Below are 452,117 nucleotides of genomic sequence, written 5' to 3' on the forward strand. Positions count from 1 at the left end.
GAAGGAGCACCCGGGCAAGCTGAGCGGCTTCACCGGCGACGCGTATGCACCCGACCGGTACCTGTGGGCCTCCGGCTGCCCGACGAACGCCCGCAAGTCCGAGACCGAGGTCCACCTCGACCTGACCGACCAGAAGTGCGTGCGAGCCAAGGAGTTGCTCGCGAAACTCGTGCAGGCGAAGGCAGTTTCGACCGTCGGGATCTTCGACGCGGATGCGGCCAAGGTGGGCAAGGACCTCGTCATGAGCCCCGGTGCTGCCTGGTGGGGCGACTACCTGTTCCGTCAGTCCTGGAAGATCCCCGCCGGTCAGATGACGGGCGTCGCGCCGCTGACGTGGAAGGGCGAGGACAAGCCGGCCACCGGCAACGAGGGCGGGGGACTGTGGGGCTTCTCGCGCCACATCACCGGTAAGCAACTCGAGAACACGCTCACGTTCGCGAAGTTCGTTGCCACCGACCCCAAATGGCAGGTCGAGCTGTCGACCGGTCTTCCGGCGTACGGGCCGGTCCAGGACGCGTGGATCGCGAAGCAGGCCAAGGGGCAGTACTTCGCCGACAACGCGGGGACGTTCGCCGCGATGAAGGGCGCCACCGCGTACGTCCAGCCGGATCACTCGTACCTGCTCTACAACACGGGCAGCGTGTGGACCGAGACGATGGCGGCCGGCCTGGCGTCGGGCAAGGGCGTTGACCAGGCGTGGACCGGGTTCAACGACGAACTTCTGAAGCAAGCCAAGGCCATGGGCTACACCGTCAAGTAGAGCAGTCAAGTAGAGCAGGAGTTCCGCATGACGACCGCGACGGTCGACAAGCGCAGTACGAGTGTGCCGGTGCCGAAGCCGCAGCGATCCCGGGCGAAGGCGTCCCGGTCGAGTGAGACGCGCGGCGCCTGGATCCTGTTGTCGCCGTACGTCGTCCTGCTGCTCATCGGCGGCATCGTGCCGGTGGGCTACGCGATCAAGACTGCTCTGGAGAAGCCGCCGACACCGCTGGACCCGAGCACCGGGTTCGGCGGTGTGGCGAGCTTCAAGACGGTGTTCACCGACTACCGGTTCGTCGACACGTTCCAGAACGTGCTCGCGACGCTGGTGATCTGGCTGCCGATCATGATGGTCGGCATCGTCGGCCTCGCGCTGCTGATCCACGCCAGCCCCGGCCGGTTCGGTTCGGCGATGCGGTTCGTCTACTACATCCCCGGCGCACTGGCCGGTATCGCGAACTTCGTCCTGTGGGTGTACCTGCTCAACCCTGGGCAGTCGCCGATCGAGGGGTTCTGGCACGCGATCGGCGTCGACACGATCAAACAGGCGGTCGCCGCACCGGGTCAGCTGCCGTTCATCCTCACCGCGATGATGTTCTTCCAGGGCGTCGGCTCGTGGATCGTCGTCGTCAACGGCGGGCTGAACGGCATCTCCGAGGACGTCTTGGAGGCGGCCGCCCTGGACGGCGCGAACGCGTGGCAGCTCGCCTGGCACGTCAAACTCCCGATCATCCGGCCGTGGATCGGGTACGCCGCCTTGATGAATCTCGCGTACGGATTCCAGCTGTTCCTCGAGCCACAGCTCCTCGACCAGGTGGCGAGCAACGCGCTGCCCGACCAGTGGACGCCGACGCAGCTCGGGTACGCGTTTGCCTTCAGCAACTACAACTTCCCGGCCGCGGCGGCGATGTCGCTGATCCTGCTCGTGATCACCCTCGGCATCGGACTGCTGATCGTGTTCCGCAGCGGGCTCTTCGGCAAGGAGGACAACTAAGTGACACGCATTGAGAGCTGGAGCCCCGGCAGGCTGGCCAGGGTCGTGTCGATGCTGTTCGTCGCCGCGATCTTCCTGGTGCCGATCGCCGGTTTCGTCGCGATGGCGTTCCGCTCCAACGACGGCGTGGAGAACGGCAGCGGCGGTTTCCTCGGCCTCGGAGACATTGCCTGGAGCAACGTCCGGTACAGCTGGTCGCAGGTCAATGGCTTCGGCCCGGAGGGCGGCCTGTTCACCCGCTGGCTGACGAACTCACTCGTCGTGGCGGCCGGGGGAGCGATCCTCGCTGTCGTCGCAGCGCTCCCGGCCGGCTACGCGATGGCACGGCTGCGGTTCCGCGCCCGCCGGGCAGTGCTCCTGATCACCTTGGTCACGATGGTGATGCCGAACACCGTGCTGGTCATCCCGCTGTTCCTCGAGGTGAACGCCGTGGGTGCGGTCGGCGAGCTGTGGCCGGTCGCGCTGATCATGGGCTTCTTCCCGTTCGGCGTGTACCTGTCCTACATCCACTACCTCACCACGATGCCGAAGGAACTCGTCGAGGCGGCCCGCCTGGACGGGCTCGGGGAGGTGTCGGTGTTCTGGTGGATCGGGCTGCGGATCTCCAAGCAGGTCGTCGTACTCGTCGCGTTCTTCGCCTTCGTCGCGAACTGGACGAACTTCTTCCTGCCGCTGGCGTTGCTGTCGTCGAACCAGAAGAACCAGACCGTGTCGATCGGCCTGCAGCAGTTGATCGGCGCGAGCCCGCTGTTCAACCCGACCGTCGCGGCCGGTTTGGACGTCAAGCTCTACATGCCGCAGCTGGCGTTGGCGACGTTCATCTCGATGCTGCCGCTGCTGGCGGTCTTCCTCGGCGCCCAGCGGTTCCTCATCCGCGGCGAGACGGTCGGGGCGGTGAAAGGCTGATGACCGATCTCCCGGAGTTCGCACCACACCCCGGCTACGCCCTCACCCCGCCGGCCAACCCGCGGCCGATCGTGATCGTCGGCGCCGGCGGCATCGTCCGCGACGCCCACCTGCCCGCGTACAGCAAGGCCGGTTTCCCCGTCGCGAGCATCACGGACCTCCAACTCGACCGCGCACAGGCGCTCCAAGAAAAGTACGGCATACCGAAGGCGTACGACGATGTCGCTGCCGCCGTGGCAGTCGCACCTGACAACGCGGTGTACGACATCGCCCTCCCGCCCGAGGCCCACGTAGACGTCCTCGAACAGCTACCCGACGGAGCCGCCGTACTGCTCCAGAAACCCTTGGGCAACCAGCTCGCCGAGGGCATCCGCACCCGCGAAGTCTGTCGCCGCAAGGGCCTCGTAGCCGCGGTCAACACCCAGCTGCGGTTTGCGCCGTACGTCGCCGTCGCGCGGAAGCTGATTGCCGACGGCATCATTGGCGAGCTCTACGACTTCGAGATCCGGGTCTCGGTCCGTACGCCGTGGGAGATGTTCCCGTACGTCCTCGAACTCGACCGGCTCGAGATCAACATGCACAGCGTCCACTACCTCGACCTGGTCCGCTCGTTCCTGGGCGATCCGACCGGCGTGTCCGCAGTCACCGTCCGGCACCCGGAGAAGACCCACGCGAACAGTCGCTCCGACATCGCTCTGACGTACGGCGACCGCCCGGTGCGGGTCGTGGTGTCGACGAATCACGATCACCATTTCGGTGAACGGTACGAGGAGAGCTACATCAAGTGGGAGGGCACGAAGGGCGCCGTACGCGTGCAGCTCGGGCTGTTGCTCGACTACCCGCGCGGTGGTGAGGACCGGCTCGAGCTCGTCACCGACGATCGCCTGGAGGAGGGTTGGCGGCCGGTGCCGTTCGAGGGCTCGTGGTTCCCCGACGCGTTCATCGGCTCGATGGGCGTGGTCCAGCGCTACCTGGAGGGCTCGATCCCTTCGCTGCCCACTTCGGTGGAGGACGTCTTCCGCACGATGGCGGTGGTCGAGGCGGCCTACACCTCCGCCGCGAATGGTGGCGAACCGCCGCAGTACGACGCTTGAACGATCTGAGAGGAACAACGATGGGAACCGAGTGGTGACGGAACTTCCCCTGTCCGGGGTCACCGTCCTCGACTTCAGCCAGTTCCTGGCCGGGCCGGTGGCGGCGTTGCGGCTGGCAGATCTGGGCGCGCGGGTGATCAAGATCGAGCGCCCCGGCAGCGGCGACGCCGGCCGGCAACTCGCCTTCGCCGGCCGGATGATCGAGGGCGACAGCATGTCGTTCCACGCGATGAACCGGAACAAGGAGAGCATCGTCGCCGACCTCAAGGACCCGGCCGACCTGAACAGGGTCCGGGCGCTGGTCGCGGCGGCCGATGTGGTGGTCTCGAACTTCCGTCCCGGCGTGATGGAACGGCTCGGCCTCGACTACGAGACGGTACGCCGGATCAACCCCGGCATCGTCTACGGCAGTGTCAGCGGGTACGGCGACACGGGTCCGTTCAAGGACCGGCCCGGACAGGATCTGCTCGCCCAGTCGATCGCCGGCCTGCCATGGCTGAACGGTTCCCGCGACGATCCGCCGATGCCGGTCGGACTGGCCGTGGCCGACCATCTCGCCAGCTGTCATCTCGCCCAGGGCATCACGGCGCTGCTGGTACGACGGTTCCGCACTGGTCGAGGTGGACACGCGCAGACCAGTCTGCTGGAGGCGCTGCTCGACCTCGAGTTCGAGCTGCTGACGACGCGGTTGAACGACCCGTCGATCGCCGTACAACGGAAGGGCACCCGCTCGGCGCATGCGTTCCTGCCGGCGCCGTACGGCATCTATCCGACCAGCGACGGGTACCTCGCGATCGCGATGAACCCGGTCCCGACCATCGGCCGGTTGCTCGACCTGCCCGAGGTCGCCGCGATGACCGATCCGCAGTCGTGGTGGGATCGGCAGGAGGAGATCGAGGAGCTGCTGTCGGAACGGCTCAGCACCCGGACTCGCGATGAATGGCTGGCCGTCCTCGACGCCGAGGACGTGTGGTGCGCGCCCGTTCTTACCCTGGACGAACTGGTCGCGCACGACGGCTTCCGCGCGATCGCGATGACGCAGGAGCTCCACCGCGACGGTCTCGAGCTGACCACCACGCGGAGCCCGATCAGGATCGACGGCGAGCGGCTGACCAACTCGCGGCCGGCGCCCCGGCTGGGCGAGCATGATCCCGTCGAACCGCACTCGGTGGAGGAGATCGCATGACGACGTTGCGTGGCATGACCTGGGAACATCCGCGCGGGTACGACTGCCAGGTCGCGGCGGCGAAGGAGTACGCGCGTCGTACCGGTGTCGACGTGCAGTGGGAGTACCGCTCGCTCCAGGCCTTCGCCGACGAGCCGATCGCGGGGCTCGCGGCCCGGTACGACCTGCTCGTCATCGACCATCCGCACGTCCCGCTGGCGGCGGCCGAGGGACTGCTAGCACCGCTAGACGGAGCCGGTCATGACGAGGAGCTAGCAGCGCTAGCAAACGATGCTGTGGGCAACAGCCACGCGTCCTACGCCCATGACGGTCACCAGTACGGACTCGCCACCGACTCCGCTGCGCAGGTCGCCGTACATCGTCCTGATCTGCTGCCCACCCCGCCGACGGAATGGGACGGCGTACTCGAGCTGGCCCGCGAAGGCAGGGTGCTCTGGCCAGCGAAGCCGATCGACGCGTACTCAAGCCTGTGCACCCTCGCCGCCAACCGCGGTACGCCGGTCGCGGCCGAGCCGGGCCGCTTCCTCGCCGAGGACGACGCGGCCGTCGTACTCGACCTGATGCATCGGCTCGCGGAGCGAGTCCCCGAGTGGTGCCTCGCAGCCAACCCGATCGAGGTCGCCGAGGCATTGGCGGGGGACGGGCAATGGGCTTACGTGCCGCTCGCCTACGGGTACACGAACTATTCGCGTAACGGTTTCCGCCCCCATCGGCTCAAGTACGTCGACATTCCGGCCGGGCCGCGTGGGGTCGCCGGGTCGCAGCTAGGGGGAGCCGGCATCGCGGTCTCGGCGTACACCCGGGAACTCGAGGCAGCCCGCGCGTACGCCGTCTGGCTAGCCTCGCCCGAGGTCCAGTCGGGGGTGTACTACGACGCAGGCGGCCAGCCCGGGTACGCGTCTTCGTGGGATGACGACCGTCTGAACGAGGACTCGTGGGACTTCTTCCGCGGGATCCGGCAGACGCTCGAAGGCGCGTGGGTGCGGCCGCGGACGGCGGGCTACATGGAGTTCCAGGACGTCGTCTCGCCGTGGGTCACAGCGACCCTCCGCGGTGAGCTGACCGATGCCGAGCTGGTACGGCGCGCAAACGCGCTGGCCGAGCGACTGTTGGGAGAGCGATGAAGGTCGCGGAGCGGTGGTTCGAGGAGTACGAGATCGGCGAGAGCCGCACTACCGTCGGGCGGACGATCACCGAGGCCGACATCGTGCTGCACGCCGGCCAGACCGGTGACTTCTTCCCGCACCACCTGGACGCCGAGTGGATGGCGACGCAGCCGGCCGGGCAGCGGATCGCGCACGGCACGCTGATCCTCTCGGTCGCCGTCGGGATGACCGCGGGCGACATCAATCCGCGGTCGATGTCGTACGGATACGACAAGATCCGCTTCATCAAGCCGGTGTTCATCGGCGACACGATCACGGTCACCGCGGCCATCACTGAGAAGTCCGACCACAAGCGGACGCCGGAGACCCACGGCTATGTTCACGAGCAGGTCAGCGTGACGAACCAGCGCGCGGAGACCGTTCTCGTGCTCACCCATCTCTATCTGGTCGACAAGCGAGGTCCGGCATGATCATCGACGCGCACCAGCACGTGTGGGATCTGGACCGCTCGCCGTACCGGTGGCTCGGCCCGCATGTACCGCAGTGGAACCGCACCTTCACCTTCGAGGAGCTCAAGCCGCAGCTGGTCCGCAACGGCGTCGACGCGACGGTGCTCGTGCAGTCCGACGACCACGATGGCGACACCGACCTGATGCTGGAGGTGGCCGATCGGCATCCTGAGGTGGCGGCGATCGTGGCGTACGTTCCGCTCGATCAACCCGGCGTTGCTGCGGAGCGCCTCGCGCAGTTGCGGAAGGACCCTCGCGTGGTCGGTATTCGCAACCTGATCCACGACCTCCCGGACCCGGACTGGATCCTGCGGCCCGACGTCGGCGAGGGGCTCGGCGTACTCGAGCAGGCAGACGTGACGTTCGACTACGTCGCCGTACTGCCTCGGCATCTCGAACACGTCCCGACGCTGTCGGAACGGCACCCCGAACTGCGGATCGTCATCGACCACCTCGCCAAACCACCGATCGGCGACGCGGAACGCGAGCCGTGGTGGAGCCTCATCGCGACCGCCGCCGAGAACCCGCGCGTGTACGCGAAGGTCTCCGGTCTCTACCCCGAAACCTGGACCCGGGACTCGCTGCAACCGTTCCTCGACCGGGCGCTGGAGGTCTTCGGGCCGGAGCGACTCATGTACGGCGGCGACTGGCCGATCTCCACCGCGGCGGGCGGATACGACCGAGTCTTCAAGGGCCTGTCCGACGCTCTCTCGCACCTCTCGGACAGCGACCGCGAACACATCTACTCAGCCACCGCCCGCCGCTTCTACCGAATCAACGGCCAGGCGTAGGCCTCGGGTTTGCGGGAGATTCGCGCGGGCACCGGATGGTGTCCGCACGGGGATTCAACCTGCCGGGCCAGTGCCCGGCCCTGGAAAGGGGAAGACCATGGAGTTCGTTCTGTGGATCATCGCCGTGATCCTCGTCGTATCCGGGATCGTGGGGCTGTTCCGTGGCCAGATGCTCTGGGGTGCCGCGCTGATCGTCCTCGGCCTTCTGGTCGGTCCTGGTGGCGTCAGCCTCTTCACCTGATCAACGTCGTCCCCGCGCTGTCCTCAGCGCGGGGACGATCAGGTTCGACCGTTCGTGCCCTTGTGCCTGATGTACGCCGGGATTGCGAGCCATAGCGTCACGAACCAGATCAGCACGCCGACGACCGTGGCGACGGCGGCGGGGCGGGGGAGGACGACGTCGATGGCGATCAGTACGCCGCCGCACATCGACAGGATGAGGAGCGCCATACCGCCGCGCGCCAGACGATCCGTGGCGGTGACCATACGGTCACGCAACTGTTGGCGCCACAGCACCCGGTGCAGCGCGACCGGTGCCAGGAACAGCGCAACCGCCAGCGCCGCCGCGATCAGCGTGCAGGCGTACACCGCATGCGTGAAGTCGTCCGCGGCGTGGAACTGGTTCTGGAACGCGATTCCCAGCAAGAAGGCGAAGAGGATCTGCGTGCCGGTCTGCACGAGCCGCAACTCTTGCAGCAGCTCGTTCCAGTGCCGGTCGAGGCGCTCACCTGAGCTCTCGTCATCACGCTCGTACGCCTGCGGATCGGAGCTCATCAGTCAGCCTTCCGTCGTACGTCGACCCCCGGGTACCCAGCGGGTGTTCTGATCAAGCGTTCGCGACGCGTGATCAACCGCGGGGGAGCGGTGGGCGTGAGGCTTGGGGGCGTGACTTCTACGTGCGAATCGTCCGACACACGCCCTTCGCCGTTCAGGGCGCGGTCTGGGCTGGTGTCGTTGCTCGCTCTCGATCTGGGGATCTGCCTGCTGGTGGCGAGCGAGTTCCTGCCGGCCAGCGTGCTGCCCCGCATGGCCGCCGACCTTGGCGTCTCCGAAGGAACCGCCGGGTTGGCTGTTGCCGCCACCGCGATCGCCGGTGCCGTGACGGCGCCGTCGATCGCGATGGTGCTGCCGCGCGCGGATCGGCGGCTGGTGCTGATCGGCTTGCTCGCGGTGGCTGCGGTGTCCGATCTTGCGGTGGCGCTGTCGCCCGGGTTCGCGGTGGTGCTGCTGAGCCGCCTGATCCTGGGCGTTGCGATCGCGGGCTACTGGTCGTTCGCGTTCGGCGCTGGCGTCCACGCCCTCCCGGGCCGCGAGCGGTTGGTGTCGACCAGCCTGTCGGTCGGGGTGAGCGTCGCGACGATCGTTGCCGTCCCGCTGGCGTCCATCGGCGCGGACACCGCCGGGTGGCGCGTCGTCTTCGGGGCGGCGGCCGCGTTGACCGTGCTGAGCCTGCTGTTCCTGGTCGTGGTGTTCCCGCCGGTTCCGGCGCACCCGGCGGCCGGACTTGCCATGATGCGGAGCGCACTACGCAATCCGTTGCTGATCGCGGGCCTGGTCATGATCGTGTTCGCTGCGCTCGGGAACTTCGTCGCTTACCCGTACATCCGGCTGGCGATCATGCGTGTGGCACCTGATGGTTCTGCCTGGATGTTGCTGGTCTGGGGACTGGGCGGTTTGGTAGGCAATATCGCGGCCGGCGCCTTAGCATCACGCTTGCGGGTCGCCTCCGCCGCGGCGCCGCTGTTGCTGTCCGCAGGCCTGGCCGTGACCGGCCATGCCGTCGGTGTACCGATGCTCGCGGCCGGAGTGATCGTCTGGGGGCTCGCGTTCAGCATGATGCCGGTCGTGACGCAGCTGTGGGTCGCTGGTGCCGAACGCGAACACACCGAGTCGGCCATGGGCTTGCAGGTGACAGCCTTCCAGGCGGCGATCACCGTCGGTTCAGCCGTCGGTGGCGCGTTCGTGGATGGTCATGGCGTCGCTGCGACCCTCGTGCTCGGTGCGGTGTGCGCAGTCGTCAGCGGGATCGGGTTCGCAGTGCTGCGCAATCCCGGTGCCTGAAGGATGTTGGCCCTCCATGACTGCGGTGACAGTCCATGTTCGGCGGCGAACGCTCGGCTGAAGGCTGCGATCGATCCGTAGCCGCAGCGGGACGCGACGGCCTCGACCGGGAGACTGCGATCGGACAGCAGATCCCGGGCCGCGCCCATGCGGACCTCCCGCAGCATCCGGACCGGGCTCCGACCGAGCGCCTTCTGGAAACGTGCGCTGAGCGCGGACCGGGACAGGTGCACCAGGCCGGCCAGCGACTCGACGCTCCACTTGTTCGCCGGGTCTGCGATCACGGCTTCGAGCACGCGAGTCACCAGCGGGTCGGTATGCGTCTCGGAGCCCTGGTCCGCCAGCCAGGAGTCCGTCATCGCAGCACCGACGAGGTTGCCGTAGCCGTCCGCGAACACCGAGGCACGGCAGGCACCGTCGAGCGGGCAGCCCCGGACCAGTTCGGCGACGCCCGCGTGCCGTGCTGCGAACCCGCGAATCACCATCGGACTTGGGACGGGGTACGTCGCGACAGCCACCCGGAGGTCCGCGACCGCAAGCTTGGCGCGTGCATCTGTGGTCACTGCGAAGCCGGTCCGTGAGTCGAGCCAGGCCGCGTCGCCAGGTGCAAGCTGCGTAGTGCCGGCCGCTGTTCCGAGGTTCGCCGTACCGCTGAGCACCAGGAACCACAGCGGTCCCGGCGAACTCAGCGACGCCGTACCGACGAGAAGGCGATGCGTCAGTTCGCTCAGATCGAATCGGGCGGTCGTCGGGCGTCCACGAAGGTCAGATTGAGCCACAAACAGAAAACAGCCCGGGTCAATCGGTGTATTCCCTACTCAGCAAGCGCGACGGCGATCCGGGCAGCGACAGCAGCGTTGTTCCGGGCCAGTGCGAGGTTGGCCGGGATGCTCTGCCCGTCCGTCTCCTTCTCGATCCGCGCGAGCACGTAAGGCGTGACAGCGGGACCCACGACCCCTGCCCGCGCGCTCGCCTCCAACGCAGCCGTGAGTACGGCGTCGATTCGCGCCGCCGGGATCTCGTCGTCGACGGGAATCGGAACCGTCAGTAGTACGCCGGTCGCCGGCCTCGCCCGAAAACGGAGTACGTCGCAGACCACTCGCTCGTCGTCCACGCGATGGGGGACCGGTAAGCCGCTCGACCGCGTGTAGAAGGCCGGGAACCAGTCGTGCTGCCAGCCCAGAACCGGTACGCCGGCGGTCTCGAGATACTCGAGTGTTCGGGGCAGGTCGAGGAAGGCCTTGGCGCCGGCGCAGACGGTGATGACCGGGTGGTTGGCGATCGCGTCGAGGTCGGCCGAGACGTCTCCGCTGAGCTCTGATCCGCGGTGGACGCCGCCGATGCCGCCGGTGGCGAACACCGAGATGCCGGCCGCATGCGCGAGCGCGACGGTGGCCGAGACGGTGGTGACGCCGACGTCCCAGCCCTGTGCCTGCGCTACCGCGAGATCGCGCTCGGCGACCTTGCGGGTGCCCTGCAGCACTCTCTTCTCCTCGTCCGGCGAGAGGCCGAGTTGGGCACGGCCGTCGAGGATCGCGGCCACGGCCGGCACCGCACCGTGGTCTCGTACTGCCTGCTTGCAGAGTTCGAGCGCATCGGCGTTGGCCGGGGCAGGCAGTCCGAGGTTGGAGAAGATCGTCGACTCGAGCGCGACGACCGCGCGGTGCTCGGCCAGCGCTTGGGCCACGTCGTCGGACAGGATGGGCTCAATCACACGCGGTTCCGTTCTCGTCAGCGGTCATGGACAGCGTGGCACCGGGTTCGCGGAGAACCCGCCTGGCAAGGGTATGGCCCGCCTTGACCGCCTCGACGGCGTCGGCGTCAGCGAGTACGGCGGACAGGAAGCCCGCCGCGAACGCATCGCCTACACCGGTCGTGTCGCGCACTTCGTCGACCGGGGGCACCGGGGCAGTTGTCGATGTGTTGGCGTGAATCTCTGTGGGCTCTACGCCGTTCTTGACGACAACCGTCGTACCAGATGTCGCCCTGCCGCGCCGCCGCGTGTCCGGCAGATCCGCGCGGGGTTGTCCGTCCCGGACCGCGCCGTACCCGCTGCCCAGACCACCACGTCCTCGACGAGGTCGCCAACACACACGAGCGTACGGCGATCCGACACAGCTACCACCTCCCGCGCCGACGCTACGGCACGTTTGCCAGGAGGCCTTCGAGCAGTTGGCGGCCGAGCGGCCAGTCGCCGAGATCGCTGGCGGAATTGATATGTCCGGCGCGATCCACCAGGTGACAATCCGCCTTCCAGGCGTCGGCGAAGGTGGTCGCCCGTTCTGCGGTGCAGTACGGGTCGTCTGTGCTGGCTACCAGCAGCGAACGGCAGGGGAGGGGTTGCGTCGGGACGGCCCGGAACGTTCCCGCGCGGTCGGGGAACGTGGGGTGCTGAGTGTCTGGAGGTGCTACGAGGAGTGCAGCTGTGGCGGATCCTCCCGCGGCGAGCCAAGCGGCGGCGGTCCAGCAGCCCAGGCTGTGCGCCACCAGCACCACGTCATCGTCGCGGTCGCGGGCATCGTCGTACGCCCGTTGTGTCGCGGCAACCCAGTCGTCCAGCTCAGGCTCGCTCCACGACGCCGGAACGATCCGTACGGCGCGGTCGCCCCAGGACTGTTCCCATCGGCTTTGCCAGTGCACACCGTCGGAGCCGTCGATGCCCGGGAGGATGACAAACGCTGTCACTGCAGACCTCGCTTTCACTTGCGCAACCCACGACCATGGGAGGCTTGAGGCACCGAGTCTGATCGAATCAACAGGCTCGCGACGGCGTGGCAAGTGATCACAAAGACATTGGCGGCAACAACCATGGAATCACTCGACGAGATCGACCGGCGGATCCTCGCCCTGCTCCAGGCCGAGGGCCGGCTGACCGGCGCCGAGCTCGGCCGCCGGGTCGGGCTGTCCCAGCCTGCCGCGAGCGCGCGGGTCCAGCGACTCGAGAAGACCGGCGTCATCACGGGGTACCGGGCGGTCGTCGACCCGGCCAAGCTCGGGCTCGGCATCACCGCCCACATCAGGCTGCGCATCTCGCACGCGCAACTCGAACAGGCGCTCGCGCTCGCCTCGCGGACCTCCGACATCACCGCGATCCGTCGGGTCACGGGCGAGGACTGCCTGCTCTGCGACGTTCACTGCTCCGACGCGCGCCGCCTCGAGACCATCATCGACAGCCTCGCCCGCTTCGGCCCGGTGACCACGGCCCTCGTCCTGCACGACTACTCGGCACGTGCGTTGACGCCTGCCGAGGAGTGAGCCTCATCGTGGGACGGCGGTTGTGCGTTGATGCGCGAATCTGCATCATAGAGTCCACTATTACGCACAAGTGATGGATGACGTGCTTGTCGGAAGGAGTGGTCCGAAGTGACCGCCAAGTGGGAGTTCGTGCTCTGCGATGCGCTCGCGAAGGTGCACCCGGTGCGGGACCCGCGCCCCGTGTCCGCCGAGACCACGTTCCAGGCCTTCCTCGGTGAGCCGGCGTCGTTCCAGCTCGCGTACCGCCCTCCGCTCGAGCCGAAGTTCCGCGACCCCCGCCCGCTGCAGGTGCGGGTCGAGGGCCCGGCGGCCGACCTGGTCGCCATGTCGAGTGTCGACCTCGTGCCTTGCTCCTTCGTCGCACCTCCGGGCCATGACGACGGGTACGAGTTCGACGAGCCCGGCCTGTATCCGGATGTGCTGCGCCCGGTGCCGAACGGCGAAGCTCCGGTGCGGTTCGGCAGCTGGAGTGCGTTGTGGTGCGACGTCACCACGACCGATCCGGCGCGCGCCGGCGTACACGAACTCACCGTCGTGGTGAGCGCGCCCGACGGCTCCGAGCTGCATCGCGCGGCGGTCGCCGTCGAGATCACGGGGATCGAGTTGCCGCCGCTCGACATCGTGTCGGGGCACTGGATGCACCTCGACTCGCTCGCGGACCACTACGGCGTCGAGGTGTTCAGCGAGGAGCACTGGACCATCGTGGAGCGCTTCATGGCGTCCGCGGTTGAGATGGGTGCGACGTCGCTGCTCGCGCCGGTCTGGACGCCGCCGCTCGACACCGCGGTCGGTACGTACCGGACCGTTGTGCAGCTGATCGACATCACGGCGAACGAGGAAGGGTACGCGTTCGGGTTCGATCGACTTCGACGGTGGCTCGACGTATGTCGGCGTACCGGGATCACCGGGGTCGAGGTCGCGCACCTGTTCACCCAGTGGGGCGCGAAGGCCACGCCCGGCATCGTGGTGGGCGAGGAGCGCGTCTTCGGGTGGAACGTGGCGGCGACCGACGTACGGTATCGGGAGTTGATGGAAGCATTGCTGCCCTCGCTGCAGGCCGTGCTCGACGAGGAATGGGACCGCGACCACGTCGTCTTTCACATCTCCGACGAGCCGTCGGGGGAGGACGGGCTCGCGAGCTACCTTGCGGCGAAGTCTGTGGTCGCCGATCTCCTGAAGGGCTGGACGGTTGTCGACGCCCTGAGCGAGCACTCCTTCTACACGTCGGGTGCCGTGGAGGTGCCCGTTGTCGCGACCGATCATGTGGAGCCGTTCCTGGCCGAGCGGCCGGAACGTCTGTGGGTCTACTACTGCGTCAGCCAGGATCGCGATGTCGCCAATCGGTTCATCGGGATGCCTTCGGCGCGGAACCGCGCGATCGGGCACCAGCTGTTCGCATCCGGCGTGGACGGGTTCCTGCACTGGGGATTCAACTTCTGGTACACGTGGCACTCGATCCGGCGGGTGGATCCGTTCGCGGACACCTCGGCCGGCGGCGCGTTCCCGTCCGGCGATCCCTTCGCGGTCTACCCCGGCCCGGACGGCACACCCTGGCCGTCGCTCCGTCACCGCGTTTTCGCACAGGCGATGTGGGACCACCGCGCACTCCAGGCCGTACGCGCGGCCCACGGCAACGCGGCTGCACTCGACCTCATCGACCCCGACCGAACCCTCCGCTTCAACCGCCCAGTACTCGACCCGAACCACTACTACAAAGCCCGCCAACGCATCACCGAGGCACTGACAGTTCCTGCGGTTTAGGGTGAAGCCGTACGGCGTGCGCCTCGCTTGGTGTGCTCGCCGGAGTCGACGAAGGCGCTCCGGTTCGATTGACCAGCAGCTGGGAAACTATTCGTCACTGGGGGACGATTTCTTACCCCACTGCCACCTAAGGCGTGAGGACTGCCTGCGTCGGCTAGCGGTAGCCGCGTTTGAGGAGGTATTTCGCTCCTGCTTCATAGCCTTTCGGGGTGAGGAGCTCGAAGCCGAAGGCGTCGGCGAGGCGGCTGGTCGTGTTGAAAGCGGTACACACCGCGAGCGCGTCCTTGACCTGCTGGGGTGAGACGCCAGCGGCCAGGACGTCGCGCAGGTCGTCGGCGTCGACGCGTCCGTTGCGGATCAACTTGCCGAGCATGCGCAGCGTTGCCCGGAGCGGCTCATCGAGCGACGCCGATTCCAGGTCGTCGAGGATCGCCGCCACCCGCGGACCGTCTTGGTAGGCGAGGCTTGCGGTCGCGGTGTGGGCGCCGACGCAGAACGCGGACTGGTTCAGCTTGGCCACGTAGGCGGCCATCAGCTCGCGGTCGCCGACGGACCAGTCGGAGGGCCCGCGCAGTGCTTCGTGGGTGAACTCCTTGGCCGGGTTTCCGTAGAAGTCGGACCGGTAGAAGGTCAGCTTGGCGGCGTCCGGGAGCGGCTGCCCGGAGAACAGCCGGATGAGCGCGAACATCAGCTTCGTTCCGGGCCGGTAGCCGTGGTTGAGGATGTCAAGATGCATGGCCCGGCGCCTCCTCGGAGATCGCTTCGGCCAGCGCCGCCAGCCCGGCTTCGTACAGGCGGGTCGAGTGACCGACCGCGGCGCAGATAACCAACTCGAACACCTCGTCCTCGGTGCAGCCCGCTACCGTCAGGTCAGCCTCGCTGATGCGTACCGGCGTACATGTGACCTTGCTGAGCAGCGTGCTTAACGGTGGGACGAGGCCTTCGTTGTTGAACGCGCGCGTGCGCTGCTCCGTAGACGCTCTGCCGTCGCCCGTCAGGATCCGATCCACGAGCGCGCGGTGTGCCACTCGTTTGGCGTCGTCGTCCAGCACCGTGCCGTCACCTCCTCGGCGGACTCGGCTGTCCGCCCTCAGGTGTATGACGATCAGCGCACCATGAAATCCGACATCCGCGCTACTTGGTGACGAGGGAGCGGAGCAAGAAGCCGACGTTGGCGGGGCGCTCGGCCAGGCGGCGCATGAAGTACCCGTACCAGTCGTCGCCGTACGGGACGTAGATCCGAACCCGGGACCCCTGCGAGCGAAGCTGCTCCTGCGCGCTCGGCCGGATGCCGTAGAGCATCTGGAACTCGTAGTCGTCCTGGCCCTTGCCGTGCTGCGTCGCCAGTGCCTGGGCGATGGAGATCATGCGCGGGTCGTGGCTGGCGATCATCGGGTAGCCGAGTCCGCCCATCAGGATGCCGAGGCATCGGGCGTACGCGCGGTCGACGTCGCTCTTCGCGGGGTGCGCGACGGACTTCGGCTCGGCGTACGCGCCCTTGACCAGGCGTACCCGCGACCCGGTGGTGGCGAGGTCGCGGCAGTCGGCCTCGGTCCGGTACAGCATCGCCTGCAGCGCGACGCCGACCGACGGGTGGTCCTTGCGCAGCTCGGCCAGGATGCTGAGCGTGGAGTCGACCGTGGTGTGGTCCTCCATGTCGAGGGTGACGGTCATGCCGGCGTCGGAGGCCGCGGCGCAGATCGCGTGCGCGTTCTCGGCGGCCAGGGCCTCGCCGTCGCCGGGCAGCGCCTGGCCCATCGCGGAGAGCTTGAGTGATGCCTCGGACTTGGTCGCGAGTCCCTGGTCGGCCAGCAGTTTGATCAGGTTGAGGTACGCGTCCCGTGTGGCCTCGGCCTGGGCTCGATCCAGCGTGTCCTCGCCGAGGTGGTCGAGGGTCACGGCGAAGCCGCCGGAGGTCAGCCGGCGGGTGGTGTCGACGGCGGCGTACACGTCGTCACCGGCGATGAAGCGCGTGACGACCTTGCGCGTCACCGGGGACTTGGTGACGACGGCCCGGACGCGACGGCTGCGGGATGCGGCGAGCAGAGCGGTACCAAGCACGGCGGACTCCTCCGGGTCAGGATGTGAGTGCACTGTAAGGACCATCACGGTTGGTCGGCGTTATCCAGGTGACACATCCTCTGGCGAAGATCGTCATACATATGTCTAAGCTGCTCGTATGGACCTCGACGACCTGGTCGGCGCGATCTCGGACGCGTTCGGTACGCCGGCTGTGCTCGAGGATCGCGACTTCAACCTGATCGCGTTCAACACCCAGCCCGACGAGATCGACGCGGTCCGGGCCGGGTCGATTCTGCGGCGGCGTTCGACGGCCGATGTCCGGAGCTGGTTCGAGCAGTTCGGCATCGCCACCGCCGCCGGACCGGTCCGTACGCCGCCGGAGCCGAGCCTCGGCATCCTCCCGAGGTTGTGCCTGCCCGTGCGATGGAACGGCGTGACCTACGGATACTTCTGGCTGCTCGACCCGGAAGGCGGATTGGGTACGCCGGCGCAACTGGAGGCGACCGCGGCGATCGCGCGCGACGCGGGTGCTCTGCTCGCTCAACGCGCCCGCGGTAGTCGCGACGCATCGCTGCTGCTCACCAACCTGCTCGCGCCGGACGACGCGGTCTCGGCGCGGGCTGTCGAAGAGCTCGACAGCCGGGGGCTCGTCCAGCGGACGGCGTACGTCGTGGTCGTCCATGCAGAACAGCCGTCGCGTGAGGTCGTGCCGCTGAATCTCTGGTCGCTGCCGCGCCATGTGCTCGCCACTTCGGGGGAGGGCTTCACGACGCTGCTCGTCGACCTCGCGAACGAGCGGACTTCCTTGATCGACCAGGCGATCGACCGGCTCCGGCAACTGAACGCCCAACGCCTCGGCGACCAGGCCGCGGCGCGCCTGCTTGTCGGAGTCGGCGAGCCGCAGCGCGGTGTCGCCCACGCACGGACCAGCCACGAACAGGCCATGCGCGCCACCAAGATCCTGGCCGCCGTGCCGCGTCTCGGTGCGGTCGCTCATTGGTCGCAACTCGGCGTACACCGGTTGATCTCCTGCGGTCCGCGGTCGGCCCTCGTGGACGCCGTACTCGATCCGCGGGCGCAGCGGCTGCTCGACGCCGGCGGTGAGCTGGTACGGACTGCGCAGGTGTTCCTGGACCGGGCCGGCAACATCCAGGAACTGGCAACGGAGCTCGCCATCCACCGCCAGACGGCGTACTACCGGCTCCGCCGAATCGAGACCATCACCGGCTTCGACCTGCACCGCGGCGAGGACCGCCTCACTCTCCACCTCGCCCTGACAATGGCACCACTGCTCACCGAACCATCTCAAGGAGGACAATGTGCTCGGCAATGACGGCAGGTCTGGGCAAGGCACGCTCATCGTGACCAATGCGACGGTCTTCGACGGTGAGAGCGCTGAGCTCGTCGACGGGCCAGTTGCTGTCCGCGACGGGCGGATCGTCTCGGTCGGGGACACCGCGGACCTTGGGGACGGCGCCGTCGTGGTCGACGCCAAGGGCGGCACCGTCCTGCCTGGGCTGATCGACGCGCACTGTCATCCGTACGGGATCAGTCTCGACATGGTCGACATCGAAGCGAGCCCGCTGAGCTATATAGCGATCGTCGCGGCCGGCCGGTTGCGCAACGCGTTGCGGCGCGGCTTCACGACGATCCGCGATGTCGCCGGTGGCGAGGCCGGGCTGGCGAAGGCGATCGCCGAAGGCCGGCTCGAGGCGCCGCGGTATCTGTTCACCGGGCCGGCGCTGAGCCAGACCGGTGGGCACGGCGACGCTAGGCCGGCGCACTGGGACACGTGTCCTTGCCACAGTCACACGACCGAGGTCGTGGACGGGGTGGACCCGCTGCGTCGCGCTGTCCGCGAGCGTTTCCGGCAGGGCGCGCACGCGATCAAGATCATGACGTCGGGCGGCGTGGTCTCGCTGACGGACCCGATCCGGATTCCGCAGTACTCCGACGACGAGATCCGCGCCGTCACGGCCGAGGCGGCCCGGCGGGGGAGTTACGTCGCGGCGCATTCGTACTCGCCGGAAGCGATCGTGCACTCGGTACGCAACGGCGTACGGTCCATCGAGCACGGCAACCTCCTCGACAGCGCGTCGGCCGCGGCGATGGCTGAGCACGGGGCGTTCCTGATTCCGACATTGGCGGCGTACGACGCGATGGATCGGCGCGGTGTGGAACTCGGGATGGCTGCGGTGTCGCGGGCCAAGAACCGCGAGGTGCTCGACGCGGGTCGGCAGGCGATCGAGCTCGCGGTCGCCGCGGGGGTTCCGGTCGGCTTCGGCAGCGATCTGATGGGCGAGCTGGAAGAGGAGCAGCTCAACGGGTTGCGTCTGCAGAGCGAGGTGCTCGGCATGCTCGACACACTGCGCTGCGCGACGTCCGTGAACGCCCGCCTGCTCGGGCTGGACGACCTCGGTGTGATCCGGCCCGGGGCGATCGCGGACCTTCTCGTAGTCTCGGGCAACCCGTTGGAGCAACCCGAATGCCTGTGGGATCCGGCCGCGCAACGGATCGTCATCCAGGGCGGACACGTCGTTTAGGAGATCCATGCCGGACAGCATCAGGTTCATCGACAGGGCGGCCCTCGAGCGCACGCTCGGCTGGACGCAGGCGCTCGACGCGCTCGAGGACGCGCTGGTGTCCGGCGCCGCGCCCGGAAACACGCCGCCGCGCACGTTCGTGGAGATGTCCGGCGGCCAGCTCATCCTGATGCCCGGCGAGGTCGGGCCGCAGGTCGGCGTGAAGGTCGTGTCAGTCAGCCCCGGCAACGCCGCCCGCGGCCTGCCCCGGATCCAGGGCGTCCACATCGCCTTCGATGGGCCGACGCTGCGGCCGGTCGCCGTCATCGACGCCGAGTCGCTCACGTTGCGACGTACGGCGAGTCTCTCGGCGCTCGCCGTACGCCGGCTGGCGACCACGGACTCGAACTCGTTGCTCGTGTTCGGGACGGGACCGCAGGCGTTGAGCCATGCCCTGGCGATCAACGCGGTCCGTCCGCTGGACCACGTCGTCGTCGTGGGCCGCCGGGACGAGGCGGTCGCCGCGCTCGTCGGATCGCTTGAAGCGCAGGGCCTCCCAGCTCGATCCGGGACTCCCGACGACGTCGCGTCCGTCGATCTGGTGGCCTGCTGTACGACGGCGACCGAGCCGCTGTTCGACTCCGATCTGCTTCGGCCGGAAGCGACCGTCGTCGCCGTCGGGTCGCACGAACCAGCGGTCCGGGAGGTCGACACGAACCTCGTACGCCGGGCGACCGTCGTCGTCGAGTCACGTGCCTCCGCACTGGGCCAGGCCGGCGACATCCTCCTCGCCATCGCGGACGGCGTACCCGAAACCGACGCGATCACAGCCGACCTCCACGAACTGGCCACCGGCCGCATCGATATCACCCCCGGCGCACCCCGCCTCTTCAAAAGCGTCGGCGAAGCCTGGTGCGACGTAGTAACCGCCACCGCCGCCCTCCACGCTGCTCCGTCAGATGACATGCGGTAGACCGCTTGCTGCGGTGTCGAGGCGGCGTAGGGCTTCTGAGAAGCGGCCGCGGGCCTGGAGTTGTGCGGTGCCGGTGCTGTAGTCGGTCACCTGTTGCCACTCGTTGCCGGTCACGTAGTAGACGTGCGGGCTCACAGGTCCCGGCGAGTCGGCGAAGAAGCAATTGGCCAGTCTGAGGAGCATTCCGAAGGCGCTGACCACCGTCTGATCTCGCACCACGTGAATGAGCAGCATGTCTCGCGACGGCATCGCCACGAGGCAGCCGAACGGAGGGTTCTCGACGCGCAGGGATTCGCGCAGCACAGTGTCGAGGACCAGCGCCCGGGATGCTGTGAACATGCCGCCGGTGAGCATGGCAATCTGGGCGCCGTCGCCACCCGGCTCTTGCACCAGCTCGACGTTGTCCTTGAGACGGCGCAGGTTCGCCAGACCCATCCGGGTGATTTCCTCCCACGGCACGCCGAGAGAGTCGATGTCGAAATGCATCGCGACCGCGCGCCCGGTGTAGGTCGCCGGCGCGGTGACTACACCTGGAACGAACTCTGGCACCCGGTCGGTCCAGCCTGGATCGATCGTGGCTGCGCAGACCAGTCGAAGGTAGAGCTCGTTCTCCAGGTCTTCCGGGACCATCGGCCGTTCGCCCGGAGGGAGCATCTGGTCGAAATGCGCAGCCACCGCCGATCGCCACTGCTGTCGTGGCAACCCGCTGACGGTGCGCGCGAGATTCGCGAGCCCGGCAGACGGGGTGTCGTCCATCGGATCGTCGTCGTCTCGGATCGCTACCAGTGCGCCGGTGCCGTCGTACCGCATCGAAAACCCGCGTTCCGCGACCGCGGCCTCGGCCAGACGGACCAATCGGTCGGCCTGCGGCATCGTCAGCGGCACCAGCACCGGGTGTGGCCGATCCGCGTCGACGCCGTTGTGTCGCCTGCTACCTCCACGGCCGCTCCGGCGGCCAGCACTGTCCTTGCGAGCACTCATCGAGCACCTCCTTTGCCCAAGAACATATGGACTTTCGGGCACTCGAACGGCCGGTCTTCGCAATCTGTGGATAACTCCAAGCCACCCTCGACCCACGACTCGCCCGCGAAGATCTCCTCTTCGAATGTCACCAATTGTCACGAATCCGTGTCTTACTGTGACAGCAGGGTTTCAACTCAACGGGGGTCAAGAAGGAGGCAGTCGTGGAATCACCAAGTCCTGCGGCTCGGATCGGTGCGGAGTTTCTGGGAACCTTTTGGCTCGTGTTCGGCGGCTGCGGTGCGGCCGTCCTGGCTGGTGTCGTGCTCAACCCGGACAAGGTCTCGGTCGGCATCGGCTATCTCGGCGTGGCGCTGGCCTTCGGCCTGACCGTGCTGACCATGGCGTACGCCGTCGGCCACGTCTCCGGTGGTCATTTCAACCCGGCTGTGACGATCGGCCTCGCGGTTGCCAAGCGCATCGAGTGGAAATGGGTGCCGACGTACATCGTCACCCAGATCGTCGCCGGTACGGCTGCCGGTGCGATCCTGCTGGCCGTTGCCAGCGGCAAGGATGGTTTCAGCGCCGTCGACAGCGGTTTCGCCAGCAACGGTTACGGTGACCGGTCGCCCGGCGGATACTCGCTCCTGGCCTGCGCGATCGTCGAGATCGTGCTGACAGCCTTCTTCCTGTACGTGATCCTCGGCGCCACCGACGACCGGGCGCCCAAGGGATTCGCTCCGATCGCCATCGGTCTAGCACTCACACTGATCCATCTGGTCGGCATTCCGGTCACCAACACGTCGGTCAACCCGGCGCGATCGCTCGGCGTCGCCTGGTTCGCCGGCGGTTCGGCACTCGGCCAGGTCTGGTTGTTCATCGTCGCCCCGATCGTCGGCGCCGCAATCGCCGGCATCACCTACGCCGCCATCACCGCCGCCCGCGGCCCCAAGGTCGACGAAGGCGTAGCCAACAACCCCTAGCAGCGGACAGCCCCGGCGAAGCAGCCGGGGCTGTCCGTATGGGATGCGTCAGCGCGGTAGGGTTTCGCTCTGATGTCTCCGACTCGTGCTCGTCGTCCTCGTCCGGCTGATATGACCGTCCCTGTCGGGGCGCGCACCGTGTTCACCGATGGTGCCTGCTCGCGCAATCCTGGACCTGGAGGTTGGGCCTGGGCGTTGTCGAAGACCGTGCATGCCTCCGGCCACGAGGCCGTCTCCACGAACCAGCGGATGGAGATCCGGGCCGCACTCGAGGCCGTGCGGGCGAACGACGGTCCGCTGCTGGTCGTGTCGGATTCGACGTACGTCGTCAACTGCTTCCGCGACGGCTGGCACAGAGGCTGGCTCGAGCGCGGCTGGCTCACCTCAGCAAAGAAGCCGGTCGCCAATCAGGACCTGTGGGAGCCCCTCGTCGAGTTGGTCACCCAGCGCGGCGATGTCGCCTTCCAGTGGGTAAAAGGCCACTCCGGCCACGAAATGAACGACTTCGTGGACGCCCTCGCCGTCGCAGCCTGCTTCCCACAACGCTGACCCGGCCGGATCCGCAGTCGGTCAGGTGAGGCCTGCGTCGTGGATGCGGTTGGCTATCTGGACGCGGTTGGTGGCTTGGAGTTTGACCATGATGCGGGAGACGTGCGCTTTGACGGTGGCCATACTCAGGTAGAGATCTTCGGCGATCTGCGCGTTGACCTTGCCTTGGCCGACCGCGATGGCTACGTCGCGTTCGCGGGAGGTGAGAGTGTCGGCCAGGGATCGCGCATCGAGGACGTGTTGGGCTTCTGGCTCGTCTGCGCCGAGGCGGGCGATGAGTTGGGCGGTCACGGTGGGGGAGAGCATGTGTTCGCCGGCGGCGACCTTGTGCACCGCCTCGACGATCGCGGCCGGTGGGGTGTGTTTGAGGAGGAAGCCGCTGGCTCCGCCGCGAAGAGCGCGCAGTACGTAGTCGTCGGCGTCGAAGGTCGTCAGCACGATCACTTTGGGCGGTGTGGGTCGATCCATCAGTTGGGCGAGGGCCTCGAGCCCGTCGAGTCGTGGCATGCGGATGTCCATCAGGACGACGTCGGGCGTGACGCGCGAGATGAGGTCGAGCCCGGTCTGGCCGTCGTCTGCCTCGCCGGCCAGTTCGATCGTCGCGTCGTCGCGCAGGATCATGGCGAGTGCCGTGCGTACGAGCGCGTCGTCGTCGATGATCACAACCCGGATGGCTGTGCTCATGCCGGCCACGGCAACCAGGCGCGGACCACGAAGTGCCCGTCCAGCCTCAGGTGCTCGAGTCGGCCACCGATCAGCTCGGCGCGTTCGGTCAGTCCGAGCAGGCCGAGTCCGGACCCAGGCGTCAAGCTCACGGCGGAGCCGAGCCGCAGCGGGTTGCGTACCTCGAGTACCAGTTGCCCGCCCGGATGGCCGCTGAGGGTGACGTCGACGGCGGTGTCCGGTGCGTGTTTGCGAGCGTTCGTCAGGCTCTCCTGGATCATCCGGTAGGCCCCGCGTCCGATCGCGTCGGGCGGTTCCGCCAGGTTGTCGACCTGGTTGTGCAACCGGACTCTCGTGCCTGAACCGATCGCCTCCTGGACCAGTGCCGGGAGGTCGGCCAGCGTCGGTTGTGGACGCTCCGGTGGTGCGTCGGTTTCGAGGGTTCGCAGTACGCCGAGGATCGCGTGCAGGTCCTGCAGCGCGAGGTGGGCGCTCTTGCGGGTGATTGCGGCTGCCTCGGCGACCTCGGCATCGCTCAGACTTCGGCAGTACTCCAGTGCACCCGCGTGCAAGGCCACCAGTGACAGGCGATGCGCCAGGGCATCGTGCATTTCGCGGGCGATCCGGGCCCGCTCGGTGACCTGCGCTTGCTCGACTCGCAGGCCCTGCTCGCGTTCGGCGCGATCCGCTCGCTCCCGCAGCGTGGACAGCAGGTCGCGGCGGGCACCGACGTACATGCCGGGGGCGATCACGGCGCTCACGAAGACGACCGTGAACAGGAGCGAGAAGAGCAACGAGTCCTCCGCGCCGGGATGGGTCTCGAAGAAGACGACAGAGGCAGCGAAGCCCACCACCGCGACCGGGACGATCTCGTGCCAGCGCCGGCGCGTAGCCAGGGACACGGTGGTGACGACCACCGCTCCCGACGCGGCCGTAGAGAAGGATCCGAAGATGTTGACGATCAGGGCGACGACGAACGGGTTGGTACGTCGCCGGCGCATCAGAACGACGCTGACTACTCCGAGCAGCAGATCGATGGCCCAGAGCGCACCGATCTGTCCGGCGTACGTGTTGTAGTAGCTCGTGATCCAGAAGCCGGCGCCAGTGATGATGGCGAAGAGGTACCGCCACGTCGACTGCCAGCGGCTCAGCGGAGGTGGTGGCGCGGCTTGGATGGCGTCCACCTTGCTCACGGTACGGGAGGTCTGTGGTTCCGGGCAGAGACCACCGTCCGGCCAGACCCCTACCGTGGGCTATTCAGCTCTATCCCGTGGTTCGCGGTCATGGCGTTGCGGCTGATGTGCCGGGACGGTGCGCGGGACCAGGCTCGACCTCATGATCACAGTCGAAGAACTCAGTAAGCGGTACGGAACACACCAATCCGTAGACCGCGTGTCCTTCCAGGCGCAGCCTGGATCCGTCACCGGCTTCCTCGGTCCCAACGGGGCAGGCAAGTCGACCACGATGCGCATGATGACCGGGCTGACCCCGCCGTCGGCGGGTCGCAGCACCATCCTCGGCGTTCCGTACGCCGAACTCCCCAACCCGGGGCGGCACGTCGGGGTCCTCCTGGACGCGTCCGCACAACACACGGGGCGGACCGGCCGCGAGATCCTTCGCCTCGGCGCCATCGTCATGGGCCTTCGCCTCCAACGGGTCGACGAGATGCTCGAGATCGTCGGGCTGTCCGGCGACGAGGGCAACCGCCGGGTCGGCAACTACTCGCTCGGCATGCGGCAACGCCTCGGCATCGCGCACGCCCTGCTCGGCGACCCGCAGGTGCTGATCCTGGACGAGCCTGCCAACGGACTCGACCCGGCCGGCATCCATTGGATGCGCGGGCTGCTCAAGGGTTTCGCGGATCGCGGCGGAACCGTCCTGCTGTCCTCACATCTTCTGCACGAGATCGAGGTCATCGCCGACCACCTGGTCGTCATCGGTCGCGGCGTGATCGTTGCCGACGGCAGCAAGGCCGACCTGTTGAACGCCGCGGGAACGCTCGTCCGTGGCCTGGACCCGGATGCGCTGGCGCGTTGCCTCGACGCCGCCGGGCTCGTCTACCAGCTCGAGCCCGACGGCGCGTACGTCGTGGATGCCACCCGCGAGCAGATCGCCACGGCCACCGCGCAGTACGGCGTGGTCGTCACCGAGCTGCGAGGCGCGGACGGCTCCGGACTCGAGGAAATGTTCCTGCAGCTCACCGCCGCCGACGCACGAGAGAAGGTCACCGCATGAGTACCGCGACCCGCCACATCGAAATGACCCCGGATCCGAGGGTGGCATCCGTACCCTTCGGCCGCCTGCTGCGGGCCGAACTGCGCAAGCTTGTCGACACCCGGGCCGGCTTCTGGCTGCTCACCGCGATCGGTCTGATCACGGTCGCCGTCATCGTCGTGTTCTTGTTCGTCGCCGATCCGGACCAGCTGACCTTCATGAACCTCGTCGGTGCGACGGCGACCCCGCAGAGCATCTTGCTCCCGGTGCTCGGCATCCTCGCAGTGACCGCGGAGTGGAGCCAGCGCACCGGCCTGGTCACGTTCACCCTCGAGCCCAGCCGGATCCGGATCGCCGTCGCCAAACTGGTCGCTGTGGTTCTGATCGGCCTGCTCGCGGTGGTCGTGGCACTCGGCGTGGCCGCCGTGAGCAACCTGGCCGGGATGGCGTTCCTGGACGGCGCCGGCAGCTGGAACGTTGGCGCCGCCAACGTCCGCGACTTCTTCGCCGTACAGCTGATCGGCATCGTTCAGGGCTTCGCCTTCGGCATGCTGCTGATGAACACCGCCGCCGCCATCGTGCTCTACTACGTGGTCCCGATCGCCTGGACCGTGCTGTTCTCGATGGTTGGCAGCCTCGAGAAGGTCGCGCCCTGGCTCGACGTCAACACCGCGATGGCCCCGGCCTTCGATCAGCGGACGTTCCAGGCCGGCGACTGGGCGCACATCGCAGTCTCGGGCACCATTTGGGTCATCCTGCCCCTGGCCCTCGGCCTCCTCCGACTCCTCCACCGCGAGGTCAAGTCAGCCTGACGTCACCTCGGCAGCAGGACCTGGACCTGGGTTTTGATCTCCTGGACGACGTCGTCGACCGGCTTGGCGATGTTGATGGTCGCCGCCATGCTGACGAACATGATTGCGGAGACGATGTGTGCGAGCGTCGCGGCGTCGGTGGCGCTGCTGCGCTCGTCTCGCTGAAGGACGTCGGCGATCGCCTGCTCGGTCTGGACGGTCAGGCCGAGTGCGGTGCGGTGGTGGGGCTCCTCGGGGTCGCCGAAGACGATCTCGCGCAGGTAGGTCCGTCCGTTGTCGATCTGCTTGCGGTTGCACTCCACGACCGGGCGGACGATCGCCATCACCGCGTCGAGTACGTCGGAGATTCTCTCGGCAGCCGACGTACCTTCGGCGAGTGCGTCGGCGTACGTCGAGTTCTGCACGAGCAGGAGGAGTTCGCCCTTGGTCTTGGCGTACAGGAACAGCGTGCCCGCACCGATGTCGGCCTTGTCCGCGATCTCCTGGGTGGTGACCTCGTCGACGCCGCGCTCGGCGAAGAGCTCTCGGGCGGCGGCGGTGATGCGGTCGAGCTTCTCCTGCTTGTTCCGCTCGCGCCGTCCGACTCGTTGGGAGGCGAGTGGCATGGCTGCCTTCCTTTTCTGCTGTGTGGGCTCCGGCTGGGTGGGCTCGAACGTGCCGGCGTTCATTCTTCCACGGCAACGAGAGCGGCTATTGCTCGTAGTGCGGCAGGATGGCGCCGTTCTTGACGTAGGTGAGGGCGGCGTCGACGTCGTACGCATGGATCGCGGAGGCGAGCGGTGCCAGCTGGTTGGACAGTTCCTCGATGACGTGGCTGCTGAAGAAGGTATCGCGTGCTGCGGCGTCGGTGAACCCGAGGATCAGGGACGCGTGGAACTGCTGGTCGTGAGGGTTGTCGTGCGCGACGTTCGGGGTGTCCCAGAGCTTCTCGATCCAGGGCAGGAATGTCTGCGTACGAAGCTCCTTGAGCACTCCGGTGTCGGCGAGTGCGGGAACGAGCCGCTCCTTGATGAACTTCCGGAACTCGCCGGCGCCGACCCCGTCTCTACGGCGGAGGTAGACCATCGCACGGGCACCGACTGTCTCACCTGGGCCTGCGACGTCGTACCAGCGGGACGAGTTCGGCGGGCCGGTGTAGAGGAGAGTACGGCGGAACACGTTGATCTCGTCCTTGTACGCCAGCTGCGTCTGCTTGCGCCCCAGCAGGGGAGAGAGCGCCGAGTGGAACGTGACTTCCGCGACGCCGTCGATCTTCCGGTCGACGGGGATCGAGGTCTCCACCCCGTCGGTCACCGGCCACCGGCCCGGGTTGTCCTCCGCAAGGTGGATCTGCCGGTACTCCTCCAAGCCCGGAGTGGCGGAGATGATCTTCGAGTGCGGGCCCTTCCAGTAGTCCATGCCGGTCTGGCGGGGCTGATCGGTGCGCACCCAGAGCGGAATGGAGGAGGTGAGGTGCTTCTTCACGCCCACTTGCGCGGTAGTCATCGTGAGAGGAAGTCGACGGCGACGGGGGCGAACTTCTGGTGGTACTGGAAGATGCCGCCGTGGCCGGAGTCCGGGTAGATGATCAGATCCGAGCCCTTGATGCGCCGGTGCAGGTCCTCGGACAGGACCGAGGGCACCATGCGGTCGTTGTCGCCGTTGGCGATCAGCGTGGGCTGGGTGATCTTCGACAGATCGGCGGGGGCGGAGCGTCCCCACTTCTTGATCGCCTTCAGCTGCGTCTGGAACGCCGTGACCTTGATCTCTGCGTCGCGGTCTGCGGTGCGCTCCTTGAGCCGGTCGACGAACGCGCGAGCGGCAGGCTTGCCCGTGGCGTTGCGGTTGAAGAACAGGAACTCCTTCGGGTCCGACCGGGTCAGGGCCGCTCGGAGGATGTCGTAGTACGTCGTACCGGCGACCTTGTCGATGTCCTTGCCGCCCGCGGGGCCGGTGCCGGTGAGGACGAGCTTGCGGACAAGCTCGGGATGTTTCACCACGAGGGCCTGGGCGATCATGCCTCCGAGCGAGAAGGAGAAGATGTCGATCTTGTCGAAGCCGAGCGCCGTGATGAAGGTGTAGGCGTCGTCGGCCATCGCCTCGATGCTGTCGGGGACGCGGCCGGTGGAGGCGCCGACGCCGCGGTTGTCGAAGGCGATGACGTGGTGCTCCGCGGCGATCGGGTCGATGATCCGGGGGTCCCAGTTGTCGAGGGTCGCGGCGAGGTGGACGAAGAAGACGACGGGAATCCCGCCCTTCGGCCCCAGCTCGCGGTAGGCGTAGGTGACGCCGCCGGCGTCGACCGTGCGGGCGGGCGCGTCCTTGTAGTTGGTGATGACGGTACTCATGGTGGTTCTCCTGGTTCGTAGGGGTTGTCAGGGCCGGCTGATGACGGCTTTGCCGCGGATGCCGCCCTTGTCGAGCGACTGCACTGCCTGCACGGTCTGGTCGAAGTCGAAGACCCGTCCGACGACGGGGCGCAGTACGCCGCTGTCGACGAGGGCCGTGATCCGGCGAAGTTGGTCGCCGCTGGCGCGCATGAAGAGGAACTCGTACGTCACGCCGAGACGTCGCGCCTGGCGTCGGATGCGGCTGCTGAGGGCGCCCATGACCAACCGGAGCACCGCATTCGCGCCGAGCTCGCGACCGAACGCCGCATCGGGTGGTCCAGCGATCCCGATCGCCTTGCCGCCGGGGCGCAGCACGCGGAGGGACTTCTCGAGGTTCTTGCCGCCGAGGCTGTCGAGCACCAGGTCGTACCCTTCGACGAGCTGCTCGAAGTCCTGGCTGCGGTAGTCGATGACGAAGTCCGCGCCGAGCTCGCGCACGAAGTCGGCGTTCCCGGAGCTGACCGTGGTGGCGACCGTGGCGCCGAGATACTTGGCGAGTTGGATCGCGATCGTCCCGACGCCGCCGGAGCCGGCGTGGATCAGCACCCGTTGCCCCGGTTGCAGGTTGCCCCGCTCGACGAGCGCCTGCCAGGCGGTCAAAGCCACCAGCGGCAGCGACGCTGCTTCCTCGAGACTGACCGATACGGGCTTGAGCGCCAGGTCGTCCTCGGCGACCGCGATGCGCTCGGCGAACGTTCCGATGCGGTCCTTGCCGGGCCGGGCGTAGACCTCGTCGCCGGGCCTGAATCCCTGCACCTTCGGGCCGACGCCGAGCACCGTTCCGGCGACGTCGTTGCCGAGGATCTGCGGAAGCTTGTACTTGAGGATCTGCTTCAACTCGCCCGCCCGGATCTTCTCGTCGAGCAGATTGAGCCCGGCCGCCCGGACCTGCACGAGTACGTCGTGCTCTCCGACCACGGGCTCGGGGACGTCCGCTTGCTGGACCGGCCCCTTGTACTCCTTGACGACGAACGCGCGCACGGCGACTTCCTTCTCCGATGGCTTACCCAGATCGATCAACCTGAGTTGCCTCAATAATGAGTCGGCTCAGTTAAATTGTCAAGTGAGCCCCGGAGACAAGGCCGAACCCCGGCGTCCGCGTGCGGCGGACGCCGGGGTTCGGCCGGAGGATGACGTCGTGATCAGAGAATGCTGAGACCGATGACGCTCGCTGCGAGGCGGCCGGTGGCGACCCTGTCGTTGCCGGTCAGGGTGTCAATGGTCAGCTGGTCGGTCGGTTCCGCGTCCGAGAGCCGGACCTCGGCGCTCAGGCCCGCGACCCGCACGTTCCCACCGGATCCGGACACCCGGACGAGGTCCTTGCCGGGGGTGCCGGTGACGGTGACCGCGTCGACTGCTGCGTCGCCGCCGCCCGTGTTCAGTTGCGCGCCGAGGTCGACGTCGACCTTCCGTACGTCGGTACGCCGCAGATCGCCGACGGTGACCGTGTCGGCGCCGCCGAGGGCGTTGAGCCTGACCCGCTCGACGTTGTCGGTGTCCATCACGATGTTGCCCACGTCCCGGGTGAACCGCAGCCGCGGACCGTTGGCGGAGGCAACGAACTTCTCCGCGGCGGCCGAACCGTTGAACACCATGGTGTCCTGGCTGCGACCGCCCTCGATCACGTCGCTGCCGTCGCCCGGGTCCCAGGTGAACGTGTCGTTGCCGTTGCCGAGCAGCGCTGTGTCGCTGCCCCGGTTCCCGTCGACGGAGTCGTTGCCGGCGCCGGTGCGGAACAGCTCGTTGCCGCTGCCACCGAACGCGCTGTCGTTGCCGGCGCCGGTGTCGATGGTCGTGAACGGCTGCACCTCGGCGCCGTAGTCGATCCGTACGACGTCGTTGCCGCCACGGCTGCTGACCTGGATCGGACCGAAGTCACTGCGCTTCACGGTGTGCTTCGCCGTACCGTCACCGAAGTCGACCTCGAGTACCGACGTGTCCGCGGCCGGCACGCTGAGATCGATGTTGTCCGCGTGGTTCGTGCCGGTGACGATCAGTTGGCCGGCCTCGATGACGACGCTGCCCGCAGCCGCCGCGGACGCCGTACCGGCCAGGCTGAGGGCGATGCCCGTGGTGACGGTCGCGACGGCTGCCGCGCTGATACCTCGCCGGAGACGTCGTGTCGCACTGGTCATGATGTGGTCCCTCCCTGGTCGTCACGGCTGCCTTGGATGGCGCCGTGCTCGGTGTGTTCGGGGCCTACACGGTCGTTACCGCCAACCGGTTCACGGCGATGTGAGATCCACTCGCCCAGGTAGTTGCCTAGGGCATCGACTGCGGGATGTTGAACCGAATCGGCCCGGCGTCCGTGTATCGCACATGGACGTGTAGCGTCATCGGCAGGAGGCATTCATGAAGGAACTTGTCGGGCGGGTTGCGCTCGGGGTCGCGAGCTTCTCCTTCGCGCCCAGGGACCGCTCCGCTGATCTCGCCACGATCCGGGCCGGCATTGCCGCTGGTACGGCGATCCTCGATACCGCGCGCGCGTACGCACACGTTGATGCGCCGTTGTACGGCGAGGAGCTGGCCGCGGAGGCAGCTCGGGGTACGGGCGTGATCGTTGGAACCAAAGGTGGTCATTCGCGCACCGGCGAGTCCACGTGGGATGCCGACATCAGCCCGCACCGGATCCGGTCCGACGTCGAGACGAGTCTTCGGGTGTTCGGGCGTGAGCGCCTCGATCTCTACTACCTCCATCGCGTCGATCTCGCCGAGCAGCCTGTGGAGGAGGGCGTTTCAGCTCTCGCGGAGCTGCGCGACGAAGGCAAGGTGGCTCGGGTCGGTCTGTCGAACGTCAGCGTCGCCGACCTCGAGCGGGCGGCTGCGGTCGCGCGTGTCGACGCCGTACAGAATCACCACAGCGCCATCGGACGCGAGTCGCTCGACGTGCTTGCGTGGTGCGAAGCCAACGAGGTCCCGTTCTTCGCCTACTCGCCCCTTCGGCCCTCGATCGCGGCTCCGTCGCCACAGCTCGCCGCCCTAGCTGCCGACCGTGGTGTCTCCCTGCAACGCCTGCAACTACGTGCCCTCCTGGCGTCGTCGCCCGTACTGTCCGTCGTCTCCGGCGCGACACGACCGCAAACAGTCCTCGATTCCCTAGCTGCAGAATCCGAGGCATGGGACGAACCCCTGGCAACCGCCTACGCCGCCGACCTCACCTGATCCCCGCGGCTCAGGTTGCTCGAGGTAGTTCGTCCTCGGGGAGCGGGCGAACGTGCACCCGGGATCCGGAGGCTGCGGCTTGGCGGACGAGTTCGGTGACACCGGCGGCGTCCGTCACGGTCCGGGTCGGTGCAGCTCGGTCGTGCAATGTGTAGGTCACTTCGTAGAGAGCGGCGGTCTCCAATGTCCCCCCAGACGGTGTCGGTCGTTCAGGCGTGCCGGCCGGTGCCCTCCGGCGGAACGGTGATGCCGTTCTCGAGAGCTTGGCGGAGGAGACTGTCGAGTTCGCCCGAGTAGATGCGCTCGGCGTCGAGGTCTCCGGTGTCCCGGGCAGCGCGGAGTTGTTCCCGGGCGGAGGTGATCCGCTGGTTCAGTTCCGCGGTGTACGTGTCCATGGTGGGTCCTACTGTATGCACGAGTTGCAGAACTCTTCAATTCGTGATCGCATGAATATTGCAAACATGAAGCGAGTGGAGGGCGGAGGATGACGACACCGCTGCACCAGTTGAAGGCGGAGTTCTTCAAGACACTGGGGCATCCGGCGCGTATCCGCGTCCTGGAGTTGTTGAGCGAACGTGAGATGGCGGTCAGCGAACTCCTGCCGGAGGTCCGCCTCGAGGCCTCGAACCTGTCCCAGCAGCTCGCAGTACTGCGTCGGGCCGGCCTCGTGACGACCCGCCGCGAGGGTTCGCAGGTGTACTACGCGTTGACGAGTCCGCAGGTGGCGGAGCTGCTCGCGGTAGCCCGGGGCATTCTCACGTCGGTGTTGTCGGACCAGGTGGAGCTGCTGGACGGTTTGCGGGCGGACCGGTGACCCGGCGCCGGCCCCGCCCGATGAAGATCGAGACCGTTCAGAAGTGGGTCGCCTCGGTCATCCTGTTCCATGTCGGCAGCGTTCCGACGGTGTCGCTCGCTGTCTACAGCATCGGTTTCACGGATACCGAGCGCGGTCGCGGGATCGGTCTGTGGCTCATGTCGGGGGTGATCGGCCTGCTGACGGTCGTCGGCATGCGCCTCATCCACCAGCGCACACCCTTCTCGCCGTGGCTCGTCCTCGGCATCCTCCCGACCGTAGTCACCGGCTTCTACATCTTCTGACCTCCGGAACCCGCCAACCGGCGCGACGGTCAGTTGTGGAGTTGGGCGGCGTGGTTCGGGACCTGGGTTTGCATGTCGCGGGGTGGGCGTTCGTAGCCTTTGGACGGTGGGCGGGGTGGGAGTTCGAGGGGTGGTCGCTGGACCTGGTGGTACGGGATGCTGGACAGCAGGTGCGCGATCATGTTGATCCGGGCCGAGCGTTTGTCTTCGCTCTCGACGACATGCCAGGGCGCCTCGGGGATGTCGGTGTGGACGAACATCTCGTCCTTCGCGCGGGAGTAGTCCTCCCAGCGGGTGATCGACTCCAGGTCCATCGGCGACAGCTTCCAGCGGCGCATCGGGTCCTCGAGGCGGCTGCGGAAGCGGTTCTGCTGCTCGCTGTCGCTGACCGAGAACCAGTATTTGCGTAGCAGTACGCCGTCCTCGACGAGCAGCCGTTCGAAGATCGGGCACTGGTGCAGGAAGCGTGCGTACTCCTGGTTGGTGCAGTACCCCATCACGCGTTCGACGCCGGCGCGGTTGTACCAGCTGCGGTCGAACAGGACGATCTCACCGGCGGCCGGCAGGTGTTCGACGTACCGCTGGAAGTACCACTGTGTCCGCTCGCGCTCCGTCGGCGCGGGCAGGGCCGCGATCCGGGCGACGCGCGGATTGAGGTACTCCGTGACGCGTTTGATCGTGCTGCCCTTGCCGGCGGCGTCGCGGCCCTCGAAGATCACCACGACCCGGGTCTTCTCGACCCGTACCCATTCCTGCAGCTTCACCAGCTCGGCCTGCAGCCGCAACAGCTCCCGCTCGTAGCGCTTCTTCGGCAATCGCTTCGTGTCACCCATCCCAGAACGATGCCGCATCCGTCGCCAAGAACACAGCGGTCACGCCGCGGACGGGTCTTTCGCCTCTACAGATGCCGGAGCACCAGGCTTCCACTGAGGGTATGACGAGACCAGGAGTTCCCTTGGCTGACCGGCAGGCGTTGCTGCGTGCGGCGGTGCTGGCTCCGTCGATTCACAACACGCAGCCGTGGCGGTTCCGGTTCGTGGGGCGGACGGTGCAGGTGTTCCGGGTTCGTGAGCGGGAGTTGCCGGCCGAGGATCCGTCGCGGCGGATGTTGTTCGTGTCGCTGGGGGCGGCGATCTTCAATCTGAGGGTGGCGGCTGCGGCGCGGGGGATGGGTTCGGAGGTGCGCTATCTCGTGGACCAGCAGTTGCCGGATCTGGTGGCGGTGGTGGAGTTGGGCGATTCGCCGGGTGAGCCGTTGGCCGGGCTGGCGCCGTACTTGACCAAGCGCCGGACGAACCGGGAGCCGTTCACCGATGAGCGGCTGGCTGCGCAGGTCCGCGCCGAGCTCGATCTGTGTGCGCGGGTCGAGGGTGCGGTGTTGCAGTGGGTCGAGAAGCCGTCGCGGCGGTGGTGGTTGCAGATGGCTACGAATGATGCGGTGGCGGCGGATGACGAGGATGTGGCTCGGACGGCGGAGCGGCGGCGTTGGGTTGGTGGGGAGCGGGGAAGCGACGGGGTGCCCTCCAGTGCTCTGGGTTCGCGAGTCGCGGGTGGGAATCCGGTGGTGCGTGATCTGGCGGCGACGGTTGCGGATGCGGTGCGTCCGGTGGCGGAGTTCGAGCGGGAGCCGCAGCTAGCGGTGCTAGCGACCCGGTACGACGGGCCGATCGAGTGGTTGCGGGCGGGGCAGGCGTTGGAGCATGTGCTGCTGGAGGCCACCGCCCGTGGGTTGTCGACCTCGTTGCTCAATCAGGCGATCGAGCATGAAGAACTCCGGGTGCAGATCAATGATCCGCTGGGTTCGTGGCAGCGTCCGCAGGCGGTGATCCGGTTCGGTTACGGCCCGACGGTGCCGCCGACGCCGCGGCGCGCTGTCGAGGATGTTGAGGAGGAGAGATGAACGTCGAGTACGTCGTACGGCTGACCGGTGATCTGGAACTGGCACCGAAGAGGGGCAAGGCGGATGTGGATCCGGAGCAGGTCGGTGTGAAGGCAGCTCGGTTGGCTGAGTTGGCGCGTGAAGGAGTCCGCGTCGCCGAGGGGTTCGCCGTGACTGCTGCGGCGTACCGCGAGTTCGTCCATGAGGCGGGGCTCAAGCCGACGATCGCCGAGGAGATCCGGAGACTCCACGCCGGCCGCGACTTGGTCGTGGTGGCGGCGGACATCCGTTCGGCCTTTCGAGATGCGCCGCTGCCCCTGAGAGTGGTCGACGAGATCCTGGATGCGTACCAGGACCTGGGTGGTGACGGTACGGAGGTCGCAGTCCGCTGCAGCCCGATGACGTCCGCGGACGTGGTGCCGGACGAGGTCTTCCTGCATCTCACCACAGGTCACGACGTACTCGCGGCCTGCCGGCGGTGCTTCGCGTCGCTGTACGGGGCCGTTGCCGTCGGCAAGCGGGAGGCGGAGGGGATCGACCACCTGAAGGTCATGATGCCGGTGACCGTGCAGCGGGGGACCGTATGACGGCGACCGGGCAGTGTGAGTGGTAGAGCAGGCCGCGGGCTACGGAGCCCATGCGTAATTCGGAGAACGCCGTACGGCCTTGGCCGCCGACCACCACGAGGTCGGCGTCGTGGGACTCGCGGGCCAGGACGAGGACGGGGTGGTCGGCGACGCCGCGGTGCTGGACGGCGACGTCCGGGTACTTGGCGGTCCAGCCTTCGAGGGTGTGTATGAGCAGTTCGTCGGCGGTGTCGATCCACGGTTGCCGCGCCGGGTCGAGCCAGTTGTTGGGGTCCGGGTAGGTCTGGCGGACCTCGATCGCGTGCACGCAGAGGAGCTCCGCGCCGGTCGCCGCGGCCAGTTCGAAGGCGAACCGGAGCGCGTCCTGACCCTCCACCGAGCCGTCGACTCCGGCGACGATCCGCTGGTGTGCGGGCGTCGCGGGGTCCCAGGTGTCGGGGACGACGATCAGCGGGACCTTCGTGGCGAGCGCCGTACAGACCTGGGAAGTAGAGCCGAGGACGAGTTCGGCGAAGCCGCCCATGCCGCGCCGGCCTACGACCAGGGCGCGGGACCGCTCGGACAGCTTGAGGAGAACCTGTGCTGGGTGCCCGTGCCGGACGTCGAGCGATGCATCCCGGAACCCCAGCTGGCTGAGCTCTTGGAGGGCGTCGTCGAGGACTTCGCTGCCGTCGTCGGCGCCGATGGGCGGCGGGCCGCCGCCGATGTCGCGTTCGTCGTCGAGGACGTAGACGGCGTGGAGCGGTGCCTGGTGCAGTTCGGCGTACGCCGTTGCCCAGGTCAGCGCGATGAGACCGTCGCGGGATCCGTCGATTCCCACCAGTACGGGCAGTTCTGCCGACATGGCGCCTCCCAGGCTTGTCGTCCTGTGGATCCAGTCAAGTCGGTCCGGGGGAGGTACGGCAGGACGGAAGGTCCCGAAGGTGAGCACCGAAGGTCCTGTGCGGCAGACGTCCCGGGACAGGTGGGTCGTTCGACTCTGCCGGATGTCGCTGCGGAATCGGACGATCGAGATGTCAAAGAAGTCAAGGGAAAGGACGACATCATGACCACCACCTCGCACCGGCGCGATCTGCAGGCTCCCGCGATGGAGCCCGTTCGGCACACGATGATCACCACTGCGGCCGGGCGTGCGCTCGCCGTACTGCGGATTGTTCTCGGGCTCTCGTTCTTGTGGGCGTTCGTCGACAAGGTGTTCGGGCTCGGCTACGCGACTCCGTCCGGTAAGGGCTGGATCGACGGCGGCGACCCGACTGCCGGATTCCTGGGCAAGGGGACCAGCGGCCCGATGGCGGACTTCTACCGGTCGTTGGTCGGTGACTGGTGGGTTACGCCGTTGTTCATGATCGGTCTGGCCGGCATCGGTCTCGCGTTGACGCTCGGGATCGGGATGCGGATCGCGGCGGTCAGCGGCGCGTTGCTGTACCTGCTGATGTGGTCGGCGAACCTTCCGCCGGAGAACAACCCTGTGCTGGACGATCACATCGTCGGCGCTGTCACGGTCGTGGTCCTGGCGCTGGTTGCTGCGGGCAACGTGTGGGGTCTCGGCAAGTGGTGGAGCAGCCAGGACTTCGTCCGCAAGTACCCGTGGATGCGGTGAGCTCGATGGGAACCAAACCGGTCATCCACGTGGGAGTCGACGGCGCCTGGCGTGACACCGGTGCCCTGGAGTGGGCCTTGCAGGAGTCGTTGCTCCGGCAGGAGCCCCTCCAGGTGGTGCACGTGATCGACGAGAAGCTCCGCGACGTCTCGGTGTGGGAACCTGACGCCATCGACGACGCCGCGACCGATCTCGTCAACGACGTACAGAAGTATCTGGACGAGAGCCCAGGCCTGCTCGAGCACGAGGCCGAGTTGGTGGTCGGCCAGCCGGCCCGGACGCTGAACACGGTTGCTGCGGACAGTCGGATGCTGGTCGTCGGACGCCGCGGACTGGGAACATTCAAGCGATTGCTGGTCGGCTCAACCTCGGAAGCTGTCGTGGCCCACGCGACAGTCCCGGTCGTGATCGTGCCGGAGCACTGGAAGCCGTCCGATCAGGCCGGGCCGGTGATCGTCGCCCTGGACGAGGACGAGAGTCCATCCGTGCTGGAGTTCGCGATCGCCGCGGCGGCTGAGAGGAAGGTGCCGGTCAAGATCCTCCATGTCTGGGACCTGCCGGCGGTCTTCGGCTGGGACGAGATGAACACCGGCGGCATCAGTGCCGAGTGGGCCGAGAACGCCCAGCAGTACTGCGAGAACGTCGCGGCCGAATGGCGGCAGAAGTACCCCGACGTTGCGATCCAGGTCGACGTACGGCGAGGTCACGTCGTCGACGGTGTCGTCACGGCCGCCGAGCAGTCCGATGCCCAGCTCCTGGTCGTCGGCACCCATCACCACAACCGGCTGGCGTCCATCCTTCTCGGCTCGGTGACCCGTGGCGTACTGCACCACGCGGGCTGCCCGTTGGCCGTCGTACCTGCTTGAGCTTGGAGTGAGACAGATGAGTGACTGGAACCGCACCGGGCCTGTCGTGGTCGAGGTGGACGGGACTGCGGAGAACCTTCGGGTGGTGGACTATGCGTCCGCCGAGGCATTGCGGGTAGGCGCGGAGTTGGTGCTGGTGGCGCCGTATTCTGCGCACGGTTCTTTCACGCCGAGCTCGCCGGCCGAGGTGGCGGACGCCGCTCTGCGGTCTGCGGTGGCGCATTTTCGGCATCGTGACGGGTACGCGACGGAGCTGGTCGCGGTCGCGGAGGAGGGGTCGCGATTGCGGGTGCTGGCTCATGCGGCGCGGTCGGCGCGGATGTTGGTCGTTGCGCGGTCGCGGAGTCGTGGTCCGCAGCGGCTGGTGCATACGCAGACGAATCTGCGGCTGGCGGCGCGGGCGGGGTGCCCGATGATTGTGGTGCCGCTGTCGTGGAAACCGTCGCTGCTCGACCGGAAGGTTGCCGTGGGCATTGATGGTACGGCGTTGTCGGCGGAGGCGCTGGAGTTTGCCTTCGGTACTGCGGCGGGGCGTGAGGGTGACCTGATCGTCGTGCATGCGGGGCTGCCGGCGGAGCGTCCGTTCGCGGATGAGGATCCGGAGTGTTCGTGGATCAGCCGGGCGGACTACCTGTTGTCGGAGACGCTGGCGCCTTGGACGAGTCGGTTCCCGGACGTGAAGATCACGCGGTTCCTGAGCAGCCGGCCGCCGTCCGCGGCGCTGGTGCATGAGAGCGCTGACGTCGGGCTGGTCGTCGTCGGCGCACATAGCGGTCCGTTGGCGATCGATCCGGTCGCGCGGCGGTCGGTGGCGGCGATGACGTGCCCGGTCGCGATCGTGCCGCACCACCTGACGGATGCCGAATACGCAGTGGACCGTCGTACCGAGTCATTGCTGCAGAGGTGAGGGTCATGTCCGAGAATGCACTGATCGTGTACGAGTCGATGTTCGGCAACACCGAACGGATCGCGCGGGCGGTCCGGGACGGGCTGCGGGCGTACCTTCCGGCCGAGACTGTGCCGGTGAACCAGGCGCCTGATGTGGTGCCTGCCGACGTACGGCTGCTGGTGGTCGGGGGGCCGACGCACGCGTTCTCGATGAGTCGGCTGTCGACCCGGCAGGACGCATGGAAGCAAGGCGGTTTGGTGACGCCTGTCGAGGTCGGTATCCGTGAGTGGTTGGCTGCGATGAAACAGCCGGCGGGAGATCAGGTGAAGAGGCTGCAGGTCACGACCTTCGACACCCGGATCGCCAGGGTACGGCGGTTGCCGGGGTCGGCGGCGCGGTCGGCGGCGAAGCTGCTGCGCCGGAGGGGGTACCAGATGCTCACGACGTCCGAGAGCTTCTTCGTGAACGAGACGACCGGTCCCATCCGCGACGTCGAGATCGAGCGAGCGGAGCGCTGGGGCGCGGAGCTCGGCCGTCTGCTGACCGGGTCCGCGAAAGTCGCCTGACCCTGGTGGGTAGCGTGGTGGCGAGGGATGCTGGGGTGGGGCGTGGGAGGGAGTTCGATGGGGATCAGGGTGTTTCTGCTCGATGATCATGAGGTGGTGCGGCTGGGGCTGCACCAGCTGCTCGACGCGGAGCCGGATATCGAGGTGGTCGGTGACGCGGGGACGGCGGCGGAGGCGATTGCCCGGATTCCCGCCGTACGGCCGGATGTCGCCGTTCTCGACGTACGGCTGCCCGACGGTGACGGCATCACGGTTTGCCGAGAGGTCCGCTCGCAGATGGACGAGCCGCCGGCGTGCCTGATGCTGACGTCGTACTCCGACGACGAGGCGCTCTTCACCGCGATCATGGCCGGCGCTGCCGGGTACTTGCTGAAGCAGATCAACGGTCAGGCGTTGGTCGATGCCGTACGTCGTCTTGCGGCCGGAGAGTCGCTGCTCGACCCGAGCATGACCGCAAAGGTGCTGGAGCGTCTGCGTCATCCGGTCGCGACCGAGGACCCCCGGTACGCGTCGCTGACCGAGCAGGAGCGCCGCATTCTCGCCGAGATTGCCGAAGGCAAGACGAACCGGCAGATCGCGCAGTCCCTGTTCCTGGCCGAGAAGACCGTCAAGAACTACGTGTCCTCGCTGCTGCGCAAACTCAACCTGGAGCGCCGAACCGAGGCCGCGGTCTTCGCCGTCGAACACGATCGGAAGCCGCGCGGCTAGCATGCTGGCCCATGGGAGCTTGGTCCGACGACGACATCCACGACCAACACGGCCGCACCGTCGTGATCACCGGCGCGAACTCGGGCCTTGGCCTGCGCGCCGCGACGGTGCTCGCGGCCAAGGGTGCCCGGGTGATCCTCGCCTGCCGGTCCCAGCAGCGCGGTGAGCGGGCCGCGGCGGCGGTCGGCGGCGAGCTCGTCCTGCTGGACCTCGCCGATCTGGATTCGGTTCGAAAGGCCGCGGCGGACATCCGGGACCGTACGGGCGACCGCGTCGACCTGTTGATCGACAACGCGGGCATTCCGGCCGGCCGGTTGCGGCGTACGGCCGAGGGACACGAGTCGATCTTCGCCACCAACTATCTGGGGCACGCTGCGCTGACGTGGCTGCTGATGCCGGCGCTGCGTGCAGGGGACTCGACCCGCGTCGTGACCGTATCGAGCATCGCCCACCGCGGTAAGGGTTTCGACATCGAGGACCCCGGCTTCGAGCACCGGGGGTTCCGGATGGCTCACGCGTACTCGCAGTCCAAGCTGGCCGGGCTGATGTTCGCGCTGGAACTGCAGGAACGCCTGTCGGCCGAGGGCTCGTCGGTGCTCAGCGTGGCCGCGCACCCCGGGTTCACCGGCACGGAACTCGGCGCCGCGGGCGCCCGCAATCAAGGGCTCGGCGCTTTCGCGAGACCGCTCAACGCACTGACGAAAGCGCTGTCGCAGTCCGTGCCCGAGGGCACCTTGCCGGTGCTGTACGCAGCGACCGCACCCGACGTGCGGGGCGGTGACTACTACGGGTCTCAGAAGTTCGGCGAGTTCTTCGGTGGAGTCGGCCCGGCCCGGATCGACCCACGGGCACAGGATCAGACGCTGCGCGCGCGACTCTGGAAGCGCACGGCCGAACTGACCGGCGTCCGCCCGGACCCCGCCTGACGGCACCCGGCCAGGGGATCTGGGGGAGTGAGATCGCCTGGCCGGGCTCGGGTTTCAGTGGGTGATCAGTTCGGGCGAGTGGCGGAGCATGCGGAGGGCTCGCATTCGCATCGGGCCGATGCTGCCGATGGGGAGGTCGAGCTTCTCGGCGATCTCCAGGTAGGACGGGCAGCTGTCCGACATCAGCAGTCTGATCAGGTTCTGGTAGCGGGCGGGCAGCCGGGACAGGGCTCGCTCCGTGGAAGGCTCGTACTCGCCGTCGGCCGGGTAGACGTCGACGACAGCGGCGCGTTGGCCGTCGGAGTGCTCGGTTGTCGGGTCGGCGTACAGGAGGTACCGCTTCCGGCTGATCGCCACCCGCAGACCTTCCCGGCGGGCCGTCGCGGCCAGCCAGGCGGGAAGGCACTCTGGGTCGCGGATCTGCCGGCCGTGCTGCCACAGCCGCAGCCAGGTGAGCTGAGCGGCGTCCGCGGCGTCACTGTGGCTGAGGCCGACACCGCGAGCGGTGTGCAGAAGGAGTGAACCGTAGCGGGTTTCCAGCTCCTTCCAGGCCGACCAGTCGGAGCCGAGTGCGCGGTTGAGAACATCCGCGATCGAGGGGCCGGACTCGGTGTGGTCGCGGTTACCCTCGAGCGGCCGTGCGGTTCTGCGTAGCGAGATCGTCGACACGCTCCACGTCCTTTCGCTGATTCGCGCAGCTGGCGACAAGACGCGAGGTAGCACAGGAGGATCTGCCCGACGGCCCTGTGCCTCACCACTCCCCGTGGTCGTCGTCAGTGCTGCCTTCGCCGCCTATTCGATCACCGAGGCCGTCACGCAGCCGTAGTCGATTCGTCACGAAATCGTGCTTGTGGCGTCACCGTTCGCATACGCCTTGGCCGGCGACCGGCCGGAGTCGTCCCGGTGCAGCAGCGACGGGCCGAGCAGACGCAGGAACGGCGCGGCCATCACCGTGGTGACGAGCGCCATCATCACCATCACCGTGAAGGCGCTGTGGTTGATGATGCCGACGCCGAGCCCGGCGGACAGTACGACGATCTCCGTGATCCCGCGCGCGTTCATGAGGACTCCCAGTCCCGCCGCGGACCGCGCGGGCAGCCCGCCGGCCAGGGCCACAGGCACGGCTCCGGCCAGCTTTCCGACGACGGCTACGACCAGCAGGAGAGCGCCGGCGGCGAGCACCTGCGGCTGGGAGACCGCTGCACTGACGTCGGTCTGCAGGCCGATGGATGCGAAGAAGACCGGCACCAGCAGAGTGCGGTTGAGCTTGCCGATCTGCTGTGCCACGGCCACGACCGGCAGGCTGTCCTTCGGCAGTACGAGGCCGGCCAGGAAACCGCCGAAGATCGCGTGTACGCCGATCCGGTCGGTCGCCGCGGCCAGACCGAGGATGAGGGCGAGGACCAGCAACACCAGGATCGGCGTGGGCACGGAAGCGGCGTACCGGAGGGACAGACGGAGCAGCAGCGGCCGGAGGACCAGCAAGGAAACGGCGCCCAGGAGAACGGTCAGACCCAGTGCCAGCAGAGCATCACCAGGACCGGTCGACCGGATCATCGCCATCGTGATCGCGAGGGCGCACCAGGCGAGCACGTCCGCAGCGGCCGCGCACAGCATGGCCAGCGATCCGAGCTGGGTGCCCTCTAGCCCACAGTCCTGAACGATCCGCGCGAGGACGGGGAACGCGGTGATGCTGAGCGCCGTACCGATGAAGACGGCGAACGGCAGCCGGTCCACCGTTGGCCCGGCCAACGTCGAGTAGAGCGGTATCGCTGCGAGGAGCCCGAGGGCGAACGGAACCGCCATGATCGCGAGGCTGGCGGCCGCGATCGCACCGCGCTCGCGGCCGATCCGGCCGAAGTCGGACCCGACGGCGAACATGAAGACGGTCAGCCCGGCCTGCGCCAGCAGGCCGAGGTTCGGTCGTACCTCGGCCGGCAGCACGGCCTCGAACAGCCAAGGCGTCAACGATCCGATCACCGACGGCCCGAGCACCAGCCCGGCGATGATCTCGCCGACCACGGCTGGCTGCCCGATGAGCCGGGCAAGCCGGCCGCACAAGGTCGCCAGCGCGCAGACGGCCGCAATCGCCAGCAGCAGCCGCCACATCAGCTGTGCCGAGGTCTGCCCAGCAGCCGCGGGTACAGACGTCGCCGTGGCCGTGTACTCCGGCCGCAGCCAGCCGGCGGCGTACCCGATGACGGCCAGGGCAACCGCGCCGGCAACCAGCAAGGCTGCGACCACCGATGCCCGGCCAGGCTTTGGAAGCAACGATCTGTCCTGCCAGGGCATGGGCACGCCCCGTCAGGCGGGCACTGCGCCGTCGGCGGATACCGGGACAGCGGTACGGCGCTCCGCTGCGGGCCGGTGTACGCCGTTGACTCGCTTGCCGGCACGGTGGGCGAGGACGTCCTGCGCGATGTCCGCGGCCCGGTTGCCGAGCACGCTGAGCAGTGAGTCGGCGATGCCGTGCGTCGCCTCGTTCACGCCTTGCAGGTAGCAGGCCGCGTCCGACGGCTCGCCGAGGTCCAGACGGTACTGCCGGTTGACCTCGATACGGTCGAGCCCGATCGCCGCGCCGAGTCCACGGATCAGCCTGGGCATCTCCCGGACGAACCCGGTGCCGAGGAAGACCAGGTCCCGGCGCAGCTCGTGAACGGCGCCGGTCTTGCGGTCGGTCAGCTCGAGCACGATGTCGTCCCCGTCGGTGCGGGCACCGGTGATGTCGGTCATCGGCACCAGCCGCCGCCGCTCGACGCCGCTCAGCCGATCGAGGTACAGGATGGTGTAGAGCTCCTGCAGAAGGTCGCTCTCGACACCGGAGTAGTTCGTCAGGTGCATCTCCTGCAGGATCTGTTTCTTGCCCTCCGGCAGGGCCTCGAAGAACTTGTCGATGTACGACGGGTAGTAGAGCTCGTTGGTGAACTTGTTCGTGTCGTACGCGCGCAGCCCGATCGATCGCATCACCCAGCTCACGTCGCTGTTCGGCAGGTCGTGCTGCGTTGCCCGGAACATCTCGGCCGCGCTCTGCGCAGCGCCGATCACCGCGATCCGGTACTGCTGGTCCTTGTCGAGGGTCGCTATCCGGCTGCGGTACCGGGTGCTGTGGATCAGCCGGTGGGCGGGCAGGTGGCTGAGTTCCGGCGGAACGTACGCGTCACGTCCGGCGCCGATGACCAGGTAGCGGCTGGAGATCGTGGTGCCGTCGGCGATCCGGGTCAGCCATCCGGTCAGGCTGCCGGCGGAATCGCGCACGGGTTCGACCGACGTACAGTCGCAGCCGAGCCGGAGCTGCACCTTCCGCAGCGATTCCGACACCCACTGGAGATAGCCGGAGACCTCGACGCGGTACGGCGTGAAGCTGCCCATGTTGATGAAGTCGTCGAGGCGGCCGACGCTGCGCAGGTAGTTCAGGAAGGTGAACTTGCTGCGCGGGTTCCGCAGCGTCACCAGGTCCTTGGCGAAGGCGACCTGGCTCTTCGTCCAGGGCAGCAGCAGGCCGCGTTGCCACTCGACCGTCGGCCCGCGTTCGATGAGAAGCGAGCGCTCTGCCAGGCCGTCGGCGCCGAGTTCTTCCAGCGCCACCGCGAGCGCGAGGTTGGCCGGCCCGGCGCCGATGGCGAGCAGTTCGACGTCGTGGTTGGTCATAGCAGCTCCAAAGGGTCGTGGCTCACCAGGGCCGTCCGGAATACTCAGGCTCGTTCAGCGCGTCGTACTTCAGTTCGACCAGATCCGCGGCGGCGGTCAGCCGGTCCGCACAGGTAGCGAGATCGTCCGCGCTGCAGACGACGTACGCATGCCGGCCGATGTGCGCGCGCGGTGGCAGCCGGACGCTCGCCCCGGCTCCGACCATCGGATGGGCCTCCACCAGGCCCGGTGCGGACCCGGGCTCGGGGACGGTGATCTCGACGACGCGGCAGTCCTCGGGTGGGTAGCAGAACCGGATGCCGACGCAGGTCCGATGATCAGGCTCCAGCCGGGGACGGAGGCCTCGCGCCACGTCGACCAGGACCGCACCGGGGTCGATACCGGTGGCCAGCTTGCCCACGTACGGGATCAGGTCACCGCCGAGCCGGCCGTTGATCTCGATCACCACCGGTCCGCGCGAGCTGAACCGGATCTCGGTGTGGGTGATGCCGTACGGCGCTCCGATCGCCTCGTGTGCTGACCGGAGCAGCTCGCGCAGCTCGGGATCGTCCAGCAACGGGTCCGCCCCGTCGACGAGGTGGCCGACCTCCTCGAAGTACGGCGGTTCGCCGAGCTGCTTGTGGGCGACGCAGAACGGCAGGTACTCGCCGGCCACCACAGCACCGTCGACGCTGATCTCCGGACCGTCGACCAGCTCCTCGATCAGCGCGCCACCGTGATACTCGGCCGGACCGTTGCGGCTGGAGCTGTCGGCGCGGTCGAACGCGTCGGCGATGCCGGCCGCATCGCTCACCACGGCGACGCCGATGCTCGCCGCCATACCGCGCGGTTTGACCACGACCGGATAGCTGATGTCCGCGGCCGCGGTGGCGGCCTCGGCAGCCGTCGTGGCCACTGCGAACCTTGGCTGCGGTAGACCGGCAGCGGTGAGTGCCTGCCTGGTCCGCGCCTTGTCGCGACAACCCTGCGCACCCCGTGCGGTCAGACCCGGCAGCCCGAGTCGCTCCGCCACCAGGGCGGTCGCGATCACCGACGGTTCGTCGTACGTGAAGACTCCGCGGACCCCGTGCGTACGGGCGACAGCCTCGGCGGCCGCGAGCAGACCGTCGTGGTCGAGCACCAGGCCGGCGCCCTCGAGAGGGACGACCACAGAACTGCCGGCAAGGTACGACGCCTGCCAGGTAGCTGGCTCGTCGTCGATCAGCCAGAGCCGGCTGCGCGCGGCCGCCCCTTGGATCAGGTACTCCCGGTACGGCTGGAATCCGCTGCCCAACTGCAGTACGACACCGTTGTCGTCGTCCACGCCATCCTCCCGGGAGCCGTCACTGACGAACGAGAGGGCCTGATCCGGTGTGGGTGATACACCTACCGCGATTGCAGGTGCGGGATATCCGTCGCTCCAACTGCTTGTACTCAAACAGGTGACGGATCTACCTTCTCGGAAGGTAGCTCGGGAGCAACCTAACGAGAAGTCGCGATACCTGTGTGACAGGGCCCGCCCGCCCGATACTTCTCGTGGTAGTGGAAGGTTCCCGGACTGGGCGGGTCGTGAGGACTCGTACCAGTGTGGGGAGATCGACAGATGCGCGCTCGGCCCGTAGCAGCGGACGATCCTGATCCGGAAGTCCCACCTGTCGGAGTTCACCGATCGGTGCGGCTCCGTATGCTCGACGGCTTCTGGGTCGTCGACGGTCAACAGACCTTGCCGATCCCGCTCAGTGCGCGCCGCGTGGTGGCGTTCGTCGCGCTGCGCGGGCGATCCAGCCGCGCCGAGGTGGCCGGCACCCTCTGGCCGGAGGTCTCGGACTCCAAGGCGCAGGCCTGCCTGCGCACAGCGCTCTGGCGGCTCCGCCAGCTGAGTCCACACCCACTCATCACCGGTGACGAGACGCTGCGCGTCGACGAGTCGGTCGACGTCGACGTGAACACACTCATCGACGCCATTCGCCGAGTGATCAACGACGGCGAGTGCGGCGCCGACCAAGGGCTCCTGCCGACGCTCGCCGCGATGGGCGAGTTGCTGCCCGGCTGGTACGACGACTGGGTCCTGCTGGGGCGGGAACGCCTACGCCAGCTGCAGTTGCACGCGCTCGAGCTGACGGCCCAGCAACTAACCTGTTCCGGCCGGTACGCCGAGGCGATCGAGGCAGCCATGGCGGCCGTGCGACTCGAACCGTTGCGGGAGAGCGCGACCAGGGTGCTGATCGAGGTTCATCTCGCCGAGGACAATGTGGTCGAGGCGATCCGCCGGCTCGAGTTCTTCCGGCGGAGTCTGGCCAGCGAAATCGGTGTCGAGCCCACCCCGGAGCTGGTGGATCTGGTACGCCGCCGGCAGATCGGAGCCGATCCGCGCAGGGCCGTCGCAGACATCTTCAAGCTGGACCGGAGCCGATCCCTGTCGCCCAGGACGACGCTGGCGTAGGGCTCCAGAGATCTTCCGGACCGAGTGCCTGCACGTGGTACTTGCCGAGAGCGCTGACGAGGAACTGCAACTCCAGTGCGAGGCACTCGACGAGGTTGACGAGGCCGTGGTCGGGGTCGGTGTCCACCGCGAGGAGCGCGGCCCGGCCCAGGCCCGCCGCGTTCGCGCCGAGGGCCAGGCACTTGGCGACCCGCGCGCCCTCCCACATCCGGCCGGACACCAGCAGACAGGACGGGTCGGAGGGTGCTCGGTCGCGCCCGATCCGCAGCAGGCACTCGCCCAAGGGAAGCCCGACATGGCGGAGGAAGACCTGCGGAGCCCAGCCTGTCCCCGCCTCGGCGCCGTCGACGGACACCGCGTCCGCACCGGCCGCCCAGGCCACCTGCGCGGCCGCCGAAACGTCCCGCGCGGGTGGCAGTTTCACCCACACTCTGGCCCGTGGATAGTTGTTGCGCATCAGGCGGATCTGTTGCCGCAGGATCTCCTCGGTGAAGGTGCCAGGGCTGCTGCTGCGTAGTACCCGGTCGCCGCCGAAGACCGGGTCGAGGAGGTACGCACCGGCCAACCGTTCGGCGGCCTCCGCCCCCACCAGCGTCATACCGCCCAGCCCGGGTTTGGCGCCCTGCCCGACCTTGAGTTCGAACGCGAGCCGCCCGGACTCCAGCAGCGGCAGGACGTTCGGATCGCTGTACACGAGGTTCCATACCTCGGCGTCGGCGTCTTCGGTGCTCTGCTGGACGACGACGCCGCCGTACCCGTCCAGCGCCTCGCTTTGGTACGCGCGGATCCGGCCGAGCAGCGAGCGTTCCGCATCGGCCTCGAGCCGTCCGTAACTGTTGACCGGCATCACGTTCTCGCCGATGACCATCGGGATACCGAGGCGTCCGGCCTGGCGGCCGGCGGCCAGGCCGAGTGCGACGCTCGCCGCCTCCGTCGAGCCGAACGCCGAGACGTACGTCGGCACCGCGGACCGGAACCCGCCGATCGTCGTCTCCAGCCGGACGTCGCGGTACACCGGCTCCCGGGCCAGTTCGACGAGCTGTGCCAGCCGCTGCGGCACGAAGACCGGCGGCACCAGTCGCAGGCGGTCGAGGTGATCGTCCGCCGGAACAGAACAGTCGGCGCCGAACAGTACTTGCCCGTAGTCGTCCGTGGACGGGAACGCGTCGGCGGCTCCGGCCCGGGCACGGCGGCGGATCGCTGCTTCGGGGAACCCCTCGGCGTACAGGATGCCCTCCTTCGGTCGGCTTCTGACCGGAAGAGGCGTCGCCGGTACGACGAAAATACGGATCCGTGGGGCATTGGCCCCCGGCGGCGTCTCAGTGCGTGTCATGGCGCGTGGCCGAACGGAGCTGAGTGGGGAGACTCCCTGCCCGACCCGGGCAGACCCCAAGCGCGGGGAAACAAAGTTGCACATCGCGACGATTTCTCTCCCCGCCACGACAGCCACCACAGCGCCCCGGTATCGCTCGACGCCGTCTGGACCCTCTACGGACGGCGCTGAACGCGTGGGCGGGACAGCTTCAGGTAGAGCAGCGCGGCGACGCTGACGAGCGCCGGCCAGAGCAGGTAGACCCCGGCCATCAGGAGCAGAACTACGACGGCTCCCTGCGCGACGAGCGCGGCGAGACGCGCCCGGCTGCGTCGCGGCAGCAACTTGACTGCCGCTGCGACGCCGACGGCGTACACGGTCACGAACAGCCCGGTGGTGAGCAGGACCAGCGACTGCGGCTCGAGTCCTGCCACCACGACGACGACGGCAGTCACTATCGACAGTGCGCTGAGTACGGCGAGACTGCGTCGTGGCACCACGCCCGCAGAGCTGCCACGGGCCAGCCAGGCAGGGAGAGCGCCGTCGCGGGCAAGGGCTGCGCCGAGCTTGGATGCGCCCGCGTAGTACGCGTTCATCGCACCGAAGGTCAGGAGGAGTGCAGCCGCCGCGGCCAGCACCCGGGCGTTGCCGCCAAGGCCGATCGCGAGCAGATCGCCAAGTGGCGCGTCGGTGTGGGCGGCCTGCGGGCCTAGCACCGTGATGGTGGCGAAGGCGACACTGAGGTAGATCACGCCGACCACGATCACCGCGATGGCAGTCGCCCGCGGTACGTCGCGGGCCGGGCGGCGGAACTCGGCGGTGAGGTAGGTGACCGTTTCCCAGCCGACGAAGCTCCAGACCAGGAGCGCGGCGGCGGGGCCGATCGCCTGCCAACCGTGCGGCGCGAACGGCTGCAGATTGGACAGGTCGGCGTGCGGCAGCGAGAGCGCAACTGCGAGGCACAGGAAGAGTGTCAGCAGCCCGGCGAGGCACATCTGGACCCGTCCGGTCACCTCGATACCGAAGGCGTTGGCAGCCGGCACGACCGCCAGGAGCGCCAGCATGGTCGCGAAGACGACGCTCTGCTCGCCGCCGAGCGCTGCTTCGACGTAGCCGCCTGCCCACAGCGCGGCGGCGGGACCGCCGACCGGGACGGAAAGGTAGAAACACCAGCCGACGATCGCCGCAGCCCGCTCGCCGAAGGCCAGTCGCGCGTACGTCGCGATGCCACCCGAGTCCGGATAGCGCGCACCGAGCGCGGCGAAGGTGGCTGCGAGTGGAGCGGATACCACTGCAAGGCCCAACCACGCCAGCAACGACGCGGGGCCTGCCACCTCGGCAGCGAGCGCGGGCAACGCGATGACGCCGGTCGCCAGTACGGCTCCGATGTACAACGCCGTACCTTGCCCGAGACTCAGCCTGCCGGTTTCTGTCACGCGCGACATCTTCGCTGGAACCGGCATCAGGGTGAAGCGATGCCGGGTACCTTCGGAAAGGCGCTCGCCTGCCAGACCGAGTCCAGCCCGGCGACGTACCGGGTGAACCGCTCGAGACCGAGCCCGAAGCCGGCGCTGGGCGGTACGCCGTCCTTCAGCATCTGTAGGTACCACGCGTACTTCGCCGGGTTCTCCGCCGTCTCGCGCATCCTCGCGATGATCGTGGCGTAGTCCTGCTCGCGTTCGCTGCCGCTGCACAGCTCGCCGTACCCCTCGGCGGCGATCAGGTCGAAGTTCCGCAGCATGCCGGGCTGATCCTTGGACTCCCGGTCGTAGAAACCGCGCGATCCCTTCGGATAGTCGGTGACGAAGAACGGACGGCTCGCCTTCGCCGACAGCTTCGCCTCGCCCGCCCAGTCGAGCTCGGCATCCGGGCTCTGGTCGTGACCGGTCGCCCGCAGGTCGGCGACCGCGTCGGCGTGTGTCCGGCGCCCGAACGGTGCGCTGAGCAACTCGGCGAACTCGGAGGTGTCCCGGCCAAGGGTCTCGAACTCGTGGGGGAGTTCCGCCACCACCTGTCGTACGACGTGACGGACCAGGTCCTCCGCCGTCGCCATGGCGTCGTCCCTGGACGCATCCGCCATCTCGATGTCGATCTGGTGGAACTCGGCCAGGTGCCTGCTGGTCGACGCGGTCTCGAGCGGTTCCAGCCGGACGTTCGGCGCGATGAAGAAGATCTTCTCGAATGAGGTCAGGGCGGCTTGCTTGTAGAGGATCGCGCTGGTCATCAGCTTGTAGCGGTGACCGTAGTAGTCCACATCGACCTGCTTGGCCCCGCGCGCGCCCGGGTCGGTGACCGGGCCGATCACCGGCGGCAGCAACTCGATGAACCCGCGGGCGCCGAGGAGTTCCCGGGCTGCGGCGAGCATCCGGTGCTGGATCTTGAGGACCGACCGGGTGACGGGTGAGGTGAGGTGTTCACGCGGACTGGCGGGCAGCCGGGCTTCGGTTTCCGGGATCCGGGTCTCGGTCATCTCCTGTGCTCCCTGATGAGTCGTCCGATACTGCTTGGAACTCCTGCTCGAGGCTCGCGTTGTCGAACGTCCGTTCCACGTACGACAGCGAGGCCAGCAGCCCGGCCGCCGTCAGCTTCGCGGTGTCGGTCGGCCCGACCACACCGCGGATCGGCAACGACCCGATCGACGACCACTGCAGCCGCCCGGTGCTGTCGAGGTAGCTGCGGGCCCGGCCGGCGTTGTCCGGATGCAGGCAGTACGGCACGTCGAGGTAGCCACGCCGGAACGCAGTGGCCAGTGCCGCGCCGAGATTCGGACCGAGGTCGAGCACTGCCTCGATCAAGGCGCTCGCCTCGGCGTGGATGCCGGTGTCGACGGGATCGCCGGCGATCGTGAGGCACCCTTCGGCGGCCAGCGCCGCGGTCTCCAAAGCGGCGACGTTCTCGGCGAACGTGGGAATTCGGTAGCCCTCGGCAACTGTCTTCACGATCAGCCGGGCCGCACCGGCCCGGACCGCCAGCCGGGCCGCTTCCTCAAGAAGTCCGGTGGCACCGTCAGGCGTCCGCGGATACACACCCATGTACGTGTAGACGACGATGTGCCAGTCGACGTCCGGCAGCCACTGCGTGGCCAGCCGGCGCAACGCGAGCAGCGCTTCCGTGTCCTGATCCGAATTGGTCTGCTGGGCGTAGCTCAGCGAGACGCTGCGGATTCCGTGCTGCCGGAAGAACAGGCACTCGAGCACGCTCAACGCGACCAGGAGACCGGGCGGGCAGAGCTGACCCATCATGCAGCCGCCGAAGCTTTCGACGTGCGGGTCGGTGCCGGTCGATCTGACCTCCGCCAGCAGGTCACAGCTGCGGGCCCAGTTCGGGATCGAGTCCTCCAGCGGCATCCGGCTGTAGGGCAGGCAGTAGGAGACCGGCCCGCCCTCGGTCGCGTGCAGCCCGGCCTGGATCAGCGCGGCCACGATCGGCTCGGGACAGGGCGAACCGTGCCGGATCTGCACGGGGAAGTCCGGCCCGGCGACACCGTCCAGCACCGATCGGGTGACGGCTGGGTCGTGCGCGACGATGGGGTACCCGTTGAGCTCGATCCCGGCCGCGAGCGCGGCGCGCGCGTTCGCGTTGTCACCCATCCGCGTGTAGCTGTCGAGCGTGATCGTGCCGACCGCGGTCGCCGTCGCCTTCCGGGTGGCCAGGAGCCCGATCCGCATCGCGGCGGGGTCGCTGACACCCATCCGCGGTTGCACCACGAGCTTGCCCGCACGGTGCGCCCGGGCAACGAAGTCACCGAACGAGCCGGTACCCGGGACGCTCACGAAGCCTGGCCGATGGCGAGCCGACCGATGTACGACTGGAAGGCGGCCAGCCCGGTGCCGTCCTCGAAGACCGCGCCGTACCCTGCCGCTGTCAGTTGAGCCCGGCTGCGGTCGCAGCCCGGCCCGGCGATCCCCAGCTTCCCGCCGATCACCATCGGAGTGCCGACCAGTTCCGCGTGGCTCCGGACCTGACGGATCAGCCGCAGGCCGTCGTGGAAGCCGTGTCCGTTGACACTGCTGACCACGATCAGATCCGGCCGCAGCCGCAGGCACTTGGAGACCATCAGCTCGTCCGGAACGCAGGCGCCGAGGTTGTGCACCTGATGGCCGAGCTCCTCGAGAACCAGTTGCAGGACGACCAGATTCCAGGTGTGCGAGTCCGACGACACGCTGGTCAGCACCACGGACAATCCGTCGGCGCTGACCTCCTTGCCCGCGGCGTGATCCATGACATGCAGAGTGCGGATCGACAGTGGTCTGATACATCCGGCCGATCAGCCGGGGGCGATCTCATCGAGCTCGGACACCCCGGTAGCGGCCTGCGGACCGTACCGCTCCCATCGTTCGTGCAACCGGATCCGGCCGTCAGGCAGCAACTCGGGGGTGCTCTCGCAGTGCCCTGCGACCAGTGCGCCGTCGGCGAGCACCATGGTGTAGCTGAACTCCAGTGTGTCGTCTGGCCGGCACACGCCGGTGAGCGCACCGCGCCGGACACGACCACCGCTGAAGTCTGCCCAGAGCAGGTCGCCGCGCTGCCGGTACGACGCGACCGTGACGTCGTTGCCTTCCGCATGATGTCCGGCGGGGGAGAACCTCCTGCCGTCGTAGTCGATCATCGGCCACCTGCCGGACCGTGCAGTTCCAACGTGCAGCACTTGACTCCACCACCGGCCCGCAGGAGTTCGGACACGTCCATGCCGATCGGGAGGAAGCCGGCCTCTCGCAGCTTCGCGACCAGGTCGGTGGAACCTGCCGGCATCAGGACATGGAGGCCGTCGGACACCGCGTTCAGGGCGAACACAGCGGCATCTTCGGCGGTCGCGATGATCGCCGACGGGAAGAGCTCGCGCAGGATCGCCTGACTCCCCGACGTGAAGGCGCCGGGGTAGTACATCACCGTCTCGTCGTCCAGGACGGCCAGTGCGGTGTCCAGGTGGTAGTACCGGTCGTCGACGAGGGTCAGGCCGATCACCGGGCGGTCGAAGTACTGCTCACTCTCGAGGTGGGCCCGGCGGTCGGTGCGGAACCCGCTGCCGGCCAGCAACCAGGACCCGGCGGACAGGTAGTCGCCTTCGCCCTCGTTGGCCGTCGAGGCCTGCTGGACGTGCAGACCGCGACTGGCAAACCATTCCAGGTACGACGCCGACTCTGCGTCCCGCTCTGCATGGCGGAAGCGGGCCACGAGCACGCGGTCGCCCCAGACGGTGGCGCCGTTCGCGGCGAACACCATGTCCGGCAGCCCGGGCACCGGTGGAATCACGTCCACGGTGTGCCCCAGGTCGACCAGTTGGTCGTGGATCCGCTGCCACTGCGCCGCCGCGATCGGCTGGTCGGTCGGCTTGGCGGGATTCATCCACGGGTTGATCGAGTAGGTCACGTCGAAGTGGGTGGGCGGGCACATCAGGTACCGGCGATGGGTGCTCCGCCGGATCGCGGCGTGGGACGGTACGTCGGTGGTGGTCGGCGTACCGACCTCGGAGATGAGTTCCATGCCGACAAGAGCGCGCGGGAGCCGCGATCAGATACCCGCGCCTGCCGGTGTATTTCCGCGCGCCGGTGCCGGTCTCTGTCCGAGCAGGAGCGCTCTGTTCCGTCTTGACCCCGGAGGTCCCGAAGATGCTGAACGGCCTGAGCCGAACTGAACTCACTGCCCAGTACCTGGACGAGATCAAGCGCCGCGGGATCTCCGCCGCCGAACTCGTGAGCACCCACCCCGAGTCGATCGGATTGCAGTCGGTGTACGGCGGCCGGTACCTGGCGCGGCCGCTGTTCCTCGGCGCCGACGAGTGTGACCAGCTGGCGAACGACATCCTGACCATGCACGCTGCCCTGACCAGCCTGCCCGACAAGTTGTACGGCGGTGACCTGGCGGCGTTCGCCCGTTCGGTCGGAATGACCGACGTACAGGTCTCGGCTGTGCTGCGCAGCCGCGGCGCGACGGTGACGAAGCAGAGTCGCGCCGACCTGTACCTGGACGAGAGCGGCTTCAAGCTGCTGGAGTTCAACATGGGCAGCGCGCTCGGCGGCATCGACCAGTCCGACATGGCTCGGGCGTTGCTGGATCAGCCGATCCTGGCGGAGTTCGCGCAGACGCATCGCCTGGCCTACGTGGACACGATGCGCGAACAGGTGAACAACATGTTCGCCGAAAGCGGGTTCGCGCACGACTCTCGCCCAGTGCTGGCCACCGTCGACTGGCCGAGCAGCTACGAGACCCTCGAGCCGTACATGCGGCACTTCGCGACGCGCCTGCAGGACATGGGAATCGACGCCCACGTCGGCCACATCGGGCAGCTCGAGGTTCGCGACGGCGGCGTCTGGCTCGGCGACGTGAAGGTCGACATCATCCAGCGCCTCTTCATGCTGGAGGATCTGCTCGAGCACTCCGAGGCGTCGGCGATGATGGATCCGATCCTGGACGCCGCCGCCCGCGGCGAGGTGAAGATCTTCACTCCGCTGGACGCCGAGATGTTCGCCAGCAAGGGAGCTCTCGCGGTGCTGTCCGACGAGGCCAACCGCCAGTACTTCGACCAGCAGACGCTGACCAGCCTCGACCGGATCCTGCCCTGGACCCGGATGGTGCGCCCTGGCCCGGTGACGCTGGAGGACGGCACGCAGGTCGAGCTGCTCGACTATGTGCTCGGTCATCAGGCAGAACTGGTCCTCAAGCCGACCTCGCGGCACAGCGGGGAAGGGGTGCTGCTGGGTTGGCGCGCCGACACCGACGGGGAGCTGTGGGAGGAGCGAGTCCGGGAGGCACTCGACGGTCCGTGGGTCGTCCAACGCCGGATCCGGCCGGTGCCGGAGCTGTTCCCGATGCGGGACGGCGACCCGGCGCCGTGGATCGTGAACTGGGGTGTCTACACCGTCGTGAACGGGTTCGGTGGTGTGTACGCGCGCGCCCTGTCTGTCGAGTCCGACCTCGAGGTGGTTCGGCTGGACGCCGGCGCGTCGGTCGGCTGCTGCCTGCATGTTCTGCCGGAGGACTCGGACGTCGAGCCGGGGTCCGCGCTTCCGGTCCGCAAGAACTGAAGAAGGGGCCGGTGCATCGCGCCGGCCCCATTCAGAACGCAGATCCTCAGGTCGCCGCTTCGGGATTGGCGCCAGGCGCCGCCTCTGCCTCGGAGGTCGCCACCTCGGCCGGCGCCTCGTCGGGGCGGCGCATGCCGATCCGGGCGCACACGGCGGAGAGGACGGCCACTGCCGCCGCCCACAGCCAGAAGGTCTGGCCGACCTTGTCCCACAGCCAGACGCCGACCGCCGGACCGACCGCGTTCCCGAGACCGAAGACGCTCAGCATGGCGCCGGAGTACCGGCCCCGCAGGTGCGGTGGCGCGACCATGCCCGGGTAGGCGAAGGTGGTCGGCGCGCCGATGATTTCCGACGTCGTCCAGATCAGCGTGCCGATGATCAGCAGCACCGGTACCAGCGCGATCGCGTAGACGCCGTACCCGACCGCGACCAGGCCGAATCCCGCGATCGCGGTCAGCCGCAGCGGCCAGGTCTGCACGTACTTGGTGGCCGGCACTTCGCAGACGGCGACCACGATGGCGTTCGCGGAGACGATCGCGCTGTACCACCACAGGCTGAGGCCGTCGTTCACGATCGCGAGCGGCAGCACCGCGATGTATTGGCAGTACACGATCGTCACCAGGAACACGGCGGCCAGGTAGAAGTCGTACCGCCAGTCCGCCAGCACCGCACGGTAGCCCTGCTTCGGCTCCGCGGCCTTGGCGGCGCTCGCGGCCTCGTCCGGTGCGGCCTTCCCGGGCAGGAACTTCCAGGCGATCGCGCTGTAGAGCACAGCGGCGAACGCCTCGGCCCAGAACAACAGGTTGTACGAGATCGACACGAGCGCGACGCCGACGATCGGCGTCACCGCGGTGCCCAGGTTGATGGCCAGCCGGTACATCGCCATCGTCATCACGAGCTGGCCCGGCTTGGTCAGCTCGGCCAGCATGGCCTGCGCGGCCGGCCGGTTCAGCTGACTGACGGTGCTGACCGTGATGATCGCCAGCAGGATCACCCAGTACACGTTGATGTAGAGGATGGAGACGATGAGCGCGGCCGAGCCGAGCATGCTGATCAACGTCGCCGCCCGGGCGCTCAGCCGGTCGGTCAGCCAGCCGCCGACGAACGCGCCGAGAACATGGCCGGCGCCGTAGATGCCGAGCGCGAAACCTGCCTGGCCTGCCGTGAACCCGCGGTGGGTCATGAACAGCACCAGGAAGATCTGCAGGAAGGCGCCCAGCCGGTTGACGAAAACTCCGAACAGCAGCGCTTTCGACGTGATCGACGTCTGGCGCCAGGTAGCGATGGCGCCCAGGCCATCGCCCGGCTTCCCGGCCGAACCCGGTTCGCGGTCGACTTCTTCGCTCATCAGCCACTCCACCCCTCTGTGCGTTCGGTCCTGCACGTTATCGGTTGGAGCGCCGTACGGACAGGCCTCAAAGGCAACAAAACAAGGCGTATCAGGGCAGGCGCGCCGTCGCCTCTGATGAATGACGGCGACGCGTAGCGGAAGCGCACGTGCGCCCCTGTCGACATGCCTGCAGCCAGGAGGATCGGATCTATGACAACCGAAATGACGGAGGCCCTCCCACGGATTCCGGACGACTTCATGCAGAGGCCGTACGAGATCCTCGCGCCGTACCGGAGAGCGGGCCGGGTGCATCACGTGGTCTTCCCGCACGGCGCCGACGTCTGGCTGGTCACCCGGTACGCCGACGTACGCGCACTGCTGCAGGACCCCCGGGTGAGCAAGGACGGCACACGGATGAACGAGATGTTCGCCCGCCACACCGGTACCTACGTCGAGGACGAGAAGCCCGACGTCGGCTTCGACGACGAGCTGTCCCAGCACATGCTGAACAGCGACCCGCCGCGGCACACGCGGCTGCGTTCGCTGGTGAGCAAGGCGTTCACCCTGCGCCGGATGGATGAGTTCCGGCCGCGGATCGAGCAGTTGGTCGACGACTACCTGACCAAGCTCGAGGGCCGCGACGACGTCGACCTGGTCACCGAGTACGCCCAGCCGCTGCCGATCAATCTCATCTGCGACGTGCTCGGCATCCCGTTCGAGGACCGCGAGCGGTTCCAGCAGTGGGCGGTCGAGCTGGTCGGCGCCGGGCACCCGCCGGAGGTGGTCGAGACTGCCTCGAAGAATGTGCTCGCGTACGGGCACCAGATCATCGCGATGAAGCGCAAGAACCCGGCCGACGACATGGTCAGCGCGATGATCGAGGGCAACCCGAACGGCGACCGGCTGACCGACGACGAGCTCGTCGCGATGATCTTCCTGTACACGGTGGCCGGCCACATCACCTCCCAGCACACGCTGTCGAACGGCATCCTCAGCCTGCTCACCAACCCCGATGCGATGGCGCGGCTGCGGTCCGACCTGTCGATCATGCCGCAGGCGATCGACGAGCTGATGCGGTACGACGGCGGCGTCGGAGTGGCCACGTTCCGGTTCACGGCGGAGGACATCGAGATCGGCGACGTCGTCGTACCGAAGAACAACATCCTGGCGCTGTCGATCCTGTCCGCGCACCGCGACGACGAACAGTTCCCGAACGCGAACACGCTCGACCTGGACCGCCGTCCCAACGGGGTTCTCGGGTTCGGCCACGGCCCGCACTTCTGCATCGGGCAGCCGCTGGCCAAGATGCAGACGAACATCGCGCTGACCCGCCTGATCGAACGCTTCCCGGACCTGCGGATGACCGCCGACCCGAGCTTCCTGGAGTGGGAACCCAGCACCCTCCTGCGCGGCATGCACCACCTGCCGGCCTCGACCGTCCCACCGCAGCCCTGAACTGAACAGCACACCGCCCCGGCCGAATCGGCCGGGGCGATGTGCGTGTCAGGTCACTTCTCGACGTAGTACCAGTCCTCGGGGTTGATCAGGCCGTACGGGTTGACCGGCTCGACGCCGCGCAGGTTCTTCGCGACCTCGAACATCCGGTTCGGGAAGCCCGGCGACCAGATGGTCGGCACCTGCTCGGCGATGTAGTCCTGGTACTCGTACATCGCCTCCGGGTCGTCGCTGTGCACCGTCCGGTCGATCAGCTCGTCGGCCTTCGGGTCGCTGTAGTCGCCGAAGTTGCTGCCGCCACCGGTGCGGAACAGCATCTCGCCGGTCAGGTGACCGTAGAAGGACCAGCCGCCGTTCCAGGTGTTGATCTCCCACAGCCGTTTGCTCGCGACACCGGGGCTGTGATCCTCCGCCACCATCACCGACCCGTACACCGGCTCCAGCTTCAGCTCGATCCCGGCCTTGGCCGCATCCTCCCGATACATCTCCAGCAGCCTGGTCAGCGCGACCTTGCCCTCGACGTACCGGATCGTGAACGAGAGCCGGTCACCGATGTCGACACCCTCGCCGGCGCAGCCGGCGACCTCACCAGGTTGCACGCAGCCGGCCGGCATCGTGCTGGTGTCCCAGCCGTGCGCCTCGAGCAGTTCGCGGGCGGCGTCGACGTCGAACGGCATCGGGTCCTTGCGCTGCTTCGGCGACACGTGCGGGTTGGCCGGCGACGGCGGCACCGGCCCGTCCATCCGGTACGCGTTGCCGTGGTAGATCTCCCGGATCGCGCGGTCCTGGTCCAGGCACATCTGCAGCGCCTGCCGTACGTAGGTGTGCTTGTAGATCCGCGCCGCGGTGGAGTCGTTGTCGAAGTTGAACGGCATGTAGCGCACCACAAACACGTCCTGCGGCACCAGCCGGTACGAGTCCGCGAGCGGGTCCTCGCCGTCGTCGGTGAGCCCCATCCCGAACGGCAGGTACCCGATCTGGATCCCGTCCGGCGCGTCCGGTCCGGCCTGCAGGCGCTCGTACATCAGCTCGTCGGTGTCGTTCTGCACCTGCCGGAACTCGTCCAGGTGCGGCTTGTTCGGGCCGGAGTACTTGTCGTTCGGGACGAAGGTGACAACGCCGTCGACGGTATAGCTCTTCAGCCGCCACGGGCCGTTGACGACGCTCCACACCGGGCTCTCGGCCCAGCCGCCGCGGAAGTGATTCGCCTCCATCGTCCACTCGCCGTTCTGCGACACCAGGTAGTCGTAGACGGCGGGGATGTCGGCCACGTCGTACGACGCCCGCGCCGGGCCGTTCGCCGTCCGGTCCCAAGCCTTCGGCATCGGGGTGATCAGCGACAGTTGGTTCATCTCCACCCAGGTCCTCGAGTGCACCTGGTCGAAGGTGAACCGAACCTTGTCCTCGGCAACCTTCTCGTACGACGACAGGTTGTCCGGGAAGTACCCGGGCACGTAGTAGCCGAGCCGGTCGCCCTTGACCGCCATCATGTTCACCCAGAACATCACGTTGTCGGCGCAGATCGGCTCACCGTTGGACCACTGCCAGGGCTTCAGCGTGACGGTGACGCTCAGCCCGTCCTCGCTCCACTCCGGCGGGTAGGCCAGGCTCAGCTCGGGGTTCACCTCCGGCCTGCCCTCGCGGCCGAGCCAGTAGAGCGGGCGGAACATCAGCACCTGGAACTCGTACAGGTTGCGGATGCCGATCCGTTCCCGGGGCGTGAACGGGAAGATGGCGGCCGGCGGGAAGCCGGGGTTGCAGGCCCAGGTGACGCTGCCACCTTCGATCGGCCGGTCGTCCTCGGACGGCTGGTCGGACTGCTGTTCGGACAACACGGTGGACATCCGGGTCACCTCTCGTCGGGTTGGGTCAGGCTCGGGTAGCTCGGTGATCGAATGCCGTCAGGCGTACGTCGATCTGCCCGGCGAACTCGTACGCCGTCCGGATCGCCTCGTCGAACGTCGACCCGCTGGTACAGAGGAAGCCGAGGATGTTGTTGCCGTCCGGCGGGCGCCGGATCACGTCGCCGGGCTTCGCCGTGATTTTCAGGAAGAACACCCGGTCGGACCCCGCCACCGCGGGCGGCACGGTGATCTCCTCGACCCTGCCAGGTCCGCCGATCAGGCAGGTGCCGGCCAGATGCACCCCGGTCGGCCGGTAGTGGTGCACGTCGGGCTTGATTCCGGCGGCGACGGCCATCGTGGCGCGGATCGGGCAGTAGCCGGCACTCAGCCGGGCGAAGTAGTCCAGCCCGCCGCCGCCGGGTCGGACAGCGATCTCCAGCAGGTGCGGCCGGCCGTGGTGGAAGCGGATCTCGGCGTGCATCACGCTGCGCCGCAGGCCTTGCGCGTGCGCGGCTGTGGCCACGGCCTCGTGGACGGCGGCCAGTTCACCGGCGTCGAGGGTCGTCGGGGCCCGGTGGGCGTCGTCGTCGAAGGTGCTGCCCTCGACCGTGATCCGGTCGACGATCGAGCCGAGATACACCTCGTCGTCCCAGGCGAGCGCCTCGATCTGCAGTTCCCGGCCGTCCAAGAAGGACTCGACGAGCAGTCCGTGCGGGCCGAGGTCGATACCGTCGGCCTCCATCTGGAACCAGGACATCCCCGCCATCCCCGCGAGCGCCTGCGGGAACCGGGCTCGCAGTTCGTCCGGGTCGTCGATCCTGAACACGAAGTTGCTGGCGGCACCTAAAGTCGGTTTGAGGATGATCGGGTAGCCGAACTCGTCTGCGGCCGCGAGCGCGGCGGTGACGTCCGGCGCCAGCCGGAAGCGGGGGACCGGAGCGCCACCGCGCAACTGGGCCGCGCGCATCAGCAGCTTGTTCCGGCTGATCCGCGCGGCGTCCAGGCCGACGCCGGGCAGGCCGAGCGCCTCCGCCACCGCGGCGACCGTGAGTACGCCGGACTCCGAGAAGGTGAGTACGCCGTCGAACCGCTCGTGCGCGTGCCACGCGCGGGCGGTCGCGATGATGTCGTCGATGTGCCGGGAGCCGGCGATCCGGTACCGCGCGTCCGGCCAGTAGCCGGGTTCGCCGAGGCCGTTGAGAACGAACAGGGTCCCGCCGAACTCTTCGATCTGGCGGTAGCGGGACTGGTAGTAGCGGGCGTTCTGGACGGCTTCGAGGGCAAGTAGCTTCACGGTTATCTACTCCTTACCGGCGGCGGCCAGGAATCGCGGGTTGTCGACCGACTCCAGTCCGGTCGGGCGCGGGGTCGAGCCGACGGCGCGATCGGCGATCGCGCGGGCGAGCTGCGGTGCGAACTTGAAGGACATTCCGCCGCACGCGGCGTACGCCCAGACCGCGCCCGCGCCGTACGACGCCAGCAGCGGGCCGCCGCGGGTCCGTTCGGACAGGTAGAAGCCGTCGAAGCAGTCGACCACCGCCGCCGGATCGAAGCCCGGGAGTACCTCGGTGAAAACGCCGATGAGGTGTTGGCGCCATCGATCGGGGGTGACCCGATCGGTCATCGCTGCCGCCGGCCGGCAGGCGCTGGCCGCGCTCAGCCGCAACGAAGCGTCCGAATGTGCCGGTGCCGACATCAACCAGGCGTCGCCCGCCGGACCGAGCCCGAGGACCGCGGGCATTCCGGGCGACTGAGGCCGGTACGACAGGACGCTCTGCCGGTACAGCGTCAGATCGGAGGCGACGGCGGCCGGCACCAGCTCGCGGGACCACGGCCCGGCCGCCACGACCACCCGGTCGGCCGTACGAGTCGTGCCGTCGGCGAACCGGATCACTCCGCCCTGGTCATGCTGGGTCACCTCGACGACCCGCTGGTGCGGGTGCAGCCGAACCTGCGGCCGGCTGCTCAGCCAACGCGCCACCGCGACCAGCGCATGGTCGGCCAGGACGACGCCGGCGGTAGCCTCCAGCACGGCTCCGGACCCGGCCGGGAACCGGATCCATGGATACCGTCCGGCCAGCTCGGTCGGTGACAGTCCCCAGGCTCTGGCACCGGTCGCGATGAGGACGGCGAGCTCGCCCGCCACGTTCTGCTCCGGCATCGCAGTCAGCGCCCCGGCCGGGTGATAGAACCGCGAGCCGATCAGGCTCTCGACCTCCAACCAGCCCCAGTGCGCCCGGCCTGCCGCCGACGTCAGCGCCGGCTCGCCGCGATGCAGGGCGCGGACCACCCGGAGCCGGTCGTTGGAGGTGGCCGTAGGTGACGGAATCGGACCGGCGTCGACGAGGTCTACCCGGGTCACGCCGGGCGCGCGGACACATTCGACGGCGGTGAGCAGGCCGACGACGCCACCACCGACCACGGTGATGCGCATCTGGGATCACCCGACGGCCGCGTCGGCCGCCAGCAAGGGAGGCGCGAACGGGGTGACCTCGGCGGTGTCGAAAGCTCCGGCGACCAGGGTCCCGTTCTCCGGCGAGTCGTCGAAGACGCCGGCGTCGCGGGCCGCGCCGGCCAGATCGATGAGGATGGGCGAGGCCAGCGCGAGCAGCGCCTTGACCTCGCAGAACAGGTCGCCCCAGCTGTCGGGCTGCTCGTCGAGGCCTTGGCCGTCGAGGATCGTTGCCCGCCGCCGCAACCGGTCGATCTGGACCAGCACAGTGTCCGCCGAACGGTTCAGGTTGAACGTCGGCATCTCATAACCGAGGTCGAACCGCTGGAGCATCAGTGCCACGCGCTGCCGGCCTGCGTCCGAGACCGGCAGCCGGCTGTCGCCGCCGGCGTTCGCGACCGCTTTGGCAAGGATGCCGGCCAGCTGGTTCCACGGGCCGACCAGCCGCTCCTCGGCCATCGTGTCGAGGCCCGCCCGGCTGAAGGTGGACCGCTGGTACTCCGGTGCGGTGAGCGCCAGGTACAGCCGGGCGATGTCGCGCGGCACCTCCTCGAGCAGCTCCTCGGGGGTCAGCACGTGTCCCCTACTGGTCGAGAACTTCGAGCTCTCCAGCTCGTAGAACTCGTTGTTGATGATCGACTCCGGCCAGACGTACTTGTCGCCGTGCGCCATCAGCATCGCGATGTGTGGAAGGCAGAAGTAGTAGGCGTTGTCGAAGCCGAGGAAGTGCACGATCCGCAGGTTCTCGGCCTTGCGCCACAGCTCGCCGGGCACAGTGTCCCGGCCGAGCCTCGCGGCGGCGTACGACGTGGTGAACATGCCGGCCGGGATCAGTTCGAGCCAGGCGTTCAGCACCTGCCCCGGGACCTCCGGGAACTGGGCATCGATACCCCAGGTCAGCGGGAACGTGATCGGCACGTCCTGCAGAGGCCGGGACAGCAGCTCGGCGATCATCTGCCGGACGTGCGGCCGGCGATGCGCCGCCAGTTTGTTGTGGTACGCCGTCAGTTGCGCCCGGTACTCCTCCAGCGGGAGCACCATGATGGTGGCCTCGCGGTAGGTGAGCTTGTCGTCGGGGTTGATCGTCGAATGCGGGTCGATCAGCTGGTCGAAGTTGTTCGGGTGGCAGCAGGTTTCGCACAGGCCGCCGCGGCTGCTCGTCAGGCAGACCGGGCAGTCGCCCTCGATCAGGCCCTCGACCATGAACTCACCGGTCCGTTCCAGGAAGGGCAACCGGACGGTCTTCAGCCGGAACACGCCGGCGGCGTGCAGCGCGCTGAAGTACTGCAGCACGGTGGCGCGGTAGGTCTGGTCGAACGGGCCGAACCCGTCGATCGAGATGCCGATCGCGCTCAACGCTTCCTGGATCTTCGCGGTCGAGCGCTTGCACAGCTCTTCCGGTGTGATGCCTGCCCGGCCCGCTGACGCCACCACATAGGTCTGGCTGTCGTCGGTCTCGGAGGTGAAGATGACGTTCCGGCCGCGGGCGCGCTGGTACCGGGCGTAGACGTCGCCGGCCAGGTACGGCCCGGCGATGTGGCCGAGGTGCATGCCGCCGTTCGGGGTCGGGTTCGGGCCGAGGACGAGGACGGGACGGTTGTCGTCGGACGGCAGCAGTTGGGTCATTGGCTGGCTCCTACTCGCTCGGCGGTCTCGATGGCCTCGGCGGTGCGGGCGTTCTCGTCGGCGTTCGCAGCGGCTTCGGCGGCGAACGTCTCGGTGTCCGATCCGGCGTACTCGGCAAGGAATCGGTGGGCCATCTCGGGGTCCCACCAGATGCTGCAGAAGACGAAGTCCTCGTCGGTGAGGTTGTGCACCCGGTGGAGCTGGCCGGGCGTGAAGTACGCGACGTCGCCGGCCCGGAACGGCTGCCGCTCACCGCCGCACTCGACCACGCACTCCCCGGAGACGGCGACGAAGATCTCCTGCTCGTGATGGGTGTGCAGCTTGGAGACCGTCCCCGTCCGGCAGACCGCGTAGCTGGTCTCGAACGGCGCGTTCAGGACCGGCCACGGCTGCAGGCGCTGGGTGTCCACGCCGTACTCGTGCAGCAGGTTGTCGCGATCCAGCCGGGAGATGTGTACGACCATGGCTACCGTCCCGAAATCTGTTCGAAGGTGTTCGGACCGTCCTTGGAGTGCCGGGTCTCGATGACCGCCTTGTGTGGATCGCCCGCCAGGATCAGGTCGATGACCGGCGTACCGCCGCCGGTGCTCTGCACGGACCGGCTGTACAGCACTCGCAGCTGGCTCGGCGTGAGTCCGCTGATCCGCTCCAGTTCGGCGTCCAGCGTGGGATCCTCGGCCGTGCCGGCCAGCAGGTTGTGGATGTCATTGATCCGCGCGGACAGGGCCGGGTACTCGCGGTCCAGGAACTGTTCGAGCCCGGCGCCCTGTCCGGCGAAGGGGGAGTAGGTCATGCAGACCAGGTGCTCCTCCGTGAGCCCGAAGGTCGTCAGGGCGTACTCCTCGGCGGCCCGCCGCATACGGACCGGTGCGTCGGGGCCGTCGTACCGGCCGCGCATGATCTCGACCAGTGCGTCCGGGATGTCCTTCTTGCGCATCAGGCCGAGCGCGAATTCGACGTACTCGGCCAAGCCCTCGTCGTACGAACGCTGGAACAGGCGCTCGGCCTTGAGGCCGCGCAGGTGCGCCATCAGCGCGGGGTTCGCGCAGTCGGACTCGGTGAAGCTGAACGCGAGGTCGTCGAACTGGAAGCCGAGGAAGCCGGTCAGCAGGTCGAAGTGGTCCCCGGCCGCGTAGGCGGTCTCGCCGTAGACGGTGAAGAACCGCAGCCGGTCCGGGACCTCCACGCTGACCCGGCGCTCGGTGATCGCGGCGGTGGCCTCCGGGCCGTGGATGTCGGCGAAGTACGACTGTGAGATGTCGTCGAGCCGGCCGAGGATCCGGCCGAATCCGTTCCCGCTCGCGCGCTGTCGTTCGGCAGGGGCAGGGCGCAGACTCCGGGCCAGCCGGCCGACCCAGAAGCTGTACTGACGCTGCTCCTGCGGTGAGTCTCCGGTGATCAGTACGTCGGCGCCGTCGCCGTACGCCGCCGCCAGTCCGAAGGCGTTGAAGACGCTGAGGTTGCAGGAGTTGCAGAACGTCGGCCGTCCGTCGGCGAACGTCCGGTGCCCGGTCATCAGGATGTCGAGCCGATTCCGCCGTACGACGTGTTCGCGCTGCGGAGAGTCGACATCGAACTCGCTGATCTCGTCGCCGTCCACGAGCAGCAGCTCGCAGTCCGGATCGTCGGTGAGCCCGAGCGCCCGGTACTCGCGGTCGATGTTCTCCAGCACCGCGCGCGGCATGCCCGCGTGCCGGTTGGTCGCCACCCGCATCCGGAACGTACGGCTGTGGACCTTGTCCAGGATCAGCTGCATCGCCCGGACGAACGCCAGCATGTACGCGCTGTCCTTGCCGCCGCCGAACGCCACCAGGACGAGGTTGCGCTCCAGCTCCCGCCGGTGCGGCAGCTCGTCCAGGAGCCGCCCGCTGCAGCGCAGCGCTTCGGCGATGAGATCGGGCGGCATCGCCGAACGCAGCCCGGCGAGCGTCTGTTCCCGGGCCTGTGCCACACCGTCGGCCGGGGAGCGATCCAGTTCGAGTGTTGTCATCCGGTTCTCCTCGCGGGGCTGGGCTTTCCCACCCCTTAGAGCCCGGCTGGCTCATCGGCTGATACAGCCGTCGCCGGGATTCGGCCCCGGTGCGCGACGATGTCCCGGCAGATCTCCTCGGCCCGCTGGGCCAGCACACTGAGCAGTGAGTCGGAGATGCCGTGCGTCTCCTCGTTGACGCCCTGGAGATAGCACGCCGCTTTGCTGTCGTCTTGGAGTTCAAGTCGGTACTGGCGGGAGACTTCGATGTGCTCCAGGCCGAGGTCGCTCGCGAGCTCGCGCACCAGCCGCGGCATCCGGGTGTCGAAACCCGTGCCGAGGAACACCAGGTCGCGGCGCAGTTCGGTGACTGCTCCGGTCCGCCGGTCGGTGAGCTCCAGGACAACCTCGTCCCCGGCCTCGTGGGCGGACGTGATATCCACCATCGTGACGAGACGCCGCTCGGTGCGCTCCTGGAAGCGATCGAGGTACAGGTCGGCGTACAGATGTTCGAGCATCGGGGGAGTGACGACGGAGTAGTTGGTCCGGTACAGCTCCCGGAGGATCTGCTCCCGCGCCGCCGGCCGGGCGTCGTAGAACTCGTCCACGAACGACGGGTAGTACATCTCGTTGGTGAACTTGCTGGACTGGTCCGAGCTCAGTCCGATGGACCGCATCAGCCAGGTGATGTCACTGTCGTGCAGGTCGTCGCGCAGTGCACGGAACATCTCGGCGGCACTCTGCGAGCTGCCCACCAGCGCCACTCGGTACGGCAGTTCGCCGTCCAGCTCGGCCACCCGCCGGCGGTACTGCGTGCTGTGGATGATCCGGTCCGGGGACACACCGGCGAGTTCCGGCGGGATGTTCGGTTCGCGGCTGCCGCCGTACACCAGGTACCTGCTGAGGATCGTCGTACCGTCGGCAAGGCTGGTGACCCAGCCCGTCACGGACCCGGCGTCGTCCCGCCGCGGCCGCACCGCGACGCACTCACGCCCCAGTTGGATCCGGACCTGGGTGAGTGAGTCCGCGACCCAGCGCAGGTACTCCGCGAACTCGACGCGGTACGGCGTGAACGTGCTCATGTTGACGAACTCGTCGAGCCGGCCGGTCTCGTACAGGTGGTTCAGGAACGAGAACCGGCTGCACGGGTCCCGCTGGGTGACCAGGTCCTTGAGGAACGACACCTGGCTCGTCGCCCAGGGCATCAGCATGCCCGGCTGCCACTCGATCGTCGGGTTCCGGTCGATCAGCAGGGTGTTCGCCGCAAGATCAGGCGCCAACTCCTCGAGCGCAACCGCGAGCCCGAGGTTCGACGGCCCGGCCCCGATCGCCAGCAGTTCGACTTCCACAACACCTAGGTCTTCAGACATCCGCACCCTCGCCTCCGCTCGCACCACCTTCCCTTCGAGAGCCCCACGCCACCCGCCGTTGATACACGTCGGTCATTGGCGCGAATGATGGTGCGGCGGGAAGGGAACCGGGAAAGGATGATCAGCGCAGCGTGGCGATTGTCAGCCGGAACTGCGGTGGTGGGCCTTGCGTTTGTTGCCTCGGCCCCCGCGGTTGCGCAGGCACAGGACACGACCGTGCAAGTAGCGGTCGCCACGACCCCGTCTCCGACCCTGGGCTCGACCAACTCCAGCCGGCCGCAGCCGCCGGGTGCGGCCGACTCAAGCCCGAATGACTACGACGGTGCGATCTGGGTGGTGGTAGGCGCGGTGATCGTGGTCGCCCTGGTTGGGGGCGGGACCTTCTACCTGACGCGCACCCGTCGCATCGACCTGAGCCAACGAACCACGCCGACCGAGGACCACCACCCCGCCACCGAACGCCGGCACCACCAGAAATAGCCCGCCCTGCGGGCAGGTCACCCGTCCGCGGGGTGCTCCCGATGCTGCGCGTTACCCGGCGGAGCGAATGGTTGGAGGGGGCCGGGGGTACGGGGGAGACGATGCTGGTTGCCAAGCGGTACAAAATAGGCCCCTCCATCGGCCGGGGCGGCATGGGGGAGGTCTACCGTGCAGAAGACCAACAGCTCGGGCGGTCGGTGGCGGTCAAGTTGCTGCTGCCGTCCAATCGCGACCCGGGAGCGGCCCAGCGATTCCAGCGCGAGGCGCGGGCTGCCGCGAGGCTGAGCGACCCGCATGTTGTCTCGGTGTACGACTTCGGCCATCACCGAGACGGGTTCTTCCTGGTGATGGAGCTCGTCGAAGGTCCGACGGTCGCGGCGGAGCTGGCCCGACGTGGGCGACTGCCGCTGGATCGTGCGATCGACATCGTCGAGCAGGCCGCCGCGGGGCTTGCCGCGGCGCACCTGGAGGGCGTCGTCCATCGGGACGTGAAACCGGGCAACCTGCTGCTGGCGGAGGATGGAACCGTCAAGGTCGCGGACTTCGGTATCGCGCACGTTCCAGGAGAAGGAGCGACGACCCTCACGGCGACCGGCCAGATCATCGGCAGCGCCGTCTACCTCGCGCCGGAGCGAGCCAGGGGAGGGCCGGGCGGCACGGCAGCGGATGTGTACTCGCTGGGCTGCGTGCTCTATCAGCTGGTCACCGGCCAGCCGCCGTTCACCGGCGAGCACCCGGCGGCCATTCTCTACCAGCACGTCGACGCCACGCCCGCGCCTCCCAGTCTGACCCTGCCCGAACTGGACGGGCAGTTCGAGCGCGTACTGCTCCGGATGCTCGCGAAGGACCCGGAGGAGCGCCCGTCCGCGGCCGAGATCGCGCACGGTTCGTTGCTCGGTCGGCTGTATGCACCAGAGATCGGCCGCGTCTTGGCCGCCTCCGCGGATGAAACAACGGACACCGAGCGGTACGCCGACCCGATCATCGCGGCGAGAATATCCGCCGTGCCGCAGACGGTGCCGATCGGCAGACGGCGGCACGCCCTGGTCGCCGGAATGGTCGCCACCCTCGCGACGGCAGCCGCTGTGCTGGCCGGGATCGTGCTCAATGCCAACGACCATCGGTTGCCCCCGGCAACCGATGTCGGTCCTCAGCCCGGCGGGGGTCCGAGTGCACCGGTGACGCGGACCGCCGTGACCAGAACCGCACCTACTGACTCCGGCACGTCCGCAGCAGCGACCCGAAAGACTTCACGCCAGCCGTCGCCAAGCGCCTCTGCAACACCCCGAACACCGTCGCCGGCGACGACTGGCACGACCTCGGCGAGTACGACGTCGCCGACTCAGAGCAGCAAGACATCCACTCGGGAAACACCGTCGCCCTCCCCGAGCACCTCGCCAACCCCCGCGACAAGCTCCCCGCCGTCGTCCGGCACAACGTCGCCCAGCCCGCAAACCAACGCAACCACTCCAGCCTCGGACTAGCGACTTCTCCCGCCGTGCTGATCACCGCAGGCAGTCGGCGAATTGACCTGACGCGACCTGGGTACCTGCCGATGTGCGTCCTGCACGATGAGGAGATTGGGCCGATGGTCATTTCGGATCAGGTCCCGATGGGCAAACGCTCTCTTGACGTGGAGTGGTTCCGTCGGGAACTCGAGCAGGAGCGGCAGTTCAGGCTCGAGCAACTCATCAGCTTGTCGTACCAGGCCGAGGCGCCGCGTTCGACGGCTCTCGGCGAAGTCCGGGCCGCGTTGACGGCCGGCGCGCGGCGGGCGTTGGCGGAGATCGACGCCGCACTCTTCCGCCTCTCCCGGGACACCTTCGGAGCCTGCGAGCTCTGCAGGCAGACCATCCCCAGCTACCGGCTGATAGCGATCCCGACGATCAGGCTGTGCCTGCCGTGCGAGCGCTCCCAGGAAAACCACCAGGACTAGCGAGCGAAGCATTCCTGTTGAGCGCATGGCTGATCGCGGTGGCGGGCACCGCGTGAGTATCAGGACAAAGCGTGCTCAGGAGGGTGATGACGTGACTACTGCACGGGATTTGATGACGCCGGGTGCGGAGTGTGTGGCTGAGAACGAGACCCTGGTCCTGGCAGCGCGGAAGATGCGGGACCTGGATGTCGGGGCGTTGCCGATCTGCGGCGAGGACAACCGGTTGAAGGGCATGCTGACCGATCGCGACATCGTCGTGAAGTGCCTCGCCGAAGGCGGCGATCCGGCGCAGGCCACGGCTGGTTCGTTCGGGCAGGGGAAGCCTGTGACGATCGGCGCGGACGACAGCATCGAGGAGGCGCTACGGACGATGGAAGAGCATCAGGTACGCCGTCTTCCGGTCATCGACGGTCATGACCTCGTCGGGATGCTGGCCCAAGCGGACGTAGTACAAGCGATGCCCGGACGCGCCGGCCAGACCATCAGCGACATCTCCGAGCCGAGCAGATGAAGGCGCTGACCTGGCAGGGAAAGCGGACGGTCGAGTACGGCGAGGTGCCGGATCCGCGGATCGAGGAGCCGACGGACGCGATCGTGAAGGTGACCACGAGCGGAATCTGCGGGTCGGACCTGCATCTGTACGAGGTGATGGGGCCGTTCCTGGACGCCGGTGACGTGCTCGGTCACGAGGTGATCGGTGTGGTCCAGGAGACCGGGGCCGAGGTAGGAGGGCTGCAGGCGGGGGATCGGGTGGTCGTGCCGTTCCAGATCGCCTGTGGGTCGTGCTTCATGTGCCTGCAGGGTTTGCAGACACAGTGCGAGACGACGCAGGTCCGCGAGCACGGGTCGGGTGCGGCGCTGTTCGGTTACACCAAGCTCTACGGGCAGGTGCCTGGTGGTCAGGCGGAGTACCTGCGGGTTCCGCAAGCGCAGTACGGCCCGATCAAGGTCCCGGACGGCCCGCCCGATGACCGGTACGTGTACCTGTCCGACGTACTCCCGACTGCCTGGCAGGCGGTCGAGTACGCCGGGATTCCGGACGGCGGCACCCTCGTCGTCCTCGGGCTGGGGCCGATCGGCGACATGGCGTGCAGGGTCGCGCTGCACCGGGGCCACCGGGTGATCGGGGTCGACTTGGTCGCCGAGCGGCTCGAGCGGGCGCGGGCCAACGGCGTGGAGACGGTGGAGTACGCCGGCGACGTCGCGGACGCGATCCGCGATCTCACCGACGGGCGCGGACCGGATTCGGTGATCGATGCCGTCGGCATGGAAGCGCACGGCTCACCGGGTGCGCGCATCGTGCAGCGGGCCGCCGGGTTGTTGCCCGACGCCGTCCAGCGCACGTTCATGCAGAAGGCGGGCGTGGACCGGATGGCCGCGCTGCTGCTCGCGATCGACGTCGTCCGCCGCGGCGGGACGATCTCCCTGGTCGGCGTCTACGGAGGCATGGCCGATCCGCTGCCGATGCTGACGATCTTCGACAAGCAGATCCAGCTGCGGATGGGCCAGGCCAACGTCCGCCGCTGGAGCGGCCAGATTCTTCCGTTGCTGACCGACGAGGACCCGTTGAACGTGGACAGCTTCGCAACCCACCACCTGGGGCTGTCGGAGGGCCCTGCGGCGTACAAGATGTTCCAGCAGAAGGCGGACGGTGCCGTCAAAGTGCTGCTCAATCCTTGAGGACTGCCATGACGCAACACCACGGACGCGACTACGCGAACTTCTGCACGTCAGAGGTGCATTCGGCTCCGGAATCTGCGAGGGTGGGAAAGGCGCGGTCAGGTGCCTGGGTCGGTGTGTGTCGAGGGGGCCGGCGGTGTTCGGGGATGAGGTAGATGGATCGGGTGGATCGGACGACGTTGCTGGCGCGGTTGGCGAGGAAGATCGCTGAGTACGGTCCGGAGCTGCCGCTGGAGACTCGTCTGTGCCGCGCGTATCTGGCGATCGTGGGTGGAGACGGAGCGGCGATCACCTTGTCCTACACCGAGCCGAGTCGGGTGACGCTGTGTGCCACCGATGACGTGGCGGCGCGTTTGGAAGATCTTCAGGATGTGCTGGGCGAGGGCCCCGGCCCTACTGCCTACGTGGCCGAGACCGCCATGGCGACCGATGTGCGGGTCGATCGTGACCGGTGGCCGTTGTTCACCGAGGCCGCCCGCGAGGTGCCCGGCGTCCGGACGGTGTACGCCGTACCGATGCGTCCTGGTCAGCGCACGATCGGCGTACTCACGGTGCACCAGAACGCCGACGACCTGCCGGACGGTGATCGGGCGCAGTTTCTGGCCGATGCGATCGGGGCCGCGCTCATGAAGGACCCGCCGCCACCGGTCGAGTCGGATCTCGACCCCGGCCCGTGGTCGACCCGGGCGCAGATCCATCAGGCCACTGGCATGGTGCTGATGCAGCTGCGGATCAGTCCCACCGACGCGATGGCGCTGATGCGAGCGCATGCCTTCTCCCACAGCACGACCCTGGCCGAGGTCGCCGAGCAGATCACCAGCCGCCGGCTGCGATTCTCCGACGACGGAACTGACGCCGAACACGACGCCGAAAGCGAGAGCTAATGACTGCCACCACTGCTTCCCAGGCGTTCATTGACGCTGCCGCGGCGATCGTTCAGCAAGACGACATCGCCGATATCCTGGTCCGCCTTCTGAGCGACTGTGCCGGGCTGACCGGCGCGGGCGCGATCGGACTCCTGGTGAAGGACGGCCACGGCCGGTTGGAGATCCTGAGCGCGACCTCACATCAGGCCGTTGAGCTCGAGCTGTACCAGCTCCAGCACGACACCGGCCCATGTGTCGACGCGGCACGTGACGGGGCCTCGCAGTCGGTGCGCTCGCCCGGCGAGGTCATCGCGCGCTGGGGCACGGTCGGTGAAGCGATCGTCGCAGCCGGTTTCCATGCCGTCCACGCCGTCCCTCTGCGGTGGCACGGCCGGCTCATCGGCGCCATGAACGCCTTCCACACCGACGTGGAGTCAGCGGACGATGACAGTCTGCAGCTGACGCAGGCTTTCGCCGATATCGCCACGGTCGTCATCGTCCACCCGGTGGTCCTCACCGGCAGCGAGCTGGACGAGCGCGTCCGGGTCGTGCTGGACGGACGGACGGTCGTCGAGCAAGCCAAAGGTGTCCTGGCCGAGAGTTCGGGTGTCGACGTGGCCACCGCGTACCAGCTTCTCGTTCAGCGCGCCGTCCAGAACGGCTCCACCCTGACCGAGGCCGCAACCACGATCATCGAGGAAGCACAACGCCGTACCTGAACCGCGTTGCCCGCTGTCAAGTAGTTGCTGGTGGCCCCTGACAGGAGTCCGCCGTGGACGGGGCCACCAGCTACGCGGCTCATGTCCGCGTAGCCCAGCGGTACCCGCGGCCGAACGATTCATGCGTCGTACGTCGGTCAGACGCTGGGGAGGCGGCGGCTGTCGATCAACTGCTGAGCGACCTCGCGGAGCTTGGTGTTGGTGTCCTGGGAGTAGCGCCTGAGGACCTGGAAGGCACGGTCACTGTCCAGGTCGTAGCGCTCCATCAGGATCCCCATCGCCTGGCCGACCAGCTTCCGGGCGTCGACCGCGACCATCAGGTTCTCCTCGCGACGCGCGGTCGCGACCGCCACCGCCGCATGCCGGGCGAGGATGTGGGCGACAGCCTCCTCGTCCGTCCCGAAGGCTGCCGAGCGATGGCTGTAGAGGCCCAGGACACCGACGGCGCCGAAACCTGTCCACAGCGGGACATCGAGAACACTGTGAACCCCGAGGTCGAGAACCTTCTTGGACCACTCCGGCCAGCGGGTCTCCTGGACCAGATCCGGGATCGACACGGTGGCACGGTCGCGCATGCACTGCACCAACGGTCCGTCCTCGCCGGCCAGCTGGAACCGATAGATCTCGGCGACGACCGGATCGGTGACGGCGGGCACCTCCGGGCGGCCGCCGGCGGTGTGCAGCGCGACGCCGGCGTACTCGCAGTTCAGCGCCTGCAGTGCGTACTCGACCAGTGCCTCGACAGTCTCGTCCACGCCCTCCGCTTCGTGCATCTCCAGAGCGAGCCGGGAGAAGCCTTCAGCGGCCGGTCCAAGGTCTGCCCGCGCCGAAGGCTCGTCCGCACCGTCCTCGCTACCCGTGATTCGCGTGTCCGTCACGTGCCCATCATGCACCGCACCAGGCGACGAACCCAGCCGACGACGCCGTGTTGGGGAGTACGCCGAGGGTACCTGGGCAAGATGGAAAAGACGCGCGAGGTTACTTGATGCCTGCGAGGCGGACGCCGTTGACGATGTAGCGCTGGAAGATGAGCACGAGCAGGATCGTCGGCAGCGCTGCCAGGGTCGATCCGGCCATGAGCATGCCCCACTCGTTGCCGCGTGCCGAGCGGAACGTCGCGAGGTACTGCATGATCTGGGTCAGGTCGGGGTTCGACACGACGAGCACCGGCCAGACGTAGGAGTTCCAGTACCCGAGGAACGAGGCGATGCCGACGACGACGAACGGCCCGAGCGACTGCGGCACGAAGATCTGCAGGAAGATCTGCCAGCGGGTCGCGCCGTCGATGAGCGCGGCCTCCTCCACCGCGGCCGGCATGTTGAGGTAGAACTGCCGCAGGAAGAACATCTGGGCGCTCGCCGCGACGCCGGGGATGATGAGCACCGCCAGGGTGTCGAGCATGCCGAGCTTGCTCACGACGACGAACGACGTCAGCAGGATCGCCATCGCCGGGACGAACATCGGCGTGATGCAGACAAGCCACCACAGCCCCTTCCCGGCGAAGTCGAGACGGGCGAACGCGTAGGCCGCCATCGAGTTCACCACCAGGCTCGCGACGGTGAAGATGACGGCGCCGACGAAGGTGATGGTCATGGCGCGGACGAACGCTGGGTCCGCGAGGATCAGGCGGTAGTTGTCGAGCCGCCATACGTCGGGGAAGAACTGGAACGGGCTGCGCAGCACCTCGTTCTGGCTCTTGAATCCGGAGATCGCCATCCACGCGAGCGGAAAGAGTGCTGTCACCGCGATGCCCGCGACGAGCAGGTAGGTCAGGAGCCGGCGCGGGGCGTACCACGAGCGGTTCATCGGAGGTCCTTTCGGTGACGCCGGCTCAGGCGTCCGACGACTTCTCGGAGCTGACGACCCGGAAGATGATGAGCGAGATGGTGCCGATGACGAGGAAGAGCAGCAGCGCCGCTGTCAGGGAGTAGCTCGTCGCGTACGGCGTGGCGTCGCGGAAACTGTTGAAGATGTAGAGGTTCGGCGTGTTCGTCGCGTTGACGGGGCCGCCGTTCGTCATGACGAGCGGCAGCTGGAACTCCTGGATCGTCAACGTCAGGCCGGAGACGAGCAGGAAGAGGATGACGTTGCGCAGCGACGGGATCGTGATGTAGCGGGTGCGCTGCCAGAAGTTCGCACCGTCGAGCCTGGCCGACTCGAAGTAGCTCTCGGGGATGTCGAGGATGCCGGCGAGCATGATCAAGGTCGAGACGCCGAAGCCGAGCCAGATCGCGGGAATCGCCACGGCCGGCAGAGCCGTCGACGCCGTGTTGAGCCACGCGAGCGGGCCTTGGCCGAACAGCCCGATGAACCAGTTCGCGAAACCCTCGTCCTGGTAGATGAAGACGAAGATGATCGCCGCCACGACGCTCGAGACGACGGCCGGCACGTAGACGGTCGTCTTCATGAAGGCCGCCATCCGCTTCGACAGCGTCGCAAGGAAGCTTGCGAGGAGCAGGGCGAGCACGAGGATCGTTGGCACGACCATCAGGGCGAGTTTGAGGCCGACCAGGAGCGACTCGTAGAACTCAGGGTCGGTGAGGACGTACTTGTAGAAGTCGAACCCGACGAACTCGGCGTCCTTGTAGAAGCTCATCTCGAAGAAGCTGAGGTAGAACGCGTAGACGAGCGGCCAGATGACGAAGATGCCGAGCAGCACGACCATCGGCGTGATCATCAGGTACGCCGTGAGATGCGCACGCAGGTGTCGCGGTACCTGTTCGGTGAGCTTCGCGTCGCGTCGGCGCCGTCGGCGCGAGGGGCCGTTCGGGCCGGCCACCTGGGTGACCGGGCCCGTCGGCTGCGTTGAGGTGTCGAGCATCGTCGGTCAGCCCTTCGGTGCCGTGCCCTTGAGGCGCTGCTGCTTGATGACGCGGTCGATCGCGTCGCTCGCCTTCTGGGTCGCCGCCGGGATGTCGGACTTGCCCTTCATGACGGACTCGATCGCCGTTGCGAACGCGAGGGAGATGTCGAACGGGTACGCCGGCTCGGCCTTGCCGGTCGCGACGACCTTGTCGCTGATGATCTTCATGAACGGGTCGGCCGTGGCCGCCGGGTCACTGGCGAGCGCCTGGTCGACCGACGTACGGACGGTGTACTTCGAGAAGCCGCTCTGCCTGAAGAAGTCCGCCATGATCGCCGGGTCGCCCGCGAGCAGGTACTCGATGAACTTCGCCGCGGCTTCCTTGTGCTTCGACTTGGCGTCGACCGTGAGCGTCCAGCCGCCGAGCGTCGCCGTCGGCTTGCTCGGATCGCCGTCGACGGACGGGAACGGAGCGACCGCGGTGTTCTTGATCATCGCCGGGAAGCTCTGCTTGAGCTGTCCGACCGCCCACGAGCCGTTCGCCATCATCGCGACCTGGCCTTGGCCGTACGGCGTCGCGTCGGGGTAGCCGACCTTCGGCTGCTGCGGAATCCAGCCTTTCTGGAAGAGGGTCTGGTAAAACTCGAAGAGCTTCGTGTAGCACGGGTCCTTCGCGTTGGCGGCGGACCAGTCGTCGTTGATCGGCAGGTGGCCGCACGCGTTGTACTGCAGGCCCCAGCTCGACCAGCCGAGGTCGGGCGCGACCGAGGCGATCGTCATGCCCTTGACCGTGCCCTTCGTCAGCTTCTCGGCCCACGTGAGCAGCTCGTCCCAGGTCTTGGGCGGCGTATTCGGGTCGAGACCAGCGGCTTTGACGAGGTCGGTGCGGTAGTAGAGGACGGTCGACGGCTCGACGAGCATCGGGTACGCGTAGTGCTTGCCGCCGACCTGGACGAACCCGCCGACGTTCGACTTGATGTCGCTCCACGCCTTGTCCGGCAGCAGCCCGTCGAGTTCGGCGAACTGGCCGTTCGCGACGCCGGCGGGAATACCGCCGTAGTTCGTCGTCGCGACATCCGGTTGCGTGCCGGCGGCCTGCGCGGCCTTGAGCTTCTGCTGCCACGTGTCACCGGGGACGACCTGGTACTTCACCTTCACGTCGGTCTGCGACGCGTTGAACTTGTCGACGTACGTCTTGAACCACTTCTGCTGGTACGGCTCGAACTGCGACTGCCAGAAGGTGATCTCGGCTGGTCCCTCCTTACCCCCGGAGCTCCCGGGGGTACCGGAGTTCGAGCTGCAGCCCGCGAGGGCGATCAACGCGGCCACGGCTGCTGCTGCGACGATCCTGAGTCTCCGTTGACGCATGTCGATGCTCCCTTGACGCCTAGGTGTTACAACGCTGCTCACGCGAGGGAGTGTCGCAGAAATCGATTTCCCAGACAATGGCCTGGAGACCGGTTATGAAGATGTGCGTTCGGTGATGCTGTCCTGATGCTGTTCCAGCAGGTGGAGCACGGGTACGCCGAGGTGGCGGCGGGCCTGCGCCGACCAGTCGACGTGGAGCAGTTCGGCGATCACGTGCGGCCGGGTCAGTACGACGACCTCCTGACCGTTGACCCGCTCGATGTAATCGACCACCTCGCCGATCGGGTGTTTGCGGGTGATCAGGCCTTCTGCCTCGCGATCGAAGGAACGCAGGCGCCCGACGCTGCGGTTCAGCGCCTCAGTGGCCTGGGCGTCGACGGCACGTTGCGCCTCGTCGGCTGCCGCACGTACTTCGTTGTCCGTGCGGACGGCGTACCGCTGGGTCGCCATACCGAACAGGTCCGACCCGGCGAGGTCTGTCAGGGACGCCTCGACCTGGGTCTTGGCGTCCTCGCACGGAATCACCACGTGGAACTTCACTCGCTGCGGGAAGTCGGCGTACAGCTGTACGATCCGTTCCGCATCGGCCACGCTCAGTTCTTCCTCGACCAGAATCATCACGTCGTACATGTGAGTCACCTCCAGTACTGACCCGGTACCCCATTGGCGTCCACAGGTCACGGTCGAGGCGCAGCGCTGCGTCAGACGGGGGCAGGTTCAGTGGGTGGCGGCGGCGGTTCGGTCGGTTCGGATGGCTCGGTCGGTTCGGGCCGCGTCGGGGTCGGCGGCACCGGCTCATGCGGATCCGGCGGATCCGACGGCGTCGGTGGCGGGGGAATGGTCTCCGGGTCGATGACCATGGCAAACATCGGTTCCTCCCGTGATCGGGACCTGGTCAGGTGGTGCTGTGCGTAGTGGTCCGGTATCCGAACTGTCAGGTGCCGAAACGGCCAGGTTTTGCCCGGGAATTGCGCGGGCACCGATGGGGCCTGCACGGGGATTCAACCTGCCGGGCCTAGTACCCGCCTCTGGAAAGGGAAGACCATGGAGTTCGTTCTGTGGATCATCGCCGTGATCCTCGTCGTGTCCGGGATCGTCTCGCTGTTCCGTGGCCAGATGATCTGGGGCGCCGCCCTGATCGTCCTCGGCCTCCTGGTCGGCCCCGGCGGAGTCAGCCTCTTCACCTGACCCCCGACGTCGCCCCCACACCGAGCTCAGCCTTGCGTCGCCTAGGGTCCGCCGACGACGGGTCGACGGCCGAGGTGCACCGGATAGTGCTACGTGGTGGGGTTGTCGTCTTCCCAGGCGATTGAGCTGATGCGCCAGCCGGCCGGTGTGCGGACGAACTGGGTGGTCTTGTGACCACCGCCCTCGAATTGCTCGCCGTTCTGGATGCCTGACTTGCGGTACTCGCTGAAGCGGTGGGCGATCGAGCCGTAGATCTCGGTCTGCTCGCTGACCTCCCACTCGGCGAACTCGGTCAGCGTGCCGTCGGTGAGGATCCGGTGGCGAGGTGCGATGAAGGAGTCGAGGTCGTAGACGATCGTCTGATCCCCGGTCTGACTGATGATCGTTCCTTGGGGGATGAAGACCTCGTGGACGTGTTCCGTGTGGGGTGGTCCGTCGGTGTTGGTGAAGGCGCTGAAGAACAGGCCCATCAGTCGGTCGAGCTCGGCTTTGTCGGGATCGGGCTCGGGGCGGTTCAGGTCGGCGGACATCGAACTCCATTCAGAACAGGTAGCGATTTCATCACTTCGGTGGATCACGTGCGCAGGATCTTGTCGATTGGCTTGCCCTTGGCGAGTTCGTCGACCAGTTTGTCGAGGTAGCGGATCTTCTGCATCAGTGGGTCGTCGATGTGTTCGACGCGCACACCGCAGACGACTCCGGTGATCGATGACGCCTGCGGATTGAGGTGTGCCGCTGCGAAGAAGTCCTCGAAGGTCGTGCCCGCTGCCAGGTGATCCTTCAACGCTGCCGCGTCGAAACCGGTCAGCCACTCGATCACCAGATCGAGTTCGGCCTTCGTGCGTCCCTTCTTCTCGACCTTGGTCACATACAGGGGATACACAGACGCGAAAGTGACAGTGAAGATGCGGCTCATCCGACAAAGGTAAGCCTCGCACCGTCTCAGCTGAGCAGCCTGTCGAGCCTCGACTGGATCTCGCTCTCCTCGCCCTCGACGTCGACCAGTTTGTCGCGGCTGGTTGAGCCTCGCACCAGCGTCACCGCAGAGCGTCGTACGCCGAACTCGGTGGCGACCGCCTTCAGTACAGCCTTCGTCGCCTGGCCCTCCACAGCCCGGGCTGCGACTGCGACCACGAGGGCCGGGCCGGCCGGACCGTCGTACCGGCCGCCGACGCTGGTCCGGGAGGCACCGGGTTTGACCCGGAGCAGGATTCGCATGTCCGAATTCTCGCCTGCGCCGGTGTGGATCCGGTTACCAGCGGACGAGCTTCCATACTTCTGGTCGGGGTTCGTCGGCGGCGTCGATGTCCGTGCCGTGCGGGGCGCCTACGTCGGCGAAGATCGCGACCGCTGCTTTGAGGTGCCGCATGGACTCGTCGGGGTGGCCGAGGGCGTGGTGCAGATCGGCGAGATTGTTGTGCAAGGCGGCCTCGCGGTGGCGGTCGCCTTCCTGGGCGCACAGGGCGAGCGCGATGCCGGCCAGTTCGAGTGCGGGCTGCAGTTCTCCGCGGGCGCGATGGGCGAGGGCGAGATTGTTCAGGGCCGCGACGCGGCCGGGCAGGTCGCCGATCTGCTCGGCGAGGGTGCGGCCGGTCGTGAGATGCCGGAAGGCGTCGTCGAGGCGACCGTCGGCGGTCGCGAGCATGCCGAGCATGTTGTGTGCCTGGCCAAGGGCTCGTCGGTCGCCTGACTCGGTGGCGAACGCGAGTGCCTGGCGGGCGAGTTCCGTCGCGCCCGCCGTGTCGCCGGCGTCGTGGCGGGTGAGGCTCAGGTCGGCAGTGACGCGGGCGTGCTCGGCAGGTTGATCGGGCGGCAGGGTCTCCAAGGCGGCGCGGAAGTGTGCCTCCGCGAGTGCCCACTCACCGCGCCTGTGGCGCAAGCGCCCCAGCCGGTGCTCGATCCCCGGCAGGTCGGCGGTGGATGCGTCGGCGGCCGCCGATTCATAGCTGCGTACGGCGGCGTCGTAGTCGCCGGCGAGCATCTCCAGGTCCCCGATCGAGGCGTGCAACGTGGACGGATTGTCGTGCCCGAGTGCCAGCGCCGCGTGCAGGTGTTCGAGGGCCTCAGCGTTGGCGTAGACCTTGCCGGCTTGGTCGGCGGCGGCAACGTAGGCCTGGGCGGCCTCCTGGTCGCGGCCGGCGAGTTGGAGGTGGCGGGCAACGACTGCGGCGGGGCCGTGGACGGCGCGGGCCGCCCGGGCGTGCAGCAGTCGGCGCCGGGCGAGGCCGGTGTCGTCGGACACGAGCCGTCGCAGCTGGTCGTGGACGAAGTCGTAGTCGAGGGCACCTTCCCGGACCAGCCCGCGGCGTACGAGTTCCTCCAGCGAGGCGACGGTCTCCTCGTCAGTGCGCCCGCTGACCGCACGGACCGTGTCGACGTCGAACGATCGCCCAAGGACTGCCGCGGCGGCCAGTATTTGCCCGGCCGTGTCGCTGATCCTGTCGAGGCGCGCGCGCAGGAGATCGTTGACGCCGGTCGGCACCGGCCAGTTCTCTTCGGCACCGATGGTGAGAGCGTTCAGGTACTCGACGACGAGCAGCGGCACGCCCTCTGTCTCGTCGTACAACCTGCGCGCCAGTTTGGGGTCCGCGGACGGCCGCGCGCTGGCGAGCAGCTCACCTATCGCGTCCTGGTCGAGCCGACCGAGCCGGCGTACGGCGCCACCGCTTCGTGCGACCTCCGGGACGACACTGCCGATCGGATGGACGGCGGGGGTTCGCCAGGTGAGTGTGACCAGCAGCGGGCGGCCCGCGAGCCGGCGGAGGCCGTACCTGAGGAGGGCCAAGGACGCCTCGTCCAGCCAGTGTGCGTTGTCGATATGGATCACGCCGGGGACGGGACCGGACACCGCCGCGGCGAGGGTGTCCCAGACGGCCGCCAGGAACCTGGCTTCGGCTCCCGGACCTTCGGCCTGGCGTTCGGGGCGAGCATCTGCGATCTCCGGCAACAGCCGGGACACCTCGGCGATCGTCCGGTCAGGTACGTCGTTGACCCAGCGGGCGTCGTCGCGCAGCCGGGTCCGCAACGCGTCGACCAGTGGCGCGTACGCCAACGCTGCCTCGTCCTCGTACGCCCGGCCGACCAGTACGACGGCACCGTTCTTGCGCAGGTCGACGAGCAGCTCCTCGACCAGGCGGGTCTTGCCGATGCCGACCTCGCCCTCGACGACGGCCAGCCGGCCGTCGCGATCGATTGCGTCGTACACCGCGCGAACGGCCCGTACGTCATCGTTCCGTCCGACGAACGGTGTCTGGGTCGGCTCCGTCTCCCGCTCCGGAGCCCCGTCGGCCTCCGCGGTAGGGGGCGCGCCGGCCGCGACCAGGGTGCCTGTGTTGACGGCCTCGTAGAGCTCGGTGGTCTCGGGGAGCGGCGACACCCCCAGCTCGCGGGATAGCGTGCGGACGCACTGGCGGTACTGGAGCAGCGCCGCGGCCCTGTCGCCGGTGAGCGCATACAGCCGGATCAGCGCGCGATGCGCCGGCTCGTGCAGGGGGTCGAGCGACAACCAGCGACGTACGTGAACAAGCGCGGCCTCCTCCGAGCCGGCCTCCTCCAGACCGGCCGCCAGCCGGGCCAGGACACTTGTCAGTTCGCGGCGTAGGGAGTCGGCCTGGTTCCGTGCCCAATCCTCGAAATCGGGAGCGTCCCGCAGACCGAAGCCTTCCAGGAAGTCGCCGCGGAACAGATCGACCGCGGTGTCCAGATCACCTTCGGCCACCAGGGCCCGGAAGCGGTCGACATCGACGGACAGGTCCTGGCTCTTGATCAGGCGTACGTGATCTCGCGTGGTCTCGAGCGACTCGGGCCCGATCGCGGCGCGCAGCGTGGACAGGGTCCGCCGTAGCGCACCGCGGGCGTGCTCGATGTCGTTGTCCGGCCACAGCAGATCGGCCAGGGCGTCCCGCGGGCGCGGCCGGTCGGCCAGGGCCAGATGGGCGAGCAGCGCCACCGCCTTGCGGGTATCGAACCCGACCAGCGTTCCCGCCCGCTCGACCCGAGGCGGACCCAACAGACTGACCTCGATCACCACACCCCCACCCGGTGCGCCGGCGGCGCGGCGGACCGCGCACCGAAACCGTAACGATTCTTGCACGCTGGACTGCGAACGTGTCGTCCACTGGGGAATCGGGCGTTCCATGCCTGCAGGGGGAGGGAGACTTCAGTGGCGGTCCGAGTGGGTGCTGCCCGTCTGGCCTGGCCGGTGTGGGGACTGTGCGTCGCGCTGACCGCGGTCGCGCTCGTACTCTTCGTGATCAACGGAGATGTCCGGCCGGCCGACTCGTACGGCTCCCTGGATGCCGTGATCGACGTCGCGAGCTTGGGCTTCCCGACGGTGGGCGCGACGATCGTGGCCCGGCAACCGGACAACGCGATCGGCTGGCTGTTCCTGGCGACCGGTCTGGGGAACGCACTCTCGCAGATCTTGCTCGAGTACGGCGCCTACGCCCTACTGCGCGCGCCGGGCACAGTGCCCGGTGGAGCGTGGGCCGGCCTGGTGGCCGATGCTGTGATCTGGCCCAGCGTCGCGGCGACTTCGGTCCTGGTGTTCGCGCTCTTCCCCACCGGACACGTGCCATCGCGGAGGTGGCGGTGGCTCGTCTGGGCGGTGGCTGTCGACGTGGCGGCCTACGTCATCGGGACGTTGCTCGCGCCGGGGGAGCTGCACTACTTCCCGACGGTCTCGAATCCGTTCCCGGCACCGAGTGCAGTCATGTCGGCGGTCGGCGATGTCGCCGCACCTACCCTGGGCATCGGGCTCATCTTCGGGGTGGTGGCGCTGGCGGTCCGCTTCCGGCGATCGCGAGGGGTGGAGCGGCTGCAGATCTCCTGGATGTTCTACCTCGCGGCTGTGCTGTTCGGGTCCATTCCGATCATGACGGCGCTGTCGTCCACCAACCTTCAAGTCGGCGACATCCCGGTGGACGAACTGGTCTTCGCGGGTTTGCTTCTGATGATCCCATTGGCCGTCGGTGTCGCGATCCTGCGGTATCGCCTGTACGACATTGACGTCGTCATCAACCGGACGCTGGTGTACGGCGCTCTGTCCGTGACACTGGGCGCGGCGTACGTCGGGAGCGTCTTGTTGCTGCAGTTGGTCTTGAGCCCCGTGACACAGGGATCGGGTCTCGCGGTCGCGGTGTCGACGCTCTTGGTGGCGGGGCTGTTCCGCCCGGTGCGGTCGCGGATCCAGGGCCTGGTCGACCGGCGCTTCTTCCGGCGCCGGTACGACGCGGCCCGGACGCTGGAGGCGTTCGGTACCCGGTTGCGGGACCAGCTGGATCTCGATGCCCTCGGCACCGATCTCCAGGCCGTGGTGCGCGACACCATGCAGCCGGCCCATGTGACACTGTGGCTGCGCAAGGCCGACCGATGAGCGCCCGGTGGCCGGCGTGGAGCCTGTTCGGCCTCTTTGTCGCACTGGCCGTGGCAACTCCCGTCCTGGTGGCGGTTCGCGGCGGCAACGCATCCGACGCGCTGGTCGCGATCGGGATCGGTTTCGCGCTCGTCGGTGCGCTGGTCGCGTCCCGGCAGCCCGCCAACGCGGTGGGATGGCTGCTGCTCGTCGCAGCTGTTGCCCTGGGCCTCGACACCCTCACGACCGTGTACGCCGGCCGGTCGTCGTCTCCCGGCGCGGAGTGGGCGGGGTGGCTCAACAGCTGGTTGTTGTTCGTGTGGCTTTATCTCCCGGCCCTGTTCCTCGCCTTGGTCTTCCCATCCGGCCGGCTGCTGTCGCGACGGTGGCGGATCGTTGTCGGGCTCGGCATCGGTGCGGTTGCGGCCAACGTGGTCGGGGCCGCTTTCGCACCCGGCGTACTCGAGATCCCCGCGGACCGCCCGATCCAGAACCCGCTGGGCGTCGAGGGAGCCGTTGGCAGCGCGCTCTCCTGGCTGTCCGGCGTCGGTGAACTCCTTGCGGCCGGCACTCTCGTACTCGGTGGGCTCTCCTTGGTCCTGCGACTGCGGCGATCGCGCGGTCGCGAGCGTCAGCAGGTCACGTGGTTCGCCTACGTCTGCATACTGGCGCTCGCTCCGTTCGTCGTTCTCGCGCTGGTCAGCCTGGTCGGGGGTGACGAGTTCCCGCCGTGGCTGGACGTGGTCGCGGTGGTCGCCTGGTGGTCGCTGGTCTTCCTGCTCCTCGTCGGGCTGCCGTCGGCCATCGGCATCGCCATCCTGCGTCATCAGCTGTACGGGATCGACGTCGTCATCCACCGGACCCTTGTGTACGGCGCTCTGACGTTGACGCTGGGTACGTCGTACCTCGGGAGTGTCCTGCTCCTCCAACTTGTGCTGAACCCGTTGACGCAGGGGTCGGATCTGGCGGTGGCGATGTCCACGCTCACGGTGGCGGCGCTGTTCCGCCCGGTGCGTTCGCGGATCCAGGCGCTGGTCGACCGGCGGTTCTTCCGGCGCCGGTACGACGCGGCCCGCACCCTGGAAGCGTTCGGCTCCCGGTTGCGGGACCAACTCGATGTCGATGCGCTGGGCAACGACCTGCGCGCCGTGGTTCGCGACACCATGCAGCCGGCCCACGTGACGCTGTGGTTGCGGGGTTCACGATGAAGCGGTGGGTGCCGATCGGTTTGCTCTGGCTGCTTGCGGTCAGCGTCCCGGTGGGTGGTGTGGTGGACGATGTCACCAGCAGCGGCGGGATTCCGTCGTCCACCAGCTGGCTGGTGTTCGTCCTGGCCTTCGTGTCGGTCGGCGCGCTGATCGTGTCGCGGCGCCCCGGCCATCCGATCGGCTGGATCCTGCTCCTGGCCGGAGTGAGTTCGGTGCTGGTCGGATCCACCGGCTACGCGGCCGACGAGTTCATCCGGCTGGGCTCGGATCAGCCGGTCCTGGTGATCGGCTGGATCTCGACCTGGGCCTGGCTACCGGTCTGGCTGGCGCCGACCTTCGGTCTGCTGCTCTTTCCGACCGGCCGATTGCCGTCCAGGCGCTGGCGTCCGGTCGTCTGGCTTGCGATCGTCGGCTTCCTGGCGCAGTTCGTCACCGCCGCGTTCGCACCGGGGCCGATGCAGGACGTCCCGATGGACAACCCGTTCGGGGTCGACGTCGGTATCGACCTGTGGAACCCGCTGAGAGCGGTGGGAATAGCCGCTCTGCTGATCGCAGTCGCGGCCTCCATCGTGTCGCTGGTGGTCCGCTACCGCGCCGCCCACGCGGTCGAGCGCCAGCAGATCAAGTGGCTGATGTACGCCGGGATGCTCGTCGCCGGCGGCCTCTGCGCGGTGGTCGCATTGGAGACAGTGATCGGGCCGGGGACCGCTCCTTACACCGAGGCGATCGCCTCCATGGCGCTGGCCACCGTCCCGGTCGCGACCGGGATCGCGATCCTGCGGCACCGGCTGTTCGACATCGACGTCGTCGTCAATCGGACCCTCGTCTACGGCGGTCTGACGGTCTCGTTGGGCGCGGCGTACGTCGGCAGCGTCCTCCTGCTGCAGTTGGTGCTGAGGCCGCTGACCGAGACGTCGGGCCTGGCGGTGGCGGTGTCGACGCTCGCGGTCGCCGCGTTGTTCCGGCCGGTCCGGTCGCGAATCCAGGCCGTGGTGGACCGGAGGTTCTTCCGGCGCAAGTACGACGCGGCCCGGACGTTGGCGGCCTTCGGCGGACGGCTGCGCGACGAACTGGATGTCGAGGCTCTCGGCACCGATCTCGAAGCCGTCGTTCGCGACACCATGCAGCCGGCGCACGTGTCCCTGTGGCTTCGGAGGGCCGAGCGATGAGGGCCCGGATCGCACCTGTCCTGGCCTGGACGCTCGGCGCCATGGCCGTGGCACTCACCGGGATCGCGATCGGCCTGACGGCCGCCGCCGGAACGATCGGGCTGGGCTGGGGAGACCTGATGGTCGTGATGGTGGTGGTGTTCTGCGCCGTCGGGATCCTGATCGCGCGACGGCATCCGCGTAACCCGATCGGCTGGATCTTCTGTGCGTCCGCAGTGATCAACGGCGTCGGGTCCGTGGCCAGAGGGTACGCCGACTATCGGCAGGCCGGGGCGGGTTCGGCCGGCTCGCTCGCGGAGGCCGCGGCGGTGTACGCGACCGTGTCGTGGATTCCGGTCATCCTGGTGCCGGCGGCGTACCTGCCCTTGCTGTTCCCGGACGGCCGGCTGCTCTCGGCACGGTGGCGGCCGGTGGCGTGGTGCGGCGTACTCGGTATCGCCGGACTCTTCGTCGCCAGCGCCACGAAACCAGGTCCGCTCGAGGATTTCCCCACCCTGACGAACCCGTACGCGGTCGACAGCGTGGTACAGACGATCGCCGAGGGGATGACCGCGCTGGCGGCACTGATCGTCCTGGTGGCCTCCCCGGTGTCGCTGATCCTGCGGTTCCGCAAAGCCGGCTACGAGCAGCGCCAGCAGATCAAGTGGCTGGTCTGGTCCGGCGCGCTGGCCGCCGCGACGATCGCGATCGGCACGGTCGGCTACGAGCTGCTCACTCCCGCGGTGGCCAACGCCGCGATCCTGCTCAGCGTTCTCGGTCTGCCGATCGCGACCGGCATCGGAATCCTGCGGCATCGCCTCTACGACATCGACGTGGTGATCAACCGCACGATCGTGTACGGCGCTCTGACCGTCACGCTGGCCGCCGGATATCTGGGCAGTGTCCTGCTGCTCCAGCTCCTGTTGCGTCCGGTGACGCAGGGCTCGGGACCGGCCGTCGCGGTGTCCACACTGGTGGTCGCGGCCCTGTTCCGCCCGGTCCGGTCGCGAATCCAGGCCGCGGTGGACCGACGCTTCTTCCGCCGCCGGTACGACGCAGCACGGACCCTCGAGGCGTTCGGCGTACGTCTGCGGGAGCAACTGGATCTCGATGCGCTGGGCAACGACCTGCAAGGCGTGGTGCGCGACACCATGCAGCCGACCCAGGTGACGCTGTGGCTGCGGAGCCGGCCATGACAGCGCGGCTGCCCTGGCTGATCTGCGCCGGTGCGAGCGTCGTCGGGATTCCCGCAGCGGTGGTGGTGACCACGGTCGGGAGGACAGGGCCGATGGAACTGCTGGGCGGCGCCGGTTTCGCGCTGGCCGGCCTCGGCGCCGCCGCCATCGGCGCGGTGGTCGCGTCCCGGCTTCCGCGGCACGCCGTGGGCTGGATCCTGCTCGCACTCGGCGTCGGGATCGACCTGCCGTTCGCGCCGGAGGCTTACGCCGAGCTGAGCCTGGTGCCGGGTTCCGGTCCGCTACCCGGTGATGAGTGGGCAGCATGGGTCAGCAGCTGGGCCACCGTCCCGGCGTTCTTCGGTCTGACCGCCTTCCTGTTCATGCTCTTTCCGACAGGCCGGCTGCCGTCGCGACGATGGCGCTGGGCCGGTTGGTTCGTCGCTGTCAGCGTCGCGCTGGCGACGGTGGCCGTGGCACTCGCACCGGACGAGATCGATTCCGGCTTCGACAACCCGGTCGCGCCGACCGGCCGGGGAGCCGAGTTCGCCCGCTGGCTGTCGGACGCCACCGATCTGCTAGCAGCTCCGGTGCTGGTGATCGCCACGGCCGCCTTGGTCGTACGCCTGCGACGATCGGGAGGGGTCGAACGTCAACAGCTCAAATGGTTCACCTACGCCGCCGTGATGGTCGGCGCGGGGATCGGGGCCGGCAGCGCGATGCCTCCCGGGCGGGTCGCCAACGCCGCCTACATCGTCGGCCTGCTGGCTGTCGCCGGGCTGCCGGTCGCCGCCGGGCTGGCGGTCCTCCGATATCGCCTCTACGACATCGACCTGGTGATCAACAAGACGTTGGTGTACGGCGCTCTGACCGTGACGCTTGGTACGGCGTACCTGGGAAGTGTCCTGCTGTTGCAGGTGGTATTGGGTCCGGTGACGCAGGGCTCAGGGCTGGCCGTGGCGGTGTCGACGTTGGCGGTTGCGGCCCTGTTCCGCCCGGTGCGGTCGCGGATCCAGGCCGGGGTGGATCGGCGGTTCTTCCGGCGCCGGTACGACGCGGCTCGGACGCTGGACGCGTTCGGTGCACGGCTGCGCCATGAACTCGACCTGCAGGCGCTGGCCGCCGATCTGCGCACCGTCGTACACGACACCATGCAGCCGACTCACGTGTCGCTGTGGCTGCGAACCGAAGACCGTAACGATTCCCGGACGACGTACCAGTAGAAAGGGCTTGTGATGGCCGCACTGAGCAGCACCTTCCGCCGCCTCCGCAGGCGAACCGCCGCCGGGGCAGGCCTCCCGACGCCCGAGGATCGCGCGCAACCGGTCCCGGGCGACGAGGCGACGCCGGTCGACATCGCACCCAACGATCCGCTCCTGGCATACCTGCAGAGCGCGAGCGGCGCTGTGGACGTGGAGGCACTCGAGCTCGACTCGCCCGCGCTGGCAGAGCTCAAGGCCGCGGGCGTCAAGCTCGCCGTGCCGCTGGTGAGCCAGGGCGAGCTGATCGGCGTACTGAACCTCGGGCCGCGCCGGTCCGAGCAGGAGTACTCCAGCGACGACCGCAAGCTGCTCGACAACCTCGCCGCGCAGGCTGCGCCGGCGCTGCGGGTCGGTCAGCTGGTCCGCCAGCAACAGGCCGAGGCCCGCACCCGCCAGCGCTTTGAGCAGGAGCTCGAGGTCGCCCGGCTGATCCAGCAGAACTTCCTGCCCAAACAGCTCCCCGAGTTGTCCGGCTGGCAGGTCGCGGCCTGCTACCAACCGGCGCGTGAGGTGGGCGGCGACTTCTACGACGTGATCCCCTTGACCGACGGTCAGGTCGGCTTCGTCATCGGCGATGTCACCGACAAGGGCGTACCGGCGGCGCTGGTCATGGCCGCCACCCGCAGCGTGCTGCGTGCCTCCGCCCAGCGACTGATCGAACCTGGCGCGGTACTCGAGCGGGTCAACGAACACCTCTGCCCGGACATGCCCGCGAAGATGTTCGTCACCTGCCTGTACGGCGTTCTGGACCCGGACACCGGCCACTTCCGGTTCGCCAATGCCGGGCACGATCTGCCGTACGTGAAGACAGCCCTGGGCTCGGTCGAGTTGCGCGCCCGGGGGATGCCGCTGGGTCTGATGACCGGGATGAAGTACGAGGAGCGGGAGACCCTGCTCGCGCCCGGTGATTCGTTGCTGCTGCACTCCGACGGCATTGTCGAAGCACACGATCCGCAGGGCCAGATGTTCGGCTTCCCACGCCTCAAGGAAGCGGTTGCACGGTACCCAGGGGGTGGCGAGCTGATCGACCTGGTGCTTGCGGACCTGCACGCCCATACCGGGCCCGACGCCGAGCAGGAGGACGACATCACCATGGTCGTGCTGCAACGTGAGCCGGCTCGGGGCGACAGCCCGAACGGCAAGGTCGCGGGCGAGCTGCTCATCGAGTTCGAGGTGCCGAGTGCCCAGGGCAACGAGCGGATGGCGCTCGAACGAGTCGCCGCCACAGTCGGTCCGCTCGGCCTCGAGCCCGCGCGGCTCCGTCGCCTGGAGACCGCGGTCGCCGAAGCCACGATGAACGCGATGGAACACGGCAACTCCTACCGGGCCGACCGCCCGGTCACGGTCCGGGTGTACGCCGAGACCGGCCGGATCCGCGTCGAGGTCGCCGACCTCGGTGGTGCCCGGTCGGCCCCCGATCAGGCCGAGGTACCGGACCTGGAGGCGAAGCTCGCAGGTCTCCAGCGGCCTCGGGGCTGGGGATTGTTCCTGATCAAGAACATGGTCGACGAGGCCCGCGAGACCGGCGACGGCGAACACCACACCGTCGAGCTCGTCATGCACCTCGAACCGGAGTCGACGCAAGGAGCCGACGATGACGACACGTGAAGCCCTCGCCCACGTACGCCGGCGGGACGGTGTAGCGGTCATCGAACTGATCGGTGATCTCAACGCCGCGGCCGAGTCCGCACTGGACGAGGCCTGGACCGCCGCGACCACCGTACGGCCCGATGCCGTGGTGCTCAGCTTCGAGAACAGCGGCTACATCAATTCGACCGGCATCGCGCTGGTGGTGGGCCTGCTCGCGAGCGCGCGGGCACACCGCATCCCGATCCGGGCGTACGGCCTCACCGACCACTACCGCGAGATCTTCGAGATCACCCGGCTGGCCGACTTCATGGCGATCGAGAACGACGAGGACAGCGCCGTACAGGGCGTGGGAGGGGACAGAAATGGCTGAGGCAACAGCGACATTCGACGTACGCCGGACGGGGACGGCGGGCGTGGTCGACATCCGGGGAGACGTGACAGCGGGCTCGGAGGACGTCCTGATGAAGGCGTACGAGAGCGCCGGCGACGTCACGGCGGTGATCCTCAACTTCACCGGACTGTCGTACATGAACAGTGGCGGCATCGGGCTGCTGGTCACCCTGCTGGTGCGGGCCCGACGGCGGTCGCAACAGCTGCTGGCCTACGGCCTGTCCGAGCACTACAGCCAGATCTTCGAGCTGACCCGCCTCGACGAGGCGATCGGCATCCACGACACCGAGCAGGATGCGCTGGCCGCGGCCGGCGCGGCATAGAGGGGCGCACGCCATGACCAACAGCAGCAACGACAAGCCCGCCGCGGCAGGCCGCGACGAGGCCAACTGGGCGAAAATGGTTTCGCGGCTGAAGGTCTCACAGGTGCCCGAAGGCGCCATGAATCTCAACGTGGACGGCCGGCAGCTCACCAGCCCGATCCAGGGCTTCGGGAAGATGTGGCAGAAGACCTACGTGGTGCGGCTACCGTCCGAGCGCGTCGCGCCGACCGAGCTGATCGCCACCTGGCGCAAGGATTTCGGTGACTTCTGGCCGCCGGGCAATCACTTCTACGCACCGCTGACCGGCATCGAACCCGGTGAGGTCGCGCTGCTCAACATGAAGGTGCCCGGCATGAAGCTGTCGACCGGCGTCATGGTTCTGTACGCCGACGAGGAGTCGTTCACGTTGATGACGCCGCAGGGTCACATGTTCGCCGGCTGGATCACCTTCAGCGCGGCGCAGCAGGACGACGCGACCGTCGTCCAGGCGCAGGTTCTGATGCGTGCCTCGGATCCGATCTTCGAGCTGGCCCTCGTGATGGGTGGCCATCGCCAGGAAGACCAGTTCTGGATCCAGACGCTCGGCAACGTGGCCGCGCACTTCGGACATCCGGACGCGACGGTGGACACCAAGGTCGTCTGCGTGGACAGGAAACGGCAGTGGTCGAGGTGGCGCAACGTGTGGCACTCCTCGGCGATCCGCTCCGCGATCTACATGGCCGAAGCACCCATCCGCGGCGCCAGAAGCCTCACCCACCGGACCGGCGCCTGACGCTGTAATCCTGTCTGGTTCACAGCATTGCTGCTTCAGTGAGCGCGGTCAGCAGTGCTGTGATCGCCGGCGGGTCCGGCGGTTCGCCGTACGTCGCGGCGTACACGTGCCGAAGCGAGCCGGGCAGCTCGGTGGCGATGATGCCGTCGACATGGTGGCTGCGGAGGGCGAGGCCGGGCAAGGTGGTCACCCCGAGGCCGGCCGCGACGAGTGCTTGCATCACCACCATGTCGTCGGACGTGTACCCGATTCGCGGCTCGTAGCCGGCCGCCGCGCACAGCGAGATCAGGTGCCTGCGGCAACGATCGCAGCCGGCGATCCAGGTCGCGTCGTGGAGTCCGGCGAGGGTGGCCGGCTGGTCTTTCGACAGCAGGTACAGCGGATCGTCCAGCAAATGGTGCAGTCGAACACCGGTCGGCTCCGGCTCGGTCTCGTCGTACCGAAAGACGATCGCGACATCGATCGTGCCGGTGCGCAACAGTTCGAGCGCCTCCGGCGGATGGGTGTCGATGAGGCTGACCTCGAGACCGGGGTGTTTGCCGGCCAGCGCCGAGACGGCGCCTGGTACGAGTGATCCGATCGCGGACGAGAAGGCCGCCAGGCGGAGGCGCCCTGCGCTCAGTCCGACGTAGGCCGCGAGTTCGGCGTCGACGGCGTCGATCCGGCCGATGATCTCCGCTGCGCGGGCAGCAAGCAATCGGCCCGCTTCGGTCAGGCGGATGCCGCGGCCCGCGCGCTGCAGCAGTCGTGCGCCCGTCTCAGCCTCGAGGCGGGCGAGGTGATGAGTGACGGACGGCTGCGAGTAGTGCAGTTCGCGCGCCGCGGCGGTGACCGATCCGTGGCGCGCGACGGCGTCGATGACGCGCAGTCTCGTGACATCGAGCATGTATCAACCCTGTCTATGGATGAGTACGAAACTTGGCATTAGACGTTATGGGTTGCTGGGCGCACGCTCAAGACATGACGACGACAGCGATCTCCACTACTGACCTCACGGACCTGGTCAGCGGCGTCCGCGCCGCCATCGACCAGCACGCCGACTGGCACGGCACCGCTCAACTCGTGGCCGAGGAACTACGCCGCCACCTGCCGACTCCCGACGTACTGTCCGCTGAGCAGCGTCTCGGCTCTGAGGATAGCTACCGCAGCCACACGCTGTACGTCGAACCCGACGGATCCTTCTCGATCATCGCCCTGGTTTGGCGGCCCGGGCAGATGACCCGGATCCACGACCACGTGACCTGGTGCGTGTTCGGAGTGATCCAGGGCGTCGAACACGAGGACTTGTACGACGCCGACCTCCGGCTGATCGGCCAGAGCGACAACCAGGTCGGTGACGTGAGCGGATTCGCGCCTCCCGGCGACATCCACCGTGTCAACAACACCTCGGACCAGACGGCGATCTCCATCCACATCTACGGCACCGACGTGACCCGCATCGGGTCGAGCGCACGCCGCTTCTACAACTGAGAGTCGCGCCCGCCGGCTATGTCGTGAGCGGCACACCACGATCACGCTCGGGCTGGTGAGTATGTTTCAGTTGTTAACGTGTCCAGGCCCTGGGTGAAGACTTTCTGCGTTCCCTTCGCGGCGGGCGCAGGGACGAGATGCCAGGCCGGCGGGGATCACGCCGTGCGCGGAAACGCCTTTCCAGGAACGGTTTTCGGCGATGAGTCGACGAGGTCCGGTCGATTGTCGTTACGAGACCGTGACGCGCGAATGTCTGGTTGATGTCTTGACCAACCTCCATGTGAGCGCAAACATGTGAGCGCTAACAATCGATCTGACCTGTGATGTGGGAGTGACACCTATCCCGGAGGGGAAGCGTTCGTGAAGAAGAGGTTTGTGGCCACTCTGAGTGGTGCCTTGCTGGTGCTCGGCCTGGCGGCGTGCGGCGGAGAGGGAGCGGGCGGGACCACCGACACCGCGAGTCAGCAGCCCAAGGATCTGACCATCGGGGTGTCGATGCCGACGCAGACGTCGGAGCGCTGGATCGCCGACGGCAAAGCGGTGAAGGAGAAGCTCGAGGCGAAGGGATACAAGGTCGATCTGCAGTACGCGAACGACGACATCCCGACCCAGTCGCAGCAGGTTGATCAGATGATCACCCAGGGCGCCGACGTGCTGGTGATCGCCGCGATCGACGGCACCGCGCTCAGCAGCCAGTTGCAGGCGGCGGCCGACAAGAAGATCCCGGTGGTCGCGTACGACCGGCTGATCCGCGGCAGTCAGAACGTCGACTTCTACGTCAGCTTCGACAACTACAAGGTCGGTGTCGCTCAGGCGAAGTCACTTCTTCGAGGGCTGGGCCTGGAGAACGCGGACGGCTCGAAGGGCACCAAGACCGGGCCGCTCAACATCGAGGTCTTCGCCGGCTCATTGGACGACAACAACACGCACTTCTTCTTCCAAGGCGCCATGGACACCCTGAAGCCGTATCTGGACAACGGCTCGCTGGTCGTCAAGTCGAAGCAGACCAAGCTCGAGCAGGTCGCGATCCTGCGCTGGCAGCAGGAGGCCGCACAGAAGCGGATGGAGAACCTGCTGACGTCGAGCTACAACGACGGCGGCAAGGTGGCCGGCGTCCTCTCGCCGTACGACGGCATCTCGCGCGGCATCATCACCGCGTTGCAGAACGTCGGCTACGGCACGCCGGCCAACCCGATGCCGGCGATCACCGGTCAGGACGCGGAGATCGCGTCGGTCAAGCTCATCAACACCGGTGTCCAGAGCTCCACGATCTTCAAGGACACCCGGCTGCTGGCCGAGCAGGCCGTCAACGCGTCGGTGGCGTTCCTGGAGAAGAAGCAGCCGGAGGCCAACGACACCAAGTCGTACGACAACGGCACGAAGGTCGTCCCGGCGTACCTGCTGCCGATCCAGAGCGTCTTCAAGCAAGACATCCAGAAGCAGCTCGTCGACTCCGGTTACTACACGGCCGCCGAGGTCGCCGCCGGTCAGGCGAAGTGACACCCGGCCGGGACTCGGCGGCACCGACCGCCGAGCCCCGGCCGCGACCTGAGGTGGACGGTGCGGCCGCGAAGGAGGCTGAATGAACGACGTGCTGCTCGAGATGCGGGGCATCACCAAGCGTTTCCCCGGGGTCACGGCTCTCGAGGACGTGTCGCTCGAGGTGCGGCGTGGGGAGATCCACGCGATCTGTGGCGAGAACGGGGCCGGGAAGTCGACCCTGATGAAGGTGCTGTCCGGCGTGTACCCGACCGGCAGTTACGAGGGCGAGATCAGGTTCGACGGGAGTCCCGTCCACTTCGGCGGTATCCGTGACAGCGAATCCGTCGGGATCGTCATCATCCATCAGGAACTGGCGCTCGTGCCCTACCTGTCGATCGCGGAGAACATCTTCCTCGGCAACGAACGCCGCGGGCGCGGCGGGCTGATCGACTGGAACCGGGCCAACGCCGACGCCCGCGACCTGCTGGCCTCCGTCGGGCTGAACGAGAACCCGGTCTCGCCGGTGATCCAGCTCGGAGTCGGCAAGCAGCAGTTGGTCGAGATCGCCAAGGCCCTGTCGAAGGAGGTCCGGCTGCTGATCCTCGACGAGCCGACCGCCGCACTCAACGATGTGGACTCGGCCCATCTGCTCGACCTGCTCCGGCGGCTGCGGGACCGGGGGATCACCTGCATCATGATCTCCCACAAGCTCAGTGAGATCACAGCGATCGCCGACTCCACCACGGTGATCCGGGACGGGCAGAAAGTCGAGACTCTCGACATGAGTTCCGGGGACGTCACCCAGCAGCGGATCATCCGCGGCATGGTCGGGCGCGACATCGACAGCTTCTATCCGGACCGGGTGTCCGAGCCAGGGCCGGAAGTGCTGCGGATCGAGGACTGGACGGTGTGGCATCCGGTCCAGCCGCGCCTGGTCGTCGACGGCGCGTCCCTCAACGTGCGGGCCGGCGAGGTCGTCGGCATCGCCGGACTGATGGGTGCGGGACGCACCGAACTCGCGATGAGCGTCTTCGGGCGCTCGTACGGACGCAACATCAGCGGCCGGCTGTACCTGCACGGCAAGCAGGTCCGGGCCCGAACCGTGGCCGAGGCGATCTCCAACGGCATCGCGTACGCCACCGAGGATCGCAAGCGGTACGGGCTGAACCTGATCGCCGACGTCCGTGCGAACGTCTCGGCCGCCGCGCTCGGCAAGCTGGCCCGGGCCGGCTGGATCAACGGCAACGAGGAGATCAAGGTCGCCGAGCAGGGCCGGCGGGAGATGAACATCAAGACGCGCACCGTGCTGGACACCGTCGGCACCCTGTCCGGGGGCAACCAGCAGAAGGTCGTGCTGTCCAAATGGCTCTTCACGGATCCCGACGTACTCATCCTGGACGAGCCCACCCGCGGTATCGACGTCGGAGCCAAGTTCGAGATCTACACGATCATCAACCGGCTCGTCGCACAGGGGAAGGCGGTCATCGTCATCTCCTCCGAACTCCCTGAACTGCTGGGTATGTGCGACCGGATCTACACGTTGTCGGCCGGCCGGATCACCGGCGAGTTGCCGGTGGGAGAAGCCACTCAGGAAGACCTCATGGCGCTCATGACGAAGGAGAAGGAGCTCGCCGGATGACCAGCACCAAGCCTTCCGTACCAACGGAACAGGTATCAGTAGACAGCGCCGCCGCCGCATTGCACGTCGGCACCAGCGATCCGCTCACCCTGATCATGCGGAACCTGCGGCAGAGCGGCATCTACATCGCGTTCGTCGTGATCGTGGCGCTGTTCGCCTTCCTGACCGACGGTGTCCTGCTCAGCCCGGGCAACATCACCAACATCGTGCTCCAGTACTCCTACATCCTGGTGCTCGCGATCGGCATGGTGATCCTGATCATCGCCGGCCATATCGACCTGTCGGTCGGGTCGATCGTCGCGTTGACGGGCGCGGTGTCCGCCGTACTGGTCATCCAGCACGGACAGCCGTGGTGGATCGGCGTGGTGGCGGCCGTCGCGGTGGGTATCGCGGTCGGGGCCTGGCACGGCTTCTGGGTTGCGTACGTCGGCATGCCGGCGTTCATCGTGACGCTGGCCGGCATGTTGCTGTTCCGGGGCCTGACGATGCAGGTACTGGACAACGTCTCCTTGTCGCCGTTCCCGGCCGACTACCAGAAAGTGGCCAGCGGCTTCCTGAACGGCCTGATGGGCGGTCAGGGTTACGACGCGTTCACGCTGCTCATCGCCGGGTTCGCGGTAGCCGGGTATGCGGTCAGCGTGTTCCGCACCCGGTTGGCACGGATCCGCTACGAGCAGCCGGTGGAGTCGTTCCCGCTGTTCGTCACCCGTGTGCTGGCGGTCGCCGCGGTCGTCATGTACTTCGGCTGGCAGCTTGCCCACGCCCGCGGACTGCCGATCGTCCTGATCATCCTGGCCGTCCTCGTGATCGCCTACGGGTTGATGACGAAGAACACCGTCTTCGGCCGCCAGGTCTACGCGATCGGCGGCAACCTGTCGGCCGCGATGCTGTCCGGTGTGAAGGTCCGCAAGGTCAACTTCTGGATCTTCGTGAACATGGGATTCCTGGCCGGGATCGCCGGTGTCATCTACTCGTCCCGGTCCAACGGCGCCCAGCCGGCGGCCGGCAACATGTTCGAGCTCGACGCGATTGCCGCGGCGTTCATCGGCGGCGCCGCCGTCGCGGGTGGCGTCGGCACCGTGGTCGGCGCGATGGTCGGCGGTCTGATCATGGCGGTGATGAGCAACGGTATGCAGTTGATGGGTGTCGACCAGTCGACGCAGTCGGTCGTGAAGGGCCTGGTGCTTCTGCTGGCCGTTGCCTTCGACATCTACAACAAGCGCCGCGCCGGCGCCACCCGCTAGGAGCACGGTGGATCGCTCCCTCGGTATGGCGGACGTCGCCGCACGCGCCGGGGTTTCGCACCAGACGGTGTCGAGGGTGGTCAACGCGCACCCGAACGTGGCGGCGGCGACCCGTAAGAGAGTGCTGGAGGCGATCGCCGAGCTCGGCTACCGACCCAACAGCGCAGCCCGTGCCCTGGTGACCGGGTCGTCGCGCACGATCGGCCTCGCCATCGCCAACGTGAGCCAGTACGGACCCGCACAGACCTTGCTCGGTCTGGAACATGCGGCGCGCGAGGCCGGCTACTCCCTGAACGTGTCAGTACTCGACGACGACAGCGGCGGCAACCTGATCGAGGCCGTCGAGCGGTTGGTGACGCAGTCCGTCGACGCCATCGTTGCGTTGAGCACGTATGAGGGCGCTGTTCGCGCACTACCCGTCGTGAATCCGAGAGTGCCGCTGATCACCGTCCAGGCGGAGCGTGGTGGACAGGACCTCGCGGTCTGGGTCGACCAGGAGACAGGCGCCGCACTCGCCACCAGGCACCTGCTCGAACTCGGGCACCACACTGTTCATCACGTGAGAGGGCCGGCCAACGCCCTCGAGGCGGACGCCCGGCAACGCAGCTGGCGGATCGAGCTCGAGTCGGTCGGCGCCACTGTGCCCGCTGTGCTGCACGGTGACTGGTGGCCGCCGACCGGCTACCTGGCCGGTCGCGAGCTGATCGCACGTCGTCGTGGGGGAGAGGAAGTCACAGCCGTCTTCGTAGCCAACGATCAGATGGCGCTCGGGCTGCTCAGCGCCTTCGCCGAGGGTGGGATCCGGGTACCGGAGGACATCAGCGTCGTCGGATTCGACGACGTTCCCGAGGCGCCGTACTACGCACCACCCCTGACGACAGTTCGGCAGGACTTCGCCGAACTGGGCCGACGCGTCGTCCAAGCGGTCCTCGCGCGAATCAGCGGTACGTCGTTCCAGCCCGAGCCGGTTCAACCGCGCCTGATGGTCCGCAGTACGACCGCCCCGCCACGCCACCACAAGAAGGGGTGAGCCCGGCCCGGCAGCGGGAATCCCTACTATTTCCCTATGGCGAGAGCGAGCGAGGGGCTTGGACGAGCTCCGAGCATGACCGATGTGGCCGCCGCGGCTGGCGTCTCGCATCAGACCGTATCCCGGGTGCTGAACGGATCGGAGCTGGTGCGGGACGGGACCCGGACGCGCGTGCTGGCGGCGATCGCTGAGCTGGGCTATCGGCGCAACAACGCGGCCCGGCTCCTCGTCACGAACAGGTCGCACCGCATCGGGATGATCTCGGCGCATCTGGTTCTCCACGGGCCGAGCATGATCGCTGTGTCGGTTCAGGACGCCGGGCACAAGGCGGGGTACGACGTCTCGCTCGTCGCGGTCGAGGACTTCACGGCGCAGTCGCTCAGGGAGGCCGTCGACCGCCTCCTCGACGAGGCGGTCGAGGCGATCGTCGTGGCCGTCGCCCATCGCGAGGCACTCGAGCAGGTCAGCTCCCTCGAGTTGCCCGTACCACTGGTCGTCGTCCAAGGGGTGAGCGATGGGCAGCGGATGGCGGTGGGAATCGACCAGGAAGCGGGTGCCCGCCTGGCGGTGGAGCATTTGCTCGACCTCGGCCATCGCCATGTCGCCCATGTCACCGGGCCGCTGGAGTGGGTGGAAGCCGGCCAGCGGCGTGCGGGCTGGCAGAGCGCGCACGAGCATCGCCATGTTCTGCCGGGACCGGAGCTCGGCGGCGACTGGTCGCCGGAGAGCGGGTACGAGGCCGGTCTGCGGATCGCCGAGGACCCGGACGTGACGGCAGTCTTCGTGGCCAACGACGGGATGGCCATCGGGCTGATGTACGCCTTGCACGAGAAGGGCCGCGACGTCCCTGGTGAGATCAGTGTCGTCGGATTCGACGACGTGCCCGAGGCGCGGTACCTCTGGCCGGCTCTCACGACCATCGACCAGGAGTTCTCCCTGCTCGGCGTGCGCGCTGTCGAGCTGACCCTGCGGGCGCTCGGCGGTGAGGGCGATCCGGCGGCCGAGCTGATCCGTCCAGCGCTCGTCGTACGCGACTCCACGGGCCCACCGCGGTACTGACGGGTTAGCGCTAACAGCCCCCGTCCAAATGGCCGTTGGCGTTCTTGACAAGCTAGAATGTTAGCGTTCACAATCTCGGAACTGATGCTGTTCCTGCACATCATCAGAGAGGATCTGTGCATGAGCCCCGAAGAGCAGTACGTCGTCGGAGTCGACTTCGGTACGTTGTCCGGCCGGGCCGTTGTCGTTCGCGTGAATGACGGGGCCGAGCTCGGTACCGGCGTCCACGAGTACGCGCACGCCGTGATCGACGACCGGCTGCCGGCGACCGGTCTGCGGCTGCCGCCGGAGTGGGCCCTGCAGGTCCCCGACGACTACCGCGAGGTGCTCAGGACCGCCGTCCCCGCGGCGATCGCCGCGTCCGGGATCGACCCGGCGCGAGTGATCGGAATCGCTACCGACTTCACCGCCTGCACGATGGTTCCGTGCCTCGCCGACGGTACGCCGCTGAACGAGGCCGACGGGTTCGCGGACAGACCGCATGCGTACGTCAAGCTGTGGAAGCACCACGCCGCACAGCCGCAGGCCGACCGCATCAACGAGCTCGCCCGCGAGCGGGGCGAGGACTGGCTCCCGCGGTACGGCGGCCTGATCTCGTCGGAGTGGGAGTTCGCCAAGGCGCTGCAGTTCTTCGAGGAGGACCGCCCGCTCTACGACCGGATGGAGCACTGGGTCGAGGCGGCCGACTGGATCGTGTGGCAGCTGTGCGGGCGCTACGTCCGCAACGCCTGCACCGCCGGCTACAAGGGCATCCTGCAGGACGGCCGGTACCCGTCGATCGACTTCCTCGAAGGCCTCGCGCCCGGCTTCGGGACTTTCGTCGCAGACAAGCTGGAACATCCGATCGGGCAGCTCGGCTCCGCGGCCGGCCGGTTGACTGCCGAGGCAGCTGCGTGGACCGGGCTCCCCGAAGGCATCGCGGTCGCCGTCGGGAACGTCGACGCGCACGTGACAGCGCCCGCGGCGCAGGCAGTGGACCCGGGGCAGATGGTCGCCATCATGGGTACGTCGACGTGTCACGTCATGAGCGCGGACGCGCTGCGTGAGGTGCCCGGCATGTGCGGCGTTGTCGACGGCGGCATCATCGCGGGCCGCTGGGGCTACGAAGCCGGTCAGAGCGGCGTCGGCGACATCTTCGGCTGGTACGTCGACAACGCCGTGCCGCCGTCGTACCACGAAGCTGCTGCCGCCGCGGGGGAGTCGTTGCACGAGCACCTGACGAAGCTCGCGGCCGATCAAGCGGTGGCTGAGCACGGGCTCGTCGCGCTCGACTGGCACAGCGGCAACCGGTCAGTGCTCGTCGACCACGAACTCTCCGGACTGGTCGTCGGCCAGACGTTGGCGACCCGCCCCGAGGACGGCTACCGCGCCCTGCTCGAGGCGACCGCGTTCGGTACCCGCGTCATCGTCGAGACGTTCGCAAACAGCGGCGTACCGGTGATGGAATTGATCATCGCCGGCGGGCTCGCGAAGAACGCCCTCCTGATGCAGATCTACGCCGACGTCACCAGGCTTCCGCTGTCGATCATCGACTCGGAACAGGGGCCGGCGCTGGGTTCGGCCATCCACGCGGCGGTCGCTGCCGGTGCCTATCCCGACGTACCGACGGCGGCCAAGAGCATGGGCAAGGTCCGGCGCGGCGTCCACCTCCCGGACGAGGAACGGGCCAAGGCCTACGACGAGCTGTTCGAGGTGTACCTCGAGCTGCACGACTACTTCGGGCGGCATACCAAGTTGATGCGACAGTTGAAGGCGATCCGGCGCAGGGCAGTGGAGGCCAAGTGAGTGCGATCGCGGAAGTCGCCGACACTCTCACCCGGCTGCGGGCCGAGGTGTGTCAGCTGCATGCGCATCTGCCGGCCTACGGGCTGGTGGTGTGGACGGCGGGCAACGTCTCCGCCCGGGTTCCCGGGCACGACCTCATGGTGATCAAACCGAGCGGGGTCGCCTACGACGAACTGACCCCCGGCAACATGGTCGTCTGCGATCTCCACGGCCGGGTCGTCGACGGTGAGCACGCGCCGTCCTCGGACACCGAGGCCCAGGCCTACGTCTATCGGGAGATGCCGGACGTCGGCGGCGTGGTGCACACCCATTCGCCGTACGCCGTCGCGTGGGCCGCGCGCGGCGAAGCGATCCCGTGCGTGACGACGATGTGTGCCGACGAATTCGGCGGACCTATTCCGGTGGGGCCGTTCGCGATCATCGGGGACGACTCGATCGGCCGCGGCATCGTCGAGACGCTCCGCGGCTCGCGCTCGCCGGCCGCGCTGATGCAGAACCACGGCGTCTTCACCATCGGGCCGACCGCCAAGGCCGCGGTCAAGGCGGCTGTCATGTGTGAGGACGTCGCCCGCTCGGTGCACCTCGCGCGGCAGCTTGGCGAACCGATCCCCATCGACCAGTCGTACGTCGACCAGCTCTTCGACCGCTACCAGAACGTCTACGGACAACGATGACCGCTGCTCTGTGCTGGTCAGATCCCGGAAGGACCGCATGACTGTGAACACCACTGAGACCGCTCGTGAGGTCTGGTTCCTGACCGGCAGCCAAGGCCTGTACGGCCCGGACACCCTCGAGCAGGTCGCCGAACAGTCTCAGGCGGTGGCCAAGCGTCTCGCCGGCGCCGGCCTGCCCGTGGAGATCGTGTGGAAGCCGGTGCTGCTCGACGCCGGTGCGATCCGTAGGCAGATGCTCGACGCGAACAGCGCGCCGGAGTGCGTCGGCGTCATCGCGTGGATGCACACGTTCTCGCCGGCGAAGATGTGGATCGCCGGCCTCGACGCGCTCCGCAAGCCGCTGCTGCACCTGCACACGCAGGCCAATGTCGCGTTGCCCTGGTCAACGATCGACATGGACTTCATGAACCTCAACCAGGCCGCGCACGGCGATCGGGAGTTCGGCTACATCCAGTCCCGGCTGCAGGTGCCGCGCAAGACCGTGGCGGGGCATGTCGAATCCGCTTCTGTCCAGCAGCGGGTCGGGCACTGGGCCCGCGCCGCGCTCGGCGTCGCGGAACTCCGTTCGCTCAAGCTCGCGCGCTTCGGCGACAACATGCGCGACGTCGCCGTGACCGAGGGAGACAAGGTCGAGGCGCAGCTGCGGTTCGGCGTATCGGTCAACACCTACAGCGTCAACGAGCTCGTCGCAGCGGTCGACGGCGTCACAGGTGCCGAGGTGTCCGCCCTCGTGGAGGAGTACGTCGACACGTACGCCGTCGTACCCGAGCTGCTGCCCGACGGCGAGCGGCACGAGTCGCTGCGCTACGGGGCCCAGATCGAACTGGGACTTCGGGCGTTCCTGACCGACGGTGGGTTCGGAGCGTTCACCTCCAACTTCGAGGATCTGGGCGGGCTTCGCCAACTGCCCGGTCTGGCCGTGCAGCGGCTGATGGCCGACGGCTACGGATTCGGCGGCGAGGGGGACTGGAAGACCTCTGTGCTGCTGCGTGCCAGCAAGGCGATGGCCGACGGGCTGCCGGGCGGCACCTCCTTCATGGAGGACTACACCTACCACCTGGTGCCGGGGGAGGAGAAGATCCTCGGCGCCCACATGCTCGAGGTGTGCCCGTCGCTCACGACGGCCCGCCCGTCGCTGGAGATTCATCCGCTCGGTATCGGCGGCCGCGAGGATCCCGTCCGGCTGCGCTTCCTTGCCGATCCGGGTGACGGTGTCGTGGTGGGGATCGCCGACCTCGGCGATCGCTTCCGGCTCACGGCGAACGTCGTACACCTCGTCGAGCCGGACGAGGCGCTCCCGCGGCTGCCGGTCGCTTGTGCGGTGTGGAAGCCCGAGCCGTCCTTGTCCACCTCGGCCGAGTCGTGGCTGGTTGCCGGCGCACCGCATCACACGGTCCTGACGACGGCCCTCGACCGGGAGGTCTACGAGGACTTCGCCGACATGCTGTCCGTCGAGCTGGCCGTCATCGACGCATCGACCACCGTGCGCGAGTTCCAGCGTGAGCTCCACTGGAACGACGTCTACCACCGCCTCACCAGGGCCGGTGCCCGCGCTTGAGGAACTCGATGATGGCTTGGGCTGCCGGTTCGGGTTCTTGTTCGGCCGGGTAGTGACCGGATCGTTCCAGGACGAGGCCGGTCACGTCGGTTGAGAGCGAGCGGAGGCCCTCCGCGACCGCGGAGCCCATCGCGTATCGTCCTCCGATCGCGAGCACGGGCGTGTGGATCGGATTCTCTTGGAGTCGTTGAACGTCGGCGATGTCGTCGGCCTGGGATCGGTAGTAGCCGAGCCCGGCTGCCAGAGCGTCGCCGCTCGTGTAGGCGTCGGTATAGGAGCGGATTGTGTCCGGGTCCAGCCCGGCCGGCCCGGCGCTCTGCCGGAGGAAGGTGCCGTAGTAGGCGTCTTCGCGCCCCGGGACGAGCTGTTCGGCGAGGCCGGGTGCGCGGTTGAACGGTCCATGCCAGGACGGATAGTGCTGAGCGCCTGGTGCGGGGATGTCGATCTCGATCCCGGGGAGGATCTCCTCTTCGATCACGATCGCGCTCACCGCCTGGGGCATCGCAGCGGCCAGGAGAAAGGCGACCGTGCCACCCCAGTCATGGCCCACCAGCGAGAAACGCGTGAGCCCGCGCTTGCTGAGATCCTCGCGGAGCCAGCCGGCAAGGTCGCTCTTCCTGAAACCAGATGCGCTCCCCGCCGGCGTGCCGAGCCCTGGCAGGGCGACCGGAACCGGCGCGAAACCGCTGCGACGCAGGAGTGGCAGCAGACCTTGCCAGTGCGTCTCGGTGACAGGCCACCCGTGAAGGAGCACGACAGGCCAACCGTCCGACGAAGCATTCATCCTCCCATCATCCTCACCACATCGTCGGACCTGCTGCGGGTGTCCACCCCGGAGTCTCGGATGGGTCAGGTCGGGCCTGTCCAGGTGCGCGCCGTACTGACCTGAACCGGACATCACCGCTGGAGATGCGGGTCGGCTGGCGGCGAAGGCCGGAGCGGTGCAAGGTCAAAGCTGCTGGGTCCTTCCGGTGCAATGCGTATGGGCGCACGATGAGTCATGAAGACCATCGCTGCACTGCCCGACGGTTACACCGTCCGTCCGGCTGAGCCGGCTGACGCCGAGGCACTGTTCGACATGCTCGCGGCCTACAACACGGCGGTGGTCGGGTACGCCGATACCACGTTGACGGAGGTCGCCTACTGCATTGACAGGCCAGGCTTCGACCGCATGATCGACGGCTGGCTCGTGCTCGCCGCGGACGGCCTGCCGGCCGGGTATGGGACCGCGCTCGGCACAGGTGACCGTCACCTGATCGACATCGAAGTGGCAGCGAAGGACCCAGAGGTCGCCGCCTGGCTGGTCGATCGGACGACGCAGCGCGCCCAGGAGATGGGACGCGAGCGTGGCCATACCGAGGTCACCGTCGACGCGTTCGTGTGCCGGACCGACGAACCGCTGCGCGCGCAGCTGTCCGACCACGATTTCACCGCCGGTACGTCGTTCCACCGGATGCGGATCGACCACACCGAACCGGCCGTCACCCCTGACTCGCCCGTCGGCGTCGTGGTCCGCCGCGGTGCCTTCGACGACGCCACCCGCTGGGCCGCACACGAGGTCCTCAACGAGTCCTTTCGCGGCCAGTTCGGCTGGGGCGAGACCCCACACGAGGCGTGGCTCGAGAGGCTCGACGACGTCCCCATCTTCGAGTGGGACCAGCTCACGCTGCTCGAGGTCGACGGCCGGGCGGTCGCGATCCGCATGTGCAACGACAAGTACGTCGAGACCGAGAACTGTGGTCACATCGGCATGCTCGGCGTGGTCGAGGAGTTCCGGGGGCGTGGTCTGGCGAAGTTCCTGCTGCACGACGCCTTCGCCCTCGACGCAGCCATCGGCCGGGCCGGCACGATCCTGCATGTCGACACGAACAACCCGACGCCTGCACTCGGCCTGTACCTGTCAGTGGGCATGAACGCCACCGTCGTCTTCGACGGCTGGCGCCGCGTCGTCCCCGTCGCCTAGCTCTAGGTCTGAAAGGGTGGGGGCATGTCCGATCGCCCCCTGCTCTGGTCAGCCGACGGTGTGCGCGGTGAGAACCTCCGAGTGTGCTACTCCGCGGCCCTGCACAATCTCCTCGACGTCAACACGATCGCAGGCACGACCGACGGTACGGCGTACCTGCGGGCCGGAGGAGGGTACTCCGAGCCGTGGACGCGGGACGCCGCCATCAACTCGTGGCACGCAGCGAGTCTGCTGTCGCCCGAGGTCGCCAAGTACACGTTGCAGAAGGTCTGCACCGACGGCCTGATCGCTCAGGACGATCAATGGTGGGATCAGATCATCTGGGTCATCGGTGCGCGACACCATCAGCTGGTGACCGGCGACGCGGGGTTCGCCGCCGAGGTTTTCCGGATCGGCGCGGCTTCTTTGGACATCCTCCGGCGTGATCGCTTCGACAGCCGGTCAGGCCTCTACCGCGGTCCGGCCCTCATGCAGGACGGTATCGCCGGCTACCCGGAACCGCCGTACCAGCCGGACAATCCGTCGTCCTTCGTGCTGGACCATCCGGTCAGCCGAGACATCCGCTGCCTGTCGACGAATGCCGTGTACGTCGGAGCACTTGGTTGCCTGGAACAACTCGCAGCCGAGGTCGGCGCGGATCCGGAACCGTATGCCGCCCAGCGGGCCGAACTCGTTGCCGCCATCAACGACCATCTCTGGTCGGACACGGCCGGCACGTACGGCTATTTCCTCGGACCCGACGGGCTCGATCTCCACCAGGAGACCGCTGGGCTCGCGCTGGTGATCGAGTTCGGCATCGCAGGGGCCGAGCGCGCGGCGGGGATCGTCGGGGCCATCCACCGCGAGCCTTTCGGCGTGGTGAACGTGTGGCCGCACTTCGCCCGTTTCGGCCCCGATCGTCCCGGCCGCCACAATGCCATCTGCTGGCCGATGGTCATGGGCCTGTGGGGGTACTCGGCGGCCGCGGCTCAGCATGCGGCCGAGTTCGGCCGCACGCTGGACGACCTCGTCACTGTCTTCCGCTCGAGTGGTGACGAGCTGTTCGAGGTCTACAACGCGGCGACAGGCGAGGTGGACGGCGGCTGGCAGGTGGGCCGTCAGTGGCAGTCACTCCCGCACCAGACCTGGTCTGCCACCGCGCTCCTCCGACTCGTCCACGAAGGCCTGTTCGGGCTCAGCTTCGGTGCCGACGGCATCACGATCCGGCCGACCGTGCCGACGACGCACGCCGGTGAGTGGTCCCTGCAATCGCTGCGTTACCGAGCAGCGACGCTCGACGTGACGCTGCGGGGCGAAGGCACCCGCGTCCGGTCTGTTCACCTCGACGGGCATGCGATGGAAGCACCGTTTGTCCCGGCCACCCTCGCCGGCCACCATCACGTCGAGGTCGTTGTCGGCTGATCGCGACGCTGTGGCAAGAGCAGGAACCCCAGGGCGACCCCGAGGAGGCAGGGGAGGCCGTGGTTGTCGTGCAGGATCGTGTCGACTATGGCCAGCACTGGTACGGCGAGCGCCGTGATGCGGAGCGGTACTGGCGGTATGACGCCGTACCGGCGCGGGGCCAGCAGGATCACCGTAGCCAGCCCGCCGATCAGGCCGGCGACGCACATCGAGTTGCCTGCGCCCACTGGATTGAGCCAGATGTAGCTCATCAACTGGCCGAACCATCCACAGGCGAAGTAGAGGACAAGCCACCGCCAACGGCCGAACACGCGCTCGGCGATCGTGCCGACGACCGCCAGCAAGAGCAGGTTCGAGATGAGCCCGGACGCCCAGCCGTCCTGGAAGAACATGCCTGTCAGCAGTCGATACCACTGGCCGTGGTCGATGCGAGAGGCGTCCCGTACGACATGCTCGTACAGCGGCCGGTGCACCAGTTGCGCGATCCCGCACGCCAGCGTCACCAGAAACACGGTTGCAGTCAGCAGCGGCCGGGTCGGGCCGACGGCGAGTGCCGCGAGCGGCGTACGAGGTGCGGTGCGAGTGGTCACACCAGGACCCTAGTGTGCCGACGCTGCCGCACCTCCGACGTTTGTCACGATGAAGTCCGCCGTTTGTCATGGTGAAAGGCTTGACCCACCACCGGTTCAGTGAGCCGGTGGTGGGTCGAGCGTCTACTCGCCCACGAGTGGGTCGTTGGTTGCGGTCGCCCAGCGGAAGTAGGCCGGGTCGTTGAACGTTCCGGGGACCTTGCCGAGGCCCTGGATGACCGTCGCGGTGCCGTTGGCGTGTCCGACGGCGTACAGATAGGCCGATTGGGTGTCCTTGTCGATCCCCAGCAGCAGGGTGCCCTGCTTGCCGCACTTCTGCGCGATCAGGAATTCGAAGCCCTGCCAGGTACGTGTGCGTACCGGTTTGACGACCGGCTTCATCGGCGACGTCGTCGGGATGTGAATCGTGTAGAGCGCGCCGCCTCGAGTATTCGCGAGGAACGTGTCGTAGGTGCGGGTCTTGCTGATCAACGTCATCGCCTTCACCGACGCGAAGCCCGGGGCCGTGCCGGTGACTTGCCAATCCCCAGGGATTGAGGTCCATCTGAGCAGCACGCCGTCGGCGCGCAAGCCGTAGGTCGCCGTTCGAGCGGACGTTCCCTCCCGATAGCGAGACGCCTCGAACGCGACGATGTCACCGTAGTCGCTGCTGTAGACCTCGCGGACGATCGAGTTCGGGTCGAATTCACGGCCCGGGGCGAAGACGTAGCCGCTGTAGGCCATCTTCGCGCCCATGATCACATGGCCCCCGACGTAGACCCCGGCCGGATTCGGCGAGGTGAACATCGAACTGCTGAGCCGTACCGGATCCTTGAACAGGCCGGGCGCCACCACATGGTCGTTCGTTCTCGTCGGAGGCGAGTTGGCAGTGATGCGCTGCGACCGGTGATCACCTCCGGCCGTGACCGATCCCAGATCCATCGTGCACTTACCGGCGCTTGCGTCACCGGCGGTCGTCGTGACGGCGTCCGCGGCTCCGGGAAACAAGCCTACGGCCACCAGTGCAGCCGCACTCACTACCACCGAGCTTCGACGGACAAGCCTTTGCTTACCGTGCATGTTGTCGCAACCTCTCGTACCTGCCCCCAGGCTGCGGGCTCGATGCCAGCAGTAGATCGTTACTCACCTTGATGCAGCCGAGCCGACGAAAGTTGCGCACACTCGTCCCCGAGCTTGAGCCACTTCAGCGGCCGCCCGAAACTCGGAACGAAAGTTGCCGTCGGCAAGTACGACGTCTCTCGCGTCGAGTGACACGACTTACGGTGTGGACGGCCCGGGACTTTTGCTGGCGCTTCACTCTCGGCCCATTGACGCCCATTACTCCATGGCTGAGGGTGAAGAGGGTGGGAGCGTGATGGAACTCGAGGGACGGGCTCGGCGGCTGGGGTCGCCAGTGGTCACGATCGGAACGGTCGCTTTGTTGTTCGCCCTGGCCGCAAGCTGGCGGTCCTGCGCACGCGAGATCGTCGACCACGCCTACCCCCTTCCGCCCGACGGTCAGCCGACCGAGGAATGGGTGGCCAGGCGAGCTCGGCTCGAGGTTCTGTTGCACCTCGATGTATCGCTGCTACGCAACCCGCTGACGGCGCTGACCATCCTGTCTCCACTACTCACGGGCGCGCTCGCGGCCTTCATCCCGGAGCTCGGCAAGGTCTGACGTGCGAGTTGTGAGTTGGATGTTTATCGGCAGTACGACGCGGGTCAGGATTGGGTCGTGACCGCAATCATCCACCTGGTGCACCGCCTGCCGAGTCGCGTGCAGGCGGACTGCCACGAGCGCCGCTCGTACCTGCACGAGGTTCTTGCGGACAACCTGAAGAAGAGGACACAGTGATGCTCGATCCCGTCGTCGACAAAGGTCAGCTGACCGAGACCGACCGCTTCATCTTCGAGTCGTGGGGCTACTTCATGATTCCCAACGTCTTGACCAAGGACGAGGCCGCCGAGGCCTACGACGTTTCCCAGCGTCTGCACCAGAACCGCGATCGCGAGTTCGGGCAGATCGGCCGGACCTACGAGAGTGAGCCGGTTCTCGAGCGGCTCATGGATCATCCTGACGTCCTTCCGAAGGTGCAGGGTCTGCTCGGCGACCGGTTCGTGCTGCAGGCCGGCTGGAACACCATGCAGCCGGCGCACGCGGGGAACGGCCGTTGGCACCAGGACGGATCGTCCGCGTTCGACTTCAAGGACCTGGGATACCCGGTTCCTTTGCTTCAGCTCCGCGTGTCGTATCTGCTCACCGACCAGACTGTGCCCGGCATGGGCAACATGGAGCTGATTCCCGGCAGCCACCGCTCGCGGGTCGGTCTCCCTGATTCAGTCCGTGAGAGCAACGACGACATCGCGATCGGCCATGTCGTGTGCGCCGAGGCCGGGGCTGCTCTGGTGTTCCACAACGGCGTCTGGCATCGAACCTTCCGCCACGACGGCGACCACGACCGCTACACGACGCACTACGTCTACAGCCCACCATGGGTCCGCCCGGCCGACCGCTTCACCAACGATCCCGAGTTCCTCGAGCGCACCACGCCTCTGAGGCGCGCCCTGATGGGCGAGTTCGCAAGACCAGACGCCCCCTTCGGCGCCAACTACGATCCGCTGCCGATCTGACCCACAAACCCGCTTCCCCCACGACACCGACGTGGGACAGTTGCCAACGATGACAATCTTTACGTTCCACCTCGCGGAGCTCCGTCCGACGACGACGGCGGGTGCACTGTGGAAGGCGCCGACTGCGCCGTCCACGCCTGGGTTGCGGTACGCCGAGTGCCTGGCGCTGATGCGCCTCGGTGCCCCGACCGTCTCGCCGGCCCGGATGCAGTTGCGTCGGATGGCGATGTTCGCGCGGTGGGAGGACGAGACGGCGGTCAAGACCTTCCTGGCGGATGACCCCCTGGGCAGGCAGTTAGCGGCAGGCTGGCACGTGCGTATGCAGTTCCTGCGCCGCTGGTCGCGGCTTGCGGCGCTGCCCGACCTTCCGGCGAGAGCGGGCGAGTGGGACCCTGCCGAACCCGTCGTGGCGGTCACGCTGGCCCGGATGCGCCTCCTGGAGGTGCCGAGGTTCCTCAAGTGGGGCAAGCCCGTGGAACGGCTGGTTCGCGACCATCCGGGGGCCACGCTGGCGCTGGCCGCGATGCGCCCGCCCCGGACGATCTCTACGTTCTCGGTCTGGCGGTCCGTACGGGAGATGGAAGAGATGGTGCACGGCCACAGCACTGTCCCGGATCCCGACCGTCATGCCGCCGCAATGACCGAACGCCGGCGCAGGGACTTCCACCACGAGTTCGCCACCCTCCGGTTCCGGCCGCTGTCAGAGCACGGCTCGTGGCAGGGGCGAAGCGGGATCATTCCCCGGTAGGGCGCGGCTGGTCGTCGCGTACGGTCGGTTCGGTCCTACCGGTGAAATCCGGTGGTCCGGCATCGCCGGTCCCTTACGCTTGGATCGAATTGAGCGCCGCCACGACAGAGCGGCAGGCGCCTTGACGAGTGAGGGGAGCCCGGCCGTGCGTTACAGCACCGCTGTGAGTGTTCCCCGGTCACGGTACGACGTGATCCTGGTGTCTTCGTGTGTCAGGTGCCGGCTGCGCGGTCGGCTCCTGTCCGTGACGAACTGACCCAGCCTGTCCTGCAGGCGGCTGCATGCCGAGCCGCCGCCGGGGGTGTGGCGTATGGCCTGACCACAGGCCGCTTCGTCCGCGAATCGCGCTGTCCCGATCCGGAGCACCCGAGAGGCCATCGGCCCCATGCGTACAAACCTTGACCACCTTCAACAGAACCGCCCGCTGTCCGGCCTGCGCAATGTCGGCATTCTCGCCCATGTCGATGCCGGCGAGACCACCGTCACCGAACGGATCCTGTATCTCACCGGCACCACTCACGAGCGCGGTGAGGTCCACGACGGCACGACCGTCACCGACTTCGACTCGCAGGAACGCGATCGCGGAATTACGATCTTCGCCGCGGCCGTCAGCTGCAACTGGGACGGACACTCGATCAACCTGATCGACACCCCGGGCCACGTCGACTTCTCTGACGAGGTGGAGCGCTCGCTGCGGGTGCTCGACGGTGCCGTCGCATTGTTCGACGGCGTCGCGGGAGTCGAACCGCAGAGTGAGTCGGTATGGCGCCAGGCCGACAGGCACGGGGTGGCGCGGATCGCGTTCGTCAACAAGATGGACCGCCCCGGCGCCGACCTCGACGCAGCGGTGGCCTCGATCCGCGAGCGGTTGCACGTGACCCCGCTGGTGATCCAGTTGCCGATCGGGAAGGAGGCGGGCTTCAGCGGAGTGATCGATCTGATCAGGATGCGGGCGTACGTCTGGCTCGACGGCAGCGACACCTTTGCGGAGGGCCCTGTGCCTGAAGCCCTTCTGGAACAGGCGCGGCGACGGCGTCGGCTGCTCGAGGAGACCGTTGCCGAGCTCCACCCGGTCGCGCTGGAGGAGTTCTATGCGCGGTCAACGGTCTCGGCGGAGACGCTGGCTGCCGCACTGCGGGACCTGACCCGGTCTGGTACCGGCGTGGTGGTGCTGTGCGGGTCGGCGTACCGCAACCGCGGGATCGAGCCGCTGCTGGACGCCGTCGTCGCCTATCTGCCTTCGCCACAGGAGGTGCCCGCGGTGCGCGGCATGTCGGACGGTGCCGTACAGGAGCGGGTCGCCGACCCGGCGGCGCCGTTCGCGGCGCTCGTGTTCAAGGTCAGCTCGACCGCCACCGGGCGGCTCACGTACGTGCGGGTGTATTCGGGAACGATTCGGAAGGGAGAAACGGTGGACGCGGGCGCGGGACGCACTGAGCGGATCAGCCGGATCCTGCGGGTGCAGGCCGACCAGCACGCGGAGGTCCAGCAGGCGTTCGCCGGCGACATCGTCGCGGTCGTCGGGCCGAAGTCCGCACGAAGCGGCGCGACCCTGTGCGCGCCGGCAGCACCGTTGGTTCTCGAACCGCCGGCCGTGGCAGACCCGGTCGTTTCCGTGGCAGTCGAGGCCCGCAGGAGCGCCGATACCGACCGGCTCGCGTCGGCATTGACGCGGCTGGTCGATGAGGACCTCTCGCTGACGGTCCGAACCGATTCCGAGACGGGTCAGACGCTGTTGTCAGGCATGGGTGAGCTGCACCTAGAGGTCGCGGTGGAGAAGATTCGTCGTGCTCACGGGCTGGAGGTCGGGGTCGGCCGGCCGCAGGTGACCTACCGTGAGACGGTCGCGCGCGGGGTGTCCGGGCTGGTGTACCGGCACGTCAAGCAGGACGGCGGGGCCGGTCAGTTCGCCCAGATCACCCTCGACGTGGAACCGCTCGAGGCAGTTGATGACGACAGCGCGGAGGACTTCGCGTTCCGGTCGGTCGTCGTCGGTGGACGGGTGCCGCAGGAGTTTGTCCGCGCCGTCGGAGCAGGCTGCCGGGATGCTCTGGCCCAGGGGCCCCTCGGCGGGCACCCGGTGACCGGGGTGCGTGTCACGCTGACGGATGGAGCCACCCATCCGAAGGACTCCTCGGAGATGGCGTTCCGTACGGCCGGTCGGCTGGGGCTCCGGGAAGCGCTGCGTGCCAGTGCGATGGTGCTGCTGGAACCGGTCGCCGAGGTCACGGCGACCGTGCCTGAGGATGCCGTCGGCGGCGTGCTCGGCGACCTGGCGGCACGGCGTGGCCGGATCTCGGGTTCGACCGCGCGGCCGGGCACGATGGTGATCGTCGCCACCGTCCCGCTGGCCGAGTTGTTCGGTTATGCAACGCAGTTGCGCAGCCGGACCCAGGGCCGGGGAACCTTCACCACCCGAACCACCGGCTACATCCCGGCACCAGGCACGAGGTCCGAGGAAACTCCGCCCCGGTAGAACCAACCAGTGCTCTCAAAGGCACACTCCTCGAAAGCTGCTGCCGCAACCTGCACAGAACCTTCACGAGTCGTGGTGCCTGTGTGACCAGGTCGGCTCCTATGGTCGGAGCGTGGTAGTTGACGGAGTGGGCCGCCGGATTCTGGTGGTCGAGGATGAGCCGGTGATCAACCAGGCGGTGACTGACCGGCTGCGTGGGTCCGGGTACGACGTCGTGCAGGCGTGGGACGGGCCTGGAGCGGTCGAGCTGTTCGCTGCGAGCACGCCGGACCTTGTGCTGCTGGACGTGATGCTTCCTGGGTTCGACGGGCATGAGGTGTGCCGGCGGATCCAGGCTGAGCGGCCGGTCCCGGTACTGATGCTGACCGCGCGCGACGACGAGGCGGACATCCTGGTCGGGCTCGGGCTGGGGGCGGACGACTACCTCACGAAGCCGTTCCGGATGCGGGAACTGGTGGCTCGGGTGGCGGCTCTGCTGCGGCGGGTCGAGCGGGCTGCCGAGTTGGCTGCCCGGCCGGCCGCCGAGGTGGGCAACTTGCGGATCGACTCGGCCGCGCGCCGGGTCTGGGCCGCCGGGGTCGAGGTCCATCTGACGCCGACCGAGTTCGATCTGCTGCTCTGTCTGGCGGCGAAGCCGGGTGACGTCCTGACCCGGGAGAACCTGTACGCCGAAGTCTGGGGCTGGCCGGGTGCGTCCGGGACTCGCACGGTCGACAGCCACGTGAAGGCGTTGCGAGCCAAGATCGGCGCCGACCGCGTGCGAACGGTCCACGGCGTCGGCTATGCCCTCGAGCCAGGGAGTACGACGTGAGCGGCCCGCTGATGGATCAGGTCACGTCGGTCAAGGTCAAGCTCGGTCTGCTCGTAGCGATCAGTGTGACGGTGGCTTCGGTCGTCGCCGCGGTGGGTGCGGTCGGCGACGTACCTGCCTGGCTCAGCATCCCGGTCACGGTGGCCCTGGCCCTCGGCGTGACCCAGTTGCTGGCAGTCGGCATGACATCGCCCCTCCGCGAGATGACCGCTGCAGCCCGGCAGATGGCGCGCGGCAACTACTCCGGCCGAGTCACCGCGACCTCGAGCGACGAGGTGGGGGAGCTGGCGCGGGCCTTCAACCGGATGGCTGAGGACTTGGAGGCCGTCGACCGCCAACGCCGTGAGCTGGTCGCCAACGTGAGTCATGAGTTGCGTACGCCGCTCGCCGCCCTGTGTGCCGTACTCGAGAACCTGGTAGACGGAGTCGCCGAGTCGGACCCCGTCGCATTGCGGACAGCGCTCGACCAGGCAGAGCGGCTCTCGGCACTCGCCTCGGATCTATTGGATCTGGCCCGCGTGGACGCCGGTGCGGCTCCACTGTCGACCACACAGGTCGCGGTGACGGAGTTGCTGGAGCAGGCCGTCGCCGAGGCTCGAGTGACTGGTCGTGAGGTGCGGTACGACGTACGCGTCACGCCGCAGGACTTGAGTGTCCCGGCTGACCCAGCACGGCTGCACCAGCTGATTGCCAACCTGCTCGACAACGCGTCCAGGCACAGTCCTGCCGGTGGAGTCGTCCGAATCACCGCCGAGGCCACGGCCACCGGGTGGCGCTTGGAAGTCGCGGATGACGGGCCAGGTGTCCCTGCCGTCGACCGGGACCGAGTCTTCGAGCGGTTCGGGACGCTGACGGAGGCGGGCGGTGGCGGTGGCACAGGTCTGGGTCTCGCGATCGCCCGCTGGGTGACCGATCTCCACGGCGGCACCATCCATTTCGTCGACCCCGCGCCCGGAAGCACGGGTGCCCGCGTCCGCGTCGACCTACCGCACGAACCACGTCAACACATTCAGATCGTCAAGCACGAACAACGCCAACACACGCAGGTCATCAAGAGGGAGCCCGACATGCCTAAGCCGGTCGAGACGCCCGCACCCGCTGCAGCGCCAGTGCGAGTGCCGGAGCCAGGGATGGATACGCTGTTCGGCAGGTTCTGGCCGGAGACCGGCCTGCACGGCAACGTCCGTGCGGTCCTGTACTGCTTGGCAGTCGGCCTGCTGGCCGGCATCGTCCTGCCGTTCCGCGACCTCGGTGTCGGCACGCTCGTCGTACTGCTAGCAGCCGGGGGAGTGGTCCTCGGCTTCAGCGTCAACCGCCGGTCCCGCTTCACGCAAGCCTGCGCCGCTCTCTGCGTGCTCTTGGCCGTGACAGCTGTACTGCGGGACGCGGAATGGATCGTGGTCCTGTGCCTGCTGGCGGGCGGCGCGGTGTGCATGGCCGGACTGGTGAACGGCCGCTCTCTACCGAGCTTCGTGCTGGCCGGCTTGGCCTGGCCGCTCGCTGGGCTCCGGGGACTGCCGTGGCTGGGTCGCTCTGCACAGGCCGTGAGAGGTCTGCGGACGAGCGCTCCGGCGTTGCGGACTGCGGTGTGGTCGCTGCTGGCGGTTCTGGTCTTCGGGCTGCTGTTCGCGTCGGCCGATGCGGTCTTCGCCGAGTGGGCGGGCGTCGTCGTACCTGATCTGAATCTCGACACGTTCGTACTGCGTGCGTTCATCACCGTGGCAGTAGGTGGCGTCGTACTGGCAGCGACGTACCTGGGGCTGAATCCGCCCAGGGTCGAGCCTGCGGGCGCTCCGGTGCGGCCGGTCGCACGCCGGTACGAGTGGCTTGTGCCGGTACTGCTTGTGGATGCGGTGTTCCTGGTCTTCCTGGCAGCGCAGGCGACTGCGAACTTCGGTGGGCACGAGTACCTGGAGCGCATCACTGGGCTGACCTACGCGGAGTACGTCCACCAGGGCTTCGGCCAGCTCACTGTGGCCACTGCGCTCACTCTGCTCGTGGTGTGGGCCGCGGCTCGGAAGGCACCGCGTGCCACGCCTGCTGACGTGGCCTGGCTGCGTGGGTCGCTCGGTCTGCTCTGCTTGCTGACCTTGGTGGTGGTCGCGTCCGCGCTCTACCGGATGCACGTCTACCAGGAGGCGTACGGCTTCACCCAGCTCCGGCTGCTCGTCGACGTGTTCGAGGGTTGGCTGGGTCTGCTCGTGATCGGTGTGATTGTGGCCGGCGTGACCATGAAGGCTGCCTGGCTGCCGCGGGCCGCGCTGCTCAGCGGCGCCAGCCTCCTCTTTGGGATCGCGGCCATCAACCCGGACGCGTGGATCGCCCAGCACAACGTGGACCGGTACGCCGCGACCGGCAAAGTCGATTGGTACTACCTACAAGGGCTCTCCGATGACGCCGTACCAGTACTCACCACTCTGCCGGACGACGTCGTCTACTGCGCACTGACCGCTCGTGAGCCCAGCAAGAACGACTGGCTCGAGTGGAACCTGGGCCGCCACCGCGCCAACCCACTCATCCGCGCCCACGCCGACGCCACTCCAGTCACCTGCAGAAGCGAGCCTGCGGGGTAACGAGTTGGGTACGCCGATTCGGTCTGTCGTGCCGCCCGGACTGGTGAGCCGGGCGGTGTAGGTGCCCGCGACGGGATCGCGTGACCTCCAGCGGGTACGGCGTGAACTGGAACCCACCTCGACTACGCCGACGCCCTCGGCTTCACCGCCACCCGCGAGGGCCAGCGTTGGCGGGTTGTTTGCTGAGGGGTCACTGAGACGTTGCCGGAGTCGCGTGGGATGAGATCTCATGCGACGCCTGCTGGTGCTCACCGGGCTTACGGTCATGTTGTTCCTGACCGGTGCCTCGTCTGCTTCGGCGCACGTCATCGCGTCGACCGGTTACTCGAGCGTCCACCAAGAGGGCAATCGGGTGACCTGGCTGCTCAGCCTCGAGTACGACGTACTCTCGCGCGCCGTCGCCCTGAGCGGACCAGCGACCGACGACGGGCAACGATCGCAGGCTCTGGACACCGCGAAGGACGAGATCGGCGAGTACCTGCACGACCGCGTGATCGTCTCGGTCGACGGTGCGGCGTGTGAGCCCGTGCTCGAGACGACCGCGGTCGGCGAACGCGCCACCAAGGCGTACGCCGACCTGGGCCTCATCTTCGAATGTCCCGGCTCGACCGGCGCCTTCAGGCTGAGGTACGACGTGTTCGCGACCGGCGAAGCCGTCGCCGACGACCACACCAACCTGGCCGAGTACAGCTTCGTGGACGGATCCGGCCGGACCGTGTTCGACCGGTCGCACCAGGACTTCACTGTCGGCGACAACACCTTGGCCAGTTCCAGCCTGCAGTTCGGGAAGATGGGCGTCGAGCACATCCTGCTCGGCCTCGATCATGTTCTGTTCGTGGTCGCGCTGATCCTCGGTGCTGCGAACCTGCGCAGCCTGGTGCAGGTGATTTCGATGTTCACCGTGGCGCACAGCGTCACCCTTCTTTCCACCTTGCTGGGCGGTCTGTCGGTGCCGGCGGTGATCGTCGAGCCGCTGATCGCGCTGTCGATCGCTTTCGTCGCGGTGGAGAATCTGCTCGGCTCCACGCGCCACCGGCTCCCGGTGGTGTTCGGTTTCGGTCTTCTGCACGGCCTGGGCTTCGCTGGGTCGCTGCGGATCACCGATCAGGTCAGTCCTGAACTCCTCGCGTCCTTGCTGAGCTTCAACGTCGGCATCGAGGTCGGCCAGGCGCTCCTGCTCCTGGCCGTGTTCCCACTGGTCCTGCTGATCCGCCGGACCCGCGTCGCGGTTCCGGTAGTCCGCTCGGCGACCGGGGTCGTCGCCGTCTTCGGCCTTTACTGGTTCGTAGAAAGGTTCCTTCTCGCATGATTCGCCTGACCCGCTCGTCTCGCGATCAGACAACCAAGTGGCACAAACTCCTGTACGGCGTGACCGGCGGCCTGGCCGTGCTGGTGATCGCCGTACCGCTCACCGGCGTCGTCGCGGACGCCGTCGACGGGCCGAGCGCCACCATCACCGGCACGGTCTTCGAGGACCGGGACGGCGACAACCGGATCGACTCCGGTGAGGCCGGCCTCGCCGGCGTCGCCGTGTCCGACGGTCAGCAGATCGTCACCACTGACGCGCAAGGCCGCTACACCTTCACCACGGACGTCGAGCGCCGCGACGTCGATCTGGTCTTCGTCACCCAGCCGGCCGGGTACGACGTCGGTACCGATGCCAACATGACGCCCGGGTTCTTCCGCAACCTCGGGCAGCTCGTCGACGGCGACACCAGGGAAGCCGACTTCGGCCTGCGCAAGAACAAGTTGTCGGCGAGCGGCGGGTTCACGTTCGGCAACGTCGCCGACCCGCACGTGAACGCCCAGCTGCCGGAGCAGATCACCGAGATCAACTCGACCAAGCAGGATCTCGCCTTCATCCAGGTCAGCGGTGACCTGACGAACAATGCGACCGACGCGGAGTTCGAGACCTACAAGCGCGGGACCGCGAACTCGAAGGTTCCCGTGTGGCCGGCCGTCGGCAACCACGAGTACTCGGCGGGTGCGACGTACGCGATCCGGATCAACAACTACCGCAAGCACGTAGGCCCGGAGTGGTACTCGTTCGACTACAGCGACCGGCACTTCCTGGTCCTCGAGAACAACGGCGCCGCACCGTTCGCCGAGCAGCTGGAGTGGGTGAAGGCCGACCTGGCGAAGAACATGAAGCCGGGCAAGCACCTCGTCGTACTGACGCATCAGCCGATGAACGTTCCGTTCGGTTCGCCGTCGGTGTACGACGAGTACGGCAAGGTGCTCGAGCAGTACGGCGCCGAGCTGATCCTGGTCGGCCACGAGCACTCCAACGATGTGGAACCGAACAGCGACTTCGCCGGCACCGCGAAGCACATCCAGACGGTGTCGAGTTCGTACACGATCGACAACGCGCCGCGCGGGTTCCGGTTCGTGCACATGAACAACAAGACCTTCGACAACCCGTTCCGGATCTACGGCGCGGAGAAGGACCTGACCGTCGTCTCGCCGGCACCGGGCACCACGATCCCGCTCGACCGGTTCCCCGGCATCCAGGTGAATGCCTACGACACCACCGATCAGCCGGTTCGGGGCCGCTACAAGCTCGACAACACCGACTGGCGCCCGCTGCAGTCGACCGGCGAGTTCACCTGGTACGCCGACCTGCCGCGGGGAGTCCGTACCGGCAAGCATCGGATCGTCGTGGAAGCCGCCGACAAGAACGGCGCGATCTGGACGCGGACGTCGGACTTCACCTTCACCGGTGAGAAGGCCATCCAGCCGGTCGCCGGTGCGGACTGGTCGCAGCACCACGGCGACGCCATGCACAGTGGCGTCGCGACCGACGCGATCGCGGCGGGACAGCGCCTGGCCTGGTCGTACCGCACCAGGGGCACCTTCGTCACCGGCTCGCCGGTGATCGTCAACGGCGTCGTGTACGCCGGCACCCGCGACGAGAACGGCGATGGCAACAGCGCCGTACACGCCGTCTCGCTGGCGACCGGTAAGAAGCTGTGGAGCTACAGCGTGCCGTCATCGGTCCATGGCAGCGTCGCGGTCTCGGACGGTCTCGTCTACGTGCCGACGTTGCGCGGCTCGCTGTTCGCGGTGGACGCCAAGACCGGCCAGCTGAAGTGGCGGAACGATCCCGGGCCTGCGCCGGAAGGCAATAACCAGCGCACCTACGGCTACTACGGTGTGACTGTTGCCGATGGCAAGGTGCTGTTCCCCTACCAGACCCGCTTCGGTGAAGCGGCCACCGGTCTGCTGCTGGCCCTGGACGCGAAGACCGGTCAGCGGGTGTGGGCGTCGCCGATGGCCGGCAACACGATGAGCGACGGTACGCCGGCGGTCGCGGACGGCCGCGTGTACGTCGGCAACCAGGACGGCAGCGTCGTGATTGCCTACGACCTGAAGACCGGCGCCAAGCTCTGGCAGGGCACCGACACGCTCGGCGGCTGGCAGGACGGCGTCCCGTCCGCTGCTGACGGCAAGGTCTACATCGGCTCGAACAACGGCATCGTCGCCCGGGACGGTGCGACCGGTGCGGTGCTGTGGTCGTACACCAGTTCGCACCCGTCACTGGTGAGCAGCGGCGCGACCCCGTCCGCGGCGGCGATCAAGGGCAACACGGTCTACATGTCCTTCCCGAGCGGCGCGGTCACAGCGCTGAACGCGACGACGGGTGCGGTGATCTGGGACCAGCTGCTGCCGGGTTCGCAGTACCGGGGTGGCTCTTTCACCTCGCCGGCGCTGACCGGGACAACCCTGTTCGTCGGCGCCAACAGTGGCGGCTTCTACGCGCTGGACGCGTGGACCGGCCAGCCGCTGTGGTCGCAGGACATCGGTACCTGGGTGTCGGCCGGTCCGGCGGTCAGCGGCAATACCGTGGTCGCGGGTGCGTTCGATGGCAACCTGTACGCGTTCACTCCGGGTGGTTCGGTCGCCAAGCCCTGGCCGCTGGTGTCCGGCAAGGTCACCAACAAGACCACCGGCGCGGCGGTCGCGAATGGCACCGTGCTGGTCGTGCAGGACGGTACGGCGGTCGGCCGCACGACGACCGATGCTGCCGGCAACTACCAGGTCGGGCTCTCGAAGGGTGCGGGCACCTACACCGTGCAGGTTGCCCGGCTCGGGTACGCAACCGCGTCGAAGGGGATCGCGGCCGGAGACAGTGGGACCTACCAGGCGGATCTGGAGGTGTCGCCGGTCAACGTCGACGCGAGCATCGGCAAGCGGCTGCCGAGTGGGCTGGTCGAGGGCGGCGTCGGCGACATCGTGATCGAGAACAAGCACCTGGCGATGGCGATCGCGAAGGTGTTCCAGGACTCGCAAATGACACCGTCCACTCCCGGCAAGGTCATCGACATGGCGATCACCGGACAGCCGGACCAGCTGGACTGGATCAACCTGCCGTACGTCAGCACCACCGAGCCGACCGGAGGCAGCGCCTGGCAACAGTTGCAGGTACGGTCGACCGACGTACGGATCGTCGAGAACACCGGCGAGAAGGCGGTCGTCCAGGCCACCGGAACCTCGGCGGAGAACCCGAACCTCAAGGTGGTCACGACGTACACCGCGACCGCGGACGAGCAGTTCGTCACCGCGGCCACGACCTTCACCAACGCGACCGGTGCGCCGCTGACGGTGTGGGCCGGCGACGCGCTCGACCACGACGGCGCGGGCTCTCGCTCGGCTGTCTCGGGCAACGCTCCCGTCACCAGTGGCGGCCCGTTCGCCCAGACCCCGGACGCCAAACGCTGGATAGGCCAGTCCGGAACGGGCGCCGACAACCAGACCTACGGCCTCGTCTACGACACGGCGAGCGGTCCCTTCACTGGGTACTCGCAGTCGATCTGGACCATGTCGAAGTTCAAGCTCGACCTCCCGGCCGACGGCTCCCACACCATCACCCGCCGGATCGTCGCAGCCTCGAACGGCGGAGCAACCGACAAGTTCGCCGTACTGAACCCGTTCGCTTTCTGAGCTGAACCCGACGGCACACCCGGCGCGCACCAGCCGCCGGGTGTGCCAACTCTTGGACGATCGCTGAGAACCGGTGGACCAAAGTGTTGGATTGAGAGCAGTCTGCTCTCGAACGGAGATCCGCCGTGAACGATGATCCGAACGACGAACAGGCAGGATCCGCCGGCCGCGTGGAGTTCAGAGGTCGAGGTCGGCGTAGATGGCGGCATGGTCCGAGGCGGCGTGAACGTCGGCGGTGAGGGTTTGGTAGATGGGCCAGGGGTTCTTGGTTCTTGGGCCATGCCAGACGCCTTGCCGGAAGATCGCGCCGCCGGATGCCCGGGCGAACAGCGCGGGTGACAGGAGCAGGTAGTCGATCTTGTCCTTCTCGTTGCCGCTGCCGAAGGTGCCCTTGCGCGGCCCGAAATCGAAGGCAGGGTGGGTACTGATGTCGCGTAGATCTGTCCCGTCGATGAGTGGCTCGAGCGCGGTACTGACGGGATCGTCGTTGAAGTCGCCGAGGACCGCGATCAAGTCGTTGCCTGCGGCCCGCAGACCGTCATAGATCTCGGCGACTCGGACCGCTTGCCGGCCGCGTCGTTTTCGTCCCAACTGATCGCCCGGCGTGCTGTAGCCCTTGGACTTGAAATGGTTGACCAGCACGACCAGCGACTGGCCGCCGGGTGTCGTGAACTGGTACTCGCAACAGTCCCGGCTGAAGACAACTCCCTCGGCGTCGGTGTCGAACACATGGCTGCGGATCGCTTCCAACGGATAGTCGGCCCGGGCAAGAACGCCTACGTCGATGCCGCGATCGTCGTTGCCGTCGATCAGCATGACCTGCTCGTAAGGTTTGCCCCCGACCTTGGTCAGCAGCGCCTCGGAGAACAGCTTCAGCAGCGGACGGTTGTCGGCCTCGACCACGCCCAGCAGATCGGCGTTGACGTCGCGCATGACCATCGCCGTGTGCTGCATGGCCAGCTCGTCGACCTCCTCGGTCTTCAGTTCGATCCAGCCGATCCAGGACGCGCGACCCGTCGCGACCACTTGCACCGGACCGGACCGCGGTCGGCGCAGCAGCTGGCCACGGATCTTGCGCAACCGGACGAACTCACTGTCGTCTGACCGCTGCAGACCCAAGATCTCCAGCAGGGCCAGTATCCGAGCCTTCATGGCGTCGGTGTACACCGGCTCCTCAAGCAGCGCGTTGAGCTCTGCCTGGGCCGCCAGTACCGGCTTCCCCGCCGTCCACGATTCCTGATTGAGCACCTTGGCACGTGCGAACAGGTTCTCGACATTGAACGATGCAATGCGCATGACACATCCCCCTCGACCTCGCCGCGACTTGGCGGATCGACCGTCCCCTACGCCAGTCGACCTCACGCACCATCGAACGCGGCAGAACACCTGTCATGCTTACGCACTCAACGCCACGTATCAACAGCTCGTCACACAGCGATGCTGACTCGCAAACAGAGGGAGTGAGGCTCCCCAGCTGTGATCGCTCCGGCCCAGGCGAGGAGAACAGGGGCTTCGCGCCGGACCCAACCCCGGGCGCCAGGACGAGACCCGGCTTTCGAGCTTGGCTGCACTCGGCCTGGCCGTGTGCTGCCCGGCGCGAAGCGTTCTGTACTGCGGTCGTTCTACCGACTCGCAGACAGTTGGTGGATCAGCCGTCGCCCGTGGTGGCGCGGCGGCGTCCTGCTCGGGACCCCGACGTACCGCGATGCGATGCCCGCGTCGTCTGGTCGTCGGTGACCGCTGTCTCAGGCGGGTCGGGAACTATGCGAGCCGGATGGACCGGACCCCCGCCCAGGCGACGGAACTTCCACTAGCGCTCGTCGTAGTCGTAATAGGTGTCTACCCCGCCGACAGACATAACCGACCTCCCACCCGTAGGTGCTCAATTGAGCACCAGTTGCATTGGGGTTCCCAACGGTCGCAGTCCTCAAACCTCTCGCGCGTGCGGTCACGCGCCGATTCTCCTGTCGAGCAGCAGCTTCTTGAAGTCCGTGGGTTTGGGCTGCGGGTACCGATCGACTGAGTTCGAATGTGGTACGGCAGTGTGCCATTTCGGTAAGTCCTTGTTGCGAGGCAGAAATGCTGCGCCCGCCGGCCCGAGCAGGCCGCCCCCTACAGCTTTGTTGCCGTCGTCGTCGTACGGCGGATGAGGCGCGGCGCCTCGTGACGACAGTAATGCTCCTGAAAGGAGTCGTCACATGTCGCCAACGACAGATCATCGGATGAACGCAGAGAGCCCGCCGGCGGCAGGTGTGGCCGACACCGCCCGGGACCGGGCCGGGCAGCTGAAGGAGACGTCGGCCGACACTGCTCGCGAGGTCGCGGGTACGGCCAAGGAGAAGGTGTCGGACGTGACGTCGGACGTCCGTGCGGAGACCCGGCGGCTGGCGAGCCAGACGCGACAGGAACTTACCGGGCAAGCGCGTCAGCAGAAAGACCGTGCCGCCACCGGCCTTCGTTCGGTGAGCGACGAACTGCGCGGTATGGCCGAGCACGGCCAGTCGGGCCTGGGTGCCCAACTCGCACGGCAGGGCGCCGACTTCACCGATCAAGCCGCGGATTTCCTGCAGCAGCACGAACCCGCCGACCTGCTGGACGAGGTTCGCTCGTATGCGCGGCGCAGGCCCGGCACATTCCTGCTGGTCGCCGCGGCGGCCGGCGTCGTCGCCGGACGCCTGACCCGAGCCCTGGCCTCGGGCGGTCCTGACGAGCCGAACAACACAGTGATGCCGGTCAACTCAGTGACGCCGATGAGTACGCCGGTCACGCCGCGGCCAGGACCGGAGCAGTGAGATGACTGTCGACGGATCGCCACCCGGCAGCAGTCCGCAACGGATGTCGATGGACGAGTCGGTCGGCGAGCTGGTTTCCCAGCTGACCACCGACCTGGGTCAGCTGACGCGCCAGGAACTCGCGCTGGCGAAGGCTGAACTGCAGGCGGAGGCGAAGAAGGCAGGCAAGGGCGCGGGCATGCTGGGCGGCGCGGCCATCGCCGGCTGGATGGTCGCCCTCTTCGGTTCGCTCACGGTGATGTGGGCTCTGGACAAGGCAATGGATCTCATCTGGGCAGCGCTCATCGTCGCGGCCGTCTGGGCGGTCGTTGCCGCCGTACTGGCGGTGGTGGGACGCAAGGAGCTCCAAGAGGTGCACCCGAAACCCGACCAGACGGTCGAATCACTCAAGGAGGACGCGAAATGGCTGAAGACCCGGAAGAGCTGAAGCGGGAGATCGAGCAAACCCGGCGCAGCGTAGGTCGCGACGTTGATGCCCTGACGGAGAAGGTCAGCCCCAGCCGCGTCGTCGGCCGGCGCCTCGACCGGGCTCGTGGTGGGGCCCGTCGGCTGAAGGATCACGTGATGGGTTCGGCGGGGTCGGTGAGCGAGACCGCCGGTTCGGCGATGTCGACCGTGCAGGACGCAGGCAGCAAGATCGGTGAGGCGGTGGATTCGGCACCAGACATGGCGCGGGCGCGAACTCGCGGTACGCCGCTGGCCGCCGGACTGATCGCCTTCACGGCCGGGTGGGTCGTCGCCGCGGCGCTGCCTGCGTCGACGCGGGAGCGCGAGCTGGCCCAAGACACCAAGGACAAAGCGATGGAGGCCGCCGGTCCGGTGAAGGAGCAGGCCGCACAGATGGCGCAAGAGGTGAAGGACAACCTCCAGGAGCCTGCGCAACAGGCTGTGCAGAACGTCAAACAGTCAGCGTCAGAGGCAGCCACCGATGTGGCGGACGAGGGCCGTTCCGCCGCTCGACACGTCGCGGACGATGCCAAGGACTCGGCCGACAACGGCCGGCAGGCGGGTTTCTCGAGCTCATGACCGACGAACGACGACCGGCCGTTCCGGGTGTGGATGCCGAGAAGCCGACGCAGATCCCGGCGACCGGCTGGTGGCAGGTGATCCGGCGGGCCTGGGCCGAGGCCAAGGCCGACCAGGTTCCGCTGCTTGCGGCCGGCGTCGCGTTCTTCGGCTTCCTGTCACTGTTCCCGGCCGTCGTCGCCGGTGTGCTGGCCTATGGGCTGGTTGCGGATCCCGCGCAGATCCGCAACCAGGTCGAGGATCTGACGGCCGCCATGCCGGCGTCAGGGCGCGAGCTGCTGCTCCAGCAGCTCGACGCTCTGACCTCGGCGCCGCGGCAAGGATTGGGTATCGGCGTCGCGATCGCCGTGATCGCCGCCCTGTGGAGCGCGTCGGGCGGCATGGGACATCTGCTGACCGCGGTCGATCTCGCGTACGACGAGGAGGAGACGCGCGGGTTCGTCCGCCGCAAGCTCCTGGCGCTGGGCATGACGCTGGGCGCGATCGTCTTCGTCCTGCTCGCGATCGCGCTGTTCGCGGCGGGCGCGGCGATCGGGACCGGTGTCGCGACACCGGTCCGGATCCTGCTCGAAGTGGCGCGGCTGGTGCTCGCCGTCGTACTGATCTCGGTGGCGCTTGCTGTGACCTATCGGCTGGGGCCGGATCGCGACGCGCCACGCATCCGGTGGGTGTCGATCGGCGCCGCCGTCGCGACCATCATCTGGCTGATCGCGTCGATCGGATTCTCGGTCTATGTCGAGACGTTCGGCAACTACGCCAAGACCTACGGCAGCCTGGCCGCGGCCGTGGTCCTGATGCTGTGGCTTTGGCTGACCGCGTACGCCGTACTGCTCGGGGCCGAGATCAACGCGGAAGCCGAGCAGCAGACCGCGCGCGACACCACCACCGGCGAGCCGCGCCCCCTCGGCCGGCGAAACGCCGTCAAGGCGGACTCCATCCCGAAGTAGCTGTGATTTCGGCGTGCGGAGGCGACGGATTCGGGTACCGGGAGTCGTGAACGACGACAGGCTCTTGGCCATGGCGCAGCGTCTGATGACGACGCTGACTCCGGGCGACCTCGACCACACGCTCAGTCGCATCACGGCGGCGGCGGTCGAGGCGCTGCCGGAGACCGATTACGCGAGTATCACGATCCTGCACGCCGACGGCCGGTTGGAGACGGTCGCGCCGACGAACGACGTGTTGTGGGGCGTCGATGCGGCGCAGTACGAGCTGCGCGAAGGCCCGTGCTACGAAGCGGCCGCGGATGAGGTGCACGTCGCGTCGCCCGATCTTGCCCGGGACGAACGCTTTCCGCGGTACGCCGTGAGCGCGGTGGCCGCCGGTCTCCGCGCGCAGGCCGGGATCCGGCTCTTCGACGCTCCCAAGTCCCGAGGGGCTCTCAACCTGTACTCCGAGAACGTCGGTGCCTTCAGCGATCTGGGTGCGCTCGGCGAACTGTTCCGGCACCAGGCCGCGATGGCGATCGACTACGCCCGCGAGATCCAGAATCTGCGCGAAGCGGTCCGGACCCGCACCATGATCGGTACGGCGGTCGGCATCGTGATGGAGCGCTACCACCTGACCGACGACCGCGCTTTCGCCTTCCTCACCCGCCTGTCCCAGGACGGCAACATCAAACTCCGAGAGATCGCCCGCCGCCTGATCGCCGCCACCCACGGATGATTCGCACCGTCCTCACCGAGCGCCGCCCACGCTGCAGAGGACGCTTCACGCTGAGGTGGTTCGTTGGCGAGAATGCCGGAATGGATCTCCATCTGCACCTGGGCGAGGAGGGCGGGCTGGTCGAGCAGATCTACGCACAGCTGTACGAGCGAATCAGCACCGACGCCTTGCCCGCAGGAACGGTGCTGCCGTCCTCTCGTGACCTCGCCGCCCGGTTGTCGGTGTCGCGGGCGACGGTGGTCGCGGCGTATGAGCGGCTCGCCGCGCACGGGCTCATCCGCTCGCGCGCCGGAATCGGAACGATCGTCACCGACCGGCGCAGCCACGCTACGGCAGCGCTGGCCGCGTCCCCGCTCCGGCCGCGGCCGATCTGGGCCGCCGAGCAGCTCGCAGTTCCGGATCTCGCCGGACCGGAACCCGAATTCGACTTCGCGCCCGGCATCCCCGGGCGCACCCAGTTCCCGTTCGCACGGTGGAGAGCGCTGCTCAACGATCAACTGCGCCTGCGTACCGAGGTCAACTACGCCGACCCGGCGGGCTCGGCCCGGCTGCGTGACGTGCTCGCGCGGCATCTCGTGGTGAGTCGCGGTGTCCGGATCGCGCCTGAGCAGCTCGTGATTACGAGTGGTGCGCAGCAGGCGTTCGACATCGCCGCGCGCGTTCTGCTCGAACCGGGCGACACGGTGGCAGTCGAGGATCCCGGTTACCTGCCGGCCTACCGAGGATTCCTCGCGCACGGAGCCCGCGTCGTCGGGGTGCCCGTCGACAATGAGGGTCTGGTTGTCGACCAACTCCCGGCTGAGGCACGGATGGTCTACGTGACGCCGTCGCACCAGTTTCCGCTCGGCATGCCGATGTCCGAGTCGCGCCGTACCGCGCTACTCGCGTGGGCTGCCCGGCACGACGCGGCGATCGTCGAGGACGACTACGACTCGGAGTTTCGCTTCACCGGACGTCCGCTCACACCGCTGCAGGCGACCGACAGTGAGGGCCGCGTCCTGTACGTCGGGTCGTTCTCCAAGACGCTGCTGCCGGCTTTGCGGGTCGGGTTTCTCGGCGTTCCGGCGACGTTGGGTGAAGCCGCGCGCCGCGCGAAGCTCGTCGCCGACTACGGCACCGCCGGCCACCTGCAGGCCGCGCTCGCAGCCTTCATCGAGGAGGGCGGCCTGGCTCGCCACATCCGGCGGATGCGGCGGGCGTACGAGCGTCGGCATCACTTGCTGATCGGCACGCTGCGCGAGCACTTCGCCGGCATTCTCGAGCCGATCGAGTCCATCGGCGGGACGCATATGGCCGCGCTGCTCACGCCCGGACAACCGGATGACACGATCCTCGCCGCGCGCGCTCTCGCGGCGGGCGTGAGCGTTGGCACGATCTCGCGCTGGGGGATCGACCGCTCCGGCCCGAACGGCTTCGTCTTCGGGTACGGCGCCATCGCGTCCGACCGGATCCCGGACGGACTCGCCGCGCTGCGCCGCGTTATCTGATCGAGACCGGACTGGCGCAGAACACCTCGAATCGGCCGTGCCACCGGCTCGGCGCCGTTCCTAAGCTGCCGCGGACACCCATCAACAGGAGGTCCGATGAGATCCCTGCGCATCGCCGCGTTCGCGATCGCCGCTGCCTGTGCCGTCGTCAGCACGTCCCTGGCCAACGCGTCGCCCCGCTGCCAGCAGATCGACGCGACGATCTACGACAAGGTCGTCACGGAGGGCTGCCCGCCCCCGGCCCAGGCCTGCGTCATCGGCACCGTCCGCGGCAAACACGGCTTCGACGCGAACACCGTGTTCGTGCTCGGCTCCCGTGCCGATCCGCCGTCGACATCACCCGGCTATCGCGCAGTCAGCGGCACGATCACGTACACCTTCAAGGACGGGGCGACGCTCACGGCCCTCGAGACCAGCATCGGCAACATCGACACCACCACCGGCCTCGGCCACGCCGGCGGCACCCAGGAGTTCACCGGCGGCACCGGCCGTTACGAAGGCGCAACCGGCTTCACCTACCTCAACCAACACTTCGAGACCGACCACTTCGTCACCCGAATCCAAGGCGAAGCCTGCCGCGCAAAGAGCTGACCGATGGCAGTCGACGGGGCCTGGCTGGTGCTGCAGGAAGGCGAGCTGCTCGCTGACTCAGAAACGGAGAAATCTATGCCGCAGACGCAACTTGACCCCTCGCACGTAATGCAGGTGGGTATGGGGTTCTGGCCGTCGAAGACGCTCCTCTCGGCGGTTGAGCTCGAACTCTTCACAGAGCTCAGCGACGACGCGATGACCGCCGAGGCGATCCGCGACGCGCTTGGACTTCATTCGCGCGGGATTCACGACTTCCTCGACGCGCTCGTCGCGCTCGGGTTCCTCGAACGCGACGCGGAAGGAAGCGAAGGCCGCTACTCCAACACCGCGGAGACCGCGGCCTTCCTCGACAAACGAAGCCCCACGTACATGGGCGGCATCCTTGAGATGTCAAATGCACGGCTCTACGGCTTTTGGGGCGACCTGACGGAGGCGCTCAAGACGGGCAAGCCGCAGAACGAGGTGAAGCACACTGGCAAGCCGATGTTCGAGGAGCTCTACAGCGACGAGGCGCGACTCGAGCAGTTCATGGACGGGATGACGGGCATCTCGCTCGGCAACTTCCACGCGCTCGCCGAGACGTTCGACTTTTCACGCTATGAGACCGTCTGCGACGTAGGCGGCGCAACCGGGCAGCTGTGCGCCGTGCTCGCCGGCCACCACCCACACCTGCGCTTGACATCTTTCGACCTTCCGGTCGTAGCGCCGATCGCCGAGCGGTCGGTCGCTGCAGCCGGCCTGGACGACCGCATCAGCGTCGCCTCCGGCGACTTCTTTGCCGACCCGCTGCCGAAGGCGGATGTCATCACGATGGGCATGATCCTCCACGACTGGAACCTCGAGCGGAAACTGCACCTGATCCGGGCGGCCTATGAGGCGCTCCCCGACGGCGGCGCCTACATAGTCATCGAGAACCTGATCGATGACGCCCGGCGCGAGAACGCATTCGGACTGATGATGTCGCTCAACATGCTGATCGAGTTCGGTGATGCGTTCGACTTCACGTGCGCCGATTTCGCCGGGTGGTGCCGCGAGGCAGGTTTCCGCGACGTCGAGGTTCTGCCCCTCGCCGGTCCCGCGAGCGCAGCGGTCGCCTACAAGTAGTGCAGTCGGCTACTCAGCGCTGGAGAGGCGGCCGTTCAGCAGGAACACTTACCCATGACGACTCGGCGAGCGATAGGAGCTTTCGTGGCACAGTTCGACTACGTCATCGTCGGCGCGGGCTCGGCAGGATGTGTCCTTGCCAACCGCCTTTCCGCAGACCCTGGTACCAGCGTGCTGTTGGTCGAGGCTGGTGACCAAGACACCAGCCCGCTCATTGCGATGCCCAGGGGATTCGGGCAGTTGCTGGGTGACCCGAACAGCGCGTGGCACTTCCCGACCCGTCCGTTCGGACCGACACAGCAGGTCGAGCACTGGGTGCGGGGCAAGACGCTCGGCGGGTCCAGCGCGGTCAACGGCATGATCTACAACCGCGGTCAGCGCCCGGACTGGGACGAGATCGAGCTCCTCGGCAACCCGGGCTGGGGTTGGGACTCCATGCTCCCGGTCTTCAAGACCATTGAGGACAACCCGCTCGGGGCTTCCGACGTACGCGGCGAGGGCGGCCCGCTGCGGGTCTCGACTGTCGGCGGCGACGACCCACTCCTCGAAGACGTCATCGCCGCCGGTACCGAGCTCGGCTGGCGGCGGACGCACGATCTCAACGAAGCCGATGGGGAGCGGATCGGCTACGCGACGGCGACGATTCGCGACGGCGTGCGGGTGACCGCGGCGGGCGCGTTCCTCCATCCGGTCCTGGACCGTCCCAACCTGACTGTGCTGGTGCAGCTGATCGTCGACCAGGTGGTGATCCAGGGCGGCCGGGCAGTCGGTGTGCGCGGGCGGCAGAACGGGCAGGCCGTCGAGGCAGTCGCCAATCGTGAGGTCATTCTCGCCGCCGGCGCCCTTGCCACGCCCAAGATCCTGCAGCTCTCCGGCCTCGGGCCCGCTGACAAGCTGCGGTCCGCCGGCGTCCAGATCGTCGTGGACAGTCCGAATGTCGGTGGCCGGATGCGCGAGCACCGTGTGTTCGTGCTGCAGTTCCGGCTCGCGGAAGAGCTCGGCTACAACAGGTTCCTCAGCACCCCGGAAGGCCAAGCGGAGGCGATGGAGCGGTACCAGACGAGCCGGACCGGAGTGATGGCGGCGCCGTCGTTCGACATCGCCGGGTTCTTCAAGAGCCGGCCGGAGCTCGACCGGCCCGACGCCCAGTTCCAGATCGCGCCGTTCTCGATGCTGCCGCTCGAACCTGGCCAGCCTCTGCAGATTGAGCACGAGCCCGGGATGATGTGCATCGGCTACATGCTGCGCCCGGACAGCGAGGGCCACGTCCACATCACCTCGGCGGATCCCGACGCACCGCTGGACATCGACGCCAACTACCTCGCCACGGAGCATGACCGTGCGGCGTCGGTGCACGTGTTCCGCGGCCTGCGTCGCCTGTTCGCCACCGGGCCGCTCGCGAAGCGGGTCGAGCATGAGACCGTTCCCGGGCCGGACGTGCAGAGCGACCAGCAGATCGTCGACGCCGGGCTGGTCGCGGGCACCCCGGGCTACCACGCGGTCAGGACCTGCGCGATGGGGCCGAACGACGACGACGTGGTCGACACGCGGCTGCGGGTTCGCGGCGTGACGAACCTGCGTGTCGTGGACGCCTCCGTGCTGCCGATCATGGTGTCCGGCAACCTCGGTGGACCGGTCTCGGCGCTGGCGTGGCGGGCGGCCGATTTCATCCTCGAGGACGCCTGATACGCCGTTCGGCTACGTGAGGCTGTTGCTGATGAAGGTCAGGGTGAGGGACTCGATCCGGCGGAGCTCGGCGTCCGGGGCGTCGCGGAGCGGGCCTTGGCCGGTGAGTTCGGCGGTCCCGTGGACGATGGACCAGATGGGGTACTCGATGCCGTCACGTCGTTGTGGATCGAGGACGCCGGCTTCCACGAGTTCGTCCAGCGCGGTGCGCAGGAGTCCCAACGGGGTACTGCGGTTCGATGCGCCGTCGCGGTCTGCGTACGAGTGCTGCCGCGGCACCGCGAAAGCGGTGGCGAACAGGCCGGGTTCCTTCCGAGCGAATTTCAGGTAGGCGGACCCGATCGCTCCCAGCCGGCGTCGCGCCGCGTCCGGATTGCCGCGTTTGCCGCGGATCCGGGTGAGGTCCGCTGTCATCCGGTCGGCCAGTTCGTTCATCGCGGCGGTGCAGACCTCGGCGAGTAGCTGGTCGCGGTCGGCGAAGTGCCGGTAGGCGGCGTTGGGTACGACGCCGACGATCCGGGTGGCTTCGCGAAGCACCACCGCTTCGGGCCCACCGCTGCGCGCCAGTTCGACTCCGGCCGCGATCAGGCCGGCGCGCACGTCGCCGCGCGGTCGTCGTCGCGATCGTGGTGCCTGGTCCGGTGCCGCTTCGCCCTTGTCCACCAGGCCACGATAACAATGTGGACGCTGTCCACTAAGTCGAGGTAATGTGGACGGTGTCCACTAAGTGTGAAGAGAGGGCCTCTGATGGAGGAGAAGTTCACAGCGGGAACGCGCCGCGACTGGGTGACGGCCGATGCCTGGTTCGTGGGTGGCCGGCGAGTGCGGTACGACCCGAAGACCGCACGAGTTGTTCCCGACGGCGAGGCCGCCGCGGGATCCGGCGTACTGAAGGTGTTCGAGCGGACGACGGCCGGCCCCGGGGGAGATGCTGTGTGGCTGACCCTGCTGCCTGGGTTCCCGGACGGTTCCTACGGATGGGCGCAGGTCGATCGCCTACTCCCCGCGGGCCTCGGGCCGCGGCTGTATGTCGAGCCCGTCGGGCAGGGGGACTCGGACAAACCCAAGCGTTACCGGCATTCCACCTACGGACGGGCGGATCTCGTCGAAGCGTTGTGGCGGCACCATGGCGTGCGCCGTACGGTCGTGGTCACCTTCGACTACGGTTCGCTGGCGCTGCTGGAGCTCCTTCGCCGCCGGCTGGAATCCGATCGGACCGCGCCGGCGATCGCGGCGGTCTTGATGGTGAACGGCGGCTTGTTCGCCGATGCGCATACGCACCCGTGGCAGGGGACGCCGATGCTCAGGTCTCCGCTCGGCGCGGCGATCGCACGAGAACTGAAGGGTGAGGTGCCGTTGTACGTCGGTGGTAGCGACGAGGACCCGTACGAGCATCGCCAGGTCACGCTGGCCCGCGAACGTGTGCCCGATGCGCAGATCATCACGTTCCCGGGCGGGCATCTGACCACCAGCGAGCACCCGGACCTGCTGGCCGGTGCTGTCACCGAGATCGCCTCCCGCCACGGCGTCGAGAATCGATCGATGTCCGAGGAGAAGGTATGAGCGACGCCGCGCTTTCCTCCCAATACGTGACCGGGACGTCCCGGGCCGACATCGAGCGGGCCTTGATTGCCGCGGGCAAAGATGTGCACGCGCTTCAGGTCGCCGACCTCGCGATGCTGGAGGATTACCACACCGGCGGCCGGATAGCGACGGTGCAGCTCGCCGATCTGGTCGACATCACGCCCGCGAGCTCAGTGCTGGATGCCGGTACGGGCATCGGAGGAACGGCACGTTATCTCGCAGACCAGTTCGGGTGCGCCGTGGCGGCTGTCGACCTCTCCGACGAGTACTGCGAGACCGCTCGCTGGCTCAATCGCCTGGTGGGCCTCGACGATCGGATCACGGTGACGCAGGGAGACGTGACCGCGCTGCCTTTCGACGACGCGTCGTTCGACGTCGTGTTCAGCCAGCATGTCCAGATGAACGTCGCAGGCAAGGACGAGCTCTACCAGGAGGCAAGGCGTGTCCTGAAGATCGACGGTCGCCTCGCGCTGTGGGATATCACCGCCGGCAACGGACGCGAACTCGACTACCCACTACCGTGGGCCGACCTACCCGACCACACTCATCTCAGCACGCCGGCAGCCCTGCGTGCCGGCATCGAGGCAGCCGGATTCACCATCGGCCACTGGACGGATCCGACCGAGGAGGTTGCGACGATGATGCGAGCGATTCAAGCACTGCCGCCCAGTCCGCTCGGTCTCCACGCGTTCGTCCCTGACTTCCAGAAGCGCCTGCAGAACCTCACTGCGGCCTTGTCCGACGGCCGCCTCCAAGCCATCCGAGCGATAGCGCAGACGCGCTAGACGTCCTGTAAGCCCGCCGCCGGCGTCATCTACCTAGGGGGCTGTGGACGGAGCCCGTCGAGGATGAGGGCGAGCATGCGTGGAGCCCGGTCTACGGGGCTGGAAGCGGCGCGCCAGAGTGCGCCGGTGAGTTGGAGGAAGTCGCCGGGGTCGGCGTCAGCCCGGATGCTGCCGTCCTTCTTGCCCGCGTCGAAGAGTTCGGTAATTGCGGCGACGACCGGCCCGTAGGTCTGCTCGGTGATCGCCTGGTGCGCTGTGGGGCTGAGCGCATCGCCCAGGCCGTGCTTTCTGCGCATTGCCTCGACCAGGCCGGTTGTCCAGTGCCGGAGCGCTTCGAGTGGCGGCATCTCGGCCAGCAGAACCGGCACGGTCGCGATGATCCGCTCGACCTCGTCCTGGTACACGGCGAGAACCAGCGTCTCCCTCGTGGGGAAGTTGCGGTAGAGCGTGCCCGCGCCGACGCCGGCGCGCTGGGCGATCTGGTTCATCGAGGTCGCGCCGTCCTCGGTGAAGGCCTCGCGGGCGACCGCGAGGATGCGGACCCGGTTCTCGCGGGCGTCTGAACGAACCATGAAAGCCCCATCTTGCTAAGTGGAGAGCTCTCCACTAAAGTATCCGGAGAACTCTCCACATAGCTTAGAGGAGCATCATGCGGTACATCAAGCTCGGCACGACCGGCCTGGACGTGTCACCGATCGCGATCGGCGCGATGACCTATGGCGAGCCCGACCGCGGCCATCCGGTGTGGTCGAAGGGCGAAGACGAGGCGCGACCGCTGATCCAGCACGCGCTGGAGGCGGGAATCAACTTCTTCGACACGGCGAACATGTATTCCAACGGGTCCAGCGAAGAGATCCTCGGCCGCGCGCTCAAGGACTTCGCCGACCGGGACGACGTCGTGGTCGCGACCAAGCTCCGGCACCCGATGCGTACCGGCCCCAATGGCCGCGGCCTGTCGCGGAAGGCGATCATGGCCGAGGTCGAGCATTCCCTGCGCCGCCTCGGGACCGACTACCTCGATCTGTACCAGATTCACCGCAACGACCACTCGACTCCGTGGGAGGAGACTCTCGAGGCGCTCAGCGACCTCGTGAAGTCCGGCAAGGTGCGGTACCTAGGTGCGTCGTCGATGCACGCCTGGGAGCTCGCGAAGGCCCTGCATCTGCAGAAGCAGAACGGTTGGGCGCGGTTCGTGTCGATGCAGGATCACTACAACCTGCTCGCTCGGGAGGAGGAGCGGGAGATGATCCCGCTGTGCCTGGACGAGGGCGTCGGCACGATCATCTGGTCACCGCTGGCCCGCGGGCGCCTCGCCCGCGGCTGGGACGAGGCCAGGTCGACCGCGCGCTCCGAGACCGACGGCGCCTACGCGGACCTGCTGTATTCGCCGGAGCAGGAGGCGTCCAACCGCGCGATCATCGAGGCAGTCGGACAGGTCGCGCAACGCCACGGCGTCAGCCGTGCCCAGATCGCACTCGCCTGGCTACGTCGTCAGCCGGTCGTAACCGCACCACTGGTCGGCGCCGGTTCGATCCAGCAGATCGACGAGGCTGTGGCATCGCTGGACGTCGAGCTCAGCGACGACGACGTACTCGCATTGGAAGCTCCGTACACGCCGCGGCACGACTGGCAGGGCATCTCCGACGAGGCCGAAATGGAAGCCATCCGCCGTCGAGTCCCAGGTATGGCGCTGTCGTGAGCTGGATGTAAGGACGGGCGCTCGGCCTTGGTCGGCCGGGCACCCAGCACGGTGTGGATGCCGGCGCCGGAGGCGAAGAGCGTGACGAAGCCCCCACTGGATGCGCGCCGGATGATTGCCGAAGGTATCTGGGTGGCGGAGGTGGTCATGTCAGCCGCCGATTGCGGCGGCGGGGATGATCGCGACGGGGCAGTCGGCGTGGTGGAGGACGGTTTGGCTGACGGAGCCGATGAGCATGCCGGCGAAGCCCCCGCGGCCGCGGGCGCCGAGGATAATCAGGTCGGCGTCCGATGAGAGGCGCAGGATGTGCTCGGCGGGGTGGCCGGTGATCTGGATGAGTTCGGCGTCGTGGCCGTCGCGTTTGTGGACGGCCTCGCGGAGTTGGTCTTCGGTGATCCGGTGCAGCTCGGTCCCGGTGGGCTGGGCGGCGACGACGCGTACGGCGAGGTTGTGGCGGCGGGCGTAGTCGATTCCGTAGTCGAGGGCTGTGTCGCCGGCGGGTGATCCGTCGTACCCGATGACGACGCGGGTTCCGTCGGGTTCGGCGAGGTCCGGGCGTACGACGACCACCGGGCAGCGGGCGTTCGCTGCGAGGTCGAGGCCGGTCGCACCGACGAGTGCGCCGGCCATGACGCCGAGTCCGCGGCTGCCGATCACCACGACCTCCGCGTCACTGGATGCCTTCACAAGAACCGTTGATGGCGTGCCCTTGTCGATGCGGGTGTCGATCTCGATGCCCGGGGCCAGCCCGCGGGCAAGTCTGACCGCGCGATAGACGACTTCGCCGGCGCTGGACGCGGCCTCATGTGCGGCGACGGCGTGCAGCATGCGGAGGTTGCAGCGCAACGACGCCGCTTCCGCGGCCGCCCACTTGATGGCGATGTCGGCGGCTGGTGATCCGTCGATGCCTACGACCACAGGCTTGTGCCTCATGCCGCCTCCTGAGCTCGTCTCGTTCAGCATCGCTCGTTCGGGTGGCGCGCGCACCGGCCGATCGGTCCTCAGGCAGTGAGGTCTTTCGGCCCTATGGGTGTCGGCCGGACCGGCGTTGGCTCGAACGGAATGGCCCGTCGAGCTGAAGGAGGACCCGATGCCAAGCATCCGGATCACGGCCGCCGCGGTTGCTCGCGAGGCGATCCGTCATCTGAGCGACAGCCGCGGCGCGCCGGTGATGTTCGTCCAGTCCGGCGGTTGTCGCGCCGGCAGTACGCCGATGTGCTACCCGGGGAACGAGTTCCTGGTAGTGGTCGAATCGACTACGCCGAACACGTCGAGGGGAGAGGTTGGCGCGTAGTCGGGCGGCCTTCTTGGTCGAGGCGTACGACTGTGTGCTTGTCCCATCGTTCGTCGGCGTGCGGATGGTCGGAACGCCAGTGGCAGCCGCGGCTGTCTTGTCGTGCGGTCGCCGCGACGACGACAGCCCGCGCCACCGTCGCGAGCGGTCCGGTGCCCATGGTGTCGAGCTCGTCCGCGGCGGCGTTCAGACCGGCGCCGTCGCGACGGATGCCGGCGTACCTGCTGAGGATCGTGCGAATCCGCTCCGGTTCACGATCATCGCCGAGCGTGAGCTCACGGGCGCGGCCGAGGTCCTTCGCGGGGAGGTCGAGGGTCAGGGCCGTTGCGACGCGTCGCCCGAAGACGAGTCCTTCCAGCAGGCTGTTCGAGGCGAGCCGGTTGGCCCCGTGTACCCCGGTCGCGGCGACCTCGCCGACTGCGTACAGGCCGGGTACGTCGGTTGCGCCGTTCCGATCGGTTCGAACGCCGCCGCACAGGAAGTGTTCGGCCGGCGCGACCGGGATCTGCTCGGACAACAGGTCGACGCCGATGCGTGCGCACGAGGCCAGTACGGTCGGGAACCGCTTCCGGAGTACGTCCGGCGCGACATCTGTCGCATCCAGCCAGACATGGTCTGATCCGTCGCGGCGCATCGTCGCCTCGATCGCCCGAGCGACGACGTCTCGGGGCGCCAGGTCGGCTCGCGGATGCCGTCCGGCCATGATCCGACGGCCGCGGACGTCGCGCAGTACGGCGCCTTCACCTCGGACTGCCTCGGTGACCAGGGGCAACTGACCGGTGGTCTCACCGGTGTGGAGCGCGGTCGGGTGGAACTGGACGAACTCCATGTCCACCAGCGACGCGCCGGCTCGCAGCGCCAAGGCGATCCCGTCACCGCGCACCGTCGCGGGATTGGTGCTGGCCAGGTACGCGTTGCCGATACCGCCGGTGGCCAGTACGACGGCGCGCGCCTCGATCTGCCTGAGTTCGGTGCCCGTCTCGGCGAGCACCCCGACCACGCTTCCGGACTCCGACTGAAGCAGACCGACGGTACGCCCGGTCACCGTCTGAACGCTGCTTCGCTGCAGGGCGCTCAGGAGTGCGCGATGAACCTCAGCACCGGTGGCGTCACCGCCTGCGTGCACGATCCGGGGACGACTGTGGCCGCCTTCCAGCGTCCTCGACAGCGAGCCGGCACCGTCACGGTCGAAGCGCGCCCCGTGAGCGATGAGTTCGGCAAGCCGCTGCGGTCCCTCCTCGACCAGCGCACGGACATTCCGGGGATCGCAGAATCCCGCGCCCGCGACCTCGGTGTCGTGCCGGTGGTCGAGCGGATCGTCCTCGCCGTACGCGGCCGAGATGCCACCCTGCGCCCAGGGCGTGCTGCCGTCGCCGGCACTGAGCAGGATCACCTGACGGGTCGCCGCGAGACCGAGTGCGGTTGACACGCCCGCCACGCCGGAGCCGATGACAACGACATCGGCCACGCGCGTCATCGAGCCCCCGCAGGCTTGCCGATGGCAACCATCCGCTCGACCGAACGCCGTGCCCGCTCGACGACCTCAGGCGGTAGCTGGATCTCGTCGCGTCCCTCCCGCAGGCACCGCACCAGCAGCTCCGGGGTGATCATCTTCATGAAGCGGCACGAGGCCTTCGGGTTCACCGGCAGGAACGTCGTGTGATGGTTGACCTTGCGAAGCTGATGGAGCATGCCGATCTCCGTCGCGACCAGAGCCGTCTTCGCCGTCAGGCCGCGAGCGGTGTCCAACATGCCGGCGGTGGAGAGGATATGGGTCCGCTCGGCCGGAAGATCACCCATGCCGGCGAGCCAGACGGCCGACGACGCGCAGCCGCACTCGGGGTGCACGAGGACTTCGGCCTCGGGATCGGCGGCTACCTGAGCGCGCAGGTCGGCCGCGCTGATGCCGGCATGCACATGGCACTCGCCCATCCACACCTCGATGTTGTCCCGGCCGGTCTGTCGCCGGACGTGGGCGCCGAGGAACTGATCGGGCAGGAACAAGACCGGCTGATCCGCCGGAATCGAGTTCACCACCTCCACTGCGTTGGACGAGGTACAACAGATGTCGGCCTCGGCCTTCACCGCCGCGCTGGTGTTGACATAGGCAACAACAACCGCCTCGGGGTGGTCAGCCTTCCAGGCCCGTAACTGGTCGGCGTCGATGGTGTCCGCCAGCGAGCAGCCCGCCTGGGCCGTCGGGATCAACACGGTCTTGTCGGGGCTGAGAAGTTTGGCCGTCTCCGCCATGAAGTGCACGCCGCAGAACACGATCGTGGACGCCTCGGTACTGGCCGCGATGCGCGACAGTGCGAGTGAGTCGCCGACGTGGTCGGCCACGTCCTGGATCGCCGGTTCCTGGTAGTTGTGGGCGAGAATCACAGCATCCCGCTCCTGGGCGAGGCGCCGTACCTCTTCCTGCCAGCTGATTGCCGTGCGCTGACCAACGGTCACAACAGATCCTTCTTTCGGGAGGTTTTCGCTTGATAAGCGATAACTGGGCATGGTAATGCCGTGACGATCCCTGGTTCACCCGGGGACGCGGGTCACCAGCAGACTGATGTCAAGTGCGGTAGGGGAGTGGGTCAGGGCGCCGACCGAAATGGCATCGACGCCGGTGGCGGCGACATCCGCAATGGTGTCCACGGTGATGTTGCCGGAGGCCTCGAGCCGGGTGGCGGATCCGGAGGCGTTGCGCCGCTCGACGATCAGGGCCATCTGCTCGACCGGCATGTTGTCCAGCAGGATCCACTCGACCTGGCAGTCCAGTGCTTCGCGGGCCTCCTCGGCAGTGGTGACTTCGACCTCGATCGCCATGCAGTTGTCCTCGGCGGCCATGCCGTCCCGGACCCGGCGAACGGCCGGGAGGACGCCGCCGGCCGCGGCGAGATGGTTCTCCTTGAGCAGCACCATGGCCGACAGGTCGAGCCGGTGGTTGGTCCCGCCGCCGCAACTCACGGCGTACTTGTCCATGGCCCGGAGGCCGGGTGCTGTCTTTCGGGTGTCGAGGAGCGCGATCGGGCGCCCATCGATCGCGGCAACGAACGCCGACGTGAGGGTTGCGATGCCCGACATCCGTTGTGCGAAGTTCAGCGCCACCCGCTCGCCGGTGATGACCGACCGCGCCGGGCCGCTGATCCACGCCAGCGGCTGCCCCGCGACAACCGGATCACCGTCGGCAACAGCCGTCCGCACCGTCACGGTGGGATCGACGGCGGCATACACCTCCTGTACAGCAGTCAGACCGGCCACGCGACCGGACTGCTTGGCGATCATCGTCGCCTCGGCCTCCAGCGCCTCCGGGACGCTCCATCGGGTGGTGACATCGTCTGCCGCCTGGTCCTCGATCAGTGCGGCCGCCACCGCGGTCCGGATCGTCTCCGTCGTCAGTTGCATCTGCTGCCCTGCTCTCCGTGATGTTTTCGCTTCCGAGGCGATAACTAGATGCACGCTACCATCGGCCTCGTGCCCACAGCCAAGAAAGGTGATCCGGTTAACTTCCCCAGCTACCCGCACGAGGTGCTCGCCGTGGTCCTGTCCGTTCGCGACGGCAGGCTGTGCGTGCTGCTGTGGAAACGCGCACGGAGCCCGTACCGCGGCCGCTGCGCGCTTCCCGGCGGCGGGGTCGAGCCCACGGAGCGGCTCCGGGACGCCATCACCGGGCACCTTGCGACGAAGGTCGACGTTCGCGACGTCGCGCACCTCGAACAGTTGGCCACGCACAGTGCGATCGATCGTGATCCGCGGGCCCGCGTGCTGGCGACGGGCTACCTGGGCCTTGTTCCGTCCGACGTACAGCCGAAGCTTCCGTCCGACACCCAGTGGCACCCCGTCGACGAGTTGCCGCGAACCGCGTTCGATCATCACTACTTCATCGATGCCGCGGTCGCGCGGTTGCGCGCGAAACTGTCGTACACGAACATCGGTTTCGCGCTGGCTCCGCTGGAGTTCACCATTGCGGAGCTACGTGATCTGTTCGGTGCCGCACTCGGCTACGAGCTCGGCGCCACCAATCTCACCCGCGTCCTGACCCGCAGGCACGTGATCGACCCTACCGAACGGCGAGCCAGCCCCGGCCAGAGCGGCGGCCGTCCTGCGACCGTCTACAAGTTCGTGGCCCGCGAGCTGACCGTCACCGATCCGTTCGCAGTACTCCGCCCACCCCGCTGACGCCGACGCAGAAGACCCTGGCCCCAACCACCGTCGTCGCCGGTCATCGTGCTGGTCGTGTTCTCGGGTGCTGGAGGAGCACGAGGCGCCTACACATGTCGACACGCCGTTGGGGTGGTTCGGGTCAGCCGCTTGAACGCGGTGGCGAAGTACTGCGTGCTGGCGAAGCCGAGGGAGTGCGCGATCTCGGTGACCGGCAGATCGGTCTCGCCGAGCAAGGTGCGGGCGTGCTCGATCTTGCTGCGGAGTATGAACTCGCCCGGCGGCACGCCGAGCTCCTGGCGGAACTGTGCGTGCAGGCGGGCCGGTGACAGGCCGACGGCGCGGCTGAGCATCGGCACGGTGATCGTCTCGCCGAGATGTTCTGCGACGTACTGCCTACTCCGCTCTACCACCGCCGACACCGGCCGCGCCTGGTCGGAGGCGCTCGCCGTCACTGTCCGGACCAGGAACTGCGCGAGGGACATCGCTGCCTGGAGTCGGGCGAGCTCGCTCGTCTGGCCGCTGAGCTGCGCGATCGCGTCGTCCAAGAGGAACCCTGCCTCGGGGTGTGCTCGGAACTGCCGGGTCGGGATGCCCAGTAGCGCCTGGGTCAGCTGTCGTCGGCGGGTGCTGTCCAGGTAGAGCAGCGGCGAGTCACGGACGCGGACGATCAGCCAGTACAGCACGCCCTTGTCCTCGGGCTCGCCGGCACTGTCGTGCTGCTCGTCCGGGAGGGTGACGAACTGGTCGCCGCCGCTGAGCTGATAGACCCGGTCGCCCAGCCGGTAGCGCTGCCGTCCCCGGGCCAGGAAGCAGACCTCGACGCAGCCGGGGTGGGAGTGCGCGCCGAGTACGTCGTGCGCATACGAGTACCGATAGCGGCCGAGGGTGACGACTCCGGGCAGGCCAGGATCCTGCAGCTCGAGTCGGTCGGCCATGTTCGATCTTCTCTCGCGTTCGATTCCGGACGCAAGCAGTCGGAGCCGTCCCTAGCGTCGTAGTCATGCTGAAAACAGACGATGTGGTCCGGTACCACGACCAGGGTTTCCTCGCGCTCGAGTCTTTCATCTCCGCCGAGGAGGTCGAGCGGATGCGTACGATCTATGACCGTCTCTTCGCCGAGCGGGCCGGACGTTCGGCCGGCGATCAGTTCGACCTGGCCGGTGCGGACGACGAGGAGAGCGAGGCCAACCTCCCGCAGATCCTCAACCCGTCGCGGTACGCGCCGGAGCTCCTGCGCAGCGAGACGCTCGATCGCGCGAAGGAGGTGCTGGCCGAGCTGCTCGGTCCGGAGGCGACGTTCGGCGGCGACCATGCGATCAACAAGCCGCCCCGGAACGGGGTCGAGACTCCCTGGCACCAGGACGAGGCGTACTGGAACCCGGCGGCCAGCTACCAGGCGCTGAGCATCTGGATCCCGTTGCAGGAGGCAACGGTTGACAACGGCTGCATGCATTTCGTCCCCGGCTCGCACCACGGCGAGGTGGTCCCGCATCGGCCGATCGGCGGCGACCCACGGGTGCACGGCCTCGAAGTGGAGCCCGGATCGGTCGATGTCTCCACCGCCGTGGTGTGCCCGATCCCGGCCGGCGGGGCGACGATCCACGCCAGCCGCACCCTGCACTACACGTCCCCGAACCGGTCCGCCGACCACCGGCGGGCGTACATCATCAGCGGCGGAACCCCGGAGGAGCAGGCCGCCGCGCCGCGCGACTTCCCGTGGCAGGCCGCCCGGCGCACCGCACGTGAAGAGCGAGCCAACGCCGCCCGCCCCACGGACGGCTGACCGCCAGCGGCGCCAGCTGATTCACCGAGTGCGTAGCGGTCGTTGCCGGCAGCGTTTATGGGTGGCGGATGTAGTACTCGGTGAACTCGCGGCAGCGTCCTTCGTCGTCGAAGCGCATGATGAAGCAGTTCTCGTAGGTGCGGACGATGGGGCCGTCAGGCACTTCGCGGTAGCGCGACGTGCCGGTGGCCACCACGGTGTCACCGTCGACCGCGACCGGCGAGTATTCGGCCTCGTAGGTGCCGGGTGCGTCGCGGGTGGAGGCGTCGTCCGACGCGCTCTGTCCTAGCCAGGATGCGACGACGGCGTCCCGACCGGCGATCGGCTCGTCATACGGGTGGTAGCGGTACGCGATGTTCTCGCTGAACAGGCCCGCAATGTCGCCCGGATCGTAGGACATCCACGCCTCGACGTACCGGTCGAGCCAGTCCCGAGCTGTCTCATGATCCATTGACCCACCTTAATCCGCGATCTTTCTCCGGAGAACGCAATGCGGTCGGCCCGATGGCGTCCGAGGCCGTGACAATCCCGTTTCTGCGATTGAGACTGGCGTCATCGATCGGGGTCTGCTCGGTGTTTTCGTGACTGGCTGGTCTCCAAATCGGTAGTGCACTGCCAGGGGGCAAGGGCACGTCACGACCGCGCGGTTTCGCTGGTCTGTGGCAGGCAGTAGGTGGGGACCGGGGAGGTTGATCATGTCAGGTACGAACATGCCCGAACGCGGGTTCCAGATCAGTCGGCGGCAGGCTCTCGTGGCGCTCGGGTTGGCGGGGGTTGCCGGCGTGGACGCGGTCGCGAGTACGTCGAGCGCGTACGCCGGGGATCGCAGCGGCGTGCCGACGATCAGCGGACGCGTCGTGGCGGTCGGCATTCCCGGCGCGTCGGCGATCGCTCCGGTCGGCACATTCCTGCCCGGGAGTCCGATCAATTCCAATCCCGTCCTTGCGGCCTTCACACAGCCTGGCCGGGTGTGTGACCCGACGCGCATCGTGGTCGGGAGCAGGTCGAACTTCGGCGCCCCGAAGGCCAACGAGGATCAGGCGGCGGGGTCGTTCCTTTCCATCGATCCGGGCAGCGCCGATCTCGCCGTACCGGCCAGATTCGCGGCTTCGGGAGGGCAGGTGTCCGTGCTGGGCGGGGCCGTCCAGATGTACAGCGCGCAGAGCCCGAACTGGCGCAACGGTTTCTACACACCCGGTGCTGTGACCGCCGATCAGACGGCGGTCGCGAACCCGCTCGGTATGTCGATCAACAATGCCTTCGGCCGGTTCTGGCCGGCCAATGCGCCGTACGGGCTGAACGGCCCCGGCTCGTCGTCGATCGCCGATCCGGACGGCCGTCCACTCGCCGGTGCACTCAACCCGAGCACGGGTGGTGTCTACTTCGACGATGTCACCGGTCGTACCCCGACCCAGGTCGTTCCCGGCGCGATATCCAAGGCGGCAGTCGGTACGGCGCTGATCGGCCGATCCCCGGACGGCAGCGGGCGTGCCGTGTTCGCGGTCGTCGTGGCCGATGGGAGCGTCGTGCAGGAGCACACGGTGAAGGCGCTCGACGGTATCGCGCCAGCGGGTACGGTCCAGCCACTCGTCCATCGCTCCTGGGGCGATGCGAGCGGCCATCGCGGGCCGGTCTCGCTGCCGCGGCTCGGAGTCGTGATGAGCTATGCGCCCGAGCTCGTCCTCTACGTGAGTCAGCCCTTCGACGATTCGATCAAGGTGATCACGCTGACGATCGGTGGCCCGGGAGGCAACGAGGTCTTCGTGCCCAGCGGACTGCGCACCATCAGGTCGTCCGGCTTGGATCAACCGCTCGACCTCGCTCCGGTGCGGATCGAGATCGTGCATCCCGATCGGGCCAGCAACACGACGCTGCAGCCGGGCAGTGACTTCTACGTCTGCAACCGTGGCAACGACACGATCGTCCGGATGCAACAGGACGGCACGATCGTGGGCGTCCGCAGAGTTCGCGTGGGGTCTCACTCGCTCGGTGTTGCACGGCTGAACGGCATCGCGACCTCGACCGACGGATCCAGGATCTGGGTGACCTACGTGGGCGCGCTGCCCGGCAGCGACGACGACCAAGGAGGCATCCTCGAGCTCCCCACCTTCTGACCGTCTCTATACGGTTGCCAGCAGCAACTTGCCTGATTCGTTCTCCAGGAAACACAACAGCTGGAGCACTGCGCCGACTGCATGAGACGAAACAACCGTTTCAGTCTCCGAGGAGGAACACGCACCTTAACCACACGCCTGGAGCTCGGCGAGGAAGTCGTTGGACGGGGCTTTGCTGAGCGGCACGGGGCGAGCTGTTGCGGCGCCCGTGTGGCAAGACACGCGAACGGCGGCACGACTCAGACCACCGAGTGGCCGGCGGGCAGACGCTAGCCTTCCGGAGACGAATCGATCACGGCCTCCGGAGGGACATCGTGGCGAAGAAGCAAGCCGACCCATTGCCGCAACACACGGTCGAAGAGATTCGCGCCGCGTGCGAGGCTCCCGTACCCGCGGGCGTGACGATGGTCCTGATGAACAAGACCGTTACCGGACTGCACGTCCACGAGGGCGGTGTCTCGGTCCTCGAGCGCCCCGACCGTCCATGGCGTCAACTGCCCGCGGTAACTAGGGTGTCCCGCGGCGTGTTCATCCGGAGCCGCATCAGGCTCCGGTTCGCGGACGGGAGCAAGGCGACGGTGCGCCCGTACAAGGCGAAGTTGCGGTGTCTCCTCGAGACGGGCAAGCGCGACAGCTTGAACTTCTCCTCACCGAGCAGCGGCGACGCCCGCAACAACGACTCGGCCCTGGACAGCCTCGCCGCAATCTTCGTGATCCTGGTGGCGATCGTGCTGTTCCCGATCTCGCTGGTCCTGCTGGCTCGCGAGATGCTCGGTGTCTCCGCGCGGGCGAAGCAGGCGGCACTATTGCTGCCGCAGTTGCAGGCCGTCGCCCAGGCCAAGTGAACCGGCGGCCGCTCGCCCGTCGTCGTTACCGCTGCGAACGTCCTCGGACCGGGCTCGTCTCCTGCACCGGCATCTTGTTCGGCGGAACGCGGTAGGGCAGCCCGGGGCCTGAGCAAGGCGCTGCCGCTGTCACCGCCAGGGCAGTATTAGGCGCCCGGGTGCAGGCCGAGCCAGCCGGGGCTGGGGGCGCCTTGAACTTCGCCGAGGTAGAGCGAGAAGGTCTGCTTCCAGCGCTCAACCTCGGCCCGGTCGGCCATGAACCGCGGGAAGCCTTCGAGGTTGGCGTTCTTGTACGTCCAGATCGGCTTGAGTCCACCGGCCGGGGCGACATCGGTACGGACCGACCAGCTGTTGAAGGCGTTCTGCTGTACGGCGGTCGAGAGCGCCCAGTTCAGGTACAGCTTCGCGGCGGCAGGGCGTTTGGAGGCGGCCCGTGTGCTCGACGTGTATGGCGGCCAGCCACAGCTCGCGATTTAACGATAATGGTTTTCATGTGCTAGTTTCTCGGTGACCCGTCCGCCACCGGGAAGAGGCTCCCGTGCGTGTTGTCGCTGTTGGTGTTGTGTTGTCGTCGGTGTTGCTGACCGGGTGTTTCGCCGGCGGCGCCGACCCGGCTCCGGCTGCCGGCAGGACCGACGGCCGGATCGCGGTCGCGATGATGCAGCCGCCGCGTTCAGGGCTGTCGCCGTTCAGCGACGACGCGTTCAAACTGTCCCGGTGGAGCACGGCGGAGACGCTGGTCACGCTGGACGAGATCGGCGACGCCCAGCCGGGCCTGGCGACCGCGTGGAAGCGGATCTCGCCGGTGAGTTGGGAGTTCAGTATCCGGCCGGGAGTGAAGTTCCACGACGGTACGACGCTGACCGCAGCGGTCGCGGCGTACGCGTTGGACAAGGCAACGACCGCCTCGCCGAAACCGCGGATCCTGGACGGCGTGAGGCTGACGGCGGTTGCCAAGGGCAATCAGCTCGTCGTGACCACCGGTAGCCCGGATCCGCTGGTGCCGCAACGGTTGTCGTCGCCGCAGCTATCGGTCCTGTCCAAGGCGGCGTACGCGAAGACCCGGGTCAACCCGGTCGGGACCGGGAGTGGGCCCTTCGAGCTGGTCGAGGTCCGTGGCACCACCGGCGCACGACTCGAGCGGTACGACGGGTACTGGGGTAGCCGCGCCAAGGCGGCGGGGATCGACGTGTCGTTCGTGCCGGACGGCGCGGCGCGAGCGGCCGCGATCCGGAGCGGGACGGCACAGTTGGTCGAGTCGATCCCGGTGTCGCAGGCCGCGCTGCTCGAGCCGGAGACCGTGACCGAGGTACCGATGCCGCGGACGAACACGCTCTACCTGAACACGAAGTCCGGCCCGCTGCGGGATCCGGGGCTGCGGGCAACGATCCGGGACGCCATCGATCGTGAGGCGCTGGTGAACGGCGTCTACGAGGGGCGTGCGGACAAGGCGGCCGGTCTGCTCGGCCCGGCGTTGCCGTGGGCGGCTGAGGGTCGTAAGGAGCCGTCCGGTCGTACGGCGGCCAAGCCGGTGGCCAAGGGGGCGGGCGGTACGACGATCACTCTGGCGACGTTCTCCGATCGGGCCGAGTTACCGGAGGTGGCGTCCGTTCTGCAGCAGCAGTTGCAGCAGGCCGGGTTCACGGTGAAGCAGGTGGTTCGTGAGTACGCGCACATCGAGGAGGATGCGCTGGCGGGGAAGTTCGACGCGTTCATCCTGTCGCGCGCGACGGTGCTCGACTCCGGTGACCCGGTGTCGTACCTGTACTCGGACTTCGCGTGCCAAGGCTCCTTCAACATCTCCCAACTCTGTGACCCGGCCGTGGATGCCGCGCTCACGAAGGCGGCCGGGACGGAGACCGGCGACGCCCGTCGTACGGCGATCATGGAAGCGGAGGCGCAGGTCCTGCGGACCGACGCCGCCGTCCCGTTGCTGCACGAACGGGTCATCCAAGGCGATGCGACCACGCTCGCCGACTCGGCCAAGGACCCTCGCGAGCGGCTGTTGGTCACGGCAGCAACCCACCTGAAGTGAGGGAGCGCGTTGTCGGCGTGCTGTCGCGGGCCGGTGCGCTCGCGGTGGTCGTCGCCGCGATCGGCCTGCTGCCGTGGCTGTCGGGGCGGGACGTCGCCTTGTCGGTACTGCGAGCCCGGGCCGCTGAGCAGGAGCCGACGGCTGAGGCGATCGAAGCCGTGCGGAACGAGCTCGGGTTGGATGCCGGGCCGCTGGCACTGCTGGCCCGGTGGTTCGGGGGAGTCGTACGCGGCGACTTCGGGACGTCGTGGGCCAACGGAGCCGAGGTGTTGCCGTCGATCGTGACCGCTGCCGGCGCGTCGCTGACGTTGATGGCGGCCGCGCTCGGCATCGCGCTCGCGATCGCCGCCGCGATCTGCGTGCCCACGCTGGTTCGCGGCGCCCGCGGAACATTACGGGCTAAAGGCAACGGAATCCTCGCCACCTCGCTGGCCGCGCTGCCCGAGTTCCTGCTGGCCACGCTGTTGATGCTCACCTTCGCGGTCTGGCTCGGGTGGTTGCCGCCGTACGGCTGGGAAGGCCCGACGCACCTCGTTCTTCCGGCGGTCGCGCTCGCGCTGCCCGCCGGCGGAATTCTCGGACGGCTGGTCGTCGACGCGTTGCCGGCTGTCTTCGCCGAGCGCTGGGTCAGTCTGTGGCGATCCGCGGGCTGTACTCCGCGCAGCATCGCAGCGGCGGCCGTACGACGTGCAACTCCGGCCGTCGTACCTCAGCTGGGCTTGGTCGCCGTCGGGCTCACTGGTGGCGCGGTCGCGGTCGAGACCGTCTTCGCTATCCCGGGCATCGGCCGGACTGCGCTGGGAGCGGCCGAGTCCCAGGATCTTCCTCTGCTCCAAGGCGCCGTCCTCGCGTTGATTCTGCTCGGTGTTGCCGCAGGTCTCCTCGCCCAGACCGCAAGGCGCCGACTGCTCGGCCGGGCCCTCCGTGACCAGGCACTGAGCCTGCCCGTCACTCCAGCGGTGCCGGCGGGCCGGTTGACCCCAGTCGTCTGCGCGGTAGTTCTCGCCGTAGTCATCGGCTGGGGCTTAACACTCGACCCGCTGCACTTGGACACCACCGCCCGCCTCGCCACCCCGAGCTGGGACCACCCACTCGGCACCGACTCGCTCGGCCGGGACGTGCTGGCCCGGGTCGGTCACGGTGCCGTGACGACCATCGGCACCGCTGTCGTCGTCTGCGCGGTCTCCTTCGTCATCGCGCTGGGAGCCGGCCTCCGCCCGGTCGCGGCCGAAGGCGTCTCCGAGATCGCGAACGCCGTACCGCCGGTCATCGCCGGCATCCTGGTCGTCGCCGTCCTGGGACCCGGCACTCTCGGCGCCTCGATCGCGGTCGCCCTCGTGTCCTGGCCGCCGCTGGCCGCTCACGCCGCCGCGCTCACGCAGGAAACCCGAGCCGCCGCGTACCTGACGGCCCAGAAGGCGATCGGCGCGAGTCGCACCTGGATCCTCACCCGGCACGTCCTCCCGGCCGTGGTCGGGCCTGTGGCGCGGCACGCCGTACTTCGGCTGCCGGGGATCGCGCTGGCCCTGGCCTCGTTGGGCTTTCTCGGTCTCGGCTCGCAACCGCCGGCGCCCGAGTGGGGCTCGGGTCTGGCCGAGTCCCTGCCGTACGTCGAACGCGCACCCTGGGCCACCCTCGCGCCTGCGATCATGCTCCTCGTCCTCGCGGCGCTCGCGGTGTCCCTGTCGACGGGACGGCGGCGATGACTGAGCTCGTCGTTCGCGACCTGCACGTGCGGATCCGTGGTACGCACGCCGTACGTGGTGTGTCGTTCGCCGTACACAAAGGCGAAGTTCTCGCCCTGGTCGGTGAATCCGGTGCCGGCAAGTCACTGACGATGCAGGCCGTCCTCGGCCTGCTCCCACCCGAGGCCGAGGTCGACGGCAGCATCCGCTTCGCCGGCCGTGAGTTCGCGGGCGCATCGCAGACCGAGTACGCCGACCTGCGCGGCAGTCGACTGGGATTCGTACCGCAGGACGCGCTCTCGGTGCTCAGCCCGGTGCACACCATCGGGGACCAACTCGCGCGCGCGGTCCGATCGGTCCAGCGCACGGACCGCAGGACGGCGGACAACGCGGCGAGAGCTGTGCTCGACCGGGTCGGGATCGACGATGCCGTACGTCGCGCCCGCGCCTATCCTCACGAGTTCTCCGGCGGCATGCGCCAGCGCGCCGTGATCGCGATGGCCATCGTCAACCAGCCGGAGCTGATCGTCGCCGACGAACCCACGACCGCCCTCGATCCCCGTATCCAGGCCCAGATCCTGGACCTGCTCACCGGGCTGAGAGACGACTCGGCCATCGTCCTCGTCACCCATGATCAGGACGCGGTCGCGACGTACGCCGACCGGACTCTGACGCTCCACGAAGGCCGGATCGCCGACTCGCCGCACGTCGACAGCATCCGCCCGAGGACGGCCACACCGCCGATCGCCGATCCGCCGCTGCTCGCCGTACGCAACCTGACCGTCAGGTACCGAGGCCGCCAGGAACCTGCGGTCGACGACGTGTCCTTCGACGTCCGTCACGGCGAGACGGTCGCGCTGATCGGCGAGTCCGGTTGCGGCAAGTCCAGCACCGCGTCCGCCGTCCTGCAGCTTCGGCGTCCGGAGGCCGGCGAGGTCCGGCTCGACGGAACCGCCCTGGACGACAGCACCATCCATCGGCTTCGCCCGGCCATGCAGCCGGTGTTCCAGGACCCCTACGGCTCGCTCAGTCCGCGGTTGAAGATCCTTGACGCGATCGCCGAACCGCTCAAGGTCCAAGGCCGCTGGGATCCGCGGAGGGGGCCGGCCCGGGTCGCCGAGCTGATGGAACAGGTCCACCTCGACCAGTCGCTCGCCGACCGGCGGCCGCGCGAACTCTCCGGCGGTCAGTGCCAGCGCGTCGGCATCGCTCGCGCGCTGGCCAGTGATCCGAAGCTGCTCGTCCTCGACGAGCCGGTGTCGTCCCTGGACGCGAGGGTCCGCGCAGGCGTTATCAACCTGCTCACCGAACTCCAGCGCGACCTAGGCCTCGGCTACCTCTTCATCTCCCACGACCACGGTCTTGTGGAGCAGATCGCCCACCGGACCCTCGTCATGCGCGAAGGCCGATTCCTGGACTGAGTCGAACTCGGCAACATCAGCATCCGAGTGCGGTCACGGGTTTCGAAGTCTTCCGGCCCGGGATCGGCGGGCGTCGATCTCGGGCATGTGGGTCTCCGCCCATTCGCGGAGCGCGGCAAGGGGCTCGTCGAGGGTGAGTCCGAGTGGGGTGAGGGCGTAGTACACGGCAGGCGGGATGCTCGGCTCAACGCGGCGCGTCACGAGCTGATCCTCCTCGAGCCCGCGCAGCGTCTGCGTGAGCATCTTCGCCGAGACACCCGGCGTACGGCGTTTGAGGTCCGCGTACCGCAGTTCGCCGGACTCGGCGAGGGTCTTGACGATCATCACGACCCACCTGCTGCCGACGCGATCGAGCAGTCGGCGGGTCGGGCACGCCGGACTGAACAGATCGCCCCGCCGGGCGGTCACCTCAGGGTGACCAGGTGTCCCGGAAGTGCGGTCTTCCATGGTGTCTCCCCGGTTTCTACGGTGTTCCAGGTAACCAACGGTAACCGAGGAGGATTCTGGTGATCGACACCGGCGTGGGTCCCGCTGTCGTACTGCTGCACGGCTTTCCGCACACGCATCGGTTGTGGGAGCTCGTCGTACCGAGACTGTCGGAGTCGTACCGGGTGATCGCGCCGGACCTGGTCGCGGGGGGATCGGCGCTCGAGCTCGCGGGCTGGCTGGCCGGTCTCCTCGACTCCCTTGGTGTGGAGCGCACCGCAGTGGTGGGAATCGACGCGGGTGTCCCGGCGGCCGTGGGGTTCGCCCTCGAACATCCTGCCCGCACAGATCGGCTGGCGGTCATGGAGGCGGTGCTGCCCGGCATCGCCGGAGCGGAAGCGTTCGCGCAGCGAGGCCTGCCGTGGTGGTTCGGCTTCCATCAGGTGCCTGGGCTCGCGGAGAAGGTGCTGGTCGGTCATGAGCGCGAGTACATCGAATGGTTCCTGCGTGCCGGCACGGTTGACGGCGCGGGCATCGGACCTGAGCTGACCGACGCGTTCGCTTCCGCTTACACGGGGACGCAGGCCTTGGCCTCTGCGTTCGAGCACTACCGCGCGATGCCGCGTACGGCACAGGAGCTGACGCCACTGCTGCGCGAGCGGCGCCTGAACCTACCGGTTCTCGCGATCGGCGCTCAGCCTGTTGGGCCGGTGCTAGCAAGTCAGCTCAGCGCATCGGCGGACAACCTCACCGCGGTCCAGTTCGACGACTGCGGACACTTGATTCCGCTGGACGCTCCGGACCGGCTCCTGGCGGCGCTGCTTCCGTGGCTCAACAACGTCTAGGCGGCGTTCCACCTGCGGCACGACGTGACGGAAGCGGCCGAGCGAATGTTCCGCCGGAGGAATGCTGCTGCAGCCATATAGCCGGGCCGAGCGGCTGAGCGCTGAAGACATCCGCGCGATGGTGAAGGAGCTCGGCGCGATGAAGGCGGTTTTGGACCGGGCGGAGCGAGGTGATCTGGCCGATCTGTACGGCGCCTTGCGCCTTGAAGTCTCCTACAACCACAAAACGCGGGTGGCCGATGTTTCCATCGAGCCAAACCCGCGTGTGGTTAGCGCAGCGAGACCATCGTCATGCTGTCGACGGTCGTGATCGTCGTCATCACCCACAACCTCGCCATCGGCGTGGTCGTCGGTGTCATCGTCGCCATGATCCTGTTCGCCCGCCGCGTCGTCATCGACCTGACCGAGTCCCACATCTGGGACGCCTCGACCGTCGCCACTCTCGACGCGATCACGACCAAGTACGCCCGCTACGGCAAGACCGTCCAGATCGTCGGGTTGAACCCCTCCAGAGCCGAACGCCACGAACGCCTGGCCGGCCAACTCGGCGCCGGTCACTGAGGTATCAGGTTTGCTGGTGCGGATCTGAAGGTGTGGTGAACAACGAGATGAGTTTGCCCGGCTGCTGGGATTCCAGGGCTCCCGCGGGATCTTCGATGATCTCGAGTCGGTCGTGGATTCTCATGATGAGTAGTTGTGCGATCGCGTTCTGGTCGCTGGTCGGATCGTCGGCGATCTGTTCGAGCAGTTCAGCGACGATCAGTGCCTCCTGGCCGGACAGAACCGGCACGAGGCTTTGGGCTGCCGGCGTGTCGATTCGTCGTACTGGCCAAGGGATGGTCATGCGCTGATCCTCGTTGGGTCCGCCGGCTGCGGTGAGGCTGTCGTCGCGCTGTGACATGCGGTTCGCCTCCTGGCGGGATGTGGGTCCAGACGTCGCCGACCGGACTTCCCGGCACACCAGACTGCGTACTCCTGACATCGAGCAACCACCCGGCCGCGTTACAGGGATCGTGGTTTCGAACCATCTTTAACGATCCAAGGCCCCGCTGTGACGCTTGCCGCGCGCAACGATCGCTGCCAGTTGCTGTCCGAGCGGCGACGGTCAGGACAGGACGAAGTAGCGCAGCCACAGGTACGGCGCCGCGACGGCGATGGTGATCGCGGTCATCACCACGCCCTTGCGGGTGAATTCCCAGAAGGTGATCGGGTTGCCGGCGCGCAGCGCGATGCCGATGGCGACGACGTTGGCGCTGGCTCCGACGGCGGTCGCGTTGCCGCCGAAGTCGGCTCCTGCGGCGAGCGCCCACCACAGGGCGTTGGCGTGGGCCGGGTCGTTCATGGTCTTGGTCAGTTCGAGGACCACGGGGCTCATCGTGGCGACGTACGGGATGTTGTCGACGATGCCGGACAGGACCGCTGACACGCCCAGGATCAGCATCACGGCCAGCAGGGGCCTGCCGTTGGTCGCGTTGCCGACCTGGTCGGCGAGGTTGCCGATCACGCCGGTCTTGACCAGGGCGCCGACCATGACGAACAGGCCGGCGAAGAACAGCAGTGTCTGCCATTCGACGCTGGACATGTAGTCCCTGGTCGGCACCCCGGAGATCAGTACCAGCAGACCGGCGCCGAGCAGCGCCACCACCGAGGGCGCCACGTGGAACAGCGCATGCCCGACGAACCCGGTGAACACGGCCAGCAAGACGATGCCGCACTTGATGAGCAGGCGGGTGTCCTGGATCGCCTCGCGCTCGTTCAGCCGCAGGACGTTCTCGACCCTGTCCGGGTCGACGGCGAACGATCCCTTGAACAGGCGGGGGAGGACCAGCGTGAACACGATCAGCTCGATGACGACGAGCGGGGTCAGGTGGAGGAGGAAGTCGTTGAAGGTGAGCCCGGAGCGGCTGGCGATAATGATGTTCGGCGGGTCGCCGATCAGCGTGGCGGTGCCGCCGATGTTGGAGGCCATCACCTCGGCGATCAGGAAGGGGACGGGATTGATCCCGAGCCGGTCGCAGACCAGCAGCGTGACCGGTGCGATCAGCAGCACGGTGGTGACGTTGTCGAGGAAGGCGGAGGCGACGGCGGTAATGAGCGTGAGCAGGATCATCACCCGTAGCGGCGATCCTTTGGCGCGTTTGGCGGCCCAGATGGCGACGTACTCGAAGACTCCGGTGCGGCGCAGGATGCCGACGATGATCATCATGCCGAGCAGCAGGAAGATGACGTCCCAGTCGATGCCGGTGTCGTGGGAGTAGAACGCATGCTCGGAATCGGTGACCCCGAGGGCGAGCAGCACGGCCGCGCCGCCGAGTGCGGCGAGGAGCTTGTGTGTCCACTCCGTCGCGATCAGCACATAGGCGACCGCGAAGACGGCGACGGCGATCACGGTCACGTGATCACCGGTCCGTCGGTCAGTGCGCCGCGACGACCAGTTCCAGCAGCCGGGATGCGGTGATCGCGCCCAGGATCTCGTCGTCTTTCACGACCGCGACCAGCGGGCACCGCAGCCGGGCCATGATGGCCGCTACCTCGATGACGGTGTCGTCGTGGTTGACCACTGGCACCTCGACGGGCTCCCTCGGCAGGAGCTTGCGGACGGTCAGTCCGGCCAGCCGGTCTGCTACCTGGTCGGCCAGTGGCTCGTCCATCACTCGGGCCAGCGACGGATCGTCCTGCACGTACGTCGGAACCAGGAAGCGCACCACCTGCGACGCGGGCAGCACCGAGTGTGGCCGGCCTTTCTCGTCGACCACGATCAGCCCCGGCAAGCGCCGCGAGGCGAGCAGCTCGACCGCCTCGCGCGCGTCGGTATCCAGGCCGACCACTGGAAACGCCTCGGCCATCTGCTCTCCGTGCACACCTGCACGATACGCCGGAACCGTCAGGCTCACGTGACGTCAGCAGGTCCTGACCGTGGGATGCTTCCAACGCCATGCCGCCTCCGGGGTCGTCGATCGACCCGCACCCCGGTTGAGGGCGGGTACTGCCGACCAGACTTCCCGGCGCTCCGCCGCCAAGCCTCTCCCATCACCGGTCACCGGCGCAAACGAACTCGCGAACCACGGTGCCGCAGCCCATGCCATCGGCAACCAATTCCCACCACCTGTCGGCATTGGCCGCTGGCGTGGGCGGAGAACGTGGTGGAGGCCATGGACCACGACATCGAAGTACGGCCGCGTCCGGATCGCGTAGCTCTGGGGGCCCGGACGCTCGACCCGAGCCTGAAACGGTCAGTCGTGGATCAGCGTCCCAGTAGTCTGCCGAGCCAGCTGCCACCTTGGCGCTCGGCCTCGGGGTGGCCGGGGCACCACTGGTTCGCGGGGACCATCGCCTTGACCTGTGCGACGTGCTGGCCGCAGCCGGCCCACGTGGTCTTGGAACAGGTCTTGCAGGTGACGGGTCGGCACATGGTGATTTCTCCTTGCTGGGTTGGGCTGTCAGGCTTCCGGGCCGACGAGGTGCAGACCGGCTTTCGCGGCGTTCTCGAACTTGTCGTCGACGGCGACGAGGGTGCGGCCGGCGACGTGCAGGAACGAAGCAGCGATGGAGGCGCGGTAGCCCGCGGCGCAGTGGATCCACAGCTCGCCGGGTGGGATGTCACTGAGTCGGCGTGGCAGTTCATGGATGGGGATGTTGACTGCGCCCTCGATCCGGGCCGCTGTGTGTTCCTCGGTACGGCGTACGTCCAGCACGACGATGTCGCGGTGATGCCGGACGAGCTCGAGGTCGGCGAAGGTGGCGGTCGGGAAGGAGACGGGTGCGTCAAGGCTCCACTGTTCGGGTTCGCCGGTGGCGTGCGCGGCGGGGCGGTCGATGCCGATGCGCACCAGTTCGCGCTGCGCCAACGCGACGTCGGCGGCGGTTTCGCCGAGCAGGGTTACTGGCGTTCCCCAGGTGATCAGCCAGCCGAGGTAGGTGGAGAAAGAGCCGTCGAGGCCGAAGTTGAGGGTGCCGGGTGCGTGGCCGGCGGCGAAGGCGGTGCGGGTGCGCAGGTCGACGACCCATTCGCCGGTCTCGATGCGGTGGCGCAGCTCAGCGGGATCAGCGGATTCGGGTAGTGAGAGATCGGGAGCTTCGGGCCCGGCGGAGTTCGTGGGTGCCATGTGTGCGTAGTAGGCGGGCCACGCGCCGAGGCCGTCCAGCAGGTCGCGGACGTAGTCCTCTTCGTCCTGGGTCAGGGCGCGGTTGGAGCGCTTTTCCTGCCCGATGGTCGATTGGGCGGTCTCGGACTGGGTGGCGGAGCAGAACGAGCCGAAGCCGTGAGTGGGATAGACCTCGGTGTCGTCGGGAAGTGCGTGGGTGAGTTTGTGCGCGGAGTGGTGCTGGTGACGTGCGAGGGCGTCGGTGTGGTCGGGGCCGAGGAGATCGGGGCGTCCGGTCGCGCCGTACAGCAGGGAGCCGCCGGTGAAGACAGCGATCGGCTGAGCGTCGTCGGTCAGGGCGTAGGACAGGTGCGTGAAGGTGTGGCCGGGGGTGTGGATCGCGCGGACCCGCATCCGGTCGCCGATCTGGACAGTGTCGCCGTCGTGCAGCGGCGTCCGGTCGAACTCGACGTTGTCGTCGGCGTTGGTCAGGTAGGCGGCGCCCGTGGCCTGGGCGAGCGCGAAGCCGCCGGTGACGTAGTCGTTGTGGATGTGGGTCTCGAAGACGTGGGTCAGGCGTACGGCGTCGGTTCTGAGGATCTCCAGGATCCGGTCGATGTCGCGCTGTGGATCGATGACGAACGCTACGTCGCCGTCGTGGACGACGTAGCTGCGGTCACCGAGCGACGGCGTCTCGATGGTGCGGATCGCCAGTCCGGCAGGCAGCGCGCTGTGGTCGGTCATCGTGTCCTCACTTGCGGATGGGGTGTCCGGAGCTGCTCCTGAATGGATCCCCCTAGGGGGTTCGATATCCGACGGTAACATATCCCCCCAGGGGGATATAGACTCGGTCGCGACGGCGCTGATCCAGTGCTTCGTGGAGCCGACGGAGGAGATTCGATGGAGTTCGAGCCGGACGAGATCAAGCCGATCATCACGCGGATGAAGCGCGCTCACGGGCATCTCGGCAGCGTGATCCGGATGATGGAGGAAGGCGCGGACTGTGAGGCTGTGCTGACCCAGTTGGCCGCGGTCAACAAGGCGCTGTCGCGGGCCGGGTACGCGATCGTCAGCACGGGTCTGCAGCATTGCCTCACCGACGAGAACAGCGACGTCGACGTGGCGAAGATGGAGAAGCTCTTCCTCGCCCTGGCCTGAGCCGACGACAGCGCGCTCAGGTAGCGGGTTCCGGCGTCGTCAGGGCGGCGGCTATTTGATCGGTGGTGCCTGGAACGCGCGGGCCAGGCGGCCCACGTCGGGTGAGACGGCCGCTCCTGGTCACGGCTGGCGCCGATCGGGCCGGAGTGGAAGAGCCAGACTTGGCGGGCGCGGAGCTGGCGCTCGTGACGGCGGAGGTCGCAGCGTCTACCGGTCGGATGGTCCCAACGCGGATCGTGGCGATGATCGAGGTACCCCGCACAGGACGTTCGGCAGATTTGCACGGATATCGTACAGGTCGGCCTGGAACGGTGACTGATGGTGCAGCCGGCGTCGATACCCGATCGGTATGGTGAACGGGCGGAGCACTGGAGGGCCGGTCTTGGAGCTGGATGGCGCGGTGGTGTTGGTGACCGGCGGGTCGGCCGGCATCGGTCGTGCCGTGTGCCTGGAGCTCGCGGCTGCGCGGGCCGTGGTCTTGGTGCATGGGCGCGATGTGCGGCGAACGCAGGATGTTGCGGATCAGGTCAACGGCGTTGCGGTGCAGGCTGACTTGCGTGAGCGCGACGCTGTGGGGTCTCTGGCCGGGCAGGCGCTGGCGGTGCATGGCCGGGTGGATGTGCTGATCGCAAACGCCGGTCGAGGGTGGTCGGGGCCGTTCGTCGAGATGAGCGACCACGAGATTGCAGAGTTGGTTGCGGTGGATCTCGTCGCGACGATGCGTCTTGCGCGGTTGCTGCTGCCGGGGATGGTCGAGCGGCGGACGGGATGTCTGATCCTCGTGTCGTCCGTCGCGGGACGGACCGGCGTCGCGGGGGAGGCGGTGTACGCGGCGGCCAAGGCGGGCCTGGACGCGTTCGCGGAGAGTCTGCGGCTGGAGCTGGCCGGTACGGGCGTCCAGGTCGGCGTCGTCGTTCCGGCGGCGGTCGGCACCGGTTTCTTCTCCGTAAGGGGTCGCGCGTACGACCGGCGCATACCTCGGCCGGTCGGTCCGGAGACAGTCGCGCGCGCGATCGTCCGAGCAATCGAGCAGGATCGGGCCGAGAGCTGGGTTCCGCGCTGGATCAGGCTCGCCGGCATCGTACGGGCGGTGTTCCCTGGCGCTTACCGGCGGCTCGCCGGCCATTTCGGGGAGTCGGTCAGATCGGGCTGAATCCACCCTTTGTGCTATGACGAATGGATGGCCGTGGTCATGCCCTCGAGTGACGCGTTCTTCCTGCATGTCGAGACCGCCGAGGCGCCGCAGCACGTCGGTGGGCTGGTCGTGTTCGAATCGAGCGATGACAAGGCGTTGTCGGTCGAGCGTGTGACCGAACTGGTGAAGGGCGAGCTCGGCAGACTGCCCCGGTTCCGCCAGCGGTTGGAGCCGTCGTCGCGCTGGCGCCGGCAGCGGTGGATCGACGTTGCCGAGGTTGACTGGTCGTGGCACATCGGCGAACGTCGCTCGACGGATGGCTGGGCAGGCGTACGCCGGATCGTCGCCGAGCTGGCCGCGATCCCGATGGCCCGGGATCGCCCGATGTGGCGAATTGTGATGGTCCGCGACCTGGAGCCCGGGGTTTCGGCGATGATTCTGCTGCTGCATCATGCCGTTGCGGACGGAATCGGCACGATGATCCAGGCGCTGAATCTGTTCCGGCCGCGCGTCGAGTTGCCCGGTGTCCGCGGTACCACCCCCGGTCGCGCACAGTTGATTGGAGCAACTATCGCCGGGTTGGCGCAACTGGCCACCGACGGCGGAGCGGGGGGACGTCTCGAGACGATGTCGGCGCGGCGGGAGTTCGCCACGGCCGATCTCGAGTTGGCCGCCGTACGGCGTGCCGCCTCCAGGTGGGGCGTCCGGGTGACGGATCTCTTGCTCGGTCTGGTCGCCGAGGCGGTCGTCAGTACGCATCCAGAGGTCGCCACCCGGCTAGGTGGCCGGATGCGCGTCACGGTGCCGCTGATGCTGCGCGACACCGCGGTGGCGGCGGAGACCAACGCGACCGCGGCCGTGATGGTCGACGTACCACTCGACGGCCGTCCGTTCGATGAACTCGTCACCGAGATCAGCCGGCGGACCACGCGTCTTCGGACGCCGAGCCGCGCAGTAGCCTCGCGGTTCGTGATGACGACCGGCCTGCGAGCTTTGCCGGGGCCTGCGGCCGGTTGGTTCGCGCGGGCCGTCTACGGGCGTCGCTTCTTCCACGCCATCGTGTCGAACATGCCCGGCCCGACGCAATCGCTGTCGATGGACGGAGTCACGATCGCGACTGTTTACCCGATCCTGCCGCTGGCACCCGGATCCCCGCTCGCGATGGGCGCCCTGAGCTGGACCGGCTCACTCGGGATCGGTCTCGCCACCGATCCGGCGACCTTCGACGCAGACGTCCTTGCGGCACGGGTCGAGCAACTCGTCTCAGCGCACGGGCCAGACGAGAGCGAGGAAGAGTCGCGCGCGTGACCGCGGCGAGTCCAGTTGATCGCCGAACCGTTCGCGCAGCTGGGCGACTCGGTAGCGCACGGTCTGCGGGTGGATGTGCAGTTCCTCGGCGATCGCCGTACGGTCGCCCATGTGCCGCAGCCAGGCGGTAAGTGTTTCGATCAGCCTCGCCCGGGCTCCGGCCGGGAGATCGTCGAGCGGTGCGAGTATCTGCTCGCGCAGGAAGCCGATCAGCAGTTCGTCGCGATGGACGATGATCGTGTCCAGATGCTCGTCGGCGAACACCGGATCGTCGGCGAGAATGCCCGTCTGCCTCAGCCGTACTGCGATCTGCGCGATCGCGACGCTGCGCGGCAGGTGCTCGAGCGGCACGGTGTGGCCGATCACCGCGTTGGCTCCCCGGAGTGCGCGACGGAGTTGGTCCCGGCGGCCGGACAGGCCGGGATCAGGAACGATGGCGCCGGACAGTTGCTCGTGCCGTACCGGCAGGGATCCCGCGTCCACGTGTGACAGCACCCGCCGGGCGACATCGGTGTTCGCGTCCACCAGCACGACGGCCCCGGTGGAGGGGAGCGGCCAGTTGGCCCGGGCAGCCGCCTCCCGGATCACGCTCATGCCCGACCGATCGGACAGCAGCAGGTCGGCCAGCTCCTCGCGGTTGCGTTCCCGGGCTGAAACGTCCTCGCTCTGTTCCAGGACGTAGCCGCGCGCGGAGGCCGAGGAGAGCTGGTTGATGAAGTCGAACACGGCCTCGGCGAGGGCGGCCAGGACATCCGGCCGGACCTCGAGCGCAAGCGCTGTGGCGGAGACGTGCCGCCAGGCCGTGCGTGCGCCGAGCTGGTAGGCGGTGAGCAGACGGGTGAGGTCGGCGCCGGCCTGCCACTGGCGGCGGCCGATCTGCTCGAAGACGATCTGGATCGTCTGTGCGCCTTCGAGACGGTCGATCCGGGACTCCGACCGGCCGTGCTCGGCCATGTCGAGGAGCCGGTGGACGAACAGTTCGGCGGCTTGCTGCATCCCGTCCGGATTCTGGTCGAGGAACGCGGCGTACTCCGGCCAGCCGTCGGCCAGCAGGTCCCGCACCTCGGCGATCAGCTCCGGTAGATGGCTGTCGAGGGCAAGCTCCAGTCGCGTCCGGCCCTGCGCCCCTTCTGTAGTCATCGCCCTGTCTCGCCGTGCTCCCTCGCGCCGATATCGCTCCCTGGCCACTTCTGCTGCCGCTCCGAAGGTCCAGCCGCGTTCCAGATTGTACGGTCGTGACAATTTTGAGGTCCAGGAATCACTCCGGCAGCGGCAGACCTGGCGATCGGAACGGCCGAAGATGTCTGATATGGCCAGCTCGCGTGACCGGCCGCCCGGACCTTCCTCGCCGACCGGCGAGGAAGCGTTCCGCATCCGTGAGAACGCGGAGAACTTCCCGGTCGCGCTGCGGTTCCTCCCGCGTCGGTACCGCGACCACCTGCACGCCATTTACGGCTATGCCCGGATGGTTGACGAGATCGGCGACGCGTTCACCGGTGACCGGACTGCACGGCTGCACGAGCTGGCGACGGACCTCGGCACGATCTGGACGCGCGGTCAGCCGTCGAACGCCGTACTGCGGAGGCTGGCCCGGACGGTGCACGACCGGGCGATGTCGGCCGAACCGTTCGAGCGCCTGATCGAGGCGAACCTGCAGGACCAGGTGGTGTCGCGGTACGAGACCTTCGAGGACCTCCGCCGGTACTGCACGCTGTCCGCCGACCCCGTCGGCCGGATGGTGCTCGAGGTCTTCGGACAGGCGACCCCAGAGACGGTCGCCCGGTCCGATCAGGTCTGCACCGCGTTGCAACTGCTCGAGCACTGGCAGGACGTCGGTGAGGACCGGCGGGCCGGTCGCGTGTACCTGCCGCAGGAGGAGCTTCGGCGGTACGGCGTCGGTGAGCACGAGCTGGATCGGGGGAGTGCGAGCCCTCAGCTTCGTGCCTTGATGCGGTTCGAGATCGAGCGGGCCGCCGGAATGCTCGGTGAAGGGATGGCGATCGTGCGGCAATTGCAGGGCTGGGGCCGAATCAGCGTGGCCGGCTTCATCGCCGGGGGACAGGCCACCGTATCGGCGTTGAGGCAGACCGACGGTGACGTACTGGGCCAGTCGGCCCAGCCGTCCCGAGTAGCGACTGCAGCCCGGATCCTCGGCCTGCTGGCAGCACGGCGGCCGGTGCGATGAGCACGATCGAGCAGGCGTACGTCACCTGCGAGCAGATCACCCGCACGGAGGCACGCAACTTCTATTACGGCATCCGCTTGCTGCCGCCGTCCAAACGATCCGCGCTCTGCGCGATCTACGCACTCGCGCGCCGGATCGACGACATCGGGGACGGCGACGACGCGACCGCGGACAAGGAGACGGCGCTTGCCGGGGTCCGCAAGGACCTGGGCAGGCTGGGCGACAGCAGTGACCCGGTGCTGGCCGCGGTGAATGACGCCGCGCGCCGGTTCCCGGTGCCGCTGTCGGCGTTCGAGGATCTCATCGACGGTGTCCAGCTGGATCTGGGGGACGTCCGGATCGCCGACTTCGACGAGCTCGTCACGTATTGCCGTCACGTCGCCGGGTCGGTCGGCCGCCTGTGCCTGTCGATCTTCGGCAGCAACACCACCGACCCGAGAACATCCCTGTACGCCGACCAGCTCGGGATCGCGCTGCAACAGACCAACATCTTGCGCGATATCCGCGAAGATCTCGGCAACGGCCGCGTCTACCTCCCGAAGGACGAGCTCGATCGGTACGGCGTGGAACTGCGCTTCGACGACTTCGGCATGCTGGAGGACCCGTCCGGCCGGCTCGCCGCCTACATCCGGTACGCCGCCGATCGCGCGGGTGACTGGTATTCGCTCGGGCTGCGGCTGGTCCCGCACCTGGACCGGCGCAGCGCGGCGTGCTGCCGGGCGATGTCCGGCATCTATCACCATCTGCTGGGGCGCATCGCCGACGATCCGGTTCTCGTCTACGACCAGCGGTTGTCGCTCAGTGTCGCCCAGAAGGCGCGCGTCGCCGTGACCGCCTTGGCCGGTGGAGGACGACGGTGACCACACGGCGCGTCGGAGTGGTCGGAGGCGGCCTGGCCGGCATCACCGCGGCACTGCGATCCGCCGATGAAGGCTTTGCGGTCACGTTGTTCGAAGCACGGCCCCGACTGGGTGGTCTCACCCACTCGTTCCGGCGCGACGGTCTCTGGATCGACAACGGCCAGCACGTGTTCCTGCGCTGCTGCACGGCGTACCAGAGTTTCCTGGAGCGATTGGGTGTCGCTGACCAGGTCACCGTGCAGGACCGGCTCGACGTACCGGTTCGCAGCGAACTTGACAGGCGAGACGGGCGACTTCGCCGTACGGCATTGCCGGCACCACTGCATCTCGGGGCAACCTTGGCGCGTTACCGATGGTTGAGCCGCACCGCTCGGGCGCGGGTGGTGCGCGCGGCATTGGCGCTCGGTCGGGTGGATCGCACCGATCCCGAGACCGATGGCCTGTCCTTCGGCGACTGGCTCACCGCGCACGGTCAGGATCAGCGGGCCATCGAGACCGTCTGGGACCTGATCGGCATCGCGACGCTGAATGCGCCGGCCGAGCGAGCTTCCCTGGCGCTGGCTGCTACGGTCTTCCAGCTCGGTCTGCTGGAGTCCGCCGCGGCGGCCGACATCGGCTGGTCTCTCGTGCCGCTGCAGGAGTTGCACGGCGACGCGGCGCTGCGTGCGCTGACGGCGGCGGGGGTGAGGGTGCGAACCCGGTCCAGGGTTCGTGAGGTCGTACCGGCCGGCGACGGCTGGACCGTGGACGATGCCGCCTTCGACGACGTCGTACTGGCAGTTCCGCCGGCGGCCGCCGAACGGCTCGCACCGGCGGGCGCGATCGAGCTGGAGCCGGGATGGGCGGACGAGCTGGGCAGCACGCCGATCGTCAACCTCCATGCGATCTACGACCGGGTCGTGCTCGGTGAGTCGTTCTTCGCGGCCGTCGACAGCCCGCTGCAGTGGGTGTTCGACCGCACCCGGCAGGCCGGACTCAAGCAGGGGCAGTACATTGCGGTGTCGCTGTCGGCGGCGGATGACATCGTCGACACGCCGGTCCCGGTGTTGCGTGACCGCTTGCTGCCGCACCTGGAGCGGCTGCTGCGGATCACCGCCGAGGCGCGGCTGCTGGACTTCTTCGTCACCCGAGAACGGCACGCCACCTTCCGGCAGCGACCGGGCACGGCCGGCCTGCGTGCATCAGCGCGCACGGCGCTGCCTGGTCTCTACTTGGCCGGTGCGTGGACCGACACCGGTTGGCCCGCAACCATGGAGGGCGCCGTTCGCAGCGGAGAGGCCGCGGCGGCCGCGCTGCTCGCACGACGCCCCGCTGAACGTCGGGAGGCAGTGCTTTGACGATCACCGCGCAAACCCTCGACCGCAGTCGCGGCCTGGTCGCACCGGCCTTGCGCCTGGCCGTCGAGCGCCTCGATCCGTTCACCCGCCTGGTCGTCTCGTACCACCTCGGTTGGTCCGACGAGCACGGTACGCCGACCGCGGCGAACCCGGGCAAGACCCTGCGGCCCGCGCTCGCCCTCCTCGCAGCCGAGGCTGTCGCCGGTAGACCCGAACCGGGGTTGCCGGGGGCGGTCGCGGTCGAGCTGGTCCATAACTTCTCCTTGCTGCACGACGATCTGATGGATCGCGATACCGAGCGCCGCCATCGCCGGACCGTATGGGCGGTCTGGGGCGACGCGACCGCCGTACTGGCTGGTGACGCGCTCCTGTCCCTTGCCCACGAGGTGCTGACCGAGGGCGATTCGCCGTACGGGCAAGCGGCCGGTCGGGAACTGGCCGTCGCCACTCGAGAGCTGATTCGCGGTCAGGTGCTCGATCTCGCCTTCGAGGAACGCAACGACGTGGGGCTGGACGAGTGTCTCGACATGGCGGCCGGCAAGACCGGCGCCCTCCTCGGCGTCAGTGCGGCGATCGGCGCGATCCTGGCGGGTGCGCCTCAGCAGGCCGTGTCGTGCCTGTCCAGGTTCGGTGCCGAGCTGGGGATGGCGTTCCAGCTCGTCGACGACCTGCTCGGGATCTGGGGTTCGCCCGCGATCACGGGCAAGCCGGTGTTCTCCGATCTGGTCGCGCGCAAGAAGACGTTGCCCGTCACCTGGTCGCTCGATCACGGTGGCGCGCCTGGACGGGAGCTGGCCGCCTGGCTGCGTCGTGAGAGAACCCCGACGGAGGACGAGCTTCAGTACGCCGCCCGCTTGATCGAGCTGGCCGGTGGCAGGGAGTGGGCGAATCAGGAAGCGCGGCGCCGCATCGGCGTGGCCGAGCAGGCGCTACGCCAGGCAGAGCTCGACGATCTCGCCCGGAATCGGCTCGGCGGCATCGCCAACTTCGTGATCGAGAGGCAAGCATGACGGCCGGCGAGCGCGCCGATTCAATGATCGGTACGACGGCCGACGCACGGACCGCCCTCGATGCGGCCGTGGATCACCTTCGTGGGCGGCAGCACGAGGACGGCTGGTGGAAGGGTCTGCTCGCCACCAACGTGACGATGGATGCCGAGGACCTGATGCTGCGGACGGTCCTCGGCATCGCCACGCCGCGGACGAACGACGAGACGGCCCGATGGATCCGTTCCCAGCAACGGATCGACGGTTCGTGGGCGACCTTCCACCGCGGGCCGGGCGACCTGTCGACCACGGTCGAGGCGTGGGTCGCCCTGCGCTTGGCCGGTGATCGGGCCGATGCACCGCACCTGCGCAGGGCTGCCGAGTTCGTGCGATCTGAGGGTGGGGTCGAGCGCGCTCGGGTGTTCACCCACATCTGGCTGGCGTTGTTCGGACTGTGGAGCTGGGACGACTGTCCGGCCCTGCCGCCGGAGATCATGTATCTGCCGGCGTGGGCGCCGCTCAACATCTACAACTTGGGTTGCTGGGCCCGGCAGACGATCGTGCCGCTCACCATCGTCAGTGCCCTGCAGCCCGTGCATCCGGTGGGCTTCGGCATCGCCGAACTGAAGACCGGGGCAGTTCCGCCGCCACGACAACCGGCGTACCGCATCTCTGGGTTCTTCCGGCGCCTCGACACCGTGCTGCACAAGTATCGTCGCCGGCCGCTCAAACGCCTGCGGCAGAAGGCGATGCGCCTTGCCGCCGAGTGGATCTTGGCGCGTCAGGAAGCCGATGGTGGCTGGGGCGGCATCCAGCCCCCGTGGGTGTACTCGCTCATCGCGCTGCACCAGCTGGGGTATCCGCTCGACCATCCTGCGATGCGCGCCGGAATCGAGGGACTCGACGGGTTCACTGTCCGTGCCTCCTCGCCCGACGGTCCCGTGCGGTGGCTGGAGGCCTGTCAGTCGCCGGTGTGGGATACGGGGCTAGCTCTGGCGGCATTGCTGGACGCGGGAGTTCCGGCCGACGACCCGGCCGTCCTCAAGGCGACCGACTGGTTGCTGGGCGAACAGATCCTGGCCACGGGTGACTGGCAGGTCCGTCGTCCCGACCTGCCGCCGGGCGGGTGGGCCTTCGAGTTTGCCAATGACAACTATCCCGACACCGATGACACCGCCGAGATCGTGCTCGCCTTGCGCAGGGTGGATGATCCGGATCCGACGAGGCTGCGGGCGGTGATCGATCGTGCGGTCCTCTGGACGACCGGGATGCAGTCGCGCGACGGAGGCTGGGGTGCGTTCGACGCCGACAACACCCACACGCTGGCGAACGCGCTGCCGTTCTGCGACTTCGGTGCCGTCATCGATCCGCCGTCGGCCGACGTCACCGCCCATGTGGTCGAGATGCTTGCTGCCGAGGGTCGTACGGACGAGGAGCCGTGCCGGCGCGGCGTACGGTGGCTGCTCGATGCGCAGGAGGCTGACGGGTCGTGGTTCGGTCGCTGGGGTGCCAATCACGTCTACGGCACCGGTGCCGTTGTCCCGGCGCTGATTGCGGCGGGGACAACCTCCGATGCGCCGGCGATACAAGCCGCCGTGCGCTGGCTGGAGGATCATCAGAACGACGACGGTGGCTGGGGCGAGGACCTGCGCTCGTACGACGATCCGGCGTGGATCGGCCGGGGTGACTCGACCGCTTCGCAGACCGCCTGGGCGCTCCTCGCTTTGCTTGCCGCCGGGGAGGACTCGGCCGCGGTCGACCGTGGCATCGATCATCTGGTGAGCACCCAGCGCGCGGACGGCGGCTGGGACGAGGACCTCTATACCGGCACCGGCTTTCCGGGCGACTTCTACATCAACTACGAGATCTACCGCCTTGTCTTCCCGATCTGGGCGCTCGGCCGCTACGTCGCGCGGAGCAGCCGATGACCGGAATCGTCAGTACGCCGCTGTGGTCCGAGTGGCTCGCCGTCCGCGACCGGCTCACGGCCGATGTCGTCCGTACCGGACGGTCATCGGACGGCGGCCTCGAGCGAACCAGTGGCCGGCCGGTGCTGGTCGCTGGCGTGGCGGGTGCCCTAGGCAACGGACTTCGGCCCGGCGACCTCGTCGTCGCGGACGAGATCCGTGGGGACGCCGAGCCCGTTCTCAGCCATGCATCCCCGTTCCTCGCGGGTGCGTTACGGCGTGCCGGCCTGCGGGTGCACCACGGGCCGATCGTGACGACCCGGCGGATCGTCGACGCGCCGGATGCCCGCCGTACGCTCGGAGCGACCGGCGCCCTCGTCGTCGACACCGAATCTGCCCTGCTGGCCGCGGCCGCACCTCTGGGCCAGGCTGCCGTGATCCGCGCGGTCGTGGACACGCCTGACCACCGGCTGGTTCGTCCAGGGACGCTGATTCGCGGGCCGAAGGCACTTGGGGTTCTGCGCCGCGCTGCGCCGGTCATCGACGACTGGGCCGCCGCGACCGGAGATCGCGAGGTCGTCCTGGCGGGTCCGAGGTCGTTCTGCGCCGGCGTCGAGCGTGCTGTCGAGACCGTGGAACGTGCGCTCGCGAAGTACGGGCCGCCGGTCTATGTACGCCGTCAGATCGTGCACAACATCCATGTCGTCGGCGACCTGGAGCGGCGCGGCGCGATCTTCGTCGCGGAGGTCTCGGAGATCCCCGCCGGCAGCGTCACCGTGCTCGCGGCCCATGGCGTCGCGCCGCAGGTCCGCACCGACGCCGCCGCACGCAATCTCCGGGTCATCGACGCCACCTGCCCCCTGGTCGCCAAGGTGCACAGCGAGGTACGGCGTTTTGTTGCGCGCGGCAACACGGTGTTCCTGATCGGCCACAGCGACCACGAAGAGGTCGTCGGCACCCGTGGTGAGGCGCCCGGCCAGGTGGTCGTCGTGTCCGGTCCCGACGAGGCCGGGCAGGTGAGCGTCGCCGATCCGCAGCGAGTCTCGTACGTCATGCAGACCACCCTCGCCGTCGACGAGGCTGAGCAGACAGCGGCCGTCCTCCGCGATCGGTTCCCCGCACTGACCGGACCGCGGAGCGACGACATCTGCTACGCAACCACGAACCGGCAGCTCGCCGTGCGTGCCGTCGCGCGGACCGCCGACCTTGTCCTCGTGCTGGGATCGGCGAACTCGTCCAACTCTCATCGGCTCGTGGAGGTCGCTGCGGCCGAGGGCAGCCGGGCGTACCTGGTCGACGACGCGAGCGCCGTCGATCTGCGCTGGCTACGCGGCGTACGCCGTATCGGCGTCACAGCCGGCGCATCCGCACCACCCCAGCTCGTCGACGATCTGATCCGCTGCCTGTCCGGCCTCGGCCGGGTCGCGGTCACCGAGACCAGCGTGGTCGACGAGGACATTCGATTCACCCTGCCCAGGGAGGTGAGCTGACCGTGGCGATGCCCCTGCGTCAATCGATCCGCCTCGGTGGTTATCTGCTCAAGCAGAAGCTGCTGCGACGGGACAAGTTCGCACTGCTGGTCGAGCTCGAGCCGTTGTTCGCATGCAATCTCGCCTGTGCCGGTTGCGGCAAGATCCAGCATCCCGCTTCGGTCCTCAAGCAGCGGATGCCGGTCGAGCAGGCGGTCCGCGCGATCGAGGAGAGCGGTGCCCCGATGGTCTCCATCGCCGGCGGCGAGCCGTTGATGCACAAGGAGGTCGACGAGATCGTCCGGCAGTTGCTGGCCCGGCGAAAGATCGTCTTCCTGTGCACCAACGCGTTGCTGCTGCCCAAGCACCTGCACAAGTTCACGCCGCACCGCAACTTCGCCTGGATGGTCCACATCGACGGGTTACGCGAGCGCCACGACGCCTCGGTCTGCAAGGACGGTGTGTTCGACCAGGCGGTCGCCGCGATCAAGCAGGCCCAAGCGGCCGGGTTCCGGGTGATGACCAACACGACCTTCTTCGACACGGACACGCCGCAGGACGTCATCGACGTACTGGACTATCTGAACGACGAGCTCGGAGTCGACAACATGCAGATCTCGCCCGGGTTCGCGTACGAGAAGGCGCCGGACCAGGAGCACTGGCTCGGTCCTGAGGAGACCCGGCAGCTGTTCGCCAAGGCGTTCGCCGGTGGACGCCGGAAGAAGTGGCGGCTGAACCACTCGCCGCTGTACCTGGACTTCCTTGAGGGCAGGGTCGACTTCTCCTGCACGGCGTGGGCGATCCCGTCGTACTCGCTCAAGGGCTGGCAACGGCCGTGCTACCTGATGGAGGACGGGTACGTCGCGACGTACAAGGAACTGCTCCAGGAAACCGATTGGGCCGCGTACGGCCGCGGCAAGGATCCCCGGTGTGCGAACTGCATGGCGCATTGCGGGTACGAGCCGACAGCCGTCGTGGCGACCATGGGGTCGCTGCGGCAAACCATCCGTGCCGCGGTCGGATCATGACTACGTCGGACGTCGACGAGCGTCCCGCCGCGAGCAAGCGACTCCTGGACACAGTGGCTTCACCCGCCGATCTCCAGCGGCTGGCGGCGGCCGAACTGCGCGGACTTGCCGACGAGATCCGTGCGCAACTGGTCCGCCAGGTCACGCGTACGGGCGGGCATCTCGGCCCCAATCTCGGTGTCGTCGAGTTGACGATCGCGCTCCATCGAGTCTTCACCTCGCCACGGGATTTGTTCGTCTGGGACACCGGGCACCAGACATACGTGCACAAGATGCTCACCGGCCGGCTCGACCGTTTTGACACCTTGCGACAGGCGGGCGGGCTGTCGGGTTACCCGAGCCGGTCCGAGAGTGAGCACGACGTCGTCGAGAACTCGCACGCCTCCACCGCGCTTTCGTACGCCGACGGCCTGGCGAAGGGCTTTCAGCTCACCGGTTCGCTCGAGCGACGGGTCGTCGCGATCGTGGGAGACGGTGCGATGACCGGTGGGATGTGCTGGGAGGCGCTCAACAACATCGCGGCGGCGCCGGACCGGCCGGTCGTCATCGTGCTCAACGACAACGGGCGATCGTACGAACCGACCGTCGGATCTCTGGCCGCCCAATTGCGAGCGCTGCGGACCGGGAAGGCACGGGGCAACGTCTTCGAGCAGCTCGGTCTCGCGTACCTAGGGCCGGTCGACGGCCACGACGCATTGGCGCTGGAGGCGGCGCTGCGTACCGCCGCGCTCCTGCAGCACCCAGTTGTCGTGCATTGCGTCACCCGCAAAGGCGCCGGCCACACGCCCTCGGAGCTCGACGACGCCGACCACCACCACACCGTCAACCCGGCGCGCTCCGATGGTGCTGCCAAGCAGGTTCCTGGCCCCAACTGGACGGATGTGTTCGGCCAGGAATTGGTGGCGATCGCGGACGAGCGGGCGGATCTGGTCGCCGTGACCGCGGCGATGGTGCGGCCGACAGGGCTGTTTCCACTGGCCTGCCGGTATCCCGAGCGTGTGTTCGACGTCGGGATCGCCGAACAGCACGCAGTGACCTCGGCCGTCGGGCTGGCCACGGCAGGGCTGCATCCCGTCGTCGCGATCTACTCGACGTTCCTCAACCGTGCCTTCGACCAGGTACTGATGGACGCCGCACTTCACCGAGCACCCATCACCTTCGTCCTGGACCGGGCCGGCATCACCGGTCCGGACGGGCCGTCCCACCACGGGATGTGGGATCTGTCCCTGTTCGGGCTGGTTCCGGGCTTACGGATCGCGGCGCCTCGAGATGTTCAGCAGCTGCGGGGCCTGTTGCGCGCATGCGTCGCTCACGAGCGTGGGCCCACCATGCTTCGGTTTCCCCGTGGACGCGACGGGGCCGCCATCCGCGCGCGCGGAACTGTCGGCAGTGCGGAGTTGCTGACGGACGGGCGGTCTGAGGTCCTGCTCCTGCCGGTCGGGCCGCTGGCTGCCGCTGCGGTGGAGGCCTGCGGTCGCCTCCGCGAGCTGGGAATCCGGGCAACCGTCGCCGATCCGCGGTGGATCAGCCCGATCGATCCCGAACTCGTCCGGTTCGCCGGCGAGCACCGACTCGTGGTGACGATCGAGGACAACGCACTAACGGGTGGCTTCGGCGATGCGCTCGCACGGGCATTCCGGCGTATGGCGTCACACCCCGAACTGCTCACTCTCGGCCTCCCCGGCAACTTCATCCCAGCCGGCGACCGCACCAACCTCCTCCACGCTCACGGCCTGGACCCGGAAGGCATCACCCGCGTCGTCGCAGCCGCAGCGTGAGTCCGCGGTCGGGTTCTTGATCGCGGCGGCAATTCTCATGGTCGTTTTAAGGAGTCGGGTGCAGGCACATCAGAAGAAGATGGAGGGAGGAGACCGCACGTGCCGTTTGGGGCGATCCTGGCGCGGGGACAGGGAGGGCGATGACCGTGCGGTTCTGGTGGCCTGGAAGGGTGCCGGTCGAGTGATCACGGCCACCCACAATCGCACCGTTCGGGAGGATCGATGGACGAGGCACCTGGCACACTGATCAACCTGAACGACACCGCTCTGACGTTGGCTGAGCCTGCCGACGACCTCCGTGGCCGGAAAGTGGTGGATCGTAACGGTGACGAGGTCGGCGACGTCGAAGGGCTGATCATCGACGAACACGAACGGCGGGCCCGGTTCCTCCTGGTCGGGTCGGGTGGGTTCCTCGGACTCGGCGAGAAGAAGCAACTCGTCCCGGTCGATGCCATTACCGGCGTCGACGAGGACACCGTTCGGATCTCCACAGAACGGACCCACGTCGCGGGCGGTCCGGTCTACGACCCGGAAGTCGTACCGGAGCCGCAGTACTACGAGGATCTCTACGGCTACTGGGGCTACCCGCCGTTCTGGGGACCCGGCTACGTGTACCCACCCTTCCGGCGCTGACTTGCCAGGCCTGGTCCGGTGTGAGTGTGAGCCCGGGTGCCGGGAGGTTGGTACAAGTACTGGTGTCTGCCGTGGCTCGGGCGACGATCAGTCATCCGGCGAGTACCTTCCACTGCGTTCGTAGCGGAGAGGTTCGGAGGGCCGCCAGGTGGCAACTGACAACCGCGGCAGCATGCGATGGCGTAAACGATTGACCGAATTCTCGGCACGAACGGGTGGGGGGATCGTCGCCACGGTGCAGAGCGCGTGGCGGCATCGGGTGCTCGGGATGGCCGCGGAGATCGCGTTCTGGATGCTTCTGTCGCTTCCCCCGCTGGCCCTGTGCATGCTCGGTCTGGTCGGCTACCTGGGCAGTGCTTTCGGCGCGGATTTCGGTACGGAGATAGGACCGCGACTCATCCACATCGCATCGCAAGCTCTGACCCCTACGACTGTGAACAGTCTGGTCCGGCCCCTTGTCGACGACGTCCTCACCAAGGGCCGCGCTGACGTCGCATCGGTCGGCTTCTTCCTTGCTCTCTGGGCCGGCTCGACCGCGACTGCGAGCTATGTGAACGCCGTCGCCATCGCCTATGGGCAGCGCAGTGACCGCGGCGCCGCGCACAGCCGGATCCTCGCCCTCGGCATGTACTTGGCCGGTGTACTCATCGGAGTCGTCCTGCTGCCGTTGCTGATCGTGGGTCCGCAAACCCTGCTCCGGCTCATGTCGCCCACCGGACACGACCTGGCTCAGACACTTCTCCGGCTCACGTACTGGCCCAGCCTGCTGATTCTGTCCGTGCTCGCTCTGGTCACGTTCTACCACTTCGCCGTACCGCTCCGCTCCAGATGGCGCGAGCACTTGCCGGGCGCCGCCATCGCCACCGTCATCTGGCTCGCCGGCGCGGCCGCCGTCCGGGTCTACCTGCGCTACGCCTTCGACACCGTCAACATCTACGGTCCGATCAGCGCTCCGATCGCCGCGCTGCTTTTCTTCTACCTCACCGCGCTCGCCGTCCTGCTCGGCGCCGAGGCGAATGCCCAGACCCAGTCCCGCCGCCCGTCGCGGACGTGACGTACCGCCGAATCACGGCGCACACTGGCAGTGAGCCCTTCGGCGCGAGGAGGGGACTGACCATGCACCGACGACACTTCAGACGTCTCCACCGGAACCCAGCCGGCACGCCGACGCAGCCCGCCTCCGTGCCGCTCCGAGAGGGCATGTCGATCGAGACCCGCATGAACGAGATGCTGATCATCGCCCGCGATCGAGCTTGGCGTCGAGGCCGTCGTCCGTAGTCACCTGATCGAGTTGGAGGTCGGGGGATGAACTGGCGGTTGGTGCCCGACGACCGGGCACTCGCGGTGCTCTACCAGCGTGCCGAGAATCTGCTTCAGGGCCTGTCGCGTGCCGAGCGCACAGGCGGGCGGGTCTTGCCCGCGGTACTGACCCAAGGCAATGCGCTGGCCGCGTTGCAACGGACAGGTACGGTACTGCGGGACGCCGTCGACGCGTTCGGCGTACCGCCGGTCGGGCCGGGTCGCAGCATCCGGCCTCGCCTGTTCGCGGAGGGGCGGGAGCGGATGCCGCTGCGCGTGGTATGGATTTCGGAGGCTGACACCGAGAGTCTCGCGGCAGCCCTGCGAGCCCTGAACATTGCATTGACGCCGCTCGACCGGGCAGCTGTGGACGACCCGGCGCAACGCCGCTTGCTGGACGCAGTGGCCGAACTCGTGGACGAATTCGACCCGGACACGCAACTCTGGAGCGGCGCGCGACGCCCACTCGATCGCAAAGAACTCCTTCAGCCGCTCGCTCGGCTTGTCGCCCTCCTCGCCTGGCCCGGCGATGACGACGCCACCGTGTTGCTAGCAGTCCGGCAAGCAAATCCCGACGTCGACTTGGAGTTGACCGACCGCCAGAGCGCGGCGTACGACCGAGTCATGGAACGGATCAACGCACTGCTGACCGGCGGCGACGTACACGACATCCTGTTCTGACCGCGCGTGCTCACCGTTGGGCGCCTCTACGACGGATCAGCCCGATCGCCCCGGTCGCCAGGAGCGCTCGGCCGTTCTTGAACAGCCAGAGCCCCAGGACCAGCGCGGCTGCCGTCGCGGCGCCGGCAAAGAAGACGCCCGCAACAGTGCCGCCGAGGCCGGTGCCGAAGACCTCCAGGGTTGCGTCGTCGGCGGACGATGCTGCCACGCCGAACCCGAGCCCTACGGCGAGGGCAACGAGGATGAGTCCGAGCACAATCATGGCTACCGCCTCCTGGCATCGATGCTGCTCCCGCTCACACGGCGCTGGGTGGGTCGGTGGGTGCGTCCCCTTCCGTTGGCTTGGTCGTATCTGTCGATGACGGCGCTGGTGGGGCGTCGCTGATCGAATCCTTGATGTCGATGCGGCGGCCTTCGGCGGCTTGGGCCTTGGGCGCGTGGATGGTGAGGACTCCGTTGGTCAATGTGGCTTCGATCGTCTCGCCGTCGACGGCGCCGGGCAGGGTGATGGTGTGGTCGAACGGACCGGTACGGCGGGCCTGCTGGTGCAGGATGCCGATCCGTTCCCGGTCTTTGACCTCGCCGTGCAGCGTGAGTTGGCGGTCGTTCCACTCGAGGACGAGGGTGTCGCGGGGTACGCCAGGCAGGTCGATCTCGACGAGGTAGGCGTCGTCGGTCTCCTCGATGTCGACCGGGGATCGCCACGAGCGCAGGTCGACGTCGTCGGCGAGGTTGCGCATCATCTGGTTCATCCGCCGGTAGATGTCTTCGAGGTGGGCGAACGGTTCGCTCGGCAGCCAGCGCCTAGGACCCAGCTGGTCCCGTTGGCCGTCCTGGCCGCTGCCGGGTCGGACTGGGTGCAGTGGTCGCTCCATGGTTGATGTCACCTCTTCGGCTGGTATTCGGAGCCGTCCGTTCCGGACGCGAGACCTGCCCGGGCCGTCGGCCGATCGGGAAGGTCATGAGCTTGTGGTGAGGGGTGTTGTGGTCTGCGGACCCGGACGGCAGGGATCCAGACCATGCGCCCGCAGTAGGTGATCAGGACTTGCGGTCCGCGGCGGCCGTCGCGAATGGCGTGCGCCTTGGCGGTCAGCCACCGGCCGCCGACCAGGACCTGTACCGGCGCCGGAGCGGCCGGTGCGACCTGACGCCTGGTGGGTCGGATGTTGTTCGCCACCGCGACACCTCTTTCGCCGTGGGAGTCAGGGACCCTGTGGAGGCCGTGGTCCTCGAATCAGCGATACCACCGCGGCTGACCCAACGATCATGGGCCTGCTCAGTGACGCCGCTGTCGGTGGTGGACGAGGCGGCGCAGCTGAGTTACCCGCGCGGTGCCGATCACCATGGCGACGATGCCGACGCCGACGCCGGCGATCAGCAGGGCCAGCGCCAGCGGAACGGACCCGTTCATCCACAGGAAGCTGACCTCGACGCGTCGGGTGTTTTGCAACATGAACACGATGAGCACCACGAGCGTGAGCGCGGCGGCGCAGACCCCGACCCAGGTGGCACCCGTGCGAGTGCGGGGCACCGCATCCGGTGCTGCTGGCTCGGTCGAGGTTGCGGGCGTAGGAACGCTCTCGAGTGGCGGATCCGCCAGGGTCTTCTGTGATTTCCGGGTGCGGTGCAAGACGGACATGGCGTCTTCCTTGCGGAGAGCCGGTGTGGCTGGCACCTCAGGAGTGGAGTGTCGTCGTTCCGGACATCACTATTTTACTCTGGTTCAGAGAACATGCATTCATGCAATTCGGTCGCCGCTGTGAGTTCAGCCTGGGCGCGACGACCTGGATCGTCTGAGGTGTTTCGGCGAATGCTGCAGTGGAGGCTGGTCTGGACCTAGTGGCAAGGATGCGAATCAGGGGAGTCCGGGGGTGTGCATCGGCGTGCAACATCTAGTTCGTCGGGATCCACACCCGCATGGCGTGTGCGCCGCGGTTCGCCCAGGCGTAGTAGGGGATGAGTGTGATTGCTACGAGTCTCCCATCGATGCGGACCCGGCAGCCCACTCCGGTACCCGTAGCGCCAGCTCGACCTCGTGATCTGCAACCCGGAACAGTCGTTGCGCATAACGGAAACGCCTTGCACACAAGAAGTGTGCAAGGCTCGGGGTTCTCGTTTGAGCAGGAATTTGTCGGCGCCTGCCTGGGACCTTGTGGGAGGAGGTGAAACGCCCGCCGGGAGCCGCCGCACTGCTGCGTGGCCGCAAGCGGATGGCTGGTGGATTGGCGTCGGCGGGCAGATGATGAGCCCCTGCCACTAGACGGCCTACTCACCCACTCGCCTGCATGCGCTCGAGTGAGTGCGGGTACCGGATGGCCATCAATCGCGCGGCTGGTTGGGTCGCGCGGAACGAGGCAGTGGCGCATGCCCGCACACCTAGCACTGCATATCGGCGTGGACGTCGGCGACGAAGCCACCATCGTGACTCCGGTGGGGGTGTTCGCTGTCAGTACGGCGGGGAAGCTGCGCACAGTGCTCCTGCGGTGCATCGCGCAGCAGCCGGCCGCGGTGATTGTGGACCTGAGCATGATGTGCGTCCTCGCGCCGGCGAACCTGAGCATGTTCGCGGTGGTTGCGCGGCGTAGGGCTGATCTGACCGGTGTGCGGTTGCTGCTCGTTGCCGGTCCGCCGACCGAGCACCGGAGTCTGGAGACACGGTCGATCGCGCACTTCGTCGGTGTCTACCCGACGTTGGACGCGGCGCTGGCATCGGTACGCCGTCCATCCCTGTGCCAGCTCGTTCGCCGAACGGTACGGCGAGGAGTGCGCGACCTGGAATCGGTCCGGAGTTTCGTCGGCGACGCCTGTGCGGAATGGGCCTGTGAGTCGATCGCGGACGATGCGCGGCTGATCACCCATGAGCTGGTGAGCAACGTGCTGCGTCACGCGCATACGGATGCCGACGTGAGACTTCACTTGCGTCGGCGTACGCTCCTGATCGCCGTCAGCGATGGGGATCCGCGCCCGCCGAAGCTGGTGCCTCTCGATCAGGCGTCGGAACCGCGCACAGACGGATACGGTCTGGTGATCGTCGATGCGCTGGCCCGACACTGGGGAACCGCGCCAATCGCCGACGGCAAGCTGGTATGGGCCGCACTCGACGCACCGGCCTCGAAAGCGTCGCTCGCCGCCGCAGCCTGGCGAGCAGGGCTGTAGTCCAGGTGACAACGAGCGGAGCCATCACGATGGTCCGCGAGCGCGTCTGACGGGACCCGGGTCAACCGCGCGGTGTTGTCGGTCTGGTGACAGGGACGACGGTGAGCAGGTCGTCGAGGCCGTTGAAATCATCTGGATTCGTCGTGAAGAGGGGGACGCCCTCGGCGATCGCGATCGCGGCGATCATCAGGTCGGCGACTCGACGCCGAGGTTTGCGGCCCGCGCTGACGACGGCGGCGCAGACTCTGCCGTAGATACGGGCGGCTTCCGCATCGAACGGGATGGGATCGAACTCGTTCTCGGCGCGTTGGAGGACGTCCATCCGCCGGGCGCGCTCGGCGTGTTCGTCGTAGTCGTCCTGTTCGTCGTTGCCTCGGACTTCGTGGGGGCCCGCGGAGAGTTCTGCCAGCGTGATGGCGCTGATCGCGATCTCGGACGGCAGCTCGGCGGGATCGACCCACTTGCGCAAGATCATGATGTTCGTGTCCACGAGACCTTGCCGGTACTCAGCGGGCATAGGGGTCGTCCAGTTGCTGGTCGGAGGTGGCGTCCTGGTCGGCGCGGAAGGCGTCGACCGAGATGTCGGGAGCCGTCCGGGACATGGCTGCGAACTCGGCGCGCGGGACGAAGCGTCGCCGGCGTCGCAGGGGGACCAGTTCGCCGATCCGGTGCCCATCCCGCGTGACGGTGAAGGACTGGCCGCCCTGGACGGCGTCCATGATCTCTTTGGATCTGGTGCGCAGATCGCGCTGGGTGATCTCCGGCTGTCCGGTCATGCCACCAGGATAGCTACTCGGTGGCACATCGTGCCACCGAGTAGCACGCTCGAGAATCAGTGTGGAAGCGCGTCAGAGGTTGCCGCCCGCGGCGCGTGGGGCGGTGGGGTCGTCACTTTTGACGCCGACGTGTTCGCGGGCGAGGAAGTCTTCGAGGTGGAACAGGTCATCGCCGGCGCGCTTGGCGACATTCACCAGGGTGTTCATCTCGGCGACTTCCTCGACCTGCTCCTTGAGGAACCACTGCATGAACTGCTCACCGATGTAGTCGCTCTCGTCGCGCGCCGTGCGCGCGAGCGTCTCGATCTGCTTGGTGACCGTGATCTCCTGCGCCAGCGCGAGTTCGAGCGGCTCCAGTGCGGTCTTGAAGTCCGACTCGACCTCGCCGACCGACGGGATGTGCGGCCGGATGTCCTTGTCGAGCAGGTACTGGACCATCATCATCGCGTGGTTGCGCTCTTCCAGTGACTGCTTGTAGAAGTGCGCGGCCAGCTGCGGCAGGTCCTGGTCGTCGAACCAGACAGCGACTGCCACGTACTGCTGCGCGGCCGTGAATTCGTTACGGATCTGCTCCTGCAAAAGTCCTTCGTACGTGCCCATTCCGTCAATCTAACGGCGCGTGCCCCCGATCGGTACCACACGCAGTCGGCCAGATATCTGCCAGCGGATGTATGCGGGCATGCGGGCGAGCTACGGGACGCTGCGGTATCCCGCCCGCGCCAACCATTCACGTGCACGGCCGAGTGAGCAGGTGTGCCTGGCGGCTCGTGACGCCGAACTTCTGGTCCTCGGCAGGCATGGGCACGGAGCGTTCCATGACGCTCTCTGACTGGCGATCGCACTCGCTGGCTGTGCCCCACATCTCGCGAAGACCAAGGGGCGGCGTCGAAGACCGCCGCGGCACAGCTGTGACGAACACGGGTTTGCCGACGAGACTTGGTGTGAAGATGTCGGGCGCTCGGCGCTCGGCGTTCGGCGACGGAGAAATGGGGATAGCGGTGGCGAACGTGGAGTTCACCGGCATTCATCATGTCAAGCTGCCGGTCAGCGATCTGGCCCGCAGCCGCGAATGGTACGAACGGGTCCTTGGCTACACCATCGAGCTGGAGTTTCCTGACGACGACGGCGTGGTACGCGGCGTCGGCGGGCGGCTGCCCGGTGCGGGCGTCCCGGTAGCCCTGCGGCAAAACGCGCAGGCTGCTGTCGGCAACGCTGGATTCGACCCGGTGAGTTTCGCGATTGCCGACCGTACGGCGGCCGAGGCGTGGATCGCGCACTTCGACGGTCTCGGCGTACGACACTCCGGGATCAAGGGTGGCACCCGCGGCTGGGTGGTCGACGTCTACGACCCAGACGGGCTGACCGTTCGCCTGTACAGCACAGGTGACGACGCCGAGGACCACACCAATCAGCCGGGCTACCCCCACGCGGTGTAGCTCGATTGACTGACTCCGGAGATGGCCTGGCCAATGGGTAATCGGTGCGCCGGAGGAAACGGCTGCTCTTGCCGGGCTGGACGTCTCGGAGCCGGACGATCTGTACGGCGTCTTGGCCCTTGGAAGTCTCCTACAACTACAAAACGCGGGTGGCTGATGTCTCCATCAGGCCTGCCCGCGTTTGGTTAGCGTGTGTGTCCGAGGGGGGACTTGAACCCCCACGCCCCGCGAAGGGCACCAGCACCTCAAGCTAGCGCGTCTGCCTATTCCGCCACCCGGACGAGTGGTCTGACCGCCTGAGCGGTACCGACCGGAGAACAGTAGCAAACTCCAGGGGTGGAATTCACATCGGGCGGACCGGGGTGTCTGATGGGGCTGGACGAAGGGTGGGTGGAGATGACGGAGATGGATCTCTCGGCCGTTGAAGCGGAGCGTGAGCGGCTGCGTACGGCGTACTTGAAGGGTGGAGCTACGTCGTCGGCGCGTGGGCTGCATCACACTGCGTTACTGTGCGCGGACGTCGAACGGACGGTGCGGTTCTACCAGGAGGTGCTGGGATTCCCGCTGACCGAGATGGTCGGGAACCGGGACTACGAGGGGTCGACGCACTTCTTCTTCGATATCGGGAACGGGAACCTGCTGGCGTTCTTCGACTTCCCGGGGCTGGACCTCGGGCCGTACGCCGAGGTGCTCGGTGGACTGCATCATCTGGCGATCTCGGTGGAGCCCGATCAGTGGGATCGGCTGAAGGCGAGCCTGACCGAGCACGGCGTCGAGTTCCAGGAGGAGAGCGGTACGTCGATCTACTTCCGCGACCCCGACGGCGCGCGGATCGAGCTGATCTCCGATCCGCTGGGCGAGATGTACGGCCTCAAGGTGCTCTGAAGGCCCTGGAGGTCCACGAGCCGTTGACCCAGTGCCGGGCGGGCGGGATCCTCGACTCGGGGTGAGACCGAGTCTCGGGGTGGGGCAATGGGGCAACGTAGTCCGTTGGTGACGCTCGCAGCGACGGCCGTTGGGCTGGTCGGGTTGCTGGTGGTCAACAGCACGCAGACCGATGCCCCGGCCGCCGTTCAGACGGAGGCGGCCGGCCCGACAAGCGCGCCCACAACGCCCCCGCCAACAACGCCCACGACCGCGGCGCCGACCACACCCGAGCAGACTCCGGCAGCACAGAACCCAGTGGTGTACGTCGGCCGGACAGCCGGTCGGGAGGCGACGCTCGCCGTCGCCGTCAAAGGCGCCAAGGCCGTCGCCTACGTGTGCGACGGCCGCCGCGTAGAGGCTTGGCTGACCGGCACCTTCGCCGCCGGCAAGCTCGTACTGCGCTCGCGCACAGGCGAGCGCCTGACCGGCGTCGCCACCGCGAAAGCCGCGTCAGGAGAACTGACCCTGCGCGGTCGCTCACTGCGGTTCACGGCGACCCTGGCAGGACCACCGGCCGGGCTCTACCGGGCCAAGAACACCACGTCGACGATCGGCTGGATCGTCCTCCCCGACGGCTCGCAGGTAGGCATCGACAACGACGGAACTCCCGCCGCCGCGCCACCGCTCGACCCCGCCACCCGCTCCGCCACCGTGAACGGTGCGGCTGTCACAGCTCAAGCCATCGCCGGCGACGAGACTTTCTGAGGTGGGTGGGTCAATGAGCACGACGTCCGTCGCGAGGCGCAGTGCCGTTGCGGTCCCGTTGATCGCCGGCGCCGCAGCGGCTGTCGCGTTGGGCGTCTATGGGCGATTGCACGAGCCCACCGGCGTCGCGATCGACATCGCGGGCTTCTCCAGTTTCCAAGCGGTCAAGAGCTGGCTGGCCACGCTGGCCGCCGTACTCGGCCTGCTCCAACTGGCGAGCGCCGCCGCCCTCTACCGAGGCCGTACCCACCTCGCCCCCTTGCACCGATGGTCCGGACGAGCGGCCGTCCTGGTCACGCTCCCCGTCGTCGCGCATTGCCTTTATGCATTGGGCTTCCAGTACGGCGAATCGCGCGTACTGATCCACTCCCTGCTCGGCTGCTTCTTCTACGGCGCGTTCGTCGTGAAGATGCTGGCGCTCACCCGGGCCGGCGCGCCGTCCTGGCTGCTCCCGGTCGCCGGCGGGGCTGTCTTCACCGGCCTGATCGGGCTCTGGCTCACCTCGGCGCTGTGGTTCTTCACCACGTTCGGCGTCATCCGTTGAAAGGACCCGCTGTGGACGCACCCAGCCGCCGTACCATCCTCACCGGAGCCGCCGCCGGACTCGCGACGGTCGCCGGCTGCGCGAAGTACGGCGAGCCGCAAAGTACGCCCGCGCCCGCGCCGGCCGACACCGTCCTCGGCCCGACGGCGGATATCCCGGTCGGCGGTGGGAAGATCTTCGCGCCGCAGCAGGTCGTGGTCACCCAGCCGGTCCAGGGAACGTTCAAGGCGTTCAGTTCGATCTGCACCCACCTGAGCTGCCCCGTCGCGAGCGTTGCCGTCGGCACCATCAACTGTGACTGTCACGGCAGCAAGTACTCGATCAAGGACGGTTCAGTCGTCAACGGGCCGGCGCCGCGCCCCCTCCCGCCGAAGCAGATCACGATCTCCGGTGACGCGATCACGTTGACCTGAAGGGCGGCGGTACGTCGTGGCGTGTAATGGGTACCGGGAGGCGTGATGGAGGACGGTCCCGGCGCCAAGCGTCCGCGTGGGCGATCCGCGGCGGTCATCGTCACCGCTGCCCTGGTCGTCACGCTGGTGTCCGCTGTGCTCGGCGCCATCGCGGTCGGCTGGTTCGACGGCGGTCCCCGGTCCGCGCCCGGGCAGAGCGCCGTACCCCTGGCACCTGCCACCAGGCTGCCTTCGGCGACGGCAGGTACGTCGGACACCGGGACGCCGCCAGGACCGGCGGCGACCCCGGCGCCGCCGCCGACGACCGAGTTCAGGTTTCAGCCGCTCTGGCCGTTCCGGTCGGTGACGGAGGCCGCGGCCTGGCAGCGGTCGTATCGCGGGAGTGGCGGGCAGCCGTGGCATCTGGACGCCGAGGAAACGGCGCTCAACTTCACGCGAGGCTTCCTCGGGTTCACCGAGATCGACCGGGTGGTGTCGCGGTCTGCCCGCGGTGAGGACGCCTACATCGGCGTCGGCTACCAGGCCGAGGGCCGCCCGAGCGTCGCAGCCGTCATCCATTTGGTGAAGATCGGACGTGGATCGGACGCACCTTGGGAGGTGGTCGGCACAGCGGACACGTCGCTCACAGTGGAGCGGCCCCGGTACGCCGCCCGCGTCACGTCACCGATCACTGTCGGTGGGCGAATCACCGGCGTGGACGAGTCGATCCGTGTCCAGGTACGGCAGCCGTCGTCGGAGGAGCCAATCGGCACCTACTGCTGCCGGCCCGGCGGTGGTGAGAAGCAGTCGTGGTCCGTGCAAGTGAGCTTCCGCGCGGCCGTGGATCCGGCCTTGACTGTCGTGGCTTCGACAGGCGGTCATCTGAAGGAGATCGAGCAGTTCGCGATCACAGGGGTACGTCGGGGCTGACCGCAGGGCCGCGTGGTTCGCCGTACCGGGATCTGACTGTGGCCGCGCTGTGGGAGAGGATAGGCCTATGAGTGCTTCGGAGACCGCTGATCGTTCGTACACCCCTGACGCCGAAGTCGTGGAGCTCTGCAGTGAGCTGATCCGGATCGACACCACGAACTACGGGAACGGCAAGAGCAACGGGGAGCGGGTCGCGGCCGAGTACGTCGCGGCGAAGCTGGACGAGGTCGGGATCGAGTCGACGATCTACGAGTCGGAGCCGGGGCGGGCGACGCTGGTCGCACACTGGGACGGCGAGGACCAGAGTGCGGACCCGCTGCTCGTGCACGGGCACCTCGACGTCGTACCGGCGGATCCGAAGGACTGGAAGGTCGATCCGTTCGCGGGGGAGATCTTCGACGGGTGTGTGTGGGGTCGCGGCGCGGTCGACATGAAGGACTTCGACGCGATGGTGCTGTCGGTCGTGCGGGCGCGGCAACGCGCCGGCGTGAAGCCGCGGCGTCCGGTCCGGCTGGTGTTCACGGCCGACGAGGAAGCCGGCGGCGTGTACGGCGCCCAGTGGCTGATCAACAACCACCCGGACACCGTTGCCGACTGCACCGAAGGCATCGGCGAGGTCGGCGGGTTCTCGATCACGGTCAAGGACGACCTGCGGCTGTACCTGATCGAGACCGCCGAGAAGGGCATGAACTGGATGCGGCTCAAGGCCCGTGGTACGGCGGGACACGGGTCGATGGTCAACACCGACAACGCCGTCACGAACCTCGTCGAGGCCGTCACGCGGATCGGTTCGCACGAGTGGCCGCTGCGCGTGACGCCGACCGTCCGCGAGTTCTTGAAAACGCTGGAGGACGTGCTCGAGGTCGAGCTCGACCCCGAGGACATGACTACGACGCTGTCGAAGCTGGGCAGCTTCAGCCGGATGTTCGGCGCCACGATCCGCAACACCGCGAACCCGACGATGCTGAACGCCGGCTACAAGGTGAACGTGATCCCGGGCGACGCGGAGGCGCACATCGACGGGCGGTTCCTGCCCGGGCACGAGGACGAGTTCTTCGCGACCATCGACGAACTGCTCGGCGACAAGGTGCAGCGCGAGACCGTCGTCCAGGACATCGCGCTGGAGACCGAGTTCAGCGGCGGTCTGGTCGAGGCGATGAAGGCGTGCCTCGCGGCCGAGGACCCGCAGAGCCGGACCGCGCCGCTGCTGATGTCGGGCGGTACGGACGCCAAGTCGTGGAGCCGGCTGGGCGTGCGTTGCTTCGGGTTCGTACCGCTGCAGCTGCCGCCGGACCTGGACTTCATGGGCATGTTCCACGGCATCGACGAGCGGGTGCCGACGTCGGCGCTGGAGTTCGGGTCGCGAGTGCTGGACCGGTTCCTCGATCAGGCCTGACACAGGCCGGTTGATTCAGCCCTGCAGATGAGTCGGCCGGTGGGTCACCTGCTCGATGTCCTCGGCCGCCTCCAGTACCAGCCGGTGCGAGAGCTCGGACAGTGCCCGCGCGGCAGCCAGCTCGTCGCCGATCTGCGGGACCTCACGGTCGTTCGGATGGCGGTACGCCGTACCTCGCGCCGAGAGCTGCTCGCCCGCATGGGTCCGCAGCCGCGCCTCCGCCCGGGTCGTTCGCTCGTCCTCCTCCTCGTCGATCACGATGTCGACCACCCACTGCCGCATCGTTGACATCCCACTCACCTTCGTCCATGGAGTTCCTACTCCGAGCGTCGTACGTCTGCGCGCGAAGTGCCAGTGCCGGACCCGGATCAGTGGAAGTCGACCGGTTCCTCGATCAGGCCTGACGGATGATCCTTGGCACGGTCAGTAGGCCGGAGTTGAGGTAGTCGGCGGCGTGTTCGATGTGCTGGAGGTCGAACCGCCGCCCGTAGCGTGCGGTGGCCTCTGCGGCCGCGTCGAGCAGGTGATGATCGGCGGAGAGCGCGTTCGCAGCGGTGTTGTGTACGACGATCCGCAGCTCGTTCACGCCCGGTCGCGCGGCGGCCGTGAGGTCGACCTGGTACGGCGGCGCCCAGAGTGAACCGCAGTGGGTGTCGTTGAGCCAGATGTCGGCGGCGACGCCCACCGGCGGGGTGATGAGCGCGCGGTAGGAGTTGCTCGGGAGGTAGGGCTCGCTGTCGGGTGCGACCGGTTCACCTGGGCCGAAGTCGAGGAGTAGGCGGCCTGTAGTGTCCGGGAGTTCGATCTCGGTGCGGTAGGTGGCTGAGCCGGAGTACGTCGTGAGTGCCGGGTCGTCCTCCCAGCGGTGCGGGAGCGTGATCGGGCGACTGTCATTGCCAAAGGCAACCGACCAGCCGTCGTGAAGTGGGTTGACCAGTTGGTCGGCCGGAGCGGACGCCTCAGCTGAGGGCTCAGGTGTGGTGGTTGCGATCAGGACGGCTGACTCGTAGGGGTGGAGGGTGACGGTGCGGGTGACTGCAGCGTCGTCAGAGAGCGCTCTCCAGTGTTCCAGCGGCCGGTCGAAGGTGAGGGTGCGGATCTCGGGGCCGGTGTTGGCGACGAAGTAGAAGTCGCCGTCGTCCAGGCGCCGGTGGACCACACCGACGTCCTGTTGGGGAGAGAGCGGCGGTGGCGGGAGGTGGTCGGCGAGAGTGTTGACGTCGGCGATCACCTTTCCGCCGGCCGCGATGACAGCATCCAGCCAGCGCTGGGTTTCCGGCGGTGTCGTCGTTCCTTCGGGTACGACGACCAGCGGTGCGTCAGCGGGATCGAGTACCTCGAGCGCGTCGTCATCGATCAGGTCGAAGTCGAGTCCGGCCTCCCGGATCGTCCGGGGAGCGCTCTCTGGGATCAGCCGGCGGGCCACCCGGTAGAGGTTCAGCGGCTCGGCGTGCCCCGTGCGTACGTCGGCGTACGCGTCGGAGGCCGGGATGTAGATCTTCACCGGCCGGACCGGCGTGCCCTGCTGGAGCAGCCAGGAGAGACGGTGGAGAGAACGGAAGAGAGCGGTCGCTGACGGCCACCAAGGGTTCCGGTCGTCGAGTGCGCCCGCGGCGTAGAAGATCCACCCGAGGCCGGGCCCGTCGGACGGCGAGTAGGGCCACCCGTGGCCGATGAGCTGGTTGACGCCGGAGAGGAAGTGTTCGAGGGCCTCGCCCTGGAGATCCAGCGGCGTCGCGCGGAACGAGGGGGAGTGGACCCACGTCCACACCTCGGCGGACACGACCGAGCGGCCGTAGAGGTTCGCGGCCGACGACGCCCAGCGGGTCTCGGGGATGCGCGTCCATCCCCAGCCTTCGCCTTCGAACAGGTCGGCATGCCGGTAGCTGCTCATCGTGGCCGGCGGCTCACCGTAGCTCTGGATCCGGAACGGTACGCCGTGCCCGGACGCCCATTGCTGGAACACCTTGAGGAAGTTGTCCTCGTACAGCTCCGACAGCGTCCGCCCGAAGTCGATCCGCAGCTGCCGCGAGCCCTCGGTGTCCACGAGCAGTTCGAAGAGCCGCGGCCGCAGCTCGTACCCGCGGCGTTTCACGAACTCGTCGAAGATCGTCGGCGTCCAGTCCCCGCCGTACACCTCGAGGCTGTCGCAGAACACGGACCCGAGAAGCTCGGGCGTGGCCGCGAGGAGCAATGGCTCGGCGACCTGCTTGATGTGCTCGTTCGCGGCGGCGGCCGAGTAGTGGTCGAGCGTCAGCCCCTCGGCTCCCACCGCGGTCCGTTTCACCTGCTGCCCGGTCACGCGGGACGTCGCGATCAGGACTTCGCGTGGCTGACCGCCGGCCGGTACGTGGATGATTCCGTCGCTCGCCGGTACCTCGACGTACGACGACGGCGCGCCGCCCGACCCGTCGCCGACGTACGCCGCGACGAACTCGTCACCGGGCCACGCGGCCACGACCGGTACGTCGTACGCCGCTGCACCGATCTCGCGGCGGTCCCAGTGCAACTGCCGTGCCGCGTACTCGGGTCCGACGTGCGCACCGCCGTACGACCAGCCGCTCCCGAGCGTCACGTCGAACCGCAACCCGAGCCGTCGCGCCGTCCGCGCCGCGTGCCCGACCAGTTCGAGGAACTCGGGCGATCCGAACGGCGCCGTCACCGGTCCCATCGGGTAGACGAACGCGACCTCGGCTCCGCCGAGCCCGGCCGCGGCCATGGCTTCCAGCTCGCGGTCGATTTCGTCTCGCTCGATGGACGGTCCGAACCACCACCAGCGCATCATCGGCCGCCCCTCGGGCGGCGGGTTCCGGAACTGTCGTCGTACGTCGTCGACGGTCGCCATGCTCTTCACCCCACAGCGACCGGTGACCCGCGGTCAACGGCGATGACCACTACCGGTCAGATCGTCCTGCGTAGTGGTGACGCCCGAGGTCAGCAGGTACTGGCCGACGGCGTACGTCGACATGGTGAGCGCTCCCCGGCCGGGGAAGTCGCGGCCGGCGAGGCGGAGGGCGATGAGCGCGTCGGAAACGAGAAAGAGCGCTCCACCGAGGCCGCTGCGCGAGTTGTGCCAGCGGGACGCGACCGCGGTTGCTGTGAGCAACAGTGCGTAGGCGGCGACGGGGACGCGTTGGCTGCCTAGTCCGGGTGACAGGATCGCGACGAGGGCGGCCCACAAGGCTGCGTACGCCGCGAGCACCCGCCAGGAACGCTGCGCTGGTTCGCTGAGGAACACGGCGAGGTAGCAGGCTTGTGCCGCCGCGAACGCTGCGATGCCGGCGAGTTGGAGATCGGTCTCCAGAAGGAGATCGCCGGCGGCCGAGGCGAGCAGTGCGGCCTGGAGGAGCGGCGGGGCGTCCTGCGTGCGCGACCATTGCCAGAGCAACGGCATCAAGGTGATCTTACTGGTCTGCTTGAGGATCTTGGCGTCGATGACGATCGCCGCGACCTGCACGACGGTCGCGCCCCAGAACCCCGCCAGTACCCGGCGCCCAAGCGCCAACCGTCCCAGCCTCATGCGCCCGAGTCTGCAAGATCCGACGCCGCGACTCACCGCTGTTCACGACAAGTTCAACCAAGGGATTACGAGAGGTTGAGGGTGGCGCGGAGTTGGGGCAGGTAGGTGATCAGGGGCTTGGGTGGGGTGGGGGTGGTGACTACGGAGAGGGTGAGGCGGTAGTGGAAGGGAGCGGGGGTGAGGTGTTCGCCGGGGCGGAGTTCGGTGGCCAGGGCGCTGCGGGGGACGAGGGCCAGATGGGAGCTGCGGCGGGCCATCGCGACGGTGGTGCTGAGGGTGACGCCGCGTCGGGGGACGGCGCCCTGGTCGGCCAGGCGGGAGTGGATGTCTTCGGCGCCGCGGTCGTACGTGGAGAACGCGATCTGGCGATCTTTCAGCGGTCGGCGGCCGCGGCCGGGTGGGCGGGCGCCGGGCGGTACGAACAGGACGAGTTCGTCGCGGCCGACGCGGCGCGCGGCGGTGCCGCGGGGGAGCGTCATCTGGTCGGCGATGGCGATGAACGCGGCGTCCATGGTGCCCTCGGCGACGCGCTCGACCAGGAAATGGCCGTGGTCGACCTGCTGCTGGACCTCCAGGTCGGGAAGGTCGGCGTCGAGGACCGGGAACAGGATCGGTGCGAGGCTGGCGAACGTACCGATCACGAGGCGCTGCGTGACGGCAGCCGCGCGGGTTGCGTCGTACACCTCCTCGAGGTGGCCGAGGATGTGGTCGGCGCGGCGGCTGAGTTCGGCGCCGGCCGCGGTGGGGCGGGCGCCGCGGGTGTCGCGCTCGAAGAGTTTGGTGCCGCAGAGGCGTTCGAGCCGGGCGAGTCGCTGGGAGGCCGAGGGCTGCGAGATGCGGAGTTCGCGGGCTGCGGTGCCGACGGCGCCGGTCCGGGCGACGGCTTGGACCAGCTGCAAGTCCTCGACCGAGGGTAATGAGGCCATAGGCTGAGCCTATGGCATGCGCGCAAGCCGTGCTGGCTACCTGCGGCTGCGGAAAACGCCAAGAATTCAAGGCGTGAAAGCAAGATCCGAAGCGTTGGCGTTGCTGGCGGGAAGCGGTACGGCGGACTTCGCGTTCCGGATTTCTCAGGTAGCGATGCCGCTGGTGATCCTCCGGGAAACGGGATCGGTGGCAGCCACTGGCCTCGTTGCCGGTGCTGCTGGGGTGCCCGTGCTGCTGTCGCCGTGGTGGGCTCGAAAGGCGCGGCAATGGGTGGACTCGGGGCCGCGGCTCGCGGTCGTCGCGCTGATCTCTGCGATCGCGTTGGCCTCAGTGCCGGCGGCGGCCGGATTGGGGATCTTGTCTCCGGAGTTGCTGATCATGAGCGGGTTGCTGCTCGGCTGCGGCGACGCGCTGGCGAACCCAGGACGGTCGGCATTGCTCGCCGACACGGGCGACCGATGGGGTGACGGTCGGGCAGTGCAGTTGCTGACCTGGCAGGACGGACTGCGACGAATGGGGATGCTGATCGGCCCCACAATCGGTGCGTTGGCGGTGTCGACCGGGTTGACGAACGGTTTGCTGTGGGTCGAGGCCGCAACTGTTGCCGGCGCCGGGTTGCTGGCGTGCTCTGTGCGGGCCGAGCGCGCCCCTGAAGGAGTAGTGACGCCGTCGATCCGCGGGAGTCTGCGCGGACGTCCTGAGGTCGCGTACGGCTGGGTGGTCCGCGGAACGGGATGCGTTACCTGGTTCGCGTTCACGTTGGGTCTGTCGGTGCTGGGGGAGGAGCGCGGGCAGCCCGGGATCTATCTGGCGGCAGGAATGACCGGGTACGGCGTCGGGTCGCTGGTCGGCACGGCGGTGTCGTTGGCAGTGGTACGGCGTACCCGACCGGTGATGACCGCGTCGATGGCGTGGGCCTGGAGCGGGTTGTGCTGGGTCGGAATGGGGGTCTGGACGACACCGCCCGTGGTCGCCGTGATGGGCGCGTTGTCGGGAGTGACCGTGGTGATCGGGATCGCGGCGATCTCCGTTCTCATCACCCGGTCGTCGGCCGGAGCCGAGCGACGCGCGTTGCTCTCCGGGCAGAGCGTCGTCGTGAACGCCGGGAGCGCGGCCGGGATGCTCGCCGGCGGACCGATCATCGGGGCGGTCGGAGCCGAGCTCGCGTTGATCGGGGCGGGACTCGTCACCGCGGCTGTCGCCATGCTGGTCCTGGTCCGGTGTCAGACTGCGACTCATGCCAGAGATCACGACCTTGGCCGAGCGACCTGAGTACCGCTGAACGTGCTTACCGCGCCAGGCGCCCCATCAGAGCGGCTGCCGCGCAGATGCCGGCGATGGCGGCGACGATCAGGACGGTGAAGTCGAGGAGGTAGTTGGTGGGCGTGCCGATCAGGAGACCTCGGAGAGCGCTCACTTCGTAGGTCAGGGGGTTCGCGTGGGAGAGGGCTCGTAGCCAGCCGGGCATGATGTCGACGGGGTAGAGGGCGTTGGAGGCGAAGAACAGCGGCATCGTGATTGCCTGGCCGATGCCCATCAGGCGGTCGCGGCGCAGGACCAGGCCGGCGATCGTCATCGAGAGGCAGGAGAAGAACGCGGCGCCGAGGACCACGACTGCGAGAACAGCGAGCAACTTGAGCGGATTCCACGTGAGACTGACGCCGAGCAGTGCCGCGACGATGAGAACGACGATCGCCTGGGAGATCGTCCGGACGCCGGCGGCGAACGCCTTCCCGGCGACCAGTGCGGAACGCGGGGACGGCGTGACCAGCAACTTCGTGAGAATCCCGGCGTCACGTTCCCAGATGATCTGGATCCCGTAGAAGATGGCCACGAACAGCGCCGACTGCGCGATGATCCCGGGCGCGAGATAGTCCAGGTACGGCACGTCGCCGGTCGGGATCGCCCGGATCCGGCTGAACGTCTGGCCGAAGATCACCAGCCACAGCACCGGCTGGATTGCTCGCGTGATCAGCTCGGTCCGGTCGTGCCGGAGCTTCTGTAACTCGATGAGGCAGAACGTTCCGATCCTGGAGAAGAGCCGGAGCACGGCGCGCGGCCGCGAATCAACCCATGCGCTGGGCGGTGCGGCGGGTGCCACGGACATCGCGCAGTCCTCCCTTCGCCTGACCTTCGAGGCTCTCGCCGGTGTGGCGCCGGAACACGTCCTCGAGGCTCGCGCGCGGGCCGAGCTCGGCCTTCAACTCGTTCGGCGTACCGGCGGCGCGCAGCCGGCCCAGGTGCATCAACGCAACCCGGTCGCAGAGGATGTCGGCCTCCTCCATGTAGTGCGTGGTCAGCAGCACGGTCATCCCGTACCGCTCTTGCATCTCCTGCACCCGCGCCCACACCGAGTCCCGCGCCACCGGATCGAGCCCGACCGTCGGCTCGTCCAGAACGAGCAGCGCGGGCCGGTTGACCAGCGCCTGCGCGAGTTCGAGCCGGCGCACCATGCCGCCGGAGTACGTCGACGCGAGCCGGTCGGCCGCGTCGGTGAGGTCGACGATCTCCAGGACCTCGGCCACCCGCGCGGCCCGTTCGCGCCGCGGTACGTCGTACAGCCGCGCGAACCAGGAAACGTTCTCTCGTCCGGAGAGCGCTCCCTCGATGGACAGCTGTTGCGGGACGTACCCGAGCAGACGCCGTACGGACATCGCGGCAGTGCGGACGTCGAGGCCGAAGACGCGGACCGTGCCGGACTGGGGTGGGTAGAGCGTGTTCAGCACGCGCAGCGTTGTGGTCTTGCCGGCGCCGTTGGGACCGAGCAGGCCGAAGCATTCGCCGGGGGAGACGGTCAGGTCGAAGTCGTCGACCGCGACATGGTCGCCGAACCGGTGGCTCAACCCGGTGACCTCCACCGCCGGCGCGGGTTCCGCACTCATACGCGCACCTTCCGTTGCTGGTCTTCCGAGGGGTGCAGCCGTTCGGCCAGTACGGCGAGAACGGGTAACGCCGATCTCAACGCCTCACGGTCGTCCGCCGTCAGATCGTCGAGCGTCCGGGTGACCAGCGCCGTACGGCGATCGCGCCAGGCCTCGACCTGTTCGCGGGCCGGCTCCGTGAGGGTCAACCGCGCGACCCGGCGATCGGACTCGTCGGGAGTGCGCTGCAGCAGACCGCGCTCGGTGAGCTGGCCGACGAGGGTCGACACGGTGTTCGCGACCAGGCCGAGCTCCGCCGCGGCCTCGGCGACGGAGATGCCGGGATTGCGGCGGACAGTCCGGACCAGCTCCGCCTGGGAGTCGGTGAGCGCGGACAGCGGGAACGGCCTCCCGACGGATCGGCGCAGGTGCCGCCGCACCAGCCCGACGGCCGCCAGCAGCTCCTCAGCGAGAACCTCGGTCACACCATCAAGAATACCTCTGTTGCAGAGATAATTCACCCGGGAGAACCCCAACTAATCGGGGTACCGGTCGGCCGGGGTCGCGCCCACGATCGATGCCATGAGCACAGCAGAGAGCAACAAGACCGTCGTCAAGGACTTCATCGACGGACTGTTCACCAAAGGGGACCTCGGGACCGTGGACACCTACCTGGCCGAGGACTTCATCAATCACGACCCGCCGTTCGGCGTCACGCCGGACCGCGAGGGCATGCGGACGGCCGGCGGCATGATGCGCGCCGCGTTCCCGGACTGGCACAGCGAACTGCACGCGCTGATCGCGGAGGACGACATCGTCGTCGAGCGGTTCACAGCCAGCGGGACACACCGCGGCGAGGTGATGGGGGTGCCGCCGACCGGCAGGACGATCAGCCTGCCCGGGATCAACATCTTCCGGTTGCGCGACGGCCTGATCGTCGAGCGCTGGGGTTTGCTCGACGACCTGGGCTTTCTCAAGCAGCTGGGCGCCGTACCGGCGTAGCATCACGAGCATGGGGGCGGGGGATCGCCTGGAGGTGCTGATCCAGCGCTGTTACGCGGGGCTGGACGCCGATCAGTTGCGGTCCGAGGCGCTCGCCCGGCTGCGTGACGTACTGACGGTCGATGCGGCGTTCTTCGCGACAGTGGATCCGGCGACGGTGCTGTTCACGTCGGCGGTGGCCGATGAACCGCTCGGTGCGGTGACCGACCAGTTCATGGCGAATGAGTTCGGGCAGGACGACGTGAACAAGTTCGCCGTGCTCGCCGGTGGGCCGGAGGCGGTGGGGTCGCTCGGTCAGGCGACGCGCGGCGATTGGGGGAGCAGCCCGCGGTACGTCGAGGTGATGCGCCCGCTCGGACTCGGGGACGAGTTGCGCGCCGCACTGATGTCGAACGGCCGGTGCTGGGGCGTGCTGTGCCTGCACCGGGAGGACGCCGAGGCAGGGTTCGGCGAGCAGGAGGTTCAGCTGGTACGCCGCCTGGCACCGCATCTCGGCGAGGGCCTACGCCGAGGACTCCGGGGCGGCCTGTACCAGGCTACGGGGACCGGGCCGGGGGTCGTGGTGCTCGATGCGGGATTGCGCGTGGAGTCGGTGAGCCCGGAGGCGGAGTACTGGCTCGACGAGCTCGGTGCGCCTCAGGAGTTGCCGGTCGCGGTGCGTTCGGTGGTCGCGCGGATGCGGGCCGACCGGACGACCGCGCGGCTGAAGGTCAGGACGCGCCGGGGTGAGTGGCTCGGGCTGCAGGCGTCCAAGCTCGGTGAGAACGGGCAGACGGCAATCGTGATCGAGCCGGTAACACCGGCCCAGCTGGGGTCCCTGCTTCTCGATCTGCACGGGCTCACCCCTGCTCAGCAGCGGGTGACCGAGTTGCTGCTTCGCGGATACTCGACACGGCAGATCGTCGAGCGGTTGTGCCTGTCGCCGCACACCGTGCAGGAGCATGTACGGGCGTCGTTCGACAAGGTCGGCGTCGGCAGCCGACGGGAACTGGTGTCCGTCCTGCTCAGAGGGTCCGCATCACGCGGATGATGCGGCGACGCAGCCACACGCGTCGTGAACCGTCGGGATAGCGACGCAGACGGGCCAGCTCCCACCCGCCGTACTCCGCGTGCTCGGTGAGCAGTTTGCGCACCGCACCGCGGGACTCCGTCCTGGACACCTCGAACTGCTGCAGCTCGTACTCGGCCATCCACACCTCCAACTACCGACCTCAGGAAACATCCTCCAGTGCCGCGGCGATGGCGGGCGGCAATGTGAGCTCCTCCACACCCAGCACAGACTTCAGTTGCAGTGCCGTCCGGGCCCCGACGATGGCCGCCGACACTCCCGGCCGGTCCCGCACCCAGGTCAGTGCGACCTCGAGCGGGGTCCAGCCGAGCCCGTCGGCGGCTCGTGCGACCGCTTCCACGATGCCTGAAGCCCGCGCGTCGAGGTAGGGGTCGACGAATCTCGACAGATGCTGAGACGCCGCCCGGGAGTCCGCGGGGATGCCTGTGCGGTACTTCCCGGTCAGCACGCCGCGGCCGAGCGGTGACCACGCGAGGACCCCGATCCCGAGGCCGGCGGCCGCCCGGATCGCGTCCATTTCGGCGTCCCGGGCGAGCAGCGAGTACTCGACCTGGTTGGCGACGGGGACCGCGCGGCCCGGCCAGGCCTGCTGCCAGGTGACGGCGCGGGCCGCCTTCCAGCCGGCGTAGTTCGAGATGCCGACATACCGCACCTTGCCGGAGCTGACGGCGTGGTCGAGCGCCGAGAGCGTCTCCTCCAGCGGTACGTCGTCGGACCAGGTGTGCAGCTGCCAGAGGTCGATGTGTTCGACGTTCATCCGGCGCAGTGAGCCCTCGAGATCGCGCAGCAGCGCGCCGCGGGAGGTGTCGGTGATCCGCTCGCCCCGGCGGACGCTGAACCCGGCCTTGGTCGCGATCACCAGGTCGTCGCGGTCCACCACGTCGCCGATCAGCGACCCGATCAGCTGCTCGCTGTCGCCGTCGCCGTACGCCGCGGCGGTGTCGATGAGCGTGCCGCCGGCGGACACGAACGCGGCGAGCTGCTCGCGGGCCTCGTGCTCGTCGGTGTCCCGGCCCCACGACATGGTGCCCAGCCCGAGTCGGCTCACCGCCAGTCCACTGTGACCGAGATAGCGCTGCTGCATGTACCGAGCCTATTGCGGCCCACCGACAACGGCTCGCTAGGCTCGCCAGTCATGCGACTCGGACTCAACATCGGCTTCGTCTACGGCGGCGACGACCATCTGGACCACCTGAGGCTGGTGAAGGAGGCCGAGGCTCTCGGTTTCTCGGTCACCTGGGCCGCGGAGGCGTACGGCTCGGACGCGGCGACGCTGCTGAGCTGGATCGCCGCGCAGACCACCACGATCGACGTCGGTGCGGCGGTCTTCCAGATCCCGGCCCGGACGCCGGCGATGACCGCGATGACGGCGGCCACCCTGGACCGGCTGTCGAACGGCCGGTTCCGGCTCGGTCTCGGCGTGTCCGGGCCGCAGGTCTCGGAGGGCTGGCACGGCGTCCGGTTTTCTCAGCCTCTGCTCAGGACCCGTGAGTACGTTGACATCGTGAACGCGGCCATGCGGCGCGAGACGGTGGCGTACGAGGGCAAATACTTCACCCTGCCGCTGCCTGATGGACCGGGCAAGGCGCTGAAATTGACCGTGCGGCCGATCCGCGACCACGTGCCGGTGTACCTGGCCGCGGTCGGCCCGAAGAACCTCGAGCTGGCCGGTGAGATCGCCGACGGCTGGCTCGGGATCCTCAACGACCCAGGCTTCCTTGGAGAGCAGTTGAACCACATCAAGACGGGCCGTGCGGTTCGTCAGCAGGACCTCGACGGTTTCGACGTCGTCGTCACCACCCCGCTGATGACCGGTGACGACATCCAGGCGGCGGCCGACCCGGTCCGTGGGTACGCCGCCCTGTACATCGGCGGCATGGGCAGCCGGGAGAAGAACTTCTACAACGCGCTCGCGGTCCGGATGGGGTACGCGGAGGAGGCGAAGGAGATCCAGGACCTGTACCTGGACAAGAAGCACCGCGAGGCGATGGCCGCCGTACCGTTCGGGTTCCTGGACTCGATCTCGCTGCTCGGTGACAAGGCGCGGATGGCGGACAAGCTGACGGCGTACGCCGAGGCCGGGGCGACGACGGTCGCGCTGACGCCGTTCGCGTCGACGGTCGAGCAGCGGATCGCCGACCTGCGGACCGCCGCCGAGGCTCTGGAGCTGTCCGGAGTCGGCAACTGATGACGATCTGGGACTCCATCATCCTCGGCATCGTCGAGGGCCTGACCGAATTCCTGCCGGTCTCCAGCACCGGGCACCTGACGATCGTGTCGAAGATGCTCGGGCTGAAGATCGACGACCCGTCGATCACCGGGTTCACCGCGGTGATCCAGATCGGCGCGATCGCGGCCGTGGTGCTGTACTTCTGGAAGGACATCCGGAGGATCGCGATCGCCTGGGTCCGCGGGATCGCGAAGCCGGAGTACCGCGGCGAGTTCGACCACCGGATGGGCTGGTACGTGATCGTCGGCTCGATGCCGATCGTCATCGTCGGCTTCTTGGCACGTGACCTGATCTCGGGCCCGCTGCGCAGCCTGTGGTGGGTGGCCGGCGCCTTGATCGGGTGGTCGTTCTTCATGGTCGCCGCCGAGCGGCTGAGCACGAAGGCGCGCCCGCTCACCCGCATCACGCTCGTCGACGCGATCGTGATGGGCGTGGTGCAGTGCCTCGCGCTGATCCCTGGCGTGTCCCGCTCCGGTGCGACGATCTCGGCCGGTCTGTTCTGCGGCCTCGAACGGGTCGCCGCGACCCGGATCGCGTTCCTGCTGGGCATTCCCGCGCTGGTCGGGGCGGGGATCTACGAGTTGAAGGACGCGCTCAACGGCGACGTCGGCGTCGTACCGCTGCTCGTCGGCACGGTCGTCAGCTTCGTGGTCGCCTACGCGTCCGTCGCCTGGCTGCTGCGGTTCGTCGCCAAGCACTCGACCGAGATCTTCGCGTTCTACCGCGTGCTGCTCGGCATCGTGCTGATCATCTTGCTGGCCACGAGCACGATCACCGCGACCTAGAGCCAGCCGACCTTGCGGAAGAAGCGGTACATGGTGACGCAGACGACCGCCATCAGCAGCAGGATGGCGTAGTACCCGAAGTGCCAGCGGAGCTCCGGCATGTTGTCGAAGTTCATGCCGTAGATGCCGGCCAGCATGGTCGGTACGGCGGCGATCGCGACCCATGCGGAGATCTTGCGCATGTCGTCGTTCTGCTGGACCGAGACGCGCGCGAGGTGCGCGTTCAGGGCGGACGTCAGCAGGGTGTCGATCGCCTCGGCCTGGTCGGAGACCCGGCTGAGGTGGTCGGCCACGTCGCGGAAGAACGGGCTCGCCTTCGGCCCGAGCCCGGCCACGCCGTGCGCGAACTGCTCCATCGGCTCCCGCAACGGGTCGATCGCGCGGCGCATCTCGAGCACCTCGCGCTTCAGCCGGTAGATCCGCTCCGCGTCGCTGGTCCGCTCGGGGGAGAACACCGACGACTCGATCTCGTCGACGTCGATCTCGACCTGCTCCGCGACCCGCTCGTAGTCGTCCACGATCGCGTCCGAGATCGCCCAGAGAACGGCGGACGGGCCGTGCCCGAGCATGGAGGCGCGCTCCTCGAGTTCGTGCCGGGTGGTGGCGAGTCCGCCGCCTTCCCCGTGCCGCACGGTCACGACGTACCGCGGTCCGACGAAGGCGGTCACCTGCCCTGTCTCGACGGCGTCGCCTTCGTCGACGTACCAGAGCGTCCGCAGTACGACGAGCAACGTGTCACCGAACCGCTCCACCTTCGGCCGCTGGTGGAGCTGCAACGCGTCCTCGATGGCGAGATCGTGCAGACCGAACAGGCTCTGCACCCGCTCCATCTCGGCGTCCGACGGCTCGTGCAGCCCGATCCAGCCGAAGCTGTCGGCGCGCTCGTCGATGGCCTGGGCAACGGTCTCGGGATCCTTGGGCAGGTCCTGCCGCTCCCCGGCGGCGTACACCCCGCAGTCCACGATCACGACCCCATCATTGCAAGGGGTCGTGCCTGGCGGTCCAGCGCCTACTGCGCGGCACTCGGCACGGCACCTCGCCGCACTGGAGGAAAGGCCACGATGAAACCACATCGAGGCCTTCCCTCCAGCACGCCGATGCACCGCACCGAGCACCTGCTCGCTACGGCGCTGGACCGCCAGGCACGACCCGCGACTTGCGCGGAGGAGATAACGTGCTCTGCATGCCCACCGTGATTCTTGTTCGCCACGGTCGTAGTTCCGCGAACACGTCCGGCACGCTGGCAGGTCGTACGCCGGGCGTGAAGCTGGACGACGTCGGCGTACAGCAGGCCGCGGCGGTCGCGGAGCGGCTCGCCGAACTGCCGCTGGCCGCGATCGTCACCTCACCGCTCGAGCGCTGCAAGCAGACCGCCGCCGCAATCGCGAAGCAGCACGCCGGGTTGCGTCCGGCAACGGATCGCCGGCTGACCGAGTGCGGGTACGGCGACTGGACCGGGGAGAAGATCGCCACGCTGGCGAAGGACCCGTTGTGGGCCGTCGTGCAGCAGCATCCTTCCGCCGTCACGTTCCCGAACGGCGAGTCGATGCGAGGGATGCAGCAGCGCGCGGTCGACGCCGTCCGGGCGCACGACGCGGAGCTCGTGAAAAGCCACGGGCCCAACGCGATCTGGGTCGCGGTCTCGCACGGCGACGTGATCAAGGCGATCGTCGCGGACGCGCTCGGTCAGCACCTGGACACGTTCCAGCGAATCGTCGTGGACACCGCGTCGACGACAATCATCACCTACACCGCGACCCGCCCGTTCCTGGTCCGGCTGAACGACTCCGGCAGCGAACTGGCCTCGCTGATCCCTAAGCCGTCAGCGAAAGGCAAGCCCAAGAAGCAGTCGTCCGACGCTGTGGTCGGTGGACGGTAATAGGGTCTACGTATGGCGCGAGTTGTGCACTCCTTCGACGACCCCGAGCGGTTCGTCGCCGGCACCGTGGGGGAACCCGGTGCGAGGACGTTCTTCCTGCAGGCGCGGGCCGGGCAACGGCTGACGTCGGTGGCATGCGAGAAGGAACAGGTGATGGCGCTCGCGGAGCGGCTCGACGTGATGCTGGACGAGGTCGCCCGGCGCTTCGACCGCGACCCGGTCGCGCAGACCGCGGGTGACGACACCGCACCGCTCGAGCAGCCGATCGAGGAGGAGTTCCGGGCCGGCACCATGACGCTGGCGTGGGAGGCCGACGCCGAGCGCGTGGTGATCGAGGTGTTCGCGGTCGTCACCGGCGAGCAGGCCGAGCTGGAGGAGACCGACCCGGTCACCGCCGCGATGGAGTCCGACGACGCCGAGGTGTTCATCGTCCGGATCACCGAGGAGCAGGCCCGTGCGTTCGCCCGGCGGGCGGTCGCACTGGTCGCGTCCGGACGCCCGAGCTGCCCGTTCTGCGGCCGGCCGATCGACGCCGACGGCCACATCTGCCCGCGGGCCAACGGCTACCGCAGGCATCTGCCGGAATGACGATCGATCCGGAGCTCCTCGCCCTCGGGGAGCTGTCACTGCACGGGCGACTGGTCGCCGCCTCGAACGGCACCTACCAGGGGTCGGTCAGCCTGGAAGGCGAGACCGCCACCGTCGTCTACAAGCCGATCGAGGGCGAGCGGCCGCTGTGGGACTTCCCGGACGGCACACTCGCCCAGCGCGAGTTCGCGGCGTACGTCGTGTCCGAGGCGCTCGGCTGGTCGGTCGTGCCGCCGACGCTGCTGCGCGACGGGCCGCTCGGTGAAGGCATGGTCCAGTTGTGGATCGACGAGGCCGAGCTCGGACCGGGGGACACCGAACTGGTCGACATCGTGCCGCAGGGCCGCGTGCCTTCCGGATGGGTCGGTGTCCTGGACGCGCTCGACGGCCGCCACAACCCTGTCACGCTCGTGCACGCCGACAACGACGCGTTGCGGCGGATGGCCGTGTTCGATGCCGTGGTCAACAACGCCGACCGCAAGGGCGGTCACGTGCTGAACCCGGGCGACGGCCGGGTGTACGGCGTGGATCACGGCGTCACGTTCAACGCCGACGACAAGCTCCGTACGGTCCTGTGGGGCTGGGCCGGTGAACCGATCCCGGCCGGCCTGCTGGACGACGTACGGCGGCTTGCGGATCAACTGGCCGGTGGCCTCGGGCAACAACTGTGTGAGCTCGTCACCGCCGTCGAGCTGACCGCGACCCGCGAACGCTGCTCGACGCTGCTGAAGACCGGCACCTTCCCGTATCCGAGCGACGACTGGCCCGCGATCCCCTGGCCGGCGTTCTAAGGTCTGCCCTGCACGCTGATGTTGCCGACCCGACCCAGCTCGTCGAACTCGACGACCACCGGGCTGCCGTTCGGCGCCGTACCGCGGATCGCGTCCGGGCCCTCGTCGTACGGCAGGCCGAAGTGGTGGAAGTAGCCGCGGACGACCTGCCGGTGGTCGGCGGGGAAGACGCTGATCGCGGTCATCAGCAGCCGCGGCGTGGCGATCGCGTCGAAGCCGGCCTGCGGCAACTGCTCGTCGGCGACGTGCAGGTACACGGTCCCCTGGCCCTCGTTGATCGCGGTCGACCAGACACCGCGGCCGCCGAGGACGGAGCCGGCGGTGATCGCGAGTGTGATCGCCGCCTGGGCCGGCTGCTCGAACCCGCTCAGATCCGGGCTCTCGGTGGTGAACTCGCCGATCCGGTGCCGCTCACCGAACTCGCGGATCGCGAGTGTCGAGGCGACCGCGGGCGCGTCCGGCCCGAAGCCCGGGTTCGCCCAGCCCCACAGCCAGGTCCGGTCGAGTTCGGAGAAGCTGCCGAGCAGTGAGATCCCGTGCAGTACGCCGCGCTCACCGCCGAGCGTCCGCGCGTCGAGATCGGCCTGCAGCGAGTCCGGTCCGACCACGTCGTTGAACAGGTCCTGCTGCTGAATCGCGGCCGCGGCGATCCAGCCGCCGTACGACTGGAGCTCGGGGCTGAAGTCTGTACTCATCGCTCGCGAGGCTATCCGCAGGCGGGTGCACACCCCAGCTGTGGACCACGGAGTGGAACCGTGTCGCGTCATTGAAAATCGGACTGGCATAAGCTCCGACACATGCAGGCGTGGACGAAACCAGACATCCCGGCCGTACCCGGGCCCGCGCGGCGGCTACGCCTCTACGACACCGCCTCGCGCGGCCTGGTCGAGGTGCCGCCGACCGACGGCGGGACCGCCCGCATGTACGTCTGCGGCATCACGCCGTACGACGCCACCCACATGGGCCACGCCGCGACGTACGTCACGTTCGACCTGATCAACCGCCTCTGGCGGGACGCCGGGTACGACGTCTCGTACACCCAGAACATCACCGACGTCGACGATCCGCTGCTCGAGCGCGCGACCGCGACCGGCGTCGAGTGGACCGACCTCGCGGCGCGGGAGATCCAGCTGTTCCGCGACGACATGACCGCGCTCCGGGTGATCCCGCCGCAGCACTACATCGGCGTGGTCGAGTCGATCGACCTGGTCGCGAACGCGGTCGAGGACCTGCGCCGCGCGGGCGCGGTGTACCCGGTCGACGGCGACCTGTACTTCGCCGTGAAGGCGGACCCGGCGTTCGGCGGCGTGTCGAACTACGACCGCGACACGATGCGGGAGCTGTTCGCGGAGCGCGGCGGCGACCCGGACCGCGAGGGCAAACAGGACCCGCTGGACAGCCTGCTGTGGCGGCACGAGCGGCCGGGGGAGCCGGCCTGGGACTCGGCGCTCGGCCGCGGCCGGCCGGGCTGGCACGTCGAGTGCTCGGCGATCGCGCTGAAGTACCTCGGGATGTCGTTCGACGTCCAGGGCGGCGGCTCGGACCTGATCTTCCCGCACCACGAGATGTCCGCGAGCGGCGCGCAGGTCGCGACGGGTGAGCACCCGTTCGCGCGCGCCTACGTGCATCAGGCGATGGTCGGTCTCGACGGCGAGAAGATGTCGAAGTCCAAGGGCAACCTCGTGTTGGTCTCGAAGGAGCGCCTCGCGGGCGCGGACCCGATGGCGATCCGGCTGGCGCTGCTCACCCACCACTACCGGACCGACTGGTTCTGGGACGAGTCCGACCTGCCCGACGGACAGGCGCGGCTCGAGCGGTGGCGTGCCGCCGTGGCGCGGGACGCCGGGCCGGACGGTGCGGCCGTTGTGAACGCCGTACGGGCGGCGCTCACCAACGACCTGGACTCCGCCGGCGCCCTGGCGGCCCTCGACGAGTGGGCGGCAACCGACGGCACGGATTCGCAGGCGCCCGCACTCGTCGCCCAGGCCTGTGACGCGCTGCTGGGCGTGAAGCTCTAGTCCAGGTTCGATCGTCAGCCGGTGACCGGGTGGTGGGTCTTGACCGGGGTCGGGACCGGCGCGGCCGGCGGGGTGTTGACCTGGGCCGGGGCCTCGTGGGGGGCCTGCGGTTGCGGCTTGGGCTTCGGCTTCGCGGCCGGCTTGGCGCAGGTCGCCGACGCCAGGTTGATGACCTCGGTCCCGCCGCCCAGGTTGATGCTCAGGCCGGTGATGGTGAACGCGCCGTCCGAGTGCTTGCCCTGACTGTTGACCGTGATGCTCGCCAGCGGGTTGGACGGCAAGGAAGCGCCCTGTTTCGTGCTCGGCAGCTTGATGGTCTGGCCGAGCAGCGTCAGCGAGCCGATGTCGACGCCGCCGTCGTCGCCGGAGCACCAGACGTTCAGCGAGTCGATGCCGAGCAGCGACTTCGGCGGGTTGAGCAGCAGGTTGCACAGGTCCGGCAGGTTCTTGACCGGCAGGTCCTTGGTGCTCAGCTTCGGCAGCGGCAGGCCGAGGTCGGGCAGCGCGATGTCCGGGATCGGCAGGTTGTCCGCGCCGGTCTTCGGCAGCGCGGAGCACTGCTGCTTCAGCTCCGGCGGGATCGTCACCTGGCTCAGGATGTCGGGGCCGACCACGACGTCGAACAGCTCGACGGAGGCCGAGTCGTTGCCCGCGGTCGCCGTACCGGCCCGGACCGAGATCAGCGGGTTCTTCGGGAGCTCGAGCGCCGACGTCGTCTGCCGCTTGCCGTCCAGCGATTCGGCGTACGGCGTCTTCGGGATCGGCACCTGGCCTACGGCGCTCACGGCGTACGCCGAGGACGGGCGGGCCGCCGCGTTGCCGACGGGGGCGCTCGCGACCAGGCTGAACGTCACGACGCCCGCCACGGCCGCAGCCGTCAGCACGGTCGGAGTCAACTGTCGTCGCATCGGAATCTCCTTATTTGCTGTCGATCAGGACGAGCGTCCCGAGCGGAACCTTCTGCAGGTGGGCGAGGGCGGTCTTCGGCACCCGGACGCAGCCCGCGCTGATCGCGGCGCCGAAGACATGCGGATTCGGCCAGCCGTGGATCGCGACCGTACCAGGTCCGCCACCGAACGTGTCCAAGGTGGGACTGTGCGCACCCAACGGCAGCACGATCGGCGATGCCGAGCGCTTCCGGTCGATGATCGAGCCGAGCAGGAACGTCCGCCCGGGCGGCGTCGGCGTCTTCGTCGCGCCGACCCCGGCCTTCCAGGTGCCGAGGCTCCTGTTGTTCTCGAAGAGCTCGAGCGTCCGCGAGCTGGTGTGCACGCGGATCAGGTACGACGAGGTGGCCCGGTCGAGCCCTTCGTCCTGGAGCCAGCCGGTGGACCGGTTGGGCTTGGAGGGGAGCAGGACCCGGACCCAGCCGTCGGTCTGCTCCACCACCGGCAGCCAGGTCGGCCCGAACTGGGTCGGGCCGATCTTGCCGAACGCGTCCGCGTCCGGGGAGCTGTACAGCGCGGCCTCGGTGCGCGGATGCACGACGAGCCCGGTGGTCCCGGCGTACGGCTCAGCGTCGAGCGGTGCGGTGGTGATCGTCGTCGAGGTCGTCGAGGCGGTCAGCGTCGTGAGGTCGACAGTCTCGTGCTTCTTGTTGCCGAGGATCCCGACCGCGGCGACCACACCGAGCAGCACGAGCACGGCCAGCGCAGGCACCGAACTGCCGCCTCGCTCGTCGCGCATCCGATTGCTCCCCGTGGTCCCGGTGACGGCACGCCGTCACCCCCCAGTAGTCCGGACGAATATAAACCCACTGGTAACAACGGTCCACACCTTGCGGCGGTTACGGGGACAGGGGCTAGTCGCCGTGATTCTTGTTGCGGCGTTTGAGGTAGCGCTCGAACTCCGCGGCGATCGCCTCGCCGGTGGCTTCGGGGAGGTCGGCGGTGTCGCGCTGCTCCTCCAATGAGTGCACGTACTCCGCGACCTCGGGGTCTTCCTCGCTGAGCTCGTCCGCGCCGCGCTGCCAGGCCCGCGCGAGCTCCGGGAGGTCACCTTCGGGCATGGCCATGTCGAGGAGCGCCTCGATCTTGCCGAGCAACGCCAGCGACGCCTTCGGGCACGGCGTACCCGCGATGTAGTGCGGAATCGCGGACCAGATCGACACGGCCGGCACGCCGAGGGTGGTGCACAGGTCGGCGAAGACGCCGGTGATGCCGGTGGGGCCTTCGTACGTCGACGGCTCCAGGCTCCACGCGGCGGTGAGCTCGTCGTCGGACGATGTCGCGGAGACCGGGATCGGACGGGTGTGCGGGGAGTCCGCGAGCAGGGCGCCGAGGACGACGACGAGCTGCGCGTTCGACTCGTCGACGATCTCCAGCAGCTCCTTGGAGAACGCCCGCCAGCGCATGTTCGGCTCGACGCCGCGGATCAACAGCACGTCACGGCCGGTGTCGTCCGGGCGGGCCAGGTAGATCCGGGTGGTCGGCCAGGTCAGGTGCCGTCCGCCGTCCTCGTCGAGGCCGACCCGGGGACGGTTCACCTGGTAGTCGTAGTAGTCCTCGGGATCGATCGCCGAGACGAGCTCGGCTTCCCACTCGTCGATCAGGTGGTCGACCGCTCCGGTGGCCGCCTCGGCCGCGTCGTTCCAGCCCTCGAACGCGGCGATCACGACCGGGTCCCTCAGGTTCGCGAGGTCTACCACTCGCAGGCTCCCTGTCGTCTCTGTAGCCAATCCGGTGCGGTCACCGGAAACCGGACTGCCCAGCCTACGTGCTCCGCTGTTCGCGCGTGCCTGGTTTCACCCCAGGCGGAACGTGTCGCGCCGGACCAGGGAGAATAGGCACACCTTGAGCACCCACCAACCGTTCTGCCTGTCCGAAAACGGTTGGTGGGTGCTCAAAGAGACGACGTTGAGGAGTGTGGGTGGCGGGGTTGCGTGCGGTGCTGTGGGACATGGACGGGACGTTGGTCGACTCCGAGAAGGTCTGGGCGGAGGTGCAGCTGGAGCTGCTGGCCGAGCTGGGTGCGACCTGGACGATCGAGGACTGCATGACCTTGATCGGGAGCGACCTGCGCGACGCCGTACAGGTCTGGATGGCGCGGATCCCGGAAGGCGTGATCTCCGCCGAGGAGCTGGCCGACCGGATGTTCTCGGAGGTGGTGGAGGCGCTCCGCAAGGAGGTGACCTTCCAGCCGGGTGCGCTCGAGTTGCTGCAGGCGCTGCGCAAGGAAGAGATCCCGTGCGCGCTGGTGTCGGCGTCGTACCGGGTGATGATCGACGCGGTGCTCGGGCACCTGCCGCCGGATCCGTTCGCCGTGATCGTGGCCGGTGACGAGGTCACGCTGGGCAAGCCGCACCCGGAGCCGTACCTGACCGGTGCGGCCAGGCTCGGTGTGGACCCGGCGGACTGCGTCGTGATCGAGGACTCGATGACCGGCACGCAGGCGGGGACGGCGGCCGGCATTTACGTCGTCGCCGTGCCGCAGTGGGTGACGATCCCGGAGGCGCCGCGGCGGCTCGTGGTGAAGTCGCTGGAGCCGCTCACCCCGGAGTCCCTGCGCTCGCTGCTCCGTTGAGGAAGTACCGTCACTTGGTGCCCTCGGGGGCGTTGTCTGGTAGTGGGGTCGTGGGCTGGGGAAAGGTGAGACGGTGAGTGAGTGGGTGCGCCGGGTGTCGGCGGCCGTGGCGGTGGGTGCGCTGGGCGTGTCCTTGGCGGCCTGCGGTGAGCCGGACGACAACGCCCCGCACCCGGGGGACCCGACGCCGAAGCTGATGCTGCTGCGGCTCGCGACCACGGACGCGATCTCGTCGCTCGACCCGGCCGGGCCGTACGACGTCGGTTCGCGGACCGTCCAGGCGAACCTGTTCCAGACACTGCTGACGATCCTGCCGGACAAGCCGACCCCGGTGCCGGACGCCGCGGACTGCCAGTTCGACTCGCCGACGACGTACACGTGCAGCCTGAAGGAGCACCTGACCTTCCCGAACGGGCACGAACTGACCTCGTCGGACGTGAAGTTCAGCTTCGACCGGCTGGTCCGGCTGAAGACGCCCGGGGGAGCGGCCGCGCTGTTCTCCTCGGTGAAGTCGGTGAGTACGCCGGACGAGCTGACGGCGGTGTTCAACCTGACCAGCCCGGACGCGCGTCTGCCGTACCTGCTGACCACGACCGCGTCCTCGATCGTCGACGAGGAGGCGTACCCGGCGAACAAGCTGCTCGACACGAAGGCGATCGGCAGCGGGCCGTACCAGTTGGCGGCGTACAAGCCGGGCACCGAGGTCACGCTGACGAAGTTCCCCGGGTACCGCGGTCCGCGGGCGGCGCAGAACGACGGCGTCACAATCAGCCTGATGAAGGACTCGAACGCGCTCTACCAGGCGGTGACGACCGGCAAGGCGGACCTCGCGTTCCACGGCTTCGGACCGAGTCTCCTGGACAAGCTGCGCAAGTCCGACCGGGTCCAGGTCGTCGAGGCGGGCTCCGCGGAGATCCGGCTGTTCACCTTCCAGATGAAGTCGCTGCTGGCCCGCAAGCCGGCCGTACGGCAGGCCGTGGCGCAGCTGATCGACCGCCCGGCGATCGCGAAGAAGGCGTACGGCGACCACGTGTCGCCGCTGTACTCGGTCGTGCCGCCCGGCTACGGCGGACAGGCCGACGCGTTCAAGACGGAGTACAAGCAGCCGAGCAGGACGGCGGCCGCGGCGATCCTCAAGGAGGCGAACATCGCCGTACCCGTGCCGCTGACGGTCGGGTGGACGCCCTCGCAGTACGGCGTCGGCGCGAAGGCCGAGGTACTTGAGCTGAAGCGGCAACTGGAGGCGTCCGGGTTGTTCCGGGTGACGTTGCGGGGCGCGGAGTGGCCGCAGTACCAGGAGCTGACGAAGGCCGGGGCGTACGATCTGTACCAGGCCGGCTGGACTCCGTCGTACCCGGATGCGGACGACTACCTGACCCCGTTCGTGTACGGCTACCGATCGGCGGCAGCCAGCAAGTTGCTGCAGCAGGAACGGACCGAGCAGAACGGTCTGAAGCGCGACGACCTGATCGAGCAGTTACAGGGAGTGATCGCGCGGGAGGCGCCGGTGATCCCGACCTGGCAGGGACGCGTCGCGGTGGTTGCCGGGAAGGATCTGGAGAACCTCAAGACGGCTCTCGATCCGTTGTCGTTCCTTTATCTCTCCGGCCTTCGACGGTGACATTGCAGCGTTCGGCTGGGTGACACAAAAATGCCATGGCAGTAACGGTTCGCGAGGTCTCGGCGACCCTGGGTGCGACGCCGTGGTTTACTGCGGAAAGTCCACGATACGGGACGATTTCCTGACGATCACGATCGGGCAACGCAGCACTTTCCGCGTTTGACTCCGGGCTGTAATGGCGGCAGGTTAAGGCGGCAGCCATTCCGGATTTCGTTCCGGTTCATCCGAACCAGGCAGGGGAACTCATCGCGTGAGCACGCCACTCGAGGTCGAGCCGGGATCATCCTCAGCGCAGCCCGAGGCGATCCTCAAAGGCGTCGGCAAGATCGAGGGCCGGTCGCTGTGGCAGATCTCGTGGATGCGGCTGAAGCGCGACAAGGTCGCGCTCGCCGGCGGTGCCTTCGTGCTGCTGCTGATCCTGGTCGGCATCTTCGCGCCGGTGATCTGCAAACTGGTCGGTGTCACCCCGAACGATTTCCACCAGGACCTGGTGGACCCGTCGCTGCAGACCCCGATCGGCAAGCTCGGCGGCGTCAGCTGGGACCACCCGTTCGGCATCGAGCCGGTGAACGGCCGGGACATCTTCGCGCGGATCGTGTACGGCGCCCGCATCTCGCTGCTGATCGCCTTCCTGGCGACCCTGCTGTCGGTCGTGATCGGCGTCGTGATGGGTATCGTCGCCGGCTACTTCGGCGGCTGGGTCGACACCCTGATCAGCCGCTTGATGGACATCTTCCTGGCGTTCCCGCTGGTGCTGTTCGCGCTCGCGCTGGTCGGTGCGATCCCGGACAAGATGTTCGGGCTGCAGGGCGACGCGCTGCGGGTCGCGCTGATCGTTTTCATCATCGGCTTCTTCAGCTGGCCTTACATCGGCCGGATCATCCGCGGCCAGACGCTGTCGCTGCGGGAGCGGGAGTTCGTCGACGCGGCCCGGAGCCTCGGCGCGCGACGCCCGTACATCCTGTTCACGGAGCTGCTGCCGAACCTGATCGCGCCGATCCTGGTCTACGCGACGCTGCTGATTCCGACCAACGTCCTGTTCGAGGCCGGTCTTTCCTACCTGGGTGTCGGTGTCCGCCCGCCGACCGCGAGCTGGGGCGACATGCTCTCCGGCGCGGCGAACTGGTACCAGGTCGACCCGATGTACATGATTCCGCCCGGTTTGGCGATCTTCGTCACCGTGCTGGCGTTCAACCTGTTCGGTGACGGATTGCGCGACGCGCTCGACCCGCGATCCCGGTAGGCGTTTCGCATCAACCAGGGAGCCTGGCTCTCAACGATTAAAGGGGTGCAACAAGAGATGAGATGGAATCGCATCACGACGGTCACAGCCGTCAGTGCGGCCGTCGCCTTGAGCCTGGTGGCCTGCGGGGGACCGAAGGCTTCCTCCGGAGGGTCGGGTGGCGGCAGCAGCGCGGCGACGCCCGAGTTCGACGCGGCCAACAACAAGATCTTCAATCCGAGCGACAAAAAGGGCGGCACGCTCCGGATGGCGATCACGGAGAAGTGGGACTCCACCGACCCGGGTGACACCTACTACGGCCTGTCCTGGAACCTCGTGCGGAACTACGTCCGGCCGCTGATGACCTTCAAGTCGGCTCCGGGCAAGGAAGGCGCGAAGGTCGTCCCGGACCTCGCCGAGGCTCCGGGCGTGCCGAGCGACGACGCCAAGACCTGGACCTACAAGCTCCGCAAGGGCGTCAAGTACGAGGACGGCACCGAGGTCAAGGCCAAGGACGTCATGTACGGCGTCGCCCGATCCCTGGACAAGACCACGCTGCCGAACGGTCCGACGTACTTCAACGACTTCCTGCTGGACGTCCCGAAGGACTACAGCGTCGCCAAGGACCCGCAGATGAAGCTGCTGTCCAAGGCGATGACGACGCCGGACGACTACACCATCGTCTTCCACCTGAACAAGACGTTCGCCGGCTTCGACTACTTCGCGCAGCTGCCGTCGACCGCGGGGGTCCCGCAGGCGAAGGACACCGGCACGAAGTACCAGCTGCACCCGATCTCGAGCGGCCCGTACAAGTTCGAGAGCAACGACGCGAACAAGGGCTTCACCCTGGTCCGCAACGACCAGTACGACCCGGCGACCGACCCGGACACGGGCCGCAAGGCGCTGCCGGACAAGATCAACGTCGCCTACAACGTGAACGGCGCCGACATCGACAACCGGCTGCAGGCCGGTGACCTCGACGTCGACATCGCCGGGACCGGTGTGCAGGCCGAGACCCAGGCCAAGGTGCTCGCCGACCCGAAGCTGAAGGCGCACACCGACAGCGTGCTGTCGACCCGCCTGAACTTCACGGTGTTCAACAGCGAGGTCAAGCCGTTCGACAACGTCAACTGCCGCAAGGCGGTCCTGTACGCCGCCGACCACGAGGGCTACCAGCGCGCGTACGGCGGTCCGTTCGGTGGCGACATCGCGACGAACCTGATGCCGCCGTCGGTCGCGGGTGCGGAGAAGTTCGACGACTACGGCTTCGAGGCGGACAAGAACGGCAACCCGACGAAGGCGAAGGAAGCGCTGACGGCGTGCGGTATGCCGAGCGGCTTCAGCACCAACATCGCCTACCGTGCGGACCGGCCGAAGGAGAAGGCCGTCGCCGAGTCGCTGCAGCAGTCGCTGGCCAAGGTCGGCATCAAGCTGACGCCCAAGGGCTTCCCGACCGGTGACTACACCAAGCTGTACGCCGGCAAGCCGGACTACGCGAAGGCCAACGGCCTGGGCATGATCGTCTACAGCTGGGGTGCGGACTGGCCGGACGGCTTCGGCTTCCTCAGCCAGATCGTCGACAGCCGGGTGATCCGGGCCTCCGGTGGTAACACCAACCTGGGTATCCGGATCCCGGAGGTCGACCAGCTGATCGACAAGGCGCTGGCGACCACCGACGACGCCGCTCGCAACAAGATCTGGGTGGACGTCGACAAGAAGGTCATGGAGCAGGCCGGTGTGCTGCCGGGCGTCTGGGCCAAGGGTCTGCTGTACCGCCCGGACACGCTCGCGAACGTGTTCAGCAACGACGGTCAGAACATGTACGACTACGCGAGTATCGGTCTCGCGCAGAAGTAATCGGCAGTCAGTTGCCCTGAACAACAATCACCAGTAGAGGTAGGTGAAGGCTGAGGGTGGCCGGTGATCAGCGATGATCACCGGCCACCACGCCGAGCACGGTGTTCGCATATCTAGTTCGCCGGGTGATCGGAGCAGTACTCCTGCTCTTCATCGTCACGGCCGTCACGTTCGCGATCTTCTTCCTCGTCCCGAGACTCGGCGGCGCCACCGCCGACGACCTGGCCGGCCGCTACGTCGGTAAGAGCGCGGGGCAGGAGCAGATCCACAACACGGCGGTCCGGCTCGGCTTCACCGACCCTCTCTACGTGCAGTACGGCCGATTCGTGAAAGGCCTCGTGGTCGGCCAGGACTACAACTACGGCACCGGAACCGAGCGCTGCCCGGCGCCGTGCTTCGGCTACTCGTTCCTGACCCAGCAGCCGGTCTGGCCGGACCTGGTCGCGCGAATACCGGTGACAGCCTCACTCGCGGGCGGGGCGGCATTCATCTGGCTCCTGACCGGTGTCGGAACCGGTGTCATCTCGGCACTGAGACGTGGGTCGGTGCTGGACCGATCACTCATGTCGGTAGCGCTGGCAGGCGTGTCGCTGCCGATCTTCTTCACCGGCCTGCTGTCGCTGTCGATCTTCAGCTACGGCCTCGGCTGGACCCAGCAGGGCGGCATCAACCCACTCGACGAGACGAACCCGTTGTGGTGGGCGTACGACCTGATCCTCCCGTGGGTGACGCTGGCCTTCTTGTACGCGGCGGCGTACGCGCGACTCACCCGGGCCGGCATGCTCGAGACGATGAACGAGGACTACGTCCGGACTGCCCGCGCCAAGGGGCTCACCGAGCGGACCGTGGTGCTGCGGCACGGCCTGCGGTCGGCGCTGACGCCGATCCTGACGATCTTCGGTCTCGACCTCGGCCTCCTGATGGGCGGCGCGATCCTCACCGAGACCACGTTCTCGCTGCCCGGCATCGGTCAGTACGCCGTGATCGCGCTGCGGGCCAACGACCTGCCGAAGGTGCTCGGCGTGACTCTGGTTGCCGCGTTCTTCATCGTGCTGGCGAACCTGGTCGTTGACCTTCTGTACGCCGTCGTCGACCCGAGGGTGCGAATCTCGTGACCGAACCTATCGAAGAAGTCGTTCAGGACTCCCCGCAGCGGGTCGAGCGAGGCGAAGCCTTCCTCGACGTCCGCGACCTGAAGGTGCACTTCCCGACCGACGACGGCGTGGTGAAGTCCGTCGACGGCGTCTCGTTCCAGCTGGAGCGCGGCAAGACGCTCGGCATCGTCGGCGAGTCCGGGTCCGGCAAGAGCGTCACCAGCCTGTCGATCATGGGCCTGCACCCGCCTGGTATCGCGAACATCAGCGGGCAGATCTTCCTCGACGGCCAGGATCTGGTGACGGCGTCGCGGGAAGAGGTCCGGTTGCTGCGCGGCAAGCGGATGGCGATGATCTTCCAGGACCCGCTGTCCGCGATGCACCCGTTCTACACAGTCGGCACGCAGATCGTCGAGGCGTACCGGGTGCACAACCAGGTCAGCAAGGCGGTCGCGAAGAAGCACGCGATCGAGATGCTCGACCGGGTCGGCATCCCGCAGCCCGATCGCCGCGTGGACGCGTACCCGCACCAATTCTCCGGCGGCATGCGGCAGCGCGCGATGATCGCGATGGCGCTGTCCTGCGACCCCGACCTGCTGATCGCCGACGAGCCGACGACGGCCCTCGACGTCACCGTGCAAGCGCAGATCCTGGACCTGATCCGGGACCTGCAGCGCGAGTTCAACTCCGCCGTCATTATCATCACCCACGACCTCGGCGTGGTCGCCGAGCTGGCCGACGACATCCAGGTGATGTACGCCGGCCGCGCGGCCGAGTACAGCACCGCGGAGGACATCTTCGACCGGCCGCAGCACCCGTACACCTGGGGTCTGCTCGGGTCGATGCCGCGGATCGACCGGGAGCGCTCCGAGCGGCTGATCCCGATCAAGGGCACGCCGCCGAGCCTGATCAACGTCCCGGAGGGCTGCGCGTTCAACCCGCGCTGCAACTACGCGCACCTGAACGGCGGCGCCAGCGAGACCGAGCGGCCGGAGCTGCTCGACACCGGTAACGGCCACCTGGTCGCGTGCCATCTCTCCCCGCAGGAGCGCCAGAAGGCGTGGGAGACCGACATCAAGCCGAAGCTGTGAACGGGACGACTGTGACCACTACTGACGCCGAACCAACTCCCGCCGTCCCCGCGATCGGCGAGGAGATCCTGTCGGTCGACGGCCTCGTCAAGCACTTCCCGATCCGCAAGGGGCTGCTGCAGCGCCAGGTCGGCGCCGTCCAGGCGGTCGACGGCCTGACCTTCAACGTGACCCGCGGCGAGACGCTGTCGCTGGTGGGGGAGTCCGGCTGCGGCAAGACCACCACCGGCCGGTTGCTCACCCGGCTGCTCGAGCCGACGTCCGGCAAGATCGTGTTCGAGGGGCGGGACATCAGCCACCTCAGCGAGGGGCGGATGCGTCCGCTGCGCCGCGACGTACAGATGATCTTCCAGGACCCGTACGGTTCGCTGAACCCGCGGCACACGGTCGGCAAGATCGTCGGCGCGCCGTACCGGCTGCAGAACGTGAAGACCGAGCACGGCGTCAAACGGGCCGTGCAGGAGCTGCTCGAGCTGGTCGGTCTGAGCCCGGAGCACTACAACCGGTACCCGCACGAGTTCTCCGGCGGTCAGCGGCAGCGCATCGGGATCGCGCGCACGCTGGCGCTCCGGCCGAAGCTGATCGTCGCCGACGAGCCGGTGTCCGCGCTGGACGTGTCGATCCAGGCGCAGGTCGTGAACCTGCTGGAGGACCTGCAGGAAGAGTTCGACCTGACGTACGTGATGATCGCGCACGACCTGTCCGTCGTACGGCATGTGTCGGACCGGGTCGCGGTCATGTACCTCGGCAAGATCGTCGAGCTGGCCGACCGGGTCAGCCTGTACGAGAAGCCGATGCATCCGTACACGGTCGCGCTGCTGTCCGCCGTACCGGTGCCGGACACCAAGCGGAAGGGCAAGCAGGAGCGGATCCGGCTGCAGGGCGACGTCCCCAGCCCGATCAACCCGCCGCCCGCGTGCCGCTTCCACACCCGCTGCTGGAAGGCGCAGGAGATCTGCAAGACCACGGAGCCGCCGCTGGTCGAGCTCGCCCCGGGTCACCAGACCGCCTGCCACTTCCCGGAAAACGTCGAGCAGCCCACCGCCAAGGCGGAATAGGCCAGCTGATCATTCGGCCCGATCGATGATCGGCTTGCCGGTGGGTAGGGCGAACGGCGTTGTTCGTGGTGCGGTCTTGCTGAAGGTCCAGGTGGAGAAGTTTCGCGCGACGACACTGAGGGCGCTCGTTCGTGCGTTGTAGGTGATCAGACTGACCACGTCCACGAGGCTTCCGTGTCGGACACCGACAGCGCTGAAGGTCGTTTCGTCGAGCCATTGGCCGAAGCGGTACGCCGAGTACTCGCGGGGCATTGCAGCGTCGCGGGTGGCGGTCACGCCGAACAGGTTCATTCCGGCCCAGAGCGGCCAGGCGCCCGGTTGCGCGTCGTCGGCCTGGGTCACGAGGTACCTGGCGTCGGGTGAGAGGAACGCCTGCTGGCCGACGTACGTGGTCGGGTTTCCGCTGGTCAGTGTCGGGCCGACCTTCAGGTCGTGGCCGGTGTCGGCTTGTTCGAGTGGTTGCTGGTAGACCATCTGGCCTGCTGTGACAGTGCGGACCGCGACGGGTGACACCTTGGCCACGAACTCGCCCCGGTTGGTGCGGATGTCCCAGCGGTACAGGCCGTCCAGCGTTCCGAAGTACGCCGTGTTGCCGTCGATCGCGACGATCTCCGGGCCGTGGGCGATGCTGGCGTACTTCGGGATCTTGTTGCCGATCGGGGTCCGCACGAGTTCGCGGCCCGCGGCGACGTCGTACACGATCGACTCGCCCTGGTCGTTGTGGGTCTCGACCCAGCCAACCAGATCGCCGCGGTGGTCGGCGGTGAGTCGCCAGGCACTCTTGCCGAGGCTCCGCACGCCGGACCGGTCGGCCACGTGGATCGCGTTCTCGGCGTTCAGGAACACGAAGCCCGCGTCGGTCTGGACGAAAGCGGTCACCGTGTGCGGCGCCACCGAGATGACCTCGGAGCCGTAGTGGATCTCGTTGCCCAGTGCAAAGGTCGCGCGGCGTTGCGTGAACGGCCCGGGCCAGGCCGGCTGGGGTTGTTCGTTGCGCGGCCTCAGCACACTCGCTCCGCTGACGGCCACGGCCGCGGTCGCGACGGCACCGCCGAGGATGCCGAGCGTGCGCCGCCGCGCGGCCCGGTGGTTGCCGGCCGCAATGATGCCGTCGAGGTCGAGCGGCGGCGGCTCGGTGCCGGCAGCCCGTTCGGCCAGGGTGTCCCTGAGGAGGTCGTTCATTCGGTCATCCCTGCCTTCAGCACGACGTCGGAGCCCAGGCGGGCCCGGAGCTTCTTCAGCGCGTCGGAGACCTGGCTCTTCACGGTCCCGACGCTGCAGCCGAGGATCTCGGCGGTTTGTGGTTCGGTGAGGTCTTCGTAGTACCGCAGCACCAGCGCGGCCCGTTGCCGCGGCGGGAGCTTCTGCAGTTCGCGCCACAGCCAGACCCGGGCTGTCGTGTCGTCGGCGCTGACGGGCTGATCGGGTACGTCGTCGTACGGCCGCTCCGCCCGCCAGGACTTCCGGCGCCACCAGCCGATCGCGGTGGTGGTGATCACGCGGCGCGTGTAGGCCTCGGCGTTGTTCGGATCGCGCAGGCGGTGCCAGCCGACGTACGTCTTGACCAGCGCTTCCTGGACGAGGTCCTCGGCGAGGCCGCGGTCGCTCGTCAGCAGGTACGCGTACCGGAAGAGCGCGCCGTGCCTGCTGGTCGCGAACTCGGCGAACGCGGTCGCCTCGGCCATCTGTCCCCCTTGGTCCGTCTACCCTCCCTGACGTGGGGACGTAGGCAAAGGGTTGGGCGTTGCAGCAAGAAGCAGCCGGGCGATGAGCGCGTGACCGGCCGCGTCCGGGTGGTCACCGTCGGAGGCCAGCAGGGCGGTGATGTCGGCACTGTCCTCGAACGGCGTGTAGATGTCGACGTACGTCGCATCGTCGGCCCGCGCCGCGGCGGCGATCGCGGTGTTCGTGCGGACCGTGAGCTGGTCGCTGGCGATCCGGCCGCTTGGGGTGTACTGCTGCTTGGCGACGTCGCCGTCCTTGAAGACGTTCCAGTAACCGGTCATCAGGATCGTCGTCGGCAGGTCGCCGCGGAGCGCGTGCACCCGGCTCAGGATCCGGCCGAGATTGGCGGTCAGCTGCTCGTACTCGTCGGACACGCAGTCGCCGGTGCACTGTCCGCTGGTGACGTCGTCGTGGTGGTCGCCGAAGTCGTTCGCGCCGATCGTGAGCAGTACGACGTTCGCGGCTTTCGTGGCCTGCTCGACGGGGGAGTTGCGCTGGTCGAGTTCCCGCAGCAGACCGGTCGAGTCGAGGCCCGCGACGCCCTGGTTGTCGACCGTGACCGGTATGGCGGAGCGGTCGTGGAGCAGGTCGCCGTACAGCTGGGGAAAGGCTGCGCAGTCGCAGTTGGAGCCGGAGGTGACCGAGTCGCCGAGGGCCACCACCCAGACCTGGCCTGCGGCAGGCGGTGGGAGGATCTCGCTGACCGTGTCGGCGCCGGTGATCGCGCTGACGAACGCGAGCACGAGCAGGCCGGCGGCGAGCCGTCGGAGTGTGTGGATCACGCCGGTTTGGTGTGGCTCCCTTCGTGCTGGGGAAGGACGAGCTGGTTCGCGAGCCAAGGATAGGCCGACGCGAACGCGGGCGCGGCGAACTGCCACACGTGCGTGCCGGGGGAGATCTCGACCCTGGACCAGATGCCCACCTTGGCCCCGGCCTTGGACAGTTCTTCCGCCTCGTGCTGGTGGCGCAGCTCCGCGGTGCTGGTCAGGAAGAGGCCGTTGACGCCTCGGTACTTGCCGTGGGCACGCATCACGAGGAGCGGTTCGTTGGCCTTCTCGAGCGCCACGTCGCCGCCGTACAGATCGTGCAGGCTGGCGGCCGGCGTCGTCGTGTACGGCGCGAGGTCGCCGGAGATGTCGACGAAGTGGCCGAACACGTCCGGGTGCTCGACGACCAGGTCGAGGGCGCAGGTGCCGCCCATCGAGAACCCGGCGACGGCCCACTGACTCGGGTTGGTGGAGGCGCCGAACGTCTTCTCGACGTACCGCGGGATGTCCTCGTCGAGGTGGTCGGCGGAGTTGCCCCGCGGCCCGTTCACGCACTCGGTGTCGTTGTCGAAGCGATGCGTGGCGTCGACGAAGACCAGGATCGGCGCGTACCCGTGATGGCGGTGCGCGTACGCGTCGGACACCTTTACGGCGTTACCGAGCCGCACCCAGTCACCCGGGCCGCCGCGCTCGCCACCGATCATCTCGACGACCGGGAGCGCTTGCCGGTGCGCGCCGCGGACGAACCAGATCGGCGGCAGGTACACGAGCTCCTGCCGGTGCTCGAAGTGGCTGTACGTCGCGGGAATGTTCACCGCGACCAGCCGCCCGGCCGAGGGCACCTTCGTCGAGCGGGCATCGTGCGCGAGTCCCGACATCGATACCTGACCCGGCAGCGGAGTGTTCGTCCAGTCGTTCACCGCGGAGTCGATCGTCGGGTAGTACCCCACAAACTGGTTGATCCCGTTGGCACCGACCAACACCGCCAACCCCGCCGCAACGACCGCCGCCCCCCGCCGCCACCACCGAGCACTTCGCCACCCGACCCCCAGCACAATCAACGCTCCGACCGCCACCCCGAACCACAACCACACCACAAACGGCAGCGGATCCGTCAGCCCAACCAACTTGGCCCCCGGATAAGCCGCCACCAGAGTCACCAGCGCAGCCCCACCAGCCAACCAAGGCACCCGCCGCCGCCACCGCCGATCCCGCCACCCCACCGCCGCAACCAACACCCCGGCAGCCAGCACCTCCAGCACCACCGGAAACCATCCCCCAAGCAGCGACACACTCATCCGACCCTCCGAAACCTGAGCAGACCCAAACCCCAGACGCCGGACCCGGTCAATCGGTTGGCACGCCCACCTCCACCCCTCTCAGCGATTACTCAGCCTCCGAGTCGAAGCAAGGCTGATGGGCGGGTGGTTGGTAGGAGGATTTTCCTGCGCTAGCGCCAGAATCTCTCCACCGATGTGCTGGAAACTCTCCACCAAGGGCGAGTCGTGCCGGCGTCGTACGTCGTAGGGTCGGGGCATGCTTGATCATCTGGTGTTGGCTACGGACGATCTTCAGGGGAGCGTGGCGGGGTTTGCTGCGGCTACTGGGGTTGAGCCTGTTGAGGGTGGGCGGCATGTGGGGCGGGGAACTCGTAACTATCTGGTCGCGTTGGGGGCTGCGTCGTACCTGGAGATCATCGGGCCTGATGTGGAGCAGCCGGTTGCGGGGGCGATGCCGTTCGGGATCGAGGGGCTTGAGGGGTCGCGGCTGGTGACGTGGGCGGTTCGGCCGGCGGACATCGAGGCCGCGGTGGTTGGGGCGCGGGAGGCCGGTGCGGATCTGGGGCCGATCGAGCCGATGAGTCGGAGGACGCCGGCGGGGGAGTTGCTGAGTTGGCGGCTGACCTCGGCGTACCCGGCGCCGTACGACGGGATCGTGCCGTTCCTGATCGACTGGGGGACGAGCCGGCATCCGGCCGGGTCGGGGTTGCCGTCGGTGGAACTGGTCGACTTCGGGGCGACGCATCCACGTCCGGACGAGGTCAACGCCGTACTCGAGGCTCTGGAGGTCGGCCTGCGGGTGGTGGCGGGTGAGCCTGGATTGCAGGCCACGGTCGCCGGGCCGGGAGGTACCTACTCGCTGCGGTGAGATCACTGAGTGTCGCAGCCAGACGTCTGCTGCCAGGCGTTCGACAATGTCGAACGATGGGCGTTGTGCCGCCTCACGATCGCTCCTACATTCCAGCAAGCCGTGGTCGTCACGGCGGGGAAGGGAGGTTCGGTATGGCTACGACCGAAGCGGTCAAAGCGAAGACCCTTCTGGGGGAGTGTTCGGCGGAACTGGCGGGCACGTTCATCCTGATCCTGTTCGGCGTCGGCGTGGTGGCGCAGGTGGTGGCAGGCGGGATCGGGGACCACGACTCGATCTCGTGGGCGTGGGGTCTCGGCGTGACCCTGGGCATCTACACCGCGGGCCGGATGACAGGCGCGCATCTGAACCCGGCGGTGACGATCGCGCTGGCGGCGTTCCGCGGGTTCAGCTGGAAGAAGGTGCTGCCGTACTCCGTGGCGCAGTTCCTCGGGGCGTTCCTGGCGGCGCTCGTGGTTCGCTGGAACTACACCGAGGCGATCGGCAAGGTGGACCCCGGGCACACCATCAAGACGCAGGGCATCTTCTCCACCTTGCCCGGCAACGGCAGCATGGATCTCGGCGTCCACATGTGGGGCGGCTTCCGGGACCAGATCATCGGTACGGCGATCCTGATGTTCGTGATCCTCGCGATCACCGACCTGCGCAACACGTCCCCGGCGGCGAACATGGCTCCGTTGCTGGTCGGCCTGCTGGTGGTCGGGATCGGGATGGCGTGGGGCACCAACGCCGGGTACGCGATCAACCCGGCCCGTGACTTCGGTCCCCGGGTCGCCTCGTTGATCACCGGGTACGGAGGAGCACTCAAGGATCAGTTCGGGGACTTGTATTTCTGGGTGCCGATCGTGGCACCGATCCTCGGCGCGCTGGTCGGTGCGTTCCTGTACGACCTCCTGGTTGGCCGGAACCTTCCGATCGCCGACGAGGACGAGGAGCCGGGCCGGATCCCGGAGGAGAACACCACAGCATGAGCATCCAGCGTGAGCAGCGTGAGGAGAGGACTTTCCATGGCTGACTTCGTCGGCGCCGTCGACCAGGGCACCACGAGCACCCGTTTCATGATCTTCGACCACTCCGGGAACGAGGTGGGCATCCACCAGCTCGAGCACGAGCAGATCCTGCCGCAGGCCGGATGGGTCGAGCACAACCCGGTCGAGATCTGGGAGCGGACCAGCTCGGTGATCCAGACCGCGCTGGGCTCGAAGGGTCTGCAGGCGAGCGACCTGGTGGCGCTCGGGATCACCAACCAGCGCGAGACGGCCGTGGTCTGGAACCGCAAGACCGGCCGGCCCTACTACAACGCGATCGTCTGGCAGGACACCCGGACCGACCGGATCGCCTCCGCGCTCGAACGCGAGGGCAAGGGCGACGTCATCCGGCAGAAGGCCGGCCTGCCGCCCGCGACGTACTTCTCGGCAGGCAAGGTGCAGTGGATCCTCGAGAACGTCGACGGCGTCCGGGCGGCGGCCGAGGCTGGTGACGCCGTGTTCGGCAACACCGACACCTGGCTGCTGTGGAACCTGACCGGTGGCGTGAACGGCGGTGTGCACATCACCGATGTGACGAACGCCAGCCGCACGATGCTGATGAACCTCGAGACCCTCGACTGGGACGACGAGCTGATCAGCTTCTTCAACATCCCGCGGCAGATGCTGCCGGAGATCAGGCCGTCGTCGGACCCGAACATGTACGGCGAGACGCTCGCGAACGGGCCGGTGGGCGGTGTGGTGCCGCTGACCGGTGACCTCGGCGACCAGCAGGCCGCGACCGTCGGTCAGGTCTGCTTCAACCCGGGCGAGGCCAAGAACACCTACGGCACCGGTAACTTCATGCTGCTGAACACCGGCACCGAGCTGGTCCGCTCGAAGGCCGGTCTGCTCAGCACGATGTGCTACAAGTTCGGCGACGAGGCCCCGGTGTACGCGCTGGAGGGCTCGATCGCGGTCACCGGGTCCGCGGTGCAGTGGCTGCGGGACCAGCTCGGCATCATCTCCGGTGCCAGCGAGACCGAGACGCTCGCCCGTCAGGTCGCGGACAACGGCGGCGTGTACTTCGTGCCCGCGTTCTCCGGCCTGTTCGCGCCGTACTGGCGGTCCGACGCCCGCGGCGCGATCGTGGGTCTGTCCCGGTTCAACACCAACGCGCACCTGGCGCGCGCGACACTGGAAGCGATCTGCTACCAGAGCAAGGACGTCGCGGACGCGATGGAGAAGGACTCCGGCGTGCGGCTCGACGTACTGAAGGTGGACGGCGGTGTGACGGCGAACGAGCTCTGCATGCAGATGCAGGCCGACATCCTCGGGGTACCGGTGAGCAAGCCGGTCGTCGCGGAGACCACCGCGCTCGGCGCGGCGTACGCGGCCGGACTGGCCGTCGGGTTCTGGAAGACCAAGGACGAGCTGGTGCAGAACTGGAACGAGGACAAGCGGTGGGAGCCGCAGTGGAACGACGAACAGCGCGCCCAGGGGTACGCCGGATGGCAGAAGGCCGTCCAGCGCACGCTTGACTGGGTCGACGTCGACTGATCAGCAGTACAACTAGCTCGGAAGGACGAACACAGTGGCTGTAGTGGCTCTGTCACCGCAAGCAAGGGCCGACGCGATCGACGCGGTGGCTGACGGGCGCGAACTGGACGTCCTGGTGGTCGGTGGCGGGGTGGTCGGCACCGGCGCGGCGCTCGACGCTGCGACCCGCGGCCTGACCACCGGACTGCTGGAGGCCCGCGACTTCGCGAGCGGCACCTCCAGCAGGTCCAGCAAGCTGATCCACGGTGGCCTGCGCTACCTGGAGATGCTCGACTTCCGGCTGGTGCACGAGGCGTTGCAGGAGCGCGGTCTGCTCCTGCAACGCCTGGCACCGCACCTGGTGAAGCCGGTGCCGTTCCTGTACCCGTTGCAGCACCGCTGGTGGGAGCGGTTTTACGCCGGCGCCGGCGTCGCGCTGTACGACGGTATGGCGGTCAGCTCCGGCCTCGGCGCCGGACTGCCTATCCACCGGCACCTGACCCGGCGCGGCGCGATGCGGCTCGTGCCGTCGCTCAAGAAGTCCGCACTGATCGGCGCGCTGCAGTACTACGATGCGCAGGTCGACGACGCGCGGCACACTATGGAGCTCGCCCGGACCGCGGCGTCGTACGGCGCCTTCGTCGCGAACCGGGTGAAGGTCACCGGTTTCCTGCGCCAGGGCGAGCGGGTCACCGGCGTCCAGGCGAAGGACCTGGAGAGCGGTCGCGAGTTCGAGGTCCGGGCCAAGCAGGTCGTGAACGCGACCGGTGTCTGGACCGACGACACACAGGCGATGGTGGGGGAGCGCGGGCAGTACCACGTCCGCGCGTCGAAGGGCATCCACCTCGTCGTACCGAAGGACCGGATCCAGTCCAGCACCGGGATGATTCTGCGGACCGAGAAGTCCGTGCTGTTCATCATCCCGTGGGGCCGGCACTGGCTGATCGGCACCACGGACACCGACTGGCATCTGGACAAGGCGCACCCCGCCGCGACCAGCAAGGACATCGAGTACCTGCTCGACCACGTCAACGCCGTCCTCACCACACCGCTCACCCGCGAGGACGTCGAGGGTGTGTACGCCGGTCTGCGGCCGCTGCTCGCCGGCGAGTCGGAGAGTACGTCGAAGCTGTCCCGCGAACACGTCGTCGCACATGCGGCACCGGGTCTCGTAGTGGTTGCCGGTGGCAAATACACGACGTACCGGGTGATGGCCAAGGACGCGATCGACGCGGCCGCGGACGCGCTCGACGGACGGGTGCCGCGCAGTGTCACGAAGAACATCCCGCTGGTCGGCGCGGACGGCTACCAGGCGCTGTGGAACCAGCGGCAACTGATCGCGCAACGCTCCGGCCTGCACGTCGCCCGGATCGAACACCTGCTCAACCGGTACGGCGCGCTGATCGACGAGGTCCTCGAGCTCGTCGCCGAGGACCCGTCGCTGGGCGAGCAGCTGCCCGGCACGCAGGACTACCTGAAGGCCGAGATCGTGTACGGCGCGAAGGCCGAGGGCGCTCGTCATCTCGACGACATCCTGGCCCGGCGTACCCGGATCTCGATCGAGGCCTGGGACCGCGGCGTCGGCGCTGCCGAGGCGGCCGCCCGGCTGGTCGCGCCGATCCTCGGCTGGGACGAGGCGACGATCGACCGCGAGGTCTCGTTCTACACCCGGCGGGTCGAGTCCGAACGCGATTCGCAGGACCAGCCCGACGACGAGTCCGCCGACAAGGTCCGGCTCGAAGCGCCGGACATCGTCTCGCCGGCCTAAGACCGGAGGGGTGGGGAGGGCTGCCAGCGTCAGCCCTCCCCAAGATCTTTACCTGTTACGGCTCTTGGTCCTCGGTGCGGATCCAGTTGAAGGTGCGCTGGACGGCGGCCTGCCAGTTGGCGTACTCGGTGGCGCGGCGGGCCGGATCCATGTGCGGCATCCACTGGCCGGCGCGGTGCCAGTTGCTGCGCAGACCTTCCAGGTCGGGCCAGTAGCCGACGGCCAGTCCGGCGGCGTACGCCGCTCCGAGCGAGACCGTCTCGGTCACCATCGGACGGACCACAGGTACGTCGAGCAGGTCGGCGAGGAACTGCATCAGCAGGTTGTTGGCCGTCATCCCGCCGTCCACCTTCAACGCGGTCAGCGCGATCCCGGAGTCGGCGTTCATCGCGTCGACCACCTCGAGGGTCTGGAACCCGGTCGCCTCGAGGACGGCGCGCGCCAGGTGCCCCTTGGTGATGTAGCCGGTCAGCCCGGCGATCACGCCCCGCGCCTCGCTGCGCCAGTGCGGCGCGAACAGCCCGGAGAACGCGGGCACGATGTACGCGCCGCCGTTGTCATCGACCGTCCGCGCGAGCGTCTCGATCTCGGCCGCGGTGTGGATCATCCCGAGCCCGTCGCGGAACCACTGCACGAGCGACCCGGTGACCGCCATCGAGCCTTCGAGCGCGTACGACGCCGGCTGGTCACCGATCTGGTACGCGACCGTCGTGAGCATCCCGTGCTTGGACCGGACGATCTCCTGCCCGGTGTGCAGCAGCAGGAACGACCCCGTACCGTACGTGCACTTCGCCTCGCCCGCGCTGAAGCAGGTCTGCCCGAACAGCGCCGCCTGCTGGTCGCCGAGCGCCGCACCGATCCGGACTCCTGGGAGTACTTCGGTTGCGGTCGCGAACACCCCGGACGACGGACGGATCTCGGGCAGGATCGCCCGCGGTACGTCGAACGCCTCGAGCAGCTTGTCGTCCCACTCGAGGGTCTCGATGTTCATCAGCATCGTCCGGCTGGCGTTGGTGACGTCGGTGACGTGCTGCGCCTGACTGTTCGGGCCGCCGGTGAAGTTCCAGATCAGCCAGGTCTCCATCGTCCCGAACAGGACCTCGCCGCGCTCGGCCCGCTGCCGCAGACCGGGGGTGTGGTCGAGCATCCACTTGATCCGCGGCGCGGAGAAGTACGTTGTCAGCGGCAGACCGCATAGATCCGCGAACCGGTCCGCGCCCTCGTCACCGGCCAGCTCGGTGACCAGCCGGTCGGTCCGGGTGTCCTGCCAGACCACCGCGTGCCCGATCGGACGTCCGGTACGTCGGTCCCACAGCAGGCTCGTCTCGCGTTGATTGGTGATGCCGATGGCAACCACCTGCGACGGCGCGGCGCCGATCTGCCGGATCGCCGCGGGCACCACGCGAGCCACGTTCCGCCAGATCTCCTCGGCGTCGTGCTCGACCCACCCCGGCCGCGGGAACAACTGCCGATGCTCCCGCTGCGCCACCGACACCAGCCGCCCGCGCCGATCGAACAGGATGCACCGACTCGAGTTCGTCCCCTGATCGACCGCAGCCACATACTGCTCAGCCATGCCCCCACCCCCCACTCACCCGGTCCCGCCCGATCACGCCGGCAGTCATGTGTCGTCCCGGAGGTCGCGGGCGATGGCGTCGGCGGTGGCGCGGACCATGGTGACCAGGTCGCCGCGGTGCCGGAGGCGGCTGTCGCAGATGCGCTCGATCCGGCCGGCCAGTCCGACCGCGCCGACGACCAGTCCGCCGAGTCCCCGGATCGGCGCCGCGATGCTCGCCAGTTCGACTGTGTGCTCCTCCAACTCGGTCGCCCACCCGCGCGACCGGACCGTCGCGAGCTCTTCGCTCAGCTGTACCGGATCGGTGATGGTCCGCGTCGTGTACGCCTCCAGGCTTCGCGGCCGGGCGCTGGTGTCGTACGCCAGGACCGCCTTGCCGAGTGCGGTCGCGTGCGGCGGCAGCGTCGTACCGACGTCGAGGTTCTGATCGCTGTCGTCGGGCCGGAAGACGTGGTGCACGACCTCGACCTTGCCCTCGACGAGGCGGCCGACGCGTACCACTTCGCCACTGCGCGACGCCAGCGAGTCGGCCCAGTTGATCGCGCGGCTGCGGAGCTCGTTCGGGTCGAGGTAGCTCTCGCCGAGCCGGCCGAACGCGTCGCTCAGGTGGTAGTGCGCGCCGCTGTGGTCCTGTTCGACGAACCCGACCTGGTGCAGCGTCCGGAGGATCCCGTGCACGGTCGTCTTCGCCAGGCCGAGCGCGTTGCCGAGATCAGCGACCCCCAACCCGTCAGGCGCGGCGGCGAGCAGTCGCAGCACCGCCGCGGCCCGTTCGATCGACTGCACGGTCCCCGGCACACCGGCAGGCTACCTGTGAATCACTGGTCTGGCTCCACCTCACGCGTCACGCCGGACGATCACCTGAACGATGGCCCGAATGATCACTCTGAAGCGATCGCTTGCAGTACGTCGAGTCGGGCTGCGCGACGTGACGGCCAGACCGCGGCCAGTACGCCGAACACGATCGCGAGCACGACGGCGATCACCAGTTGCAGCACCGGGATGTCGCGGACCGCGAGGCCGTCGTCCACCATCGCCGACTGCACCGCGACGGCGAACGCGACGCCGATCGCCAGACCGAGGAACGCGCCGAGCAAGGTGATCGCGATCGACTCGACCCGGAGCATCCGGCTGAGCTGCGGCCGGTCCATCCCGATCGCGCGCAGCAGGCCGATCTCGCGGGTGCGCTCGACCACGCCGAGCGCGAGAGTGTTCACGATGCCGAGCAGCGCGATCAGGATCGCCATCGCGAGCAGGAACCCGACCGCGATCAGTACGCCGTTCACGGGCTCTCGCGCGACCGCGGCGTACGCCTCCTGGTCGCGGACCTCGATCGTCGGGTAGTCCTTGCGCAGCTGGTCGAGGATCCCGGTCCGGACCTCCGCCACCTGGTTGCCCTTGGCAACTTCGACGTACAGCAGGTTGTCGCTCGGCGACCCGCCGATCGTCGCGTACGTCGGGAGCGACACGACGATGGCGTTCAGCTGCCGGTTCGGGGCGAGGACCCCGCCGACGGTCAGACGATGGGTGCCGTTCGTGGTCTTCAGGTCGAACGGCTTGCCGACGGTGAGCTTCAGGGTCTTGGCGAGGTTGCGGGGGAGGATCGCCTGGCCGGCGGCGAGCGCCGCGGCGGAGCCGGCGTCGAACGTGGTCGTGACCGGCCCGGCCAGCGTGCCGTCGCTGACTCCGGTTACCTGGACGTTCGTGCTGCCGATTTCACCGGATTGCTGCCGGACCCGCTGCACGGACTGGACGCCCGGGACCTTCGCGGTCCGGTCGCCGACCTCGGTGCCGAAACTGGGGGTGCCGTCGTTCGTGACGAGGATCTCGGCGGTGCCCAGCGCGTCGACCACGCTCTTGTCGATCGACGCCTTCACCGAGGCGCTGATCACGAGCAGGCCGCTGATCAGCCCCACGGAGATCATCAGCGCGGACGCGGTGGCCGACGTACGGCGTGGGTTCCGCTCGGCATTGCGGCGGCCGAGGGTGACCGGCGCCTTGCGGCCGAACGGGTACATCAGCGCGCGGACGACGTACCGGCTGATGAGCGGGTTGAGCATCACGATCGCGAGGACGGCGGTGCCGGTGCCGAGCGTGATCAGGACGGTGCCGGGGAGTCCGCCGGCGCCGACACCGATACCGAAGAAGAGGACGGCCATCAGCAGCATGAAGGCGCCGATCAGCACCCGGACGAGCAGCGAACGTTCAGGGACGTGGACGTCGTCGCGCATCGCCGCGACCGGTGGGAGCTTGCCGGCCCGGCGGGCGGCGGGGGCCGCGGCGGCGACCGTCACGCCGATGCCGATCAGGTAGCAGGCGATGATCGTGGTCGGTGTGACCTGCAGCGACGCGGTCGGGATGCGCAGGTCGAGCAGCTCGTAGCCGAACCGGATGCCGGAGGCCACGGCGATGCCCACCAGCAGGCCGAGCGTTGCTCCGACGAAGCCGATGATGACGCTCTCGGCGAGCACCGTGCCGGTGATCTGGCCGCGGGACGCGCCGATCGCGCGGAGCATCGCGAGCTCCCGGGACCGCTGCGCGACGACCATCGCGAACGTGTTGACGATCAGGAACCCGCCGACGAAGAGCGCGAGGCCGGCGAACAGCAGCAGCACGGTGCCGAACCCGCCGAAGGTGTTGTCCAGGTCGTGCTCGCCGTCGGTCGTGACCTGCTGCGCGGTCCGGACCTTGACCGAGTCGCCGATGGTGTCCGCGATCGCCTTGCTGACCGCGGCAGGATCGGAGCCCGGCTTGAGCGAGACGGTGACCGACGTCCAGCCGGGCTTGCCGAGCAGCAGCAGCTGAGCGGTCGCGCCGTCGAAGCTGACCAGCGGTGCGCCGGCTGCCGCACCGGCTTGCACGGGGGTCGTGGTCGCGGTGAGCGTCGCGGTGACTGCTCGGGTCGGCGTGACGATCCGGACCTGGTCACCGACGTGGTAGCCCGCGCGGCTCGCGGTCGACTCGTCGAGTGCGAGCTGGCCGCCGCCCCAGGGCGCCGTACCGTCGACGAGCTTGAACGGCGCCGCACCGGGGTCCCGCGGCCAGGCGGCGCCGAAGGACGTCAGACCGTAGTTCTCCAGCGGCTTGCCGTCCGGGCCGAGGATCTGCACGTTGCTGACCAGGAGCTGCGGGATCGCGGCAGCGACTCCGGGTACGGCGGCGATGCGGTCGACGACCTCGATCTGGAAGGTCGCGGGGCGGTCCGTACCGGTCTCGATCGGGGACGCCGGCGTGACCGTGACATCGGCCGTACTCACCGCGAAGTTCTTCTTCAGCGCCGTGGACAGGCTGTCGGTGAAGACCATCGCGCCGCCGGCGAACGCGACGCCAAGGGTGACGGCGAGCGTGCACAGCACGAAGCGGAGCCGGTGCGCGAGCACCGAACGGAGGCCGAGCTTGAACATCAGCCGGCCAGCTCGTCCGCGGTGTCGTGCCGGTTCTCCAGCTGCTTCATCGCGTCGAGGACGGACTCCGCCGTCGGGTCGTCCAGCTCGGACTGCAGCTGTCCGTCGGCCAGGAACAGGACGCGATCGGCGTACGACGCGGCGGTCGGGTCGTGGGTGACCATCACGACGGTCTGGTTGAACTCCCGGACCGAGCGATGCAGGAAGTCGAGGACGTCGCCGGAGGACCGCGAGTCGAGGTTGCCGGTCGGCTCGTCGGCGAATACCACGTCCGGGCGGGAGACCAGCGCGCGGGCGCAGGCGACGCGCTGCTGCTGGCCGCCGGACAGCTCGGACGGCTTGTGGTGGAGGCGGTCCATCAGGCCGATCGTGTCGACGACCGTGGTCAGCCAGTCCTGGTCGGGTTTGCGGCCGGCCAGGTCGAGGGGGAGCGTGATGTTCTCCAGTGCGGACAGCGTCGGGACCAGGTTGAACGCCTGGAACACGAAGCCGATCCGGTCGCGGCGCAGATGCGTGAGCTGCTTCTCCGGCAGCGTGGTCAGGTCGACGTCACCGAGGAAGACCTTGCCGTCGGACGGCTTGTCCAGCCCTGCGAGACAGTGCAGCAGCGTCGACTTGCCGGAGCCCGACGGCCCCATGATCGCGGTGAACCGGCCCTTCCCGAAGTCCGCGCTCACGCCGGCCAGCGCATCCACCTGGGTGAGGCCACCGCCGTACCGCTTCCAGACGCCGGTCGCTCGCACCGCCACATCGCCCACACTCATGCGACGAACCGTATCCACCCAGGGTTCCTCTACCGGGGCGAGGGCAGGACTAACCGTCGACTGTGATCAGGTCTATGCCTGCCGACTCGGCGGCGACTTCCTCCACCGAGCGAGTCGGGAGCGGCGGGGGTGTGCCGCCCCAGGCCGGGCAGATGGGCTTGTGGTCACACCAGTCGCACAGCGGACCTGGGCTGGGGCGCCAGTCGCCTGAATCGAGGGCCCTGGTGATCGCGACCCAGAGTGCGGAGACCTTGCGTTCGCAGGCGCGCAGGTCGGCCTCGTCGGGGACGTAGCGGACGATCTCGCCGTTGCCCAGATAGACCAGTTGCAGCATCGCCGGCACCACGCCGCGCAGCTTCCACAGCACCAGCGCGTAGAACTTCATCTGGAACAGCGCCTTCGCCTCGAAGAACTCCGAGGGCGAACGACCGGTCTTGTAGTCGACCACCCGGATCTCTCCGGTCGGCGCGACGTCGAGGCGGTCGACGTACCCCCGCAGCACCAGACCGGAGTCCAACGCGGTCTCGACGTACAGCTCCCGCTCGGCGGGCTCCAGCGCGTTCGGGTCTTCGAGTGCGAAGTACTTGCCGAGCAGTTGGTGCGCCTCGGCCAGCCACTTCGCCAGCTCCTCGCCGTTCGCGTCCTCGGCGAACAGCTCCGCGACCTCCGGCTCCTCCTCCAGCAGTCGTTGCCACTGCGGCTCGAGCATCTGCGCCGCCTGCTCCAGCGTCCGCTCGCCGCGCGGCAGATCGAACAGCCGCTCCAGCACCGCATGCACGACGGTCCCGCGGACCGCGGCCGCCGACGGCTTCTCCGGCAGGCGGTCGACGACTCGGAACCGGTACTTCAGCGGGCAGCTCATGAAGTCCGCGGCCCGGGACGGCGACAACGCCCCACGCGGATGCACGTGCGGATCGACAGCAGCTGCAGCGCTCATGTCCCAAACCCTAGGCACAACCACCGACAGTTCGCCCGCACCCCACCCCGAGCCTGTGGAAAACCGCTTCACAGGAAACTCCCAGCAGACTCACGGCCGCCCTGCGGGCCGCGTTGTCATGCTCGATGCATGACGCCACCGAAGCAGCCTCCTCCGAACCACGACCGCGGTCTCGAGTACGACCTCGCAACCCTGCACCGCCGCCGCTTCCTCGGCCTGTTCACGGCCGCGGGCCTCGCCGCGGTGGCCGGCTGCGCGACGGACGACAGTACGACGACGACCGCTGCGTCCACGGACGTGGACGAGATCCCGCAGGAGACCGGCGGCCCGTACCCGGGCGACGGCTCGAACGGGCCCAACGTCCTCACCCAGTCCGGCATCGTCCGCAGCGACATCACCAAGTCGTTCGGCTCCGCGTCCGGCGTCGCCACCGGCGTACCGCTGACCGTCGAGCTCACCGTCGTCGACGCCGACCAGGACAAGGCCCTCGAAGGCGCCGCCGTCTACCTGTGGCACTGCGACGCCCAGGGCCGGTACTCGCTGTACTCCGACGGCGTCACGAACGAGAACTACCTCCGCGGCGTCCAGGCCGCGGACGGCTCCGGCAAGGTCACCTTCACGACGATCTTCCCGGCCGCGTACATGGGCCGCTGGCCGCACATCCACTTCGAGGTCTACGCCTCCACCGCCGAGGCCACCAAGGCCGGCCAGATCACCCGTACGTCGCAGCTCGCCCTCCCGAAGGACGTCTGCAGCACCGTCTACGCCACTGACGGGTACGACGGCAGCGCGCAGAACCTCAGCCAGACGTCGCTGGAGAACGACAACGTGTTCGGCGACGACGCCGGCGTACACCAGCTCGCGACCGTCACCGGAGACGTTTCCGGCGGGTACGTCGCCACGCTGACGGTGGGTGTGTAGCAGCGAGTTAACACCGGCCCAGTAGCGTTGGGTTGATGCCAGACTCGCGTGACCCTCAGAACCCCGCCCAGCCGGCCGGTCCACCACCGCCCGGAACGTGGGTGCTGGGGCGCGTCCGCGGCATCCGGCTGACCATGCGTTTCACCTGGCTGCCGGTGGCGATGCTGCTCGCGATCGGCTTCGCCGCGATCATCGGCCAGCAGTTCCCGGAGCTCGGCAACTGGCGGTACGTCGCCGCGTTCGCCTTCGTGATCGCGTTCACGGTGTCGATCCTGATCCACGAGCTGGCGCACGCGCTGATGGCGATGCGGTTCGGCATCGGCGTCTCGGAGATCAACCTCGGTTTCTTCGCGGCCGGCACGCACATCGAAGGTGAGCGGAAGTCACCGCTCGAGGAGTTCGCGGTCTCGGTCGTCGGCCCGATCGCGTCCCTGATCGTCGGCGGCCTCGCCTACCTCGGGTCTCGCGCCTTCGACGAGGGCGTCGGGTACGTCGCCCTGTGGGAGCTCGGCGTCGCGAACCTGATCGTCGGCGTCACGAACCTGCTGCCCGGCCTGCCGCTGGACGGCGGCTGGGTGCTGCGGGCGATCGTCTGGAAGTTCACCGGCAACATGCACACCGGCACGATCGCGGCCGCGTGGGCCGGGCGGATTCTCGCGATGGCGGTGCTGGCGCTCCCGGTGCTGCTCGAGGAGATCTGGGACCGGCCACCGTCGATGATCGACTTCCTCATCGCCCTGCTGGTCGGCTTCTTCCTCTGGTCCGGCTCGACCGCGTCCCTCATGCAGGCCCGGCTGCGGCGCAAGCTGCCCGCCCTCCAGGTCCGGACGATGGCCCGCCGCGCCATCGCCGTACATTCCGGTACGCCCCTGGCTGAGGCCGTCCGGCTCGCCGGCGAAGCGCACGCCGGCGCGGTCGTAGTGATCGACGGCGACGGCAAGCCGCACGCCCTGGTGTCCGAGACCGCGGTCGCCGCGGTCGCCCCGAACCAGCGCCCGTGGACCACGGTCAGCGAGGTCTCCACCCGGATCGGCGCGGGCCACATCATCGGCGTCAACGACACCGGCGAGGAGATCCTCGCCACACTCCGTGAGCACCCGTCCTCGGAGTACCTGGTCCTGGACGCCGACGGCGGCGTGTACGGCGTCCTCGCGACCGCCGACGTAGAACGCGCTTTCCGCGGCCGCTGATTCTTCGGTTCCGGTGACCGAAAGTTAAGGTGAGCGCCTTATGGCTGACTTGCGCGACTTTCCCGACCAGGCGTTCTCCGGAGTCCATCACGGACCCCTGCAGGAGGGCGAGTGGATCACCCTGCAGGACTCCAAGGGCCGCCGGCACTCGGTCAAGCTGGAGCGCGGGAAGACCTTCCACACCACCAAGGGCGGGATCGAGCACGACCAGCTGATCGACGGCCCGGACGCCGTGGTGATCAGGTCCAAGGGCAACGTCGAGTACCTCGCGCTGCGGCCGCTGATGGCCGACTACTCGGTCTCGATGCCGCGCGGCGCCGCCGTGATCTACCCGAAGGACACCGCGCAGATCGTCACGATGGCCGACATCTTCCCGGGCGCGAAGGTGGTCGAGGCCGGCGCCGGTTCCGGCGCGCTGACCACCGCGCTGCTGCGGGCGGTCGGGATCCAGGGCCAGGTGATCTCGTTCGAGCGCCGCGAGGACTTCGCCGAGGTCGCGCGGAAGAATGTGACCGGTTTCTTCGGCGGCGAGCATCCGGCCTGGCGCCTCGAGGTGGGCGACCTGGTGGAGAAGCTGAACGAGCAGGACGTCGACCGTGTCATCCTCGACATGCTGGCGCCGTGGGAGTGCGTTGACGCGGTCGCTGAGGCACTTTCACCTGGTGGTGTGTTCTGTGCCTATGTGGCTACTACAACGCAGCTGAGCCGTGTTGTGGAGACGCTGAGGGCACACGGCGAATTCACCGAGCCGCGCGCGTGGGAGTCACTCGTGCGAGACTGGCATGTAGAGGGTCTCGCCGTCCGTCCGGGCCACCGGATGCAAGGACACACGGCCTTCCTGGTCACCGCCCGGAGGATGGCGCACGGGGTGCAGGCACCCCGGAAGAAGCGTCGTCCGGCACCGGGCGCCTACGGCGACGACTACGCCGGACCGCGCCGTGCGGAGCCGTCGTCCGAAGCATCTGCAGAAACTTCCGGCGACATGCCGTAGGCAACGGACTCCATCCGCAACCGACACGTGATGGGATTCAGCTTGCCCGGCGAGGTTTTCTGGGTAAGGTCCATAGGGTCGAGCCCCACATGGTGAGGTGATGATCGTGGCTGGAGACGAGAGTCCTACCGCGGCAGAACTGCGTAACCAGGTCCGGTACCTGGAAGCCGAAGTCGCGGCGTTGCGACGTCGGCTGCTCGAGCACCCGGCGGACAGCCGGTCGCTCGAGAGCAGACTGTCCGAAACCCAGGCCTCCTTGGCGAGTGTCACCGCTCAGAACGAGCGGCTGGCGGACACGCTGCGGGAGGCGCGAGAGAAGATCATCGCCCTGAAGGAGGAAGTCGACCGGCTGGCGCAACCGCCGTCCGGATTCGGCACCTTCCTCGGACGGAACGAAGACGACACGCTCGACGTGTTCACCGGCGGCCGGAAACTCCGGGTCGCGGCGAGCCCGTCGGTGGACCTGGACGCGCTCAAGCTCGGCCAGGAACTCATGCTGAACGAAGCACTCAACGTGGTCGAGGCCTGTGACTTCGAGGTCGTCGGCGACGTGGTGATGCTCAAGGAGCTGCTCGCCGACGGCGAGCGGGCACTGGTGATCGCGCAGGCCGACGAGGAGCGCGTGGTGCGACTCGCGTCGCCGCTGCTCGACGTACCCCTGCGCGCCGGTGACTCGCTGTTGCTCGAGGCCCGCTCCGGATACGTGTACGAGAAGATCCCGAAGTCCGAGGTCGAGGAGCTGATCCTCGAAGAGGTCCCGGACATCGACTACACCCAGATCGGCGGCCTGTCCGGCCAGATCGAGCAGATCCGGGACGCGGTCGAGCTGCCGTACCTGCACAAGGACCTGTTCCTCGAGCACGAGCTCAAGCCGCCGAAGGGCGTGCTGCTCTACGGCCCGCCGGGGTGCGGCAAGACGCTGATCGCGAAGGCGGTCGCGAACTCGCTGGCCAAGAAGGTCGCCGAGCGGACCGGGACCGAGGGACAGAAGTCGTTCTTCCTGAACATCAAGGGCCCCGAGCTGCTGAACAAGTACGTCGGTGAGACCGAGCGGCACATCCGCCTGGTCTTCCAGCGGGCCCGGGAGAAGGCTTCCGAGGGCATGCCGGTGATCGTGTTCTTCGACGAGATGGACTCGCTGTTCCGCACCCGCGGATCCGGTGTGTCGTCGGACGTGGAGAACACCATCGTCCCGCAGCTGCTGAGCGAGATCGACGGTGTCGAGGGGCTGGAGAACGTCCTCGTCATCGGCGCCTCCAACCGCGAGGACATGATCGACCCGGCGATCCTGCGGCCCGGCCGGCTGGACGTGAAGATCAAGATCGAGCGCCCCGACGCCGAGGCGGCCCGGGACATCTTCTCGAAGTACCTGACCGCGAACCTGCCGCTGCACGTCGACGATCTGGGCGAGTTCAGCGGCGACCGGCAGGGCTGCGTGGACGGGATGATCCAGCGCACGGTCGAGCGGATGTACACCGAGGCCGACGAGAACCGCTTCCTCGAGGTCACCTACGCCAACGGTGACAAGGAGGTCCTGTACTTCAAGGACTTCAACTCGGGCGCGATGATCCAGAACATCGTCGACCGGGCGAAGAAGATGGCGATCAAGGCGTTCCTGGACGAGAACCAGAAGGGTCTGCGGGTGCAGCACCTGCTGCAGGCCTGCGTGGACGAGTTCAAGGAGAACGAGGACCTGCCGAACACCACCAACCCGGACGACTGGGCCCGGATCTCCGGCAAGAAGGGCGAGCGGATCGTCTACATCCGTACGCTCATCTCCGGCAAGCAGGGCACCGAGCCGGGTCGCTCCATCGACACCGCGACCAACACGGGTCAGTACCTGTAAGCACGCCGTACTGCGAACCGCCCCCGGACCGAGCGTCCGGGGGCGGTTCCGCGTCTCCTGGGGGTAGGGCTAACACCCGGTGGCATCGGGGGGTTTCCCCGATTGGTACGGCGGTTTCGCGGGCCTAACGTGCTGGTATGGCGACGGACGAGGTGCGGAAGGATCTGCGTGCTGCTGTAGCGGCGCGGCAGGAGCTGGGACCGGAGTACGAGGCCGAGATCATCGACGGCTTCCTTGAGAAGCTCGACGCGCGTGACCGGCACCGCAGCGCCGGGCGGCTGCCGGAGCCTGCGCCCCGACGGCACCCGAGCCGCGAGACGGATCCGGGTGGGCTCGCGCTGGCGATCGTGTCGATCGTCGCCGCGATCCCGATCACCGCGATCGCGGCCGGCATGATCGGCCCGTTCGGCGTCGTCATCTGCTGGGCCGGTCTGGTCGCGATCAACTTCGCCCGGACGATGGCCCGCCGCCGCTAGCCGACCGGTACCGGCCGGCCCTGGGCGTCGAAGGCGCGGACCTCGGTCTTGAGTCGCTGACCGACCGTGAACTTCCCGTTCGCCTGGACCTCGATATAGGCGAAGCCGCCGTCGACGACGCCGCTTGTCCACGGGCCGGTCTTCCCGCCCAGCACGTAGCGAGCCTCGACCTTGGCGACGTCCGGATGTGCTCGGTAGAGCCGCCACGCCTGCAGCGTGGTGAGGTCGTTCGTGAAGTCGCCGTCCGTAGTGCCGAGCGCCACCAGACCGCGCTGCGCCGTTGCCTCGGTCTGCCAGGCCTTGTCCTCGACGCGTCCGACGGCTCCGACCGCGCCGAGCTTGGCGCTCGGTGGAATGCGCGTCATGCAGTACCGGTACCCGAGCTTGGCGGTGGAGGGTGCACCTCCCGACCCGGGCTTGCGACCGCCGCGCGTCACGGTGGGCTGCGCAGTGGCGCGCTTCGTGTTCAGTGCCAGTGCCACCAGCGCGCTGCTGTCCTTGGTGATGCCCCGGACGTGACGGCTCCAGACGAGCTGGGCGGGACCCCCCTCACCCGGGAACTGGCAGTCGGCGACGATCTTGGCCACGTCGCCCTGCGGCACCGCGCCGAGGTCGACCCCGACCCTGGCCTCGGGCGAGGCGAGCGATGCCGACGTACCGGCCGCGCCCGGTTCGTCGGGGGAGTTCTGGGTGACGACCAGCGTGCCGGCGACCACGGCCGCGACGGCTCCGACGCCGACCATCGGGGCGACCCAGTGCCTGGCCGGGCGGCGGGTGGCGGGGCGGGTACGCTCCATCAGCTGGTTGCGCATCCGGGACCGCTCTGCGGCGCTCAGCGGTGGAACGCGCGGCGGTTCGAGTTCGGTGTTCATGAGAGCTCCTCGTTGAGGGCGACCCGGGTGAGCAGGTCGGGGAAACGGCGACGGGTGCGGTGCAGCCGGGCCTTGACGGTCCCGATCGGTACGCCGAGGGCTTCCGCCGCCTCGGAGGTGGTCAGTCCGGACCAGACGACGAGCTCGAGCGTCTCGCGTTCGTGCCGGGGGAGCTTCGCGACGGCGCGACGGATCGCCGACATCCGGAGCTCGTCGTCCAGGCGGCGGACGACGTCCGGCGCATGGTCGTCATCGGGTGCGGGACCGGGCAGGCGATCGACGAGGTTGCGGAAGCGGTTCGCCGTCCGGGCCAGCGTCCGGCACTCGTTGCCGGCCACGACGAGCAGCCAGCCGCGAGCGCTCGCTCCGGTCAGCGGCCCCGGTGGATTGCGATCGAACCGTCGCCAGGTGCTGAGGAACGTTGCCTGGACCACGTCGTCGGCGGTGCTCCAGGAGGCGGTCCGCCGGAACGCGAACGCCCGTACGTCGTCGGCGTACCGGTCGAAGAGCTCGCCGAGGGCGAAGTGGTCCCCAGTGCGCAACCGCTCCCACAGCTCCTGGTCGGTGCCCTCGACGGGCGCCGGATCGCTCGCTGAACCGGCGCCTGCGGATCCCATCGACAGGTCCCTATCGTCAGTCAGGATGATCTTCACATCAGGTAGTGACCGCTTGCCTGCCAAGTGGTTGCATCACAGCGTGGCGGCGATCTCTGCCAGTCCGGTCGTGACGCCGTCGGGAAGGTTGAGGAGCAGGCCGCGGTGGACGCCGTACCAGGGGGAGAGGCGGGCCCAGTCCTTGGCGCGTTCGACGAGGTCAGACGTGGGTTGGTAGACCTCGATCACACCGGCGGCGACCGCGTCCGGTGCGCCGTTGAGGGGCCAGCAGAGGTCGAGGGCGGGGTCGCCGATGACGGCGTCGGTCCAGTCGATGATTCCGGTGATCTGTCCGTCGGTCATGAGGATGTGATCGGGACCGAGGTCGCAATGAATCAAGGCGGTTCTGACGTTCGCGACGCGGTCCAGCAGCTCGGTCGCTGTGGTCCGGACCTCTGCCGGGAGCAACGGGATGATCTGGTCGCGGCACTCGCCCAGAAACGCGGTCTTCTCGGCTGTAGCGGTCGCTGCGTCCAATGCGCCGTACGCCACGGCCTCTGCGGTGTCGACCGTGTGCAACGCCTTCAGGAAGGCGCCCAGCGCTCGGCCTGTCTCGATGCCGCCGTCGGTGAACGGTTCGCCGGGGAGCAGCAGGTGGCGTACGCCGTCCGTTGTCAGCTCAGGTACCGGGACCGGCAGCGGGAGCTGGGGCGCGAGCCAGGGGAGGAGCGTCGCCTCGGCGAGCAGCCGCGGGCGAACCTGCGGGCGACGCGGTGCCCGATGGATCCACGGCCCGTCGATCCAGGCGTGGCTGTCCCACCCCTCGAGGATCGTCATACCAAGCTCCGGACGTACGGCCCGAGCAGGGCCAGCGCGTCCGGCATGAACGACCACTCGTCGAACTTGGCCACGAGCTCGGCCGGCGACATCCACGCGCCCCACGCGACCTCTTCCGGCTGATGCCGCACCGGACCGTCCCAGACACAGGTGTACAGGTACGCGTGGTACCGCGTGTTCTCGTCGGCGTAGTCACCCTCCGGCAACCGCGTCAGCTCCACGCCGGCGATCCCGAGCTCCTCGTCCAGCTCCCGTACGACGGCATGAAACGGATCCTCACCGGCCGCAACGACACCACCGGCGGCAAAGTCGTACCTGCTCGGGTACACGTCCTTCGTCGGCGTCCGCCGATGCACGTAGATCTGCCCGGCGGAGTTCAGGACGACGACACCCGTCGCGGAGTGACGCAGGTTGTCGCGCCGCATCACAGACCGTGGCGCCGTCCCGGTGACACGGTTGTCCTCGTCCAGAATCGCCACCATCTCGTCCACCCGCGCAGTTTCACGGTAACCCTGTGGACACAGCAACCCCTTTAGTCGTCGGCACCGCGTAGGCTCGGCTGCATGAGTGTTCGGCGGATCATGGGTACCGAGACCGAGTTCGGGATCTCGGTGCCGGGCCAGCCCGGGGCGAACCCGATGCTGACCTCGAGCCAGGTGGTGAACGGATACGCGCAGACGCAGCCGCTCGCGCGCAAGACCCGGTGGGACTTCGACGAGGAGCACCCGCTGCGGGACGCGCGAGGATTCGACCTCAGCCGGGAGGTGGCGGACTCCAGCCAGCTCACCGACGAGGAGACCGGCCTGGCGAACGTGATCCTCACCAACGGCGCCCGGCTGTACGTCGACCACGCCCACCCGGAGTACTCCGCGCCCGAGACCACGAACCCGCGGGACGCCGTGGTATGGGACAAGGCCGGCGAGCTGGTGATCATGGAGGGCGCGCGGCAGGCCCGGCTGATCCCCGGTGCGCCGCAGCTGAACCTCTACAAGAACAACACCGACAACAAGGGCGCGTCGTACGGTTCGCACGAGAACTACCTGATGCGCCGGTCGACGCCGTTCGCGTCGATCGTGCGGCACCTGACGCCGTTCTTCGTGAGCCGTCAGGTGGTCACCGGCGCCGGCCGCGTCGGGATCGGCCAGGACGGTGCGGCGCACGGTTTCCAGATCAGCCAGCGGGCCGATTACTTCGAGGTCGAGGTCGGCCTGGAGACGACGCTGAAACGGCCGATCATCAACACCCGCGACGAGCCGCACGCGAACCCGGACCGCTACCGCCGGCTGCACGTGATCATCGGCGACGCGAACCTGTCCGAGATCTCGACGTACCTGAAGGTCGGGACGACCTCGCTGGTGCTGGCGATGATCGAGGACGGCTGGCTCACGGACGACCTCAGCGTCGACCGGCCGGTGACCGCGCTGCACGAGGTCAGCCACGACCCGTCCTGCACCTACCTGCTGACGCTCAAGGACGGCCGCAAGATCACCGCCGTCCAGCTGCAGACGGAGTACCTGGAGCAGGCCCGCAAGTACGTCGAGGACAAGTACGGCGACGACGCGGACCGGCAGACCAAGGATGTGCTGCGCCGCTGGGAGCAGGTGCTCGATCAGCTCGCCATCGACCCGATGAAGCTGTCCGACCAGCTCGACTGGGTCGCGAAGTACAAACTGCTCCAGTCGTACCGCGACCGCGACGCCCTCGAGTGGGACGACTCGAAACTGCACCTGATCGACCTGCAGTACGCCGACCTGCGCCCGGACAAGGGCTTGTATTACAAGTTGGTGAAATCCGGCCGGATGCAGCGGATCGTCTCCGACGAGGAGATCCGGATGGCCGTCGCGCACCCGCCGACCGACACCCGGGCGTACTTCCGCGGCCGCTGTATGCAGCAGTACGCGCCGCAGGTCGCGGCCGCCTCCTGGGACTCGGTGATCTTCGACCTGCCCGGCAAGGAGTCGCTCCAGCGGATCCCGACACTGGACCCGCTGCGGGGCACGAAAGCGCATGTCGGGGCACTTCTTGACCAATGCGACACCGCAAGTGACCTGGTTCGCACCATTACTGGGGGCGCCGCCGGGTAGGGTCGCTAGTGAGGGCCGGTTGGGCGGCCCTCCCAGCGGTTCTAGGAGGTGTGCCATGGCGAAGGACGGCGGTCAGCAGCACAAGCAGCCGAAGCGTTCGTCGACCGAGGAACAGGTCGAGCAGGTCGAGGCGTCGGAGGACGTCCAGGAGCGGAAAGAGCGGCTCGACGAGGACGTCGACTCGATCCTGGACGAGATCGACGAGGTCCTCGAGGAGAACGCCGAGGAGTTCGTCCGCGGATTCGTGCAAAAGGGTGGGGAGTGAACCGCTCGATGACATCTGATGCCTCCGGCCGGCTGCCGGAAGCCTTCCTGACCCCAGGCGGCTCGTCGTTCATGGACTTCCTGGCCGGGCACGCGCCCGACCTGTTGCCCGGACGACGGTCCCTGGGGCAGGGCGACCTGTCCAGCGAAGTCCCGCACGGAACGACGATCGTGGCCGCCACCTTCCCCGGTGGCGTGATCATGGCCGGCGACCGGCGGGCCACGATGGGCAACATCATCGCCCAGCGTGATATCGAGAAGGTGTTCCCCGCCGACGAGTACTCGGCGGTCGCGTTCGCCGGCTCGGCCGGCTTCGGGATCGAGATGGTCCGGTTGTTCCAGGTCGAGCTGGAGCACTACGAGAAGCTCGAGGGCGCCACCCTCAGCCTCGACGGCAAGGCCAACCGGCTCAGCGCGCTGATCCGCGGCAACCTGCCGATGGCGATGCAGGGCCTCACCGTGGTGCCGCTGTTCGCGGGCTACGACCCGGACATCAAGGGCGGCCGGATCTTCTCCTACGACCCGACCGGCGGTCGGTACGAGGAGACGCACTTCTACAGCGTCGGTTCGGGCTCGCTGTTCGCCCGCGGCGCGCTGAAGAAGCTGTACCGCGAGGACCTGTCCGAGACCGACTGCGCGACGGTGGCGATCCAGTCGCTGATCGACGCGGCCGACGACGACTCGGCGACCGGCGGCCCGGACATGCTGCGCCGGATCTTCCCGGTGATCGGTGTGGTCACCGTGGACGGTTACCGACGGCTGCCGGAGGACGAGGTGGCGGCGCTCGTCGACGCGGCCTGGGCCCAGCGGCACGAGCGTCCCGACGGCCCGGCCGCGGCGTCCCTGACCTGACCATCCCCATGATCCTGCCGATCGACTGATTAGAGGACGACACCTTCGATGAGCGTTCCGTTCTACGTCTCGCCCGAGCAGCTGATGCGGGACCGGGCCGACTTCGCCCGCAAGGGCATCGCCAAGGGCCGCAGCGCGATCGCGCTGCAGTACGCCGACGGCATCCTGTTCGTGGCGGAGAACCGCTCGCCCGCCCTGCACAAGGTGGCCGAGATCTACGACCGGATGGCGTTCGCCGCCGTCGGCCGGTACAACGAGTTCGAGAACCTGCGGATCGCCGGCGTAAGGCTCGCCGACATGCGCGGGTACTCCTACGACCGGCGCGACGTCACCGGCCGGGCGCTGGCCAACGCGTATGCGCAGACCCTCGGCGCGATCTTCTCCTCCGGTGGCGAGAAGCCGCTCGAGGTCGAGATCCTGGTCGCCGAGATCGGCGCCGGCGTGGCCGACGACCAGATCTACCGGCTCACCTACGACGGCTCGATCGCGGACGTCCGCGGGTACGCCGTGATGGGCGGTGCCGCGGACACGGTCGCGGAATACATCGGCGAGCACTACACCGAGGGGATCTCGCTGTCCGGCGCGCTCCGGCTGGCGGTGGACGCGCTCGGCCACGACGGCACCGAGGTCCGGGAGCTCACTTCGGACCAGCTCGAGGTCGCCGTCCTGGACCGGACCCGGACCCAGGTGCGCAAGTTCAAGCGGATCTCCGAGGAGTCGCTGGCCGGCATCCTGAGCGAGTCCAGCCCGGCGGTGGACGAGAAGACAGACGCGGACGTGGGTGACTCCAGCGACAGCGACTCCGGTGAGTCGTCCGCGGGTGACACCCCGGTCGCTCCGCCGGCCGACGACGCACCGATCGCGCCGCCGGAGGATCCCGACGACGACCGTCCACTGTGACGGACCAGATCGAGAACTCAGCCGCCACCCACCAGGTGGCGGCTGAGCCGTCTCGGCCCGCAGACCCGGCCCCGTGGGAACTGCTGGGGGAGGAGCAGGGGTTCCACCGGTTCCTGACCGTGAACCTGCGGCGGTACCGGATGCCCGACGGGCGCGAGGTCGACTGGGACGTGTTCGGCCCGAAGTCCGCGGCCGGAATCACCTCCGGGGTCACCGTGCTGCCGTTGACGCCCGAAGGACGGATCGTGACGGTCCGAATGTTCCGGGCCGGGCCGGATCGGGTGGTCACGAACCTGCCAGGTGGCTTCGTCGAGCCGGACGAGGATCCGGCGGTCGCCGGGGCTCGCGAGCTCGAGGAGGAAACCGGCTACCGCTGCGAGTCGCTCGACATCGTCGGCTGGCAATGGGCGTCGGCGTCGTCGACGTACCGCAAGTACGTCGCGATCGCCCGCGGCTGCCGCCCCGACGGGAAACAGCAACTGGACGAGACCGAGGACTGTGTCCCGGTGGAGCTGTCCCTGGACGCGTTCCGTGCCGAGTTGCGCACACCCGGTGCGATGACGGGAATCGACGCCGCCTATCTCGCGTTGGACCACGCAGGCTTGCTCTAGCAATCTGTGGAGGATCGACATGAGCGACTGGAACGCGAACATCATCGCGGAGTTCCGGGAGAACGCGGGCAAGGTCGGTGGCCAGTTCGAGGGCGCACCGATGGTCCTGCTGCACCACTTCGGCCGCCGGAGCGGGCAGGAGTACGTCGCGCCGACGATGTACCTCGCCGACGACGGGGACCCGGACCTGATCTACGTCTTCGCGAGCAAGGGCGGCGCCCCCACCAACCCGGAGTGGTACCGCAACCTCACCGCCGCCGGCAAGGGCACGCTCGAACGTGGGACCGAGACGTATCAGGTGATCGTCAAGGAAGCGACCGGCGCCGACCGCGACCGGATCTACGCCGAGCAGGCCCGGCGGTATCCCGGCTTCGCCGACTACGAGCGCCGTACGGCCGGTGTCCGCACCATCCCCGTGCTCGAGCTCAAGCGCGCGTGAGAATCGGTATCCTGACAGTGGACCGCGACTGGCGCTGAGGTGGACGACCACCGGGGAACGGTCTGCCATCCGGCTTCGCCGCGCGCCTGGGCACACTTCTAACGCAGAGGAGTGCGCAGATGAGCGCAGAACTGATGATCGGGACCGACCTCGCCGCCGACATGGTCGCCAAGGCCGCCGAACGAGCACGGGTCCTGCAGGAGCAGTACGGCGTGCAGCCGTGTCTGGCGACCGTTCTGGTCGGTGACGACCCGGCGTCGGCGACGTACGTGCGGATGAAACAGAACCGCTCGAAGAAGGCCGGGATCGCGTCGCTCAGCGTCGTACTGCCGGCCGAGACGACCACCGCGGAGCTGGTCGCGGAGATCACCAAGCTCTCCGACGACCCGGCCGTGCACGGGATCCTGCTGCAGCACCCGGTGCCGGCACAGATCGACGAGCGGGCCGCGTTCGAGGCCATCGACCCGGCGAAGGACGTCGACGGCGTGACGATGCGGTCGTTCGCGGCGATGGCCTTCGGGGATCCCGGGTTCCGGTCGGCCACGCCCGGCGGGATCATGCGGCTGCTGGCGGCGTACGACGTACCGCTCGAAGGGGCGCACGCGGTGGTGATCGGCCGCAGCCCGATCCTCGGCAAGCCGGCCGGCATGTTGCTGCTGGCATCGAACGCCACCGTCACGTACGCGCACTCCCGGACCCGGAACCTGCCGGAGTTGGTGCGGACTGCGGATGTCGTGATCGCTGCCGTCGGCAAGGCGAACTTCGTCCGCGGTGACTGGCTGAAGCCGGGCGCGGTCGTGGTCGACGCCGGGTACAACGAGGGCAACGTCGGCGACGTGCACTTCGCGGAGGCGGCCGAGGTGGCGCGGCTGATCACGCCGGTGCCGGGCGGGGTCGGGCCGATGACGATCGCGCTGCTGCTCGAGCAGACGGTCGACGCCGCTGAGACGGCTGTCCACTCTTTGACTACTCTGGCCTAGGGTTGGGGGACAAGATCTAAGGAGGCGGACGTGGCGGTACGGGCGATCCGGGGTGCCACCCAGCTGGACGTGGACGAGCGCGAGCACCTGCTCGAGCGGTCCGCGGAGCTGGTGAAGGCGGTCCTGGAGGCGAACGATCTGGAGAACGAGGACCTGATCAGCATCCTGTTCACCGTCACGTCCGACCTGCGTTCGGAGTTTCCCGCCGTCGCGGGCCGCCAGATCGGGCTGACCGACGTACCGCTGATGTGCATGCAGGAGATCCCGGTGCCGCACGCCCTGCCGCGGGTGGTGCGTTTGATGGTGCACACCGAGACGCCGCGGTCGCGGGACAAGATCCAGCACGTGTACCTGCACGGAGCAGTTGCGCTTCGCCCGGACCTGACTGGCGCCCAGTGAGCGAGTTGCGCGGGCCGGTCCGCATCGTCGGCACCGGATTGATCGGTACGTCGATCGGCCTCGCGCTGGCGCGGCTCGGTGTGGTCGTGGAGCTGGTCGACGGGAACGCGGACAACGCGCTGATGGCCGAGCGGATCGGCGCCGGCTCGCGGCTGGTCCAGATCGAGCCGCAGCTGGTCGTGGTCGCCGTACCGCCGGACCATGTCGGCGCCGTGGTGGCCGAGCAACTCGACCAAACCAATGCCATCGTCACGGACGCGGCGAGTGTGAAGTCGAAGCCGCTCGCCGACGCACGCAGCCTGACCGAGGACGTCAGCCGGTACGTCGGCAGTCACCCGATGGCCGGCTCCGAGCGCAACGGCCCACTGGCTGCGCGCGCGGACCTGTTCGACGGCGCGACCTGGGCGATCACCCCGCACGCGACGAGCGCTCCGGAAGCGGTCGATCTCGTACGCCGGCTCGCCGAGGCCTGTGGCGCGCGGACGGTGGAGCTGTCGGTGGAGGACCACGACCTCGGTGTTGCCCGGGTGTCGCACCTTCCGCACCTGATGTCGGCGCTCGCCGCGGGCACGCTGGCGGACGCACCGTCCTCGCATCTCGAACTGTCCGGTCAGGGCGTCCGCGACGTGACCCGGATCGCGGCCGGCGACCCGCGGCTGTGGACCCAGATCGTGTCCGCGAACTCGACCGCGCTGACCGGCCTGCTGGAGCAGATCCGCGGCGAGCTCGACCGCCTGCTCGTTGCCCTCGGCAAGGAAGAGGCGGGCGAGGAACTGACCGCGATCCTCGGCCAGGGCGTGTCCGGCGCGGTGCGGGTCCCGGGCAAGCACGGTACGCCGCACATCGACCTGGTCACGGTCCTCGTCACGATCCCGGACCGCCCCGGCCAGCTGGCCCGCTTGTTCGCCGACGCGGCCGAGTCCGGCGCCAACGTCGAAGACCTCCGCATCGACCACAGCCCCGGCCGGCCGGCCGGTGAGGTCGAGCTGGCCGTCAAGCCCGCCTCGGTGGACCAACTGGTCGACGTCCTGACCGACCGAGGGTGGGTAGTCCACCGCTGACCAAGGGCGTACCTGGCGGCCCCTGTCCCCGGGCGAAGGTAACCTTCGGGGCATGATCATCGCTGTTGACGGGCCGAGCGGCTCCGGTAAGTCGAGCACCGCGCGTGGAGTGGCCACCCGTCTCGGTCTGCGGTACCTGGACACCGGTGCGACGTACCGTGCGGTGACCTGGTCGGCCGTCGATCGTGGGCTGGACCTGGACGACACGGCGGCGGTCGCGCAGCGTGCGCGGGAACTCGTACTGGAGATCAGCACCGACCCCGGCCGCCAGTTCGTGATCGCCGACGGGACCGACGTCACGGCCGCGATCCGGGAGCCGCGGATCAGCGAGGTGGTGTCGAAGATCGCCACCAACCTGGACGTCCGCAAGGAGCTGATCCGGCGCCAGCGGGAGATCATCGACGATGCGCAACCGGGCGGCGGAATCGTGGTCGAGGGCCGCGACATCGCCACCGTGGTCGCCACCGACGCCGAGCTCAAGGTCCACCTGACCGCCGACCAGGACGCCCGGATGTCCCGGCGCGCAGCCGAGCTCGAGTCCGGTTCCGTGACGGACGAGCAACTCCGGGACCAGATCGTCCGCCGGGACGCCGACGACGCCACCGTGTCGCAGTTCCTGGTTGCCTCCGACGGCGCGGTCACCGTCGACTCCACTCATTTGACCCTGGAGGAGGTCGTCGACGTGATCAGCCGGCTCGCCAAGGAGAGCAGGGCCGGGAGCTATGACGGCTGAAGTCACCGGGCACAAGGACCTGCCCCGGACTGACGATCTGCCCGCACTGCCTTACCGGATCGCGCTGCCGTTGCGGAGGGTTGCCAGGCAGTATTTCCGCCGCAAGTACAACCTGACCATCCACCACGAGGACCGGTTCCCGCGGACCGGTCCGCTGCTGATGGCGCCGAACCACCTGAGTCTGCTGGACGGGCCGTTGCTCGGTGCGATCGCGCCGCGGATGCTGCACCAGCTCGGCAAGATCGAGGCGTTCGGCGGCCTCCAGGGGGCGATCCTGCGCCGGGTCGGCCAGATCCCGGTCGACCGGTCGACGTACGACGTGCTCGCGATCCGGCAGTCGATCCAGGTCCTGCGGATCGGCCGGGTGCTGAACATCTACCCGGAGGGCACCCGCGGCCCGGGCGACTTCAGCCGCATCCGGACCGGGGTGGCGTACTTCGCGATGGTGACCGGGGCCCCGATCCTGCCCGTCGCGCTGATCGGGACGCGGCTGCCAGGGGGTGACGTGGAGGGCTTTCCGCCGGGCGGGAGCCGCATCGACGTGGTGTACGGCGAGCCTTTCGCCGTCGAGCGCGTACCCTTTCCCAGGAGACACTCCGACGTACAGGCGGTCGCCGACCGGATCGGCGACGTGCTGCGCGCCCATGTGAAGGCGGCCGTCGACGAAACCGGCCACCCGCTTCCGGGCTGGCGAGACCAGAAGGACCCTGATGACTGACCTGCCCACCGAAGCACCGACGCATGACCGCGAAGACACCGGGCCGCTGCCCGTCCTCGCGATCGTCGGGCGGCCGAACGTGGGCAAGTCCACGCTGGTCAACCGCATCATCGGCCGCCGCGAGGCGGTCGTCGAGGACACCCCGGGCGTCACCCGGGACCGTGTGTCGTACGACGCCAACTGGGCCGGCCGCGAGTTCACGGTCGTCGACACCGGCGGCTGGGACCCGGACGCGGTCGGTATGGCCGCCCTGGTCGCCGCCCAGGCGGAGGTCGCGATCAACGCCGCCGACGCGGTGCTGTTCGTGGTCGACGCCGTGGTCGGCATCACGGACGCGGACGAGGCGGTCGTCCGGGTGCTGCGGAAGTCCGGCAAGCCCGTCGTACTGGCCGCGAACAAGGTCGACGACCAGCGCATCGAGTCCGAGGCGATGAACCTGTGGAGCCTCGGCATCGGCGAGCCGTACCCGGTGTCCGGGATGCACGGCCGCGGTACGGGCGACCTGCTGGACGCCGTACTCGAGGCCCTTCCGGAGGCACCCGCGGAACGCGACGGCGAGCTCGGCGGACCGCGCCGGGTCGCGATCGTCGGCAAGCCGAACGTGGGCAAGTCCTCGCTGCTCAACAAGGTCGCCAAGGAGGACCGGGTCGTCGTCAGCGACATCGCCGGTACGACGGTGGACCCGGTCGACGAACTGATCACGCTCGGCGGCCAGGAGTGGCGGTTCATCGACACCGCGGGCATCCGGCGCAAGGTGAAGAACGTCCAGGGACACGAGTACTACGCCTCGCTGCGGACCAACGCCGCGATCGAGCGGGCCGAGGTCGTCGTGGTCGTCATCGACGCCTCGGAGTCGCTCACGGAGCAGGACCTGCGGATCATGAACGCGGTCGAGGAAGCCGGCAAGGCGCTGGTGATCGCGTACAACAAGTGGGACCTGATGGACGAGGAGCGCCGCTACTACCTGGAGCGCGAGATCGACCGCGACCTGGTGCAGTTCCGCTGGGCGCCGCGGGTGAACATCAGCGCGCTCACCGGCTGGCACATGGACCGGTTGGTGCCTGCCATCGAGGCCGCGCTGGAGGGCTGGCAGACCCGCGTCCCGACCGGGCAGCTCAACGCGTTCCTCGGCCGTCTGGTCGCCGCGCATCCGCACCCGGTTCGCTCCGGCAAGCAGCCGAAGATCCTGTTCGGCACGCAGGCCACCACGATGCCCCCGACCTTCGCGATCTTCACCTCCGGCCAGATCGAGGCGTCGTACCAGCGCTTCATCGAACGCCGCCTGCGCGAGGACTTCGGCTTCGTCGGCAGCCCCGTCCACGTCCAGATCCGAGCCCGCCAAAAGAACAAGAAACGCTGACCGAACCCGGTAAGAACCACCGGGTTGGATGGGGTAAGGTTTACCCCGGCTTGCTCTTCGGAGCAGCCATCGGGCTGTGGCCTAGCTTGGTTATGGCGCCGGCCTGGGGGGCCGGAGATCCCGAGTTCAAATCTCGGCAGCCCGACCATAAAGAGGGGCACCGATTCTGTCGGTGCCCCTCTCTACGTTTGTCCTCATGCACAACACCGAGAACCGACGTACCTGGACCGATGCTCAACTGTCCGAGGCGGTCGCTAGCAGCCCGTCGTGGCGAGCGGTTGCCCGTGCACTGGGGTTGAAGAACACCTCCACGGGAGCGATCAGGCGCCACGCAGCGCGGCTCGAGCTGGACACGTCGCACTTCACGGGACAGCGTCGCTGGTCTGATCAGCGGCTCCGCGAGGCCGTGGCGGGCGGGAGTTGCTGGGCGGACGTGATCGTCGAGCTCGGCATTGCCGACAACGGAGCAGAGCGCGTCCGGATCAAGGGTCATGCCGTCCGACTGGGCTTGGACTGCACGCATCTGAAGTCGCCGCTGGCCCAGTCGGCACCGATCGAGGTCTTCGATGAGGCGGTCCGGCCCGAGATGCTGCGCTACTCGGCAGCTGCGCTGGCGATGGCCTGGTTCACCCTGCGGGGATGTGCCGTTGCACTGCCGATCGAGCCTCAGGAATATGACCTGCTGGTCACGACGCCCGACGGCGTTCAGCGCGTGCAGGTGAAGTCCTGTGCAGCGCCAGCCAAGCGCGGCTACTGGCATGTCGGTATCGGTCGGCGTCCGTACGTGCTCGACAAGACTGCGGGGAAGATGCCCTACGACCCTGACTCGATCGACCTGTTCTTCATCGTTCTCGGTGACGGGAGCATCTACGTCATACCGAGTGCCGTGCTCGCGGGCCGCACGAGCATCTCGGCTGCGAACTACACGCCGTACCGGGTGGGCGATGCGTCGAGTTTGCTGGGTGGGGCGCCTGTTGCGATGGACGCCCCACGTCGTGTGTCAGCGTACGCTCGCGAGTTCCTTGGGATCCGGGGTCTCGTCGACCCGCAGGCTTTCGCCTTCGATGTCTACTCGGGGCGTGAGGCGGTCTAGCCACTTCGGGAACCACCAGGCTCGGTCGCCGAGGAGGCTGAGGATGGCGGGGACGAGGGTCATGCGGACCACGAAGGCGTCGATCAGGACGCCGATGGTGAGGCCGAAGCCGATGGCCTTGATGATCGGGTCCTCGACGAGGATGAAGCCGGCGAAGACCGACGCCATGATCAGGGCCGCGGCGGTGACGACGCGCGCACCGTGACCGAGGCCCTGGATGGTGGCGTCGTTCGCGTGCCGGCCGTGCACGAACTCCTCCCGCACCCGGGACACGATGAACACCTCGTAGTCCATCGCCAGCCCGAACAGGATGCCCATCATGATGATCGGCAGGAAGCTCACCAGCGGGCCGGGGGAGTCGATCCCGACCAGGCTCGCCAGATGCCCTTCCTGGAACACCGCGATCGTGATCCCGAACGTCGCCCCGATCGTCAGCACGAACCCGAGCGTCGCCTTCAACGGCACCAGCACCGACCGGAACGCCAGCAGCAACAGCAGGAACGACAGCCCGACCACGACGAACAGATACGTCGGCAACGCATCGGACAACTTGTTCGACACATCGACCCCGACCGCGGTGTTGCCGGTCACGGAGATACTCGCGTCGCCCGTGGCGAGCGGCTGCACCGCGGACCGCAGGTTCTTCACGAGATCAGCGGTTTCCTCGCTGGCCGGCCCGCTCTTCGGGATCACCTGCAGCAATCGCGTCGTACCGTCCTGACTCGCCGCGGCCGGCTGCGCCGCGACCACATCCGGCAGACCCTGCGCCTTGCCCAGCACCTGCTGCACCAGCGCGTTGGAGGTCGCCGCGTCGTTGCTCTTCACAACAACCACGAGCGGCCCGTTGGCGCCCGGCCCGAAGGCCGCGGCGGTCAGGTCGTACGCGACCCGCTGGTTGCTCCCGGCCGCCGCCGAAGCACCGTCGGGCAGTGCGAGCTGCATGTCCTTCGCCGGGATCGCGAGCAGGCCCAGCCCGATGATGCCGACAGCAACGATCGGCACCCGCAGCCGGGTCACCAGCCGACCCCACCGGAAACCGAAGCCCTCCTTGTGTGTTGCCACGGCCGGCGCCTTGCGCAACTTCCGCGGCAGCACCCGGTTGCCCACGAACCCGAGGAGCGCCGGCAGCAACGTCAACGCCACCAGTACGGCGGTCAGCACAGTCGCCGCCGCGGCCAGGCCCATCGCGGTCAGGAACGGTACGCCGACCACGGACAACCCAGCGAGCGCGATCACCACGGTCGCGCCGGCGAACAGCACCGCTGACCCAGCCGTCGCGGTCGCTCGCGCGACGGACTCCTCCGAATCCATGCCCTCGCCGAGCTGCGACCGGTGCCGCGAGCTGATGAACAGCGAGTAGTCGATCCCCACCGCGAGCCCGAGCATCAGCGCGAGGATCGGCGCCGTCGACGACACGTCGGTGAACGCGGTCACGATGAACAACCCGGCCATCCCGGCCAGTACGCCGAGCAGTGCCGTCACCAGCGTCATGCCGGCCGCGACGAGCGACCCGAACGTGACGACCAGTACGACGGCCGCGACGGCGACACCGAGGATCTCGGTCGCACCGATCTCCGGGACGCCGGCCTTGATCTGTCCGCCCGGCACGACCTGGAGATCACCCGAGCTGAGTCCGCTCAACCCGTCGTACCCGTCGCTGCTCTCGTGTGACAGCTCGTCGGCCGGCTTGTCGAACTGGACGCTGATCAATCCCGTCGTACCGTCCGGGCTGATCGCCTTGCTGGTGAACGGGTCGATCGCGGCGATCACCTCGGGCACCTTCGTGACCTTGGCGACGGTGACGCCGACGGCGGCCTTGACGGTCGGGTCGGCGAGCGTCTTGCCGTCGGGCGCCTTCACCACGACCGTGGCGGACGCACCGCTAGCGGCCGGTAGTTCCTGCTTGAGCGCGTCGAGCGCGCGCTGCGACTCGGTTCCCGGGATCGAGAACGTGTTCGCGGTCTTGCCGCCCAGCGTCAGCGCACCGACACCGAGGACGACGAGGAACAGCGCCCACAGCGCGGCGACCAGGCGCCTGCGCTGGTAGGAGAACCGGCCGAGCCGGTACAGCAGATTGGCCATCGTGAAGTGCGTCCGTTCAGGTCGGTACGGCGTACGGGCAGAAGTGATCGCCCCGTGGCGGCGGGGGAGTCGGGTTCGGTGCTCAGGCGCGGCGGAGGAGTCTCCGCAGGGCGATGTCGCAGAGTCTTCGGAGGTCGTCGTCGGTGCGCTCACCCGAATGCCGGCACTCGCCGAGCAGGCCGTTGATGGCGAACTTCGCCAGATCCTGCTCGAGCGGGTCGTCGGATCCGGCCAGGTAGCCCGAGAGCTGCATGCCGTCGGAGACCAGTTGCGCGACCTCGGGCATCTGCTCGATCACCGGGAGGATGTCTTGGAGCACGTCGACCACGCCGCGATGGACGACGGCGAGATCGATGAAGCTCTGGATGGCGAGCTCCTGCGCGTCGGCCCGGGACAGCCCGGCGGCGGCCTTGACGAGTGCGGCCACGTCGGCGGCTGCGGGTTCGAGGACGGCGGCGAGTACGGCGGGCTTGCCGCTGAAGTGGTACAGCACCGTCGCCTTGGAGCAGCCGGCCGCGGTCGCGATGTCCTGCAGTGACGTCGCGTTGTAGCCGCCGGCCTGGAACAGGTCCATTGCCTGACGCACGATCTCGCGCCTGGTCCGCTCCCGCGCCGGGGTTGTGACTGCCATGTCAGCCATCATGACTGACCGATCGGCCAGTTTTCAACCGATCGGTCAGTTTTGTGGTCTGGTTCACCTGGTTGCCTTCGGTGTAATGATGTAATTCAGGAGGCGAGAGTGATGGCGGACGAGATTGCCGGGGACGATGTACTGGATGCTTACTCCCGTGTGGTCTCGGGCGTGGCCGCACACCTGATCCCGCGGGTCGCGAGCCTGCGGATCCACAGCCGGCGCGGCGACTCGTCAGGCTCCGCCGTCGTCCTGACCGGCGAAGGGCATCTGCTCACGAATGCGCACGTGGTCGGCGACGGCGTCGAGGCATCGGCCGAGTTCGCGGACGGTACGACGGCGCAGGCCCAGGTGGTCGGGGTGGACCGGCTGTCCGATCTCGCCGTACTGCGGGCCGACCGGGAGATCCCTGATCCGCCGGAGTACGGCGACGCGGACCTGCTGAAGGTCGGGAACCTGGTGGTTGCCGTCGGCAATCCGCTCGGCCTCGCGGGGAGCGTGACGGCCGGCGTGGTGAGTGCGCTGGGTCGGTCGTTGCCGGTGCGGAGTGGCGCGGCTCAGCGCATCATCGAGGACGTGATCCAGACCGATGCCGCGCTGAACCCGGGCAACTCGGGCGGTGCGCTTGCCGACGGCAACGGGCGGGTGATCGGGATCAACACCGCGGTCGCCGGGATCGGGCTGGGGCTGGCGGTGCCGGTCAATCCGACCACGCGACGGATCATTGACTCGCTGCTGCTCGACGGTCGCGTACGGCGCGGGTACCTCGGGCTGGTGACCAAGCCCGCGCCGCTGCAGCCGGCGCTCGCGGAACGGTTCGATCAGCGCACGGCTCTGCGGGTCGTCGAGGTCATCCCGGCCAGCCCCGCGGCGGCTGCGGGTCTACGGCAGGGCGATCTCGTCCTGGCCGTGAACGGCGTACAGCTTCGAGATGCTCAGTCGTTGCAGCGTCAGTTGTTCGAGGACGCGATCGCCCGCCGTACCGAGATCACCGCGATCCGGAACGGCGCGCTCGTGGATGTGATCGCCTACCCGGCTGAACTCAGCGATTGAGCTCGGCGCGCAGGAGGACGCAGGTGCCTGGTTTGAGGGGCGCGTTCGGGAAGGTGAAGTCGCGGGTGACCTCGCTGAACCCGAAGCGCCGGGTGAGGTCGAGAATGGCGCCGTTGCCGAGATTGACGAAGGTGTAGATCTCGTCGGCGCGCTCGGTGGTCCAGCGCATCCGGTCCTGGGTGAGCAGGTCGCCGATGCCGTGGCGGCGCCACTCGTTCGAGACGATCAGCCCGATCAGGTAGTACCCGTCCGGAGCCGTTGTGGGCGGATCGGCGGGGGAGATCTGGTGCCGGATGACTGCGCCGTACCCGACGACTTCACCATCGATCTCTGCGACGGCCGTGTAGCGATCGGGGTTCTGGAGGTCGGCTTCCAGCCGGCTTCGGCGCTCGTCGACCGGCCCGCCAGTTCGCGTCACGATCAGCTCGGCGCAGGTTGTCAGATCCGCGTCCGCGGCCGGGCGTACGAGGACGTCGACTGTCTTCCGGGCGGCCCCGGGCTCATATTCCGCGAAGCCGGTCATGCAGGCATCCTAGGATCGGCCGGGTGGACGAACTCATGCGGCAGGTCGACGAACTGTACGAGCGGGCGGTCTTCAACGGCGAGTACGACGGTCTGCCCGAGGCGGACCGCGCGCTGGACGCGGTCGAGGCGCGGCTGCTCCTGCAACGCGGGCGGATCCTGCACTGCCGCTTCCTGAAGTCGCGCGTCGAGCCGGTGGAAGAGTTGGCGTACTTCGAGCGCGCGGCGAACCTGTTCCGCGGCGCCGGCGACGAGCGCGGCGAGGCCGAGGCGCTGTTCTGGATCGGCTGCTTCCACCAGGTCGTCCGCGACGACAACCCGACCGCCGTCCCCTTCCTCACCAAGGCCGCCGACCTGTCCCGCAAGACCGGCGACCAACTCACCCTCTCGTACGCCCTCCGCCACCTAGGCATCGCCGCCCAGATGGCCGGCGACCACGCCAACGCCCGCGACCTGTTGGAGGAGTCCACAGCACTCCGCCGTACCCTCAACTTCACCGCCGGCGTCGCCGCCAACCTCGTCGGCCTCATCTACCTGGCAATAGCCCAGAACCGCCCCGACAACGCCCGCACACTGGCCGACGAAGCAGCCACCCTGGCCGAATCGGTCGGCGCCGCGCAGATCGTCGAGCAGGTCGAGGCAGCCCGCTCACGGCTCTAGCGGACCGCCGCGGAACGGACGGCCGTCGGTCAGGCGACCTTCGTTGTCGCGGACGCGAGGTTCGTAGTGGGCGAAGAAGATCTTGCCGACCAAGTCGCGCCGGCTACGCACCCCGGTCTTGTCGAACACGCTCTTCAGGTGTTGCTGGACAGTGTGTGTCGCGACGACGAGCTGCTCGGCGATGTCGGTGGTCGAGTTCCCCTGGAGGACCAGTCGGGTGACGTCCTGCTCGCGTCCAGTCAGTCCGTACGCCGACATGAGAAGCGGAGCGATGCGTCCAGGGTCAGCGGGCTCGACGATCACCGCGACCCGGCGTGAACTCGACGAAACCAGCGAAGTCCCGTGCAGCACCACCCATCGACCTGATCGGGACATCACCCGGGACACGGCGACCTCACCGGTGTCCGGGTACGTCGCCGTACGCAGAGCCTGGCCGGCGACGGCCAGTACGGCCGAGGGCAAGCGTCCTGCGTCCCAGTCCCCATCAGGCAGATCACGGATCCAGCGTTCGACGCCGGGGGTCGCCGACTCGATCTCCCAGGTGCTGGTGACAACGATCAGCCCGGGCGCATCGCTGCCCTCCGGATCGGTTGCCTCGCCGATCAGCAGCGAAGTGCGGGCACCGGCTGCGAGGGCGGGTGCGACCGCCCGCAGGAAGGACAGGTCCTCGTCGTCGAACATCGGCCGGCCCGGCTCACGGTAGAGCCCGAGCGCGCCCCACACGTCGCCGGACTTGGTGCGCAGGCAGGCGATCAGTTCCTGGTCGCCACCCATCGTCATGTTCTCGTGCCAGCGCGGGCTGCCGGCCGGGTCGCCACCGGTGGCTTCGTGGAGCGTCGAGATGCCCCGCGCCGACCGGGCGACGTCGGCGAGCTTGTTGACGTCGTCTCCGTAGTACTCCTGCGCGAGCCACTCCTGCGGGAGCTCCGGCATGCCCTCGTTGAAGTGGCTCGTCACCAGTAGGGACGCCGGATCCAGCGTGTACCAGCAGGGTGCTTGGTAGTACGGCACCGCGCTGCGGATGGCGTCGGACGACTCCCGCCAGAGCGTGACGAGGTCGAGCCCCTTCCGCGCCAGTGTCGCGATCCGGTCGCTCGCACGCTCCTTGGCATACCCGGTCACACCACCAAGGTACGGCGATGTGCCGGGGCTGTGGATACCACTTTTCTGGAATGGGCAACCGGCGTTGGCACTCGTAGCTTCAGGCTCATCCGATCCACTGAGGAGGGGCCATGACTGAGGTAAGAATGCTCGGACCGGGCGAGGGCGAGATCACGAGTGACCCGGAGGGGACACGGAGCGACCGTTACCTGATCGACGGTGCGCTCACCGGCGGTGGGTTCGCACTGGTGGAGCAGGTGCTCGCGCCGCGCGTGCTGGCCGCACCGGTGCATCTGCACACGCTCGAGGACGAGTACAGCTTCGTCCTCGAAGGCCGGCTCGGTGTCCTGCTCGGCGACGAGGAGGTGTTCGCCGACGCGGGCACGCTCGTGTTCAAGCCGCGTGGCCAGTGGCACACGTTCTGGAACGCTGGTGATGGCACGCTGCGGATCCTCGAGATGATCGCACCCGGTGGCATCGAGCAACTGTTCCGCAAGCTCGCTGAGCCCGGCGGCGAGTACGACCCGGAGACGCTCCCGGCGCTTGCCGCGCAGTTCGGCTGTGATGTCGACTTCGAGGCGACGATGCCGGTTGTCGAGCGTCACCAGTTGATCTTCTAGGTGGCTTGACGGCCGTGGCCCGCACGCCGGAGGAGCTCGAGGTGATGCTCGAGGACGCGTTCGTACTGCACGACCACGGGGCGCTCGCACAGCTCTTCGAACCCGAGGCGGTGCTGCAGCCGGCAGGGTGCGGCCCCGCGCATGGCCGGGACGAGATCGAGCGCCTCGTGGCCGAACTGTGGAGTCACCAGCACAGGTACGTCGCTGATCCGCGGACGGTACTCCAGTTGCGGGAGACCGCCCTGATGCTGAGCCGGGCGGCTGTCAGCGTCGTACGACGTACTCCGGAGGGGACCTGGCGCTACGCCATCGTGTACCTGAATCCCTGACTACCAGCCGCGTTTGCGCCATTCGGGGACATTCGGGCGTTCGGTGCCGAGGGTGGTGTCGGAGCCGTGGCCGGGGTAGACCCAGGTTTCGTCGGGGAGGTCGGCGAAGAGTTTGGTCTCGACGTCGTTCAGGAGTGAGGTGAAGCGCTCGGCGTCGCCCTGGGTGTTGCCGACGCCGCCGGGGAAGAGCGAGTCGCCGGTGAAGAGGTGGGGTGCGCCGTCGGGGTCGTCGTACAGCAGTGCGATCGAGCCGGGGGTGTGGCCGACGAGGTGGATGACGCGAAGGCTGCACTGACCGACGGCGATGTGGTCGCCGTCGTCGACGAGCTGGTCGGTGGGGACCGGGATGCCCTCGGCGTCGTACCGGCCGGCGACCGTGGTGGCGCCGGTGCGGGCGACGACCGTGGCCAGTGCCTCCCAGTGGTCCTGGTGGCGGTGCGTGGTGATCACCCGCGCGAGGCCGCCGTCACCGATCAGCCGGAGCAGTGTGTCCGCTTCGTTCGCGGCGTCGATCAGCACCTGCTCGTCGGTGTGCCGGCAGCGCAGCAGGTACGCGTTGTTGTCCATCGGCCCGACCGCGACCTTGGTGATCATCAAGTGGGCCAACTCGTGGGTCTGCGCTGCCCCGCCGACCTTCACGTTCCCGTGGTACTCCGGCATGTTGCCTCTCCTTGATCTCGGTGACACGCCGATCCTCGCACCTCCTGACCACCGGTGCAGCGACCACCCTCTGCGATCGAATATACTTTCGAAACGGCCTCCGGATCTGGTGGCGGAAGTTTTTGTCGGTGGGCCTCGTTAGCATGACCGGGCAAGTCAGAGATCCACCTGGACCCCCTCGAGAACGGCTGAGAGTAGAGCTTGTGTCTGACCGTCTGATCGTGCGCGGAGCGCGTGAGCACAACCTGAAAGACGTCTCGGTCGACCTGCCGCGGGACGCCATGATCGTCTTCACCGGCCTGTCGGGGTCCGGGAAGTCCAGCCTGGCCTTCGACACGATCTTCGCCGAGGGTCAGCGGCGGTACGTCGAGTCGCTCTCGGCGTACGCACGGCAGTTCCTCGGTCAGATGGACAAGCCGGACGTCGACTTCATCGAGGGCCTGTCGCCGGCCGTCTCGATCGACCAGAAGTCCACCTCGCGGAACCCGCGGTCCACCGTCGGCACGATCACCGAGGTGTACGACTACCTCCGGCTGCTGTTCGCCCGCGCCGGACGTCCGCACTGCCCGGAGTGCGGCGAGCCGATCGCGCGCCAGACGCCGCAGCAGATCGTCGACCGCGTGCTCGAGCTGGAGGAGGGCACCCGGTTCCAGGTGCTCGCGCCGGTCGTCCGCGGCCGCAAGGGGGAGTACCTGGACCTCTTCCGCCAGTTGACCGGTCAGGGCCTGTCGCGAGCCCGGGTCGACGGCGAGACGATCCAGCTCACGGACCCGCCGAAGCTCGACAAGCAGAAGAAGCACAACATCGACGTCGTCGTCGACCGGCTCGCGGTGAAGCGCTCGGCCAAGCAGCGGCTGACGGACTCGGTCGAGACCGCTCTCGGTCTGGCCGGCGGGCTGCTCGTGCTGGACTTCGTCGACCTCCCGGAGGACGACCCGCACCGCGAGCGCCGGTTCTCCGAGAAGCTCGCCTGCCCGAACGATCACCCGCTCGCGATCGACGAGCTCGAGCCGCGGTCGTTCTCGTTCAACTCGCCGTACGGCGCCTGCCCGGTGTGCACCGGTCTCGGGACCCGGATGGAGGTCGACCCGGAGCTGCTCGTGCCGGACCCGTCGAAGTCGCTCGACGAGGGCGCGATCCAGCCGTGGTCGGGCCAGAACGTCTCGCAGTACTTCGAGCGCCTGCTGGACGCGCTGGCCAAGGACCTGAAGTTCAAGACCGGCACGCCGTTCGGTGAGCTTCCGGCGAAGGCCAAGAAGGCGCTGCTCACCGGTCACGACAAGCAGGTCCACGTCTCGTACCAGAACCGCTACGGCCGCGAGCGGTCGTACTACACGAGCTTCGAAGGCGTCATCCCGTACGTCGAGCGACGGCACGCGGAGGCGTCGAGCGACACCGGGCGGGAGCGCTTCGAGGAGTACATGCGTGAGGTCCCGTGCCTGGCCTGCAACGGCGCGCGGCTGAAGCCGATCTCGCTGGCGGTCACCCTCGGCGGGAAGAACATCGCGGAGATCAGCGCGATGTCGATCGACGAGGTGCACGGCTTCCTGGCACAGATGGAGTTGAGCCCGCGCGAGAAGCAGATCGCCGAGCGGGTGGTCAAGGAGATCGGCGAGCGGCTGCGGTTCCTGCTCGACGTCGGTCTGGACTACCTCGCGCTCAGCCGCCCGGCGGGCTCGCTGTCCGGCGGTGAGGCGCAGCGGATCCGGCTGGCGACGCAGATCGGCTCGGGTCTGGTCGGCGTACTGTACGTGCTCGACGAGCCGTCGATCGGCCTGCACCAGCGGGACAACCGGCGGTTGATCGACACGCTCGTCCGGCTCAAGGAGCTCGGCAACACGCTCATCGTCGTCGAGCACGACGAGGACACCATCGACCACGCGGACTGGGTCGTCGACATCGGCCCCGGCGCCGGTGAGCACGGCGGCCAGGTCGTCGTGTCCGGCACGGTCGAGGACCTGCGCAACCACCCCGACTCGATCACCGGCGCCTACATCTCCGGCCGCCGGGAGATCCCGATCCCGGACGTACGGCGGCCGCTCACCGAGGGCCGCGAGCTGACCGTGTACGGCGCGCGCCAGAACAACCTGAAGGATCTCGACGTGACCATCCCGCTCGGGGTGTTCGTGGCGGTCACCGGGGTGTCCGGCTCGGGCAAGTCGACGCTGGTGAACGACATCCTCTACACGTCGCTGGCGCGGCAGATCTACGGCGCCCGCGCGGTGCCCGGCCGGCACACGAAGATCTCCGGGATGGACCTCGTCGACAAGGTCATCCACGTCGACCAGTCGCCGATCGGCCGGACGCCGCGGTCCAACCCGGCGACGTACACCGGCGTGTGGGACCACATCCGGAAGCTGTTCGCGGAGACGCCAGAGGCGAAGGTCCGCGGGTACCAGCAGGGTCGCTTCTCGTTCAACGTCAAGGGCGGCCGCTGCGAGGCCTGCTCGGGTGACGGCACGCTGAAGATCGAGATGAACTTCCTGCCGGACGTGTATGTCCCGTGCGAGGTCTGCCACGGCGCCCGGTACAACCGCGAGACGCTCGAGGTGCACTACAAGAGCAAGACCGTCGCGGACGTGCTGGACATGCCGATCGAGGAGGCGTCCGAGTTCTTCGCGGCGATCCCGGCGATCTCGCGGCACCTGAAGACGCTGGTCGAGGTCGGCCTCGGGTACGTCCGGCTCGGGCAGCCGGCGCCGACGCTGTCCGGCGGTGAGGCGCAGCGCGTCAAGCTGGCGTCCGAGCTGCAGCGGCGGTCGACGGGCCGCACGGTCTACGTGCTGGACGAGCCGACGACCGGTCTGCACTTCGAGGACATCCGCAAGCTGCTCGGTGTCCTGAGCGGCCTGGTGGACAAGGGCAACTCGGTGCTGGTCATCGAGCACAACCTCGACGTCATCAAGACGGCTGACTGGCTGATCGACCTCGGTCCCGACGGCGGGCGTCGCGGTGGCACGCTGGTTGCGGAAGGTACGCCGGAGGAGGTCGCAGCCAACCCCGAGTCGTACACCGGCCAGTTCCTCGCCGAGATCCTTGCAGGCCGCGCCGCCAGGCCGAGCGCCAAGAACGCCGCCGCGAAGTCAGCACCCGTGAAGTCGGCACCGGCGAAGAAGACGGCTGCGAAGAAGACGGCCGTCGCGAAGAAGACAGCGGCTAAGAAGACGGTGGCCAAGAAGACTGCGCAGAACGCTGCGCCGGCGAAGAAGACGGCTGCCAGGAAGCGCGTCGCAGGCTGATCAGCGGCGGAAGAGTTGCTGCCAGAGGTGCCGGACCCAGGTGCGGCGCGGTGACGGCAGCAACGCCGCCGGCAGCACGACTGCCGGCGGCTTCGCGAGCGTGACCGGCACCTGAACCATGCGGTCGCCCTGCAACCAGTACAGGTCGGGGCTGCACTGGTCCGGTGCATCGCGATAGATGTCGGCGACGTACTGCGCCAACTGGTCCGCGGCCTGCTGTCCCGCATCGGCGGCGCAGAACGCGACCGTGCTCAACCTCGGTACGCCGACCAGCACACCCAGACCGAGGGAGGCCTGGGGCAACAACTTCTCGCGGTCGACGATCGCCATCGACACGAGCGGGTCGTCGTCCCGGGAGAGCACCGAGAAGCCGTCGTGCTCGACCGGCCGCAGATCCGAGATGTGCTCCAGCGTCAACTGCACCGGCGACGGTACGTCGGGATCACCGAGTCCGAGCATAGAACGCCGTACGACGGTCAGCCGGCGATAGTCCGCACCGGTGCCGACGAACACCACGACCTCGAAATGGTCGCCGAACGGGATCAACGCGTCCGCCACCGGACCGGACGTCCGCGCCGACCAGCCACGCTGCAGCAGCATCGCGCGCTGACGTACGGCGACGTCGCCGTACCGGTGTTCCTCCGTGGCCAGCTCGCCCTCCGCGACGACCGCGCGCAGCCACGCCTCGATCTGCTCGGCCCACAGCTGCTGCGGGAGCTGACGGCACCGATCGATGATCTCGCCGAGACCGACGACGGCCGACATCTGCAGCGCGCCGCGGCCCCACCCGACCTCGACCGTCCGTTCGGCGGTGTCGACGACGCACCCCGGCATCCACATCGGCGCCAGGTCCGCGATCGCCTTCAGAACCGTCGAATCGTTCGTCGTACCAGTCATCTCCAGGCCTCTCCCACCACTAAAGTGTGCCGGGCATCCATTCGGTACGTTTCAGGTCCCCTGCGTTTGCTGGGGGCCGGCCAGCGGAGAAACCTTAGTCGTGAGATCGGGGCGATGACTGAATCTGACTGGCAGGGCCGTACGACCCGCACATCGCCGGAGCCTGGCCGCTGCATTCGAGCGAGCTGGAGACCGAGACGCGGCGCGCCGTCCTGGAACTCGCAGCCCGTGTCGTCGGGATCGTGACGCAGACTGCCAGCTGATTCACAGCAAACCTTCAAACTGCGGTTCAATCCCGACGAGGTTGAACCGTTCGGCCGATCCGGTCGTTTGACTCGGTATATAGCGTTCAACTACTTCGATCAGCAGGCTCCTGGAGGTCCAGATCTATGAGCGATGACACGATGGCACCAGCTACCACCCCGCAGCAGGCCAAGGCGGCCGACGGTCTGCGCGACCGGAGGACGGTGCTCCGCTGCGCGGCGATGGTCGCGCTCGCGGGTGCCAGCGCTCCGATCCTCGCGGCCTGCGGTGGCAGCGACGACGCCTCGGGCGGCGGTACGACGCCGTCCGCGAGCGGCTCGAGCTCGGCGCCGAGTGCCAGCAGCAGCGCCTCGTCGAGTGCCCCGTCGTCGAGTGCGCCGGCCGGTGGCGGTTCGGTGCTCGGCCCGGTGTCCGACGTACCGGTCGGCGGCGGGAAGGTGTTCACCGACGCGAAGGTCGTGGTGACGCAGCCGACCGCGGGCCAGTACAAGGGTTTCTCCGCCGTGTGCACGCACCAGGGCAACCCGATCGGCTCGGTGGAGAACGGCCAGATCGTCTGCCCGTTCCACCAGAGTCACTTCAGCATCACCGACGGCAGCCCGGTCAGCGGACCGGCGCAGACGGCGCTGCCGGCCGTGAACGTCAAGGTCGAGGGCGGCAACATCGTCGAGTCCGCGTGACCACAGGTTGACCACAGACTGAGCGGAACAGACGAAGGCCCGGCCACCGGGGTGAGGAAACTGGTGGCCGGGCCTTCAGCTGGTTGTCAGGACTAGTCGGCAGCTCCGACGAACAGCAGCTTGTTCGGCGAGCCCGTGCCGGGGTCGCCGACCTTGTCCGCCGTCGAGTTGTCGACCAGCGCCTTGGCGACGTCGGCCGGCGTCGCGTCCGGGTGGTCCGCCAGGTACAGCGCGACCCCACCGGCGACGTGCGGCGTGGCCATCGACGTACCGCTCATCTTCGCGGTGGAGTCAGGGTCGGTGATGCCGACCGAGGTGATGTCGACGCCCGGTGCGAACAGGTCGACGCACTTGCCGAAGTTCGAGAACTCCGCGCGCTTGTCCTGGTCGTCGGTGGCGCCGACGGTGATCGCCGAAGGCTCCCGCGACGGCGAGCCCTGGCAGGCGTCCGCGCTTTCATTGCCAGCAGCAACGGCGTAGGTGACGCCGGAGTCGACCGAGGCCTTGACCGCCGCGTCGAGGGCGTCGTCGGCGCCGCCGCCGAGGCTCATGTTCGCGACCGCCGGCTTCTTGGCGTTCTTGGTCACCCAGTCGATACCGGCCACGACGGACTCGGTCGTGCCGGAGCCCTTGCAGTCGAGCACCCGGACGCCGAAGACCTTCGCGCCCTTGGCCAGGCCGTACGTCGTCCCCGCGATGGTGCCGGCCACGTGGCTGCCGTGACCCATGCAGTCGACGCCGTTCTGGCCGTCGCCGACCGTGTCGGTGCCGACCGACGCGCGGTCGCCGAAGTCCTTGTGAGCGGCGTAGATCCCGGTGTCGATCACGTAGACGTTCACGTTCTCGGCGGTGGTCGACGCCTCGTACTTCTTGTCCAGCGGCAGGTCGCGCTGGTCGGTGCGGTCCAGGCCCCACGGTGGGTCGTCCTGGCTGACCGTGATCTTCTGGTTCTGCTGGACGAACGCGACTCGCTTGTCACCGGCCAGCTTCTTCGCCTGGTCCTCGGTCATGCCGGCGGAGAAGCCCTTGATCGACGCGTCGAACTGCTTGTTGATCTTGACGTCGTAGCCCGTGGCCAGGCTCTGCGCCGCGGCCCGGGTCTGGGCCCGCGAGTTCTGGCCGGCCAGTACGACGATGTAGCTGCCGGGGATCGCGTTCGAGCTGCCGGCGCCGCGGATCGTGACGGGAGCGGTTTGCGATGCGTCACTACCGGCCGCGGTAACGGCGATTCCGGTGACGGCGAGCGCGGACGCAGCGACGGCACCGAGTAAGGCGCGCGGTCTGCGAAGGGATGGGGACATGGGCGGAACTCCCTCGAGTCAGCGCAAGGCCTTGTTGCCTCACGCAAAGGACCTGCGCATCTACCCTGGTCCACACGCTAGGGAGCGCGCCCATCCCAGTCGGGGGTCAAACCGGCCTTATGGGCAAACCCGCAATACGACCGCAATCTTCAGCTGGTTTGCCGCGCCTGGTGATTGGAATACTTCCGCGTCGCGAACTCGTACGCCTCCCCGATCAACGGCAGCAGCTGGTCCAGACCGGTTGGGTCGACGATCGCAACCCAATGCTGAGTGGCATAGAACGGATGTGGCATCAGAACGTCACGGGCGGCGTAGTCGTGACCCGAGTCGAGCACCCAGTCGGCGTCGCGCTCGGTCGGCACCGGTCCGAACAGCGACGTGTACGTCGTCTTGGTGAGGCCGAGGTTGAGACGCCAAGACCCGGGCTCGTCGAGCCGGGACACCTTCTCGTAGTGGTCGCCTGTGACAATGGTGGCGAACGGTTGCTGCCGCTCCGGTGGCAGGTCGGCGGCCGGGTCGTACAGGTAGAACAGGTCGTCCTGGGCCTCGAGGACCCGGACGCCGTCGTACGCGCGCATCAGTCGATCCAGTTCTTCAACTCTCATACCTTCAAGTCTGTCATTGAAGGAGCAGTGGAAACTTTGCCGCGATTCCGGATTTGTCGGCGGGCCGAACTAGGGTGGTTGAGTGGCTGATCCGTCCTCGTACCGTCCCGCTCCGGGATCGATCCCCGACTCGCCAGGTGTCTACCGTTTCAGCGACTCCGGCGGCCGGGTGATCTACGTCGGCAAGGCGAAGAACCTGCGCGCCCGCCTGTCGTCGTACTTCCAGGACCTGGTGAACCTGCACCCGCGCACGCAGGCGATGGTGACGACGGCCGCGAAGGTCGAGTGGACGGTGGTCTCGACCGAGGTCGAGTCGCTGCAGCTGGAGTACTCCTGGATCAAGGAGTACGACCCGCGCTTCAACGTGAAGTACCGCGACGACAAGTCGTACCCGTGGCTCGCGATCACCCTCAACGAGGAGTATCCGCGGGTGATGGTCGGCCGCGGCCAGAAGAAGAAGGGCGTGCGGTACTTCGGTCCGTACAGCCACGCGTGGGCGATCCGGGAGACCGTCGACCTGCTGCTCCGGGTGTTCCCGATGCGCTCGTGCAGCAAGGGGGTGTTCAACCGGCACCGCCAGATCGGCCGGCCCTGCCTGCTCGGGTACATCGGCAAGTGCGCCGCGCCCTGCACCGGGCAGGTGACCCAGGAGGAGCACCGGCAGATCGTCGACGATTTCGCCGCGTTCCTCTCCGGCCAGACCGCGACGTACGTGCGCCGGCTGCAGAAGGAGATGCAGGCCGCGGCCGCTGAGCTCGAGTACGAGCGGGCCGCAAAGATCCGCGACGACCTGGCCGCCCTCGAGAAGGCACTGGCCAAGAACGCGGTGGTCCTCGGCGACGGCACCGACACCGACGTGATCGCGCTGAGCGAGGACCCGCTCGAGGTCGCGGTCCAGATCTTCTACGTCCGCGGCGGCCGGATCCGCGGTGAGCGCGGCTTCATCGCCGACAAGGCCGACGGTACGGCGAGCACCGGCGACCTGGTGTCCCGGTTCATCCAGCAGACGTACGCCGGGGACTCGGCCGACGCGATCCCGCGGGAGATCCTGGTCCCGACGATGCCCGAGGACGCGGCCGTGCTGACCGAGTGGCTCGAGGCCACGCGCGGCGCGCGGGTGGACATCCGGGTCCCGCAGCGCGGCGACAAGAAGGCACTGATGGAGACCGTCGAGCGCAACGCGCTGCAGACGCTGACGATGCACAAGACCAAGCGGGCCAGCGACCTGACCACCCGCAACCAGGCGCTCGAGGAGATCCAGGCCGCCCTCGACCTGCCCGAGGCGCCGCTGCGGCTCGAGTGCTACGACGTCTCGAACCTGCAGGGCACCGAGGTGGTCGCCTCGATGGTGGTGTTCGAGGACGGCCTGCCGCGCAAGAGCGAGTACCGGCGGTTCGTGATCAAGGGCGTCGACGGCCAGAACGACGTCGCCTCGATCGCCGAGGTCCTGACCCGCCGGTTCAAGCGGCTCCTGGACGAGCGCGCCACCATGACCGCCGACGAGGATCCGAACGGCGCCCTCATCGACCCCGAGACCGGGCGCGCCAGGAAGTTCTCCTATGCGCCGGGGCTGGTGGTCGTGGACGGCGGTCCTCCGCAGGTCGCGGCGGCCCGGCAGGCGATGGACGAGCTCGGCCTCGGTGACATCCCGGTCTGCGGCTTGGCGAAACGCCTGGAAGAGGTGTGGCTGCCGGACGAGGAAGACCCGGTGATCTTCTCGCGGACGTCGGAAGGCCTCTACCTGCTGCAGCGGCTCCGGGACGAGGCGCACCGGTTCGCGATCACGCACCACCGCAACCGGCGGTCGAAGTCGATGGTCGAGAGCGTCCTCGACGAGGTGCCGGGCCTCGGCGAGGTCCGGCGGAAGACGCTGCTGCGGCACTTCGGGTCGCTGAAGAAGTTGCGGCTGGCCACGATCGACGAGGTGGCCGATCTGCCCGGTTTCGGGCGCCGTACGGCGGAGTCCGTCGTACTCGCGGTTAACGCTGCCGCAACGAAGGCGGAAACCGGCCGGGCTCCGTCGGTGAACATGGCCACAGGCGAGATACTGGATGATGACGCCCCGGCGCCGGCCGGGACGCCTGAACGGGGACCCAGGGAGAACTGAGAACTGATGGACGACACGGGCGGCAACCTCATCATCGTGTCCGGTATGTCGGGCGCGGGACGGAGCTCCGTCGCCGACGTACTGGAGGACCTCGGCTGGTTCGTGGTGGACAACCTGCCGCCGATGTTCCTGACCACCCTCGTCGAGCAGGTCGTCGGGACCGGCGCGGCGCCGCGGCTCGCGGTCGTCGTCGACGTCCGGACCGGCCTGTTCTTCGAGGAGCTGAGCTCGGCGATCCACGACCTGCGGCTCAAGGGGTACCGGCCGCTGACGTTGTTCCTGGAGGCGTCCGACGACGTCATCGTGCGCCGGCAGGAAAGCGTCCGCCGGCCGCACCCGTTGCAGGGCGAGGGCCGGCTGCTCGACGGCATCCAGCGTGAGCGCGAACTGCTCGGCGACATCCGGGCCGGCGCCGACCTGGTGATCGACACCTCGAGCCTGAACATCCACCAGCTCGCCGCGAAGATCGTGAACGCGTTCGGCGACGAGGAGAACGCGGAGCTCCGGGCGACCGTGGTGTCGTTCGGGTTCAAGTACGGCATCCCGGTGGACGCCGACGTGGTCGCCGACATGCGCTTCATCCCGAACCCGTACTGGCAGCCCGACCTGCGCCCGATGACCGGGCAGGACAAGCCTGTGTCAGACTTCGTGCTCGGCCATCCGCTGGCCCAGCAGTTCCTGCAGAACTACGTGGACGTGCTGGACACCCTGCGGACCGGCTACCTGAACGAGGGCAAGCGCTTCGTCACCGTCGCGATCGGCTGCACCGGGGGTAAGCACCGCAGTGTCGCGATGGCGGAGGAGATCGCCCGCAGGCTGCGCGAGAAGGGGTCACCGACGTTAGTGGTACACCGGGATCTGGGGCGGGAGTGAGCCGGGCGCCTCGGGTCGTCGCACTGGGTGGGGGACATGGCCTGGCCGCATCCCTTTCCGCGCTTCGTCACGTCACCGATCAGCTCACCGCGGTCGTCACGGTCGCCGACAACGGCGGCTCGTCCGGGCGGCTGCGCCAGGAGCTCGGCGTACTGCCGCCGGGTGATCTGCGGATGGCGCTGGCCGCGCTCTGCCGCGACGACGAGTGGGGCCGGACGTGGGCCGACGTACTGCAGCATCGCTTCCGCAGCAACGGTGAGCTGCACGACCACGCGGTCGGCAACCTGCTGATCGTCGCGTTGTGGGAGCTGCTCGGCGAGGCAGTCGACGGTCTCGACTGGGTGGGCCGGCTGCTCGGCGCGGAGGGCCGGGTGCTGCCGATGTCCGCCGTACCGCTGGATATCACCGCACGGGTGCTCGGGCTGGACCCGGCGCATCCGGAGGCGATCACGGAGATCCGCGGTCAGACCGAGGTGGCGTCGACCGAGGGACATGTCGTCGACGTCGCGCTGGACCCGGCCGACCCGCCGGCCTGTCCCGAGGCCCTGGTGGCGATCGCGGAAGCGGACTGGGTCGTGGTGGGGCCGGGGTCCTGGTTCACCTCCGTCATCCCTAACCTGCTGGTGCCCGCACTGTGCCGCGGCCTCGAGCAGACCAGCGCCCGACGACTCCTGACGCTCAACCTGGGAGAGCAGAAGGGGGAGACCGACGGGTTCTCGCCCGAGACGCACCTGGAGGTGCTGGCCGGGCACGCGCCGGATCTCCGGATCGACGTCGTGCTCGCCGACGCCGGTCACGTGCCCGACCCCGAGTCGCTGCGCCGTACGGCGGAGTCCCTCGGGGCCGAGCTGGTGATCGCCGACATCGCCGACGAGGACCGCGACCTGCACCACGCCCCGGACAAACTCGCCAAGGTCTACCGGGAGATCTTCAGCTAATCGAAATCGGCGTCGACGTCCTTCTTGGCGGTGTACACCTGCTTGCCCTGCGCGTCGTACCCGCGCACGCGGACGTTCTGGATGTCGGAGTTCCCGCCGGTCAGGCCCCAGATGTAGTAGCCGTTCGAGATCAGCGCGCGGGTCGGGCCCTGCTTCGGCAGGTCGACGACGAGCTGCGCGACGCCGTCCGGCACCATTCCGAAGCTGAAGTCGTCGGCGAACTTCCCGTTCGCCTGTACGGCGCTCCGCGTGTAGTCGTACGCGCCCTTCGCGGTTGGCGCCAGCATGTGGCACCAGGCGTAGACCTTCTTGTCGGGTGATATGAGTACGGCGGTGAGCTTGTTGCCGGTGCCCGTCTTGAGCGCGACCTGCCAGTCCTTCGTGACCGGGCCGGCGGCCTTGATCCGCGGATCCTGTGCACTGCTCCTACCACTGAAGTAGATGTCGTCCACTTCGCGGCACCGCGTGGTGATCTGCTCGTCGGTCAGCGGACTGACCGGCGGCGGGGGAGCGAGAGCTTTCCGGGTCAGCGGGTCCTTCGTGAGTACGACGTTCGGCGTGATCGGCTCGGCGGTCTTGACCGTGACGCTGTCCGGGACGGGCCGTTCGGTCGCTGCGGTCGGGAGCGAGGGTCGCGTGTACTCGAAGGTCTTGCGGCCCTGCTCGTCGTACCCGCGGACGTGCCGGACCCGGCCGCTGGTCGAGGCGTCGAACCCGAGCGAGTAGTAACCGTTCTCGCCGAGTAGTGCCTGCCGCGGTTCGGTCTCGCCGTCGAGGTCGACCAGAACCTCGCGGACACCGTCCGGAACCCGGTTCGCGACTGCCCCGCTCGGCTTCGTGCCCGAAACGTCGGCCTTGGTGCTGAAACGTCCATAGGACTGCGCCTGCCCGACACTCATCAACGTGCAGGTGCTGACGATGGACTGGTCCGGCGACAGGAACATCGCCTGCACCCGGTTGCCGGCGCCGGCCTTCACGACGACCTTCCAATTGGCGCCGAGCGGTTGACCCTTGTCGAAGGAGTTGGCGCCACGCTCGCGCAAGAAGTCAACGTGCTCGTTGTCGGCTTGCTTGCACTGGCTGCGCAGGTTGGCGTCGCTCAGCTGGCTGACGGGCGGAGGCGTCTGGACGCCATCGCCGGTCTCGTCCTTGATGACGCGACCGGTTGTCGGATCCATCGTGAGCCGCGGGCTGTCCGCCGGGCCGGTGCTCTCGTTGCGGTTCGCGGACCAGGTCGCGACACCAGCGATGATGACGCCCGTGGTGAGGACGGCGGTGGAGACCGTTGCGATTCGCGTCCTCCGCACGGAGCGCCGGGCACGCACGAGCAGATCGTCGACGTCGGTGGTCAGTGGCTGGTCGGTGTCATCGGCGGCAGCGGCCAGCAGGCGTTCGATCTCCGTACTCATGAGGCGCTCCTTTCGGTCTGGTCGAGAAGTTCGCGGAGGCGGGTGAGGCCACGGGAGGTCTGGCTCTTCACGCCGCCGACGCCGATGCCGAGGATGTCGGAGGTCTGTTCGAGGCTGAGGTCGGCGTAGTGCCGCAGTACGACGCACGCGCGTTGACTCGGCGGCAGCGCGCCGAGCGCCTGCACGACGAGCATCCGGTCGTCGACAATGCCGACCGGATCAGGCTGCGGCGGGGTCTTCTCATCGGTGTCGACGAGCCGTTCCCGTCGCCACGGCTTCCTGGACTGGTCGAACACGGCCGTGACCAGGCATTGGTGCGCGTAGCCGTTCAGCCCTTGGGTGCGGTCGATCCGGTGCCAGCGGCGGTACACCTTCACCAGCGCGTCCTGCGCCGCGTCCTCCGCCCGGTGCCAGTCCCCACACATCAGGTACGCCGTTCTGCGCAGCCGCCGGATCGTGGTCGCGGCGAACTCGGTGAACTCGGCGTCGTCCGGTGCCTTCATACCCCTCCTCTCAGAACATCGCCGGAGTAACGCACTGAGCCCGCCAAAAGGTTGCAGTTCTCGTAACGGATCCTCTCCGCTTCCGTTGGAGTGATCGACCCCGAGACGGCTTGCGTTCGTCGCGAGGGTGATGAAGCGACTGGGTCTGCGAGCGGCCGGCGGTTGTCGGTGGTCGATGGGAGGGTGGTGAGATGGCGAGGTTCAAGATCCCGGACGGTTGGGTGATGCAGGCATACCGGTACGCGCTGGATCCCACGCCCGCCCAGGAGCGGAGCCTGGCCTCTCACGCTGGGGCAGCAAGGTTCGCTCGCAACCACATGCTCAGACTGGTGAAGGCGGTGCTGGACCAGCGGGCGGCTGAGCGGTCGTACGGCGTTGCTGAGGCTGACCTGACGCCGGGCCTGGGATGGTCGCTACCGGCGTTGCGCAGGGTGTGGAACGCGCGCAAGAACTCGGCGGCGCCGTGGTGGAAGGAGAACTCCAAGGAGGCATACAACACAGGCCTGGACTCCCTCGCGAGGTCGCTGGAGGCGTGGTCGAAGTCCCGCGGAGGCAGGCGTGCCGGGCGGCCAGTTGGGTTCCCCCGCTTCCACACCAAGCGTGCGCGCGCGAGCGTCCGGTTCACCACCGGTCCCATCCGGCTCGAGCCCGACCGGCACCACGTCACCCTCCCCAAGCTCGGCAGGATCCGCACGCACGAATCCACACGGAAGCTCGGACTCCGCATCGAGAGCGCGACCGCGCGGGTGCTTTCCGCGACGGTTGCCAGGGACAGTGATGGGCGTTGGTACGCCTCTTTCCAGACTCTCGTACAACGCACCACCACCCGTCCGGCACACGCGGGTATACGGCACGCCGTGGTGGGTGTGGATGTCGGTGTGAAGGACCTGCTGGTGGTCGCCACTCCGGACGGCGCCGAGGTCGAGCGTGTGCCTGCGCCCCGGAGCCTCGCCAGGGCACAGGTCCGGCTGCGAGCGCTGCAACGCAAGGCCTCACGCCAGCAGGCCCCGTACGATCCCCAGTCGAAGCAGAAACGGTTGCCTTCCAAGCGGTGGCGACGCACCCAGGCCCTGATCGGTAAAGCCCACGCGCGCGCCGCGAGCATCAGGCGGGACACTGTGCAAAAGGCCACCACCCGGCTCGCCCAGCAGGTCCTGGTCATCACCGTGGAGACCCTCAACGTCTCGGGCATGCGGACGGCCGGCGGTGCGCGCAAGCGTGGCCTGAACCGCGCGTTGGCGGATGCCGCTCTCGCGCAGGTACGACGCATGCTCGCCTACAAGACGATCTGGTACGGGTCCAGACTGGTCGAAGCCGACCGCTGGTATCCGTCCAGCAAGACCTGCTCGGGATGCGGAAGCCGAAAGCCAAGGCTTCTGCTGGCCGAGCGCAGTTACGTGTGTGAACACTGCGGCCTGGTCATCGACAGAGACCTGAATGCCGCTATCAACCTCGCGAGACTCGGCGAGGCTCACACCCTGAGTGAACGGAGTCCCGCCGGGAGTGGCCCGGTTGCAGGACGTGGAGCCACGCAGGAGACCGAACCCGCGCCAGCGGGCGACGCAGCAGGCTGTGAAACGTCAACCCCGCCCCAGCACCCGCTGGATCAGACGGGGACTGCCTCACCGCAAGGCGAGGCTGCCTGATGGAGCAAACCGACGTTCGCTTTGCCAGCAGGCAACGGTCTTTGACACGGGTGGGAGGATGGCCTTCATGGCGATGACAGCACAGGTGAAGTCCGAGTTGACCAGTATTCAGGTGACGAAACCGTGTTGCCGCAAGGCTGAGGTCTCGTCGATCCTGCGGTTTGCCGGCGGACTGCACCTAGTGTCCGGACGCATCGTCGTCGAGGCCGAACTGGACAGCGGCGCAGCGGCCAGGCGGCTGCGCAAGGACATCGCCGAGATCTTCGGTCACCCGTCGGACGTGGTGGTGATTTCCCCGTCAGGCATCCGGAAGCAGACGAAGTACGTCGTACGCGTGGTCCGGGACGGTGACGCGCTCGCGCGGCAGACTGGACTCGTGGACAACCGCGGCCGTCCGGTCCGAGGGCTTCCGCCCGCGGTCGTGTCCGGTGCGTCCTGTGACGCCGTGGCGGCTTGGCGTGGCGCGTTCCTCGCGCACGGTTCGCTGACCGAGCCCGGCCGGTCGTCCTCGCTCGAGGTGACCTGCCCCGGACCGGAGGCGGCGCTCGCGCTGGTCGGTGCGGCGCGGCGGCTCGGGATCGGTTCGAAGGCGCGCGAGGTGCGGAACGTGGACCGCGTGGTGATCCGCGACGGTGACGCGATCGGCGCCCTGCTCACCCGGCTCGGTGCGCACGAGTCGGTGCTGGCCTGGGAGGAACGCCGGATGCGCCGCGAGGTCCGCGCGACCGCGAACCGGCTGGCCAACTTCGACGACGCGAACCTGCGCCGCTCCGCACGAGCCGCGGTGGCCGCGGGCGCGCGCGTCGAGCGGGCGCTGGAGATCCTCGGCGACGACGTACCGGACCACCTGCAGATCGCGGGCAAGCTGCGGCTGGAGCACAAGCAGGCCAGCCTCGAAGAGCTCGGCCAACTGCACGAGCCGGCGCTCACCAAGGACGCCGTCGCCGGCCGGATCCGCCGGCTGCTCGCGATGGCCGACAAGCGCGCCAGCGACCTCGGCGTCCCGAACACCGAAGCAAACCTCACGCCGGAGATGCTCGACCCGGCCTGACCGGATCGTTATCCACAACCGGCTGCGCACGCCTTGCCAGCTCGGTTGGATTGCCGCATGGGCACAGAAAACGAAGAAGAACTGTACAAGCGGCAGCAGATGGATGAACGGCTCAGGGTCCAGGAGCAGACCCGACAGCAGCAGGAAGCGCTGGCCAAGTTCCGTGAGGCGGAGGCGGCACGAAAGGCGGCCGAGGACGCTGCGAAAAAGAGCAGCATGGTTGCTGACCCGGCCGCCGGCGGAGTGTCCTGGCCGGACAACGAGGTGCAGGCTGCGCCGCAGACGGGTATGGACAAGGTGGCCGGTGCCCTGCGGGTCGGGCAGGCCGGTGATGTGGCCTTCGCGCGGGACCTGCTGAACAGCGGTCAGGCGCCCCTCGGCGGTGTGGCCAAGCCGGAACAGGCCGCCGACGGCGCGAAGGAAAGCCCGGCGGGGTCACGGGCCGCGAAGCCGGCGCTCGGCCTCGGCTGATCGAGCGCTGACCGCCGGTTGCCTCCACCCTCGCGTGATTGCGGGGGTGGGACCGGGCGGTCGAAGGTTTTCCCGGTGATTCCGGGGTTTTCGAGTCCGATCCGTTCCTTTTGGCGGTCGGCTCGCCGAGGGTGTGCGTGCCCATTCGCGCACGTCCTGTCCCGGATCGTGCGCGTCTCCCGCCCAAGGAGTAACGCATGAAGCGCATTCATCGCGCCGGTCTGGCCGCGACCGCGATCGCCGGTCTGGCCGTCGTCACCATCACCGTGAACGTGCAGGCCGCCCAACCCGGTGGCTCCGCCGTGTCCCCGGTGGCCGCTGCCCGCTCGAACGCCGTACAGCTCGGCATCGGCGACGGCGGCGACCTGGTCGTCCGTGACGTCGTCGTGGACGGCGACGGCAGCAGCCACGTCCGTTTCGACCGCACGTACCAAGGTCTTCCGGTCGTCGGCGGCGACGTCGTCGTCCACCAGGACAAGGCAGGCAAGGCCCGGTCGGCGACCGGTGGGGTCGGCAAGCTCGCCCTGTCCGTCAAGCCTGCCGTCTCTGCCGCGTCCGCGACCGCTGCCACGAAGCAGAAGGCCGGCAAGCAGCAGCTCGTCGTCTTCGTCACGAACGCCGGCCATTCCAAGCTCGCGTACAAGGTCGTCAGCGAAGGCCGCAAGGCCAACGGCGAGCCGACCGGCACCGAGACGTACGTCGACGCGCAGAACGGCAAGGTCCTCGACAGCTGGACCACGGTGAACGACGACCTCGGCAGCGGCACCGGCCTGTACGTCGGCACCGTCGGACTGGACACCACCAAGTCCGGCACCAGCTGGACGATGGTCGACCCGGTCCGCGGCGGCAACGCGACGTACAACGCGGGCACGCTGTTCTCCGACGCCGACAACGTCTGGGGGACCGGCAGCAACTCGAACGCGCAGACCGCGGGCGTCGACGCCCACTACGGCATCGCGAAGACGTGGGACTACTACAAGAGTGTGCACGGCCGCAACGGCATCGCCAACGACGGCAAGGGCGCGAAGTCGTACGTCCACGACGGCGCGTACGTGAACGCGTCCTGGAGCGACTCCTGCTTCTGCATGCGGTACGGCGACGGCGACGCGAGCCAGGGGATCGGCCCGCTCGTCGAGCTGGACATCGCCGGCCACGAGATGAGCCACGGCGTCACCAGCCGCTCGGCAGGCCTGCGCTACAGCGGCGAGTCCGGTGGCCTGAACGAGTCCACGTCGGACATCTTCGGCACGGCCGTCGAGTGGTACGCCGCCAACAGCCAGGACACCCCGGACTACGTGCTCGGTGAGGAGATCTTCACCGACTACAACCCGGCGACGAACTACATCCGGCGGCTCGACAAGCCGTCGATGGACGGTGCCTCCGCCGACGCGTGGTCGAAGGGCGTCGGCCGGCTGAACGTGCACTACTCGTCCGGTGTCGGCAACCACTTCTTCTACCTGCTGTCCGAGGGCAGCGGCGCGAAGACGATCAACGGCGTCGCGTACAACAGCCCGACGGCCAACGGCGTCACGGTCACCGGTATCGGCATCACCAAGGCCGAGAAGATCTGGTACCGCGCGCTGACGACGTACATGACGTCCCGGACCGACTACCACGGCGCGCGCACCGCGACGCTGAACGCGGCCACGGATCTCTACGGCGCGAGCAGCGCGGAGCGGGCCGCGGTCGACAAGGCGTGGGCCGGGGTGAACGTGCTCCCGTGATCGGGTGAACCTCACCTAGACAGTGATGCGAACGGCGGTTTCCGGAGAGACATTCCGGAAATCGCCGTTCGTCGTACCAGCCAGTGGTCTGGTCTGAAGCCGTGAAAAATAACCGGTGGTCTCATCTGGACGCTACCAGTTGATCGAGTGGGCTGTTGGGCTAGTCTTCGGGCTGTAGCGGCAGTGCCAAAGCTAGTTCTGAGGAGACGCAGACCCGTGACCGTACGCGTAGGTATCAACGGCTTCGGCCGCATCGGCCGTAACTTCTTCCGCGCCGTGCAGGCGTCCGGTGCCGACATCGAGGTCGTCGCCGTGAACGACCTGACCGACAACCAGACCCTCGCTCACCTGCTGAAGTACGACTCGATCCTGGGCCGATTCCCGGGTGAGGTCTCCGCCACCGACGACGACATCACCGTCGGCGGCAAGAGCTTCAAGGCGTTCGCCGAGCGCGACCCGGCCAACCTGAAGTGGTCGGATGTCGGCGCCGACGTGGTGATCGAGTCCACCGGCTTCTTCACCGACGCCACCAAGGCCAAGACGCACGCCGACAACGGCGCCAAGAAGGTCATCATCTCCGCCCCGGCGAAGAACGAGGACCTGACCGTGGTGATGGGCGTGAACCACGACCTGTACGACGCCGAGAAGCACACCGTGATCTCGAACGCGTCCTGCACCACCAACTGCATCGCCCCGCTGGCGAAGGTCCTCAACGACGCGTTCGGGATCGAAAAGGGTCTGATGACCACGATCCACGCGTACACCCAGGACCAGAACCTGCAGGACGGCCCGCACAAGGACCTGCGCCGCGCCCGCGCCGCCGCGCTGAACATCGTCCCGACCTCCACCGGCGCCGCGAAGGCGATCGGCCTGGTGCTGCCGGAGCTCAAGGGCAAGCTGGACGGCTACGCGCTGCGCGTCCCGGTCCCGACCGGCTCGGCGACCGACCTCACCGTCACCGTCGGCCGCGAGGTCACCGTGGACGAGGTCAAGGAGGCCTACAAGGCGGCCGCGGCCGAGGGTTCGCTGAAGGGCTACCTGACCTACACCGAGGACGAGATCGTCTCGAGCGACATCGTCACCGACCCGGCGTCCTGCATCTTCGACGCCGGCCTGACCAAGGTGATCGGCAACCAGGTCAAGGTCGTCGGCTGGTACGACAACGAGTGGGGCTACTCCAACCGCCTCGTCGACCTGGTGAACCACGTCGGCGCCTCGCTCTGACATTCCCGCAAGCTTTGCGTCCGAAGAGAGCCCTGGTGCTTCTTCGGGCGCAAAGTTCGTTCTCACGAGGAAGCTGAACTGTGAAGACCATCGAAGACCTGGGCGACCTGGCCGGGCAGCGGGTGCTGGTCCGGTCCGACCTGAACGTGCCGATCAAGGACGAGGTGATCGGCGACGACGGCCGGATCCGCGCGTCGCTGCCGACTCTGGTGAAGCTGGCGAAGGCGGGCGCGAAGGTGATCGTGACCGCGCACCTCGGCCGTCCCAAGGGCGAGCCGAACCCGAAGTACACGCTGGCCCCGGTGGCGAAGCGGCTCGGCGAACTGCTGCAGCCCGAGGGCATCACCGTGCGGTTCGCCTCCGACGTGACCGGTGACGCGGCGCAGACCGCCGTACAGGATCTCGATGAAGGTGAGGTCCTGCTGCTGGAGAACGTGCGCTACGACCCGCGCGAGGAGAGCAAGGACGAGGCTGAGCGCGGTGCGCTGGCCGACGAGCTCGCGGCGCTGGCCGACGTGTTCGTCAGCGACGGCTTCGGTGTCGTGCACCGCAAGCAGGCCAGTGTGTACGACGTCGCGCGCAAGCTCCCGCACGCCGCGGGTGGCTTGGTGCTCGCCGAGGTCGACGTACTCAAGAAGCTCACCGAGGACCCGGCCCGGCCGTACGTCGTCGTGCTCGGCGGCGCCAAGGTGTCGGACAAGCTCGCGGTGATCGACAACCTGATCGCCAAGGCCGACAAGCTGCTGATCGGCGGCGGCATGGTCTTCACGTTCCTGAAGGCGCAGGGTCACGAAGTCGGCAAGAGCCTGCTCGAGGACGACCAGCTGGACGTCGTCCGCGGCTACCTGAAGGAGGCCGGCGACAAGATCGTGCTGCCGACCGACATCGTGGTCGCGCCCGAGTTCAAGGCGGACTCGCCGGCCACCGTCGTGGCCGCGGACGCGATCCCCGCCGACCAGCTCGGCCTGGACATCGGCCCGGAGTCCGCCAAGGTCTTCGCCGCCGAGGTCGCCGCGGCGAAGACGGTGTTCTGGAACGGCCCGATGGGCGTGTTCGAGATGGCGGCGTTCGCCGGCGGAACCAAGGCCGTCGCGCAGGCGTTGACCGAGGTGGACGGGCTGAGTGTCGTCGGCGGCGGTGACTCCGCGGCCGCCGTACGGCAGCTAGGCTTCGCCGACGACGCGTTCGGCCACATCTCTACCGGTGGCGGCGCGTCGCTCGAATACCTGGAGGGCAAGGAGCTCCCGGGTCTCGCGGTACTGGAAGAGGACTGAGATGGCAGGCGACAACTCAGCTGCCCGTACGCCGTTGATGGCGGGCAACTGGAAGATGAACCTGAACCACGTCGAGGCCGTGCACCTGCTGCAGAAGCTGAGCTGGACGCTGCAGGACAAGAAGCACGACTTCGAGCGGGTCGAGGTGGCGGTGCTGCCGCCGTTCACCGACATCCGTAGCGTGCAGACGCTGGTCGACGGTGACCGGATGAAGATCAAGTACGGCGCGCAGGACGTGTCCACGCGCGACTCCGGGGCGTACACCGGCGAGATCTCGGCGGCGATGCTCACCAAGCTCGGCTGCACCTATGTGCTGACCGGGCACTCCGAGCGCCGGCAGTACCACGACGAGACCGACGAGGTCGTCAACGCCAAGACCACGAAGGCGCTCGAGGCCGGCCTGGTCCCGATCATGTGCGTCGGCGAGGGCCTGGAGATCCGCAAGGCCGACGGTCACGTCGAGCACTGTCTGGGTCAGATCGACGCTGGGCTGGCCGGGCTGAAGCAGGACGACGTCCGCAAGGTCGTCATCGCGTACGAACCGGTCTGGGCGATCGGCACCGGCGAGGTCGCGACGCCGGAGGACGCGCAGGAGGTGATCGCCGCGATCCGGGGCCGGATCGAGGAGACGATCTCACCCTCGGTCGCCGACTCGGTACGGATTCTTTACGGTGGATCGGTGAAGATGGCCAGTGCAGGTGGCATCATGGCCCAACCGGATGTCGACGGCTGCCTGGTCGGAGGTGCGAGCCTCCAGGTGGACGAGTTCGCCGGCATCTGCCGTTACCTGGACCTTCAGTTAGGCTACTCCTCGTGATTCTCGCTTTCTCGATCGTCGTGATCGTCTGCAGCCTGTTCCTGACGCTGCTGGTGCTGCTGCACAAAGGCCGCGGTGGCGGCCTCTCGGACCTGTTCGGTGGCGGTGTGTCGTCCAGCCTCGGCGGCTCGTCGGTCGCCGAGCGGAACCTGGACCGGATCACGATCGGCGTCGGTCTGATCTGGTTCGCCGCCATCGTCGCGCTCGGCCTGCTCTACAAGCTCGGCTGAGGGGGAGTAGGTTCCCGTGGCTGGTGGTGGCAGTGCGATTCGTGGCAGCCGGGTCGGTGCCGGGCCGATGGGCGAGGCGGAGCGCGGCGACACCGCGCCCCGGCAGCGCATCGTGTTCTTCTGTGCGAACGGGCACGAGACCGCGACCTGGTTCGCGGTCGAGGCGTCCATCCCGGAGGAGTGGGACTGTCCACGGTGCGGTCTGCCGACCAGCACCGATGTGAACAACCCGCCCCCGCCGCCGAAGATCGAGCCCTACAAGACCCACCTGGCCTATGTGAAGGAGCGCCGCTCCGAGCAGGAGGCGCAGGAGATCCTCGACGAAGCCCTCGAGAAGCTCCGCGCCCGCCGCGCCCGCGGCGAGGTCATCTTCTAGCAACTACGTCAGAGCCCGGACCGACCCGGTCCGGGCTCAGACGTTCTTGTACCCCCTGTGGTCGGGTGGGTGCAGCGCGCTAGGGTCGGCGCCATGAAGACGTCGATCGCGCCTGTTCGCTGGACCCCGCCGCCTGCGCCGCCGGTGCGGCAACCGAAGGGCATCGACGTCGAGGTCGTCGCGCTGCCCGGCGCAGGCCCCGAGGACACGCTGATCGACGACGACGGCAGCGTCCTCACCGGTCTGTACGACGGCCGCATCCTGCGCGTCAGCGCCGACGGCAAGACGATCAGCACCCTCGCCGACACCGGCGGCCGGCCGCTCGGTCTGGAGTGGCTGCCGGACGGCAAGGTGCTGATCTGCGACGCGAACCGCGGTCTGCTGACTCTCGACCCAAGCCTCGACACCGACAACCGGGTTACGACCTTGCTGTCGGACATCGACGGCCGCCCGATGCGGTTCTGCAACAACGCGGACGTCACCGAGGACGGCACGATCTACTTCACCGACTCGTCCACCCGGTTCGGCATCGACGAGTGGATGGCCGATCTCCTCGAACACTCCACGACCGGCAGCGTGTACCGCCGTACGCCCGACGGGGAGCTCACCCGGCTGGCGACCGGCCGCGGCTTCCCGAACGGCGTGGCGCTCAGCAGCGATCGCCGTACGCTCTTCTGGGCCGAGACCGCGACGTACGGGCTCTACAAGCTCGACCTCACGACCGAGGGCGCGGAGCCGGTGCAGATCGCGGAGATCCCGGGGCTGCCGGACAACATCGCGCGTGGCTCGGACGGCCTGATCTGGGTCGCGGTCGGTTCGCCGCGCAACGCCGTACTCGATCTGCTCCTGCCCAAGCACCCGGTGCTCCGCAAGGTCGTCTGGGCGCTGCCGGACGCGCTGAAGCCGAAGGCCGCGGACATCATCGAGATCCAGGCGTACGACGAGACCGGCGAACTGATCCACGACCTGCGCGCCAAGCACCCGAGCTTCCACATGCCGACGGGCGTCCGCGAACGCGACGGGAAGGTGTGGCTAGGAAGCATCGGCACCAGCTCCCTAGCCACATTCCCCACTCCTACTCGTCCTTGAGTTCGACCTGGGGTTTGACCACCAGGACGAAGTCCTCGCCGTGGTTGCTGACTCCTTCGATGACCGCAGCCTCGACCGCCTCCGAGCCGATCTCGCTGCGCAGCATCAAGGGGTCGGTGCGCAGGTCCTTGGCCAGCGCGACCGCGAGCCCGACCATCACGACCGCGAACGGCAACGCCGCGACGATCGTGAGGTTCTGCAGGCCTTGCAAGGCGTCCGCGCCACCTCCGCCGGCGAGCAGCATGACCGCCGCCACCGCACCGGTCAGCACGCCCCAGAAGATCACCAGCGGCTTCTTCGGCTCGATCGCACCGCGCTCGGACAGCGTGCCCATGACGATCGAGGCGGCGTCCGCACCGGACACGAAGAAGATCGCGACCAGCAGGACGACGATGACCGTCGTGACCGCGCTGAGCGGGATGTGGTCGAGCATGCCGAACAACTGGCCCTCGGTCGTCGACGCGCCGGCGATGTCCGTGCCGTCACGCTGCATATCGATCGCCGTACCGCCGAAGATGCAGAACCACAGCACGCTGACCAGCGACGGCACCAGCAGTACGCCGGTGACGAACTGCCGGATCGTGCGGCCGCGGCTGATCCGCGCGATGAACATGCCGACGAACGGCGTCCACGAGATCCACCAGGCCCAGTAGAAGACGGTCCAGCCGGACAGCCAGGTGGCCATCGCGTCGCCGCCGCTGGCCTCGGTCCGCGCGGCCATGTCGGCCAGGTCACGGAAGTAGTCGCCGATCGCGGTCGGCACCAGATTCAGGATCAGCACGGTCGGGCCGACCACGAACACGAAGACCGCGAGGACGACGGCCAGCACCATGTTGATGTTCGAGAGCCACTGGATGCCCTTCGCGACGCCGGAAACCGCCGAGGCCACGAAGGCCGCGGTAAGTACGGCGATCACGCCGACCATGACGGCGTTCCCGGTGTTGTCCAGCCAGCCGAGGATCCGGACGCCGGAACCGATCTGCAGCGCGCCGAGCCCGAGCGACGCGGCCGACCCGAACAGGGTCGCGAAGATCGCCAGGCCGTCGATCACCTTGCCGATCGGTCCTTCGGTACGGCGTCCCAGCAGCGGAGCGAACGCCGCGCTGATCAGCTGCGACCGCCCGCGCCGGAACGTGCCGTAGGCGATCGCGATGCCGACGACGGCGTAGATGGCCCACGGGTGCAGGGTCCAGTGGAACAGCGTGGTCGCCATCGCGGTCTCGAGGGCCTCCGGCGACCCGCCCCCGACGGTGCCGGGCGGGGGACTGGTGAAGTGCGAGAGCGGCTCGCTGACGCCGAAGAACATCAGCCCGATGCCCATGCCGGCGCTGAACATCATCGCCACCCAGGACACGGTCTTGAACTCTGGTTCCTCGTCGTCCCGGCCGAGCGGGATCCGCCCGTACCGTCCGGCGGCGAGCCAGATCACGTAGACGACGAAGCCGGAGGCCAGCAGGACGAACAGCCAGCCGGTGTTCTGCTCGACCCATCCGAGGGCCGAGGTGGACGCCGTACCGAGACCGGTGGCGTCGGCGATGCCCCAGGCGACGAAGGCCAGGGCGATGACCGCGGTGACACCGAAGGTGATGCGGTCGAGTCCGGAGTCGCGACTTCGACTGCCGGGTGGTGGGGGAGTTGCGATCGCGGGATGAAGTGCGGGGTCTTGGGTGTCTGCCTGGTTGTCGATATCGATCGCCACAGGTAAGTCACGCCTCGCTTAGGCGCGCCTCCGTTCTGTTGTGTCGGGGACAGTGCCTTACGACCGTGTCGAAGATCGTGGCAAAACGCAACAATCGTGGTTTCGGCCACAGTCGGTAGGGGTCGGTAGGGTGCGGTCATGCGTTTCGGGATCGCGATTCTGCCGGAGTACCGCTGGCAGGACGCCGCGCCGCGGTGGCGGCGAGCGGAGGAGTACGGGTTCGACCATGCGTGGACGTACGACCACCTGACCTGGAGCGGCCTCCAGGACTCACCGTGGTACGGGACGACGCCGACGCTGACGGCGGCCGCACTGGTCACGTCGACGATCAAGCTCGGCACGTTCGTCACCTCGCCGAACTTCCGGCACCCGCTGGCGCTGACCCGCGACATCCTCGCGATCGACGACGTGTCCGACGGCCGGTTCCTGTGCGGGATCGGGGCCGGCGGCAGCCTGGACGCGACGATCCAGGGCGGGCCCGACCTGACGCCGCGGGAGAAGCAGGACCGCTATCAGGAGTTCGTGCAGCTCCTCGACACCCTGCTCACCACGGACGGCGTCGACTTCAAGGGCGAGTACTTCGCGACGCGCAACGGCCGTACGCTGCCTGGTTGCGTCCAGCAACCACGTGTCCCGTTCATCCTGGCCGGCAACGGGCCGCGCTCGCTCAAGTTCGCCGCCAGGCACGGCGACGGGTGGATGACGACCGGGGGAGCGGGCAACGACCTGAACAGCTGGTGGGCGTCGGTCGCCGACCTCAGCCACCGCCTCGACGACCTCCTCGAAGGCCGCCACCTGAACAGGTACCTGTCTCTCGACTCCAAGGTCTACGCGCTCTCCAGCCCGTCCGCCTTCGAGGACGCCGTCGGCCGCGCCGCAGCCCTCGGCTTCACCGACGTCATCACCCACTGGCCCCGCACCGAAGGCCCGTACGCCGGCTCCGAGGACGTCCTCGAGCAGATCGCGAGCGACGTCGTACCGCGCTTGCGGTGAGACGGTTGCATTGAGATGGCGAAAGGGCCACACACCTGGTGGTGTGCGACCCTCTCGTCAGTGTGCTGGAAGGGCGATCAGGAACCGATCGCGCGGATGTTCTCCGCCTGCAGACCCTTCTGGCCCTGGGTGATCTCGAACTCCACGCGCTGGTTCTCGTCCAGCGAACGGAAGCCCGACATCTGGATGGCCGAGTAGTGCGCGAACACGTCCGCGCCACCGTCATCCGGGGTGATGAAGCCGAAGCCCTTGTCAGCGTTGAACCACTTGACAGTACCGACAGCCATTTGTCTATCTCCTCGATGGCTATTAACAATCCGCGACCCACACCTCATGAGCCGCGCGTCGCCGAAAGGCCCCAGACGACAGACCGGCCATGCAGCACAGCAAAAGTCAGGGAGTCCAAAACTGCAACGGCATAACTGTAGCCGTTCTGCGCGCTGATGGTAGGGGTGACCACAAACACGTGTCGCTGATTGTCGCGACTCGCTACCCTCCGTGCACGCACGATTCTGGGCAGCACAGGGCCGGTCCGGAACCGGAAATCCCGCGCCGACCTGCTGTTTCGCGGCCGACGGAACGGACGCGACGATGGCAACGAAGGACAATGGCCCGGTACGCCGGGTGATGGGCGCATGATTCTGATCGGAGTTCCCGGCGTGTCGCGCGGCTGTGGACAGCCGTAGGGCGGGGAAGAGCGAGGAGGCAACAATGATCGTCAGCGTGACCCGAAGCGGTGGTTTCGCCGGTCTGACCAAGCAGGGCGAGCTGGACACCAGCGGCCAACCGGACGCCGACCGGCTGGAGGCCGCGGTCCGGGAGCTGGGGGCCAAGGACCTGGGTACCGGCCGGCCGCAGCCGGACCGGTACATGTACCGACTGGAGGTGCGTGACGCCGCCGACGACGTCACGCAGCACACGGTCGCAGAGCAGGACGTGGACGCGACCACTGCCTGGCTGCTCGACCGCATCCTCAGTTAGCGCCAGTCGATCTCCGGTGCCCGGTAGAAGTTGACGCCGAGCACCTCCCAGCGCGGACCCTGCTCGGCCAGCCGCTCGCGGTACGTCGTCCAGTCGAGCGCGGACTCCGGCGACCACCCCAGCTCGGCGATGCCCGGCAGCCGCGGGAACGTCATGAACTCGACCTTGTCCAGGTCGTCGAGCGTCTCCGTCCACAGCGGCGCCTCGACGCCGTCGATCGCACTCGCCGGCACGTTCGGGACCAGCGTGGCCGGGTTCCAGCTGTAGGACTGCTCCACGCTGACCAGGCCGGCCCATGCAAGGCCGAGCGGCGTCTCCTCGTGGTACTTCATGTCCAGGTACGCCCGGTTCGCGGGGGACAGCACCAGCGTCGCCCCCTGCTCCACTGCCTTCAGCGCCAGCACCTGAGCCTTGGGGTCCTCGGTACCCCAGTACTGCACGACAGTGCCGGCAGGCAGCGACCCGTCGGCGATCTCGTGCCACCCCATCACCCGCTTGCCGTGCTTCACCACCAGCTCGGCGGCCTTGGGTACGAAGTCGAGGTACTCCGAGTGCGGCGTCGAGTGGGCCTCGTCCCCACCGAGGTGCAGGAGGTCACCGGGCGTCTGCTCGGCCACCTCCCGGAACACGTCGTCGAGGAACTCGTACGTCACGTCCTTGTCGATGGCGAACGAGCTGAAACCGACCTCGGTCTCCGTATAGAGCTCTGGCGCTTGGTCGCCCTTGTTCAGCTCGGGGTACGACGCCAGCGCCGCATTGGTGTGTCCAGGGGTGTCGATCTCCGGTACGACGGTGATGTAGTGCTCCGCGGCGTACTGGACGAGGTCGGCGTACTCCGCCTTTGTGTAGTAGCCGCCCGCACCGCCGCCGACCTGCTGGCTGCCGCCGTACTCCGTGAGGCGTGGCCAGGAGTCCACCTGGATCCGCCAGCCCTGGTCGTCGGACAGGTGCAGGTGCAGCCGGTTGATCTTGTAGAGCGACACCAGGTCGATGAAGTGCTTCACCTGGTCGACGGTGAAGAAGTGCCGGGAGACGTCGAGCATCACGCCGCGGTACCCGTAGCGCGGGGAGTCCGAGATCGTCGTACCGGCGATCTCCCACGGACCCTCCTGCTCGCTGTCGGCGTCGGCCTTGGCGGGGAGGAGCTGCCGAAGTGTGGTGACGCCGCGGAACAGGCCCTCGGCGGTCGCCGCGATGACGGTCACGCGGGACGCGTCCGCGCGGAGCTCGTAGCCCTCGGCACCCAGCGACTCCGCGCCGCTGGTGGACAGCGTGATCGTGCCGGTGCCTTCCTGAATCGGCAGCGCGAAGCCAGTCGAGCGGCGGAGCTGGGCGGCGAACCGGTCGGCGATGTGGGCGGAGGAGTCGGGGACGCCGATGGTGGCGTCGGACTGCAGCGTGAAGGTCTCGTCAGGGAGCGCCTGCTGCGCCGTGGGCTGCGGAATCATGATCGAAAGTGTTCGCGGCTCCCGGCATTACGTCAAGAGGCTTCAATACCGCCTGGCCGACTCGACCGCCTGTGCCGCGTAGCCCCCGCCGAACAGCACGACATGCACCAGCAACGGGTGCAGCTGGTGCAGCCCGATCCGCTCCTGCCACCCGTCTCTCAGCGGGTGCGTCTCGTCGTACGCGAGTAGTACGCGGTCCAGCCGTGGTAGCCCGAAGAGCGCGAGCATGGCGAGGTCCGTTTCCCGGTGACCGCCGTGCGCGGCCGGATCGATCAGGTGTACGCCGTCCGGCGTCCAGAGCACGTTGCCGGACCACAGGTCGCCGTGGATCCGGCACGGCTCGTCGGACGAGTCGTCGTACACACCTGCTTCCAGACGAGTGCAGATGCGCTCGATGACGTTCAAGTGGATGCCCTGGTCGTGGGCGGCCCGCAGGTACGGTCGAAGGCGCAGGTTCGCGTAGAACTCGCCCCACGACTCCACTGGCTCCAGTGCGTGCGGCAACGGGATGGTGCCGATGTAGCCGTCGCCACTCCACCCGTCCGGCGGTACGCCGAAGTAGCGCGCGCCGGCGTCGTGCGTGACAGCCAACCGCCGCCCGAAGACCTCGGCGGCGGACTCCGTCGGCTGGGACATGTGCAACCGGGTCGTCGCCAGCTGAGTGGGGGAGACGTGAAGCGGCTCAGCGACCGGCACTCCGCCAGGAACATCCAGCCAGCGCAGACCGGCCGCCTCGACCTCGAAGAAGCCCGCAGGTGCGTCAGACCGGCTCTTCACAAACGGCGTGGTCACCCCGGCACTCTGGCACGGTCCGTCGCAGCCGGACCAGCAGGGGCTCGCTGAGCATGACAAGAGCCGCGGTTGCGGTCAGCAAGCCGCCGACGAGTGCGACCGCCCGCACAGTCGTGGTGTCGATCAGCGCGCCGCCCACGAACGCTCCGGCGGCGATGCCGACGTTGAACGCCGAGCTCGTCCCGGCAGACGCGATGTCGGTGCTGCCCGGGGCAATCTGGAGCGTCCGGCTCTGTACGGCGACTGCGAGCCCGCTGAACGCCAGGCCGATCACCGCGATCAGCGCGACCGTCACGACCTGCACCTGTCCCAGCGCGTACAGCCCCAACAGGCCGACCGTGATGAGGCCAAGAGGCAGAACGGTCGCGCCCCACGGATACCGATCCAGCACGCGGCCGACGATCACAGTGCCGGCCAGTCCGCCCGCACCGCTGGCCAGCAGCATCGGACCGAGCACCTCGGGCGAGAACCCGGAGATGTCCAGCAAGAACGGCGTGACGTACGTGTTGAACGTCAGGAATCCGGTCACTCCGACGGCGCACGCGATCAGCAGGACGACGTACCGCCGGAGGTCAGGGGAGCTGCCCCGGCGCGACGGACTATCCGCTACCTCGGTGCGCGGCAGTAGGACGACGATCCCGACGCAGGCGGCCGCTCCGAGCACCGTCATCACCACGAACGGCACCCGCCAGCCGGCCTGCTCGCCGAGCCAGGTGCCGAGAGGGATGCCGAGGATCGGCGCCAGCGCCGTACCGATCGCGAGCCGCGCGACCACCCGGCCGCGAAACTCCGGCGTGAACAGGCTGGTCGCGATCGGCGGGGCGATCGACCAGAACAGCGCCTGTGAGAGTGCGATCACCAGCCGCGCGGCAAACAGCGTCTCGTACGACGGAGCGGCCGCGGAGAGTGCCGTGGCGGCGGTCAGAACCCCGAGCGTGCCGGCCAGCACGAGGCGGCGGGGCAGGTGGTGGGTGAGTCGGGCCAGTGGGATGGACGCGAGTACGACGACCGCGGCGTACCCGGTGACGAGGAGGCCGACCTGGGAGCGGGATCGCTCGAGGTCGTCGGCGATCACGGTCAGCAGACCGATCGGAAGCACCTCGACCGTCACGAACGAGAAGGTCGAAACGCCGAGGAACACCAGTGCGGCGTTTGCTCGGCGGTGCGAGAGAGGCATGAGTCACCTGATCCCAGTAAAGGTTCGGACAGTGGTAGCGTCTCATCCATGACCGACAGTTTTCGCGCGGAATACCGCATCGTGGGCGGACATCCCGTTCTCGACCTGGTGAACACGGTCAGCCCACGGCTGCGGGGCGGCGACCCGGAGCGCGACTACCTCACCTCGCCTTCCGAGCTGATTGCCTGGGCCCGCCGGATCGAGCTGATCGATCTGCGCGACTACAGCGCCGTCGAAGGCACCTGGCGCTCGGCGCCGGAGCTGGCCGCTAAGGCCCTCAACGCCACGCTGGAGATCCGCGAGGCGGCGTACGACGTGTTCGCTCCGCGGTCGGCCGGCGCCGTGATCGCGGGCGACGGCGTCAAGCACAGCGAGGGTTCCGCATTCGAGCGGCTGATGCTGCGGTGGTCGGCCGCCGCCGCCCGGTCGATGCTGATCCCGGATGCGGACCGGGAGCGTGGCATCGCGGAACTGGTGGTCGGGACATCGCCGGCGCAGTTGATCCCCGACCGGCTGGTCGTCGCGGCGGTTGAGTTGGTGCGGGGCGTCGAGTTACGCCAGTTGCGGGCCTGCCCGGTCGACGACGGAGGCTGCGGCTGGCTGTTCCTCGACCGCAGCCGGAACGGTTCGCGGCGCTGGTGCGCGATGGAGGACTGCGGGACGCGGGCGAAGATCCGCAAACTCGGTGCGCGCCGACGTGCTACCGGCGTACAACAGCTTCAGGGGTAGCGCTCTCGAACCTTCACTGTCAGCGACCGGCTCAGTGGCCGAGAACGCGTGTCGAAAGGTGCGAATTGTCCCCGCGACCTGTCATCGTAGGCGGCCGGGCCTTCCGACAAGTGGGCCCTGGCCGGACCTGCCCCTTATGAGGAGCAGGCTGACGAAACAGATTGTGGAGGACAGATGACGCAGGTGGCAGAGCAGCCGGGCAGTACTGCCGGGCGGCTCGGCTCGGTGGTTCTGGATTGCCCGGACCCGCTCGAGCTCGCCCAGTTCTACTCGGCGCTGCTGGGGCTGGAGATCGACGAGAACGGTGACGAGGACTGGCGGAGCCTGACCGGCCCGGGGTCGTCGCTGGGGTTCTCGACGCTGGCCTTCCGGCGCTCGGAGGAGTACGTGCCGGACACGTGGCCCGGCACCGAAGCGCAGGATCTCCACCTCGACCTGATCGTCGAGGATCTCTCCAGCGGGCATGCGACCGTGGTTGCCCTCGGCGCCGAGCCGCTCGATCCGCTGGACCCGCCGCCCGCTGACAACGCGCGCGGCTGGCGGATCTACGCGGACCCCGCGGGGCACCCGTTCCGGATCTGCCTCGAGTGAGTCACTGAAAAGCCCGCCCCGAACTCGGGGCGGGCTTTTCTCATGTCAAGAAGCGCCGGAGAACGGGAAGTGGCGGCCCTCGACGTACTGCGGCCGCGGTTGGTAGCTGTTCACGCCCGGCTCGCCGCGCAGATGGAACGCGCTCGGGTACGGCGACTCCGGATCGGTGATCCTCGTCGAGGTCGGGATATACCGGATGGTCAGCCCACAGCGCCGATAGGGAGACGTGTTCGCGTTGCTGCCGTGCACGATGTTCGGGTGGTGCACCTCGACATCGCCCGGCGCGAGCACCATGTCGACGGCCTGCGACTCGTCGACCTCGACCGCGATCTCCTTGCCGAGCACGCTCTCCACGTCGGTGTTGTCGCGCATCCCGGCGACCCCGGAGCGGTGGCTTCCCGGGATCACCCGGACGCACCCGTTCTCCGGCGTCGAGTGGTCGATGGCCAGCCAGAGCGTCACCACCTCCATCGGGTCCAGCGGCCAGAACGCCGCGTCCTGATGCCAGAGCACCGGCTGCCCCGAGTACGGCGGCTTCGAGATGTAGTGGGACGCGAACAGCGCGATGTCCGGCCCGATGAACGTCTCGGCGATGTCGACGAGCCGGTCGTCGCTCACCAACCGGACCCAGAACGGGTCGTCACGCAGGTAGATGTGCCCGAGCTGCTCGGGCCGGACCTCGGGATGCCGGGCCTGCAGCCACTCGACATGATCATTCACTTCCTTGATCAGGTCTTGGTCGATGACGTCGCGGAAGATGACATAGCCGTCGCCGTCTCTCAATTGTTCTGCGAACATGCCTCCAGCGTCCAGGTACGGCGCGTCTGACGACTAGCAGCGGTACGACGAGAATTTGTACTGTCTTGATGTGGACCAGATCCTGCGCTTCGAGGCGCACGCGTTCGGCCGGCCGTACCACGCGGCGCGCGTCCGGATCCCGGCCCGTGCCCGCGACACCGAACTGCACACGCACGCGGACTTCCACGAGTTCATGGGAGTCGTGTCCGGCAGCGGCGAGCACCTGCTGACCATCGGCGTCGTACCGCTGCGAGCCGGCGACGTCGTCCTGGTCCGGCCGAGCGACCGCCATGCAGTCCGCGGGGCGACGCCCGACGGTCTGGAGTTCATCAACGTGGCGTTCCCGAGCTCGATCTGGCAAGGGTTCCTTGACCTGACCCGCACACCGTCCTGGTCGTCCCGGGGCCCGGTCAGCTTCCATCAGCCGGCCGCGGTGCCGGTCTTCGAGAACGCCCTCGACCGCTTCCAGAACGCCCCGACCGCCTACGACCTACTGCGCTTCTGGACCGACCTCCTCGACCTGCTCGTACCAGGCCACCCCGGCGGCTCAGGGATCCCGGACTGGCTGGCGAAGGCGTGTACGTCGATGCGCGCCGAGGAGAACCTCCACGGCGGCGTACCGCGCCTGCTCGAACTCGCCGGCGTCAGCGCCGCACACCTGTCCCGCTCGATGCGCGCGGCGTACGGCGTCACACCGACCGCCTTCGTCACCGACCTCCGCCTGGAACACGCCGCATCCTTGCTAGCAGCAACCAACACCACCATCGCCACGATCGCGACCCGCTGCGGCTTCACCAGCCAGTCCTACTTCACCCGCTGCTTCACCACAGCCCACGACCTCACCCCCACCGCCTTCCGCCACCGCTCCCAACGCGCCTTCGTCCCCTGACAACCAGCCGGCTTGACAGCCGGGACACAACAATCAGGGGCAACTGATTTGGCGGAATCGAACAAATGTTCTAATATGAGAAACATGCGAGCGAGTGTTGGAACCGGGGCAGGCGGCGACCATCGGGTCACCGCTGACACCGGCTCGCGCACCGATGCAGCCCCTCACCGTGACGTCGTGTGTGGTCATTGCAGATGCGCCGCTGAGCCGCTGGACGATGGCTACGTCCCAGACGACCTGTACCACCTGACTGGTTCCGGGTCCCCGGATGATGCGCGCTTCGTCACTGAGGAAGACCAGTTGGACGCAGAGCTGGATGAGTTGCTGGGCCGGAACCGCTACTCGCGGGTGGATGAGTTCGAGTGGCAGGAGTGGGACGGGGTCGAGCAGGACGAGGCGGAACGGGAGATGTTGCGCCGGGAGGCGCCCGCGTGGGTGTTGTTGCCGCCCGGTGGTGCGCTGGCGGCCGCGTTGGAGGTAACGCGTCCGGGGGCGATGTCGCCGATGGCGCTGGTGGAGTTGATGAGGGCCGCGGACCGGCTGATCGGCTGGGGGGAGGCGATCAAGGCCAGTGCGATGGCGTCGTTCGTCCGGCAACGCCGTGCCGAGCATCGCGAGTCGCCCCGCCCGACGCAGATCGATTCCAGGGGCCGCCCGATCGACCCCGGGCGGTCCTGGTACGCCGAGATCGGGCTGGCGCTCGGGTTGTCGCCGGATACCGTCGGGCGGCGGGTCGAAACGGCGTTGCGTCTGACCTCGACGCTGTCAGCCACCCATACGGCGTTGCGGTGTGGTGCGCTGACGTGGGGCAAGACTCTGGCCATCTCCGAAACCACCGGCGACCTGCCGGAGGACGCGGCGCGAGCTGTGGAGACGCATGTGCTGAAACGCGCCGCCAAGCAGACCCATCGGAACCTGCTGGAGTCGTTGCGCCGCCAGGTCGCCAAACACACCGCCGCGCGCGCGGCGGAGGATCACCGTGCCGCCGCGGCCGAGCGCACCTGCAAGATCGTCCCCCTGGCCAACGGCATGGCAGGGCTGTGGATCGTCCACACCGCCGACAAGATCCAGCAGATGTGGGTCACCATCCAAGCCATCGCCGCCCTCGCCAAACGCGACACCCCCATCACCGACCCCACTGCCGACGCAGCTGCGTCCGCGGTCGGCCTCACCACCGAGGGCGACACTGCCGGGGACACGGCGCCGACAGCCAACGACACGGGGCCACCAACAGACAACGCCACCGGCACCGCCGCCAATTCGGGTGCGGGCGCGGACAAGGACGCCCGTACCGCCGAACAGCGCCGCGCCGATGTGACCGCCGACCTGTTCGAGCGCATCCTCCGCAACGGCCTGGACTGGCTCGGCCGCCGGCTGCCCGACCAGCACCGCCGCCGCCCGCACATCGAGGTCATCGTCCCCGCCTCCACCCTGCTCGGCATGGATGACGACCCCGCCGAACTCACCGGCTACGGACCCATCCCCGCCGAGATGGCCCGCCGCGTCGCCGCCGACGGCACCTGGCGCAGGCTCCTCACCGACCCTGCCAACGGCGCCATGGTCGAGGCATCCACCACCCGCCACAATCCTGGTGCACTCGTCACCGAAACGCTCCTTGCCCGCCACCCCGTCTGCGCCTGGCCCGGCTGCAACCGCACCTCCCGCGAATGCGACCGCGACCACCTCACCCCATTCGCCCAAACCGGCCGCACGAACCTGTCCGGAATGGCCCCGTACTGCGAGTATCACCACGTCATCAAAGACACCCCCGCCTGGGGCTGGCACACCACCAGCCACCCCGACGGCTCCATTACCCTGACGACCCCGACCGGCCACCGCTACAGGACAATCCCACCCGCCCGCGGGCCCATCACCCGACAAGCCGACCCTGCACCCTTCTGAGCACGATCAGCGTCGGCGCGTCAGTTGGCGCAAGACTCACGTACGCACACGTCCTGATCAGACCGTTGCGAGATATTCCGCGGCGTCGGTCTGCTTGAACCATTGCGCCCATCCACGTACGTCGGCGTTGAACCGGGAGTCGGTCAGCGACAGGTCCGCGCCGTTCTCCACCAGGAATCGGAGAGTGTTGAGGGAACCTGTTCCGGCCGCGAGGTGGGCTGCGGTGACGCTGTCCGCCGTAGCCTCGTTGACGGCGAAGCCCAGATCCGCGAGTTGCGGGATGACCTCCCAGCGCTGCGCGGCGGCCGCCTCGGCGAGCAGTGCGGGGCGGTCGGCCGGTGTGAGCTCACCCGTAAGGGCAGCCGCGAACGGGTCTTCGGCGTGCGCACCGCGGTAGAAGTCGCGGACAGTGCCCACCTCGGCGCCGTGGTGGATCAGCTCGTCGAGGATGTGCAGCGCGAACGAGGTTCCGTCGTTGTCGGCGTACGGGCCCGCGATCTCGCCCATCGGCCGGTCGAGGTCCTCCTGGTTGAGCGCGGCGAGGCGCCGACGCCAGATCTCGTACGCGTGATCCAGCGCCTCAAGAGCGGCCTCGGCAGACCCCGGAACCGCGGGCACATCGTCCGTGGCAACAGGTTCGTGCCCGAACCAGGTCGCCGTGCGTTCGGCCTGCAGCAGGTCGGCGATGTGCGCGATCCGCCAGGCCAGAGTCGTGAACGGCGGGGGAGCGGGAGGGATCCAGGCCCAGTCCGCGGCGTACCCGTCGTCGGTCTTGCGGACCGACCAGCAGCCGTCGAACGGTTCCCAGAAGTACTCCTCGTCGGTCAGGCCTTCGACCCTGTCCCGCAGTCGTTGCCACGCGAAGTCCGACAGGTCCAGCAGGTTCTGCGTGAGGGTCGTCATGTGAACACCGTAGAGCGACCTGCGGACAGGATCGGTCCGCAGGTCGAGGCAGAATGGACCGATCATGGACACCGCGGCCCGCCTGCTCCGACTGCTTTCGCTCCTCCAGTCGCGCCCGCAGTGGGACGGTGCCGAGCTGGCGGTGAGGCTCGACGTCACGCCTCGGACCGTACGGCGTGATGTCACCCGGCTGCGGTCACTCGGGTACCCCGTCGACGCCGAGGCCGGGATCGGTGGCGGCTACCGCCTCGGGCCCGGTGGCCGGTTGCCGCCGCTGCTGCTCGAGGACGAAGAAGCGGTCGCGATCGCGGTCGGACTGCGCGTCGCGACGACCACGACGGTGTCGGGGGTCGAGGAGGCGGCGATCTCCGCGCTGGCGAAACTCCACCAGGTCCTGCCGACACGGCTGCGCGAACAGGTCGCGGCGATCGGCGCGCACACCAGCCAGTTGCCGCAGGGGGAGTTGCCGACGGTCGACGGCGAGGTACTGGTCCTGCTGGCCGCCGGGTGTCGTGACGTCGAGGGGATCCGGTTCCGCTACCGCACCCACGGCGGCGCCGAGTCCGAGCGGAGCGTCGAACCGCTTCAGATCGTCCACACCGGCCGGCGCTGGTACCTGGTCGCCCGCGACCGGGACCGGCGGGCCTGGCGGACCTTCCGGGTCGACCGGATCACGCAGCCCGTGCTGACCGGTGCGCGCTACCGCTTCGACGACCCGCCCGATCCGATCGCCCTCGTTGCCGAAGGCACCGGAGTGGCACCGTGGGACATCGTCGCCCGGATCCGGGTTCAGGCTCCGGCCGCCACGGTGACGAAGATGATCCCGCCGAGTCAGGGCATGGTCGAAGAGCTCGACGCGACGACCTGTGAGGTCCGCTTCGCTGCCAACGAACTCGGCCCTCTGGTCGCCCAGGTCTGCCGGATCTATTGGCCGTTCGAGATCCTCGAGCCACCCGAACTGCGCAGCGCCGTCCACGAGCACGCCCGTCGGCTGCTGGACTCCTAGCTCTCGGCCAGGGCCTTGCGGATGCGTTTCTCGGAGACCGGGTACGGCGTGCCGAGGGTTTGGGCGAAGAGGCTGATGCGGAGTTCCTCGAGCATCCAGCGGACCTCGAGGAGTTCGGGGCTCGGGTACTTGCCTGTCGGCACCGCGCGGAGCCGCTTGCGGTACTCGTCGGTGAGCATGTCGACGACGGCCATCCCGGAGCGGTCGCGCGCCGCGTTGGCGCCGAGCTTGTCGAGGCGCTGCTCCATGCCGCGTAGGTACCGCACCAGATCGGGCAATCGCTTCGCGCCGGTCTCGGTGATGAACCCCGGATGCACAAGCCCTTCGAGTTGGCCGCGAACATCCGACAGGGCAGCGAGCAACGCCGGGCTCGCCGCGCGGGAGATCTGCTTGTCCACGGTCCGCGCATGCCCGAGCACCTGCTCGACCTGCTGCAGGATCGTCAGCACGGTGTCCGCGAGGTCCGACCGTACGGCGTCCCGCAGGATCGAGAACGCGGTCAGATTCCAAGCCGGCCCACCCGCCGCTGCCATCAGCTGATCGACAGCCGCCGCGATCGCATCGTCAAGTAGCTCACCGACGTTGCGATGCGGACCCGCCATCAACGTCATCTTCTGCTGATTGGTCAGATTCCGCTGTACGACGTCGATCACAGACGGCATCGTCAGCAGAAGAAGCCGTCGCGTACCCGCCCACATCGCGGCGGCCTGATCGCGCTCGGTCTCCTGCAGCCGGATCGCGACTGTCTTGCCCTCGTCGACGAGTGCCGGGTAGCCCGCGACCGTCAGCCCGTTGCGGTGCTCGGAGAAGCTGCGGGGGAGATCGCCGAACGTCCAGTCGGTCAGACCGGACTTCTCCAGCCCGCTGACCGCCTTCGACGCGACCTGCGAGATCGCGGCCTTCGTCTTCGGCTTCAGCTTCTCCTTCAGCTTGGCGAGATCCTTGCCCTCGGCCACGGTCTTGCGCTTGTCGTCCTCGACCCGGAACGTCATCCGCAGATGCTCGGGCACCCGCGTCCAGTCCCAGTCCTCCGTCTCGATCACGACGCCGCGTAGCTCCCGCAGGGCGCGCGCCATCGCGTCGGTCAGCGGCCCGGAGGCCGGGTCGAGCTCGGGGAGGATCTGTCGCGCGTGATCCGGCGCCGGCACGATGTTCCGCCGTACGGCCTTCGGAAGCGACTTGATCAGCGTCGTGACCAGCTCCTCGCGGAACCCGGGCACGCTCCACTCGAAGCCGTCCGCGGTGACCTGGTTCAGCACGAGCAGCGGGATGTGCACGGTCACGCCGTCGGCGTCCGTGCCGGGCTCGAAGGCGTAGGTCAGGTCGAACGTCATCCCGTTCTGCGTCCAGCGCAGCGGGAACTCGTCCTCCTTGACGTCCGCGCCCTCGCGCACCACCAGCGAACGCTCGAAGTCGAGCAGGTCGGCGTCGCGCTGCCGCGCCGTCTTCCACCACGTGTCGAAGTGCCGGCCGGTGACGACCTCGGGGCCGAGGCGCTCGTCGTAGAACGCGAACAGCGTCTCGTCGTCGACCAGCAGGTCGCGTCGCCGGGTGCGCTCCTCGAGCTCCTCGACCTCTTCGATCAGCTTGCGGTTCTCGTGGAAGAACTTGTGGTGAGTGTCCCAGTCGCCCTCGACCAGCGCGTGCCGGATGAACAGCTCGCGCGACACCTCCGGGTCGACCTTCCCGTAGTTCACCTTGCGCCGGGCAACGATCGGTACGCCGTACAGCGTGACCTTCTCGTACGCCATCACGGCGCCGGCCTTGCGTTCCCAGTGCGGCTCGGAGTACGAGCGCTTGATCAGGTGCGGCGCGAGATCCTCGGCCCACTCCGGCTCGATCTTCGCGTTCACCCGCGCCCACAGCTTCGACGTCTCGACCAGCTCGGCGGCCATCACGAACTGCGGCGGCTTCTTGAACAGCCCGGAGCCGGGGAAGATCGCGAACTTCGTGCCCCGCGCGCCGAGGTACTGGTGCTGGTTCGCGGGGTCCTTCATCCCGAGGTGGCTGAGCAGACCGGACATCAGCGCGATGTGCACGCTCTGCGGGTCGGCCGGCTCGCCGCTGTTGAGTTTCACGCCGATCTGGGTGGCGACCTGGCGGAGCTGCGCGAAGATGTCCTGCCACTCGCGGACCCGGAGATAGTTCAGGTACTCGCTGCGGCACATCCGGCGGAACTGGTTGCCGGACAGCTCCTTCTGCTGCTTCTTCAGGTAGCCCCAGAGGTTCAGGTACCCGAGGAAGTCGCTGTTCGGGTCGCGGAACCGGGCGTGCGCCTGCTGGGCCTGCGCCTCGGCGTCGGTCGGGCGTTCGCGCGGGTCTTGGATCGAGAGCGCGGCGGCGATCACCATGACCTCGCGGACACAGGCGTGTTTGTCGGCCTCGACGATCATCCGGGCCAGCCGCGGGTCGAGCGGGATCTGCGCGAGCTGCCGGCCGATCGGGGTCAGCCGGCCGCCCTTCGGCGTGTCGATCGCCCCGAGTTCGGTGAGCAGTTGCAGGCCGTCGGTGATGCTGCGCTTGTCGGGTTCGTCGATGAACGGGAACGCGGCGATGTCACCGAGCCCGATCGCGGTCATCTGCAGGATGACGGAGGCGAGGTTGGTGCGCAGGATCTCCGGGTCGGTGAACTCCGGGCGGTTGGTGAAGTCCTCCTCGGAGTACAGCCGGATGCAGATGCCGTCGCTGGTCCGGCCGCTGCGGCCCTTGCGCTGGTTCGCGCTGGCCTGCGACACCGGCTCGATCGGGAGGTGCTGGACCTTGGTGCGGTGGCTGTAGCGTGAGATGCGCGCCGTACCGGGGTCGATCACGTACTTGATACCGGGGACGGTCAGCGAGGTCTCGGCGACGTTCGTGGCGAGCACGATCCGGCGGTTCGAGTGGGCTTGGAAGACCCGGTGCTGCTCCGCGTTGGACAGCCGCGCGTAGAGGGGGAGGATCTCCGTCGTACGCCGTTGGTCGCGGAACTTGTCGCTCAACGCGTCCGCCGTGTCGCGGATCTCGCGCTCGCCGGACAGGAAGACCAGTACGTCGCCGTCCGCCTCGTACTCGAGCTCGTCGACGGCGTCCAGGATCGCCTGTGTCTGGTCGCGGTCGATCGTGCGCGGGTCCTCGGGATCGTTGACCGGGCGGTACCGCACCTCGACCGGGTAGGTCCGGCCGGACACCTCGACGATCGGCGCCGGGGTGCCGTCGGCGGTCGCGAAGTGTGCGGCGAACCGCTCCGGGTCGATGGTCGCCGAGGTGATGATCACCTTGAGGTCGGGGCGGCGGGGGAGCAGGCGCTTGAGGTAGCCGAGGATGAAGTCGATGTTGAGGCTGCGCTCGTGCGCCTCGTCGATGATGAGCGTGTCGTACCGCGTCAGGTCGCGGTCGCGCTGCAGTTCGTTCAGCAAGATGCCGTCGGTCATCAGCTTGACCAGCGAGCGCTCGCTGACCTTGTCGGTGAACCGTACGGCGAAACCGATCGTCTCACCGAGCTCGGTGCCGAGCTCCTCCGCGATCCGCTCCGCGACCGTACGCGCGGCGAGCCGGCGGGGCTGGGTGTGGCCGATCATGCCGTGGATGCCGCGGCCGAGCTCGAGGCAGATCTTCGGGATCTGGGTGGTCTTCCCGGACCCGGTCTCACCCGCCACGACCACGACCTGGTGGTCCCGGATCGCGGCGGCGATCTCGTCCTTCAGCTGGCTGACCGGCAGCTCTTCCGGGTACGTGATCTCGGGTACGGCGTTGCGCCGTACGTCGACCCGCCGCTCGGCCTGCTCGACCGCCCCGACCACGTTCTGCAGCTCCGCGGCCCGCTTGCGAGCGTCCGTCGTACGCCGAACCCGCTCGAGCCGACGCCCAAGATGCTCCCGGTCGTACACCGTCAGATCGTCGAGCCGAGCCACCACATCAGCAAGATTCAGCTCCCCCTCGGGGCCCGGAGCGGCATCGGTTGCGGCTCCCGGGGCGGCGGCTGGCCGTCCCTTTCCGCCGCGCCGACGGCGCCGGCGATTGGCCGGGTCCTGCGAGGGGGCTGGGGATGGACTCGTGGACTCGGTCCGGGCATCAGGCATAACCAGACCAGTTTAGGCGTCCCACCCCAGCACCTCACCCGGATTACGGGAGACGAACCGCCAGGCCATCACAATCGACCCACCGAGCACATGCCGAGCGGGCAGCGCGGCACCCACGCTCAATTGTGATGGCCTGGGCGTCCGCGTCAGCCGTAGAGGCGTCCGGCCAGTCTCTCGAGCGCAGCGAGCTGCTCGGCGATCGGCGTTCCGATGATGTTGAGGTCCCAATCGACCCGGGTGACGCCCTCATCGGCGGCGTGCCGCAGGTCGTCCACGATCGTGGCGGGAGTGAAGCCGACCGGGCCTTCGAGCATCGGGTGGGGTTGCATCGGGCCGGCGCGGAGGATGATCGGACCGGTGCCGCCAGCCTGGTGATACCAGGCGATGGCGGCGCAGGTGGACTCCCAGTCGCGGTGCGCGAGAGTCAGTCCGTCTGCGATGCGGGCAGCACGTTCGATCGCAGGCTGTGTCACGCCACCGCCGTACAGCATCAGTGGAGCGACCGGCTTCGGGCCGATCGTCGCCATCGGCACGGTGTAGTGCTCGCCGCTGAACTCGACCGGATCCGGTCCCCAGCAGGCGCGCAATACGGCGACCGACTCCTCGAACGCAGCTACTCGGCCACGGCTCGGGACGCCGGTGGCGACGAATTCCTCGGGCAGCCAACCGAGCGCGAGGCCCAGGTCCATCCGTCCACCGGAGAGCTGATCGATCGTCGCCACCCGGCGGGCCAGCACGACCGGCTGCTGGAAGAGCGGCACGAGTACGGCGGTGTGCAGGCGCACCCGGCTGGTTCGCGCGGCGACGTACGTGAGGGTTTCCAGCGCGTCGTACGCCGCCTGCTCCGGCAAGCCGGCGTGGTTCACCCAGTCAGGCGCAGCGGGTATCAGCAGTCGCTCGAACACCGAGACCGCTGCGAAGCCGAGCTCATCGGCAGCGGTCGCGATCGCGACGACAGCCTCCGGACCGCTCAGCCCGACCAACGGCAGCCCGACGCCAACCTCGGGATAGGTCATCCACAGATCCTTCCGATCCGGAGCACCCCGAAGGTGCCCCACTCATTCATCGGTCGGAGCGGACGCCCGCTTCTTGCGATCAGTCGTGGGGGGACGGGACCTTGACGGCGAGGACCGGGACGGGGGATTCGAGGAGTACTCGCTGGGCGGTGCTGCCGAGAATCAGTTTGCCGACCGGGCTGCGGCGGCGGAGGCCGAGGACGATCAGGCCGACGTCCTCGGCGGCGGCTGCTTTCAGGAGTGCGCCGGCCACGTCGCCCTCGGAGACGGCCTGCTGGATCGTCACCTCGACGCCGTGCTCGCGCAGCTTGGCCTCGGCGGCCGCCAACTCGTCGGCGTTGGCGTACCGGGCGTCGATGTAGGCGTCGCCCCGGCTCGTGTTCAGCAGCAGGATCGAGGCCCCGCGCAGCTCGGCCTCGGCCGCCGCGGCAGTCAGCGCGGCCTCACCCTCGGGCGTTGGTACGTATCCGACGAGAATCTTCACGTGCCCACTCTCCCATCAATCGTCCTCGCCGAAGGTCAGGCGGTCGCGGGTGGGTTGGGTTCCGCGGATGCGGGCGACGATGCGCGGCAGGTACGGGACGAAGAGTGCGAGCACCGTCAGCACGATGATCACCGCGCTCAGCGGGCGGGTGACGAACACGCTCGCGTCGCCGTTCGAGATCACCAGCGACCGGCGGAATTGCTCCTCCATCGTCGGCCCGAGGATCACGCCGAGGATCACCGGCGCGATCGGGAAGTCGAGCTTCCGCATGAAGAACCCGACCACGCCGATCACGAGCGCCATCAGCACCTCGTAGCCGGAGCCGGACAGCGAGTACACCCCGAGGCACGCGAAGACCAGAATCCCGGCATACAGCAACGGCCGGGGGACTTTGAGGACTTGGACCCAGATCTGGATCAGCGGCAGGTTCATGATCAGCAGGATCAGGTTGCCGATGTACAGCGACGCGATCAGCGTCCAGACCAGCGTGCTCTGGTCCTCGAACAGCTGCGGCCCCGGCTGCACATTGAAGATCTGGAACGCCGCAAGCATCACCGCGGCCGTCGCCGACGTGGGCAGACCGAGTGTCAGCAGCGGTACGAGCACACCCGAGAAGGACGCATTGTTCGCCGCCTCCGGTCCCGCCACGCCCTCGATCGCACCGTCGCCGAACTCATCGCGACCCTTCTTGCGCGCCTGCCGCCGCTCGATCGAGTACGACAGGAACGTCGGTACTTCGGCGCCGCCGGACGGGATCGCCCCGAACGGGAACCCGAGCGCGGTGCCCCGCAGCCACGGCTTCCACGACCGGCCCCAATCCGACTTGGTGAGGTACCCGGTCCGCAGCCGGCGGCCCTTTTCCAGTACGGCGGGACGCTCCGGAGTGGACCGTAGCTTCGAGGCCACGTGCAACGTCTCGCCGATCGCGAACAACCCGACGATGACGATCACCACGTCGATCCCGTCCAGCAGCCGCAGCGTGCCGAACGTGTACCGCGGCGCGCCGGACAGGCTGTCGAGACCGATCAGCCCGATGAACAACCCGACCACCAGCGACAGCAGCCCGCGCACCAGCGAGTGCCCGACGATCGCGGTCACCGCGACCATCGCGAGCAGTGTGATCGCGAAGTAGTCGGTCGCCTGGAAGTGGCTCGCCAGGCTCCCGATCGGCTTCGCGACGAACGTCAGCAGCACGGTCGAGATCGTCCCGGCCACGAACGACCCGATGGCCGCCGTCGCCAGCGCCGCCCGGGCCCGGCCCTTCTGCGCCATCTTGTGGCCCTCGATCGCGGTCGCCACCGAGGCCGACTCGCCGGGGGTGTTGATCAGGATCGACGTGGTCGAACCGCCGTACATCGCGCCGTAGTAGATGCCGGCGAACATGATGAAGGCGCCGATCGGGTCGGAGAAGTTGAACGTGATCGGCAGCAGCAGCGCGATCGTCAGCGCCGGGCCGATCCCGGGCAGGATGCCGACGAGCATGCCCAGGGTCACGCCGAGGATCGCCCACAGCAGGTTCATCGGGTCGAGCACGGTGCCGAAGCCGTGCAGGAGGTCACCGAAAACACTCAAGCCGATCACAGGCCCAGCACCCCTCCCGGCAACGAGATGTCGAGGAACTGCGTGAACGCGATATACACGACAACTGTGAGTACGACGGCCACCACGATGTCCCGTACCAGCTGCCGGCTGCCGAGCACCCGGGCCGCTGCGAAGAACAGCAACGCGGTGGCGATCAGATACCCGAGTGGGACGACGAGCAGCGCGTAGAGAACGAGCAGTGCGGAAACCGCCACCGGCTCGAACCAGCTGCGATCGGTTGCGCGGGCCGTCTTGGGCGACCGGAGTCCTTCAAGCAGGTACGCAATCGACAGCACCAGCCAGGCCGACGTCACGAGCAGCGGAAAGAACCGCGGACCGGCTGGGTCGAAGCCCTTGGGGCTGCGGATGTCGAACACGCCCACCAGGAACGTCGCGCTCAACACGATCAGCACCAGTGCCGCAATGATCCGCACCAGCCGCGAAGCCTCGACCTCGACATCAGACGCCTTGACCGCTTCTTCGACTGCTTCCCCTGAGACTGCTTCCTCTGAGGTGCTCACAGGATCCCCAGCTCCTTCTCCAGGCCCTGGACGCGGGTGGTTTCCTCGGCGATGAACTTGGTGGCGTCGTCACCGGTCTTGAAGAAGTCGGTCCAGCCGTTCTTCTTGCGGATCTCGGCCCATTCGGGCGACTGGTTCACCTTGGTCACGAAGTCGATCAGCCGTTGCCGGTCCGCGGCCGGTACGTCGGGCGGTGCGACGATCGCGCGCCAGTTCTGGACCTCCGCGTCGTACCCCTCGGACTTCATCGTCGGGAGCTGCTTGCCGTTCAGCGTGACCGGCTCGGTGCCGGAGGTGGCGAGGACGCGCATCTTGCCCGCGGTGATCTGCTCCTCGAACTCGCTCAGCCCGGAGATGCCGACCGTCACGTCGCCGGACAGGATCGCTGCGGTGGCCTCGCCGCCGCCGGAGTAACTGATGTACTTCACCTTCGACGGGTCCGCGCCGGCCGCCTTCACCAACGTGCCCGCGGTGATGTGGTCGGTGCCGCCGATCGTGCCGCCGCCCCAGCTCACCTTCGACGGGTCGGCCTTGTACATCTCGACGAGGTCCTTGAGGGACTTCAGCGGCGAGTCCGACTTCACCACCAGCACCTCTTGTTCGGCGGTGAGCGTCGCGATCGGCGTGGTGTCCGAGACCGTGATCTCCGACTGGTTCAGGGTGAGGGCGCCGACCATCACCAGGCCGGTGATCATCAGGGTGTGCGGGTCCTTGCGGTTCTTCGTGACCAGCTTGGAGATGCCGACCGCGCCGCCGGCGCCGGTCACGTTCACCACGGAGACCGCTCTCTCACCGAGCAGCTTCTTCTCCTGGACCACGTGCTGGAACTGCCGTGCGGTCAGGTCCCAACCACCACCAGGCGCGGCCGGGACCATGATCTCGACGTTGCGGCTCGGGAAATCGCCGGCGACGCTGCCGCCGTCGAGGGTCTTCTCCAGGGCTGAGCAGCCGCTGGCTAACAAGCTGACCGTGAGACCCGCGGCGACCAGCACCGTGCGGGGTCGCGACATGGAGCTACCTCCTGAGGGCGAGGGGGGTCACTGCGGGCGACCGTAGCAGCATTCCATCAGGAGGTACAGAGATTCCGTTGTGTGGCACGGCGGGTTATCGTCGGGCCATGAGTGAAGGTGACGGAGTACGGAGTGTGCACCGGGCGCTGGACCTGCTCGAGCGGTTCGACGACGAGCATCCGACCTGGTCGCTGGCGGCGCTGACGGCGGCGAGCGGGCTGCCGAAGACGACGGTCCTCCGGCTCGTGACCACGCTCGAGCAGCGCGGTCTGGTCGCGGCGATCGGCCCGGGCAAGTACGCGATCGGTCCTGGTTTCCTGCGCTGGTCCCGGTTGAGCAGCGCGACGATGGAGATCCCGCCGGCGGTCCGTGCGGCGATGGGGAAGCTGTCGGCCGACACGGGCGAGACAGCGAACCTGTACATCCGCGTCGGCCGGACCCGGGTCTGTCTCGCGCAGGCGCCGGGCTCGCTGAGCGTCCGGCACATGGTGGTCGTCGGCTCGTCGATGCCGCTGTGGGGTGGATCCGCGTCGAAGGTACTACTCACGGATCCACCGGTGCTCGACGTCGATCCGTCGCTGATAGAGGAGCTCGCGCTGGAGGCGCCGCGGCAGCCAGGGTTCGCGAAGAAGCTGCGGGCCGCGGTCACGGACGCGGCGGCGCGCGGATTCGCGGTCAGCCACGGTGAGCGCGAGCTCGGCGCTTCGGGCGTCGCAGCTCCGGTACGGCGTACCGACGGGCGGGTCGTTGCGGCGATCGCGATCGGTGGGCCGACGACCCGGTTCAGCGACGACCGGTTGCCGCCGTACATCACCGCCGTACGGCGCTGCGCGGAGACGATCATCCGGACCGGGTGGAGCGGTTTCAGTGGGTCCTGACGCGGATCTGCTTGCCGGTGTGCGGGTGCTCGACCTGACGAACGTGCTCGCGGGGCCGTTCGCTGGCTACCAACTGGCCTTGATGGGGGCCGAGGTGATCAAGGTCGAGGTGCCCGGGTCGGGCGACCTCGCCCGGAATCTCGGCGGCGACCCGGACCTGTCCAAGGACGGGCTCGGCGTCTCGTTCCTCGCCCAGAACGCGGGGAAGCGCTCTCTCACGCTCAACCTGAAGAGCGCCGACGGTTGCGAGGTCTTCGAGCGGCTGGTCCGCGAGGCGGACGTGCTGCTGGAGAACTTCCGGCCGGGAGTGCTCGAACGGCTCGGCTTCCCGGTCGACGTACTGCGGTCGCTGAATCCGGGACTGGTGTACTGCGCGGTCTCGGGGTTCGGCCAGACCGGGCCGATGCGCGGACGGCCGGCGTACGACCAGATCATCCAGGGACTGTCCGGGATCATGAGCGTCACGGGAACGCCGGAGACCGCGCCGATCCGGACCGGTTTCCCGATCGCGGACACGCTCGGCGGGTACGCGGCGGCGTTCGCGATCTCGGCGGCGCTGGTGAAACGGGAACGGACCGGGGCCGGGAGTTTCCTCGACGTCTCGATGCTGGAGACCGCTGTTGCGGCGATGGGATGGGTGGTCTCGGACTACCTGGTCGCCGGCCGGAAACCCGGTGCCATGGGCAACGAGAACGCGACCTCGGCGCCGTCCGGCACGTTCCGGACCGCGGACGGGGCGCTGAACATTGCGGCCAACAAGCAGGAGCAGTACGTCGAACTGTGCACGGCGTTGGGCCGCCCGGAGCTGATCACGGACGAGAGGTTCGAGTCACGGGAGGCCCGCAAGGTGCACCGCGCCGAGCTGAAGGATGAACTCGAGAAAACGCTCTCTCAGCGTTCCGCGGAGTACTGGGACGAGTTGCTCGCGGAGTCCGGCGTACCCGTCGCGCCGGTGCTGAACGTCGAGCAAACGCTCTCTCTGCCGCAGCTCGCCCAGCGCGAGCTCCTGCACACGGTGGAGATGCCCGACGGACGGGACCGCGAACTGCGCGTGCTCGGCAGCAGCGTGCACGTGGACGGCGGGCCGGTCGGACCGTCGACACGTCCACCGCGTCTGGGTGAGCACACCGACGAGATCCTCGCCGAGCTCGGATACACCCCGGACGAGATCGCGGAACTACGAGCAAAGGGAGCTACATGAGCACCGAGGCCGCAGATTGGTGGGCAACGGGGATCTCGGACATCGAGCCCGGCGTGATCCGGTTTCACGGTTACCCGATCGAGCAGCTGATCGGCGGCGTCACGTTTCCGCAGATGATCTGGCTGATGATCCGCGGTGAGCTGCCGACGCCGGGGGAGGCGCGGCTGCTCGAGCAGACTCTGGTAGCCGCGGTCGACCACGGCCCGCAGGCGCCCTCGATCGCCGCCGCCCGGATGGCGGCCTCCTGCGGGCTGGCGCTCAACAACGCGATCGCCACCGGCGTGAACCTGCTCGGCGACGTTCACGGCGGCGCCGGACAGGAATGCCTTGAAGTCTTGTACGACCTGCGTCGCACGGTCGACGCCGGCATCGACCCGACGACCGCCGCGCAAGAGCTCGTTGCCTCGTACAAGGAACGCACGGCGTACGTCCCTGGCTTCGGCCACCGCTTCCACCCGCGCGACCCGCGGCGCGACCCGCTGATCGCCGCCGCCCAGCAAGCAGTTGCCGACGGCACCATCAGCGGGGAGCACCTGGAGATCGCGCTCTCCCTGGAATCCGTCCTCGCTCCGGTTCCGATGAACGTCGACGGTGCCACGGCGACCATCTACGCCGAGCTCGGCCTCCCCGCCGAACTCGCCCGCGGCCTCTTCATCCTGTCCCGCTCCGTCGGCCTGCTCGCCCACGCCCACGAGCAGCAACAAGAACCGACACGCATCAAGGGCCCGCTCCCGAAGACAATCATCCCCACCTACACCGGCCACCCCCCGCGCTCACTCTGACCGGTTAGGGTCGACTGCATGGTCGAACTCCAGGTGGTCCTCCCAGACGAGTCGGCATCGATGCCGCCCGAGCGACTGGTCGAGCTGGCCATCGCCGCGGAGGACTTGGGCTACGGCACGGCCTGGTTGCCCGACCACCTCCTCCCGCCGGGTGAGTTCGGCCCGACGTACGGCGGTGTGTACGAACCTCTCGTCACGATCGGGTACCTCGCGGCGCGCACGAGCCGGATCCGGTTCGGGACCTCGGTGCTCGTCCTGCCGATGCGCAGCCCGTACGTGGTCGCCAAGCAGGCGGCGACGCTGCACCGGTTGTCCGGCGAGCGCGTCGTACTGGGGATCGGCGCGGGGTGGGCGAAGGCTGAGTTCGCCGCCGTCGGTACCGTCTTCGAGGAGCGTGGCCGCCGTACGGACGAGTCGCTCGGGATCATCCGTGATCTCTTCGAGGGCCGGGACCGCGGCGGGGTGTTCGAGCCCAAGCTCCGGGCGCCGCTCCCGATCATGATCGGCGGTACGACGGTGCCCGCGTTGCGCCGCGCCGCGCGGTACGGCGACGAATGGCAGGGGCTCAACCTGGACGGCGCGGGGTTCGCGGAGGCCGTGTCGCGACTGAGGTCGTTCGGCGACCGGCCGGTGAAGGTCGGCACGCGGCTCGACTGGTCGAGCGGCGATCCCGATCCGGTCGTCGCCACGGCTCACGAGCTCGTCGACGCCGGGGCGGAGACTGTGGCGGTGTCCTTCGGGGACGAGAGCAGTGCGTTGGACCGGATGACGAGGTTCCGGAAACTCTTCACGGCGGGCTGAGTTTGCCGCGCAGGACCTTGCCGGTCGCGTTGCGCGGGAACTCGTCGAGGACCACGATCTGGCGCGGCGTCTTGTAGCGCGCGAGGTTCGCCTTCACGTGCGTCAGCAGTTCGTCCTCGGTCGCCGGCGAGTGGAGTACGACGTACGCGATCAGCCGCTGGCCGAACTCGTCGTCGGGGACTCCGGCAACGACCGCTTCGGCGACCGCGGGATGCGCGGCGAGGCACTGCTCGACCTCGACCGGGTACACGTTCTCGCCGCCGGACACGATCATGTCGTCCTCGCGGCCGTCGACGTACAAGCGCCCGGCCGCATCGACGTGACCGAGGTCGCCGGTGCTCATCCGCCCGTCGACGACGGTCTTGCTCGAACCGTCCGAGTACCCGCCGAACACCAGCCCGCCGCCCGCGAAGATCCGCCCGGTCGTGCCGGTCGGCACCGTGCGGTCCTGGTCGTCGAGGATCCGGATCGTGCTGCCGAGACAGGGGCGCCCGACCGTCCCGGGCGCGGCGAGCAGGTCGGCGGAGGTTGCGATCGTGGCGATGCCGACCTCGCTCGACCCGTACGCGTCGCACAGCACCGGCCCGAACCGTTCGATGAACCGCTCGGCCAGCGGCGCGCCGAGCTGGGACGCGCCCGAGATGACGGCCCGCAGCGAGCGCAGGTCGTACTCCGCGATGGCATTCGGACCGAGATCGAGCATTCGGCGCAGCATCACCGGTACGGCGACGATCGCGCCAGCGCGGGTCGCCTCGACGTCGGCGAGCAAGGTCGGGGCGTCGAACCGCGGTCGCAGGACAAGCGGCGAGCCGAGGAACAACGCGAGCATCGAGGTGAGCAGACCGAGCCCGTGGAACAGCGGCGGGCACACGACCATCGGCTCACCCGCCCGCAGCCCGAACCGGCTGAGCGCACTCCCGGTCAACCCCGCCAACCCGACCGCGGTCGGCACCCGAGGCGCCGCCTTGGGAGTGCCGGTCGTCCCCGAGGTAAGGATCGTGATGTGCCCAGCCGTCGAAGGCGCAGGTGCCGACGGCGCCACACTCTCAGCAAGCTCAGCCAAATCAGAGACGACCGATGGAATGCCTGCCGGTGGGGCGAACTCGGAGTCATGGACCAGAAGATCCGGCCGGTGCCGTTCGAGAACGGCTTGCAGTTGCGGCGGTGCGAACTCGGTGTTCACGAACAGGACGTCCGCGCCGACCCGCGACGCCGCCAGTGTCGCCTCGAGGAATCCGCGGTGGTTGCGGCACAGGACCGCCACCTTGCTCCCGGCAACGATCCCGTACTGCGCCTGCATCCCGGCCGCGATCCGCTCGCACCGCCGGTCCAGCTCGGCGTACGTGATCTCGTCGTTCCCGGAGATCACGGCTGCCCGCTCCGGGTACCGGATCGCCGCGATCACCCCGAGCGCCGCCATCGACTGACCCCAGGTCCGCAGCGCCCGCTCGATCCGCACGAGCTGCGCCGGCCCGGCAGACCGCCACACCCCGGACTTGATCAGCGCGACCGACAACCCGCCAACCTCGGCCGCACTCTGCACCAGCCACTCCGGCGGACGCAGCGGCGGGATCGGGCGGATCGTCCTCATCGCTACTTCCCGCCTCCGGTACGCCGGAAGTACTGCTCGAGCAACCGATCCGTCGGCACCCGCAACAGATTGCCGAGGGCATCAGCCGGCCGGACGAACGGCGGCGTGATGTTGTGCGGGCGCTCCGCGACCGCCGTACACACCTGATCGGCCGCCTGCTCCGGCGTCAGCCCCGGCATCTTGTTGAGCAGCGGCGTCGGCTCACTCATCCGCGTGTGCACCAGGCCCATGTAGACAGTCGACGTCGTCACCCCGTCGCCGCGCACCTCCTGCGCCACGCACCGTAGCCACACGTCGAACGCGCTCTTCGACGCCAGGTACGCCGACCAGCGCGCCATCGGCGGCGTACGGACGCCGGCCGTCGACACGTTCACGATGTGGCCGGACCCGCGCTCGCGCATCGACGGCAGCAGCTCGAGCACGAGCTTGGCCGGCCCGAGGTAGTTCACCGCATTGGTCCGCTCGATGTCGTGGAACCCCTGGTACGTGTCCGCGATCGATCGCCGGATCGACTTACCCGCGTTGTTCACGAGTACGTCGACCCGCTCGTGCTCGGCCAGCACGGTCCGCACGAGCTCCTCGATCGCTGCCGGGTCGGCGAGGTTCGCCGGGTACACGTACGCCGTCCCGCCACGCGACCGGATGTCGTCCGCCACGAGCTGCAACTGGTCCGCTGTACGCGCCACGAGCAGCACCGTCGCCCCGGCAGCGGCCAGCCGCCGCGCGGTCGCCTCACCGATCCCGTACGACGAACCAGTCACCAGAACCACCTTGCCCCGGACGGCAGCGGCCAGCCGTTCGTCCGAGATCCCGGTCCGCCCATTCGTCAACGCGACGAGCAACGGCCACCCCAGAGCACGCTTCCCAGTCACCATGCGCCCGACATTACCCGCTGGTAGCGATTTGCGGCAGGCGTTGTAACCATTCGCGGATCAGGGCGCCGAACAGGGCGGGTTGTTCGAGTTGGAGGTTGTGGCCGGCGACGTCCAGTACGGCGTACGTCGCGCGCGGGTAGTGGGGGAGCAGGCCGTACTGGTCCTCGTACCCGGTCACAGCGTCCTGCCGGCCGCACACGATGAGGGACGGTCCGTCGTACGGCGGACCGCTCTCCGGTGCCGTCGACAGCGCCCAGTTCTTCTGGATGCGTTCGAGCGCCGCCGTGTCGGCGACCGCGAGACCCGGCGCCACATCCGAGCGGTACGCCGCCAACGCCTCGGCGGTCTGTACGACGGCCAGCTCGGTGAAGTCCTCGCCCTCGGTCAGCGATTCGAGCACGCCCGGCTCGGAACGCAGTACGGCGTGTTCGGGCAGCTTCCGGTCCTTGTGCCAGAGCGTGCCGACCGAGCAGATCAGTCCGATACCGAGGATCTGCTCGGGCCGCTCGGCGACCAGGCCGCGGGCGAGATACCCGCCGTACGACTCGCCGATGAGCACGAACGGCTCGTCGCCGATCTGCTCGTCGATGAACGCGCGCACCGCCGCCAGGATGCCGTCGGAGCTGTCGATGTCGCCGGCCGGGCTCTCACCCATCCCGGGCAGGTCGGGGTAGAGGCGGCGGTAGCCGGGCAGCTCGGTGAAGATGGGCTCCAGGCAGCCGGTCATCAGCCGATGGTCCGGCGTCCAGCCGTGCAACGCGAGAACCGGTACGCCGTCGCCGAAGGACACATGGTGCAGGGTCATGGGGCAAGTTGTAGCAACTCCTCCCGACAGTTTTAGAGTCAGGCATGGCTCGTCGCTCAGCACTCCCTCCCGTCCATGATGTCGCCGTCCTTCGCGCCCGCCTGGACCGTGCCCGTGAGGCCGCGGCCGGCACCGGTCTGGTGATCACGCCAGGCTCGGACCTGCGCTACCTGATCGGTCAGCCGGGCGGCTCGCTCGAGCGCCTCACCACGCTGGTGATTCCGGCCGACGGCGCCCCGGCACTCGTCGTACCGAAGCTGGAAGCGCCCGGGTACGACGATCTGTCGCTGGCCGAGCTGGGCGTCGACATCGTCACGTGGGTGGACGGCGTCGACCCGTACAACCTTGTGGCCGAGCGGCTGAGCGGCGCCGAGCGGGTCGCGGTCAGCGACTTCACGCCGGCGCTGCACGTCTTCGGGTTCCGGGACGCGCTGCCGAAGGCCGAGCAGGTGCTGGCCGGGCCGATCGTCCGTGAGTTGCGGATGCGGAAGGACGCGGCGGAGATCGAGGCGCTGCGGAAGGCGGGCGCGGCGATCGACCGCGTGCATGCCCGCGTCGGAGAGTGGCTGCGTCCCGGCCGGACCGAGGCGGAGGTCGGATCCGACATCGCGGCCGCGATTGTCGAGGAAGGCCACACCGAGGCGGACTTCGTGATCGTCGGCAGCGGCCCGAACGGGGCGAGCCCGCACCACGCCCTGTCCGACCGCGTGATCGAGGCCGGCGACGTGGTCGTCGTCGACATCGGCGGTCCGGTTGCCGAGGGCTACAACTCCGACTCCACGCGGACGTACGCCGTGGGTACGCCGCGGGACGCCGACGTCGCCGCGACGTACGCCGTACTGCAGGAGGCTCAGCAGGCCGCGGTGGATGCTGTTCGGCCCGGTGCGACCGCGGAGTCGATCGATGCCGCCGCGCGGGACGTCATCACGGCGGCGGGCTTCGGCGACTACTTCATCCACCGGACCGGGCACGGGATCGGGCTCGACGTTCACGAGGAGCCGTACATCGTCGCGGGCAACGAGCTGACGCTCGAGCCCGGTATGGCGTTCAGCGTCGAGCCGGGCATCTACCAGGCCGGGCGCTGGGGTGCGCGGATCGAGGACATCGTCGTGGTGACGGCGGACGGCGTCGAGTCGATGAACAACCAGCCGCATGACCTGGTCGTTCTGACCTAACCTGCCCGGAACGTCTTGCGGTAGGCGAGCGGGGACACGCCCATCTCGGACCGCAGGTGGTGTCGCAAGGAGGCCGCCGTACCGAGGCCGGCCTCCTCAGCGACGCGGTCCACCGACAGGTCGGTCGTCTCCAGCAGTTGGCACGCGTGCCGTACGCGCTGCTGCAGCAGCCAGGTGCCGGGCGACTGTCCGGTCTCGGCCTTGAAGCGCCGGCTGAACGTACGCACGCTCATCCGCGCATGCTCCGCCATCGCCGCGAGACTGATGTCCTCACCGAGCCGTTCGAGCGCCCACGCCCGCGTCGGCGACGTACCTTCACTGCCTTCCTCAGGTACGACGCGCTCGATGTACTGCGACTGCCCGCCGTCACGCCACGGCGGTACGACGCAGTGCCGGGCGGCCCGGTTGGCGACCTCGCTTCCGAAGTCCCGCCGGATCAGGTGCAGGCAGAGGTCGACGCCCGCGGCCAGGCCGGCCGATGTGAGTACGTCGCCGTCGTCGATGAACAGCTTGTCCTCGTCGAGCTTCACCTGTGGGTACACGCTGCGGAACAACTCGGCCCGCTCCCAGTGCGTCGTCGCCGGCCGCCCGTCCAGGTAACCGGCCGCGCCGAGGACGAACGCCCCGGTGCAGATCGAGGCGATCCGCGTGCCCGGCCGGATGGTGGCGAGCGCAGCGGCGAGGTCGTCGGGCAGCGTGCCTTCGTACCGCGGCTGGGGGATATAGGTTCCTGGGACGATCACCGTGTCCGCCTCGGCGAGGGCCTCGGGGCCGTAGTCCGGGACGAGGTTGAACCCGGCGCCGGCCCGCACCGGACCGCCGAGTCCGCAGATGCGGATGTCGTACAACTTGGTGCCGTCGGCCTTGGTCGCGGCGCCCAGGACGGTCGGCGGGATGGTCAGGTCGAACCCGACCACCGGCTCGAGCGCGAGAACGGCGACCACGTGCGGACCGACGGCGGCCAGATGACGAGTCATGGCCATATCTTGACATATGTTGTCTATCTGGCCACTAGTTCGATGACGATCGAACCCTCATCCTTGATCGGGTGACGCAGATTCTGGAGACGAAGAAGGCTCCCCGGGTGCACCTGGCCTGGGCGGTCGCTGTGGTCGGGTTCGTGACGCTGATCGGTGCGGCCGGGTTCCGGTCGGTGCCGAGTGTGCTGCTCGATCCGCTGCACGAGGAGTTCGGGTGGTCGCACGCGACGATCTCGGCGGCGGTGTCGATCAACCTGCTGCTGTTCGGCGGGATCTCGCCGTTCGCCGCCGCGCTGATGGACCGGCTCGGGCTGCGGAAGGTGGTCAGCGGCGCACTGGTCCTGATCGCGCTGGGCAGCGGCCTGACCGTCTTCATGACCGCGTCCTGGCAGCTGCTGCTGTGCTGGGGCCTTCTGGTCGGCATCGGCACCGGGTCGATGTCGATGACCTTCGTAGCGACGATCACCGGGCGCTGGTTCGTACACCGTCGCGGTCTGGTGACCGGGATCCTCACAGCAGCCGGTGCGACCGGCCAGCTGATCTTCCTGCCACTGATCGCGTCTCTGGCGTCGAACTACGGCTGGCGGGTGCCCGCGCTCGTAGCAGCCGGCGCAGCGTTGGCCGTCGTACCGCTGGTGCTGTTCTTCCTGCGGGACTACCCGAGTGACGTCGGGCTGCGTGCGTACGGCGCCCCAGAGGGCAGTACGGCGGGGCAGCGGGTGGAAACGACCGGTAGCAGTGCCATGCGAGCGCTCAACGCCCTGCGAATGGCAGCCCGGCGGCCCGCGTTCTGGATGCTGGCGGGCGGGTTCGCGATCTGTGGTGCGTCGACGAACGGTCTGATCGGGACGCACTTCGTGACGGCGGCGCACGACCACGGCATGCCGCCCACGACTGCCGCGTCGCTGCTCGCGCTGGTGGGCGTGTTCGACGTGGCCGGGACGATCTTCTCCGGGTACCTGACCGACCGATGGGACCCGCGGTACCTGCTCATCGCCTACTACTCGCTGCGCGGCCTGTCGCTGCTGGTGCTGCCGTCGCTGCTCGGACCGAGCGCTGCGCCGAGCACCTGGGTGTTCATCATCTTCTACGGGCTGGACTGGGTGGCGACCGTGCCGCCGACCGTGGCGCTGTGCCGCGAGTGGTTCGGCGAGGACGGGCCGATCGTGTTCGGCTGGGTGTTCGCGTCGCACCAGGTCGGCGCGGCGCTGGCCGCGACCGGCGCCGGGGCGATCCGGGACGCGCAGGGCAGCTACAACCTGGCGTGGTACCTGGCCGGCGGGCTCTGCGCGGCGGCCGCGTTGATGTCGGCAAGCATCGGACGCCGCCTCGTAACCGCCTGACTCTTTCCGCTAGCCTCGATATAAGTTGAGGTTGGAGGGATGAGCGATGGATATCGAGCCGGGTGAGTTGACGGTCGGGCAGCTGTCGCAACGCAGCGGCGTGGCGATCTCGGCTCTGCATTTCTACGAGCGTCAGGGGCTGATCCTCAGTCGCCGTACGTCGGGGAACCAGCGCCGCTACAAGCGGGACACGTTGCGGCGGGTGGCGTTGGTCAGGATCGCCCAACGGGTCGGCGTACCGCTGGCGGAGGTGGCCGCGATCCTCAAGCTGCTGCCGGAGAACCGGACGCCGACGCGCGCTGACTGGGAGCGCATCTCGGAGTGCTGGCAGGCGGAGCTCGACCGCCGCATCGTGCACCTCGAACAACTCCGCGACGACTTCAAGGACTGCGTCGGCTGCGGCTGCCTGTCCATCGACCGCTGCGCCCTCGCCAACCCCCACGACACCCTCGCCAGCACAGGCCCCGGCGCCCGCCGCCTGGTCACCCCCGCCGGAGAACCCTGCCACCCGGGCAAGTGCGCCTGAGCACGGTTATCCACAGGTCGGCGGGCAGGGCCGAGTATTTGGGGGTTGGGGCGTCTAGGGTCGTCGGCATGGGCGAGACTGCGGCGATGCTGACTCTGACCGACGACCGGGCGAAGGTTGCGGGTGACCTGATCCGGGCGATCGCGGGCGACGAGGCGCGGCTGCGGACGGATCAGGAGACCGCTGTTGCCGCCTTGTGCGAGGCGGCGGCGCGAGTGCTGGTGGTGCAGGCGACCGGCTGGGGGAAGTCTGCGGTCTACTGGGCCGCGACGGCGATCCGGCGGGCCGAAGGTTTCGGGCCGACACTCGTGGTCTCACCGCTGCTGTCGTTGATGCGTGACCAGGTCGCCGCGGCCAGCCGGGCGGGGCTCCGCGCCGCGACCCTGAACTCGAACAACATCGACGAGTGGTCAAACATCGAACACGACCTGCGCTCCGGCGCGGTCGACGTCCTGCTGGTCTCCCCGGAGCGCCTGGCGAACCCAGGCTTCGGACGGCGCGTGCTGGACGGTCTGGCCGGTCAGATCGGTCTGCTGGTCATCGACGAAGCCCATGCGGTGTCGGACTGGGGCCACGACTTCCGCCCGGACTATCGCCGGGTGTCCGAGGTGCTGCAGCAGCTGAACCCGAAGACGCCGGTGCTGGCGACCACAGCGACCGCCAACTCGCGCGTGACGGAGGACGTCGCGAAGCAGCTCGGTGAGTCGACGCTGGTACTGCGCGGTCCGCTGGCGCGATCGAGTCTGCAGCTCGCGGTCGTGGACGCGCTGTCGCCGCTGGATCGGTTCGCGTGGGTCGTCGACGTGCTGCCGACGCTTCCCGGATCGGGGATCGTGTACGCGTTGACGGTCGCCGATGCGCAACGGCTTGCCGCGGTGATCCAGGAGGTCCACGGGCGAGATGTGCCGGTCGCGGCGTACACAGGTCAGCTGGAGGCGGGGGAGCGGGAGCGGCTCGAGGACGCGCTGCGCGCGAACCAGTTGAAGGCGTTGATCGCGACCTCGGCGCTCGGGATGGGGTACGACAAACCGGACCTCGGGTTCGTCGTGCATGTCGGGTCGCCGCCCTCACCGGTCTCGTACTACCAGCAGGTCGGTCGTGCCGGGCGCGGCATCGATCACGCGGTGGTGGCGCTGCTGCCGTCCGACGCGGACGCCGGCGTGTGGGACTACTTCGCGACCGCGACGATCCCGGTGCCGGAGAACGTGCAGCGGTTGCTGCGGGCGCTGGAGAGCTACGGGCCGGATCAGCCCGCGACCGTGCCGGCATTGGAGGCCGAGACCGGACTGCGCCGGACCCGGGTCGAGCTGATGCTGAAGCAACTCGCCGTGGACGGAGCCGTCGACCGGGTCGAGCGCGGATGGGTCCGGACCGGCGCCGACTGGACCTTCGACGCGGCGCACTACGACGGGATCGTGTCGGTACGACGGCGCGAGGCCGACATCATGCGCGCGTACACCCGCGGCGATCGTTGTCTGATGCAACTTCTCCAGGAGTCCCTGGACGACCCGTCGGCGGAGCCGTGCGGCCGCTGCTCCGTCTGCCTGGGCGCTCTGCCTGAGCCGTTGGTGGAGCGGCCCGATCCGGAGACCGTCGCGACCATCACACGGTCGCTGCGCGGCGAGGTCCACGTCCTGGAGACGCGGAAGATGTGGCCGGGCGGCGCGTTCGGCGCCCGCGGGAAGATCCCACCCGCCCTCTCCGCCGAGCCGGGCCGCATCATCGTGTACGCCGACGCGCCCGAGTGGCGCGAGGTGTTGCAAGGTGCGTTCAGCGGCTCGCCCACACCGGATGCTGTCGAGGCGTTGCAGGCCGGTGCCGTCGCGGCACTGTCGCGGTGGCGTGGTTCGTGGTCGGCCCGCCCCGATGTCGTCGTACCGCTTGCTGCCGGGGGTTATCGGGAGCTCACGTCGGCGGTTGCCGATCATGTTGCCGGGGTCGGGCGGTTGGAGCGGGCCGAGTTGACCATCGACCGGACCGGCTACACCGACGACCTGTCGTCGGCCGAGGAGGCGAAGGTCTGGCGGGACGGTCTCCAGGTGGACGGCGCCACCGCCCAGGCCGTCACAGCACGCATTGTGCTGCTACTGGTCGACTCCACCTCGTCCCAGTGGCCGGTCACGGTGGCCGCGGCCAAGCTCCGCGAAGCAGGTGCAGCCGCCGTCCTCCCATTGGTCATCCACAAGCGCCCGTAGCGGTAACGCTTCGGGCGACGCGCGGGTGCGGCCGGTCAGGTCGTTACGGGTTTGCGCCATCGCTCGAGGGTTTCCGACCAGGTAGTGACGTGCTCGTCGAGTTCGGCGAGCACGGCGTGCTGGTGTGCGGCCACATCGTGCGTCTCGTTGCGGTCTTCGGCGAGGTCGAACAGGAACCGTCCCGGCTGCTGGTGTGCGCCGAGGCGCTCGACCGGATCGACGACAAGCTTCCAACGTCCGCGGCGTACGGCCAGCTGACCTTCGTACCCCCACGTCAGCACCCGGCCGGAATCCCCATCGGCTCCGGACAGCACGGGCCGCAGGTCCGTCCCGTCGAGATCGGCGTCCGGCTCGAGGCCGGCGGCGGCCAGGAGCGTGGGCGTGACGTCCATCATCATCGCTGGCACGTCGCAGGTCACTCCGGCCGGCAGGGCGGCCGGCCAGGACCAGATCCCGGGCACCCGGATGCCGCCTTCGAACACCGACCCCTTGTGGCCGCGCAGTCCGCCGGTGGACCCACCGGCATAGGCGATCTCCTCACCGCCCAGCCAGTTCCGCTCTTCGGCGGACGGGCCGTTGTCGGACGAGAAGAAGATGATCGTGTCATCCAGGCGGCCGGTCCGCCGCAGCACCTCGACGATGCGCCCGACGCCGTCGTCCACCCGGCTGATCATCGCGGCCATGACCTGCTGTTCCCACGGGAGATGGGCGAATTTGTCCATCGCGTCCGCGGGGGCGTGCATCGGATAGTGCGGGGCGTTGTAGGACACGTAGCACAGGAACGGTTCCGCCGTACCCTCGATGAACTCGACGGCCTGGTCGGTGATCAGGTCGGTCAGGTACTCGCCGTTCTGCCAGATCTCCGTGTCGTCCGACCACAGGTCGTGGATGGGGTATCGCACGCCCCAGTACATGATGTGCGAGTAGTAGTCGACGCATCCGGCCCGGAACCCGAAGTGATGATCGAAGCCGTGCCGGAGCGGAGCGGAGCCGGGCTCGACGCCGAGATGCCACTTCCCGAACACCGCGGTCTTCCAGCCGGCCGCCGCCAGTGACGATGCGACCGTGGTCTGCGGCGGCAGACCGTGAGTAGTCCGTTGGGCGCCCAGGATCGACTCGACTCCGGCGTGGGCCGGGTGCCGGCCGGTCAGCAGCGAGGCGCGTGACGGTGAGCAGACCGGCGAGTTCGAGTACCAGTCGGTCATCCGGATCCCGCGTGCGGCCAAGGCATCGATGTGGGGCGTTCGGACGTCCGGGCTTCCGTAACAGCCGAGGTCACCCCACCCCAGGTCGTCCGTGTAGACGATCACGATGTTCGGTCGGGTCACTGCAAGCTCACTCCCATGGTCGGATTCGGCCGTACTTCGATCTGCCCGGTCGGCAGTAGCCGAGTCACGGGAGTGGTGCCGGAGGTTCCGTCGATCCGCGCCGTGAGCAGTTCGACGGCGTCGCTCACCAGCAGGCTCAGATCAGCGGCCACCATGGTTAGAGGCACCGGCGACAGGAAAGCCGCATCGATCTCTTCCGAGCAGACGACCTCGACGTCGGCGCTTTCCAGCACCACCCCGTGGAGTACGCCCAGTAGCAAGAGACCGGTCGTGGTGACCACTGCGGTGGGCGGCTGATCTGACCGCAGCATGGCGACCATCGCTTCGGTGGCGGTGTCGGCCACCAGGTGCCCGACACTCACCAGTTCTGGATCGGCTGTGGTGCCGTGCCGGGCCAGGATGTCGTTCCAGGCGGCGTAGCGCCGCGAACCCGGGTCGGTGTCCACCTCGCCGCCGATGAAAGCGATCCTGCGATGGCCGCGCGCCCACAGGCCTTCGATCAGGTCGGCCATGGCGCGGTAGTAGTCGAACGTGACGACATCGGCGACCACGCCGCTCGGTATCCGGTCGACATAGACGATCGGGACGCTCGACATCCGTGAACGCTCACCGAGCACGTCGCCGTTGGCCGGCACCACGAAGAGCCCGTCGACGCGCCGGCTGGACATCTCCTTGATCAGATGTCTCTCCCGAACCCACTCCTTCTGCGTCACCGACACCATAAGTGTGGAGCCATGGTCTTGTGCCGCCCGGTCCAGCTCCGCGATCAGGGTGCTGAAGTAGTGCGACTCGACAGCGTCGACCAGCAGACCCCAGGTCATCGACCGTACGCCGGGGCGGACCGTTCGCGCCGACGCGCTCAGCACGAAGTCCAGTTGGGTGACCGCGCGCCGGACCCGCTCGGCCGCATCACCCGACACGACCGCCGTGCCGTTCAGCACCCGCGACACGGTGGACATGCTGACGCCGGCCAGGGCGGCGACATCCTTGATCGTCGGTGGCTTCCGCTGAATGTTCCTGCCACTCATCGTCACTCCTTCACGCTCCCGGTCGCCAGACCGGAGACCAGCCGTCGCTGGGCCACCGCAAAGAGGACAATAGTCGGAACGGACGCCACGACCGACGCACACATGACGAGGTCCCATTGCGTCGTGAACTCGCCGAAGAAGTTGGACAATCCGACCTGCACAGTCTTCATCCGGTCATCGGTCATCAGCACCTTGGCGAACAGGTACTCCTCCCACGACATCACGAAACTGTTGATCGCGACGGTGGCGACGCCGGGCCAGGCAATCGGGAAAACGACCCGGAACAGCACCCCCAAGGTCGAGCATCCGTCGATCCGCGCAGCCTCGTCGAGACCCTTGGGTACCGTGTCGAAGTACCCCATCATCAGGTACGTCGCGAACGGCAGCGTGAGCGCGACGTAGGCGATGATCAGGCCCTGGTAGGTGTTGAGCAGATGGAGCTCGGAGAAGAACAGATAGAGCGGCGTGATGAGAATGACGAACGGAAACAGGTGCACCGCGATCACGAGCACCATGAAGACGCGCTTACCGCGGAACTCGAACCGGGAGAAGGCATAGCCGGTGAGACAGGAAACGAACACCGACACCACCATCGCGACCAGTGCGACGATCGCACTGTTCACCACGTAGCGCCCGAAGGCCGAGCTGGCGAATAGGCCGCGGAAACCGTCCAGCGTCAGGTGCTGCGGCAGGATCTGGTTCAGGTCGAACATCTCGCCGGCCGGCCGGAACGAGGTCAGCACCATCCAGGCGAACGGGAAGACCATGGCTGCGAGGACGACGGCCACGGCGGCCAGCACGACCGCGTCCCCGGTCCGGGCCCGGAGCCTTCGTCGTCTGAGAACGTCGGCGGTCATGCTCTCGCCCTCCGCTGCAGCACTCCGAGGTAGACCAGTGAGAAGACGACCATGCAGGCAGACATGAGCAGCCCGATCGCGGCGCCCGATCCCAGCTGGTTGTCGACGAAGGCGGCCGAGAACAGTTGCGTCGCCAGGACCTGCGTGTACGTCCCCGGCCCGCCGCCGGTGGTGAGCCACACGTAGACGAAGTTGTTGAAGGAGTTGATCGTGATCATCAGCGCGACGACACCGAGCACTGGCCGCAGATTGGGCAGCGTCACGTACAGCAGCGAACGCAGACGCCCGGCGCCGTCGATCGCGGCGGCCTCGTACTGGTCGTGCGGGATCGCCTGCAAGCCGGCCATCAGCACGATGATCACGAACGGCAGCTCACGCCAGGAGATGATCGCCACGATGCACCACCAGACCGTGCTCGTCTGACCGAGGAAAGGCACACCCTGGTCGATGAGCCCGAAGCGCATCAGAAGCTGGTTGAGCAGACCCGCCTGACCGTCGAGCAGCCAGCGCCAGGCCGCGACCGCCACGGTCGGCGGGATCATCCAAGGGATGAGCACGAGCGTCCTGGTGAGACCTACCAGCCGCAGCCGGCGCAGGACCGATGCCTGCAACAGCAGCGCGATGCCCAGCCCCAGAACGAGACGGATGGCGACCGTGACGAGCGTCAGCCAGAGCACGGTGTTCTTGAGGCTGCTGAGTGTGAGTGGGTTCTTCAGGACGGAGCGGAAGTTGCCCGCGCCGACGAACTGCCCGTCGCCGAGGGCGTCGTACGGCGTCACGTCGTGCAGGGACAGCCAGATGTTGTACGCGGCCGGCACCGCGAAGAGCAGGATCAGGATCGTGACGCCCGGCGCGATCAGCCCGTACGGCGTCAGTCGTCCGGACGGGCCCCGGCGCCGGAGCGACAGGGCGGCGCTCACCGCGATTCCAGCTCGCTCGTGATCTGGCTGATGATGTTCGCGGCTGCAGTGTGACTGTCGGTCTGACCCGAGTACACGGCGCCGAACTGGGCGTTGGTGATCTTGGTCAGCGTGGTGACCGGCACCGGACCGCTGATGTAGCGGCCGAAGGTCTTGGCGTGCGGCAACTGCTGCTGGTAGCCCTCTTCGCCTGCCGGAACCTTCATCTTCGTGAGCACCGTGGTGGCCGCGGGATATTGGGCGATCTTCGTGAAGGCCTCGGCACTGTTCAGGTACTTCAGGAACTCCCAGGCCTGATCCGGATGGTCAGTGGCGGCATTGATCCCGAGCATCCGCCCGCCCAGGTGGGTGGCGCCGTCCTTCAATCCGTCCGGGACCGGCGCGGTCTTCAGCGTCGGATCGGCGGCCTTCGCCTTGCGGAACGTCTGGGGCGCCATCAGGGTCATGGCGCAGGTTCCCTTGGCCAGGCCGTCCACGAGTTGCGGGTCGGTCAGCGACTCCACCGCGATCATCGACTTGGCGGTCGCGCCCGACGCGAAGAGATTGTTGAACCAGTCGATCTCGGACTGCAGCGCTTCCTGGGTCACGCCGACCTTCCAGCGGTCGCCGTCCTTGGTGACGAGGGTCTGGCCGTGGGACCAGAGGTAGTAGTTGATCGGGAACCACTGGCCGGAACCAGGTCCGCTCGCACCGGTGAAACAGAATCCGGATCGCTTCGCCTTGGCGTCGCTCAGCTTCGTTGCGGCACCGGCCAGTTCGTCCCAGGTCGTCGGTGGCTTCAGTCCGGCGGCGGCCAGCAGTTCGGGCCGGTACGCCAGCGCGAAGGTGTCGACGGTCCAGGGCAGCGCCCAGGTCTTGTCGTCGAACTTGGCCAGGTCCAGCGCCAGGTACTGGTCGAGCGGCGTCTCCGGCGGAGTCTTCCCGGCGAACTCGTCGAGAGATTTCAGGATCTTGGGCTTGGCGAGGTCCTTCACGTTGACGTTGGCGATCTGAACGACGTCCGGACCCGAGCCCGAGTTGGCTTCGCGCGCGAACTGCTGGGCGCTGTCCGGGCCGGTCAGCGTCTCGAGCTTGACCTGGATGTCGGGATGCTTGTCGTTCCATGCCTTGACGACTGCCTGCAGCCCGCCGATCTCGGTCGGCGGATCGAACTGACGGAACGCCAGCCGCACGGTTCCGTCGCTCGACCCGCCGCCGGAGCCGCCGCAGCCGGCCAGGGCCAGCGGGACCGCCAGTACTGCGGTGGCCACGGCCAGCACGATTCGCCTCATGCCCGTCTCCTTTCGACCCCCGCGCCAATTCTTGTCCGCCGGACGTTAGTCTGAAAACGTCGTCATGACAATGGGTCGGATTGGCGCAAAAGGCTGGTTGAGACGGGATATTCATCGACAATCAGGCTGTGACAACGTTTTCATCGGTCCAGCCCGAGACCTGCTGGGCTACTTCGTCGCGACCGGCCGCGGGCTGGTCTCGACGAGGGACTTGAGGTCCGCGATCAGTCGCGGCCAGCCGTCCTGAATCATGGTCCGGATCACGCTGTCCGGTTCGAAGCCGCTGTGGATCACAGTGAGCTTGACCTGGCCGTCGGCCGGCTCGAGCTCGAACGTTGCCGTCGACAACGGCTCGCGGCTGATCCGCTCGTATGTCGCTTCGTCGATGTCGTACTTCTTCGCGAACTCGGGTGTGATGTGGTGCCAGGCGTAGGACAGCCGCGTGTACGGCGTGTGCTCGACCACCACCTGCCCCGGTCCGGAGATCACGACATCGCCCTGGTGCCACACCATCGGGGAGCCGGGCTTCCAGTCGGTCTCGTGGTGGAGCTGCCAGTACTGCTCGGTGAACGCCGGTTCGGTCAAGGCCTGCCACAACCGCTCGGGCGTGGTCCGGATGTAGGTGGTGTAGACGAAATCGTTGTCTGTCACTTCAGCCTCCAAAGCCGTCTTGAGATCGGCGAACAGCTGAACCCGCCGACGGTCGTACTGATGGATCCAGCGATCGGCGATGGCGTTGATCGGCTCCGCGTTCAGGTGGTGCAGCTTCTCCCGGCCGCGCCACACGGTGCTGACGAGGTTTGCGCTCTCCAGTACGGCGAGATGCTTGCTGACGGACTGCCGCGCCATGTCGAGCTCGGCGCACAGCTCGCGTAGCGTCTGCCCGTTGCGCGCGTTCAGCAGGTCGAGCAGCCGTCGCCGGCTGGGATCCGCGAGCGCCCGGAACACCTCGTCGTCCATCGCATTCCGATCGCTTCATGCAGCCTTCTGGCTGCCTTTCCAACATAGGCAGCCAATTGGCTGCATGTCAACCATCGCATCGTCGAAGAAGGCGATTGACGGGTGGGTGAGGATAAGGAGGTGGAGATCACGAGCCTGGGCTATCGCACCGACCTGTTGCTGCTGGAGCTGAGTGGAAGCACCTTCCACGACACCGGCGAGTACGTCGTGATCCGTACGCCGGCCAACCCCGGCTTCTGGTGGGGCAACTTCCTGCTGTACCGCACGCCGTTCGCCCCGGACGACACCAAGATCCGCCTCGACGACTTCCGCCGGGAGTTCCCGGACGCCGACCATGTTGCCATCGGCATCGATACCGTCGACGGCGAGATCGGGGCCGAGGACGAGCTGACCGCCGCCGGGTTCACAGTCGACGGCAGTGTCGTGATGACGGCCGATCGGGTCCTGCAACCGCAACGGCCCAACGCGGACTCGACGTACCGCTTCCTGAGCACTGACGACGACTGGGAGCAGCTGTACCACCAGAGCCTCGCCACCGCGTCCATGAAGGTCGACGCGGCGTACGAGGAGTTCACCCGGCGCAGGTTGGCGGCGAAGCGCGAGCTGGTCGACGCCGGTCACGGGAAGTGGTTCGGCGCGTTCGACGGGGATCGGCTGCAGAGTGCGCTCGGGTTGATGTTCGACGGCAAGGGGCTGGCCCGGTTCCAGGATGTGCAGACGTCCCCGGAGCACCGTGGTCGCGGGCTGGCGACCACGCTCGTCCACCACGCGTCGACGTACGGGCTGACCGAAGGCGGTGCGCGGACCCTGGTGATGGTCGCGGATCCGGAGTACCTCGCGATCCGGATTTATCGCTCGCTCGGATTCACCGACTCGGAGACCCAGCTCGGGTTCGCGAAGCCGCCTGCGTGACCCCACATGAAACAGTAGGTCCATGACTGACGGACGTGGGGTTGTGCTGGTCACAGGTGGGAGTCGCGGAATCGGCGCGGCCGCCTCGCTCGCTCTTGCGGCGGACGGTTGGGATGTCGGGGTCAACTACCGGACGCAGGCCGATGAGGCCGCCCAGGTCGTGAAGGCGTGTGAGGAACGCGGTGGGCGCGCGATCGCAGTCCAGGCGGACGTTACCGAGGCCGATCAGATCGAGCGGCTCTTCGACACGGTCACATCTGAGCTGGGCCCGATCAGCGCGGTGATCAACAACGCCGGTGTCGTCTCGCCGGCCGGGCGGGTCGCTGAGTACGACGCCGAACGGCTCGACCGGGTGTTCCGGATCAACGCGATCAGCGCGTTCCTCGTCGCCGGCGCCGCGGTCCGCCGGATGTCGACGGCGTACGGCGCCGACGGTGGCGTCATCGTGAACATCTCCTCGCGCGCGGCGGTACTCGGGTCGGCGGGCGAGTACGTCGACTACGCGGCGAGCAAGGCTGCCGTCGACGCGCTGACGACCGGCCTGGCCAACGAGGTCGCAAAGGAGGGCGTTCGCGTCCTCGGGGTCCGACCAGGCCTGATCCAGACCGACATCCACGAGCCCGGCCGCCTGGACCGTCTCGGCGCGACCCCGCCGCTGGCCCGCCCCGGCAAGCCGGAGGAGGTCGCCGAGGTGATCGCCTTCCTCGCCTCGAACCGCTCCTCCTACATGACCGGTACGACGGTCGACGTCTCGGGCGGCCGATAACGGATGGGACTGCGGCCGGTAGACCTCGCGCGCCGGGCCGGGGTATCGACTCAGCTCGTCCGCAACTACGAGGCGGCCGGGATTCTGCCGCCCGCGCCACGGTCGGACACCGGCTACCGCCAGTACGGTCCCGAGCATGTTGCGGCGTTGCTGACGTACCGCGCGCTCGCGCCCGGTTTCGGCGCCGAGACCGCCACCGAGATCATGCGCGCCGTCCACAACGGCGACGAGGCGCTCGCCTACAGACTGGTGGACGCGGCCCACGCCGCCCTGCACGAGCAGCGACTCGCCACGGACGCCGCCAGTGAGGCCCTCGGCGCGCTGGCCGCGGAGTACGTCGACGAGCAGCCGGTCACCGGCCCGTCCCTACTCGTCGGCGAACTCGCCCACCGCCTTGGCATCCGTACGTCGGCCCTCCGCGTCTGGGAGGCCGCCGGCCTGCTCTCGCCGACCCGGGAACCGGGGACGAAGTACCGGCGGTACGGCCCCGAGGAAGTGCGCGACGCGCGGATCATCCACATGCTCCGCCAGGGCCGGTACTACTTCGAGCAGATCAAGCCGGTCCTCGACGGTCTGCGCCGTACCGGCAGCACCGACGCGCTGCGCACCGCGATCGCCGAGCGCCGCGCCGCCCACGACCGTCAAACGAAGGCGATGCTGTACGGCGCTGCGCTGCTCCACGAGCTGATCACTGCGGGACAGCAAGACGCGTCGGCACCGACCGCCCTCGCACAGTGACCAGGTCGCTCTGCCGCCACTGATCGGACTCTCCCGGCGCCGCCTTCTCAACCGCGGTCATCGACGCGATGAGCCGCCCGGGCGCCGTCTTGGCCAGTTCGCTCAGCCGCGCCGCCTCGTTCACCGGGTCCCCGATCACGGTGTACTCGTGCCGCCGTACGTCGCCCACCGTGCCGGCCACCACGATCCCCGCGGTGACACCGATCCCCGCGGTTGCCTCCGGCAACTCGTCGGCGAGCCGCCGGGACAGCTCCCGCCCCGCGGTCAGAGCGCTGCCCGCCGGATCCGCCAGCTCGGCCGGCGCCCCGAAGACCGCCAGTACCGCGTCACCGGCGAACTTGTTCACAAACCCGCCCTGCCGGTCCACCTCGGCGACCACGATCGCGAAGAACCGATTGAGCAACTGCACGACCTGGGCCGGCGGCCGCTGCGCCGCGAGCTCGGTTGATCCGACCAGGTCGACGAACAGCACCGCGGCGTACCGTTCCTCGCCACCGAGGCTGTCGCTAGTCAGTGCCTCCTGAACAACGTCAGGCCCGACGTACCTCCCGAACAGATCCCGGATCCGCTCCCGCTCGCGCAGCCCGTCCGCCATCCGGTTGAACCCAGCCTGCAGCGACCCCAGCTCGGTGCCGTCGAACACCGGGATGCTCACGTCGAGCCGTCCCTCGCCGATCAGGTTCAACGCGTCCCGCACCGATCGCACCGGCGCGACCACGGACTTCGCCGACAACCAGGTGAGCAGGCAACCGTTGCCGAGCGCCACGATGCCCAGGGCAAGAATCACGACCGACAGCCGGGTCGAGGTGACGTCACCCTCGATCAGCGCGAGTACGGCGGCCAGCATCAGGCCCGCCACGGGCACGCCGGAGCCGACCGCCCAGAAGAACACCGTGCGGGCCTTCAACCCGGCCGCGAGCAGCCGCCGCGGTGGTGGCGAGTCGACGAGGGCTCGTGCGGCGATGGGCCTGAGGGCGAACTCGGTGAGCAGGTACGAGACCGCGGAGGTGACGATCATCCCGTCGACCACGGTGAGCGCGACCCGGAGTGCGTTCTCCGGCTGCAGGATCACCGTCATCACCGTGAACAGCACGGCGGCGCCGAACCAGAGCAGCACCTCGATCAGGGTGAGTCGCAGCGGCAGTTGCAGCGTGGCGATCTGCTCCCGCCGGCTGGCCGGCCGCTCCAGGTCGATCCAGCGGGTGACCCGCTTCGTCAGGCGGCTGCTCCAGACGTAACAGACCCCCATCGCGAGGAGGAAGTACGCCGGGATGGCGATGGCGTCGATGAGCTGGAGCTGGTCGACCAGCGACGGACCCGGCAGCACGAAGACGGCGAGGACGAAGGTGACGAAGGCACCGATCAGGTTGGTGCCGATCGAGAACACGGTGAGCAGCAGGTGAAGGCGGATCCGCAGCCGTTTCGTGCTCTGGTCGGCCGGACCGAGCAGCCAGGATCCGAACGGGCGCCGTTTCAGCACCAGCTCGGGGTTCCGCTGGGACATCATGGACCTAGTCTGCCAAGTCAGGACCGAACCAGGGTTTTGGCACGGAGGTGCGGCTGGCCCAGATTGGTCGTCCGATCCGCCCGGGACGTGGGTAGTGTTCCTCGGACGCCTCACTCGGGGAGCATCCCTTGACGCACGATCGCCACTCCTACGCCGAGCCGAATGTGGTTCGGACCACCCACCTCGAACTCGACCTCGCGCTCGACTTCGACGAGAAAGTGCTGGCCGGCAGTGCCACGCACACCCTCGCCTGGACCGGTGCGACCAGCCGGCTCGTCCTGGACACCCGCGACCTCACGGTGCTGGGTGTCGAGGGACTGACGGCCGACGGCTGGGAGCCGCTGGAGTACAGCCTCGCGGTTCCGGACCCGGAGCTGGGCTCCGCGCTGACCATCCGGACGGCGGGCCACCCGCGGATCAAGGTGAGTTACCGGACCGCGCCGACCGCGACCGGTCTGCAGTGGCTGGAGCCGGCGATGACGGCGGGCGGCGTGATGCCGTTCATGTTCAGCCAGTCGCAGGCGATCCACGCGCGCAGCTGGGTCCCGGTGCAGGACACGCCGAGCGTGCGGTTCAGCTACGCCGCGCACGTGACGGCGCCGCCGGAGCTGATGGTGCTGATGAGCGCCGACAACGGTACGACGTCGCGCCGTACCGGCTCGTACGACGTGGTGATGCCGGAGCCGATCCCGTCGTACCTGCTGGCGATCGCCGCGGGTGACCTGGTGTTCGAGCCGCTCGGCGAGCGGTCGGGCGTGTGGGCCGAGCCCGCGACCGTGAGGAGGGCGGCGACCGAGTTCTCCGACACCGAGGAGATGATGCGGGTCACCGAGGAGCTCTTCGGCCCGTACCGCTGGGGCCGCTACGACCTCCTCGTGCTGCCGCCGTCGTTCCCGTACGGCGGCATGGAGAACCCGCGGATGACGTTCGCGACCCCGACCGTGGTGATCGGCGACAAGTCGCTGGTCAGCGTGATCGCGCACGAGCTGGCACACAGCTGGTCCGGCAACCTCGTCACGCAGGACAGCTGGGACGACATCTGGCTCAACGAGGGCTTCACGTCGTACGTCGAGAACCGCATCGTCGAGGCCGTTTACGGGACCGAGTTCGCGGTGATGGAGACCGCGATCAAGCAGCACGCGACCGTGGTGAAACTGGACCCGCTGACGCCGGCCGAGCTCGCGGTCGAGCTGCCGGGCCTGCACCACCGGTCCGAGTACCACGGGACGACGTCGACCGGCCCGCTGAAGGGGTCGTGGTTCCTGTCCTGGCTGGAGGAGCGCTTCACGCGGGAGGTGTTCGATCCGTTCCTGCGTGGGTACTTCGACACGTTCGCGTTCCGCAGCATCAACACCGACAACTTCGTCGAGCACCTGCGGGAGCACCTGACCGCGCCGCATCCGGACGTGGTGACCGAGGACGAGCTGGCTGCCTGGCTGTACGAGCCGGGGATCCCGGCGTTCGCGCGGCGCGCGGTGTCGGCGCGGTTCCAGGTCGTGGACGAGGCACGCGGTCTGTGGCTGACGACGGGCGAGCTGCCGCACGGCGCGGAGCGGTGGACGACGCAGGAGTGGCTGCGGTTCCTCGACGCGGCTCCCGATGTACTGAGCCCGTTGCTCCTGCAGCAGCTCGACCGTGCGTTCGGCCTGACCGGTACGGCGAATGGCGAGATCGCGCGGCGCTGGTACCAGATCGTTGCCGCGAGCAGCTATGAGGCGGCGTACGCCGAGATGGCCGAGTTCCTCACCAAGGTCGGACGGATGAAGCTCGTCCTCCCGGTGTACCAGGCGCTGGCCGGCACCGACCGTGCGTTCGCCGCGGAGGTCTTCGCCAAGGCCCGCCCCGGCTACCACCCGATCACGACTGCTGCGGTCCAGAAGATCCTGGGCCAGTAGACTGGGTGGCATGATGACGCGAATTCCTGACGGGAGGATCGATCCCGCTGCTCGATGAGCGGGATCCGGGTGCGGAGCCGCAAGGACCTCAAGCACCAACGCCGCCGCAAGTCCCACTCGTGCTGGGACCATCTGCTGATCGCGCCGCTCTGGCCGATGCACAACGTGAACCTCGGGACGCTGCTCCGTACCTGTGACGCGGTCGGCGCGTGTCTCGCCGTACCGAAGCTGCCGTGGGTGCCGGATGCGCTTGCCAAGGGCAACACGCTGCGGACGATCGCCGTTCTCGGGCACGAACGCACCGGGATCCCGCCCGAGGCGGTCGACCAGCTGGACGTCGTGGTCGAGATCCCGATGATCGGGACCGGCGCCAGCCTCAACGTCGCGGTCGCCGGTTCGCTCGTGCTGTATCGGTTGGCTGGCCTGCTATAGGTCGAGCGTGCGGCGATGCACCTCGTGCTGCGGGCGGTAGCCAAGCCGGTCGTTGGTACGCCGCATGGCCAGGTTGGTGTCGACCGTATCGGTGAGCAGGCCGTCGAGATCAGGGAACCGGCGACGGGTCTCGTGGATCTGGGCGGCCTTCATCCACAGCGCGAGCCCGCGGCCGCGATGCTCGGGGAGGACGGCGGTGCCGTAGTTCTGACCGTCGCCCTTCCCGTCACCCGCGACGACGACCTCGGTGAAGCCGGCGATGCGGCCCGTGCTGTCGACCGCCGCGACGACCGAGAGACGCTCGCCGCGCTGCTCGATCAGCTGCGCGGCGTACCTCGTCCGCTCGACGTCCCACACGTCCACGCCGGCGTCGATCGTGCCCGACGGCGCGTCGTTCATCCCGGCGCGCGCATCGGTGAAGGTCTGCACCAGCTCGTCCGGCGGCACACCTTCCCAGGACACCAGCCGGTAGCCCGGGACTTCCGGTACGTCGGGAGTCCCCGTCGACAGATCGAGCCGCGCGTAGATCAGCGTCAGGCCGATCGTGAACCCGTGCCGCTGGAGGAAACGGTCGCCGACCGAGTTGACGTCGACGTCCGTGACCAGCGTCCGTACGTCGTGCTCGCGCGCGCCGGTGACGACGGCGCCGAGCAGCAGGCTGCCGATCCCGCGGCCGCGTTCGGCCGGGTGCACGTTGATCTCCGCGTCGCCCAGGTGCGCATGGGCCTTGCGGCTGTTGAGGCGCAGGAACGCGGAACCGACCGGCGTACCGTCGGCCTGTGCGGCCAGCCAGGCGATCCGGCGGCTGAACGGCTTGTAGTCGGGATCTGTCAGGGGAATCAGTCGGATGCTCAAGCCGTCAACATAACGCCGTCCCGGATCACGTGCCGCCTGGCCATCGATCCGCTACCGTGGCGCGCAGGCCGAACGGGGAGCGGGGAGAGGAGCTAGGGGTGGCGCAGCCGGACGAGAACGCTCAGCGGGACCGGATGATCCGCACGATCGGTGCCGATCACATCGCGCTCCGCGAGCAGGTCCTCACGGAGCTGCGCCGGCGGATCGTCGACGGTGAGTACCACGAGGGCGAGCGGCTGACCGAGACGCGACTCGCGGACGACTTCGGGGTGTCACGGAACCCGGTCCGGGAAGCACTGCGCGTGGTCGAGGCCGAAGGCTTCGTGCAGATCCTTCCGCGACGGGGCGCGGTCGTCGCGACGCTCGACGAGACCGCGGTCCGGGACCTGTTCGCCGTACGGCAGCAACTCGAGACGCTCGCGGCCGGGCTCGCGGCAGAGCGGGCGACGCCTGCGGGGATCGCGACGCTGCGCGGGCTGGTCGAGGACGCGAACGCGGCCGCGAAGGCCGAGGACTTCGACCGGGTCGCCGAGCTGAACAGCGCGTTCCACCGGGCCGTGATCGAGGTCAGCGGGAATCGCTGGCTGCACTCGATCTCGGCCGCGATGTACCACCACGTGCACTGGGTGTTCCGGGTCGGCGCGGCCCAGCGGGCGCCGCATTCGACGGAGGAGCACATGCGGCTGGTCGAGGCGATCGAGGCAGGCGACGCGGCGGCCGCGAGTACGGCCGCCCGCCTGCACGTCGAGGCCGCGGCGAAGGCGGCACTCGGACCGAAGGCCTGAGTCAGCGTCCGACCGCGTACCCCTGCATGCCGCGAGGGTTGGCCGCGGCCGCGAGAACGCCGTCGGCCTCCTTCCGTACGGCGCACAGCCGGCCGAGGCTCCACGGATCGGACTCGGTCACGACGTGCCCACGCCGTACGAGTTCGTCGCGGATGTCCTTGCCGACCCGGCTCTCGATCACGAGCCCACCTGGTTCCGTGGTGCGCGGGTAGAACGACGACGGGAAGCCGGTCGTGTGCCAGGCGGGCGCGTCGATCGCCTCCTGCAGATCCAGGCCCGCGCCGAGGTGCCGGAGCAGGAAGAGCAGCTGCCACTGGTCCTGCTGGTCGCCGCCAGGCGATCCGCAGGCCATCACCGGTTCGCCGTCGCGGAGCACGAGCGTCGGCGTCAGCGTGGTGCGCGGCCGCTTTCCAGGCGCGAGTGAGGCCGGGAGTCCTTGCTCGAGCCAGAACATCTGCGCCCGGCTGCCCAGACAGAACCCGAGCTCGGGGATCGTCGGCGACGACTGCAGCCAGCCGCCGCTGGGCGTCGCCGAGATCATGTTGCCCCAGCGGTCGATCACATCGACATGGCAGGTGTCGCCGCGGGTTTCGCCCACAGGGGACACGGTCGGCTCACCCGTGGTTGCGTCGCCCGTCTCGTTGCCGGTAGCAATTGAAGGCAGCCTCGGTGTGCGCCCGTCCGGGGTGCCGGGGCGGAGGTCCAGCGCGGCGTCCGAGCCGATCAGCTTCGCGCGCTCGGCGGCGTACCCGGGGGAGAGGAGCGTGTCGAGCGGTACGTCGGCGCCGTCGCCGTACCAGGCCTCGCGGTCGGCGTACGACAGCTTCATGACCTCGACCGTCGTGTGCACGCCCTCGGCGGTATCGAGGTCGACGTCGCCGAGCTCCGCGAGTACGGCGAGCGACTGCAGCAGGGCGGGGCCCTGACCCCACGGACCGGTCTTGGCGACCGTGTGCCCGTTCCAGTCGTACGTCGCCGCGTCCTCCCAGGTAGCCTGGAAGGCGGCCAGGTCGTCGCCCGTGATGAGACCGGCGTGGTCCTCGCCGCTGGAGTCGCGATGCGGCAGCCGTGCGAACTTGTCGATCGCCTCCGCGACGAACCCTTCTCGCCAGGTCTTCCGCGCCTGCTCGATCTGCGCCTGCCGGTCCGCCCCGGTGGCCTCGCGCACCAGCTTCTCGAGCGTCGCGGCGTACGCCTCATTGCTGAATCGGCCGGTTACGGGAGCGCCGTCCTTGAGCCAGAGCGCGGCGGACGTCGGCCAGTGCTCCTCGAAGAGCTGCTGCACGGTGCCGATGGTGTCGGCGATCCGCGGTACGAGCGGGTGCCCGTTGCGGGCGTAATCGATCGCGGGCTCGAGTACGACGCTCAACGGCAGGGTGCCATGGTCGCGCAGCAGGAGCAGCCAGGCGTCGACCGCGCCGGGCACCGTGGCCGCAAGCGGACCCGAGCCGGGCACCAACGTCAGACCGAGTGACCGGTAGTGCTCGATGGTCGCACCGGCCGGCGCGACGCCCTGACCAGAAAGCACCCGCGGCGCCGGGTCGTCGGCGGTTGCGATGATCGCGGGCACCTCACCGCCCGGGCCGTTGAGGTGCGGCTCGACCACGTGCAGCACGAACCCGGCCGCGGCACCCGCGTCGAACGCGTTGCCGCCCAGCTCGAGGATCCGCATGGCCGACTGCGACGCCAGCCAATGCGTGGACGAAACCATCCCGAACGTGCCACGGAGAGTAGGCCGGGTGGTGAACGTCATCGTGCAGCTCCTTCAGTTGGTCGTACGTCGGGGCCGGTGCCGTCGTCCTTGACGAGGTGACAGGCGACCTGGTGTCCACCTTCGCCGATCGTTCGTGATTCCGGGACGACTGTCCGGCATGTGTCCACCGCGACCGGACACCGGGTGTGGAACCGGCAACCGGGCGGCGGATCGATCGCTGACGGGAGGTCGTCACCGAGCAGGACGGGCCGGCGGGCACGCTGCTCGGCGGGATCGGGTACGGGCGCCGCGGACAGGAGCGCCTGCGTGTACGGGTGCGCCGGCTTCCCGAAGATCCTGGCGCGCGGTCCCTGCTCCACTAGTTGACCGAGATACATCACCGCGACCTCGTCAGCGAGGTACTCGACGGCGGACAGGTCGTGGGTGATGAACAAGCACGCGAAGCCGAGATCACGCTGGAGGTCGGCGAGCAGATTGAGTACGGCGGCCTGCACCGAGACATCCAGCGCACTGGTCGGCTCGTCCGCGACGAGCAGCCGTGGTTCGGAGATCAGCGCACGGGCGATGCTGACTCGTTGACGTTGACCGCCGGACAGTTCGTGCGGTGCGCGCTGCGCGACCTCGGGGCGGAGGCCGACCCGGCGCAGTGATTCGGAGACCTTGGTGGAGATGTCCTTGCGGCGCATCAGGCGGAGTGGTTCGCCGACGATGTCGCCGACGGACAGTCGTGGATCGAGCGAGCCGGCCGGGTCCTGGAACACGATGGACACGTCGCGGCGATGTGGGCGGAGCCGGCGGCGGTTCAGGTGGGTGATGTCGGCGCCCGCGAGACGGACGGTGCCGCCGGTGGGTTCGAGCAGTCTGACGATGCAGCGGCCGACGGTCGACTTGCCGGAGCCGCTCTCACCGACCAGTGCGACGACGGTGCCTTGCCGGATCCGCAGCGTCACGCCGTCGACGGCCCGAACCGGGCCGAAGTGCATGACGAGATCCTCTACTTCCAGAGCGTTGTCGTCCATCAGACCTCCACTCTTTCGCGGACCGGGTTCCAGCACGCGACTCGATGCGGACCGTCAGTGAGCTGCGGTTGGGACGACGTACAGGTGTCGACGGCTCGGGAGCAGCGGTCGGCGAATGTGCAGGCGTCGGGCTGCTCGGTGAGGACCGGGACGAGCCCGGGAATCTCGTTCAGGCGCTGGGATTCCGCGTGCCGGCCGGCGGCGGGGGAGGCGCCGAGCAGTCCCACGGTGTACGGGTGCTCGGGGTGTGCGAACAGGTCATGGACCTCGGCGGTTTCCACGACGCGTCCGGCGTACATCACCGCGACCCGGTCGGCGAGGTCGGCGACGACACCGAGGTCGTGCGTGATCAGCACGATGCTGGTGCCGAGGCGTTCGCGCAGACCACGCAGTACGTCGAGAATGCCGGCCTGGATCGTGACGTCGAGGGCCGTGGTCGGCTCGTCGGCGATCAGCACCTTCGGGTCGCAGGCGACCGCCATCGCGATCATCACGCGTTGCCGCATCCCGCCGGACAGTTGGTGCGGATAGTCGCCGACACGGCGCTCGGCGGACGGGATGCCGACGAGCTTGAGCAGTTCGATCGCGCGGGCGTGCGCCGCCTGGCGGTTCAGGCCGATATGCGTCCGCAGTACCTCGATGATCTGGTGGCCGACGGTGAAGACTGGGTTCAGCGAGGTCATCGGCTCCTGGAAGATGTACGCGACCTCGCGGCCACGGATCGAGCGGAGCGTGCGCTTGTCGGCGCCGATCAGTTCTGTCCCGTCGAGTTCGACGGAGCCGTTGACTGTCGCCGTACGGGGGAGCAGACCGGCGATGCTCATCGCCGTAACGCTCTTACCGCAGCCGGACTCACCGACCACCGCAAGGACTTCGCCGTCACCGACCTCGAAGCTGACCCGGTCGACCGCCGACAGCGGCCCGTCCTCGGTGCGGAACGTGACGGACAGATCTTTGACTGCAAGCACAGGCTTCATCGGCGGCTCGCCTTCGGGTCGAGGGCGTCGCGGAGGCTGTCGCCGACGATGTTGAACGCCAGCGTGAGCAGCATGATCGCGACACCCGGCATCACGGCGGCCCACGGCGCCCGGGACGCGAACTGCTGCGCGTCGGCGAGCATCGTGCCGAGGCTCGGAGCGGGTGGCTGGATGCCGAGGCCGAGGAACGACAGCACGGCCTCGCCGAGGATCGCCGCCGGGATGCCGACGGTGGCCTGGACGATGATCGCGGAGCCGGCGTTCGGGAAGATGTGCCGGCCCAGCACCCAGGCGTCACTCGCGCCCTCGACGATCGCCGCGGCGACGAAGTCGAGCGACTTGATCCGCAACGTCTCGGACCGGACGATCCGGATCATGCCGGGGATCTGTGCGATGCCGATCGCGATCGCCGCGTTGCCGAGACTCGCGCCGCGGATCGCGGCCAGCCCGACCGCGAGGATCAGGAACGGGAACGCCAGCACCAGGTCGGTGAGCCGGGAGATGAGCGCGTCGACGGTCCGGAAGTAGCCGGCGATCAGCCCGAGCGGTACGCCGACCACCAGCGAGAACGCGACCGCGAGGACACCGACGTGCAAGGACGCACGGAGCCCGAACATGATCCGCGAGAGCACGTCGCGCCCGAGGTCGTCGGTGCCGAGCAGGTATCCGGCGGTGCCCGGCGGGGCGAATGCGCGGTCGAGGTGGGTCTGGGTGGGTTCGTGCGGGGCCAGCCAGTTGGCGAACACGGCGAGGATCACCGCGATCGCTAGCACTGCTAGCCCGGTGAGGGCGAGCGGGTTGTGCAGGATCCGGCGTACCACTCGGCGGCGGTTGCTGCGGAGCGGGGCCGTCGGCACGGCATCGGTTACTTCGGCGACTGCCATCAGGCCTCACCTCGCACGCGGATGCGCGGATCGATGACGGAGTACAGGAGGTCGACCAGCAGGTTGATGACGATGTACGCCGTCGCGGTGACCAGGACGACCGCCTGGATGACGGGGTAGTCGCGCTGGAAGACGGCGTCGACGGTGAGCTTGCCGAAGCCGGGGAGCGCGAAGATCCGTTCGGTGACGACGGCGCCCGAGATCAGCGCGCCGAGTTGGAGGCCGACGATCGTGACGACCACGATCAGGCTGTTGCGCAGGGCGTGCTTTCCGACTACTGCCTTGGGCGGGAGGCCTTTGGCTTCCGCCGTACGGATGTAGTCGGCGGACAGGGCGTCGAGCATCGATGACCTCGTCTGGCGCATGATCACGGCGGAGAGGCCGGTGCCGAGGATCAGCGCCGGGAGGATGAGGTGGTGGAGGTTCGCCACCGGGTTGCTGAAGAACGGGACGAAGCCGGAGGCGGGGAAGAGGCCGAGGGCAACGGACAGGTACAGGATCGCCATCAGGCCGAGCCAGAAGTGCGGCACCGACAGCCCTAGCAGTGCTAGCGCGTTCGCGGCCCATTCCGCAGGCCGTCCACGGCGTACGGCTGCGATCACACCGGCACCGACCCCGATGACGCTCGCGATCAGAATCGCTAGCACTGATAGCTCGATCGTCACCGGCAGCGCGCTCATGATCATCGACCGCACCGGCGTACCGGTCCGGATCGACTGCCCGAGATCCCCGCGCGCCGCGTGGCTCACGAACTGCCAGAACTGCACGAGCCACGACTGGTCCAGCCCGTACTGCTCCCGGATGGCCCGCAGCGACTCCGGATCCCGATCCTCACCCGCGAGCGCCAGCGCCGGATCGCCCGGCAACGCCCGCACCCCGGCGAACACCACGATCGTCGCGAGCACGAGCGTCACCGCGGACTGCCACAACCGATTAAGCAGGTACCGCCTCACTTCGCGAATCCTGCGAAGGCGGTGCGGATCACGCCGTCGGGATAGACCTGGATGCCGAGCAGCTTCTTGGAGACGCCAGTCAGGTTGCGCTGGCGGTACATGTAGATGATCGGGTCGTCCTGCTGCAGCAACGTGGTGACCTGGCCGTAGAGCTTCACGCGCTCGGCCTGGTCGGTGGACTGGCGCGCGTCGGTGAGCAGCTTGTCGAGGGCCGGGTTGCTGTAGCCGGAGACGTTCTGGCTGCCGGTGGTGCCGACGAAGTTGAAGATGTTCGCGTCCGGGTCGACCCGTCCCGACCAGCCGAGCTGCAGCAGCTCGAAGTCACCGCGGTCCTGCTGGTCCAGCAGAGCGGCGTACTCGACGGGCTTGATGACCAGGTCGAACCCGGCGTCCTTCACCATTCCCTGCAGCGCCTGTGCGAGCCGCAGACTGTCCGGGTTGTTCGACGTGATCATCTCGACCTTGTACGGCGTTTTCACGCCGGCGTCGGCCAGCAACTGCTTGGCTTTCGCGGGATCGTGCGCCGGGCAGACCTGCGCCGCGTCGGACGTGAACTCGCTCTTCGGCGAGACCGGCGAGCAGGCGACCGTGTTGAGCCCGTTGAAGATCGACTTCACGAGCGCTTCCCGGTCGATGGCCAGCGCCAGCGCCTGCCGTACCTTCGGGTCCTTCGCGATCGGGGTGTCGAGCTGCTTGGGCGGATTGCCGATCCCGTTGGCGTTGCCGATGTTGATCGTCAGGCCCTGGTACCCGAGCGACTGCGACTGCAGCACGCTAACGCTGTCGTCCTTCTGCAGCGTCGGCGCGTCCTGCGACGACAGCGAGTCCGCGACCTGCGCGTCCCCGGACTTCAGGTTCGCCGAGCGGATGCTGGAGTCGGTGATGATCCGGTACTCGATGGCGTCGAGGTGGACCTTGGCGGCGTCGTAGTACTGCGGGTCCTTGACGACCTTGATCGAGTTCTGCGCGACCCGGCTGGCGAACTTGAACGGGCCGACACAGACCGGCGCGCTGGAGAAGTTCGCCCCGAGCTTCGCGACCGCGGCCGGGCTGAGCACCATCCCGGCCCGGTCGGCCAGCGCGGCGGTCAGCGGGGCGAACGGCTTCGAGAGCTTGATGACGACGGTCTTCGGGTCCGGCGTCTCGATCGAGGAGACCGGGCCGAGCTCGCTCTTGCGCGCCGATCCGGCCAGTGTGAGATCCCGGTTCAGCGAGATCTTGACCGCGTTCGAGTCGAACGTGCCGCCGTCGGCGAACTTCACGCCCTCCTTCAGCGGGATCGTCAGGCTGAGCCCGTCGGACGAGATCGTCGGCAGCGCGGTCGCGAGCTGCGGGACCAGCTTGGCGTCCGGGCCGAGGTCGTACAGCTTCTCGCACATCGTGTGGAAGACGTACCGCGAGTACAGGCTGCGTGACAGTGTCGGGTCGAGCTTGTCCGGGTCGGCGGAGAGCGCGACCGTCAGCGTGCCGCCCTGCTTCACCTTCGCCGTGTCGGCCGCCTCGCCGAACACATCCTGCCCGGCGGACGGCTGACCGCCCGACGGGTTGTCCTCACCGGCCGGCTCGACCGGCGAGCAGGCCGTCCCGACGAGGGCGACCGCAACGACGGCCGCGCCGATCCCAGCCGCGGTACGACGGCGGGTGCCGGAGATGAAACGGTTCAGTGCGAGTCGACGAGTCATCGCGGTAGCTCCTGAGTAGGCGGGTTCTTGTCGACTGTTTCATGTATACAAGCGTGGTGCGCAAGTGATTCGGCGAGTTTGACTGAACCTTTTACGACCGCCCGACGTACATCGTTACGGGTCGCTCCGTGCCGCGCCCTGGCCGACCCTCCCGTCGGGTCGGCCAGGGCGCGGCGGTGGTCAGCTGGTGACCGGGTAGGTGAGGGTTCCGGTCGGGACGGTGTGGTTGCCGAGAGCAATCGCCATCAGGTTCGGGCCGTCGTACTGCGGGTGATGGATGCCGAACCCGGTCGCCTGCTGGAAACCGAACCGTGGGTAGTACTCCGCGTGGCCGAGGACGACCGCCGCAGGCTCAGGGCGGTCACGCGCCGTCGCCAAAGCGGCCCGTACGGCGGCCCCGCCGGCGCCTTGCCGTTGGTACGCCGGAAGCACGGCGACCGGTCCGAGCGAAAGGACCGGTACGTCGTCGACGTGACAACGCGTGAGGAGTGCGTAGGCGATCGGCTCGTCGTCGGACGTGGTGGCGACGAACGATAGCCCGGGAATCCAGGCGACCGGGTCCGCGCGGAGCGCGTCCAGGAAGTCGACCTCGAACTGCCGGCCGAAGGCGTCGCGGGTCAACTCGCGGAGAGGTTCGATGTCGGACCGAGTCTCGACACGGGTGTTCCAGGTGATGGACAACGAAGGTCCCTTTCGGAGGTTCAGTGGATGAGTTGAATGACCGATGGCGCTGCCGGACGTGCCGCAGCGCAGGCTGACGCGGTCATCAACTCACCTCCTCCTTCTCCGAAGTCGTGACCAACTTTAACCGAGCGTGAGGCGTCTATCACCTCGAATTCGTCAAGCTGAACAAGGGGTCTTCAGTGAACGTGAATCGCAAGCATGCAGGCAGTTGGAGAAGGTATGCCCTGGGGGCAGGCGCGGTCGCCGCACTCCTCACAACCGCCGCGTGCGGGTCCGCCAACGCGTCGGACGGCAGCAAGCCCTCGGACCAGCAGAGTACGACGACCTCGGCGAGCGCAACGACCTCGTCGAGCCCGGTGAAGCCGGTGACGGCGCCTCCGTCGAAGAAGCCCACCGCGGACTCCAGCGTCGATCTCTGCACGATGGCGGATCTGTCCTTCACCGTCACGAATTACGATGGGCCGGGCGAAGAGGTTCGGCACCTCATGCTCGTCGCCACCAACAAGAGCGCCAAGAAGTGCGACGTACAGAACTATCCCGAGGTCACCCTCGGCGACGCCAAGGGCTACGCGCCGGTCAAGGAGGCGACCAACTCCGACGAGGCAGTCACTCTCGCTCCGGGCGAGAAGGCGTACGCCGGCATCCTCGCCACCGGCGGCAAGATGGACACCTATCCCGTGAAGTTCATGACCGTCGGCCTCGGCAGCCCCGGCGGTGAGGCCGAGGCGGAGAATCCGGTCAAGGTGAAGATACCTGTCACGTCCTTCGAGGCCGACGACGGCCAGCGCGTCACGTACTGGGCGGGCACCGAGGGCCTCGCCATGCGTCCCGTCACCCAGTCCTGACTCTCACCACTCGAAGACCAGTGGATCCCTGGAGGGCGTACCGTCCGGGGTCCAGGTCTCGTCGACGAGCCGGTAGGGATGCCAGCGGCCGTCGCGGTCGAGTCTGAGTTGGGTGTCGGCGCCGAGCGTCAACTGGTTCGCCGACGTACTGATGGTCAGGTCGTCGTCCGCGGCGAGCAGGTCCGTCCGCGCTCGGTTGAGCTCGGCCGGGTCGGGTGTCCAGGTGTGCTCGAGTACGTCGAGACCGGGCGCGCCGCCGTACTGCCAGGCTTGGATGCCGGGGGCAAGGTCCCGGCCGGTGGACTCGGTCAGCGTCGTGACGAGTTGCGGGAAGTCCGTCGCCAGGCGGACGGCGTCCTGCCAGTCGTCGAGCGGCCGTGGTTCGGCGGTGCCGTGGAGGAGCGCGTTGAGGATCGATCGGGCTCGGCGAGCGGCGTCGAGCACGAGCAACTGGAGTACTTGCGGACCGAGATCGCCGGGCGGCTCGATTCCCGCAACCGCGAGCTCGTCGAGGCCGACCCGCGCCGGGAGCTCCGGCGGCTCGGGCAGCTCACCGGGCGTGCCGGCTAGTACGTCGGTGATGGCCACGCCGGCCTCGGCGGGCTGGGCGGGCTGGGCGGACGAAGCCTGCAGTTCGTCGAGGAGGGCTTCGCGGGTGCGTCCGCGGAGGAGCAGCAGCACGAACGGGTCGGCGTCGAGTAGCCAGGCGACCTGATAGCAGAGGGCGGCCGCGTGCTGGCAGGGGAGTTCCCAGGCATCGCACGTACAGCTCGGATCGAGATCTCCGATGCCCGGCAGCAGCGTGACGCCTGCATCGGATGCCGCCTCGACCAGCTTGTGCGGCATCTCGCCGTCGAGCAACGCCGCGATGTGGCCGGCACGCGCGGCGAGCTGCTCGCGGAACCGGCGCCAGTCATCATCGCTGAGTTGGTCGACGTGGACCACGGACTCGTACGTGTCCTCCGGCGAGTAGACGGTGGCCGCGATCCGTCCGGGGCTGACGGTGATCGTGCCGACCTGCCCGGAGTTCGCGTACCGGCGGCCCTTCTTGAGCTGACCGTTGTCCAGCGATGTGTCCTCCATCGCCTGCACCCAGGCCCGGGCCCACCACGACCTGCCGCGGGTGCTGCGGTGTTGCGCCGTGAAGGCCGGGAAGCCTTGCGCCTCGGTCATCGCGCACCTCCCCGCAGCTCGACCAGGTCGGCCAGTTCGGCGTCGGAGAGTTCGGTCAGTGCCGCCTCACAGCCGGACAGCACGGCCTCGGCCAGCTCGCGCTTGGCGGCGAGCATTCCGGCGATCCGGTCCTCGATGGTGCCTTCGGCAATCAACCGGTGAACCTGCACCGGCCGGGTCTGCCCGATCCGGTACGCGCGGTCGGTGGCCTGGTCCTCGACCGCGGGATTCCACCAGCGATCGAAGTGCACGACGTGATCCGCGCGGGTCAGGTTCAGTCCGGTCCCGGCCGCCTTCAACGACAGCAGGAACACGCGGACCTCGCCGGCCTGGAACCGGTCGACCATGTCCTCGCGCCGCGCGACCGGCGTGCCACCGTGCAGCAACTGGGTCGGGATGCCGCGCTCGGCGAGATGCCGTTCGAGCAGTCGCGCCATCGCGACGTACTGCGTGAAGACGAGCACCGCACCGTCCTCGGCGACGATCGTCTCGAGCAGCTCGTCGAGCAGTTCGAGCTTGCCAGAGCGACCGGTCAGGCGCGCGTCGTCGGGCTCCTTCAAGTACTGCGCGGGGTGGTTGCAGATCTGCTTCAAGCCGGTCAGGAGCTTCACGATCAGTCCGCGCCGCGCCATCCGGTCACTGGCCTGGACCTCCGCCATCAGCTCGCGAACCGTTGCCTCGTACAACACGACCTGCTCGCGGGTCAGGGACACCGCCTGGTCCGTCTCGGTCTTTGGCGGCAGCTCAGGCGCGATCCCCGGATCGGACTTCTTCCGGCGCAGCAGGAACGGTTTGACGAGCTTCGCGAGTCGCGCAGCGACCTCCTCGTCCTTGTCCGCCTCGATCGGCTGCGCCCACTGGTTGCGGAACGATCCGAGCCGGCCGAGCAGTCCCGGCGTCGTCCAGTCGAGGATGGCCCACAGCTCGGACAGGTTGTTCTCCACCGGCGTTCCGGTCAGCGCCACCCGCGCCTTGGCCGGCACGGTCCGCAGCGCCTTCGCCGTACCGGACGACGGGTTCTTCACATGCTGCGCCTCATCGGCAACCACAAGCGCCCACGGATGCTCGGCCAGCCGTACGGCGTCACGCCGCAGGGTCCCGTACGTCGTCAGCACGAAGCCTTCCCGCGCGTCGTCGAGCGAACGGGAGGTGCCGTGGAAGCGCCGTACCGGAGTGCCCGGAGCGAACCGCTGCACCTCCCGCTCCCAGTTGCCGAGCAGCGACGCCGGGCAGACGACCAGCGTCGGACCGGCGGTGTCGGCGGACTGCTGGCGGTGCAGGTGGAGCGAGATGAGCGTGATCGTTTTGCCGAGGCCCATGTCGTCGGCGAGGCAGCCGCCGAGACCGAGCGACGTCATCCGGGTCAACCAGCGCAGACCGCGCAGCTGGTAGTCGCGGAGGGTCGCCTGGAGGCCGGCCGGCGCTTCGATGGGCTCGTCAGCGCGGTCCGGGTCGGCGATCTTCGCGCGGAGGTCGTCGAGCCACTTGGTGGGAGTCACGGTGATCTGCCGGCCGTCGATCTCGGTGGTGCCAGTGAGGGCGGCGCCGAGGGCGTCGATCGCGGTGACGGGTTTGAGGATGCGTTCGCGGGCCTTGCGGGCGAGCTCGGGATCGATCAGCATCCACTGGTCCCGGAGCCGGACGACCGGCCGGGTCGCTTCCGCGAGTTGGTCGAGCTCGGCCTCGGTCAGCGGGTCGTCGCCGAGTGCCACCTGCCAGCTGAAGTCGAGAGTGCGGTCACCGCCGAAGAAACCCGGGAGATCGCTGGGCGGCCCGTCTGCCGACGTGATCGCGGCGCGTGCGGTGAGTTCCCGTCCGAGGCTGCGTGGCCAGTGCAGGTCCACGCCTGCCGCGGTGAGCCGCTGCGCGGAGCCGGCCAGCAGCTCGGCGACCTCTTCGTCCGCGAGATCCATTCGATCCGGTACGGCGGAGTCGAGCAGGCGGCCGAGTGGTTGCCAGACGCGCGCTGCGCGGCGGATCGCCAGGGTGGCGTCGATGCGTGCCCGTGGGCCGAAGCCGGGGACATCGTCGGACCAGACATCGTCCGCGTCTCTGACGAGGGTGGGGTCCTTGAGGCTGTGCAGTTGGACCACGGCGCTGAAGGCGAGTGAGTCGGCCAGCTCGATGCGGAGCGAGATCCGTACGCCGGTGTCGAGTCCGGCAGACACCTCGTCGGCCCAGGTCCGCAGGCGGTCGGCGCGCTGGGGTGCGGTCGCGGTGAAGAGGTTGGTCTGATGCGCCTTCGCGGCGGCGGGGGAGCGAGGCATCCCGTCGGCGACTGCATCCAGAAACTCCCGCAACAAATCCTCAGCGACAGGAACCCGCACGTTGGTGAGTGGGAGTGCTCGGGCTGAGGCGGGCATGGCTTCGGCGAGTTCGAGCACGCGGGTGATGTCGTCGGGGTCGAGCGGGCCGACCCGCCAGGCGTCGTGACCTCCGGGGGTGACGCCGGGCAGGAGTTTGCCGCGGGCAACCAGTTGGAGCGCGACCAGGGAGGCGCCGCCCCAGAAGGCCGCCGACGGATGCGCTCCAGGCGCCCGCCGCATCCGCCCAAGGATCGGCACCGCCTCCGCCACCGGCAGCTCAACAGCGCGGGCGCCCTGCAGCTCCGATCCGGTACCGACCAGCTCCAGGTCGACCTGGTCGCCGACGCCGAGGGGGAGTGGGCCGCCGTCCGGATCCCAGAACGCCACTCGACTCGTGCGTGGTGGATCCGCCGGCCGGAAAACCACCGCACACCCAGCCAGCTCCTGCCCCGTGCCCACCAAACCGACGACCTCCCACTCGCTAAGAACAACAACAAGAAACTCAGACCGGAACTGCTTCGGCGCCTTCCGTCCCGGGCTGGTCGAACTGGGTGCGGTGCAGTTCCTCGTACCGTCCGCCGGCCGCGAGCAGGTCCGCATGCGTACCGCGCTCGACGATCTGCCCGGACTCGATCACGAGGATCTGGTCGGCGGCCCGGATGGTCGACAACCGGTGCGCGATCACCACCGCCGTACGTCCGGAAAGCGCCTCGGTCAGCGCAGCCTGCACCGCGGCCTCGTTCGTCGAGTCCAGCGCCGCGGTCGCCTCGTCGAGGATCACCACCCGCGGCTGCGCGAGCAGCAACCGTGCGATCGTCAACCGCTGCCGCTCACCACCCGACAGCCGGTACCCACGCTCACCCACGACCGTGTCGAGCTGATCAGGCAACGACCGGATCAACTCACCCAGACGAGCCCGCTCCAACGCGTCCCACAGATCGTTCTCCGTCGCCTCCGGACGCGCGAGCAGCAGGTTCTCCCGGATCGAGTCGTGGAACAGATGCCCGTCCTGCGTGACCATCCCGAGCGTCTCCCGCAACGACTCCGCGGACACATCCCGTACGTCGACCCCGGCGAGCTTCACCGCGCCCGAGTCCACGTCGTACAGCCGGGGAATCAGCTGCGCGATCGTCGACTTGCCGGCACCCGACGATCCGACCAGCGCGACCATCTGCCCCGGCTCGGCGCGGAACGAGACATTGTGCAGCACCTCGACGCCACCGCGCGTGTCCAGCTTCGCGACCTCTTCGAGCGACGCCAGCGACACCTTGTCCGCCGACGGGTACGCGAAGCTGACGCCGGAGAACTCCACCGCAACCGGACCCTCGGGCACTCGTCCCGCGTCCGGCTTGTCCTTGATGAGCGGCTCCAGGTCCAGCACCTCGAAGACCCGCTCGAAGCTGACGAGCGCGGTCATCACCTCGAGCCGCGCACTCGCGAGCGCGGTCAACGGCGAGTACAACCGGGTGAGCAGCAACGCCATCGCGACGACCGCGCCCGCGTCGAGCTGGTCACGCAACGCGTAGAACCCGCCGAGCCCGTACACGACTGCCAGCGCGAGCGCGGACACCAGCGTCAGTGAGGTGACAAAGATCCACTGCACCATCGCGGTCCGCACACCGATGTCGCGCACGCGGCGCGCCCGGACCGCGAACTCGAGTGACTCGCGAGCCGGCCGGCCGAACAGCTTGACCAGCGTCGCGCCGGGCGCCGAGAACCGCTCGGTCATCTGCGTGCTCATGGTCGCGTTGTAGTCCGCCGCTTCCCGCTGCAGGCCGGCCAGTCTGGCCCCGAACCGGCGCGCGGGGATGACGAACACCGGGAGGATGACCAGCGCGAGCAGAGTGATCTGCCACGACACACCCAACATGACGACCAGTGTCAGCACGAGCATCACCAGGTTGCTGACGACACCGGACAGGGTGTCGCTGAACGCTCGCTGCGCACCGATCACGTCATTGTTCAGCCGGGAGACCAGTGCGCCGGTCCGTGTGCGGGTGAAGAAGGCGATCGGCATCCGCTGGATGTGGTCGAACACGGCAGTCCGCAGATCGAGGATCAGTCCCTCGCCGATGCTCGCGGACAGCCAGCGGGTGACCATGCCCAGCGCGGCCTCGGCGACCGCGATGGCCGCGATCAGCAGCGACAGTTGCAGCACGACGCCGAAGGCCTTGCCGCCGACGATCGCGTCGACCACTCGCCCGGCCAGCACCGGCGTGGCGACCGCGAGCACCGCACCGCCGATGCTGAGCACCAGGAACGAGACCAGATACCGCCGGTGAGGTCGTGCGAAGGCAAGGATCCGTCGCAGAGTGGCTCGGGAGAAGGATCTCTTCTCGTCCTGCGCGTGCATCGCGTGGTAGAGCGAGTTCCACGCGGTCATTTCCATACTCACGGCTGTGCTCCGCTACATCGATCGGCTGGGACGGTCGATGATTCCGCACACCACCGACAAAACCTCACGCTAGAACCTCGACGGAACTTGAGGTCAACTGCGTACACTGTACGAAGAATAGCCGCTACCAAGGAATCGCGCACATGAACCAGGAGCACAGCGGCAGCGGGGACCCCGCGAAGAGTCTCGAGCTGCTGTGGCGCCGCCGTCCCGCGCCGACCCGCGGGCCGAAGCCGGCGCTGACCGTCGACGGGATCGTCGCGGTCGCCCTGAGGGTCGCGGACGCCGAAGGACTGGCCGCGATGTCGATGCGCCGGGTCGCCGACGAGCTCGGTGTCGGCGCGATGACGCTGTACCGCTACTTCCCGGGCAAGGGCGAGCTGCTCGACGTCATGCTCGACACCGTGTACGGCGAGCTGCCGCGTCGCGTCGTACCGGGGGACTGGCGGGCAGCGCTCGACGAGGTCGCTCGGGAGAACCGGGAGCTGTACCTGCGGCACCCGTGGCTCCTTCAGGTTGCGATCAACCGCCCGCCGCTCGGGCCGAACGTGATGGCGAAGTACGAGTGGGAGCTGACCGCGGTCGAGGGGATCGGTCTCACCGATCTTGAGATGGACGCGACCGTCGCTCTCGTCAACGGCTACGTGCACGGCGCCGTCCGTACGGCGGTCGAGGCGCGCCAGGTGATCCAGCGGTCCGGGATGACGGACAAGGAATGGTGGCTGGCCCACGTGCCGCACCTGGATCAGATCGGTGACCTGGAGAGGTTCCCGCTCTCGTCCCGGGTCGGGACGGCGGTCGGGAATGAGTTCGATGCCCCCTACGATGCCGAACATGCGTTCGAGTATGGCCTGGAAAGGCTGTTGGACGGCGTGTCCACGCTGGTCGGGAACCGGACTGCGCCGGAAGGGTAAATGTAGTTGTGAGTGAGTACTCACTCAGTTACCTTTGACGGCGTGAGCCCACGAGCGACCCCACTGCCCCCCGAGGAACGGCGCGCTGCCATCCTCGCGGCCGCGATGCCGTTGCTGGAGGAGTTCGGCACCGAGGTCAGCACCAAGCAGATCGCCGAAGCGGCCGGGATCGCCGAAGGGACGATCTTCCGTGCGTTCGGCAGCAAGGACGCGCTGATCGAGGCCGCGATGGCGACCGTGTTCGACCCCTCGGACCTGATCCGGGCGCTCGAGCAGGTCGATCGCACCTTGCCGCTGCGGGAGCGAACCGTCGTCGCTGTCGAGATCAGCCAGACGCGGTTGCGCCGGGTGTTCAAACTGCTGTTCGCGCTGCGGATCCGCCGGCCACCCGAGTTCAAGCAGTCGACACCGATGGACGAGGCCCGGCGCAAACGTCAGAACGATCTGGCCAACGCCGCGTTCGCCGACCTGCTGCGACCGGACGCCGACCAACTGCGGCTGCCGCCGGAGGACGTCGTGCGGATGATCGGCCTGCTCACCTTCTCGGCCACCCACCCAATGGTTTCCGGCGGCCACGTGCTGACCGCCGAGGAGATCGTCGACTTCGCGTTCGACGGTCTCCGCAAGCACCACACCGGTCAGCCACCGGCCTCCGAGGACATCGTCGGGTTCGCGCTCGACGGTGCCCGCCATCACGACTCTGGGGATGATTGATGTTACTTCGCGTCTTGCGTACGCACTTGCGTCCGTACGCGGGAAACCTGTTCCTGGTGGTCGTCCTGCAACTGGTCGGGACGATTGCCTCCCTCTACCTACCCAGCCTCAACGCCGACATCATTGACGACGGTGTCGCCAAGGGTGACACCGGCTACATCATGAGCACCGGCGGCTGGATGCTCGCCGTCAGCCTGGTGCAGATCGCCTGCACGATCACGGCTGTGTACTTCGGTGCGAAGACGGCTGCCCTGTTCGGACGCGACGTACGCGCCGCGGTGTTCCACCGGGTCGGCGAGTTCTCCGCCCGGGAGGTGAACCAGTTCGGCGCTCCGACGCTGATCTCCCGCAGTACGAACGACGTCACCCAGATCCAGATGCTGGTCGTCACCACCTGCACGATGCTGGTCGCCGCGCCGATCACGATGGTCGGCGGCGTGATCATGGCGGTCCGTGAGGACGTCGGCCTGTCCTGGCTGGTGGCTGTCGCCGTACCGCTGCTGGCGATCTGTATCGGGTTCATCGCGAGCCGGATGGTCCCGCAGTTCCGGAAGATGCAGAAGAACATCGACGGCGTGAACCGGGTGCTGCGCGAGCAGATCGCGGGTATCCGGGTGGTCCGGGCGTTCGTTCGCGAGCCGCACGAGGTCGAGCGGTTCGGCGAGGCGAACCAGAACCTGACCGACACCGCGATCCGGGCCGGCCGGCTGATGGCGCTCGTGTTCCCGACAGTGATGCTGATCCTGAACGTGTCGAGCATCGCGGTGCTGTGGTTCGGCGCCTCCCGGGTGGAGAACGGGACGATGCAGGTCGGCGCGCTGACCGCGTTCCTGAGCTACCTGATCCAGATCCTGTTCTCGGTGATGATGGGCGTGTTCGTGATGATCATGGTGCCGCGGGCCTCGGTCTGCGCGGACCGGATCTCCGAGGTGCTGGACACCGACTCGTCGGTGCGGCCGCCGGTCACGCCGATCAAGACCTTCACCGGTCGCGGCCAACTAGTGTTCGAGCACGCCTCGTTCAAGTACCCGGGCGCGGCCGAGCCGGTGCTGCACGACATCAACCTCGTCGCCTCGCCGGGGCAGACGACCGCGATCATCGGCAGTACGGGCGCCGGCAAGACGACGTTGCTGTCGCTGGTGCCGCGGCTGTTCGACGCGACCGAAGGGCGGGTGCTCGTCGACGGCATCGACGTACGGGAGATCGAGCCCGAGGCGCTGTGGGAGCGGATCGGTCTGGTCCCGCAACGCCCGTACCTGTTCTCCGGGACGATCGCCAGCAACCTGCGGTACGGCAATCCGGACGCGACCGACGAGGAGCTCTGGGAGGCGCTGGAGATTGCCCAGGGCAAGGACTTCGTCGAGGCGATGCCGGAAGGGTTGAACGCGCCGATCGCGCAGGGCGGTACGAACGTGTCCGGAGGTCAGCGGCAGCGGCTCGCGATCGCGCGGGCGCTGGTCCGGAAGCCGGAGATCTTCCTGTTCGACGACTCGTTCTCCGCGCTCGACCTGTCGACGGACGCCCGGTTGCGGGCGGCGTTGCGGCCGGTCACCCGGGACGCCTGCGTGGTCGTCGTCGCCCAGCGGGTCTCGACGATCATCGACGCCGACCAGATCGTGGTGATCGAGGACGGCGCGATCGTCGGCAAGGGCACCCATCAGGAGTTGCTCGACACGTGTCCGACGTACGTCGAGATCGTCGAGTCCCAGCGTTCCGCGGAGGAGGCGGCATGAGCGAGTCACAAGAGCCTGCTGCGGACGGCAAGACGGACAGCACGGCCGAGAGCAAGACGGTCAAGGCGACCGAGCGGCCGAACACCGGGCGCGCGTTCGGGCCTCCGGGAGGGATCCCGGGGGACAAGTCGATGGACTTCCTGCCCTCGGCGAAGCGGCTGCTCAAGCGGCTGCGTCCGCACAGGGTGCAGGTGTCGGGGGTCGTGCTGCTCGCGATCTTCAGCGTCGGTCTGTCGGTGCTCGGCCCGAAGATCCTCGGTCGCGCGACCGACATCATCTTCTCCGGCGCGATCGGCAAGCAGTTCCCGCGCGGCGTGAGCAAGGAACAGATCATCGAGCAGACCCGCGCGTCCGGCAACGGCCGGCTGGCGGACCTGCTGCAGGGGATCGACCTGATCCCGGGCGTCGGTATCGACTTCGATGCCCTGCGCAACGTTCTGCTGCTGGTGCTGGCGTTGTACGCCGGGGCGTTCTTCCTGTCCTGGGCGCAGGGTTACATCCTGAACGGCGTCGTACAGCGGACCATTCTCGACCTGCGGTCCGAGGTCGAGGAGAAGCTGAACAAACTGCCGCTGAGCTACTTCGACGGCGCGCCGCGCGGCGAGCTGCTCAGCCGGGTGACCAACGACATCGACAACATCTCGACCAGCCTGCAGCAGACGCTGAGCCAGCTGCTCACGTCGCTGCTGACGGTGATCGGGGTGGTCACGATGATGTTCGTGATCTCGCCGCTGCTGGCGCTGATCGCGCTCGTCACGATCCCGATCTCGATGGTGCTGACGGCGGCGATCGCCAAGCGTTCGCAGGTCCGGTTCGTCGCTCAATGGCGGCATACCGGCGCCTTGAACGGTCAGATCGAGGAAGCGTTCACCGGGCACGAACTGGTGAAGGTCTTCGGTCGGCAGAAGGAGATCGAGGCGAGCTTCGCGGAGAAGAACGAGGAGCTGTACAAGGCCGCGTTCGGGGCGCAGTTCATCTCCGGTCTGATCATGCCGCTGATGATGTTCATCGGGAACGTGAACTACGTGGTGATCGCGGTCGTCGGCGGTCTGCGGGTCGCCTCCGGCACGATGTCGCTGGGTGACGTCCAGGCGTTCATCCAGTACTCGCGGCAGTTCACCCAGCCGCTGACCCAGGTGGCCTCGATGGCGAACCTCCTGCAGTCGGGCGTGGCGTCGGCGGAGCGCGTGTTCGAGGTCCTGGACGCCAAGGAGCAGGTGCCGGACGACGCGACACCGGAGAAGGTCACGGACTCGCGAGGCCGGGTCGAGTTCGAGCACGTGTCGTTCTCGTACAAGCCGGACGAGCCGCTGATCACCGACCTGAGCCTGGTCGCCGAACCCGGCCAGACGGTCGCGATCGTCGGCCCGACCGGTGCCGGGAAGACCACGCTGGTCAACCTGATCATGCGGTTCTACGAGCTGAACGGCGGCCGGATCACCCTCGACGGCGTCGACATCATCGACCTGACCCGGCACGACCTGCGCTCGCGGATCGGCATGGTGCTGCAGGACACGTGGCTGTTCGGCGGCACGATCCGGGACAACATCCTCTACGGCAACTTGAAGGCCACCGAGGAGGACATGCTGGCGGCAGCGAAGGCGACGTACGTCGACCGCTTCGTGCACAGCCTGCCCGACGGGTACGACACGGTCATCGACGAGGAAGGCAGCAACGTCAGCGCCGGTGAGAAGCAACTGCTCACCATCGCCCGCGCGTTCCTCGCCGACCCGCAGTTGCTGATCCTCGACGAGGCGACCAGTTCGGTCGACACCCGCACGGAGGTCCTGGTGCAGCGCGCCATGGCCGCCCTGCGCTCCGACCGCACCAGCTTCGTCATCGCCCACCGCCTGTCCACCATCCGCGACGCGGACCTGATCCTTGTCATGGAAGCCGGCGCCATCGTCGAACAGGGCAACCACCGCGAACTCCTGGCCGCGAACGGCGCCTACGCCCGCCTCTACAACGCCCAGTTCAGCGGCGCAGTGGTAGACATCGACGAAGAAGCCGCCGCCATCGCCACCCCAGTAGCAGCACCAGCCGGCCGCCCAATGGCCCGCTGATCGAAAGGACGGGGACGCACCACAAGCGTCCCCGTCCTACACGGTCTGTGGATAACTTCCGCGGCGGCATCGTCAACTGTGCGGTACTTGATGAGCCGGGCGCGGTTGTCGCCTCGGCTGCGTGAGCCGCGTGTGCGGGAAGGCGTGAAAGTGGTGAACCTGAAGGCCGTCGCGGATCTGGCGCGGGATGTCGCCGTACTGCGTGATGCCGGGAGCAACTACCGGCGCTGGCTGGACGACTGGTCCGGGCGGTATCGCAACGAGATCCGCGCATGGATCAGCGGCGGATCGACCGACCCGCGGCTTGCGGAGTTCCTTGACTCGTTCGTGTACCGAGCCGACAACCGGCAGGTGGATGCGCTGCAGAAGACGTTGGACCGCGCACATGTGCCGGACCGTGACAGGGAGGCGATCTGGGCCGCGTACGACCGGTGCGGGAGCGACGGCGACAAACGGGTGTTCGTCGAGAATGTGTTCACTTCGATGCGACCGGCTGGAGGTGGGGATGGGCGAGGACAGCGAGATGGATCCCGTGGAAGAGTGGATGGCCCTGGCATGGGTGGACGAGACCTTTGAGGAGTTCGATCCGCTGATGGTTGGCGGGCCTCCGCCTGCTGTCGGTGTGCCTGCGATCGCGCGGGCGCCGATGATCGTCGATACGGATGCTGGTGGGGATCCGGATGACAGTGTGGCGTTGGTGGTGGCGGCTCGGTTGGTGCCTGAGTTGGTGTTGGTGGTTACCAGTGACGAGTACGGCGGGGAGCGGGCTCGGTTTGTGCGGTGGTTGCTGGATTTGGCGGGGCGGTCGGATGTTCGCGTGGTGGCGGGGGGCGATCTGGGGAATCGACGGGGATTTGTTGTCGGTGGGATGTGTCCGGCGGACGTGCCTCCGCAGGAGTCGGATGTCGTGGCGGCGGTGAGTGAGGTCTTTGAGGGGCTGGAGGGGCGGGCTCGGTGGGTGGGGATCGGGCCGTTGTCGAATCTGGCGACCTTGCAGCGCGAACGGCCGGAGTTGGTGGCCCGGATGGTGGTCACGCAGATGGGCGGGGCGATCAACTACCGGAATCCGGCGCGGGCCGAGCACAACTTCCGGGCGGATCCGGACGCGGTGATCGGGATGCTGCCGACTTTGGAGCGCTGGGGGCCGCCGACGTTCGTGCTGTCCGACGTGACGTTCAATCCGGCCATCGAGATCACGGCGGAGTCGCTGCTCTACAAGCGGTGGACCGCACCGGACGCGCGCCCGTGGGAGCGAGTACTGCGCGAACACTTCGATCGCTGGACCGCGAAGTACCCGGCAATGCAGCATGACGCGCTCACGCTCGCGGCCGCGCTGCTCTGGCCGGGCGTGCGTTTCGTGCGAGAGCGCGTCGCGCTGGATTCCATTGCGCGGATGACGCCGAGCGCCGACGGGGTTGAGATCGCGATGTCGGTATCGGCTGACTACTCGGCTTTCATGGCCTGGCTGGAGAAGGCGTTGAGCTGACGCCCTCAGTCCCAGATGAAGTTGAGTGCGCGTTCGAAGTTGACGTAGCCGGCGCGGGCGAAGGCCTTGGCCATCGGCACGTTGCCGAGGTCTGTCGAGGCCCTGATCCGGTCGACGCCCTCGGCGGCGAGGAGGCGGGTGCCCTCGGCAAGGATCTCGTCGATGTAGCCGTGCCCGCGGTGTGCGGGGAGTACGCCGATGTACGCGATGATCGGGTGGTAGTTGTTGCGGGCGGGCACCACGAAGCCGACCGGGCCGCCGCCGTCGGGGAGTTCGGCGATCCGCCACCACTCGTGCGGGCTCTTGAACCCGGCGAACTCCTCGTCGTAGTGCTGCTCTGCTGCCTCACGCGGACTGAGTCCGGAGGCCAGGTCCGCCTGGCCGTGGGCGTCGAGCGTGCCCTCCATCACCGGGGTCATGAGAGCGAGCAGATCCTCGCGGTCGGCGACCGGGCGGAAGACGAGCTGGCCCTTGGACTCTGGGAGCAGAGACTCCGGGGTCCACTGCAACCGAAGGCGCTCGACGAGTAGCCGCGCGCCCGTGCTCTCGAGGATGCGCGTGCGGGACTCGACCACCTCGCGGGCCGCGGCGTTCTCACGCCAGTCCGGCGGGACGAAGCGCCCGTACTCCGGCAGCTTCGCACCCGCCGGAAAGAGCGCCGCCTTCGCCGTCTCGAACAGCCGCAGGCCGATCTCGTCACGGTCGGCCCGCGGCAGCGTGTCGTCGATGTCGAAGAAGTCGAACTGCAGCGGGACATCGCCGCCCGGGGTCGTCCACCAGGAAAGCCGGGCGAGGAGCCGGTCGCCGTCGAGGGCCACCCACGTCCACTCGGGGCGCCGGCAGCCGTTGGCGAAGTCGTCGGGCAGTTCGTGGTCGAGGACGTAGGAGAGCCGGCAGAACAGCTCGATCTCCTCAGGACCGGTCAGGTGTCGGTAGGTCACCGATGTCAGCGTCAAGTGAGCTCCTGTGCTCAGGCGGATTCTAGGACGGGTTGGCGGTACGTCGGGCGTAGGCGCGGGCGGCTCGGACGCGGTCGCCGCAGCGGGTGGAGCACCAGTGGCGGCGGCCGTGGCGGATCAGGTAGCGGTTGCAGGGGGTGGATTCGCAAGCCGTGAGGGTTTCGGCTTCGGCGCTGGTGAGGAGGTCGGCTGCGCTGGCGGAGATCGTGGCCAGTGCGTGCTCGAGGATCTCGTTCGTCGGGCAAGGGGTGGCGCGATAGGGGCCGGTCTTGTCGTCCCAGCGCAGGAGCGCGGCGGTCGGGACCCGGGTGAGGGCATCGTTCACGGCGTCGAGGGCCGCGGGGAGAGCGGGGGCGCCGGCGATTCGGGCGGCGAAGAGCGAGCGGACGTGTTCGCGGAGGGCGCGGAGCTGGGTCGCGCACATCTCCTGTACGTCGGCGTTCTCGGGCGCGAGGTTCCGCGCTGTCAGCCAGCGATTGACTGCGGCAGGACTACCCAGCAGGTCGACGTACTGGCCGCCGGGCAGCGCGATCGCCGTGTTCGCGAACTCGAGTGCGAGGTGATCGTCCGCGCCAGGAGCAGGCGGCAGCGGTGGCTCAGGATCCGACACGTGTCTCATGGTACAGGTTGCATTCATCCGTGAGAACGACTTACCGTTCCTCACGGATGATCTGCCATTTAACCGTGAGGACGAGATGAAGCTGACGGCGTTGCTGGTGTGCGTGTTCGGAGTGACCACGGGGGAGTTCGTGGTGGCCGGGATCCTGCCGGCCGTGGCCGGGGATCTGGGGGTCTCGATCCCGGCGGCCGGGCTGCTCGTCACGGCGTATGCGCTGGGGATGATCGTCGGCGGCCCGTTGCTGACGGCAATCACTGCCGGCCGGCCGCGAAAACCTCTCGTCCTCGGGCTGCTCGCGGTCGCGGTGACCGGCAACCTGCTCTCCACGGTCGCTCCCGGGTACGGCGTCCTGTTCGCGGCACGGATCGTGACGGCACTGGTCACGTCCACGTTCTTCGCGAACGCGATCGTCATCGCGACCACCTCCGCGCCGCCGGACAAGAAGGCGTCCACCGTCGCGAAGCTTGCCCTCGGCATGAATCTGGCGATGATCCTCGGCGCACCGCTCGGCACCTGGATCGGCGACGTCTTCGGCTGGCGTGCGACCTTCGCCGCGATCACAGCCTGCTGTGCAGCCGGACTGATTCTGGTCGCCCGGTTCATTCCGAATGATCAGCCCGGCGTACGCACCCGCGCGCTGGCGGAGTTCGCCGTCTTCCGCAACCGCGACCTGCTCCTCGCGATCACCATCACCGCCGTCGCCAACATCGGCGTACTGATGGTGTTCACCTACCTCGCACCGCTGTTGACCGGCCCCGCGTCATTCCCCGCGGGGGCCATCGCGCCGATGCTGCTGGTGTACGGCGTCGGCGCGACGATCGGCAATCTGGTGGGCGGCCGCCTCGCCGACCGTGCGCTGCTGCCTTCGCAACTCGGCGCGCTAGCACTGCTAGTTCTGGCGCTCGCAGCCCTGCGGCTCAGCCCGGTCACGATCCTGACCGGTGTGCTCGTCTTCGCTCTCGGCGCAGTCGGATTCTCCGTGATCCCCGGCATGCAGGCGCGCGTGCTCACCGCGGCCGCCGGAGCTCCGACGTTGGCGATCGCCGTCAACGCCTCGTCGTACCAGGTCGCGGCCGCCTTCGCAGGCTGGTTGGGCGGCCGGGTCGTCGCCGGACCCGGCCTGCCCACGATCTACCTCGTCGCCGCGGCGACGACAGTCCTCGGACTCGCGCTCACCGGGCTGGCGTTAGCGCGCCAGACGGCGTACGGCGAGCTCCGCCAGTAGGGCGGCGCCGTCGGGAAGGACTGAGTCGTCGAAGTTGGCCAGTGGGGAGTGGTTGTCGGCGGCTGCGTCGGGATCGGCGGCGGCGCAGGCGCTGAGGTTGAGGTAGACGCCGGGGACCTCCTGCAGGATGAAGGAGAAGTCCTCGGCGCCGCAGCGTGGATTCGGCCGTTCGCGGAACCGGTCCGGACCGAAGACATCGAGGATGGTGTCGCGAGCGAAGTTGAACTCCGCCTCGTTGTTGACCGTCACCGGATACCCGACCCGGTACTCCGCCTCGACCTGCAGCCCGTGTGCGGCAGCGAGCCCCTCGACCAGCTGGATCGACGCCTCCTGGATCTTCGCCCGGCCCACCTCGGAGAACGTCCGCACGGTCGCGTCGAAGAACGCGTCGTCCGGGATGATGTTCTCCTTCGTGCCGCCCGCGATCCGCCCGACCGTGAGAACCACCGGGTCGAACACGTCGAACTGCCGCGTGATCATCGTCTGCAACGCGGTCACGATCTCGCAGAGCACCGGAATCGGGTCCTTACCGCGGTACGGCGTGGAGCCGTGCGTGCCCGCGCCGACAACGCGCACGGACAACTGGTCGGCCGCCGCCATGAACGACCCTGGCCTGCTGCTCCACATCCCCAACGGCTGCGAGGACGCGCCGACATGCAGCCCGTACGCCGCATCCGCCCGCCGGCCGGCCGCGTCGAGAACCCCTTCGCGGATCATGATCGGCGCGCCACCGGTCGTCTCCTCGCCCGGCTGGAACATGAACACCACGTCACCCGCCAGCTCGTCCCGCATTGCACACAGCACCTTCGCGGCGCCGACGAGCCCCGCGATGTGCAGGTCGTGACCGCACGCGTGCATCATCCCGGGATGCAGGGATGCGAACGGTACGTCGGTCCGTTCGGCGACCGGCAGTGCGTCCATGTCGCCGCGCAGCAGTACGACGGGACCGGGACCGCCACCGCCCCGCAGTACGGCGGTCACCGACGACAGTTCCTTGCCGAGCGTGATCTCCAGCGGCAAACCTTCGAGCGCGTCCAGGATCAGCTGCTGTGTCTTCGGCAGGTCGAGGTCGTACTCCGGGACCTGGTGCAGCGCCCGGCGCAACGTGACGATCTCCTCGCGGAACTGCTCCGCCAGCTCACGCGTCCTCATGCTTTGGGGCCCAGATCGAGCGCCGCCATGACGCGTTGGGCGCTGCTGCCGAGCTCGAGCAGTTCGACGAGATCCAGCCAGCGTTCCGGGTCCTTGATCGTGCGCGGCAGCGTCGCGTCGTACGTCCCGACCGGCGCGTCCTTCGCCACCGCGACCACCTTCGGCGCGACATCGAGATAGTCGGCCGCGGCCACGATCTTCTTCTTCACCCCGGGCGCCATCGGCGTACTCGAGTCGGCGGCCGCGGCACGGATCGCGTCCAGATCGCCGTACGCCGTGACCAGCGAGGCGGCTGTCTTCTCGCCGACGCCCTTCACGCCGGGCAGCCCGTCGGACGCGTCACCACGCAGCGTCGCAAAGTCGGCGTACCGCTGAGCGGGGACCTCGTACTTCGCCAGCAGCGCCTTCTCGTCGTACACCTCGGCCCGGCCGACGCCGCGGGCGGCCGTGTAGACGACCCGGATGCCGCGGCTGTCGTCGATCAGCTGGAACAGGTCACGGTCCCCGGTGACGACGTCGACCGGCATCGTCGCCTGGTGCGACAGCGTGCCGATCACGTCGTCGGCCTCGTGGTCCGGCGCGCCGACGACGGTGATCCCGATCGCCTCCAGGCAGGCCCGGATGTACGGGATCTGCGCCTCCAGGCGGTCCGGCACGTCCTCGACCTGCTCGCCCTTCGGCGTCACGAACTCGACCCGCTGCGCCTTGTACGACGGGATCAGCGCGACCCGCCACGACGGCCGCCAGTTGTCGTCCCAGCAGGCCACCAGATGGGTCGGCTTGTGGTTGTCGGCCAGCCGGGCGATGAAGTCGAGCAGCCCCCGGATCGCGTTGGTCGGCGTACCGTCGGCAGCCTTCATCGTGTCCGGTACGCCGAAGAACGCACGGAAGTAGAGGGACGCCGTGTCGAGCAGCATCAGCCGCTGTCCGGTCGCTGGAACTGTCTCAGCCATAGGGAGATGCTTTCATGCCGGGCGCTCGCGGCAGTAGGGTCTCCAGGATGGAGGACCTGGACCGCAAGATCGTCGGGCTGCTCGCGTCCGACGGCCGGATGAGCTTCACCGACCTGGGCAAGGCGACCGGCCTGTCCACGTCGGCCGTACACCAACGGGTGAAGCGGCTCGAGCAGCGCGGGATCATCCAGGGGTACGCCGCCACCGTCGACCACACCGCACTGGATCTGCCGCTGACCGCGCTGATCTCGATCCGGCCGATCGACCCGTCGCAGCCGGACGACTCGCCGGAGCGGCTCCGGGAGGTCCCGGAGATCGAGTCCTGCTACTCGGTTGCCGGCGACTCCAGCTACGTCCTCGTCGTCCGGGTCGCCTCACCGGCCGCGCTGGAGAACCTGCTGGCCGTGATCCGGGCGCGCGCGAACGTCTCCACGACCACGACGATCGTGCTGAGTACGCCGTACGAACGCCGCCCGCCGGCCCTGTGAAGGTCCTGCTCAGCGACCTGTTCAGCACGCTGGTCTCGGGCGGGGACGCCGAGCGGGACGTGGTCAACGCGCGGATGGGCGCCGTGCTCGGAGTCGATGCCGTGGCGTTCCAGCGGGCGTTCGACGCGTCGTCGTACGAGCGGTTCATCGGTGCGTACGGCGATCTGCCGAGCACACTGCGGGTGATCGCCGAGCGGTGCGGTGGTACGCCGACCGACGAACAGGTGCAGGAGGCAACGGGCCTGCGCCGAGCGCTCGCCCAACGGCTGCTCGGCCGGGTGCCTGTGGCGACACTGGAGACGCTGGCCGCGTTCAAGGCGGCGGGCTGGCGGATCGGGCTGGTCAGCAACATCACCGCCGAAACCCAGGTCCAGTGGTCGACCAGCCCGCTCGCTCAGTACTTCGACGCGACCGCCTTCTCGGCGGAGGTCGGCGCCGCCGCAGCCTCCCTCGGCATGCGCACGATCCGCACGCTCGAACACGCCAACAGCGACCCAACCTGGCAAGGCCCGACCATCAAGACTTTCGCGGAACTGAGAGCCGCAACCGGCGCCGAGCATCTTTGAGAAGCCACCAACCAAAAATCGCCCGCGAAAACGGTCGGTGGCTTCTCAAAGATGACTCGGGGAGTAGTTCAGTAGCCGCCGGCGTCTACGAGTTGAGAGTCGAGCGACGCGACCTGGATCTTGCCCTTCGGTGGGATCAGCAGGACCACGTCGTGAAGGGTGGTCGAGGTCAGAGCGCTTTCGTACTTCGCTGTTGCGGGGCTGAATGCGGTCATCGGTGGGGCGGCCCACGAGAAGTTGTAGTTGTTCGCGACCAGCAGCGTGTGCTCGTGGGTGAGCGTAACGAACATGATCGCCGTACCTGCCTTGGTCATGAACGTGGGCGCTCCCTGCGGGGCGGTGAACACGTCGGTGACACTGCGCACTGCCTTCGGCGTGCTGGCCTGGCCTGCCCGCGTCTTCGCAAGATCCGCGATCAGACCGGTGATGTCGGTGTTCGGCACGAAGACGGCGGCCTTGGGTGACTTGGCTCCGGCGGTCAGGTACGTCGCCAGCGCGGTCGCCGCGGCCTGCGGGGCAGCGGCGAGCTTGGTGTTGTCGGCCTTGCCCGCTGGACGCAGGCCGATGAGATCCGGCAGTTTGACGGTCGTCTTCACACCGGCGGCGAACCTGAGCATCCACGGGCTGCCCGCGGAGACGCGTTCCCACACGCCGAGGTGACGGTACGCCTTGTTGTCGGAGATACCCGACGAGCTGACGAAACGCATCGGATAGCCGCCGAACTGCGGTGCTCCGATCACCGAGTTCGTGTAGGTGAACGCGGCGTCCGGCTTGGCCTTGGCGGCCTGATCGATGGTGTATCCGGCCTGGCTCTCCCGCACGAGGTCGCCGCCCTCGATGGTCGCGATGAGATTCCTGTTGCGGGTGCTGTTCGCCTTGTTGTTCACCACGTTGTAGTGCTTGATCACTGCGACCGCGGCTGCGTCGCCGATTGCCGGGCGGGTCAGCGCCTTGACGGTATCCGGCTGTGGGATCGCCGTGCACCCGGTCACTAGTCCGAAGGCCAGTCCGACCGTCAGAACCCGCCGTACGGCGCCACCGCCCGTCTGCGCACCGGACTGCTGCGGCGGCCCCGGCTGATGCTGGGAAGGTGCGGGCGTGCCGTCCGGCGGGAAGTAGCTGGTGTTCTGGGGTGGCTCGAGCCTGGAGCGGCGGCGGAAGAGGACAAGGAGGATGCCGACGGCAAGGAGGATGATGCCTGCGGCAAGGATCACGAGGGACATGATGAACGCCTTCGGGATCTCGATGCCCAGGTCGACCTGTACGTCGGGAGCCGTCTTCCCGTCGGCGCTCATGATGACGACGTCGTACGGGCCGTCCTCGATCGGCCACGCGATCGACTGCGTACCGGTGCCGTTCGCCTTGGCGACCCACCAGTCGAGCGTGTCCGGCGCGGCGAGCGGACCCGCCGTACCCTTCTGGTCCTGCGTCGACAGCGCGATCGGATACTGCACCTGCACGAGCTTCGTGTGCGCGATGTCCTTCAGATAACTGCTGACGTCGAAGTCCCGAGCCACACCGACGAACACCGGCTGATTCTTCGTCGACCGTACGTCGACGTGCAGCACCGGACCATGCCGGTTCAGCAGATCCGGCGTACTCGCGATCGCCAGGCCCTTACTGGAGAGCTGCTGCTCACCGGATTGGACCGTATTGTCCGGCCCGATCAACCAGAACGCCGCGGCCACACCGACGACCGCGACGATCAACCCGATCAAGGCCAGCAGTACGCCGAATATCCTGCGGATCACCCGCACAAGAACTCCCGAGATCGCGGCATGCCCCAGACAAACCGCCCGACAACCGAAGCGTGATGCTAACCCCACCCCCGCTCACCGAACGCCCCCGGCCCCACCGGAAGTTGCAAGCCTTCGGTGCCATCCCCTGCATAGGTGGCACCGAAGGCGGATTGGGGGTTAGTTGATGTCGAGGAGCTTCTGGGCCTCGGCGGCGGTGCGGGAGGCGGCGGCGCGGGCTTCGGCCTCGGCGAGGTGGTTGCCGGCGTGCTGGGACCACCAGTTCTGGCCCTCGACAGGCAGTGTGTCGATCGGGTCGTAGTACTCGTACGTCCGGTTCAGCGCCTCAGGGTCCTGCTGTTCGATGCCGGTGCGGTAATTCTTCTTCCAGTACGAGATGCCGCGGACCTCGTCGTACTCCGACAGCTGGTGCACCCAGCGCTTTCCGACGTAGGGGACGTCGCACACGATGCGCGGTGTTGCGAAGCCGGGGAGGTAGCCGAGGATCCCGTGCTGCAGGTGCTGCGCGTCGCGGACCGACACCCGCCAGTGCTCGGAGAACGGGATCATGTCGCACATGTAGAAGTAGTACGGCGTGATGTTCGCGCCGTCGAGCAACGCGAAGCACAGGTCGAGCAGCTGCGGGATCGAGTCGTTGACGCCGCGCATCAGGACGCCCTGGTTCCGCACGTCCCGCAGACCGGCCTCGAGCATCGCCTTCGACGCCTCGGCGACGAGCGGCGTCACGGACTGCGCCGCGTTCACGTGCGTGTGCATCGCCAGCATGACGCCGCGATCGCGCGCGAGCCGCGCCACCCGCTCGACCCCACTCAGGACGTCGGAGGACAGCCAGTGCTGCGGCAGGCCCATCAGTGCCTTGGTGGCCAGCCGGATGTCGCGGATGTTCTCGATCTCGAGCAGGCTGGTGAGGAACGCCTCGAGCCGCGGCCAGGGCATGTTCGCCACGTCGCCGCCGGAGACGACGACGTCCCGGACTCCCGGCGTACGGCGCAGGTAGTCGAGCATGTCGTCGAGCCGGGTCTGCGGCTTCGCGACGAACTTGAGCTTGTCGATCACCGGCGTCGAGTTCCCGACCAGGTCCATCCGGGTGCAGTGACCGCAGTACTGCGGACACGTCGGCAGGACCTCCGCGAGGACCTTGGTCGGGTAGCGGTGGGTCAACCCCTCCGTGGCCCACATTTCGTGCTCGTGCAGCGAGTCCCGGGCCGCGTGCGGGTGCGAGGGCCAGTCGGTACGGCGGTCGCTGAACACCGGCAGCATGTAGCGGCGGACCGGATCGGCGTAGAACGCCTCCGTGTAGTCGTCCGCGCCGGAAGGAACGATCGTGTTCAGCATCTGCGGCGGCAGCAGCATCGACATCGTCGCGCGCTCGGCCTGGTCCCGGGTGAGGTCGTCGTACAGCCGGTCCTCGAGCAGGTCGCCCATGACCTCGCGCAGCTGCTTCACGTTCTTCACGCAGTGCGACCGCTGCCACTGCGCCGAGCGCCACTCCTCGGCCGTGACGTCCTTCCAGCCGGGCAGCCGGGTCCAGTCCGGTTCGACCAGCTCGGCGCGGCGGTACAGGTACGGCTGGCCATCGCGAGGCTGCTCGGAACGAGTCAGCTCCGGGGTGATCAGGTCGGTCACGGGTCCTCCGCGGGGCTTCGGGTTAGTGCGGTCTGATGCGAGGATAGCGATAGACCGTCCGTCAAATCCAACACTACGCCGCAAGAATTCCCGTCACGGCACGCTATGAGTAGTATTTTGCCCGACTGCACAGCCTGACCGCACAGAGGAGGATCCGTGTCATCGAGCCCGGTAGGACTGCACCGTGTACTCGCCCCGTCCGGCGTGTTGCCGCAGGCGGCGGAGAAACTCGACGCACGTCCCGGGATCTGGCCCGACGAGGTCCGCATCGCGGTCGAGCGGCTGAACCTGGACGCCGCGTCGTACCGCCAGCTCGCCGAAGCACACGGCGGTGACGGTACGGCGATCCGCCGCGCGGTCCTGGACATCATCGAGACCCGCGGCAAGATGCAGAACCCGGTCACCGGCTCCGGCGGCATGCTCGTCGGCGTGGTCGACGAGGCCGGACCGGACTCGCCACTCGGTCTCGCGCCTGGCGACCGAGTGGCCACGCTGGTCTCGCTCACACTGACCCCGCTGCAGATCACCGACGAACTGCGCGACTGGGACGGCAAGAGCGAGCAGGTTCCGGCGCAGGGGCACGCGATCCTGTTCGCGCGGTCGATCGTCGCGAAGCTGCCCGACGACCTCAAGCCGGAGCTGTCGCTGGCCGTGATGGACGTCTGCGGCGCCCCGGCGCTGACCGCTCGCGTGGTGCGATCGTATGTCGACAAAGGCATAAAGCCTGTCGTGTCAGTTATTGGCGGCGCAGGGAAATCCGGCTCCCTGTCATTGGCCGCCGCCCGCGCCGCTGGAGCTGCTCGCACGATCGGTGTTGTGCCGGTGGAACACGAGCAGGATCGCCTGACCGCAGCCGGCCTGGCCGATGTCGTGACGCTGGCCGATGCCCGTGATCCGGTGGCGTTGGCGAAGGCGGTCGAGGAAGCCGGGGGACCCGCGGACATCACCGTGGTGTGCGTCGACGTACCGGGCTGTGAGCACGGAGCCGTCTTGTCGACTGCGGCGGGCGGCACCGTGATCTTCTTCTCGATGGCGACCTCGTTCTCCGCGGCCGCGCTCGGCGCGGAGGGTCTCGCCGCGGACGTCACGATGCTCGTTGGCAACGGGTACGTGCCCGGGCACGCGGACTATGCGATGGAGCTGTTGCGGACCGAGCCGGGTGTCCGTGGTCTGTTCGAGAGCAGGCTGGCGGAGGATTAGGCCGTGCGCACACTTCTGACGAACGGTTCCGTCTACTCGCCTGCCGACCCCCACGCGACCGCGATCGCGTTCGACGACGGGGTGGTGACCTGGCTCGGTGACGACACCGGTGCGAGTTCGTACGCCGACGGCGCGGACGAGGTGATCGACCTCGACGGAAAGCTCGTGACGCCGGCCTTCGTCGACGCCCACGTCCACACGGCAGGCGCCGGTGCGATGCTGACCGGTCTTGACCTCGCCGCCACGACCTCGCTGACGGACGCTCTCGATCGCCTCGCAGCGTTCGCAGCGAACCTGCCGGAGGACGCGGTCATCGACAGTGCCGGCTGGGACGAGACCGCCTGGCCGGAGGGCCGCCCGCCGACAACGGAGGAGCTCGACCGCGCGGGCGGCGGCCGGCGCGTGTACCTGTCCCGCGTCGACGGACACTCTGGCGTCATCTCGTCGGCGCTCGTCCCGGTGGCGAGGGACCAAGAGGGGTACGACGAGACCGGCCGGGTCGAGCGTTCCGCCAATCACGCCGTACGGGATGCTCTCGGAGATCTGATCGGTCCGGATCAGCGGCGGCAGGACATCGAGGCCGCGCTGAAGGCCATGGCTGCCAAGGGAATCGGTGCGTTCCACGAGATGGCCGCGCCGCACATCGGGCCGCTGTGGGAGCTGCCGATCGTGCGCGAGGCGGCCGAGCAGCTCGGCCTGGCCGCGACGCTGTACTGGGGTGAGCCAGGCGCCTTCGAACACCTCGGCACCTACGGCCTCGCCGGTCTTGCCGGCGACCTGAACGCGGACGGCGCTCTCGGCTCGCGTACGGCGGCGCTTCGTGAGCCGTACGCCGATCGCGCCGACCACCGCGGCCACGCGTACCTGACGGCGGAGCAGATCGCCGAACACGTGATCGCCTGCACCGAGCGGAACGTGCAGGCCGGATTCCACTGCATCGGCGACCAGGCGCTCGACAACATCGCGCGCGGATTCGAGCTCGCCGCCGAGAAGGTCGGCGTGCAGGCGCTCGTCGCGGCGCGGCACCGGCTCGAGCATGTCGAAATGGTGGACGAGGCAACAATCGCAACGCTGGCGCGCTGCGGCGTGGTGGCGAGTGTGCAGCCGATGTTCGACGGCCTGTGGGGCGGTCCGGACGGCATGTACGCCGAGCGCGTCGGCGACCGCTGGCGGGGGATGAACCCGTTCGGTTCGCTGGCCCGCGCGGGCGTCGTCCTCGCGTTCGGCTCGGACGCGCCCGTGACGGAGCTCGGTGGCTGGGAGGCCGTGCGTGCGGCCGCGTTCCACCACGAGCAGTCGGAGCGGATCACGGTACGAGCAGCGTTCCAGGCGCACACGCGGGGCGGTTGGCGGGCTGCGGGGATCGATGACGCCGGTGTGCTGGCGCCCAGCACGGCCGCGACGTACGCGATCTGGCAGAGCGATGCCGACCTCGTCGTACAGACGCCGGACACGCGCGTCGCCGCGTGGTCGACGGACCCGCGGGCCGGCGTACCGGTGCTGCCGGATCTGAGCCAGGGAACACCTACCTGCCTGCGAACCGTCGTCGGTGGTCGTGTGGTCTATGAAGCCGAGGGATGGTCGCAATGAAGAAGAAGCTGGACCTCGATGCGGTCACCGTCCGGAAGGCGCGCAGTCTCGCGCGCAAGGCCGGGAAGCCGATCGTCAACCTGGCCCGGCAGCACACCACGGTGTCGGTCGAGCGAGCGGTCCTGCGGCTCACCGGGCTGACCGGCGCCGACACCGAAGGCATCCCGTGGGTGAACCGGCTCGCGGACACCGTGCGTGCGGACGTCGGTCTCGAGCACGGTCTCGCGCTGCCTGTGTGGGACGCGCTGCTCCGCGGCGAGGCCGAGGACCTAGCCGTGCTAGCGCAGAAGGCCGCGTCCGGTTCCGTCACGTTCCGGATGCCCGAAGGACGCGACGCCGTACGGGCTCGGTCCGCCGCACGCAAGGCCGCCACGGCCGGGATGAAGCGGATCGACGGGCGGCGGCGGGAGCGGGACCGGCTGGTCAAGCGGCACGGCGACCCGGAGCAGCGGCCGTGGATCTACCTGATCGTTGCCACCGGCGACATCTACGAGGACATCCCGCAGGCGCAGGCAGCCGCCCGCGAAGGCGCCGACATCATCGCGGTGATCCGGTCGACGGGTCAGTCGCTGCTCGACTACGTGCCGGAGGGCGCGACCCGCGAGGGGTTCGCGGGCACGTACGCGACGCAGGAGAACTTCCGCCTGATGCGGGCCGCGCTGGACGAGTCGTCGAAGGAGCTCGGCCGCTACGTGCGGCTGACGAACTACGCGTCCGGTCTGTGCATGCCGGAGATCGCGACGCTGGCGGGGCTCGAGCGGCTCGACATGATGCTGAACGACTCGATGTACGGGATCCTCTTCCGCGACATCAACCCGATCCGGACGTTCGTCGACCAGCGGTTCAGCCGGCAGATCCACGCCCGCGCCGGGATCATCATCAACACCGGCGAGGACAACTACCTGACCACCGCGGACGCGGTCGAGGCCGCGCACACAGTCACGGTGTCGCAACTGCTGAACGAGTACTTCGCCAAGGAGGCCGGCCTCGAGGACTGGCAGCTGGGGCTCGGGCATGCGTTCGAGATCAACCCGGACATCCCGGACTCGTTCCGGCTCGAGCTCGCGCACGCGATGCTGGCGCGGCAGCTGTTCCCGAACGCGCCGCTGAAGTGGATGCCGCCGACCCGGCACATGACCGGTGACGTGTTCCGCGGGTACCTGCTGGACGGGTTCTTCAACCTGGTCGGTGCGATGACCGGGCAGGGCATCCTGCTGGTGGGCATGATGACCGAGGCGGTCGTGACGCCGTGGATCTCGGACCGCGACCTGGCGCTGCAGAACGTCCGCTACGTGTTGGGTGCCGCGGGCAACCTTCACGAGGACTTCCGGCCGGAGCCGAACGGGTTCATCGCGTCCCGCGCCCGCCAGGTCCTCGGCGAGTCGGTGGAGCTGCTGGACCGGATCGTCGACGACGGCCTGCTGAACGCGATCGGCGACGGGACCTTCGGCCTGATGAAGCGCCCGCAGGACGCCGGTCGTGGTCTGGACGGGGTCGCGCGCAAGTCGTCGGCGTACTACAACCCGGCGATCGAGCTGTTGGAGGAGGGCCAGTGAGCATCATCCGGCCGTACGGCGACACCACGGGCGACGGGATGGTGCAGCTGTCGTTCACGTTGCCGGTCCCGCACGACAAGCGCGCCGAGGGTGCGGCGGTCCAGCTCGCCAACAAGATGGGCATGGATCCCGCCCTGGTCGTGCACTCGAAGCCGATCGGCCCGGACTTCACGTTCTTCGTCGTCTACGGCCCCGTGAACCACCTGGTGGACACGTCGAAGGTCGAGGTGATCGAGCGCGACTACCCGCTGCTGTCGCCGAAGGAGGTCAACCTCGCGATCCGCAAGGGCCTGCGCCGCCGGCTGACCGTGGTCGGCGCCTGTATCGGCACCGACGCGCACACGGTCGGTATCGATGCGATCCTCAACATCAAGGGGTTCGCGGGGGAGAAGGGCCTGGAGTACTACCGCGAGGTGAAGGTCGTGAACCTCGGCGCGCAGGTCGCCGTACCCGAACTGGTCCGGCGGGCCAAGGCCGACAAAGCCGACGCGATCCTGGTGTCGCAGGTGGTGACGCAGCGCGAGGCGCACGTCCTCAACACCAAGGAGATGTCCGCGGCGTTCCGGGAGGCGTACGCCGAGGACGCGCGCCCCGTACTTGTTGCCGGCGGCCCCCGTTTCACCGAGCAGATGGCCGGCGAGCTCGGCGTCGACCGGGTGTTCGGCCGCGGCACGACGCCGGGGGAAGTGGCCAGCTATCTCGTCGACGCGCTGGTGACCAGGCGTCACGCCTACAGGAAGATTGCATAAAGGTGTCTAAGGCAACCGTTGGACTGACTGTCACGCATCGCCGGTACGTTCCGTACAGCCACGCGCACTACGCCGGCAACCTGGTCGACGGCGCGTACGTGCTCGCCCTGTTCGGTGACGTCGCGACCGAGGTCTGCATCCAGGCGGATGGTGACGAAGGCCTGTTCGCGTCGTACTCCGACGTGCAGTTCCTGCAGCCGCTGCGCGCGGGTGACGTGGTCGAGGTGAAGGCAACGATCAGCCGGGTCGGGAACCGCAGCCGCGACCTCGACTTCAGCGCGTACGTCGTGTGCCGCGGACGTCCGGACCAATCCGGGTCGGCGGCCGAGGTACTCGCCGAACCGCTGGAGATCACCCGGGCCAAGGGAACGGTCGTCGTACCGGTTGGGTGACGTTTGGTTGCCCTGGGTAACGATCACGTGGAGTGCTGATATCGCTCTGTAACGTGACTCGGCTGAAGGATCCTCGTTTTCCCTTGTAGGGCAGGCGATCGTGTTACAACGGGCTCAAAGAGCCCGGGCAGAGGTTGACACCGTCGCCGCCAGCGAGCATCGTTTTGGGAGTCGTCATAACCCGTTTGTTCAACGGTCACACGAAGTTCGGCCACCGGATGATCCCGCGACGCTGACCAGGCCAAAGCCAGGCTTGAGTCGACGGGGGCTGAGATCGCCGGCGGTGAGCCCCCCGCGGGGCAGAGGTGGAAGAGGCTCGGCGGCCAGTAGACAACAGCCGGACAGTGCGCAGCCAGCGCATCGACGGTTGGTCCGAAGGCACGCCGAGCCTCTTTCCTCTTTTCCCGGCCCCTTCACTCCGAAGGCCCCGGAATCCCAGGCGTGTAGTTCCCCGCCGCTCGTTCCGGACACCTTCTGGCTACTGACCGGATACATTCGGGTGCCCCGGACGTTGTACGGTCGTGCGACCGGCGTCCGCCGGTGAAGTGAGGACAAGGGGTACGGCGTGGACCGGTTGAAGGCGCTGGGGCGGCTGCTGCCGCGGGTGGCGGCGGCCGTGATCGCCGGGGTGCTGCTCGGCTTCGCGTTCGAACCGCACGACTACCCCTGGCTCACGATCATCGCCGTACCGCTGTTCCTGGCCGCGCTGAACGGGATCTCGATGAAGGCCGGCTTCCTGGTCGGCGCCGGGTTCGGGATCGCGTACTACGCCGTCCTCGTGCCCTGGCTCAGTATCATCGGCGGCGACGCCGCGATCGCGCTGGCGATCCTCGAAGGTCTGTTCTACGCCGTCTTCGGGTTGTTCGCGACGCAGGTCCTGAAGTTGAAGCTGTGGGCGTTGTGGATCCCGTGCCTGTGGGTGGCAACCGAGTTCGCGACCGCGTCGGTGCCGTTCGGCGGGTTCCCTTGGGGCCGGCTCGCGTGGGCGTTCTCCGACGACTCCCTGGGCAAGCTCGCCGCGTACGTCGGCATTCCGGGCCTGAGCTTCGTCGTCGCGTTCGTCGGCGTCCTGCTGTACGCCGTACTGCGCCGGGGTACCGCGCTGCGCCTGCGGGCCGTGGCACTCGTCGCGGGGCTGGCGATCGTGTTCGGGAGTGCCCTGATCCACCTGTCGATCGAGGGCGACGGGCAGACCGTGCGGGCCGCGATGGTGCAGGGCAACGTACCGGGCAAGGGGCTGGAGTTCCTGGGCCGCGCCCGGACCGTGACGCGCAACCATCTCCAGGCGACCCTCGACCTGCAGAAGCGCGTCGAGGCCGGCACCGAGATGAAGCCGGACCTGGTGATCTGGCCGGAGAACTCGACCGACATCGACCCGTACAAGGACGCGGAGACCCGCGCCGACATCGAGACCGCGGTGAAGGCGGTCGGCGTACCGATCCTGGTCGGCGCCGTCACCGAGGGGCCGGGGGAGAACGAGCGACAGACCACCGGCATCGTCTGGGATCCCGCCACCGGTCCCGGGCAGCGGTACGCGAAGCGGCACCCGGTGCCGTTCGGTGAGTATATCCCGTTCCGCGACCAGTTGCTGCCCTACATCAAGCGGCTCGAGATGATCGGCGCGCAGACCGTGCCGGGCGTGGGGCCGGGCGTGATGCCGATCCGCGGGGTCACGTACGGCGATGTCATCTGCTTCGAGCTCGCGTACGACAACGTCATCCACGACGTGGTCAAGGGCGGTGCTCAGGTGCTGATCGTGCAGACCAACAACGCGACGTACGGCGGAACGGGTCAGCCCGAGCAGCAGTTCGCGATCACGCGGATGCGCGCGATCGAGACCGGGCGCACCGTGCTGATCGCGTCGACGAGCGGGATCTCCGGTGTGATTCGTCCGGACGGCAGCGTCGAGCACAAGTCGGCGCAGTTCGTGCAGGACGTGTACGTCGCGACTGTCCCGGTGCAGAACCGTCAGACGCTCGCCATGACGCTCGGCGGCTGGCCGGAGTGGGTTCTCACCGGACTCGGCGTGCTCGGTCTCGTCCTCGCGCTGGTCGCGCGCCGCCGGCGGGTGGACGAAGACCCCCAGAACCCACCGGCCGCGACACCGAGCCGCGAGAAGGTCCCGGTCTGAGTCAGGGTTCACTCAGGGTTTGTCCTGCCCACTCGTTCCGTACGCTGGTGTCTCAGGCAGGAAGGGGTAGGACATGCCGTGGTTCATAGCGCTTGCGTTGCTGGTAGTTCCGATCGTGGAGATCTTCGTGATCATCCAGGTCGGTCAGGTGATCGGCGGGTGGCCGACGGTCGCGCTGCTGCTGGTGGAGAGTGCGCTCGGCGCGTGGCTGATCAAGCGCGAGGGACGACGGGCGTGGCGGGCGCTGCAGAGCTCGTTCGAGACCGGGAAGATGCCCGGCCGGGAGCTGGCTGACGCCGCCTTGGTCCTGGTCGGCGGGACGCTGCTGCTGACCCCGGGTTTCATCACCGACATCTTCGGCTTCTTCTTCGTCCTTCCCTTCACCCGTCCGCTGGCCCGCCGCGCCATGACCGCCTTCTTCGGCCGCCGCGTCGCCACCCAGCTAGGCGGGCCCGGCCTCGGCGCCTTCATCCCCGGCGCTCCCACGCCCGGCGCTGGCGCACCCGGCCCGCAACGGCCAACAGACGACGTGATCCAAGGCGAGGTCATCGACCCGGACAAGAAGTAGCCGTCAGGTGCGGTAGCTGGCCTTCGCGGTCTGGACGAAGGACTGCGTCAGCGGGGTTGTTTCGGTCCAGGCGATGACGAGGGGGCTGGGCGGGAGGTCTTGGATCGGGACGGTCACCAGCTCGTCGCCGGGGTTGTGGTTGGCGAGCGGTGCGAGGCCTATGGTGCCGTTCCAGAGGACCGACTGGAGGCACTCCTGGACGGCTCGGACGATCGAGCCCTGGCGTGGTTCGCCGCCGTTCCAGTAGGACTGCCAGATCGGATCGGTGCCGGCGGGAAACTGGAACCACCGTCGGTCGGCGAGGTCGGCGAGCTTCAGTTCGTCGCGGCCGGCCAGTGGGTCGTCGGCGCGGAGTACGGCGCCTACCGGATCAGAGCGCAGTTCGTGGACCCGGAGACCGGTCTCGTCGAACGGGCCGCGGGTCAGGGCGACGTCGACGAGGCCTGCGCGGAGGCCGCAGGTCGGGTCGGTGAGGTCGGCCTCGCGGATCCGGACGTCGACGTTCGGATGCCGTCGGCGATAGGCCGCGGCGAGTCGTGAGATGTCCGGGTCGCGGCTGTCGCTGAGGATGCCGACCGTGAGCGTCGCGGTCCCGGCCGCGGCGGCGACCCGAGCGCGAACCTGCTCGGCCTGCTCCAGAAGCGCGCGGGCTTCCTTGAGTAGCGAGGTCCCGGCAGCGGTCAGGCTGACGCCGCCGGCGGACCGGCGGAACAGGGGCGTGCCGAGGTCGTCCTCCAGTTGCTGGATCGCCCGGCTGAGTGGCGGCTGGCTCATGTGCAGCCGCGCCGCAGCGCGCCCGAAGTGGAGCTCTTCGGCGACCGCCACGAAGTACCGCAAGGTCCGCAGTTCCATCACCTGCGACGATACCCGCTGGGTATCGACGATGCGGGACTGGTCTTGGACGCGCCGCCACGTCCGGTGCTGAGGTGAAGGCATGTCCGACTACCCGTACGCCGATCCGATCGTCGACCTCTCCGACGTCCAGGAACTCGACCGCGACCTCGTCGTGATCCCGAACCGGAACGTCGACCTCGTACCCAACATCGGCCTCATCGGCGGCACCCATTCGGTCCTCGTCGTCGACACCGGCCTCGGCCCGCGGAACGCGGAGCAGGTGCTGCGGTTTGCCACGTCGTACGCCAACGGCCGGCGGCTCTACCTGACGACGACACACTTCCACCCCGAGCACGCCTTCGGTGCGCAGGTCTTCGCCGACGAGGCGACGTACCTTTTGAACACCGCTCAGGCCGACGACCTGACGACCAAGGGCGAGGGCTACCTGGGCATGTTCCGGCAGCTCGGCGAGCCGGTCGCCCGTGAACTGGAAGGTGCCGGGATCCCCGTCCCGGATGAGACGTACGACGGTACGTACGAGCTCGACCTCGGTGGCCGGTCTGTGCAGCTCCGACCGACCGGACGCGCGCACAGCAAGGGCGATCAGGTCATCGCGGTCCCCGACGCCGGCGTCCTGTTCACGGGCGATCTGGCCGAGGCGGACCAGTTCGCGATCTTCCCGTGGTTCCCGCCGTACGACGTCGACGTGTCCGGCGTCCGCTGGATCGAGGTCATGGACCGCCTCGCCGCGGAGCGCCATCGGATCGTCGTCCCCGGCCACGGCGAGGTCGGCGACGCGCAACTCCTGACCCAGGTACGCGACTACCTCACCGAACTCCGCGACGAGACCTGGCGCCGGCGGGACTCGGGCATGTCTGAGGAGACGACCGCCGCCGAGATCCGGGCCCTCATGATCGAACGCCACCCCGACTGGCGGCTACCGGAATGGATCGACCGCGGAGTCGGCTGCCTCTGCGCAGAACATCGTCACTGAGCCTGCATGGCGCCTGGGTACCGGTCCGTCGTACGACTATCGGATCCGGGACGGTGGCAATGCGTCGAGCAGTCGCTGTGGCACTGCTGCTGGTGCTGGTTCTGAGCAGCTGCGCCGACCCGGACCAGAAGCTGCGGTCAGCAGCCGCCCAGTCGGCCCGGGATGCAGCGTCCGAGGTGAGCACCACACGACTTGCCGTAGAGCAGTTGCGGGCCCACCGCCTGTGGTCGCAGTCCGCCGGACAGATGGTCGAGGACGCCCAGAAGGGTGTCGAGAAAGCGGCTAGCTCGTTCTCGTCGCAGCAACCGTCGACGGTCACCTCGACCCGGCTCTACGAGCAGGTCACAAAGACCCTGGACGACGCGCAGACCGCGGTGACGGCAGTCCGGATCGCACTCGGCAACGGCGATCTCGCGGCGGCCGAGCAGCAGCTCACCGCCCTGCGACGATCCGATGCCGACCTGGGCCGGATCGGAGAGCTCGCGAAGTGAAGAAGGTGCTCGGCGTCACGCTCGGGATCCTGACCGCGATCGGTGGCTTCGTGGACATCGGAGACCTCGTCACCAACGCGCTGGTGGGTGCCCGGTTCGGCCTGCACCTGGCTTGGGTCGTGATCGTCGGAGTGATCGGGATCTGCCTGTACGCCGAGATGTGCGGACGAGTCGTGGCGATGTCCGGACGCCCGGTGTTCGACCTGATCCGCGAGCGGCTCGGCCCCCGGACCGGACTGCTCACCCTGGTGGCGTCGTTCCTGGTGACGCTGCTGACACTGATCGCCGAGATCGGCGGTGTGGCACTCGCACTCGAGCTCGCGAGTGGCGTGCACTATCTGCTCTGGATGCCCCTGGCCGCGTTCGCAGTGTGGCTGGTGATCTGGAGAGTAAAGTTCTCCCGGCTCGAGCAGGTCTTCGGGCTGCTCGGCCTGCTGCTGGTGGTGTTCGCGGTCGCGTTGTTCACGCTGGGACCTGATTGGGGCCAGTTGCTGCACCAGGCGACGCGGCCGCATCCGATCGGTCACGAGAACTGGGCGACCTACGCGTACTACGGGATCGCGCTGTTCGGTGCGGCGATGACGCCGTACGAGGTGTTCTTCTTCTCGTCCGGAGGGGTCGAGGAGAAGTGGACGCGGAGCGATCTGGTGACGGCACGGTCCAACGTGTTCGTCGGGTTTCCGCTCGGCGGGTTGCTTTCGCTCGCGATCATGGGCGGTGCCGCGGTCCTGTTCCTGCCGGCGGGCATCAAGGTCGAGACCTTGGGTCAGGTGACGCTTCCGGTGGCGGTTGCCCTCGGCAAACTCGGGCTGGCGATCGTCCTGATCGGGGTGTTCGCGGCGACCTTCGGCGCGGCCCTGGAGACGGCACTGTCGTGCGGCTACACGATCGCGCAGTACCGCGGCTGGCAGTGGGGAAAGTTCGTCCGGCCGCGGGAGGCATCGCGGTTCCACGTGGTGATCATCGTGTGCCTCGTACTGGCGATGCTGACGCTGCTGACGGCCGTCGATCCGGTGCAGGTGACGGAGTACTCCGTGGTGTTCGCCGCGATGGCGCTGCCGCTCACGTACCTGCCGATCCTGATCGTTGCCAACGACCCCGACTATGTCGGCGAGGAGAAGAACGGTCCGGTGCGCAACGCGTTCGGGCTGGTCTACCTGGCGCTGCTCACCGTTGCCTCGGCGGCGGCGATACCGCTGATGATCATCACGAAAGGAGGGCAGTGAGCATGCCCGGCGAATCGGGGCGAGTGCTGCACGCACAGCTGCATCTCCTGGACCGGCAGTTGATCGACCAGGCCGACGGTCACCTGGCCGGGAAGGTCGACGACGTCGAACTCGACCTGGACGCCGATCCGCCGGTGGTGACCGCGCTGATCACCGGTCGGGAGCGGATCACTGCCCGCCGGATCGTCGACATCACTACGGCCGTGACGGTCTCGGTCGAGGATCTCGATCTCGACTACTACGACGACTGGGTCGAGAACCACGTCATCGCCAAGATCCCAGGAGCCCGCCATGCGCCTGAATGACCTGCTCGGTCGCCGCGTCCTGGACACCGACGGCGACGTCATCGGCGGGGTCGCGGACGTTCGCCTGGTCCAGGACGGCCCGATGCTGGTCTCGATGCAGCGCGCGTTGCGGGTCGACGGCCTGATCGTGGTGGAGAACCGGGCCACGCGGCTCTTCGGCTACGAGCGCCACGTCGGCCCCGAGCTGCTACGTCGGCTGATCCACGCGCGGCTCGGCGAGGTCTGGTACCTGCCCTGGGACGACATCGAGGAGATCACCGACGACGCCGTCACGATCGCTCCCAGACGCGCCCACCTGCGTCGTCTGGAAGACCTCGCGCGCTACTGAGCCGTTTGCCCGGCGGCACCTACGAAGGCGCCTTTCGGGCCGAAGGCGTACTGGCTGAACCGGTCTGCGATGAGTTGGTGGGTGGGGCCGTCCGGATGGAGGTCGTCGGGGAGCGGATGGGCGAGGTTGTCCGTCTCGCCGTACAGCTCGCGGCCGTCCAGGTGGTGGAGGTTCGGGTCGGTCAGGGCGCGTTGGGTGAGGATGCGGGCGAGTTCGGCGCGGATGACCGACAGGGTGAGTTTGCCGGCCGGGATCTCGTCGGGGTTGCCCGTGGCGGTGAAACGGAGTTCGCCGGCGGCCAGGGCGGACAGGTCCCAGTTGGTCGGTCCGGGGGTGTTCTCGTGGATCGGGCAGAGGATGGGGGAGACGACCAGCAGCGGCGTGTAGGGGTGGCCGTCGCGAATGGTGTCGAGGAAGCCGTGGACGGCCGGGGTGAAGCTGCGGAGGCTGAGCCCGTCGCTGTTGACGATGTTGATGCCGAGTTTGAGGCTGATCAGGTCCGCGGGCGTGTCGCGGATGGTGCGGGCGATGAACGGTTGCAGGTACGCGCTGCCACCGAAGCCAAGGTTGACGAGTTCGACACCGCCCTGAGCGGCGGCGAGGGCCGGCCAGGTGCCGGTGGGGTGGGTCGCGTTGGACCCGTGGCTGATGGAGCTGCCGTGGTGCAGCCAGACCCGGCGCGCGGCTGGTACCGGCTCGACCGGAGCATCGGTGCGCAGGGCAACGAGTTGAGTCGTCTCGTTGTGCGGCAGCCAGATCTCGACGGTCTTCGGTACGGCGGCCAGCCCGGCGACTCGCAGCGTCTCGGGCTGCCCGGGCCGGGTCTCGGTAGCGCCCGTCATCAGGTCGATGGTGATGACGTCGCCGCCGGGCGCGGTGAGCTGCGTCACCAGCTCGCCGTCGACGAGTACGTCGTACACGCCGTCCGGTCGCGGGGGAGCGCCGACGTAATCCCGCTTGGACGGCACCGTGTCGAGCTCGACGACGGTGGCCGACGTACGGAAGACGAGGCGTACGCCGGAGGGTTGGGACTCGACCATCGACATCTGGCCGTCGTCGTACTGCGTTCGCGCCCAGGCCGGCAGGCGGTGTGGGAGGAGGCCGCGGTCGGTCTGCTCCAGTTCGAGCGCACCGCGGAGCAGGTCGCCGGTGATAGGGGTGGTGATCATGTCAGCTCCAGCTGCGGAGGAGGGTGTCGAGGGCGTCGATGATGCGTGGCCAGCTGTCGCTGGCGCTGGGCTCGCTGTGGGAGAAGGAACCAGCGAGCTCGAGGGTGATGTAGCCGTGGATCGTGCTGCCGAGGAGGCGTACGGCGTCGGTCTGGGCGGGTTCTCCGAGGTCGTACCCACGGAGGACTGCGCGGACGAGCTCGGAGTGCCGACGCCCGGCATCGACGTACTGCTCGCCCAGAACTGAGGCAGCGGCGGTGTGGCGGGTGGCGGTGTAGCGGCCCGGGTGGGTTCGGGCGTAGTCGCGGTAGACGTCGGCGAGGGCGTGCAGGGCGTCGCGGCCGGCGCGCCCGGCGAGGGCCGCGGCAGCCTGGTCGGCCAGCTCGGTGAGGGCGACCGTGGCGATGCGGGCCTTCAGGTCGTCGGAGTTGCGGACGTGTGAGTACAGGCTCGCGACCTGGACGCTGAAGTGCCGGGCCAGCGCCGACACGGTGACCTGTTCGAAGCCGACCTCGTCGGCCAGCTCCGCACCGGCCTGCGCCAGCCGCGCGCCGCTCAACCCCGCTCTTGCCATAGCTCATTATGTATTTGCCTAAAGCCTTTAGGCAAACTGGATCAAAGAAAAAGCCCTCACCGCGCCGTTGCGGTGAGGGCTTCTCAGTGGATCAGGCGGTGCGCTTGGTCCGGTGCAGGTGCGCCGGGCCGATCTCGCCCTTGCGCAGCAGATCGACCCGCTCGGCCAGCAGCTCCTCCAGCTCCGAGATGCTGCGGCGCTCGCGCAGCATGTCCCAGTGCGTACGGGCCGGCTTCTCCTGCTTCGGCTCCGGCTTCTCACCGGTCGAACGGGCGGCCTCGCTGCCGCAGTGCGGGCACTCCCAGATCGCGGGCACCTCGGCGTCGTGCGCCATCGTGACCTCGACCACATGGCCGCGGGGGCAGTCGTACGTGATCATCTGGCGCGGCGCGAACTCCACACCGCGGTCATCCTCGAAGCTGACCCCACCCAGCCCCGAACCACGCAGTACGCGATTAGACATGTCAAACCTCCGAGATCGTCATCCGTGCCAACGGTCGGCCGGCCCGGATCATTCCCATTTTGGCATGCCCGAGCCATATGTACGCACCTGACACCAGCGCCGTGACCTGCTGTCATCGACTGTTCACAGATCCCGCAGTGTCACCGAGTGTCGCGGACCGCCCGATGTACGACGCACCAAATCGATACCTGGTTCACAGCCTGTTGCCAGGAAGCGAGGATCTCCTCCTCAGTAAGTGTCCCTAGCCTCAGCGTCCATGGTGCTACCCCGCCACAAGCTCCGTGGCCTCAGTTTCGTGAACGTGGCCCTGGTGGCCATCGTCCTCGCCATCGGCGTCACCGCCTACTTCCTGTTCTTCAAGAAGGATCCGCCGGCCGCCGGCGCGACCCGGCCGTCGGTGGCCGTGCAGCGTGGCGAGGTGACCGCGAGCGTCAGCTCGAGCGGCACCCTGCAGAGCTCCCAGACCGCGTCCCCGCAGTTCGAGACGTCCGGCACGGTGACGCAGGTGCTCGTGAAGGTCGGTCAGGTGGTGGCGAAGGGCGCCGCGATCGCGAAGGTCGACCCGGCAGCCGCCGAGCGGCAGTTGCGGATCGCCCAGCAGAACCAGATCGCGTCCGCGAACTCGGTCACCGCGGCCGAGGGGACACTCAGCGACGCACAGGACGCCCTCGAGGCGGCCGAGGAAGCGTCCGCCTCACCCTCGCCGACCCCCACCCCGAGCAACGGCCAGCAACAGCAGACCCAGCAGTCTCAAGGTCAAGGTCAGACTCAGAGCCCGGAGGTTGCCGTCAGCAACGCCGAGGCGAGCCTGGCGAAGGCGAAGGCGGACAAGGAACAGTCCGACCAGAACGTCGACGCGGCCGAGGCCGCGGTCGACGCGACCACGCTGAAGGCGCCGATCGCCGGCACGATCACGGCGGTCAACGGTGCAGTTGGCTCAGTGGCCGGCGGATCCAACTCCAGCTCGGGTTCGAGTTCAGGCAGCAGCGGGCAAGGCTCGACCTCAGGTCAAGGTTCAGCCTCGAGCTCCGGTACGTCGACCACGTCCGGCACCGGTTTCGTGGACATCGCCGACCTGAAGGCGCTCCAGGTGGTGGCCGCGTTCGCCGAGGCCGATGCGATCAAGATCAAGGCCGGCCAGGCCGCGACGGTGACCCTGAACGCCGAGCCCGGTACGACGCTCACCGCATCGCTGGCGACCGTGTCACCGACCCCGACCACCACCAACGGCGTGGTCTCGTACTCGGCCACCTTCAGCCTCGCCAAGCTCCCGGCCAACGCCCGGATGGGCCAGACCGCGAACGTCACGGTCCAGACCGCGAAGGCGGCCAACGCGCTCTACGTCCCGAGCATGGCGATCGCGACGAGCGGTACGACGTACACGGTCACGATGGCCGACGGCAGCGGGACGCGGGAGGTGCAGGTCGGCGTCCGGGGTGACAGCTACACGCAGATCACGTCGGGCCTGAACGAAGGCGACCAGATCGAGCTGCTGCAGGGCGCGATCGGCGGCACCGGTACCCAGAACGGCCAGGGCCGGCAGGGGCAGCAGCCGGGCGGTGGCCAGTTCCCGGGCGCGGGCGTCGGTCAGGGAACAGGCGCCGGAGGCTTCCGTGGCCGCTGAGTCCCTGATCGACATCCGGGAGGTCACCAAGACGTACGGCCAGGGCGAGACCGCGGTGCACGCTCTCCAGGGTGTGTCGCTGCGCGTCGAGGCCGGCGAGTACGTCGCGGTGATGGGCTCGTCCGGGTCCGGCAAGTCGACGTTGATGAACATCCTCGGCTGCCTCGACGTACCGTCCCGCGGGGAGTACTGGCTCGACGGGAGCGACGTGGCCCGGCTGAGCGAGGATCAGCAGGCGCTCGTCCGCGGCCGGAAGATCGGGTTCATCTTCCAGTCGTTCAACCTGATCCCGCGCACCACCGCGCTCGCGAACGTCGAACTACCCCTCACCTACGCCCACCTGCGCCGGGGCGAACGCCGCAAGCGGGCCAACCGGGCGCTCGAACTCGTCGGTCTCGCCGACCGCACCGGGCACCGGCCGAACGAGCTGTCCGGCGGTCAGCAGCAGCGGGTCGCGATCGCCCGGGCGCTGGCGACGGGTCCGCGGATCCTGCTCGCCGACGAGCCGACCGGCAACCTCGACGCGCATTCGACCGCCGAGGTGCTCGGCATGTTCGACGACCTGCACGCCGACGGCCGCACGATCATCGTGATCACCCACGAGCACGACGTCGCGGCCCGCGCCCGGCGGCTCGTGCAGGTCTCCGACGGCCGGATCGTCTCCGACGAGGTGACCCGCTGATGTCCCCACGCGACCTGATGGGCGCCGCGCTCCGCGGCCTCACGGCGAACAAGCTGAGATCGCTCCTCACCGTCCTCGGCGTCTCGATCGGGGTCGGCGCCGTGATCGTGCTGGTTGCAGTCGGCAACGGCTCGGGGAAGGCGGTGCAGGACCGCCTGGAGGCGATGGGCACCAACCTGCTCACGGTCTCCACGACGGGCGGTGGCGGCGGGTTCCTCCGCGGTCAGGCCGGCCCGGCCAACCAGCAGTACAGCCTCACGCTCGACGACGCCACCGCGCTCGCCGACAAGAACCTGGCCCCGGACATCTCGTCGGTCGCGCCGGTGATGACCAGCTCCGGTACGGCGACCAACGGCGACACCAGCTACACGGTCAACCAGGTGATCGGCACCACACCGATGTACATGCCGGCCACCAACACGCCGGTGCAGATCGGCAGCTCGTTCACGCAGGCCGACGTGGACACCTCCCAGCGGGTGATCCTGCTCGGGCAGACGGCCGCGACCGAGCTGTTCACGCGGCCCGCAAGCGCGGTCGGTCAGACGATCAAGCTCGGCGCCGTCGACTTCACCGTCCTCGGCGTACTGGCGAGCAAGGACAGCACCGGCTTCAACGACCCGAACGCGACCGCGATCGTGCCGATCAGCACGCTCCGGGCGACCCAGGCCGGGTACGGCGCCCTGAACCAGATCGTCGTACAAGCGGCCGGCCAGGATCGTGTCGACACCGCGCAGGCCGAGGTCACGGAGTTGCTGACCGCTCGGCATCAGGTGCCCGCCGAGGAGACCTCGCCGTTCCGGATCACGAACTCGGCGCAGATCCTGCAGACCAGCCAGGACACCGCGGCGACGTTCACCGCCCTTCTCGCGACCGTGGCCGCGATCAGCCTGGTCGTGGGCGGGATCGGGGTCACCAACATCATGCTGGTCACGGTCACCGAGCGGACCCGGGAGATCGGGATCCGCAAGGCGCTCGGCGCCCGGCGTCGGACGATCCTCGGCCAGTTCCTGATCGAGGCGACGCTGCTCAGCCTGATCGGCGGCGCGGTCGGGGTCGGGGCCGCGCTGATCGTCACCCGCTTCCAGTTGGCCGGTGTGCAGCCGGTGCTGGTGCCGTCGTCGATCGGACTCGCACTCGGCGTGTCCGCGGCGGTCGGCCTGTTCTTCGGCAGCATGCCGGCGCACCGAGCCGCCGGCCTCCGTCCCATCGATGCACTACGTCACGAGTGAGAGGCACTTCAGATGAGTAACCAGACGCCCGATGAGTTCGCCCAGATCGGGTCCGACGAGGAAGTCGATGCGGCGCTGAAGCCGAAGAAGACCCTCAACCTGCCGCTGGCCACGGCGATCCTGACCGGGATCGTGGTGCTCGCCATCGGCCTCGGCGGCGGCGCCGGGCTGCACGCGGCGTTCGCCTCGGACAGCTCGTCGAACCAGCCGCAGGCCGGCGGTCGCGGGTACGGCGGGTTCCGCGGCCAGTACGGCCAGAACGCGCCCGGCCAGGGTCCCGGCGGTGCGCAGGGCGGTGGCGGGGTCGGCACGGTCGTCTCTTCGACCAGTTCCGAGTTGGTCGTGAAGACCCAGTCCGGCAATGTCACGGTGAAGCTCACCGGCGACACGACGTACGAGATCACCTCGAAGGGCACCGCGGCGGACCTGAAGGCGGGCGAGCAGGTCGTCGTCAGCGGCCAGAGCGCCAACGGCACGATCACCGCGAACACGGTCCGCCAGGGCGCCTTCGGCAGCTTCCGCAACCCGACCGCAACCCCCTCCTCCCGCTGAGGATCCCCAGGCCATCACAATTGCACGTCCACTGCGCCGCCAAGCGTGCCGCCGTGGTCTGGTGGCGAATTGTGATGGCCTGGCGGTCCGCCTCGATCCGTGCGTCCGGCCAGCGCCCCGGCCGGGCGCACGTCAGTTCGAGGGGCGGTGTCCGAGGGACGACTGGAAGCGGAGCAGGTAGCCGTCGGGGTCCGTCACCAGGAACTGCTCGACACCTGCCTCGCCGTCACCAGTTCGGTACCACTTCGTCTCGGGCTGCATGAACAAGGCCCATCCGGCGGCGCGCAGCGACTCGACGATCGGCGCGATCGAGGGGACGGCGATCTGGAAGTTGACGCCGCGACCCAGCGGCGGGCGCAGTCGCCCGGTGATCCAGTTCCGGCCGACGCCGATCTGCTCGAGCATGATGTGCGCGTCGCCGGACGTGAGGTACGCGAAGCCCTCTTCCGGCCGGTCGTACAGCACCTCGAAACCACACAGCTCGCACCAGAAATGCGTGCTGGCGGCAACGGACTTCACGAGGAGCTCGGGCACGAGGGCGGGCGGATTCACCGCGTCATCGTGTCAGGTCCGGGTGGCGGTGAGGGCTACGGCGACGGAGTCGAGAGTGAAGCTGCCGCCGGCGGCGTCGATTGCGGTGGCGGTGCCTTCGAGCACGGCGTCGAGTTTGCCGGCGGTGGAGAGGGGTTTGGCTATGCCGCTGGTGCGGAGCTGGTCTAGCCACTCGTCGCGGGTGTAGGTGCGGGACCAGGGGAAGGTCGCGCGGGAGACGTTGGTGAAGGCGGCGGGGAGGTTGTCGGCGGTTCGGTCTAGGAACTGCTCGTAGGCGCCGAGAGGGGAGGCGGCGGCTGGGTTCTGAGGCAGTACGTCGCGTTGGACGTCGGCGAAGGCTGCGCCGAGGGCGGGTGGCGGTTGGAGGACGTACCAGAAGACGGCGAATGTCCCGCCGGGGCGGAGTACCTCGGCGGCCTTCGTGGCGCCGACGGCTGGGTCGATCCAGTGCCACGTCATCCCGGCGACTAGCGCGTCGAAGGTGCGGCCAGCTGGATCCCAGGTTTCGAAGGGGGAGACTTCGGCTTCTACGCCGGTGGAGCGTGCGTACGCCGCCATTCGGCCGTCGACGTCGACGCCGAGCACTCGGCATTCCGCCGCCTGGAGTTGGCGGGACAAGATGCCGGTCCCGCACCCGACGTCGAGGAAGTCGCGACCGGGTGCCGCGGCAACGAGTGCGTCGATGAGAGCGGTCGGGTAGGACGGCCGGGCCTGGTCGTAGAGCGCCGCGTCGGCGCCGAAGGACTCGGCCATCTCGCGGTGCCGATGCGGGTCGGCGGGCTGCTTCGGATCGGGGTCCGGCGCTAGAGTGGGCATGTGCCCACGATAGTGGGCGGTCGCCCACTTGCGTCAAGGGACGGTGTGAATGCCTACCGGTGTGGCTATGCGGGACGCCCGGGAGCAGCTGTTCGACGCGGCTGAGCGGGTGTTGCTGCGGGACGGGCCGGAGGCGCTCACGAGTCGCGCGGTGACTACCGAGGCTGGGTGCGCGAAAGGCTTGCTGCACAAGCACTTCACGGACTTCGACGGCTTCCTCGCCGAGCTCGTCCTCGACCGGATCCGCCGCCTCGACGACCAGGCCGAAGCGCTGCTGAAGGCCGCAGGGCAGGGGAGTGTCGTCGACAACCTCACCACGATGCTGACCGACCTGTTCGGCTCGGTCGCCGTCGCGATCGTCAGCCTGACAATCTCCCGAGACGGTCTGCGCGCACGGCTGCGGGAGGCTGTGCCCACCGGCGTACCGATCCTCAGCGAAGCCGGCCAGGCCATCCGGGACTACCTCGCCGCAGAGCAGACCTACGGCCGCATCCGCTCGGACGCCAACATCGACGTCCTCGGCCTGACACTGATCGGCTCGAGCCACATGATGTTCGCCGACCGCACCGGCACCCGCCCGACGGTCGCTGCGGTGCGTGAGTTCGTCGGTTCCGTCGTACCCGCCTGAACGGATCCGCGGCGCGAGAGATCCGATGAGTCATTGACGGGTTCGCTTGGAAAGCGCTATCTTCCGACGAAATGAGGTGTAAAAAGTACAAATTGGTCGGAAGTTGGAGACATGCATCGTCGTACCTTCCTCGCAGCAACAGGTGTCGTGGGACTGACCGCATTGCCCGCACTGCCGGCGACGGCCAGCTCGCAGGGCCGGCTGGTGGGCTCGCTGGACGAGCTCCAGGCCGCGATCGTCCGCGCGACGCCGGGCAGTGTCATTACCGTTGCCGACGGCACCTATGAGGTATCGGCTCCGATCACGATCACCGGCAAGCGCGGCACCCGTGACGAACCGATCGTCGTACGGGCGGAGTCGGTCGGGGGCGTGGTACTGACCGGTGAGCAGAGTTTCGTGCTGAGCGGCTCCTCGGACGTCACGATCAGCGGCTTCGCGTTCCGGCAACGTACGACGCTCGACGTACCGCCGGACTGCCGACGGATCCGGCTGACCCGCAACGACTTCCAGCTGGCAGACATCGAGGGTCTGCACTGGGTGATGGTGCGCGCGGACTACTCGACGATCGATCGCAACGAGTTCCACGGCAAGTCCACGCTCGGCATCTACCTCGGCGTCGAGGGCGCCGGGACGGACGGGATGGCGCGCGGGGTGCACATCACCCGCAACTACTTCCGCGACCACACGTTCCCCGGCGACAACGGCGGCGAGCCGATCCGGCTCGGGCTCAGCCCGCGGGCGCTGTCGACGGCCGGTGCGGTCGTCGAGTTCAACCTGTTCGAGCGTGCGAACGGCGACCCCGAGGCGATCTCGGTGAAGTCGTCGGGCAACACCATCCGGCACAACACGATCCGCGACAGCCTGGGTGGCATCGTGCTGCGGCACGGCAACGCGACCCGGGTCGAAGGCAACTATCTGCTGTCGGGGGAGAACGGGATCCGGATCTACGGCAACGACCACCTGATCGTGAACAACTACGTGGAGCGGATCAGCGGCACCGGCGTCGTACTGGGCAGCGGCAACGTCCGCGATCATTACCCCGGCGAGCCGGCAGACTCCCGGCGCGGTAACGATGCGCCGGACCGGGTGCGGATCGCGCTGAACACCGTGCTCGACTGCGAGTTCGCTGTCAGCGGCGAGAGCCACCGGACCCTGCCGCCGCTCGAGTGTGCGGTGACAGACAATCTGTTGGTGACGGACAACGGGCAGTTGGTGAACATGCCGTTCCAGGACGGCATCACCTGGTCAGGCAACATCCACTGGGGACAGGGAACGGACGGCAACGCGCCCGCCGCCGGCTTCACCCGCGTCGACCCGCGGCTCGCACCAGGTCCCGACGGGGTACGTCGGCTCACGGCGGGCAGCCCGGCGATCAACGCGGCGTCCCAGTCGTACCCTGAGGTCGCCGCCGACTTGGACGGGGACCACCGGACCGGTCGCACGGCGGATGTCGGCGCGGACGAGTACTCGGCCCGCTGGCCGACGTACCGTCCCTTGACCTCTACCGACGTCGGGCCGCACGCGCGATGAAGACGGCCCAGAAGAACGCGGTGGGGGAGCAGGAGATCATCCGGACGTATCTCGACCGGCTGCGGCTGGATCTGGTCGTCGCGGCCCGGATCACGAAGGTGCACCGCGAGTGGTCCCGGGCCCTGATGCCGGATCCGTTCTCCCGCCTGTACCTGATCCTGGAGGGAGAGGGGCGCCTCGTCGTACGAGACCAGGAGCTTTACCCGCGGCCCGGTGAACTCGTCTACCTGCCGGCCGACGTGCCTGTGTCGTACGAGACGATCAGCGACAACGTGTTCCGCAAGCACTGGCTGCACTTCTCGGCGCTGATCGGCGACCGCGACATCGGCGAGATGCTGACACTGCCGTACATCGTCCCGAGCAAGGCGCCCGAGGAGGCCGCCGCTCTGTTCGAGCAGGTCGGTGCCGCCGACCGGGACCCGCCCGGTCTTGCGACGCCGCTGCGGCTGCGTTCGGCGCTGACCGCGCTGTTCGCGCACTACCTGGACAGTGCGCCGCCCGGCTCGGTGCGGTTGTCGGAGCGGCAGACGAGCGAGTCCGGGATCGTGCAGTACATACAGGACAACCTCTCCACGCTGCCGAGTGTCGAGGAGCTCGCGGCGGTGTTCGGCTATGACCTGCCGAGCTTCATGCGGCACTTCCGCACGGAGTTCGGGTTGTCGCCGAAGCAGTACATCAAGCGGGCCCGGATCGAATGGGCCCAACGCGAGCTGACGGCGACCGCGCGCCCGATGGAGGAGATCGCGGCCGCCGTCGGGATGGATCAGTCCTACTTCTCGAAGGTGTTCCGCCAGGTGAGTTCGGTGACCCCGAGCGAGTACCGAAAGTTGTACCGCCCACACAACTAGGAGCCTCGTCATGGACCGTCGTACGTTCCTGGCCGGCAGTGGCGCCGTCGCAATTTCCTTGGTGAGCGCGCGAGCAGCGCTCGCCAAGGAGACTGCCGCGGTGACCTCGCTGGCCGAGTTGCAGCAGGCAATCAACAGCGCCACCGCCGGCACCACGATCACGATTGCGAACGGTTCGTACGCCGTGCCGTCGGGGTCACCGATCACCATCAGCAACCGGCAGGGGCCCATCACGATCGTGGCCCAGAGCCGCGGCGGTGTGACGCTGACCGGCGCGCAGAGCTTCGTGTTCTCGGGGTCGTCGGACATCACGATCAGCGGGTTCGCGTTTCGGCAGAGTACGACGCTGGAGATCCCGGCGGACTGCCCGCGGATCCGGCTGACCCGCAACGACCTCCAACTCGCGGCGTCGACCGGCCACTGGGTCGTCGTCCGCGGCGACGACGCGAAGATCGACCGCAACGTCTTCCACGACAAGTCCACCGTCGGCGTGTACCTGGTGATCGACGGCGCCGGCTCGGAGGCGATGGCGCAGCGCACGCACATCCTGCGGAACTACTTCCGCGACCACACGTTCAGCGGGGCGAACGGCGGGGAGCCGATCCGGCTCGGAGTGAGCAGCCGGGCGCTCAGCACGGCCGACGCGACGGTCGAGTACAACCTGTTCGAGCGGTGCAACGGCGATCCCGAGGCGATCTCGGTGAAGTCGTCGGGCAACACGATCCGGTACAACACGATCCGCTCGTCCCTCGGCGGGCTCGTCCTGCGGCACGGCAACGACAACCGGGTCGAGAGCAACTATCTGCTGTCCGGCGAGAACGGGATCCGGATCTACGGCAACGACCATCTGATCGTGAACAACTACGTCAGCGGGATCGCGGGCGCCGGCGTGGTGCTCGGCAGCGGTACGGAGCGGGACCACTACGACGGCGAACCGTCCAGCTCCCGGACCGGCAACGACGCCCCTGACCGCGTGACCATCGCGCTGAACACGCTCCGGAACAACGGACAGGCCCTTGTCGGTGAGAGTCAGCGCACGGTCCCTCCGCTCGACTGTGTGGTGGCCGACAACCTGATGGCCGGCGACAGCGGCGAGTTGGTCGACATGCCATACCTCGACGGCCTGACCTGGGCGGGGAACATCGTGTGGGGGCAGGCGACCAACGGCAACATTCCGTCGGCGGGCGTCACGCGGGCTGATCCGAAGCTGACTGCGGGCACCGATGGCGTCTACCGGCTCGGCTCGGGTAGTGCTGCCGTGAACGCAGCGGCCGTCGATCACTCGGGTCAGGTAAGCGATGACGTTGACGGGCATGCTCGTACGGCGCCGTACGACGTCGGCGCCGACGAGTACTCGACCGCGGCACCGGTCCGACGCCCGCTCACCTCCGCAGACGTCGGCCCCGGCGCGGCCTAAACCACGGTCGGCTGGCTGTTGCCGGCTTCGTCGATGCCTCGGCGCATGTCAACGCGGACCAGCAGCGCGAGACCGACGACGAAGAAGAGGCCGAGGGCGACGATCGCGGGACGGTACGAGCCGGTGAGCTGGTGGACGAGACCGAACACCAGCGTGCCCAGCCACGACGTCCCGCGTTCACCCGCCTGATAGAGCGAGAAGTACTCCGCCTCGCGGCCCTTCGGGATCAGCTGGCTGAAGGCCGATCGGGACAACGCCTGCGTCCCGCCGAGCACGATCCCGATCGCCATCCCCATCGCCAGGAACGGAACGATCTGGCGCTCCGGCAGCAGGAACCCGGCGATCACGATCAGGATCCAGATCACCAGGCCGCCGGAGATGGTGCGATGGGCGCCGTACCGCTGGGCGAACCGGCCGAACGCCAGCGCCCCGAAGAACGCGACGAACTGGACCAGCAGGATCGTTGCGATCAGCACCTGCGTCTCGAACCCGAGCTGCTTCTCGCCGTACGTCGACGACACCGAGATGACTGTCTGGATCCCGTCGTTGAAGAACAGGTACGCGATCAGGAACAGCATCGTCATCTTGTAGCTGCGCAGGTGCTTGAGCGTGGCGCCCAGCTGACCGAAGCTCTGCCGCACGAGACTGCCGCTGCGCACCTGCACGACGTTCGTCGGCGGCCGGTTGCGCAGCCGGAGGAACGGGAAGAACGTGAAGATTCCCCACCAGAGCCCCGCACTGAGCAGGCTGAGGCGTACGGCCGTGCTCTGACTCAGCCCGAGCGCGTCGTGGGCGGTGACGACCGCCAGATTGACCAGGAGCAGCAGGAAGCCACCGGCGTACCCGAATGCCCAGGCGCGGGACGAGACGGCGTCGCGCTGATCCGGTGGAGCGATGTCGATGAGGATCGAGTCGTACACGACCAGGGACGAGCCGAGACACAGGTTCCCCACGAACAGCAGCAGCGCACCGAGTTGCCAGCGCCCGCCGTCCACGAACACCATGCAGCACGCCGCGAGGGCACCGGCCCAGGCGAACCCGCACATCAGCAGCTTCTTGTGCGACATCCGGTCCGCGATCGCGCCGACCACCGGCAGGAACAGCGCCGACACCAGGGTCGCGACCGTCACGACGTAGAACGCGAGCGAGCCGGGGGAGATCCCGAGTCCGAGCACGTCCAGGTTCGTGTGGCACGGCTTATCGGTCGTCCCGACGAACCCGCAGGCGGCCCTCTCCGCAACCGACGTCAGGTACGGCGCGAACAGGACGGTGCCCGTGGTGGTGACGTAGCCCGAGTTGGCCCAGTCGTAGAGACTGAATCCCCAGTACTCGCGCTTGTCGACCGCCGGCGGGGCGGAGAGGAATCCCATGCGCGGAAGTGTGTCAGGTCCGGGGTACGTCGTGACGTACCGGCGGATAACACTTCAGTGCCACTGACCTCGCTCCATCAGGACATCACGCAGCAGGTCGGTGCGGTCGGTGATCAGGCCGTCGACGCCGGCGTCGAGCATCCGGCGCATCGCGTGCGGGTCGTCGACCGTCCAGACGTGCACCTGCTTGCCGCGGGAGTGCGCGCGCTTGATCAGACCGGGCGTGAGCACGTGGAACGCGCCGTACCCCTCGGGGATCTGCAGGCAGGCGCCGCGGGCCTTCAGCGCGAACGGCAGGAAGCGGATCAGGACGATCTCCCACTCGCCGTACCCGGTGCACAGCCGCGGCCCGAGCAGCTTGCGGATCCGGCGGACCCGCGACTGGGAGAACGACGACACACAGACCCGGTCGATCGCCTTCGCCGCCCGCAGGACCTTCGCGGCCGGCTCCAGGCCGCCCTCGGCCTTGATGTCCAGGTTGAACCGGACGTCCGGGAAGTGCTCGAGCAGCGCGTCCAGGCGGGGGATCGGCTCGTGGCCGTTGATCTTCGCCTTGCTGACCTCCGACCACGGCAGCTCCGCGATCACCCCGGTCCGGTCGGTGACCCGGTCGAGCCTGTTGTCGTGGAACGCGATCACGACGCCGTCGCTGGTCGCGTGCAGGTCGGTCTCCAGGTACCGGTACCCGAGGTCGACGGCGTGCTGGAACGCGTGCAGCGAGTTCTCGTAGCCGATGTTGTCCGGGTGCTTGGCGCCGCCTCGATGGGCCATCGCGATCGGTCCGTCATGGTCGAGGTAGGGGTACACCTGTGCAGTATGTACCGTTTGGGTGGTGACAGTACTCCGCTCCCGCCCCGATCTGTGGACTCTCGATCCCGATGTTCTGCACCTCAACCATGGCTCGTACGGCGCCGTGCCGCGCCGCACGCAGGAGGTGATGGCCGGCCTCCGCGCCGAGATGGACGCCAACCCGATGGTCTGGTTCCGAACCGTCGCCGACCGGCTGACCGCGAGCCGCCTGGCGCTGGCGGCGTACCTGGAAACCGACCCGGACGGGTTCGCGCTGGTCCCGAACGCGAGCGCCGGCGTGACCGTCGCGCTTCAGACGCTGCCGATCCCGGCCGGCAGCCGGATCGTGCTGACCGACCATGCGTACGGCGCGGTGCGGTTCGCGGCCGAGCGGTTCGGGAAGGCGCACGGCGCGGAGGTGGTGATCGTCGAGATCCCGATCGAGGCCGACGACGAGACCGTGGTCGCGCTGATCGCGGACCGCCTCGACGGCGCGTCCGTCCTGATCGTGGACCAGATCACCTCGGGTACGGCGAAGGTGTTCCCGATCGATGCGCTGGTGGCGGCCGCCCACGAGCGCGGCGTACCGGTCGTGGTCGACGGCGCGCACGCACCGGCATTGATCGACGCACCCGCCGCCGGCGGCGCCGACTTCTGGACCGGCAACTTCCACAAGTGGCCGGCCGCTCCACGGGCAACGGCCGGGCTCGTCGTCGCTGAGCAGTGGCGTACGGCGTCGATGCCGCTGATCGTGTCCTGGTCGGAGTACGACGAGCGGATGCCGGAACGCTTCGACATGCTCGGCACGTACGACTACGTGCCGTGGATCGCCGCGCCGGAGTCGTTGGGGGTCCTGGCCGACCTGGACTGGCCGACGCGTCGCCCGCAGCTGACCACGTTGGTCGAGGAGGGCGCGAAGGTGCTGGCGAAGGCGCTCGGGACCGGCGTGGCCGAGGTGGCGCACCCGCCGGCGACGATGCGCCTGGTCGAGCTGCCGTCCTCGTTCGACCTCGCCGGCGGCCCCGAACTGAAGCTGTGCGTGTCCCGCGAGCTGAAGGCCGAGATCACGCTCACCGGCTTCGACGACCGTGGATTCATCCGCCTCTCGGCGCACGCGTACAACTCGATCGCGGACTACGAGAAACTGTCGGAGGGCCTTCCTAAGGTTCTGGCGTGAACGATATTCAAGGGTCGTACAACGCCGCTGCCACCGACTACCACGCCATTCTGAAGGACTACCACCACGCGGATCCGTTCGAGAAAGGTGCCCTCGACTACTTCCGCCAGCTGGTCCCGGACGGGCCGGTGGGAGATCTCGGGTGCGGCACCGGGCGCATCACGACGTACCTGGCCGGCCGGGGGATGGACGTGTTCGGGGTCGATCTGACGCCGGGGATGATCGAGGTGGCCCGGAGGGAGTACCCGGAGCTGCGGTTCGAGGTCGGGTCGCTGTTCGACCTGGACCTGAAGGACGGTGAGCTGGCCGGGGCCCTCGCGTGGTATTCGCTCGTTCACACTCCACGCGAGGACCTGCCGGCGGTGTTCGCGGAACTGTTCCGCGTGCTGCGGCCCGGCGGCCACCTCGTGCACGGCTTCAAGGTCGGCGACGGCAGCCGACATCTGACGAACGCCTACGGTCATGACATCGACCTCGAGGTCTATATGTACGACGTCGCGGACGTCGCCGGGCTGCTCGCGAGCGCCGGGTTCGCCGAGGTGGCGACCCTGACGCGCGCGGCGCTGCCCAACGAGAAGGACGCGGGCCAGGCGGCGCTCATCGTCCGTAAGCCGGAGTAGTCACTCGGTCGGTTCGTGCCTGGTACGCCGAGGTCGACCCGGCGTACCAGGTGCGGTCGGTGTACGCGAACGTGTTGACACCGGCGTTCAGCGGCACGTCGAGCGCCAGCCCCACAACCGACGCCCGTGGCCAGCCCACCCAGCCCGCCCCGACACCCCCACCCCACCGCCGTCGGTGAGCATCCTCCCCAAACCGGTTTGGGGAGGATCCTGAAGCGGGTTTGGGGAGCCTTTCCCCACTGATTTGGGACGTGGGCCTCCCCAAATCGGTTCGCGGAGGATCCAGAGGCGAATTTGGGGAGCCTTTCCCTACTGATTTGGGGAATGGGCCTCCCCGAACCGGTTTGGGGGGCGGGGTACGGCGTGGTGTTGGCTCGTTGGGTTGTTGGCGGTGGCTTGCGGGAGGTTGTCTGTGCGGGCGTGCACAAGTGAGTGCCGCAGGGGCTGGGCGATGAACCGGGGCACCGGATGAAGCTGGGTCACCGGGCCAGGGTCAGCCCTTGACCGCTCCGGACGTCATACCCGCCACGATCTGCCGATTGAAGAACAGGAACATGATCAGCGGCGGGATCGTGATCAGCAGGATGTCCATGAACAGCAGGTTGTACTGGGTGCTGAACTGGCCGGAGAAGTTGTAGAGGGTCAGCTGGACGGTGGCGTTCTTGTCGCCGGGCAGGAAGTACAGCGGGTTCACGAAGTCGTTGAACACGTTGACCGACTGCACCACGACGACGGTGATGATGACGGATCTGAGCAGCGGGAAGATGACCCGGAAGAACAGCCGCAACGGCCCGGCCCCGTCGATGATCGCCGCCTCGTCCAGTTCCCGCGGGATGGTCGCCACGAAGGCCCGGAACAACAGGATGCAGAACGACAGCCCGAACGCGATCTCGATCAGGATCAGCCCGGGCATGGTCTTGAACAGCCCGAGCTTCTGCAGCACCCAGATCGTCGGTACGACGGCCGGCGGGATGATGAGACCGGACAGCACCAGGAAGTTGATGAAGCCGTTCCACTTGCTCTTCCGCCGCTGCAGCACGAACCCGGCCATGGCCGCGAGCACCACCATCCCGGCGACGCTGGCCACGGTCAGGATCGTGCTGTTGATGAACGCGATCACCAGCATGTAGTCGCGGGCCTTGACCACGTCGACGAAGTTCTGCACGAAATGGAACTGATGCGGCCAGGCGAAGTCGAGGTCCGCGGACTGCTGCCGGTCCTTCACCGCGGTCAGCACGATGAAGGCGAACGGAATGATGAACACCACGATCGAGGACACGATCGCGACCGCACTGAGCAGGTAGCTCCGGCCCGGCCGGTGGTTGACGAGTTCGGCGGTACTCACATGTCCACCTCCTTCCGGTTCAGGAACCACGACAGCGGCAGGATGATCGCGGTGACGATGACGAACAGGATCACGTTGCCGGCCGTCGACAGGCCGTAGAACCCGGCCTGGTACTGCTTGTAGATCACCGACGAGATCACGTCCGAGGTGAACCCGGGTCCGCCGCGCGTCATCGCCCAGATCAGCTCGAACGACCGCAGACCGCCGATCAGGGACAGGATGATCACGGTGACGGTGGCCGGCTTGCACAGCGGCAGCACGATCCGGCGGAACGACTCCCACGATCCGGCGCCGTCCACCCGGGCGGCCTCCATGTACTCCCGCGGGATCGACACGATGCCGGCGATGTAGATCAGGGTCGCCAGCCCGACGCCCTTCCAGACATCGACCGCGGCGATCGACATCAGCGCCCACTTCGGGTCGGTCAGCCACCCCGGGCCCTGGATGCCGAACACGCCCAGGGCGCCGTTGATGATGCCGCGCTCGGGATTCATCAGCACCTGGAACAGCAGGCCGACGCCGACGGTGCTGACCAGCACCGGGAAGAACACGACCGACCGGAGATACCCGCGGCCGATGATCCGAGAGGTCAGCAGGACGGCGAGCAACAGACCGAGCACGACCTTCGAACCCGACGTCACCACGGCGTAGATCAAGGTGTTGGTGAAGCCCTTGACCAGCGCCGGCTCCTGGAAGAACGTGACGAAGTTGTCGAACCCGATGAACTTCGACTCGAACAGGCTCCACCGGGTCAGGCTGTAGTAGAACGACGCGAACGTCGGGACCAGGAACAGCACGGTGTAGATCACCGCGGTCGGCAGGTAGAACCAGAACGAGTACGGCGTGTAGACCTTCCCCCCGGCCGCGGGCGCGGCCGGGGTCGAGTCAACGCGGTCCTGAGGATGGGCCGAGGTAACGGTCATAACCTCACCAACCCGCCAGCCCGAGCTGCTGGGCCTGCTTCTTGACGTCCTCGTCGTACCGGGCCGCGCCGTCCTTCGCCTTCCGGATGCCGGACCCGACCTCGACGGTGATCTGCTCCAGCGACGGGCCCTTCACCGGTGACAGGAACTCCAGGGCGAGGCTGGACGAACCCTCCTTGTCGAGGTACGGCTGCATGTCCTTGATCGCCCGCGGTACGTCGTCCCCGAGCGTGCAGCCCTTGACCGCGTACGGACCAGTCGGTGCGCCCGCCGCGTTCTGCGACTTGCAGCCGTCCGGGCTGGCGACGAAGGCCTGGAACTTCTTTGCCGCGTCCAGCTTGGCGCCCTCGGTGGACTTGGGGATGTAGAGGCCGCCCGGCGTCCACAGCGTCAGGCCGTTCTTGCTCGCGTCGTCACCAGGCAACGCGAACAGGCCGACCGACTTGGCCGCGTCCGGGTAGGTGGCGACCATGTTCGCGACCACGCCGGACAGGATCGGGTAGTGCGCGCCCTTGCCGGTGGCAAGCATCTTCAGGCCGTCGGGCAGTTTGGCGGAGGCGAAGTCCTTGTTCTCGTAGCCGGCGTCGTGGACGGCCTCGGTGTGCTCGAAGCCCTTCACCGCGGCCGGCGACGTCGCATACTTCGCCTGGTTCTTGGTGTACTTGTCGGCGAAGTCCGGCTCGGCCGAGGAGACGTTGTGGAAGTCTCCGAGCACGAACAGCTGCGAGGTCCAGGTCTCGCCGTACGTCTGGATGACCGGTGCGACACCGCCGCCGGAGGCCTTGATCTTGGCGTTGTTGGCCATGAACTCGGCCCAGGTCTTCGGAATCTGCAGCCCGAGCTTTTCGTAGACCGGGATGCTGTAGAGGACCGCACCGCCCTGGAAGCCGCCGACGGGTGCGCCGTACACCTGGCCGTCGGCGGTCACGGTCTTCTTGAAGTTCTCGTCCAGGTCCTTGACCCACGGCTCGTCGTTGACCGAGAGCAGGTTCTTCTGCGGCGCGATCGCGTTGAACAGCGACCCGGTGTTGTAGTTGAAGATGTCGACCATGTCGCCGGTGGACAGCCGGGTCTTGATGATGTTGTCGCCCTCGGTGCCACCCGGCCGGGTCTCCACCTTCACGGTGATGTTCGAGTTCTTCGCGTGGAAGTCCTTGGCGAGTTGCTCGGCCTCCTTCACGTCCTGGTCCTGGTTCGTGGTCAGGTACGTGATCTCGACCGCGCCGCTGCCACCGGCGTCGTCGCTGGATCCGAGACTGCCCGCGCTGCACGCGGCAAGGGTTAGGGAACAGACAGCCAGCAGTGCGAGACCGCTGGCTCCTGGGCGGAACCTCATCATGACCTCCAAGGGATGTACATCGCGGCAGCGGGGCGGTCGGTGAGTTGGGTTAGTGGGTCAGTCGTGCGTCGAGCTCGGCCTGCAGGGCCTGGGCGTCCGGGTTCTTGCGGAAGCGGCCGAGCACGGGGATCAGCTCCGCGGCCGGATTGTCGAGGTAGCGCTCCAGGCGGCCGGTGAGGTCGGTGTCGGTAGGGGCGACTCCGTCTTCGATGGCGGCCGCGACGATCGCGGTCCAGGCCGGTGCGTTGTCGATCAGCTGGCGGATCGTGGCGTCGGCGGGCACGCCCGGCGTCTCGGCGTACGGGTCGGCGGCGGTCCACTCGTGCGTTCCGTGACCGACCTCGACCGGCTCGTCCTGTCCAGGTACGGCGACGCTGGCCTTGGATCCGACCGGCACGGTCACGGAGAGGGTGACCTGACCGTTGTCGCGGGTCCACGTCACGGCAGCCTCGCCGTACGGCGTGAGGTGCTTGGCCGAGGCCTTCGTCAGGTGCTCGGTGACGAGTGGGCGTACCTCGAAGGTCCGGTAGCCGGGATCGACCGCGGCCAGCCCGGCCACCCGGCGGTGCATCCAGTCGGCGACGGCGCCGAGGGCGTAGTGGTTGAACGACGTCATCTCGCCGGGATTGATGCTGCCGTCGGGCAGCATGCTGTCGTAGCGTTCCCAGACCGTCGTGGCTCCCATCGTCACTGCGTACAGCCAAGACGGGCACCCTGTCTGTAGTAAGAGGCGGTATGCCAGGTCAGGATGTCCGGAATCGGCCAGCGCGTCGGAGATCAGCGGCGTTCCGACGAATCCGGTACTGATCCGGAAACTCGACGTGCGGACGAGGTCGGCGAGGCGCTCGCCGGCGCCGCGCCGCTGGGTGTCGGTCGGCAGCAGGGCCCACTGCAGGGCGAGGGCGTAGGTCGTTGCCGCGTCGCTCAGTACCCGGCCGCCGGCGGTGACGTACTCGTCGGCGAACGCCTTCCGGACGCCGTCGGCCAGAGACGCGTACTGACGGGCGACGTCGGGCTGGCCGACGATCTCGGCGGCCTGCGCGACCACCTCGGCCGAGCGGGCCAGGTGCGCGGTCGCGACCACGTCGGCGTCGGCCTTGGCCTTGAACGCGTTCTCCGGGGGAGCCGTCGGGTCGAGCCAGTCGCCGAACTGGAAGCCGCCGGACCAGAGCAGGTTGCTGCCGGCCAGGTCGGCCATCTTGTCGACCCACGCGCGCATGCTCGGCAGCTGCCGGGCGAGCAGGCCGGCGTCGCCCGTGCGCTGGTAGATCACCCAGGGCACGATCGTTGCCGCGTCACCCCAAGCCGCGGTCGCCGGGTGTGCGTCCTTCAGCACATCCGGGATGACGTACGGCACGGATCCGTCCTTCTGCTGCTCTGCGGCCAGGTCGGCGAGCCAGTTGGTGAGGAAGCCGGCGGTGTCGAACAGGAACGTCGCGGTCGGCGAGAAGACCTGGATGTCACCGGTCCAGCCGAGGCGCTCGTCGCGCTGCGGGCAGTCGGTCGGTACGTCGACGAAGTTGCCGCGCATGCCCCAGACCACGTTCTCGTGGAACTTGTTGAGCAGCTCGTCGGAGGATTCGAACCAGCCGGTGCGGCGCAGGTCCGTGCCCACGACGACGGCCACGATGTCGTCCTTCGAGAGAGCGCTCACTCCTGTTACTTCGGCGTACCGGAAGCCGTGGAAGGTGAGCGGCGAGTCGAGGGTCACCTCGTCCGGTCCGGCGAGGATGTAGGTGTCGGTGGCCTTCGCGGTGCGGAGCGGGCGGACGCCGAGTTCGCCGTTCTCCAGGACCTCTGCGTGTCGCAGGACGATCTCGTCGCCCTCGGCCTGGCCGCGGACCGTCAGGCGGACGCGCCCGACGAGGTTCTGGCCGAAGTCGATGAGGGTCTTGCCGGCCGGGGACGTGGTGATCTCGACCGCGGGCAGGACGTCGGTGATCCGGACCGGCGGGCCGTCGGGAGCGACGAGCAGGTTCAGGTCGGCGTCGAGAACGTCCACCAGAGAGCGCTCTCCGGGTTCTCTGCGCAGGTCCGTGGTCTGGCCGTCGTACAGGTCGTCGGCGAGGACGTTGCTCTCCCGGGAGGTCCAGGTGCCGTCACTCGCGAACGTGTGGACCTGCCCGTCCTCGGTGGTGACCTCGAGTTGCGCGAGGACGGCGAGGCGCTCGCCGTACAGCTGCTTCTGGTGCTGGAAGCCGATCCGGCCGCGGTACCAGGCGTTGCCGACGAGGAACTCGAGCGTGTTCTCACCAGGTCGAACAAGCTCGGTCACGTCGTAGGTCTGGTAGCGGAGGCGGAACTGGTACGACGTCCAGCCGGGCGCCAGCTCCTCGTTCCCGACACGCTGCCCGTTGAGCTCGGGGATGTAGATGCCGTACGACGTCGCGTACAAGCGGGCCTTCATGACGCCGTCGGGGAGGTCCGCGGTGCCGGCGATGAGGGGAGCGGGGGAGCCGTGCGGGTTGTTCTTCGGGCTCACGAACCGGGCGGTCCAGTCGTCCGGTGCGAGCAGACCCGCCTCGACCGATGCGGGCTCGCTCCACTCACTCCAGTCGTCATTTCCACGGACGCGGACCCGCACCTGTGCGGACTCACGCGACGCGAGCGCCGCACCCGGCCAGGGCACCAGGACCTGGTCGGGGGACTGGACGGTGAAAACTTCTGTGGTTCCGGTGGTGATCTCGACCTCGTACGCCGTCTGTGTGTAGCCGGCGTCGGCGGCCGGGACCTGCCAGGAGATCCGCGGGCTCGGGGTACCTAGGCCCACTACGGGTGCAGGCTGATGCTCGAAGCGGAGGGCGGTGGGTGCGGCGAGTTGCGACATGTGACTCCAACCAAGGCGCTGATCAGGACGGTCTGTGAAACGATTCATTGGGTGCTCTGACAAAACGCTCGATCTTTGGCTGATGGACCGGCGAGGACGTTTCGCCTGTTCCCCGATCCTGCGACCGGCAGTCGCCGGCTACTAGCCCGATGTGCACTCGATCTAGCACGATCTGCACCTTGGCTCGTATCGTGAAGCGATGCCAGAGGACAGTTCCGAGATGGCCGGCGAGCCGGTGAGGACCCGCGGGACAGTGCTGCACTTCGTCGAAGGGACGGTCGTGCACGCGGGTCCGCACCTGCACGAAAAGGCGCATCCGCTGCACACGCACAGCTTCTTCGAGCTGCTGCTCGTCACAGGCGGTGAAGGCGTTCATCACAGCCTCGCCGGGCGCCAGCGGCTGCAGGCCGGCGACGCGATCCTGCTGCGTCCAGGGGTCTGGCACGAGTACGTCGATTGCGACGGGCTCGAGGTCTACAACTGCTGCTTCTCCGCCGACCTGGTTCGGCGCGAACTCGCCTGGGCACGTGAGGATCCCTTGCTGGGCTACCTGTTGTGGACCGGTCCTTTCTCGGCTCAGCGCCGCGGCATGATCGGCACCCATCTCGATCCGACGACCGTGCAGGAGGCGGTCGGCCACCTCGACGGATTGCGCCGGCTACGGAACCAGCCGCTCAGCCGGCACCGCGGCGAGATCATCGGCTGGCTGTCGTTGTATCTCAGTTGCGTCGCGCGAACCGTCGCGGAAACCGACGAACGCGGCGAGTACACCCATCCGGCCGTCGTCGACGCGATGCGGATGATGGAGGCCGACCCGGCCCGGCACTGGACGCTGACCGATCTCGCGGGGGAGTTGCACCTCGCGCCCGGGTACCTGGTCCGCCTGTTCAAGTCGGTGACCGGGCTCCCGCCGATGGCGTACCTGTCACGGCACCGCGTCGAACTCGCGGCCGACCGCCTGCTGCACACCGACCTGCCGATCAACCGGATCGGGGAGTCGGTCGGCTGGCCCGACCAGAACTACTTCGCCCGCCGCTTCAAGTCCCATTACGGGCTGTCCGCGTCGGTTTATCGGCAACGTTTCAATGGGATCCGGCTCAGCCCGTCCGGCCACTGATCAGCAGCTCGAGGCCGTCCAGGATCCGCGCCAGGCCGAACTCCAGACCTTGATTCTCGCTGCCCGCCGACGTACGCATCGCGGTGGTCAGGTGCGGGAACCGGTCGGCCTCGGTGGCGAGGATCTCGGCGAGCGACTGCTGCATGTCCTCCTCGGTCAGTCCGGTCGTGTGCCCCGGGAAGGTCGTGGACTGCTGCGCGATGTTCCGGACATGACTCGTGATCACCAGGATCGAGTCCAGTTGCTCGCCGCCGCTCAGTCCGGTGCCGGTCAGGGCTGCGACGCCGCGCTCGATCCAGGCGAGCTCGTTCGGGCCGAGCAGACGGCGGCCGATGGTGGACTGCAGCAGCCACGGGTGCCGCGTGAACCCGTCGTACAGGTCGATCGCCCACGTGTGGAGCGCCTCGCGCCAAGGTAGGTCGGGGCGGTCCGGTGGGCCGCCCATCGCCAGGTCGCTCATCACCGCGACCAGCTCGGTCTTGCCGGGGACGTACCGGTAGAGCGCCATCTTCGTGACCGGGAGCTCGCCGGCGACGCGTTGCATCGAGACCGCGTCGAGGCCCTCGGCGTCCGCGATCGCGATCGCGACCTCGGCGATGGCGGTCAGCGTGATCGCCGGCTTCGGGCCGCGCGTCCGCGCCGGTTCCTTGCCCCAGAGCAGTTCGGTCATCGCCTTCCTTCCCTATCGACTTGAACTGTGTCTACCATACACATTACTGTGTCCGGCAGACACAGTTACTCTCGATGGAGGCGACTATGAAGGTTCTGGTTTCGGGTGCGAGCGTGGCGGGCCCCTCGGTGGCGCTCTGGCTGGGCCGTGCGGGACACGACGTGACAGTGGTCGAGATCGCGCCTGCACTCAGGAAGGGCGGGTACGCGGTGGACTTCCGCGGTGAGGTGTTCAAGACCGTCCTGGAGCGCATGGGCGTGCTGGAGGACCTGCGGTCACTGCAGACCGGTGGGAATGCGATGCGATTCGTGGACGAGTCGGGCCGGAAGCTGATGCGGCTGCCCGCCGAGTTCGCGGGCGGGGAGCTGGAGGTACTGCGGGCAGACCTGGCGCGGGTGTTGTACGAGCACAGCCGCGAGCAGGCGACGTACCGCTTCGGCGACTCGATCGCGAGCCTGCAGGAGCACGCGGACGGCGTGGACGTGCGGTTCGAGAGCGGTGTCGAGGAGACGTACGACCTGGTGATCGGCGCGGACGGGATGCATTCCGTCGTACGGCGGCTGGCGTGGCCGGCGGAGCAGGTCGTCGAGCGGCACCTCGAGTACTACGTGGGCGGTTGGGAGGTCCCGAACACACTGGGGATCTCTGGCGACACGCTGATGTACAACGTGCCCGGGAAGCTCGCGAGCGTCGGCGCGGACCGTCGCGATCCGGCGCTGGCGCAGACGCTGTTCGTGTTCAAGTCGCCGGAGCTGGAGTACAACCGGCGGGACCTGGACGAGCAGAAGGCGATCCTGCTGGAGCAGTTCAGCGGCCTCGGCTGGCACGTCCCGGAGCTGCTCGAAGCGTTGCCAGCGGCAACGGAGCTGTACTTCGACTCGATCAGCCGGGTCCGCGTGGACCGCTGGTCGACCGACCGGATCGTGCTGCTCGGCGACGCGGGGTACGGCGCGACGTTCGGCGCGCTCGGGACCGGTACGGCGGTGGTCGGCGCCTACGTACTGGCGGGGGAGCTGGGGCAGGGCGACTTCCGGACCGCCTTCGACCGCTACGAGGAGCGGCTGCGGAAGGCCGTGTCGAAGACCCAGGACGGCAGCCGCTCGGGCCAGTTCATGGCCCCGGCGACCCGGTTCGGGATCGCGGCGCGGAACAAGATCCTCGACCGGCCGTTCTTCCTGAACCAGATGCTCAAGATGGCCCAGAACATGAGCGAACTGGTCGAGCTGCCAACCTACTCAGCCCAGCAGGGGCAGTTTGTGCAGGAATGACTCCCACGAGTCGGGCAGCCAGCCCGGCACCCCGAGCACGGCCATGTACAGCCAGATCGCGACGAGCACGCAGAGGAACAGCGCGAGGGTCCCGAGCGCCTTCAGCCAGGCGGGCTGCTTGCCGGTCCAGGCGGTGAGCGCCTTCACCCAGTCCTTGACCCGGTACAGCAGCCGCTGCGCCCACTCGAATTCGCTCGCGAGCACGGCGAGACCCGCGATGAACAACGGGATCCCACCCGGTCCCGGCAACCACCCGGTCAACGGCGCGGCAATGATCAGCAGTCCGCCGAGAACGCCCACGCCGATCCGGTAGAACATCAACTTCCGCGGATTCTCGCGAATCCGTCTCCGCCATTCCCACCGGTCGTCCGCTGCATCGAGCGTGATGTTGTGATCGGTGCGGTCGGGACTCTGTTTCTCGGCCACGCCCCCAGACTACCGGGCGGCTAGGCAGCGGCCGGGTTGCCGAACTCCCAATGCCACGGCTCTTCCCGGTTACCGCCCTGATCGGCCCAGGCCGGGTGCAGCCAGCCGTACGCCGACGCATGCGACTTCATCCACTGGTATTGGGTGGTGTTGTACTTGTCGACGCCCCCACAGAGGTCGACCGCGACGCCCCAGCCGTGGTTGGACGTGCCCGGGAGCGCGGCCAGGGAGGGCTTGCGCTGGTAGAGACTGACCTGGGACGCGTACGAACGGTAGGAGTCGGTGATGCACAGTGACTTGCCGAACTGTGCACGATAGGCCGAGGCGAGCTTGAGGTACGCCGCGGCGGCGTCGCACCTGAGCATGTGACCGGACCCGAGCGCGCACAACTTGCCCGACGGAATCATGCCGTTGCTGTAGCCGCCCCACCCGGTGCTCGCGGACCCGGTGGCCAGGAACGGCATCGGGTTGACCGGGTCACCGCCGAGCCGGACCTCGAAGTGCAGGTGCGGTCCGGTGGAGTTGCCTTCGGTGCCGACGGCACCGATCTGCTGCCCGGCTGTCACTTGCTGCCCGTCGGCGACGTCGATCCGGCTCAGGTGGGCGTAGAGCGTCTCCAGCCCGTTGCCGTGGTCGATCCGCACCAGGTTGCCGGCCCAGGCGGGGTGCTCGACGCGAACGACGCCAGAGGTCACGGCGCGTACCGTCGTACCGATCGAGGCCGGGAAGTCCTGGCCGGTGTGGAATCCGGTCGACCACATGGATCCCGACTGACCGAACGGCGTACCGATCTCGTAGGTCCCGTCCGGCAGCGGCCAGGTCCAGGAACCCGAGCCGACGTCGTACGACGTGGCCGTGTTGCCGCACCGGAACGCGTACGCCTCGGACGTCGCCACCGGCGCGACCTGGGCCTTGGCCGGGGCGCCGAGCGTCGGGCGGAGCGCGGCGTACAGGTTGTCGGGGACCGTCGTGACGACGACCGAGCCTTTCGACTCGTCGGCGGCGATCATCTCGCCGTTGTCGAGCGCGATGCCGATGTGGACGAGGCCGAGGGACTTGCTGCCCATGACGAGCAGGTCGCCGGGCTGGATCTGCGCGTTCGGGACGGCCTGGTAGCCCGGGTAGACCTTGCCGACCAGATTCGGGAGGGTCGTGTACGGCTGCCACGCGACACGGGCCGCTCCGAGGCAGCCGTACGTGTCCGGGCCGGTCGCGGCAACGCCGTACGGCTTCCCGACCAGGGTGAAGGCCCGATTGACCGCCCGGATCGTCTCGGCCGACATCACGCGCACGGTTCGGCCGGCGACGGAGACCGACGCGACACCGGGGACTGCTGCACCGCGGCGGGTCAGCGGCGCCAGGCCGGTCGGCAGCGTGCGCGGATTCTTGAGTACGGCGGCCGCCGGGGGAGTGACCCTCGTGGCCGCGAACTCGGTCAGGTACGTCTGCCAGCGCGCGAGCGCCTGCTGGTTGCGCGCCACCTGGAGCTGCTTCGAGAGCGCGGAGGCGATATCGAGATCGGCGGTCTGATCGGCCATCGCCGCGGATGCGCTGGCGGCCTTGTGCTGCACCTGATTGCTGAGCTCCTGAGCCTTGGCGGCGGCCTCGTTCGCGGCGGCGCGCTTCGTGGTTGCGTCCGCCTTGAACCGGTTGGACTGCGCCTCGGCCGCCATGGCCTTGTTGTACTGCGACACCTGGGTGCTGCCGAGTTGGGTGATCGCGGTCTGCCGGTCGGCGATCTCCTGGAGGTTCTCGGCGATCGGGGCGAGCGACCAGAGCATCGACTCGGTACCCATCACGGTCGGGATGCCCAGCTGGTACGCCTGCGCGGTGATCACGCCGAGCCGGCGACGCTCCTCGTCGGACAGGCCCTTGGAAGCAGCCGCACTGGCTTCCGCCTTCTTGGCGGCCGCCTCGGCGGCCTGCGCCTCTTTCAGCGCCTTCGTGTAGGCGATCGTCGCCTTGGCGAAGTCGGCCTGGACGGCGGCGGCTTCGGCCTGGAGCTGCTCGAGCGAGCGGTTGACGTCGGTGACGGAGGCAGGCGGCGGCTCAGTTGCGGACGGCGACGGGTCGGCGTACGCAGCCGGGACGGCAACCGCCGCCAGCAACGTGCCGAGTGCCGCCAGCCGCAGCCCTCGGCGTCTGCCCAGATCCATCGGTCCCCCATGCGAATCGCCTCACGCGCGAGCCCAGCGTAGGCGTCGTACGGTTCGTGCGGAACCCTCGTGCACACACCGTGACCATTCGGGCGACATGAGGCGGGCCACAGTTGCCGCCTCGGCGTCGGATCGGCTGGTGGGACCTATTAAAGTTCACTGCATGGCCTCGCACTTTGACGTTGTTGTCCTCGGCGCCGGTCCCGGTGGGTACGTCGCGGCGATCCGCGCCGCCCAGCTCGGGCTCAAGACCGCCATCATCGAGAAGAAGTACTGGGGCGGTGTCTGCCTGAACGTGGGCTGTATCCCGTCCAAGGCGCTGCTGCGGAACGCCGAGCTGTCGCACATCTTCCGGACGGAGGCGAAGACCTTCGGCATCAGCGGCGAGGTGACCTTCGATTTCCCGACCGCGGTGCAGCGCAGCCGGAAGGTCGCGGACGGCCGGGTCAAGGGCGTCCACTTCCTGATGAAGAAGAACAACATCACCGAGTTCGACGGCTGGGGCTCGTTCACCGACGCCAACACCCTCGACGTGACGCTGAACGACGGCTCGTCGGAGACCGTCACGTTCGGCTCCTGCATCGTGGCGACCGGCGCGACCACCAAGCTGCTGCCGGGCACGCAGCTGAGTGAGCGCGTGGTGACCTACGAGGAGCAGATCCTCACCGAGGACCTGCCCGGGTCGATCGTGATCGCCGGCGCGGGTGCGATCGGTGTCGAGTTCGCGTACGTGCTGGCGAACTACGGCGTGAAGGTGACGATCGTCGAGTTCCTGGACCGGATGGTGCCGCTGGAGGACCCGGAGGTCTCCAAGGAACTGGCGCGGGCCTACAAGAAGCTCGGCGTCGACGTCCTGACGTCCACCCGCGTCGACTCGATCGACGACTCCGGCGCCACGGTCAAGGTCACCGTGACCGGCAAGGACGGCGTACAGAAGACGATCGAGGCCGACAAGGTCATGCAGGCGATCGGCTTCCAGCCGCGCGTCGACGGCTACGGCCTGGACAAGATCGGCGTACAGCTCACCGAGCGCGGCGCGATCAACGTCGACGGCTTCTGCCGGACCAACGTGCCGAACATCTTCGCGATCGGCGACGTGACCGCGAAGCTGATGCTCGCGCACGCGGCCGAGGCGATGGGCGTGATCGCGGCCGAGACGATCGCGGGCCACGAGACGATGGAGCTCGACTACGCGATGATCCCGCGGGCGACGTTCTGCCAGCCGCAGATCGCCAGCTTCGGGTACACCGAGGAAGAGGCCCGCAAGCTCGGCCACGACGTGAAGGTCGCCAAGTTCCCGTTCACCGCGAACGGCAAGGCGCACGGCCTCGGCGACCCGACCGGCTTCGTCAAGGTGATCAGCGACAGCAAGTACGGCGAACTTCTCGGCGCGCACCTGATCGGCCCCGAGGTCACCGAGCTCCTGCCCGAGCTGACCCTGGCCCAGAAGTGGGACCTGACCACCAAGGAACTGGCCCGCAACGTCCACGCCCACCCGACGCTGAGCGAAGCCCTCCAAGAAGCCTTCCACGGCCTCGAAGGCCACATGATCAACTTCTAGCCGGATTGGGGAGGATTTCGTGCCGTTCTGGGTATGAAATCCTCCCCAATCGACTCAGGCGACGGCGGTTGCCTCTAGTTCTACTAGTTGGCTCGGGATCGCTAGGCGGGTGACGCCTAGCATCGTGGTGGTGGGCGTGACTCCGGCCGCTGCTAGACGGCCGGCCAGTACGCCGTAGTGGGGGAACAGCAGGTCGACGTCTGTCGTGTAGACGTTGAGTCGGACGAGGTTCGTGAGGGACATACCGGCCTCGGTGAGTACTGCCTCCAGGTTGTCCAGGCTCAGCGCCAGCTGTGCGGGCAGGTCCCCGTCGTACTGGGGTTTGCCGTCGGCGTCCATCGCGGTCTGCCCGGAGCAGTACAGCGTTCGAGTGTGTCCGGAGACCAGTTCGCCTTGGTTGAAGCCCAGCTCCAGGGACCACGGCACCGGGTTGACTGCGGTTCGTTCAATCGTCATGCCGGCGAGCCTTCCAAGAAATCACGACACCCTTCGTCAGGTATTGTTTTCGGGGTGCGCGCCGACCGATTGGTCTCGCTGGTGTTGCTGCTACGTCAACGCGGCCGGATGACCGCGGACGTGCTCGCCCGCGAGCTGGAGGTGTCGACCCGCACTGTGCTGCGGGACATCGAGGCGCTGTCCGCGGCGGGTGTTCCCGTGTACGCCGAACGCGGGCGGCACGGCGGGTTCGCGTTGCTACCGGGGTTCCGCACCGAGCTCACCGGGCTGAATCACGACGAGGCGCTGGCGTTGCTGACCGCCGGCCCGGGACGCGGTGAGCAGGTCTTCGGCCTCAGCTCCGCTCTTGCCTCGGCCATGCGCAAGGTGGTCGACGCACTTCCCGAGAGTCATCGGACCATCGCGAGCGAGGCAGCCCAGCGAATCCTCGTCGACCCCGAGACAGATCTACTCTCGCGCCGGCTGATCACCAAAGAGGTGCCCGACGCCACGATGCTCGAGGTCCGCCGCGCGGTGCTGGCAGGCCACAAGCTGCGCATCCTGTACGCCGCCACCGACCAGGAACCGCAGTGGCGCACAGTGGACCCGATCGGCCTGGTCACCGTCCGCGACCGGGGCTACCTGCTGGCTCGAAGATCCGGCGAGGACCGCACGTACCGACTCTCGCGAATGCAGGCCGCCGAAGAACTCCCCGAACCGGCCGAGCGCCCGAGCCAGGTCGACCTGAACCGCATCTGGCGCGACCGCTCCGCCCAGTTCCTCTCCGACGGCCACCTCACCGTGCTGGTCCGGGTAAACCCAGCACGCCGCGAAGACCTACTGAACGCGGCCGTCGCCGTCCGAGCCGAAGGCCCTGATTCCGATTCCGACGGCTGGCTCCGCCTCGAACTGACCTTCCAAGACTCGTGGCACGCCGAATGGGCCCTCTGGCAACTCGGCGCCAACGCGGAAGCCCTTACACCCCACTCCCTCCGCACTGCCCTCCACAACCGATCCACCACAATGGCCGCCCGCTACGAGTCACCGATCGACATCCCGAATATCCCTTATGGATAAGGGATTTTGACCTCGTCTCGATTTGGATGAGACTGATTCGTGATCTAGAATAGAACACATGTTCGAAGAGGATCTGGAGGAACTCGACACCGCGGACCTGTTGGCCGCGGCGTCGGAGTTCGGCCGGGTCCAGGACCGGGCTGGGGTGCGTGTGCTGGAGGCTGCGCTGGTCTTTGCCGATCGCAACGGGGAGGTGTACCGCGAGCCGCGTCCGGGCTACGAACAGATCCATGTGTACGGCGGTGACGGCTGTCCCGGCGTCGCGGAGTTCGCACCGATCGAGTTCGGCGCGGTGATGCGGATGTCGAGCGGTGCGGCTGCCGCGCTCATCGGCGAAGCGCTCGCGCTGCGGCACCGGCTGCCCAGAATCTGGGCCGCCGTACTGGCCGGAAACGCCGTCGCGTGGCGGGCCCGCAAGATCGCCCACGCCTGCCTGTCACTGTCGCTGGAGGCGGCCGCGATCGTCGACCGGCGCGTGGTCGGGATTGTCGACACCGTCACGCCCGGTGCGTTGAAGAAGATCGTCACTGCGGCGCTGTGGGAGGCCGACCCCGAGGCAGCCAAAGCCCAGGCAGAAGCAGCCGCACGGACCCGAGGCGTATTCGTCGCCCCGTCCGACGATCAGGGCACGAAACGGATCTGGGTCCGCGCCGCGGCCGGTGATGTGATCCGCTTCGACGCGACGATCAACGACCTCGCCCGCGCACTGAAGATCCTCGGTGACACCGACGACCTGGACCAGCGGCGCGCGAAGGCGATCGGCTGGATCTCCGACCCCGCAGCGGCCCATCAGCTCTTGGAGGTCGCCCGCTACCTCGCCCGGATCCAGCCTGCGGACACCGAGCCGACCGATACCCAATCCACCGAGACACAGCGCACCAGCGTCCAGCCTGCCCGCACCCAGCCCACGCTCACCGAACCGACTGATGCCCAGTCCGCCGCTATCCAGCCGACCCACGCCGCCGCACCCTGCGGACCAGTGGAGCCCGGCGCGGACACTGTCCCGTCGGACACGTCCGAGGTCAGCCCGCCGGCGCCGGGCCGAGACGATCCCGCTGAGGAGACGGCCCCGGAGGACTGTGCCGACTCGGACGATTGGGGCGACTCGGAGTTCGGCAGCAGCCCGGAAGGCTGGGGTGAGGGCGAACGGGATGTGGCGGGTGGCGGGGCTGTGGCTGCTGCGGTGGACGTGGCGGATCCGAACAGCCGGCAGGGCGAGGACGCGTTCACGCGGCGGATGTTGGCGGGTGAACTGCCTGCGCGGCTGGCCGCGATCAAGCAAGAGGCTCACAGCAACGGCCTCGGCGCCGGGAGCGGGCGGCGGAACCGTCACACCCTGTACGTGCATCTGACCGGTCGGACGCTTGCTACCGGCAACGGCGTACTGCGGGTCGAAGAACTTGGACCGCTGCTGGCCAGCCAGTTGACCGAGCTTCTCGGCCATGACCAGATCATCGTGAAGCCTGTGATCGATCTTCAGGACGACGTCAGCGTGCACGCCTACGAGATCCCCGACCGGATCCGCGAACAGGTGAGACTCCGGCACCCGGTGGACATGTTCCCGTACAGCGGCGCCGAGGCCACCACCCGGATGGATCAAGACCACATCACGCCCTACGACCGCGCCGGCCCACCGGGACAAACCAGCCCCGACAACCTCATACCGCTAGGCCGACTCCACCACCGCGCGAAGACCTTCGGCGGCTGGCGTAGCCGACGTCTGCCCACCGGAGCCGTCGACTGGATCAGCCCCCACGGGTTCCGGTTCGTCGTCGACCACACCGGCACCCACCCGGTCCCGCCCGCCTCCACCGCGACCGAATTCGACGTGGCGAGTCTTCTGGGGTGAGGATGTGCCGGCCGACGGCGCTCCCTTGATTGAAGGAGCCGAGTCCAGCAGGCAGCGCCAGCCGGGTCAGTTCAATCGTCGCGGTTCAGCCACTCCCTTGGGGAAGCGATCGAGCTGCGCGATGGCCCGCGTCAACCCGCGACTGCACCGGGCGGAGGCGGCTGGGGGCCACGTCTGGCGGTGCTGGGTCCCTGCCGGCCGGGGCTTTCAGCTCTCGCATGGAGGCGATCTGGAAGGACCATCGTTGTGCGAAGTGACTCGCGTTGGCGAGCCGACGTTCTATCGCGATCAGCTCGTCGAGGTGCTGGGGATCACCTGAGTCCATGCTGTCGTTGGCCTGCCGTCGCCAACCTTCGGATGCGACAGCTTCGCGCTCCCACCGCTCCATGTAGTCCGAGCGCTCCTCCTCGCTCAATGTGAGGAACTCGGACACCGGCCGAGTCGCGTCCTGGCCCCTGAGCAACCACCGGGAGTGCATGACCCCGTTTCGCTCGGTCTGAGCCGCCTCTGCCTCATCCACAAACGCGACAAGCGGTCCGCAGTGCGTTGAGTCGAGCCGCCGCCTTGCGAGTGCCCGGATCCGGGTACATGGCCTAGATCACCGTTTCGTTGCCAGGGTTCACAGCTCATGCCGCAGGGGAGCGAGCGGACGAAGAACGCAGCTGATAATGCGCTGGGTGTACATCATCTGCGAGCCCGGGTTGGGGAGGGTTTTGTGCCGATCTGGGTACAGGATCCTCCCCAAGTCCGGAGCAGCCGACTGGACCAGAGCCGATGGATTCCGGTTCGTCGACCACACCGGCACCCATGGACGGCAGTTTTAGCGTTCGTGGATGTCGCCCAGGACGGGCTTGACGTCGATGACTGGTGTGCCGTTGAGGGCTTCCAGGTTGTTCACGTGGATGCGGAGGTCATCGACGGCCAGGACGGTGACTCGGTGGAGGCCGAGGGGGTTGGGGCGGTCGGGGGAGCGGGTGCTGAAGACGCCTGTTGCCGGGCGGGACATGTCGCCTCGCGGGTGGACCGCCTGTACGGCGCGGTCGGCCCGGTCGAACCAGGTGATCAGGATGAGTTCGTCGCCGGCCGTGATGTCGGCGAGGGCAGCGCGGACCGACTCGTCGAAGACCACCCACGCGTCGGGAGCGCCTTCGTCGCCCTGGCGGGGAGCGTCGGCACGGTCGCGCAGACTGGACTCGACCCGGGCGATCGGGTGCACGACGAAGGCGGCAGTCATCGCGGAAACCGGTAGACGGTTTGGAGGGGTTCGCCGGGGACGTGGACGTGGAGGGCGAAGCCGGGTTCGGTGGTGGGGTCGACCAGTGATCCGGTTGGGCTGGCGGGTTCGAAGGGGAGGGGGACCGATGAGCGAATGCCGGGGGCCACGCGGAGGGGGATGCCGGCGAAGGTTGCTGTGATGGCGTTGTGGACGTGGCCTGCGAACAGCGCGGTGACCGGTTTGTCCTGGAGCACGGCGGCGAAGGGTTCGCGGGTGCGGAGCATCCACTGGTCCATCGTTGGGTGATGCAGGTTGAACGGTGGCTGGTGGAACGCGACGAACAACGGTCCGTCGAATGGTTCCCGCAGTACGCCGTCCAGCCAGGCCAGCGACTCCTCCGGCAGCAGCCCGTGGTTCTCGCCGGGGACCGTCGTGTCGAGCAGGACGAAACGTGCCTCCCCGACCTCGCGAACCTGGTGCACCGGATGCCCGTCACCCGGCGCGTCGACGTACGACGAGAGCCCGGCGCGGAACGGCGTACTCACATCGTGGTTGCCCGGCAGAACGAGCACCGGCACAGGCAACTCGAGCTCCGCCGCTAGCTCGGCGTACTCGGATTCCAGCCCGTGATCGGCAAGATCGCCGGTGACCAGGACGACGTCGACCGGACGGCGGAACTCTCGCAGGTACGACGTGATTCGCCGGAGCCGCGATCGCGCCTCCTCCGAGCCGTCGAGATGCGGGTCACTGAGGTGCGCGATCACGTACATGGGCAGCAGGTTAGCCGCAGAACCCCGGTGGTAGCGCGCCGCAGGGGACCAGGCCGCCGCGCTCGAGGACCGGCCTGGCCTGGGTCGAGCGGACGTAGTCGAGGAATGCGGCGGTCAGCGACTTCGCGTCGGGTGCCTGGTACGTGTACGCGTGCTCGACCTCCCAGAACTTGTACGACCGGTCCGCCACCTTCGACGTGTCCGGTACGACGTTGTCGATGGTGACCGCGGCGAGCTCCGGGAACTTCCGTGCCGTGCCGAGTTCGGCGTACCCGATCGCGCCGTCGATCTCGTTCACCCGGGTCAGCAACTCGACCGTCGTACCGACCTCGCACCGGTGGTACTTCGCCACCGCCGCGTCGTCGTCGCGACGGCAGTCGTCCGAGGTGATCCCGAGTTCCTGATCGCCGCCGAGGACCTTCTCGCGGAACACGAGCCGCGAACCGGAGTCCGGCCCGACGCGGCTGACCATCCGGATCGGCAGGTCCTTGCCGCCGAGCTGGTTCCAGTTGGTGATCTTGCCGGTGTAGATCTTGCGCAGCTCGTCCGTGGTCAGGTTCGTGACGTCGGCCGCCCGGTTGACGACGACCGCGAACACCACCACCGCGACCGCCTCACCGTTGAGGTTGGGGGCGTCCTCGGCCGGCCCGTCGGACATCGCGATCACCTCGCTCGCCGCGGCCGCGTCCTTCGCGCCCAGGTCCTTCAGATCGCCCACGCCGCGCCGGCTGCCGTTCGCCGCAATCGTGATGTCCGCCTGCGAGCAGTCCTTCGCATACGCGCTGCGAAGCTCGGTCATCGTCGGCTCAACCGCGGTCGACCCGATCACCCGCAGCTGTCCCGACGCGCAGTTGTCCGGCGGCTGCAGTACGTCGACGAGGAAGAACGCGACCAGCGCGCCGACCAGCACGAGCGTCGTCGCGCCGAACATCAACGTACGGCGACCTGGTCCGCGTGGCCGTGGCTCGTGGTAGACGCCACCGTTCGCCCCGCCGGCCAGGTAGCCCGAGTGCGTGACGTCCTTGCCCTTCCCCGACAGCACGAGCAGGAACTTGAAGTGGTCGCCGCGGTTGATCGCCAGCTTCGGCACGGTGAGCGTGTCGGTGTCGACGTACTCGTCGGGGGTCATCTCGGCCTCGATCAGGCCGCCCAGCGTGTCCGGGTGCGACTCGACCACCTTCATCCGGACGACCTTGCGATCCGGGAACGAGAACTTCACCAGGCCCTGCATGTCGCGCGCCTCGATGTCGGTGCCGGCGTTGTCGAGCCGGAGCAGCACGATGCTGGGGTCCTGGACGACCTTGCCCTGGTGCACGACCTCGATGTCGACCATCTCCCGGGCGCGGTTCTGCCGGGGGTGCACCCCGATCTGGGCGTCCACCTGAACGCGGTAGACGAGCCGTTTGCGCCGCCAGAGGTAGCGGTCGAGCAGCCACACGATCGACGTACCGATGAGCGATACGAGGGCGATGACCGTGCCGAGATCGATGCTGCCGAGCCCTGAGTAATCGAGCAACTCTGTCCTCACTTCTACGGGTACCGGACGCTAGTCGCCGGTGGTGAACGCCTCCTTACGTTGCGATGACGCGCCGGGTGGAGACTTGGCCGGTTCGGGCTGCTCTGGGAGATTGGTCGGCATGGCTGAACAGGTGGATGTCGTCGTGGTGGGGCTCGGGGTCGGCGGGGAGGAGACAGCTGGGAGGCTGGCGCAAGCGGGGCTGCGGGTGGTCGGGATCGAATCCCGGCTGGTCGGCGGTGAGTGCCCGTACTACGGGTGCATCCCGAGCAAGATGATGATCCGGGCCGCGAACCTGATCGCCGAGACCCGTCGCGTCGACGGCATCGCAGGTTCGGCGACCGTGCAGCCGGACTGGACGCCGGTCGCGAAGCGGATCCGCGAGGAGGCGACCGACACCTGGAACGACCAGGTCGCCGTCGACCGGCTGGTGAACAAGGGCGCGACCGTGATCAAGGACGTCGCCACCGTCACCGGGCCGAACACGGTCCGCGCCGGCGACACCGAGTACGAGGCGGCCCGCGGCATCGTGATCGCGACCGGGACGGTGCCGTCCGTCCCACCGATCGATGGCCTGGCCGGTACGCCGTACTGGACGAATCGCGAGGCGATCGAGGTCGAGACGCTGCCCGAGTCGCTCGTCGTCCTCGGCGGCGGCGCGATCGGCATGGAGTTGGCGCAGGTGTTCGCCCGCTTCGGCGTACAGATCACCGTCGTCGAAGGTGCTCCCGAGGTGCTGTCGATGGAGGAACCTGAGTCGGGCGTGCTGGCACGCGAGGCGCTGGAGCGCGACGGCGTGACGTTCCGCCTCGGGGCACACGCGCAGCAGGTCGGGTACGCCGACGGCACGTTCACCGTCACGCTCGCGGACGGGGCGACGGCGAGCGGCGAGAAGTTGCTGGTGGCAACCGGTCGGCGGGTGGCGACCGCGGAGCTGGGCCTGGACAAGCTCGGTCTGGACCCGTCGGCGCGGCGGGTCGAGGTCGACGAGCACGTCCGCGCGGGCGACAAGGTCTGGGCGGTCGGCGACGTCACCGGGGTCGGCGCGTTCACCCACAACGCCATGTACCAGGCCGACATCGCGGTCCGCGACATTCTGCAAGAGGCGGACGCGCCGACCGCGAGCTACCACGCGATGCCGCGGGTCACGTTCACCGATCCGGAGATCGGTGCGGTCGGGCTGACCGAGAAGCAGGCGCGGGATGCGGGGCTGAATGTGCGGACCGGGTCGACCCCGATCCCGGCCTCGACGCGTGGCTGGATCCACAAGGCCGGCAACGAGGGCTTCATCAAGGTCGTCATGGACGCCGACCGCGGCGTGCTGGTCGGCGCGACGAGCGCGGGCCCGACGGGTGGCGAGGTGCTCAGCGCGCTGGCGGTCGCGGTGCACGCCGCCGTACCGGTGAACACGCTGCGTCAGATGATCTACGCGTATCCGACTTTCCACCGTGCGATCAGTGAGGCGCTGAAGGAGCTGTGAGACTTCTTGTTGCGATTCGGTCGCAACAAGAACCAGAATGAGCGCGTGCATGTCCCTGACGGTTTCTTCGACGCGCCCACGTCCGTCGCCACCGGTCTGATTGCGGCCGGGGCGGTCGGCTTCAGCCTGCAGCGGGCGAATCGTGAGCTCCGCGAGACCGGTCCGGCGCTGGCCGGGCTGACCGCGGCGTTCGTGTTCGCGGTGCAGATGGTGAACTTCCCGGTCGGCGCGGGTACCAGCGGTCACCTGCTCGGAGGCGCGCTCGCGGCTGCGCTGGTCGGGCCGTGGACCGCCGTGCTGGTGATGTCGACGGTGCTCCTGGTGCAGGGGCTGTTGTTCGCCGACGGCGGGCTGACGGCGCTGGGTACGAACATCACGTTGATGGGCCTGATCACAGTGCTCGTGGGTTATTTCCTAACCCGGGCGCTGCTGAAGGTGCTGCCGCGCCGGGTCGGCAGCGTCGTACCGGCGGCGACCGTCGGCGCGCTGGTGTCGGTGCCGGTCGCGGCCCTGGCGTTCACCGGGCTGTACTCGATCGGCGGCGCGGTCGATATCCCGATCGGCAAACTCGCGACGGCGATGGTCGGCTGGCACGTCCTGGTCGGGATCGGCGAGGCGGTGATCACCGCGGCCGTGCTGAGCGCGGTCGTGGCGACTCGGCCGGACCTCGTGTACGCCGCTCGGCACCTGCAGCAGGACCTGGTCCTGGTCGATGCCGACGGCAACACTTCCACGGTGTCGCCGGACAGGCCGATCGCCGCCAAGCCGGCCGGCCGATCGCTCGGTGTGGGGATTGCGGTGACGCTCCTCGTGGCGGGCGGGTTGAGCCTGTTCGCGAGCGCGCATCCGGACGGGCTGGAGTTCGTCGGCGCCAAGCTCGGGTTCGAGGGCGCGGCGAAGAACTCGGCGGTCGCGGGCAGTCCGCTGGCCGACTACGGCGTACATGGGATCGGCAACGCACAGGTGTCCGGCGCGCTGGCCGGGATCATCGGCGTACTGGTGACGATCGTCGTCGGCCTTGCGATTGCGAAGCTCGCCTCTCTGCGGGCAAACAAGGCGTCATGAGTGGGGACGGCCTGCTCGTCGCGGTGGACAGTCCGGTCCATCGCGTCCCGGCGCAGGTGAAGCTGGTCGCGCTGTTCGTGTTCGTGCTCGCGGTCGTCTCCACGCCGGCCGCGATCTTCTGGGCGTTCGGCCTGTACGCCGTGATGCTCGTCGCGGCCGTGGCCGTGGCGAAGTTGCCGGCGACCGTGGTGTCGCGGCGGCTCGCGGTCGAGACGCCCTTCATCGTCTTCGCGTTGTTGCTGCCGTTCGTCGCGACCGGCCCGCAGGTCGACGTACTCGGGCTGCACCTGTCGCAGTCGGGTGTGCTCGGCGCTTGGAACGTGCTGGCGAAGGGGACGCTCGGCGTGATCGCGGCGATCCTGTTGTCGGCGACGACGGCGCCGCGCGACCTGCTGGCCGGGCTCGAGCGGCTGCGACTGCCGGCGACTCTCGTGGCGATCCTGTCGTTCATGGTTCGGTACCTGAGTGTCGTGTCGGACGACCTGCACCGGATGCGAGTCGCTCGGGAATCCCGCGGGTACACGGGTGGCCGGGTCGGTCATCTGAAGGCGGTCGCCGGGGGAGTGGGCGCGCTGTTCGTGCGGAGTTTCGAGCGTGGTGAGCGCGTCCATCTGGCGATGCGCTCGCGTGGATACACCGGACGAATGCCGCTGCTCAGCGTCTCGGGCGCGACCCGGGCGCAGTGGTTCGAGGGTTTGGCGATCTCCCTGGCCGCGGTGACGATCGCGGTCGCGGCTAGGGTGGTGAGCTTGTGAGCGGTCCTGCGATTCAGGTCGAGCGGCTGGTGTTCGCCTATCCCGACGGGCGGCAGGCGCTGTTCGGTGTCGACTTCACCGTGGAGCGCGGTGAACGGGTCGCGCTGCTCGGTCCGAACGGCGCCGGTAAGACCACGCTCGTACTGCATCTCAACGGCATCCTGGGGTCGGTCGCCGGTGGAACCGGGAGCGGCCGCATCCAGATCGGCGGCACCGGGCTGCACCGGGAGCACCTGACCGAGATCCGGCGCAAGGTCGGTCTGGTCTTCCAGGACCCGGACGACCAGCTGTTCATGCCAACGGTCCGCGACGACGTGGCGTTCGGTCCCGCCAACCTCGGTTTGCGCGGCTCGGAGCTCGACGATCGCGTCCACGAGGCGCTCGTCCAGGTCGGCATGCAGGACCAAGCCGACCTCGCCCCGCACCACCTGTCGTTCGGTCAGCGTCGTCGGGTCGCCGTCGCCACGGTCCTCGCGATGCGTCCCGAAGTACTGGTCCTCGATGAGCCGTCGAGCAACCTCGATCCCGCCGCCCGCCGCGAGCTCGCGGACATCCTCGCCGGACTCGACGTCACGCTGCTGATGATCACCCACGACCTGCCGTACGCGCTGCAGCTGTGCGAGCGGAGCCTGTTGATGGACGGCGGCCGGATCGTGGCCGACGGCAAGACCCGCGACCTGCTCGGCGACGCCGACCTGATGGCCGCGCACCGTCTCGAGCTGCCGTACGGTTTCGACCCCCTCTCCGTCCCCGGTCCGGAGCGTTCCTAAAGGTGCTAGTTGGTGACAGTCACCTGGAATCCACGGTGAATTTGTTACCAAGCCCTTGTGTGTTACTGGCGGGTCGGGGGAAGGTGACGTTGAGTACTTCAGTCGCTACCTCCCGCTCAGGCAAAGGCGGTCCGCCCCCATGAAGTCATTCGCCAGTTTGCTCACTGCCGCGGCCCTCGGTGCCGCGATGCTGCTCAGCCCGGGTGTCGCGCAGGCCGCGGCGCCGAACTACGTCGCACTCGGCGACTCGTACGCCTCCGGTGTCGGGACCCGCTCCTACATCGAGAGCAGCGGGTCCTGCCAGCGCTCCACGAAGGCGTACGCGTACATCGACGCCGGCCGGATCGGCGCGAACCTCACGTTCGTGGCATGCTCCGGCGCCAGGGTCGCCGATGTCACCGCGAATCAGCTGCCGTCGGTGACGAGATCGACCAACATCGTCTCCGTCCAGGTCGGCGGCAACGATGCCGGCTTCTCGTCGGTGATCACCGAGTGCGCGAAGCCGTCCTGGCTCGCCGACTGCACCGGTGCGGTCGCGAACGCGCAGTCGATCATCAACAACACGCTCCCCGGCCGGCTCAACACGCTGTACTCGTCGATCCGCAGCCGGGCATCGTCGGCGAAGGTCGTCGTGGTCGGGTACCCGCGCCTGTTCAACGGCACCGACTGCAACGCCGGCACCTTCTTCAGCCCGGACGAGATGACCAGGCTGAACGCGACCGCCGACCTGCTGAACTCGAAGGTCTCGGCCTCGGCGAGCGCGGCCGGTTTCACGTTCGTGGACCCGACGTCGATCTTCATCGGGCACGCGGTCTGCGGCAGCCCGGAGTGGATCAACGGGCTGTCCAACCCGGTCAGCGAGTCCTACCACCCGAACGTGACCGGTCAGGCGTCGTACGCCGGCCTCGTCCAACCCGCCCTCTGATCACAGGCTCCTCGTATTTCGGGATGCGCTCCCGCCTGGTTCGTGGTGTCATGCAGGGGTGGCGCGGAGGTCTGTGGACTGGTTACTGGCCGCCAGGATGCAGGCCAACTGCCTCGCGCGTCCGGTGAACGAGGCCGGCCCCGGAGGGGTGGCCGACGTCGTACGCCGGGCGGGGGGACTCCAGGCCCAGACCTGGCGAGGAGCGTCGTACGCCGTCCGCGCCCGATCGACCGCGACAACGCTCGCCGACGTCGCGACCGCCCAGGAAACCGACCGCTCCGTGATCCGCGGCTGGTTCATGCGCGGCACCCTCCAACTCGTCGCGACCGAGGACGCCGGCCCGCTGCTCGGCCTGCTCGGCCCGAAACTGATCAAGGACACCGAACGCCGGTACGGCGAACTCGGCCTGCCGGACCGCATCCGCGCCGAGGCCGCCGACGTACTCGAGGAGTGCCTGCTGACCCACGGTCCGTGCAACCGCGCCGAACTGGCCGACGTACTGCTGCGCGCCGGGCTGATCGCGGAGCCGAAAGGGCAGGCGGTGTACGCGCTCATCCGGTACACGGGCATGCTCGGACGGCTCTGCTACGGACCCGGCGAAACCTGGGTAGCTGTTCGCGACTGGCTGGGCAAGCCGCTGGTCCTCGAAGGCGACCCCGAGGATCTGGCCCGCCGCTACCTGACCGCCTACGGCCCAGCCACCGCACGCGACTTCGCGACCTGGTCGGGCCTGCCGGTCCCGCTCGCCCGCCGAGCCGTGGAGGCGGTGGCCACGACGTCCTTCGAGATCGAGACCACCGAACTCCACGCCGTCGAGGACCTGCCCGGATGCCACGACGTACGCCTGGTGGGCGAGTTCGACACCTATCTACTCGGCTATCAGAACCGCCACTTCGACCTACCGACCTCGATCTTCCCCGGCGGTGGCATGCTGCGTCCCGCAGTCGTGCAAGCCGGCCGCCCGATCGGCACCTGGCAGCACGCCACCCTCGAGGTCGACCTCTTCGAACCAGCGGACCTGACCCAGGAACTCGCCGACCTCGCCCGCTTCTCAGGCCACTGACACGTACTCGCGGAGATGCTCCGCAGTGATGGTCGGGCTGCTTTCCACCAGGTCAGCGGGCGTCCCGGTGAAGACGACCTGACCGCCGTCGTGGCCGGCTCCCGGGCCGATGTCGATGAGCCAGTCGGCATGCGCCATCACCGCTTGGTGATGCTCGATCACGATGACCGTGTTGCCTTGATCGACGAGGGTGCCGAGCATGCCGAGGAGCTTGTCGACGTCGGCGAGGTGCAGTCCGGTCGTCGGCTCGTCGAGGATGTAGATCGACCCGGTCCGGCCCATGTTGATCGCCAGCTTGAGCCGCTGACGTTCACCACCCGACAGCGTGGTCAGCGGCTGCCCGAGCCCGATGTACCCCAGCCCGACCGTCGCGAGCCGATCCAGGATCGTCCGCGCCGTACCGGTCCCGAAGAACTCCCGCGCCTCGGCCACCGTCATCCGCAGCACTTCGCTGATGTTCTTGCCACGCAGCCGATACTCGAGCACCTCGGCCGTGAACCGGGCGCCGTTGCAGTCCTCGCACACCGACGCGACCTCGGCCATCATCGCGAGGTCCGTGTACACCAGCCCGATGCCCTTGCAGGTCGGACAGGCACCGACCGAGTTCGCGCTGAACAACCCGGGCTTCACCTTGTTGGCCTTGGCGAACGCCGCGCGAATGGGATCCAGCAGTCCTGTGTACGTCGCCGGATTGCTCCGCTTCGACCCGCGGATCGGTTCCTGACCCGCGATGATCACGCCGTCCCGCCCCGCCAGCGAGCCGTGGATCAGCGAACTCTTCCCGGAACCCGCGACCCCGGTCACCACCGTGAGCACGCCGAGCGGAACGTCCACACTCACATCCCGCAGATTGTGCAGCGACGCATGCTCGATCGCGATCTTCCCGGTTGGCCGCCGTACGTCGTCCCGCACGGTCACCCGGTGATCGAGGTACTGCCCGGTGAGCGTGCCGGACGTCTTCAAACCGTCCACGTCGCCGGCGTAGCAGAGCCGCCCGCCGGACAGGCCAGCGCCCGGGCCGAGATCGACGACGTGATCGGCGATCCGGATCGTCTCCGGCTTGTGCTCGACGACCAGCACCGTGTTGCCCTTGTCCCGCAGTTGCAGCAGCAGGTCGTTCATCTGCTGGATGTCGTGCGGATGCAGGCCGACCGTCGGCTCGTCGAACACATAGGTGACATCGCTCAGGCTGGACCCGAGATGGCGCACCAACTTCACCCGCTGTGCCTCACCGCCGGACAGCGTCGACGACTCGCGATCCAGGCTCAGGTACCCGAGCCCGATCGTCACGAAGGATTCGAGCAAATGCCGGAGCCCGTCCAGCATCGGCCCGACCCCAGAATGCTTGACCCCGGCAACGAACTCGGCCAGATCGCTGATCTGCATCGCCGAACACTCACCGATCGTTCGCCCGTCCACGGTCACACTCCGGGCCGCTGCGTTGAGCCGTACGCCGCCGCACTCCGTGCACGTCTCCTGCCGGATCGCGCGCTCGGCGAACGCCCGAGCGTGACTCTGCATCGACTGCGGATCTTTGCTCAGGTACTGCCGTTTCAGCTTGCTGATGAGCCCTTCGAAGGTCAGGTTGCTCTTCCCGACCCGGATCTTCATCGGCTCCTGGTGCAGGAACTGCTGCCAGGCCTCGGCCGGATAGTCCTTCAGCGGCAGGTCCGGGTCGAACAGGCCCGACTGGGCCATCAGTTGCCAGTGCCAACTGTCGATCGAGTACCCGGGCGCCTTGATGGGCCCTTGGTTGAGGGTCTTCTCGCGATCCACGAGCTCGTCGAGATTGAACTCAGTGGTCCGCCCGAGCCCCTCGCACACCGGGCACATACCTTCGGCCCGGTTGAAGCTGAAGACCGAGGGCGGCCCGGCGTACGGCGTACCGGCGCGGCTGAACAACACCCGCAGCATGGTGTGGGCGTCGGTTGCCGTACCGACGGTGGAGCGGGCGTTGGCGCCGATCCGTTCCTGGTCGACGATGATCGCGGCGGACAGGTTCCGCAGCGCGTCCACGTCCGGCCGGCCGAGGCTCGGCATGAAGTTCTGCACGAACGCGGTGTAGGTCTCGTTGATGAGCCGCTGGGACTCGGCGGCGATGGTGTCGAAGACGAGTGAGGACTTGCCGGAACCGGAGACTCCGGTGAAGACGGTGAGCCGGCGTTTCGGGATGTCGAGCGAGACGCCGCTGAGGTTGTTCTCGCGGGCGCCGCGCACCTGGATGACGTCGTGACTGTCAGCAGGAAGCATCCTTCAATGGTCTCATTGAACCGCCCATACGAACTTGGCTCCGCTTCCCAGCCAGGCGGGCTGGAAAAGTCTCAACACCGTCAGGAAGGTTTGCGAGCGACCCGGGCGACCTCGTCGAGCAGACCCTGGAGCTGGCCCGCGAGCTGGGTGCGCGCGGTGGGGGAGAGCGACGCGACCAGCTCGGATTCGCGCGTGAGCACCTGGTCGACCGTCCGCTCGATCAGGTCGTGGCCGGCTTCGGTGAGCGTGACGACGACCGCGCGACTCCCGTCGTCCGCGGACCGCCGTGTGACCAGCCCGCCGGCTTCGGCGCGGGCGACCCGCTGCGAGATCGCGCCGGCGGTGACGAGCGTACGGCGGGACAGCTCGCGCGTACCGAGCTCGTACGGCGTGCCCGCGCGCCGCAGCACGCTGAGCAGATCGAGCGTCGCGGGATCCACGCCCGCGTCCGCGAGTACACGGCGCCGGTCGTCGGCGAACAGCTTCGCCAGCCGCCACAGAGGAGTGACGATCTCGATCGAGTCCGTCGGCGTACCCGGGCGTTCGCGCTGCCAGGCGCGAGCGATCTCGGCGGCGGGGTACGGGCTCGGCGCATCGAGCGGGTAGTAGTCGGTCACGGGACCCATGTTACGTTTAGGTCTAAACATTTAGAGCTAAACGTGAGGATTTCAGGATGAGGACGATCGTGGTGACCGGGGGAGCAACCGGGATCGGGCGGGCGACCGCGGAGCGGTTCCGCGCGGACGGTGACGACGTGGTGATCACCGGCCGGCGCGCCGACGTACTCGAGAAGACTGCCGCGGATCTCGGAGCCAGGGGAGTGGTGTGCGATGCGACCGACCCGGCGCAGGTCGAGCGGCTGCTGGACGAACTGCCCGAGCGGGTCGATGTCCTGGTCAACAACGCCGGCGGCAACACCGACTTCGGCCGGCCCGACGGCGATCTCGCGCAGTTGAAGGCGAACTGGCTGGCGAACCTCGACGCCAACCTGATCAGCGCAGTACTCACGACAACCGCCCTCGCACCCCGGTTGACCACCGCCGTCGTCCATCTGGGTTCGATCGCGGGCGCCCGCGGGGCCGGTTCGTACGGCGCCTCGAAGGCCGCGCTGGCGATGTGGAACGTCGACGCGGCGACCGAGCTCGGGGCCAGGGGAGTGACCTCCAATGTCGTCGCGCCAGGCTTCACCGCGGAGACCGAGTTCTTCCAGGGCCGGCTCACCGGCGACCGCCGCGAGACTTTGCTCCAGGCAACGCTGACCAAACGCGAAGGCCAGGTCGATGACATCGCCGGCACCATCCACTTCCTGGCCTCACCCGCCGGCCGCCACATCAGCGGTCAGGTCCTGCACGTGAACGGCGGAGCGCTCATTACGCGCTGATGCGTGACAACGTGTGCCAGGTGTGACAATGGGCGGCATGCGTCCCACCGTCAAAGATGTCGCCAAGCTCGCCGGGGTGTCGCCGAAGACGGTGTCGAACGTGATCAACGGCGTCGTGTTCGTGCGCCCCGAGACCCGGGCCCGGGTGGAGAGCGCGCTCGCCGAGCTCGACTATGTGCCGAACATGAGCGCACGTGGCCTGCGCAACGGCCGTTCCGGCATGATCGCGCTGGCGCTGCCCGACCTGCTCCGGCCGTACTCCGCGGAGATCGTCCACCTGGTCGTCGAGCTCGCCCACGAGCGCGGCTGGGGTGTGCAGATCGAGCAGACCGCGGCGGAGCCCAAGCGCGAGTTCGAGCTGCTCTCGAAGGCCCGTGCGTACCTGGTGGACGGCCTGATCCTGAACCCGGTGAACCTCGACGACAGCGCGGTGATGACGGCCGGTCCGCTGCCGCCCCTCGTGCTGATCGGTGACGTCGATCAGGACGTGGTGAGCCAGGTCGCGATCGACAACGTCGCGGCCGCACGGGACCTGACGAAACACCTGCTGGCGCAGGGCTGCCGCCGAATCGCGGCCGTCGGTACGCCGGAGATCCCTCGCGGCTCGAGCGGCGCCGGAGTCCTCGGCGGATCGGCCCAATCCCCGGGTACGGCGGCGTCGCGGCTGCGGACCGCGGGGTATCGCCAGGCGCTCGAGGAGGCCGGCGTACCGATCGATCCGAGCCTGGAGATCAGCCTCGACCGCTGGCGGCCCGAGGGCGCCGCGACTGTGGTGGGGAAGTACCTGGCCGAGCACGAGTTGCCGGACGCGTTCTTCTGCTTCACCGACACGTTGGCCTCCGGCACCTTGTCCGCACTGTGGAGCGCGGGTATCGACGTGCCGAAGCAGACGCTGGTGGCCGGGTTCGACAACATCCTCGACAGTCAGTTCATGATCCCGCCGCTGACCACGATCGCCTTCGACCGGCGGGAGTTCGTCGCCGCGGCCCTCGACCTGCTCGCCGAGCGGATGGCGGACAAGGGTGCGCCGCCACGCAGGGTGATGATCCCGCACCGCGTGGTCGAGCGCGCCAGTACCGCACGCTAACCGATACGTTTCCACAAAATCCCACATCGGAGTCTTGTGCCGGTCATTCTAACGATGTAATTTTCGGTCCGCCCCCGAAGGAGACCGAATGAGTGAAGATTTCTCCCGGCGCAGCCTGCTCAAGGCAGCAGCGGCGCTGGCCGGTAGTGGGTTGCTTGTCGGCTGCGCGCCCGGTGCGTCGCGTTCGACGACCAACCTGAACTACTGGCACCTTTTGACCGGCGGTGACGGCACGGTGATGGCAGGCCTGGTGGACGCCGTCAACGCCGCGAACCTCGGCTTTCGCACGACCCAGACCGTGTTGGCATGGGGTCCGCCGTACTACACGAAGCTCGCGATGGCATCGGCCGGCGGCCGCGCTCCGGACGTGGCGATCATGCACGCGTCCCGGATCGCCGGCTACGCGCCGGGCGGCCTGCTCGAGCCGTGGGATCTCGACCTGCTCGCCGAGGCCGGCCTCAGCAAGGAAGACTTCCCGGCCCGCGTGTGGGAGAAGTGTCAGTACGACGGGAAGCTCTACGCGATCGCGCTCGACACACACCCGTTCGTGCTCTACTACAACACCGATCACGCCGAGAAGGCCGGTGTCACGGAGGCTCTGCACTCCCTGAAGAGCCCGGAGGAGTTCACCGAGGTCGCGACCAAGCTGCAGAAGGTCACCGGGAAGCACGGCCTGTCGTACGGCTACCTCGGTGACGGCGCGCAGATGTGGCGACTCTGGTACACGCTCTACAAGCAGACCGGTGCCGACATGAAGCTCGTGCCCGGTCAGCCGGCCGAGGTCGACAAGGACGCCGCGGTCAAGACGCTGACCTTCGTCCAGTCGTTGCTCAACGACACGATCGCCTCGCGCAGCGGCGACGGCGGTACGGCGACCAGCGAGTTCCTGCACAGCGAGAGCGGCATGTTCTTCGGCGGCGTCTGGGAGCTCCCGGTGCTGAAGGAAGCGAAGCTGCCCGTCGACGCGGTGCCGATCCCGACCATGTTCGGGACGCAGGCGGCGTACGCCGACTCGCACACGTTCGTGCTGCCGCGGCAGTCGAAGGTGTCGCCGGAGCGGCGTAAGCACGTCTACACGATGGTGGCCGAGCTGCTGAAGCGGTCGGTGAAGTGGGCCGATGGTGGCCATATCCCGGCGTACCAGCCGGTCGCGACGAGCGCGGAGTACCAGGCGCTGAAGCCGCAGTCGAACTACGCGGGCATCCCGGCGTACGTGAACTACGACCCTGACGTGTGGTTCAGCGGCGCGGGCAGCGACTTCCAGAACTACTTCGCCGAGAACGTGCAGAACGTGTTCCTCGGCAGTGGTGATCCAGCGGCCGGGTTCGACGGTTTCGTCGCCCGGCTGAACAAGCTGCTCGACCGTCCGCAACCGGTGTGAGAGGAGAAGCACAGATGTCTACTGCTATCGACACTCCGCCGGTGACGACGGAGGAGGTCACCGCTCAGGGCAAGGCTCGGGCGAAGCGTGGGGAGACCCTCGCCGGGTGGGCCTTCGCGGCCCCGTTCGCCGTACTGTTCGTGCTCTTTCTGGTGGTGCCGGCGGTGTACGGCCTGTACCTCAGCTTCACCGGCGAGACGCTGACTGGTGCGGGGAGCGGACTGGTTGGTTTCTCCAACTACGTGGAAGCGTTGCGCGACCCGGACATGTGGAAGTCGCTCGGGAACACCGTGTGGTTCACGGCGCTGAGCACGATCCCGCTCATCGTCCTGTCACTCGCGCTGGCGTTGCTCGTGAACCTCGGCCTGCCGGGGCGCTGGTTGTGGCGGCTGTCGTTCTTCCTGCCGTACCTGCTCGCGTCGACCGTCGTCGTGATGTTCTGGAGCTGGATGTACAACCCGAAGCTCGGGTTGATCAACGGCGTGCTGGCGAAGTTCGGAGCCGAGCCCATCGCGTGGCTGCAGGATCCGAGGGTCGCGATGATCTCGGTCGTGATCACCACGCTGTGGTGGACGATCGGGTTCAACTTCCTGCTCTATCTCGCGGCGCTGCAGAACATTCCCGAGCAGCAGTTCGAGGCCGCGGCGCTCGACGGCGCGGGTAAGTGGCGGCAGCTGTTCTCGATCGTGATCCCGCAGCTGGCGCCGACCACGGCACTGCTCGTCACGCTGCAGATCCTCGCGTCGCTGAAGGTGTTCGACCAGATCTACATGCTGACCAACGGCGGTCCGGCCGGAGAGACGCGGTCGATCGTGCAGTACATCTACGAGTCCGGATTCACCGGCTACCGGTTCGGCTACTCGTCGGCCATCTCGTACCTGTTCTTCGCGCTCATCGTCCTGGTGTCGCTGGCGCAGTACAAGCTGATCAACCGCAGGAGCGCCGCATGAGCACCTACACCCTCAGCCGTGGGATCAAACAAACGCACAAGCCAGGCGAAAACCCCTGGAGCGTGTCCAGAATGGCCGCGCTGCTCGTCCTTGCGGTCCTGGCCGTAACCTGGCTGGTGCCGTTCGCGTGGGCGGTGCTCACGTCGCTGAAGAGCGAGGCGGACGCCGGTGCGTCGCAGATCACGCTGAACCCGCCCGACGGGCTCAGCTTCGAGGCCTACCGCAAGGTGCTGTCCGCGGGCGACATCCCGTCCTGGGCGTGGAACAGCCTGATCACCTCGGTGGCGATCACCTTCATCACGGTCGCCACGTCGGCGCTGGCGGGCTACGCGTTCTCGCGGGTGAACTTCAAGGGCAAGCGATTGTTGTACGCCGCGATCATCGCGGCGATCATCATCCCGCCGCAGCTGCTGATCGTGCCGCTGTTCCGGCAGATGCTCGCGTTCAACCTGGTCGACACGTACTGGGGCATCATCCTGCCGCAGGCGTTCGCGCCCGCGATGGTCCTGATTCTCAAGCGTTTCTTCGACCAGATCCCGGTCGAGCTGGAGGACGCGGCGCGGGTCGACGGCGCCGGGCGGCTGCGGGTGTTCTGGTCCGTCGTACTGCCGTTGTCGCGGCCGATCCTCGCCGCGGTGGCGATCTTCGTGTTCATCGGGGCGTGGAACAACTTCCTGTGGCCGTTCATCGTGACCACGGACGCGGACCTGATGACGTTGCCGGTCGGCCTGCAGACGGTGAAGAGCGCTTATGGGCTGCAATACGCGCAGAACATGGCCTCCGCGATCCTGGCCGCGCTGCCGCTGGTCGTGGTGTTCCTGTTCTTCCAGCGCCAGATCATCAAGGGCATTGCTACCACCGGCTTCGGTGGTCAGTAGCGCTTTCCTGGACGGCGATTCCGGTACTCGGGATTCCGGTCACGATCCCTTGAAAACACCGTCACTCTCAGCGAGGGTTGCCTGATCACTTCCGCGTCGTTTCCGGGTGCGGGAAGGACGGGGGAGTGTGCGGCCGTGCCGTGAGGACGAGGTGTTCGGTGCGACCGCAACCGCCATCACTCGGGGGCAGTACCCAGAGAAGGGGGAAGTGTGTCAGCGATGAGTAGGCTCGCCGAGCAGTGCCGTGATGTGAGGAGTCACGGCAACGCGGGACTCGGGCGGGCTTCGATCCAACCGGCGGTGTGTACCGGCATCCACGAGGTGAGCTCGTCGATTCCGTCGGTGCGTCCGCGACGCGTGGCGATGCTCAGACTGAGCAACGGAATGACGACCACGCTACGACTCGGCGACGGTGCCCAGGCGCCGGCGCCCGGCACTACTGTCTACGTCCAAGGTGGCCGGGGCATGGGTGATCAACCTGCCTCAGGTGGGGTCATCCTCGCGTCGAGCGAGCCAGTTCGGGCGTCGAGAGTCTGAGTCAGTGACTCGCCGGTCTCAGGTGTCCAACGCCCAGCTGAGGCCGGCAAGTCCCTGGACAGCACAGCCAGCTAGCTCTCCATCGGGTCGGTGAACTCCCGGATCTCGATGGGTGAGTATCTTGCCTCCGGCAGCCGCGCGGCGATCTCCGTCGCGCGGTCCAGACTGCAGTCGACGATGTAGTAGCCCGCCAGGACTTCCTTGGCCTCCGTGAACGGCCCGTCGGTGACCGCGGCCACGCCGTCGTTCACCTTCACCACGCGCGCGTTCAGGGTGGTGAGCCCGATGCCGTCGACGAGTTCACCGTTCGCCTTCAGCTCCTCCGAGAGCACGCGGTGCTGGTCCAGCACCTGCTCGATACCTTCGGCGTGCAACGTGTCCCAGGTGTCGTCGTTCCCGTAGATCAGCAGCATGTATTTCATCGCTTGCCTCCATTCACCCGGGTACGTCGGAGCCCCGGACATCTTCTCGACATCCGGGGCCCAGCGTAGTGACTACCAGGTGGCGCCGGCCGGAGCCCGCACCGTGGTGTTGAGGCGGTTGAACAGGTTGGTGAGCCCGATCATCAGGATGATCGCCGACAGTTCCTTCTCGTCGAAGTGGTCGGCGGCGGCGCTCCAGATCTCGTCGGTGACCGCCGTCGGGTTGTCGGCCAGCCGGGTCGCGGCCTCGGTCATCTCGAGCGCGGCCCGCTCGGCGTCGGTGAACAGGTCGGAGTCGCGCCACGCGGCGACCTGGTGCAGCCGCTCGTCGGTCTCGCCGTTCTTCAGCGCCGACTTGACGCCGCCGAACACGCATGGCGAGCAGCCGTTGATCTGACTCGCGCGCAGGTGCACGAGTTCGAGCGTCGTGCCGTCGGTCCCGGACTGCCCGATCGCCTTGTAGATGTTCTGGATGCCCTTCGTGGCGTCGGGCAGAACCATTGCGGGGTTGGTCATCCGTGCTTGCATGGGAGGTTCTCCAAAAGCTGTGGTCTGTTGATTTCACTCCCTTGACGGATGCTGCGCGGCCGATGTGACAGCGAACCGCAGATCTCTTTCGAGCCGGGTCTCCACGGGTACGGCGGGATCGGAGTACTGACCCGTCAGGCAGATCGGGCCGCTGTAGTTGAGCTGCCGCAGCGTCGCGAACACGGCCGGCCAGTCGGACAACCCGTCCTCGGCCTCGACGAAGTTCGTCTTCCAGCCGCCGTCCGCGCGGACATAGTGGACGTTCTTCAGGTTCACGATGCCCAGCCGGTCCGCGCCGAGCTCCAGCGTCACCGCGGGATGATCACCGGCGAGCGCGTCGTGCGCCGCGTCCCACACGAGCTTGAACCGATCGGGCAGCCCGTCGAGCAACTGCAGTACGCCGAGCGTCGACGAGACATATCGCCCGTGATGCGGTTGCACTCCGACCTGTACGTCGTACCGCTCGGTGAGTTCTGCGGCTTGTTCGAGCAGCTCGCGGTTGCGTCGTACGGAGGCGGCGTACCCGTCGGGGCCGAGGTCAGCCATGATCCGGATCATCGGCACGCCGGACTCCGCGCACGCGGCGAACACCTGCTCGGACAGGTCGCTCGCGACGCTGATGGGTTCGATGCCCTCGGCCCGTAACTGGGCGGTGAACTTCGGCAGCTCGGCCTCGGCGGTCGCCGGTGTCACGTACGCCGTGTCGCGCACCGGGACCTCGGCGCCGGCGAATCCGAGTCCGGAGATCAGCCGGCCGAGCTCGTCACCGGGCAACCCGATCCACGGTTTGGTGAAGACGGACCACAGATAGGTCATGTTCAACGGCCTCCCAGCCCACTCATGGTGATTCCTCGGATGAACCAGCGTTGCGTGAGGAAGAACAGGACGATCAGGGGCACGGTGGTGACCGTGGCCGCCATCAGCAGCAGGTTCCACTGGGTGCCGTTGGTGTCCTGGAACACCTGCAGGCCGACCGAGGCGGTCCGGGTGGCGTCGCTGTTGGAGATCACCAACGGCCACAGCAAGTTGTTCCACTGCCCGATGAACTTGAAGACCGCCAGCGTCGCGATTGCCGGCACCGCGAGCGGCACGATGACGCGGACGAACGCCTGCCACCGGTTGGCACCGTCCAGCCGGGCGGCCTCCTCGTAGTCGCGCGGGATGCCGAGGAAGAACTGCCGCAGCAGGAACACGCCGATCGCGGTGAACGCGTGCGGCAGGATCATGCCCGGCCAGGTGTCGATCCCGTGCAGCTTCGCGACCAGCACGAACTGCGGGATCAGCGTGACCTGCGACGGGATCATCAGGGTCGCGAGGTAGATGCCGAACAGCCAGCTCCGGCCGGGGAAGTTCAGCCGAGCGAAGGCGTACGCCGCGAGCGCCGCGGTGACCGTTTCGAGGAGCGTCGTACCGGCGGCGAAGTAGATCGTGTTCAGCAGGTACTTGCCGAGCGGGACGAGCTCGAACGCGCGGGTCAGGTTCTCGGGATGCCAGCTGCTCGGCCAGAACGACGGCTTCGCGGCCATCGACTCGCCGTCGGACTGGAACGCGACGAGCACCATCATGACGACCGGCACCAGCGTGATCGCCGTGACCAGGAAGCAGGTGAAGACCACGAGTTTGCGGCGGATCTCAGTTGTCATAATGCACCAACTTCCGCTGGAACATGAACTGCGTGGCGGTGATCAGGACGATGAAGGCGAACAGGACCAGCGACTGCGCGGCGGCGTACCCCTGGTCGTAGTTCTCGAAGCCGGTCCGGTAGATGTACATGACCAGCGTGGTGGTGCGGGTGCCCGGGCCGCCGTTCGTCATGATCAGCGCCTGGTCGAAGACCTGGAACGATCCGATCACCGACGTGACGATCACGAAGAACAGTGCGGGGGACAGCATCGGCAGTGTGATGTGCCGGAAGCTCTTCCACGGCGACGTACCGTCCACGCGGCCCGCTTCGTACAGCTGCTGCGGGATCGCCTGGAGGCCGGCGAGGAAGACGACCATGCCGAAGCCGAAGCTCTTCCAGACGCTCATCAGGATCAGCGCGGGCATCGCCCAGGTGTCGGAGATGAGCCACGCCGGCCCGTTGATGCCGAACCATCCGAGCACGGCGTTCACCAGGCCGTCGTGCGGGATGTAGAGCCAGATCCAGACGAACGCGACCGCGACCGTGATGGTTGCGTACGGCAACAGCAGGAGGCTTCGGAAGACCGCGATCCGCTTCAGACCCTGGTTGAGCAGCAGCGCGAGGAGCAGGCTGACCAGGATCGTCAGTGGGACGCTCACCAGGGTGAAGTACGCCGTACTGCCGAGCGCCGACCAGAACGTCGGATCGGGGCCGAGGCGGGCGAAGTTGTGCAGGCCGGCCCAGGTGGGTGCGCTGAACAGGTTCCAGTTCAGCAGCGAGATGACGCCTGCGGCGACGACCGGTCCGGCGGTGAAGATCAGGAAGCCGACCAGGCTGGGCAGGATGAAGAGCCAGGCGGTGAGCGCTTCCCGGCTGCGCCAGCGTGGCGGCGGGGCCTGCCTCGCGGGTGCCGGTGCGGTGGTGACGGGTGCGGTGTCTGCCGTGGAAATGGCCATTGCGCTCACCCCTTCCTGGCCGTGGCTTGGCGGACGGTGTCGAGATGCTGCCGCATCAGTACGTCGAGACGCGGCGTCAGCCCGTTGATAGCTTCCGGTACGCCGACCTGGCCGAGGAACGTGCGTGGGAGATCCTGACCGAGCAGCTGCTTGACCTGGTTCCAGTTCGTGGTGACGTCGAACGCGTGGCCACCGGCGACCTTGCCGGCCAGGATGTCCTGGACGATCCCGAGGTTGTCGGGCGGTGGCCGGAACGCACTCCCGGCGCTGAGCCGGGCCGGGTTGTTGCGGCCGGCCTTGGCGTAGATGTCGAGCGCGCCTGTGCTGGTGAGCGTCTTGAGCAGCTTCCACGCGAGGTCGAGCTCGGCGCCCTCACGTACCCCCGATGGAATGGCGAAGCTGGATCCCGAGACGCGCGGCGTACTTCCGTTGGCGCCGGCCGGGAACGGGATGATGTCCCAGTCGAACTTGGCCTTCCGGGCGTTCACCACCTGCCAAGGCCCGTTCTGCATGAACGCGACGTTGCCCTGCATGAAGTTGGACAGTGAGCTCTCGGTGACCAGGTTCTTGATCGGCGGCGTGACCTTGTCCTTCACGAACAGGTCGATGACGAACTGCAGCGCCTCCATCGCCTCGGGATCACCGAGCGCACTGCGGCTCGCGTCGGCGCTCATCACGTTGCCGCCGGCGCAATAGATCCACGACACCAGGTCGTCGATGGCCGGCGCGCAGGTGAAGCCGTACTGCTCACCGGGTTTGGTGAGCTGCTTGGCGAGGTCGCGGAACGTTGCCCAGGACATCGGTTCGGTCCGGGACGGCAGCGGGATGCCCTGCTTCTTCAGCAGGTCCTTGTTGTAGTACATGACGGTCGGCGCGACGTCGAAGCCGATCGCGTACGTCTTGCCGTTGAAGCCCGAGATCTTCCGGCTGGTCTCGTAGAAGTCGTCGAGCTTGAAATCGGGATCCGCGGCGATCAGGTCGTCGAGCTGCCGGTGCGCGCCGCGGGCGGCGTACGTCGGGATCAGGGTGCCGTTGAGCGCGGTGACCAGGCTCGCCGTACCGCTGACGAGTTGCAGGTCGAGTTTGGTCGGGTAGCCGCTCGACGGGGTCAGGGTGGCGACCGACTTCACGCCGAGCTGCTGCTCGACGTACTTGCCGAAGTCTTCCCACACCTTCTTCTCGGCGGCGCTGCTCGACCACATCGCCCAGGTGGCGGCGCCGGCCGGTGGCCCCGAGGAACAGCCGGCCGCGAGCGCGATGCCGGCCAGACCGCCGAGCTGGAGCACGCTGCGGCGGGTCAGGTTGGTACTCATGGTTCTCATCACCTGGTTCTCCTCACCGGTAGAGCAGGTCGATCGACTCGGCGCGGATGCGCTCCTCGTCGACCTCGACGCCCAATCCAGGGGCGGTGGGGACCGTTGCGACGGCCTTGGTGATGCTCAGCCCGTCCACGTACAGATCGGTCAGCAGCTCCGGCCCGTTGAGCTCGGCGGGCAGGGCGAGCTCGAGCTGACTGAACACGTGCAGCGCGGCGGCGAACGCGACTCCGCAGTCGGTCAGGCCGCTGGCGAGCAATTCCACGCCGACCGCCAGCGCTGTCTGGGCGGTCTTGAGGGCGTTCCGCAGACCGCCCGATTTGCAGACCTTGACCACGACCAGGTCCGCGGCGTTGAGGCGGATCGCGCGGGCGAGGTCCTGCGCGGAGAAGCTGCCCTCGTCGATCGCTACCGGGAGGTCGATGAGCTCGCGAACACGCTGCATGGCGAGTGTGTCGGTGCTCGGGACGGGTTGCTCGACGCAGTGGATCGTGCGGATGTGCGCTGTCCGGTCGCGGAGTTGTTTGAGTGCGGCCGGGCGGTACGACTGGTTGGCGTCCAGCCACAGGGGCTTGCCGTCGGCAACTTCCGCGACGGTCTCGATCGCGGCCGTGTCCGCGTCCAGGTCGCCGCCGATCTTGACCTTGTACGCCGCATAGTCCGACGACTGGAGAGCGTGTTGGCGGACCGTTTCCTGGTCGCCGACCCCGATCGCGGAGCAGAGCGGGATCTCGTCGTAGATCTTGCCGCCGAGCAGCGCATGCACTGGGACACCGGCCAGCTTGCCGGCCGCGTCGTGCATCGCGACGTCGACGGCGGCGCGGGCGAACGGGAAGCCGTTGGAGACGGCGGGGCTGAGGCGTTTGGCGGCGCGCTGGTGGAACAGTTCGACGTCGAACGGCGTGAGTTCGAGCAGGATCGGGGCGAGGTGGCGGCGGATGACGACTGCCATCGTCTCGGCGGTCTCGTAGCTCCAGCTGGGGAGTGCTCTCTGCTCTCCCCAGCCGACCACGCCGTCCTCGGTCGTGAGCTTCACGAAGATCACTGCGCCGGCCTGGTCCGGGGCGGCGTCGGGGGAGCCGACGGCACCGCTGCCGAGCACGAACCGGCGCGCGAACGGCACCGCAACCGCAAAGACCTCAACCTGGGTGATGCGGGACATGATGATCAGTCCTCTCAGCCGGTCAGGCGGCGATCGACCAGAGGGTGGGGTCGACGAAGCTGGGGCCTCGGGTGCCGTTGTCGAGCCACTGGAGGGCGTCCCGCAGCACGTAGCCGGCGAGCTTGAGGTGACCCTCGGCCGTGTCGCCGGCGATGTGCGGGGTGAGCAGCAGGTTCTCCGCTCGGAGAGCGCTCTCGGCCAGTTCCGGCGGCTCCGGGTCGTAGACGTCGAGCGCCGCGTAGATCCTTCCGGAGACGGCGTGTTCCAGCAGAGCCTGCTGATCGATCGCCGGACCGCGCGAGGAGTTGACCACGACCGCGCCGTCCGGAAGCCGCTCGATGAGCTCACGGGAGATCATGCCCTTCGTCTCAGGCACGTTCGGCACGTGGATCGTCAAGAAGGCGCTCTCGGACGTTTCCGGCAGGTCGGCCAGACGAACCCCGAGTTCCGCAGCGCGTTCGGCACTCAGGTAGGGGTCGTACACGACCACGTCGCAGCCGAACGGCTTGAGCAGCGTGATCAGCGCACGCGCCGTACTGCTCGCGCCGATGATCCCGACCTTCGCGCCGGCCAACTCATGTCCGCGGTACTCGGTCTGCTTCCACCCGCCACCGCGGACAGCACCGTCGAACCGGGGTAGTCGCCGAGCCAGCGTGAGCATCGACGCCAGGCAGTACTCACCGACCGACCACGCGATCCGCGGGCCTGCCGAGAACACCCCGACGCCCTGGTCGAGGATGACCGGATCGATCAGGTTCTTCACGGTGCCCGCGGCGTGCGCGACAACCTTCGGACCGTTGCCGTCGGCCCACAGTTCCTTGTCGAGGTGCGGCGTACCCCAGCTGGTCAGGAGCACGTCGGCGCCTTCGGCGAGCACCGGTACGGCGGCCGGGTCGAGTGCCGGCGGCTTCGCGAGCGAGCCGGGGCCCTTGGTGTGGTCGGCGGTTGCCCAGACCACGTCGAAGCGGTCCTCGAGCAGGCGGCGGGTCTCCGGGTCGATCACGTCGGCGGCGCGTTCGGGGGAGAAGAGGGCAGCGAGTTTCGGCACCGTGTCGGCTCCTTCGGTGGTCGGTGCTCCGACGGTAGGCGCTTTCCGTTATGCCGGTCCAAGCCCATTTACGTATGGACCGATACCGTGCTTGCATGGCAGCCATGGACCTGTCGCTCCAGCAACTCCGTGGATTCGTCGCCGTCGCCGAGGAACTGCACTACGGCCGGGCCGCCCAGCGCCTGAACCTGACCCAGCCGCCGTTGACCCGCCAGATCCAGGGCCTCGAGCGCACCCTCAATGTCCGCCTCTTCGATCGCACCGGCCGCGGCGTCCGGCTGACCGCGGCCGGGGGAGTGTTCCTCGAGCACGCTCGCCGAGTGCTAGCACTGCTAGAAGTCGCACCCGAGGCGACCCGGCGAGCCGCCGACGGGACGACCGGGACGCTCCGTCTCGCCTTCACCGCGATCGGCGCGTACGCCGTACTCGCCGACTTCCTGACCATGGTTGGGAAACGAACGCCGGGGGTCACGGCCGAGCTGACCGAACTGGTGAGTCCGGCACAGTTCGAGGCGCTGGCGAACCTGGAGATCGACGTCGGCCTCGTGCGCCCACCGATCCCGGCGCAGTTCGAGTCGTTGCTGGTGCACTCGGAGGACCTGGTCCTCGCGGTACCTGTCTCGCATCCACTGGCACTCGGCGCCGGGGCAGTGTCGCTCGTGGACGTGACCGACGACTACATCGGATACAGCCCGGAGGGATCGCAGTACCTGCACGACATCTGCGCGGCCATGATCGGCATGGATCGCTACGCGGTCAGCCAGCTGGCTTCGCAGGTGCCCACGATGCTCGCGCTGGTCCGCGCCGGGCTCGGCTGTGCGTTGATCCCCCGCTCGATCATGGCGATGGGTGTCGAAGGCGTCCGCTACCGCGAATTGGATGCGGCCGACGCGCACTCGGTCACCCTGCACGCGTGCTGGAGCCCCGACAACCCCAACCCGGCCCTGCAACGCCTGGCCGAGTCCCTGCGGCTGGACCCGCACCTCACGACTTGACCTAGAGCGAACTCTAATTCGTAGGCTCGATGACATGAGTGCACAACACAAGATCGGCTCGGGTTTCGGGCACGACAGCACCGCGGACGACGTACTCGCCGGGATCGACCTGACCGGCAAGCTCGCGATCGTCACCGGTGGATATTCCGGTCTCGGTCTGGAGACCACCAAGGCGCTGGCGAAGGCCGGCGCGCACGTCGTCGTACCGGCCCGGCGGCCGGACGCGGCGCGGGAAGTTCTCGGCGATCTGGCCGAGGTCGATGAACTGGACCTCGGTGACCTGAAGAGTGTCGACGCGTTCGCAGAGCGGTTCCTGGCGTCGGGGCGGTCGGTGGACATCGTGATCGACAACGCGGGGATCATGGCCTCGCCGGAGACGCGGGTCGGGCCGGGGTGGGAGGCGCAGTTCGCGACCAACCACCTCGGACACTTCGCGCTGATCAACCGGCTGTGGTCGGCGCTCGCGGCCGACGGCGGGGCGCGGGTCGTGTCGGTGTCGTCGACCGGGCACCGGCGGTCGGACATCCGGTGGGACGACCTCGAGTTCCGGCTGGGGTACGACAAGTGGGAGGCGTACGGTCAGGCGAAGACGGCCAACGTGCTGTTCGCCGTACAGCTCGATGCTCTCGGCAAGGATTCCGGCGTACGGGCGTTCGCGCTGCATCCTGGCGGGATCCTGACCCCGCTGCAGCGGCACCTGGAGAAGCAGGAGATGGTCGACTTCGGCTGGATCGACGAGGACGGCAACGCACTGAACCCGGCGTTCAAGAGCCCGGGGCAGGGCGCGGCGACGCAGGTGTGGGCGGCGACGTCTCCGCAGCTCGAGGGGCTCGGCGGTGTGTTCCTCGAGGACTGCGAGGTCGCCGAGGTGTCGCCGGACGACGCGCCGGGAGTCCGGCCGTACGCGATCGATCCCGCGTCGGCGGAGCGGTTGTGGACGGTGTCGGCGCAGCTCACCGGAGTGAACGCGTTCGGGTAAGCTGACGCGGTCTCGTATCGGGGTTCCATGTCTGTTTCTTCTGCTCTTGAGCTCGGCGCCGTTGTCGAGCGGTTGCGTGCGTCCGGATGTGTGTTCGCCGAGGACGAGGCGGCCTTGATCTTCGAGACCGCGCGCGATGCGGCCGAGCTCGGCGCGATGGTCGACCAGCGGGTCGCCGGGTCGCCGTTGGAGTACGTCGTCGGCTGGGCCTCGTTCCGCGGGCTGCGCATCGCCGTTGATCCGGGGGTGTTCATCCCGCGTCGTCGTACCGAGTTCTTGGTGGCCGAAGCGCTGCGGGTCGCCGTCGCGGGCTCGGTCGTGCTGGACCTCGGCTGCGGCTCCGGTGCCTTGGGTGCCGCGGTCGCGGCCGACTGCGAGGTGTCGCTGTACGCCGCTGACATCGAGTTGGCCGCGGTGCGAAGCGCACGCCGGAATGTGGAGCCGTGGGGCGGGACCGTGTATCAGGGCGACCTGTACGCGGCGTTGCCGGAGCGGTTGCGCGGTGAGGTCGACGTACTGCTGGCGAACGTTCCGTACGTTCCGACCGACGAGATCCGGCTACTCCCACCGGAGGCCCGTTTGTACGAGCCGCACGTCACGCTGGATGGGGGACCGGACGGCCTCGCGACCCTGCGCCGCGTGGTTGCCGGCGCAGGGGAGTGGCTCAAGCCCGGCGGTCATCTGTTCGTCGAGATGAGCGACCACCAGGCACCGCTCGCGCGGGCGGTGATGATCGAACACGGCCTGGACGCCGAGATCACCACGGATGACGGTCTCGGCGCCAACGTCGTACACGGCATCAAACCCGACGCTGTACGTGGAGTAGGTACTCCCGGCGGTTGAGGGGGTCGTGGTCGGTGCGCGGGCGTTCCGGGACGGGGCCGGTCACCGGATGGTAGCGCTCGAACGCCGACTCCAGGACGCCCTCGCCGCGGGTGAGGGCGGGGAGCTGCTGCTCGAGTTCGTACACGGCTGCCGCGGGAATTTCTCCTTCCAGGGTTGAGGTTTCCGCGGCCAGCGCCGGGACCTGCGGGATCGCCCGGAGCCGGGCGAGGGCCGCGAGTACGGCGCGGGTCGTGTCGGTCGGGATCTCCAGACGGAAGCGGTGCATCGGCTCGTGCACCGTCGTACCCGCTTCCTGGAGTGCGGTCATCAGGACCAGCGGGGTGAGGAACCGGAAATCGCCGGCCGTGCTGGACATGCTCTTGTCGAACACGGCGTGGGCGTGACTCTGGCGGGCGGAATATCCCGAGTGCGTCATCACCACTCGGGCGTCGGGGATCTGCCAGCCGTGGATGCCCTGGTGCAGGGTTTCGCGGACGGTTTCCTCGACGGCCTTGATGAACGCGTACGGCATCGAGCCGAGTTCGACCTCCAGTTCGAAGGTGACGCCGGCGTTGACCGGTGCCGCTTCGACGCGGAGCCCGACGGTGGCGAGGAACGGGTTCGCGTCCTTCTTGTTGAACTCGACCGCCTGCCCGGTTCCGGCGATCCGCTCGATGCAGATCGTGGTGGTCTCGCGGAAGTCGACCTCGATCCCGAAGTCGGTGGCCAGCGTGGACTCGATGACCTCCTTCTGCACCTCGCCGTACAGGGAGACGTAGGTTTCCTGGCGCAGGTCGTCCTGGCGGAGGTTGATCAGCGGGTCCTGCTCCGCCAGTTGGGTGAGCGCGACGCGGAGGTTGCCCTTGTCCGAGCGCTTCCTCGGAGTGATGACCGTTTCGAGCGTGGGTGGGGAGAACGATTGTGCGGAAACAACGTGCCGTTCCGTGGCGGAAATGTTCCGGAGATCGGTCAGGGTGTCGCCGATGCGGATTTCCGCGAGTCCCCAGAAGCGGCCGATCTGGCCGGCGCGGATCGTCGCCGCGGGACCTTCGCCGACGACCTCGAGCGCGGTGATCTTCCCGTCCGCGTCGCCGTACCGCACGCGCTCACGCACCTGGGTCGTTCCGGAGAACATCCGCACGTACGCGATCTTCTCGCCGGCCGGTCCGCGTTCGACCTTGAACACCGTGCCGTCGAGCGGTACGCCGGTGGTGCGGGCGCGGGGGAGCAGTTCCCGGATGCCGTCGGCGAGTGCGTCCGTGCCCGCGCCGGTGATCGCCGATCCGAAGTACACCGGGTGGACGATCGCCTGGTGCGTCTGGGTGATGAGTGCCTCGTGCAACGACAGCGGTTTGTTGTCGACGTACCGCTGCAGGAGCGCGTCGTCGTGCCGGGTGAGGACCTCCAGAAGGGCGTCCTCCTGCACGATCGGCTTGAACGTCGCCTCGGGCGTGCCGAGGTACGCCGCCTCGCCCATCGGGACGATCTCCCGGGTGAGTTTCGCGGCGATCTGCCGCAGTACGCCGTCGTACTGCGCGCCGGGGCGGTCGAGTTTGTTGACGAAGATCAGGGTGGGGATGCGCAGGCGTTGCAGGGTGCGCATGAGTACGCGCGTCTGCGCCTGGACCCCCTCCACCGCCGAGATGACCAGGACCGCGCCGTCGAGCACGCTCAGCGCGCGCTCCACCTCGGCGATGAAGTCCGGGTGCCCCGGGGTGTCGATCAGGTTGATGCCGACGTCACCGATCGTGAACGCGGCGACGGCGGACTTGATCGTGATCCCGCGCTGCCGTTCGAGCGCGAGCGAGTCGGTCTGGGTGTTCCCGTCGTCGACGCTGCCGACCTCGTCGATGACTCCGGCGGCGTACAGCAGCCGCTCGGTCAGGCTGGTCTTTCCGGCGTCAACATGCGCCAGGATCCCAAGATTCAGTACTTCCACGCCGCTTCATGTCCTTAGAACAGGTGCCATCGGTCTCCGCAACAGCCATGAAGCGAGGTCGCATGACGGACTCCTTTACAAGACACCTGTTCTTCAGTACGCCCCGAGTACACCAACCCTTTGCACGTCGGAACAAACTATTTAGCCCCCGCCTACACCGACCCGTAGGCTGACTCAGATGCTCGATCCCATCGCCCTGGCGACACCGCACGTGGGTGCCGTCGTCCGTGCGACTCCGGTGAACGGCTTCGTCGGCAACGAGACCTTCCGCCTGGAAACGCGTGCCGGCGTCTACTACCTGAAGGCTGGCGCGACGGTCGCCGAAGAGGCAGTCGCGTGTCAGCTCGCGCGGACGGTCGGCGTACCTGCGCCGGAGGTGATCGCGTCGTCTCCTCTGATCACGCGGGAGCTTCCTGGCCGGCCGCTCGCGGCGGACTCGCCGGACCTCGGCGCGGTGGTGCGGATGGTCGGGGAGGGCATGCGGCGCGTGCACACGATCGTCGACCCGACGGCGTCCTGGGGAGATCGGCTGCGGGGTGTGCTGGACGGGTTGGACGTGTTGCCGGATCGCCTCGCGGCGCGCCTCCGGGAGGTGGCGCCCGAGTTCATCGAGAGTGTTGCGGGCGTGACGCCTGCCTTGCTGCACGGGGATCTGCATCTGCGGCACGTGTACGCCGAGGGTGCCGAGTTGACCGGGATCCTCGACTGGGGCGACACGACGTACGGCGATCCGCTGTTCGACCTCGCCCGGTTGTCCATGGCTGGGCCGGAGGTGACGACAGCGTTCCTGACGGGGTACGGCGACGTCGACGCACCGCCCCGGATGCTGTCGATGTACCGCGTGCTGTGGTCGCTGATCGCGGTGCAGGCGGAGCACGCGGCGGGTGGGGACTGGATTCAGCCGCACCTTGACGTGATCGCGCGCGAGCTCAGTTGATGAGGGTGCCCAAGGGGGTGCCGTTGAGGATGGCGGAGGCGGCGCCGGGGCGGTCGATGTCGAAGACGTGGAGGGGGAGGTGGTGGTCGCGGGCGAGGATGAAGGCGGTTTGGTCCATCACGCCGAGGCCGCGGTCGATGACCTCGGCGTACGACAGATGATCGAACCGCCGGGCGTCGGGGTGCTTGTTCGGGTCGGCGTCGTACACCCCGTCGGTGCCGTTCTTGGCGACCAGTAGCGCATCCGCCTCCAGTTCGACGGCACGCTGCACCGACGGGTAGTCCGTGGTGGTGAACGGCTGCCCGTTGCCACAGGCAAGCAGCACGATCGAGCCCTTCTCCAGGTGCCGGAGCGCGCGCAGCCGGATGTACGGCTCGGCCAGGTTGTCGATCGGGATCGCGGTCATCAGCCGTACGCCGTGCGCACCGAGCGCCGCGAGCCGTCCGCGCAGGAGCACCGCGTTGATGACGGTGCCGAGCATGCCGATGTTGTCCGCCTCGACCCGGTCGATGCCCCAGTCGTCCGCCCGGTTGCCCCGGAAAACGTTCCCGCCGCCGACGACGACCGCGACCTGGACGCCGGTGGCGCGCAGCGCGATCACCTCGGTCGCGAGATGGGTGAGCCGGTCGCTGGCGAAACCGAACTCGTTCGGGCCGGCGATCGCCTGGCCGGACAGCTTGAGGACGAGCCTGCGGTACATGCCGCTCCGTTCTGAAGGCGGGAGGCACGTCCGAACACGGCGTACCGACAGCAGATCTATCACGGGCCGGTTCCGCTGTGCGCCGCGGTCTGTAAAGCTGACGGTGTGACCGAGTTCAAGGCGCAGAATCTGACCGGGGCACGATTCGAGGAGTCGACGCTCCGGGACGCGGTGTTCCAGGACGTCGATCTCAGCGGCTCGTACTTCGACGACGTGGACCTGAGCGGTACGACGATTCGCAACGCGCGACTGGTCGACGTGTCGCTCGACGGCGACATCAGCAACCTGACGGTCTGGGGTATCGACGTCGTACCGCTGGTCGACGCGGAGCTCAACCGCCTGTACCCGGGCCGCGAGCGAATGCGTCCGACCGACGCCGACGGCTACCGCGAAGCGTGGGACCTGCTCGAACAGCTGTGGTCGGAGACCGTCACGAAGGCCCGCCGGTTGCCGCCTGAGTTGCTGCACGAGTCGGTGGACGGCGAGTGGTCGTTCATCGAGACGCTCCGCCATCTCGTGTTCGCCACTGACGCCTGGGTACGTCGTGCCGTCCTCGGCGTGCCCGAGCCGTGGCACCCCTTGGACCTGCCTCACGACGAGATGCACGACACCCCACCCGTGCCACGCGACCGCGGTGCTCGGCCGTCGCTCGACGAGGTGCTCGAACTGCGGACGGATCGGATGACGACAGTACGGTCGTTGCTCGCGGACCTCACCGACGACCAGCTGACCGAGCAGACGATGCCCGTCCCGGGGCCTGGCTACCCGGCGTCCGAGAGCTATCTGGTCCGCAGGTGTCTCGGCACGATCCTCGGCGAGGAGTTCGAGCACCGCCGGTACGCCGAGCGCGATCTCGCGACCCTGAAGGCGAGAACTGTCGGTGCGGAGTCCTAGCCTCGGTTCATGGTGCCCGAGACTGGATTGCAGGACTGGCGGAAGCTTGCGCAGAAGCTGCACGCGAGGTTCTTGATCGATGCGTATGCGGACGGCGTGCGCTTCGTGGCGGCAGTGGGGGAGGCCAGTCAGGACGTCGTACCTGAGGTGCGGCTCAGTGCGTCCTTCGTGGACGTTGCGACCCGGGACGCGGAGCTTGCGGGACGGATCAGTGCGATCGCGGCGGAGCAGGGTCTGACCGCCGACCCGACGGCCGTGGCGCAGCTCGAGATCGGGTTGGACACGGCGGATCTGGTCGAGCTCGGTCCGTTCTGGGCCGCGGTGCTCACCGGCAGCACTGAAGCCTTCACGGACAACGACATCTTCGACCCCACGGGCCGCATCGCCAACCTGTGGTTCCAGGGCACGACACCGCACGAGACGCCTCGCCAGCGGTTCCATCTCGACCTCTGGTTGCCGCCGGAGGTCGTGCCGGGGCGGATCGAGGCGGCACTCGCTGCGGGCGGCAAGGTGACGTACGACGAGGAGGCGCCGGCGTTCATCGTGCTCGCGGATCCCCAGGGCAACAAGGTCTGTCTGTGTACGTCGGAGAGCCGCTGAAACGGGAGCCCTAAATCGGGAGCGCGGTACGGCGTGCTCTGCTACGGTCGTGCTGATCCGAGGAGGTGTGTGATGGCTTGCAAGGTTATCCGGTTCCGCGCCATTCCCTCCTCGACTGCTGCCCGCTGACCAGCTGACAGCTCTTCCCGGACCGATTGGTGCGTCGCGGCGTCTGGCCGCGGATCACGTGCGCCCTCGTACAGGGGCCGCACTCCGTGCCGATCGAACCGGAGATCCCTCATGTCCTCCGTGGACATTCAGCTGCATGCTGCCCTCGCGCGCGCCGTCGCCGGCGTGCCGCATCACGAACTCCGCGGCCGCGTAGCCGCGCTCTCACACCGCTACCGCACCGAACAGGTCGCCGACACCGCCCCAGGAATGCGCGACGCGCTCGACGCGCTCGCGTACGCCGTCGTACGGATGCCGGCCACCTTCCGCGCCCTCCAGACCGCGCTCTCGACCGTGGAACACCAGCCCACCACCCATGTAGACATCGGCGGCGGAACCGGCGCCGCCGCCTGGGCCGTCGCCGCACTCTGGCCGTCCGTCACCACCGAGGTCGTCGAACGCCAACCCGCCGCGGTCCGCCTCGGCCGGCAACTTGCCGCAGGCAACTTCGCGCAAGACTGGCGCTGGACGACCGCCGACCTCCGCGACTGGACCTCACCGACCACGGTCGACCTCATGACGATCGGCTATGTCCTGAACGAGCTGACCGAGGAGACCCGGAGCGACCTGATCCGGTCCGCCGCCCGGTCGGCGAAGACGATCGTCGTCGTCGAACCGGGCACCCCGGGCGGCCACCGCCGTACCCTCGGCGCTCGTGAGCTCCTGATCGCCCAGGGATTCACGATCGCGGCGCCCTGTCCGCATCAGGGACCGTGTCCGGTCGACTGGTGTCACTTCGCTGCGCGCCTCCCGCGCACCGAACTGCACCGGGCGCTGAAGGACGGCACCCGCAACTACGAGGACGAGAAGTTCGCGTACGTCGTCGCCACCCGGTGCCCGGTTCGCCCTGCCGCGGCGCGAGTGCTGACCCGGCCGATCCGTCGCAAGGGCCAGGTCGTTCTCGACCTCTGCACAGCTTCCGGTACGGCGGAGCGGGTCGTCGTACCGAAGTCCTCTCCGTCGTACCGGAGCGCTCGCGGCGCGGGGTGGGGTGACGAGGCTCCGATGATCAGGTGATGACGAGCCGGGTGATCCGTCCGTCGATCAGGGTGAAGGTGAAGTCCAGGTCGGCGGTGCCGCCTGGGAAGTCGCCTTCGAGGTGATGGGTCGCGACGTAGGTCTGTTCGTCGATCTGCCGGGCGCTGGTGAGTTCGGTCGTGTAGCTGTATTCGCTGGCCGAGCTCGCCAGCCAGGCGCGGATCTCGTCGTGGCCGCGATAGGACTTGCCGTCATCGGTGACCTCGGCGTCGTCGGCGTACCAGCGCATCGCCGCTGGGACGTTCCGGGTGACGTGGCTGATCAGGTATTTGGTGATCGTGTCAGGCAACATGGCTTTGATGTTGCGGCCTCTCGGCGGGGGAGACGCAAGGAGTTGACTCTCTCCCCGGGAGAGGGTGCAGGCTGAGCGTCGTGCGAAGCGGACTGACAATCGGCGAGTTCGCGCGGGCGACGCATCTGAGTGTTCGCACGCTGCGGCGGTACCACGAGAGCGGGTTGCTCGAGCCCGCGGCGGTGGACCCGTCGAGCGGCTACCGGTACTACGCCGTCGAGCAGATCCCGTCCGCTCAGGTCATCCACCGGCTGCGCGAGCTCGACGTACCGCTGGCAGAGGTCGGCAAGATCATCGCCACCGACGACCCGGACCGGCGCGCGGACCTCGTCGCGGTCCATCTCGAACGGCTGCAAGAGACGCTCGAACGGACCCGAGCGGCCGTGACCTCCTTACAACGGCTGCTCAGACCCGCTCCAGGTGACCTCGAGGTCGAGCTCCGCTCGGAGCCCGCCGCGTTGGTCGCCGGCATCACCGACATCCTGAGCCTGGACGAGGTTCTCCCGTGGTACGACGGTGCGATGGCCGAGCTCGACGCTGCCGTCGCCCAGCCGGCCGGTCCGCCCGGCGGGCACTACGACAACGAACTGTTCGCCGAGGGCCGCGGGACCGTTCTCGTCTACTACCCCGTCGCCGAGGCGCCGTCGCACGGCCGGGTGCGCCCGGTCGAGCTACCCGCCGTCGAGCTCGCAGCGACGATTCACCACGGACCCCACGACGACATCGACGTCACCTACGGCCGGCTCGCGACCTGGGTGCACGAGCACGCCCTGGCCGTTGCAGGACCAGTGCAGGAGACATACTCGGTCGGCCCGCGAGACGACCCGGATCCGGCGGCCTGGCGCACCGGCATCGCGTGGCCTGTCTTCCGCGTCAGCTGAGCGGTCTCAGAGTTCGTAGCCGCCGGAGGCTTCCACGGTCTGGGCGGTGATCCAGCTGGCGTCGGGGGAGCCGAGGAACGCGATCACCTTGCCGAGGTCGTCGGACTCGCCGATCCGGCCGAGCGCGGTGCGTTCGGCGATCGGCGGGATCAGCTCGGGGTGCTGGGCGAACGCGTCGTCGCCCAGACGGGTCCGGGTCACGCCGGGTGCGACGGCGTTGACCCGGATCCTGCGGGTGCTGAGCTCCTTCGCGAGGTAGCGAGTGAGCACGATCTGCGCGCCCTTCACGCTCGCGTAGACCGAGTACCCGGGCGACGGGCGTGCTGACTCGAGTGCCGACGTACTCGTTGTGTAGACGATTGAGCCGTGGTCGGCGATCAGCGTGAGAAGGGTCTGGGTGAGGAAGTACGGGCCTTTGAGGTGGACGTTGACCATCTGGTCGAACAGATCCGCGGTCGTGTCCTCGAACATCACCGGAGGTTGCCCGACGCCGGCGTTGCTGACGAGGAAGTCGAACGACGTGCGGTCCCATCGCCGCAGTACGTCGGTCAGCGTGGCGCGGAACTCGGTGAACGTGTCGGGGCGGGCGATGTCCAGCGGTAGCGCGACCGCCGTACCGCCGTCCTTCTCGATTCGCTCGACCGTCTCCAGGCCGCGTTCGCGACTGCCGCGATAGGTGAGGACGACGGCGGTGCCGCGTTTCGCGAGCTCGAACGCCGCGGCCTGGCCGATGCCGGAACTCCCGCCGGTGATCACAGCTACATGCATGATCGTGCACAACTCCTACTGGTCAGGAACAGGTACCTCACCAGTAGACGTTTGATTGCAGGGGGAGGGTTAGACCGATGCTCGCGATGACTTGCCTGATCCTGCTCGATCGCGGCTCGGCGGCATACCGAACTCGCGCCGGTACTCGCGGCTGAACTGGGACGGGCTGTCGTAGCCGACGGCGTACCCGGCACTCGTCACGTCCTCGCCGAGGCCAACCACGCGCAGCCGCGCCTCCTGCAGGCGGATCTTCTTCTGGTACTGGATCGGGGTCAGCTCGGTCACGGTACGGAAGTGCCGGTGGAACGCCGACGTACTCATGCCGGCCATCGCCGCGAGATCCTCGACCCGGAACGGCTCGGTGTAGTGGTCGCGGATCCAGCGGATGACGCGCGCGACATGCGACAGGCTGCTGTCGGCGAGGCCGATGTCGCGTACGGCGGCGCCTTGCGGACTCCGGAGCAGGCGCCAGAGGATCTCGCGCTGGACGAGCGGCGCCAGCACGGGCGCGTCCTCAGGTTCGTCGACCAAGCGCAGCAGGCGGATGACCGCGTCGACCAGCTCCGTCGACGCGCGGCTCACGGTCAGACCGCGGACGGGTCCGCCTGGCTTCTCGGCCGCGTCGAGCAGAAGCTCCGCGATGACCTCCGGCTTCAATTCGAGACCGACACCGAGGCACGGCGCGGCGGGCGATGCCTCGACGAAGTGGCCCGTGACGGGCAGATCGACCGATACGACGAGGTAGTCGCCGGCGCCGTACTCGAAGATCTGCTCTCCGAGCGCCAGCCGTTTCCGCCCTTGCGCCACCAGCGCGAACGTCGGCGAGGCCAGGCTGGACGTTGGCGGGGTCGGCGCCGTGACCACCGACAGCAGGAGCCCGTCGACAGCGCCTTCACGCCCGATCGCCTTCACGATCAGTTCGCGCAACTCCGCCAGCGCATCCATTGCGAGTGATCAGGCGTCGAGGAAGGTGGTGACGGTGTCGAGGACCAGGGGAGTGCGGGCGAGACCGGTGAAGTGCGTCGTACCGGGGAAGACGGCCAGCTGCGAAGCCGGGACACCGACGAAGTCGCCGTTGACGTCGCCGCCGCGGAGCTGATGGAAACGGACGACGTGCTCGAGCTTCACCGCGTCCGAGTCGCCGAACGTCAGCAGCGTGGGCGCCTCGATGCCACGGATGTCGTCGTCGCTCCATCCGGACATGCCGCGGTCGTAGCTGCCGAGCTTGTCGAGCAGCGTCTGCAGGTGCTCGTGATCGGGGTGCGGCGACTTCGCCAGGTAGTCGGCCTCCATCGGCGTACCGGCGATCATCTCCACCTTCATCGCGCCGACCGCCTCCGCGTTCTCCTCACGGTCGCCGGACGGGTTGAACGAGACCGACGAGATGACCGCCTTCCGGACCAGCTCCGGGTACTCGATCGCGAGGTACAGCGCGACCGCGCCGCCGACGCTGAACCCGAACAGGTCAGCCCTCGGTACGTCGAGGCGCGCGAGCAGCGTCACCACGTCCGAGGCCAGCTCCGCCGTACCGAGTGGGCGGTCGATGTCGTTCGTGTAGCCGTGTCCCTGGAAGTCGGCGGCGATGACCTTCCGCCCGGCCGACAACCCATCGAGCAGTTCGCCGAACTGCAGGTCGATGTTGAACAGTCCGCCGTGCAGCAGCACCAACGGCGTACCGCCCTCGCCGTGCACCTCGTAGTACATGCGCAGGCCGTTGACGTCGGCGTACCCAGTCTGCTTGCTCACAGCTCTCCTACCAGTAGACAAAACGGATGCCCCGCCGGATCCGCCAGGACGAAGAGGGGCTCGCCTTCGTCGGCGGTCCGGTCGTACAAAAGCCTTGCACCGAGTTCCTCGGCCCGCTGCCGATGCCGATGGAGTTCGTCCACCGACAGTACGGCGTAGTCGAGGTGCATCTGCATCGGCACGTCGGGCGACGGCCACGTGGATGGCGTCAACTCATCCACCTGCTGGATCGCCAGCTGACGATTCCCTTCCTCGTCAACGAGCACGAGCCAACTGGCATCATCCGCCGTACCGTCCGCCGGCGGCTCGTCTCCCGGCCGGTACCGCAGACCAAGCAGCACCCGATAGAACTCAGCCAGCCCGCGCCCATCGGTCGTGTCGAGCGCGGTGTGCATCCGGCGCGGGTAGGTCGAAACGACGTCGAACCGGACGATGACGAGCTCGTCGCTCGGCTGCAGCTCCGGGTAATAGTCGTGGAGTCCCGGCAGTACGTCGGCCGCGGTCGCGAAGCCGTCCTCGCGTGCCTCGTCGTCGGTCACGCTGTCGACGCGCTTGGCGACCGTCGACACGATCCGCCCGGGGATGCGGACCTCCTCGTCGAACTCGAACACCAGAGATGCCGGACCGACCTCGACGGGGTCGTTGAAGCGCATGGTGATCCGCTTCGTACCGGCACGCACTGCGTCGAGGTGCGTGGCGCGGAAGCGGAGCTCCTGGAGGCTCATGCCGACCGAGCCTACGTGCTGCGGAACGAACGTCGGTAGGTGTTTGGGGGGACGCCGACGACGCGTTGGAAGTGGCGGCGGAGGGTGGTGGCCGTTCCGAGGCCGGTGGCGGTGGCAACCTTTTCGATTCCGTCGTCGGTGGACTCGAGGAGTTGCTGGGCTCGGCGGACGCGTTGGGTCAGGAGCCATTGGAGTGGCGTCTGGCCTGTGACTGATCGGAACTGCCGGCCGAGGTGTCGCGGGCTGGTGTTGGCGCGTTTGGCCAGGTCCGTGACGGTCAACGGCTGGTCCAGACGCTCCTGCGCCCAGGCCAGCAGCTGCGCGAGCGAGTGATCGCCGTTGACCTGCACCGGCGTCGCCACGAACTGCGCCTGCCCACCAGCCCGATGCGGCGGTACGACGAGGCGCCGGGCGACCGTGTTCGCGATCGTCGCACCGTGGTCGAGATGGATCAGGTGCAGACACAGGTCGACCGCGGCCGCCTTCCCCGCCGCCGTCAGCACGTTGCCGTTGTCCGTGTAAAGCACGTCCGGATCGACGACAGCCTCCGGATAGCGCGCGCTCAGTACGTCGGTGTGCGCCCAGTGCGTGGTGGCGCGCCGTCCGTCGAGCAGCCCGGCCGCACCGAGCACGAACGCGCCGGTGCACAACGACGCGATCCGCGCCCCGGCCTCGTACGCCACCCGCACCGCATCCGCCAGTTCACCCGACACCGGCTCGTCGACATCCGCGAGCGCCGGCACCAGTACGGTGTCCGCTCGCGCGATCGCGTCGAGCGGCTCGGTCGGCTCGACCACGAACGGCCCGACCTGTACCGGCCCCGGCCCGCACAGGCGCACGTCGTACCACTCGTCGACCCCGAGCGGTGGATTGCCGAAGATCTCGTACGCGATCCCGAGCTCGAAATGGAGCAGGTGTCCGGCGGTGGCGAGCGCGACGGTGTGCATGTCCGAAAGTGTACGGATGGTGTCGTTCCGGACTCTCACGCCGGTCTGTGGAGACCGGCGAGACTCGTCCCATGAACGCAATCGTGGTGTACGGCGCCACCGGTCACACCGGCCGCTTCGTCGTCGAGGAACTCCTCCGGCAGAACCTTCCCACCGCTGTCTCCGGACGCAACGCGGCGGCCCTCACTGCTCAGTGGGGTGACCTCGACATCCGCCCGGCTGCAGTCGACGACCCGCACGCCCTCGACCTGGCTCTGAAGAACGCGGCAGCCGTGATCAACGCCGCCGGGCCGTTCGCCACCACCGCCGACCCCATCATCGACGCGGCCGCCCGCGCGGGAATCCCGTACGTCGACGTCGCGGCCGAGCTCGAGGCCAATGTGTCGACCTTCGCCAGAGCGAGCGCTCTCCCCGTGATCCCGGCGATGGCGTTCTACGGCGGACTCGGCGACCTGCTGACGACGGCGGCGTTGGGGGAGCGGACCAGCGCCGACGAGGTGCATGTGGCTTACGGGCTGAGTAGTTGGCATCCCACGCCGGGAACGCGTGCCGCCGGTGAGATTTCGCACGACCGGCGGAACGGTCAGCGCGTGCGGTTCAGCGGCGGTCGCCTGCAGTACCACCAGGACCAGCCGGTCCAGGAGGACTGGATGTTCCCGGATCCGCTCGGCCGGCGCCGCGTGATCTCCGAGTTCACGATGGCCGACGTGATCACGATCCCGACGCACATCGCCGTTCCCGAGGTTCGCACGTACATGACGCTCGAGGCCGCCGGTGATCTCGCGGACTCGGAAACGCCGGCGCCCGCGGCCGTCGACGAGCAAGGCCGGTCGGACCAGACGTTCGTGGTGGATGTCCGGGTGCGGACCGGCGGCGAGGAGCGGCGGGCGACGGCGACCGGGCAGGACATCTACGCGATCTCGGCGCCGCTCGCGGTTGGCGCGGTACGCCGGATCCTCGCCGGTGAGACGCGTTCGTCCGGGGTGGCGTCGGCGGGCGCGATGTTCGACGCGGTCGACTTCCTCAAGGATTTACCGCTGACACTAGACCTGCCGTAAATCGCTTTCCTGCGGGAGAATGTTGCGTTCTTCGACGCCGCCCTTGAAGAGCTGGAGGCCGCCTCATGCCCGACATCTCCCCGCCCCACAGCAAAGTCCTTCGCCGTGACTTTCTGCGTCTGACGGCCGCCGGTGCAGTCGCGGGAACGGCGGGGAGCACTCTCTCCGCGTTGCCGGCGTACGCCGCTGACATCGACTACACTGCGCGTAAGACGTTCGACGACTGGGATCGGCTGTTTCGGGAGGGCGGGCCTGGGCAGCCGGATCAGCCGAACGACAACACGAACCGGGACGGCCGGTCCGGCATGCTCGCCTGGAGTCAGTCGTATGTGCTGCTCGGACTGGTCCGCATGTACGAGAAGTACCGCGACACCTACTACCTGGACCGCCTCATCGACAACGTCGACCAGGTCCTCGCGGTCCGCGACAGCGAACGCGGTGTCACGGACTACCGCGGTCTCTCGCTCCCCGCCTGGCGAGCCGACCACCCGTACACGACCGGCTACGCAACCCTTGCCGACAGCAACGGTCAGCCGCTGCTCGACCTCCGCGAGGCTCTGTCGTACGCCGAGGACACCACGGTCACCGTCACCGCCGGGACCCGTCCTGACACGTTCACCGTCCAGCTCGTCAACACGTTCGTGAACCGCACGGTCACGCTCTCCGACCTCTCACTGGATCCGGCGAGCCCCGACTACGCCATGAGCCGCATCTACGCGGCAGCCCCCGGACCGCTCCAGCTCACGGCAGCCGATCGACGGCCGACTCCGCGCGCGGGCGACCTACCGCGGCTGGGCACCTACGAGATGCACTGCAACCCGGTGATCTTCGCCGTTCACACCGGGATGATCACGTACCCGATCGCGAGTTTCGTCCGGCTGGTCGCCGGCTCCCCGGTTCTCAGCCGGCGCTACCAGCGAAAGGCGGCCGAGTACCTCATGGCCTGCCGCGAAGCGGTCGCCTTGCACGACTGGGAGTACGAGAGCGACCAGGACGGCGGTCACCTGATCTGGCCGAAAGGACAGCCGCTCGCGTACGACGGATGTGAGCAGCCGATCAACCAGTCGGTCGGTCTCGGGCAGACGCTGGTCGAGCTCGCGCTGGCAACCGGAGAGAGTGGTTACCGGCGGAAGGTCGCCGCGATGGGTCGGATGCTGGCCGGCCAGCTCACGGTGGATGCGGGTGACGCCTGTCAGTGGCATTACTGGCCTGCGGGTGGCCGGATTTACGAGGGGTTCGCGAAGACGGGAAACCCGGAGAGCGATGTCTCGATTTTCACGCCGTCGGGTGGGCCGGCGCGGCAGTTCGAGGACATCAGCCACGGTGCGATCGACGTCGAGTTCGCCGTCCGGGCCTTCCGGGCGCGGCTCGCGTTCACCGGCCTGGACATGGAGCGGCTCGCGCGCACGTTTACCCAGAATGTCGCGACGACGGACGCCGACGGTCTCCCCGCCGTACACACGACTGTCGGTGGCACAGCGATCGGCGCCGCTTCGGTCGCGCACCAGGCACCGCGTTGGATGCAGGTGAGCCCGTGGGACCCCAACGTCCATGCACACTGTCTCGCCCTCTACAACCGCTACCAACCGACACCGGAGCGCGACGGTCAGCAAGCGATCGGGTTCGGCTGGCTACTAGCGAACGTCGCGTACCTCAACTGGGGCGCTCGATGAGCACTACGTACTTGATGGTGTGACCTAGTCTGGTGGCGTGGAGGGGGATCCGCTGCTCCGGCGGTCCGTGGGGATCGTGATCGCCGGATTGTTGCCATGGGCATGGTTCGTGCTGCGCGACTGGCTTGGCGTCGTCACCGATGTCATTGCGATCGTGCTGCCACTGGCTGTGCTCGTCACGGCCGTCGTCAGCCTCGTCGTCGCAGGTCTGCTGGTCGCCCCTGGCCCGCGTGCCATGATGCGCCGCCGGTGGGGGCGGGTGGCGGTCGCGTTCGCTGTGTCGACGCTGCTGGTCGGGATCGTCGCCACGTTCGGGCCGTGGGTCCCGCACGGCACCGGCACCGTGGACAAGAGTCGCGCCGTGCGGATCGCCGCCGCCAACATCGGCAGCGGTGAGCTCGACGGCGCGGACAACCTGCTCGCGCTCAAGGCCGACGTACTCGTCGTCTCCGAGATCGGACCGCCGCTGACGGAGCGGTTGTCGGAGTCGTACCCGGAGCACGTCGCCGTCTGGAAAGGCCCGGCGATCGGCGTGTTCAGCCGCTGGCCGCTGACGGTCCTCGAGTCGCCCGACGCGGATCTGCCCGGGTTCGTGGTCCGGGTCCATGCACCGTCGGGCGAGTTCGACCTGATCGCGGTGCACGTGCCGCGACCGTGGTGGAAGTCGAGCGGGCCGACGGACACCTCGTCGACGGACAAGGGGACGCCGTACGAGACGACCGTCGCAGGGCATCACCGGCTGATCGAACAGATCGCCGCCCGCGCAGCACGCGACGACCGCCCCGTCGTGGTGGCCGGTGACCTGAACACCACGGACCGCGGGCGCGACTACCGGGTCCTCACCGAACACCTCAACGACGCGATGCTCGACAACTGGGGCCGCCCGTCGCAGATCGCGAAGTGGTCGCCGCTGCTGATCCGCATCGACCACCTGTTCGTGAAGCCCGGCTGGTGCTCCGACGACAACGACTGGTATCCGATCCCCGCGTCGGACCATCATGGTCTGGTCTCGACGATCGGACCCTGCGCATGACGACCGAACTCGACCAACTGGTGGCGACCCTCGAAGGCCTGCGCGCCGGCGTGCTGAAGAAGCTTGCCGGCCTCAGCGAGACCGACGCGCGCCGCAGCACTGTCGACTCCGGCACGAACGTCGCCGGCCTGATCCAGCACCTGACCTTCGTCGAGTCGCTGTGGTTCGAGGAGGTCGTCGCAGGCGGTACGGCGACCCGCGGCAATCGCACGATGCGGGTCGAACCCAGCCTCTCGCTCAGGTCGCTCCGCGCCGAGTACAAGGCTGCCTGCGCCGCCTCCAACGAGATCATCGCGAAGCTCGCCGACCCCGACGCCCCGGTGACCCGCAACGGCAAGACGCACAATCTCCGCTGGGCGATCCTCGCCGTGATCGGCGAGACCTCCCGGCACGCCGGCCACGCCGACATCATCCGCGAACAGCTCGACGGCACCACCGGCCGCTGACCCGGGCTGGCGCGGAGGAATGACTTCGGTCGGCTGACATGGCAGGATTCCTACGGTGAGTAGCGGAACGACGGACGAGCAGCGCCTGCAGGACCTGGCGCGGCTGCGCCGTGTGAAGGACCGGATCGACCGGGAGTACGCGCAGCCGCTGGACGTCGACGCGCTCGCGCGCGGGGCGCACATGTCGTCCGGGCACCTGAGCCGCGAGTTCAAGCGTGCTTACGGAGAGTCGCCGTACGGGTATCTGATGACCCGGCGGATCGAGCGGGCGATGATGCTGCTGCGGCGCGGCGGGATGAGTGTCACCGACGTCTGCTTCGCGGTCGGTTGTCAGTCGCTGGGCACGTTCAGCACCCGGTTCGCCGAGCTGGTCGGGATGCCGCCGAGCGTCTACAAGGAGAACGCCGGCGACGCCACGCTCGGCATCCCGTCGTGTGTCGCGAAACAGGTGACGCGACCGATCAGGAATCGAGAAGCATCTCCGTCCTCCGGCAGTTAGGTTGACGCCCATGGAGATCAAGATTCTCGCCAGCTTCCTGCCGCACACCGACCCCGAGGAGTCGCTGAAGTTCTACCGCGACATCCTCGGCTTCGAGGTCCGCACCGACGTCGGGTACGGCGGTATGCGGTGGATCACCGTGGGCCCGCCCGGACAGCCAGACACGGGGATCGTGCTCTGCCCGCCGTTCGCCGACCCCGGTATCACCGAGGACGAGCGCCGTACGATCGGCGAGATGATGGCGAAGGGCACGTACGCCACCGTGGTGCTGCAGACCGACGACATCGACGGTCTGTTCGAGCGGCTGCAGGCGACCGACGCCGAGGTGATCCAGGAACCGGTGGACCAGCCGTACGGCGTCCGCGACTGCGCGTTCCGCGACCCGGCCGGCAACCACATCCGAATCAACCAGGCATCCTGAGCCCTTTTCGCCGAGAGGTAAGAGCATGAGCCGCGACGAGCATGTTGCCGACAGCCACGACCTGATCCGGGTGACCGGGGCCCGGGTGAACAACCTGAAGGACGTCAGTGTCGAGATCCCGAAGCGCCGGCTGACGGCGTTCACCGGGGTGTCCGGGTCGGGTAAGAGCTCGCTCGTGTTCGGCACCATCGCGGCGGAGTCGCAGCGGCTGATCAACGAGACGTACAGCGCGTTCGTCCAGGGCTTCATGCCGAACCAGGCCCGCCCGGAGGTCGACGTACTCGACGGCCTGACCACCGCGATCATCGTCGACCAGGAGCGGATGGGCGCCAACCCGCGCTCCACGGTCGGTACGGCGACCGACGCGAACGCGATGCTCCGGATCCTGTTCAGCCGGATCGCGAAACCGCACGCCGGCCCGCCGACGGCGTACTCGTTCAACGTCCCGAAGCGGACCGCGACCGGTTCGATGACCGCCGACAAGGGCGCCGGGGAGAAGAAGGTCGTCCGCGAGGCCGTGTACGCCGGCGGCATGTGCCCGCGCTGCGAGGGCATGGGCTCGGTGACGGACTTCGACCTGACCGCGCTGTACGACGAGAACAAGTCGCTGAACGAGGGCGCGCTGACGATCCCCGGCTACAGCATGGACGGCTGGTACGGGCGGATCTTCCGCGGCGCCGGGTACTTCAACCCGGACAAGCCGATCAAGAAGTACACCAAGAAGGAACTGCACGACCTGCTGCACCGGGAAGCGACCAAGATCAAGGTCGAGGGCATCAACCTCACCTACACCGGCATCATCCCGGCGATCCAGCGGTCGTTCCTGTCCAAGGACGTGGACGCGATGCAGCCGCACATCCGCGCGTTCGTCGAGCGGGCGGTGACGTTCACGATCTGCCCCGACTGCAACGGGACCCGGCTCAGCGCCGAGGCGCTGGGGTCGAAGATCAAGGGCAAGAACATCGCGGACCTGTGCGCGATGCAGATCACCGACCTGGCCGCGTGGATCCGCGAGCTGAAGGAGCCGTCGGTCGCACCGCTGCTGAAGGCGCTGGGCCACGCGCTCGACTCGTTCGTCGACATCGGCCTCGGCTACCTGTCGCTGGAGCGACCGGCCGGCACGCTGTCCGGCGGCGAGGCGCAGCGGACGAAGATGATCCGCCACCTCGGGTCGTCGCTCACCGACGTCACGTACGTGTTCGACGAGCCGACGATCGGCCTGCACCCGCACGACATCCAGCGGATGAACGAGCTGCTGCTGCAGCTGCGCGACAAGGGCAACACCGTCCTCGTCGTGGAGCACAAGCCGGAGACGATCGCGATCGCGGACCACGTGATCGACCTCGGTCCCGGCGCGGGCTCCGGTGGTGGCGAGGTGGTGTTCGAGGGAACGCTCGACAAGCTGCGCACCAGCGGCACTCTCACCGGGCGGCACCTGGACGACAAGGCCTCGGTCAAGTCGTCCGTGCGGTCCGGCTCGGGTGCACTGGAGGTCCGCGGGGCCTCGACGAACAACCTGCAGGACGTGGACGTCGACGTACCGCTCGGTGTCCTGGTGGTCGTGACCGGGGTCGCCGGGTCGGGGAAGAGTTCGCTGATCCAGGGGTCGGTCGCCGATCTCGAGGGCGTGGTGGCGATCGATCAGGGCGCGATCCGCGGGTCGCGGCGGAGCAACCCGGCGACGTACACGGGGCTGCTGGACCCGATCCGGAAGGCGTTCGCGAAGGAGAACGGCGTGAAGCCGGCGCTGTTCAGCGCGAACTCCGAGGGTGCCTGCCCGGCCTGCAAGGGCGCGGGCGTGATCTACACCGAGCTCGGCGTGATGGCGACCGTCGAGGCCCCTTGCGAGGAGTGCGAGGGGAAGCGGTTCCAGGCCGCCGTACTGGAGTACACCTTCGGCGGGAAGAACATCGCCGAGGTGCTCGCGATGCCGGTGTCGGAGGCGCTGGCGTACTTCGCCGAGGGTGACGCGAAGACGCCGGCCGCCGAGAAGATCCTGGAGCGGCTGGCGGACGTCGGGCTCGGGTACCTGTCGCTCGGGCAGCCACTAACGACCCTGTCTGGTGGAGAGCGGCAGCGGTTGAAGCTGGCGACGCACATGGGGGAGAAGGGCGGCATCCTCGTCCTCGACGAGCCGACGACCGGTCTGCACCTGGCCGACGTCGAGCAACTCCTCGCTCTGCTGGACCGCCTGGTCGACTCCGGCAAGT

Annotated in this window: 445 protein-coding genes, 2 tRNA genes and 1 riboswitch (2 of these 448 running past the window's edge); of the genes, 257 read left to right on the top strand and 190 right to left on the bottom strand. The window is 68.1% G+C overall.

Annotated features, from left to right (window positions below):
- The 9 genes from EV649_RS21050 to EV649_RS41160 all read left to right on the top strand — a co-directional run.
- Window positions 1-760, top strand: the 3' portion of a protein-coding gene (locus EV649_RS21050) for an extracellular solute-binding protein (protein WP_130385269.1). It extends 578 nt beyond the left edge of the window; only the last 760 of its 1,338 coding nucleotides appear in the window; its start codon lies off the left edge, out of view; its stop codon occupies window positions 758-760.
- A 27-nt stretch (window positions 761-787) separates the two neighbouring features.
- Window positions 788-1,753 carry a sugar ABC transporter permease gene (locus tag EV649_RS21055; protein WP_130385270.1) on the top strand — a complete coding sequence of 322 codons (966 nt, stop codon included), beginning with the start codon at window positions 788-790 and terminating at the stop codon, window positions 1,751-1,753.
- Window positions 1,754-2,659 (top strand): carbohydrate ABC transporter permease, encoded by a 906-nt coding sequence (locus EV649_RS21060; RefSeq protein WP_198682613.1) that lies wholly within the window; start codon window positions 1,754-1,756, stop codon window positions 2,657-2,659.
- A complete protein-coding gene (locus EV649_RS21065; RefSeq protein ID WP_130385271.1) occupies window positions 2,659-3,753 on the top strand; it encodes a Gfo/Idh/MocA family oxidoreductase in 1,095 nt (364 codons plus the stop codon). Before EV649_RS21060 ends, EV649_RS21065 begins: the two co-directional genes overlap by 1 nt.
- A 34-nt stretch (window positions 3,754-3,787) precedes the next feature.
- Window positions 3,788-4,939: a CaiB/BaiF CoA-transferase family protein gene (locus EV649_RS21070; RefSeq protein ID WP_241998493.1), complete on the top strand. Its 1,152-nt coding sequence runs from the start codon at window positions 3,788-3,790 to the stop codon at window positions 4,937-4,939.
- The gene (locus EV649_RS21075) at window positions 4,936-6,063 is read left to right on the top strand and encodes an extracellular solute-binding protein (protein WP_130385273.1); all 1,128 of its coding nucleotides are present in this window, start codon (window positions 4,936-4,938) and stop codon (window positions 6,061-6,063) included. The genes EV649_RS21070 and EV649_RS21075 overlap by 4 nt, the downstream gene beginning before the upstream one ends.
- Window positions 6,060-6,515 (top strand): MaoC/PaaZ C-terminal domain-containing protein, encoded by a 456-nt coding sequence (locus tag EV649_RS21080; RefSeq protein WP_130385274.1) that lies wholly within the window; start codon window positions 6,060-6,062, stop codon window positions 6,513-6,515. The genes EV649_RS21075 and EV649_RS21080 overlap by 4 nt, the downstream gene beginning before the upstream one ends.
- Complete coding sequence (locus EV649_RS21085) at window positions 6,512-7,345, top strand: amidohydrolase family protein (RefSeq protein ID WP_130385275.1); 834 nt, start codon at window positions 6,512-6,514, stop codon at window positions 7,343-7,345. Before EV649_RS21080 ends, EV649_RS21085 begins: the two co-directional genes overlap by 4 nt.
- A gap of 97 nt (window positions 7,346-7,442) precedes the next feature.
- Window positions 7,443-7,586 (top strand): GPGG-motif small membrane protein, encoded by a 144-nt coding sequence (locus tag EV649_RS41160; RefSeq protein ID WP_198682614.1) that lies wholly within the window; start codon window positions 7,443-7,445, stop codon window positions 7,584-7,586.
- Window positions 7,587-7,624: 38 nt separating this feature from the next.
- On the opposite strand, the gene EV649_RS21090 is transcribed toward EV649_RS41160, so the two are convergent.
- On the bottom strand, window positions 7,625-8,119 hold the full coding sequence (locus tag EV649_RS21090; RefSeq protein WP_130385276.1) for a DUF6328 family protein: 495 nt from the start codon (window positions 8,117-8,119) through the stop codon (window positions 7,625-7,627).
- Window positions 8,120-8,293: 174 nt separating this feature from the next.
- On the opposite strand from EV649_RS21090, the gene EV649_RS21095 reads away from it, so the two are divergent.
- A complete protein-coding gene (locus tag EV649_RS21095; RefSeq protein WP_198682615.1) occupies window positions 8,294-9,406 on the top strand; it encodes an MFS transporter in 1,113 nt (370 codons plus the stop codon).
- Here the strand turns inward: EV649_RS21095 and EV649_RS21100 are convergent.
- From EV649_RS21100 to EV649_RS21115, 4 genes are read right to left on the bottom strand one after another with little or no spacing between them, the layout of a single operon-like run.
- On the bottom strand, window positions 9,316-10,185 hold the full coding sequence (locus EV649_RS21100; RefSeq protein ID WP_130385278.1) for an AraC family transcriptional regulator: 870 nt from the start codon (window positions 10,183-10,185) through the stop codon (window positions 9,316-9,318). The genes EV649_RS21095 and EV649_RS21100 overlap by 91 nt on opposite strands.
- Before the next feature lie 35 nt (window positions 10,186-10,220).
- Window positions 10,221-11,120 carry a pseudouridine-5'-phosphate glycosidase gene (locus EV649_RS21105; RefSeq protein ID WP_198682616.1) on the bottom strand — a complete coding sequence of 300 codons (900 nt, stop codon included), beginning with the start codon at window positions 11,118-11,120 and terminating at the stop codon, window positions 10,221-10,223.
- Window positions 11,113-11,499 (bottom strand): PfkB family carbohydrate kinase, encoded by a 387-nt coding sequence (locus EV649_RS21110; protein ID WP_198682617.1) that lies wholly within the window; start codon window positions 11,497-11,499, stop codon window positions 11,113-11,115. The genes EV649_RS21105 and EV649_RS21110 overlap by 8 nt, the downstream gene beginning before the upstream one ends.
- 46 nt (window positions 11,500-11,545) lie before the next feature.
- Window positions 11,546-12,091, bottom strand: coding sequence for an alpha/beta hydrolase (locus EV649_RS21115; protein WP_130385280.1), 546 nt, complete (start codon window positions 12,089-12,091; stop codon window positions 11,546-11,548).
- A 93-nt stretch (window positions 12,092-12,184) separates the two neighbouring features.
- Here EV649_RS21115 and EV649_RS21120 point away from each other — a divergent pair, with 93 nt between their 5' ends.
- Together EV649_RS21120 and EV649_RS21125 are read left to right on the top strand one after the other, a co-directional pair.
- On the top strand, window positions 12,185-12,661 hold the full coding sequence (locus EV649_RS21120; protein WP_206751588.1) for an Lrp/AsnC family transcriptional regulator: 477 nt from the start codon (window positions 12,185-12,187) through the stop codon (window positions 12,659-12,661).
- 108 nt (window positions 12,662-12,769) lie between these two features.
- Window positions 12,770-14,422, top strand: a complete 1,653-nt coding sequence (locus EV649_RS21125) for a DUF4091 domain-containing protein (RefSeq protein ID WP_130385281.1) — start codon at window positions 12,770-12,772, stop codon at window positions 14,420-14,422.
- Window positions 14,423-14,576: 154 nt separating this feature from the next.
- On the opposite strand, the gene EV649_RS21130 is transcribed toward EV649_RS21125, so the two are convergent.
- From EV649_RS21130 to EV649_RS21140, 3 genes are all read right to left on the bottom strand, one after another.
- Window positions 14,577-15,158 (bottom strand): carboxymuconolactone decarboxylase family protein, encoded by a 582-nt coding sequence (locus EV649_RS21130; protein WP_130385282.1) that lies wholly within the window; start codon window positions 15,156-15,158, stop codon window positions 14,577-14,579.
- Entirely contained in the window at window positions 15,148-15,474 is a 327-nt protein-coding gene (locus EV649_RS21135) for a hypothetical protein (RefSeq protein WP_130385283.1), read from the bottom strand. Before EV649_RS21135 ends, EV649_RS21130 begins: the two co-directional genes overlap by 11 nt.
- Before the next feature lie 82 nt (window positions 15,475-15,556).
- Window positions 15,557-16,483: a proline dehydrogenase family protein gene (locus EV649_RS21140; RefSeq protein ID WP_130385284.1), complete on the bottom strand. Its 927-nt coding sequence runs from the start codon at window positions 16,481-16,483 to the stop codon at window positions 15,557-15,559.
- Window positions 16,484-16,601: 118 nt separating this feature from the next.
- Between EV649_RS21140 and EV649_RS21145 the strand changes: the two genes are divergently transcribed.
- The 3 genes from EV649_RS21145 to EV649_RS21155 are packed head-to-tail and all read left to right on the top strand — an operon-like array spanning window position 16,602 to window position 19,939.
- Window positions 16,602-17,777: a PucR family transcriptional regulator gene (locus EV649_RS21145; RefSeq protein WP_130385285.1), complete on the top strand. Its 1,176-nt coding sequence runs from the start codon at window positions 16,602-16,604 to the stop codon at window positions 17,775-17,777.
- The gene (locus tag EV649_RS21150; RefSeq protein ID WP_130385286.1) at window positions 17,764-18,987 is read left to right on the top strand and encodes an amidohydrolase family protein; all 1,224 of its coding nucleotides are present in this window, start codon (window positions 17,764-17,766) and stop codon (window positions 18,985-18,987) included. The genes EV649_RS21145 and EV649_RS21150 overlap by 14 nt, the downstream gene beginning before the upstream one ends.
- Window positions 18,988-18,994: 7 nt before the next feature.
- Window positions 18,995-19,939 (top strand): ornithine cyclodeaminase family protein, encoded by a 945-nt coding sequence (locus EV649_RS21155; protein WP_130385287.1) that lies wholly within the window; start codon window positions 18,995-18,997, stop codon window positions 19,937-19,939.
- Here EV649_RS21155 and EV649_RS21160 read toward each other — a convergent pair.
- Complete coding sequence (locus EV649_RS21160) at window positions 19,922-20,920, bottom strand: hypothetical protein (RefSeq protein WP_130385288.1); 999 nt, start codon at window positions 20,918-20,920, stop codon at window positions 19,922-19,924. The genes EV649_RS21155 and EV649_RS21160 overlap by 18 nt on opposite strands.
- Window positions 20,921-21,123: 203 nt before the next feature.
- On the opposite strand from EV649_RS21160, the gene aqpZ reads away from it, so the two are divergent.
- Both aqpZ and EV649_RS21170 read left to right on the top strand, forming a co-directional pair.
- On the top strand, window positions 21,124-21,882 hold the full coding sequence (aqpZ, locus tag EV649_RS21165; RefSeq protein ID WP_130385289.1) for an aquaporin Z: 759 nt from the start codon (window positions 21,124-21,126) through the stop codon (window positions 21,880-21,882).
- 111 nt (window positions 21,883-21,993) lie between these two features.
- On the top strand, window positions 21,994-22,431 hold the full coding sequence (locus EV649_RS21170; protein WP_130385290.1) for a ribonuclease H: 438 nt from the start codon (window positions 21,994-21,996) through the stop codon (window positions 22,429-22,431).
- 21 nt (window positions 22,432-22,452) lie between these two features.
- Here the strand turns inward: EV649_RS21170 and EV649_RS21175 are convergent, their stop codons facing one another.
- Together EV649_RS21175 and EV649_RS21180 are read right to left on the bottom strand one after the other, a co-directional pair.
- On the bottom strand, window positions 22,453-23,115 hold the full coding sequence (locus tag EV649_RS21175) for a response regulator transcription factor (protein WP_130385291.1): 663 nt from the start codon (window positions 23,113-23,115) through the stop codon (window positions 22,453-22,455).
- A complete protein-coding gene (locus tag EV649_RS21180; protein ID WP_130385292.1) occupies window positions 23,112-24,278 on the bottom strand; it encodes a histidine kinase in 1,167 nt (388 codons plus the stop codon). The genes EV649_RS21175 and EV649_RS21180 overlap by 4 nt, the downstream gene beginning before the upstream one ends.
- A 151-nt stretch (window positions 24,279-24,429) precedes the next feature.
- Between EV649_RS21180 and EV649_RS21185 the strand changes: the two genes are divergently transcribed.
- Entirely contained in the window at window positions 24,430-25,329 is a 900-nt protein-coding gene (locus EV649_RS21185) for an ATP-binding cassette domain-containing protein (RefSeq protein WP_130385293.1), read from the top strand.
- Window positions 25,326-26,120 (top strand): ABC transporter permease, encoded by a 795-nt coding sequence (locus EV649_RS21190; RefSeq protein WP_130385294.1) that lies wholly within the window; start codon window positions 25,326-25,328, stop codon window positions 26,118-26,120. Before EV649_RS21185 ends, EV649_RS21190 begins: the two co-directional genes overlap by 4 nt.
- 2 nt (window positions 26,121-26,122) lie before the next feature.
- On the opposite strand, the gene EV649_RS21195 is transcribed toward EV649_RS21190, so the two are convergent.
- The 5 genes from EV649_RS21195 to EV649_RS40845 all read right to left on the bottom strand — a co-directional run bounded on the left by EV649_RS21195 (window position 26,123) and on the right by EV649_RS40845 (window position 30,624).
- Window positions 26,123-26,725, bottom strand: coding sequence for a TetR/AcrR family transcriptional regulator (locus EV649_RS21195; protein WP_130385295.1), 603 nt, complete (start codon window positions 26,723-26,725; stop codon window positions 26,123-26,125).
- 85 nt (window positions 26,726-26,810) lie between these two features.
- The gene (locus EV649_RS21200) at window positions 26,811-27,605 is read right to left on the bottom strand and encodes a strictosidine synthase (protein WP_130385296.1); all 795 of its coding nucleotides are present in this window, start codon (window positions 27,603-27,605) and stop codon (window positions 26,811-26,813) included.
- On the bottom strand, window positions 27,602-28,447 hold the full coding sequence (locus EV649_RS21205; protein WP_130385297.1) for an alpha/beta hydrolase: 846 nt from the start codon (window positions 28,445-28,447) through the stop codon (window positions 27,602-27,604). The genes EV649_RS21200 and EV649_RS21205 overlap by 4 nt, the downstream gene beginning before the upstream one ends.
- Window positions 28,448-28,474: 27 nt before the next feature.
- Window positions 28,475-29,470: an NADP-dependent oxidoreductase gene (locus EV649_RS21210; protein ID WP_130385298.1), complete on the bottom strand. Its 996-nt coding sequence runs from the start codon at window positions 29,468-29,470 to the stop codon at window positions 28,475-28,477.
- A gap of 161 nt (window positions 29,471-29,631) precedes the next feature.
- Window positions 29,632-30,624 (bottom strand): hypothetical protein, encoded by a 993-nt coding sequence (locus EV649_RS40845; RefSeq protein WP_157996273.1) that lies wholly within the window; start codon window positions 30,622-30,624, stop codon window positions 29,632-29,634.
- A 217-nt stretch (window positions 30,625-30,841) separates the two neighbouring features.
- Here EV649_RS40845 and EV649_RS21225 point away from each other — a divergent pair, with 217 nt between their 5' ends.
- Complete coding sequence (locus tag EV649_RS21225) at window positions 30,842-31,651, top strand: aldo/keto reductase (protein ID WP_130385300.1); 810 nt, start codon at window positions 30,842-30,844, stop codon at window positions 31,649-31,651.
- A gap of 209 nt (window positions 31,652-31,860) precedes the next feature.
- Here the strand turns inward: EV649_RS21225 and EV649_RS21230 are convergent, their stop codons facing one another.
- Window positions 31,861-32,046, bottom strand: a complete 186-nt coding sequence (locus EV649_RS21230; protein WP_130385301.1) for a hypothetical protein — start codon at window positions 32,044-32,046, stop codon at window positions 31,861-31,863.
- Between the two features lie 89 nt (window positions 32,047-32,135).
- Between EV649_RS21230 and EV649_RS21235 the strand changes: the two genes are divergently transcribed.
- Window positions 32,136-32,465: a metalloregulator ArsR/SmtB family transcription factor gene (locus EV649_RS21235; RefSeq protein WP_130385302.1), complete on the top strand. Its 330-nt coding sequence runs from the start codon at window positions 32,136-32,138 to the stop codon at window positions 32,463-32,465.
- 20 nt (window positions 32,466-32,485) lie between these two features.
- Window positions 32,486-32,749 carry a hypothetical protein gene (locus EV649_RS21240; protein ID WP_130385303.1) on the top strand — a complete coding sequence of 88 codons (264 nt, stop codon included), beginning with the start codon at window positions 32,486-32,488 and terminating at the stop codon, window positions 32,747-32,749.
- Window positions 32,750-32,778: 29 nt separating this feature from the next.
- On the opposite strand, the gene ppk2 is transcribed toward EV649_RS21240, so the two are convergent.
- A complete protein-coding gene (gene ppk2 / locus EV649_RS21245; RefSeq protein WP_130385304.1) occupies window positions 32,779-33,582 on the bottom strand; it encodes a polyphosphate kinase 2 in 804 nt (267 codons plus the stop codon).
- A gap of 122 nt (window positions 33,583-33,704) precedes the next feature.
- Here ppk2 and EV649_RS21250 point away from each other — a divergent pair, with 122 nt between their 5' ends.
- Together EV649_RS21250 and EV649_RS21255 are read left to right on the top strand one after the other, a co-directional pair.
- Window positions 33,705-34,649: a hypothetical protein gene (locus EV649_RS21250; protein ID WP_241998496.1), complete on the top strand. Its 945-nt coding sequence runs from the start codon at window positions 33,705-33,707 to the stop codon at window positions 34,647-34,649.
- Entirely contained in the window at window positions 34,646-35,215 is a 570-nt protein-coding gene (locus tag EV649_RS21255; protein WP_130385306.1) for a PEP/pyruvate-binding domain-containing protein, read from the top strand. The genes EV649_RS21250 and EV649_RS21255 overlap by 4 nt, the downstream gene beginning before the upstream one ends.
- Here the strand turns inward: EV649_RS21255 and EV649_RS21260 are convergent.
- Window positions 35,178-36,059, bottom strand: coding sequence for a universal stress protein (locus tag EV649_RS21260; protein ID WP_130385307.1), 882 nt, complete (start codon window positions 36,057-36,059; stop codon window positions 35,178-35,180). The two genes, EV649_RS21255 and EV649_RS21260, sit on opposite strands and share 38 nt — an antisense overlap.
- Window positions 36,060-36,260: 201 nt before the next feature.
- Between EV649_RS21260 and EV649_RS21265 the strand changes: the two genes are divergently transcribed.
- Genes EV649_RS21265 through EV649_RS21290 form a run of 6 tightly spaced genes read left to right on the top strand, consistent with a single transcriptional unit; the run spans window position 36,261 to window position 40,770 of the window.
- Window positions 36,261-36,815, top strand: coding sequence for a hypothetical protein (locus tag EV649_RS21265; protein WP_130385308.1), 555 nt, complete (start codon window positions 36,261-36,263; stop codon window positions 36,813-36,815).
- Window positions 36,816-36,820: 5 nt separating this feature from the next.
- Entirely contained in the window at window positions 36,821-37,681 is an 861-nt protein-coding gene (locus tag EV649_RS21270; protein ID WP_130385309.1) for a universal stress protein, read from the top strand.
- A gap of 16 nt (window positions 37,682-37,697) precedes the next feature.
- The gene (locus tag EV649_RS21275; protein WP_130385310.1) at window positions 37,698-38,588 is read left to right on the top strand and encodes a universal stress protein; all 891 of its coding nucleotides are present in this window, start codon (window positions 37,698-37,700) and stop codon (window positions 38,586-38,588) included.
- Between the two features lie 5 nt (window positions 38,589-38,593).
- Complete coding sequence (locus EV649_RS21280; RefSeq protein ID WP_198682618.1) at window positions 38,594-39,136, top strand: hypothetical protein; 543 nt, start codon at window positions 38,594-38,596, stop codon at window positions 39,134-39,136.
- Between the two features lie 57 nt (window positions 39,137-39,193).
- The gene (locus tag EV649_RS21285; RefSeq protein ID WP_130385311.1) at window positions 39,194-39,844 is read left to right on the top strand and encodes a response regulator transcription factor; all 651 of its coding nucleotides are present in this window, start codon (window positions 39,194-39,196) and stop codon (window positions 39,842-39,844) included.
- Window positions 39,845-39,855: 11 nt separating this feature from the next.
- A complete protein-coding gene (locus EV649_RS21290) occupies window positions 39,856-40,770 on the top strand; it encodes an oxidoreductase (RefSeq protein ID WP_130385312.1) in 915 nt (304 codons plus the stop codon).
- Between the two features lie 54 nt (window positions 40,771-40,824).
- On the opposite strand, the gene EV649_RS21295 is transcribed toward EV649_RS21290, so the two are convergent.
- The 4 genes from EV649_RS21295 to EV649_RS21310 all read right to left on the bottom strand — a co-directional run bounded on the left by EV649_RS21295 (window position 40,825) and on the right by EV649_RS21310 (window position 45,721).
- Window positions 40,825-41,439, bottom strand: coding sequence for a sigma-70 family RNA polymerase sigma factor (locus tag EV649_RS21295; protein WP_157996276.1), 615 nt, complete (start codon window positions 41,437-41,439; stop codon window positions 40,825-40,827).
- 165 nt (window positions 41,440-41,604) lie between these two features.
- A complete protein-coding gene (locus EV649_RS21300) occupies window positions 41,605-43,041 on the bottom strand; it encodes a cation:proton antiporter (RefSeq protein ID WP_157996277.1) in 1,437 nt (478 codons plus the stop codon).
- 33 nt (window positions 43,042-43,074) lie between these two features.
- Complete coding sequence (locus tag EV649_RS21305) at window positions 43,075-44,418, bottom strand: SidA/IucD/PvdA family monooxygenase (RefSeq protein WP_130385315.1); 1,344 nt, start codon at window positions 44,416-44,418, stop codon at window positions 43,075-43,077.
- A gap of 22 nt (window positions 44,419-44,440) precedes the next feature.
- Window positions 44,441-45,721: an ATP-grasp domain-containing protein gene (locus EV649_RS21310; RefSeq protein ID WP_130385316.1), complete on the bottom strand. Its 1,281-nt coding sequence runs from the start codon at window positions 45,719-45,721 to the stop codon at window positions 44,441-44,443.
- A gap of 348 nt (window positions 45,722-46,069) precedes the next feature.
- Here EV649_RS21310 and EV649_RS21315 point away from each other — a divergent pair, with 348 nt between their 5' ends.
- Complete coding sequence (locus EV649_RS21315; protein WP_157996278.1) at window positions 46,070-46,840, top strand: BTAD domain-containing putative transcriptional regulator; 771 nt, start codon at window positions 46,070-46,072, stop codon at window positions 46,838-46,840.
- Here the strand turns inward: EV649_RS21315 and EV649_RS21320 are convergent.
- From EV649_RS21320 to ddaH, 7 genes are all read right to left on the bottom strand, one after another.
- Window positions 46,791-48,173 (bottom strand): glutamate synthase-related protein, encoded by a 1,383-nt coding sequence (locus EV649_RS21320; protein ID WP_130385318.1) that lies wholly within the window; start codon window positions 48,171-48,173, stop codon window positions 46,791-46,793. The two genes, EV649_RS21315 and EV649_RS21320, sit on opposite strands and share 50 nt — an antisense overlap.
- A 155-nt stretch (window positions 48,174-48,328) precedes the next feature.
- The gene (locus tag EV649_RS21325) at window positions 48,329-49,597 is read right to left on the bottom strand and encodes an amino acid permease (RefSeq protein ID WP_130386229.1); all 1,269 of its coding nucleotides are present in this window, start codon (window positions 49,595-49,597) and stop codon (window positions 48,329-48,331) included.
- Window positions 49,598-49,614: 17 nt separating this feature from the next.
- Complete coding sequence (locus EV649_RS21330; RefSeq protein ID WP_130385319.1) at window positions 49,615-50,622, bottom strand: asparagine synthetase A; 1,008 nt, start codon at window positions 50,620-50,622, stop codon at window positions 49,615-49,617.
- Complete coding sequence (locus EV649_RS21335) at window positions 50,567-51,925, bottom strand: methylaspartate mutase (RefSeq protein WP_130385320.1); 1,359 nt, start codon at window positions 51,923-51,925, stop codon at window positions 50,567-50,569. Before EV649_RS21335 ends, EV649_RS21330 begins: the two co-directional genes overlap by 56 nt.
- Entirely contained in the window at window positions 51,922-52,374 is a 453-nt protein-coding gene (locus EV649_RS21340) for a cobalamin-dependent protein (RefSeq protein WP_130385321.1), read from the bottom strand. Before EV649_RS21340 ends, EV649_RS21335 begins: the two co-directional genes overlap by 4 nt.
- A 45-nt stretch (window positions 52,375-52,419) precedes the next feature.
- Entirely contained in the window at window positions 52,420-52,761 is a 342-nt protein-coding gene (locus EV649_RS21345; RefSeq protein ID WP_130385322.1) for a hypothetical protein, read from the bottom strand.
- Window positions 52,758-53,636, bottom strand: a complete 879-nt coding sequence (gene ddaH / locus EV649_RS21350; RefSeq protein ID WP_130385323.1) for a dimethylargininase — start codon at window positions 53,634-53,636, stop codon at window positions 52,758-52,760. Before ddaH ends, EV649_RS21345 begins: the two co-directional genes overlap by 4 nt.
- Window positions 53,637-53,761: 125 nt before the next feature.
- Here ddaH and EV649_RS21355 point away from each other — a divergent pair, with 125 nt between their 5' ends.
- Window positions 53,762-55,177 (top strand): hypothetical protein, encoded by a 1,416-nt coding sequence (locus EV649_RS21355; RefSeq protein ID WP_130385324.1) that lies wholly within the window; start codon window positions 53,762-53,764, stop codon window positions 55,175-55,177.
- Window positions 55,178-55,223: 46 nt separating this feature from the next.
- On the opposite strand, the gene EV649_RS21360 is transcribed toward EV649_RS21355, so the two are convergent.
- Complete coding sequence (locus EV649_RS21360) at window positions 55,224-56,525, bottom strand: MFS transporter (protein ID WP_130385325.1); 1,302 nt, start codon at window positions 56,523-56,525, stop codon at window positions 55,224-55,226.
- A gap of 192 nt (window positions 56,526-56,717) precedes the next feature.
- Between EV649_RS21360 and EV649_RS21365 the strand changes: the two genes are divergently transcribed.
- Window positions 56,718-57,962 (top strand): cytochrome P450, encoded by a 1,245-nt coding sequence (locus tag EV649_RS21365; RefSeq protein ID WP_130385326.1) that lies wholly within the window; start codon window positions 56,718-56,720, stop codon window positions 57,960-57,962.
- Between the two features lie 53 nt (window positions 57,963-58,015).
- Here the strand turns inward: EV649_RS21365 and EV649_RS21370 are convergent, their stop codons facing one another.
- From EV649_RS21370 to EV649_RS21400, 7 genes are read right to left on the bottom strand one after another with little or no spacing between them, the layout of a single operon-like run.
- A complete protein-coding gene (locus tag EV649_RS21370; protein ID WP_130385327.1) occupies window positions 58,016-59,806 on the bottom strand; it encodes an ABC transporter substrate-binding protein in 1,791 nt (596 codons plus the stop codon).
- Between the two features lie 25 nt (window positions 59,807-59,831).
- Window positions 59,832-61,100, bottom strand: a complete 1,269-nt coding sequence (locus EV649_RS21375; protein WP_130385328.1) for an ATP-grasp domain-containing protein — start codon at window positions 61,098-61,100, stop codon at window positions 59,832-59,834.
- 6 nt (window positions 61,101-61,106) lie between these two features.
- A complete protein-coding gene (locus tag EV649_RS21380) occupies window positions 61,107-62,240 on the bottom strand; it encodes an FAD-dependent oxidoreductase (RefSeq protein WP_130385329.1) in 1,134 nt (377 codons plus the stop codon).
- A gap of 6 nt (window positions 62,241-62,246) precedes the next feature.
- Window positions 62,247-63,884 carry a class I tRNA ligase family protein gene (locus EV649_RS21385; protein ID WP_130385330.1) on the bottom strand — a complete coding sequence of 546 codons (1,638 nt, stop codon included), beginning with the start codon at window positions 63,882-63,884 and terminating at the stop codon, window positions 62,247-62,249.
- Entirely contained in the window at window positions 63,881-64,348 is a 468-nt protein-coding gene (locus tag EV649_RS21390; RefSeq protein ID WP_130385331.1) for a cupin domain-containing protein, read from the bottom strand. Before EV649_RS21390 ends, EV649_RS21385 begins: the two co-directional genes overlap by 4 nt.
- 2 nt (window positions 64,349-64,350) lie before the next feature.
- Window positions 64,351-65,874, bottom strand: a complete 1,524-nt coding sequence (locus tag EV649_RS21395; RefSeq protein WP_130385332.1) for an acyclic terpene utilization AtuA family protein — start codon at window positions 65,872-65,874, stop codon at window positions 64,351-64,353.
- Window positions 65,875-65,909: 35 nt separating this feature from the next.
- The gene (locus EV649_RS21400; protein WP_241998498.1) at window positions 65,910-67,202 is read right to left on the bottom strand and encodes a SidA/IucD/PvdA family monooxygenase; all 1,293 of its coding nucleotides are present in this window, start codon (window positions 67,200-67,202) and stop codon (window positions 65,910-65,912) included.
- A gap of 237 nt (window positions 67,203-67,439) precedes the next feature.
- On the opposite strand from EV649_RS21400, the gene EV649_RS21405 reads away from it, so the two are divergent.
- The 7 genes from EV649_RS21405 (at window position 67,440) to EV649_RS21435 (ending at window position 72,904) form a co-directional block, all read left to right on the top strand.
- The gene (locus tag EV649_RS21405; protein WP_130385334.1) at window positions 67,440-67,703 is read left to right on the top strand and encodes a hypothetical protein; all 264 of its coding nucleotides are present in this window, start codon (window positions 67,440-67,442) and stop codon (window positions 67,701-67,703) included.
- Between the two features lie 101 nt (window positions 67,704-67,804).
- Window positions 67,805-69,187 carry a serine/threonine-protein kinase gene (locus EV649_RS21410; RefSeq protein WP_130386230.1) on the top strand — a complete coding sequence of 461 codons (1,383 nt, stop codon included), beginning with the start codon at window positions 67,805-67,807 and terminating at the stop codon, window positions 69,185-69,187.
- 104 nt (window positions 69,188-69,291) lie between these two features.
- Window positions 69,292-69,639: a TraR/DksA C4-type zinc finger protein gene (locus EV649_RS21415; RefSeq protein WP_157996279.1), complete on the top strand. Its 348-nt coding sequence runs from the start codon at window positions 69,292-69,294 to the stop codon at window positions 69,637-69,639.
- A 91-nt stretch (window positions 69,640-69,730) separates the two neighbouring features.
- Complete coding sequence (locus tag EV649_RS21420; protein WP_130385336.1) at window positions 69,731-70,150, top strand: CBS domain-containing protein; 420 nt, start codon at window positions 69,731-69,733, stop codon at window positions 70,148-70,150.
- Window positions 70,147-71,319 carry an alcohol dehydrogenase catalytic domain-containing protein gene (locus EV649_RS21425; RefSeq protein ID WP_130385337.1) on the top strand — a complete coding sequence of 391 codons (1,173 nt, stop codon included), beginning with the start codon at window positions 70,147-70,149 and terminating at the stop codon, window positions 71,317-71,319. Before EV649_RS21420 ends, EV649_RS21425 begins: the two co-directional genes overlap by 4 nt.
- Window positions 71,320-71,474: 155 nt before the next feature.
- Window positions 71,475-72,203, top strand: coding sequence for a GAF and ANTAR domain-containing protein (locus EV649_RS21430; protein WP_130385338.1), 729 nt, complete (start codon window positions 71,475-71,477; stop codon window positions 72,201-72,203).
- Entirely contained in the window at window positions 72,203-72,904 is a 702-nt protein-coding gene (locus EV649_RS21435) for a GAF and ANTAR domain-containing protein (RefSeq protein ID WP_130385339.1), read from the top strand. The genes EV649_RS21430 and EV649_RS21435 overlap by 1 nt, the downstream gene beginning before the upstream one ends.
- Window positions 72,905-73,041: 137 nt before the next feature.
- Here EV649_RS21435 and EV649_RS21440 read toward each other — a convergent pair whose 3' ends face one another.
- The 5 genes from EV649_RS21440 to EV649_RS21460 all read right to left on the bottom strand — a co-directional run bounded on the left by EV649_RS21440 (window position 73,042) and on the right by EV649_RS21460 (window position 77,705).
- The gene (locus EV649_RS21440) at window positions 73,042-73,677 is read right to left on the bottom strand and encodes a GAF and ANTAR domain-containing protein (protein WP_130386231.1); all 636 of its coding nucleotides are present in this window, start codon (window positions 73,675-73,677) and stop codon (window positions 73,042-73,044) included.
- A 205-nt stretch (window positions 73,678-73,882) separates the two neighbouring features.
- Window positions 73,883-74,710, bottom strand: coding sequence for a carbohydrate ABC transporter permease (locus EV649_RS21445; protein ID WP_130385340.1), 828 nt, complete (start codon window positions 74,708-74,710; stop codon window positions 73,883-73,885).
- 25 nt (window positions 74,711-74,735) lie between these two features.
- Window positions 74,736-75,725, bottom strand: a complete 990-nt coding sequence (locus tag EV649_RS21450; protein WP_130385341.1) for a sugar ABC transporter permease — start codon at window positions 75,723-75,725, stop codon at window positions 74,736-74,738.
- Window positions 75,726-75,731: 6 nt separating this feature from the next.
- Window positions 75,732-77,075: an extracellular solute-binding protein gene (locus EV649_RS21455; protein ID WP_130385342.1), complete on the bottom strand. Its 1,344-nt coding sequence runs from the start codon at window positions 77,073-77,075 to the stop codon at window positions 75,732-75,734.
- A 93-nt stretch (window positions 77,076-77,168) separates the two neighbouring features.
- A complete protein-coding gene (locus EV649_RS21460) occupies window positions 77,169-77,705 on the bottom strand; it encodes a hypothetical protein (RefSeq protein ID WP_130385343.1) in 537 nt (178 codons plus the stop codon).
- Between the two features lie 414 nt (window positions 77,706-78,119).
- Between EV649_RS21460 and EV649_RS41165 the strand changes: the two genes are divergently transcribed.
- On the top strand, window positions 78,120-78,263 hold the full coding sequence (locus EV649_RS41165) for a GPGG-motif small membrane protein (protein WP_198682619.1): 144 nt from the start codon (window positions 78,120-78,122) through the stop codon (window positions 78,261-78,263).
- Between the two features lie 89 nt (window positions 78,264-78,352).
- Here EV649_RS41165 and EV649_RS21470 read toward each other — a convergent pair whose 3' ends face one another.
- Genes EV649_RS21470 through EV649_RS21485 form a run of 4 tightly spaced genes read right to left on the bottom strand, consistent with a single transcriptional unit; the run spans window position 78,353 to window position 82,290 of the window.
- Window positions 78,353-78,793 (bottom strand): DUF4440 domain-containing protein, encoded by a 441-nt coding sequence (locus EV649_RS21470; protein WP_130385344.1) that lies wholly within the window; start codon window positions 78,791-78,793, stop codon window positions 78,353-78,355.
- Between the two features lie 44 nt (window positions 78,794-78,837).
- Window positions 78,838-79,179, bottom strand: a complete 342-nt coding sequence (locus EV649_RS21475; RefSeq protein ID WP_130385345.1) for a DUF2200 domain-containing protein — start codon at window positions 79,177-79,179, stop codon at window positions 78,838-78,840.
- A gap of 26 nt (window positions 79,180-79,205) precedes the next feature.
- A complete protein-coding gene (locus EV649_RS21480) occupies window positions 79,206-79,481 on the bottom strand; it encodes a DUF167 domain-containing protein (protein WP_130385346.1) in 276 nt (91 codons plus the stop codon).
- Between the two features lie 34 nt (window positions 79,482-79,515).
- On the bottom strand, window positions 79,516-82,290 hold the full coding sequence (locus EV649_RS21485; protein WP_130385347.1) for a BTAD domain-containing putative transcriptional regulator: 2,775 nt from the start codon (window positions 82,288-82,290) through the stop codon (window positions 79,516-79,518).
- A gap of 135 nt (window positions 82,291-82,425) precedes the next feature.
- Between EV649_RS21485 and EV649_RS21490 the strand changes: the two genes are divergently transcribed.
- The 9 genes from EV649_RS21490 to EV649_RS21530 are packed head-to-tail and all read left to right on the top strand — an operon-like array spanning window position 82,426 to window position 91,484.
- On the top strand, window positions 82,426-83,637 hold the full coding sequence (locus EV649_RS21490; RefSeq protein ID WP_130385348.1) for a hypothetical protein: 1,212 nt from the start codon (window positions 82,426-82,428) through the stop codon (window positions 83,635-83,637).
- Window positions 83,634-84,824, top strand: coding sequence for a hypothetical protein (locus EV649_RS21495; protein ID WP_130385349.1), 1,191 nt, complete (start codon window positions 83,634-83,636; stop codon window positions 84,822-84,824). The genes EV649_RS21490 and EV649_RS21495 overlap by 4 nt, the downstream gene beginning before the upstream one ends.
- The gene (locus tag EV649_RS21500; RefSeq protein WP_130385350.1) at window positions 84,821-85,993 is read left to right on the top strand and encodes a hypothetical protein; all 1,173 of its coding nucleotides are present in this window, start codon (window positions 84,821-84,823) and stop codon (window positions 85,991-85,993) included. The genes EV649_RS21495 and EV649_RS21500 overlap by 4 nt, the downstream gene beginning before the upstream one ends.
- A complete protein-coding gene (locus tag EV649_RS21505; RefSeq protein WP_130385351.1) occupies window positions 85,990-87,168 on the top strand; it encodes a hypothetical protein in 1,179 nt (392 codons plus the stop codon). The genes EV649_RS21500 and EV649_RS21505 overlap by 4 nt, the downstream gene beginning before the upstream one ends.
- Complete coding sequence (locus tag EV649_RS21510) at window positions 87,165-88,370, top strand: hypothetical protein (protein ID WP_130385352.1); 1,206 nt, start codon at window positions 87,165-87,167, stop codon at window positions 88,368-88,370. Before EV649_RS21505 ends, EV649_RS21510 begins: the two co-directional genes overlap by 4 nt.
- A 12-nt stretch (window positions 88,371-88,382) precedes the next feature.
- Complete coding sequence (locus EV649_RS21515) at window positions 88,383-90,017, top strand: SpoIIE family protein phosphatase (protein WP_130385353.1); 1,635 nt, start codon at window positions 88,383-88,385, stop codon at window positions 90,015-90,017.
- Window positions 90,004-90,369 (top strand): STAS domain-containing protein, encoded by a 366-nt coding sequence (locus EV649_RS21520; protein ID WP_130385354.1) that lies wholly within the window; start codon window positions 90,004-90,006, stop codon window positions 90,367-90,369. Before EV649_RS21515 ends, EV649_RS21520 begins: the two co-directional genes overlap by 14 nt.
- Window positions 90,362-90,712 carry an STAS domain-containing protein gene (locus EV649_RS21525; protein WP_130385355.1) on the top strand — a complete coding sequence of 117 codons (351 nt, stop codon included), beginning with the start codon at window positions 90,362-90,364 and terminating at the stop codon, window positions 90,710-90,712. Before EV649_RS21520 ends, EV649_RS21525 begins: the two co-directional genes overlap by 8 nt.
- 13 nt (window positions 90,713-90,725) lie before the next feature.
- Window positions 90,726-91,484 (top strand): hypothetical protein, encoded by a 759-nt coding sequence (locus EV649_RS21530; RefSeq protein ID WP_130385356.1) that lies wholly within the window; start codon window positions 90,726-90,728, stop codon window positions 91,482-91,484.
- Between the two features lie 19 nt (window positions 91,485-91,503).
- Here the strand turns inward: EV649_RS21530 and EV649_RS21535 are convergent, their stop codons facing one another.
- On the bottom strand, window positions 91,504-92,370 hold the full coding sequence (locus tag EV649_RS21535; protein WP_130385357.1) for a LysR family transcriptional regulator: 867 nt from the start codon (window positions 92,368-92,370) through the stop codon (window positions 91,504-91,506).
- Window positions 92,371-92,444: 74 nt separating this feature from the next.
- Between EV649_RS21535 and EV649_RS21540 the strand changes: the two genes are divergently transcribed.
- The 9 genes from EV649_RS21540 (at window position 92,445) to araA (ending at window position 103,425) form a co-directional block, all read left to right on the top strand.
- Complete coding sequence (locus EV649_RS21540) at window positions 92,445-92,954, top strand: cysteine dioxygenase family protein (RefSeq protein WP_130385358.1); 510 nt, start codon at window positions 92,445-92,447, stop codon at window positions 92,952-92,954.
- A gap of 375 nt (window positions 92,955-93,329) precedes the next feature.
- Window positions 93,330-94,454, top strand: coding sequence for a multiple monosaccharide ABC transporter substrate-binding protein (gene chvE / locus EV649_RS21545; RefSeq protein ID WP_241998502.1), 1,125 nt, complete (start codon window positions 93,330-93,332; stop codon window positions 94,452-94,454).
- Window positions 94,455-94,536: 82 nt separating this feature from the next.
- Window positions 94,537-96,075: a multiple monosaccharide ABC transporter ATP-binding protein gene (gene mmsA / locus EV649_RS21550; protein WP_130385360.1), complete on the top strand. Its 1,539-nt coding sequence runs from the start codon at window positions 94,537-94,539 to the stop codon at window positions 96,073-96,075.
- Complete coding sequence (gene mmsB / locus EV649_RS21555; RefSeq protein WP_130385361.1) at window positions 96,072-97,319, top strand: multiple monosaccharide ABC transporter permease; 1,248 nt, start codon at window positions 96,072-96,074, stop codon at window positions 97,317-97,319. The genes mmsA and mmsB overlap by 4 nt, the downstream gene beginning before the upstream one ends.
- Window positions 97,320-97,326: 7 nt before the next feature.
- Window positions 97,327-98,349: a LacI family DNA-binding transcriptional regulator gene (locus EV649_RS21560; RefSeq protein WP_241998505.1), complete on the top strand. Its 1,023-nt coding sequence runs from the start codon at window positions 97,327-97,329 to the stop codon at window positions 98,347-98,349.
- 75 nt (window positions 98,350-98,424) lie between these two features.
- On the top strand, window positions 98,425-99,408 hold the full coding sequence (locus EV649_RS21565; protein WP_130385362.1) for a LacI family DNA-binding transcriptional regulator: 984 nt from the start codon (window positions 98,425-98,427) through the stop codon (window positions 99,406-99,408).
- Window positions 99,409-99,528: 120 nt separating this feature from the next.
- A complete protein-coding gene (araB, locus tag EV649_RS21570) occupies window positions 99,529-101,193 on the top strand; it encodes a ribulokinase (protein WP_130385363.1) in 1,665 nt (554 codons plus the stop codon).
- Entirely contained in the window at window positions 101,190-101,867 is a 678-nt protein-coding gene (locus EV649_RS21575; protein WP_130385364.1) for an L-ribulose-5-phosphate 4-epimerase, read from the top strand. The genes araB and EV649_RS21575 overlap by 4 nt, the downstream gene beginning before the upstream one ends.
- Before the next feature lie 37 nt (window positions 101,868-101,904).
- Window positions 101,905-103,425, top strand: a complete 1,521-nt coding sequence (gene araA, locus EV649_RS21580) for an L-arabinose isomerase (RefSeq protein ID WP_130385365.1) — start codon at window positions 101,905-101,907, stop codon at window positions 103,423-103,425.
- Here the strand turns inward: araA and EV649_RS21585 are convergent.
- A complete protein-coding gene (locus tag EV649_RS21585) occupies window positions 103,400-104,209 on the bottom strand; it encodes an alpha/beta hydrolase (protein ID WP_130385366.1) in 810 nt (269 codons plus the stop codon). The genes araA and EV649_RS21585 overlap by 26 nt on opposite strands.
- A gap of 216 nt (window positions 104,210-104,425) precedes the next feature.
- Here EV649_RS21585 and EV649_RS21590 point away from each other — a divergent pair, with 216 nt between their 5' ends.
- Both EV649_RS21590 and EV649_RS21595 read left to right on the top strand, forming a co-directional pair.
- Complete coding sequence (locus EV649_RS21590) at window positions 104,426-105,388, top strand: N-acetyltransferase (RefSeq protein WP_130385367.1); 963 nt, start codon at window positions 104,426-104,428, stop codon at window positions 105,386-105,388.
- 24 nt (window positions 105,389-105,412) lie between these two features.
- Window positions 105,413-106,789 (top strand): hypothetical protein, encoded by a 1,377-nt coding sequence (locus EV649_RS21595; protein ID WP_130385368.1) that lies wholly within the window; start codon window positions 105,413-105,415, stop codon window positions 106,787-106,789.
- Here EV649_RS21595 and EV649_RS21600 read toward each other — a convergent pair.
- Both EV649_RS21600 and EV649_RS21605 read right to left on the bottom strand, forming a co-directional pair.
- A complete protein-coding gene (locus tag EV649_RS21600) occupies window positions 106,765-107,379 on the bottom strand; it encodes a rhomboid family intramembrane serine protease (protein WP_130385369.1) in 615 nt (204 codons plus the stop codon). The two genes, EV649_RS21595 and EV649_RS21600, sit on opposite strands and share 25 nt — an antisense overlap.
- 123 nt (window positions 107,380-107,502) lie before the next feature.
- Window positions 107,503-108,396: a hypothetical protein gene (locus EV649_RS21605; protein ID WP_241998507.1), complete on the bottom strand. Its 894-nt coding sequence runs from the start codon at window positions 108,394-108,396 to the stop codon at window positions 107,503-107,505.
- A 307-nt stretch (window positions 108,397-108,703) separates the two neighbouring features.
- Here EV649_RS21605 and EV649_RS21610 point away from each other — a divergent pair, with 307 nt between their 5' ends.
- The 8 genes from EV649_RS21610 to EV649_RS21645 all read left to right on the top strand — a co-directional run bounded on the left by EV649_RS21610 (window position 108,704) and on the right by EV649_RS21645 (window position 121,538).
- Window positions 108,704-109,036 (top strand): hypothetical protein, encoded by a 333-nt coding sequence (locus tag EV649_RS21610; RefSeq protein ID WP_130385370.1) that lies wholly within the window; start codon window positions 108,704-108,706, stop codon window positions 109,034-109,036.
- Window positions 109,037-109,212: 176 nt separating this feature from the next.
- The gene (locus EV649_RS21615; protein WP_130385371.1) at window positions 109,213-109,989 is read left to right on the top strand and encodes a phytanoyl-CoA dioxygenase family protein; all 777 of its coding nucleotides are present in this window, start codon (window positions 109,213-109,215) and stop codon (window positions 109,987-109,989) included.
- 49 nt (window positions 109,990-110,038) lie between these two features.
- The gene (locus EV649_RS21620; protein ID WP_130385372.1) at window positions 110,039-110,737 is read left to right on the top strand and encodes a hypothetical protein; all 699 of its coding nucleotides are present in this window, start codon (window positions 110,039-110,041) and stop codon (window positions 110,735-110,737) included.
- A gap of 385 nt (window positions 110,738-111,122) precedes the next feature.
- Window positions 111,123-113,213, top strand: coding sequence for an elongation factor G (gene fusA / locus EV649_RS21625; protein WP_130385373.1), 2,091 nt, complete (start codon window positions 111,123-111,125; stop codon window positions 113,211-113,213).
- A 112-nt stretch (window positions 113,214-113,325) separates the two neighbouring features.
- Window positions 113,326-114,024, top strand: coding sequence for a response regulator transcription factor (locus tag EV649_RS21630; RefSeq protein ID WP_241998509.1), 699 nt, complete (start codon window positions 113,326-113,328; stop codon window positions 114,022-114,024).
- Complete coding sequence (locus EV649_RS21635; protein WP_130385374.1) at window positions 114,021-116,597, top strand: DUF4153 domain-containing protein; 2,577 nt, start codon at window positions 114,021-114,023, stop codon at window positions 116,595-116,597. Before EV649_RS21630 ends, EV649_RS21635 begins: the two co-directional genes overlap by 4 nt.
- Window positions 116,598-116,826: 229 nt before the next feature.
- Entirely contained in the window at window positions 116,827-117,906 is a 1,080-nt protein-coding gene (locus tag EV649_RS21640) for a HupE/UreJ family protein (protein WP_130385375.1), read from the top strand.
- Window positions 117,903-121,538 carry a PQQ-binding-like beta-propeller repeat protein gene (locus EV649_RS21645; protein ID WP_130385376.1) on the top strand — a complete coding sequence of 1,212 codons (3,636 nt, stop codon included), beginning with the start codon at window positions 117,903-117,905 and terminating at the stop codon, window positions 121,536-121,538. The genes EV649_RS21640 and EV649_RS21645 overlap by 4 nt, the downstream gene beginning before the upstream one ends.
- A gap of 177 nt (window positions 121,539-121,715) precedes the next feature.
- On the opposite strand, the gene EV649_RS21650 is transcribed toward EV649_RS21645, so the two are convergent.
- Window positions 121,716-122,834, bottom strand: coding sequence for an endonuclease/exonuclease/phosphatase family protein (locus EV649_RS21650; RefSeq protein WP_130385377.1), 1,119 nt, complete (start codon window positions 122,832-122,834; stop codon window positions 121,716-121,718).
- A 926-nt stretch (window positions 122,835-123,760) separates the two neighbouring features.
- On the opposite strand from EV649_RS21650, the gene EV649_RS21655 reads away from it, so the two are divergent.
- The 9 genes from EV649_RS21655 to EV649_RS21695 all read left to right on the top strand — a co-directional run bounded on the left by EV649_RS21655 (window position 123,761) and on the right by EV649_RS21695 (window position 131,889).
- On the top strand, window positions 123,761-124,330 hold the full coding sequence (locus EV649_RS21655) for a hypothetical protein (RefSeq protein ID WP_130385378.1): 570 nt from the start codon (window positions 123,761-123,763) through the stop codon (window positions 124,328-124,330).
- 1 nt (window position 124,331) lies between these two features.
- Window positions 124,332-124,757: a phage holin family protein gene (locus tag EV649_RS21660; RefSeq protein ID WP_198682620.1), complete on the top strand. Its 426-nt coding sequence runs from the start codon at window positions 124,332-124,334 to the stop codon at window positions 124,755-124,757.
- Window positions 124,733-125,356, top strand: coding sequence for a DUF3618 domain-containing protein (locus tag EV649_RS21665; protein ID WP_130385379.1), 624 nt, complete (start codon window positions 124,733-124,735; stop codon window positions 125,354-125,356). The genes EV649_RS21660 and EV649_RS21665 overlap by 25 nt, the downstream gene beginning before the upstream one ends.
- The gene (locus EV649_RS21670; RefSeq protein ID WP_130385380.1) at window positions 125,353-126,303 is read left to right on the top strand and encodes a YihY/virulence factor BrkB family protein; all 951 of its coding nucleotides are present in this window, start codon (window positions 125,353-125,355) and stop codon (window positions 126,301-126,303) included. Before EV649_RS21665 ends, EV649_RS21670 begins: the two co-directional genes overlap by 4 nt.
- Window positions 126,304-126,373: 70 nt before the next feature.
- The gene (locus EV649_RS21675) at window positions 126,374-127,021 is read left to right on the top strand and encodes a GAF and ANTAR domain-containing protein (protein WP_130385381.1); all 648 of its coding nucleotides are present in this window, start codon (window positions 126,374-126,376) and stop codon (window positions 127,019-127,021) included.
- Between the two features lie 80 nt (window positions 127,022-127,101).
- Complete coding sequence (locus tag EV649_RS21680; RefSeq protein WP_130385382.1) at window positions 127,102-128,508, top strand: PLP-dependent aminotransferase family protein; 1,407 nt, start codon at window positions 127,102-127,104, stop codon at window positions 128,506-128,508.
- Window positions 128,509-128,604: 96 nt separating this feature from the next.
- Entirely contained in the window at window positions 128,605-129,099 is a 495-nt protein-coding gene (locus EV649_RS21685; protein ID WP_130385383.1) for a hypothetical protein, read from the top strand.
- A gap of 3 nt (window positions 129,100-129,102) precedes the next feature.
- Complete coding sequence (locus EV649_RS21690) at window positions 129,103-130,203, top strand: methyltransferase (RefSeq protein WP_198682621.1); 1,101 nt, start codon at window positions 129,103-129,105, stop codon at window positions 130,201-130,203.
- A gap of 84 nt (window positions 130,204-130,287) precedes the next feature.
- Complete coding sequence (locus EV649_RS21695) at window positions 130,288-131,889, top strand: GMC family oxidoreductase N-terminal domain-containing protein (protein WP_130385384.1); 1,602 nt, start codon at window positions 130,288-130,290, stop codon at window positions 131,887-131,889.
- 12 nt (window positions 131,890-131,901) lie between these two features.
- Here EV649_RS21695 and EV649_RS21700 read toward each other — a convergent pair whose 3' ends face one another.
- Window positions 131,902-132,552, bottom strand: a complete 651-nt coding sequence (locus EV649_RS21700; RefSeq protein ID WP_130385385.1) for a TetR/AcrR family transcriptional regulator — start codon at window positions 132,550-132,552, stop codon at window positions 131,902-131,904.
- A gap of 84 nt (window positions 132,553-132,636) precedes the next feature.
- Between EV649_RS21700 and EV649_RS21705 the strand changes: the two genes are divergently transcribed.
- Together EV649_RS21705 and EV649_RS21710 are read left to right on the top strand one after the other, a co-directional pair.
- Window positions 132,637-133,452: an alpha/beta hydrolase gene (locus tag EV649_RS21705; RefSeq protein WP_130385386.1), complete on the top strand. Its 816-nt coding sequence runs from the start codon at window positions 132,637-132,639 to the stop codon at window positions 133,450-133,452.
- Window positions 133,449-134,258 carry a class I SAM-dependent methyltransferase gene (locus EV649_RS21710; protein ID WP_130385387.1) on the top strand — a complete coding sequence of 270 codons (810 nt, stop codon included), beginning with the start codon at window positions 133,449-133,451 and terminating at the stop codon, window positions 134,256-134,258. The genes EV649_RS21705 and EV649_RS21710 overlap by 4 nt, the downstream gene beginning before the upstream one ends.
- A gap of 29 nt (window positions 134,259-134,287) precedes the next feature.
- Here EV649_RS21710 and EV649_RS21715 read toward each other — a convergent pair whose 3' ends face one another.
- Complete coding sequence (locus EV649_RS21715) at window positions 134,288-134,830, bottom strand: TetR/AcrR family transcriptional regulator (RefSeq protein ID WP_130385388.1); 543 nt, start codon at window positions 134,828-134,830, stop codon at window positions 134,288-134,290.
- 77 nt (window positions 134,831-134,907) lie between these two features.
- Here EV649_RS21715 and EV649_RS21720 point away from each other — a divergent pair, with 77 nt between their 5' ends.
- Complete coding sequence (locus tag EV649_RS21720; protein ID WP_130385389.1) at window positions 134,908-135,957, top strand: aldo/keto reductase; 1,050 nt, start codon at window positions 134,908-134,910, stop codon at window positions 135,955-135,957.
- Between the two features lie 150 nt (window positions 135,958-136,107).
- Here the strand turns inward: EV649_RS21720 and EV649_RS21725 are convergent, their stop codons facing one another.
- Window positions 136,108-136,890, bottom strand: coding sequence for a universal stress protein (locus tag EV649_RS21725; protein ID WP_198682622.1), 783 nt, complete (start codon window positions 136,888-136,890; stop codon window positions 136,108-136,110).
- 157 nt (window positions 136,891-137,047) lie between these two features.
- On the opposite strand from EV649_RS21725, the gene EV649_RS21730 reads away from it, so the two are divergent.
- Complete coding sequence (locus EV649_RS21730) at window positions 137,048-137,251, top strand: DUF779 domain-containing protein (protein WP_130385391.1); 204 nt, start codon at window positions 137,048-137,050, stop codon at window positions 137,249-137,251.
- Here the strand turns inward: EV649_RS21730 and nadB are convergent.
- From nadB to nadC, 3 genes are read right to left on the bottom strand one after another with little or no spacing between them, the layout of a single operon-like run.
- Window positions 137,214-138,728, bottom strand: coding sequence for an L-aspartate oxidase (gene nadB, locus EV649_RS21735; RefSeq protein WP_130385392.1), 1,515 nt, complete (start codon window positions 138,726-138,728; stop codon window positions 137,214-137,216). The two genes, EV649_RS21730 and nadB, sit on opposite strands and share 38 nt — an antisense overlap.
- Complete coding sequence (nadA, locus tag EV649_RS21740; RefSeq protein WP_130385393.1) at window positions 138,725-139,756, bottom strand: quinolinate synthase NadA; 1,032 nt, start codon at window positions 139,754-139,756, stop codon at window positions 138,725-138,727. The genes nadB and nadA overlap by 4 nt, the downstream gene beginning before the upstream one ends.
- Window positions 139,757-139,780: 24 nt before the next feature.
- Window positions 139,781-140,647: a carboxylating nicotinate-nucleotide diphosphorylase gene (nadC, locus tag EV649_RS21745; protein ID WP_130385394.1), complete on the bottom strand. Its 867-nt coding sequence runs from the start codon at window positions 140,645-140,647 to the stop codon at window positions 139,781-139,783.
- 69 nt (window positions 140,648-140,716) lie between these two features.
- Between nadC and EV649_RS21750 the strand changes: the two genes are divergently transcribed.
- Entirely contained in the window at window positions 140,717-141,421 is a 705-nt protein-coding gene (locus tag EV649_RS21750; RefSeq protein ID WP_241998512.1) for an NUDIX domain-containing protein, read from the top strand.
- A gap of 89 nt (window positions 141,422-141,510) precedes the next feature.
- Here the strand turns inward: EV649_RS21750 and EV649_RS21755 are convergent, their stop codons facing one another.
- Entirely contained in the window at window positions 141,511-142,341 is an 831-nt protein-coding gene (locus tag EV649_RS21755; RefSeq protein ID WP_130385396.1) for an AraC family transcriptional regulator, read from the bottom strand.
- A 65-nt stretch (window positions 142,342-142,406) separates the two neighbouring features.
- Here EV649_RS21755 and EV649_RS21760 point away from each other — a divergent pair, with 65 nt between their 5' ends.
- The gene (locus EV649_RS21760) at window positions 142,407-143,189 is read left to right on the top strand and encodes a phytanoyl-CoA dioxygenase family protein (protein WP_130385397.1); all 783 of its coding nucleotides are present in this window, start codon (window positions 142,407-142,409) and stop codon (window positions 143,187-143,189) included.
- A 55-nt stretch (window positions 143,190-143,244) separates the two neighbouring features.
- Here the strand turns inward: EV649_RS21760 and EV649_RS21765 are convergent, their stop codons facing one another.
- On the bottom strand, window positions 143,245-143,640 hold the full coding sequence (locus EV649_RS21765; RefSeq protein ID WP_130385398.1) for a nuclear transport factor 2 family protein: 396 nt from the start codon (window positions 143,638-143,640) through the stop codon (window positions 143,245-143,247).
- 244 nt (window positions 143,641-143,884) lie between these two features.
- On the opposite strand from EV649_RS21765, the gene EV649_RS21770 reads away from it, so the two are divergent.
- The 6 genes from EV649_RS21770 (at window position 143,885) to EV649_RS21795 (ending at window position 151,289) form a co-directional block, all read left to right on the top strand.
- Window positions 143,885-145,303, top strand: a complete 1,419-nt coding sequence (locus EV649_RS21770; protein WP_130385399.1) for a hypothetical protein — start codon at window positions 143,885-143,887, stop codon at window positions 145,301-145,303.
- 314 nt (window positions 145,304-145,617) lie between these two features.
- Window positions 145,618-146,148: a hypothetical protein gene (locus EV649_RS21775; RefSeq protein WP_130385400.1), complete on the top strand. Its 531-nt coding sequence runs from the start codon at window positions 145,618-145,620 to the stop codon at window positions 146,146-146,148.
- A gap of 279 nt (window positions 146,149-146,427) precedes the next feature.
- Window positions 146,428-146,625, top strand: a complete 198-nt coding sequence (locus EV649_RS40850; RefSeq protein ID WP_157996281.1) for a hypothetical protein — start codon at window positions 146,428-146,430, stop codon at window positions 146,623-146,625.
- 61 nt (window positions 146,626-146,686) lie between these two features.
- The gene (locus EV649_RS21785; RefSeq protein WP_241998513.1) at window positions 146,687-148,183 is read left to right on the top strand and encodes an ABC transporter substrate-binding protein; all 1,497 of its coding nucleotides are present in this window, start codon (window positions 146,687-146,689) and stop codon (window positions 148,181-148,183) included.
- Window positions 148,180-149,889, top strand: coding sequence for an ABC transporter permease subunit (locus EV649_RS21790; protein ID WP_130385401.1), 1,710 nt, complete (start codon window positions 148,180-148,182; stop codon window positions 149,887-149,889). The genes EV649_RS21785 and EV649_RS21790 overlap by 4 nt, the downstream gene beginning before the upstream one ends.
- Window positions 149,886-151,289, top strand: coding sequence for an ABC transporter ATP-binding protein (locus EV649_RS21795; protein WP_130385402.1), 1,404 nt, complete (start codon window positions 149,886-149,888; stop codon window positions 151,287-151,289). The genes EV649_RS21790 and EV649_RS21795 overlap by 4 nt, the downstream gene beginning before the upstream one ends.
- A gap of 33 nt (window positions 151,290-151,322) precedes the next feature.
- Here EV649_RS21795 and EV649_RS21800 read toward each other — a convergent pair whose 3' ends face one another.
- The gene (locus EV649_RS21800; RefSeq protein ID WP_130385403.1) at window positions 151,323-151,736 is read right to left on the bottom strand and encodes a helix-turn-helix domain-containing protein; all 414 of its coding nucleotides are present in this window, start codon (window positions 151,734-151,736) and stop codon (window positions 151,323-151,325) included.
- 59 nt (window positions 151,737-151,795) lie between these two features.
- On the opposite strand from EV649_RS21800, the gene EV649_RS21805 reads away from it, so the two are divergent.
- The 3 genes from EV649_RS21805 to EV649_RS41685 all read left to right on the top strand — a co-directional run bounded on the left by EV649_RS21805 (window position 151,796) and on the right by EV649_RS41685 (window position 153,121).
- Window positions 151,796-152,560, top strand: a complete 765-nt coding sequence (locus EV649_RS21805; RefSeq protein ID WP_130385404.1) for an alpha/beta hydrolase — start codon at window positions 151,796-151,798, stop codon at window positions 152,558-152,560.
- A gap of 61 nt (window positions 152,561-152,621) precedes the next feature.
- A complete protein-coding gene (locus EV649_RS41385) occupies window positions 152,622-152,870 on the top strand; it encodes a hypothetical protein (protein WP_130385405.1) in 249 nt (82 codons plus the stop codon).
- Window positions 152,852-153,121, top strand: coding sequence for a hypothetical protein (locus tag EV649_RS41685; protein ID WP_241998514.1), 270 nt, complete (start codon window positions 152,852-152,854; stop codon window positions 153,119-153,121). The genes EV649_RS41385 and EV649_RS41685 overlap by 19 nt, the downstream gene beginning before the upstream one ends.
- A gap of 4 nt (window positions 153,122-153,125) precedes the next feature.
- Here EV649_RS41685 and EV649_RS21820 read toward each other — a convergent pair whose 3' ends face one another.
- The 5 genes from EV649_RS21820 to EV649_RS21835 form a co-directional block, all read right to left on the bottom strand.
- Window positions 153,126-153,461: a hypothetical protein gene (locus EV649_RS21820; RefSeq protein WP_130385406.1), complete on the bottom strand. Its 336-nt coding sequence runs from the start codon at window positions 153,459-153,461 to the stop codon at window positions 153,126-153,128.
- A gap of 204 nt (window positions 153,462-153,665) precedes the next feature.
- Window positions 153,666-154,955 (bottom strand): ArsB/NhaD family transporter, encoded by a 1,290-nt coding sequence (locus EV649_RS21825; protein WP_130385407.1) that lies wholly within the window; start codon window positions 154,953-154,955, stop codon window positions 153,666-153,668.
- A gap of 19 nt (window positions 154,956-154,974) precedes the next feature.
- Window positions 154,975-155,421: a CBS domain-containing protein gene (locus EV649_RS21830; RefSeq protein ID WP_130385408.1), complete on the bottom strand. Its 447-nt coding sequence runs from the start codon at window positions 155,419-155,421 to the stop codon at window positions 154,975-154,977.
- Window positions 155,422-155,804: 383 nt separating this feature from the next.
- Entirely contained in the window at window positions 155,805-155,972 is a 168-nt protein-coding gene (locus EV649_RS41175) for a hypothetical protein (RefSeq protein WP_198682623.1), read from the bottom strand.
- 28 nt (window positions 155,973-156,000) lie between these two features.
- Complete coding sequence (locus EV649_RS21835) at window positions 156,001-157,389, bottom strand: MBL fold metallo-hydrolase (RefSeq protein WP_130385409.1); 1,389 nt, start codon at window positions 157,387-157,389, stop codon at window positions 156,001-156,003.
- 156 nt (window positions 157,390-157,545) lie between these two features.
- Between EV649_RS21835 and EV649_RS21840 the strand changes: the two genes are divergently transcribed.
- The 3 genes from EV649_RS21840 to EV649_RS21850 all read left to right on the top strand — a co-directional run bounded on the left by EV649_RS21840 (window position 157,546) and on the right by EV649_RS21850 (window position 160,246).
- Window positions 157,546-157,803, top strand: a complete 258-nt coding sequence (locus EV649_RS21840) for a metal-sensitive transcriptional regulator (RefSeq protein WP_130385410.1) — start codon at window positions 157,546-157,548, stop codon at window positions 157,801-157,803.
- Between the two features lie 382 nt (window positions 157,804-158,185).
- A complete protein-coding gene (locus tag EV649_RS21845) occupies window positions 158,186-158,956 on the top strand; it encodes an SDR family NAD(P)-dependent oxidoreductase (RefSeq protein WP_198682624.1) in 771 nt (256 codons plus the stop codon).
- A 27-nt stretch (window positions 158,957-158,983) separates the two neighbouring features.
- Window positions 158,984-160,246: a wax ester/triacylglycerol synthase domain-containing protein gene (locus EV649_RS21850; RefSeq protein WP_130385412.1), complete on the top strand. Its 1,263-nt coding sequence runs from the start codon at window positions 158,984-158,986 to the stop codon at window positions 160,244-160,246.
- Here EV649_RS21850 and EV649_RS21855 read toward each other — a convergent pair.
- Window positions 160,202-161,386, bottom strand: coding sequence for a helix-turn-helix domain-containing protein (locus EV649_RS21855; protein ID WP_130385413.1), 1,185 nt, complete (start codon window positions 161,384-161,386; stop codon window positions 160,202-160,204). The genes EV649_RS21850 and EV649_RS21855 overlap by 45 nt on opposite strands.
- Window positions 161,387-161,555: 169 nt before the next feature.
- Between EV649_RS21855 and hpnC the strand changes: the two genes are divergently transcribed.
- From hpnC to EV649_RS21910, 11 genes are all read left to right on the top strand, one after another.
- Window positions 161,556-162,431, top strand: a complete 876-nt coding sequence (gene hpnC, locus EV649_RS21860; protein WP_130385414.1) for a squalene synthase HpnC — start codon at window positions 161,556-161,558, stop codon at window positions 162,429-162,431.
- On the top strand, window positions 162,428-163,291 hold the full coding sequence (hpnD, locus tag EV649_RS21865; RefSeq protein WP_130385415.1) for a presqualene diphosphate synthase HpnD: 864 nt from the start codon (window positions 162,428-162,430) through the stop codon (window positions 163,289-163,291). The genes hpnC and hpnD overlap by 4 nt, the downstream gene beginning before the upstream one ends.
- Window positions 163,288-164,628 carry a hydroxysqualene dehydroxylase HpnE gene (hpnE, locus tag EV649_RS21870; RefSeq protein WP_130385416.1) on the top strand — a complete coding sequence of 447 codons (1,341 nt, stop codon included), beginning with the start codon at window positions 163,288-163,290 and terminating at the stop codon, window positions 164,626-164,628. Before hpnD ends, hpnE begins: the two co-directional genes overlap by 4 nt.
- Window positions 164,625-165,638 carry a polyprenyl synthetase family protein gene (locus EV649_RS21875; protein WP_130385417.1) on the top strand — a complete coding sequence of 338 codons (1,014 nt, stop codon included), beginning with the start codon at window positions 164,625-164,627 and terminating at the stop codon, window positions 165,636-165,638. The genes hpnE and EV649_RS21875 overlap by 4 nt, the downstream gene beginning before the upstream one ends.
- Entirely contained in the window at window positions 165,635-167,542 is a 1,908-nt protein-coding gene (gene shc / locus EV649_RS21880) for a squalene--hopene cyclase (protein ID WP_198682625.1), read from the top strand. Before EV649_RS21875 ends, shc begins: the two co-directional genes overlap by 4 nt.
- Window positions 167,539-169,011 carry a 4-hydroxy-3-methylbut-2-enyl diphosphate reductase gene (gene ispH, locus EV649_RS21885; RefSeq protein ID WP_130385418.1) on the top strand — a complete coding sequence of 491 codons (1,473 nt, stop codon included), beginning with the start codon at window positions 167,539-167,541 and terminating at the stop codon, window positions 169,009-169,011. The genes shc and ispH overlap by 4 nt, the downstream gene beginning before the upstream one ends.
- Window positions 169,012-169,019: 8 nt before the next feature.
- Window positions 169,020-170,018 (top strand): adenosyl-hopene transferase HpnH, encoded by a 999-nt coding sequence (gene hpnH / locus EV649_RS21890; protein WP_241998655.1) that lies wholly within the window; start codon window positions 169,020-169,022, stop codon window positions 170,016-170,018.
- Entirely contained in the window at window positions 170,015-171,796 is a 1,782-nt protein-coding gene (locus tag EV649_RS21895) for a 1-deoxy-D-xylulose-5-phosphate synthase (protein ID WP_130385420.1), read from the top strand. The genes hpnH and EV649_RS21895 overlap by 4 nt, the downstream gene beginning before the upstream one ends.
- A gap of 222 nt (window positions 171,797-172,018) precedes the next feature.
- Window positions 172,019-172,429, top strand: coding sequence for a PRC-barrel domain-containing protein (locus EV649_RS21900; RefSeq protein ID WP_130385421.1), 411 nt, complete (start codon window positions 172,019-172,021; stop codon window positions 172,427-172,429).
- Between the two features lie 235 nt (window positions 172,430-172,664).
- Window positions 172,665-173,483 carry a YihY/virulence factor BrkB family protein gene (locus EV649_RS21905; protein WP_157996282.1) on the top strand — a complete coding sequence of 273 codons (819 nt, stop codon included), beginning with the start codon at window positions 172,665-172,667 and terminating at the stop codon, window positions 173,481-173,483.
- Window positions 173,484-173,734: 251 nt separating this feature from the next.
- Window positions 173,735-174,409, top strand: a complete 675-nt coding sequence (locus EV649_RS21910; protein WP_130385423.1) for a hypothetical protein — start codon at window positions 173,735-173,737, stop codon at window positions 174,407-174,409.
- 10 nt (window positions 174,410-174,419) lie between these two features.
- Here the strand turns inward: EV649_RS21910 and EV649_RS21915 are convergent, their stop codons facing one another.
- The 3 genes from EV649_RS21915 to EV649_RS21925 form a co-directional block, all read right to left on the bottom strand.
- Window positions 174,420-174,671, bottom strand: coding sequence for a hypothetical protein (locus EV649_RS21915; protein ID WP_130385424.1), 252 nt, complete (start codon window positions 174,669-174,671; stop codon window positions 174,420-174,422).
- Window positions 174,672-174,705: 34 nt separating this feature from the next.
- On the bottom strand, window positions 174,706-175,284 hold the full coding sequence (locus tag EV649_RS21920) for an Hsp20/alpha crystallin family protein (RefSeq protein ID WP_130385425.1): 579 nt from the start codon (window positions 175,282-175,284) through the stop codon (window positions 174,706-174,708).
- A gap of 401 nt (window positions 175,285-175,685) precedes the next feature.
- On the bottom strand, window positions 175,686-176,048 hold the full coding sequence (locus EV649_RS21925) for a lipopolysaccharide assembly protein LapA domain-containing protein (protein ID WP_130385426.1): 363 nt from the start codon (window positions 176,046-176,048) through the stop codon (window positions 175,686-175,688).
- 725 nt (window positions 176,049-176,773) lie between these two features.
- Between EV649_RS21925 and EV649_RS21930 the strand changes: the two genes are divergently transcribed.
- Window positions 176,774-177,565 carry an ATP-binding protein gene (locus tag EV649_RS21930; protein ID WP_130385427.1) on the top strand — a complete coding sequence of 264 codons (792 nt, stop codon included), beginning with the start codon at window positions 176,774-176,776 and terminating at the stop codon, window positions 177,563-177,565.
- 61 nt (window positions 177,566-177,626) lie between these two features.
- Here the strand turns inward: EV649_RS21930 and EV649_RS21935 are convergent, their stop codons facing one another.
- The 3 genes from EV649_RS21935 to EV649_RS21945 all read right to left on the bottom strand — a co-directional run bounded on the left by EV649_RS21935 (window position 177,627) and on the right by EV649_RS21945 (window position 178,941).
- Window positions 177,627-178,082, bottom strand: coding sequence for a type II toxin-antitoxin system VapC family toxin (locus tag EV649_RS21935; RefSeq protein WP_130385428.1), 456 nt, complete (start codon window positions 178,080-178,082; stop codon window positions 177,627-177,629).
- Window positions 178,072-178,341: a type II toxin-antitoxin system prevent-host-death family antitoxin gene (locus EV649_RS21940; RefSeq protein WP_130385429.1), complete on the bottom strand. Its 270-nt coding sequence runs from the start codon at window positions 178,339-178,341 to the stop codon at window positions 178,072-178,074. Before EV649_RS21940 ends, EV649_RS21935 begins: the two co-directional genes overlap by 11 nt.
- Before the next feature lie 72 nt (window positions 178,342-178,413).
- Window positions 178,414-178,941 carry a ferritin gene (locus EV649_RS21945; RefSeq protein ID WP_130385430.1) on the bottom strand — a complete coding sequence of 176 codons (528 nt, stop codon included), beginning with the start codon at window positions 178,939-178,941 and terminating at the stop codon, window positions 178,414-178,416.
- A 347-nt stretch (window positions 178,942-179,288) separates the two neighbouring features.
- On the opposite strand from EV649_RS21945, the gene EV649_RS21950 reads away from it, so the two are divergent.
- Window positions 179,289-179,777 (top strand): VOC family protein, encoded by a 489-nt coding sequence (locus EV649_RS21950; protein WP_198682626.1) that lies wholly within the window; start codon window positions 179,289-179,291, stop codon window positions 179,775-179,777.
- A gap of 195 nt (window positions 179,778-179,972) precedes the next feature.
- Here the strand turns inward: EV649_RS21950 and EV649_RS21955 are convergent.
- Window positions 179,973-180,058, bottom strand: a tRNA-Leu gene (locus tag EV649_RS21955).
- A gap of 115 nt (window positions 180,059-180,173) precedes the next feature.
- On the opposite strand from EV649_RS21955, the gene EV649_RS21960 reads away from it, so the two are divergent.
- The 6 genes from EV649_RS21960 to EV649_RS21980 all read left to right on the top strand — a co-directional run bounded on the left by EV649_RS21960 (window position 180,174) and on the right by EV649_RS21980 (window position 184,671).
- Window positions 180,174-180,662: a VOC family protein gene (locus EV649_RS21960; RefSeq protein WP_130385431.1), complete on the top strand. Its 489-nt coding sequence runs from the start codon at window positions 180,174-180,176 to the stop codon at window positions 180,660-180,662.
- Window positions 180,663-180,749: 87 nt separating this feature from the next.
- Window positions 180,750-181,409: a hypothetical protein gene (locus tag EV649_RS21965; RefSeq protein ID WP_130385432.1), complete on the top strand. Its 660-nt coding sequence runs from the start codon at window positions 180,750-180,752 to the stop codon at window positions 181,407-181,409.
- A 13-nt stretch (window positions 181,410-181,422) separates the two neighbouring features.
- Window positions 181,423-181,953 carry a DUF6529 family protein gene (locus EV649_RS41690; RefSeq protein WP_241998515.1) on the top strand — a complete coding sequence of 177 codons (531 nt, stop codon included), beginning with the start codon at window positions 181,423-181,425 and terminating at the stop codon, window positions 181,951-181,953.
- A gap of 11 nt (window positions 181,954-181,964) precedes the next feature.
- Window positions 181,965-182,366 (top strand): Rieske (2Fe-2S) protein, encoded by a 402-nt coding sequence (locus EV649_RS41695; protein ID WP_241998516.1) that lies wholly within the window; start codon window positions 181,965-181,967, stop codon window positions 182,364-182,366.
- Between the two features lie 45 nt (window positions 182,367-182,411).
- Window positions 182,412-183,275, top strand: a complete 864-nt coding sequence (locus EV649_RS21975; RefSeq protein WP_198682627.1) for a hypothetical protein — start codon at window positions 182,412-182,414, stop codon at window positions 183,273-183,275.
- A gap of 67 nt (window positions 183,276-183,342) precedes the next feature.
- Window positions 183,343-184,671 (top strand): M20/M25/M40 family metallo-hydrolase, encoded by a 1,329-nt coding sequence (locus EV649_RS21980; RefSeq protein ID WP_130385434.1) that lies wholly within the window; start codon window positions 183,343-183,345, stop codon window positions 184,669-184,671.
- Between the two features lie 15 nt (window positions 184,672-184,686).
- Here EV649_RS21980 and EV649_RS21985 read toward each other — a convergent pair whose 3' ends face one another.
- From EV649_RS21985 to EV649_RS22000, 4 genes are all read right to left on the bottom strand, one after another.
- Complete coding sequence (locus EV649_RS21985) at window positions 184,687-184,962, bottom strand: DUF1876 domain-containing protein (RefSeq protein WP_241998518.1); 276 nt, start codon at window positions 184,960-184,962, stop codon at window positions 184,687-184,689.
- Window positions 184,963-185,065: 103 nt separating this feature from the next.
- Window positions 185,066-187,516: a glycosyl hydrolase gene (locus EV649_RS21990; protein ID WP_130385435.1), complete on the bottom strand. Its 2,451-nt coding sequence runs from the start codon at window positions 187,514-187,516 to the stop codon at window positions 185,066-185,068.
- 33 nt (window positions 187,517-187,549) lie between these two features.
- Window positions 187,550-188,191: a lysoplasmalogenase family protein gene (locus EV649_RS21995; protein WP_130385436.1), complete on the bottom strand. Its 642-nt coding sequence runs from the start codon at window positions 188,189-188,191 to the stop codon at window positions 187,550-187,552.
- A gap of 65 nt (window positions 188,192-188,256) precedes the next feature.
- On the bottom strand, window positions 188,257-189,117 hold the full coding sequence (locus EV649_RS22000; RefSeq protein WP_130385437.1) for a LysR family transcriptional regulator: 861 nt from the start codon (window positions 189,115-189,117) through the stop codon (window positions 188,257-188,259).
- 73 nt (window positions 189,118-189,190) lie between these two features.
- On the opposite strand from EV649_RS22000, the gene EV649_RS22005 reads away from it, so the two are divergent.
- Window positions 189,191-190,390 (top strand): MFS transporter, encoded by a 1,200-nt coding sequence (locus EV649_RS22005; protein ID WP_198682628.1) that lies wholly within the window; start codon window positions 189,191-189,193, stop codon window positions 190,388-190,390.
- A 16-nt stretch (window positions 190,391-190,406) separates the two neighbouring features.
- On the opposite strand, the gene EV649_RS22010 is transcribed toward EV649_RS22005, so the two are convergent.
- From EV649_RS22010 to EV649_RS22020, 3 genes are read right to left on the bottom strand one after another with little or no spacing between them, the layout of a single operon-like run.
- On the bottom strand, window positions 190,407-191,225 hold the full coding sequence (locus EV649_RS22010; protein ID WP_130385439.1) for an ABC transporter permease: 819 nt from the start codon (window positions 191,223-191,225) through the stop codon (window positions 190,407-190,409).
- Window positions 191,185-192,000, bottom strand: coding sequence for an ATP-binding cassette domain-containing protein (locus EV649_RS22015; protein WP_130385440.1), 816 nt, complete (start codon window positions 191,998-192,000; stop codon window positions 191,185-191,187). The genes EV649_RS22010 and EV649_RS22015 overlap by 41 nt, the downstream gene beginning before the upstream one ends.
- Window positions 191,997-192,464 carry a MarR family transcriptional regulator gene (locus EV649_RS22020; RefSeq protein ID WP_130385441.1) on the bottom strand — a complete coding sequence of 156 codons (468 nt, stop codon included), beginning with the start codon at window positions 192,462-192,464 and terminating at the stop codon, window positions 191,997-191,999. Before EV649_RS22020 ends, EV649_RS22015 begins: the two co-directional genes overlap by 4 nt.
- A gap of 97 nt (window positions 192,465-192,561) precedes the next feature.
- On the opposite strand from EV649_RS22020, the gene EV649_RS22025 reads away from it, so the two are divergent.
- A complete protein-coding gene (locus EV649_RS22025; protein WP_130385442.1) occupies window positions 192,562-192,981 on the top strand; it encodes an ester cyclase in 420 nt (139 codons plus the stop codon).
- 10 nt (window positions 192,982-192,991) lie between these two features.
- On the top strand, window positions 192,992-194,011 hold the full coding sequence (locus EV649_RS22030; RefSeq protein WP_130385443.1) for a GAF domain-containing protein: 1,020 nt from the start codon (window positions 192,992-192,994) through the stop codon (window positions 194,009-194,011).
- Here the strand turns inward: EV649_RS22030 and EV649_RS22035 are convergent.
- The gene (locus tag EV649_RS22035; protein WP_130385444.1) at window positions 193,986-194,171 is read right to left on the bottom strand and encodes a DUF5703 family protein; all 186 of its coding nucleotides are present in this window, start codon (window positions 194,169-194,171) and stop codon (window positions 193,986-193,988) included. The two genes, EV649_RS22030 and EV649_RS22035, sit on opposite strands and share 26 nt — an antisense overlap.
- 21 nt (window positions 194,172-194,192) lie before the next feature.
- Window positions 194,193-195,134 carry an aldo/keto reductase gene (locus EV649_RS22040; RefSeq protein ID WP_130385445.1) on the bottom strand — a complete coding sequence of 314 codons (942 nt, stop codon included), beginning with the start codon at window positions 195,132-195,134 and terminating at the stop codon, window positions 194,193-194,195.
- 51 nt (window positions 195,135-195,185) lie between these two features.
- Between EV649_RS22040 and EV649_RS22045 the strand changes: the two genes are divergently transcribed.
- Complete coding sequence (locus tag EV649_RS22045; RefSeq protein ID WP_130385446.1) at window positions 195,186-196,238, top strand: LLM class F420-dependent oxidoreductase; 1,053 nt, start codon at window positions 195,186-195,188, stop codon at window positions 196,236-196,238.
- Window positions 196,238-197,065: an undecaprenyl-diphosphate phosphatase gene (locus EV649_RS22050; RefSeq protein WP_130385447.1), complete on the top strand. Its 828-nt coding sequence runs from the start codon at window positions 196,238-196,240 to the stop codon at window positions 197,063-197,065. Before EV649_RS22045 ends, EV649_RS22050 begins: the two co-directional genes overlap by 1 nt.
- On the opposite strand, the gene corA is transcribed toward EV649_RS22050, so the two are convergent.
- Window positions 197,062-198,033 (bottom strand): magnesium/cobalt transporter CorA, encoded by a 972-nt coding sequence (gene corA / locus EV649_RS22055; RefSeq protein ID WP_241998519.1) that lies wholly within the window; start codon window positions 198,031-198,033, stop codon window positions 197,062-197,064. The genes EV649_RS22050 and corA overlap by 4 nt on opposite strands.
- 215 nt (window positions 198,034-198,248) lie before the next feature.
- Between corA and EV649_RS22060 the strand changes: the two genes are divergently transcribed.
- From EV649_RS22060 to EV649_RS22070, 3 genes are read left to right on the top strand one after another with little or no spacing between them, the layout of a single operon-like run.
- Window positions 198,249-198,944, top strand: a complete 696-nt coding sequence (locus tag EV649_RS22060; protein WP_130385449.1) for a histidine phosphatase family protein — start codon at window positions 198,249-198,251, stop codon at window positions 198,942-198,944.
- 12 nt (window positions 198,945-198,956) lie between these two features.
- Window positions 198,957-199,532 carry a DUF3090 family protein gene (locus EV649_RS22065; protein ID WP_130385450.1) on the top strand — a complete coding sequence of 192 codons (576 nt, stop codon included), beginning with the start codon at window positions 198,957-198,959 and terminating at the stop codon, window positions 199,530-199,532.
- Window positions 199,529-200,323 carry an SCO1664 family protein gene (locus EV649_RS22070; RefSeq protein WP_130385451.1) on the top strand — a complete coding sequence of 265 codons (795 nt, stop codon included), beginning with the start codon at window positions 199,529-199,531 and terminating at the stop codon, window positions 200,321-200,323. Before EV649_RS22065 ends, EV649_RS22070 begins: the two co-directional genes overlap by 4 nt.
- On the opposite strand, the gene EV649_RS22075 is transcribed toward EV649_RS22070, so the two are convergent.
- Window positions 200,320-201,018, bottom strand: a complete 699-nt coding sequence (locus tag EV649_RS22075; RefSeq protein ID WP_130385452.1) for a DUF6882 domain-containing protein — start codon at window positions 201,016-201,018, stop codon at window positions 200,320-200,322. The two genes, EV649_RS22070 and EV649_RS22075, sit on opposite strands and share 4 nt — an antisense overlap.
- Before the next feature lie 102 nt (window positions 201,019-201,120).
- On the opposite strand from EV649_RS22075, the gene mshC reads away from it, so the two are divergent.
- Window positions 201,121-202,341 carry a cysteine--1-D-myo-inosityl 2-amino-2-deoxy-alpha-D-glucopyranoside ligase gene (gene mshC / locus EV649_RS22080; protein ID WP_130385453.1) on the top strand — a complete coding sequence of 407 codons (1,221 nt, stop codon included), beginning with the start codon at window positions 201,121-201,123 and terminating at the stop codon, window positions 202,339-202,341.
- Between the two features lie 14 nt (window positions 202,342-202,355).
- On the opposite strand, the gene EV649_RS22085 is transcribed toward mshC, so the two are convergent.
- The 3 genes from EV649_RS22085 to EV649_RS22095 all read right to left on the bottom strand — a co-directional run bounded on the left by EV649_RS22085 (window position 202,356) and on the right by EV649_RS22095 (window position 204,988).
- On the bottom strand, window positions 202,356-203,249 hold the full coding sequence (locus EV649_RS22085; RefSeq protein WP_130385454.1) for a hypothetical protein: 894 nt from the start codon (window positions 203,247-203,249) through the stop codon (window positions 202,356-202,358).
- Between the two features lie 10 nt (window positions 203,250-203,259).
- On the bottom strand, window positions 203,260-204,027 hold the full coding sequence (locus EV649_RS22090; RefSeq protein WP_130385455.1) for a L,D-transpeptidase: 768 nt from the start codon (window positions 204,025-204,027) through the stop codon (window positions 203,260-203,262).
- Between the two features lie 115 nt (window positions 204,028-204,142).
- Window positions 204,143-204,988 (bottom strand): PAC2 family protein, encoded by an 846-nt coding sequence (locus EV649_RS22095; RefSeq protein ID WP_130385456.1) that lies wholly within the window; start codon window positions 204,986-204,988, stop codon window positions 204,143-204,145.
- Window positions 204,989-205,209: 221 nt separating this feature from the next.
- Here EV649_RS22095 and EV649_RS22100 point away from each other — a divergent pair, with 221 nt between their 5' ends.
- From EV649_RS22100 to EV649_RS22130, 7 genes are all read left to right on the top strand, one after another.
- Window positions 205,210-205,863: an HAD family phosphatase gene (locus tag EV649_RS22100; RefSeq protein WP_241998520.1), complete on the top strand. Its 654-nt coding sequence runs from the start codon at window positions 205,210-205,212 to the stop codon at window positions 205,861-205,863.
- 73 nt (window positions 205,864-205,936) lie between these two features.
- The gene (locus EV649_RS22105; RefSeq protein WP_130385457.1) at window positions 205,937-207,484 is read left to right on the top strand and encodes an ABC transporter substrate-binding protein; all 1,548 of its coding nucleotides are present in this window, start codon (window positions 205,937-205,939) and stop codon (window positions 207,482-207,484) included.
- Window positions 207,485-207,734: 250 nt separating this feature from the next.
- Entirely contained in the window at window positions 207,735-208,727 is a 993-nt protein-coding gene (locus tag EV649_RS22110) for an ABC transporter permease (RefSeq protein WP_130385458.1), read from the top strand.
- 57 nt (window positions 208,728-208,784) lie between these two features.
- Window positions 208,785-210,563, top strand: a complete 1,779-nt coding sequence (locus EV649_RS22115) for an ABC transporter substrate-binding protein (protein ID WP_130385459.1) — start codon at window positions 208,785-208,787, stop codon at window positions 210,561-210,563.
- Between the two features lie 101 nt (window positions 210,564-210,664).
- A complete protein-coding gene (locus EV649_RS22120) occupies window positions 210,665-211,678 on the top strand; it encodes an ABC transporter permease (RefSeq protein ID WP_130385460.1) in 1,014 nt (337 codons plus the stop codon).
- Window positions 211,675-212,748: an ABC transporter ATP-binding protein gene (locus tag EV649_RS22125; protein ID WP_130385461.1), complete on the top strand. Its 1,074-nt coding sequence runs from the start codon at window positions 211,675-211,677 to the stop codon at window positions 212,746-212,748. Before EV649_RS22120 ends, EV649_RS22125 begins: the two co-directional genes overlap by 4 nt.
- An 11-nt stretch (window positions 212,749-212,759) precedes the next feature.
- Window positions 212,760-213,806, top strand: a complete 1,047-nt coding sequence (locus tag EV649_RS22130) for a dipeptide ABC transporter ATP-binding protein (RefSeq protein WP_130385462.1) — start codon at window positions 212,760-212,762, stop codon at window positions 213,804-213,806.
- 9 nt (window positions 213,807-213,815) lie between these two features.
- Here EV649_RS22130 and EV649_RS22135 read toward each other — a convergent pair whose 3' ends face one another.
- The 4 genes from EV649_RS22135 to EV649_RS22150 are packed head-to-tail and all read right to left on the bottom strand — an operon-like array spanning window position 213,816 to window position 217,596.
- The gene (locus tag EV649_RS22135; protein WP_130385463.1) at window positions 213,816-214,988 is read right to left on the bottom strand and encodes a hypothetical protein; all 1,173 of its coding nucleotides are present in this window, start codon (window positions 214,986-214,988) and stop codon (window positions 213,816-213,818) included.
- Window positions 214,985-215,491 carry a SigE family RNA polymerase sigma factor gene (locus EV649_RS22140; protein ID WP_130385464.1) on the bottom strand — a complete coding sequence of 169 codons (507 nt, stop codon included), beginning with the start codon at window positions 215,489-215,491 and terminating at the stop codon, window positions 214,985-214,987. Before EV649_RS22140 ends, EV649_RS22135 begins: the two co-directional genes overlap by 4 nt.
- Window positions 215,492-215,509: 18 nt before the next feature.
- Entirely contained in the window at window positions 215,510-216,313 is an 804-nt protein-coding gene (locus EV649_RS40855) for an SGNH/GDSL hydrolase family protein (protein ID WP_157996283.1), read from the bottom strand.
- Window positions 216,310-217,596, bottom strand: coding sequence for an alpha/beta hydrolase-fold protein (locus tag EV649_RS22150; protein ID WP_130385466.1), 1,287 nt, complete (start codon window positions 217,594-217,596; stop codon window positions 216,310-216,312). Before EV649_RS22150 ends, EV649_RS40855 begins: the two co-directional genes overlap by 4 nt.
- 238 nt (window positions 217,597-217,834) lie before the next feature.
- On the opposite strand from EV649_RS22150, the gene EV649_RS22155 reads away from it, so the two are divergent.
- The 4 genes from EV649_RS22155 to EV649_RS22170 all read left to right on the top strand — a co-directional run bounded on the left by EV649_RS22155 (window position 217,835) and on the right by EV649_RS22170 (window position 222,718).
- Window positions 217,835-218,446 carry a VOC family protein gene (locus EV649_RS22155; RefSeq protein WP_130385467.1) on the top strand — a complete coding sequence of 204 codons (612 nt, stop codon included), beginning with the start codon at window positions 217,835-217,837 and terminating at the stop codon, window positions 218,444-218,446.
- Between the two features lie 134 nt (window positions 218,447-218,580).
- Entirely contained in the window at window positions 218,581-219,417 is an 837-nt protein-coding gene (locus EV649_RS22160) for an MIP/aquaporin family protein (protein ID WP_130385468.1), read from the top strand.
- A gap of 36 nt (window positions 219,418-219,453) precedes the next feature.
- Window positions 219,454-220,971 (top strand): glycerol kinase GlpK, encoded by a 1,518-nt coding sequence (glpK, locus tag EV649_RS22165; protein WP_130385469.1) that lies wholly within the window; start codon window positions 219,454-219,456, stop codon window positions 220,969-220,971.
- A 34-nt stretch (window positions 220,972-221,005) separates the two neighbouring features.
- Window positions 221,006-222,718, top strand: coding sequence for a glycerol-3-phosphate dehydrogenase/oxidase (locus EV649_RS22170; protein ID WP_130385470.1), 1,713 nt, complete (start codon window positions 221,006-221,008; stop codon window positions 222,716-222,718).
- A gap of 55 nt (window positions 222,719-222,773) precedes the next feature.
- On the opposite strand, the gene glpK (EV649_RS22175) is transcribed toward EV649_RS22170, so the two are convergent.
- From glpK (EV649_RS22175) to EV649_RS22195, 5 genes are all read right to left on the bottom strand, one after another.
- Window positions 222,774-224,294, bottom strand: a complete 1,521-nt coding sequence (gene glpK / locus EV649_RS22175) for a glycerol kinase GlpK (RefSeq protein WP_130385471.1) — start codon at window positions 224,292-224,294, stop codon at window positions 222,774-222,776.
- Window positions 224,295-224,339: 45 nt separating this feature from the next.
- A complete protein-coding gene (locus tag EV649_RS22180; RefSeq protein WP_130385472.1) occupies window positions 224,340-225,092 on the bottom strand; it encodes an IclR family transcriptional regulator in 753 nt (250 codons plus the stop codon).
- 83 nt (window positions 225,093-225,175) lie between these two features.
- On the bottom strand, window positions 225,176-227,698 hold the full coding sequence (locus EV649_RS22185; RefSeq protein WP_130385473.1) for an ABC transporter permease: 2,523 nt from the start codon (window positions 227,696-227,698) through the stop codon (window positions 225,176-225,178).
- On the bottom strand, window positions 227,698-228,462 hold the full coding sequence (locus EV649_RS22190) for an ABC transporter ATP-binding protein (protein WP_130385474.1): 765 nt from the start codon (window positions 228,460-228,462) through the stop codon (window positions 227,698-227,700). The genes EV649_RS22185 and EV649_RS22190 overlap by 1 nt, the downstream gene beginning before the upstream one ends.
- Before the next feature lie 49 nt (window positions 228,463-228,511).
- Entirely contained in the window at window positions 228,512-229,399 is an 888-nt protein-coding gene (locus EV649_RS22195) for a PD-(D/E)XK nuclease family protein (protein ID WP_130385475.1), read from the bottom strand.
- Window positions 229,400-229,528: 129 nt separating this feature from the next.
- On the opposite strand from EV649_RS22195, the gene EV649_RS22200 reads away from it, so the two are divergent.
- From EV649_RS22200 to EV649_RS22220, 5 genes are all read left to right on the top strand, one after another.
- A complete protein-coding gene (locus tag EV649_RS22200; protein WP_130385476.1) occupies window positions 229,529-230,320 on the top strand; it encodes an intradiol ring-cleavage dioxygenase in 792 nt (263 codons plus the stop codon).
- Window positions 230,321-230,355: 35 nt separating this feature from the next.
- Entirely contained in the window at window positions 230,356-231,510 is a 1,155-nt protein-coding gene (locus EV649_RS22205) for a site-2 protease family protein (RefSeq protein ID WP_241998524.1), read from the top strand.
- A 40-nt stretch (window positions 231,511-231,550) separates the two neighbouring features.
- The gene (locus EV649_RS22210; protein ID WP_130385477.1) at window positions 231,551-232,501 is read left to right on the top strand and encodes a tRNA (adenine-N1)-methyltransferase; all 951 of its coding nucleotides are present in this window, start codon (window positions 231,551-231,553) and stop codon (window positions 232,499-232,501) included.
- 100 nt (window positions 232,502-232,601) lie between these two features.
- A complete protein-coding gene (gene arc, locus EV649_RS22215) occupies window positions 232,602-234,347 on the top strand; it encodes a proteasome ATPase (protein WP_130385478.1) in 1,746 nt (581 codons plus the stop codon).
- A 137-nt stretch (window positions 234,348-234,484) separates the two neighbouring features.
- Entirely contained in the window at window positions 234,485-234,823 is a 339-nt protein-coding gene (locus EV649_RS22220) for a hypothetical protein (protein ID WP_130385479.1), read from the top strand.
- On the opposite strand, the gene EV649_RS22225 is transcribed toward EV649_RS22220, so the two are convergent.
- The 4 genes from EV649_RS22225 to EV649_RS22240 form a co-directional block, all read right to left on the bottom strand.
- Window positions 234,820-235,695, bottom strand: coding sequence for a hypothetical protein (locus EV649_RS22225; protein WP_130385480.1), 876 nt, complete (start codon window positions 235,693-235,695; stop codon window positions 234,820-234,822). The two genes, EV649_RS22220 and EV649_RS22225, sit on opposite strands and share 4 nt — an antisense overlap.
- The gene (locus EV649_RS22230; RefSeq protein WP_130385481.1) at window positions 235,692-236,312 is read right to left on the bottom strand and encodes an RNA polymerase sigma factor; all 621 of its coding nucleotides are present in this window, start codon (window positions 236,310-236,312) and stop codon (window positions 235,692-235,694) included. The genes EV649_RS22225 and EV649_RS22230 overlap by 4 nt, the downstream gene beginning before the upstream one ends.
- 72 nt (window positions 236,313-236,384) lie before the next feature.
- The gene (locus EV649_RS22235; RefSeq protein ID WP_130385482.1) at window positions 236,385-237,125 is read right to left on the bottom strand and encodes a phosphotransferase; all 741 of its coding nucleotides are present in this window, start codon (window positions 237,123-237,125) and stop codon (window positions 236,385-236,387) included.
- Window positions 237,122-237,607, bottom strand: a complete 486-nt coding sequence (locus tag EV649_RS22240) for an NUDIX domain-containing protein (RefSeq protein ID WP_241998657.1) — start codon at window positions 237,605-237,607, stop codon at window positions 237,122-237,124. Before EV649_RS22240 ends, EV649_RS22235 begins: the two co-directional genes overlap by 4 nt.
- Window positions 237,608-237,688: 81 nt before the next feature.
- On the opposite strand from EV649_RS22240, the gene dop reads away from it, so the two are divergent.
- The 14 genes from dop to EV649_RS22310 all read left to right on the top strand — a co-directional run bounded on the left by dop (window position 237,689) and on the right by EV649_RS22310 (window position 248,619).
- Window positions 237,689-239,209: a depupylase/deamidase Dop gene (dop, locus tag EV649_RS22245; RefSeq protein ID WP_130385484.1), complete on the top strand. Its 1,521-nt coding sequence runs from the start codon at window positions 237,689-237,691 to the stop codon at window positions 239,207-239,209.
- Window positions 239,210-239,264: 55 nt separating this feature from the next.
- On the top strand, window positions 239,265-239,474 hold the full coding sequence (locus EV649_RS22250) for a ubiquitin-like protein Pup (RefSeq protein ID WP_130385485.1): 210 nt from the start codon (window positions 239,265-239,267) through the stop codon (window positions 239,472-239,474).
- A gap of 8 nt (window positions 239,475-239,482) precedes the next feature.
- The gene (gene prcB / locus EV649_RS22255; RefSeq protein ID WP_130385486.1) at window positions 239,483-240,325 is read left to right on the top strand and encodes a proteasome subunit beta; all 843 of its coding nucleotides are present in this window, start codon (window positions 239,483-239,485) and stop codon (window positions 240,323-240,325) included.
- A 48-nt stretch (window positions 240,326-240,373) separates the two neighbouring features.
- Window positions 240,374-241,225: a proteasome subunit alpha gene (prcA, locus tag EV649_RS22260; protein WP_130385487.1), complete on the top strand. Its 852-nt coding sequence runs from the start codon at window positions 240,374-240,376 to the stop codon at window positions 241,223-241,225.
- A complete protein-coding gene (locus EV649_RS22265) occupies window positions 241,222-241,836 on the top strand; it encodes an NUDIX hydrolase (RefSeq protein WP_130385488.1) in 615 nt (204 codons plus the stop codon). Before prcA ends, EV649_RS22265 begins: the two co-directional genes overlap by 4 nt.
- Window positions 241,837-241,855: 19 nt before the next feature.
- Window positions 241,856-242,275 carry a nitroreductase family deazaflavin-dependent oxidoreductase gene (locus EV649_RS22270; RefSeq protein ID WP_130385489.1) on the top strand — a complete coding sequence of 140 codons (420 nt, stop codon included), beginning with the start codon at window positions 241,856-241,858 and terminating at the stop codon, window positions 242,273-242,275.
- Window positions 242,276-242,289: 14 nt separating this feature from the next.
- A riboswitch (ZMP/ZTP riboswitch) is annotated at window positions 242,290-242,374 on the top strand.
- A gap of 20 nt (window positions 242,375-242,394) precedes the next feature.
- Window positions 242,395-243,255, top strand: coding sequence for a tetrahydrofolate dehydrogenase/cyclohydrolase catalytic domain-containing protein (locus tag EV649_RS22275; RefSeq protein WP_130385490.1), 861 nt, complete (start codon window positions 242,395-242,397; stop codon window positions 243,253-243,255).
- 30 nt (window positions 243,256-243,285) lie between these two features.
- The gene (aroH, locus tag EV649_RS22280; RefSeq protein ID WP_130385491.1) at window positions 243,286-243,654 is read left to right on the top strand and encodes a chorismate mutase; all 369 of its coding nucleotides are present in this window, start codon (window positions 243,286-243,288) and stop codon (window positions 243,652-243,654) included.
- Entirely contained in the window at window positions 243,651-244,715 is a 1,065-nt protein-coding gene (locus EV649_RS22285) for a prephenate dehydrogenase (RefSeq protein WP_130385492.1), read from the top strand. Before aroH ends, EV649_RS22285 begins: the two co-directional genes overlap by 4 nt.
- Window positions 244,716-244,767: 52 nt before the next feature.
- Complete coding sequence (gene cmk / locus EV649_RS22290; RefSeq protein WP_130385493.1) at window positions 244,768-245,448, top strand: (d)CMP kinase; 681 nt, start codon at window positions 244,768-244,770, stop codon at window positions 245,446-245,448.
- Window positions 245,438-246,166, top strand: a complete 729-nt coding sequence (locus EV649_RS22295; RefSeq protein ID WP_130385494.1) for a lysophospholipid acyltransferase family protein — start codon at window positions 245,438-245,440, stop codon at window positions 246,164-246,166. The genes cmk and EV649_RS22295 overlap by 11 nt, the downstream gene beginning before the upstream one ends.
- Complete coding sequence (gene der / locus EV649_RS22300) at window positions 246,159-247,526, top strand: ribosome biogenesis GTPase Der (protein ID WP_130385495.1); 1,368 nt, start codon at window positions 246,159-246,161, stop codon at window positions 247,524-247,526. Before EV649_RS22295 ends, der begins: the two co-directional genes overlap by 8 nt.
- A 70-nt stretch (window positions 247,527-247,596) precedes the next feature.
- Window positions 247,597-247,674, top strand: a tRNA-Pro gene (locus tag EV649_RS22305).
- Between the two features lie 48 nt (window positions 247,675-247,722).
- The gene (locus tag EV649_RS22310) at window positions 247,723-248,619 is read left to right on the top strand and encodes a hypothetical protein (RefSeq protein WP_130385496.1); all 897 of its coding nucleotides are present in this window, start codon (window positions 247,723-247,725) and stop codon (window positions 248,617-248,619) included.
- On the opposite strand, the gene EV649_RS22315 is transcribed toward EV649_RS22310, so the two are convergent.
- Both EV649_RS22315 and EV649_RS22320 read right to left on the bottom strand, forming a co-directional pair.
- Entirely contained in the window at window positions 248,527-250,701 is a 2,175-nt protein-coding gene (locus EV649_RS22315; protein ID WP_130385497.1) for an MMPL family transporter, read from the bottom strand. The genes EV649_RS22310 and EV649_RS22315 overlap by 93 nt on opposite strands.
- Window positions 250,702-250,783: 82 nt before the next feature.
- Entirely contained in the window at window positions 250,784-251,332 is a 549-nt protein-coding gene (locus tag EV649_RS22320; protein WP_130385498.1) for a TetR/AcrR family transcriptional regulator, read from the bottom strand.
- Window positions 251,333-251,443: 111 nt separating this feature from the next.
- Between EV649_RS22320 and EV649_RS22325 the strand changes: the two genes are divergently transcribed.
- Window positions 251,444-252,385, top strand: a complete 942-nt coding sequence (locus tag EV649_RS22325) for a trypsin-like peptidase domain-containing protein (protein WP_130385499.1) — start codon at window positions 251,444-251,446, stop codon at window positions 252,383-252,385.
- On the opposite strand, the gene EV649_RS22330 is transcribed toward EV649_RS22325, so the two are convergent.
- Entirely contained in the window at window positions 252,375-252,908 is a 534-nt protein-coding gene (locus EV649_RS22330; RefSeq protein WP_130385500.1) for a GNAT family N-acetyltransferase, read from the bottom strand. The two genes, EV649_RS22325 and EV649_RS22330, sit on opposite strands and share 11 nt — an antisense overlap.
- Window positions 252,909-252,931: 23 nt before the next feature.
- On the opposite strand from EV649_RS22330, the gene EV649_RS22335 reads away from it, so the two are divergent.
- Window positions 252,932-253,567 carry a tetratricopeptide repeat protein gene (locus EV649_RS22335; RefSeq protein WP_241998526.1) on the top strand — a complete coding sequence of 212 codons (636 nt, stop codon included), beginning with the start codon at window positions 252,932-252,934 and terminating at the stop codon, window positions 253,565-253,567.
- On the opposite strand, the gene EV649_RS22340 is transcribed toward EV649_RS22335, so the two are convergent.
- On the bottom strand, window positions 253,556-254,689 hold the full coding sequence (locus tag EV649_RS22340; RefSeq protein ID WP_130385501.1) for a helix-turn-helix transcriptional regulator: 1,134 nt from the start codon (window positions 254,687-254,689) through the stop codon (window positions 253,556-253,558). The genes EV649_RS22335 and EV649_RS22340 overlap by 12 nt on opposite strands.
- Before the next feature lie 110 nt (window positions 254,690-254,799).
- On the opposite strand from EV649_RS22340, the gene EV649_RS22345 reads away from it, so the two are divergent.
- Together EV649_RS22345 and EV649_RS22350 are read left to right on the top strand one after the other, a co-directional pair.
- On the top strand, window positions 254,800-255,288 hold the full coding sequence (locus EV649_RS22345; RefSeq protein WP_198682629.1) for a cupin domain-containing protein: 489 nt from the start codon (window positions 254,800-254,802) through the stop codon (window positions 255,286-255,288).
- 14 nt (window positions 255,289-255,302) lie between these two features.
- Window positions 255,303-255,617 (top strand): nuclear transport factor 2 family protein, encoded by a 315-nt coding sequence (locus EV649_RS22350; RefSeq protein WP_130385502.1) that lies wholly within the window; start codon window positions 255,303-255,305, stop codon window positions 255,615-255,617.
- Here EV649_RS22350 and EV649_RS22355 read toward each other — a convergent pair whose 3' ends face one another.
- On the bottom strand, window positions 255,618-256,211 hold the full coding sequence (locus tag EV649_RS22355) for an MBL fold metallo-hydrolase (RefSeq protein ID WP_241998661.1): 594 nt from the start codon (window positions 256,209-256,211) through the stop codon (window positions 255,618-255,620).
- A gap of 269 nt (window positions 256,212-256,480) precedes the next feature.
- Between EV649_RS22355 and uvrA the strand changes: the two genes are divergently transcribed.
- Entirely contained in the window at window positions 256,481-259,516 is a 3,036-nt protein-coding gene (gene uvrA / locus EV649_RS22360; protein WP_130385504.1) for an excinuclease ABC subunit UvrA, read from the top strand.
- Here the strand turns inward: uvrA and EV649_RS22365 are convergent, their stop codons facing one another.
- Entirely contained in the window at window positions 259,517-260,413 is an 897-nt protein-coding gene (locus EV649_RS22365) for a hypothetical protein (RefSeq protein ID WP_130385505.1), read from the bottom strand. It abuts the gene before it with no gap.
- 389 nt (window positions 260,414-260,802) lie between these two features.
- On the opposite strand from EV649_RS22365, the gene EV649_RS22370 reads away from it, so the two are divergent.
- Window positions 260,803-261,357 carry a Rieske (2Fe-2S) protein gene (locus EV649_RS22370; protein WP_130385506.1) on the top strand — a complete coding sequence of 185 codons (555 nt, stop codon included), beginning with the start codon at window positions 260,803-260,805 and terminating at the stop codon, window positions 261,355-261,357.
- Between the two features lie 92 nt (window positions 261,358-261,449).
- Here EV649_RS22370 and EV649_RS22375 read toward each other — a convergent pair whose 3' ends face one another.
- Window positions 261,450-262,658: a S8 family peptidase gene (locus EV649_RS22375; RefSeq protein WP_130385507.1), complete on the bottom strand. Its 1,209-nt coding sequence runs from the start codon at window positions 262,656-262,658 to the stop codon at window positions 261,450-261,452.
- Between the two features lie 149 nt (window positions 262,659-262,807).
- A complete protein-coding gene (locus tag EV649_RS22380) occupies window positions 262,808-263,263 on the bottom strand; it encodes a DUF6194 family protein (protein ID WP_130385508.1) in 456 nt (151 codons plus the stop codon).
- Between the two features lie 82 nt (window positions 263,264-263,345).
- Here EV649_RS22380 and uvrC point away from each other — a divergent pair, with 82 nt between their 5' ends.
- Genes uvrC through yvcK form a run of 3 tightly spaced genes read left to right on the top strand, consistent with a single transcriptional unit; the run spans window position 263,346 to window position 267,181 of the window.
- A complete protein-coding gene (gene uvrC / locus EV649_RS22385) occupies window positions 263,346-265,370 on the top strand; it encodes an excinuclease ABC subunit UvrC (protein WP_130385509.1) in 2,025 nt (674 codons plus the stop codon).
- A gap of 6 nt (window positions 265,371-265,376) precedes the next feature.
- Complete coding sequence (rapZ, locus tag EV649_RS22390) at window positions 265,377-266,243, top strand: RNase adapter RapZ (protein ID WP_130385510.1); 867 nt, start codon at window positions 265,377-265,379, stop codon at window positions 266,241-266,243.
- Window positions 266,240-267,181: a uridine diphosphate-N-acetylglucosamine-binding protein YvcK gene (gene yvcK, locus EV649_RS22395; protein WP_130385511.1), complete on the top strand. Its 942-nt coding sequence runs from the start codon at window positions 266,240-266,242 to the stop codon at window positions 267,179-267,181. Before rapZ ends, yvcK begins: the two co-directional genes overlap by 4 nt.
- Here the strand turns inward: yvcK and EV649_RS22400 are convergent.
- Together EV649_RS22400 and EV649_RS22405 are read right to left on the bottom strand one after the other, a co-directional pair.
- Window positions 267,178-268,590: a hypothetical protein gene (locus EV649_RS22400; protein ID WP_130385512.1), complete on the bottom strand. Its 1,413-nt coding sequence runs from the start codon at window positions 268,588-268,590 to the stop codon at window positions 267,178-267,180. The two genes, yvcK and EV649_RS22400, sit on opposite strands and share 4 nt — an antisense overlap.
- Window positions 268,587-269,093: a SigE family RNA polymerase sigma factor gene (locus tag EV649_RS22405; protein ID WP_130385513.1), complete on the bottom strand. Its 507-nt coding sequence runs from the start codon at window positions 269,091-269,093 to the stop codon at window positions 268,587-268,589. The genes EV649_RS22400 and EV649_RS22405 overlap by 4 nt, the downstream gene beginning before the upstream one ends.
- A 191-nt stretch (window positions 269,094-269,284) precedes the next feature.
- On the opposite strand from EV649_RS22405, the gene tnpB reads away from it, so the two are divergent.
- From tnpB to EV649_RS22455, 10 genes are all read left to right on the top strand, one after another.
- Complete coding sequence (tnpB, locus tag EV649_RS22410; protein WP_130385514.1) at window positions 269,285-270,739, top strand: IS607 family element RNA-guided endonuclease TnpB; 1,455 nt, start codon at window positions 269,285-269,287, stop codon at window positions 270,737-270,739.
- 67 nt (window positions 270,740-270,806) lie between these two features.
- The gene (whiA, locus tag EV649_RS22415; protein WP_130385515.1) at window positions 270,807-271,790 is read left to right on the top strand and encodes a DNA-binding protein WhiA; all 984 of its coding nucleotides are present in this window, start codon (window positions 270,807-270,809) and stop codon (window positions 271,788-271,790) included.
- Between the two features lie 57 nt (window positions 271,791-271,847).
- The gene (locus EV649_RS22420; RefSeq protein WP_130385516.1) at window positions 271,848-272,261 is read left to right on the top strand and encodes a hypothetical protein; all 414 of its coding nucleotides are present in this window, start codon (window positions 271,848-271,850) and stop codon (window positions 272,259-272,261) included.
- Between the two features lie 197 nt (window positions 272,262-272,458).
- Window positions 272,459-273,985 carry a M4 family metallopeptidase gene (locus EV649_RS22425; protein WP_130385517.1) on the top strand — a complete coding sequence of 509 codons (1,527 nt, stop codon included), beginning with the start codon at window positions 272,459-272,461 and terminating at the stop codon, window positions 273,983-273,985.
- A gap of 216 nt (window positions 273,986-274,201) precedes the next feature.
- Window positions 274,202-275,209: a type I glyceraldehyde-3-phosphate dehydrogenase gene (gene gap, locus EV649_RS22430; RefSeq protein WP_130385518.1), complete on the top strand. Its 1,008-nt coding sequence runs from the start codon at window positions 274,202-274,204 to the stop codon at window positions 275,207-275,209.
- A gap of 80 nt (window positions 275,210-275,289) precedes the next feature.
- Window positions 275,290-276,483, top strand: a complete 1,194-nt coding sequence (locus EV649_RS22435; protein ID WP_130385519.1) for a phosphoglycerate kinase — start codon at window positions 275,290-275,292, stop codon at window positions 276,481-276,483.
- A gap of 1 nt (window position 276,484) precedes the next feature.
- Window positions 276,485-277,300 (top strand): triose-phosphate isomerase, encoded by an 816-nt coding sequence (gene tpiA / locus EV649_RS22440; RefSeq protein ID WP_130385520.1) that lies wholly within the window; start codon window positions 276,485-276,487, stop codon window positions 277,298-277,300.
- Window positions 277,297-277,530 carry a preprotein translocase subunit SecG gene (gene secG / locus EV649_RS22445; RefSeq protein WP_130385521.1) on the top strand — a complete coding sequence of 78 codons (234 nt, stop codon included), beginning with the start codon at window positions 277,297-277,299 and terminating at the stop codon, window positions 277,528-277,530. Before tpiA ends, secG begins: the two co-directional genes overlap by 4 nt.
- A 16-nt stretch (window positions 277,531-277,546) precedes the next feature.
- Window positions 277,547-277,906 carry an RNA polymerase-binding protein RbpA gene (locus EV649_RS22450; RefSeq protein ID WP_130385522.1) on the top strand — a complete coding sequence of 120 codons (360 nt, stop codon included), beginning with the start codon at window positions 277,547-277,549 and terminating at the stop codon, window positions 277,904-277,906.
- Between the two features lie 93 nt (window positions 277,907-277,999).
- Complete coding sequence (locus tag EV649_RS22455; protein ID WP_130385523.1) at window positions 278,000-278,995, top strand: SMP-30/gluconolactonase/LRE family protein; 996 nt, start codon at window positions 278,000-278,002, stop codon at window positions 278,993-278,995.
- Here EV649_RS22455 and EV649_RS22460 read toward each other — a convergent pair.
- The gene (locus tag EV649_RS22460) at window positions 278,982-280,694 is read right to left on the bottom strand and encodes a BCCT family transporter (RefSeq protein WP_130385524.1); all 1,713 of its coding nucleotides are present in this window, start codon (window positions 280,692-280,694) and stop codon (window positions 278,982-278,984) included. The genes EV649_RS22455 and EV649_RS22460 overlap by 14 nt on opposite strands.
- 138 nt (window positions 280,695-280,832) lie before the next feature.
- Between EV649_RS22460 and EV649_RS22465 the strand changes: the two genes are divergently transcribed.
- Entirely contained in the window at window positions 280,833-281,687 is an 855-nt protein-coding gene (locus EV649_RS22465) for an LLM class flavin-dependent oxidoreductase (protein WP_130385525.1), read from the top strand.
- Window positions 281,688-281,764: 77 nt separating this feature from the next.
- On the opposite strand, the gene EV649_RS22470 is transcribed toward EV649_RS22465, so the two are convergent.
- A complete protein-coding gene (locus tag EV649_RS22470; protein WP_130385526.1) occupies window positions 281,765-281,974 on the bottom strand; it encodes a cold-shock protein in 210 nt (69 codons plus the stop codon).
- A 424-nt stretch (window positions 281,975-282,398) separates the two neighbouring features.
- Here EV649_RS22470 and EV649_RS22475 point away from each other — a divergent pair, with 424 nt between their 5' ends.
- Complete coding sequence (locus tag EV649_RS22475; protein WP_130385527.1) at window positions 282,399-282,668, top strand: protealysin inhibitor emfourin; 270 nt, start codon at window positions 282,399-282,401, stop codon at window positions 282,666-282,668.
- Here EV649_RS22475 and EV649_RS22480 read toward each other — a convergent pair.
- The 3 genes from EV649_RS22480 to EV649_RS22490 are packed head-to-tail and all read right to left on the bottom strand — an operon-like array spanning window position 282,665 to window position 286,085.
- Window positions 282,665-284,116 (bottom strand): beta-N-acetylhexosaminidase, encoded by a 1,452-nt coding sequence (locus EV649_RS22480; RefSeq protein WP_130385528.1) that lies wholly within the window; start codon window positions 284,114-284,116, stop codon window positions 282,665-282,667. The two genes, EV649_RS22475 and EV649_RS22480, sit on opposite strands and share 4 nt — an antisense overlap.
- 42 nt (window positions 284,117-284,158) lie before the next feature.
- A complete protein-coding gene (locus EV649_RS22485; RefSeq protein WP_130385529.1) occupies window positions 284,159-284,908 on the bottom strand; it encodes a fructosamine kinase family protein in 750 nt (249 codons plus the stop codon).
- Window positions 284,877-286,085, bottom strand: coding sequence for an MFS transporter (locus EV649_RS22490; protein WP_130385530.1), 1,209 nt, complete (start codon window positions 286,083-286,085; stop codon window positions 284,877-284,879). Before EV649_RS22490 ends, EV649_RS22485 begins: the two co-directional genes overlap by 32 nt.
- A 48-nt stretch (window positions 286,086-286,133) precedes the next feature.
- On the opposite strand from EV649_RS22490, the gene EV649_RS22495 reads away from it, so the two are divergent.
- Together EV649_RS22495 and EV649_RS22500 are read left to right on the top strand one after the other, a co-directional pair.
- Window positions 286,134-286,814 carry a CGNR zinc finger domain-containing protein gene (locus EV649_RS22495; protein WP_130385531.1) on the top strand — a complete coding sequence of 227 codons (681 nt, stop codon included), beginning with the start codon at window positions 286,134-286,136 and terminating at the stop codon, window positions 286,812-286,814.
- Between the two features lie 174 nt (window positions 286,815-286,988).
- Window positions 286,989-287,405, top strand: a complete 417-nt coding sequence (locus tag EV649_RS22500; protein ID WP_130385532.1) for a VOC family protein — start codon at window positions 286,989-286,991, stop codon at window positions 287,403-287,405.
- 45 nt (window positions 287,406-287,450) lie between these two features.
- On the opposite strand, the gene EV649_RS22505 is transcribed toward EV649_RS22500, so the two are convergent.
- Window positions 287,451-288,203: a phytanoyl-CoA dioxygenase family protein gene (locus EV649_RS22505; protein WP_130385533.1), complete on the bottom strand. Its 753-nt coding sequence runs from the start codon at window positions 288,201-288,203 to the stop codon at window positions 287,451-287,453.
- Window positions 288,204-288,273: 70 nt separating this feature from the next.
- On the opposite strand from EV649_RS22505, the gene EV649_RS22510 reads away from it, so the two are divergent.
- Together EV649_RS22510 and EV649_RS22515 are read left to right on the top strand one after the other, a co-directional pair.
- Window positions 288,274-289,092: an AraC family transcriptional regulator gene (locus EV649_RS22510; RefSeq protein WP_130385534.1), complete on the top strand. Its 819-nt coding sequence runs from the start codon at window positions 288,274-288,276 to the stop codon at window positions 289,090-289,092.
- A 300-nt stretch (window positions 289,093-289,392) separates the two neighbouring features.
- The gene (locus EV649_RS22515) at window positions 289,393-290,994 is read left to right on the top strand and encodes an HNH endonuclease signature motif containing protein (RefSeq protein ID WP_157996285.1); all 1,602 of its coding nucleotides are present in this window, start codon (window positions 289,393-289,395) and stop codon (window positions 290,992-290,994) included.
- 57 nt (window positions 290,995-291,051) lie between these two features.
- Here the strand turns inward: EV649_RS22515 and EV649_RS22520 are convergent, their stop codons facing one another.
- Window positions 291,052-291,897, bottom strand: a complete 846-nt coding sequence (locus EV649_RS22520; protein ID WP_157996286.1) for a DinB family protein — start codon at window positions 291,895-291,897, stop codon at window positions 291,052-291,054.
- Between the two features lie 64 nt (window positions 291,898-291,961).
- Between EV649_RS22520 and EV649_RS22525 the strand changes: the two genes are divergently transcribed.
- The gene (locus tag EV649_RS22525; RefSeq protein WP_241998529.1) at window positions 291,962-292,903 is read left to right on the top strand and encodes a WYL domain-containing protein; all 942 of its coding nucleotides are present in this window, start codon (window positions 291,962-291,964) and stop codon (window positions 292,901-292,903) included.
- On the opposite strand, the gene hrpA is transcribed toward EV649_RS22525, so the two are convergent.
- The 6 genes from hrpA to EV649_RS22555 all read right to left on the bottom strand — a co-directional run bounded on the left by hrpA (window position 292,900) and on the right by EV649_RS22555 (window position 301,573).
- Window positions 292,900-296,793, bottom strand: a complete 3,894-nt coding sequence (gene hrpA, locus EV649_RS22530; protein WP_241998531.1) for an ATP-dependent RNA helicase HrpA — start codon at window positions 296,791-296,793, stop codon at window positions 292,900-292,902. The two genes, EV649_RS22525 and hrpA, sit on opposite strands and share 4 nt — an antisense overlap.
- 314 nt (window positions 296,794-297,107) lie before the next feature.
- Window positions 297,108-297,977, bottom strand: coding sequence for a TIGR03619 family F420-dependent LLM class oxidoreductase (locus EV649_RS22535; RefSeq protein ID WP_130385539.1), 870 nt, complete (start codon window positions 297,975-297,977; stop codon window positions 297,108-297,110).
- Between the two features lie 79 nt (window positions 297,978-298,056).
- Window positions 298,057-298,461: a universal stress protein gene (locus EV649_RS22540; RefSeq protein ID WP_130385540.1), complete on the bottom strand. Its 405-nt coding sequence runs from the start codon at window positions 298,459-298,461 to the stop codon at window positions 298,057-298,059.
- A 15-nt stretch (window positions 298,462-298,476) separates the two neighbouring features.
- Complete coding sequence (locus tag EV649_RS22545; RefSeq protein ID WP_130385541.1) at window positions 298,477-300,042, bottom strand: tripartite tricarboxylate transporter permease; 1,566 nt, start codon at window positions 300,040-300,042, stop codon at window positions 298,477-298,479.
- Window positions 300,039-300,563: a tripartite tricarboxylate transporter TctB family protein gene (locus EV649_RS22550; RefSeq protein WP_130385542.1), complete on the bottom strand. Its 525-nt coding sequence runs from the start codon at window positions 300,561-300,563 to the stop codon at window positions 300,039-300,041. Before EV649_RS22550 ends, EV649_RS22545 begins: the two co-directional genes overlap by 4 nt.
- Window positions 300,560-301,573 (bottom strand): tripartite tricarboxylate transporter substrate binding protein, encoded by a 1,014-nt coding sequence (locus tag EV649_RS22555; RefSeq protein ID WP_130385543.1) that lies wholly within the window; start codon window positions 301,571-301,573, stop codon window positions 300,560-300,562. The genes EV649_RS22550 and EV649_RS22555 overlap by 4 nt, the downstream gene beginning before the upstream one ends.
- Window positions 301,574-301,680: 107 nt before the next feature.
- Here EV649_RS22555 and EV649_RS22560 point away from each other — a divergent pair, with 107 nt between their 5' ends.
- The 4 genes from EV649_RS22560 to EV649_RS22575 are packed head-to-tail and all read left to right on the top strand — an operon-like array spanning window position 301,681 to window position 305,235.
- Window positions 301,681-302,451 carry an IclR family transcriptional regulator gene (locus EV649_RS22560; protein ID WP_130385544.1) on the top strand — a complete coding sequence of 257 codons (771 nt, stop codon included), beginning with the start codon at window positions 301,681-301,683 and terminating at the stop codon, window positions 302,449-302,451.
- Window positions 302,441-303,652 carry a CaiB/BaiF CoA-transferase family protein gene (locus tag EV649_RS22565; RefSeq protein WP_130385545.1) on the top strand — a complete coding sequence of 404 codons (1,212 nt, stop codon included), beginning with the start codon at window positions 302,441-302,443 and terminating at the stop codon, window positions 303,650-303,652. Before EV649_RS22560 ends, EV649_RS22565 begins: the two co-directional genes overlap by 11 nt.
- Entirely contained in the window at window positions 303,649-304,434 is a 786-nt protein-coding gene (locus EV649_RS22570) for a citryl-CoA lyase (protein ID WP_130385546.1), read from the top strand. The genes EV649_RS22565 and EV649_RS22570 overlap by 4 nt, the downstream gene beginning before the upstream one ends.
- A gap of 18 nt (window positions 304,435-304,452) precedes the next feature.
- The gene (locus EV649_RS22575) at window positions 304,453-305,235 is read left to right on the top strand and encodes an LLM class flavin-dependent oxidoreductase (RefSeq protein WP_130385547.1); all 783 of its coding nucleotides are present in this window, start codon (window positions 304,453-304,455) and stop codon (window positions 305,233-305,235) included.
- Here EV649_RS22575 and EV649_RS22580 read toward each other — a convergent pair.
- Genes EV649_RS22580 through EV649_RS22590 form a run of 3 tightly spaced genes read right to left on the bottom strand, consistent with a single transcriptional unit; the run spans window position 305,222 to window position 308,506 of the window.
- On the bottom strand, window positions 305,222-306,826 hold the full coding sequence (locus tag EV649_RS22580) for an AMP-binding protein (protein ID WP_241998532.1): 1,605 nt from the start codon (window positions 306,824-306,826) through the stop codon (window positions 305,222-305,224). The genes EV649_RS22575 and EV649_RS22580 overlap by 14 nt on opposite strands.
- 2 nt (window positions 306,827-306,828) lie before the next feature.
- The gene (locus EV649_RS22585) at window positions 306,829-307,701 is read right to left on the bottom strand and encodes an SDR family NAD(P)-dependent oxidoreductase (RefSeq protein WP_130385548.1); all 873 of its coding nucleotides are present in this window, start codon (window positions 307,699-307,701) and stop codon (window positions 306,829-306,831) included.
- 10 nt (window positions 307,702-307,711) lie between these two features.
- Window positions 307,712-308,506, bottom strand: coding sequence for an alpha/beta hydrolase (locus EV649_RS22590; RefSeq protein WP_130385549.1), 795 nt, complete (start codon window positions 308,504-308,506; stop codon window positions 307,712-307,714).
- Between the two features lie 44 nt (window positions 308,507-308,550).
- Here EV649_RS22590 and EV649_RS22595 point away from each other — a divergent pair, with 44 nt between their 5' ends.
- Window positions 308,551-309,681 carry a Xaa-Pro peptidase family protein gene (locus EV649_RS22595; protein WP_130385550.1) on the top strand — a complete coding sequence of 377 codons (1,131 nt, stop codon included), beginning with the start codon at window positions 308,551-308,553 and terminating at the stop codon, window positions 309,679-309,681.
- Here EV649_RS22595 and EV649_RS22600 read toward each other — a convergent pair.
- The gene (locus tag EV649_RS22600) at window positions 309,678-310,658 is read right to left on the bottom strand and encodes a helix-turn-helix domain-containing protein (protein WP_130385551.1); all 981 of its coding nucleotides are present in this window, start codon (window positions 310,656-310,658) and stop codon (window positions 309,678-309,680) included. The two genes, EV649_RS22595 and EV649_RS22600, sit on opposite strands and share 4 nt — an antisense overlap.
- Window positions 310,659-310,729: 71 nt before the next feature.
- On the opposite strand from EV649_RS22600, the gene EV649_RS22605 reads away from it, so the two are divergent.
- The 3 genes from EV649_RS22605 to EV649_RS22615 all read left to right on the top strand — a co-directional run bounded on the left by EV649_RS22605 (window position 310,730) and on the right by EV649_RS22615 (window position 314,725).
- Window positions 310,730-312,004, top strand: coding sequence for an MFS transporter (locus EV649_RS22605; RefSeq protein ID WP_241998534.1), 1,275 nt, complete (start codon window positions 310,730-310,732; stop codon window positions 312,002-312,004).
- A 46-nt stretch (window positions 312,005-312,050) separates the two neighbouring features.
- Window positions 312,051-312,530 (top strand): redox-sensitive transcriptional activator SoxR, encoded by a 480-nt coding sequence (soxR, locus tag EV649_RS22610; RefSeq protein WP_130385552.1) that lies wholly within the window; start codon window positions 312,051-312,053, stop codon window positions 312,528-312,530.
- Between the two features lie 68 nt (window positions 312,531-312,598).
- Entirely contained in the window at window positions 312,599-314,725 is a 2,127-nt protein-coding gene (locus EV649_RS22615) for a DEAD/DEAH box helicase (protein WP_130385553.1), read from the top strand.
- Window positions 314,726-314,760: 35 nt separating this feature from the next.
- Here EV649_RS22615 and EV649_RS22620 read toward each other — a convergent pair whose 3' ends face one another.
- The 6 genes from EV649_RS22620 to EV649_RS22645 all read right to left on the bottom strand — a co-directional run bounded on the left by EV649_RS22620 (window position 314,761) and on the right by EV649_RS22645 (window position 321,089).
- Entirely contained in the window at window positions 314,761-316,053 is a 1,293-nt protein-coding gene (locus tag EV649_RS22620; protein WP_130385554.1) for a sulfatase-like hydrolase/transferase, read from the bottom strand.
- Entirely contained in the window at window positions 316,050-317,081 is a 1,032-nt protein-coding gene (locus tag EV649_RS22625; protein ID WP_198682630.1) for a LacI family DNA-binding transcriptional regulator, read from the bottom strand. Before EV649_RS22625 ends, EV649_RS22620 begins: the two co-directional genes overlap by 4 nt.
- 2 nt (window positions 317,082-317,083) lie before the next feature.
- Window positions 317,084-317,938, bottom strand: a complete 855-nt coding sequence (locus EV649_RS22630; RefSeq protein WP_130385556.1) for a carbohydrate ABC transporter permease — start codon at window positions 317,936-317,938, stop codon at window positions 317,084-317,086.
- On the bottom strand, window positions 317,935-318,858 hold the full coding sequence (locus EV649_RS22635; RefSeq protein WP_198682631.1) for a sugar ABC transporter permease: 924 nt from the start codon (window positions 318,856-318,858) through the stop codon (window positions 317,935-317,937). Before EV649_RS22635 ends, EV649_RS22630 begins: the two co-directional genes overlap by 4 nt.
- Window positions 318,855-320,129, bottom strand: coding sequence for a sugar ABC transporter substrate-binding protein (locus EV649_RS22640; RefSeq protein WP_130385558.1), 1,275 nt, complete (start codon window positions 320,127-320,129; stop codon window positions 318,855-318,857). The genes EV649_RS22635 and EV649_RS22640 overlap by 4 nt, the downstream gene beginning before the upstream one ends.
- Window positions 320,130-320,297: 168 nt before the next feature.
- Window positions 320,298-321,089 carry a metalloregulator ArsR/SmtB family transcription factor gene (locus EV649_RS22645; RefSeq protein WP_130385559.1) on the bottom strand — a complete coding sequence of 264 codons (792 nt, stop codon included), beginning with the start codon at window positions 321,087-321,089 and terminating at the stop codon, window positions 320,298-320,300.
- A 120-nt stretch (window positions 321,090-321,209) separates the two neighbouring features.
- On the opposite strand from EV649_RS22645, the gene EV649_RS22650 reads away from it, so the two are divergent.
- From EV649_RS22650 to EV649_RS22660, 3 genes are read left to right on the top strand one after another with little or no spacing between them, the layout of a single operon-like run.
- Window positions 321,210-322,001 (top strand): GNAT family N-acetyltransferase, encoded by a 792-nt coding sequence (locus EV649_RS22650; RefSeq protein WP_130385560.1) that lies wholly within the window; start codon window positions 321,210-321,212, stop codon window positions 321,999-322,001.
- Window positions 322,002-322,023: 22 nt separating this feature from the next.
- Window positions 322,024-322,767, top strand: coding sequence for an SDR family oxidoreductase (locus EV649_RS22655; RefSeq protein ID WP_130385561.1), 744 nt, complete (start codon window positions 322,024-322,026; stop codon window positions 322,765-322,767).
- A gap of 3 nt (window positions 322,768-322,770) precedes the next feature.
- A complete protein-coding gene (locus EV649_RS22660) occupies window positions 322,771-323,505 on the top strand; it encodes a MerR family transcriptional regulator (protein WP_130385562.1) in 735 nt (244 codons plus the stop codon).
- Here EV649_RS22660 and EV649_RS22665 read toward each other — a convergent pair.
- On the bottom strand, window positions 323,456-325,012 hold the full coding sequence (locus tag EV649_RS22665) for an adenylate/guanylate cyclase domain-containing protein (RefSeq protein ID WP_130385563.1): 1,557 nt from the start codon (window positions 325,010-325,012) through the stop codon (window positions 323,456-323,458). The genes EV649_RS22660 and EV649_RS22665 overlap by 50 nt on opposite strands.
- A 128-nt stretch (window positions 325,013-325,140) precedes the next feature.
- On the opposite strand from EV649_RS22665, the gene EV649_RS22670 reads away from it, so the two are divergent.
- Window positions 325,141-326,907, top strand: coding sequence for a M1 family metallopeptidase (locus tag EV649_RS22670; protein ID WP_130385564.1), 1,767 nt, complete (start codon window positions 325,141-325,143; stop codon window positions 326,905-326,907).
- Between the two features lie 54 nt (window positions 326,908-326,961).
- Window positions 326,962-327,339 carry a TrmH family RNA methyltransferase gene (locus tag EV649_RS22675; RefSeq protein WP_130385565.1) on the top strand — a complete coding sequence of 126 codons (378 nt, stop codon included), beginning with the start codon at window positions 326,962-326,964 and terminating at the stop codon, window positions 327,337-327,339.
- Here EV649_RS22675 and EV649_RS22680 read toward each other — a convergent pair.
- Window positions 327,334-328,194 carry a GNAT family N-acetyltransferase gene (locus EV649_RS22680; protein WP_130385566.1) on the bottom strand — a complete coding sequence of 287 codons (861 nt, stop codon included), beginning with the start codon at window positions 328,192-328,194 and terminating at the stop codon, window positions 327,334-327,336. The two genes, EV649_RS22675 and EV649_RS22680, sit on opposite strands and share 6 nt — an antisense overlap.
- A 98-nt stretch (window positions 328,195-328,292) precedes the next feature.
- Between EV649_RS22680 and EV649_RS22685 the strand changes: the two genes are divergently transcribed.
- Complete coding sequence (locus EV649_RS22685; RefSeq protein ID WP_130385567.1) at window positions 328,293-328,979, top strand: GntR family transcriptional regulator; 687 nt, start codon at window positions 328,293-328,295, stop codon at window positions 328,977-328,979.
- A 1-nt stretch (window position 328,980) separates the two neighbouring features.
- On the opposite strand, the gene EV649_RS22690 is transcribed toward EV649_RS22685, so the two are convergent.
- From EV649_RS22690 to EV649_RS22720, 7 genes are all read right to left on the bottom strand, one after another.
- Complete coding sequence (locus EV649_RS22690) at window positions 328,981-330,732, bottom strand: gamma-glutamyltransferase (RefSeq protein ID WP_130385568.1); 1,752 nt, start codon at window positions 330,730-330,732, stop codon at window positions 328,981-328,983.
- On the bottom strand, window positions 330,729-331,712 hold the full coding sequence (locus tag EV649_RS22695) for an oligopeptide/dipeptide ABC transporter ATP-binding protein (RefSeq protein WP_130385569.1): 984 nt from the start codon (window positions 331,710-331,712) through the stop codon (window positions 330,729-330,731). Before EV649_RS22695 ends, EV649_RS22690 begins: the two co-directional genes overlap by 4 nt.
- Window positions 331,712-332,689 carry an ABC transporter ATP-binding protein gene (locus EV649_RS22700; protein ID WP_130385570.1) on the bottom strand — a complete coding sequence of 326 codons (978 nt, stop codon included), beginning with the start codon at window positions 332,687-332,689 and terminating at the stop codon, window positions 331,712-331,714. Before EV649_RS22700 ends, EV649_RS22695 begins: the two co-directional genes overlap by 1 nt.
- Window positions 332,686-333,573 (bottom strand): ABC transporter permease, encoded by an 888-nt coding sequence (locus tag EV649_RS22705; RefSeq protein WP_130385571.1) that lies wholly within the window; start codon window positions 333,571-333,573, stop codon window positions 332,686-332,688. The genes EV649_RS22700 and EV649_RS22705 overlap by 4 nt, the downstream gene beginning before the upstream one ends.
- Window positions 333,573-334,526: an ABC transporter permease gene (locus EV649_RS22710; RefSeq protein ID WP_130385572.1), complete on the bottom strand. Its 954-nt coding sequence runs from the start codon at window positions 334,524-334,526 to the stop codon at window positions 333,573-333,575. The genes EV649_RS22705 and EV649_RS22710 overlap by 1 nt, the downstream gene beginning before the upstream one ends.
- On the bottom strand, window positions 334,523-336,208 hold the full coding sequence (locus EV649_RS22715) for an ABC transporter substrate-binding protein (protein ID WP_130385573.1): 1,686 nt from the start codon (window positions 336,206-336,208) through the stop codon (window positions 334,523-334,525). Before EV649_RS22715 ends, EV649_RS22710 begins: the two co-directional genes overlap by 4 nt.
- A gap of 180 nt (window positions 336,209-336,388) precedes the next feature.
- Window positions 336,389-336,889 (bottom strand): N-acetyltransferase, encoded by a 501-nt coding sequence (locus EV649_RS22720; RefSeq protein ID WP_130385574.1) that lies wholly within the window; start codon window positions 336,887-336,889, stop codon window positions 336,389-336,391.
- A 182-nt stretch (window positions 336,890-337,071) separates the two neighbouring features.
- Between EV649_RS22720 and EV649_RS22725 the strand changes: the two genes are divergently transcribed.
- Window positions 337,072-337,737 carry a DUF4232 domain-containing protein gene (locus EV649_RS22725; protein WP_130385575.1) on the top strand — a complete coding sequence of 222 codons (666 nt, stop codon included), beginning with the start codon at window positions 337,072-337,074 and terminating at the stop codon, window positions 337,735-337,737.
- 3 nt (window positions 337,738-337,740) lie between these two features.
- Here EV649_RS22725 and EV649_RS22730 read toward each other — a convergent pair whose 3' ends face one another.
- From EV649_RS22730 to EV649_RS22740, 3 genes are all read right to left on the bottom strand, one after another.
- On the bottom strand, window positions 337,741-338,910 hold the full coding sequence (locus EV649_RS22730; protein ID WP_130385576.1) for an SWIM zinc finger family protein: 1,170 nt from the start codon (window positions 338,908-338,910) through the stop codon (window positions 337,741-337,743).
- Window positions 338,907-341,603, bottom strand: coding sequence for a DEAD/DEAH box helicase (locus tag EV649_RS22735; RefSeq protein WP_241998538.1), 2,697 nt, complete (start codon window positions 341,601-341,603; stop codon window positions 338,907-338,909). The genes EV649_RS22730 and EV649_RS22735 overlap by 4 nt, the downstream gene beginning before the upstream one ends.
- Window positions 341,604-341,718: 115 nt before the next feature.
- The gene (locus EV649_RS22740) at window positions 341,719-343,605 is read right to left on the bottom strand and encodes an ABC transporter ATP-binding protein (RefSeq protein WP_241998663.1); all 1,887 of its coding nucleotides are present in this window, start codon (window positions 343,603-343,605) and stop codon (window positions 341,719-341,721) included.
- A 149-nt stretch (window positions 343,606-343,754) separates the two neighbouring features.
- Between EV649_RS22740 and EV649_RS22745 the strand changes: the two genes are divergently transcribed.
- The 6 genes from EV649_RS22745 to EV649_RS22765 all read left to right on the top strand — a co-directional run bounded on the left by EV649_RS22745 (window position 343,755) and on the right by EV649_RS22765 (window position 350,521).
- Window positions 343,755-344,525, top strand: a complete 771-nt coding sequence (locus EV649_RS22745; protein ID WP_130385579.1) for a TetR/AcrR family transcriptional regulator — start codon at window positions 343,755-343,757, stop codon at window positions 344,523-344,525.
- Between the two features lie 42 nt (window positions 344,526-344,567).
- On the top strand, window positions 344,568-345,239 hold the full coding sequence (locus tag EV649_RS22750; protein WP_241998540.1) for a TetR/AcrR family transcriptional regulator: 672 nt from the start codon (window positions 344,568-344,570) through the stop codon (window positions 345,237-345,239).
- Window positions 345,239-346,972 (top strand): ABC transporter ATP-binding protein, encoded by a 1,734-nt coding sequence (locus EV649_RS22755; protein WP_130385580.1) that lies wholly within the window; start codon window positions 345,239-345,241, stop codon window positions 346,970-346,972. Before EV649_RS22750 ends, EV649_RS22755 begins: the two co-directional genes overlap by 1 nt.
- Window positions 346,969-349,035, top strand: a complete 2,067-nt coding sequence (locus tag EV649_RS22760; protein ID WP_130385581.1) for an ABC transporter ATP-binding protein — start codon at window positions 346,969-346,971, stop codon at window positions 349,033-349,035. The genes EV649_RS22755 and EV649_RS22760 overlap by 4 nt, the downstream gene beginning before the upstream one ends.
- A 90-nt stretch (window positions 349,036-349,125) precedes the next feature.
- Window positions 349,126-349,611 (top strand): hypothetical protein, encoded by a 486-nt coding sequence (locus EV649_RS40860; protein WP_157996287.1) that lies wholly within the window; start codon window positions 349,126-349,128, stop codon window positions 349,609-349,611.
- A complete protein-coding gene (locus tag EV649_RS22765) occupies window positions 349,541-350,521 on the top strand; it encodes a nucleoside hydrolase (protein ID WP_157996288.1) in 981 nt (326 codons plus the stop codon). Before EV649_RS40860 ends, EV649_RS22765 begins: the two co-directional genes overlap by 71 nt.
- A gap of 5 nt (window positions 350,522-350,526) precedes the next feature.
- Here EV649_RS22765 and EV649_RS22770 read toward each other — a convergent pair whose 3' ends face one another.
- Window positions 350,527-351,462 carry a GNAT family N-acetyltransferase gene (locus tag EV649_RS22770; RefSeq protein ID WP_130385583.1) on the bottom strand — a complete coding sequence of 312 codons (936 nt, stop codon included), beginning with the start codon at window positions 351,460-351,462 and terminating at the stop codon, window positions 350,527-350,529.
- Window positions 351,463-351,502: 40 nt separating this feature from the next.
- On the bottom strand, window positions 351,503-352,090 hold the full coding sequence (locus tag EV649_RS22775; protein WP_198682633.1) for an ABATE domain-containing protein: 588 nt from the start codon (window positions 352,088-352,090) through the stop codon (window positions 351,503-351,505).
- An 85-nt stretch (window positions 352,091-352,175) separates the two neighbouring features.
- Between EV649_RS22775 and EV649_RS22780 the strand changes: the two genes are divergently transcribed.
- Window positions 352,176-353,324: an MFS transporter gene (locus EV649_RS22780; RefSeq protein WP_130385585.1), complete on the top strand. Its 1,149-nt coding sequence runs from the start codon at window positions 352,176-352,178 to the stop codon at window positions 353,322-353,324.
- Here EV649_RS22780 and EV649_RS22785 read toward each other — a convergent pair.
- Window positions 353,286-354,476, bottom strand: a complete 1,191-nt coding sequence (locus tag EV649_RS22785; RefSeq protein ID WP_130385586.1) for a M20 family metallopeptidase — start codon at window positions 354,474-354,476, stop codon at window positions 353,286-353,288. The two genes, EV649_RS22780 and EV649_RS22785, sit on opposite strands and share 39 nt — an antisense overlap.
- Window positions 354,473-355,393: a 5'-3' exonuclease H3TH domain-containing protein gene (locus EV649_RS22790; protein ID WP_130386249.1), complete on the bottom strand. Its 921-nt coding sequence runs from the start codon at window positions 355,391-355,393 to the stop codon at window positions 354,473-354,475. The genes EV649_RS22785 and EV649_RS22790 overlap by 4 nt, the downstream gene beginning before the upstream one ends.
- Before the next feature lie 83 nt (window positions 355,394-355,476).
- On the opposite strand from EV649_RS22790, the gene EV649_RS22795 reads away from it, so the two are divergent.
- Together EV649_RS22795 and EV649_RS22800 are read left to right on the top strand one after the other, a co-directional pair.
- Window positions 355,477-355,917, top strand: coding sequence for an Lrp/AsnC family transcriptional regulator (locus EV649_RS22795; RefSeq protein ID WP_130385587.1), 441 nt, complete (start codon window positions 355,477-355,479; stop codon window positions 355,915-355,917).
- Window positions 355,914-356,483 (top strand): HAD family hydrolase, encoded by a 570-nt coding sequence (locus EV649_RS22800; RefSeq protein WP_130385588.1) that lies wholly within the window; start codon window positions 355,914-355,916, stop codon window positions 356,481-356,483. The genes EV649_RS22795 and EV649_RS22800 overlap by 4 nt, the downstream gene beginning before the upstream one ends.
- Before the next feature lie 68 nt (window positions 356,484-356,551).
- Here EV649_RS22800 and EV649_RS22805 read toward each other — a convergent pair whose 3' ends face one another.
- Window positions 356,552-358,234: a hypothetical protein gene (locus tag EV649_RS22805; protein ID WP_130385589.1), complete on the bottom strand. Its 1,683-nt coding sequence runs from the start codon at window positions 358,232-358,234 to the stop codon at window positions 356,552-356,554.
- Between the two features lie 165 nt (window positions 358,235-358,399).
- Window positions 358,400-359,866 carry a lysine 2,3-aminomutase gene (locus EV649_RS22810; protein WP_130385590.1) on the bottom strand — a complete coding sequence of 489 codons (1,467 nt, stop codon included), beginning with the start codon at window positions 359,864-359,866 and terminating at the stop codon, window positions 358,400-358,402.
- Window positions 359,867-360,022: 156 nt separating this feature from the next.
- On the opposite strand from EV649_RS22810, the gene EV649_RS22815 reads away from it, so the two are divergent.
- The 7 genes from EV649_RS22815 (at window position 360,023) to EV649_RS22845 (ending at window position 368,052) form a co-directional block, all read left to right on the top strand.
- A complete protein-coding gene (locus EV649_RS22815; protein WP_130385591.1) occupies window positions 360,023-361,066 on the top strand; it encodes an L-erythro-3,5-diaminohexanoate dehydrogenase in 1,044 nt (347 codons plus the stop codon).
- Window positions 361,067-361,069: 3 nt separating this feature from the next.
- Window positions 361,070-362,656: an amidohydrolase gene (locus EV649_RS22820; protein ID WP_130385592.1), complete on the top strand. Its 1,587-nt coding sequence runs from the start codon at window positions 361,070-361,072 to the stop codon at window positions 362,654-362,656.
- Window positions 362,653-364,212: a lysine 5,6-aminomutase subunit alpha gene (locus EV649_RS22825; RefSeq protein WP_130385593.1), complete on the top strand. Its 1,560-nt coding sequence runs from the start codon at window positions 362,653-362,655 to the stop codon at window positions 364,210-364,212. Before EV649_RS22820 ends, EV649_RS22825 begins: the two co-directional genes overlap by 4 nt.
- Window positions 364,209-364,961, top strand: coding sequence for an OAM dimerization domain-containing protein (locus EV649_RS22830; RefSeq protein WP_130385594.1), 753 nt, complete (start codon window positions 364,209-364,211; stop codon window positions 364,959-364,961). Before EV649_RS22825 ends, EV649_RS22830 begins: the two co-directional genes overlap by 4 nt.
- A 2-nt stretch (window positions 364,962-364,963) precedes the next feature.
- Window positions 364,964-365,353 (top strand): hotdog domain-containing protein, encoded by a 390-nt coding sequence (locus tag EV649_RS22835; protein ID WP_130385595.1) that lies wholly within the window; start codon window positions 364,964-364,966, stop codon window positions 365,351-365,353.
- A gap of 565 nt (window positions 365,354-365,918) precedes the next feature.
- Window positions 365,919-367,484: an apolipoprotein N-acyltransferase gene (lnt, locus tag EV649_RS22840; RefSeq protein ID WP_130385596.1), complete on the top strand. Its 1,566-nt coding sequence runs from the start codon at window positions 365,919-365,921 to the stop codon at window positions 367,482-367,484.
- A 73-nt stretch (window positions 367,485-367,557) separates the two neighbouring features.
- The gene (locus EV649_RS22845; RefSeq protein ID WP_130385597.1) at window positions 367,558-368,052 is read left to right on the top strand and encodes an FxsA family protein; all 495 of its coding nucleotides are present in this window, start codon (window positions 367,558-367,560) and stop codon (window positions 368,050-368,052) included.
- Between the two features lie 3 nt (window positions 368,053-368,055).
- On the opposite strand, the gene EV649_RS22850 is transcribed toward EV649_RS22845, so the two are convergent.
- Window positions 368,056-368,904, bottom strand: a complete 849-nt coding sequence (locus tag EV649_RS22850; RefSeq protein WP_130385598.1) for a LysR substrate-binding domain-containing protein — start codon at window positions 368,902-368,904, stop codon at window positions 368,056-368,058.
- A gap of 82 nt (window positions 368,905-368,986) precedes the next feature.
- On the opposite strand from EV649_RS22850, the gene EV649_RS22855 reads away from it, so the two are divergent.
- From EV649_RS22855 to EV649_RS22875, 5 genes are all read left to right on the top strand, one after another.
- Window positions 368,987-369,880: an MBL fold metallo-hydrolase gene (locus tag EV649_RS22855; protein WP_130385599.1), complete on the top strand. Its 894-nt coding sequence runs from the start codon at window positions 368,987-368,989 to the stop codon at window positions 369,878-369,880.
- A 77-nt stretch (window positions 369,881-369,957) separates the two neighbouring features.
- Window positions 369,958-370,371 (top strand): hypothetical protein, encoded by a 414-nt coding sequence (locus EV649_RS22860; protein ID WP_130385600.1) that lies wholly within the window; start codon window positions 369,958-369,960, stop codon window positions 370,369-370,371.
- Window positions 370,368-371,597, top strand: a complete 1,230-nt coding sequence (locus tag EV649_RS22865) for a divalent metal cation transporter (RefSeq protein ID WP_130385601.1) — start codon at window positions 370,368-370,370, stop codon at window positions 371,595-371,597. Before EV649_RS22860 ends, EV649_RS22865 begins: the two co-directional genes overlap by 4 nt.
- Window positions 371,598-371,599: 2 nt before the next feature.
- Complete coding sequence (locus EV649_RS22870; protein WP_130385602.1) at window positions 371,600-371,902, top strand: hypothetical protein; 303 nt, start codon at window positions 371,600-371,602, stop codon at window positions 371,900-371,902.
- On the top strand, window positions 371,889-372,230 hold the full coding sequence (locus EV649_RS22875) for a hypothetical protein (protein ID WP_130385603.1): 342 nt from the start codon (window positions 371,889-371,891) through the stop codon (window positions 372,228-372,230). Before EV649_RS22870 ends, EV649_RS22875 begins: the two co-directional genes overlap by 14 nt.
- Here EV649_RS22875 and EV649_RS22880 read toward each other — a convergent pair.
- The 3 genes from EV649_RS22880 to EV649_RS22890 all read right to left on the bottom strand — a co-directional run bounded on the left by EV649_RS22880 (window position 372,224) and on the right by EV649_RS22890 (window position 374,436).
- On the bottom strand, window positions 372,224-373,399 hold the full coding sequence (locus EV649_RS22880; protein WP_130385604.1) for an SGNH/GDSL hydrolase family protein: 1,176 nt from the start codon (window positions 373,397-373,399) through the stop codon (window positions 372,224-372,226). The two genes, EV649_RS22875 and EV649_RS22880, sit on opposite strands and share 7 nt — an antisense overlap.
- 1 nt (window position 373,400) lies before the next feature.
- Complete coding sequence (locus EV649_RS22885; RefSeq protein ID WP_130385605.1) at window positions 373,401-373,973, bottom strand: TetR-like C-terminal domain-containing protein; 573 nt, start codon at window positions 373,971-373,973, stop codon at window positions 373,401-373,403.
- Window positions 373,974-374,064: 91 nt separating this feature from the next.
- On the bottom strand, window positions 374,065-374,436 hold the full coding sequence (locus EV649_RS22890; protein WP_130385606.1) for an RNA polymerase-binding protein RbpA: 372 nt from the start codon (window positions 374,434-374,436) through the stop codon (window positions 374,065-374,067).
- Between the two features lie 256 nt (window positions 374,437-374,692).
- Between EV649_RS22890 and EV649_RS22895 the strand changes: the two genes are divergently transcribed.
- From EV649_RS22895 to EV649_RS22910, 4 genes are read left to right on the top strand one after another with little or no spacing between them, the layout of a single operon-like run.
- Window positions 374,693-376,060, top strand: a complete 1,368-nt coding sequence (locus EV649_RS22895) for an HlyD family efflux transporter periplasmic adaptor subunit (protein ID WP_130385607.1) — start codon at window positions 374,693-374,695, stop codon at window positions 376,058-376,060.
- Window positions 376,050-376,742 (top strand): ABC transporter ATP-binding protein, encoded by a 693-nt coding sequence (locus tag EV649_RS22900; protein ID WP_130385608.1) that lies wholly within the window; start codon window positions 376,050-376,052, stop codon window positions 376,740-376,742. The genes EV649_RS22895 and EV649_RS22900 overlap by 11 nt, the downstream gene beginning before the upstream one ends.
- Window positions 376,742-377,971 carry an ABC transporter permease gene (locus EV649_RS22905; protein ID WP_130385609.1) on the top strand — a complete coding sequence of 410 codons (1,230 nt, stop codon included), beginning with the start codon at window positions 376,742-376,744 and terminating at the stop codon, window positions 377,969-377,971. The genes EV649_RS22900 and EV649_RS22905 overlap by 1 nt, the downstream gene beginning before the upstream one ends.
- Window positions 377,972-377,983: 12 nt before the next feature.
- The gene (locus EV649_RS22910) at window positions 377,984-378,523 is read left to right on the top strand and encodes a hypothetical protein (protein ID WP_130385610.1); all 540 of its coding nucleotides are present in this window, start codon (window positions 377,984-377,986) and stop codon (window positions 378,521-378,523) included.
- Window positions 378,524-378,655: 132 nt separating this feature from the next.
- Here the strand turns inward: EV649_RS22910 and EV649_RS22915 are convergent, their stop codons facing one another.
- Entirely contained in the window at window positions 378,656-379,075 is a 420-nt protein-coding gene (locus EV649_RS22915) for a VOC family protein (RefSeq protein ID WP_130385611.1), read from the bottom strand.
- A gap of 12 nt (window positions 379,076-379,087) precedes the next feature.
- Window positions 379,088-379,891 (bottom strand): class I SAM-dependent methyltransferase, encoded by an 804-nt coding sequence (locus EV649_RS22920; RefSeq protein ID WP_198682635.1) that lies wholly within the window; start codon window positions 379,889-379,891, stop codon window positions 379,088-379,090.
- Between the two features lie 49 nt (window positions 379,892-379,940).
- Between EV649_RS22920 and EV649_RS22925 the strand changes: the two genes are divergently transcribed.
- From EV649_RS22925 to EV649_RS22940, 4 genes are all read left to right on the top strand, one after another.
- Window positions 379,941-380,519 carry a TetR/AcrR family transcriptional regulator gene (locus EV649_RS22925; protein WP_130385612.1) on the top strand — a complete coding sequence of 193 codons (579 nt, stop codon included), beginning with the start codon at window positions 379,941-379,943 and terminating at the stop codon, window positions 380,517-380,519.
- 111 nt (window positions 380,520-380,630) lie between these two features.
- Window positions 380,631-382,049 (top strand): polysaccharide lyase 6 family protein, encoded by a 1,419-nt coding sequence (locus tag EV649_RS22930; RefSeq protein WP_130385613.1) that lies wholly within the window; start codon window positions 380,631-380,633, stop codon window positions 382,047-382,049.
- Entirely contained in the window at window positions 382,046-382,897 is an 852-nt protein-coding gene (locus EV649_RS22935) for an AraC family transcriptional regulator (protein ID WP_130385614.1), read from the top strand. The genes EV649_RS22930 and EV649_RS22935 overlap by 4 nt, the downstream gene beginning before the upstream one ends.
- 10 nt (window positions 382,898-382,907) lie before the next feature.
- Window positions 382,908-384,314, top strand: a complete 1,407-nt coding sequence (locus EV649_RS22940) for a polysaccharide lyase 6 family protein (protein ID WP_130385615.1) — start codon at window positions 382,908-382,910, stop codon at window positions 384,312-384,314.
- Here the strand turns inward: EV649_RS22940 and EV649_RS22945 are convergent.
- Window positions 384,311-385,684 carry an MFS transporter gene (locus tag EV649_RS22945; RefSeq protein WP_130385616.1) on the bottom strand — a complete coding sequence of 458 codons (1,374 nt, stop codon included), beginning with the start codon at window positions 385,682-385,684 and terminating at the stop codon, window positions 384,311-384,313. The genes EV649_RS22940 and EV649_RS22945 overlap by 4 nt on opposite strands.
- Window positions 385,685-385,738: 54 nt before the next feature.
- Complete coding sequence (locus EV649_RS22950) at window positions 385,739-386,491, bottom strand: glycerophosphodiester phosphodiesterase (RefSeq protein WP_198682636.1); 753 nt, start codon at window positions 386,489-386,491, stop codon at window positions 385,739-385,741.
- A 25-nt stretch (window positions 386,492-386,516) separates the two neighbouring features.
- On the opposite strand from EV649_RS22950, the gene EV649_RS22955 reads away from it, so the two are divergent.
- Complete coding sequence (locus EV649_RS22955; protein WP_241998542.1) at window positions 386,517-387,650, top strand: aminotransferase class V-fold PLP-dependent enzyme; 1,134 nt, start codon at window positions 386,517-386,519, stop codon at window positions 387,648-387,650.
- On the top strand, window positions 387,647-388,270 hold the full coding sequence (locus EV649_RS22960; protein WP_130385618.1) for a class I SAM-dependent methyltransferase: 624 nt from the start codon (window positions 387,647-387,649) through the stop codon (window positions 388,268-388,270). The genes EV649_RS22955 and EV649_RS22960 overlap by 4 nt, the downstream gene beginning before the upstream one ends.
- Here EV649_RS22960 and EV649_RS40865 read toward each other — a convergent pair.
- The 5 genes from EV649_RS40865 to EV649_RS22980 form a co-directional block, all read right to left on the bottom strand.
- Window positions 388,248-388,409: a hypothetical protein gene (locus tag EV649_RS40865; protein WP_157996289.1), complete on the bottom strand. Its 162-nt coding sequence runs from the start codon at window positions 388,407-388,409 to the stop codon at window positions 388,248-388,250. The genes EV649_RS22960 and EV649_RS40865 overlap by 23 nt on opposite strands.
- 354 nt (window positions 388,410-388,763) lie before the next feature.
- Complete coding sequence (locus EV649_RS22965) at window positions 388,764-389,615, bottom strand: carbohydrate ABC transporter permease (RefSeq protein WP_130385619.1); 852 nt, start codon at window positions 389,613-389,615, stop codon at window positions 388,764-388,766.
- Window positions 389,612-390,538, bottom strand: coding sequence for a sugar ABC transporter permease (locus tag EV649_RS22970; protein ID WP_130385620.1), 927 nt, complete (start codon window positions 390,536-390,538; stop codon window positions 389,612-389,614). Before EV649_RS22970 ends, EV649_RS22965 begins: the two co-directional genes overlap by 4 nt.
- A 4-nt stretch (window positions 390,539-390,542) precedes the next feature.
- Window positions 390,543-391,874, bottom strand: coding sequence for an ABC transporter substrate-binding protein (locus tag EV649_RS22975; RefSeq protein ID WP_130385621.1), 1,332 nt, complete (start codon window positions 391,872-391,874; stop codon window positions 390,543-390,545).
- A gap of 52 nt (window positions 391,875-391,926) precedes the next feature.
- Window positions 391,927-394,704, bottom strand: a complete 2,778-nt coding sequence (locus EV649_RS22980) for an alpha-L-rhamnosidase (RefSeq protein ID WP_130385622.1) — start codon at window positions 394,702-394,704, stop codon at window positions 391,927-391,929.
- A 199-nt stretch (window positions 394,705-394,903) separates the two neighbouring features.
- Between EV649_RS22980 and EV649_RS22985 the strand changes: the two genes are divergently transcribed.
- Window positions 394,904-395,821 (top strand): AraC family transcriptional regulator, encoded by a 918-nt coding sequence (locus tag EV649_RS22985; protein ID WP_241998544.1) that lies wholly within the window; start codon window positions 394,904-394,906, stop codon window positions 395,819-395,821.
- Here EV649_RS22985 and EV649_RS22990 read toward each other — a convergent pair.
- Entirely contained in the window at window positions 395,802-396,491 is a 690-nt protein-coding gene (locus tag EV649_RS22990; RefSeq protein WP_130385623.1) for a TetR/AcrR family transcriptional regulator C-terminal domain-containing protein, read from the bottom strand. The genes EV649_RS22985 and EV649_RS22990 overlap by 20 nt on opposite strands.
- An 86-nt stretch (window positions 396,492-396,577) precedes the next feature.
- Between EV649_RS22990 and EV649_RS22995 the strand changes: the two genes are divergently transcribed.
- Window positions 396,578-397,759: an FAD-dependent monooxygenase gene (locus EV649_RS22995; RefSeq protein ID WP_130385624.1), complete on the top strand. Its 1,182-nt coding sequence runs from the start codon at window positions 396,578-396,580 to the stop codon at window positions 397,757-397,759.
- Here the strand turns inward: EV649_RS22995 and EV649_RS23000 are convergent.
- The gene (locus EV649_RS23000) at window positions 397,727-398,185 is read right to left on the bottom strand and encodes a PGPGW domain-containing protein (RefSeq protein ID WP_130385625.1); all 459 of its coding nucleotides are present in this window, start codon (window positions 398,183-398,185) and stop codon (window positions 397,727-397,729) included. The genes EV649_RS22995 and EV649_RS23000 overlap by 33 nt on opposite strands.
- A 20-nt stretch (window positions 398,186-398,205) precedes the next feature.
- Window positions 398,206-400,341 (bottom strand): peptidoglycan DD-metalloendopeptidase family protein, encoded by a 2,136-nt coding sequence (locus EV649_RS23005; RefSeq protein WP_130385626.1) that lies wholly within the window; start codon window positions 400,339-400,341, stop codon window positions 398,206-398,208.
- 163 nt (window positions 400,342-400,504) lie between these two features.
- On the opposite strand from EV649_RS23005, the gene lpdA reads away from it, so the two are divergent.
- A complete protein-coding gene (lpdA, locus tag EV649_RS23010) occupies window positions 400,505-401,902 on the top strand; it encodes a dihydrolipoyl dehydrogenase (RefSeq protein ID WP_130385627.1) in 1,398 nt (465 codons plus the stop codon).
- 54 nt (window positions 401,903-401,956) lie between these two features.
- On the opposite strand, the gene EV649_RS23015 is transcribed toward lpdA, so the two are convergent.
- Complete coding sequence (locus EV649_RS23015) at window positions 401,957-402,352, bottom strand: RidA family protein (protein WP_198682692.1); 396 nt, start codon at window positions 402,350-402,352, stop codon at window positions 401,957-401,959.
- A 60-nt stretch (window positions 402,353-402,412) separates the two neighbouring features.
- On the opposite strand from EV649_RS23015, the gene EV649_RS23020 reads away from it, so the two are divergent.
- Together EV649_RS23020 and EV649_RS23025 are read left to right on the top strand one after the other, a co-directional pair.
- Window positions 402,413-403,414, top strand: coding sequence for a WYL domain-containing protein (locus tag EV649_RS23020; RefSeq protein ID WP_130385629.1), 1,002 nt, complete (start codon window positions 402,413-402,415; stop codon window positions 403,412-403,414).
- 58 nt (window positions 403,415-403,472) lie between these two features.
- A complete protein-coding gene (locus tag EV649_RS23025; RefSeq protein WP_130385630.1) occupies window positions 403,473-405,263 on the top strand; it encodes an HNH endonuclease signature motif containing protein in 1,791 nt (596 codons plus the stop codon).
- An 820-nt stretch (window positions 405,264-406,083) separates the two neighbouring features.
- On the opposite strand, the gene tsaA is transcribed toward EV649_RS23025, so the two are convergent.
- From tsaA to EV649_RS23040, 3 genes are read right to left on the bottom strand one after another with little or no spacing between them, the layout of a single operon-like run.
- On the bottom strand, window positions 406,084-406,497 hold the full coding sequence (tsaA, locus tag EV649_RS23030) for a tRNA (N6-threonylcarbamoyladenosine(37)-N6)-methyltransferase TrmO (protein ID WP_130385631.1): 414 nt from the start codon (window positions 406,495-406,497) through the stop codon (window positions 406,084-406,086).
- Window positions 406,494-407,249, bottom strand: a complete 756-nt coding sequence (locus tag EV649_RS23035) for a metallophosphoesterase (protein ID WP_130385632.1) — start codon at window positions 407,247-407,249, stop codon at window positions 406,494-406,496. The genes tsaA and EV649_RS23035 overlap by 4 nt, the downstream gene beginning before the upstream one ends.
- A gap of 10 nt (window positions 407,250-407,259) precedes the next feature.
- Complete coding sequence (locus tag EV649_RS23040) at window positions 407,260-408,765, bottom strand: substrate-binding domain-containing protein (RefSeq protein WP_130385633.1); 1,506 nt, start codon at window positions 408,763-408,765, stop codon at window positions 407,260-407,262.
- Window positions 408,766-408,886: 121 nt separating this feature from the next.
- On the opposite strand from EV649_RS23040, the gene EV649_RS23045 reads away from it, so the two are divergent.
- The 6 genes from EV649_RS23045 (at window position 408,887) to EV649_RS23070 (ending at window position 414,823) form a co-directional block, all read left to right on the top strand.
- The gene (locus EV649_RS23045) at window positions 408,887-410,245 is read left to right on the top strand and encodes an NAD(P)/FAD-dependent oxidoreductase (protein ID WP_130385634.1); all 1,359 of its coding nucleotides are present in this window, start codon (window positions 408,887-408,889) and stop codon (window positions 410,243-410,245) included.
- Between the two features lie 45 nt (window positions 410,246-410,290).
- The gene (locus tag EV649_RS23050; protein ID WP_130385635.1) at window positions 410,291-411,310 is read left to right on the top strand and encodes an energy-coupling factor ABC transporter permease; all 1,020 of its coding nucleotides are present in this window, start codon (window positions 410,291-410,293) and stop codon (window positions 411,308-411,310) included.
- Window positions 411,307-412,065, top strand: coding sequence for a cobalt ECF transporter T component CbiQ (cbiQ, locus tag EV649_RS23055; protein ID WP_130385636.1), 759 nt, complete (start codon window positions 411,307-411,309; stop codon window positions 412,063-412,065). The genes EV649_RS23050 and cbiQ overlap by 4 nt, the downstream gene beginning before the upstream one ends.
- On the top strand, window positions 412,062-412,835 hold the full coding sequence (locus EV649_RS23060; protein ID WP_130385637.1) for an ABC transporter ATP-binding protein: 774 nt from the start codon (window positions 412,062-412,064) through the stop codon (window positions 412,833-412,835). The genes cbiQ and EV649_RS23060 overlap by 4 nt, the downstream gene beginning before the upstream one ends.
- Window positions 412,836-412,974: 139 nt before the next feature.
- Window positions 412,975-413,760, top strand: a complete 786-nt coding sequence (locus EV649_RS23065) for an SGNH/GDSL hydrolase family protein (protein ID WP_130385638.1) — start codon at window positions 412,975-412,977, stop codon at window positions 413,758-413,760.
- A gap of 73 nt (window positions 413,761-413,833) precedes the next feature.
- A complete protein-coding gene (locus EV649_RS23070) occupies window positions 413,834-414,823 on the top strand; it encodes a winged helix DNA-binding domain-containing protein (RefSeq protein ID WP_130385639.1) in 990 nt (329 codons plus the stop codon).
- On the opposite strand, the gene EV649_RS23075 is transcribed toward EV649_RS23070, so the two are convergent.
- Both EV649_RS23075 and EV649_RS23080 read right to left on the bottom strand, forming a co-directional pair.
- Window positions 414,812-417,073 carry an excinuclease ABC subunit UvrA gene (locus tag EV649_RS23075; protein WP_130385640.1) on the bottom strand — a complete coding sequence of 754 codons (2,262 nt, stop codon included), beginning with the start codon at window positions 417,071-417,073 and terminating at the stop codon, window positions 414,812-414,814. The two genes, EV649_RS23070 and EV649_RS23075, sit on opposite strands and share 12 nt — an antisense overlap.
- An 80-nt stretch (window positions 417,074-417,153) precedes the next feature.
- Entirely contained in the window at window positions 417,154-417,690 is a 537-nt protein-coding gene (locus EV649_RS23080) for a MarR family transcriptional regulator (protein WP_241998546.1), read from the bottom strand.
- A 56-nt stretch (window positions 417,691-417,746) separates the two neighbouring features.
- Between EV649_RS23080 and EV649_RS23085 the strand changes: the two genes are divergently transcribed.
- The 5 genes from EV649_RS23085 to EV649_RS23105 all read left to right on the top strand — a co-directional run bounded on the left by EV649_RS23085 (window position 417,747) and on the right by EV649_RS23105 (window position 422,750).
- Window positions 417,747-418,454: an SDR family oxidoreductase gene (locus tag EV649_RS23085; protein WP_130385642.1), complete on the top strand. Its 708-nt coding sequence runs from the start codon at window positions 417,747-417,749 to the stop codon at window positions 418,452-418,454.
- A gap of 37 nt (window positions 418,455-418,491) precedes the next feature.
- A complete protein-coding gene (locus tag EV649_RS23090; RefSeq protein WP_130385643.1) occupies window positions 418,492-419,541 on the top strand; it encodes a LacI family DNA-binding transcriptional regulator in 1,050 nt (349 codons plus the stop codon).
- Window positions 419,542-419,629: 88 nt separating this feature from the next.
- Window positions 419,630-420,922 (top strand): extracellular solute-binding protein, encoded by a 1,293-nt coding sequence (locus EV649_RS23095; protein ID WP_130385644.1) that lies wholly within the window; start codon window positions 419,630-419,632, stop codon window positions 420,920-420,922.
- A 14-nt stretch (window positions 420,923-420,936) separates the two neighbouring features.
- Window positions 420,937-421,872, top strand: a complete 936-nt coding sequence (locus EV649_RS23100; protein WP_130385645.1) for a sugar ABC transporter permease — start codon at window positions 420,937-420,939, stop codon at window positions 421,870-421,872.
- A complete protein-coding gene (locus tag EV649_RS23105) occupies window positions 421,869-422,750 on the top strand; it encodes a carbohydrate ABC transporter permease (RefSeq protein ID WP_130385646.1) in 882 nt (293 codons plus the stop codon). Before EV649_RS23100 ends, EV649_RS23105 begins: the two co-directional genes overlap by 4 nt.
- Window positions 422,751-423,358: 608 nt before the next feature.
- On the opposite strand, the gene EV649_RS23110 is transcribed toward EV649_RS23105, so the two are convergent.
- From EV649_RS23110 to EV649_RS23145, 8 genes are all read right to left on the bottom strand, one after another.
- Window positions 423,359-423,709 carry a YciI family protein gene (locus EV649_RS23110; protein WP_130385647.1) on the bottom strand — a complete coding sequence of 117 codons (351 nt, stop codon included), beginning with the start codon at window positions 423,707-423,709 and terminating at the stop codon, window positions 423,359-423,361.
- Between the two features lie 72 nt (window positions 423,710-423,781).
- A complete protein-coding gene (locus tag EV649_RS23115; RefSeq protein WP_241998548.1) occupies window positions 423,782-424,225 on the bottom strand; it encodes a carboxymuconolactone decarboxylase family protein in 444 nt (147 codons plus the stop codon).
- 45 nt (window positions 424,226-424,270) lie between these two features.
- Window positions 424,271-425,053 (bottom strand): sugar phosphate isomerase/epimerase family protein, encoded by a 783-nt coding sequence (locus EV649_RS23120; protein ID WP_130385649.1) that lies wholly within the window; start codon window positions 425,051-425,053, stop codon window positions 424,271-424,273.
- Between the two features lie 2 nt (window positions 425,054-425,055).
- A complete protein-coding gene (locus tag EV649_RS23125) occupies window positions 425,056-425,880 on the bottom strand; it encodes a carbohydrate ABC transporter permease (RefSeq protein WP_130385650.1) in 825 nt (274 codons plus the stop codon).
- Window positions 425,870-426,817, bottom strand: a complete 948-nt coding sequence (locus EV649_RS23130; RefSeq protein WP_130385651.1) for a sugar ABC transporter permease — start codon at window positions 426,815-426,817, stop codon at window positions 425,870-425,872. The genes EV649_RS23125 and EV649_RS23130 overlap by 11 nt, the downstream gene beginning before the upstream one ends.
- Window positions 426,818-426,822: 5 nt before the next feature.
- Window positions 426,823-428,139, bottom strand: coding sequence for a sugar ABC transporter substrate-binding protein (locus EV649_RS23135; protein ID WP_241998552.1), 1,317 nt, complete (start codon window positions 428,137-428,139; stop codon window positions 426,823-426,825).
- A gap of 13 nt (window positions 428,140-428,152) precedes the next feature.
- Window positions 428,153-429,295, bottom strand: a complete 1,143-nt coding sequence (locus EV649_RS23140) for an enolase C-terminal domain-like protein (protein WP_130385652.1) — start codon at window positions 429,293-429,295, stop codon at window positions 428,153-428,155.
- 22 nt (window positions 429,296-429,317) lie between these two features.
- The gene (locus EV649_RS23145; protein WP_130385653.1) at window positions 429,318-430,343 is read right to left on the bottom strand and encodes a hydroxyacid dehydrogenase; all 1,026 of its coding nucleotides are present in this window, start codon (window positions 430,341-430,343) and stop codon (window positions 429,318-429,320) included.
- A gap of 95 nt (window positions 430,344-430,438) precedes the next feature.
- On the opposite strand from EV649_RS23145, the gene EV649_RS23150 reads away from it, so the two are divergent.
- The 3 genes from EV649_RS23150 to EV649_RS23160 are packed head-to-tail and all read left to right on the top strand — an operon-like array spanning window position 430,439 to window position 433,160.
- A complete protein-coding gene (locus EV649_RS23150) occupies window positions 430,439-431,338 on the top strand; it encodes a LysR substrate-binding domain-containing protein (RefSeq protein ID WP_241998554.1) in 900 nt (299 codons plus the stop codon).
- Window positions 431,339-431,372: 34 nt separating this feature from the next.
- Window positions 431,373-432,317: an SDR family NAD(P)-dependent oxidoreductase gene (locus EV649_RS23155; protein ID WP_130385654.1), complete on the top strand. Its 945-nt coding sequence runs from the start codon at window positions 431,373-431,375 to the stop codon at window positions 432,315-432,317.
- 27 nt (window positions 432,318-432,344) lie between these two features.
- On the top strand, window positions 432,345-433,160 hold the full coding sequence (locus EV649_RS23160; RefSeq protein WP_130385655.1) for a putative protein N(5)-glutamine methyltransferase: 816 nt from the start codon (window positions 432,345-432,347) through the stop codon (window positions 433,158-433,160).
- On the opposite strand, the gene EV649_RS23165 is transcribed toward EV649_RS23160, so the two are convergent.
- Window positions 433,117-435,081 carry a TetM/TetW/TetO/TetS family tetracycline resistance ribosomal protection protein gene (locus EV649_RS23165; RefSeq protein WP_130385656.1) on the bottom strand — a complete coding sequence of 655 codons (1,965 nt, stop codon included), beginning with the start codon at window positions 435,079-435,081 and terminating at the stop codon, window positions 433,117-433,119. The genes EV649_RS23160 and EV649_RS23165 overlap by 44 nt on opposite strands.
- A gap of 178 nt (window positions 435,082-435,259) precedes the next feature.
- On the opposite strand from EV649_RS23165, the gene EV649_RS23170 reads away from it, so the two are divergent.
- The gene (locus tag EV649_RS23170) at window positions 435,260-436,018 is read left to right on the top strand and encodes an aminoglycoside phosphotransferase family protein (protein ID WP_130385657.1); all 759 of its coding nucleotides are present in this window, start codon (window positions 435,260-435,262) and stop codon (window positions 436,016-436,018) included.
- Here EV649_RS23170 and pyrH read toward each other — a convergent pair.
- Window positions 436,011-436,718 (bottom strand): UMP kinase, encoded by a 708-nt coding sequence (pyrH, locus tag EV649_RS23175; RefSeq protein ID WP_130385658.1) that lies wholly within the window; start codon window positions 436,716-436,718, stop codon window positions 436,011-436,013. The two genes, EV649_RS23170 and pyrH, sit on opposite strands and share 8 nt — an antisense overlap.
- Before the next feature lie 75 nt (window positions 436,719-436,793).
- Here pyrH and EV649_RS23180 point away from each other — a divergent pair, with 75 nt between their 5' ends.
- The 3 genes from EV649_RS23180 (at window position 436,794) to EV649_RS23190 (ending at window position 439,397) form a co-directional block, all read left to right on the top strand.
- A complete protein-coding gene (locus EV649_RS23180) occupies window positions 436,794-437,612 on the top strand; it encodes a DinB family protein (protein ID WP_347233153.1) in 819 nt (272 codons plus the stop codon).
- A gap of 9 nt (window positions 437,613-437,621) precedes the next feature.
- Window positions 437,622-438,212: a VOC family protein gene (locus EV649_RS23185; RefSeq protein ID WP_130385660.1), complete on the top strand. Its 591-nt coding sequence runs from the start codon at window positions 437,622-437,624 to the stop codon at window positions 438,210-438,212.
- A 240-nt stretch (window positions 438,213-438,452) separates the two neighbouring features.
- Entirely contained in the window at window positions 438,453-439,397 is a 945-nt protein-coding gene (locus EV649_RS23190; protein ID WP_130385661.1) for a small ribosomal subunit Rsm22 family protein, read from the top strand.
- On the opposite strand, the gene EV649_RS23195 is transcribed toward EV649_RS23190, so the two are convergent.
- Window positions 439,390-439,710 (bottom strand): nuclear transport factor 2 family protein, encoded by a 321-nt coding sequence (locus EV649_RS23195; RefSeq protein ID WP_130385662.1) that lies wholly within the window; start codon window positions 439,708-439,710, stop codon window positions 439,390-439,392. The genes EV649_RS23190 and EV649_RS23195 overlap by 8 nt on opposite strands.
- 80 nt (window positions 439,711-439,790) lie before the next feature.
- Between EV649_RS23195 and EV649_RS23200 the strand changes: the two genes are divergently transcribed.
- Entirely contained in the window at window positions 439,791-440,591 is an 801-nt protein-coding gene (locus EV649_RS23200) for a MerR family transcriptional regulator (protein ID WP_130385663.1), read from the top strand.
- A 6-nt stretch (window positions 440,592-440,597) separates the two neighbouring features.
- On the opposite strand, the gene EV649_RS23205 is transcribed toward EV649_RS23200, so the two are convergent.
- The 5 genes from EV649_RS23205 to EV649_RS23225 all read right to left on the bottom strand — a co-directional run bounded on the left by EV649_RS23205 (window position 440,598) and on the right by EV649_RS23225 (window position 444,777).
- Window positions 440,598-441,359: an SDR family oxidoreductase gene (locus EV649_RS23205; RefSeq protein ID WP_130385664.1), complete on the bottom strand. Its 762-nt coding sequence runs from the start codon at window positions 441,357-441,359 to the stop codon at window positions 440,598-440,600.
- Window positions 441,360-441,428: 69 nt separating this feature from the next.
- Entirely contained in the window at window positions 441,429-442,304 is an 876-nt protein-coding gene (locus tag EV649_RS23210; RefSeq protein WP_130385665.1) for an AraC family transcriptional regulator, read from the bottom strand.
- Between the two features lie 9 nt (window positions 442,305-442,313).
- The gene (locus EV649_RS23215; RefSeq protein WP_241998555.1) at window positions 442,314-443,105 is read right to left on the bottom strand and encodes an alpha/beta hydrolase; all 792 of its coding nucleotides are present in this window, start codon (window positions 443,103-443,105) and stop codon (window positions 442,314-442,316) included.
- Window positions 443,102-443,830, bottom strand: coding sequence for a VOC family protein (locus tag EV649_RS23220; RefSeq protein ID WP_130385666.1), 729 nt, complete (start codon window positions 443,828-443,830; stop codon window positions 443,102-443,104). Before EV649_RS23220 ends, EV649_RS23215 begins: the two co-directional genes overlap by 4 nt.
- 11 nt (window positions 443,831-443,841) lie before the next feature.
- A complete protein-coding gene (locus tag EV649_RS23225; RefSeq protein ID WP_130385667.1) occupies window positions 443,842-444,777 on the bottom strand; it encodes a helix-turn-helix domain-containing protein in 936 nt (311 codons plus the stop codon).
- Window positions 444,778-444,848: 71 nt separating this feature from the next.
- On the opposite strand from EV649_RS23225, the gene EV649_RS23230 reads away from it, so the two are divergent.
- The 7 genes from EV649_RS23230 to EV649_RS23260 all read left to right on the top strand — a co-directional run.
- Window positions 444,849-445,835, top strand: a complete 987-nt coding sequence (locus EV649_RS23230) for an NAD(P)H-binding protein (protein WP_130385668.1) — start codon at window positions 444,849-444,851, stop codon at window positions 445,833-445,835.
- A gap of 65 nt (window positions 445,836-445,900) precedes the next feature.
- Window positions 445,901-447,508 (top strand): hypothetical protein, encoded by a 1,608-nt coding sequence (locus EV649_RS23235; protein WP_130385669.1) that lies wholly within the window; start codon window positions 445,901-445,903, stop codon window positions 447,506-447,508.
- A gap of 37 nt (window positions 447,509-447,545) precedes the next feature.
- A complete protein-coding gene (locus EV649_RS23240; RefSeq protein WP_130385670.1) occupies window positions 447,546-448,541 on the top strand; it encodes an endonuclease/exonuclease/phosphatase family protein in 996 nt (331 codons plus the stop codon).
- A complete protein-coding gene (locus EV649_RS23245) occupies window positions 448,538-448,987 on the top strand; it encodes a DinB family protein (RefSeq protein WP_130385671.1) in 450 nt (149 codons plus the stop codon). The genes EV649_RS23240 and EV649_RS23245 overlap by 4 nt, the downstream gene beginning before the upstream one ends.
- Window positions 448,988-449,042: 55 nt before the next feature.
- Entirely contained in the window at window positions 449,043-449,486 is a 444-nt protein-coding gene (locus EV649_RS23250; protein WP_130385672.1) for an AraC family transcriptional regulator, read from the top strand.
- A gap of 10 nt (window positions 449,487-449,496) precedes the next feature.
- Window positions 449,497-449,907: a VOC family protein gene (locus tag EV649_RS23255; protein ID WP_130385673.1), complete on the top strand. Its 411-nt coding sequence runs from the start codon at window positions 449,497-449,499 to the stop codon at window positions 449,905-449,907.
- Between the two features lie 25 nt (window positions 449,908-449,932).
- Window positions 449,933-452,117, top strand: partial view of an excinuclease ABC subunit UvrA gene (locus tag EV649_RS23260; RefSeq protein WP_130385674.1) — the 5' portion only. The gene runs 176 nt beyond the window's last position; only the first 2,185 of its 2,361 coding nucleotides appear in the window; the start codon lies at window positions 449,933-449,935; the stop codon falls past the right edge of the window.

This window comes from Kribbella sp. VKM Ac-2569 (genome assembly GCF_004216905.1).
Lineage (GTDB): Bacteria > Actinomycetota > Actinomycetes > Propionibacteriales > Kribbellaceae > Kribbella.

Excerpts from the sequence above, each read along its gene's own strand:
- EV649_RS41165 (WP_198682619.1), top strand. The coding sequence starts at position 78,120 with ATGGAGTTCGTTCTGTGGATCATCGCCGTGATCCTCGTCGTGTCCGGG.
- EV649_RS22155 (WP_130385467.1), top strand. The coding sequence starts at position 217,835 with ATGCTTGATCATCTGGTGTTGGCTACGGACGATCTTCAGGGGAGCGTG.
- EV649_RS21940 (WP_130385429.1), bottom strand. The coding sequence starts at position 178,341 with ATGACCGGACAGCCGGAGATCACCCAGCGCGATCTGCGCACCAGATCC.
- EV649_RS21230 (WP_130385301.1), bottom strand. The coding sequence starts at position 32,046 with ATGGACACGTACACCGCGGAACTGAACCAGCGGATCACCTCCGCCCGG.
- EV649_RS22625 (WP_198682630.1), bottom strand. The coding sequence starts at position 317,081 with ATGAGTGGCAGGAACATTCAGCGGAAGCCACCGACGATCAAGGATGTC.
- EV649_RS41160 (WP_198682614.1), top strand. The coding sequence starts at position 7,443 with ATGGAGTTCGTTCTGTGGATCATCGCCGTGATCCTCGTCGTATCCGGG.
- EV649_RS40860 (WP_157996287.1), top strand. The coding sequence starts at position 349,126 with ATGAGCCGGGCGCGGTTGTCGCCTCGGCTGCGTGAGCCGCGTGTGCGG.
- EV649_RS22425 (WP_130385517.1), top strand. The coding sequence starts at position 272,459 with ATGAAGCGCATTCATCGCGCCGGTCTGGCCGCGACCGCGATCGCCGGT.
- EV649_RS23095 (WP_130385644.1), top strand. The coding sequence starts at position 419,630 with ATGAGTGAAGATTTCTCCCGGCGCAGCCTGCTCAAGGCAGCAGCGGCG.
- EV649_RS21670 (WP_130385380.1), top strand. The coding sequence starts at position 125,353 with ATGACCGACGAACGACGACCGGCCGTTCCGGGTGTGGATGCCGAGAAG.
- EV649_RS22665 (WP_130385563.1), bottom strand. The coding sequence starts at position 325,012 with ATGATGTCCCAGCGGAACCCCGAGCTGGTGCTGAAACGGCGCCCGTTC.
- EV649_RS23220 (WP_130385666.1), bottom strand. The coding sequence starts at position 443,830 with ATGAGCCTCCAGGAGCTCCGCTTCCGCGCCACGCACCTCGACGCAGTG.
- EV649_RS21240 (WP_130385303.1), top strand. The coding sequence starts at position 32,486 with ATGAAGATCGAGACCGTTCAGAAGTGGGTCGCCTCGGTCATCCTGTTC.
- EV649_RS21920 (WP_130385425.1), bottom strand. The coding sequence starts at position 175,284 with ATGGAGCGACCACTGCACCCAGTCCGACCCGGCAGCGGCCAGGACGGC.
- EV649_RS22200 (WP_130385476.1), top strand. The coding sequence starts at position 229,529 with ATGACGCCACCGAAGCAGCCTCCTCCGAACCACGACCGCGGTCTCGAG.
- EV649_RS22250 (WP_130385485.1), top strand. The coding sequence starts at position 239,265 with ATGGCGAAGGACGGCGGTCAGCAGCACAAGCAGCCGAAGCGTTCGTCG.
- mshC (WP_130385453.1), top strand. The coding sequence starts at position 201,121 with ATGCAGGCGTGGACGAAACCAGACATCCCGGCCGTACCCGGGCCCGCG.
- EV649_RS23110 (WP_130385647.1), bottom strand. The coding sequence starts at position 423,709 with ATGAAATACATGCTGCTGATCTACGGGAACGACGACACCTGGGACACG.
- EV649_RS22085 (WP_130385454.1), bottom strand. The coding sequence starts at position 203,249 with ATGCGACGACAGTTGACTCCGACCGTGCTGACGGCTGCGGCCGTGGCG.
- EV649_RS21225 (WP_130385300.1), top strand. The coding sequence starts at position 30,842 with ATGAAGGAACTTGTCGGGCGGGTTGCGCTCGGGGTCGCGAGCTTCTCC.
- rapZ (WP_130385510.1), top strand. The coding sequence starts at position 265,377 with ATGGACGACACGGGCGGCAACCTCATCATCGTGTCCGGTATGTCGGGC.
- glpK (WP_130385471.1), bottom strand. The coding sequence starts at position 224,294 with ATGGCTGAGCAGTATGTGGCTGCGGTCGATCAGGGGACGAACTCGAGT.
- EV649_RS21795 (WP_130385402.1), top strand. The coding sequence starts at position 149,886 with ATGACTGAGCTCGTCGTTCGCGACCTGCACGTGCGGATCCGTGGTACG.
- hpnD (WP_130385415.1), top strand. The coding sequence starts at position 162,428 with ATGAGCACGATCGAGCAGGCGTACGTCACCTGCGAGCAGATCACCCGC.
- EV649_RS21330 (WP_130385319.1), bottom strand. The coding sequence starts at position 50,622 with ATGACCGAGACCCGGATCCCGGAAACCGAAGCCCGGCTGCCCGCCAGT.
- EV649_RS21520 (WP_130385354.1), top strand. The coding sequence starts at position 90,004 with ATGACGACACGTGAAGCCCTCGCCCACGTACGCCGGCGGGACGGTGTA.
- EV649_RS23225 (WP_130385667.1), bottom strand. The coding sequence starts at position 444,777 with ATGCACACCGTCGCGCTCGCCACCGCCGGACACCTGCTCCATTTCGAG.
- EV649_RS21410 (WP_130386230.1), top strand. The coding sequence starts at position 67,805 with ATGCTGGTTGCCAAGCGGTACAAAATAGGCCCCTCCATCGGCCGGGGC.
- EV649_RS21765 (WP_130385398.1), bottom strand. The coding sequence starts at position 143,640 with ATGGATCATGAGACAGCTCGGGACTGGCTCGACCGGTACGTCGAGGCG.
- EV649_RS21535 (WP_130385357.1), bottom strand. The coding sequence starts at position 92,370 with ATGCTCGATGTCACGAGACTGCGCGTCATCGACGCCGTCGCGCGCCAC.
- EV649_RS21770 (WP_130385399.1), top strand. The coding sequence starts at position 143,885 with ATGTCAGGTACGAACATGCCCGAACGCGGGTTCCAGATCAGTCGGCGG.
- EV649_RS21900 (WP_130385421.1), top strand. The coding sequence starts at position 172,019 with ATGGACGAGGCACCTGGCACACTGATCAACCTGAACGACACCGCTCTG.
- EV649_RS21080 (WP_130385274.1), top strand. The coding sequence starts at position 6,060 with ATGAAGGTCGCGGAGCGGTGGTTCGAGGAGTACGAGATCGGCGAGAGC.
- EV649_RS23135 (WP_241998552.1), bottom strand. The coding sequence starts at position 428,139 with ATGAGAACCATGAGTACCAACCTGACCCGCCGCAGCGTGCTCCAGCTC.
- EV649_RS21275 (WP_130385310.1), top strand. The coding sequence starts at position 37,698 with ATGAGTGACTGGAACCGCACCGGGCCTGTCGTGGTCGAGGTGGACGGG.
- EV649_RS22590 (WP_130385549.1), bottom strand. The coding sequence starts at position 308,506 with ATGACCCTGCACCATGTGTCCTTCGGCGACGGCGTACCGGTTCTCGCG.
- EV649_RS22845 (WP_130385597.1), top strand. The coding sequence starts at position 367,558 with ATGCCGTGGTTCATAGCGCTTGCGTTGCTGGTAGTTCCGATCGTGGAG.
- EV649_RS22890 (WP_130385606.1), bottom strand. The coding sequence starts at position 374,436 with ATGTCTAATCGCGTACTGCGTGGTTCGGGGCTGGGTGGGGTCAGCTTC.
- EV649_RS22465 (WP_130385525.1), top strand. The coding sequence starts at position 280,833 with ATGCGTTTCGGGATCGCGATTCTGCCGGAGTACCGCTGGCAGGACGCC.
- EV649_RS21760 (WP_130385397.1), top strand. The coding sequence starts at position 142,407 with ATGCTGAAAACAGACGATGTGGTCCGGTACCACGACCAGGGTTTCCTC.
- EV649_RS21705 (WP_130385386.1), top strand. The coding sequence starts at position 132,637 with ATGGAGGAGAAGTTCACAGCGGGAACGCGCCGCGACTGGGTGACGGCC.
- EV649_RS21650 (WP_130385377.1), bottom strand. The coding sequence starts at position 122,834 with ATGCGCATTGCATCGTTCAATGTCGAGAACCTGTTCGCACGTGCCAAG.
- EV649_RS21355 (WP_130385324.1), top strand. The coding sequence starts at position 53,762 with ATGCTGAACGGCCTGAGCCGAACTGAACTCACTGCCCAGTACCTGGAC.
- hpnH (WP_241998655.1), top strand. The coding sequence starts at position 169,020 with ATGCCCCTGCGTCAATCGATCCGCCTCGGTGGTTATCTGCTCAAGCAG.
- EV649_RS22755 (WP_130385580.1), top strand. The coding sequence starts at position 345,239 with ATGTTACTTCGCGTCTTGCGTACGCACTTGCGTCCGTACGCGGGAAAC.
- EV649_RS22365 (WP_130385505.1), bottom strand. The coding sequence starts at position 260,413 with ATGACTGGTACGACGAACGATTCGACGGTTCTGAAGGCGATCGCGGAC.
- EV649_RS21235 (WP_130385302.1), top strand. The coding sequence starts at position 32,136 with ATGACGACACCGCTGCACCAGTTGAAGGCGGAGTTCTTCAAGACACTG.
- EV649_RS22645 (WP_130385559.1), bottom strand. The coding sequence starts at position 321,089 with ATGGACGACGAGGTGTTCCGGGCGCTCGCGGATCCCAGCCGGCGACGG.
- EV649_RS21460 (WP_130385343.1), bottom strand. The coding sequence starts at position 77,705 with ATGTACGACGTGATGATTCTGGTCGAGGAAGAACTGAGCGTGGCCGAT.
- EV649_RS22700 (WP_130385570.1), bottom strand. The coding sequence starts at position 332,689 with ATGAAGCCTGTGCTTGCAGTCAAAGATCTGTCCGTCACGTTCCGCACC.
- prcB (WP_130385486.1), top strand. The coding sequence starts at position 239,483 with ATGACATCTGATGCCTCCGGCCGGCTGCCGGAAGCCTTCCTGACCCCA.
- EV649_RS22325 (WP_130385499.1), top strand. The coding sequence starts at position 251,444 with ATGGCGGACGAGATTGCCGGGGACGATGTACTGGATGCTTACTCCCGT.
- EV649_RS21265 (WP_130385308.1), top strand. The coding sequence starts at position 36,261 with ATGACCACCACCTCGCACCGGCGCGATCTGCAGGCTCCCGCGATGGAG.
- EV649_RS21925 (WP_130385426.1), bottom strand. The coding sequence starts at position 176,048 with ATGTCCGTCTTGCACCGCACCCGGAAATCACAGAAGACCCTGGCGGAT.
- glpK (WP_130385469.1), top strand. The coding sequence starts at position 219,454 with ATGGCTGACTTCGTCGGCGCCGTCGACCAGGGCACCACGAGCACCCGT.
- arc (WP_130385478.1), top strand. The coding sequence starts at position 232,602 with ATGATCGTGGCTGGAGACGAGAGTCCTACCGCGGCAGAACTGCGTAAC.
- EV649_RS22205 (WP_241998524.1), top strand. The coding sequence starts at position 230,356 with ATGCCAGACTCGCGTGACCCTCAGAACCCCGCCCAGCCGGCCGGTCCA.
- EV649_RS23245 (WP_130385671.1), top strand. The coding sequence starts at position 448,538 with ATGACGACCGAACTCGACCAACTGGTGGCGACCCTCGAAGGCCTGCGC.
- EV649_RS21305 (WP_130385315.1), bottom strand. The coding sequence starts at position 44,418 with ATGACCAACCACGACGTCGAACTGCTCGCCATCGGCGCCGGGCCGGCC.
- EV649_RS22025 (WP_130385442.1), top strand. The coding sequence starts at position 192,562 with ATGAGCACAGCAGAGAGCAACAAGACCGTCGTCAAGGACTTCATCGAC.
- EV649_RS22140 (WP_130385464.1), bottom strand. The coding sequence starts at position 215,491 with ATGGCCGAGGCGACCGCGTTCGCCGAGTTCGCGACCAGCAGGCACGGC.
- EV649_RS22560 (WP_130385544.1), top strand. The coding sequence starts at position 301,681 with ATGAGTGAAGGTGACGGAGTACGGAGTGTGCACCGGGCGCTGGACCTG.
- EV649_RS23140 (WP_130385652.1), bottom strand. The coding sequence starts at position 429,295 with ATGTCCCGCATCACCCAGGTTGAGGTCTTTGCGGTTGCGGTGCCGTTC.
- EV649_RS21945 (WP_130385430.1), bottom strand. The coding sequence starts at position 178,941 with ATGGGCACGTACGAAGGACTTTTGCAGGAGCAGATCCGTAACGAATTC.
- EV649_RS22660 (WP_130385562.1), top strand. The coding sequence starts at position 322,771 with ATGGGACTGCGGCCGGTAGACCTCGCGCGCCGGGCCGGGGTATCGACT.
- EV649_RS21455 (WP_130385342.1), bottom strand. The coding sequence starts at position 77,075 with ATGCGTCAACGGAGACTCAGGATCGTCGCAGCAGCAGCCGTGGCCGCG.
- EV649_RS22310 (WP_130385496.1), top strand. The coding sequence starts at position 247,723 with ATGCACAACACCGAGAACCGACGTACCTGGACCGATGCTCAACTGTCC.
- EV649_RS22585 (WP_130385548.1), bottom strand. The coding sequence starts at position 307,701 with ATGGTGACTGGGAAGCGTGCTCTGGGGTGGCCGTTGCTCGTCGCGTTG.
- EV649_RS23035 (WP_130385632.1), bottom strand. The coding sequence starts at position 407,249 with ATGTACGTGATCGCGCACCTCAGTGACCCGCATCTCGACGGCTCGGAG.
- EV649_RS21195 (WP_130385295.1), bottom strand. The coding sequence starts at position 26,725 with ATGCCACTCGCCTCCCAACGAGTCGGACGGCGCGAGCGGAACAAGCAG.
- EV649_RS21655 (WP_130385378.1), top strand. The coding sequence starts at position 123,761 with ATGAACGCAGAGAGCCCGCCGGCGGCAGGTGTGGCCGACACCGCCCGG.
- mmsB (WP_130385361.1), top strand. The coding sequence starts at position 96,072 with ATGACCAGCACCAAGCCTTCCGTACCAACGGAACAGGTATCAGTAGAC.
- lpdA (WP_130385627.1), top strand. The coding sequence starts at position 400,505 with ATGGCCTCGCACTTTGACGTTGTTGTCCTCGGCGCCGGTCCCGGTGGG.
- EV649_RS23190 (WP_130385661.1), top strand. The coding sequence starts at position 438,453 with ATGTCCTCCGTGGACATTCAGCTGCATGCTGCCCTCGCGCGCGCCGTC.
- EV649_RS41175 (WP_198682623.1), bottom strand. The coding sequence starts at position 155,972 with ATGTGCCGACCCGTCACCTGCAAGACCTGTTCCAAGACCACGTGGGCC.
- EV649_RS22655 (WP_130385561.1), top strand. The coding sequence starts at position 322,024 with ATGACTGACGGACGTGGGGTTGTGCTGGTCACAGGTGGGAGTCGCGGA.
- EV649_RS21850 (WP_130385412.1), top strand. The coding sequence starts at position 158,984 with ATGGCCGTGGTCATGCCCTCGAGTGACGCGTTCTTCCTGCATGTCGAG.
- EV649_RS23025 (WP_130385630.1), top strand. The coding sequence starts at position 403,473 with ATGTTCGAAGAGGATCTGGAGGAACTCGACACCGCGGACCTGTTGGCC.
- EV649_RS22675 (WP_130385565.1), top strand. The coding sequence starts at position 326,962 with ATGAGCGGGATCCGGGTGCGGAGCCGCAAGGACCTCAAGCACCAACGC.
- EV649_RS21820 (WP_130385406.1), bottom strand. The coding sequence starts at position 153,461 with ATGTCACAGCGCGACGACAGCCTCACCGCAGCCGGCGGACCCAACGAG.
- der (WP_130385495.1), top strand. The coding sequence starts at position 246,159 with ATGACTGACCTGCCCACCGAAGCACCGACGCATGACCGCGAAGACACC.
- EV649_RS22475 (WP_130385527.1), top strand. The coding sequence starts at position 282,399 with ATGATCGTCAGCGTGACCCGAAGCGGTGGTTTCGCCGGTCTGACCAAG.
- EV649_RS22295 (WP_130385494.1), top strand. The coding sequence starts at position 245,438 with ATGACGGCTGAAGTCACCGGGCACAAGGACCTGCCCCGGACTGACGAT.
- EV649_RS21505 (WP_130385351.1), top strand. The coding sequence starts at position 85,990 with ATGAGGGCCCGGATCGCACCTGTCCTGGCCTGGACGCTCGGCGCCATG.
- EV649_RS21510 (WP_130385352.1), top strand. The coding sequence starts at position 87,165 with ATGACAGCGCGGCTGCCCTGGCTGATCTGCGCCGGTGCGAGCGTCGTC.
- EV649_RS23085 (WP_130385642.1), top strand. The coding sequence starts at position 417,747 with ATGAGGACGATCGTGGTGACCGGGGGAGCAACCGGGATCGGGCGGGCG.
- EV649_RS22370 (WP_130385506.1), top strand. The coding sequence starts at position 260,803 with ATGAGCGATGACACGATGGCACCAGCTACCACCCCGCAGCAGGCCAAG.
- EV649_RS22985 (WP_241998544.1), top strand. The coding sequence starts at position 394,904 with ATGCCAGAGGACAGTTCCGAGATGGCCGGCGAGCCGGTGAGGACCCGC.
- EV649_RS22920 (WP_198682635.1), bottom strand. The coding sequence starts at position 379,891 with ATGCCCACTCTAGCGCCGGACCCCGATCCGAAGCAGCCCGCCGACCCG.
- EV649_RS22090 (WP_130385455.1), bottom strand. The coding sequence starts at position 204,027 with ATGCGCGACGAGCGAGGCGGCAGTTCGGTGCCTGCGCTGGCCGTGCTC.
- shc (WP_198682625.1), top strand. The coding sequence starts at position 165,635 with ATGACGGCCGGCGAGCGCGCCGATTCAATGATCGGTACGACGGCCGAC.
- EV649_RS22355 (WP_241998661.1), bottom strand. The coding sequence starts at position 256,211 with ATGATCACCAAGGTCGCGGTCGGGCCGATGGACAACAACGCGTACCTG.
- EV649_RS22760 (WP_130385581.1), top strand. The coding sequence starts at position 346,969 with ATGAGCGAGTCACAAGAGCCTGCTGCGGACGGCAAGACGGACAGCACG.
- EV649_RS21910 (WP_130385423.1), top strand. The coding sequence starts at position 173,735 with ATGAACTGGCGGTTGGTGCCCGACGACCGGGCACTCGCGGTGCTCTAC.
- EV649_RS21270 (WP_130385309.1), top strand. The coding sequence starts at position 36,821 with ATGGGAACCAAACCGGTCATCCACGTGGGAGTCGACGGCGCCTGGCGT.
- EV649_RS23150 (WP_241998554.1), top strand. The coding sequence starts at position 430,439 with ATGGCAGCCATGGACCTGTCGCTCCAGCAACTCCGTGGATTCGTCGCC.
- EV649_RS22595 (WP_130385550.1), top strand. The coding sequence starts at position 308,551 with ATGGCTCGTCGCTCAGCACTCCCTCCCGTCCATGATGTCGCCGTCCTT.
- EV649_RS22705 (WP_130385571.1), bottom strand. The coding sequence starts at position 333,573 with ATGGCAGTCGCCGAAGTAACCGATGCCGTGCCGACGGCCCCGCTCCGC.
- EV649_RS22345 (WP_198682629.1), top strand. The coding sequence starts at position 254,800 with ATGACTGAGGTAAGAATGCTCGGACCGGGCGAGGGCGAGATCACGAGT.
- EV649_RS21990 (WP_130385435.1), bottom strand. The coding sequence starts at position 187,516 with ATGGCGACCGTCGACGACGTACGACGACAGTTCCGGAACCCGCCGCCC.
- EV649_RS22850 (WP_130385598.1), bottom strand. The coding sequence starts at position 368,904 with ATGGAACTGCGGACCTTGCGGTACTTCGTGGCGGTCGCCGAAGAGCTC.
- EV649_RS22575 (WP_130385547.1), top strand. The coding sequence starts at position 304,453 with ATGGTCGAACTCCAGGTGGTCCTCCCAGACGAGTCGGCATCGATGCCG.
- araA (WP_130385365.1), top strand. The coding sequence starts at position 101,905 with ATGACTGTGAACACCACTGAGACCGCTCGTGAGGTCTGGTTCCTGACC.
- EV649_RS23125 (WP_130385650.1), bottom strand. The coding sequence starts at position 425,880 with ATGACAACTGAGATCCGCCGCAAACTCGTGGTCTTCACCTGCTTCCTG.
- EV649_RS22060 (WP_130385449.1), top strand. The coding sequence starts at position 198,249 with ATGCCCACCGTGATTCTTGTTCGCCACGGTCGTAGTTCCGCGAACACG.
- EV649_RS22580 (WP_241998532.1), bottom strand. The coding sequence starts at position 306,826 with ATGAGGACGATCCGCCCGATCCCGCCGCTGCGTCCGCCGGAGTGGCTG.
- EV649_RS21445 (WP_130385340.1), bottom strand. The coding sequence starts at position 74,710 with ATGAACCGCTCGTGGTACGCCCCGCGCCGGCTCCTGACCTACCTGCTC.
- EV649_RS21800 (WP_130385403.1), bottom strand. The coding sequence starts at position 151,736 with ATGGAAGACCGCACTTCCGGGACACCTGGTCACCCTGAGGTGACCGCC.
- EV649_RS22320 (WP_130385498.1), bottom strand. The coding sequence starts at position 251,332 with ATGGCAGTCACAACCCCGGCGCGGGAGCGGACCAGGCGCGAGATCGTG.
- EV649_RS23115 (WP_241998548.1), bottom strand. The coding sequence starts at position 424,225 with ATGACCAACCCCGCAATGGTTCTGCCCGACGCCACGAAGGGCATCCAG.
- EV649_RS22980 (WP_130385622.1), bottom strand. The coding sequence starts at position 394,704 with ATGTCGCAACTCGCCGCACCCACCGCCCTCCGCTTCGAGCATCAGCCT.
- EV649_RS23045 (WP_130385634.1), top strand. The coding sequence starts at position 408,887 with ATGGCTGAACAGGTGGATGTCGTCGTGGTGGGGCTCGGGGTCGGCGGG.
- EV649_RS21725 (WP_198682622.1), bottom strand. The coding sequence starts at position 136,890 with ATGAGGCACAAGCCTGTGGTCGTAGGCATCGACGGATCACCAGCCGCC.
- EV649_RS22000 (WP_130385437.1), bottom strand. The coding sequence starts at position 189,117 with ATGGCCTCATTACCCTCGGTCGAGGACTTGCAGCTGGTCCAAGCCGTC.
- ddaH (WP_130385323.1), bottom strand. The coding sequence starts at position 53,636 with ATGGAACTCATCTCCGAGGTCGGTACGCCGACCACCACCGACGTACCG.
- tpiA (WP_130385520.1), top strand. The coding sequence starts at position 276,485 with ATGGCAGGCGACAACTCAGCTGCCCGTACGCCGTTGATGGCGGGCAAC.
- EV649_RS21280 (WP_198682618.1), top strand. The coding sequence starts at position 38,594 with ATGTCCGAGAATGCACTGATCGTGTACGAGTCGATGTTCGGCAACACC.
- EV649_RS21090 (WP_130385276.1), bottom strand. The coding sequence starts at position 8,119 with ATGAGCTCCGATCCGCAGGCGTACGAGCGTGATGACGAGAGCTCAGGT.
- EV649_RS21130 (WP_130385282.1), bottom strand. The coding sequence starts at position 15,158 with ATGCATCTTGACATCCTCAACCACGGCTACCGGCCCGGAACGAAGCTG.
- EV649_RS21755 (WP_130385396.1), bottom strand. The coding sequence starts at position 142,341 with ATGGCCGACCGACTCGAGCTGCAGGATCCTGGCCTGCCCGGAGTCGTC.
- EV649_RS21435 (WP_130385339.1), top strand. The coding sequence starts at position 72,203 with ATGACTGCCACCACTGCTTCCCAGGCGTTCATTGACGCTGCCGCGGCG.
- EV649_RS21155 (WP_130385287.1), top strand. The coding sequence starts at position 18,995 with ATGCCGGACAGCATCAGGTTCATCGACAGGGCGGCCCTCGAGCGCACG.
- EV649_RS22240 (WP_241998657.1), bottom strand. The coding sequence starts at position 237,607 with ATGGTGGCGATTCTGGACGAGGACAACCGTGTCACCGGGACGGCGCCA.
- EV649_RS23230 (WP_130385668.1), top strand. The coding sequence starts at position 444,849 with ATGAACGCAATCGTGGTGTACGGCGCCACCGGTCACACCGGCCGCTTC.
- EV649_RS21615 (WP_130385371.1), top strand. The coding sequence starts at position 109,213 with ATGCTCGATCCCGTCGTCGACAAAGGTCAGCTGACCGAGACCGACCGC.
- EV649_RS21185 (WP_130385293.1), top strand. The coding sequence starts at position 24,430 with ATGATCACAGTCGAAGAACTCAGTAAGCGGTACGGAACACACCAATCC.
- EV649_RS23075 (WP_130385640.1), bottom strand. The coding sequence starts at position 417,073 with ATGCTTCCTGCTGACAGTCACGACGTCATCCAGGTGCGCGGCGCCCGC.
- EV649_RS22270 (WP_130385489.1), top strand. The coding sequence starts at position 241,856 with ATGAGCGACTGGAACGCGAACATCATCGCGGAGTTCCGGGAGAACGCG.
- EV649_RS21440 (WP_130386231.1), bottom strand. The coding sequence starts at position 73,677 with ATGCACGAAGCGGAGGGCGTGGACGAGACTGTCGAGGCACTGGTCGAG.
- prcA (WP_130385487.1), top strand. The coding sequence starts at position 240,374 with ATGAGCGTTCCGTTCTACGTCTCGCCCGAGCAGCTGATGCGGGACCGG.
- EV649_RS21385 (WP_130385330.1), bottom strand. The coding sequence starts at position 63,884 with ATGACCCAACTGCTGCCGTCCGACGACAACCGTCCCGTCCTCGTCCTC.
- EV649_RS22990 (WP_130385623.1), bottom strand. The coding sequence starts at position 396,491 with ATGACCGAACTGCTCTGGGGCAAGGAACCGGCGCGGACGCGCGGCCCG.
- cmk (WP_130385493.1), top strand. The coding sequence starts at position 244,768 with ATGATCATCGCTGTTGACGGGCCGAGCGGCTCCGGTAAGTCGAGCACC.
- EV649_RS21380 (WP_130385329.1), bottom strand. The coding sequence starts at position 62,240 with ATGCGCATCACCGTGGTCGGTGGTGGCGTCGTCGGCCTGCTCACCGCC.
- EV649_RS22070 (WP_130385451.1), top strand. The coding sequence starts at position 199,529 with ATGACGATCGATCCGGAGCTCCTCGCCCTCGGGGAGCTGTCACTGCAC.
- EV649_RS21895 (WP_130385420.1), top strand. The coding sequence starts at position 170,015 with ATGACTACGTCGGACGTCGACGAGCGTCCCGCCGCGAGCAAGCGACTC.
- EV649_RS21590 (WP_130385367.1), top strand. The coding sequence starts at position 104,426 with ATGAAGACCATCGCTGCACTGCCCGACGGTTACACCGTCCGTCCGGCT.
- EV649_RS22970 (WP_130385620.1), bottom strand. The coding sequence starts at position 390,538 with ATGACCGTTACCTCGGCCCATCCTCAGGACCGCGTTGACTCGACCCCG.
- EV649_RS22015 (WP_130385440.1), bottom strand. The coding sequence starts at position 192,000 with ATGAGTGCGGAACCCGCGCCGGCGGTGGAGGTCACCGGGTTGAGCCAC.
- EV649_RS22935 (WP_130385614.1), top strand. The coding sequence starts at position 382,046 with ATGAAGACGGCCCAGAAGAACGCGGTGGGGGAGCAGGAGATCATCCGG.
- EV649_RS22630 (WP_130385556.1), bottom strand. The coding sequence starts at position 317,938 with ATGACCGCCGACGTTCTCAGACGACGAAGGCTCCGGGCCCGGACCGGG.
- EV649_RS21565 (WP_130385362.1), top strand. The coding sequence starts at position 98,425 with ATGACCGATGTGGCCGCCGCGGCTGGCGTCTCGCATCAGACCGTATCC.
- EV649_RS21715 (WP_130385388.1), bottom strand. The coding sequence starts at position 134,830 with ATGGTTCGTTCAGACGCCCGCGAGAACCGGGTCCGCATCCTCGCGGTC.
- EV649_RS22555 (WP_130385543.1), bottom strand. The coding sequence starts at position 301,573 with ATGTCGCGACCCCGCACGGTGCTGGTCGCCGCGGGTCTCACGGTCAGC.
- EV649_RS22895 (WP_130385607.1), top strand. The coding sequence starts at position 374,693 with ATGGTGCTACCCCGCCACAAGCTCCGTGGCCTCAGTTTCGTGAACGTG.
- EV649_RS22010 (WP_130385439.1), bottom strand. The coding sequence starts at position 191,225 with ATGTCCGTGGCACCCGCCGCACCGCCCAGCGCATGGGTTGATTCGCGG.
- EV649_RS21540 (WP_130385358.1), top strand. The coding sequence starts at position 92,445 with ATGACGACGACAGCGATCTCCACTACTGACCTCACGGACCTGGTCAGC.
- EV649_RS23120 (WP_130385649.1), bottom strand. The coding sequence starts at position 425,053 with ATGACCTATCTGTGGTCCGTCTTCACCAAACCGTGGATCGGGTTGCCC.
- EV649_RS22500 (WP_130385532.1), top strand. The coding sequence starts at position 286,989 with ATGACGCAGGTGGCAGAGCAGCCGGGCAGTACTGCCGGGCGGCTCGGC.
- EV649_RS21835 (WP_130385409.1), bottom strand. The coding sequence starts at position 157,389 with ATGACCGACCACAGCGCGCTGCCTGCCGGACTGGCGATCCGCACCATC.
- EV649_RS21370 (WP_130385327.1), bottom strand. The coding sequence starts at position 59,806 with ATGTCCACCGTGTTGTCCGAACAGCAGTCCGACCAGCCGTCCGAGGAC.
- EV649_RS22315 (WP_130385497.1), bottom strand. The coding sequence starts at position 250,701 with ATGGCCAATCTGCTGTACCGGCTCGGCCGGTTCTCCTACCAGCGCAGG.
- EV649_RS22400 (WP_130385512.1), bottom strand. The coding sequence starts at position 268,590 with ATGAGTACGGAGATCGAACGCCTGCTGGCCGCTGCCGCCGATGACACC.
- EV649_RS21160 (WP_130385288.1), bottom strand. The coding sequence starts at position 20,920 with ATGAGTGCTCGCAAGGACAGTGCTGGCCGCCGGAGCGGCCGTGGAGGT.
- EV649_RS22160 (WP_130385468.1), top strand. The coding sequence starts at position 218,581 with ATGGCTACGACCGAAGCGGTCAAAGCGAAGACCCTTCTGGGGGAGTGT.
- EV649_RS22870 (WP_130385602.1), top strand. The coding sequence starts at position 371,600 with ATGCCCGGCGAATCGGGGCGAGTGCTGCACGCACAGCTGCATCTCCTG.
- EV649_RS22600 (WP_130385551.1), bottom strand. The coding sequence starts at position 310,658 with ATGACTCGTCATCTGGCCGCCGTCGGTCCGCACGTGGTCGCCGTTCTC.
- araB (WP_130385363.1), top strand. The coding sequence starts at position 99,529 with ATGAGCCCCGAAGAGCAGTACGTCGTCGGAGTCGACTTCGGTACGTTG.
- EV649_RS22740 (WP_241998663.1), bottom strand. The coding sequence starts at position 343,605 with ATGGAAATGACCGCGTGGAACTCGCTCTACCACGCGATGCACGCGCAG.
- EV649_RS22210 (WP_130385477.1), top strand. The coding sequence starts at position 231,551 with ATGGCTGACTTGCGCGACTTTCCCGACCAGGCGTTCTCCGGAGTCCAT.
- EV649_RS21255 (WP_130385306.1), top strand. The coding sequence starts at position 34,646 with ATGAACGTCGAGTACGTCGTACGGCTGACCGGTGATCTGGAACTGGCA.
- EV649_RS23005 (WP_130385626.1), bottom strand. The coding sequence starts at position 400,341 with ATGGATCTGGGCAGACGCCGAGGGCTGCGGCTGGCGGCACTCGGCACG.
- nadB (WP_130385392.1), bottom strand. The coding sequence starts at position 138,728 with ATGACGCGCGTGGCCGATGTCGTTGTCATCGGCTCCGGCGTGGCGGGC.
- EV649_RS23100 (WP_130385645.1), top strand. The coding sequence starts at position 420,937 with ATGTCTACTGCTATCGACACTCCGCCGGTGACGACGGAGGAGGTCACC.
- EV649_RS22480 (WP_130385528.1), bottom strand. The coding sequence starts at position 284,116 with ATGATTCCGCAGCCCACGGCGCAGCAGGCGCTCCCTGACGAGACCTTC.
- EV649_RS22905 (WP_130385609.1), top strand. The coding sequence starts at position 376,742 with ATGTCCCCACGCGACCTGATGGGCGCCGCGCTCCGCGGCCTCACGGCG.
- EV649_RS23210 (WP_130385665.1), bottom strand. The coding sequence starts at position 442,304 with ATGGATGCGCTGGCGGAGTTGCGCGAACTGATCGTGAAGGCGATCGGG.
- EV649_RS21065 (WP_130385271.1), top strand. The coding sequence starts at position 2,659 with ATGACCGATCTCCCGGAGTTCGCACCACACCCCGGCTACGCCCTCACC.
- EV649_RS22785 (WP_130385586.1), bottom strand. The coding sequence starts at position 354,476 with ATGAGGACGCGTGAGCTGGCGGAGCAGTTCCGCGAGGAGATCGTCACG.
- EV649_RS22880 (WP_130385604.1), bottom strand. The coding sequence starts at position 373,399 with ATGATCACCACCCCTATCACCGGCGACCTGCTCCGCGGTGCGCTCGAA.
- mmsA (WP_130385360.1), top strand. The coding sequence starts at position 94,537 with ATGAACGACGTGCTGCTCGAGATGCGGGGCATCACCAAGCGTTTCCCC.
- nadA (WP_130385393.1), bottom strand. The coding sequence starts at position 139,756 with ATGCCCAGTTATCGCTTATCAAGCGAAAACCTCCCGAAAGAAGGATCT.
- EV649_RS22520 (WP_157996286.1), bottom strand. The coding sequence starts at position 291,897 with ATGACGACCCTCACGCAGAACCTGCTGGACCTGTCGGACTTCGCGTGG.
- EV649_RS22470 (WP_130385526.1), bottom strand. The coding sequence starts at position 281,974 with ATGGCTGTCGGTACTGTCAAGTGGTTCAACGCTGACAAGGGCTTCGGC.
- EV649_RS22030 (WP_130385443.1), top strand. The coding sequence starts at position 192,992 with ATGGGGGCGGGGGATCGCCTGGAGGTGCTGATCCAGCGCTGTTACGCG.
- EV649_RS41690 (WP_241998515.1), top strand. The coding sequence starts at position 181,423 with ATGAGCACGACGTCCGTCGCGAGGCGCAGTGCCGTTGCGGTCCCGTTG.
- ppk2 (WP_130385304.1), bottom strand. The coding sequence starts at position 33,582 with ATGGGTGACACGAAGCGATTGCCGAAGAAGCGCTACGAGCGGGAGCTG.
- EV649_RS22420 (WP_130385516.1), top strand. The coding sequence starts at position 271,848 with ATGGGCACAGAAAACGAAGAAGAACTGTACAAGCGGCAGCAGATGGAT.
- EV649_RS21425 (WP_130385337.1), top strand. The coding sequence starts at position 70,147 with ATGAAGGCGCTGACCTGGCAGGGAAAGCGGACGGTCGAGTACGGCGAG.
- EV649_RS21975 (WP_198682627.1), top strand. The coding sequence starts at position 182,412 with ATGGAGGACGGTCCCGGCGCCAAGCGTCCGCGTGGGCGATCCGCGGCG.
- EV649_RS21285 (WP_130385311.1), top strand. The coding sequence starts at position 39,194 with ATGGGGATCAGGGTGTTTCTGCTCGATGATCATGAGGTGGTGCGGCTG.
- EV649_RS22045 (WP_130385446.1), top strand. The coding sequence starts at position 195,186 with ATGCGACTCGGACTCAACATCGGCTTCGTCTACGGCGGCGACGACCAT.
- EV649_RS22075 (WP_130385452.1), bottom strand. The coding sequence starts at position 201,018 with ATGAGTACAGACTTCAGCCCCGAGCTCCAGTCGTACGGCGGCTGGATC.
- EV649_RS21390 (WP_130385331.1), bottom strand. The coding sequence starts at position 64,348 with ATGGTCGTACACATCTCCCGGCTGGATCGCGACAACCTGCTGCACGAG.
- EV649_RS22940 (WP_130385615.1), top strand. The coding sequence starts at position 382,908 with ATGGACCGTCGTACGTTCCTGGCCGGCAGTGGCGCCGTCGCAATTTCC.
- EV649_RS21930 (WP_130385427.1), top strand. The coding sequence starts at position 176,774 with ATGCCCGCACACCTAGCACTGCATATCGGCGTGGACGTCGGCGACGAA.
- EV649_RS21980 (WP_130385434.1), top strand. The coding sequence starts at position 183,343 with ATGAGTGCTTCGGAGACCGCTGATCGTTCGTACACCCCTGACGCCGAA.
- EV649_RS21260 (WP_130385307.1), bottom strand. The coding sequence starts at position 36,059 with ATGTCGGCAGAACTGCCCGTACTGGTGGGAATCGACGGATCCCGCGAC.
- EV649_RS22975 (WP_130385621.1), bottom strand. The coding sequence starts at position 391,874 with ATGAGGTTCCGCCCAGGAGCCAGCGGTCTCGCACTGCTGGCTGTCTGT.
- hpnC (WP_130385414.1), top strand. The coding sequence starts at position 161,556 with ATGGCCAGCTCGCGTGACCGGCCGCCCGGACCTTCCTCGCCGACCGGC.
- EV649_RS22790 (WP_130386249.1), bottom strand. The coding sequence starts at position 355,393 with ATGCTGCTCGACACGGCGTCCCTCTACTTCCGTGCGTTCTTCGGCGTA.
- EV649_RS21915 (WP_130385424.1), bottom strand. The coding sequence starts at position 174,671 with ATGATTGTGCTCGGACTCATCCTCGTTGCCCTCGCCGTAGGGCTCGGG.
- EV649_RS23195 (WP_130385662.1), bottom strand. The coding sequence starts at position 439,710 with ATGTTGCCTGACACGATCACCAAATACCTGATCAGCCACGTCACCCGG.
- EV649_RS21475 (WP_130385345.1), bottom strand. The coding sequence starts at position 79,179 with ATGAGCCGCATCTTCACTGTCACTTTCGCGTCTGTGTATCCCCTGTAT.
- EV649_RS22925 (WP_130385612.1), top strand. The coding sequence starts at position 379,941 with ATGCCTACCGGTGTGGCTATGCGGGACGCCCGGGAGCAGCTGTTCGAC.
- EV649_RS21360 (WP_130385325.1), bottom strand. The coding sequence starts at position 56,525 with ATGAGCGAAGAAGTCGACCGCGAACCGGGTTCGGCCGGGAAGCCGGGC.
- EV649_RS21470 (WP_130385344.1), bottom strand. The coding sequence starts at position 78,793 with ATGTCCGCCGACCTGAACCGCCCCGAGCCCGATCCCGACAAAGCCGAG.
- EV649_RS23130 (WP_130385651.1), bottom strand. The coding sequence starts at position 426,817 with ATGGCCATTTCCACGGCAGACACCGCACCCGTCACCACCGCACCGGCA.
- EV649_RS22330 (WP_130385500.1), bottom strand. The coding sequence starts at position 252,908 with ATGACCGGCTTCGCGGAATATGAGCCCGGGGCCGCCCGGAAGACAGTC.
- EV649_RS22875 (WP_130385603.1), top strand. The coding sequence starts at position 371,889 with ATGCGCCTGAATGACCTGCTCGGTCGCCGCGTCCTGGACACCGACGGC.
- EV649_RS22945 (WP_130385616.1), bottom strand. The coding sequence starts at position 385,684 with ATGGGATTCCTCTCCGCCCCGCCGGCGGTCGACAAGCGCGAGTACTGG.
- EV649_RS21660 (WP_198682620.1), top strand. The coding sequence starts at position 124,332 with ATGACTGTCGACGGATCGCCACCCGGCAGCAGTCCGCAACGGATGTCG.
- EV649_RS21415 (WP_157996279.1), top strand. The coding sequence starts at position 69,292 with ATGGTCATTTCGGATCAGGTCCCGATGGGCAAACGCTCTCTTGACGTG.
- EV649_RS22195 (WP_130385475.1), bottom strand. The coding sequence starts at position 229,399 with ATGAGCGCTGCAGCTGCTGTCGATCCGCACGTGCATCCGCGTGGGGCG.
- EV649_RS23185 (WP_130385660.1), top strand. The coding sequence starts at position 437,622 with ATGGTGCCCGAGACTGGATTGCAGGACTGGCGGAAGCTTGCGCAGAAG.
- EV649_RS22220 (WP_130385479.1), top strand. The coding sequence starts at position 234,485 with ATGGCGACGGACGAGGTGCGGAAGGATCTGCGTGCTGCTGTAGCGGCG.
- EV649_RS23255 (WP_130385673.1), top strand. The coding sequence starts at position 449,497 with ATGGAGATCAAGATTCTCGCCAGCTTCCTGCCGCACACCGACCCCGAG.
- EV649_RS22135 (WP_130385463.1), bottom strand. The coding sequence starts at position 214,988 with ATGAACGACCTCCTCAGGGACACCCTGGCCGAACGGGCTGCCGGCACC.
- EV649_RS21175 (WP_130385291.1), bottom strand. The coding sequence starts at position 23,115 with ATGAGCACAGCCATCCGGGTTGTGATCATCGACGACGACGCGCTCGTA.
- EV649_RS21190 (WP_130385294.1), top strand. The coding sequence starts at position 25,326 with ATGAGTACCGCGACCCGCCACATCGAAATGACCCCGGATCCGAGGGTG.
- EV649_RS21840 (WP_130385410.1), top strand. The coding sequence starts at position 157,546 with ATGGAGTTCGAGCCGGACGAGATCAAGCCGATCATCACGCGGATGAAG.
- EV649_RS21710 (WP_130385387.1), top strand. The coding sequence starts at position 133,449 with ATGAGCGACGCCGCGCTTTCCTCCCAATACGTGACCGGGACGTCCCGG.
- EV649_RS21680 (WP_130385382.1), top strand. The coding sequence starts at position 127,102 with ATGGATCTCCATCTGCACCTGGGCGAGGAGGGCGGGCTGGTCGAGCAG.
- EV649_RS21620 (WP_130385372.1), top strand. The coding sequence starts at position 110,039 with ATGACAATCTTTACGTTCCACCTCGCGGAGCTCCGTCCGACGACGACG.
- EV649_RS21530 (WP_130385356.1), top strand. The coding sequence starts at position 90,726 with ATGACCAACAGCAGCAACGACAAGCCCGCCGCGGCAGGCCGCGACGAG.
- EV649_RS21730 (WP_130385391.1), top strand. The coding sequence starts at position 137,048 with ATGCCAAGCATCCGGATCACGGCCGCCGCGGTTGCTCGCGAGGCGATC.
- EV649_RS21085 (WP_130385275.1), top strand. The coding sequence starts at position 6,512 with ATGATCATCGACGCGCACCAGCACGTGTGGGATCTGGACCGCTCGCCG.
- EV649_RS22380 (WP_130385508.1), bottom strand. The coding sequence starts at position 263,263 with ATGAGAGTTGAAGAACTGGATCGACTGATGCGCGCGTACGACGGCGTC.
- EV649_RS21640 (WP_130385375.1), top strand. The coding sequence starts at position 116,827 with ATGCGACGCCTGCTGGTGCTCACCGGGCTTACGGTCATGTTGTTCCTG.
- EV649_RS21950 (WP_198682626.1), top strand. The coding sequence starts at position 179,289 with ATGTCGGGCGCTCGGCGCTCGGCGTTCGGCGACGGAGAAATGGGGATA.
- EV649_RS22150 (WP_130385466.1), bottom strand. The coding sequence starts at position 217,596 with ATGAGTGTGTCGCTGCTTGGGGGATGGTTTCCGGTGGTGCTGGAGGTG.
- pyrH (WP_130385658.1), bottom strand. The coding sequence starts at position 436,718 with ATGTACCGCAGGCTCGTCCTCAAGCTGTCCGGCCAGGCGATCGCCGGC.
- EV649_RS21290 (WP_130385312.1), top strand. The coding sequence starts at position 39,856 with ATGGGAGCTTGGTCCGACGACGACATCCACGACCAACACGGCCGCACC.
- EV649_RS22035 (WP_130385444.1), bottom strand. The coding sequence starts at position 194,171 with ATGGCCGAGTACGAGCTGCAGCAGTTCGAGGTGTCCAGGACGGAGTCC.
- EV649_RS22930 (WP_130385613.1), top strand. The coding sequence starts at position 380,631 with ATGCATCGTCGTACCTTCCTCGCAGCAACAGGTGTCGTGGGACTGACC.
- EV649_RS22885 (WP_130385605.1), bottom strand. The coding sequence starts at position 373,973 with ATGGCAAGAGCGGGGTTGAGCGGCGCGCGGCTGGCGCAGGCCGGTGCG.
- EV649_RS22730 (WP_130385576.1), bottom strand. The coding sequence starts at position 338,910 with ATGACCGAGGCGCAAGGCTTCCCGGCCTTCACGGCGCAACACCGCAGC.
- EV649_RS22065 (WP_130385450.1), top strand. The coding sequence starts at position 198,957 with ATGGCGCGAGTTGTGCACTCCTTCGACGACCCCGAGCGGTTCGTCGCC.
- EV649_RS21320 (WP_130385318.1), bottom strand. The coding sequence starts at position 48,173 with ATGACACGCACTGAGACGCCGCCGGGGGCCAATGCCCCACGGATCCGT.
- EV649_RS21935 (WP_130385428.1), bottom strand. The coding sequence starts at position 178,082 with ATGCCCGCTGAGTACCGGCAAGGTCTCGTGGACACGAACATCATGATC.
- EV649_RS21690 (WP_198682621.1), top strand. The coding sequence starts at position 129,103 with ATGGCAGTCGACGGGGCCTGGCTGGTGCTGCAGGAAGGCGAGCTGCTC.
- EV649_RS40845 (WP_157996273.1), bottom strand. The coding sequence starts at position 30,624 with ATGACCAGTGCGACACGACGTCTCCGGCGAGGTATCAGCGCGGCAGCC.
- EV649_RS23235 (WP_130385669.1), top strand. The coding sequence starts at position 445,901 with ATGCCCGACATCTCCCCGCCCCACAGCAAAGTCCTTCGCCGTGACTTT.
- EV649_RS21345 (WP_130385322.1), bottom strand. The coding sequence starts at position 52,761 with ATGATCGACTACGACGGCAGGAGGTTCTCCCCCGCCGGACATCATGCG.
- EV649_RS21200 (WP_130385296.1), bottom strand. The coding sequence starts at position 27,605 with ATGACTACCGCGCAAGTGGGCGTGAAGAAGCACCTCACCTCCTCCATT.
- EV649_RS22525 (WP_241998529.1), top strand. The coding sequence starts at position 291,962 with ATGGACACCGCGGCCCGCCTGCTCCGACTGCTTTCGCTCCTCCAGTCG.
- EV649_RS21365 (WP_130385326.1), top strand. The coding sequence starts at position 56,718 with ATGACAACCGAAATGACGGAGGCCCTCCCACGGATTCCGGACGACTTC.
- EV649_RS21720 (WP_130385389.1), top strand. The coding sequence starts at position 134,908 with ATGCGGTACATCAAGCTCGGCACGACCGGCCTGGACGTGTCACCGATC.
- EV649_RS21675 (WP_130385381.1), top strand. The coding sequence starts at position 126,374 with ATGGCGCAGCGTCTGATGACGACGCTGACTCCGGGCGACCTCGACCAC.
- EV649_RS22780 (WP_130385585.1), top strand. The coding sequence starts at position 352,176 with ATGAAGCTGACGGCGTTGCTGGTGTGCGTGTTCGGAGTGACCACGGGG.
- EV649_RS21515 (WP_130385353.1), top strand. The coding sequence starts at position 88,383 with ATGGCCGCACTGAGCAGCACCTTCCGCCGCCTCCGCAGGCGAACCGCC.
- EV649_RS23090 (WP_130385643.1), top strand. The coding sequence starts at position 418,492 with ATGCGTCCCACCGTCAAAGATGTCGCCAAGCTCGCCGGGGTGTCGCCG.
- EV649_RS21495 (WP_130385349.1), top strand. The coding sequence starts at position 83,634 with ATGAGCGCCCGGTGGCCGGCGTGGAGCCTGTTCGGCCTCTTTGTCGCA.
- EV649_RS23155 (WP_130385654.1), top strand. The coding sequence starts at position 431,373 with ATGAGTGCACAACACAAGATCGGCTCGGGTTTCGGGCACGACAGCACC.
- EV649_RS23205 (WP_130385664.1), bottom strand. The coding sequence starts at position 441,359 with ATGCATGTAGCTGTGATCACCGGCGGGAGTTCCGGCATCGGCCAGGCC.
- EV649_RS22695 (WP_130385569.1), bottom strand. The coding sequence starts at position 331,712 with ATGGACGACAACGCTCTGGAAGTAGAGGATCTCGTCATGCACTTCGGC.
- EV649_RS22715 (WP_130385573.1), bottom strand. The coding sequence starts at position 336,208 with ATGACTCGTCGACTCGCACTGAACCGTTTCATCTCCGGCACCCGCCGT.
- EV649_RS22375 (WP_130385507.1), bottom strand. The coding sequence starts at position 262,658 with ATGTCCCCATCCCTTCGCAGACCGCGCGCCTTACTCGGTGCCGTCGCT.
- EV649_RS22495 (WP_130385531.1), top strand. The coding sequence starts at position 286,134 with ATGACCGACAGTTTTCGCGCGGAATACCGCATCGTGGGCGGACATCCC.
- ispH (WP_130385418.1), top strand. The coding sequence starts at position 167,539 with ATGACCGGAATCGTCAGTACGCCGCTGTGGTCCGAGTGGCTCGCCGTC.
- EV649_RS21145 (WP_130385285.1), top strand. The coding sequence starts at position 16,602 with ATGGACCTCGACGACCTGGTCGGCGCGATCTCGGACGCGTTCGGTACG.
- EV649_RS22690 (WP_130385568.1), bottom strand. The coding sequence starts at position 330,732 with ATGACGTTCACCACCCGGCCTACTCTCCGTGGCACGTTCGGGATGGTT.
- EV649_RS21995 (WP_130385436.1), bottom strand. The coding sequence starts at position 188,191 with ATGAGGCTGGGACGGTTGGCGCTTGGGCGCCGGGTACTGGCGGGGTTC.
- EV649_RS21855 (WP_130385413.1), bottom strand. The coding sequence starts at position 161,386 with ATGACTACAGAAGGGGCGCAGGGCCGGACGCGACTGGAGCTTGCCCTC.
- EV649_RS22455 (WP_130385523.1), top strand. The coding sequence starts at position 278,000 with ATGAAGACGTCGATCGCGCCTGTTCGCTGGACCCCGCCGCCTGCGCCG.
- EV649_RS22825 (WP_130385593.1), top strand. The coding sequence starts at position 362,653 with ATGAAGAAGAAGCTGGACCTCGATGCGGTCACCGTCCGGAAGGCGCGC.
- EV649_RS23160 (WP_130385655.1), top strand. The coding sequence starts at position 432,345 with ATGTCTGTTTCTTCTGCTCTTGAGCTCGGCGCCGTTGTCGAGCGGTTG.
- tsaA (WP_130385631.1), bottom strand. The coding sequence starts at position 406,497 with ATGACTGCCGCCTTCGTCGTGCACCCGATCGCCCGGGTCGAGTCCAGT.
- nadC (WP_130385394.1), bottom strand. The coding sequence starts at position 140,647 with ATGCAACTGACGACGGAGACGATCCGGACCGCGGTGGCGGCCGCACTG.
- whiA (WP_130385515.1), top strand. The coding sequence starts at position 270,807 with ATGGCGATGACAGCACAGGTGAAGTCCGAGTTGACCAGTATTCAGGTG.
- EV649_RS21585 (WP_130385366.1), bottom strand. The coding sequence starts at position 104,209 with ATGAATGCTTCGTCGGACGGTTGGCCTGTCGTGCTCCTTCACGGGTGG.
- EV649_RS22050 (WP_130385447.1), top strand. The coding sequence starts at position 196,238 with ATGACGATCTGGGACTCCATCATCCTCGGCATCGTCGAGGGCCTGACC.
- EV649_RS21965 (WP_130385432.1), top strand. The coding sequence starts at position 180,750 with ATGGGGCAACGTAGTCCGTTGGTGACGCTCGCAGCGACGGCCGTTGGG.
- EV649_RS21205 (WP_130385297.1), bottom strand. The coding sequence starts at position 28,447 with ATGAGTACCGTCATCACCAACTACAAGGACGCGCCCGCCCGCACGGTC.
- EV649_RS22225 (WP_130385480.1), bottom strand. The coding sequence starts at position 235,695 with ATGAACACCGAACTCGAACCGCCGCGCGTTCCACCGCTGAGCGCCGCA.
- dop (WP_130385484.1), top strand. The coding sequence starts at position 237,689 with ATGAGTGTTCGGCGGATCATGGGTACCGAGACCGAGTTCGGGATCTCG.
- EV649_RS22795 (WP_130385587.1), top strand. The coding sequence starts at position 355,477 with ATGGAGGACCTGGACCGCAAGATCGTCGGGCTGCTCGCGTCCGACGGC.
- EV649_RS21525 (WP_130385355.1), top strand. The coding sequence starts at position 90,362 with ATGGCTGAGGCAACAGCGACATTCGACGTACGCCGGACGGGGACGGCG.
- EV649_RS22640 (WP_130385558.1), bottom strand. The coding sequence starts at position 320,129 with ATGAGGCGAATCGTGCTGGCCGTGGCCACCGCAGTACTGGCGGTCCCG.
- EV649_RS22185 (WP_130385473.1), bottom strand. The coding sequence starts at position 227,698 with ATGTTCAAGCTCGGCCTCCGTTCGGTGCTCGCGCACCGGCTCCGCTTC.
- EV649_RS22235 (WP_130385482.1), bottom strand. The coding sequence starts at position 237,125 with ATGACGATCCTCGAGGGGTGGGACAGCCACGCCTGGATCGACGGGCCG.
- EV649_RS41685 (WP_241998514.1), top strand. The coding sequence starts at position 152,852 with ATGCTGTCGACGGTCGTGATCGTCGTCATCACCCACAACCTCGCCATC.
- EV649_RS21985 (WP_241998518.1), bottom strand. The coding sequence starts at position 184,962 with ATGTCAACGATGCGGCAGTGGGTGGTCGACATCGTGATCGACGAGGAG.
- EV649_RS21960 (WP_130385431.1), top strand. The coding sequence starts at position 180,174 with ATGACGGAGATGGATCTCTCGGCCGTTGAAGCGGAGCGTGAGCGGCTG.
- EV649_RS21595 (WP_130385368.1), top strand. The coding sequence starts at position 105,413 with ATGTCCGATCGCCCCCTGCTCTGGTCAGCCGACGGTGTGCGCGGTGAG.
- EV649_RS23105 (WP_130385646.1), top strand. The coding sequence starts at position 421,869 with ATGAGCACCTACACCCTCAGCCGTGGGATCAAACAAACGCACAAGCCA.
- EV649_RS21055 (WP_130385270.1), top strand. The coding sequence starts at position 788 with ATGACGACCGCGACGGTCGACAAGCGCAGTACGAGTGTGCCGGTGCCG.
- EV649_RS21430 (WP_130385338.1), top strand. The coding sequence starts at position 71,475 with ATGGATCGGGTGGATCGGACGACGTTGCTGGCGCGGTTGGCGAGGAAG.
- soxR (WP_130385552.1), top strand. The coding sequence starts at position 312,051 with ATGGATATCGAGCCGGGTGAGTTGACGGTCGGGCAGCTGTCGCAACGC.
- EV649_RS21075 (WP_130385273.1), top strand. The coding sequence starts at position 4,936 with ATGACGACGTTGCGTGGCATGACCTGGGAACATCCGCGCGGGTACGAC.
- tnpB (WP_130385514.1), top strand. The coding sequence starts at position 269,285 with ATGGCGAGGTTCAAGATCCCGGACGGTTGGGTGATGCAGGCATACCGG.
- EV649_RS21645 (WP_130385376.1), top strand. The coding sequence starts at position 117,903 with ATGATTCGCCTGACCCGCTCGTCTCGCGATCAGACAACCAAGTGGCAC.
- EV649_RS21610 (WP_130385370.1), top strand. The coding sequence starts at position 108,704 with ATGGCTGAGGGTGAAGAGGGTGGGAGCGTGATGGAACTCGAGGGACGG.
- EV649_RS21325 (WP_130386229.1), bottom strand. The coding sequence starts at position 49,597 with ATGTCGCGCGTGACAGAAACCGGCAGGCTGAGTCTCGGGCAAGGTACG.
- cbiQ (WP_130385636.1), top strand. The coding sequence starts at position 411,307 with ATGAGTGGGGACGGCCTGCTCGTCGCGGTGGACAGTCCGGTCCATCGC.
- EV649_RS22490 (WP_130385530.1), bottom strand. The coding sequence starts at position 286,085 with ATGCCTCTCTCGCACCGCCGAGCAAACGCCGCACTGGTGTTCCTCGGC.
- EV649_RS22995 (WP_130385624.1), top strand. The coding sequence starts at position 396,578 with ATGAAGGTTCTGGTTTCGGGTGCGAGCGTGGCGGGCCCCTCGGTGGCG.
- EV649_RS22745 (WP_130385579.1), top strand. The coding sequence starts at position 343,755 with ATGAACCAGGAGCACAGCGGCAGCGGGGACCCCGCGAAGAGTCTCGAG.
- EV649_RS22615 (WP_130385553.1), top strand. The coding sequence starts at position 312,599 with ATGGGCGAGACTGCGGCGATGCTGACTCTGACCGACGACCGGGCGAAG.
- EV649_RS23065 (WP_130385638.1), top strand. The coding sequence starts at position 412,975 with ATGAAGTCATTCGCCAGTTTGCTCACTGCCGCGGCCCTCGGTGCCGCG.
- EV649_RS22505 (WP_130385533.1), bottom strand. The coding sequence starts at position 288,203 with ATGTTCGCAGAACAATTGAGAGACGGCGACGGCTATGTCATCTTCCGC.
- EV649_RS21395 (WP_130385332.1), bottom strand. The coding sequence starts at position 65,874 with ATGACAACACTCGAACTGGATCGCTCCCCGGCCGACGGTGTGGCACAG.
- EV649_RS41385 (WP_130385405.1), top strand. The coding sequence starts at position 152,622 with ATGCTGCTGCAGCCATATAGCCGGGCCGAGCGGCTGAGCGCTGAAGAC.
- EV649_RS22570 (WP_130385546.1), top strand. The coding sequence starts at position 303,649 with ATGAGCACCGAGGCCGCAGATTGGTGGGCAACGGGGATCTCGGACATC.
- EV649_RS22275 (WP_130385490.1), top strand. The coding sequence starts at position 242,395 with ATGAGCGCAGAACTGATGATCGGGACCGACCTCGCCGCCGACATGGTC.
- EV649_RS22405 (WP_130385513.1), bottom strand. The coding sequence starts at position 269,093 with ATGAAGGCACCGGACGACGCCGAGTTCACCGAGTTCGCCGCGACCACG.
- EV649_RS21500 (WP_130385350.1), top strand. The coding sequence starts at position 84,821 with ATGAAGCGGTGGGTGCCGATCGGTTTGCTCTGGCTGCTTGCGGTCAGC.
- EV649_RS22910 (WP_130385610.1), top strand. The coding sequence starts at position 377,984 with ATGAGTAACCAGACGCCCGATGAGTTCGCCCAGATCGGGTCCGACGAG.
- EV649_RS22765 (WP_157996288.1), top strand. The coding sequence starts at position 349,541 with ATGGGCGAGGACAGCGAGATGGATCCCGTGGAAGAGTGGATGGCCCTG.
- EV649_RS22115 (WP_130385459.1), top strand. The coding sequence starts at position 208,785 with ATGAGATGGAATCGCATCACGACGGTCACAGCCGTCAGTGCGGCCGTC.
- EV649_RS22230 (WP_130385481.1), bottom strand. The coding sequence starts at position 236,312 with ATGGGATCCGCAGGCGCCGGTTCAGCGAGCGATCCGGCGCCCGTCGAG.
- EV649_RS21170 (WP_130385290.1), top strand. The coding sequence starts at position 21,994 with ATGACCGTCCCTGTCGGGGCGCGCACCGTGTTCACCGATGGTGCCTGC.
- EV649_RS21340 (WP_130385321.1), bottom strand. The coding sequence starts at position 52,374 with ATGGATCACGCCGCGGGCAAGGAGGTCAGCGCCGACGGATTGTCCGTG.
- EV649_RS22855 (WP_130385599.1), top strand. The coding sequence starts at position 368,987 with ATGTCCGACTACCCGTACGCCGATCCGATCGTCGACCTCTCCGACGTC.
- EV649_RS22190 (WP_130385474.1), bottom strand. The coding sequence starts at position 228,462 with ATGAGTGTGGGCGATGTGGCGGTGCGAGCGACCGGCGTCTGGAAGCGG.
- EV649_RS22535 (WP_130385539.1), bottom strand. The coding sequence starts at position 297,977 with ATGACCTATCCCGAGGTTGGCGTCGGGCTGCCGTTGGTCGGGCTGAGC.
- fusA (WP_130385373.1), top strand. The coding sequence starts at position 111,123 with ATGCGTACAAACCTTGACCACCTTCAACAGAACCGCCCGCTGTCCGGC.
- EV649_RS21665 (WP_130385379.1), top strand. The coding sequence starts at position 124,733 with ATGGCTGAAGACCCGGAAGAGCTGAAGCGGGAGATCGAGCAAACCCGG.
- EV649_RS21685 (WP_130385383.1), top strand. The coding sequence starts at position 128,605 with ATGAGATCCCTGCGCATCGCCGCGTTCGCGATCGCCGCTGCCTGTGCC.
- EV649_RS22040 (WP_130385445.1), bottom strand. The coding sequence starts at position 195,134 with ATGCAGCAGCGCTATCTCGGTCACAGTGGACTGGCGGTGAGCCGACTC.
- EV649_RS21480 (WP_130385346.1), bottom strand. The coding sequence starts at position 79,481 with ATGCGAATCCTGCTCCGGGTCAAACCCGGTGCCTCCCGGACCAGCGTC.
- EV649_RS21450 (WP_130385341.1), bottom strand. The coding sequence starts at position 75,725 with ATGCTCGACACCTCAACGCAGCCGACGGGCCCGGTCACCCAGGTGGCC.
- EV649_RS23170 (WP_130385657.1), top strand. The coding sequence starts at position 435,260 with ATGCTCGATCCCATCGCCCTGGCGACACCGCACGTGGGTGCCGTCGTC.